Source organism: Kosakonia sp. CFBP8986, from assembly GCF_034044935.1.
GTDB lineage: Bacteria > Pseudomonadota > Gammaproteobacteria > Enterobacterales > Enterobacteriaceae > Kosakonia > Kosakonia cowanii.
Genome location: NZ_JAXCXB010000001.1, coordinates 401,709 through 802,609 on the forward strand (window position 1 = coordinate 401,709; position 400,901 = coordinate 802,609).

Sequence of the window (400,901 nt, forward strand, 5' to 3'; positions counted from 1 at the left end):
CACGCACACTGCCACTGATACGCCGCTGCTCACCGTAAACGGGTTTGATGCGTCGGGTGTCAATGACCTTAAGCCGGGGTTTGAGGGTTGTTATCTTAGCCATGTAGCCTCCATGCCCGTCGCCGCTCGTGGCGGGGCTGACGATCGGGATGCTTCTCAACGGGATAACCGTCAGCATGGTCCACCAGTGAGCAGCAGGGATAAACAACCGGGCCGCCGCAGGCATCGCCCACTGCGAAGTCAGCAGGCTTACCCGCGTCCCAGCGTGACAGCAGGTCAGGTAACAGAGCTGGCGGAACGCTGTAGCAGACAGCATGCATGAGACGCTGCATAGTGATGTGGTCGGCACGGATGCGATCAGCAGCAATGAGCTTTGTCGCTATCTCAAGCTGGTACTGCGGCGGGCGGCCGGTGCCAAGGTAGAACGAGCAGAGCTGATCAGGAAAACATTCCAGCCAGTCAGCCACCTTTTCCGCAAACGCCGTGATCGGCAGCGCGTCATCTTCCAGCACGACCACCCGGCAGGGTTGACCTGCTGCCCACTCCAGCGCGCGGCGGTGATTCCAGTTGGCACCCCTGTCGTGTTCGTCCACCAGCAGGTGAGCACCAAGAGAGTCAGCCAGCCTTTCGGCCTGCTCTCGCCGGGCGTGATGTCCCACAACAACGAACCTGATTTCGCTCATGACTGACCTGCACGCTTGCAATAAAAAAGGCCGCACAGTGGCGGCCTCTGGAGAGGTGAGCATTCAGCCTGAGACGGCTTATCGTCTCTCTTCTCCCTGGCGGGTGGCGCTTAACGCAGAACGTCCAGCTGAGTGCTCAGATACATTATGACTTACGGTTGTTATTTATGCTGCCACCAGGCGAACTCCTTGCCGGTTCCACCTGATTTGAAAACAGTATGCACTTGCGGCCCTGTCACGATGCGATCACCAAAGCGCTTAGCGACAATGCCAAAAGCCAGCATATCGCCGACAGCTGCCGCCGCATTCTCTGTCTTCCAGAAGCGGTGACACTCCAGCAGGTAATAAAGGCGCACTATCCCGTGCGCAAACTCCATTACGTCAGCGCGAAGGCCGCCTAGCAATCCGGCATTCAGCATTACTTCGTCACGATACTCACCGAGGAAGTCCTGATAGACGCGCTCCGGGTGGTGCTGGCGTGCCCAGGCATCGGCGTAGGTCTTTGGTTCAGAGCCGACATACACCTTGCCCGGCACCATATCTGCCCATGGCTCCCGGAGCATTTCGACATCGGTACCATCAGTGCACCAGACGAGATGATACTCAGGGTGATCGCGAAGGTGCTGCCAGATATGCAGCCAGCGCCGGAAGTAAACGTTCATATTCACGGCGGGAACGCGCCACAGTTCGACATCAGCCGGCGCGGTTGCCAGTTCATCAGCCAGCACAATCCGCCCGCATCCGCGCAATGATGCAGCCCACTTCGCCAGAAGGACGGGTGAAGCTGTCATTCTGGTACCGCGCTGCGGGTCAGGCTCACTGGTCAGCAACGTGGTGATTACCATATTACATTGCGGTCGATACGGGGCGTAGCCGGTATAACCGGTGTCGCGGCGCTCGTTGTGAATCCTGACGTTGCGATTAACCTGCTCTTCCCTGTCCTTACGTGGTACCGAACGCTCCACCAGCTCATGCTCATCGAGGGAGTGAATCAGCTTTTCAGAGCCGACCACATCAGCGAATGCCCAGGAAGTTAGCCCAGCATTGTGGATACGAAGGGCGAGATCGCTGTGCTCGTACATGCCGCGACCGTAAATCGGGTCGAAGCCGCCGACACGCTCAATCGCGCTACGGTGGTAGTAGAGCATGACGCCGCGCTGGCCGGTGTAGGCGATATGCTGATCGTCGCGATACAGCACCGCGATATCGTTCAGCTTGCGCGCGCCAGCCAGATCGAGAAACTGATAAGCCAGATGTGGCTCGGGTGATTCGATGTAAGGCAGCCACCAGCCATCAGCGATCGGCCAGGCGTCATCGTCCCACAGGAAGATATGTTCGCACCCGGCATCCATCAGCGCGGTAAGGCTGGCGTTCTTCGATGCAACAATGCCCAGCGATTTATCGTGCCGGATCAGGTTAACGCTGGCGGGCACCACCGCTGGTGGCTGTGAACCGTCATCAACCACGACCACCAGCGCGCCGACAGGTAAATGTCGGAGATGATGCTCCAGCGCCTGGCTGAGTACACTTGCGCGGTTATGCGTGGAAATGGCTATGCCGATCCGGCTGGTAGCTGAGTCACAGACAGGCGCGTACGGAACACCATCGATAGTGACCTGCATAAAGCTTCCTTTTAGATGTGATCCTGTCGCATGGAGCAGCCGTCCGGGAAAACAACTTTCCCGAAGCTCACGACTGGGCTACTCGCAAACGTTTAGCGCATGCGAAGTGCAATAAAAAAGGCCGCCTTAGCGACCTTGCATTTGAAAAATGAGACTAACTAAAGAAGTTTAATTTTCACTTCATAACCTTCGAGACCCGTCATCGATTCGCGACCAATAAACTGGATTTCAGAGACTTCTTTTCCTGTTTTTTTTCGTAATTCTGAAATCTTTTTAGCTATCAGTGCCGAGATCTCTTCTTCTGCCTTTTGTATCAAAGCATCATCTTTCATCATTACCTCTTCTGGTATGTTTACTATTCCCATTTTCAAACATGGTGACAAGTGTTGATTAACTGTCCACAACCATAACTGTTTATAAATTATAGACTATCTACATAACAGACGCTCGGTGGAGATACACAACAGTAGCTGCCGGAGCAAAGACTCTTACTACATCAGCGGTCTCGCATTCATCACGAAAAAAAGCCCATACATCTCTGCATGGGCTTGGGCATATGGTGCCGGGTGCCTCCCGGTGAGCCTTTAGGTTAACCACCTGTGACCCGCTGCTTCAATTGATCACGATTAGCGCTAGTGAAGAAGAGCCATCAGGTTACTTAGCCCCGCCGCTAAGGGGGATTCACCATAATTTGAAAACAAGGTAAGTTATAAGATCAGCTTTCTTCTCGGTATTCTGATATCAGTTATTGAGCCTGATCAGGGTTCGTTCAAAGTGAACCGTTCACTGCACAGATAACTTCTTCTTGTGTAAGCTCACGATCTGAAGCGACATAAATCTCGGTGTGATCGCCAGTTAATGAGTGAATTCCTGTAAGCATTATTTTTAGCGAAACCTCATCGCCGTTTGGATAACTTCGCATCATGCAGGTTAGAGTTTTGGGCACATTCACTGCTTCTACATGCTGCGAGTTAAAGAAAACCAAAACTTTTTTCATAGACTTACCTCGCTCCGGTCATGCATGTGAGTTAAGAAAAAATGTCGCTCAGACTTCAAACGCAGATATCTAGAGAGCGTTATTCAACTGCATGAGCATTGTTATAGTGCTTATAATCCAGCCCATACCCATAACGAGATCGCCTGTTAATAAACAAGCGAGACATCAGCTGACATATGTTTCTCAAGAGGTTAATGAGTCTATACATAAAAAAAAATGAAACACCTTCTAAAGAGAAATAATCGCAATTGTATTGTTTTACAGCATGTTTGAGTGCAATAAGCCTGCTGTAAGAGTGTAATCGGCTAGTTCATTGCGCATGTTTTTAGTATTTATGTTATCGAGCCTACCGGCGCATATGCTCTACCATGGCTACCAGTTCTGCACTGTACAGCCTTTAGAAACGGAGTAATATTTTACAACATAAAATTAACAAGGACATAAGATGAAAAGTAACCTTTTTTTCGCCATCATTGTTTGCGCTTCCTTGCTACAAGGGTGCTCACTCGTCGCAAAAAACCAGGGTATCCACTGGGGTGAAGGGGCTTGCCCTGCACCGGCAAAAGCTGACATCGCTGATAGCGGACATTTAATAATAAAAGATGGAAAAACACTAAAGTGTCAGATCAAGCCCTATGTCAGTAACATGGATTGTCAGGGAATAACAGATAAAACAGGTGCTGATGGTTTAGTTTGTCAGAACGGTGTTGGGCAGAGAATCCTATTCTTATTTAATGAGAGCGGTGTCTTACAGAAGCATGGCAATGTCTGACACCATTTGCGCTTAGCATTTATTGGGTGCATGCATGCTGAGTTGTGCAGATTTACCTACCGCTTGCGCTTGTTAACCTCTGCAAATGCACCAGACTTTATCTGGCTCGTACAGGAATACCGCTCCGACCCAGTGCACGGTGCAAGGATGCACACCCAGTCGGTGGAATCTAATCGCGATAATTAAAATGATGTTTTACCTCATTGCCGTCTTTGTTAAGAGGACCTTTTTGTCGCTTAATTTGCTTATTGATGAAGTTCTGCAACCAGCTAGCCGACAAACCCGGTCAATGTAGCGATTCGATCTCTGAAAATAGATAGCCCTGATATTTTCCTAATGCTCCCCGCTTACGCTTGCAGTTCCGGGGATATGTGTAAGAGTTAGACCACCTTGAAGTGGCTCCTACCCACACCAGGGGAAACCTCAGGGATGAGCGCGTCGAGAAGATAAAAACAGCTTTAAAGACCCGCATTATTCCTGTTGCCCTCATTTAGAGGGCATTTTTTCATTATCAAACACACCCGCAGATGAGCTTTGTAATGATTACTTCCTTCAGTTTGCTTATCCCACTCATCGCGGAACTTGCTCGGGTTATCACCGCCTTGCAATGACATAAAACCTCTCGTGTTTTTACCAATAAAAAACCGCCCGAAGGCGGCTTATTTAAAATTTATATTACGCTTTAGAAGATTGGCAATGTCACCCTTAGCGAGCAAAACCATATCTGCCGTTGCTGTTATTAGCGTGTAAAAGCCCAGTGATTTAAGCTCCGAGTAGAGCTCGACACTGGTGCCTCGACTGATATTCTTGAAAAGCTCCTGGCTAATGCCATCGCCTTTAATCTCGATATATTCGACGTCATCCTCTTCATCGTAGAACTTACTTGCTGAAATCGCGGGAAAATTGCTGCCGATGATAGTTACAATTATCTCGTCCATATCCACCTCTTGATTGCAGTTCACTAACAAGGTTAGATGATAAAATAATTCATTGCAATCAACAACTTAACTGACGACTTCGTCAATGCAGTGTCGCAACCCTTCACAGCGTGGCTAACCGTGTTTTGCAGAGTGGAGAACATCATCAGGCGCTTTGCTCCTCAGCAGTCTGCGTCGGGGCGGGCAACAGCACGACATGCCCACATGCAGGCTTCCTGCATTTTGGTGCGGGCAATAGCCAGGCAGCGCCCAGCTTCCTGTGCTTCTACAGAGTGATTCGCCGTCTCAGAAAGCTCAGCGCTTACGTTTTCACGCTCGGTATCGAGAAGGTTGCAGAAATGGCGACTGACCCCTTTGAGGCGATTCATGCGTTCAATGTCGCCATCAGTCAAAGTGCGGTAGCCTTTTACAGTGCTGCCGTCTTGTGGTTTAGCTTCGCTCATGAAGTTCCCTTCTAAATTTGGATGGATGAGGCGCAATAAAAAAGCCACCAGCGGATGCCAGTGGCTTTGATGGATTGTGGTGGCCGGTGCTAATCTCCGGCTTTGCGGCTTAACGATCTAGGTCTGTGGTGCCACAAGAACGACCGGTCACGCCAATCAGCCTTGGCTATTCCCCCACAATTTAACATTATCACAGGCACTCATTGAATGCCTGCTGTAATGCCTCGGACTATGCTTTTGATAACATGCAAGATTACTGGAATCGACAAAATAATCTTTAATGCCAGAAGCACGCTAACCGTAATTTCGCTTAATGAGTCAGCCGTTAGAGAGTCCATCAAGGGCGTATATAAGGCGATTACGAGGCTCGATCCAACAAGGTACAAGCCAACCAGGAATATGTATGCGAGGACGTTATGAAGAACAAAGAGCATCAGCTGCTTTAGGCCTAGTTTTCTCTGCCAGTTGAAAGCATGTTTTAACGTACGAAAGTAGCCAAGCATTACCTATTCGTCCCTGAAAATTAACACCAATAGCGCATTATAATGCGTTGTTCTATTTAAGGCACTGCTGTAAAGCCTCAGGAGTCTGCGTCGGGGCATGCAGCAGCACGACATGCCCACATGGAGGCTTCCTGCATTTTGGTCCGGGCAATCGCCAGGCAGCGCGCAACTTCCTGTGCTTCTACAGAATTATTTACCGTCTCGGAAAGCCCATGGCTTAGGCGTTTTCCCGCTCTTTATCTAGAAAGCGGCAGAACTGGTGGCTGACGCCTTCAAGGCTTTGAGGAAATATATCTCATTTATGCCAACCAGATCATTGCGCTCAACTTTCATTTCGGCAATTCTGGATTAGACGTTAGATTTTGACAGATTTTTTAAGCCGGTGCGGTTAGAAATTTTTGCGCTGTGCCCGCCTGAATAGCCGCTTGCGTGGCGTTTAAATCGATAAGGTGCTTGCGACAGAGCATTTCTTGTCTGTCGGTGAATGCCATAATTAACCATTATTAATGTTTAAGGGGTTTGTTACATGGGAATGTTGTCCATTAACGAAACATGTCCACATTGTCTGAAAGAAAATGCTGTATTGAGTTCAATAAAGGAGGCGAATCTAGCAGTTGGCTTCTTTTCGGTAGTGTTCCAATGCCAGTCTTGCTTTCGATTACTTATCGCTGAGATTGCTACAGGTTCCTTTAGTAGCCCCGAGATCCAGGCAAAAAACACAATATATCCAATCGAAGCGTACTCGGCTGAAAGAATGAGCGTTCAACGAACATACCCACAAAAAATCGCCTTCGAGGCACCTGTAAGTACACCTGAAAGAGCAGCTAAATTCTTTATCGAAGCCAAGGAGGATTTTTCCCGTGGAAGATATGAGACAAGCGCGATGAATTGTAGAAAAGTTATTGACATAGCCACTAAGGCTTTACATGTTGGCAATGAAGACAAACTTATTCGACGCATATCCGCCTTAAGAGCTACTGGACTAATCACACAAGAAATGTCTGATTGGGCCCACATCATTCGTATAGATACAAATGATGCTATTCATACGGATGAAGAATTTAGCAAAGAAGATGTTGATCAACTACTCAAATTTACTGAGGTTTTTTTGACCTATTCATTCACTCTCCCAGCAATGGTGGCTGCGAAGCGAAAACCGGAGGAACCTGAAACCGCATGAATTTTAGTCAAGTTTCTGAACTATAATAAAGCGCTTGCCATTTCCAGCATAGATTAAGACCGTTTTGCGCCCTCCGCAAGGAAAGAATGTTTTTCACCCTTGTCTGCAACGGGCGCTACGAATTCATTAACGATTCAACACTGGCTGCACTCGTTCAGGCCAGTGTTGTTTCTTTGGTTTTAAGTTATCGTAATTTTGTAGATGTCAGTCAGTGTCGCTTCTATAATCACCGCTTTATTTTTATTTTTTTATCGCTTTAAGGTGAACTCATGCCAATGAATTTTGATATCTTTATGGAAGTTTCAGGGTTTACATTCGATCCGAAAACCTTCGAAAAAATCATGCTTGGCAATAATAAATTAGCCAGTTGCCTGACAACTCACTTAGCAATAGAGCGCTTTCTAGAGGCATGGGTATGCTCTTACACTGGTATAAAAGATCTTTTCATCAACGATCCTAAAGACAAAAGCAAAGTGCGTTTTTCTATGAATTTTATCGGGAAAGCTAAACTTGCTCAGCGAATGGGCATACCTCAAGATGCATATCGCATAATTGAAAAACTAAATAATATCCGCAACAATTTCGCACACCAGCATGACTATGAAGGTGCAACTCATGCTGAATTTATTGAAATCATTAAGAAAATAGATGAGCTACCCTCTTATGGGCATAAGGCCTTGGGCGCTGAGGATTACAAAGTATTCATAGATGACGGTAAAAATCAGCAAACCTATCACCTTTCCTCCGGATCATGTCCTCATGAACTACGGTACGCAGCTATTACTTACGGTTTAATTGTGAGGTGTATGCTTCACATGATCAACTTATTACCTATCATCAGTAATAAAAATTACAACCAAGCTACCAGCTATCGAGGCTCGACCATTACATTCAAGTTTTCACCGCATTAATATATGTATTTAGATTTTTTTGTCCATTATTTAAGCCCTTCACATAGGGCTTCATTACATCTATCTCAAGCACTGCTCCCTAATGTAGTCCTGCAAATAGCCAACCTGTTTGGTTACTGAGGCGACTCGCTCTCTAAGGGTGAAATAATCCCGTTGAGCGGAGTCTGTAAGTCGGGGGCTGGAAGCATCGCCCATGCCGCCGGCGGCGGACGCTCCGCTCGCTGAACATCGGGCGTTGAGCTGCAACCGGCGCTTACCAGTAGCAACATCGCGCTCAAGCTGATCGATAGTGGCTTTTGCATCTGCCAGTTCTCCCGTGTATTTGGCATCAAGTGCAGCAGCATCGCGCTGGCGCACTTTCATGTTGCCGATTGTGTTGTTTGCCAGCTTCAGGCTGTGGGTGGCACTGTCACGCTGTCGCTTATAGTCGATAGCGTTATTGCGGTAATGGTTAATCGCCCAGGCGAGGGACAGAACGCAGGCGAGCAGGAGCAGAGCGGCGACCGCTTTCCAGTTAGAGATCATCTTTGCTTTCCGCCAGGCACATTGAGCGCTCCATCTCACGCCGGTTCTGCAATCCTTTCCATTTCATGCCACCAGCGTAAACCCAGCGGCGCATTTCTTCGCATGCCCCTTCCTGATCGCCACGGTTCAGCTTTTTCAGGAGGGAAGATTTGGAGAACGCATCGGAGCCGACGTTGAAGACGAAGCTGTAAAGTGCGGCACGCTGGTACTCGCTCAAGGGCACTTTCACCAGGTTGTCGACGGTGCGCTTTGCCGGCTGCAGGTCTTTCCACAGCAGGCGATCGCATTCGCGGTCGGTGTAGGTCTTGCCCCGGATGATGTCGCTACCGGTATGACCGTCGCACACCGTCCACACTCCGGCCACGTCTTTGTAGGCTTCATATTTCCTGCCCTCAACGCCGTCTTTACCGCCAATAAAAATGGTTGCTATCGCAAGCGCGCCTGCACCAGCAGCACCTACCAGCTTTCTGCGAAGTGGAGTTGAAAAAGGCATTACTCCTCCTTGTAGGCTGAAGGGTTAGGCCAGCGCTGATAAGCCTCAATCTGCGCCAGCGTAGTTTTGCGTTTGTAATACCAGTTGATCCCGAAAGTGAGAAGTGCCACAACAATGCCAGCAATCACGCCAACAGCACTCCATTCATCAGGGCTTAGCCGGGTCAGTACGCCATTAGCCACCGTCCCGGCTGATGCGCCATAGGCAGCGCCAGAAGCTAATTTGCTCATGTTGGACATTCTCTCACCTCCGATCAAATCGGGGGGCTATGTGTTTGAGTTGGCTGGAGATCAACACTATTTATTTAAAAAAATCTAATTAGTAGAGATGGCCAGTAAGTAAAAAACACTACAAGTTAGGACTTATAGGCTTCAAAGAATGATCTTTTTCATGTTTACATCAAAAACGATCTTTATCAGTTAGTTACAAACATGGTTAAATATTCTCCTTCAATGAATTAATCTAAAAAGGCCAAAGATGTCTTTGACAGAGAATCCGGGAAAACTGATATGGCATGTGGCCTGTGACGAGTCGGGCATCGATGGCCAAAGGTTTTATGGTTTTGGCAGTCTGTGGATGAAATACCAGCGGCGGGGAGACTTTTCCCGAGTCATTCGAGAGTTACGAGATAAACACAACTTTTATGAAGAAATAAAGTGGCAAAAAGCCCATTCAAAAAGATATGCCTCATTTTACCACGATCTTATAGATACATTCTTCAAACATCCCTGGCTCGCTTTTCATTGCATAGTTATCGAGAAATCTGTTGTTAATAAAAAATTACACGATGGGGATTTCGATTTAGCGCGACGCAAGCATTTCAATAAGCTAATCACTACCAAAATCAGTAACATAATCAAGGCTCATCCAGATAGAGAGAGCTTTTTTAGGGTTGAGTTAGACCCTATAGCTTCTCGCTATAAAAAGGCAGATGAGGAGTTTCATGTAATTGCCAATAATGTGTTAAATCGTCAGCATGGCAGGAAAGATATCATAAATGCTGTAGTTACTAAGGATTCAAAGGCTTCAGAGAATATCCAAATTGCAGACTTTTTTCTCGGTGCTGTCATGTCTGCGTACCAAGGTAAAGCATCATCTGAAGCAAAAATTCAAATCTCTAACCTTGTCGCTTCTTACTTGGGCTGGAAACACTTACAAAATGATACGTGGAGTACTGAGAGAAAATTCAACATCTGGTACTTTTACGATAAAACGAGGGGACTAAGGGATATCGAAACGAAATCGGTGAAGCTTAAATACCCGCTGCCCATTAAAAGATAAAGCGCTGACCTCTCAGCCAGCATGGTTGGAGTTCCAGACCAATTATCGAGTCGAAGTTACCAACTTGGCGGTTTTCATTTGGGAGCCGCCTCTTCATTCCCAAATCCGTTAAATAAATACTATGCGTATGGTGCTACAGCGTCAACAGCAACCATAGTACGCGTTGTTGTTTCATCTCGTGTACACAAGGGTAAAAATTTATTCGTAACACCATCAAACTTCAATTTTATAATACCGACATACAATGCCCATCATTGAGAAAATCCTAACCATTTTTTTCGGATATTGCAAGCATCGTGTCGCTAAAAATCGCGATAATGCAGCTATCTTGTTACTTTTCGCAGTTGCTCCTCAGCGAAAGCTTCTTCTTGCCAGCACTTTGTCACCAGAAGCGCTATCACATCGCCATAGCCGCTGTACCACTGGTAGCTGGTCAGATCGGGAATAATCTTCTCAATACGCGCTCGCGCCAGTGTGGTAGGCAAACGGCTGAAGCGGTTTCCGTTGCAACGACCGCATACTTTCCTGACTGGTGCGCCGAGGAGATTGGTTCTCTTCTCATCCAGCACGGTCCCCTTACCTTTACAGCCGCGGCAGGCCGTGCCCACCACTCCTTTTCCCGCGCAGTACTGGCACATCACTTCTACGGCTTCGTGCTTAACCGTTGCCTCTACGCCATTAACGCCAGAGTGCTTAACCACGTCCTGCAGTTCCCGAACCACGCCCTTCCCTTCGCATTGTGGGCAGGTCGATTTACTGGCTGCCGAACGCGAATAATCTGCGTAAGCAAATTGCACAAGCACCGGCAGAACTTCACCGCGAGCCTTCTCACTCAGCTTCCCCAGCACCGGATTTTTCAGCGCCAGCGCATATTGCATCAGCCCATTAATAGCAGGTGCCGGATCCTGAATCCCCATTTTCGCCAGGAAGAGATTAAAACCGAGACTGGCTTTCGACTGCACCATGCCCTGGGCTGCCATTACATCGGTGATAGTCAGCGCGACGCCGCCGGTCGCTGGCGTCTGATCGTTAAGCTTCGGTGATTTCGGGGAATAAAATTTCGGTAATGATTCGAGGTTCATAGCGTCTCCACAATTTACGCCAGCGCGCCGATGGCCAGTGCGCGATCGATAAAACGAAACAGCAGCACCAGCTGGCTGCCGTGCTTCTCTTCAAATGCCACGGTGTCAGCGTGCAACGCGTCGTGATGCGCTCTGCAAAGCGGGATCACAAACAGGTCGTGCGCCTTCGTACCCATTCCACCCTGCCCGTGGCCTATCAGGTGATGGGGGTCGTCTGCCGGGTTGCCACAGCACATGCACTGCTGCGTTTTAACCCAGCGGGTGTACTTCTCATTCTCCCAGCGGCGGCGCTTCGGGCGCAGCATGAAGGATTCCGGCGTTTCCGGATCCACATTCAGCGCCAGCACCTGCTTAGCCACCTCCTCCACTATCTCGCGCCCGAGGCGTTCACCGGGTACCAGCTCTGTTTCGCGGGTGACGGAACGGATCACCGGCTTAGGCATACGTAGCACCTGCCGTGCGGCATCTTCCGGCAAGGCATCTGCCAGGCCGTTACGCGCGAGCCACCAGCAGAACTCCGGCAGTGTGAGCGTATGTGAATCGTCGAAACCCAGTTCACGACGTGCGGTGGTGAGGATGTAAGCCGCGCAGTTCGCCCGCGCCATGTGCGCCAGCTGCTCTGTAGTCTGTTCACGCAGCATGTTATCGCAGTGCCAGCACAGGCGAAGCGCGCCGGGCGCGTGGCGCATCGTGGTGATGTTCTCCGCGTGCCAGTCCTCATGCGGCCACTGACAGCCACCGTTTTCCATCAGCCAGCTTTCCAGCCCACCGATGCCACCGGCGCGGCGCAGCACCGCATCGTTTTCAAAAACACCAGCGAGCGCAGGATCTTCAACCAGCGGCTGCTCGGCTGGTGGCAGTTCGCCGTTGGGCATACCAGCCAGGCGTTCCGGCTCATTTTCCAGCAGCATGCGCCCGCGGCGGAAATGCATCAGCAGGCTGGCGCCCGGCCTGAACATGACGAGACCCAACTCATTAACCACAACCGGATTCAGCAGCGCCCTCATTTAACAGTTCCCAGTGTTGTCGGTTGGAACATGCTGATCGTGATCTCGACGCTGCCGCCCTTCACTATCGGCCCCCACTCCACCAGCATCCGTTTAACCTGGCTGTCGTCCTCCCATACGCCAGCATGCGTCAGCGCATCAAAAAGTGCCTTGTTGTAGTTGTCGATATCACGGCGGCGCGCGTCCGGTGGAAAAAGCAGGATTTCTACCGCTGCTGGCTCGGTCGACGGCTTTGGCAGACGACGTAGCTGCTCAATGATTGCCGCACAGGCTGCGCTCTGAAATGCACGACCAGCAGCACTGATGAGATGGCGCCCCTTCAGTGGACCCTTATTCGGAGCACGCCAGTAGGTGTTCACGCTCGGGGGAAATGGCAGCGTGAGTTTCATACCGCTACCCCGCGCATTTTCAGGAAGGAGATCGCCTGGTTTCTTGCATGTTCTTCACCGGCCCACAGCGAGCGCAGCAGCGAAACTGCTTCATCTTCTACGCCCTGGCTGCTGATGGAGATGCCGCGGCACACACCCGGTAAAAGGGTCAGAGCGCCTTTACGCTGGAGAGATCGCAGCACTTCAGTTGCCGCGTTCGGCGATGCTGCGCCCATCAGTTCGGCAACTTCCTTTTGCGTAGGCGGGATCCCATGCTCTTTATGGAAGGCCACAATCAGGCTCAGTATTTGCTGCTGGCGGGCGGTTAAAATATTCTTTTTCACACTGCCTCCTCAGAGAATGGCCACGATGTCAGCAGCGTTTTCCCGCGTGCTGGCTTTGCTGGAAATGGAGCGGCGGGCGCTGACGTGATGCAGCGTGAAGCTGTGCTGCTCGTAAAGCTCGATAAGCCGTGGTGCCGTCGAGTTGCTGATCACCACCCGCGCGCCGCGCTGATGTGCCGCAACACAGGATTTAGCCAGCGCCACCTGGTCAGCCCATACGAAACCGCCGGCGGCATAGTTCGTGAAACCCGCCGTACCCGGCAGCGGTTCATACGGTGGATCGCAGTAAACGACATCACCCTCGCCCGCCACCGACAGCGTGCGGCGATAACCGGCGTTCATGAATACGCAGGTGTGCGCCACCGGGGCAAAAGCCAGCAGCTCTTTATCCGGGAAATACGGGTTGGCTTTTTTACCCCAGCCAACGTTGAAATCGCCAGCGCGGTTATAGCGGATGAGGCCGTTGAAGCAGTGGCGGTTCAGGTAGAGGAAAGCGGCGGCGCGCTCCGGTCCGGTCATCTGCTGCGCGTTGAATGCCTGGCGAACGGCGAAGTAACTCCGCTCGTCACCCATTTCAGTAAACAACTGGCGCGCCAGCACCGTTACCTGCTCTGGCACAACGGCAAGCATCTGATAGAGGTTAATCAGATCCGGATTGGCATCTGCCAGCAGGAAGCTTTTATGCTTATCGGAGTTGAGGAAAACCGACCCGCCCCCGACAAACGGCTCAATCAGCCGGGCACCCGCCGGTATAAGGAGATCCAGTTCAGGCATCAGCGAATATTTACCGCCAGCCCACTTCAGGAATGGACGCTGCCATGCGCGCGGCGATAAGTTTGACGCAACGTTTTTGGTTTCAATACCAGTATCTACAGATTCACATTGCATCAGTTCACCACCCGAAAGCCTGCAGGGCGCTGAGAATAATCAGCGTCGGCATAACTACCCGGGAATAACGGGTCTTGGCGGGACCCTTTGGCTGCCGGGATTAGCCATGCATCTTCGAAATGACGATCTGGACCAAAGAATGTTCTCGCCTGTTTAACGAATTCGGTACCCGTCTTCCCTGTCTGGCTGACAAACGCCGCATAGCGTTTGAGGCCTTCCAGCATGTCATCTGGTGCGACACCCTCACGAACGCGCGCATCCCACGCTTTCAGAGCCGCACTTTTTGAATTACCGCCTGCACGCTTCGGATATAACTCCCAGGCCTGTTCGAATAAGTTATTAGTGACTGATTCTTTGACTGGTTCAGATAAGTTACTGATTCCGGGTGCAGCTCCTGCACCACTAACCGGTGCAGCATTTACACCACCTGGTGCAGCAGATTCACCACTTAGCGCAGCAGGTGCACCAGAGGGTGCAGCATTTGCACCAGTGCGCAAAATGAGGGTGTAAACGTTCGTGCGGTTCAGGCCGTTGGAGGATTTGCGCTCTTCAACAGACACGAGGCCATCTTCAACTAGCTTTTTGATATGGCTTTGAACCGAACGCACTGACATTTCGCACTGCTCTGCGATATAAGGGACGGAGGGCCAGCATTCGCCTTGGTCGCTCGCGTTATCGGCAAGTTTTATCAGCACGAGTTTGCGGAGTGGATTGCCCACCTTCGCTTTCATGGCTCTTACCATTAATTCCATGCTCATCTGAACCTACCTCAAACTCTCTGTAATCGCGCTTAAAGATATGGAGTGGGCTGAAGCATTCATGGGGGTAGCCGTCCCGCATATAGATAACTCGCCGCGATTCTGGCTCCCACCGTATGACACGGACGGGGATGCCTCTTCTGTCACGGAACCACCGGTCAACTTCAGCCACTCTTTACGTCCCCGCTCATTCATCGCTGCGAATGCGCCTACCAGCGCGCCAGCAGTCTGGTAGTTGTGACTACCCTCTGTGCCACGTACTATTTCCACATAGCCGAACGGTGCATCACGCCCCACCAGCGGTGGGCAGCGGAATTGCTTAGCTGGCCGAAATCGGTTTAAACTGTTCATGCGTAGGTATCTCCACACTTTGATCGACACGCCACGACGCCAGGGGCTGCAACCCGCTGGCGTCACTTCTTTTTGCGGCTGAAAAGCGCGATAATCGCGGCAATTTCTTCTTCACGCGCGGCCATATGGCGTCGGTGACATTCCATAATTTCTTCGGCTTCATCCTGCTCAATCACTCCATCTTCCAGCGCCTGCTGAATGATCTGGTCGACGTGTCCGCGCGCTGCTGCTGTTCTCATCGACCGACTGAAAAGATCAACACGGTCCAGGTCTTCCATGTTCGGCTGTTCCACCAGCAGGCACCCGCGGCGCCGGGCAAAATAGTCAGCCAGGCAAGAGGTGCCGGAGATGTCTTCCATTGCTTCCAGCTCTGTTACTTCAAAAGGTCGACACCCGTTTTTCTCGTATAAGTTGTTGTTGAATTGGGTAAGCGTCATGCCAAGTGCACCTGCCATCGCCTCGCGTCCACCGGGGAAGGCTTTACACATGGCCTTAACGGCTGTTTTCAAACTGTGCTCTACCATCTTGTTTTTCCTTTGGTAGTTACCATTACGCTGCGTTTTCTTTAGGGTTCAATTCAGGCCAGATTTTCGGCCAATCGCTTGGGTGAAGATCTTTTCTGCTGACTGCACCAGCTGAGTTGGACTCAATCAAAACTGATAAAGCCGGGCCTAACTTCTGACCCTTACTGATAGCCTTGCGAAGATATTCAATCGTGGTCTCGCAGCTTTCGGCGAATTCACGCTGTTTATTCAACGCCAAGCTGTTGAGATACGTTCTTAACGTTTCCATGAAGCCTCCATTGGGTAACAGTCAAAGTATACCTACGAGTATATTTTATTCAATACTCAGAGGTCATTTACCTAGGGGTAAATTCTCGTAAGATGCCAGCATGAAAGAACATATGAACAAAGCAATTTACGAAGTCAGGCGCAAGAAGCTTCAAGAGCTGGTATCGCGTCATGAAACGCAGAGGAAATTTGCTGAAGCAGTGGGCATGGATCCTACTGTCGTTTCGCGCATGCTTTATCCGGAAGGGAAAGCAAGTAAGAGAAACATTGGTGAGCAGGCAGCAAGGCAAATAGAAGATGCACTAAAGCTGCAAAGAGGCTGGATGGACGGGCTTGCTGATAAAACCGATAATAACGTCTCTTATGCAGGACTCAACGAACCACTAGGGGCTTATCCGGTGATAAGCTGGGTGAGCGCAGGGCAATGGATGGAAGCTGTAGAACCTTATCATCGTCGCGGTATTGACCGCTGGTATGAAACAACTGTTGAATGTTCAGAGGACTCTTTCTGGCTTGATGTAAAAGGCGACTCTATGACATCCCCTGTCGGACTGAGTATTCCAGAGGGCATGGCAATACTAGTTGATCCTGCTGTTGAACCACGCAGCGGAAAACTTGTGGTAGCCAAGCTCGACTCTGAAAACGAGGCAACCTTTAAAAAATTAGTTGTGGACGCCGGCCGAAAATTCCTGAAGCCCTTAAATCCTCAATACCCAATGACAGAGATCGACGGCAACTGCAGAATTATAGGCGTTGTGGTAGATGCAAAAATCACAAATCTTCCATAATCGCCCGGTTAAAATGCTGGCAGCAAAGACCAACTATCACCTTGATTCGATAATAAAAACTTCAACCTAAACCATCTAGAAAAATATCGTTGCTGTGTATCTCTCCCTCTTAGGCACAGCAACAGCACTTCTTTTTTTGCCCGTTCTACCCCCTATTTAAATTAACTTCCAAATCAATACTTTACTTATTACGCACGTAAAATATACCTTTAAGTATTTACAATCAAATATACTTGAAGGTATATTTTAATTCACGGCGTATGGCACATGCGTCGAAGCGGTCCACAGCCTCCCTTGAAGTACTGCATTGGGCTTGTGGGTAGCCGGAATGTGCAAGCCAGGCATGCGCCATACGGCGACTCACCATCGCGGCGATACGGTGTGACACCTCGGAAGTAGACGAGGACGCAACAGGAGAGAGCATTGGTTGGAACGCACATAGAAGCTTCGTTGTCCGGGCCAGTGGCTGGGGAAGAATCCAGTACAAACCGACCGGTGGCCAGATCGGTGCCAGGTTACGCAGTGCTCTTCCCGTTGTGGTGAATGCGGCTCAGCGCGCGCGGGACAGTTAACAACGTCTTTATCAGGTAGTTTGGTACCCGATCGCACGTAACTGGATGCGATCACCGGGAGGCACCCGGCACCACAAAGTAACAAAACGCAGTGTGTAGTCATTGGCGGCATCGGATCCTTACCCGTGAGGGTGCCGCACTTTTTTTCGCATAGATGCAAGCGCGCTCCGGCACTCTCCCTCAAGTGTCTGGTCGTTAATGCAAACCCCTTCCGGAGCGTGCTTACATCTGTGTGGAGATACCGTGGCGGTTGCAGCCGCCCGCTTCATTAAGCGCCCTTCTCTGTTCCAGGCGTTTATTAAAGCGAACCCATTTTTATTAATCGCCAGCCGGCGAGGGATTCGTGCAACCAAAAATCGCGCGTTGCAGCGCGCAAAGGAGATACCAACATGCGAATGACTGCCAAAGAGCTGATCGCCGATGCCAGACTGACAGGCCCTACTCTGCCACCAGCAGCAGCAAAGTTAATGACCGCTATGGCAGATCGCCTCAATGTTCAGTTCGTGGCGCTGTGCGAATCGCGGAACGAGGCGAAGCAGCTGGCTGGAGAAAATGCTCTGATGAAGTCGGCTATTAAGACTCACAGCGAATCGATCCACTTCTGCGTGGGTTGTGGCAAAGATGACCCATGTAGCAATGATGATGTTTGCTATGTACTCGAAGAAACCCCAGCAACTGATGCATTCCTAGGATCTCTGCGGGCGGAAGGGGCAGCAAATGCCATCCCTGAAGGTTATGTATTGATGCCAAAGCAAATACACCTGGATGCTGACGCGGTTGAGTGCATTTGTTCTCAGGGTGGTGATGGCGGCTTTGCATACGGGGATTTTACAGACGTGATTTTGTGGGTTGGCGAAGTGGAAAACGATGACGGAAGTAAAAATCACGGTCTGAATGTTTCCTCCGCAGATTACCCGGAAGAAGGCTCAATCAACCTCTGCAAATTCGCCGCCCAGCTTCGTAGCAAAACGGAGGTGCAGTCGTGAGCAAATCCAGTATGGAATATTACTTCGAGTTCCCTGCGTCCTGTGGAATGCAGGGCGATACAAGAGTGCTTTTGATGACCGTTCCGGGCCGCACGCTAACCCGCATTCTTGCATCCGACAACTTTGGGCACACCTTGGAACGCTCACAGCGCGAAATTAACAAAAGCCGGGTGAAGAAGTTTTACGACTACCTGGTATCAGCCCATGAGAACAAAGAACCGTTCATTATTCCGCCCCTGGTCGGCAACTGCGAATCTGATGTGGAATTCACTGAGGTTGGGAATAGTAACTTGGGGATAGTCCGTTTCCCCATGGACGCGATCATCAAGCTGTTTGATGGCCAGCATCGCGCGGCGGGCATTTCTCAGTTTTGCCGAACGCACGGCGAGACACTGTTTGTGCCTCTGATGATGACGCTGCAACTGCCACTCAAGACGCGCCAGCAGTTCTTCTCAGATATCAACAACAACGTCTCGAAGCCGTCTGCTGCCATCAACATGGCATACAACAGCAGGAACACCATTGCCCAGAGCATGATCACTTTCCTCAGAACGCACAGCATATTTTCTGAGTTGACTGACTTCGAACACAACGTTGTGCCCGCAAAAAGCGAACTGTGGATCAGCTTCAAAGCCCTGAGTGACGCAACGGCGAAGTTTAAAGGCGCGGGCGACTCATCCCTTTCAGAGGGTGATGTTTATGACCTGTGGGAAGCCTGGCTAAAACTGACTGCGATGGAAGGTATCAGGCACGGCGTGTCTCCGGCGGAATATAAACGCGATTACATCCAGTTCCATGCAGTCATGATCAACGCTTACGGCTACGCCATTCAGGAACTGCTTAAGCGTAAACCGGCGCATGCGGTTGTGCTGATGATCGATGAGTTGGTTGAAAAAGCCTCTATGAATGATTTGGAAAACTTCTTCCTGATTTCTAACTGGTCAGGCATCTGCGCCAGCACCGAGAAAGAAAGAGCTACGGTCATTGCGAGTGTTCCGGCTCAGAAAGCTGCAGGGCAGCGACTGGTAGCAGCCATCAGCTCGGGCTCGTTTGTAGCCGACAACAATGAGGTACGTGAGTGATGGCATCAGAAATCATCGACCAGGCCAACGCTCTGGTAGAGCTCAACATGGAGCATGCCTTACAGCGCATTCGCATCGACCGTGACGCAGTGTCTGCGGAGCAATGCGAAGCGTGTGGAATGGACATTCCTGAAGCACGCCGTGCTGCCGTTCCCGGCTGCAAAACCTGCGTGGATTGCCAGCAGTTGAAAGAGCTGCGGGGAGGCATACATGCTCGCTAAATTAATCACGCTGCTGAAAGGTACCAGGCCGGAAAGCACAGAGTTCGATTACACCCGACAGTACTGGGACCATGCCCTGCATTTCGTTCGCGGCTTCAAGCCGAAGGGGAAAATGGAGATCACAGGCCATTTCTTTGGCGCCGGGCTCATTCACGAGAAGAAGCCCAAGCAAGGCGACACGTTCACTATCGCTTTGACCGGCAACCGGACCGGCGTCCTTTGCATAAAGGCCATCGAGTTCTACCGCGATCCGAGCGATATGTTTTACGCCACAGTGACTTTTGAGGGGTTGAAGCAATGACTAACAACGACGAGCTGGCGCGTAACCCTGTGCTTGCCTATGCAAACAGCTATCGCAGCATGGCTAATCAAGGTAATGAATCTGTTCCGGTATGGGGTGTGATTACTGACCTGGAAAGAAATATTGCTCCACTTTTTGCCAGCCTGCTGGCAGAGCGTGACGCCGACAAGAAGCGCATCGCTGGCTTTCTACGTCAGGAGCATTACCGTACACGTCAAGCGGTGATCGATGGCCTCGCTTTCTGGTGAGTGCTGGGATGACATCAAAGAATATATAGAGAAGTGGGACGCCGAAGCGGATCGCATCAAACTGGAAGTGGGGCAGTAAAAAAATGGCTAAATCATCTGATGTGCATGACCTGTTAATTGCTTATCAAAAACAGACGCGAAAAGTACCAGCAAAGGGCGTTTATGCATCAAGACGGCGCCAGGTAGAAGTTCAGTCGGCGCACGTCCGCAAGATAATGCGCAAGCGTCGGCGATCAGCAGGAAAGTCAAATGAGCTAGGATGTCGCTTCACAGCTGAAATGCGCGTAAGACTAATTTGCGATATGAATTTTTGGGCGCTTGTATGTCGTTCTAACCGTCAGCATATCATTAAGGAATAATCCATGACCACACAACTGGACCGGGAGCAGCTGAAATCCCGCATTGAAAAGGCACTGAAAGACTTCACTGAAGGGCGCGCCAGCATGCACGTACCTCCATCCGATACTGACGTTGACATGGTGCTTTCTGAATGCCGTGACCTGCTGGCGGTAATGGACAGCGATAAAGTATACGGCCCGTATACGCCTAAGTTTGTAGGCGCTGGAGTGCGGGCAACTATCACGGAAGAGCTACCATCAGAACTGGAAGGCAAGCAGGTTTGGTTGACCATCGCACCGCCTGCATCAAAACGTGTTCGCTATGAAGTCAATGTCGGCGGAAATAAATGGGTTCAGTGCTCCATTCAAGCCTATGAGCGGGCAAAAAGTAAGGGGAAAATTACTCGCGAGCTTTATGTGCACCAGGCCCCGATAGCTGGACCTGATGAAAGCAGAGTTATCACTCATCACTTCGACACCATAGCGCTAGAAGCCGCAAGAGAAATCATGTGCGACGTGAATCGACGCGCTGACTTTCCCGGCGGTGATATACAGTTGCTCTCCCACATTCAGTGCCGCATAGGTGATGCCTGCCGCGCCGCCATGCTCAAAGCCGGAAATGTAACCGGATGGATTAAGTGCAGCGAGCGGATGCCGGAGGTGGGTGATGAATATTACCTCACGCATTCAAATGCCGGAGTGGACGTTAGTTATTTTTGTGGTGGCAGTTTCAGCGACGAGCACGCTACCCACTGGATGCCACTCCCGGCAGCGCCTGAGCAGGAGGTGTGAGGTGGAAACGATCCAGGATATCCGTAATCAGTTAGAGGCGCTCGTTACCACCGCGCACCGCGTCGCATGCTCTATAGATATCGGCGTAGATCGCACCGAAGCTTTCGAGTTATATGAGGCGCTGCGCAGGCTTCAACGCCGTGGCGCTGCCAGTGAAATGCTGGCAGCTACCAATCCCCTTCTAAATTTTCCATGTGAGGATGGCGAGGAAGATGAAGACTGGGACGAGGACGACTAATGCCCAGCAAACTGAAGCTGCGGCGCCAGCGCCGACTGCGCGAAGATGTGATCTGGTGGCGCGCTGAAGCAATGGACTGTAAAGCGCGCGTGCTGGAGCTGGCGAACCTGCTTGAGGAAGCCCGCCGACAGCGTGTACCGATGCCGGTGCTGGTAACGGCCAGAATAATCAAGCAGGTGGTTGCGTCTAGAAGCGAGCCTGTAATTTGTTTGAAATGCAACGACGGCGCCAGGCTTGGCTGCTCGTCATGTGCTTATAGATTGAAATAGCCGGTTGCAGCCGGTAGCGGAGAACCGAACATGATTCAGATGTTGACGCTTGAGGAATGGGCAGCAGATAAATATCGCAGCAATCCCCCCAGTGTTTCCACTCTTCGTCGTTATGCAAAACAAAACCTTTTTTCGCCACCCGCGATGAAGCAAGGAAGATTGTGGCGTGTACGTGAAGATGCGGAACTGGTTGGTGAATTAGCTTCGCCCATTATCAAGAATTCTGATTCACCAAAGTTATTAAGGATCCTTAACGATGGCTGCCAGACCCCGTAAAAATAATGTAAGCGTACCGAATTTATATCCGCTGTATAGCCGGAAGGTCAATAAAGTTTACTGGCGTTATAAACACCCTATTACGGGTAAATTTCATGCACTAGGTACAGATGAAGCAGAGGCTATAGCTATTGCTACTGAGGCTAATACTAGACTCGCAGAACAGCGTTCTCGGCAAATCATAGCGATCAGCGACAAAATAGCGACAGGCAAAGGTAAAGCTATAACCGCACACACCTGGCTTGATCGTTACTGGAAGATCCAAAGTGAAAGACTAGAAAGTGGCGATATCAAACTGAACACCTATAAGCAAAAAGCAAAACCAGTAGCTTTGCTTCGTGAGCGGGTAGGTACGAAATCGATCTCGTCGGTAAATGTGCGGGATATAGCTGAGATACTGGAGTCCTATGTTGCAGAAGGTCAACCGAGGATGGCACAGGTGATCCGCTCTGTTTTGATCGATGTTTTCAAGGAAGCCCAACATTATGGCGAGGTACCACCGGGTTATAACCCGGCTCTTGCTACAAAACAACCGCGCCGGCGAATTACCCGACAACGTTTAAGCCTCGAAGAATGGCAAAAAATTTTCGCGATAGCTGATACCCGCCATCAATACATGGGAAATGCAATGCTATTGGCGCTCGTTACTGGTCAGCGCCTCGGGGATATTTCTAACATGAAATTCACCGATATTTGGGATGACCATCTTCATGTTGTTCAAGAGAAAACAGGAAGCAAGTTAGCGATCCCGCTATCTCTAAGACTAAACGCGATTAACTGGAGTTTGCGTGAAGTAGTTGCGCGTTGTAGGGATTATGCAGTAAGCCAATATCTGGTTCATTTTTTTCGTGCCACTTCTCAAGCTGAACGCGGCGCACAGGTCAAATCGAATACTATAACAATGAATTTCAGCAAAGCGCGGGATAAAGCAAGTATCGATTGGGGGGATGGTAGTCCAGCCACTTTCCATGAACAGCGCTCTTTAGCAGAGCGCCTTTACGAGGTTCAAGGTATTGATACTCAAAAACTCCTTGGGCATAAATCACCTAAACAGACAGCTAAATACCACGATGACAGAGGTAAAGATTGGGTTACCGTGGCTATTTAGTGTCAGGGGGTGTTTAATAAATGCCCCCCCTAACAATCTATCAATTGTTTCATTTTCGCTGAGTTAATTAGTAATAGAGCATCATTATTTTCACCCCAAGCTGGGGCATCATAAAATAACACATGCGCATCACTAATCATTTTTTCGACCGGGAGATTGTCAAAAATAGAATATTTCTCGATATAATACTTGAACTTCAACCCATGCCTTGAAATGCCATTATAAAATAACATCATCATTTCATTATTTGAAATTTGCGCTCTCAATATATTTGCATACTTCTTTTTGTTATCTTCGTTAATAAATGAATTATCTACAAATCTAAACAAATTGTATAGATAACGATAATAATGAGAAAAATTATTAGATTTATTACTAAAGTAATTTTCGAATCGTTCTGAAAATAATTTCTTTTCATTTTCTAATGAAAATTTTTCTTTTTCCAGATGCTTGATGTTTTCAAACTCATACTCAGATTGGCAGTGAATTTTGAAACGCGTATAGCGATACGAAAATACTGAACGTCCCTCTCTACCTCTAGAGTTTTTCCCTTCTGGAATATTCATATCTTTTATTATTGTCTGCAATATATTGAGCAAATTAAAGAATGAATTCTCAAAATCCCTCAACCTCTCCGATTCTTCTCTATTTTTTGAATCATCCTCTAGCTTTTTTGTAGCATCTGTCTGCAATTTTATCGTCCATAATACCCCACAAAAACCTAGAGCTGAGAAAATCGATGTGAATGCGCCCCACGAGTCTCCAAAAACACCTTTTTGTTCAGGTGTCATGCCTTTAAACAGCCACAAACTATTTGTTAATAGATAGCCATAACCATAGCTGATGATCATACCTACAGATATGAGTATCAAAGCACGAAACATGATGCTTACTATCCTTGCAGTTTTGATAAATTATTTTGATAATTTTTTGATAAACATTCGAAAGCTAATTATAAAAAACGGGAACCATCAGGCCCCCGTTCTTGTGCAGCCCGCAGCGCGGATTACATGTTCGCGATAATCGCGTCGCCAAACTCTGAACATTTCAGCAGCTTAGCGCCATCCATCAGACGTTCGAAATCGTAGGTCACGGTTTTGGCAGCAATCGCGCCTTCCATACCTTTAACGATCAGGTCTGCGGCTTCGAACCATTCCATATGACGCAGCATCATCTCAGCAGAGAGAATGATGGAGCCCGGGTTCACTTTATCCTGGCCTGCGTATTTCGGCGCGGTGCCGTGGGTGGCTTCGAACAGTGCGCACTCGTCGCCGATGTTCGCGCCAGGCGCGATACCGATACCGCCAACCTGTGCCGCCAGGGCGTCGGAGATGTAGTCGCCGTTCAGGTTCATACAGGCGATAACGTCATACTCTGCCGGACGCAGCAGGATCTGCTGCAGGAACGCATCGGCGATCACATCTTTAATGATGATCTCTTTGCCGGTTTTCGGGTTCTTGATTTTCTGCCACGGGCCGCCGTCGATCAGCTCACCGCCAAACTCCTGCTGAGCCAGCTGGTAACCCCAATCTTTGAACGCGCCTTCGGTGAACTTCATGATGTTGCCTTTGTGCACCAGCGTCACGGAATCACGGTCGTTGGTGATGGCGTATTCGATCGCTGCACGAACCAGGCGTTTGGTGCCCTCTTCGGAGCACGGCTTGATGCCGATACCGCAATGTTCCGGGAAGCGAATTTTCTTCACGCCCATCTCTTCGCGCAGGAATTTGATCACTTTTTCCGCGTCGGCAGAGTCAGCTTTCCACTCGATGCCAGCGTAGATATCTTCGGAGTTCTCACGGAAGATGACCATGTCGGTCAGTTCAGGCTGTTTCACCGGGCTCGGGGTGCCCTGGTAGTAGCGCACCGGGCGCAGGCAGACATAGAGATCTAGCTCCTGGCGCAGGGCAACGTTCAGAGAACGGATACCGCCGCCAACCGGGGTGGTCAGAGGGCCTTTAATCGCTACGCGGTAATCACGAATCAGATCCAGTGTTTCAGGCGGCAGCCAGACATCCTGGCCATAAACCTGGGTCGATTTCTCGCCCGTGTAAATCTCCATCCAGGAAATTTTACGCTCACCTTTGTAGGCTTTTTCCACAGCGGCATCGACCACTTTCAGCATTGCCGGGGTCACGTCAACGCCGATACCGTCGCCTTCAATAAACGGGATAATCGGGTTAACAGGAACGTTGAGCTTGCCATTTTGCAGGGTGATCTTACTACCTTCCGCCGGAACAACTACTTTGCTTTCCATTCACCTCTCCTTCGAGCGCTTCTGGTTGTTTTGCTCGCTGACTTCATGCCGGGGCGCTCAGACTGCGTCCGCTCACCTGTTACGTGAATCACACAGAGCAAACCGTTTTTTGTTAATGAATTGTAATGAGCCCGTCAATACTAACCGATAGTTCGACGCCATGAAAGGCAATCATGATTCCGCTATAATGCGGCAATTGATAACCTGTGAAAATACCATGACGAAAACTTCTTATAGAAATCACAAGCTTGAGCGATTCAGCTCACGACAACCCGCCCGAACGGCTGAAAAAAGCGCGCCAACGCGCGTGATTTTGTTTAATAAACCCTACGATGTTTTACCCCAGTTCACCGACGAAGCCGGGCGCAGCACCCTTAAAGAGTATATCGACGTTCCTGGCGTCTATGCCGCAGGCCGTCTCGATCGCGACAGCGAAGGGTTACTGGTGTTAACAAACGACGGCGCGCTGCAAGCGCGGTTGACCCAGCCGGGTAAACGCACCGGGAAAATCTACTATGTGCAGGTCGAAGGCGAACCCACTGAAGAGGCGCTTGCACAGTTACGCACTGGCGTGACGCTCAACGATGGTCCTACCCTGCCCGCTGAGGTTGAGCGTGTTGAGGAGCCCGCCTGGCTGTGGTCGCGTAACCCGCCGATTCGCGAGCGCAAATCGATCCCGGCCTGTTGGCTGAAAATCACCCTTTATGAAGGCCGCAATCGCCAGGTGCGGCGAATGACTGCCCACGTTGGCTTTCCCACTTTGCGCCTCATCCGCTACGCTATGGGAAACTACACGCTGGAAAACCTCGCCAATGGCGAATGGCGTGACGCTTAACTGCCAGGGAGAAATCGATGTTTAAACCCCATGTCACCGTAGCCTGTGTGGTTCACGCGCAGGGAAAGTTCCTCGTTGTCGAAGAGACGATCCGCGACAAGGTATTGTGGAACCAGCCTGCCGGTCATCTTGAAGCGGACGAAACATTAGTGCAGGCCGCGAAGCGCGAGCTGTGGGAAGAGACAGGTATCGATGCCGCGCCGCAGCACTTTATCCGCATGCATCAGTGGATTGCGCCCGACAACACGCCCTTTTTGCGCTTCCTGTTTGCTATTGAGCTTAACGAAATGTGCGCCACTGAGCCGCACGACAGCGACATCGACCGCTGTTTGTGGGTAACGGCTGAGGAGATCCTCACTGCGTCAAACCTGCGCTCGCCGCTGGTTGCCGAGAGTATTCGCTGCTACCAGAGCGGTCAGCGTCTGCCGCTGGCGACAATCGCAGAATTTAACTGGCCGTTTACAGGGGATGCCTGAGCGAGCAGTGCGTGCTAGAATACGCCGCCCTGAAGTTCTTCGTTGTGAGTATTCTATGTCTGATAGCCCAAAAAAAGTGATCGTCGGCATGTCCGGCGGTGTCGACTCTTCCGTTTCCGCCTACTTGTTGCAGCAACAAGGTTACAAGGTGGAAGGCCTGTTCATGAAGAACTGGGAAGAGGATGACGGCGAGGAATACTGCACCGCGGCGGCGGATCTGGCCGACGCGCAGGCCGTCTGCGACAAGCTCGGCATTGAGCTTCACACCGTCAATTTTGCCGCAGAGTACTGGGACAACGTCTTTGAGCACTTCCTTGCGGAGTACAAAGCCGGGCGCACGCCGAATCCCGATATTCTCTGCAACAAAGAGATCAAATTTAAAGCCTTCCTTGAGTTCGCCGCCGAAGATCTTGGCGCGGACTATATTGCCACCGGCCACTATGTGCGCCGCGCCGATGTCGACGGCAAAAGCCGCCTGCTGCGCGGTCTCGACGGCAACAAGGATCAGAGCTACTTCCTCTATACGCTGGGCCATGAACAGATCGCCCAGAGCCTCTTCCCGGTCGGCGAACTCGAAAAGCCTCAGGTGCGTAAAATCGCCGAAGAGCTGGGCCTTGCCACCGCGAAGAAGAAAGACTCAACCGGTATCTGCTTTATCGGCGAGCGCAAATTCCGCGAGTTCCTTGGCCGCTATCTGCCTGCGCAGCCGGGCAAAATCGTCACCGTTGATGGCGAAGCGATCGGCGAACACCAGGGCCTGATGTACCACACTCTGGGCCAGCGCAAAGGCTTAGGCATTGGCGGCACTAAAGAGGGCAGCGAAGATCCGTGGTATGTGGTCGACAAAGATGTCGAAAACAATATCCTTATCGTCGCCCAGGGCCACGATCACCCGCGCCTGATGTCGGTCGGGCTGATTGCCCAGCAGCTGCACTGGGTCGATCGCGAGCCGGTCAATGGCACGCTGCGCTTTACGGTGAAAACCCGCTACCGCCAGCAGGATATTCCTTGCACCGTCACGGCGCTGGACGACGATCGCATTGAAGTGCGTTTCGACGAGCCGGTGGCTGCCGTCACGCCGGGTCAATCCGCCGTCTTCTATCTGGATGACGTCTGCCTTGGCGGCGGCATTATCGAGCAGCGCCTGCCGCTGCCGGTTTAACTCTGTTTTAGCGATATCGGACTGGCTAACGCCCGCGCAGATGCACTCAGACGCGGGCACAAAAAGGAGTAAGTGTGGCGAAGAACTATTACGACATTACCCTGGCGCTGGCAGGCATCTGTCAGTCAGCACGTCTGGTGCAGGAGCTTGCGCACCAGGGCCACTGTGACGCCGACGCGCTGCACGTTTCCCTTAATAGCGTTATCGATATGAACCCGGACTCCACCCTCGGCGTGTTTGGCGGCAGCGAAGCCAACCTGCGCATTGGCCTGGAGTCGCTGCTTGGCGTGCTCAACGGCAGCAACCGCCAGGGGCTGAACGGGGAAGTGACCCGCTACACCCTGAGCATGATGGTGCTCGAGCGCAAGCTGGCGGCAAAAAAAGCGGCGATGGAGACGCTCGGCACCCGCATTGGTGGCCTGCAGCGCCAGCTTGAACACTTCGATCTGCAATCCGACACCCTGCTGAGTGCGATGGCCGCCATCTATGTCGACGTCATCAGCCCGCTCGGGCCGCGCATTCAGGTCACCGGCTCCCCTGCCATTTTGCAAAGCGCGCAGGTGCAGGCCAAAGTGCGCGCCACCCTGCTGGCTGGCATCCGCGCCGCCGTGCTGTGGCACCAGGTGGGCGGCGGTCGGCTACAGTTAATGTTTTCCCGTAATCGCCTGTCGACACAGGCCAAACACATTCTCGCTCATTGTTAACCTCCCGGAGTTGTGACTTATGGAATTATCCTCACTGACCGCCGTTTCCCCTGTCGATGGACGCTACGGCGATAAAGTCAGCGCGCTGCGCGGGATCTTCAGCGAATTCGGTTTGCTGAAGTTTCGCGTTCAGGTTGAAGTACGCTGGCTGCAAAAACTGGCGGCACACGCGGCGATCAAGGAAGTTCCTGCTTTTGCCGACCACGCAAACGGTTTCCTCGATAAAATCGTGACGGACTTCTCGGTTGAAGATGCGCAGCGCATCAAAACCATTGAGCGCACCACTAACCACGACGTGAAAGCGGTGGAGTACTTTCTGAAAGAGAAAGTGGCCGAGGTTCCGGAACTGCACGCGGTCTCTGAGTTTATCCACTTCGCCTGCACCTCCGAAGATATCAACAATCTCTCCCACGCCCTGATGCTGAAAAGCGCCCGCGATGAGGTGATCCTGCCTTACTGGCGTCAGCTGATTGACGCGGTGAAAGCGCTGGCCGTTGAGTACCGTGATATTCCGCTGCTGTCGCGCACCCACGGTCAACCGGCCACCCCGTCGACCATCGGTAAAGAGATGGCGAACGTCGCTTACCGTATGGAGCGCCAGTACCGCCAGCTCAACCAGGTGGAAATCCTCGGCAAAATCAACGGCGCGGTTGGCAACTATAACGCCCATATCGCCGCTTATCCGGAAGTGGACTGGCACCAGTTCAGCGAAGAGTTTGTCACCTCATTAGGCATTGAGTGGAACCCCTACACCACGCAGATTGAGCCCCATGACTACATCGCCGAGCTGTTTGACTGCATGGCGCGCTTCAACACCATCCTCATCGACTTCGACCGCGACGTCTGGGGTTATATCGCCCTGAACCACTTTAAGCAGAAGACCATCGCCGGGGAGATTGGCTCCTCGACCATGCCGCATAAAGTGAACCCGATTGACTTTGAAAACTCCGAAGGCAACCTCGGCCTGTCGAATGCCGTGCTGCAACACCTGGCGAGCAAACTGCCGGTCTCGCGCTGGCAGCGCGATCTGACCGACTCGACAGTGCTGCGTAATCTCGGCGTCGGCGTCGGTTATGCGCTGATCGCTTACCAGTCGACTCTGAAAGGCGTCAGCAAACTGGAAGTGAACCGCGACCGCCTGCTGGATGAGCTGGATCACAACTGGGAAGTGCTGGCCGAGCCGATTCAGACGGTGATGCGCCGTTACGGCATTGAGAAGCCGTACGAAAAACTGAAAGAGCTGACCCGCGGTAAGCGCGTTGACGCCGAAGGCATGAAGCAGTTTATCGACAGCCTGGCGCTGCCGGAGGAGGAAAAAGTGCGCCTGAAAGCGATGACGCCGGCCAACTATATTGGTCGCGCTATCACCATGGTTGATGAGTTGAAATAAGCCCCGCCCGCTCTGCCCGCCCTCTTTCGCCGGAAAGAGGGCATCTTCCTGTTACGGTTGAGTAAATGTTTATCCCTCTTGTAACAAAATCAGCGTTAAACTATTCACTCCAAAAATAGAGGGAGAGGTCTGACGATGCGCGTACTGGTTGTGGAAGATAATGCTCTGCTGCGCCACCACTTAAAAGTGCAGTTGCAGGAGCTGGGACATCAGGTCGACGCCGCTGAAGATGCAAAGGAAGCGGATTACTTTCTAAACGAACACCTGCCGGATATCGCGATTGTCGATCTTGGCCTGCCGGATGAAGATGGCCTGTCGCTGATCCGCCGCTGGCGCAGCCACGAAGTCTCACTCCCGGTGCTGGTGCTTACCGCGCGCGAAGGGTGGCAGGATAAGGTCGAAGTGCTGAGTGCGGGCGCCGATGACTACGTCACCAAACCGTTCCATATCGAAGAAGTGGTGGCGCGCATTCAGGCGCTGATGCGCCGTAACAGCGGCCTCGCCTCACAGCTGATTTCCATGCCACCGTTCCAGGTTGACCTCTCACGCCGCGAACTCTCGGTCAATGAAGAAGTGGTCAAACTTACCGCCTTTGAATACACCATTATGGAGACGCTGATCCGTAACAGCGGCAAAGTGGTGAGCAAAGATTCGCTGATGCTGCAACTCTACCCCGATGCCGAACTGCGCGAGAGCCACACCATTGATGTGCTGATGGGTCGCCTGCGCAAAAAGATCCAGGCCCAGTATCCCGATGAGGTGATCACCACCGTGCGCGGTCAGGGCTACCTTTTCGAACTGCCAAAATGAAACGCCTGCTGCGGCACCTCTTCCCACTCTCACTGCGGGTGCGCTTTTTACTCGCCACCGCCGCGGTAGTGATGGTGCTGTCGCTGGCCTATGGCGTGGTCGCGCTGGTCGGTTACAGCGTCAGCTTCGATAAAACCACCTTTCGACTGCTGCGCGGCGAGAGCAACCTCTTCTATACGCTGGCGCAGTGGAAAGAGAACAAGCTGGAGATCGACCTGCCGGAAAATCTTGATCTGCAAAGCCCGACCATGACCTTTATCTACGACAAAAACGGCAAGCTGATCTGGTCCCAGCGGAATGTGCCGTGGTTGCAAAAGCGTATTGAGCCGGAGTGGCTGAAAAGCGATGGTTTTCATGAAATTGAAGCGGATATTGACTCCACCAGCACGCTGATCAACGACGATCATGCCGCCTCGGAGCAACTCAAAGCGATCCGCGAAGATGACAGCGACTCTGAAATGACCCACTCGGTGGCGGTAAACCTCTACCCTGCCACCGCGCGTATGCCGCAGTTGACCATCGTGGTGGTCGATACCATCCCGATTGAGCTTAAACGCTCCTATATGGTGTGGAACTGGTTTATCTATGTGCTCTCGGCCAACCTGCTGCTGGTGATCCCGCTGCTATGGCTGGCGGCCTGGTGGAGTCTGCGGCCAATTGAGGATCTGGCGCGCGAAGTGCGCGAGCTGGAGGAGCACCACCGCGAGCAGCTCAACCCGGAAACCACCCGCGAGTTGACCAGCCTGGTGCTTAACCTCAACCGCTTGCTGAAAAGCGAGCGTGAGCGCTATGACAAATATCGCACCACCTTGACCGACCTCACCCACAGCCTGAAAACGCCGCTGGCGGTGCTGCAAAGCACGTTGCGCTCGCTGCGCAGTGACAAGATGAGCGTCAGCGAAGCCGAACCGGTAATGCTTGAGCAGATCAGCCGCATCTCGCAGCAGATTGGTTACTACCTGCACCGCGCCACCATGCGCGGCAGCAGCATGCTCAGCCGCGAGCTGCATCCGGTCGCCTCACTGCTCGATAACCTCACTTCCGCGCTGAATAAGGTCTATCAGCGCAAAGGGGTCAATATCACGCTCGATATCTCGCCGGAAGTGGGTTTTGTCGGCGAGCAGAACGACTTTATGGAAGTGATGGGCAACGTGCTGGATAACGCCTGCAAATATTGCCTCGAGTTTGTTGAGGTCTCCGTTAACCAGAGCGACGACACCCTGCATATTGTGGTGGAGGATGATGGCCCCGGCATTCCGCTGGCAAAACGCGAACTGGTGTTCGATCGCGGTCAGCGCGCCGACACGCTGCGTCCGGGCCAGGGCGTCGGGCTTTCGGTGGCGCGGGAGATCGTCGAGCAGTATGGCGGGCAGATCCTGACCGGCGACAGCCTGCTCGGCGGCGCGCGCATGGAAGTGATTTTTGGTCGTCAGCAAACGGGAATAACGGGCGACTGAACCCCCTTAACCCAGCTATAATCGATTATTCAGCCCATGATTAATTGCCGGAAATGTATATGGAATATCACGTAGAGATAAACTGGCCAGATTTTATTCAACGCTACTGGCAGAAACGCCCGGTGGTGCTGAAACGCGGAATTAAGGATTTCGTCGACCCGATTAGCCCGGACGAACTGGCGGGGCTGGCGATGGAAAATGAAGTCGACAGCCGCCTGGTCAGCCATCTTGATGGCAAATGGCAGGTAAGCCACGGCCCGTTTGAGAGTTACGATCACATGGGCGAAAACAACTGGTCGCTGCTGGTACAGGCGGTGAACCACTGGCATCAGCCTGCTGCAGCACTGATGAGCCCCTTCCGCGTGCTGCCGGACTGGCGCACCGACGATCTGATGATCTCCTTCTCGGTGCCTGGCGGCGGCGTTGGTCCGCACCTCGATCAGTATGATGTCTTTATTATTCAGGGTACCGGCCGTCGCCGCTGGCGCGTCGGGGATAAAGTGCCGCTGAAGCAGCACTGCCCGCACCCGGATCTGCTGCAGGTTGATCCTTTCGAAGCGATCATTGATGAAGAGATGGAGCCGGGCGATATCCTCTATATTCCGCCAGGATTCCCGCATGAAGGTTATTCGCTGGAGAACTCCCTCAACTACTCGGTCGGTTTCCGCGCGCCAAGCGGGCGCGAGCTGATCAGCGGCTTTGCCGATTACGTGCTGCAACGTGAGCTGGGCAGCCAGCGCTACAGCGATCCGGACGTGCCGGAGCGCGAGCACCCGGCGGATATCCTGCCGCAGGAGTTGGATAAGCTGCGCGAGATGATGCTCGGGCTGATTAATCAACCGGCGCAGTTTAACGAGTGGCTCGGCGAGTTTATCTCCCAGTCGCGTCACGAGCTGGATGTCGCGCCGCCAGAGCCGCCCTATCAGCCGGATGAGATTTACGATGCGCTGAAACAGGGCGACAAGCTGGCGCGTCTCGGCGGCCTGCGCGTGCTGCGCATCGGCGACGATGTGTACGCCAACGGCGAGAAGATCAACTCCCCGCACCGCCCGGCGCTCGAAGCGCTGGCTCGCCATAGCATTATTTCTGGCGAGATGTTTGGCGATGCGCTGGACGATCCCTCCTTCCTCGCCATGCTTGCCGCACTGGTAAACAGCGGGTACTGGTTCTTCGAGGATTAATATCCTCTGGCGCCATCGGGCATCATGCCTGATGGCGCTATGCTTATCAGGCCTACAAAACCGCACTAACCCGTAGGCCGGATAAGGCGGTACGCCGCCATCCGGCAATGAGCACTGTGCCTGAAAACTGCCTGATGGCGCTACGCTTATCAGGCCTACAACACCGCGCTAACCCGTACGCCGCCATCCGGCAATGCATTAACGTCTCTCCCCGGCATCCATATCGGTTATCTCCCCTGCCCAATCCTCCGGATATACCCCGGCGCGGGCATCGCGATGAAAGGTGGAAAAGGGCCATTGCGCGGTGCATTTCACAAATCCATGTTTAACCGGGTTGATATACACATAATCCATATGATGCCGGTAATCCCGCTCATCGCGGATGGTGTGGCTCCCAAAAGCGCGGCTGCCAGATCTCTTTCTGCCTGAGCGACTTGCTGAAGGCTTTCTTAAGCTCGCGCCAGCGACCGGAAAAATCATCATCGTTTGCGGGTAAGGTCCAGATGCAGTGCATATGCTCCGGCAGGATAACCCAGGCATTGATATGAAAAGGCTGGCGGCGTTTCACCGTGAGGGTTGCACGACGCAAAGTATCAATATGGCGGATAAGAAGATCGCTGCGCCGATCGCGCAGGTTGACGGTGAAAAACCATGTGCCGCCGGGCACATAATGACGACGATAGTCAGACATCTGGAAACTCCTTTTCCATTCGTAATCCCTGTTGCCTGATGGCGCTACGCTTATCAGGCCTACAACACCGCACTAACCCGTAGGCCGGATAAGGCGCTTGCGCCGCCATCCGGCAATCATTCCCGCGCCGGGATCACCCCTGCGCGGTCTGCCTTTCGGCGGTTAACTCCGCGATCCGCACAATCACCTGCACCGCTTTCTCCATGCCGTTCAGGGTGGCGAACTCGTGTTTGCCATGATAGTTGTAGCCGCCGGTAAAGATATTTGGGCAGGGCAGCCCCATGAAGGAGAGCTGTGCGCCGTCGGTGCCGCCGCGGATCGGTTTCATCTGCGGTTCGATATCACAATCGCGCATCGCCTGCTGGGCAATGTCGATAATGTGCGGGAACTCCGCCACCTTCTCGCGCATATTGTAATAACTGTCTTCAATCGCCAGTTCGATATAGCAATCCGGGTGCAGCCCTTTGCCCACCTCTTTGGCGATCTCCATCATCTTACGTTTACGTGCTTCAAACGATTTACGCTCAAAATCGCGGATGATGTAGTGCATCTCAGCGCGATCCACCGTGCCTTTAATGCTGGTGAGATGGTAAAAGCCCTCATACCCTTCGGTCTGCTCCGGGCTCTCCTCTTCCGGTATGCGCGCATGAATTTTGCTGGCGAGCGTCATAGCATTGACCATCACCCCTTTTGCGGTGCCGGGGTGGACGTTATTGCCGACGATTTTCACCGTCACCGACGCGGCGTTGAAGTTCTCAAACTCCAGTTCACCGATGCCGCTGCCATCCATGGTGTAGGCCCACTTCGCGCCAAAGGCCTCAACATCGAAATACTTCGCCCCTTTGCCCACCTCTTCATCGGGCGTGAAGGCCACGCAGATATCGCCATGGGGAGTGTTTTTTGTCTTCAGCACCGCCAGCGCAGTCATGATCTCCGCCACGCCTGCTTTATCATCCGCGCCGAGCAGGGTTTTGCCGTCGGTGGTGATGAGCGTATGACCGAGCAACTGGTGCAGCACCGGGAACATCACCGGCGAGAGGATCTCATCGCCGACACCCAGCGCAATATCACCGCCACGGTAGTTTTCGAGGATCTGTGGGTTAACGTTTTTGCCGCTGAAGTCGGGCGAGGTGTCGACGTGGGAGATAAAACCAATCGCCGGAACCGGCTTGTCGACGTTGGATGGCAGTTTCGCCATCAGCGTGCCCTTATCGCTTAAGGTCACGTCCACCAGCCCCATCTCTTTAAGCTGGTCTTGCAGTAAATGCAGGAGCTTCCATTGACTATCCGTACTTGGCACCTGCCGCACGCCGGGCTTCGATTGCGTATCCAGCGTTACGTACTGCAAAAAGCGCTCTAATAACTTATCCATAAAGCCCCCTAACAAAATGTCACAACATTATCAGTAAGCGTGAAAAGACAAATATTGCGTCAGGTCACTTTTACCCGGCAAACGAGAATATTTTAAAGGTCGTCGTATTAAACGTAGTTGAGAAAGTGACTGATTGAGCGGCGAAAAGCCATCAACGATTGGCGATTTAACCGCTTTGCCGTAGAATGCCTGGCCTTAAATCGTGCACAACCCTGAAGGTGGTTAATCACAAACCCCGCATCTGATACGCCCTCCGATGCGCAAACACGGGACAGAGTCAAAAATTGAATACACAATCGCGTTCGCGTTCGCCGCTGGTTGAGCTGGCCGGTCTGCGCAAAAGCTTTGATGGCAAAACGGTAATCTCCGATTTCAATCTCACCATTAATAACGGCGAATTTCTTACGCTGCTCGGCCCCTCCGGCTGCGGTAAAACCACGGTTCTGCGCCTGATTGCCGGGCTTGAGAGCGTCGATGTTGGCCATATCCAGTTAGATAACCAGGATATTACCGACGTTCCGGCGGAACATCGCCATGTGAACACCGTTTTTCAAAGTTACGCCCTCTTCCCGCATATGACCGTGTTTGAAAACGTAGCGTTTGGCCTGCGGATGCAAAAGACGCCCGCGGCCGAGATTACCCCGCGCGTCACCGATGCCCTGCGCATGGTGCAGCTTGATGAGTTCGCCCAGCGTAAACCGCACCAGCTCTCCGGCGGCCAGCAGCAGCGCGTCGCCATCGCCCGCGCGGTGGTCAATAAACCGCGTTTACTGCTGCTGGATGAGTCCCTCTCCGCGCTCGATTACAAGCTGCGCAAGCAGATGCAGAACGAACTGAAAGCGTTACAGCGGAAACTCGGTATCACCTTTGTCTTTGTGACCCACGATCAGGAAGAAGCGCTGACGATGTCCGATCGCATCGTGGTGATGCGTAACGGGCGCATCGAGCAGGATGGCACGCCGCGCGAGATCTACGAAGAGCCGAAAAACCTCTTTGTCGCCAGCTTTATCGGCGAAATCAATATCTTCAACGCCACGGTGATTGAGCGTCTCGACGAGAGCCGCGTACGTGCCAACGTTGAAGGCCGCGAGTGCAATATTTACGTCAACTTCCCGGTAGAGAGTGGTCAGCAGCTCAATGTGCTGCTGCGCCCGGAAGATCTGCGCGTCGAAGAGATCAACGACATCGCCGAGGTTGAAGGGCTGATTGGCTACGTGCGCGAGCGCAACTATAAAGGCATGACGCTGGAGTCGATGGTTGAGCTGGAAAACGGCAAGATGGTGATGGTCAGCGAGTTCTTTAACGAAGACGATCCCGACTTTGACCACTCACTGGATCAGAAGATGGCCATCAACTGGGTCGAGAGCTGGGAGGTCGTGCTGGCTGATGAAGAGCACAAGTAAATTCCAGAAAGCGGTGATCGCGACCATCGTCGGCTGGCTGGTGCTGTTTGTCTTCCTGCCGAACCTGATGATCATCGCCACCAGCTTCCTGACCCGCGACGACGCCAACTTCGTCAAGCTGGTCTTCACGCTGGATAACTACGCGCGGCTGCTCGATCCGCTCTACTTCGATGTGCTGCTGCATTCGCTGAATATGGCGCTGATTGCCACCTTCGCCTGCCTGCTGCTCGGCTACCCGTTTGCCTGGTTTCTGGCAAAGCTACCGGCGAATGTGCGCCCGCTTCTGCTCTTTTTGCTGATTGTCCCCTTCTGGACCAACTCGCTGATCCGCATCTACGGGCTGAAGATCTTCCTCAGCACCAAAGGCTACCTCAACGAATTCCTGCTCTGGCTGGGGGTGATCGACACGCCAGTGCGCATCATGTTTACGCCGGGGGCGGTGATTATTGGCCTGGTCTATATCCTGCTGCCGTTTATGGTGATGCCGCTCTACTCCAGTATTGAGAAGCTCGACAAACCGCTGCTGGAAGCGGCGAAAGATCTCGGTGCCAGCAAGCTGCAAACCTTTCTGCGCATTATTATTCCGCTGACCATGCCGGGGATTATCGCCGGTTGCCTGCTGGTGATGCTGCCGGCAATGGGGCTGTTCTACGTCTCGGATCTTATGGGCGGAGCGAAAAACCTGTTGATCGGCAACGTCATTAAGAGCCAGTTCCTCAATATTCGCGACTGGCCGTTCGGCTCCGCGACCAGTATCACCCTGACGCTAGTGATGGGGCTGATGCTGCTGGTCTACTGGCGCGCCGCGCGTCTGCTTAACAAAAAGGTGGAGCTGGAATGATCGGTCGTCTCTTCAGAGGCGGTTTTATGGCCGCCATTTACGCTTACCTCTATATTCCGATCATCATTCTGATCGTGAACTCCTTTAACAGTTCGCGCTTTGGCATCAACTGGCAGGGCTTCTCCACTAAGTGGTACGGCCTGCTGATGAATAACGACAGCCTGTTGCAGGCGGCGCAGCACTCGCTGACCATGGCGGTGTTATCCGCCACCTTCGCGACGCTTATCGGCGCGCTGACGGCGGTGGCGCTTTACCGCTACCGCTTTCGCGGCAAGCCGTTTGTCAGCGGCATGCTGTTTGTGGTGATGATGTCGCCGGATATCGTGATGGCCATCTCCCTGCTGGTGCTGTTTATGCTGCTCGGCGTGCAGCTCGGCTTTATGTCGCTGCTCTTCTCGCATATCACCTTCTGCCTGCCTTTTGTGGTGGTAACGGTCTTTTCGCGCCTGAAAGGGTTTGATGTGCGGATGCTGGAGGCGGCGAAAGATCTCGGTGCCAGCGAGTTCACCATTTTGCGCAAGATTATCCTGCCACTGGCGATGCCTGCCGTGGCGGCGGGCTGGCTGCTCAGCTTTACCCTGTCGATGGACGACGTCGTGGTCTCCTCGTTTGTTACCGGACCAGGGTATGAGATTTTGCCGCTGAAAATTTATTCGATGGTCAAAGTGGGCGTCTCGCCGGAAGTGAACGCGCTGGCCACGATTCTGTTAGTGCTGTCGCTGGTGCTGGTGATCGCCAGCCAGCTGATTGCTCGCGATACGACGAAAGCTAAGAGGACATCTTAATGAAAAAATGGTCACGCCACCTGCTCGCCGCAGGCGCGCTCGCCTTCGGTATCAGCGCCGCCCACGCGGATGATAACAAAACGATCTACTTCTATAACTGGACCGAGTATGTGCCGCCAGGCCTGCTGGAGCAGTTCACCAAAGAGACCGGCATCAAAGTGATCTACTCGACCTACGAGTCGAATGAGACGATGTACGCCAAGCTGAAAACCTATAAAGAGGGCGCCTACGATCTGGTGGTGCCTTCCACCTACTTTGTCGACAAAATGCGCAAAGAGGGGATGATTCAGAAGATCGATAAGACGAAGCTGACCAACTTCCACAACCTCGATCCGCAGATGCTCAACAAGCCCTTTGACCCGAGCAACGACTACTCGATCCCCTACATCTGGGGCGCAACGGCGATTGGCGTGAATAGCGATGCGATGGATCCGAAAAGCGTCACCAGTTGGGCCGATCTGTGGAAACCGGAGTATAAAAGCAGCCTGCTGCTGACGGATGATGCGCGCGAAGTGTTCCAGATGGCGCTGCGCAAGCTCGGTTACTCTGGCAACACCACCGACCCGAAAGAGATTGAAGCGGCCTATAAAGAGCTGCAAAAACTGATGCCAAACGTCGCCGCCTTCAACTCCGATAACCCCGCTAACCCCTATATGGAGGGGGAAGTAAATCTCGGGATGGTGTGGAATGGCTCGGCGTTCGTTGCGCGCGAAGCGGGCACGCCGCTGGAGGTGGTGTGGCCTAAAGAGGGCGGTATCTTCTGGATGGACAGCCTAGCGATCCCGGCGAACGCGAAAAACGTCGACGGCGCGCTGAAGCTGATTAACTTCCTGCTACGCCCGGAGATCGCCAAACAGGTGGCGGAAACCATTGGCTACCCGACGCCAAACCTTGCCGCGCGTAAGTTGCTCAAGCCAGAAGTGGCTAACGACAAATCCCTCTACCCGGATGCGGAAACCATCAGCAAGGGCGAGTGGCAAAATGACGTTGGCAGCGCCAGCGCGCTGTATGAAGAGTATTATCAGAAGCTAAAAGCCGGTCGTTAAGATCGCAGATCGCCGTCCGGTGTGACATTTTTCGCAGCGGACGGCGATAAAAAACCCGCCGCTGTCGTTGTGTATCCGCGCGACTGCACTAGAGTCAATGGATGTCCGGTTAATAAGGGATACCGATGCTCGTCTTATGGAACACGCTGATCACGCTTGCCACTGTTGCCGCGATGGAGATTATCGCCACGCTTGCGCATAAATATGTCATGCATGGCTGGGGATGGGGCTGGCACCGCTCGCACCACGAACCGCGCACCGGCGCCTTTGAAGTTAACGATCTCTACGCCGTGGTCTTCGCTCTGCTGGCAATTGTACTGATCGCCCTCGGCACCGCCGGTTTCTGGCCGTTACAGTGGATTGGCGCGGGCATGACGCTGTATGGCGCGCTCTACTTTATGGTGCATGACGGGCTGGTGCATCAGCGCTGGCCGTTTCGCTACGTGCCGCGCCGCGGCTACCTGAAACGCCTCTATATGGCTCACCGCCTGCACCACGCGGTGCGTGGCAAAGCCGACTGTGTGTCGTTTGGCTTTCTCTATGCCCCGCCGGTTGAGGATCTGCAACAGACCCTGCGCCAGCGCAAACGGGCGGAGCATGAGGAGAAGGTCAGCGCGCGTGAGGACGCTGCCACAGGTGAGCAGGACGCGGCGCAGGCCGCGACAGACGGGAAGTAAGCGCCATTCCCGCGCCTTTCGCCAGTAAACCGAGCTTCTCGGCCTTGCTGGTGCCCTGGCGCTGTTCCCACGCTGCCGCTCCGGCGGCCATCACTTTAATACCAATCTGCCGGTAGACGCCGTGCGCGGCGGCAATCGCCCACGCCGAGCGCAGCGGCAGACCGCGCAGTCCCGCTTTCGCCGAGGCGTAATAGGGTTCAGCGGCCATCACCAGCCTACGTGCCAGCCGCGCGATATGTTGCCGTTTTGCCGGGTCGGCAATCTCCCTGGCCGTCATCCCCTCCTCCGCCAGCCACTGCGCAGGCAGATAACAGCGCCCATTTTCCGCATCTTCAACAATGTCGCGGGCAATATTGGTTAACTGAAACGCCAGCCCTAAATCGCAGGCGCGATCGAGCACCGCCTCATCGCGCACGCCCATGATCCACGCCATCATCAGGCCAACCACGCCCGCGACGTGATAACAGTAGCGCAGCGTATCGTCAAAGGTCTGGTAGTGGGTTTCGCGCACGTCCATCGCGAAGCCCTCGAGATGCGCAAAGGCGAGATGAGCGGGCATTTCATGGCGCGTGACCACCTCCTGGAAAGCGGCAAACGCCGGTTCGCCCATCGCCTCGCCATCAAAGGCGCGCTGCGTCTCAACGCGCAGCATCTCAAGGCGCGCCAGCGCGCTCTCCTGCTGCGGCACTTCAGTGCGAAAGCCGAGCTCCTGCTCATCAATCACATCATCGCAGTAACGGCACCAGGCATAGAGCATCAGCGCGCTGCGCCGTGTGGCGGGATCAAACAGCTTCGAAGCGGTAGCAAAACTTTTCGAGCCGACGGTTATCGTCTCCGTCGCATGGCTCATTAACGCATCATTCATCCGCTAAGCGCCTCGACCATCAGCCCCGCCGTCGCTTTCGCCGAACCGATCACGCCAGGAATGCCCGCGCCAGGGTGAGTCCCTGCGCCGACGAGATAGAGGTTATCGATCTCGCTATCGCGGTTATGCGGGCGGAACCAGGCGCTCTGGCGCAGGATCGGCTCCACGGAGAAGGCGGAACCCAGGTGCGCGCTAAGCTGGTCGCGGAAATCGATTGGGGTAAACATGCGCTCGGTGACCAGCTGCTCGCGCAGGCCAGGCATATAGTGCTGCTCCAGATAGGCAAAGATGCGATCGCGCAGGCGCGGCCCTTCGACGTCCCAGTCGATCTTCGCTTTGCCAAGGTGCGGCACCGGCGCAAGGACGTAGTAGCTGCCGCAACCGGGCGGTGCCAGCGAGGGGTCGGTAACACAGGGCGCATGCAGATAGAGTGAGAAATCCTCCGCCAGCGCTTCGCCGTGGAAGATCTCCTCAATCAGCTCTTTATAGCGCGGCCCAAAGCAGACGGTGTGGTGCGCCAGCTGATCGTGGTGATGATTGAGACCAAAATAGAGCACAAACAGCGAGTTGCTCATGCGCTTACGCTTCAGCGAGGCGGCGCGTTTCACCCCGGTCGGATGGTGGCCGAGCAGCTTCTCATAGGTATGCACCACATCAGCATTCGACGCGACGGCGGCGGCCGCAATACGGCGACCATCTTTTAACTCGACGCCGGTAATACGTTTCCCGTCTGCCTCCAGCTTGCTCACTTCGGCATTCAGCTCCAGCGTGCCGCCGAGATCTTCAAACAGCTTCACCATTCCCTGCACCAGCGCCCCGGTGCCGCCGCGGGCAAACCAGACGCCCCACTCCCGCTCCAGGGCATGGATCAGCGTATAGATCGACGAAGTGGCAAAGGGGTTGCCGCCCACCAGCAGCGAGTGGAAAGAGAACGCCTGGCGCAGGTGCTCATCTTCAATAAATTTAGAGACCATGCTGTAGACGCTGCGCCACGCCTGTAAACGCATCAGTTGCGGGCCAGCGCGCAGCATATCGCGGAAGGAGAGGAACGGGACGGTGCCAAGCTTCAGGTAACCCTCTTTAAACACTGCTTTCGAGTAGTCGAGAAAACGGCGGTAGCCCTCGACGTCGCGCTCGTTAAAGCGGCGGATCTGCGCTTCAAGTCGCGCCTGATCGTTATCGTAATCAAACACCTTCCCCTGCTCCCAGCAGAGGCGATAGAACGGTGTCACCGGCAGCAGGTCGACGTAATCCGCCATCTTTTTACCCGCAAGGGTAAAGAGTTCCTCAATGGCGCTGGGATCGGTAATCACCGTTGGCCCGGCGTCAAAGGTAAAGCCCTGATCCTGATAGACATAGGCACGGCCGCCCGGCTTGTCGCGCTGCTCCAGCAGCACGGTCGGCACGCCCGCCGCCTGCAGGCGAATGGCTAACGCCAGCCCGCCGAATCCGGCCCCGATGACGATGGTTTTATTCATGATTGAAGGCTCGCAGTCCAGGTGTGTGTTTAAGTACGGCGCGCATGGCTTCGCCCACCGGTACCGGCGGTTTTCCTGTCAGGATCCGCGCTTTATCAAAAAAGGTGAGTCTGTCGGCGTAGAAGCGGGCGATGAGCGCCGGGTTGAGGCCATAAAAACGCTGCATCACCTGCCAGCGCGCACTGGCGTCACCCGCCAGAAACAGCATGCGGTTGAGCATGCGGTAGAAGCGCTGCTGACGCCAGACGCGCTCAGCATAGTGCTTGATCAGGGTAAAGAGTTTGTCGCCCTCAGGCACCGGCTGCTCAGCAATAAGATCCGCCAGCGCCACCGCGTGCGGCAGGGAGTAACCGGTAGTGGCATGAAACAGCCCGGCGCGCAGGCCGCTACAGGGCTGCGGCGCGCGCGACTGCCAGAAGGCGCGGATATCGCCATCCAGCGTGATCGGCAGGTTGCCCTGCTCTTCACGCACCAGCGTTGTCAGCGTCCAGCCCTGCTGGCGCGCGTAATCGGCAATATGCTGGCGCGCCTCATCGCCGCTGAGGGTGGGCCGGTCAATATAGTGGGTGTCTTCGATCAGCACCTCGCGCGCCGAGAGTGGCAAGGTGTAGACAAAACGGTACCCGTCCGCCTGGCTGACGGTGGCATCCATCAAAATCGGCTGCTGAAGCTGATGCGGCTCGGCAAGCTGCCAGTGCTGACCGAGAAAAGATTGAAAGCCGGGCGTCAGATGGGCATCCGGCAGGTAGCCGCGCCCGTCAATCACCGCCCCGGCGTGCAGCGTTTCGCCGCTCTCAAGAGTGACGCTCTGCGGCGTCAGGCTCGCCACCGGCGTTTCGGTTAACAGCACAGCGCCGAGGGTTTCGATAATTTTCTGCGCGAAGTGCTCTGAGCTGATGCTGAGATAGCCGCCCTCCAGCGTGCGCTGGCGCGCCGGAAAACGCACTTCGTACCCCGGCCAGCGGTGGCTGACCAGTGGAGCTATCCAGCGGTGCTGTGCCTCCGTCAGATCCGCCTGATGGAAAGACCAGGTGTGATTGCCGCCCGGCTGCGCGCCCGCTTCAACCATCAGCAGGCGCAGATCGGGCCGGGCATGATGCAGGCGCCAGGCGATAAGGCCATTCGCCAGCCCGCCGCCGACGAGGATCAGATCCCAGCGCGGGCTCATAGCGCACCCGCCATGACCGGCTGCCTGCTGGTCAGCGCAAGTTCAACAATCTGCGCGGCGCGCGGCGCACCGCCCGCCTCCTGTAACGGTTGCTGCATCGCGGCAAGCCTTGCGGCGTAACGATTATCCGCCAGCAGCGCGCGCAGGTTCTTCTCTACCCGCGCACTGCTGGCAAAGCGTGACACCCGGCGACCAATCTGGTGGTACTCCACCCGCGCCGCAACGCCGGGCTGATCGAAGGCCAGCGGGATCACCAGAATCGGTGTGGTGCTATTGATAGCGTCCATCACCGTATTCATGCCGCCGTGGGTGACCACCACATCGGCGTCGCGCATCACCGCCGTCTGGTCAGCAAAGTCGGTTACTTCCGCTCCGCGAGCGATCAGCTTCTCCACCTGGCGCGCGTTCAGCCCGCCGCAGTGGGCAATCAGTAAGCGCACATTCATGCGCCGACAAGCGCGGGCAATGGTGCGAAACAGCCGGTAGCGGTGCCCCTGCAAGGTGCCGAGCGAGGCAAAAATCAGCGGGCGTTCAGCGTGAGCTTGGCTAACAGGTGCGATCGGCTGCGGCTGGCGCAGCGGCCCGACCGCGTGGAACCAGGCGGGAAGCTGGCGCGGGAAATCGAAGCAGGCCAGCGTCTGGCTGATCTGCGCCAGTGGCGAGAGGCACTCATGCATCGCGTTACGCTCAGGGATGCCAAAGCGGCGCGCATGTCGGGCAATCACCGCGTTCTGCCGCGCCATTACCTTGTCATAAACCTGAGTGCTGGCGCGGTAAAGTTTTTTGCGCCGCTCGCCGGGCGCATAGCGAAAAGGCATTACCGGCAGCGGGATAGTTTCATCCCGGTTAACGGGCAGCGCGCAGGCGACGGAGACAAACGGCAACCCCAGCGACTCTGCCGCCAGCCCACCGGCAGGCTCCATCTGATCGACAATCACCCCTTCGACGCCAAGTTGCGTCAGCGCCGCAGGCAGCGTGTGGCAGAGCATATCGGTGGTGCTCGCCAGATCGTTTATCAGCCGAATGATGCCCGGCCCTGCGGGATGGGCCATCAGGCGTAAAGTGCGTTGCAGACGGGCGGGCGGATGGCTCTTTTCGCCGACCGCGCAAAAGCCGATGCTCGGATCCTGCAATAACTGCTGCGCCCCGGCCTGATTAACAAAGGTGATGCGGTGTCCGCGCGCGATAAGCGCCTGCGCCAGCGCTTCCAGCGCGCGCATATGGCTGTAGAGCGGCGGCGAAATCACAGCATAGTGACTCATGCTTCACGCACCAGCGTCGCCTGGCGTAGCGCCTCCAGGTTAGCGCTGCCGGTGCAGAAACAGGCGACACGAAGTTGATCGATTACCACCTGGAAGTGGGCGGCGACGGTTTCACATGAGACGGTGGCGCTGCCGAGCACGGCCGCAGCCTGGCCCACCAGCGACGCACCCAGCCGCAGCGCTTTCGCCGCGTCTATACCGTTAGCAATACCGCCGGAGGCGATAAGTGGCATCTCCGGCATCGCCTGTTGCAGGTCGGTCAGCGCCTGCGCGGTCGGAATGCCCCAGTTGGCAAAGGCCATTGCCACGGCGCGATGATGAGCCTGCGCGGCGCGCTCGCCCTCCACCGCCGCCCAGCTGGTGCCACCTGCCCCGGCGACATCAAGCATCGCCACACCGGCATCGCGCAACTGGCGCGCGACGTTGACGGATAATCCGGCACCCACCTCTTTAACCACCACCGGAACGGGCAGTGCCGCCACGGTTTTCTCAATCGCCGCCAGCACGCCACGCCAGTCGCGATCGCCACCGCTTTGCAGCGCTTCCTGCAGTGGATTGAGGTGAATAATCAGCGCGTCGGCTTCAATCATCTCCACCGCGCGACGGGCATAATCGACGCCGTCAGGCCCGGCAATTTGTGCCGCGCCGAGGTTTGAGAGCAGCGCGATATCCGGCGCCAACTGGCGCAGTTCACGGGTTAAGCCAGAGTTCTCTCTGCTCTCCAGCGCCACGCGCTGTGAGCCAACCCCCATCGCCAGACCAAGCTGCTGCGCGGCCTGCGCCAGATGGCGGTTAATCATCGCCGCACGGCTGGCACCGCCGGTCATGGAGCTGATCAACAGCGGCGCGCGCAGGGTTTTGCCAAACAGCCTGCAGCCGAGATCGATCTCATCCAGATGCAGCTCCGGCATCGCGCAGTGTTCAAAGCGCCACTGCTCAAAGCCGGTGGTGCGTTTCATGGCGCTGTGTGGGCTGTTAAGGACGATATCGAGGTGATCGTTTTTACGTTTCGCCAGATCCTTCATTCGCTAGCACCCCGGCAGCGTCGTCGCCCGGCTCTCGCCAAACAGCGTCATCTGTTTATCGAACCAGGCGCGCATAAAGCGGCGCGTAGAGACGCCGCGCGGGCAGGCGTTGGCAAGGTGTTCATCGGCGCTACGCAGATGGTCGCTCAGGCGCTGATGCACCACCTCCGCGCCCAGCATCGCCACCAGCGTCGATTTACCATCATCTTTATTGAGATCTTTCCCGGTGCCGTTCAGCCCGTCGGTGAGATCGTCCATCAGCTGGAAGGCCTGGCCGAGATCGAGGGCAAAACAGCGCAGCCGCTCACGTACCTGCGGCGAAGCCTCGGCCACAATGGCTGCCATTTGTAGCGTGGCATCAAACAAGCGGCTGGTTTTCAACTCATTGGTCAGCTGGATAGCTTCCGGGCTGCGCGCCTTGTCGCCCTCATGCAGATCGAGAAACTGCCCCTGCACCAGGCCCTGAAGCCCCACGGCAGTGGAGAGTTCCGCGACGGAGGCCGCTTTGCAGGCGGCAGATAAGCCCTGCGCCTCTGCCACCACGCCAAAGGCGCGGCTCAGCAGCGCAACGGCGGCCAGAATGGCGACGTTTTCACCATACTGGCGATGAATGGTCGGGCGTCCACGGCGCAGCGCGGCGTTATCCATGCAGGGGATATCGTCCAGCATCAGCGAGGCGGCGTGCACCATTTCGACGGCACAGGCGAGATCGAGCAGCCCACGCTGGTCAACATCGCAGCCAAGATCGTGCGCGGCCAGCATCAGTAACAGCGGACGAACGCGCTTGCCCGCCACCAGGGTGCCTTCGCGCATCGCGCTGTAGATCTGATCCTGCTGCGCACCGGCGGGTAACAGGTGATCGAGGCGTTGTTGCAGCGCGTCGCGTAAGGTCTGCAATTGGGCGTCGTGGTTGAGATTCATCGTGGCTGTCCCTCGTTATCCTTGAAGCGATGGCCGGGTAAATAAGTCAGAGCATGAGGGCAGCGGTTAGCCTGCTGCGCTCGTCGGAGTGCGTAAAAAACTCCGCGCAGCCTGGGCGCTAATCTCTGCGGTGTCGTATTGGCAAAGCGTAGCGTAGATTGGGACATTTGCTCCGTAACGAGCGAATTCATAAGAATTTTTACATTATTACAACATAGCCGCCCGGTCAACCTTGCGCGACCGGGCGAGGTGCTTATAACCCTTTCAGCAGCTTGTCGACGAATGCCGGAACAACCTCGCTTGCCAGCCCATACTGCTTCTCTTCAAACTCGCTACCGACCTGGCTCGGTTCGAGGTTGAGTTCAACGGTATGTGCGCCGTGCAGCTTCGCCTCATGGACAAATCCGGCGGCGGGATAGACATGCCCGGAGGTACCGATGGCGATGAAGAGATCCGCCATCGCCAGCGCGCTGTAGATCTCATCCATGCCGAGCGGCATTTCGCCAAACCACACCACGTGCGGGCGCAGCGGCGCGGGGAACTGGCAGCAGTGGCACTTATCCTCTTCGGTGACGTCGCCGGTCCACTCCAGCACCTGCCCGCTCTGCGAACAGCGCACCTTCAGCAGCTCGCCATGCATATGGATAATGTGCTGATTCCCGGCGCGCTCGTGCAGGTTGTCGATATTCTGCGTGATCAGCAAAAAGCGATCGCCCAGCGCCTCTTCCAGCTTCGCCAGCGCCAGATGCGCAGCGTTTGGCGCGATCTCCGGCTGCTGTAGCTGACGGCGGCGATCGTTATAGAAGCGCTGTACCAGCTGCGGATTGCGGGCGAAACCTTCCGGCGTCGCCACATCTTCCACATGATGCTCTTCCCACAGGCCATCCGCAGCGCGGAAGGTTCGGATACCGGATTCAGCGGAGATCCCCGCCCCGGTTAAGACAACAACTCTCGGTTTTTCCATTACGTCATGCACCATTATGTCGCGGAAAAAAATTCGCTGGCGTAAGCGCTCGCGCAGGCGACGCTTGTTGCGGCGAAAACGGCTGAGACGATGTGAACGTCGCGATTGCATGGGCATCCTCTCAGGGGTGGTCTGCAAGGTGAAGGAAGGCCGCGCCGCGCATACCGCCCGCGTCGCCGTGGCGCGCGCGTTCGATACGGGGAACGTCGCCGGCCGGTAACAGATGCGGCGCGATGCGATCCGGCAGCAGCCGGGTCAGCGCGCTGAAGTTGGATAATCCGCCGCCAATCACGATCAGATCCGGGTCGATAATCGTCAAAATATTGCCAAGGCACACCGCCAGCAAGTCGACGTAGCGCTCAACGTGCGCCCGCGCGTTTGCCTCGCCCTGCTCCCAGCGCGCGATAATTTCCGGCGCTGTCAGAGTCTGATGATAGAGGTGTTGGTAGAGCCACGCAAAACCGCGACCGGAGAGATAGTTCTCAATACAGCCGATGTTGCCGCAGCCGCAGCGCAAAAGGGGAAAATCAAAGCCCATCAGGGAGAGTGCATCGACGGGCAGGCGAATATGGCCAAATTCGCCGGTGATAAAGCGCCGCCCGGGGATCGCTTTACCGTTAAATACCAGCCCGCCGCCGACGCCGGTGCCGAGGATCAGCCCCATCACCAGCGGATAGCGGCGGAACTCCTCATCCCAGGCCTCAGAAAGGGTAAAACAGTTGGCATCGTTATCGATACGCACGTCGCGATCGAGCAGATGACTGAGATCGCGGCGCAGCGCCTGCCCGCTGGCGGCGGGCAGATTGGCGGCATAGAGCGTGCCATCGGCGGTTTCCGGGATCCCCGGAATGCCAATGCCGACGCTGCCCTTCACGCCGCTACGGCGATCGGCTTCCGCCACCAGCGTGGCGATAGCCTGCAGAAAGGCGTCGTAACTTTCGTGGGGCGTGGCAATACGCGTTTCCCACTGTAACCGCCGCCCGGCGTCAAAGAGGCCGAGCGCGATTTTACTGCCGCCAATATCAAACCCGTAGTGCATTGCCACTCCTTCGTTGTGGCGCCGTGACCCGCGGGATTACTGCCCGCTCAGCACCCTTGCCGGATCGATGTTGCTTGCCCGGCGCGCCGGATACCAACTCGCCAGCAGGCTCAACAGCAACGCCGTTACCAGCACATACACCACATCCAGTGGATGGAGTTCCGACGGCAGGAAGTCGATAAAGTAGATATCCCCCGACAGGAACTGATGGCCGATAAGCTTCTCAATACCGTTAATAATCGGCGTCAGCTGTAACGAAACAATGACGCCAATCACCGCACCGCAGAGGCTGCCAAACAGCCCCGCCAGCAGACCGTACCAGACGAAAATCGCCCGGATCAAGCCATCTTTCGCGCCCAGCGTACGCAGCACGGCGATATCACCGCTCTTATCTTTCACCGCCATTACCAGCGTAGAGACGATGTTGAAGCAGGCGACGCCAATCACCAGCACCATCGCCAGATACATAATCGCGCGGATCATTTGAATATCGCGGTACATGTAGCCATATTTGCCGATCCAGCTTTTGATATAGACATAGCTGTTGGTCACTTCGCCCGCATCACGCACCAGCTTTTGGGCGTTAAAGACGTCGTTCACTTTAATGGCGATGCCGGTGACGCTGCTGCCCATATCGAGATAGTTCTGCGCATCTGCCAGCGGGATCATCGCGTAGTTGTGATCGAGCTGGCCGCTCAGTTGCAGAATACCGGTGACATGCAGGCGCACGCGTTTCGGCTGCAACAATTTATGCGCATCGTCGGAGTTGGGGATCATGATCGAGACCCAGTCGCCCTGCTTCACTTTCAGCGCGTCTGCCACCCCTTTGCCGAGGATGATCTGCTGGGAACCTGCGCTAAAGCCTTTCCACGCATCGCCCTGCACAAACTTCGGCAGCGCGCTGAGCTGCATCTCCTGCGCCGGATCGACACCTTTAACCTGAATAGCGCGCAGGTTGGCCCCGCTCTCCACCAGCCCGGTAAAGTTGATATAGGGCGCGGCAGCGGCGATGCCCGGCACTTTTTGCACTTTGCCGAGCACCGTTTCCCAGCCGTTCCATGGCTGATTCACCGGCTCGATTTCGCCGTGCGGCACCACCGCCAGAATGCGGTTGTTCAGCTCACGTTCAAAGCCGTTCATTGCGCTCAGGCCAACAATCAGCACGGCCACACCGAGCGCAATGCCGACGGTGGAGATAACCGAGATCAGCGACACCATGCCGCTACGGCGACGGCCGCGGCTAAAGCGCAGGCCGATTAATAATGACAGCGGGGATGCCATTACTCAGCCCCCATCAGGGTCAGGTCGGTTTTCAGATAGCCATCACGCATCTCCAGCTGGCGGTTCATGCGCTTCGCCAGTTGCAGATCGTGGGTTACCACCAGGAAGGCGGTGCCCTGGGCGCGGTTCAGCTCACCGAGCAGTTCAAAGATGCTGTCGGCGTTACGGGCATCGAGGTTGCCGGTCGGTTCATCCGCCAGCACCAGACGCGGATTGTTAACCAGCGCGCGGGCAATGGCGACGCGCTGACGCTCACCGCCGGAGAGTTCAGACGGACGGTGGCTGGCGCGGTGCTCAAGGCCAACGGCACGCAGCATTTCGCGGGCGCGGGTGTCGATCTCAGCCGGTTTTTTCTTGCCAATCAGCAGCGGCATCGCCACGTTTTCCAGCGCGGTAAAGTCCGGCAGCAGGTGGTGGAACTGGTAGATAAAGCCCAGCTCGCGGTTACGCAGCTCGGCCTTCGCCGTGGAGGAGAGTTTGCTCATCGGGCGGTCGCCAAAGATGACGTCGCCGGAAGTCGGCGTATCCAGCCCGCCGAGCAGGTGCAGGAGCGTACTTTTCCCGGAGCCGGAGCTGCCGACAATCGCCATCAGCTCCCCTTCCGCCATGCTGAAGCTGACATTGTGCAGCACATCGGTCTGCACGCTGCCTTCCTGATAGCGTTTGCACAGGTTGTCGCATTGCAACAGGATCTTATTCATAACGTAAAGCCTCAGCGGGTTGAGTGGCGGCAGCGCGCCAGGAAGGGTAAAGCGTCGAAAGAAGCGCAATGGCCATCGCCACCAGCGCAATGCCAACCACCTGCAGCGGATCGATCGCCACCGGCAGCGCCGCGCCGTCGAGCAGCGCGCCGATAATCGGCATTAAATTATTTAACTGGCTGGCCAAAAGCGCCCCCAGCCCGGCACCAAGCAGTGCACCGATAATCCCGGCGCTGGCACCCTGCACCATAAACACCGCCATAATCTGGCGCGGCGTTAAGCCCTGGGTTTGCAGAATGGCAACCTCGCCCTGCTTCTCCATCACCATCAGGCCAAGCGAAGTGATGATGTTAAAGGCAGCAACGGCGACGATCAGGCTCAGCAGCAGCCCCATCATATTCTTCTCCATGCGCACGGCCTGGAAGAGCTCGCCTTTACGATCCCGCCAGTCGTGCCACTGAGTGCCTTCCGGCAGCGTTTGCTGGCTGAGCACATCCACTTTCAGCGGCTCATTGAGCCATAAACGCCAGCCAGTGATATTGCCCGCCGGGTAGCGCATCAGGCGCGAGGCGTCGTCGATGTTGACCAGCATCTGGTACTCGTCCACTTCGCTGTTAGCAGCAAACGTGCCCGCCACCGTGAAGAGGCGCTGGCTCGGCAGGCGTCCCATGGGGGTGAACTGGCTGGCAGAGGGGACCATCACGCGGATTTGGTCGCCGCGGGTAACGCCCAACTGGCTGGCCAACTGCTCGCCGAGAATGATGTTGTATTTACCCGCCTGCAGCTGGTTTTGCTGCACGTTTACCAGAAACGGCGTCAGCGGATCTTTCTGCGCCGGATCAATACCGAGCATCACGCCAACCGCGACGCTGCGCGCGCTTTGCAGCACCACATCGCCGGTGGTCAGGGGCGCAATGCGCGACACGCCCTGCAGTTTGACGCTGCTGGCCGGAAGCTGTTGCGGGTTGAGCGAGCCTTTTTGGGTCGTCAGGGTAGCCTGGGGCATCAGCCCGAGGATGTTGTTTTGCAGTTCGCGCTCGAAGCCGTTCATCACCGATAACACCGTCACCAGCGCCATAACGCCCAGGGTGATGCCAATGGTTGACAGCCAGGAGACAAAGCGGCCAAAGCGGTCCGCCGCGCGTCCACGCATATAGCGTAGACCTATGAAGAGAGTGACAGGCTGATACATGAAATCCGTCTGGTTGCTGTGAGCAGAGTCAGGAGTATATAAGCGAAAGGTGAGAGCGTAAATGCGTGATACCGTAAGAATTCATCGGATTAATGTCAAAAAAAGTCGAAAAATCAAATTGCTACTTTCGCCAGAGCGCGTGTTGTGCGCGAGAAAATGACCGATCAGTCAATTTTTAACCCTCCACTTATTCCGAAAATGAATATATCCAGACTCTTTCCCGTTACATTCAGCGTTTGTATGACCAGGATCGTTTGCCGGGATTATGGCAACAACAGGCACAAAACGAATGAAACAGAAGACATTATGGATAAACCAGATAAAAGGACTTTGCATTTGCCTGGTGGTGATTTACCACTCGGTTATTACCTTTTATCCACACCTCTCGGTCTTCCAGCATCCCTGGTCAGAAACGCTCTCCAAATGCTGGATCTATTTCAACCTCTATCTCGCGCCGTTCCGCATGCCGGTGTTCTTTTTTATCTCCGGCTTTCTGATCCGCCGCTATATCGATGATGTGCCATGGAAAGACGCCATCGATAAACGGATCTGGAGCATTGTTTATGTGCTGGCGCTGTGGGGTGTATTGCAGTGGGTGGGCCTAAGCCATCTTAACGACTGGCTGGCACCGGAGCGCGATCTCAGCAACTCGTCAAACGCCGCTTATGCCGACAGCTGGCAAGGATTTTTATACGGCATGCTGACCGCCACTACCAGCCTCTGGTATCTCTACGCATTAGTGGTCTATTTCACGCTGTGTAAACTGCTCAGCCGCTGGAAAGTGCCGATGCTGGTGCTGATGATTGTGGCAAGCCTGGCAATTAACTACCTGCCGCTGCCGTGGTGGGGAATGAACAGCGTCGTGCGTAATATGATCTTCTACAGCCTGGGTGCCTGGTACGGTATGCAGGTGATGGAGTTTGTTAAAACCGTCTCGCTGCGCCGCTACGCCCTGCTGTTTGCTGTCGCCGTGGTGGTAGCGTTTGGGCTGTGGATGTTCAATATGCCGCTGCCGCTCTGCCTGCTGTCGATTGTCGGCATCATGCGCCTCTTCCAGGAGATGGAGAAACGCTTCCCGCCGAGCGAGAAGAGCCTGCTCAATGTTGTCGGCTCCAATACGCTGGCAATCTATACCACCCACCGCATACTGGTCGAGGGCTTTAGCCTGGCGCTGCTCAAACCGCTTAACGCTGGCGTCTGGCCGCCTGCGGTCGAGCTGGCGGTGCTGATTGCCTATCCGGCGGCGGTGCTGCTGATCTGTACGCTGGTCGGGCTGATGGTGCGTAAACTCTCCTCCGCGCTGTTTGGCGATCTCTTTTTTACCCCGCCAACAAAGCACCTTTCGGCGGCGACAGCACGCTGACAGGGCGATTTCTTGGCTAAACTCACGTAATCACACATAATCCTCGTATTGCGTATCAAGGATATGCCCCCATAACGGGGGTATATCCATAATGAGATCTTCATATCCCCATGCCTGAACAATACCGTTATTCCCTGCCGTCAAAAGCGGGTGACCAGCGCCAGTTTGGCGAGCTTACCGGCGCGGCCTGCGCCACCGAAGTGGCAGAAATCATTGAACGACACGCCGGTCCGGTTGTGCTTATCGCTCCGGATATGCAGAACTCGCTGCGTTTACATGATGAGATTAGCCAGTTTACCGATAACCTGGTGATGAACCTCGCGGACTGGGAAACGCTGCCCTACGACAGCTTTTCGCCGCACCAGGAGATTGTCTCCTCCCGTCTCTCCACCCTTTACCAGTTGCCTGCGATGCAGCGCGGCGTGCTGATTGTCTCAGTCAATACGCTGATGCAGCGCGTCTGCCCGCACAGCTACCTGCACGGTCACGCGCTGGTGATGAAAAAGGGGCAGCGCCTGTCGCGGGATCAACTGCGTACGCAGCTTGATAGCGCCGGCTACCGCCATGTCGATCAGGTGATGGAGCACGGCGAATACGCTACTCGTGGCGCGCTGCTCGACCTCTTCCCGATGGGCAGCAGCCAGCCTTACCGCCTCGACTTTTTCGATGATGAGATCGACAGCCTGCGCCTGTTTGATGCCGATACCCAGCGCACGCTCGAAGAGGTGGAGGCGATTAATCTGCTTCCGGCCCATGAGTTTCCGACCGATAAGACGGCCATCGAGCTTTTTCGCAGCCAGTGGCGCGATAAGTTCGAGGTGAAGCGCGACGCGGAGCATATCTATCAGCAGGTGAGCAAAGGCACCCTGCCCGCCGGGATCGAATACTGGCAGCCGCTCTTTTTCAGCGAACCGCTACCGCCGCTCTTCAGCTACTTTCCGGCCAACACGCTGCTGGTGAATACCGGCGATCTGGAAGCCAGCGCCGAGCGTTTCCAGCAGGATGCGCAGGCACGCTATGAGAACCGCGGCGTTGATCCGATGCGCCCGCTGTTACCTCCGGAAGCGCTGTGGCTGCGGGTTGATGCGCTGTTCAGCGAACTGAAAAAATGGCCGCGCATTCAGCTCAAAACCGAACAGGTGGCGGATAAAGCGGGCCAGATTAACCTCGGTTACCAGAGCCTGCCGGATCTCTCGGTGCAGGCGCAGCAGAAGTCGCCGCTGGATAATCTGCGTAAATTCCTTGAGTCCTTCAGCGGCCCGGTGGTCTTTTCCGTTGAGAGCGAGGGGCGTCGTGAAGCGCTGCTCGAACTGCTGGCGCGCATCAAAGTTGCGCCAAAACGCGCTCTGCGTCTGGATGATGCCAGCGCGCCAGGCGCGTGGCTGATGATCGGTGCCGCCGAGCGCGGGTTTATTGATACGCTGCGTAACCGGGCGCTGATTTGCGAAGGCGATCTGCTGGGCGAGCGCGTTGCGCGCCGCCGCCAGGATACGCGCCGCACCATCAACCCCGATACGCTGATTCGCAACCTCGCTGAGCTGCATGACGGCCAGCCGGTGGTGCACTTTGAGCACGGCGTCGGTCGCTATGCCGGAATGACGACGCTGGAAGCGGGCGGCATCACCGCGGAGTACCTGATGCTGACCTATGCCAACGACGCCAAACTCTATGTTCCGGTTTCGTCGCTCCATCTCATCAGCCGTTATGCTGGCGGCGCGGAAGATAACGCCCCGCTGCATAAACTGGGCAGCGATGCCTGGACGCGGGCGCGGCAAAAAGCCGCCGAGAAGGTACGCGACGTGGCGGCGGAACTGCTGGATATTTACGCCCAGCGCGCGGCGAAATCGGGCTTCGCGTTTAAACACGATCGCGAACAATACCAGCTCTTTTGCGATGGTTTCCCCTTCGAAACCACCCCGGATCAGGCCCAGGCCATCAATGCCGTGCTGAGCGATATGTGCCAGCCGCTGGCGATGGATCGGCTGGTGTGCGGCGATGTCGGCTTTGGTAAAACTGAAGTGGCGATGCGCGCCGCCTTCCTTGCTATCGAGAACAATAAGCAAGTGGCGGTGCTGGTGCCGACCACCCTGCTCGCCCAGCAGCACTTCGATAATTTCCGCGACCGCTTTGCCAACTGGCCGGTGCGCATCGAGATGCTGTCGCGTTTTCGCAGCGCCAAAGAGCAGGCGCAGATCCTTGAACAGGCCGCCGAAGGGAAGATCGACATTCTGATCGGAACGCATAAGCTGCTGCAAAGCGATGTGAAAATGAAGGATTTGGGGCTGCTGATCGTCGATGAGGAGCACCGTTTCGGCGTGCGGCATAAAGAGCGTATTAAAGCGATGCGCGCCGACGTTGATATCCTGACGCTGACCGCGACGCCGATCCCGCGCACGCTGAATATGGCGATGAGCGGCATGCGCGATCTGTCAATCATTGCGACGCCTCCCGCCCGTCGTCTGGCAGTGAAAACCTTTGTTCGCGAATATGACAACCTGGTGGTGCGCGAGGCGATTCTGCGTGAAGTGCTGCGCGGCGGCCAGGTTTACTACCTCTATAACGATGTGGAGAACATCCAGAAAGCGGCCGACCGGCTGGCGGAGCTGGTGCCGGAAGCGCGTATCGCCATTGGTCACGGCCAGATGCGCGAGCGCGAGCTGGAGCGGGTGATGAATGATTTCCACCATCAACGGTTCAACGTGCTGGTCTGTACCACCATTATCGAAACCGGGATCGATATTCCCACCGCCAATACCATCATCATCGAGCGCGCCGACCACTTTGGCCTCGCGCAGCTGCACCAGTTGCGCGGTCGCGTCGGGCGTTCGCATCACCAGGCCTATGCCTGGCTGCTGACGCCGCATCCGAAGGCGATGACCACCGATGCGCAAAAACGCCTTGAAGCAATCGCCTCGCTGGAGGATCTGGGCGCTGGCTTTGCGCTGGCGACTCACGATCTGGAGATCCGCGGTGCGGGTGAGCTGCTCGGTGAGGATCAGAGCGGGCAGATGGAGACCATCGGTTTCTCGCTCTATATGGAGCTGCTGGAGAATGCCGTCGATGCCCTGAAAGAGGGGCGCGAGCCGTCGCTGGAGGATCTTACCAGCCAGCAAACGGAGGTGGAGCTGCGTATGCCTGCCCTGCTGCCGGATGATTTCATTCCTGATGTGAATACGCGCCTGTCGTTCTATAAACGCATTGCCAGCGCGAAAGATGAGAATGCGCTGGAGGAGATCAAGGTGGAGCTGATTGACCGCTTTGGCCTGCTGCCGGATGCGGCGCGTAATCTGCTTGATATCGCCATGTTGCGCCAGCAGGCGCAGAAGCTGGGGATCCGCAAGCTGGAGGGGAATGATAAAGGCGGCCTGATTGAGTTTAACGAGAAGAATCACGTTAACCCGGCGTGGTTGATTGGCTTATTGCAGAAGCAGCCGCAGCATTTCCGCCTCGATGGCCCGACGCGATTGAAGTTTTTCCAGGAGTTGAGCGAGCGGAAAAACCGCATGGAGTGGGTGCGCAACTTTATGCAGCAGCTGGCGGAGAACGCCGTCGCCTGACGGCGGGTTAGCGCCTCTGCGCGCCGTTTTGCCGGATGGCGGCGTTGCCTTATCCGGCCTACGGGATCGTGCTCTTTTGTAGGCCTGATAAGCGCAGCGCCATCAGGCATGTTTTTGGGAGCCAGGGGCGAACATCCCGCCCGCTTTTTGCCGGATGGCGGCGTTGCCTTATCCGGCCTACGGGATCGCAGCCATGCATCACCCGGCACGGTTTTGTAGGCCTGATAAGCGTAGCGCCATCAGGCATGTTTTTGGAGCAAGGGTCGAACATCCTGCCCGCTTTTTGCCGGATGGCGGCGTACCGCCTTATCCGGCCTACGGACCGAATACCTTTGTCCATTATCCGCGTCTTTTTTTGTAATATTTACAAATGCTTTGCAATAACCAGGGTTTCCCGACGAACGTGATGAGCATAATCCTATTGAGCTGTCTTATAGAAATAACCTTATGATTTACATGGATTATGATCATGTTTAAAATGTCGCGCTTCGCTCACTGGATGACGCTGTTCGCCGTCGCCGCTACGCTTATCTTTGCCCTTCCCGCCCGGGCGAATACCTGGCCACTGCCGCCTGCAGGCAGCAAGCTGGTAGGCGAAAACCGTTTCCATATTGTTGAGAACGATGGCGGTTCGCTGGAGGCAATCGCCAAAAAATATGACGTTGGCTTTCTCGCGCTGTTACAGGCTAATCCCGGTATTGATCCTTTCGTGCCGCGCGCCGGCAGCGTTGTCACCATCCCGCTGCAAACACTGCTGCCGGATGTGCCGCGCAGAGGAATTGTTATTAACCTCGCCGAGCTGCGTCTTTACTACTATCCCCCCGGAAAAAACGAGGTCACCATCTACCCGATCGGCATTGGCCAACTGGGTGGCGATACGTTAACGCCGACGATGGTGACCACCGTTTCCGATAAACGGGCCAACCCAACCTGGACGCCAACCGCCAATATCCGCGCCCGCTACAAAGCGCGCGGAATCGAGTTACCGCCGGTGATGCCAGCCGGGCCGGATAACCCGATGGGTCATCATGCGATTCGCCTGGCCGCTTACGGTGGCGTTTACCTGCTGCACGGCACCAATGCCGATTTTGGTATCGGTATGCGCGTCAGCTCCGGGTGTATTCGCCTGCGGGATAGCGATATTGCCGCGCTGTTTGCTGCAATCAGCCCCGGCACGCCGGTGAATATCATCAATACGCCGATTAAAGCCTCCGTCGAGCCAGACGGCACGCGGCTGGTGGAGGTGCATCAGCCGCTCTCCGAATCGATCAATGATGATCCGAAAACGCTGCCGATCCCGCTCAATGCGGCGATGAAGACGTTTCAGGCTGAAAGCGATGCGGCGGTGATGGCGCAGGCTATTGAGCTGCGCTCGGGTATGCCGGTGGACGTGACCAAACATGCGCAAGAGAGTATGCAGGCGATGTAGCGCCCGCGCATAAACAAAAAGGCCCTGCACGTTGTGCAGGGCCTTTTTTATTGCAGTGGCGTAGCTCGAGGGTGGTGAGCTTATTTGTAGAGCACTGCGGTACCGTGCAGGCGATCGGAGCCGGTCACGGAAGTAATACGGTAAGAGGACGCGCCCAGCTGTTCGGCTTTCTCAGCCACTTTTTTCTCAACGGAGGCGAGGTTGGTGCTGCCGGTCACGCCAATGGCGGTCAGCTCCTGCTGCCCGGCCGGTGCGGACTGCACCTCAACGGCGGCAAAGCTGGCGAATGAGAGAGTACTTAAAACAGCAGCGGTAAACAGCGTATTGATGGTTTTCATAATGATTGTCCTGATGCAGGTGAACGGGGGTCGTTAAGCATTAAGTTAACGATCGATAGGGAAATCATAAGTGTGATCTATATCACCCGTCAATATTTTTTTATAACGATCACTAACTAATTTAAATAGTTATTAATTTTCATAAGCATATGATTTATTAATATGTGCGGTTTTGCGGCTGGTCATTCACCAGGATTATTTTTATAATGGCTATTCAACAAACCAACAAAGAAGCGGCGATATGACCAGTGAAGTCAGCAGTTGTACGAAAAAAAGCCGTGGCCGACCGAAAGTGTTCGACAGGGAAGCGGCGCTCGATAAAGCCATGACGCTATTCTGGCAGCATGGCTATGAAGCCACATCACTCTCCGATCTGGTAGAAGCGACCGGGGCAAAAGCACCGACGCTCTACGCAGAGTTCACCAATAAAGAGGGGCTGTTTCGCGCGGTCCTCGATCGCTATATCGCCCGTTTCGCGAGGCAGCATGAAGCGTTGCTGGAGTGCGAAGAGAAGCCGGTAGAACAGGCGTTGCTGGACTATTTCTCTGCCATCGCAAGGTGTTTCACCAGCACCGATACGCCCGCGGGCTGCTTTATGATTAACACCTCTGCGACGCTTGCCGCCTCGTCGCAGGAGATTGCGAAGACGATTAAAACGCGTCATGCCCGCCAGGAGGAGACATTGCAGCACTTCCTCGCGCAGCGGCAGGCGAAAGGCGAGATCCCGGCAGGCGTGGATATCGCCTCCCTTGCGCAGTTTCTTGGCTGCATCTTACAGGGCATGTCCATCAGCGCCCGCGAAGGCGCAAGCCTTGAGAAGCTGCTGCAAATCACCCGCACCACCCTGCGCCTGTGGCCAGATTTGATCAAAGCGTAATAAAAAAATGAGACGGATTTCCGTCTCATTTCCTCTCTGTGATAGTGATTGCACAATTCAACGATAGGTAAAAACTATCAGCCATTTTCCCGGCTTTGCTATGCTTAATTGTGATTATTGCGTCGCTAATCATTGTCGGCGGCAATATAAAACAATAAGTATGTTTTTTCAGGCATCATTTTTCCCTTGCTCTCACTCTACGCGTAGTACCGAACATTCTTATGAGGATAAAGGGTCTTTTACTGACTAATCACATGCAGAAGGAAATGGAAATGATTTTGCTATTACCATTCATCAAAGTGTTAATAGTAATTACATTGTTATTTGGTCTGTGGGTCTTGCTGGGTGGCTCGGTACTGTTTGCATTTGTCTCTGTCCTCATTACCGGATTGCTGGTTGTTCGCCAACAAGACTTTATTTAACAACGAAAAAGCCCCGCATGATGCGAGGCTTTTTTATGGCAAAAAAAGGCTCCTCAGCCTGAGCGATGAGGAGCCAATATGCAGAGTACTGCTTTTTTATGCTTTGTTATTCAGAATCAGCTGACCGTTGTTATCCAGCGGAATCTGCGTGCCAGGATCTTTATCCATGCGGATTTTCCCCTGCTGGTCGCCGATTTTATAGGTCACGTCATAACCGAGCATTTTTTCCGATTTGTCATATACCGTGCTGCAGCGTTGCTGAGTGGTCGTGTAGGTATCCCTCTCCTGCATACCGCCCTGAATCTGGTTGCCTGCATAACCGCCGCCTAACGCGCCGACGACGGTCGCTACATCGCGTCCGCGCCCGCCGCCAAACTGATGGCCAAGCACACCGCCTGCTACCGCACCCAGCACGGAACCGGTAATACGGTTCTCATCCTGCACCGGACGACGATGCGTTACCGTGACATTGCGACACGCCTCTCGCGGCGTTTTCACCGTCTCTTTGATCGGCGTGGCTGATACCACCTGCGCATATTGCGGCCCGCGATCGAAAACGTTGAGGCTGGCGACTGCGGCAACGCCCAGTGCAGCGGCCACGCCAATACCGATACCCGCTAACATTGATTTATTCACAGGATTCTCTCCCTGGTTGGCTATTGGTAACAATTTTGCAATGGTGCAAGAGGGCAGCCAATCAGAAATCGCGCAAAAATAGGGGTTCGGCAGGTGAAAGCAGAGTTATTCAGAGTTGTCTGAGCGCTAAAGGCACATCAGGCAGAGGGATATGCTGCTCCCGCGCCAAAAGGCCGAGAGCAGCAGAAGGATCAGTGGAGCTTAAGGCGCGGGCGGATCACGCGGTTGATACTGCCCACCACCATCATCAGCCCGGTTTTGAAGTAACCGTGCAGCGCCACCTGGTGCATACGGTAGAGCGAGATATAGACGAAGCGCGCAATACGCCCTTCTACCATCATCGAGCCGCGCATCAGGTTACCCATCAGGCTACCGACCGTAGAGAAGTTAGAGAGCGACACCAGTGAGCCGTGATCTTTATAGACGTAATTCTTCAACGACTTGCCTTTGATCTGCGCGAGGATGTTATGCAGCGCAAGGCTTGCCATCTGGTGCGCAGCCTGGGCGCGCGGCGGCACAAAACCGCCCTCCGGACGTGCGCAGGAGGCACAGTCGCCAATGGCGTAGATATCCGGATCGCGCGTGGTTTGCAGCGTCTGCTCCACCACCAGCTGATTGATGCGGTTAGTCTCAAGGCCGCCAATCTCTTTCATAAAGTCCGGCGCTTTGATGCCCGCAGCCCACACCATCAGGTCGGCCTGAATATACTCACCCTCTTTGGTGTGCAGACCGCCCTCATCGGCACTGGTGACCATCGTCTGCGTGAGGACACGCACGCCCATTTTGGTCAGCTCATTATGCGCAGCGCCCGAAATACGCGGCGGCAGCGCAGGGAGAATACGCTCGCCCGCTTCCACCAGCGTTACGTTCAACGCCTCGTTGGTCAGCCCTTTATAGCCGTAGCTGTGCAACTGTTTGACCGCGTTATGCAGTTCAGCTGACAGCTCAACGCCCGTTGCCCCGCCGCCGACAATAGCGATATTCACTTTGCCGTTTGCGCCAAGGTTAGCGGAGTATTTCAGGAACAGGTTAAGCATCTCCTGATGGAAACGACGCGCCTGGTGCGGGTTGTCGAGGAAGATGCAGTGCTCTTTCACGCCCGGGGTGTTGAAGTCGTTAGAGGTGCTGCCCAGCGCCATTACCAGCGTGTCATACGCCAGCTTGCGCTCCGGCACCAGCAGATCGCCCTTCTCGTCACGCAGTTCAGCCAGCGTCAGCGTTTTGCTTTCGCGGTTGATGTCGATAACGGAACCGAGCTGGAACTGGAAATGGTGATTACGCGCATGCGCCAGATAGCTCAGCGCATCGACGCCTTCATCGAGGGAGCCGGTCGCCACTTCATGCAGCAGTGGTTTCCATAAATGGCTGTGATTGCGATCCACAAGGGTGATTTTCGCTTTTTTACCGCGACCCAGCTTCTTGCCTAACTGCGTTGCCAGCTCAAGCCCGCCAGCACCACCGCCTACAATCACGATTTTTTTCAATGGTGTAGTCAAAGTGACCCCCTAAAATATTAACCAATTGTTAACTAAAAGTTATAAAAATAGCCCTTAATTAACAATGGTTTACGCGCTGGCAACTAAGCATTGACCACGAGAATATCACGAACGGTTCAATGGTCATACCAAAATTGATATATATCAAGTTTTGCTGCCGCAAAGATGAGCACGTGTAGCCGTGCCGGCGCAAATTACGCGCTAAAGAGGTAGAAAAAAGGCGTGCTGCGGCAGGGGGAAACCTGCCGCAAAGGGGGAATTAACCGAGGGTTTTGAAGGCTTTAATGCGCTGCAGATGCGGTGAGATGTTTTTGAACTTATGGGACTGCGCTTCGTCCCAGACAATCTCGTAATAGTGGTGCAGCTCATTTGAAGTGCGCTGGCTGTCCAGCGCCTCATCCTGACGCGAGAGGATAACCAGACAGCGGTCGCGGTTCTTTTCACGAAAGTTGGCGACGCACTTGGTGGCAATATCCCGGTACTCTTCCGGCCGGTCGATCTTCCCTTCCATATTTTCATAAGGGAAGAGATTGGGGTTGAAGATAACCTGGCGGATATCGCAGAGAAAACCGATGCGCTCTGCCCAGTAACCGCCCAGACCGACGCCGCAAATCAGCGGGCGCTCATCGACGTTGAGCTGCAGCATTTTATCCACCTCTTTGAGCAGATGCTGCATATCATGTTTCGGATGCCGCGTGCTGTAGCTAATCAGCCGGACATCAGGATCGATAAACTGCAGTTGCAGCACCTTTTCGTGGTTGCCGGGGCTGTTCGAGTCAAAACCGTGTAAATAGATAATCATGGTATCCTCACCACTTCGACGGTTTGTCCGCAGGGTTAATGCGCAGCTTTATGCGCCTGCCAGCGTTCGTGCAGCTGTTCCAGCTCGTGGTGAGCCGCTTTCCAGCGCGCCGAACTCATCAACTCCTGACGAGAAAAAGAACCTTTATGATACAAATGTGTAACACGCTCTGCATTGATCGGTGACAGGTTATCCAGTACCTCAACGGCACCTTTACGATTATTACAGACCAGGATCATATCGCAACCGGCATCCAGCGACGCCTGCCCGCGTTCAGCGTAGCTGCCCATGATCGCCGCCCCCTCCATCGAGAGATCGTCGGAGAAAATCACGCCGTCGTAACCCAGCTCACCGCGCAGCACGGTTTTCAGCCACCAGGGTGAGCCACTGGCCGGACGCGGATCGGCATCGGTGTAGATAACATGCGCGGGCATAATGGCATCCAGCTTGCTCTGCTCAATCAGCGTCTTAAAAATAGACATATCTTTCGCGCGGATCTCCGCCAATGGGCGCGGATCGAACGGCGTCTCTTTGTGCGAGTCTGCGGTTACCGCGCCGTGGCCCGGGAAGTGTTTGCCGGTGCTTTTCATGCCTGCGCTGTGCATGCCATCAATCACGCGGGTGGCCAGCGTTAACGCTTTCTGCACATCCGCATGGTATGAACGCTCACCGATCGCCGCGCTGATGTGCCCGACATCAAGCACCGGCGCAAAGCTGATATCAATATCCATGGCGATCATTTCGCTCGCCATCAGCCAGCCCGCCTCCTGCGCCAGTCGACCACCCTCTTCCATGCCAAGTAGCGCCGCGAAAGATTGCGCCGCCGGCAGGCGGGTAAAGCCGTCGCGAAAACGCTGCACGCGCCCGCCCTCCTGATCGACCGCCACCACCAGCCGGTGGTGTGAAGCCGCGCGGATCTGGCGCACCAGCTCGCGCAGCTGTTCGGGATCGTGATAATTCCGGGTAAAGAGGATCAAGCCGCCAACCAGCGGATGCGCCAGGATCTCGCGCTCCTCCGCATCCAGTTCGTACCCTTCAACATCCAACATCACTGGACCCACACTTACCTCTCTTATCCTTCAGACTGAAGCTGACGCCATATTTCATTCGCCAGCATAATAAATTGTTGATCGCCGGTCTGCTGCCAGCGGCGTTCATACCAGCCGACCATTAGTATTAACACCCATGGCCGCCAGCGCTTAACCTGCCGCCAGAGCAGAGGCGGATCGATATTCGCCTGACCGGCATAGCGCGCGGCAATATCACGGCGCTGCGCCTCGTTTTCGCACCACATCCCGGCCAGCTCCAGCGCCACATCGCCGTCGCCGGCATACTCCCAGTCGATAAGCCGCAGCCCCTTTTCGCCGTGCACAATATTCCCGGCGTGAACATCCATATGCAGGGGCGCAAGGCGCAGCGGCAGTGGCTCACGCTGACGCCGCAGCCGTTTTAGCTGCCGCAGCCAGAAGGGTGTGCGCCGTGCGGGCGCGCTGCACTGCCAGTCGCGCTCCAGTAGCGGCAATAGCGTGATGCGCCAGCCGAAGCATTTTTGCCGGTGCAGATCATACAGCAATCTCGCCAGCGCGTCGGCCTGCGGCAGCGCGGTGTCGATCGTGCCGGGAATATAGTCGATCGCCATCCAGCCAGCCGCGAAAAAAAGGGGCTGCGGCGCAATAGTGGCAGGAAGATGGCGCAACAGACGATACTGGCGCAGAAAGGCGGCTGGCGCGGCCTGATGCTGATGGCGAAGCACCAGCGTCTGCTGCCCGTCGCTTATCAGACAGCTCCCGCCGCTCAGCCCAACATGCTGGCTGGCGACGGGAGCGTAGTGCGGAAAGTCGCGTGACAGGATGGCGTCACGCGTCAGATTACTGCTGTTGAACGGCACCTTTACCTGACCAGATAATCTCGCCGGTCTGCACCAGCATTAACTGCATTTGCAGCGAAGGCGCATTGGCATTGCCGGTTGCGTTGGAGTAGAGCACATACTGTGCGCCGACGTTGCGCGCAATGCCCATTGCTTTGCTGCGCGTGCCGAGGCTGTCCTGCGGCGACAGGCCGAGCTGCTGCTTGGCGACCGCCAGCTGCTGGGCGGTAATCAGGGTGAATTTACCGTTGTTTGCCAGCGCGTTATGCACCACTTCTGTTGCTTCACCGGTGTTAATCGAACCGTTAGTGCGGTTGTTTACGCTGTCCACCAGCAGAACGCTGCCAGCATTGGCACCGCTGGCCTGCAACATTTTGCCCACCATCGGCTGTACTGCGCCGTTCCAGTCGTAATGACGCTCGCGCGGCGTCGGCTGGCCGTTCTGATCCTGATGTTCAATCGGGCCTGGCTGCTGCGGCAGCGTTGGCACAGAAGGCACGCCCGGAATCGGCTGCTGCGGCTGCTGAGGTTGCGCCGGTTGCGTCGCGCCACCGCCTGCCTGCTCAACTGGAGCCGGTTGCTGGTCGGTGATACAGCCTGCAAGCAGCATGGCAAGTGTGGTCAGTAACGCGTAGCGTCCAATGGTCTTAATCAAGTGTCACCTCTTAGAGATAGAGATAGAGTCTGACGCTGTGCGCGCCGAGATAGTTAGCGCTGCCGTAGAGTGTCATGGTGGCATTACCGGGAACCGTTACGCTGCGCGGCGCTTCCAGCGGGTGCATCTCCAGACCTCTGGCGTCATACCAGTAAAAGCGATAGTGCAGCGTGACGGGCTGCTGGCGTTCGTTATAGATCTTTGATGAGGCGGAAGGCTGCAGCGCCTCCCGGCTCATGGTCGGCGGCTGCGCGATGATGCCTGCGGCAAGGATGGAGGACTCCATCACCAGCGTTTGATTGCTGGCGACCGGGATTGCGGGCCGGGAGCCGCAGCCGACAAGCGCTAACGCCGTCAGCAGTAACGCAACACGCGCGACGCTCATCTTAAAGCCCTTTATGAGCCAGCATCGGCCCCAGCACGCGCCCACCCACCAGGTGCATATGAATATGGTAAACCTCCTGCCCGCCGTGACGATTGCAGTTCATGATCAGGCGATAGCCATCTTCGGCAATCCCTTCATCACGGGCGATTTTCGCAGCAACAGTCATCATGCGCCCCAGCGCCTGCTCATGGGCCTGCGTTACATCGTTGACGGTTGGGATAAGCAGGTTCGGCACGATCAGCACATGTGTTGGTGCTTGCGGAGAGATATCGCGAAAGGCGGTAACCAGTTCATCCTGATAAACGATGTCCGCCGGAATTTCGCGACGAATGATTTTGCTGAAAATGGTCTCTTCGGCCATGACGTTTTCCTTTTATGAGTGCGGGCCAGGCCCGCCGTCGTCGTCAATTATGTGCCCTAGAGTATGATCGAGATTCTCTTGTTCTTTCAACTATAACGCTGTTTTTCTTTCCCCTTTTACGCCGGGCCTGATTGTGGCAGGCGCAGACGCCGCCCGGCACAGATGAAATCGCATTTCATAATCGATAATTACATCTGTTTACACCAGTTAAGTGAATGCGTATATTTCGCATTTGCATTTCCATGCGCGCCTTGCGCTGACGCATTTACTTCCCGTAGCCAGCAACGTACTGGCTGCGGGTTCTGCTCACACACCATTAAGGGTTTATCATGTCTTTCCCGCAGAATGGCCGCTTCGGCGCACGCGCCTGTACGGCCGCCCCTTCCCTGCTGGCCGTTGCCATTGCTTTCGCGCTCACCCCGGCCACCGGTTTTGCCGCCAGCAGTGAAGAGACGGTGGTCGTTGAAGGAACCAGTGCTGCCGACGCTCGTGCTCTGACCGAACAGGATTACAATACGCAGACCACTGCGGCGGGCACCAAAATGACGCTGGTGCAGCGCGATATTCCTCAATCCATCAGCATTACTACCCAACAGCGGATGAAGGATCAGCAGCTGGAAACACTGGGCGATGTGCTGAAGAACACCACCGGCGTGTTCGAGAGCGCGGCAGACTCCGATCGCAGCACCTACTACTCGCGCGGCTTCCTGATTGATAACTATATGGTCGACGGTATTCCGACGATTTTTGAAACCCGCTGGAACCTGGGCGATGCGCTCTCCGATACGGCTATGTATGAGCGCATTGAAGTGGTACGCGGCGCAACCGGGCTGATGACCGGGGCGGGCAATCCATCCGCTTCCGTAAATATGGTGCGCAAGCACGCCGACAGCCGCGAATTCACCTCAAACGTTTCGGCCGAGTATGGCAGCTGGAATAAACAGCGTTACGTCGCGGATGTCTCCACGCCGCTGACGGATGATGGCAGGATCCGCGGCCGTGCGGTGGCCGGTTACCAGCATAATGACAGCTGGCTTGATCGCTACAGCCAGGAGAAGAAGTTCTTCTACGGCGTGCTGGATGTCGATCTGACTGCGTCGACGGCTTTCTCCGTTGGCTATGACTACCAGGAGACCGACGTTGATAGCCCAACGTGGGGCGGGTTGCCGCGCTGGTATACCGACGGCACAAAAACCCACCCGAGCCGCAGCGACAGCACCGCGCCGGATTGGGCCTATAACAATAAAGTCTCCAAACGCACCTTCGCGACGCTGAAGCAGGGTCTCGGCAGTGACTGGCTGCTGACGGTGAACGGCACCCATACCGAGACGCAGCTCGACAGTAAAGCGCTCTATGTCGACGGCACGGTCGATAAATCCACCGGACTGATGGTCAGCCCTTATGGTGCCTCTTACCCCTATGTTGGCGGTACCGGATATAACACCGGCATGCGTAAAGTCGATGCGCTGGATACCTTTGCTAATGGCTCGTATGAACTGTTTGGCCGCCAGCATGAGCTGATGGTCGGCGGCAATCTGAGCAAGCAAAATAACCGCTACTTTAGCTCGTGGGAGAATATCCTCGATACCTCGCTCGGCAACTACAGCAACTTCAACGGCAACTACCCGGAAACACAATGGGCGCCGCTGAGCCTGGCGCAGGAAGATACTATTCGTCAGCAGTCAGCCTACCTCGCGACGCGTATATCACTTGCCGATCCGCTGCATCTGATTGCGGGCGCGCGTTATACCAAATACAAACTTGAGACGTTGACGCAGGATCTGGAGAAGAACAACCTCTCACCCTATGCGGGCCTGATCTTCGACATCAACGATACCTGGTCGACCTACGCCAGCTACACCTCCATCTTTAAACCGCAGGAGTACCGCGACGCGCAGGGGAAATATCTCTCGCCGGTCACCGGGAAAAATTACGAGCTGGGCGTGAAATCTGACTGGATGAACAGCCGTTTAACCGCTTCGCTCGCCGTGTTCCGTATAGAGCAGGATAACCTTGGTCAGACAACCGGTGGCGTGGTGCCGGGCACCAGCGGCGAAAGCGCGTATGAAGCGGTTGATGGCGCGGTGAGTAAAGGTGTTGAACTGGAAATTAACGGTGCGCTGACGGACAACTGGCAGATGACTTTTGGCGCCACACGCTATGTTGCCGATGATAAAGATGGCAATGCGGTGAACCCGAACCTGCCGCGTACGTCGATCAAAACCTTCACCAGCTATCGCCTGCCGATGCTGCAAGAGTTAACCGTCGGCGGCGGCGTTAACTGGCAGAACAGCACCTGGGCGAATGTCAGCACTGCGAACGGCAATTTCCGCTCTGAACAGGGCAGCTATGCGCTGGTCGACCTTTTCGCCCGTTATCAGGTTACTAAGCAGCTCTCGGTGCAGGCGAACATCGATAACCTTTTTGATAAGAAATATGACACCAACGTCGACAGCCGCTCCTATGTATATGGCGAGCCGCGTAACTTCTCAGTGAGCGCTAATTACCGCTTCTGATATCGCATCAGTAAACAAAAGGAGCCTGCGGGCTCCTTTTTTATTGGCTACCTGTAGGCCGGATAAGGCAACGCCGCCTTCCGGCTAAACCGCAATGCCGGATGGCGCTGACGCTTATCCGGCCTACAAATGCAGGGCAATAAAAAAGGGAGCCATCAGGCTCCCTCAGTCTCCCCAGACTATGGCTTAGCTGTTGCGGATGTACTCATCCATCTCGGTTTTCAGGTTATCGGATTTGGTACCGAAAATCGCCTGAACGCCGGAACCGGCAACAACCACACCCGCAGCGCCCAGTTTCTTCAGGCCAGCCTGATCCACTTTTGCTACGTCAGCCACGCTGACACGCAGACGCGTGATGCACGCATCGAGGTTGGTGATGTTCTCTTTGCCGCCAAACGCGGAAACCAGAGCCGGAGCCATTTCGCTGGTTACGCCAGCTTTGCTCTCTTCGGTGGTCTCTTCACGACCCGGCGTCTTCAGATCCAGCGCTTTAATCAGCACGCGGAAGACGGTGTAGTAAACCACTGCGTAGCAGATACCGATGATCGGGAACAGCCACAGTTTGCTGCTGTTGCCGCTCAGCACGACGAAGTCGATCAGACCGTGAGAGAACGAGGTACCGTCACGCATACCCAGCAGGATACAGATCGGGAAGGCCAGGCCTGCCAGAATCGCATGGATAACGTACAGGATCGGCGCCACGAACATAAAGGAGAACTCGATCGGCTCGGTGATACCGGTCAGGAACGAGGTCAGCGCGGCGGAGATCATGATACCGCCCACTTTGGCGCGGTTTTCCGGTTTCGCAGAGTGCCAGATAGCAATCGCGGCAGCCGGCAGACCGTACATTTTGAACAGGAAGCCACCGGAGAGTTTACCTGCGGTCGGGTCACCTGCCATGTAACGCGGGATATCGCCGTGGAACACCTGACCTGCGGCGTTGGTGAATTCACCAATCTGCATCTGGAAAGGTACGTTCCAGATATGGTGCAGACCAAACGGCACCAGGCAGCGCTCGATGAAGCCATAGATACCGAACGCGACAACCGGGTTCTGGTAAGCAGCCCACTGAGAGAAGGTCTGGATAGCAGTACCGATCGGCGGCCAAATAAAGGAGAGGATCACGCCAGTGAAGATTGCTGCCAGACCAGAGATGATCGGCACAAAGCGTTTACCCGCGAAGAAGCCCAGATACTCAGGCAGCTTGATACGGTAGAAGCGGTTAAACATATACGCTGCGATCGCACCAGAGATGATACCGCCAAGCACACCGGTGTCTGCCAGGTGTTTCGCCGCGATCTCTTCAGCAGGTAAATGCAGAACCAGCGGCGCAACCACCGCCATGGTTTTAACCATAATGCCGTAGGCGACAACGGCGGCAAGTGCGGAAACGCCGTCGTTATTGGTGAAGCCAAGGGCCACACCGATCGCGAAGATCAGCGGCATGTTGGCGAAAACGGAACCGCCCGCTTCGGCCATAACATGGGAAACCACTTCTGGCAGCCAGCTGAAGTTTGCAGAACCGACGCCCAGCAGGATACCTGCGATAGGGAGTACGGATACTGGCAGCATCAGCGATTTACCGACCTTCTGCAGGTTAGCAAATGCATTCTTAAACATAATTGAGAGTGCTCCTGAGTATTAGTGCTTTTTTCTACGCTTTCGCGCATTGGCACGGGGGGAGAACCGCGCCGTGGGAAGGGCATCTAAGCGCCCTTTATTTATTACACAGAGTAAAATAAATCGTTTCAGGTTTGTTTGACCGCTATCACGTTTCAGCCAGCATCGACAATAAAACTCACATTGCCTTACATTTGCCGCTCTGTTTAGGTCAAATTGTAACCGTCACCGCCCATTTTATGGCGGTGAACTTTACTCTTATCGGTTATTAATTACGAGTACTAAAATAAGCTGCTTTTCAGGCTAATTGCAGACGCGACGGGGCGATATGGAACAGGCGGGCAAAGTTTTGCGTCGTCTGTTGGGCAAGCTCTTCAATGGGGACACCCTTCAGCACCGCCATATACTCTGCAACATCGCGCGTCATGGCGGGCTGGTTCTCTTTCCCGCGGTGCGGCACCGGTGCCAGATAGGGTGAATCTGTCTCCACCAGCAGGCGATCGAGCGGCACATAGCGCGCGGCGTCACGTAGCTGCTCAGCGTTACGGAAGGTGACGATGCCGGAAAAGGAGATATAAAAACCCATATCCAGCAGCTTACCGGCCGTTTCACGATCTTCGGTAAAGCAGTGTAGTACGCCGCCGCAATCCTGCACCTTCTCTTCTTGTAAAATCGCCAGCGTATCGGCACGCGCGTCACGCGTATGCACAATCACCGGTTTATTCAGCTCGCGCCCAATGCGGATATGGTTGCGGAAAGAGTCCTGCTGGCGCGGCTTGGTTTCCGGGGTATAGAAGTAGTCGAGGCCGGTTTCACCCATTGCCACCACCCCCTCTTCTGCCGCCAGCTGGCGCAGGGTTTCCACCTCGTACTCTTCATCCTGATTAAGCGGATGTACGCCGCAGGAGAAAACCACATTCTCACGCTCGCCGACTAATTCACGCATTGACCGGTATCCGGGCAGCGTCGTGGCAACCGCGAGGCAGAACTTCACATCGCGCGCGGCGGCTTTCGCCAGCACATCGTCCACATTTTTATGCAGCGTTTCATAGTTAAGGCCATCGAGATGGCAGTGCGAGTCGACTAAAAACATAATGTCTCTCTTATAGATGGGATACAGGAAGCGTCACGCCGGAGTGCAGGTAACGCTCCACATTTAACAGTAAATCGGTCAGCAGCAGCTCGCGGTTGACGCCAACAACGCTCAGCAGCTGCTCACGACAGGTAAACAGCGCATGCAAAAGCGCATGCAGCGTGTCGCTGCGCCACTGGCGGGCGAAACCCTGCACCAGCGCCGGAGCATCGACGTTGGTAATGAGTGTTGCGCCTTGCTGCAGTTTCAGCGCGTCAAGGATCAGCGAAGCAAGCCACTGCAGCCGCTCCGGAGCATTGTCATGGTTTAGCGCGGGCAGCATCGCCAGCCAGTCACCGCCAGCCAGCGCGGTGTTTGCCGCTTCACACAGGGTCTGACGCTGCTTCCACTTATCATCCTGCAACAATACTTGAGCAGCACCCGGCGAGCCGGCCGACAGGCGCAGCGCGGTAAGAATTGCCTCTTGTGACATTGTCACTTCACGCGAAAGCCACGTCGCGGCGTACTGTTCTGCGGGTGGCGCTAAGTGATGTATACGGCAGCGGCTGCGCAGGGTCGGTAACAGCCGCACAGGCTCGCGGCAGGCAAGGAAAAACCATGTCTGCGCGGGCGGCTCTTCAAGCGTTTTGAGCAGTGCGTTGGCAGCAGCGTCGCTGAGCTGCGCGGCATCCGGCAGGCAGACGACTTTCGCGCCGCCGAGCCGGGCGTGCTCATACAGCTTTTCATTCACTTCACGCACCGCATCGATGCCCAGCGTCGACTTCCCTTTCTCCGGGGCAAGCACGTAATAATCGGGGTGCGTACCGGCCTGCATCAATTCGCAGCCGCGGCAGCGACCGCAGCTTTTATTTCCTTGCGGCGTCTGGCAGAGCAGCAGGCGGTTAATGGCGTAGATGAGCGCATCGTCGCCCATCCCTTCCAGGGCGTGGATCAGTAACGCGTGGTGCCCGCGCCCGCTCTGATAACTGGCGACCAGTTGTTCAAAGTCCGGCCGTAGCCACGGATACCATTTCATGCGCCCTGCTCCTCCACCCATGCGGTAACGGTGCGGCGAATATCGGCTACAACCTCTTCCAGCGACTGAGTGGCATCAATGGTACGAATAGTCGCATCTTGCGCCGCCAGTTCCAGATAGCGGGCACGCGTGCGGTTGAAGAAATCGAGCGACTCCTGCTCAATGCGGTCAAGCTCGCCGCGCGCGCGGGCGCGTTTGAGGCCCACTTCCGGCGTCACATCAAGATAGATTGTTAAATCGGGGCGGAAATCGCCGAGCACCGCGTCGCGCAGCGTGGTAAGCAGGGTTTGATCGATACCGCGTCCGCCGCCCTGGTAGGCCTGGGTGGAGAGATCGTGGCGATCGCCAATTACCCAGCTTCCGCTTGCCAGCGCAGGTTTGATCACCGTCTCCACCAGCTGAACGCGGGCGGCGTAAAACATCAGCACTTCGGCTTTATCGGTGATCACTTCATCCCCGACGGATCGGATATCCAGCACCAGGCTGCGCAGCTTTTCTGCCAGCAGCGTGCCGCCCGGCTCGCGGGTGAAGACCATGTCGCCAACGCCGAGCGTTTTCAGCGTGTCGACAATGACATCCCGCGCGGTGGTTTTGCCCGCGCCTTCCAGCCCTTCAATGACGATGTATTTACTGCCCATTTTTTTCCTTAAGTACTTTCAGGTACTCCTGCACCGATCGGTTATGACTGGCGAGATTGGTGTTAAACGTATGCCCGCCTTTACCGTCGGCAACAAAATAGAGATATGGCGTTTTTGCCGGATGCGCCGCGGCTTTCAGTGAGGCTTCACCCGGCGTGGCAATCGGCCCCGGCGGCAGGCCGTTAATAACATAGGTGTTGTAATCCGTCGGTGCCTCCAGATCGGCGCGCGACAGCTTACCACTATATCGCGCCCCCATCCCGTAGATTACCGTCGGATCGGTCTGCAGACGCATCCCGATGCGCAGCCGGTTAATAAACACCGAGGCTACCCGGTCGCGCTCACCGGCGACGGCGGTCTCTTTCTCAATGATCGAGGCCATCGTCACCAGTTGATTTTCATCTTTATAGGGCAGCCCTTCAGCGCGCCCTTCCCAGGCGCGGGCAACGGCCTGCACCATTTTTTGATGCGCGCGTTTCAACAGCGCGACGTCGGTAGTATTGGCGGTGTACATCCACGTGTCGGGCCAGAACCACCCTTCGACCCACTCCGGGTGCGCCATTTTTATCGCCTGCGCTACGGTTGCGTAGTCATCATCTTTCAGCGTGTGCTTAATGTATGGCGCGTCGCGCAGCTGTTTCAGGTAGTCGCTTAACCGCATCCCCTCAACGAAGCGCAGCGGGAACTGCGCCTCTTTGCCGCTCTCCAGCAACTGCATCATCTCCCGCACGGTCATGTTGGGCGTGAAGCGGTAGGTACCGGCTTTAAAATGCGAAAGATCGGGCTCCAGGCGCAGCAACCACTGGAATACGCGCGGACGATTAATCACCTTTTCGCGATAGAGCAGCTCGCCAAGCGTTGTGCGCCCGGTGCCTGCTGGCAAGGTGAAGATGGTTTCGTCTTTGATCAAAATTTTGCTGTCGGCCAGCTGCCGCACCTTCCAGGCGCCAGCGCCTGCGGCAACAACCAGTACCGCGAGCAGAATGAGTACAACGCCAAAGAGTTTTTTCATAATGGATTCATGCGCTCACAAAGAGGGGCTAAAAAATGGTACAGATCGCGCGCCTGCCACTGCCTGTCCGCCCACTGGCGAACCGGTACAACGGGCATCAGCGCGTTACAAATAATGGCTTCGTCTGCCAGTGCCAGCGCATCGAGCCCGGCGTTCACTTCGACAACGTTAAACGCAGAAGATGCCAGCTGGCGCAGGCAATATTGCCGCATAATGCCATCCACACCCGCCTGATCGAGCCTGGGCGTAAACACCGTTTTACCCTGTCGCCAGAAGAGATTTCCCGCGCTGCACTCGGTGATCCAGCCGTCGCTGTCGAGCACCAGCGCGTCATCAGCGTCGGTTTGTTCAAGCCCGAGGCGAATAAGCACCTGTTCCAGCCGGTTAAGGTGTTTGATACCGGCAAGCGCAGGATTGCGCCCCAGACGGATCTCACTGAGCGCAAGGGAGACCCCCTCCTGCTGCCAGCGCGCATAGTGCGCTGGCCTCGGTGCAAAGGAGACAATGCGCGTCGGCGCAGAACAGTTGGCCGGGCTGTAGCCACGTCCGCCCACGCCGCGCGTGATCACCGCTTTGATAACGCCTTCATCGTGCTCTTTCGCCAGCATGGTCATCTCCTGCTCAAGCGCAGACCAGTCGGCAAACGGGATCGCCAGGCGCTCGCACCCCTGCCGCAGACGCTGCTGGTGAGCGGCAGCAAATTGAATCTGCCCGTCGATAATGCGTGCGGTGGTAAAACAGCCGTCGCCAAACTGCGTCGCCCGGTCATTGGCCGCAAGCGAGGCCTGCTCTGTGCCATTAATCAAGAACATAGCGACTCCTTGTATGCATGGGCAGACAGTTTGGCAGGATGAAAAGCCGAGGACAAGGGGGATAAATCAGAATAGAAAAGGCCCGCAAGCGGGCCTTTATACGGCAGGTTGATCACACTTTTTTGAAGATCAGCGAGCCGTTGGTACCACCGAAGCCGAAGGAGTTACACAGGGTGTACTCCAGACCGCTGACCTGACGCGCCTCGTGTGGCACAAAATCAAGGTCGCAACCCTCATCCGGATTATCCAGATTGATGGTTGGCGGTACAGCCTGGTCGCGCAGTGCCAGGATGGAGTAGATTGATTCTACTGCACCCGCCGCACCGAGCAGGTGGCCGGTCATCGATTTCGTCGAGCTGACCATTACGTTGTAAGCTGCGTCGCCGAATACGGACTTCACTGCCTGCGCTTCGGCTTTATCGCCCGCAGGTGTTGAAGTGCCGTGTGCGTTCACATAGCCAATCTGAGACGGCTCAAGGCCCGCATCGCGAAGCGCATGAATCATCGCTTTCGCCGCACCCGCGCCGTTTTCCGGTGGAGAAGTCATGTGGTAAGCATCGCTGCTCATGCCAAAGCCGATGATTTCAGCATAGATTTTTGCACCGCGCTTCTTCGCGTGTTCGTACTCTTCCAGCATGATGATGCCTGCGCCATCGCCGAGGACAAAGCCATCACGGTCTTTATCCCACGGACGGCTTGCGGCCTGCGGATTGTCGTTATGCGTGGAGAGCGCGCGCGCTGCGCCAAAACCACCAACGCCAAGCGGTGTACTCGCTTTTTCCGCACCACCCGCCAGCATCGCATCTGCATCGCCATAGGCAATGATACGCGCCGCGTGACCGATGTTGTGCACGCCTGAAGTACAGGCAGTCGCAATTGAAATGCTGGGGCCTTGCAGACCAAACATAATGGTCAAATGGCCAGCCACCATATTCACAATGGTCGACGGAACAAAGAACGGGCTGATTTTACGCGGCCCGCCCTTAACGAGGGAGCTGTGGTTTTCTTCGATCAGGCCGAGACCACCAATGCCAGAACCAATCGCCGCGCCAATACGCGAGGCGTTTTCTTCGGTTACTTCCAGGCCGGAATCCTGCATGGCCTGAATACCAGCGACAATTCCATATTGAATGAAGTCGTCCATTTTGCGCTGCTCTTTGCGCGAAATGTACTCTTCACAATTAAAATCCTTTACTAAGCCAGCAAATTTGGTTGCATAGGCGCTAGTATCGAAATGGTCGATCAGGCTGATGCCACTCTGACCGGCAAGGAGAGCTTTCCAGGTAGACTCTACGGTATTGCCGACAGGAGACAACATGCCAAGTCCGGTCACAACTACACGACGCTTAGACACGTTTGTCCTCCAGGGAGGGATAAAAAAAGAGATTCGTGGGATTGCTTAGATAAAACTCAGGCGGTCGAATGACCGCCTGGAGATGTTCACTTACGCCTGGTGGCCGTTGATGTAATCAATGGCAGCCTGAACGGTAGTGATCTTCTCAGCTTCTTCGTCCGGAATCTCAGTATCAAACTCTTCTTCCAGAGCCATTACCAGCTCAACGGTGTCAAGAGAATCAGCGCCCAGGTCCTCAACGAAGGAAGCATTGTTAGTAACTTCTTCCTGCTTAACGCCCAGCTGCTCGCCGATAATTTTCTTAACGCGTTCTTCGATAGTGCTCATACTCTTAAATTTCCTATCAAAACTCGCTTTCGCGATGGTTTTCGTAGTGTATAAAATGTTGAAAAATTTGCAACTAAATCCCGGCAGTTCGTACCACGATTTTACGCTATTTTGAGGCTTTTCACCCCAATAACGCAAATAAATTTCATCGTGGTTAAACCATATACATTCCGCCGTTGACGTGCAGGGTCTCACCAGTGATGTAACCCGCCTCGTCAGAGGCTAAAAATGCAACCGCGCTGGCGATTTCCTGCGCACCGCCGAGACGGCCTGCAGGCACTTGCGCCAGAATACCCGCACGCTGATCGTCAGATAGCGCACGCGTCATGTCCGTTTCAATAAAACCCGGAGCAACAACGTTTACCGTAATACCGCGGGACGCAATTTCACGCGCCAGCGATTTACTAAAACCGATAAGACCCGCTTTCGCCGCAGCGTAGTTGGCCTGACCGGCATTTCCCATGGTACCAACCACAGAACCGATAGTGATAATACGCCCATGACGCTTTTTCATCATAGCTCGCATTACCGCTTTTGACAGACGGAAAACAGATGAAAGATTGGTCTCGATAATATCGTTCCACTCATCATCTTTCATGCGCATCAGCAGATTGTCACGGGTGATACCGGCGTTGTTCACCAGAATATCGACCTCGCCAAACTCAGCGCGAATGTTTTCCAGCACAGATTCGATAGATGCAGGGTCGGTCACATTTAACTGCAAACCTTTACCGTTCGCACCCAGATAATCGCTGATTGCCTGCGCGCCACTTTCGCTGGTCGCAGTACCAATCACCTTCGCGCCACGGGCTACGAGGGTTTCGGCGATTGCGCGGCCAATACCGCGGCTTGCACCGGTAACCAGCGCGATTTTTCCTTCAAAACTCATGGTCTTCCTCTTTTATTGCGCAAGTGCCTCTGACATCGCCGCCGGCTCGTTCAACGCCGAGGCTGTCAGGGTGTCAACAATACGTTTAGTCAGGCCGGTGAGGACTTTACCCGGGCCCACTTCATACAGGTGCTCAATGCCCTGTGACGCCATAAACTCAACGCTTTTGGTCCACTGAACCGGGCTGTAGAGCTGGCGCACCAGCGCATCGCGAATCGCTTCCGGGGTAGTTTCACACGCCACACCGACGTTATTCACGACCGGGATCTGCGGCGCATTAAACGTAATATTGCTTAGCTCAGCAGCCAGTTTCTCCGCCGCAGGTTTCATCAACGCGCAGTGGGAAGGAACGCTTACCGGCAGCGGCAGCGCACGTTTTGCGCCAGCGGCTTTACAGGCAGCCCCCGCACGCTCAACGGCTTCTTTATGACCCGCAATGACAACCTGGCCCGGTGAGTTATAGTTTACCGGCGAGACGACCTGCCCTTCGGCAGCGGCTTCACACGCCTGTGCAATTGCGGCGTCATCAAGACCGATAATCGCGGACATCGCACCGGTACCTGCCGGAACAGCATCCTGCATAAACTTACCGCGCAGTTCAACCAGGCGAACCGCATCAGCAAAGGCGATCACGCCTGCGCAAACCAGCGCAGAGTATTCGCCAAGGCTATGACCTGCCATCAGCGCAGGCGTTTTACCGCCCTGCTGCTGCCATACGCGCCACAGCGCGACAGAAGCCGTCAACAGTGCCGGCTGCGTCTGCCAGGTTTTGTTCAGCTCTTCCGCCGGGCCTTGCTGCACCAGCGCCCAGAGATCGTAGCCCAGCACCGCTGAAGCTTCCTGGAAAGTCTCTTCGATAACCGGCCAGGTTGCAGCCATGTCGGCCAGCATGCCGACAGTCTGGGAACCCTGCCCCGGAAACACAAATGCGAATTGCGTCATTTTTTTATCCTTATACTCAGAAACGTACCAGCGCAGAGCCCCAGGTGAACCCGCCGCCAAAGGCTTCAAGCAGGATCAGCTGACCAGCTTTAATGCGCCCGTCGCGCACCGCTTCATCCAGTGCACAAGGCACGGAAGCGGCAGACGTATTGCCATGACGATCGAGTGTTACCACTACATTGTCCATCGACATGCCGAGTTTTTTCGCCGTTGCGCTGATAATGCGCAGGTTTGCCTGGTGCGGCACCAGCCAGTCCAGCTCGCTGCGCTCAAGGTTATTGGCAGCCAACGTTTCGTCAACAATATGCGCCAGTTCGGTGACGGCAACTTTAAAGACTTCGTTACCCGCCATCGTTAAATAGGTCGGATTTTCCGGGTTTACGCGATCGAGATTTGGCAGCGTCAGCAGTTCGCCATAGCTTCCGTCAGCGTGCATATGCGTGGAGATAATCCCCGGCTCTTCTGAAGCGCCCAGTACGGCAGCGCCCGCAGCGTCGCCAAAGAGGATAATCGTACCGCGATCTTCCGGATCGAGCGTACGCGCCAGCGCATCGGAGCCGATTACCAGCGCATTTTTTACCGCACCGGATTTGATGTATTGATCGGCAATGCTCAGGGCATAGGTAAAGCCTGCGCAGGCGGCGGCAACGTCAAACGCCGGGCAACCTTTAATCCCCAGCATATTCTGGATCTGGCAGGCAGCGCTTGGGAAAGCGTGGGTCGCTGAAGTGGTTGCGACAATGATTAAGCCAATCTGATCGTTATCGATGCCGGCCATTTCGAGCGCGCGTTTAGCGGCCTCAAAGCCCATAGTCGATACAGTCTCGTTTGCCCCAGCAATACGACGCTCACGAATACCCGTACGCGTGACAATCCACTCGTCGGAGGTATCGACCATTTTTTCTAAATCGGCGTTTGTTCGAACCTGTTCTGGCAGATAGCTGCCGGTACCAATAATCTTTGTATACATGTGCGCTCAGTCACTCTTGGATAATATACATACGTTCTTGCTTTCGTCGCCCAGTGCAGACGAAGCCGACGCGATGTACACAGATTCCAGGCGAGCGGCAATCCGTTGTGGGACTTGCCGCTGCACCGCCTGCACTGCCTGCTCAATCGCGACGCAAAACGCGCGCTGATTGGCTGCGCCGTGACTTTTAATCACTGTGCCGCGCAATCCTAACAGACAGGCACCATTATACTGGTCGGGGTTGAGGTGGCTGAATCGACTTATCAGACTTTTTTGTAACCAACGTTTGAGTAAGATGAGCCACCACGCCCTTTTTTTTCCTTCGCCCTGCGATTTCAGCAGCGAAAGAAACATTCTGACAACCCCTTCCATGGTTTTTAGCGTGACGTTTCCGGTGAAACCGTCACACACCAGCACATCCGTCTTGCCGGTTAATAATTCGTTCGCTTCCAGGTAACCAATGTAGTTGATGGATGGCGCTTCGCGTAATAACGCGGCAGCTTCGCGGATATTGTCATGGCCTTTGCTCTCCTCTTCACCAATATTGAGCAGAGCGACCCGCGGGTTGGCGATCTCAAGGATCTCCTCCGCCATGACGGCACCCATAACGGCGAATTGTGCCAGCATCGTACTATCGCAATCGACATTCGCACCCAGATCGAGCACCACCGTTCTGCCCTTTTGCTGATGCGGTAATACCGTCACCAGCGCCGGGCGTTCAATGCCATCGAGGGGTTTGAGCAGCAACTTCGCCAGCCCCATCAGCGCCCCGGTATTGCCTGCGCTGACGCAGGCCTGGGCGCGCCCCTCTTTCACCAACTCCAGCGCAATACGCATTGACGTACCGCGACTATTACGGATCGCCTGCGCCGTGCGCGCATCACTGGCAATAACTGACTGTGCAGGAACAACAAGCAGGCGAGAGCGCTGCTCGAAATCAGCTTTGGCAAGTAATGGCGTGATTGCGTCGGGATCGCCGACTAACAGGAGAGTGAGTTGCGAATTAGAATTCAGTGCCTGCAAAGCTGCAGGCACTGTCACGGAGGGGCCAAAATCGCCCCCCATGACATCTAACGCCAGGGTTAGACGTGTCAAGGTATCGTCAGAGCCTGGTTCGGTTTATCCCCGCCTGAGCGGGGAAAGCCTCACTAAGCTTCATCACGCTTGCGCGTGATTACTTAGTGATAACCTTGCGACCGCGGTAGAAACCGTCAGCGGTCATGTGGTGACGCAGGTGGGTTTCACCAGAAGTTTTGTCTACAGACAGGCTGGTGACTGCGGTCAGCGCGTCATGGGAACGACGCATGCCACGTTTGGAACGGGTTGGTTTATTCTGTTGTACGGCCATGGACCTTACTCCTCAATTACTTACGCTTTAAGCTGGCTAATACGGCAAATGGATTGGGTTTTTGCGCTTCATCAGGCAATTCCCCAAAGACCATGTCCGCCTCGGACACTTCACAGTGTTCAGAATCATGCACCGGAACTACAGGCAAGGCGAGAATGATTTCATCCTCAACCAACGCCCGCAGATCGATTTCACCGAATTCGTTAACCTCAATCGGCTCATACGCTTCCGGCAGTGCTTCAGCCTGTTCGTCTGAACGCACAGGACTAAAACAATACGTTGTGTAGACGTGATGGGTGAACGGTTTCCCGCAGCGCTGGCACTCGAGAGCTACCGTAACCTTCGCATCGCCGGTTAACACCGCCAGACGCTGATTATCGATAGCAAACGACATGGAGCACTCCACATCAGTTTCTACGCTGACAACAGAATCGGCGACGCGCTCGACCTGATCGAGAGTGTAGACACCCTCATAATCAAGGCGTTTTTGAGCGGTACGAACCGGATCAAGAGTCAGGGGTAATTTTACCTTTTGCATAGGGCGCGCATATTAACTTTGTAACGTCATAGAGTCAAAGAAAAAGGCAGCCTGCGGTTGCCTTTTGCCAATTATTCGCACACATTGCGGCCTACAGTTTAATTTGCCTCTCATCGTTAAGCCATATTTGGTGGAAAAAATATGTCTCCTCTTATTCTTGCTTCAACTTCACCCTATCGCCGCGCGCTGCTGGATAAACTCGGCCTCCCCTTTGAGTGTGCTGCGCCACAAACCGACGAAACACCGCACCCCGGTGAAACGCCCCGCCACCTCGTGCTGCGTCTGGCTCAGGAAAAAGCGCAATCGCTGGCGGATAAATATCCGCACCATCTTATAATCGGCTCCGACCAGGTGTGCGTATTGAATGGCGAAATTAACGGCAAACCGCATACGGAAGAGAATGCACGCCAGCAATTGCTGAAAGCGAGCGGAAATATTGTCACCTTCTATACGGGACTGGCGCTCTATAATTCGGCAACCGGACATCTGCAAACGGAGTGCGAACCCTTCGACGTCCATTTCCGCCATTTAAATGAGCAGGAGATTGACGACTACGTGCGCAAAGAGCGTCCGCTTAATTGTGCCGGTAGCTTTAAAAGCGAAGGACTGGGCATCGCGCTGTTCGATAGGCTTGAAGGGCGCGATCCAAATACGCTGGTTGGGCTGCCACTGATTGCGCTATGCCAGATGCTGCGCCGTGAGGAGCGCAACCCGTTGTTAAGCTAATGCTTAAGCGATCACAGATTGTTTAGTAAACGACCTGTAGAGTCTCTCTCAATATTAAAACACCGTTTTAATTTGAGGGGTACTGATGAAGATGTCGTGCAAAATGGCGCTGGCCGCTGCGTTATTGATTTCTGCTGCGGCCAGCGCACAAGAGACGTGGCAAACCGAGGGCGTCGTCGAAGGCAATCTCCCGGCAAGCTGGCCCGCGCTGAAAGCGCAAATGCTCTACCCTGACTCCTGGCTCTCCGGCCACTACACCGATTTTAATCAATGGCAAACAGAGAGCCGCCAACGCTTTCGTGCCGCCCTCCTCACCCCCGATGCCACAAAAATCTTCGCGCCCGAAACAATAAGCAAAGAGGATCGCGGCAGCTACACCGCTGAAAAACTGGCGCTGAATATTACCGACGACAACCGCATTTCGGCCCTGCTGCTGATGCCAAAAACGCCCGGCCCGCATCCGGCGGTGGTGCTTCTGCACGATCACGGTTCGAAATTTGATATCGGCAAAGAGAAGCTCATCAAACCGTGGAATGACGCTAAAAAACTCGCCAGCGCGCAGGCATGGGCGGATAAGTTCTTCAGCGGAAAATTTATTGGCGATGAGCTGGCGCAGCGCGGTTACGCGGTTATCGCTATCGACAGCCCCGGCTGGGGCGATCGCGGGCCGATGGTCTATGACCAGCAGCAGGCGCTGGCCAGCAACTACTTCAACCTGGGCCGCTCCCTTGCGGGCGAAGTGGCATATGAAGATATGCGCACCGTCGATTTTATCGCCGCACATGCAGGTATCGACAGCAAACGCGTCGGCGTGCTGGGCTTCTCAATGGGCGGGTTCCGCGCCTGGCAACTGGCTGCGCTGAGTGACAAGGTGGCCGCGACGGCGGTGATTTCGTGGTTCGGCACTTACAATGGCCTGATGCAGCCCGGAAATAATGTGCTTCGCGGGCAGTCAGCCTTTTATATGCTGCACCCTGGTATGCCGGCGCTGATGGATATTCCCGATATTGCCAGCCTCGCGGCACCAAAGCCGATGCTGATCTTCAGCGGCGGCAAAGATAAGCTTTTCCCGCCACAAGCGGTCGCAGAGGCCTTTGAGAAAGTGCACCGCGTCTGGGCGTCGCAGCATGCCGATGAGAAACTGGTGACCAAAAGTTGGCCCGAGCTGGGCCATGTCTTTTATCAGCAACAGCAGGATGAGGTCTTTCCGTGGCTGGACAAGTGGCTGAAGCCGTAAGCGATCCCCTCCGCAACGGAGGGGAGAGACGTTATTTTGCGTTACGCAGCGTCGTCAGGCAGTGCTTAAGGGCATTGTCGAGGGGCGCTTCGATGCGCAGCGTCTCGCCGGTTGCCGGGTGGGTGAACTTCAACGCCGCCGCATGCAGAAAGAGGCGTGATAAGCCGGTTGAGGCAAGCTGCTTATCAAACTCGCGATCGCCGTAGCGATCGTCAAAAGCAATGGGATGACCGGCATGCTGGGTATGGACGCGGATCTGGTGCGTACGCCCCGTCACTGGGCTGCAACGTACCAGCGTGGCGAACGCGTAACGCTCTTCCACTTTGAAGCGCGTTTCCGACGGTTTGCCTTCGCTGTTAACCCGTACGATGCGCTCACCGCTCTGCAAAATATTTTTCAGCAGCGGTGCCTGCACGGTTTTCACGTGGGATTGCCACTGCCCGCGCACCAGCGCCAGGTAATCTTTCTGCATCTCTTTACCGCGCAGCTGCTCATGGAGCGAACGCAGCGCCGAACGCTTTTTCGCCACCAGCAGCACGCCGGAGGTGTCGCGATCGAGGCGATGAACCAGTTCCAGGAAGCGCGCTTCCGGGCGCAACGCACGCAGCCCTTCGATCACGCCAAAGCTGAGGCCGCTACCGCCGTGTACCGCGGTGCCCGAGGGTTTATTCAGCACCAGAATATGATCATCTTCGTAGAGGATCACGTCGTTAAGCTGGGCGACTTTTTGCAGGTGCGGCGAAACTGCCTCTTCTTCTTTTTCGGCCACGCGTACCGGCGGGATGCGAATTTCATCGCCATCTTCCAGTTTATATTCTGGTTTTACGCGCTTTTTGTTCACACGTACTTCGCCTTTACGCAAAATACGGTAGATCATGCTCTTCGGTACGCCCTTCAACTGCGTACGCAAAAAGTTATCAATGCGTTGCCCCGCTTCGTCTGCGGTGATAGCAACAAATTTTACGGCTAATGTCTCAGTTTTCATGGGAGGCGATTCTAAATAGCCACGCTGAATAGCGCCACTCATTTTTATATGCTTATATTGACTATTACATTCGGTAAACAGCGTTTCATACAGTTGATTCGGTGGTTATTAAACCAATCTCCGGGCAAAGGTGAAGAAACTGTGAGTAACCGGGTGATAAATGGTAAAAGTCAGCTTGCTATAACAGGGTTCGCAGGGAATAATGTTGCCGTTTTCCGTGTTGAATTTTGCTAAAACAAGTAAATGAGCGGAATGACCAGTTTTGCCTGTCCGATCATACACGCAGCAATGGCGTAAGACGTATTGATCTTTCAGGCAGTTAGCGGGCTGCGGGTTGCAGTCCTTACCGGTAGATGGAATCTTCTCTGGAGAGTTTTTCCCAGGCTGTTCCCCTGATAATTGCGCTGTATTTTCCACAGGAAATGCAGGCAACCGACACACTGCGCCTCTTAAGCGAGCGATAACCGTGAGGTTGGCGACGCGTAATAGACTCGAGGCCATCGGTTCTCCCCGGAAAGGCAAAATCTTGCCCGCAGCTTAGTCGTCAATGTAAGAATAATGAGTAAGTTACGATGAAAAGAATGTTAATCAACGCAACTCAGCAAGAAGAGTTGCGTGTCGCACTTGTTGATGGGCAACGTCTGTACGACCTGGATATCGAAAGCCCCGGGCATGAACAGAAAAAAGCCAATATCTACAAAGGTAAAATCACCCGCATTGAACCGAGCCTTGAAGCTGCCTTCGTTGACTACGGCGCTGAACGTCACGGTTTCCTCCCCCTCAAAGAGATCGCTCGCGAATACTTCCCCGCCAACTACAACGCGCATGGCCGTCCGAACATCAAAGATGTGCTGCGTGAAGGCCAGGAAGTTATCGTCCAGATCGACAAAGAAGAGCGCGGCAACAAAGGCGCGGCGCTGACCACCTTTATCAGCCTCGCCGGTAGCTACCTCGTTCTGATGCCAAACAACCCGCGCGCGGGCGGCATCTCTCGCCGTATCGAAGGCGATGACCGTACCGAGCTGAAAGAGGCGCTGTCGAGCCTCGAACTGCCGGACGGCATGGGTCTTATCGTGCGTACCGCAGGCGTTGGCAAATCTGCCGAAGCGCTGCAGTGGGATCTCAGCTTCCGCCTGAAACACTGGGAAGCGATCCAGAAAGCCGCAGAGAGCCGCCCGGCTCCGTTCCTGATTCACCAGGAGAGCAACGTTATCGTTCGCGCTTTCCGTGACTATCTGCGCCAGGACATTGGCGAAATCCTGATTGATAACCCGAAAGTGCTGGAGCTGGCTCGCCAGCATATCGCCGCGCTGGGCCGTCCGGATTTCAGCAGCAAAATTAAGCTCTACACCGGTGAAATCCCGCTGTTCAGCCACTATCAGATTGAGTCGCAAATCGAATCCGCCTTCCAGCGTGAAGTGCGTCTGCCGTCCGGCGGCTCGATTGTTATCGACAGCACCGAAGCGCTGACCGCCATCGACATCAACTCCGCTCGCGCAACCCGCGGTGGCGACATTGAAGAGACGGCGTTCAACACCAACCTCGAAGCGGCAGATGAGATCGCCCGTCAGCTGCGTCTGCGCGACCTCGGCGGCCTGATCGTTATCGACTTTATCGACATGACCCCGGTTCGCCACCAGCGCGCGGTTGAAAACCGTCTGCGTGAAGCGGTACGTCAGGATCGTGCACGTATCCAGATCAGCCATATCTCCCGCTTCGGCCTGCTGGAGATGTCCCGCCAGCGTCTGAGCCCGTCACTGGGTGAATCGAGCCATCACGTCTGCCCGCGCTGTAGCGGTACGGGTACCATCCGTGACAACGAATCCCTGTCGCTCTCTATTCTGCGTCTGATTGAAGAAGAAGCGCTGAAAGAGAACACCCAGGAAGTGCACGCCATTGTGCCGGTTCCTGTTGCCTCTTACCTGCTGAACGAAAAACGTGCCGCCGTCAGCGCTATCGAAGCCCGTCAGGGCGGCGTACGCTGCGTCATCGTGCCGAACGATCAGATGGAAACGCCGCACTACTCGGTGCTGCGCGTACGTAAAGGTGAAGAGACCCCTACCCTCAGCTACCTGCTGCCGAAGCTGCATGAAGAGGAGATGGCGCTGCCGTCTGAAGAGGAGTATGCCGAGCGTAAACTGCCTGAGCAGCCTGCCCTCGCTACCTTTGTGATGCCTGACGTGCCGCCTGCGCCGCAAGCCCAGGAGCCCGCGCCTACAGCACAGGCACAGCCTGCCGCTGCCACTACCGCGGCACCGGGTCTGTTTGGCCGCATCGTCTCTGCCCTGAAAAACCTGTTTGCTGGCGAAGAAGCGCCTGCGCCGGTTGAAGTGAAGGAAGAGAAAAAAGAGGCGAAACCTGAGCGTTCGCAGGAGCGTCGTAAACCGCGTCAAAGCAACCGTCGCGACCGTAACGATCGCCGCGATTCGCGTGATTCCCGTAGCGAAGGCAACGAGGGTCGTGAAGGACGTGACAACCGCGACAATCGTGATAACCGCGAAGGTCGTGAGAACCGTGAAGGTCGCGAAGATAACCGCCGCAACCGTCGTGAAAAACCGCAGCAGAACGCGGAGAATCGCGAGCCGCGCCAGAACACCGTCGTTGACGAGTCGGATAAAGCGAAAACCCGCGACGAGCAGCAGCCGTCACGTCGTGAACGCAACCGCCGCCGTGGTGATGATAAACGTCAGGCGCAGCAGGAAGTTAAAGAGCTGAACCGTGAAGAGCTGACCCGCGAAGAGCAGCCTGCTCAGGAAGCGGAGCAGGAAGAGCGTGTTCAGGTGATGCCGCGCCGCAAACAGCGCCAGCTGAGCCAGAAAGTGCGCATCGATGATAACCGTGCTGAAACCGTTATCGACGAAACCGTCGCAGAGACCGCGCCAGAGGAGCAGCATACTCAGCTCGCGAAAGTCGATCTGCCGGCTGTGGTTGAAAACGCCCCGGTGCTGGAGCAGGAAGAGAACGGTGAAGCGCGTGAAAACACCATGCCGCGCCGCTCACGCCGCTCCCCGCGTCACCTGCGTGTCAGCGGTCAACGCCGCCGTCGCTACCGTGACGAGCGCTACCCGGTACAGTCCGCCATGCCGCTGACTATCGCCTGCGCCTCACCGGAGATGGCTTCCGGTAAAGTGTGGGTTCGCTATCCGGTGCCGCGTGCGCAGGAAGAGCAGCAGGAGATCCAGCACAACAGCGCGCTGGAAACCGAGCAGCAACATGCAGCAGAGCATGAAGTTGCCCCAGCCGTAGCTGAAGCGCAGCTGGTCACCGCCGCGCCGGCTGAGGTTGTTGAGCCGCAGGCACCGGTTGAAGCCGCACCTGCCAGCGAGCAGCCAGAAGTGGTTGAACCGCAGGCAACGGTTGCAGAGCCAGCTCCGGTCGAGGTTGAAACGACCCATCCGGAAGCGATCTCTGCCCCGGTAGACGAGCAGCCGCAGCTGATTGCTGAGGAAGATCGTTCTGTCGCAGAGCAGGTTGCCGAAGAGGCCGAGCCAGTGAAAGAAGAGGCTGCGCCTGCACCGGTTGTTGAAGACGTTGCGCCGGCAAAAGTTGAAGCGCCAGTGCAAGCTGAAGTTTCTGCGCCGGTGAAAGTTGAAGCCCCTGTAGCGGTGAAAGCTGAAACAGCTGCGCCGGTGAAAGCCGACGCGCCGGTGGTTGCAACCGCGCCAATGACTAAAGCGCCTGCCCCTGCGTATGTACAGGAAGCACCGCGCCACAGCGACTGGGTTCGCCCGGCATTCAACTTCGACGGTAAAGGTTCTGCGGGCGGTCACAGCGCCACGCATACCGCCACCGCGCCGGCGACCAAACCGCCAGCCGTTGAGTAAGTAAAACGCTGCAACAAGCCGACCTCCGGGTCGGCTTTTTTTATGCCCGCATTTCCGGCTGGCGCATCCCGCTCAGCCCTGGCATCACTTCCCGCATCAGCTGCAAGAATTTACGCAGCCGCGCGGGGTAGTAGCGCGCCCACGGATAGACAAGGTGAACCGGTAACGGTGCCGCCTGCCACTGCGGCAGCAGCGTCACCAGCCTGCCGCTGCGGATATCCTCTTCCACCGCCCAACTGGAGATTAACGTCACCCCCAGCCCGGCAAGTGCCGTATTGCGCGCAGCGTAAAGACTGTCGGTAAACAAGCGTGGCGAGATGGCTACCTGCACCGCCTGCTCATCATCCTGCGCGTACAGCGTGATTTGATGCTGATAGAAGGTACTCAGCGCCACCCACGGTAAGTTACTCAGCTGCTGCGGCGTCTCAATAGCCGGAAAGCGTTCCAGCAACGCGGGCGACGCCACCAGACTGCGCGGTACTTCTGCCAGCAGCACCGATACGGTAGCCGGATCGACCTCTGCCCCGACGCGAATGGCGCAATCGATATTGGCGCTAAGAAAGTCGACGGTTTTATCATTCAGCATCCACTCCACCGTCAGCTGCGGATGACGCTCAAGAAATTGTGTTAGCGGCACCAGCAGCTGCTGCTGACCAAAAGCATGCGGGGCGCGCACCCGCAGCATGCCGACCGGTTCGTCGTCGGACTGGCTGAGATCGTCCTCCAGCGCCACCCAGGCATCCGCCACCCGTTTTGCATGTTGATAGCAGCGCTCGCCGTCATCGGTGAGCTTCATGGCATGGGTGGTGCGCAGCAGCAGTTTGACGCCAAGCAATGTCTCCAGCGATTGCAAACGACGGCTGACGGTTGCCTGCGTTGTCTCCAGCTGGCGGGCCGCTGCCGACAGGGAGCCTGCTTCAACAATGCGGATAAAGGTCCGCATTAAGTCCACCCGGTCTATACGCTCTTGTCGCCTCATAATCTTTATGCCTATACGTTTCACGTATAACCGTTTTACCACTGCGCTGGCTACCGCGCTACCGCGCCATGGGTAAAAATGCGCTCACACCGTAGCCTGACTACGCATTCACAGCTTTATCTCTTCGGGGACACCATATGAACCATCAATCGCTCTCTGCCCGTATGGCAAACGGTATCTTTTTTGCGCTGGCGCTTGGCGCAGGATTCAGCGTCGCGGCCATCTACTACTCGCAGCCGCTGCTGCCGCTGATGGGCAGCGATCTGCATCTGACCATCAATGGCATGGGGCTGGTACCGACGCTCACCCAAGCCGGTTACGCGCTCGGCATTCTCTTTCTGCTGCCGCTGGGCGACCGTCACGATCGCCGTCGCTTAATTGTGGTGAAAAGCGCAGCGCTGGCGGTGTTACTGCTGGCCTGCAGCCTGACCAGCCACCTGCCCTCACTGCTTATTGTCAGCCTGTTAATCGGCATGGCGGCGACCATGGCGCAGGATATTGTACCGGCCGCGGCGATCCTCGCTCCGGCGGGGAAACAGGGGAAAATGGTCGGCACGGTAATGACCGGTCTGCTGCTCGGTATTTTGCTCTCGCGTACGGTCAGCGGCTTTGTCGGCGCGGCGTTTGGCTGGCGTGTGATGTATCAGCTTGCGGCGGTAAGCATTGCACTAATTGGCCTCTTAATGTGGTCAGTATTGCCGCGCTTCGCTACCCACTCCACGCTGAGCTACCCGGCACTGATGCGCTCAATGGCGCATCTCTGGCAGCGCTACCCGACGCTGCGCCGTGCGGCGTTGGCGCAGGGCTTTTTGTCCATAGCCTTTAGCGCCTTCTGGTCGACGCTGGCGCTGATGCTGCTTGAGCACTATCAGCTGGGCAGCGCCGTTGCCGGAACATTCGGTATTGCCGGTGCCGCAGGGGCGTTAGCCGCGCCGTTGGCGGGAGGCCTTGCGGATAAAGTGGGCGCAGAGCGCGTAACCCAACTCGGTGCCGGGCTGGTAACAATCTCCTTCGCCATGATGTTCCTGCTGCCTGCCCTGCCGCCCCATGGCCAGCTGGCGCTGATTGCCCTCTCTGCGGTCGGGTTTGATCTTGGCCTGCAATCCAGCCTCGTCGCGCATCAAAATCTGGTTTACAGCCTCGAGCCGCAGGCGCGGGGACGACTCAATGCGCTGCTCTTTACGGGGGTGTTTATCGGTATGGCGCTGGGTTCCGCGCTGGGAAGCAAGCTTTACGCTGTCGCCTCATGGCAGGGCGTGGTGGTATTGGCGAGCGTAGCGGGGCTTATCGCACTGCTGATTCGTCTCTTCGATGCCCGTAAGCTTGAGCAGGCGAAGCAAAACGCATAGATAAAAAAAGGCCCGCTCTGGAGAGACAGAGCGGGCATAGCAGACATACTCCAGTTTCAGGATATGCCCAAAGTAAAAAGGTTATTAACGGTTCATCTGGAACAGCGACATACCCTGCATATCGGTGAAGGCTTTATAAGAAGCCTGCAATGCCGCTTGCTGCATGGTGTAAGAGGAGATCACCGAGTTCCAGTCAGCATCGATCAGATCGCTCTTCTGCTGCTTTAACGACAGCGCACGATCGTCGCCAAGCGCGTCGAGGGTATCCAGTTCATTGAGCTGCGTACCGAGTTCAGCGCGCACGCTCAGCACGTTGTTCAGGGAGTTGCCCAGACCACGGCTGGTTTTATCCACCGCAGCCTGCGCCGTGGCTTTCGCCGTTTCGTCGCCCGCTACCGGCGTCTTCAGTGCTGCAATTGCCGTGTCGAGCATTTTGAACAGATCCGTCTCCGGCGCAGGCGCAACGCCTGTAGCAGGATCGACAGGCTCTTTGGTCGCATTACTGGTAACGGAGTTGAATACCTGGTCACCGGTATGGGCGATCACCATCGTACGCGCCGCATCAACCTGCTGGGTAATGGCGTCGGTACCGCCGCTGTAGTTGCCTGTGGCATCGTACGGCTTGTTTTCAGTACGGTAGCCACCAAAAATGTAGCGGCCGTTACCGTCGGTGCTGTTCGCGAGGTTCAATAACTGATCGCGAAAGCCCTGCAACTCGGCGGCAACTGAAGCGCGGTCATCATCACTCAGCGAGCCGTTGCCCGCTTTCACGATGCTGCTCTGTGCGCCTGTGACGGCAGTAGTTACCTGCTGCAACACGCTCTCTTCGAGGGAAACTTTCTGCTTCGCGAAGGTACGCGCCGTGTCGTATTGCGTGTTTTGCGCCTGCGCCTGGGAGATCACCACCGCCTGCGAGGCGGCGATCGGATCATCAGACGGGCGGTTAACGCGCTGACCGGTTGTCATCTGCTCGCCGTACCCTAACCATTTGCCCTGAGCATTGGTTACGCCGCGCATATTTTGTTCGTACATCATTTGCGTGCTAATACGCATGACTCACCTCTTACTTAACGAATGGCCAGCAGGGCATCAAACAACGTGCTTGCGGTCTGCAGCACCTGGGCATTAGCCAGGTAATACTGCTGAAAACGCTGCAGGTTGCCGTACTCTTCATCGAGGTTTACCCCGGAGATAGATTGCTGCTGGTTGCTCAACTGGGTCACGACGTTAGTCTGTGTCGCGCTGCTGGTTTTCAGCGTCGAGGTTTTGTTCCCGACATCGCTCACCAGCGTGGCATACGAATCGTTAAAGGTTTTGTTCCCGCCGACCACTTTCGCGCTCTGCAGCTTTAACAAATCCTGACCGTTGCGGTTGTCGCTCGCGCCGTTGCCAGCCGCACCCGCCATGGCGATTTTCGACTCATCAGTCACCGCCACGCTCATATTCACAATCGCGTTGCTCACCGGACGGATGGTGAAGCTGTCATCTTTTTTCGCGCCGGTAGAGCCGTTATTGATGGAGACTTTCAGGCCATCAAAATTGAGTGTACCGTCTGTCGTATCCGGCGTTACCGCGATGGTGGTGTTATTGGACAGACGCGTGACGTTCCACTGCGTGCCGTCAAAAGCCACTTTATAGTCGGTCGCCTGTACCGCAGAGCTGTTAGTTACGGCCGCGGTCAGCGTAGCGTCGCCGCTGTTTTTGCTGTTCGACGTGGCAGAAGGCCCGCCAATATTGAAGAACTTCTCACCCGCATCGCCGTCTGCGTCAAAGCCTTTAACGTGCTGCTGGTTAAAGGAGTCGGCGAACGAGAGCGCCAGCTGGCCCAGCGTATTACGCGCCTGGTCCAGATCCTGCGTACGGAATGAGAGCAGGCCGCCGAGTGAACCGGTGGTCACCTGCTTTTCCGGGATCTCGACATTGCCGGCAATCTTATCGACATACGCCAGCGTGGTACGTGCCGGATCGGCGCTGGAAGGCACCGCCGCCAGTTGACGCGCTTCCTTACCCTGCACCAGAGTAATGCCGTTACCCATGCTGACGTTATAGCTACCATCCTGGGTGCTGACTTCCACACCCACGACTTTGTTCAGTTCGCTGACCAGCTGATCGCGCTGATCGAGCAGGTCGTTTGGCGATGAGCCTGCGCCTACCGCAGTCAGTTTAGAGATCTGCTGGTTGAGGTTGGCGATCTGCTTCGAGTAGTTGTTGATCTGATCAACGCTGGTGGCGATAGATAAGTTGACCTGTTTATCCTGGTCACGCAGATACTGATCGGCCACTTTAAACTGGTTTACCAGACCGTCGGCTTTGCCGAGCAGCGCCTGGCGCGACGACGGATCGGAGGCGTTACTCACCAGCGTCTGCATGCTGGAGAAGAAGCTCTGCAGGCTGCTCGACAGGGAGTTAGTGGTATCCGAGAGCACATCGTCAATTTTTGACATCTGCTCGTAACGTGTGGTCAACCCGCTGTTCTGGTTTTGCGCCGCGCGCAGCTGGTTGGTAATAAAGGCGTCATACTCACGCTGAACGCCAGTCACGGTGACACCATTGCCCACGTAGCCGCTACCGGTCAGCGTGCTGTTCGAACTGGTCAACACCGTCGTCTGACGGGTATAGCCCGCGACGTTATAACTCGCAATGTTATTACTGGCGGTATTGAGCGCGGCCTGGGCTGCGCTAAGCCCGCTCATTGCGCTGTTAATCAAACTGGACATGGAGGTTCCTTATACACTTTCAGACATGAGTCCTGTTGAAGATTATCGGCAACCCTGAGTGAAACTTGAGACGTTTTAGAACAGATTTTGTGTATCTGTGCTGTACGCCTTGCTCACTTTCTCACCCATCGATTTAAGCTGCTGGATCATTGAGGTCAGCTTACGGGCATAGTGCGGATCGGTTGCGTAACCAGCGCTCTGCAGCGCCTGTGCGCCCTGCTCCGCCGTTGCCGCGGTGGTTACCGCCGCGTAACGTTTGTTGCGCGTCAACATGCCGACATAGTCGGAGAGCGCTTCAAGGTAAGAGCTATACACACGGAATTTGGCTTTCACTTTCACCGCCTCACCGTTTTCATACTCGGTGGTGGTGATTTCGGTGGTCGGCCCTTTCCAGCTTGAGGTCGCTTTCACGCCGAAGATGTTGTAGCTCGGCTCGCCGTTCTCACGCGGGATCTGCCGCTGGCCCCAGCCGGATTCCAGCGCAGCCTGCGCGAGGATCAGGTGGTGCGGCACGCCGCTCTGCTGGCTCGCCAGCCGCGCCGGGAGCGAAAGCTGGGCGAGGAAGTCTTTGCTGTCGCCGGAGAGCGGCTGATCGTTACCCGCGTCAGCCACTTCAGATGCATCGGGCACTTTGGGTATCGCTTTGCGCACCAGCTGTGTCAGCGCCTGGTTTTGATAGGTGTTGACGGTCTCCAGCGGGAACTTCATCGGCACCTGCTGCATCTGGTCAGCCGGATCGACTGGCGCTTGATCGCCGGTCATCTGTTTCACCATCATATCGGCGAGACCCAGACCTTTCCCGGCGGTCATCTGCTGAGCGATCTGCTGGTCATACATGCTGGTATACAGCCGCGTTGAATCACTGCTGAAAATCCCATCTTTCGGTAACGCTTCGCGCATGCTTTTCAGCATCATCTGCACGAACATCCCCTCCACCTGACGCGCCACCGGGCGCAGGTTGGCAGCCGGATCCTGTCCGGCTTTTGACTTCAGTTCATTCAGCGATTGCGCGTCCCATGCCGCGCTGGTCAACATTCGGCTGTCGGTCAACATTAGATGATCTCCAGTTTCGCACGCAGGCAACCGGCGCTCTGCATTGCCTGCAGAATCGACATCAGCTCCATTGGCGAGGCACCCAGGGCGTTAAGGGCACGCACGACGCTGTTGAGGTTGGCGCTGGAGCGTACGCTCTGCAGCGAGCCGCCGCTCTGGCGCAGGTCAATCTGCGTTTGCGGTGTTACCACGGTCTGGCCGCCGCCAAATGGCGTATTCGGCTGGCTTACGTTGTTCTGCTGGTTGACGGTGACCGAGAGGTTACCCTGCGCAATGGCACAGCTATCCAGCGACACTTCGCGGTTCATCACCACCGATCCGGTACGCGAGTTAACAATCACTTTCGCATCCTGCTGCGTGGTGCCGACTTCCATATTCTGGATATCCGCCAGGGCACGAACCTGAGAGCTGCCGCCGGAGGAGACGCGCACCTGAACGGTACGGCCATCCAGCGCGGTGGCGCTGCCATAACCGCGTGCGCGGTTGATGGTGTCAGCAATCTGCTGCGCCATGGTGAAGTCTTCCTGGTTCAGCTGCAGGTTGATGCTGTTCGTGGCCCCGAACTGGTTCGGCAACTCACGCTCAATTACCGCGCCGCCGGTAATGCGACCGCCGTTAAGCTGGTTAACCTGCACGCTGCTGCCGCCGGCTGACGCGCCCGCGCCGCCAACAAGGATGTTGCCCTGCGCCAGTGCATAGACCTGGCTGTCGACGCCCTTCAGCGGGGTCATCAGCAGCGTACCGCCGCGCAGGCTTTTGGCGTTACCCATTGAGGAGACCACCACGTCGATGGTCTGCCCCTGGCGACCAAAAGCCGGAAGCTGCGCCGTGACCATGACTGCCGCCACGTTTTTCAGCTGCATGTTGGTGCCCTGCGGGACGGTAATACCCATCTGCGAGAGCATGTTGTTCAGCGTCTGGGTAGTAAATGGCGTCTGGGTGGTCTGGTCGCCCGTCCCATCCAGGCCAACCACCAGCCCGTAGCCAATTAAGGAGTTTTCACGTACGCCCTGTACACTGGTGAGATCCCGGATACGGTCAGCCTGGGCGAAGGTCGCCATCAGCACTAACACCATACCAGTCAAATATTTAAACATTGTTCACCCCGGTTACATCGGCGATAAGTTAAGGAAGAAACGCTGCAGCCAGCCCATATTCTGCGCTTCGTTGATGTAGCCGTTGCCGACGTACTCGATGCGCGCGTCCGCCACCTGGGTGGAAGGAACGCTGTTGCTGCCGCTGATGGTGCGTGGGTTCACGACACCGGAGAAGCGGATGAACTCAGTGCCCTGGTTGATGGCGATCTGTTTTTCACCCACAACATGTAAATTGCCATTGATCAGCACCTGATCGACGGTCACGGTCAACGTGCCGCTAAAGGTGTTACTGGCGTTGGCGCCGCCTTTGCCCCCGAAGGAGTTGCTGCCCGAGGCACCCAGATCGGCACGAGCATTGCCAAACAGACCTTCGAGATAACGCGGAGTGGTGTCTACGCCAAAACTGGCTTTACCATCACGACTGGCGTTGGCCGACGAGCTCTTACTGGCGCTCACGTTTTCCTGCAGTACGATAGTCAGCGTATCGCCAATGTTGCGCGGACGACGATCTTCAAACAGCGGCTGATAGCCGTAGTTAATCGGCTGCGCGGTCTGATAAATCGAGCCATTGACGACCGGAATGGGACCGGGCATCGGTTGAGCTGTCGTTGCCCCCTGCACCAGTGGTGTAGAAGGGACCCAGGCACACCCGGTCAGGGTTAATGCCACTAAAGCCATTATCGGGTAGCTGCGGACGGCGTATTTTTGCATTGCATTCATCTTCGAGATCAGGGTTCCGGTGCGGCGGTTACCGCACCGGATAACGCCTTAGAGTTGCGTCAGTTTTTGCAGCATCTGATCGGTGGTCGATACTGCTTTACTGTTAATTTCGTAAGCGCGCTGAACCTGGATCATGTTCACCAGCTCTTCCGCGACGTTTACGTTTGAAGTTTCCACAAATCCCTGGTAGAGCAAACCTGCACCGTTCAGGCCAGGCGTGGTGCCGTTTGGCGCGCCGGAAGACTGGGTTTCGGTGTAGAGGTTCTCACCAATGCTCTCAAGCCCGGTGTCGTTCATAAAGGTGGTGAGGTTTAACTGGCCAACCTGCACCGGTGCTGCCGCGCCCTGCTGCGTCACGCTGACCACACCATCGCGACCGATGGTAATGCCCAGGCTGTTCGCCGGGATGGTGATAGCCGGTTGCACCTGGAAACCGCCCGCCGTTACCAGCTGGCCGTTCTGATCCACCTGGAAAGAGCCGTCACGGGTGTAAGCAGAGGTGCCGTCCGGCAGCAGAACTTCGAAGAAGCCCTGACCTTTAATGGCGACATCTTTGCTGTTGTTGGTCTGAGACAGGTTGCCCTGGCTGTGCAGACGCTCGGTGGCGACCGGACGCACACCGGTACCGATCTGCAGACCGGAAGGCAGCGTTGTCTGTTCAGATGATTGCGCGCCTGGCTGGCGGATCGTCTGGTACATCAAATCTTCAAATACCGCACGCTGACGCTTAAAACCATTGGTGCTGACGTTCGCCAGGTTGTTGGCGATGACATCCATATTGGTTTGTTGGGCGTCGAGGCCGGTTTTTGCGATCCATAATGAACTGATCATATGTAGTCCTGTTTATTAGCCCATTGACAGCAATTGGTTAGCACGCTGCTCGTTTTCATCGACGCTGCTGATGATCTTCATCTGCATTTCGAAACGGCGCGCGCTGGCGATCATATCGGTCATCGACTCGACCGGTTTCACGTTACTGCCTTCCAGTACGCCAGACTGCACGCGAATGGAGGGGTCAGGCTGCAACGTTGCGCCACGGGTCGCCTGCGCGCTCTGGCTGAGACGGAAAAGACCGTCATCACCGCGCACTATTTCGCGCGGTTCTGCTTTTACCAGCTTCAGCTTGCCGACAGGCGCGATGGTATTCGCCGCGTCGCCAGGGTTGAGCGCCGAAATCGTACCGTCAGCGGCGATAGTGACCTGCGCCCCTTCCGGTACGGCAATCGGACCGCCTTCGCCAATCACTGGATGGCCCTGAATCGTCAACTGACCGGTCGGGCTCACCTGGATATTGCCGTTACGGGTGTAACCTTCCGAGCCGTCCGCCGTTTGCACTGCCAGCCAACCATCCTGCTGCAACGCCACATCAAGCGGGCGTGAGGTGTAGTCCAGTTGACCCGGCGTCATATCGGCGCCAGGCGTGGAGGCCACCACCAGCGTGCGGGTAGGCAGGGAAAGCCCTTCTACCGGCACCGCGCGCAGCGCGTTCAGCTGGGCGCGAAAGCCCGGTGTGGAAGCATTCGCGAGGTTGCTGGCGGTGACAGCCTGCTGATTCAGCGTCTGGCTGGCTGCGCCCATCGCGGTATATATTGCGTGATCCATTAAGCCGTCCCGTCAGTCGATTAACGCAGGTTAACCAGCGTGTTAAGGATCTGATCCTGGGTTTTGATGGTCTGCGCGTTCGACTGATAGTTACGCTGCGCGACGATCATGTTGACCAGTTCTTTACTCAGATCCACGTTTGAGGCTTCCAGCGCGCCGTTGGTCAGCTTGCCGAAGTTACCGGTGCCGGCGGTGCCGAGCAGCGCAACACCAGAGGAGTTGGTAGCAGACCAAACGTTGTCACCCTGAGACTGCAGGCCTTCGTTGTTGGCGAAGTTCGCCAGCACGATCTGACCCAGCAGCTGCGACTGTTCGTTGGAGTAGCTACCGACAACGGTGCCGTCATCGTTAATGGCGTAGCTCACCAGTGAACCCGGCGCGTAACCGTTCTGGTTGATAGCCACCACACCGCTGGTGCCAGTGTTCTGCTGCATTGAGTTCAGGAAGCTCAGGCTAAAGGTGCTGGCGGCAGAGCCGTTCAGGCTGGCCAGACCGATGTTGATCTGCGGCTGAGCGTTAGCGGTCGCCGACAGGTTCCAGGTACGCGGAGAGGTCGCCGGAGAGACTTCGGTGTAGTTGTTGACCGCAGAGAGCGTACCGTTGCTGGTAAAGGTCATCTGCGCGGCTTTCTGGTAAGAAGAGCCCGCTACGCTGGAGTCCTGGGTGTAGACATCCCATTTGTTGGCGCTGTTTTTAACGTAGTAAACGTCAACGGCGTGGGAGTTACCCAGGCTGTCATAGGTGGTGACAGTGCCTTTTTTGTTATAAGAGTCTGAGTTCGTCGGATCGAACGGGCTAACCGTCGGGGTGGAGTCCGTTGAGTTCAGGTTCATCTGCATCGCCGCCGTGGTGGTGGCTTTCGCCGCCATCAGGGTGTTAGGGATGGTGATGGCAGACGGGTTTGCGCCGCTCTGCACCGCAGGCGGTGTGCCGGCTACCGGGAAACCGGTCACCTGCATACCCTGCATGTTAACCAGGTTGCGGTTTTCGTCGAGTTTGAACTGACCGTTACGGCTGTAGTAAACAGAACCGTTGCTGTCGGTCACACGGAAGAAACCGTTGCCGCTCAGTGCGACGTCGAGGCCACGACCGGTGTTGGTGGTGGTGCCGTCAGCGAAGTCCTGAGTAATACCTGCCACTTTAACGCCGAGACCTACTTTAGAACCGGCAAACATATCGGCGAAGGACGCAGATCCGGATTTAAAGCCATAGGTGGCGGAGTTGGCAATGTTGTTACCAATGACATCGAGGTTGGTGGCCGCAGCATTCAGGCCGCTGACCGCTTGTGAAAAGGCCATGACTTACTCCTGATAAGTATGAAGGCTTTAAATAATCTGTCGTACTTCGTCGAGTGTGGTACTTCCGTAAGTACCTAAATCCAGTGTGCTTCCCTTGTCGCCGCGGGTGACACCCTGTACCAGCGCAAACTGCAGCGGTTGTGCAACCAGCTGCGTTGTGCCGGAGCTGGCCGCGATAGATACCGTATATGAGTTATCCGGTGCTACGCTGCCATCTGTCATTTTGCCGTCCCAACTAAAGGTGTGGACGCCAGCTTTCAGACCGCCGAGTTCAATAGTCCGTACCGGCGTACCGCTCTTATCGCTCACGATGGCGGTCACTTTGTCGGCAGTCTGCGTCAGTTCTACGCCAAACGGCGTGGATGTTCCTTTGCCCACCAGCACGGTCTGTCCCGGGATCATCACGCCGTGACCAATCAGGGTGCTCGCCTGCAGCGACTGATTGTTATCAAGCTGTCCGGAGATGGAGCCGAGGGTGGTATTCAGTTTCTCAATCCCGCTTACGGTGCTGATCTGCGCCAGCTGCGTGGTCAGCTCGTTGTTCTGCAGCGGGTTGGTGGGATCCTGGTTCTTTAACTGCGCAACCAGCAGCGTCAAAAAGCTGCCCTGAAGGTCGGATGCGCTGTTAGTGCCGGTAGCCGTGGTACCGGACGTTTTACTGGTCGTCGAGACGCCGTTGTTAATCGGGTCGTTAATATTTACGCTGATAGACATACGGGGCCCCTTTACTGACCGAGAGTGAGCGTTTTGAGCATCATGCTCTTCACGGTGTTCAGCACTTCAACGTTCGCCTGGTAGCTGCGCGACGCGGACATGCTGTTAACCATTTCGCCCACGACATCGACGTTAGGCATTTTTACGTAGCCGCTTGCATCTGCCAGCGGGTTACCAGGTTCATACACCAGCTTGTCCGGCGCCTGGCTTTCAATCACATCCGCCACTTTTACGCCGCCCGTTGCCTGGCCCGGTGCTGCATCGACCTGAAAGACAACCTGTTTAGCGCGATACGGCTGACCGTCGGGTCCGGTTACGCTGTCGGCGTTCGCCAGGTTACTGGCGGCGACGTTCATACGTTTGGACTGTGCGGTCAGCGCGGAGCCTGCGACATCAAAGATATTCAGTAATGCCATTTAATTAGTTCCCCTGTTGCAGAACACTCATCATGCTTTTGATCTGCCCGCCCAGCACGGTCAACCCGGTCTGGTATTTGACGCTGTTGTCGGCGAACTGGGTACGTTCACGATCCATATCGACGGTGTTGCCATCCAGCGATGGTTGATCGGGAATGCGATAAAGCAGATCGGTAGACGGGCCGGTCATCGCCTGCGCCGGAATGTGGCGCGAAGAGGTGAGCGCCAGCGATACACCGCTGCCTTCAGCCCGACCGCGCTCCATCACTTTTTTTAATTCACTGGAAAAATCCATATCGCGCGCCTGAAACCCTGGGGTGTCGGCGTTAGCAATATTTGCTGCCAGAATCTCCTGGCGCTGGGCGCTCAGGTTCAGCGCTTCCTGTTGAAAGCGCAGTGCGGCATCAAGTTTATCGAGCATGGCTCCCTCACTGATGACAATTATTTAGCCAACAGCTTAAATCGCCCCTTGCAAACTTATCGTTGGAATAAGGGCAAAATGCGTCGCTATTTTTTGCGTTGATAGATTTGCAAAGCGGTTAAAATCTCCTCATCTGGTTCAACAGGCTTGTTTTGCGATGAAGACGTTGAAAGGCGGTGTAGCCGCAATCTTATTGTTATTAAGCCCCTTTTCTCAGGCAGCGGATCTGCAGGCGCAACTGACGTCGCTTTTCGCCCAGCGTCTGGCTGGCTTTAGCGATGAGGTGGTGGTAAACATTCGCACCCCGCAAAGCCAGTTACCGGCATGCGATCAGCCGACCCTGAGCGTGGTGGGCGGCGCGAAGCTGTGGGGCAACATGAATGTGATGGCGAACTGCGCGGGTACGAAACGCTTTGTGCAGGTCGAAGTCCAGGCGACCGGCAACTATGTCGTGGCGGTGCAGCCTGTTGCGCGCGGCGCGACATTGCAGGCCGGGAGCGTGGCGTTACAGCGCGGCCGGCTCGATCAGTTGCCGCCGAGAACCATGCTCGATATCAACATGGCGCAGGACGCGGTAAGCTTGCGCGATCTGGCGCCGGGTCAGGCAATTCAGCTCTCAATGGTGCGTCAGGCATGGCGGATTAAAGCCGGCCAGCGCGTACAGGTTGTGGCGTCCGGAGATGGCTTTAGTGTGAACAGCGAAGGTCAGGCGATGAACAATGCGGCAGTGGCGCAAAATGCCCGTGTTCGCATGGCTTCAGGGCAGATAGTTAGCGGCACGGTTAATTCTGATGGGAATATTCTTATTAACCTATAAATTGCTTAAAGAACTAATGCTATCTGCCGATAAGTTAGTAAGACTGAAGAAATCTGGCCCGAAACGCCGCGAACCTCAATGAGGAAACATTATGAGCATCGATCGTACCTCTTCCCTGAAGCCGGTTAACACCGTTCAACAGCGTGAGACTAACGAAACCCAGACGCAGAAAACGCGTCAGGAAACTGCCGCGACGGCAAACAGCACCAACGTCACGCTCAGCGGTTCCCAAACCAGGCTGATGCAGGCGGGCGCTAACGACATCAATATGGAACGCGTTGAAAAACTGAAAACCGCGATTCGTAATGGTGAACTCAAAATGGACACCGGCAAAATTGCTGATGCCCTGATTAACGAAGCGAAGAGTTACTTACAGAGTAAATAACCGTATGAATCGACTGTCAGATATTCTTGATCAAATGACAGTTATCCTGAGCGCTCTGAAAGACGTGATGGATACTGAGCAAAAACAGCTTTCCGTTGGCCATCTCAATGGCAGCGCGCTACAGCGCATTACGGAGGAGAAAAGCTCCTTGCTCGCGACGCTGGACTACCTTGAGCAGCAGCGTCGTGCCGAACAGAAAACGCAACAAAACGCCTCAGGCGATGTTGCCAATCGCTGGCAGATCATCACGCAGAAAACGCAGCATTTACGCGACCTCAACCAGCACAACGGCTGGCTGCTGGAGGGGCAAATCGCGCGCAACCAGCAGGCACTGGAAGTCCTGAAACCGCATCAGGAACCGAGCCTCTACGGTGCGAATGGCTATGCCTCATCCGCCAATCGCGGCGGCAAGAAGATTGCGATTTAATTCGACGATAGCGTGACTACGCCGTTGTGAATATGCCAGGGGTCTCCCTCTGGCTTTTTGCGTTGCTTTTTATACCGTCCGGCGCGCGAACTCTTTCACTTTAAACCCGAGCAGCGCAAGGGTAACAAAGTAAGCAACAATACCCGCCCCAACCACTATCATCAGGCGCAGCAAGCGGTACGGCATTGTTCCTGTCGCCCAGTCAGGCATCACATACAGCATCCCTACCAGCGCGGCGGCCATGACTACCACGGCAATCACCAGACGAAGCAGAAAACGGCTCCAGCCCGGCTGCGGGGTAAAGATCTTCTGCTTGCGCAGCTGCCAGTAGAGCAGGCTGGCATTGAGACAGGCCGCCAGACCAATCGACAGCGACAGCCCGGCATGCTTCAGCGGGCCGATAAAGGCCAGGTTCATCACCTGGGTCATCAGCAGCGTCACAATGGCGATTTTGACCGGCGTTTTAATGTCCTGGCGTGAATAGAAGCCTGGTGCCAAGACCTTCACCACGATCAAACCCATCAACCCGACCGAGTAGGCGATCAGCGCGCGCTGAGTCATTGCCGCATCAAAGGCGGTGAATTTACCATACTGGAACAGCGAAACGGTCAACGGCTTGGCGAGAATGCCGAGCGCTACGGCACTGGGCAGCGCCAGCAGGAAACAGAGGCGCAGGCCCCAGTCCATCAAGCGGCAATACTCCTCCTGATTGCCGCTGGAGAAACTTTTCGACAGCGACGGCAGCAGGATTGTCCCGAGCGCCACGCCCAGCACGCCGGAGGGGAACTCCATTAAGCGGTCAGCGTAATACATCCACGACACGGAGCCGGAGACGAGGAACGAGGCGAATATGGTGTTGATGATAAGCGAGATCTGGCTGACAGAAACGCCAAGGATCGCCGGCCCCATCTGCTTCACCACCCGCATCGCCCCCGCGTCGCGCAGGTTGATGCGCGGCAGCACCAGCATGCCAATCTTCTTCAGATGCGGCAGTTGATAGACCAGTTGCAGCACGCCGCCAACGGTGACCGCCCAGGCCAGCGCCAGCACCGGCGGATGGAAGTAAGGCGCGGCGAAGAGCGCAAAACCAATCATGCTGACATTGAGAAAGGTGGGCGCAAACGCCGGCACTGAGAAGCGGTTCCAGGTATTGAGGATCGCCCCCGCCAGCGACGCCAGCGAGATCAGCAGAATATAGGGAAAGGTGATGCGCAGCAGCTGCGAGGTGAGGTTGAATTTATCTGCCGTATCGGCAAACCCCGGCGCAGTAACGAGGATCACCCAGGGGGCGGCGAGCATCCCGATAACGGTGACTATCGCCAGCGCAAGGGTCAGCAGGCCTGAAACATAGGCGACAAAGACGCGGGTGGCATCTTCGCCCTGTTTGCTTTTGTACTCGGCGAGGATCGGCACAAAGGCCTGGGAAAAGGCGCCCTCGGCAAAAATACGCCGTAACAGGTTGGGCAGTTTAAAGGCGACAAAGAAGGCGTCCGTTGCCATCCCTGCACCAAACACCCGTGCCACAATGGCATCGCGCGCGAAGCCCAGCACGCGGGAAAACATTGTCATGGAGCTGACTGCCGCCAGCGATTTGAGTAGGTTCATTCTGGTTTCCATAAGACACAACGCCTGCAATGCAGGCGTTGGGATACAGCGAAGCGCTTAGTCTACAGGGAAAAAAGCGAATTACTATCGCCTGCGTTACCCCGCATTATTCACTCATCGCCTCGCGCCAGAGCTTCTCCACCACGCGCTGCGCAAGGATCGCCTGCTCGCCCGCCGTTTCCGGAACCGTCTGATTTTGCACACACTCGATAAAGTGGCGCGCGCAGCCGGCAAAACCGCGCTGCTCCAGCACGCTCTGCCAGCCGGGGATTGGGCGCGCGATAACCCCCTGCCCGCGCTCTTCGCGCCACTCGCGCATATCAGTAATATCCACCAGCCCGCCGTCGGTCACCGCCTGCACCCACTCGCGCTGGCTGCCCGCCCGCCGGTGCATACTGGTAGTGATGTGCAGCGTGTCGGCGCTGAAGTGGTGCTCAGCATAGAGCATTGCGCCGTCGTCGGTGGTTTGCAGCGTGCCGCTCTGGATCTGTACACGACCGCCCGCCAGCCATAGCGCAGTGTCGACCACATGGAGGTAGTCATCAAGCAGCGTAAAGCGCAGGTCGTGCGGCCCGACGCTATCGGCGCGGTGTTTATCCATACGCAGCGACGCCGCCTGCGGCATCTGCTGTTTCAACTCGCGGTAGAGCGGCGAGAAGCGGCGGTTAAAGCCAACCATCAGCGTCAGCTTTTTGCGCGCCGCCAGCTCGACTAAGCGCTCGGCATCTTTCAGGTTTTCCGCCAGCGGTTTATCAACGCAGACATGCACGCCAAGGTTGAGCAGCTCGCTCACCACAGCAAAATGTGAGGCGGTTGAGGTGTGCACGAAAACCGCATCGCACTGTGCCGCCAGCGATGCCAGCGAATCTGCATAAGGAATGCGCCAGGTTTCACACACTCGCAGGGCTTTATCCCGCGTTGGCGACCAGGCCGCCGCCAACGTCCACTCCGTTGCCGCGCCCAGCACCGGCAACCAGGCTTTCTGCGCGATACCGCCCAGCCCTACTACACCAATCCGTAATGTCGCCACGCTTAATCCCCTAAATGTGCCAGCAGCGAATCGAGACGCTGCTTCAGTTCCGCAACTTCGATCTCCAGCGCCTCAACGCGCGCCTCAAGCGTCTGCTCGGAGGGCGCTACGGCTTCGACTACATTGATCAGCGTCTGCATATCGCCACTGAAGAGGTGCATATAGCGGCTTTCACGCTTGCCCGGCTCGCGCGGCAGGCGCACCACATAGGGGCCATCTTCACGGTTTGCCAGTTGCTCAAGGGCGTTTTCCACCTCGGCCATATCAGAAAAACGGTGCATGCGTTCCGCACGGCCACGCAGTTCACCCGGCGTTTGCGGCCCGCGCAGCAACAGCGTGGCGATAAGCGCCACCTCTGCCGGGCTTAACTTCAGATCGCCAAATTCAGAGTTACAGAAGCGCTGCTCATATTTAGTCACCCGATTACCAAAACCGCTGACGGTGCGCAGGTAGTGACGCTTCACCAGCTCATCAAGCACCTGTTGCACCTCCTGCTCGCTCAGGTTCATCACCGGCTCGCGGTTGGTTTTCTGATTACAGGCCGTCACCACGCCGTTGATGGAAAGCGGATACTGCTCCGGCGTGGTGACCTGCTTCTCCAGCAGGCAGCCGATAACCCGCGCCTCGATGGCGGTGAGTTGATACTTCATCTCTGCTCCTTAGCGTCCCGGAGTCCACTCCTGGGCGGTTAATGCGGTGAGGACGTGGTCGCGCCACTGCCCGTCAATCAATAAATAGGATTTGGCATAGCCCTCTTTTTCAAACCCGAGGCGCGCCAGCAAGTCGCCGCTGCGTTTATTGTGCGGCATATAGTTGGCCATTATGCGGTGCATATGTTGCGTGCGCTGCATATAGCGAATGGCGGATGTCAGGGCTTCAAACATCAGGCCTTGACCCTGCCACTTCTGGCCGATGGAGTAGCCGAGATAACAGGCGTGAAACGAGCCGCGCACCACGTTGGAAAAGTTGGCGACGCCGACGATCTCTTTCTCTTCGGGATCGAGCAGGGCGAAGTAAAAAGCGGAGCCCTGTTTATGAAACTCATTGATCATCCCCAGACGCGCCTGCCAGCCGGAAGGGTAACAGTGGCTCTCATCGCGGACAGGCTCCCAGGGCTTTAAAAACTGGCGATTTTCCGCATAATAATCCGCAAGCCGCCACGCATCGCGCTCGTGAACCAGGCGCACCACTAATCTGTCCGTTACCAAGCGTACTTTCGGCACATTACTGCGATAGCCAAACATGTTTACCACTCCTTCGTTTCGCGGCTTTTTTTACCCCTTCTCTTTACTATACCTTTGCTCTGCGACTCTGTGAAAACAGCAACATGGCATTTTCTGCGCCGCGCCCCCTTTTCGATGAAAAGTCTCAATCAAACGCCCGCCTTGATAAAAAAATATTGTCGCGGTGAATGTGTGAAAACGGTTGCCGAAGCCGCAGAATAGAGGCGTCACCTTTTTCTGATTTCCCGGAGGGGAAATGGCGCGCATCTCGCAGGCAAGGAGCCTGGGTAAATATTTCCTGCTGGTCGATAATTTTTTGGTGGTGCTCGGTTTTTTTGTTGTCTTCCCCCTGATTTCCATTCGTTTTGTTGATCAACTTGGCTGGGCCGCGCTGATGGTCGGGATCGCGCTCGGCCTGCGTCAGTTTATTCAGCAGGGGCTAGGCATGTTTGGCGGCGCGATCGCCGACCGCTTTGGCGCAAAACCGCTGATTGTCACCGGCATGCTGATGCGCGCAGCGGGATTCGCGGCGATGGGGATGGCACATGAGCCGTGGGTGCTATGGCTCTCCTGTATCCTTTCCGGGCTTGGCGGCACGCTGTTCGACCCGCCGCGTTCGGCGCTGGTGGTCAAACTGGTGCGTCCTCGCCAGCGCGGACGCTTCTTCTCGCTACTGATGATGCAGGATAGCGCCGGGGCGGTTATCGGCGCGCTACTCGGCAGCTGGCTGCTGCAATATGATTTCCGTCTGGTGTGCGCCGCCGGGGCGCTGATGTTTATCCTCTGCGCCGGCTTTAACGCCTGGCTGCTGCCGGCGTGGAAGCTCTCGACGGCGAAAACGCCGGTGCGCGAAGGCTTAGCCCGCGTGCTGCGTGACAAGAAGTTCGTCACCTATGTCTTAACGCTCAGCGGTTACTACATGCTGGCGGTACAGGTGATGCTGATGCTGCCGATTATGGTCAACGACGTTGCCGGTTCGCCGACGCCAGTTAAATGGATGTACGCCATTGAGGCCTGTCTCTCGCTGACGCTGCTCTACCCGATTGCTCGCTGGAGCGAAAAACGCTTTCGCCTTGAGCAGCGCTTGATGTTCGGCCTGGTGGTGATGTCATTCAGCCTCTTTCCGATGGGCATGGTCGGCTCCCTGCAACAGCTTTTTACACTTATCTGCACCTTCTATATCGGCTCGATTATCGCCGAACCGGCGCGGGAAACCCTGAGCGCGCAGCTGGCCGATGCGCGGGCGCGCGGCAGTTATATGGGCTTTAGCCGCTTAGGTCTGGCCTTTGGCGGCGCGCTTGGCTATGCCGGCGGCGGCTGGCTGTTTGACGCCGGGAAAGCCTTTCGCCAGCCGGAGCTGCCGTGGATGATGCTCGGCGTGATTGGGCTTATCACCTCCCTTGCGCTGCTGTGGCAGTTTGCCCCCCGCCGCGTTCAGCCGCCGATGCTCGAACCCGGCGCCTGATTTGCGCCACCTCTACCTCTCTTCCATACTGATTAGTGATGGATAAACCAGTATGGAGGAGAAACGTGAAACTCTACATTTACGATCACTGCCCTTTCTGTGTAAAAGCCCGCATGATTTTCGGCCTTAAGAATCTCCCGGTTGAACTCCATGTCCTGCAAAGCGATGACGAAGCGACGCCGACCCGCATGATTGGTCAGAAGATGGCGCCGATCCTGCAAAAAGATGACAGCCGCTACCTGCCCGAAAGCCTCGATATTGTTCACTACGTTGATAAGCTCGACGGTCAACCGCTGCTGACCGGCTCGCGCAATCCGAAGATCGAGGAGTGGCTGCGTAAGGTGAATGGCTACGTTAATAAGCTGCTGATCCCGCGCTTCGCGCAGGCCCCCTTTGACGAATTTTCCACCCCGCAGGCGCGCGCCTACTTCACCGCCAAAAAAGAGGCGGCGATTGGCGATTTTGCCGATCACCTCTCCCACTCTGCCGGGCTGGTGAAGAACATCAGCGACGATCTGCGCGCGCTGGAGAAGCACATCGTGCAGCCGAATGCCGTCAACGGCGAACTGTCGGAAGATGATATTCATCTCTTCCCGCTGCTGCGTAACCTGACGATTGTCAGCGGCATTACGTGGCCGACCCGCGTCGCCGATTACCGCGACAACATGGCGAAACAGACCCAGGTTAACCTTCTCTCTTCCATGGCTATCTAAGCCATTCATGGCGGAAGCGTCCGGCTTCCGCCCCTTCTTTAAGTATTTTCTGCTGGCCTTTGCGCCGGGCGTCGCGCATGCTACACCTCGATCGAGGCATCAGGACCACGTTGAGGAATTCATGAAGAAGATGATTTTGGCCGCAGCACTCATGCTGAGCGGCGTGCTGGTGGGTTGCAATCAGCTGACCCAATACACAATCAGCGAACAGGAGATTAACCAGGCCCTGGAGAAACGGAATAACTTTGCCAAAGATATTGGCGTGCCGGGTGTGGCTGATGCGCATATTGTTCTCAGCAATCTTGCCAGCGCGATTGGCCGCGAAGAGCCAAACAAAATCACCTTAACGGGCGATGCCAATCTGGATATGACCTCGCTGTTCGGCAATCAAAAAGCGGTGATCAAGCTGAAGCTGAAAGCGCTGCCGACCTTTGATAAAGATCAGGGCGCAATCTACCTGCATGAGATGGAAGTGGTGGACGCGACGGTAACACCGGAAAAGATGCAGACCGTGCTACAAACCGTGATGCCTTACCTGAACCAGTCTCTGCGCAACTACTTTAACCAGCGCCCGGCCTATGTGCTGAAAGAAGACAGTACCAAAGGCGAAGCGCTGGCGAAGAAATATGCCAAAGGCATTGAGGTGAAGCCGGGCGAGATTGTCATCCCGCTTACCGACTGAATCACTGGGCGCCTGGCGCCCTTTTTTTCAGGAAAAGGATGCAAACGAAAACGTTTCCCCTTATGCTTGGTCTCCGGCAAAAACAGCCCTTTCTCACTTAGCCGGAGCCCTCCAATGACACAACCTCAGGTTTTGAAAATCCGCCGTCCTGACGACTGGCATCTCCATCTGCGCGACGGCGATATGCTGAAAACCGTGGTGCCGTGGACCAGCGAAACCTACGCCCGCGCCATTGTGATGCCGAATCTGGCTCCCCCTGTAACTACCGTTGAGGCGGCTATCGCCTATCGTCAGCGTATCCTTGACGCGGTGCCTGCCGGTCAGCACTTCGAACCGCTGATGACCTGCTACCTGACCGACAGCCTGGATCCTGATGAGATCGAACGCGGCTTTGCGGAAAAGGTGTTTACGGCGGCGAAGCTCTACCCGGCAAACGCCACCACCAACTCCAGCCACGGCGTCACCAGTATTGATGCCATCATGCCGGTGCTTGAGCGTATGGAGACGCTCGGCATGCCGCTGCTGGTGCATGGCGAAGTGACCCACGCCGAGATCGATATTTTCGATCGTGAGGCGCGCTTTATTGAGACGGTGATGGAGCCGCTGCGCAAGCGGCTGCCGGGCCTGAAGGTGGTATTCGAGCATATTACCACCAAAGATGCCGCCGACTATGTGCGCGACGGCAATGAGCGGCTGGCCGCCACCATCACCCCGCAGCATTTGCTGTTTAACCGCAACCATATGCTGGTGGGCGGCGTACGCCCGCACCTCTACTGCTTACCGATCTTAAAGCGTAATATCCACCAGCAGGCGCTGCGTGAGCTGGTCGCCAGCGGGTTTGATCGCGTCTTCCTAGGCACCGACTCGGCTCCGCATGCCCGCCATCGCAAAGAGGCGAGCTGCGGCTGTGCAGGCTGTTTCAATGCGCCAACGGCGCTGGCAAGCTACGCCACGGTGTTTGAGGAGATGAATGCGCTGCAGCACTTCGAAGCCTTCTGCTCCCTCAACGGGCCGCGCTTCTATGGCCTGCCGGTGAATGAAGCGTTTATTGAACTGGTGCGGGAAGAGTGCGTGGTGCCGGAGTCGATTGCACTGGCTGACGATACGCTGGTGCCCTTCCTCGCCGGTGAAACCGTGCGCTGGCAGGTGAAGCGCTAAAAATTATTATGCCCCCTGTTGTAATGTGTTCTGATTAACTGTATAAACATACAGTATCTTACACAGGGGGCTGTTATGCGCATTGAAGTGACGATTGCCAGAACCACATCTTTACCCGCAGGCGCTATCGATGCGCTGGCAGGTGAGTTATCCCGCCGTCTGAATGACCACTATCCCGATCGCGAAAATAAAATTTCTGTCCGTTATGCGTCGGCAAATAATCTCTCCGTCCTCGGCGGCGCAAAAGAAGATAAAGACCGCGTTAGCGAAATCCTGCAAGAGACCTGGGAAAGCGCTGACGATTGGTTTATCACCGATTAATTTCCCTCTGAAGTTGAAGTTATTGCCGGGTCGCCCCGGCTTTTTTTGCTTCATTTTCAAGCAAAACCGTAACATCTGATTTTTTCAGTGAAATGAGTCGCTTATCTTTTCACCACTCGCTTAAGAAAAATCTATGACTACAAAAAAGATGTTGCAGAGTGTTTATTTTCCCGATCATGAGGCCGGGTTGTTGATATACTGAAAAGGCTTCAAATTAAAACACGCATTGAACCTCGAACGTCGTTGTCTAATTAAAACACGCCAAACAGGGGGTTATGATGGTAAAGAATAATGAAGTCATCCAGACCCATCCACTGGTCGGATGGGACATCAGCACCGTAGACAGCTATGACGCACTGATGCTTCGGTTGCACTACCAGACCCCGAACAGAGCCGCTCAGGAAGGGACTGAAATCGGTCAGACGTTATGGTTAACAACCGATGTTGCCCGCCAGTTTATTTCGATTCTGGAAGCGGGCATTGCCAAGATTGAATCAGGCGATTACGAAAAAGACGAGTATAAAAGGCATTAACACCATCTGCGCATACTCCATACCAGGCACCCTCGCGGTGCCTTTCTTTTTTCTGCCCTTGTATAAGCCCCCCAGGTTATTTACCCTCCTGAACACGCATTTGCCTGGAGAGAACCATGACATACGACCTGATTATTATCGGTAGCGGATCCGTCGGCGCAGCAGCGGGCTACTACGCCACGCGCGCCGGGCTAAAGGTGCTGATGACCGATGCGCATATGCCGCCGCACAATGAAGGCAGCCATCACGGCAATACGCGCCTGATCCGCCACGCCTATGGCGAAGGTGAGAAATATGTTCCGCTGGTGCTGCGTGCCCAGCAGTTATGGGATGAACTGAACACGCTCACCGGTGAAGCTGTGTTTGAGCGTACCGGCGTCGTCAATTTTGGCCCGGCGGATTCCGCCTTCCTCGCCAACGTCGCCGCCAGCGCCGCGCAGTGGAAGCTGGCGCTGGAAAAACTCGATGCCGCCTCGCTGATGGCGCGCTGGCCAGAAATTCGTGTCCCTGATGATTACATTGCGCTCTATGAAGCCGACTCCGGCGTACTACACAGCGAGCTGGCGATCAAAAGCTGGGTCCAGCTGGCTGAACAGGCAGGCTGCGCGCAGCTCTTCAATTGCCCGGTTACCGCCCTGCACCACCATCAGGATGGCGTCACCATTGATACCCCGGAAGGGAGCTTCTCCGGCAAAAAAGCGCTGGTGAGCGCTGGCACCTGGGCGAAAACGCTGCTGCCAACCCTGCCGATTCAGCCGGTGCGCAAAGTGTTTGCCTGGTTCCAGGCCGATGGCCGTTACAGCGTGAAAAATAACTTCCCGGCCTTTACCGGCGAGATGCCGAACGGCGAGCACTACTACGGCTTCCCGGCGGATGAGAATGAGTTAAAGATCGGCCGCCACAACGGCGGACAGGTGATTAACGCCGCTGACGAGCGCACGCCGTTTGGCGCAGAAGCCGGCGACGGCTCGGAGTGCTTCTCCTTTTTACGCCAGCATCTTCCGGGCATTGGCGGCTGTCTGTATGGCGCGTCCTGCACCTATGACAACTCGCCCGATGAAGATTTTATTATCGATACCGTGCCAGACGCGCCGAACACGCTGGTGGTAACCGGCCTGAGCGGTCACGGCTTTAAATTTGCCCCGGTGCTCGGCGAAATTGCCAGCGCCTTCGCGCAGCAGAAAACGCTGGATTTCGATTTACAGCCCTTCTCCCTCGCCCGTTTTACGCGTTGAATTCACGGCGGCCCTATTTCGGGGCCGTTTCTTTTGGTGGCAAATAAAGTAATCACCTGCGTGAAAATGTGGCGGCATATATTCTCAGCCGTCGGCTTTCTTTTAATTGTGCTTGCCGTCGCGCATGCCAAAATGCTTACAAAAGCTGACACTTAGCGATTTATTCGTCTTTTACAGACAATATTTTTGAATACTTCAGAAGTATGACACCAGGCTTAAGCTGCTGCTAATCCTGCCTTAAACGTTTCAACTTTCTAATAGCCTGAATATAAACTGGCAAACTTATTCAAAAATTATGTTATAGAAAAAATAACAAACCAATTCGTTATTTTTGAGTTGCAATATTTGCTCACTGACGCCATTTTAAATTAACTTTTGGTTAACAGTGATGACCCGTTATGCAATTTCGCAACTCTCCGGCGCGCTACGGTTTTATTTCCGTGACGCTTCACTGGCTGGTCGCCATCGTGGTGTATGGCATGTTCGCCTTAGGGTTATGGATGGTCACGCTCAGCTATTATGATGGCTGGTATCATCAGGCACCCGAAATCCATAAAAGTATCGGCATTCTGCTGATGTTTGGCCTGGTGATCCGCCTGCTGTGGCGTTTTATCTCCCCGCCACCACCGCCGTTGAAAAGCTACTCCACCGCCACGCGCATCGCCGCGGTTGTTGCCCATATCGTTCTCTACCTGCTGCTGTTTGGCATCGTCTTTAGCGGCTATCTCATCTCCACCGCCGATGGTAAACCGATTAACGTCTTTGGCCTGTTTGAGATCCCTGCCACGCTTGCCGATGCCGGCTCGCAGGCGGACCTCGCCGGAACCATTCACCTGTGGCTGGCCTGGAGCGTAGTGGTTCTCTCCGTGCTGCACGGCCTTGCTGCCTTTAAACACCATTTCATTGATAAAGACGCCACTCTCAAGCGGATGCTGGGAAAATCGTCACCTGACTCTGGAGCATAAGTATGAAGAAGATCCTGCCGGGACTCGCTCTCGCCTCGCTGCTGTTCACCACCGGTTCTGCTGTAGCGGCAGACTACAAGATCGATAAAGAGGGCCAGCACGCCTTCGTTAACTTCCGTATCCAGCACCTCGGTTACAGCTGGTTATACGGTACGTTTAAGGACTTCGACGGTAACTTTACCTTTGATGAGTCGAACCCGGCGGCCGACAAGGTGAATGTCACCATCAATACCAACAGTGTCGACACCAACCACGCCGAGCGTGATAAACACCTGCGCAGCGCAGAGTTCCTCAACGTGGCGAAGTTCCCGAAAGCGACCTTCACCTCAACGTCAGTGAAAAAGGATGGTGATGAGCTGGATATTACCGGCAACCTGACCCTGAACGGCGTCACCAAACCGGTTGAGCTGGAAGCGAAACTGCTGGGCCAGGGTAATGACCCGTGGGGCGGCGTGCGCGCAGGCTTTGAAGCCTCCGGCAAGATCAAGCTGAAAGACTTTAACATCACTACCGATCTCGGCCCGGCATCGCAGGATGTTGAACTGATTATTTCGGTTGAAGGTGTGCGCCAGAAGTAAGCAGGCGTAAAAAAAGGAGAGGGGTTCCCCTCTCCTTCTGCGTTATTCCGGGTCCGGAATGCCCAGTTTGGTATTCAGGCGACCACGCGATTTATTGAAGATCTTATTACCATTCTCGCGTCCGGCGCGGCGTTTACGCTGCTCCTCTTCCGGCAGCGCGCGCTCCTCTTTGCACAACTCGCTGCAGCAACCGTCGAACTTCTCAGCACAACTCGGGCACTGAATAAACAGCAGGTGACAGCCATCGTTCAGGCAGTTGGTGTGGGCATCGCACGGCGTGCCACACTGGTGGCAGTGCGCAATCACATCGTCGGAGATGCGCTCGCCCATACGCTCGTCGAAGACAAAGTTTTTGCCGATAAAGCGCACCGGCAGACCCTGCTCGCGGGCGCGGCGGGCGTACTCGATAATGCCGCCTTCGATATGCCACACTTTGTTGAAGCCATTATGCTTCATCCAGGCACTCGCTTTCTCACAGCGAATCCCGCCGGTGCAGTACATGACAATCTTTTTATCTTTGTGTTCCTGCATCATCTCAACCGCTTTCGGCAACTGCTCGCGGAAGGTGTCGGCCGGAATTTCCATCGCACCGTCGAAGTGGCCCACTTCATATTCGTAGTGGTTGCGCATATCGATAAACACCGCGTCAGGATCGTCGAGCATGGCGTTCACTTCCGCCGCTTTCAGGTAATCCCCAACGTCGCTGGCATCAAAAGTCTCATCCTCAATGCCGTCCGCCACGATGCGGTCGCGCACCTTCATGCGCAGCACCCAGAAGGATTTACCGTCATCATCAATGGCGATATTCAGACGCAGCCCATCCAGCGCCGGATCGAAGGTATAGAGCGCTTCGCGAAACGCCTCGAATTTGCTCTGCGGCACGCTGATCTGTGCATTGATCCCTTCATGGGCGAGGTAGATGCGCCCAAAGACGCTCAGCTGCGACAGGGTCTGGTAGAGCGCATCGCGCGTCGCCTGCGGGTTCACAATGGTGAAGTATTTGTAAAACGAGACGGTGACGCGTGGCTCGGTTTCAGCGAGCATGCGGGCTTTCAGTTCATCATTGGAGATGCGGTTGTGTAACACTGGCATGGTGTACGTATCCTGCAGAGTGGAGAGTGAAAAACGGGCGGCATCATAAAGCAAATAGTGTTAATTTACATCCCCACATTTTGCGCTACATTTCAACCCATTCATTTCACACTGTAATGCGCGTTGCGCTTATGGAACGCGGCTCCACCCCCTGGTTTTTGCGAAATTCAAAAAAAATGCGAGAATACAGGCCATTGTAGCTATACACAGGACAGTCATGACGCATTTACCCAAATTTTCGGCATCGCTGCTGCACCCCCGCTACTGGGCAACCTGGTTCGGGATCGGCGTGCTGTGGTTGGTGGTTCAACTTCCCTATCCGCTCCTTTACCGCTTAGGCTGCGCGCTTGGCCACCTTGCACTGCGCGTGATGAAACGCCGCGCACACATTGCGCACCGCAACCTGACGCTCTGCTTCCCGCAGATGAGCGAGGAGGAGCGGCAGAAAATGGTGGCGAAAAATTTTGAGTCCGTCGGCATGGGGCTGATTGAAACCGGCATGGCCTGGTTCTGGTCCGATCGCCGCATGCGCCGCTGGATGGATGTCTCCCATTTCGAACATGTGCGTAACGTACAGGCGCAGGGCCGCGGCATTCTGCTGATTGGCGTGCACTTCCTGACGCTGGAGATTGGCGCGCGGATGTTTGGTCTGAATGAGCCGGGCATCGGCGTCTACCGCCCGAATGACAACCCGGTTATCGATCTGCTGCAAACCTGGGGGCGCATGCGCTCCAATAAAAGCATGATTGACCGTAAAGATCTGAAAGGGATGATCCGCGCACTGAAAGCGGGTGAAGTGGTGTGGTACGCGCCGGATCATGACTACGGCCCGCGCGCCAGCGTCTTCGTCCCCTTCTTCGCCGTTGATCAGGCTGCCTCCACCTCCGGTACCTGGATGCTGGCGCGCATGTCGCAAGCCTGCGTGGTGCCGTTTGTGCCGCGCCGCAAACCCGGTGGCAAAGGGTATGAGCTGATTATGCTTGAGCCGGAGTGCTCACCGCCGCTGGACGATGCCGAAACCACCGCCGCATGGATGAACAAAGTGGTTGAGCGCTGCATTATGATGGCGCCCGAGCAATATATGTGGCTGCATCGCCGCTTTAAAACCCGCCCGCAGGGCGTGCCTTCCCGCTACTAACCACCCTGCTCCGCCTGTAAACCACGGGCGGAGTCGCCTCTGTTACGGCTTCTCCTCACCCTTTTCGTTCTCGTTACGGTAACCGCCGCCCAGCGCTTTAATCAGCGTGATATCAGTACTGAGCTGCTGCGCCTGCATATCGAGCAGCAGAAGCTGTTGCGCCAGCGCTAAACGACGCGCCTCCTGCGCCCTGAAGCGGCTCAGCAGCCCGCGCTGGTAATGGGCCGCCGCGCTATTGGTTGCCGTCATCGCCGCACGCACTTTCTCCTGCTGCATCGCCACCATCTGGTTGAGATCGTTAAGCTGGCTGGAGGTGATCGCCACATCGCGCACCGCGTCGAGCACTGCCTGGTTGTACTGTTTGATCAGGATGTTGCTGGCGGTACGGACTGATTTCAGGTGGGCATTTAACCGCCCGCCGTCAAACAGCGGCAAAGTGAGCGCAGGCAGAATATTGAGCTGCTGGAAGGAGTAGCGAAAGAGATCGCCGACATCAAAGGCGTTGTAACCCCAGAAAGCTTTGATATCAAAGTGCGGGTAAAACGCTGCCTTCGCTGAGTCCACCTGGCTCATGGTGGCAGTAACATACCCGCGCAGCGCCTGCAGATCGGGGCGGCGCGCCAGCAGTTCGAAGGAGAGCGACGCGGGCAGCGTCTGCTGCAATTGCGGCAGCGCCACCGGATGAATGTCAGGCATGCTCTGCGCGTCCGCGCCAATCAGCGCCCGCAGGGTCTCGCGGTAGCGGGTTAACGCGCCGTTCGCTTCCACCAGCTGTTGCTGCGCCGCCAGCCGTTCAGCCTGCGCACCGGCGAGATCAACACTATCTTCAAGCCCGCGCGCCGCGCGCTGCTGGTGCGCCTGCTCGGAGAAGCGGGCAATCTCTTGCTGCTCATTGAGCAGTGCGATGCGCGCGAAAGTCGCCTGCATCGCAAAGTAGAGCTGAGCAACGCTGCTGGCGATATCCAGCTCAATCGCCGCCGTCTCAGCAAGCCTCGCATTCTGCTCACCAATCGCGGCCGCCACGCGCGCGCGATCCGAACCCCAGAGATCGAGATTGAGCGATGCGCCAACGCCGACCGTATTCATCGTGTACCACGGCCCCTGTTTATCAACCGGCAGCGAGTAGGCGTAGGGCCAGGTCGCTTTCGCTTCCTTGTCCGACACGCGCATGTAGTTTTGCGCTGCAACGGCCCCAGCCTGCACGCCCATTGCCGACTGCGCCAGCGCCACCGTCGACTGCGACTGGCCGACGCGTAGCCGCGCCGCCTGCATAGTGGGCGAGTTTTGCAACGCGCGGTTGACCAGCATGGTTAGCTGGCGATCGTGATAGTTTTCCCACCAGCGTGCCGCGGGCCAGCCGCTGTTCGCCAGATGGATCGCCTGCGCCAGTTGCGCCTTCTGCGGGTTGACGATGGTCACCTGCCCCGGATCGTCCTGCACCAGCGCACAACCCGATAACAGCAGCAGGCCAAATGCGGCCAGCGTGCCGCAGCGAAAACGCGAAGAGATCATTTTTGCGCGCATACCTTACTCTGCCTGTCGCGAACTCAGTGAAAAGGGGGATGACCACGCCGGCAGGCTGGAGAGCACCTGCATCAGCGGCGGGCCATAGGGGTTTGCTGCATCGGCGCGCAGTGTCTTCAGATCCGGCTTCGGCTGCGCATGATCGATAGCCGCGGCGTAGGCCTCAACATACTCCGCGCAGCGGGGCAAAAAGGGATCGTCCGCTGCGGCATAGAGGCGATAGCCTTCGCTCAGGCGCACCAGCTCCTGCGCGCTGGCAAAGGTCTCGCCGCGCGGCCAGGCTTTCGCTTCTGCATGGGGATGCGCCCAGGTGTTGAGCGGCTCGGCGGCAACACGGTTAAGCAGCGCATCGCTCTCGGTCAGGCTCGCAAACAGCATTGGTGTCGTGGATTCCCGATCTTTCGCCCGCAACAGCCCGGCAATGCGCCGGTAGAGGCGCGCGAGGCTGGCTTTGAGCTGCGGCGCTTCGCTGTCCGGCCATAAATAGAGGTGGATCAGCGACGAGACCAGTACGCCGAGCAGGATGCCGATCACCCGGTCGCGAAGCTCGGTCAGGTTGGTGAGCGGGCCAAACCAGCTTAAAAAGGCCAGCGCGAAGGTAAAACCCAGCTGGATCCCGGCGTAGGCAATGCGCTCTGAACCACCTGCCAGCCAGGCGGCCAGCGCCATCACCGGCAGCGCCATCCCCAGCAGGCCGACCAGCGACTCTGTCCACGGTTGAATAAAGACGATCAGCAGCAGCGCCAGCAGGGTTGCCAGCAGCGCACCGCCAATGCGCAGCGCGATCTTCTGCATCGTCGCGCCAAGCCCCGGCTGCGCCACAATCACGCAGCTCAGCATAATAGTGTGGATGCCCTGCCAGTCCGTTGCGGTATAGAAGACGTAGCAGATCAGCGTGGCCAGCACGGTTTTCAAAGTGAAGTGCAGATAGGCCGGGTTGCGCCAGGCATCCGGCGGCATTAGCGCTATCTTCTCCCCCTCGCCGGGCGGCAAAGCAACGGTTTCTCCGCGCTGAAGCGAGGCCAGCAGCGCGGCTATCTCGCGCACAATCACATCATGCTTACTGTCAACGGGATCGCAACTCTGTTGCCCAGGCGGCAGCTTGCCCTCCTCCACCTGCTGCGCCAGTGCAAACAGCGCATCGGCAAGCGGCCGCCGCGCCGCATCAGGCGCACCGGGTTGCAGGAGCGCAATCAGTTGATAACTGCGTAGCGTAAACGCCATCACGCTCTGCCACTTCTGCTGATTATCAGCAATTTCCGTGCTGGAGAGCCGCGCCAGCTTAAATAGCGTGTGCAGTTGCGCAACCTGGCGGGCAATGGCGCTAAAGGTGGGTCGAGTCTGTTCGAGGGCGTCAGCATCGGTTTGCAGCAGGCAGGTCGCCGTCTGGCGCAGCATCGCGGCGAGCGCGCTTTTGAACTGCCAGCCAGGAAACGCCTGTGCAAAACAGGCATTGACCAGCAGCGTCACCACAATGGCGCTGTTGATCGCCACCCACAGCCACAGCAGCAGGCGCACGAGGATCTCGCTCTGCCCGGTCATGGAGGGAAAAGTTTGCGCATAGATCACCGCCAGCGCCACGACAAAAAAGGCCAGCCCCAGCTTGCCCATAATGCGCATCAGATAGACGGCGACGGAGAAGAGCAGCACCGAGGCGACAAGGCGCAACAGTGGATAGTCATAGGTCCACTTGATAATCAGCAGCACGCCGCCCAGCACCAGCGTCACCACCAGCATAAAGGCGACGCTGACCAGCGAAATCATCACTACGTTAGGCTGGCTGACATAGAAAACGACGATCAGGGCTATCGCCAGAAAGGGGATCTGCAGGCTCATAAACATCGCAATCAGGATCGCGCAGCTGAGGGTCATACGCAGGGTGTAGTTGCCCCGCCCCGGCGTGGCGCGCAGCTCTTTTTGCAGATAACCCCAGGCGCGCTCCATCCCGATGCTCACTGCGGTTTGAGGGTAACGCTTGCGGAAGCGCCCATGCGGAACAGCGCCGGATCGGGGTGCTCAACGGCGATTTTTACCGGGAAGCGCTGCGAGACATGCACCCAGTTGATGCTTTTCGGCACAATCGGTAAGCCGCCAATCACCGTTCCGCCCTCCGGCAGCACGCCAAACCCGACCGACTCGACGCGGCCGCTAAAGCGCTGGCTGTGGTCGGTCATTACGGTGATCTCTGCCGGTGTGCCGGCGCGAATGCCTTGCAGATCGGTCTCGCGGAAATTGGCCACCACATACCAGCGGTCGTCATCCATCAGCGTAAAGACCGGCTTTAACGCCGAGGCGTACTGGCCGACCGTGGTTTTCAGCGCCACCACCACGCCGTTGAAGGGCGCGCGCACCTCGGTAAACTCCAGATGCAGCTCCGCCAGCGCAATCTGCGCCAGCGCCCCTTCCCGCTGAGCGACCATCGCATCGACGCCAAGCACGGCGGAGGCTGCCTGGCTGGCCTGAAGTTGGATCGCGGCAAGCTCAGAGCGGGCAGCTTTCTCTGCCGTGCGCGCCTGATCCAGCTCCTCCTGCGAAGCGAACCCTTGCGGCACCAGCGGCTCCAGGCGGCTGCGCGTTGAGCGGGTCTGATCGACCAGCGCCTGCGAGCGCGCCACCGCGGCGGCAACAGACTGCGCGTTATACTCCTGCGCTTTGATGGTGCGCCCGGTCAGGGTGATTTGCGCATCGAGCGCCGCCAGCCGCGATTTCGCATCCGCCAGCATCGCCTGGTAAGGTCGCGGATCGATGCGGAACAGCAGATCGCCTTTTTTCACGCGCTGGTTGTCGCGTACAGGCATCTCGACAATGCGCCCCGTCACTTCCGGCACGACATCGATCGTATCGGTGTAGACATAGGCATCGTTGGTTTGCGGAGAAGTCTGCAGATGCCAGATCACCGCAATTAGCGCCACGATAGCGCCAATCACGATGAGCAGCAGCGGCCACTTTTTCCGTAACAGCGTTGAGCTGGAATCAGTCATAGGCCTTCATATCTAAAAAAGTAAGAACCAGAAAAGCGCGGCAAAGAGAAACAGCAGAGCCAGATAGCTTATAACCAGCGGCGAAAAACGCGCCTGCCAGCCTTTACGCACAATCAGCAGATGACACGGGATAAGCAGCAGCGCGGCGGCGATAAAACAGAAGAACCAGGCAGGAAATGACGCGCCCAGAATCGGGATAGCGGGCGGCAAGCCGCAGCCGGAGAGTAAGCAGCAGAGCATGAGCGCGGCCCCGCGCAGACGTTTTGCGATCCCTTTCACAGCCTTGCTCCTGCGCGCGAAATCATCGTCACTGACACCTTGTCTCCATCCCTTAGATAAATAATTCGCTAACGACGCGTGTGGCACACCCGACTCAGATTATGGGTAACCTTTGCAAGCGGTGATTATAAACCGCTGCGCCAGAAAATATAACGTTGGCATTACATTTCCGTCTTTTTGCATAACCTTCAGGCAAATCTCAAAAGCAAAATGTTCTTCAGCGCAGAATCATCTGCCTGGCGGCAGAATAGTCCCCGCGCACTTAGCAATAACCAAACCACTCTTTTAAGCTGCCAACAATCAGCGATCGCAGCGCCGCGTCATCCTCGCTTTCGCGCCAGAATAACATCAGCGAATGCAGGTTATTAAATTCATCATTATTGACATCAAGGGCGACCACTCGCTTCGCCAACAGCTCCGGGCGCGCAATATGATCCGGCACGCAGGCGATGCCAAGCCCCTTTTTCGCCAGCATTGCGCTCAACGTGTAATCCGTCACCAGCATAGCCTCCGCCGGGGCGTGCAGCGGATAGCGATGGTCATTATTTTCATCCGGAAAGGCGGGATAGATGAGCGTCTCGCCATCCAGTTGAAAGGCATCAATATGGCGCTGCTTCGCCAGCCAGTGCTGGGGATGGGCAATAAGCATGGTTTGCAGATCGCCCACCACACAGCCCTGCAGCCCGCAGGGCATAACCGGTAAATGCAGCCCCAGCACGTAATCAACGCGCTTAGCGCGTAAGCTCGCCTCGGTGTCATATAAATCCGTATGGATAACGTGCAGCAGCATCTGCGGATAGGCTGCCTTCACGGCGAGCAAAATATCGGACACCACGTCTGCCGGGATCAGTTCATTAAAGGCCAGCCGCACTATTTCCGGTTCGCGGCGTGTTTGTAATGATAAGGAGAAGGCCTCCAGCCGCTGCCAGCTATTTACCATTGATTGTGCTTTTGGCAACAGTCGCTTGCCGTTGCTGTTAATTTTGACCACCGATCCATTCCCACGGGTGTGAAATAAGGGGTAGCCGAGAATATCTTCCAGCTCTTTTATCCAGCGGCTAATTGTTGATTTCGAGCGATTCATCCGTTGCCCCGCTTGCAGGAAACTTCCCGTTTCCGCAGCGGCAACAAATGCGCAGAGCGCTTTATTCTCAATAACCAGATCGGTTTTTTTCATGCTTTTACGTCCTTACCTCTTCTCATTATTGTGATGAGCCTGACGCCAGCGGGTCCACTGCTCATCCTACAGGTTCAGGTTTAAGCACTTTCTGATGGCAACACATTGATGTGGGTCACTTTTAATCCGCTCTTGCAGAGGGTTAATAAGGCGCTATTAACATGCCAATAAAGATAATTACAAAATGAAAAGCAAATAACTAAATAGCGTCAAATGACGTTATTAATTGTCAATAAACCACATTTTTTAAGCTCTTACTTATAAGTAAACAAAAACCACCTTAAGAAAGGATGCGTGATTTATCTTTAAATAAATGTCATCTGTTGCATAAACAGGACTTTTTGCCGGCGAGAGCGCTTTATTATTGCCACAGCACCCCATTATTGCGGTTATTTCTTTGGTGGCCCATTTGTATCGCTATTCGCTTGTGCTTATTATCGCGGCGCACGTTATTATTCCCGCCTTTTAAATGGAGAACGCAATATGGGTTTATTTAAACCTACGGGTACGCTACAGAAAATTATCAAAGTGAGTCTGTTATCGGCATTAATTAGCACCTCACTTAACGCTACAGCGGCAAAGGATGTGCCTAACGATCCCAATGACCGGCCGACCCCTGCCGATATCATTATTATGAATGCCGATATCCGCACTTCCGATGCCGCCAAACCGCGCGCGCAGGCGCTGGCGATTAAAGATGGCAAATTTATCGCGGTGGGCAGCCCGCACTATATCAAGCTGCTGCAAAGCGATAAGACGAAAATGATCGACGCTAAGGGTAAAACGGTGATCCCAGGGCTGATTGATGCCCACACGCACCTGATTGCCGGGATCGATCTCATTAACGGGGTCGACCTGTTTGGTGTCAGCAGCAAACAGACGTGGCTGAAGATGATCAAGGAAAAAGTGGATGCCCAACCGAAGGGTAGCTGGATCTTCGGCGGGCGCTGGGACGCCACCTTAACCGCAGAGAAGACGCTACCCACGGCAGCCGAGCTCGACAAAGTCGCGCCTGATAACCCGGTCGCGCTGGTGGACGTCGACTACCACACCATGTGGCTGAACAGCAAAGCGCTGGCAGAGCTGGAGATCACCGATAAGACGCCCGATCCGGTCGGCGGGACGATCCAGCGGGATAAAAACGGCAAAGCGACCGGGATCCTGCTGGAGAATGCCCTTGATCTCTACAACCGCTCACCAAAAGTGATCGCCGCGCAGGGAGATAAAAGTGAGGGCTTGCGCAAAGTGATGGCGCATTTCAACAGCCTCGGCGTCACCGGCGCGCACGATATGTGGACCAACTCGGGCGACATCTACACCGATATGCTGAAAAAAGGCAGCTTCCCGATGCGCATCTGGTACGGCTATATGGTGGATACCAGCGAAGAGAATAGCGGTGAACAAGCCTGGAAGGCGCAGGCCGGCAAGCAGAAAGAGATGAATGCCTTTGCCGCCGATAAAGAGAAAGCGTTGGGTAAAGGGCCGCAGTTCCGCTATGGCTACCATAAATATTTTATGGACGGCACCCTGATGAACCACACCGCCGCCCTGCATGAGCACTACTCCGATCGGCACGATCACTACTTCGGCACCCCGCTCTATACGCAGGAGAAGATGAACGAGATGGTGCAGCGTTCTCACCAGTATGGCTTCCCGGTTGCCGTTCATGCCATCGGCGATAATGCCGTGACCATGGCGCTCGAGGCGTTCCGCAACAGTCCGCAAGGCAAGGATAAAATTAACCGTATCGAACATATTGAGCTGACGAAGTACGCCAATATCGAGAAGTTCGCGCAGAACGGCATTGTGCCGTCGATGCAGCCCGATCATGCCATTGCCCCTAACTTCCTCGAGACGCGGCTGGGTAACGAGCGCCTGAAGCGCGGTTACGCCTGGCAATCACTGCTGACGGCGGGTGGAAACCTGGTGTTCGGTAGCGACTGGCCAACGGCAAAAGAGAGCCCGATGACGCAGTTGGGCGACGCCGTGTTACGTCTGAAAGAGGGCAAAGTGTGGTATGGCGAAAACGCCCTTACCTTCGACGAAGCGCTTTATGCCTACACCATGGCACCGGCCAAAATCAGCGGCTGGGATAAAGAGATTGGCTCGATTACCGTCGGTAAGTGGGCTGATTTCGCCATTGTTGACGGCAAGATCAAGGATCCGGTGCCACAGGATATTCGTAACTGGAAAATTGCCGAGACCTGGTTTGCCGGGGAGAAGGTCTACGATAGCGCAGAGAAAAAATCGTAATTCTCTATTCACACGCGGAGCCTGCTCCGCGTGTGAAGCTGAATGCGACAGGCCAGATTCAGAGTTTTCACGCCTGGGCGAGAAGTTGCCTGGCAGCATCACCGCCGCTCTGCTTGTTTTATCCCATGGCCTGAAAAAAAATAGTGGGTGAGTAATCCCCTACCGGAACACCTTTTCCAGGATGGAAAGTCATGCATATTTTTCTGCTTTGCAGCGCCTTTAATGGCCTGTCACAACGTTTTTTTGTCGAACTCGCCGATGCCGGTCATCAGGTTACCGTTGAGGTGTTTACCGGTGATGACGCGCTTGAACAGCGGCTGGCGACGAACCCGCCTGACATTATCGTCGCACCGTTTCTGAAACGGGCTATCCCTGACTGCATCTGGCAACGCTTCCGATGCTTTATCCTGCACCCGGGTATTGTCGGCGACCGCGGCCCCAGCTCCCTTGACTGGGCCATCCTTGAAGGGTGGCACGAATGGGGTGTAACCCTGCTGGAAGCCAACGCGGTAATGGATGCGGGCGACATCTGGGCGACGCGTACCTTCCCCCTGCCTCCGATGGCGAAAAGCCGTATTTACCGCCATCTGGTTACCGATGCTGCCGTCGCCTGTTTGTGGGAGCTGATCGCGAAGTTACAGCAAGGCCAGCAGCATGGCGATCCCCTTGATTATGACCGCGCCACAACGCGCGGCCGTGAGAGAGCAGCGCTGCCGATAAGCGCGCGCACCCTTGACTGGCAGTGCGATCCCACCGACCTGCTGCTGCGTAAAATCCGCGCCAGCGACAGCCTGCCCGGTGCGCCGACACAGTTAGCAGGCGTGCCGGTGCGGGTATTTAATGCCTGGCAGGCTGAGGCAACTGTTGCCAGCCGACGTGGGCACGTCGGAGAGATTTTTGCCCGCGACGGCGATGCGCTCTGTGTGGCAACCCTCGATGGCGCGCTGTGGATCGGTCACCTGCGCCGCAGTGACAAGCACGCCTGTGCGCAGGTCAAACTTCCCGCCGCGGTAGCGCTGCGGGACGAACTCGCAGCGTGCGCTTCGCTGCCGGTACTCGATGCGCAGCACCTCAACAAGCCCTGGCTTGAGACGCGCGGGCGGGTCGCCATTCTTCATTTCCCGCTACTCAACGGCGCATTTACCGTCCGTGATTCGCAGAACCTCACCGCGCTCTTTGCGCGCGTTGCCGGAGATAGCAGCGTGGATGCCATTGTGCTCGCCGGTGGGGATGATTTCTGGTCAAACGGCATTGAGCTTAACTCCATTCATGTGGCGGCTAACCCTGCCGAAGAGGGATGGGCGTCGATCAACGCGATCGATGACTTTGCCGAAGCGATCCTCACCTGTCGCGACAAGCTGGTGATAAGCGCGGTCAATGCCAATGCCGGCGCGGGCGGCGCGATGCTGATGCTGGCGGCCGATCGCGTATTTATGCGGGCGGGCGTGGTGATTAATCCGCATTACAAAACCATGGGGCTGCACGGGTCGGAGTTCTGGACCTTAACGCTACCGTGGCGCGCGGACGCTGAAGCGGCGGTGGCGCTGAGTGAGAATTGCCTGCCGATTAGCGCCAGGCAGGCGGCGGCACTCGGCCTCGTCGACTCGGTGCTTGATATCCCGCACGAGGCGTTTCTTGAGACGGTGATAAGCCATGCCTGCGCGATGATTGCGTCTGCCGCCCTGCCCGATTCACTCAAGGCAAAAGCGCGCGCGCAGGAGGCGATGCGCCGCGGACGTCCCCTGGATGCGTATCGCCGGGAGGAGCTTAGCAGGATGCGGGGCAACTTTTTTGCCGACGATCTTCACTTCTCCTCTCGTCGTACCGCGTTTGTGATGAAGCAGCCGTCCTGTCAGACCCCGGAACATTTGCAGCGCCATAACGCCGCGGTAGCAGCGCACTTGGCCGGTTTGCGCCGCGATAAAAGTGAAGAGGAAGTTTGACGCTGGCATAACCAGCGACTATAGATTTCTGCATGTCTTATATCGTTATCAAGGAGCGTTTTACATGGCTGATTCTGAACTGAACTATTACACAACTCTGGCCGAAGCCATTGACGCGGCGCGCGAAGCGTTTATCGCTAACAACCCCGACGTCGATGAAGATGACCTCAATGTGCAACAGTTCAATGTCCAGAAGTATGTGCTGCAGGATGGCGATATCGTCTGGCAGGCAGAATTTTTTGCCGACGAAGAGCAACCGGGTGAGTGCCTGCCGATGTACAGTGGCGAAGCAGCACAGAGCGTCTTTGATGGCGACTTTGACGAGATCGAGATCCGTCAGGAGTGGCTGGAAGAGAACACCCTGCACGAGTGGGATGAGGGCGAATTCCAGCTCGAGCCGCCGCTGGACACCGAAGAGGGTCAGGCTGCGGCAGATGAGTGGGATGAGCGTTAATTACTCGTAGGGGCCGTGCTGGGCGTCTATCGGCAGTAGCAGGGTGTCGAACACCAGCGAGAGCGGCAGATCCAGCACGGTCAGGAAACGCCATGAGGAGTCACGTACGTCCCACTGCACGCCGGGATAGTACTGATTCCCGTGGCCCTGGCCTGGGATTGTCCGGCTGACAATACTGCCGCAACCGCTTAATACGCACACCATGACAACCACCAGCATCACTCTCACCGCGTTCCCCTTCTGATTATGCAGATAAAAAAATACCGGCTAATGCCGGTATTTTCTTAATGATGGCTTATTTCGCCTTCAGCGCCAGTGGATTAAGCGACAACGTTTCGTAGTGCTTCACCCAGGACAAATATCGCTCTGGTGATTCCCAGACGCGATAGTGCAGGCGCGAGAGCGTGACCGGGTCGCTTAACAGCACCAGACGACGATCGCGGTTGAGCTTCTCAGGCGTTTCATTCAGCGCCTGCTCAACGTGACGGTCGCGGGCAATCTCCAGCACGTTACTGGCACGGTGACGCGCGGTCGCCATCGCTGTCGCCAGCGCGTTGAAGGAGGGGTTAAACACGGCGTGCATAAACCCATCTTCCAGCGAGCGTGAGCGGTTCAGCTCCAGATAGCGATCGGTATCGACCAGCACCTGCGGCGGAGAGTACTCTTCCGGGATCAGGAACAGCTTCCAGCGCTTGGTGCGCAGACCGACCGTTGAGCGGCTCGAGATCACCGACACAAACGGCGAGAGGATCAGCGAGAAGACGATCGGTGCCAGCCAGAAGAGGAAGCGCAGATCCAGCCACGCCATCCCCACTGCCCACACCAGGCCCAGCAGCAGCTGCGAGCCGTGACGCATAAAGGCTTCACCCCACGGAGTGGAGTCATCATCACGCTGCGGCGAGTTCCATACCACTTCCCAGCCGAGGAACGCGCTAACCACGAACACCGTGTGGAACAGCATACGTACCGGCGCCAGCAGCACGGAGAAGAGCACTTCCAGCAGCAGCGACAGCGTGACGCGGAAGAAACCACCGTACTCTTTCGGCCCTTTGCACCAGACAAGGATGATACTCAGCAGCTTCGGCAGGAAGAGCAGCACCATGGTCGAGGCAAACAGCGCGATAGCCAGTTCCGGACGCCACTGCGGCCAGACCGGGAAGAGCTGGCGCGGTTGCAGGAAGTACTGCGGCTCGGTCAGCGCATGCACCACCTGCAGCGCCGTCGAGAGCGCGAGGAACATAAACCACAGCGGTGCCGAGAGATAGGACATCACGCCGGTCAGGAACACCGCGCGGTGAACCGGGTGCATCCCTTTTACCAGGAACAGACGGAAGTTCATCAGGTTCCCGTGGCACCAGCGGCGGTCGCGTTTCAGCTCATCAAGCAGGTTCGGCGGCAGTTCTTCATAGGAGCCAGGCAGATCGTAGGCAATCCACACCCCCCAACCGGCGCGGCGCATCAGCGCAGCTTCCACAAAGTCGTGGGAGAGGATGGAGCCTGCAAACGAGCCTTCACCCGGCAGCGGTGCCAGCGCACAGTGCTCGATAAACGGCTGCACGCGGATAATCGCGTTATGCCCCCAGTAGTGGGACTCCCCTAACTGCCAGAAGTGCAGACCGGCGGTAAAGAGCGGGCCATAGACGCGGGTTGCAAACTGCTGGCAGCGCGCATAGAGCGTGTCCATACCGGACGCGCGCGGCGAAGACTGGATAATACCGGCGTTCGGGTTGGCTTCCATCAGGCGCACCAGCCCGGTCAGGCAGTCACCGGTCATCACCGAGTCCGCATCCAGCACCACCATGTAGCTGTACTGGCTGCCCCAGCGACGGCAGAAGTCATCGATGTTGCCGCTCTTACGTTTCACGCGACGACGACGACGACGATAGAAGATCTGCCCTTCGCCCTGCACTTCGGCAATCAGCTCCATCCAGGCTTTTTGCTCCGCAACGCAGATATCCGGATTGTAGCTATCACTCAGGATATAGACGTCGAAGTGCTTCTGCTGCCCGGTGGCTTTCACCGACTCCCAGGTGGCGCGCAGGCCGGCGAAGACGCGATCGACGTCTTCGTTACAGATAGGCATGATCAGCGCCGTGCGATGTTCCGGGTTAAGCGGTTCATCGCCCACTGTCGAGGCGGAAATACTGTATTTATCCCGCCCAATCAGCAGTTGCAAGAAGCCCATCAACGCCGTCCAGAAGCCGGCCGAGACCCAGCAGAAGAGGACGGCGAAGAGGATCAGGATCCCGGTCTGCAACACGTAAGGCAGGAGCTGCATAAAGGAGACCCACAGATCCTGGCCTGCCATATCGGCAGGGTTGATCAGCGCCCAGCCCTGATAAGGCAGGATGGTTTTCATGTACCAGGTCGCAACCACCGTCTGCGCAATCGTCAGCACGAGCAGGATATAGCGGCGGATAGAGCCAACGGTGCGCCACTTCTCCTCGCGAACCTGCTCCTCTTTGGTCAGACGCGACATATAGCGCGGCAGAACCTCACGACCGCGCAGGCGATCCCAGAAGCGACCAAGGGGGTTGGTGCGCCAGGGATCCGGGAACATCGAGGAGCGTTTGGCTTTCGGCATCGCCTGCAGCTGCGCGCGTCCCTCGTCGTCCTTCGCCAGTTGCCCTTGCGCCAGCGAATCCGGCCAGCTGTTTTCCAGCCGCGCGGTCACCGATCCCAGCGGCGTGTCATCTTCACGCTTCCAGTCCGTGTGCTCCGCGTCCAGCGCTTCATGCACGCCGCGAATCGAATCCGTCGGCAGCGCTGCTTTCCGCTCCTCGGGGAGCGGCAGCGCGTCGATATACTCAGTTATCTTATTCATTGGCAGGTAGCTGATAGCTCCAGGTTTCACTCAGGGGCTGATCGGCGTTGACCAGCGCCGCGCGCATATCCGTGGTTTTCTTCGGATCTTTGACCTTCACGCGCAGCGTCAAACGCCAACCTTGGGTCACTGGATTATAGCGAACGGCGTTTTCAACGATCTCACCGTTATCGCCAATGCTCGCCTGCGCCGTTACCGGCGTATCCTGCGGCAGTTTTTTCATATCCTGGCCGGTGAAGTCGATCACGAACGCGATGGTACCGTCCGGCTGGCGGATAAGGTTGGACTGCTTCACATCACCCGTTGAACGACGAGTCTGCTTAACCCAGGCATTATCCGGCGCATGCAGTTTATCTTCGTCACGGCTAAAGGTGATGGTGTACTTGAAGTTCATCTCTTTGCCCGGCTCCGGCAGCTGATCCGGTGTCCAGTAGGCAACGATGTTGTCGTTGGTTTCGTCGTTGGTCGGGATTTCCACCAGCTCAACTTTCCCTTTGCCCCACTCGCCTTTCGGCGTGACCCACGCGCTCGGGCGCTGGTCGTAGCGGTCATCGATATCTTCGAAACGGGAGAACTCACGGCCACGCTGCAGCAGACCGAAGCCCTGCGGGTTTTCCATCGCATAGCTGCTGACGGCCAGGTGTTTCGGGTTATTCAGCGGACGCCAGATCCACTCGCCGTTGCCGGCCAGCATCGACAGACCGTTGGAGTCATGCAGCTCAGGACGGTAGTTGATTGCCGGCGAGGGCTGTGACGGCCCGAACAGGAACATACTGGTCAGCGGCGCAACGCCCAGTTTGCCCACTTTGTCACGCAGGTAGACTTTAGACTGGACATCAACCACGCTGTCGCGGCCCGGAATAATGACAAAACGGTAGGCGCCGGTAGCACGCGGGGAGTCGAGCAGCGCATAGATGGTCAGACGCTTGTCGGTCGGTTTCGGACGCTCAATCCAGAACTCCTTAAAGCGCGGGAACTCTTCGCCGGAAGGCAGCGCCGTATCGATCGCCAGCCCGCGCGCGGAGAGACCATAGACCTGGCCCGCGCCAATCACGCGGAAGTAGCTCGCGCCCAGCATGCTGACGATTTCGTCGTTTTTATCTTTGCTATTGATGGGGTAAAGCACTTTGAAACCGGCAAAGCCGAGATCCTTAACGGTATCTTTGTCGTGCTGAATGTTGCCGAAGTTGAAGTAGTCCGGGCTGTACTTAATCTGATGCACGGCGGTCGCGGTCACTTCGTTGATGGTTACCGGCGTGTCGAAATACATCCCCTGATGATAGAACTCAAGCTTGAACGGTGTGTTGGTCTTGTTCCAGTAAGCTTTATCATGGTTGAACTGAATTTGTTGATAGTCCGCATACTTCATATCGCGGAACAGCGAGGGCAGATTGCTTTTGGGTGCTTCATAGCTCTTGCCAGCCAGGGATTGCGCCTGTTTTGCGACATCGTCGATAGAAAAGGCCCAGCCTGATGACGTATAAAGTGACAACAGTACTGCTGCCCCTACCCAATGCATTTTCATCATTCGTAATTTAGGTTTCATAATAACTAAGCACTTCCCCCTTTGTGTGCTTAAATCGATCCGATCCATTTTAATGGAAACTCTGGCAATCCGACAACCGAATCCCTGCTTTGTTCTCAGGTACCGTTCATTGATTAAACAAATGCATCCGGCCCCCCATTTCCTTTTGCAGTCTTATCCTGGAGACAGGTTATCTGACATAGTGTAGGGTTGGTTTGGAATGTAATCATTATTTGTCTTATGGATAAGACGAAAAGTCTGAGAATGCACGGAGATATATGTCTAAATCCCCCGCACAACGTGAATATTTCCTTGATTCCATCCGCGCGTGGTTAATGCTGCTTGGGATCCCGTTCCACATTTCCCTCATTTACTCGAGCCATATGTGGCATGTCAACAGCACCTACCCGTCATGGTGGCTGACGCTGTTTAACGACTTCATTCACGCCTTTCGCATGCAGGTCTTTTTCGTCATTTCGGGTTACTTCTCCTATATGCTCTACCTGCGCTACCCGCTTAAACGCTGGTGGAAAGTGCGCGTTGAGCGCGTAGGCATTCCCATGTTGACGGCTATTCCACTGCTGACGTTGCCGCAATTTATTATGTTGCAACATGTTAAGGAGAACACCGCTAACTGGCACACCCTGTCTACTTATGACAAATTCAATACGCTGTCATGGGAATTGATCTCCCATTTATGGTTCCTGCTGGTGCTCGTTATATTAACGACGATCAGCTTGTGGTTATTCCGCGCCATCAAAAACAACGCCGATCGCCTGCTTAACGACATTTCTCTCGGCAAGCTTTCTGTCTGGTTTCTGCTATTGGGCATCGCCTGGGCGGCATTTCGTCGCGGCGTTTTCCTCTTCTATCCGGAAATATTGCGCGACGCGCTGTTTAATTTCACCGTTATGCAGACGCTGTTTTATATCCCCTTCTTCCTGCTTGGCGCCCTGACCTTTATCAGCCCGCGTCTGAAAAGCCTGTTTGTTACGCCATCGCCCTGGTGCATGGTGGGGTCGGCGCTGGCCTTTATCGCCTACCTGCTCAATCAGCGCTACGGCAGCGGTGAGGGGTGGATGTATGAAACAGAAGCAGTAATCACCATGCTGATGGGCTTCTGGATGGTGAATGTGGTCTTCTCGCTTGGCCACCGGCTGCTCAATTTCCAGTCTGCCCGCGTCAGCTACTTTGTTAACGCTTCGCTCTTTATCTACCTGGTGCATCACCCGTTGACGCTGCTGTTCGGCGCATGGATTACGCCGCATATTCAGTCGAACGTGGTGGGCTTTTTCACCGGATTGGTGTTTGTGATCGGCATTGCCATCGTGCTGTATGAGATCCACCTGCGCATTCCGCTGCTGCGCTTCCTCTTCTCCGGTAAGCCGCAGGAGAAGACCGCGAAATCACCGGTGCAGGCCGGGTAAAACGGCTGGCTGCTCTGACCTCAGAGCAGCCACTCCACCGGCAGCCAGTAGACCATGCGCACCAGAATGCGCTGCCACAGACGGGTATGCGGCTCCTTTTTCAGCACAATCTCCTCGCCATCCTGCTGTTCAATCCAGTTGATACGACCAAAGCGGTCAAGGCGTAGTTGCCAGGTGATATCTTTCTGGCTGCGCAGAAAACGGTGGTGGATCTGCTTTGCCAGCGTTTCACTATCAATGACAAAGCCCATCTCGGTATTCAGCACCGCGGATCGCGGGTCGAAATTAAACGAGCCGATAAAGACCTTTTCACCGTCGATACTGAAGGTTTTCGCATGCAGGCTGGAGCCGGAGTTACCGGTTAAACCACGGTCATGCACCGGGTGAATGGGGGCTTCCCCGCGCGTTGGTTTCAGTTCATAAAGCTCAATGCCGTGGCGCAGCAGCTTTTTGCGCCAGCGCGCATAGCCTGCGTGCACCACCGTGACATCGTTGGCGGCAAGGGAGTTGGTCAAAATGGCGATCTTCACCCCTTTACGCGCCAGCTGTAGCAGCAGCGCAACGCCCGCGCGCCCAGGCACAAAATAGGCCGAGATAATATCAATCTGCCGGTCCGGTTTACCCATCACATTGAGCAGTCGCTGCGGCAATAACGTGTGCTCGCGCGCTTTGCCCTCCCCTTTACGCGGGTCGTCGCTCAGCAGACGCGTTTTCGCCCACAATAGCGGCAGCGTGCCGTTTTCAAGGTGCGCGGCGAAATGCGTAGAAGCGAGTCTCTCCTGGTAGCGCACGGCGGTGATATCTTCCCGCCAGCTCTCCGGCAGACGAATGCGTTCGGCAATCTCCTCCGGCGACAGCGAGAGTACGCTGCGCAGTGACGAGACCGAGGCCGAGTTCCAGTAGCGCAAGAAATCCCGCTCCACCTCCTTCACCACCGGGCCGACCGCCATTACGTCGAGATCGGTAAACAGCGGCTCTTCGCCAATGCCGAAATAGGCATCGCCAATATTGCGCCCGCCGACCAGCGTCACCACGCCATCAACGGTGAAACTTTTATTGTGCATCCGCCGGTTAAGGCGCGCGAAATCCGTTAAATAGCCGAGCGCACGCAGGGAGCGAAAGGAGAAAGGGTTAAACAGCCGCACCTCGATATTGGGATGGTTATCGAGCTGGCGCAGTACGCCATCCATACCGAGCGTGTTGTTATCATCCAGCAGCAGACGCACCTTAACGCCGCGATCGGCGGCGGCAAGCAGCGCCAGCATCAACAAGCGGCCGGAGGTGTCATCTTCCCAGATGTAGTACTGCACATCGAGCGTGCGCTCCGCCAGCTCCGCTAACCGGTAGCGGGCGACAAAAGCGTCCATACTGTCATCGAGAATATGCAGACCGCAAAGACCGGGGTGCGCCTCACAAACGGGTGCAACGGCGCGCCCAAGCCGGGAATCAGCGTGCAGGGTCGGCACCGTGTTGGGTGAGTAGGCGTTGATAGAGTCGCAGAGTTTCATCGTCATAGCAGACAAAGTATATCTGCCGTAACAGAGAATAGCGGGTTAGATAATCCGAAACGGTGTTGATGGCGATCTCCGCCGCGGCCGCTTTCGGGTAACCGTACACGCCGGTGCTGATAGCAGGAAAAGCAATAGAGGCGTAGCCGTTCGCATCTGCCAGCTTCAGGCTGTTGCGATAGGCATCTTCGAGCAGATGGGCTTCGTTATCATTCCCGCCGCGCCAGACGGGGCCGACCGCGTGGATCACCGCTTTAGCGTTAAGGTTACCAGCGGCGGTAATTACCGCATGGCCCGGCGGGCACTCGCCCTGCTGCTGGCGAACCTGTTTGCACGCTTCAAGCAGCGCCGGACCGGCTGCGCGATGAATCGCGCCATCAACCCCGCCGCCGCCGAGTAAAGACGCGTTGGCGGCGTTGACAATAACATCCACCTCAAGGGTTGTAATATCCCCCTGAATAACCTGCATACGTGATTCCATTATGGCTCCCTTGTCGGTGCAAAACCGAGAACATGCACTAAGTGTATCCTGGCGCAACGGAAATGGTGGCGCCGCAAGCGAACCGGCAGGAAATATTGTCTGAAAGAGAGGGAAAGCGAACGGCTAATTACGCTTTTTTCACTGCCGCCGCGCGGGATGAACGACTCCGGGAGGCGAGCCACAGACCGCTATTTTTCATGGCATAGCCAAACAGCAATCCTACCGCCAGCGAAGGGAGTACCACTCTCCAGTCGCCCTGCCCGGCAAAGGTGGCGCAGGCGCCAATAAAGGTGCCGGGAACAAAAGAGAGCAGCAGGTTTTTAGCCTGCAGACACATCAGAAAAGCCACGATACCGGTCATCAGGTAGCCCACAATCTCAAGATGGGGAGCCAGTGCGCTACCGTACATAATCACCAGCGCCCAGATGACACCACTCATTACCGTGCAGGCAGAGATCGCAAGCCCCTTCAGCCCACCCTGCGGGCAGGCGAAATAGGCCGTACAGCCGAGAAAACCCGCCCAGCTTAAAAGTCCTGAAGCGACGGCAACCCAGCCCCAGAGCCCGGAGAGGATACCTGTCGTCAATGCGAGTGCGAAGAGTCTGTTCATGGCGCGCATCATAGCAGATGCGCGCCGCTGCAAAGTGACATTCACCACATAAATTTAAACAACGAACTCATCGTTGCAAATTATTTGTGACTCAAATCACTCTTCGTTCTCTGACTCTTCCTGAAGCTCTTCCCACATAGCGGCAATCGCATCGCGGGAGAGCTCGGCCAGCGTGCGCCAGAACGGCGTCGTAGCGTGGGCTTCCACTTTGCCAAAGAAGGTGCCGCACCACGGCAGCAGGTACTCCGCGAAGAGGGTTTCCAGCGCTTCGCTCTCATCTTCCGCTGACTGATCTTCCAGCCAAGAGGCTGCCAGCAGGAGCGTACCAATATGATCGGCCGGCGCAGCGCTCAGCGGCATGCCGCGGCTGGATAAAAACTCGCGCACCTCCGCTTCGCTCGCCCCTTCAACCCATGCACTGCGCAGCGGCGAGACGCGACACTCATCGCCGACAAACAGCGCGTTGTAATCGGCAGCCAGCGTCTGGGCATCGCAGCTTTTTTGCAGACGCTCCAATAGCGCATCCTGCTCAAGCGGCCAGCTCTCTGCCAGCTTTCCTTCGCGGATCATCGTGTAGAGCGGCACCAGCAACGGATCCTGCGGCTGGCGGTAAAAGAGCGAGCCCAACACGCGGCAGAGAATAGAAAATTCGTTCATTCAGTAGTTCCAGTCAGTATTTAAAGTTCAGCAAATTCATCAATCGGCGCCATGCCGCGTGACTCAAGGAAGCTCAGCATGCGGCGCGGTGATACGTTCAGGATGCGATCCTCCGGGAAGCCGACCTCATCCAGCACTTTGCGGCACTCCGTGAAGTCGCCCAGCGTAAAGGCGGTATGCGAGTCGGAACCGAGCGCCACCCAGCCGCCCGCGTCACGCACGGCAGCGGCAATGGCGCGGCAATTCGCTTCACTGCCCTTGCGCGAATGGATAAAGGAGGAGTTGTTAATCTCCAGCGCCACATCATACTTCGCGGCCGCGGCGGCCACCGCCGGAATATCAATCTCAAACTTGGGGTTACCAGGGTGGCTAATGATATGCACATTACCGCTGGCAATGGTGGCGATCATCGCCTCGGTATGGCTGGCTTTATCCTGCGGCGGGAACACCGGCTCATGAAAACCGGCCACGATCAGATCAAGCGCATCAACCATCGGCCCGGTGCAGTCGATTTCGCCCGCACGGTTTTTAATATTGGCTTCGATACCGCGCAGAATGCCGACGCCGTCGACCAGCCGCGGCCAGATACGCATATTGATAAAGTGCCAGTGGTGAGGGGCATCGGCCATGTCAGGGCCATGATCGGTAATGGCGAAGAGCTTAATGCCTTTGCGTTTCGCTTCGGCAATATAGTCATGCAGCGTGCTATAAGCGTGGGTGCTGGCGACGGTGTGCATATGCAGGTCAACGGGGTACATGGCTCACTCCTGTAGTCAATTGCGCAAGAATAGCAGCTATTGTTATGCAGTTTAATGAAAACCCGGCGCGGCCGGGCCTCTCTCAATATCCTCGCGCCCGGTCAACGCGACCGCTCACCGCCTCGCCGCGCTCAAGCTGGCGAATGGTGTGGCAGATATAATCAATCGCTTCATGGGGACGGGTCACGGCGGCAATATGCGGCGTAATGGCGACGCGCGGGTGCGCCCACAGCGGGTTATCCGCAGGCAATGGCTCTTCACGGAATACATCCAGCATCGCGCCCTTCACTTTGCCGCTCTCAAGCGCCTGCAAAAGATCCGCTTCCACAAGATGCACGCCGCGCGCGAGGTTGAGCAGATAACTCCCCTCTTCCAGTTGCGCCAGTAAGGCATGATTGATAATGCCTGTGGTCTCCGGCGTGTTCGGCAGTAGGTTGATCAATACTCGCGTACCGTGCAGGAAATCCCCAAGCTCTTGCGCGCCGGCAAAACTGGTGACGCCTGGCAGATCTTTTCGGCTGCGGCTCCAGCAGCGCAGCGGGAATCCCCACGGTCGGAGCGCTTCGGCGACTTTTGCGCCCAGCACCCCGGCGCCAAGAATGCCGACGGTAAAATCCTTATGCGCATACTCCTCAAGGGGTTGCCACTTCGCCTCGCCTTTTAGCGCCTGGTAATCATCAAAGCGGCGGAACCAGTGCAGCAGCTGGCTTACGGCATACTCCTGCATCTGCTGCGCCATGCCGGTGTCTTCAAGGCGAAACAGCGGCACTGCGGCGTCGAGCATCTGCGGATGCGCCTTAAGTTGTCCGAGAATCGCATCGACGCCTGCGCCGAGGGCAAACACCGCCTTTAGTTTCCGCCCTTCAAGCATCTCCACGGGCGGATGCCAGACCAGCGCGTAATCAGCGGGGGCATTATCGCCCGGCGTCCAGACACGGATATTGGCATCCGGCAGTGCTTCTCGCAGGGCGTTCACCCAAAAGGCGTTATCGAATGAGGGGTGATAAAAGAGGATCTCCATCGGCGCTCCAGTCTTGTTGTGGGTGAGGCATTTTTATGCGGCTGATAAGCATAACAAATATCCTCTCCAGCGCGTGGCTTAAGTGCCAAGGCGAGAAAAAAAGCGTTTTCAGAACGTTTAAGAAGCAGGTTGTTTGAAGTTTGTCTAAACGCACTAATTTATTGCAAAAGAAGATTGACGCGCCTACGGGTTTTCCCTACATTAGCGCCCGTCCCGACGACATCGGGACAACAATGTGGTGAGGTGTCCGAGTGGCTGAAGGAGCACGCCTGGAAAGTGTGTATACGGCAACGTATCGGGGGTTCGAATCCCCCCCTCACCGCCATTATTTAAGATGAGAGCCTGTACGAAAGTACGGGCTTTTTTCTTTTATATTCCCCGAACAGGGGGGATGAGAATCCCCGACCGGGGTTCGACAACGGGCGACAGCACATTGGACAGACCACGAACGCAGTGAGTGGGCTGCCCGCAGGGCGAGCGAAGCGAGTCAATCCCCCCCTCACCGCCATTATTCGAAGAAGAGCTCGCATGAAAATGCGGGCTTTTTTTTCGCATGTACCTCCGCGCCAGGGGGGATGAGAATCCCTGACCGGGGTTCGACAACGGGCGACAGCACGTTGGACAGACCACGAGCACAGCGAGTGGGCTGCCCGCAGGGCGAGCGAAGCGAGTCAATCCCCCCCGGTGCACGCGTCGGCATCGGAGCCAGTGCCTGATGGCGGCTGCGCCTTATCAGGCCTACGCGCAGATCTCCCTCTTGCATCACCAAACATTTCAAAATGCCAACACCGTGCCATGTCTAAATGCCTGATGGCGGCTACGCCTTATCAGGCCTACGTGATTGTGCCTCCTCAACCATCAAACCTGCTCTGCTCCGTAGGCCGGATAAGCGTGAGCGCCATCCGGCATTTTTATCCCTGCAAATCCCGGCATTTCCGCCACCAATCCACGCCGTTGCTCACACCTTAAGCGAACAATCATCATGGCTGAAAATCTGCTTGACCGCTTCAGCGCAACTCCCTATAGTAGCGCCCCGTTGCCCTCCTGTATGGCGGGTGGCAATACAATGTGGTGAGGTGTCCGAGTGGCTGAAGGAGCACGCCTGGAAAGTGTGTATACGGCAACGTATCGGGGGTTCGAATCCCCCCCTCACCGCCATTATTTGAAGAAGAGCTCGCATGAAAATGCGGGCTTTTTTTTCGCATGTATCTCCGCGCCAGGGGGGATGAGAACCCCCGACCGGGGTTCGACAACGGGCGACAGCACGTTGGACAGATGACGAGCCTGCGAGTCAGCTGCCCGAAGGGCGAGCGAAGCGAGTCAATCCCCCCCGGTGAACGCATCGGCACTGGAGCCAGTGCCTGATGGCGGCTACGCCTTATCAGGCCTACGCGCAGATCTCACTCCGCGCATCACCAAACATTTCACCATGCCAACATCGTGCCATGTCCAATTGCCTGATGGCGGCTACGTCTTATCAGGCCTACACGCTGCGCCTGATCAGCCGTACGTGGTTACGCCTTCCCTTCCCCACAAAAAATAAAACCCGGTTTCCCGGGTTTTAACGCTAACTGTATCTTGCGCGCCGTTTAATCGTAGGCTTTCAACGTGCGCTGGCAGAGGGCGGAGCGTACGCAGTCGTCTTTATTAAAGCGCACCACACCAATCATCTCGTCCTCTTCAAAACGTGCCAGTGCATCGCTCAGCCCCGATTTAACACCGGAGGGCAGATCGCACTGGGTGATATCGCCGTTAACAATCACGGTCACGTTTTCCCCGAGGCGCGTCAAAAACATCTTCATTTGCGCAGCGGTGACGTTCTGGGCCTCGTCAAGAATGACCACCGCATTTTCAAACGTACGTCCGCGCATATAGGCGAACGGCGCGATCTCCACCTTGCCAATTTCCGGGCGCAGGCAGTATTGCATAAAGGACGCACCAAGACGTTTCAACAGCACGTCATAGACGGGCCGGAAATAGGGTGCGAACTTCTCCGAGATATCGCCGGGTAAGAAGCCGAGATCTTCATCAGCTTGCAGGACCGGCCGGGTCACGATAATCCGCTCCACATCCTTATGGATCAGAGCCTCTGCAGCTTTCGCCGCGCTAATCCACGTTTTCCCACAACCCGCTTCGCCAGTGGCGAAAATCAACTGCTTAGTCTCAATCGCATGTAAATAATGCGCCTGAGCCTCATTGCGGGCAGCAATCGGAGAGTTATCACGGCAATCCCGCGCCATGCCAATTGCTTCTACACCACTCATCTGCACAAGCGAGGTGACCGACTCTTCTTCACGCTGTTTATGGCTACGTGAATCACGTCTCAGCACGCGTTTCGCTTCACGACGAGCTTTGATCACTGCTTTCTGTCTTCCCATGGATAGCACCTTGAGTTGTTGGTTTACATCACACGCATCGAAATCGACGCGATTATGCGCACGAACGTCTGAGGGTTGGCTTCCTTGTAAGCCATGGCTTGCCTTTGAAAATGACATGGCGCAACGAACAGCAAAACCGTCTGCCACATCGTCAGAAGGAGTTAAAAAATAGGAGGAGGAGAAATCAGGGGTGAAAAAGTCGTTGCCGGAGGTGTGCTCCCCGGGCCGGATTTTGCGAGGTCGTTTTGTCTGTCCACTACAGCACTTTACCATCCGCGATCTCCAGAAGACTTCATCACCGCAGGGATAACCGAATGAACTGCTCATCTAAAGCGTAGCATCAATGCAACAATGTTTTTACTAAACATTAACAGCTACGCACCCTGCGTCGTTTCACAGAGTCTCTTCGATGAATATTACAGAAATATAACAGATACTTTGTAATACATTAAAATTATGCGTGGATGGCAGAAAAAGTATGTCAAATTGCTACAGATAACAGAATATCCTGCCCGGACGGGCAGGATAGGATCTTCACGCTTCGAGCAGAGACTGGGCAAGATAGCTCTGGGTTGACTTCACGCCGGGTAACGCGAAGAAGAAACCGCCGCCGATGGGCCGGATATACTCCTCCAGCGCTTCGCCATTCAGCCTTTTTTGCACGGTCAGGAAGCCTTTCTCCAGATCGTGCTGATAACAGACAAACAGCAAGCCCATATCGAGCTGGCCAGCGTTGGTGACGCCGAGGGAGTAGCTGTAGCCCCGGCGCATCATCAGGTTCGCCTGCGTCTCTTTCGTCCGCGGGTTCGCCAGGCGGATATGACTGTCGAGGGCGATAACCTTGCCCTCGGGATCGCTGGCGTAATCAGGCACATCGTGCTCATGCTGCATGCCGAGCGGCGCGCCGCTCTGTTTATCGCGCCCGAAAATAGTCTGCTGCTCTTTCAGCGGCGTGCGATCCCAGAACTCAACGTGGAACTGGATAATGCGCACCGCCTGATAGCTGCCGCCTACTGCCCATGCTGGCTCTCCCTGATCGCCGGTCACCCAGACAATCTTATCCATCAGCGGCGCATTGCTGCTGTCGGGGTTCGCGGTGCCATCTTTAAAGCCGAGCAGGTTTACCGGCGTCTCTTTCCCGCGGCTGCGCGCGGCGTGGTCGGAGATAAACCCTTCCCGCTTCCAGCGCACGCTGAGCAGATCCGGCGTGTGCTTGATCACATCGCGCAAGGCGTGGATCACCGTGTCCTGCGTATTCGCGCAGATCTGCAGTAGCAGATCGCCATGACAGAGCGCGGCATCAAGCGAGTCGTTAGGAAAACGCATCATCTTTTGCAGCTTCTTCGGTTTCTGCGCCGCAAGACCGAATCGTTCATCAAACAGCGCAGACCCGACAGAGACCGTCATGGTCAGGTTATCCGGCGCGATAAACGGCCCGAGAATACCGGAATCCATCGGCGGCAGTCGCGGGTTTGGTGTCTCCGGCGCCGGGCCGCCCGCCGTCAGGAAAGCAATACGATCGGTGAGCAGGCGAAACAGGCGGATAAGATCCGCTTTATCCGCCGCCAGCACATCAAATGCCACCAGCATCATCGAGGCCTGCTGCGGCGTTAAGATGCCCGCCTGGTGATCGCCGTAAAACGGCTGCTTTTCCATACGCGAGTCGGGCGAGAGCGTTCCCGGCGCGCTTTGCGGTTTTGCCGCATGCGCGACCGGACAACCGCCGGCGAGAGCAAGCGCGCCACCCAGCGCGCCCATCCCTTTTAACAACCGGCGCCGCGAAGGTTCGCTAACGTCGTTTTCTTCATGCTGCTTCATTATTAATCCAGTCCAAGTACGCCGCGCAGCTGCGCCAGATCTTCTGCCAGGGTGGTGATTGGCCCCTTCAGCGCATTACGATCGGCATCGGTCAGCTTGTCATAGGTCTCAAAGCCCGTTTTGGTGCGGTACTTCGCTAAAATGGTATTCACTTTCTTGAAGTTAGCGTCCACTTTCGCAAGCAGCGCGCTGTTCTCTTTTTGCAGCTGCGGGCGCAGCAGGTCGACAATCTTCTGCGCGCCTTCGATATTGGCTTGGAAATCCCACAGGTCGGTATGGCTGTAACGATCCTCTTCACCGCTGATTTTGCTCGCTGCCACCTCTTCAATCAGCCCGGCTGCGCCGCCCACCACTTTTGACGGCGGGAAAGCCAGCTCATTGATGCGGGTTTGCAGTTCAAGCACATCGTGATTGAGCTTATCGGCATAGCTAGCCATGTCTTTGACGCTGTTGTCGCCAAACAGCGCCTTCTCAAGGCGGTGGAAACCGGTGAATTTCGGGTCGGCGGCTTTCTGCTCGTAATCATCTTCACGGGCATCAATGCTGCCATCGAGATCGGAGAAGAGCTCAGCAATCGGCTCAATGCGCTCGTAGTGCTGGCGCGTCGGCGCGTAGAGCGCTTTCGCTTTTTCGATATCGCCCGCTTTCACCGCATCGGCAAAGGCTTTGGTGCCGGAGACCAGCTGCGTGGTTTCGCCAACGACATAGGCTTTATAGGCGGTGATCGCTTCGCCAAGGCTCAGCAGTGCATCCCCCTTCGCCGCGTCAGCCGTCGCTTCACCTTTGACCACTAATTTCCCTTTCGGGTTGGTTAACAGGCCGCAGGTCATCTCATATTCGCCCGGCTGAAGATTGGCGGTAAGCTTCTGGCTGAAGCCCGGCGCGATGTTTTCGCGCTCTTCAACTACCATCACGCCTTTAAGGATCTCCCACTCCAGCGCTTTCTGGCTGTGGTTGAGGATAACAAACTGCGTTTTGCCGGAGTTGACCGTCAGGTTCATCGGTTCGCACTGCTTATCCGTCACCGTCACTTTTACCTGCGGCACATCCGCTGCCTGTGCCCCAAACGCGCACGCCATCAGCGCGGCGACCCCGAGTTGTACTGCGCTACGTCGAAAAAGAATTGCCATGACCCTTCCCTTTAATAAGTGTGTTGTAACTAAGAATCGTTATAGAGGCTTACGGCGCAGCGCGGGAGGGCTGCGCACCGGCGCGCGGCGGCATGACAAACAGCACCAGCGCCGGGATCAAATAGAGGAAGTAGACTGCCACTTCGCTGACGCTTGGCGTCTCCTGGTAACCAAAAATACCCTCCAGCAGCGTGCCGGTCAGCGAATGGGTGGTCAGCACGTTACTTAAATCAAAGGCCACATCCTGGAAGTGGTTCCACAAACCCGCCTCGTGGAAAGCGCGGATTGCGCCCGCAGCAAGCCCGGCGGCAACGAAAAGAATAAACAGGCTGGTCCATTTGAAAAACGCGCCGAGATTGAGGCGCACGCCGCCCCAGTAGAGCAGAAACCCGAGCACCACGGCGGTGGCAAGGCCAAGCACGGCACCGAGCGGCGGCCAGATGCCGACATCTTGTTGAAACGCCGCCAGCAGGAAGAAGACCGACTCCAGCCCTTCACGGGCGACGGCGAAGAAGACCATCAGGATCAGTGCCCAGCCGTGGTTATTGCTGCGCGCCAGCGCGGTATCGACGGCCTGCTCCAGCTGCACTTTGACGTTGCGCGACACGCGGCGCATCCAGAACACCATCCAGGTGAGGATCACCACCGCAATCGCTGCGACAATTCCCTCAAACAGCTCCTGCTCTCTTTGCGGGAACTCGCCGGTGGTTTCATTAATGGCGATGCCAAGGCCCAGACAGAGCGCGGCGGCGAGAAACACGCCGATCCACATCACGCTGATCCAGCGTCCGCGTTGGGTGCGTTTAAGATAACTGGCAATCAGGCTTACAATCAGCGCCGCTTCCAGGCCTTCACGCAACATAATAAGGAATGGGACAAACATAGAACCGCCTTTGTGTTATGCACCGTCAATGGTTGCAAAGAAAGGTAAATTGCATTGATAGTGATTATCATTACGGCAGGAAGAAACTCAAGCGAAAAATATGTTGAGAATGATAACCGGATGTAACCGGCTAGCAGGCTAACGACTCTCTCCCTCACCTTATGCAGAAGCCGTTGAAAAGCAGAAAAAAGTTAGCTAACGAAGCATTATCTTTCTGTTTACCGTCCCTCACGCCTGTGGCTAAATAAACGCCCGTTTCGTTTACCTGGCTACGCCCAACTATGCTCAATTTTTTACATTTTCTGCTGGCGCTGGTAGTGATCCTCGCGCTGGCCTGGCTGGTGAGTTTTGACCGCAAGCGCATTCCGTTTCGTTTCATCCTGCAACTGATTGTGATCGAACTAGCGCTGGCCTGGTTCTTTTTACATGCCCAGAGCGGGTTAACGCTGATTAAATATGTCTCCGGCTTCTTTGAAGTGCTGCTGAAATTCGCCGCCGAAGGGACCGGGTTTGTCTTTGGCGGCATGAGCGAAAAAGGGCTGGCGTTTATCTTCCTCGGCGTCCTCTGCCCTATCGTCTTTATCTCGGCGCTGATTGGCATTTTGCAGCACTGGCGCATTTTGCCGATCTTTATTCGCCTGATCGGCACGCTGCTCTCGAAGCTTAACGGCATGGGTAAGCTGGAGTCCTTCAACGCCGTCAGTTCGCTGATCCTCGGCCAGTCGGAGAACTTTATTGCTTATAAAGGCATTCTGGCGGATCTCTCCTCGCGCCGGATGTTCACCATGGCGGCGACGGCGATGTCGACGGTATCGCTGTCGATTGTCGGTGCCTATATGACGATGCTCGATGCGAAATATGTGGTCGCGGCGCTGCTGCTCAATATGTTCAGCACCTTTATCATTCTGTCGGTGATTAACCCATCGCGCGGGCAGGAAGAGGCGGAAATTAAGCTGGAGAAGCTGCACGAATCGCAAAGCTTCTTTGAGATGCTCGGTGAATACATCCTTGCCGGTTTTAAAGTAGCAATGATTATTCTGGCGATGCTGATTGGCTTTATTGCGCTGATCAGCGCCGTTAATGCCCTCTTCTCAGCGCTGTTTGGCATCAGTTTCCAGCAGTTGCTCGGCTACGTCTTCTATCCGCTGGCATGGCTGATTGGCATCCCGCTAAGTGATGCGCTCCCGGCTGGCAGCATTATGGCAACCAAGCTGGTGGCGAATGAGTTTGTGGCGATGATTGAACTGCAGAAGGTTGCGGCGCAGATGAGCCCGCGCGGGCTGGGCATTCTTTCGGTCTTCCTGGTTTCTTTCGCTAACTTTGCCTCCATCGGCATCGTCGCGGGTGCCATCAAGGGGCTGAACGAGCAGCAGGGTAATGCGGTTTCACGTTTCGGCCTGCGTCTGGTGTACGGCGCGACGCTGGTGAGCCTGCTCTCCGCGGCGTTTGCCGGCGTAGTGCTCTAAGGTGAGATTTCCCTCTCCCGTTGCGGGAGAGGGAGTCTGTCAGAACTGTACGCAGACCGGTTGATCGACGCGCATCACCGACTCCTGGGCGAAACGTGATTTATAGACTCCGCGCAGCTCATCAATCTTTTTATCGCTTTGCGCATCCTTAGCGTGGATCAGCATCAGCGCTTTACTCGGCTCCCGCGCCACTTTGCCATTATTGCCAAGCCACTGACCGCGCGCATCAAACACCGTTAACCCCTCACGAAAACGCGGCGTCACGTCGCCATCGACAAACTGCTGCCACTCCTCGGCGGTAATCGCTTGGCCTGCCGGGCGATTAAGGCCGAAATAGAGCGTCGTTTGCTCCATCCGATCCGCCGGTGCGCACTGTTGCGCCATTGTTTGCGGCTTTTGCCCCGGTGCATTACAGCCCGCCAACAGACCTGCCACCATCAATGCCATAGCCACTTTTATTGTTTTCATTCCCCTGCCCTCACGGTTAGTTGTCGGGAGATATCAGCGTAATCCTCATGATTTAGCAACAAAAAAACCCGCCGCAGCGGGTTTTATTAACAAGGGTGCTTACTTTGCCTGCGCGCGAACCGGCGGCGCAGAGTGGTAATGGGCATCCGCTTCTGCGAAGCGCTGCTGCATGGCGGCAGACGGCGCTTTACCGATCAGGCTAAAGACCACAATCCCGAGGCTGCCGAAGATGAAACCAGGGATAATTTCATACAGGCCCAGCCAGCCGAAGTGTTTCCAGACGATAACGGTCACCGCACCAATAATCATTCCCGCCAGCGCGCCGTTACGCGTCATGCGTGACCACATCACCGAGAGCAGCACCACCGGGCCAAACGCCGCACCGAAACCGGCCCACGCATAGCTTACCAGGCCAAGCACGCGGTTTTCCGGGTTTGCCGCCAGCGCAATCGCCACCAGCGCGACCACCAGCACCATCGCACGGCCAACCCACACCAGCTCTTTCTGGCTGGCGTCTTTACGCAGGAACGCTTTGTAGAAATCTTCCGTAATCGCGCTGGAGCAGACCAGCAGCTGGCAGCTCAGGGTCGACATCACCGCCGCGAGGATCGCAGAGAGCAGGATACCGGCAATCCATGGGTTAAACAGCACCTGCGCCAGTTCGATAAAGACACGCTCGGCATTCTGGTTTACCGCGCCCGCCAGCGACGGGTTGGTATCAAAGTAGGCAATGCCGAAGAAACCGACCGCTACCGCGCCCGCAAGACAGAGGATCATCCAGGTCATGCTGATGCGACGTGCATGCACAATGGTGTGGTGGGAATCAGCCGCCATAAAGCGCGCCAGAATATGTGGCTGACCGAAGTAGCCCAGCCCCCAGCCCATCAGCGAGACGATGGCGACAAAGTTGAGACCTTTGAGCATATCGACGTTTTCAATGCTCTTCTGCTTGATCACTTCCAGCGAATCGCCAAAACCGCCGACGGAGATAATCACAATCACCGGGGTAAGGATCAGGGCGAAGATCATCAGGCTGGCCTGCACGGTGTCGGTCCAGCTAATCGCAAGGAAACCGCCGATAAAGGTATACAGAATCGTTGCCGCCGCACCGGCCCACAGCGCCGTTTCGTAGCTCATACCGAAGGTGCTTTCGAACAGACGCGCGCCCGCCACAATGCCGGAAGCACAGTAGATGGTGAAGAAGACCAGAATTACCACCGCCGAGATAATGCGCAGCAGACGGCTGTTATCTTCAAACCGCCCGGTGAAGTAATCCGGCAGCGTCAGGGCGTTATTGTTCGCTTCGGTGTGAACGCGCAGACGCCCCGCCACCAGCTTCCAGTTGACCCAGGCACCGACGGTCAGGCCAATCGCAATCCAGCTTTCAGAGATACCGGAGATAAAGATTGCTCCCGGCAGCCCCATCAGCAGCCAGCCGCTCATATCAGAGGCACCGGCCGATAACGCCGTCACTAATGGCCCAAGGCTTCGACCGCCGAGAATATAGTCATCAAAGTTTTTTGTTGATCGCCAGGCAATAAAACCGATCAGGATCATGCCAAAGATATAAATAAGAAAGGTCACCATCATCGGTGTGCTTATTGCCATCAAAATAGTCTCCAGGATCTTCGTCGACAAATGTCTATTTGCCGCTTTTATCCATCGCCGGAACGTAGCGACGGTGCGTATGTATTATTAGAAGCGCCCGTATCCTGCCGGAACCCTCCGTTATTCACAATTGATTTAACACACCATTTACATCGAAGATATGCCTCGGGGAATAGGATTTTGTTATAGGTTGCACTCCATCACATTTTTAAAGGTTGCACCTTTGAAAAGTGTTAGCAACCGCATAAATCCTGGCTTTGCAGCAGATTACATCGTTCCTGTTACCTGTTTAGGTAATTAACAATTCATTCATTTCTCACCTTGCCAGCCAGCTCACAATTAACAAGGTTGCACAAAGTTGCAACATGGTGGATATTTCAGCCTAATGTGCAAAACACCATATAAACAGGAGCAACGCATGGGCACCACCACCATGGGGGTCAAGCTTGACGACGCCACGCGCGAAAGGATTAAAGCTGCCGCAGCGACCATTGACCGCACGCCGCACTGGTTAATTAAACAAGCTATTTTTAATTTCCTCGAAAAGCTGGAGAGCAGTGAAGGATTACCTGAGCTTGCTGGCGCCCAGGCGCATAGCGTGCAGGAAGAGGAGGCCAGCGCGGTAATTGATGAAAGCCCACAGCCGTTCCTCGACTTTGCCGAACAGATCCTGCCGCAGTCGGTCTCCCGCGCCGCGATCACCAGCGCCTGGCGCTGGTCGGAAACCGATGCCGTGCCGATGCTGCTTGAGCAGGCGCGTCTGCCGCAGCCGGTGGCCGAGAGTGCCCATAAGCTGGCGTACCAGCTGGCAGAAAAATTGCGTAATCAGAAAACCGCGACCGGCCGCGCGGGCATGGTGCAGAGCCTGTTGCAAGAGTTCTCCCTCTCCTCGCAGGAGGGCGTAGCGCTAATGTGCCTCGCCGAAGCGCTGCTGCGTATTCCTGATAAAGCGACGCGCGATGCGCTGATCCGCGACAAAATCAGTAACGGTAACTGGCAGTCCCATATTGGCCGCAGCGCCTCACTGTTTGTGAACGCTGCTACCTGGGGCCTGCTGTTTACCGGCCGCCTGGTCTCTACCCATAACGAAGCTAATCTCTCCAGTTCGCTGAACCGCATTATTGGCAAGAGCGGCGAGCCGCTGATCCGTAAAGGGGTCGATATGGCGATGCGGCTAATGGGTGAGCAGTTTGTCACCGGCGAGACCATCGCTGAAGCGCTGGCCAACGCCCGTAAGCTTGAAGAGAAAGGGTTCCGTTACTCCTACGATATGCTCGGCGAAGCAGCGCTGACCGCCGCCGATGCGCAGGCCTATATGGTCTCTTACCAGCAGGCGATCCACGCCATTGGTAAAGCCTCGAACGGACGCGGCATCTATGAAGGGCCGGGCATCTCCATCAAGCTGTCAGCACTGCACCCGCGCTACAGCCGCGCGCAGTACGACCGCGTGATGGACGAACTCTATCCACGGCTCAAATCTTTAACCCTGCTGGCGCGTCAGTACGATATCGGTATCAATATCGATGCTGAAGAGGCCGACCGGCTGGAGATCTCCCTCGATCTGCTGGAAAAACTCTGCTTCGAGCCAGAGCTGGCGGGCTGGAACGGCATCGGCTTTGTGATTCAGGCCTACCAGAAGCGCTGCCCGTTTGTGATTGATTACCTGATTGAACTGGCAACCCGCAGCCGTCGCCGCCTGATGATCCGCCTGGTGAAAGGCGCCTACTGGGATAGCGAAATTAAGCGTGCGCAGATGGAAGGCCTCGAGGGCTATCCGGTCTATACCCGTAAGGTCTACACCGATGTCTCTTATCTCGCCTGCGCGAAAAAACTGCTGGCGGTGCCGAACCTGATCTATCCGCAGTTCGCCACCCATAACGCCCACACGCTGGCGGCGATCTACCAGTTGGCCGGGCAGAACTACTATCCGGGTCAGTATGAGTTCCAGTGCCTGCACGGTATGGGCGAACCGCTCTATGAGCAGGTGGTCGGTAAAGTCGCCGATGGTAAGCTCAACCGTCCTTGTCGTATTTATGCCCCGGTCGGCACCCATGAAACCCTGCTGGCCTACCTGGTGCGCCGTCTGCTGGAAAACGGTGCCAACACCTCGTTCGTTAACCGCATTGCGGATAACACCCTGCCGCTGGATGCGCTGGTCGCTGACCCGGTTACGGAAGTGGAAAAACTCGCCGCCCAGGAGGGTCAGGTGGGCCTGCCGCATCCGAAAATCGCCCTGCCGCGCGCACTCTATGGCGAAGGTCGCATCAACTCGGCTGGTCTCGATCTGGCGAACGAACACCGTCTGGCTTCCCTCTCCTCTGCCCTGCTTAATAGCGCGGCGCAGAAGTGGTATGCCCATCCGATGCTTGAAGAGGCGGTAATGGAGGGCGAAGCGATTGCGGTGATCAACCCGGCAGAGCCGAAAGATGTTGTCGGTTACGTGGTGGAAGCGAGCGAAGCGCAGGTGAACCAGGCGCTGGAGAACGCGGTGAACCATGCGCCGATCTGGTTTGCTACGCCTCCGCAGGAGCGCGGTGCCATTTTGCAGCGCGCCGCGGTGCTGATGGAAGACAACCTGCAAACGCTGATTGGTATTCTGGTGCGCGAAGCGGGCAAAACCTTCAGCAACGCGATTGCGGAAGTGCGTGAAGCGGTCGATTTCCTGCACTACTACGCAGGCCAGGTCAGCAGCGATTTCGATAATGAGACCCATCGCCCGCTTGGGCCGGTGGTCTGTATCAGCCCGTGGAACTTCCCGCTGGCGATCTTTACCGGGCAGATTGCCGCCGCGCTGGCGGCCGGTAATAGTGTGCTGGCAAAACCGGCGGAGCAAACCCCGCTGATTGCCGCTCAGGGCGTGAAGATCCTGCTTGAAGCGGGCGTACCGGCAGGCGTGCTGCAACTGTTGCCAGGACGTGGTGAAACGGTGGGCGCACAGCTGACCGGCGATGCCCGCGTGCGCGGCGTGATGTTTACCGGCTCGACCGATGTCGCCACGCTGTTACAACGCAATATCGCTACCCGCCTGGATGCCCAGGGTCGTCCGACGCCACTTATCGCCGAAACTGGCGGTATGAACGCGATGATTGTCGACTCCTCGGCGCTGACGGAACAGGTGGTGATTGATGTGGTCGCCTCGGCGTTTGACAGCGCTGGCCAGCGCTGCTCGGCGCTGCGCGTGCTCTGTCTGCAGGAGGATATTGCTGACCATACGCTAACCATGCTGCGCGGCGCGATGGCCGAGTGCCGGATGGGCAATCCGGGACGCCTCTCCACCGACATTGGGCCGGTGATTGATGCCGAAGCCAAAGCCAATATTGAAAAACATATTCAGGCGATGCAGGCGAAAGGCCGCACCGTCTACCAGGCAGTGCGTGAAAATAGCGAAGATGCCCGCGAGTGGCGCACCGGCACGTTTGTGCCGCCAACGCTGATTGAACTGGAAAGCTTCGACGAGCTGAAAAAAGAGATCTTCGGCCCGGTGCTGCACGTGGTGCGTTATTCACGTAACCAGCTCGATCAGTTGCTGGAGCAGATCAATGCTTCCGGCTACGGTCTGACGCTGGGTGTACACACGCGTATTGATGAAACTATCGCTCAGGTCACCGGCAATGCTCACGTGGGTAACCTCTATGTGAACCGCAATATGGTCGGCGCCGTGGTGGGCGTGCAGCCGTTTGGCGGCGAAGGGTTGTCGGGCACCGGGCCTAAAGCCGGTGGGCCGCTCTACCTCTATCGCCTGCTGAGCAGCCGCCCGGAGAATGCGGTGCTGAAAACGCTTAACCGTCACGACGCCGAGCGCCCGCTCGATGCGCAGGTGAAAACCGTGTTGACCCAGCCGCTGGCAGCGCTGACCGCGTGGGCCGCCACGCAGCGCCCGGAATTACACAAGGTGTGCGAGCAGTTCAGCGAACTGGCGCAGGCGGGTACGCAGCGCCTGCTGCCAGGCCCAACCGGGGAGCGCAACAGCTGGACGCTGGCACCGCGCGATCGCGTATTGTGCGTGGCCGATAATGAGCAGGATGCGCTGGTGCAGCTTGCCGCCGTGCTGGCCTCCGGAAGCCAGGCGCTGTGGCAGGACGACACGCTGCATCGCGATCTGGCTAAGCAGTTGCCGGAAACCGTCAGCCAGCGGATCACATTCGCCAAAGCGGAAAGCCTGATGGCGCAGCCGTTTGACGCGGTGATCTTCCACGGCGACTCCGATCAGCTGGTGCATCTGTGCGAAAGCGTTGCAGCACGCGATGGCGCGATCGTCTCCGTTCAGGGCTTTGCGCGGGGTGAAACCAATATCCTGCTCGAACGCCTGTGGCTGGAGCGCTCGCTCAGCGTTAACACCGCAGCGGCCGGCGGCAACGCCAGCCTGATGACGATTGGTTAAATCGGTGAAATGCCCGATGGCGCTGCGCTTATCGGGCCTACGGTGTGGATTTGAACCGTATTTGTAGGCCGGATAAGGCGTTAGCCGCCATCCGGCAATGTTCGGGAGTGACAGCATTGTTGCCATAAAAAAAGCGCCTTACGGCGCTTTTTTTCGTAGCGTTAAACCGACATCACCGCCGGGGTGCACGGCGAGCAATGTCTCTTTCGAATACCCGCTTTCGCTCATCAGGCAGGCGCAGGCGGCATCAAAAATCGCCAGCACCAGCACGATGGAAGTGGTGGCCAACATATTGAGCGGATCGATCTCGCGCTGCACGCCGGTGGAGATCACAAGCCTTGATGCAAGCGCTATCGCCGAGGCGGGGTTTTCCGTCACGCAGAGGATCGGCGTATCTTTCATCGCCAGGCCCGGCAACAGCCGCGTTAACTCCTCCGAGTTGCCGCCGCGTGAAAGCATAATCACCAGATCGTCTGGCCCAACAAAACCGAGATCGCCGTGCGCGGCATCGGTGGCGTTCAGATAGATAGCCGGGCGCTCAACACAGGCCAGCATATGGGCAATTTTACGCGCCGCAATGCCGGAGGTGCCCACGCCGGTAACCACAATCTTTCCTTTGCAGCCGCGCAATTCAGCCATCAACGCCGCCCAGGTCGCGGGATCAAGATGGCGGCTCAGCGCCGCCATTTCTTCGCTGTAGATGCGCCAGGCATCGCACGCCTGCTGCCAGCTTTCGCTCATGCCTCCTCCTGCATCAACGCGCGGTACTTCATATGATCGGCGTACATCTCATGGAAGACGGTGTATTTACGATCGTAGTAAAGCTTGATGCGATTAGTCTGCGGCGTCACGGTTTTACCAATGCGGCTCATCGCCGACATCGCCTCCGGGAAGCTGTCAAACACACCGGCCGCAATGGTGCCCATCATCGCGCCGCCAAGCAGCATCGCTTCGCTCTCCTCCGGCAGCAGCATCGCGCAGCCGGTGGCATTGGCGTGCTCCTGCACAAAGATTGGGTTTTTGGTACCACCGCCGCTCGCCATTACCGTATCAATGCTGTAGCCGCTTTGATTCATGGTTTCGATAATATGCCGCGTACCGAGGGCGATAGCCTGAATAGTTGCCAGGTAGTGCAGCGCCATATCTTCCGGCGTGCGCGACAGTTTCAGCCCGCTGATCACGCCGGTCAGCGTAGGGTTAGCGCGCGGGGAGCGGTTGCCGTGGAAGTACGGCAGGATATGAATATCGCGGGTCAGAAAGGCAATATTCTCCGGCTCGCCGGCCATTTTACGCAGCAGCGCATTCAGCACTTCATAAATGGTCTGCCCCTGGGTTTTAGCCTGCGCGAGCAGCGTGTCGTAACAGGGGTGAGACTGAATGACGTGGTCGATCAGCGCCCCGGTTGCCGACTGCCCGCCCTCGTTCAGCCAGTAGCCCGGCAGCACCGCCGAGTAATAGGGCCCCCAGACGCCGCCGATAAAGCGCGCCTGTGGTGAAATCGCCATATGCCCGGTGGAGGTGCCGCCAATCAGCGCAACGCGACGGTCAAAATCCGCCACCTCACCCGACGGACCGCTGGCACCAAGCGTGCCCAGCGTACCGGCGTGAGCATCGATAATCGATACGCTGACCGCCGTGCCCGGCATCAGCCCCATCTCGGTAGCAGCGCGCTGCGACAGCCCGCGACCAAGCGGTTCGCCCATCGTTTTCACGTAGCGGCCAATTTTCTCCGCATCATGTTCGAGCAGATCTTCAAGGCCAATCTGGCGGAAGTAGCTGGTATCCCACTTATCTTCATGGCCCATATAGGTCCATTTACACACCGTCGAGCAGAGCGAACGGGTGTCATCGCCGGTGGCGCGCCAGGTCAGAAAATCGGGCAGATCGAAGAAGAAGCCCGCGTTCGCCCAGGTGTTTGGCATGTGCTGTTTCAGCCACAGCAGTTTTGGCGTCTGCATCTCCGGGGAGATAATGCCGCCGACATAATCCAGCACCCGGTGATGGGTGGCGTTGATGCGATCCGCCTGCGCAATGGCGCGGTGATCCATCCACACAATAATGTTCTGTTCGCTGCGCCCGGAGGGGCTGATGGTCAGCGGGTTACCCTGTTTATCCAGCACTACCAGCGAACAAGTGGCGTCGAAGCCCAGCCCTTTGACCTGAATCGGGTTGATATCGGCCTGATTGATGGCATCGCGCACGGCGTTACACACCGCCTGCCAGATGTTGTCGGAGGATTGCTCGACGAAATCGGCCTGCGGGCGATAGATCTCAATGCTCCTGCTGGCCTGGCTGACCATGCGGCCCGTCAGGTCAAAGATGCCCGCGCGGGCGCTGCCGGTCCCTACATCCACACCAATAAAGTAGCTCGCCATTTTTTTTCTCCCGAAATCAGGCTTTACGATTCTGTAATGCGATAAAGAGGATCAGCACTGCGCCCCAGAGCGCCATCGTCAGATAGCTGCTGATACCTAATAAATTAAAGCCACTTTCCAGCATCTGCAGTACCACCAGCGCCAGCACCAGCCCGAGCACGCGACCGAAGCCGCCGTCCGGGTTAATGCCGCCGAGTACCGAGGCCAGAATGGTTACCAGAAGATAGGATTCGCCATACCCCGCTTTCGCGGAGTTAAATTTCGCCATCATCAGAATGGCGGCAACCCAGCCGAGCAGCGCGGAGATGACATACACCGCAATCTGCACGCGCACGGTGTTGACACCGCTGTAGCGAGTTGCCTGTTCGTTCGAGCCCACCAGGTAGAGGCTGCGCCCGAGCGTGGTGTGCTCCAGCAGCACCCACAGCAGTAATGCCACCACTAAAAAGAGCAGCAGTGCCACCGGAATACCAACAATCGTGGCGTTACCGAGGTACTGGATCGCCGCCGGGAAACCGGAGATCACCGTGCCGTTAGAGAGCAGAATATTGAGCCCGGAGATAAGCGTCATGGTGCCGAGGGTAGCGAGGATCGGCGAGACGCCCACCCAGGCGACCAGGGTGCCATTCAGCACGCCAATCGCCACCGCCGTCAGCAGCCCGGCAAACAGGGCTAACGCCAGGAAGAGTGGATTATCCGGGTGCATCACAATTACCGCCGCCATCACCAGTGAACAGGCGTTGGCTCCGGCAATGATCGACAGGTTGATGCCGCCGGTGAGCATGGTTATCCCCATCCCGAGCGCCAACATGCCGAGGATCGGCAACTGCGATCCGATGGACTGGAAGTTAGCGACGCTGAAAAAGCGCCCGCCAAGCAGGAAAGAGAAGATCAGCGCGACGACGACAATAATCACGCACTGCAAGCGGATGATGGCATCACCGGGCAGAATTCGGACGATGGATTTCATCTTATAGCTCCCTTGCGAGTTTGCGTTTTTCATGCCACGCGGTGGCGCTGATACTGACCAGAATGATCGCGCCGCTAAACACCGTGTGCCAGTAAGAGGAGACGCCAAGCAGCGTTAAGCCGTTCTGCAGGAAGGCGAGCAGAATCACCCCCAGCAGCGTACCAATCAAGGTGCCGCGTCCGCCGGACATGCTGGTTCCGCCCAGCACCACTGCCGCCAGTACCGTCAGCTCATAACCAAACAGTGAGTTGGGTGCCACCGATTGGGTGATCTGCGCCTGCACCACCGCCGCAACTCCCGCCAGAATGCCCATATAGCCGTAGACATAGAAGTGCAGCTTCAGCAGGTTCAGCCCAAGACGCGACGCCGCATCGCGGTTGCCGCCCATGGCGTAGATCTGCCGTCCCAGACGGGTGTAGTTCATCAGCACGGCGGTAAAAATAATCGTCGCGCCAAGGCAGATAAGCGGCAGGGTGAGGCCGTAGTCATAGCCATCCGCGCCAGTAAAGGTGAACCAGCTAATGCCGTTCATAAACCAGTCCGGGAAGCCATACAGCCAGGTGCCTTTGGTGGCGTAGACCAGCAGGCCGTAAAAGAGGTTCAGGGTGGCGATGGTGATAATGATGGCCGGTACGCGCAGCCAGTAGACCAGAAAGCCGTTGATCAAGCCGAGCAGCAAACCAACCGCCATCGCTAACGCCAGCGCGAGCACAAAGTTGCCGCCGTGGGCAATCACCCAACTGGCCATCGCATATTGCGCAATCGCCGTCATCGCCGGGAAGGAGATGTCGATACCGCCAGAGATCAGCACCACAAACAGCCCGCAGGCCAGAATGCCAAGGATCGCATAACTGGTAGCGACATCCGTTAAATTGCCGAGGGTGAAAAATTCATCGGTGCGGATCGTCAGGCCGACCGCCAGCGCTACTACCAGCACGCCAAGCCAGAACTCATGTTGCCCAATCAAGCGGGCGAGCGAGTTACGCATTGACCACCTCCGCGATCTCCTCTTCGCTACAGCGGTGCGGATTGAACTCCGCGACCAGTTCACCCCGGCGCATCACCAGCACGCGGTGGCTGTTGTAATAGGCTTCCGGGATTTCATCACAAATCATCAAGACTGCCATTCCCTGCTCTGCCAGCTGGCGGGCAATCTGATAGATGCCCTCTTTGTTGGCAATATCAACACCAACCGTTGGCGAGTCGAGGATCAGGATCCGCGGCTGCGTGGCGACCCATTTCGCGATAGCAATACGCTGGGCATTGCCGCCAGAGAGGGTTTTCACCGGTAGCTGCGGGTCGGAGACTTTGATATTCAGGTTACCAATAAGATCCTTTACCAGCTGCCCGGCTTTGGCGTGATCGAGCAAGCCGCTGCGGGTATGGAGCTTGTCGAAGACAGTGACAATGGTGTTGTCATAGATCGACTGCTCCATAATCAGCCCCTGGGTTAAGCGATCTTCCGAGACATAGCCGATGCCGTGGCGAATGGCGTCGTGGTTATTACGCATTTTTACCGGCTTATCATTGATGCGGATCTCGCCATCTTCAGGTCGGGTCATGCCAAACAGGCTCATGCAGAGTTCGGTGCGCCCGGAGCCCAGCAGCCCGACAATCGAGACGATCTCGCCGCTGCGCAACGACAGATTGATATCGCGGTATTTTCCTTTACGGCTCAAGTGGCGCAGCTCCAGCATCGGCGGCTGGTCGACCGGTGGTTTTTCCGGCAGCGGGCTGTAGTGGAAACGCTGCCCGGTCATCAGATAGGCCAGCTCGTGGCTATCGAGCTCGCTGGCGGGCCAGGTGCCGACCAGCTTGCCGTCGCGCATCACGCTGATGCGATCCGCCACTTCCATCACCTCATCGAGGCGGTGGCTGACAAACACGACGCAGATACCGGCGGCTTTCAGTTCATTAACCACGCGCAGCAGCCCGTTCACTTCCTGACGGGTTAAAGATGCGGTCGGCTCATCCATGATCACCAGCCGGGCTTCGGCGGCAATCGCGCGGCAGATCGCCACCAGCTGGCGGTCGGCGATGGAGAGTTTTTCGACCTTTTTATCCGGGTCGAGGCACACGCCGATGCGCGCCATCGCAGCCAGCGCCTGCTTGCGCATCGCGCCGCGGCGCACCCAGATGTCGCCGCCGGGCAGGTAGCGATGCAGGGCGATATTTTCCGCCACGCTGAAATTGGGGAATAACGAGAGATCCTGGTAGATCACCTGAATGCCGTAATGGGCGGAGAGCTGCGGCGACAGCTGATGAAAGAGCTTGCCATCCAGCTCAATGCTGCCGCCTTTTTCCGGGTGATAGACGCCGGAAATCACTTTGATGATGGTGCTTTTCCCGCAGCCGTTTTGCCCTGCCAGGCAGTGAACTTCGCCTTTTTTGAGGGTTAAATTCACCTTATCCAGCGCCAGCACGCCCGGGAATTGCTTGCTGATATTCTCAAGAGTGATAAATGCGGTGGTGTCGGTCATCGACAATACCTCTGCCAGCGCCCGTGAAGGACGCGAGGATGAAATCTGCGGCGGAAGAGCCGGCCTGAAAGGCCGGCGTTCCGGTTCCCTGGTGTGGCCTGTGAGGCTCAGAAACCGAGTGTTTTAGCGTTTTCTTTTGTCACTTCGAGGATCTTATTAAAGCGGATCACTTTCTTATTCATATCAACATCGGCTTTGCCCAGCCCCTCGATGGAGAGATCGGACGTCACTTCTTTTCCTTGCAGCAACTGGTCGGCGACGGTCACCAGAGCGTAACCGGCATCACGCGGGTCCCACAGCAGTGCTTTTTTGATGTCGCCGCGCATCAGATAAGGTGCAGCCTGCGCTGGCATCGCGATGCCAACAACCGCCAGTTTATCTTTCGCGCGTTTCTTCTGAACGGCCTGCCCTGCGCCAATCGGCCCAAGCGATCCGAAACCAATTACCCCTTTCAGATCCGGGTAGGTTTTCATCAGGTCAAGGGTGGTGGCATAGGATTTATCAATGCTCTCTGCCACCGGCAAACGCGAGGTGACTTCAAACATATCCGGGTACTTCTCTTTCTGGTATTTAATGGCGTAATCAGCCCAGGCGTTGTGCAGCGGCACGGTCAGCGAGCCGACGTAAATGGCGTAACCGCCCTTACCGCCCATATCTTTTGCCAGCTCATCGACGTTAGCCTGCGCATATTTTTCGCTGTCGATGGTTTCAATATCCCACTGCCCAATCTGCTGGTCCGGGGATTCATGAGTCAGTACTACAATGCCTTTGTCGCGCGCTTTTTTCAGCACCGGCTCCAGCACCTTCGCGTCGTTTGGCACCACGATAATGGCGTTAACGTTTTTCGCGATCAGATCTTCGATCACTTTCACCTGCTGCGCCGGATCGGGTGTGGAAGGCCCGGTCTGGTAAGCATTAACATCCAGTTTTTTTGCCGCTTCGTTGACGCCGGTCTCCATGCGGTTAAACCACGGGATCCCGGTTACTTTGGCTACAACGGCAATCTCATACTTCTGAGCGGCAAAAGCCTGCCCCGAGAGCATGCTGGCAGAAATCATCGCTGCGCTAATCAGGGCGAGTTTGAATTTCATGGTTGTACCTTTCTTAAGGGAAAGTCGCGGTGAGAGATTAACAATGAAGGGAAGAGGTAAAACAGCGAGAATGCAATAAATGTGATGCATGCCCAAAAATGTTAATTTAAAGATAATATTTAGTTAAATTAAAGTTAAAAGAAGAAATATCTACTCACGATTGCGCGTGCGCATTGTTAAATAATGATGAATTTTTAACTAAAAATTAACACCTAGTTAACCAATACCTTTTTAAGAGGTTTTTTTGCGCCCGCTCCTGCCCCGTTTCGCCAGCAGAAAAATATCAGTTTTGTGAGCTGAAACGAACATAGCAATCCGTTCATCAGCATGGGTAATGGCGAAGTGACATTTTTTAAGGGCTATGTTAATAAATTCGCTGAATGAATGTGATCAGGGAGGGAATAGAATGAAACGATCTTTGTTGATGCTGAGCGCGTTGCTGCTCAGCCAACCGCTCTATGCTGATGAGTGTGATAACGCCTCCACTCAGACGGCGCTCAATATGTGTACCGCTGCGCAATATGAAGCCGCAGATAAGAAGCTCAACCAGACTTATCAGGAAGCGCTAAAGCGTTCTTCGCCCCAGCAGGCTGAGATGCTGAAAAAAGCGCAGAAAAGCTGGATAGCCGTGCGCGACAATGACTGCGCGTTTGTGGGCTCCGGCACCGAAGGCAGCAGCGGCCAACCGATGGTATTGAACCAGTGCCTGGCGGATAAAACCAATGAACGCGAAGCGTGGCTCGCCTCGCTGTTACAGTGTGAAGAGGGCGATATGAGCTGCCCCCTTCCGCCCGCCCATTAACGGACGCGGATGCCTTCAATAATCATGCGCTGAACATTGTCGACGGTGCGCTGAAAAAAGGCGTCATCCTGCAGGGTCGCGCCAGTGACCGCTTCCACCTGGGTAGCGAAATCAGCGTAGTGCTGCGTGGCGGCCCAGATCATAAAGATCAGATGGTGTGGATCGACGGCGGCGAGCTTACCGCTGGCGATCCAGCCGGCAATAATCGCTGACTTCTCCTCCACCAGCGTTTTCAAATCGCCGGTCAGCTCCGCTTTCAGCAGCGGCGCACCCTGCAACATTTCATGGCAGAAAAGACGGGATGCCTGCGGATGATCGCGCGAGACCTCCAGCTTCAGGCGAATGTACTCTTTGATCGCCGCAAGCGGCTGTAAGTCGGAACGAAACGCACGGAGCGGGGCCAGCCAGACATCGAGCAGTTGACGCAGCACGGCAATATATAGCGCCTCTTTTGACGGGAAATAGTAGAGGAGATTGGTTTTCGAGACCCCAGCCTGCTCGGCCACCTGCTCCACGCGCGCGCCGTGAAAGCCGAGACGGGAGAAAACCTCCAGCGCGGCGCTGAGAATAGCCTGCCGTTTTTCGCTGACTGCCCGCGTACGTTTACCCATTTCCTTTGCCATACCCACTCCATGACCCTAACCAGGCTGCAGCATAGCAAAGGTCGGCGTCTGGCTCGACCCTCTGAGCAGCTTTATCCGCTGGAAGATTGAAGAGGGCGTGGGCGATCGCAGACGAAAAAAAACCGCCGGGTCTCCCCGGCGGCGGGCATTTCGGTAACCTTTAAGATTTACCGACAGGTCTCGTTAGCTGTTGCCGTTGTTGCTCCGGCTACCGTGACTGTTTTTGCCCCCTTTTTTACCTGCTTCTGAGGCGCGCTGAGGATCGTTTTTAAAGTTCCCCCCGCTCTGCTGGCCGCCTTTGCGACCTGCTGCTGATGCTCTTTCACGGTCTTCAGCGAAGTTACCTGAACCACCACGATGATTTGCCATCTCTTCACCTCCAGTCGGTGTTAGTGAAATATCAGACATCTTTCTGCATTCAGTAAAAGAGGACTCTTTCACCTCACGACGTTAAAGCTAACCCTTTAACTGCGCCGCGTGAGAATAAGCTTAGTGGAACGCGGCTCACCATCGCTTCTCCATTAACATTTTGCAACAGCTTCGGGGCCGAGCGGCAGAAATGACTTAAGCGAAACCAATAAATAATTCTTATGTATGGGGAAATTAATGGGGTGAAAAATGTGTCAAAACGTAACTGTGGATTTGTGTGGGGAAATAGTCTTAATTATCAGCAATGGCGCGTGTCGATTTGCACTCTCGCCATCACGTCATACCCTTAATAGGGGACGCAGCGTATCGCTGCGCAATCAACGTAGCAGGAGCAACAGCTAATACCGGCACTGGCGTAGTCAGGAACATACAATTTCCTCAGTCTGAACTACGCTTGCTCATCATGGGATGATGATTGTTCCCATCGGCTACGCCGTGAAACAGCGGTCTGATTTTCGCGTATTCGCGGCGGCGGGCCTTATGGCGCGACCACGATTGCCGGCTGGCAGTCAAACTGAACGGCTAACTTTAACAGGAGGCGCTTATGCCAACTCAGGAAGCAAAAGCTCATCGCGTAGGTGAATGGGCCAGTCTGCGTAATACATCGCCAGAAATCGCCGAGGCGATCTTCGAACTGGCTGATTACGACGAGGTTCTCGCCGAGAAGATTTGGGAAGAAGGCAGCGATGAAGTGTTGATGCGCGCCTTTGAAAAGACTGATAAAGACTCCCTCTTCTGGGGTGAACAGACCATAGAGCGCCAGAACGTGTAGCGCTTCGGCTCCCCCATTTTTGGGGGAGCGTATCTGCTTTTTACTCCGCGACTTTGCGCATCACTTCACTGAATTTTTCCATCGGACAGAATCCGTTACTGTCGGTCGGGCAGCCTGTTAGCTCCAGCGTGTAACGTTGCACCGGCGAATCAAACCCCATTTTTGCCACATTACGCATCTGCTCGGCGGTGAAGTAGAGATACTCAATCTTCATCAGATCGCGGTTGCTCTTGTCGTCATGCCAGCGCTGGAACACCACTTTTCCGCTGATGGGGGTCTGCTCAAACTGACCGGGAAGTTGCCACGGTTTAGCATCCAGCGCCGCCAGCAGCGAGGCGATATTGGAGTCGTGACCAACCAGCAGCGTTACTTTCGGCGCAGCGGCCGGCTTCTCCACCAGCTGTTGGTCGAGGTAATTAAGCAACGGTTTGGCCACATTACGCGCCACCTCTGGTGTGGTAAAGAGAATGGACTGATAGCTGTTTTTCAGCTTCTCCAGCAGTTGCCACTGCTTGTCACTTTTTATCCCGCCAAAGGCGACTTCATCCTGTGGGAAGCCTTCGTAATATTGCAGGGTAAATGCATCCACCAGCGCGTTTGCCGTTTTTAATGGCCCGCTGACGGAGGGCTCCAGCCGGTAATCGGCACGGAAGGAATCCTTTTCATCACTCAGGGTACAGGGCTTGCCGCTTTGCGCTTTGCAAGCTGGCGAGGCTGAATAATCAACGATCTGCTCCAGCAGTTTATAGCTCTCAGTCAGATCGACACGCTGGCGGCTGGCCTCCATCGCCGCAACGGCTTGCTGGCGAAACGCCTCGTTGTCCTCGGTGATAACCGGATTAAACAGCGGATCCATTTCGCCCATTTTGCGCTGATGGAAGATCGGCACATCGCAGGCAATAAAGGTGTTACTGACGAAGAATTGCGCGGTGTCATGGGTGCGCGGCAGGCTATTTGCCCAGACGAAAAACTGTTTCTTTGTCGGGCACTGTTCGGTAGAGAGCACTTTTTCGTGGGTCATCCACTTACGCATCTGATGAGCAAAAAAGATCTCCACCAGCGCACCACGATCCGTCAGCTCCCCGCCCGCCACTTTCCAGGTTGGCCACGGTTTGGCGGTGGCCTGCGCCAGCGCACTGCCGTTGTTTGCCAGCGGCGCGCGAATACCGTGGCGGCTGACAATCACCACCTGTTGCAGGCTGTAGCCCTCCGGTGTCGTTTGCGCCATCGCGCTGGGTAATGCCAGGGCCGCGGCGATGGCGGCTGACCAGAATAAACGTTTCATCCTTTGTCCTTGTATCTCAACCCGATGAGGCAAGTGTGACACAACCGCACAGCGAGTGGACGCAGATAATCCCGCTTTAATCACATCAGCCGCCCTGGATCACAAAAAAGGAGCCGCGAGCGGCTCCTTGCAATGATGCGAAACTCAGTAAGGGCTTTGCGTATGACGCACAATGATCTCGCTGACATCGACGCTGTCCGGCTGCTCAATGGACCACGCGATGGCATCGGCAATCGCCTCTGCGGGTAATGCGATACGGCGAAAACCCTCCATCGACGCTTTCGCACTGGCATCGGTAATGTGATCGGCCAGTTCAGAGGCGACCACACCCGGGCTGACTACAGTGACGCGAATATAGTCGCTCTCCTGGCGCAGCCCGTCGGAGATCGCGCGAACAGCAAACTTGCTGGCGCAATACACGGCGGAGAGCGGAAAGACCGCATGCGCGCCAATAGAGGCAACGTTGATGATCTGCCCTGCCCGCTGCTGCTGCATGGTCGGCAGCACCGCCGCAATGCCGTTCAGCACGCCGTGAACGTTGACGTCGATAGTCTGACGCCACTCCTCCATTTTCAACGCCGCCAGCGGTGAGAGCGGCATTACACCAGCGTTATTGATCAGAACATCGATGCGGCCATGCTGCTGCAGCGCGAATTGCGCCATCTTCGCCAGATCCTCCGCCTGAGTTACGTCAATGGCTAAACAGTCTATGTTACCCAGTTCATCACGCAGGGCCTGCAAACGCTCAATGCGGCGCGCGCCAATGACCAGATGATGACCCGCCTGCACCAGGCGACGTGCGGTGGCTTCACCGATCCCACTGCTTGCGCCAGTGAGCAGAATAATTTTGCGATTACTCATCTCTCTTCTCCCGTATTAAGTGACGCAAACAGGTTAACCAGCGCGCGACTCGCAAAACAGGCGCATTCTTATCCCATGATTGCCTGTTTCTCTTCGCATTGTTCACTTGTTGCGCGTGAATCGGCAGAATGGTTGCTCAAATATCAACAGATGCGAGGAGTAATGATGGAGGAGATGGTCGCGTTACTGCGGGCGCTTGCACCGCACGAAGGCTCTACACGCTCGGCGCTGGAGAGCGTCTGCTTTATGCGCTCAGACCGCCCGCTGGCCCGCACGCCGGTGGTTTACAAGCCCTGCATTGTTATCGTTTGCCAGGGGCAGAAGCGGGGTTATCTGGCGAATCGCGTTTATTACTACGATAAACAGCACTATCTGGTGTTATCGGTACCGCTCCCCTTCTCAACGGAAACGGACGCCAGCCCTGAGAAGCCGCTGCTGGCGCTGACGGTGGATCTCGATATGACGGTGCTCTCTGAACTGATGCTGTCGCTGGATCTGCCGCCCGGTCGCGCAGAGGCGGCGCCGGAAGGCATTATGTCCACGCCACTCGAAGCCGATCTTGCCGATACGGCATTGCGATTACTGAAAGCGCTCTCGTCAAAGCAGGAGGCGCAGGTGCTGGGTCCACAGTTAGTGCGGGAGTTATATTACCGGGTGCTGATGGGGGAACGTGGCGATGCGCTGCGTGCGGCGCTGGTTAATCAGGGGCAATTTGCAGCGATTGCTAAAGTGTTGCAGCGTATCCATACACACTTTACCGAGCCGCTGCATATTCCGACGCTGGCAAAGGATGCCGGTCTTAGCGTGCCTGCGTTTCATAAACACTTTAAATCCGTCACCAGCACCTCACCGCTGCAGTACATCAAGTCTGTGCGGCTTAACCAGGCACGCTTATTGATGATTCGCGATAACGCAACCGCTGCGGGTGCGGCTTTTCACGTTGGCTATGAGAGCCCTTCACAGTTTAACCGCGAGTTTCGCCGCCTGTTTGGCCGCAGCCCGCGGGAGGAGGCAAATGAGATGCGAGCCTCCTTCGCGCTCTTTCCTCCGGTGTGATTACTCTGCGGCTTGCCAGATATGGACACAGTTGCGGCCGCGCTCTTTCGCAATATAGAGCGCTTCATCAGCGCGCTGAATAAAGCGCTCGTAGTCGGGGTGGCCATCAAACATGGCGGCACCGATAGAGAGAGAAATCGGTACCCGCTCACCCTCAGGCGTTTTAATGATGGTCTTTTCGACGCGAGAGCGGATACGTTCGCCAATTCGATGCGTGTCAAACTCTGTCGCTTCAGTTAGCAGGATGACAAATTCATCGCCGCCATAACGAAAGACATAATCACTGCTGCGCACGTTGTCATAAAAAGCATTTGAGACTTTACGCAGGATCTCATCCCCCATGGGATGTCCCCAGCTATCGTTTATTTGCTTAAATTTGTCGACATCTATAATTAACACTGACAGCGGCGTAGAGGCCCTTTGCGCATGGGAAATTTCGCGTTTGAAAATGGTAGGCATAAAGCGACGGTTGAGTAATTTCGTTAAGACATCCATGCCCACTTCGTGGCGGGAAACCTCTTCAAATAGCTCCCGCAGCAATGTGATTATCTGCACCACATTTTTTCTTACGGAAATAAGAAAGCCGACGCGCAGCGCGCGATTACTTAATGCGCGGGGTGTTGCGCGGGTAGACCGAAATATTTCGTCAAGCTCTTGCAGCAGACGGGATATATGACCAACCTCCGCGATCCCACTAAAATAGTGGCGTCCTTTGTGGTTAAACCATAAACCAAAATCGGACTGGCTGACGGCCAGCGTATTGCCTAAATCAGCATCCATAATGATTTTATAAATCAGGTCAATTTCCCAACTGAGAAGCGCCGCGGTTTGCCGCTCTTTCTCCTCTTCTGCATTCTCCATTAGCGAGAAGATACGATAATTTTCATCCTCTTTGGCTGAGTTATGCTCACTGAACGAGAAGGCTCGCGACATCACTTCCATTGCAAGGTCGATACTGTTGATCGCATGGTGATAAATCTGCAATTTCTCTTCTGCGCTGAACTCACTTTCAATAATCACCGGGTAAAAGATCTTCTTAAGGACGCGAAAGCCCATCTCGACCAGTTCGACGGAGATACCAATGCGCGCATGCACTTCGGCAACCGTGTGCTGCTGCTGAATCAGGCGCTCGATATCATCCGGTGTGCAGGCTAATACTTCCTTTATCCAGCGCTCCAGCGCGGATTTAAGATGTATTTCAACCTGGGCATTAGAGAGAAATTCACGGGCATGGGGATCGGTTAATACGATGCGGTAAAAGGTTTCACTAAGGTCGTGGGCGTGGGTATGAGCCACCTCAGCGGTGAGACGGCGAATGTTGTGATCGGTCTTTTCTAATAGGGTAAGCCATTCACCCTTCATCGATTTAAGATAAGTTTCCATCATTCAGACCCTTACGGTAGTTAACACATCTTACGTTCAGGATGTTGCAAACAAACGTCCATCGACGCAGATCGACAGGGCCAGAATTAGCGTGGCACCGCCCACATATTCCCTCTTTTAGCGTCCGGGCGGTCCTCGCTCACGATTTAGAAATTACATGGGAAAACAGCATGTTAGACTTCTTTTTAACCATGTAAGAAGGCAATAGTAGAAACGTACCGAAATAGAGTATAGCCCGTTCAATTACTATCACAACCTGGAATAATAACCTGCGTTGAACGTTAAGATCTTATTTAAGACTATTTAATTACGGCTTCGTGCGGGAGCAATTTACAATCCGAAACACTCTCCCAGGCATTATTCTATATGGTAATTAATCATATGAAGATCTATACAATAAGCGATGATGTATATTTTCAGAACGGAATGATTTCATTGGCTAATGCAAGAGGCTGGACAATCGAAGCGCAACAGTTCAACCCGCAATTACTCACCGAACTAACTCTGGACGACGTAGTTATTCTCCATCTCGATAAAAAGAATATGGCTTACGCTAAAGCCATCTCCCCGCTCAATAAAGTATGCAAGCTTCTCGTTATTTCCGGCACAACGCGAAATATTTTGATCGACGAAGCGGATATTGTGCTTAAAGCCCAGGACTCGCTAAATGAGATTAGCCACGCGATTAAAAAACTCGCCAAGCTCAGGAAAGAGGCCACGCATAAAGAAAACGTCCTCAGCGATATTGAAAGGATTGTGTTAAATGAATCGCTGAAGGGGAAAAACATCCATCTTATTGCCAAGCTACTCTCTATTTCACCGAAGCGGGTTTATGCCTACCGAAATAAAGCATGCAAAAAGATGGGCGGGAAAAAGATCAGCGATCTCCTGCTGATTAAAGATAATTTGCTTGAGCATGCCCACCTGTCATCCCCTACTCTCTCTCCTTAGACTGGTAATGTCCGTCTGCAGCGTATAGCCACTCCAGACGGACATGCACTACCAGAGTTGCGACTGTTTGTTTATCTCATCCCAGCGAAAACACATATCACACGCCATCAAAAAATCGTTATGCCACAGCCTGTAAATATGCAGGAAGCTAAACGCGAGGCACGGTAGCAGACACAGCAGGAAATAGGCTTCGAAGAAAATTGCTACGCCCGAAAAATCAAGTAATAAGCTGATTACGGCGATCCAGAGCGCTTCAATTACCAGTAAGCTCAAAAGCCGCAGCCAGAAAGGTGTACCTGTATTAATGAACCGAGGCAGCGAACTGGCGAAGTAGAAGTCAATTTCACGCATAAAGAGGCGCCCAAGAAAGATATAGCGCCTCGATAACCGAACAAAAAGCAGATTCATCGCCAGCACAATTGCGCAGAGCAGCAGCATCGCGACCATAAGCGGCGCGAAGAACACCCCCTGTTCGAGGGAAAACTCAGGCTGGTTTTTAAGCGGCACAATGGTTAACAGGCTTACGCCGAGGCTGATCAACAGGTAGTGGGCAACATAACGGTGAAGATGCTTAAACTGCACTGTTTCATTCGCTTCTTGCCCGATAAGCTTGATGTAACTGCTTCTGATACAACGAAACACACCAAAGAGAAAGAGCGGCGACAGCGCAGCCAGAAATGGCAGCACCCGCTCTGGCGTAAAAAATAACAGCGCCGCCTGGGTAATAAGCCAAAAGAGCGTTCCGCTCAGCAGGCTGGCGATTGCCGGTCGCGACAGCGCCCTTTCCAGCCGACCCGCTTTTTTGCCAATAAAGAATGAGAGATCGATATTTTTAATCACACATTTATACGCCCAGTAGGCTTTTAGCTCCCAGATAAAATGAAACATCACCAGCGCAAGGATCGCGCTGGTGATCATTGCGTCCTGTGATGTCAGGTTAAACGCCGCGTTTTTCCAATATAGCCCCAGCAGCAAATAGATAATGGCGCAGAGCAGCAAAAGGATTTTTTTGTCCTGGTGGCGGATAAAAGTCAGGTAATCAGGTATCACGATGGCGCCCTCACGCAGATAAAAGCGTTTTGCAGTGCCGGGACATCGCGGGCGTAAACCCGATAAAGTCAGTGAGCATCTGAGCAAGGTAGGCTTTATTGCTGATCTCGACAAACTGCACGTCCGGCTTATGAATAAGCCACCCATCGATTGAGTCACGCCATTTAACGGTGTGAGTCAAATGGCGCGCGAGATTTTCTTTGATCTGCTCAGGGTGATACTCCGCCTTGCCAGAAACATTCATGACCACCGCATGGCGCGGTGGCGCAACGTCCACTCCGGCAAGATAGTCCCGCATCAAGGCAACGCCCTCGGTCATCAAACGCGTATGCCACGCGCCGCTAACGCCGAGTTTGACCGGTTCTAATCCGTTCTCCAGCAACAGACGAGAAAAATCACGTAGCGGCGCGCTCGCCCCGCCAATGACCTGCTGCTTAGGGCTGTTATCACAGCTAATATCGATAAGTAACCCGGCATGGTCGATCAGTTCGCGCAGGCGCAGAACATCAATACCTTTCACCGCCGCCATCTCGCCTTTGTGCAGACGGCTGATCTCATGCATAACCTTCGCGCGAAAGTGGATCGCCTCAAAGAGCCCCTCCAGAGAGAGTGCACCTGCGGCATAGAGGGCGCTATATTCGCCGACGCTGTGCCCGCAGGAACCGATAATCGCACAGGGATCCATTTTTTGCTGGCAGAGGGTATAAAGCGTGACATTAATGGCCGTCACCGCCAGCTGCTGTACAGTCGTCTGAATCAACCGGTTCATCGGGCCTTTCAGGCAGAGGCGCCGAATATCAATCCCCGAGACATCGCTGGCACAATCCCAAATATGTTTGGTTGCCATAGTGAGATCCCATAAGTCAGCCCCCATGCCGATGGCCGGGTTCCCCTGTCCGGCGAACAGTAATACAACCGCTTTTTCTGTTTTTTGTTCACTCATCTGTCATGTCCTTATAAGAGATAGTTAAGCCCCAGATAAAATCCGACGGTTTTGCCAAAAAAAGCGAATTCCGTATCCTGTTTCCCAAGCCCGGCCCAGCCGCCGGCATAGACATTCAGGCTGTCGTCAAAGGAGGCTAAGGGCGTCGAAAGGTGTATGCCTAACAGAGCGCTGTTATCACGCATATTCATCGTGATATAGGGCTGAAGCGTTGCCCCTTTCTCGCTGCGAACACTGCCATAGGCGCTCAAATAGTGTTTTCCCTGCAGTTGCCCTTTGTTGGCAATATTGCCGATTTCGGCCCCCATCAGATATTTGTAAGCGTCAAAGATCTGATCTAATAACGCCGACTGCGACGCTCTGTTCAGGTAACGTGAAAGTTGCGCCTGCTGTTGCCATTCACTGTCTGAATAGCCTTCACTCTGGAAGTAGTATTCAAGCCCCAGCACAGCGAAGTCGCGGGTGGTGTACTGCGCACCTAACGCCACTTCTACTCCCGGTTTTCGGTCTGCGCGATAAAGCGAAGAGGGAAACTGATAATCCACAACCTCTGCGGCACGTTCAGGCGAAAAATGGTGCCATTGCTGAGCGTTGTGCAACGCCACTTCGCCGTTAAAAGTGAGCGCTGGCGTGTAGCTGAAGCTGTCCGAGAGCGCGAGAGATCGTTTATCACCCAGCAGCAGGCTAAGAGCAGGCGTGTGATTCGCCAGGTGGTAGTCGGTATAACTTAAGAGATACCGCGCCTGCGCATTGCCGCGCCGGTTTGCTGACCAATGGCTGGAAGTTTCATACCGCTGGTTGATGGTTGCCAGCTGCGGCGCAACCGTAAATACGAGGCTGTAGTCGCGATGGTTATCGACCAATCGCGCGCCCCATGATGATTCGCTATAGTTCGACCGCATGGCGGGATCGTAAATGCGGGTGCTTTTAAAGCCCGCGTAATAGTTGCTCATCAGCGCAGCGGGCGATTTAAGAAAAAAGAGCCCCGGCGTTGCCGGTAACTTCCCGGCCTCCAGGCGAAGCTGGTCTGAAAGGGCGTAGCTAATTTGTAACCTGTTGAGCAGCACACGCGAGCGCTGCTGATCCTCTTCAAAAGAGCCGGGCAGATGCCATGCGTAATAAGCAAGTCCGTAGAGGGAAAAATCGATATCCAGACGATTTTCAATGACCGCACATTTGCTGCTGAATTTTATCCCGGCATCCTGAAAAGCATTTGTCGGGGTATAAGCCCTTTCTCCGGCGGTTCTCCACGGCGAAGCTGTTCGCGTTATATAGGAGGTTTGCAGCATCAGCGCGGTTTCGCTATTTGCGGCCACCTCATCACCGGAGAGGCAGGACGCCTGCGAGAAAGAGGCAAGCAATGATAGAGGAATAAGCAGAGTATTAATGAGCGATTTCACTTCACACCCCGCTGAATAGCTTCCCTGGTAAAGTAAAATTCTGGCAGAGACTCAAGTCTGACCTCGCTGTATTCCATAACGGTAAATCCCTTCTGGTGACGTGCATCATGCACAACGATTTTCATCGGCCGTGCCTCTCCGAGCACGGTCTGGTAATCCAGATAACTCACTTCCTTAAGTAATTTCTCATCCTGTGAATAAAAGGAGGCGCTATAAGGGCGAAAACTCTCTTTCTCGACCAGATAGACAATTTTGGGATAGGTTGCGGCGGGGGTTTTTCGCTCGAGGGAGAGTCGATAACAGAGGCGCTTTCCACAGGCCGCTTCGCCAGTGAGTTGAGCGTTATAGGCGTAATCGAAATTGGTAACAATGACATCGCTATTCGCGATCTGTCCGACTAAGCGCTGCTCAGGCGAAACAGGCATTGGACGACGTAACTCCGGCGAGTAGAACCATAAGTCATACCAATCCGAGAGCATAATTTTGCCTTTATCTCTGGCAGGATAGATAAAGCGCACAAGGGATCTTGCATCCGCAGGCCGGCCATTTTCGGGCTTCATAAAGCGCATCGAAACATCGAAAATCTGTGTATTGACCGCCGCACCGGTTTTTTCTTTATATTCACGCACCGTGACGGTATAGCGAAACGGTTGATTTGGAGAGCGTATTTCATCAGCACGGCGGATAATATCTTGCGCTGGCGTCGCATTACAGACCACAGGGATCATCGCCAGCGTGATAAAACATAGAGAGAAAATATTCATAAGCTGTCCTGTTTTATGAAAATTTAAAAGCATCGGCCAGATTCAGTTTTGCTGCGCGTAATGAAGGACGCAGGGACGCGAAAGCCGCGGTAATAATCGGTAAGAAAAAGGTAAACCAGACCGTATCTATATCCGTGGTTTTAATAAATGCGGTGTAACCCTGTGACTGTCCCGGCGAGGGCGGCATCGCAATGCCTTTAATATTAATAAGCCAGGCAAGAGCGAACCCTATTGCCAGACTGCCTGCCGCACCGATAATGCCAATAAAAATCCCTTCCAGAATAAATAGCCGTGTGACATGCCATGGCCTAAGCCCGATAGCGCGCAGGGTGGTAATTTCCCGGGTACGCTCAATGATATTCATGGTGAGCGAATTGCCGATCATGAAAATAACGATCACCGCGACAAGAAGTTTAATAAAGAAGTAAATCCCGGAGAGAAGATCTTCGACTTGCTGATAAAATGGCGAGACACTACTCCACTCTTTTACGATTAACGGTAAGTGATGTTGGGCAATAAAGTGTCGAAGTTTAGCCGCAAAGCCTGAGACGTTTTCCGTATTAAGCAGAATCAACACCTTGCTGACACCCTCAGTTCCCATCAGACGCTGCGCTGTCATTAACGGCATCTTCATTGCCGTATCATCGTAGTCTTTAATGCCGGAGGTAAAAATTCCGCGTACCTTTAACGAGATAGCGCCCTGACCTCCATGGGCATTTACCACCATAATATCCAGCCAGTCGCCATACGCGGCGTTAAGGGTTTTGGCCAGACCGCTTCCAGCGGTCACCTCGTCCGTTTTTACACGTGACAAATCGCTACCGCTGATCAACTTATCGAATGAGCCAAGCTTTAATGCGGCTAAAGGTTCGACGCCAAGACCGGAGAAGTAACTGGTGGTTTCGTTTTCATATTGAGAGGCCACGCCAGTAAACTCAAGTTGACCTGAAATCGTTGAAATATCAGCCGATAAATCCGGCTGTGCAAGAATGGCTTGCTTCAACGCCGCATAATCTTCAATTAAGCTCTGATTTTTCTTTGCACCCTCAAAATAGGCCGGATTATAAATTTGCACATGACCAATATTGGTGCGAATGGTTTGCTCTTTCAAAATCCAGAAGGAGTATTGAATAAAACCGCCATACAGAAAAATGGCGACACCGCCAAGCATTATTGCGGCGAGTGTAGATAAAGTGCGCCGCCGATGGCGAAAAATATTTAATAAAGCAAACTGCGCATCTCTGAATCGAAATAATAAACAGAAAAGAATAAAAAGCAGGATAGCGCTCATCGCCAGATTAACGAATAACATGGTGTATTCCTTTACTTCTCATTTAATAGCGGCATAACTATCTGCGTTATCTCTTGCAGATCCCACTCTGGTGCGGTGCCAGGCGGCAGAAGAGTATATTTCTCCGCGCGCGTTCCCGTTTGCCTTAATTCATTTAACAGTTGCCCGGCGTCGTGTGACAGCCCGCAATCAATGAGCGCGCGGTAGCGCATATAACGAATGGGGATGAGCATATTCTCATCGAACAAACCTGTTGCGTTAATCAGGCGTTCGGTATCATGCAGAGCGATGACGCACCGACCACTTTTTGCAGGTAAGTAAGCATCGATACGCGCACGTAAATAGTGTAATCGCAGATTATCGTCGTTTGACTCCACCGCCTCATCGAGATAGAAAAAACCGGTTTTTGCATACTCTGCGGCGTGGATAAAGTCATTTATCGCCACATAATGTTTGGCCTGTTGTAACAGACCATAGGCGTAAAAGATCAGCGAGGCGACATGGTGTTCACGGCGATACTCATTCCATAATGCGGAGGTGGTTTCGATCAGCGCGTGCTGCTGTGCTGGAAAACCCTGCGCTATTATTTTCTCAACTTCAGACGCTGGCGCGGCAAATGCCCCATTGACCACCAGCGATAAGCCAATGATTACACTCCTAAGTCGATACCGTTTACCGGGCCGAATCATAAGTTAATTCTCCATCCGTGATTTCAATAACCCGCTTCGCCCGATCCTTGAGCTGGGTGGAATGCGTGGAAACGATAAAGGTGGTTTGTGTTTGCTGATTAATTTTTAACAGCAAATCCATGATCGCCTCGCCGGTGGCTAAATCCAGATTGCCCGTCGGTTCATCGGCGACAACAACGCCAGGCTGATGCGCAAGCGCGCGGGCAATCGCCACACGTTGCTGCTGACCACCGGATAATTGGCCCGGTTTTCGCCGAGCAAACTGCGCGAGGCCGACGCTATCGAGCGCATGTAATGCACGCGCTTTCGCCTCCTTTTTATCGCAATAGCCGTTGAGAACCAGCGGGTAAAAAATATTATCCAGCACGTCCAGCACCGGGATCAGATTGAAGAACTGGAAGATAAAGCCGAGATGTTGACCACGAATCGCGGCCATCTCCTTTTCGGGAAGAGCGTTGAGCAGATGATTTAAAAAAATAACCTGTCCGGCGCTCGGCCGATCAATTCCGGAAAGGATATTAAGCAGCGTACTTTTGCCGCTGCCGGAGGGACCGCACAGCGCGATAAATTCCCCTTTCGCAATCTCAAGGTTCACGCCTTTTAATGCGCTAACCTGGCTTTCTCCTGTGCCGAACTGTTTTGAGATATCGCTGAGAACAATGGCTGGTAGAGCGTTTACGCTGTTTTTCATGCGCCTTCCTTTTCCATGTCGATCCAGCTGTCGAACCAGGCGCTACCACCGAAACTGTCTTTTACGATAGTGCGTATTTTTGTCCCGCGAGGAACGTTCTGTTGCAGGTACTCCCAGCTCAGAGCAGAGGTTAAACAGCCGCTGGAACCAAAAATGGCGCTGAGATCGAGTATGTTCACTGCCTGTTCAGGCTTCATGGGGTTTGTGGCCGGTCCGGCATGCGCAAACAGGTCGATATCGCTCGCATTCTCATAGAGTTCACGCTGAGTTTGCGCGCCATCCTGCCAGCTATGGTAATTTCCACAGCGAACACTGATGCCACCTGCACGGCGGCTAAAAATAAAGCAGCCGGCACGTTCAACGCTTAAGTGAATACCGCTTACTTGCTGCGCCCTTCTGTTCCCGGCCTCTCCCGCTAATGCCGCTTCGGAGAAGACTAGTAGCGGTATCGCGCGCCAGGCGGCGCACACCACCACAAAATCAAACGTATTCCAGCAAAGATAATCCTGCGCGCTGCGCATCGCGGCGATCAGTGATAATTTCTCGCCGCGCATTTTGCAGCTGACATCTTTGATGGCGAATTTCTTCAGAAGATTTTTCGGCAACGTATCGATAGTTGAGGTGTGCAATGCGCTGCTGATATTTTCAAAAATGGCACTCTCGCCCCACGCATCAACGTAGATAAACGCGGTGCGCGATTTTAATAACAGCATCCGTTCTTTTGCGCCCAGGCTCTGTAATGCACTTTCCGCTGCCTGCTCAAGCGCCTCGATATAGTGGATATAGTCCGGTTTACGCACCATCTCTCGCGCATAGACCGCTTTGCTGGTTCCGAAGCGCTTAAAGCCCCAGCCACGTTTAGCCGTTGCTTTCAGCGCCTGGTTATAGAGATGCGATTCCCAGACATTTAGCCATCCGGGGGAGTAAATATAAAAATCATCTTCCGGCTCGGTCATCGCAAAGGCATTTAGATACATTGCATCGTTCATCGACTGGTCTCCTCTTTCGCGAAGAGAGAGATGACGACGCCGATAATTGAGCCATCCACGCCGAGACCGGTTTTTAACAGGTGTAGCTTTTGATGAGACATGACCGGCTGATTAACCAATAGCTGATGAGATATTTCATCACTTATTTCATCGTTCGCCACTGCCGGAATCAGCTCTCCCTTTCGCAACGCCTCCGCACCAATAATGAGATCGATAATGCCGGAACCGGTCGCGGTATAACCCATCATGCCTTTATAGGCCAGTACCGGTATCTTCTGCTCGCCCACCAGCATTGAAATCGCTTTCGCTTCCGATTTGTCGCTGGTTGAAGAGCCGTTGCCGTGCGGAATAATGGCGCAGAGCTGTTCCGGTGTCACCGCGGCTTCACTCAATACGCTGCGCATCACTTTTAAGAGATTAGAGCTGAGCCAGCCGGTATCGTGGCTACGCCCGGCACTGGTCTGGATGTAATTTGATTTCAGGCGGACAGCGTTGTGCCTCTCCTGACTGCCACGATATCCATGGCGCTCCAGTAACATCACCGAACAACCTTCTGCAAATAAGACCGCCTGGCTGTTTTTACCAAACGGCTGTACCACCTTGCTTGCCAGCATCGACTGATTTTCGAGGAACCAGATATCCTGGGTGTTAATTTTTGAACAATTAATAATACAAACCAGATCAAGGCCGCCGTGCTCAATTGCCTGACAGCCCAAATGGATGGCCGTCAGCGCGGAATTACTGGTGCAGTGCATCGCAGCAGGCAGGATTTGCAGGCGGTATTTCTCTGCCAGTTTGAAAGCCAGATAATCCTGAGACATATTTCTGACATGCAGATTTTTTATCGAGGCAGAGAGAGCAACGTCTTCAATATCGTTTTTGTCGTAAAAGGATTTGTAATCCATCGCATCGATGCGCGGTCCGAGACCGGTCAAATAGACTCGCACTGACGCCCCTGCCAACGCGGCAGAGGTCAAACCTGCCTGCGCCATTGCCTCTTCGATTAAGCGGTAGATCAGGTCAAGATCAGACTCCTTTGTCGCATTAAGCCTGGCCACGCTGACATTACGCTTAAACCCACATTTGATGGCCTCCTCTTCGCTGGCAAACCAGGGCGCAGTGTTAACGCACATACCCTGCCGCAGATTGCTCATCAACTGCTCAGCATGATTTGCATAAGGCAACGAAAGGCTGTAGCCGGAAATCAAAGCTGCATTTTCCACGGCGCTATCCTTTTATAACCATCGCGTAGTAATTGCCGCCCTCAGTGGCGCCGACCAGCAGCGCATGGCGAACAGCAAGCTTGAGCGGTTGGCGCACAAAATTCATTCGCTTATCAAAGAAGGAATCGGTGCCAGCAATCGCCGGTACAGTTTGCGTTTTCATGCACTCGGTAAGCACCAGCAGGTTCAACAGACCGGCCGCCGATGCGACGAAACCGAAGTAAGCGTTGTAGTTAACAACCGGCACCTGCGGGTGCGACTGATGGAAAACCGCGTGTAGGGCGTCGATCTCAACCTGCGAATGCGCTGGCCCGCCATGGCTGCTGCCGCACACCAGATCGATCTCGTGGGTACCTAACCCGGCATCGGCAAGCGCACGTTGAATAGCCAGCACCATGGCAGCCGATTTTTCGCCTGATTGGGCAGGATCAAACCAGCTGTTATCACAGGATTTGCCGTAGCCAATAATTTCGGCCAGAACCTCAACTCCGCGCTCGCGAGCAGCCTGCGGATCCTCAAGCAACAACATGCAGGCGCCTTCACCCGGTACATACCCTTTTGCCTTCTCGCTATAAATTTGATAATCGGCCGCGTCGGCGATCATGGCGATTTTCTGCGTAACGGCATCCATATAGAGCGCCATGGAGGGAAAATACTCATCTGCGCCGCCGACAATGACCTGCGGCTGCAGATTCTGCCGCACAAGTTCGTAACCATAGGTCAGTGCGCCGAGCGCAGCGTTTTCACCGGTTGCAAGCGTCGTGGTATAGCCTTTGATCCCTTCAGAGATGCCGCAAAAAGTGGCAATAGCGTTCATTAGCGAGCCGGGAAATTCCGAAGTGCGAACTTTGCGCGGATCGGGTTTCAGGCTTTGCAAATATTTATAGGTTGTCTCCTGCGGACCGCGTGACATGCCCATCACCATGCCGAGGTTTTCACCGTCGCGCTTAATTTTGCGCTTACCGCTGTTTAACGCCTCTGAGAGCGCGACCAGTGCAAATGTTCCCCCGCGAGTGGCTTTACGTGAATCAAAGCGGCGCAGATATTTGCGGGGTTCCAGATTGTTCACCTGGAAGGTTTTGAAATGCGCCTCCTCTTCCGGCAGCCTCCCCTCGCCCACAGCATGCTGACTGCCAAGGATGTCGCTCAGTTGGTTGGTTTTCTCCAGAACCCCTAACAGCTCACGCGCCTCGGTGAGGGTATCCTGCGGGAACTTCACTCCGCCCAGGGTTCCGGTAGCGCTGCGCTGCCAGATGTTATGCAGAATGTCGCTTACCGTGTGACCAATAGCCGTTACGGCGCCAGCGCCGGTTATTGCAACGCGTTTCGGGGAATAGTGTGTTACAGGTACGGTTCCTGGTCGGGTGCTAATAACCATGCAGCAGTTATTACCGCCAAAGGCATAGTTGTTTTTCAAAAAGAGATTAACCGGTTTCTCTCTGAACTCATTTGCTACGTAATCCAGATCGCAATTGGGACGCGGGACAGAGAAGTTGAGCGTAGGCAAAACGATATTGTCAGGTAGTGTGACCAGACAGGCGATTAACTCAACGATGCCGGCAGCGCCGATGTTGTGACCAAAATAGGACTTTGTTGAGCTGACAAGCAAATCCTTGCGATGGGCAAAGACTTTGTTCATCGCCATGGTCTCGATTCGGTCGTTAGCTTCCGTTCCGGTACCATGCGCATTGACGTAGTCAATCTGGTCAGGGGTGACGCCCGCGTTCTCCATCGCTTTGAGCATCACCTGCACAGCACCATTGGCGCGCGGATCGGGCCCGGTCTCGTGGTAAGCGTCGCAGGATGTGGCATAGGAGAGGATTTCGCCATAGATAGTGGCCCCACGTGCTATGGCATGCTCATACTCTTCCAGTACCAGCGCCCCTGCACCTTCACCGATTGACATACCGGGCTGGCCAGAGAAAGGGGTACAGGCATCAGGATGCATAACGTTAAGGGCGTAGAAACCGGCGAAGGTCGGCAAATAGATCGGTTCCGTTCCCACAGCCAGCATGGTTTTGCTTTTGCCGTTTTGCAGATAGTCGAACGCCATGCCAATAGCATTTGGGCTGGCCGTACAGGCGGTCGCTACCAGTTCTACCCCGCCTTTCAGACCAAGCAGCGTTGACACACTTGAACAGCATGAGGCGAATCCGCCGGCATAAAGAGCCTTACGCAGGGAAAAGTCTTCGATGCGCTGTTCAAAAAGTGGCAGGAAGGCTTCGGTACCCGCAGAGGAGACGCCAACAATTAACCCCGTCTCTTCCAGTACAGGCGAGTTTGTGATGAGCCCCGCCTGGCTTAACGCATCCTTACCCACTTTATAGGCCCAGAGCGCAGCGTTATCCAATGACTGCACAATCTCATCTGCCAGCTCAGGGAACTGAATGTCGTGCAGCACCTCCGCGGCACGGGCATTTTCGAACCATTTCGCAAAACGTTGGCTATCCGTTACACCACATCTCTTATTAAGAAGTGCGGATTTAAAATCCTGAAGGTTTTCAGCCAGAGACGAGAGTATGCCCATCCCGGTTATAACGACTCTTTTTCTACTACTCTTCATTATTCTTCCCTGCAGCGGCAATGATGAACAGACCACCTGGATCGAGGCGGGTAACAACGCCAGTCGGCGCATTTGCGTAAAGCTGGCGTTATGGATGATTACGCGTGTCGTGCTTTCATGGCGTCGATATAACTGTGCTCCGTCGGGCTGACTAACAAACTCAGGTTATAAAGGAAGGGAAGATTTTGTGTTTTTGCCGGGATCTTCGCGGTCGCGGTTTCGATGGTGAAACCTGAAATATCTGACCAGGCGTAATCATGATCGAGCAGCGCGAGGGCAATGGGTGCGCCCAGCGCAGGAGACCAGACGGATTTAATGATGACGCCAACCTGCCGATCGTCGACCAAGACTTTGTCATTGGAAGCAATAACGGCGCTATCCGTCAGCGCAGAAATACCGATAATTTTACGTTTTGCAGGCGCGAGGGATCGTTCTATAACCGCGTCTTTACCGATAAATCCCTCTTTGTCGTATTGCACCGCCCACTGCATTTGCAGCTCAACCGGATGACGGCTGAAATCGGCATAGATACTTTCATCCCAGCACATATTCTCGATGCGCACTGTGCGTTGGTAATCAAGACCGCCAGTTTTTAATTGATATTTTTCACCTTTTTCAACAAGCATTGACCATGTATCAACGAGCGTAGGCTGTGGGCCAATTAGCAGATAACCAAACTCTCCGTGTTTGCCGCAGCGAAAGAGGATCAGTTCTCCGTCCTGATTAATATATTCATGGTAGGGTAAGCCGATAATGTCGAAGCCATAAACTTCCGCGAGTAACTCCCAAGAGTAAGGACCCTCAACCATAAGCGCCCCCCATGCCTCCTCCGTCATCGATTTGATAACAGGTAGATCAGCGATCTCCAGCGCTTCAGGATGTTGGAGAAGGTTATTAAGAGAGTCGATTATATCGGACGCGGAAATGTTTTCTGACAAGATATAGTAACCGTCCGGCGTACATAAAATATAGGCGTCACCTCTAATAGTGCCATCCTCATTAAGCACAAATGAATATAGTCCCTGTTCATCGCGGATAATGGAAACATCAGCCGAAGCAAGATGATTGACTAAAGCCCATGCATCATCCCCCATAACGCTTACTATAGACATGTGAGAGTAATCGACCAGTATTGCATTCTCTCTTACCGCTTTATATTCGATAGCAGGTTCGTGATAAGCAGCCGGAAGCAGATGATTATTGAAAACACCCATTTTAGCCTTGCCGGCAAGATGCAAGTCATGCAGCGATTTCATAGAAGTCCTTATTAAAATAGTTAACCGGAATTAAGCCTGACGTTTCGTTATCACAAAAGAAGCAAGGCTGTTAATGCTGCGCATATATGAAGGGTTATCGCTTTCACTTACTTCAATATCAAAAACCTTATCCAGCATTACGATAATTTCGGTGGCGTCAACTGAATCTAATTTCAGCCCATTGCCAAACAAGGGGGTATCGTCGTCAATTTGTGACGGCTCTCGAGAGATGTTTAAGCGCTGGACGATTTCTGTTTTGATGGTAAACAGAACCTCTTTACGCTCTTCAATTTTACTCTGCATTATTGTCATGCTTTTCATCCCTGTTATTTAGTTTCACGAAAATTGATAATGGTGCCATCGCTTATCTTTTTCTTACCGACATTTGCCGTAACGGAGTAGTGTTTAAAACCAGCAGGATCAGTAAAAGCAGGCCTGCTTATCACCTCAATGGTATCTCCCGGATAAGCTATATCCTTAAATTTCAAGTTCTGCGATGCCAGAACGCCACGGACTTGCGCCCGGCGCTCGCGAATAATTGCGATTAATTCCGGCTTGTGAATAACGTTATGAATATCGCGTAAACTGGTTAGTGACATACCAAACCGTTCGGCACAGGCGTCGCAAATATCACTGATGAAAGAGAAATACTCACTCGCCTGACCAAATATCTCCGCAACAATCACACCCGGCATAATAGGGTTTTCGGGAAAATGCCCGGTAAGATAAGGGTCGTTATAGGTAACATGTTTGATTACCCGGATATAACCATTTTCACCATATTTATACTCTTCTATACGATCGACCATCATAAGAGGCTGGCGCCAGGCGCCCATCTCAAGAAAGAGCTTTGGAGGAATAGTGTATTTTGACATAAATCACCGCATCACTAGCCCACCATCAATAACGATGGTCTGCCCGACAATATAACTGGATGCTGAGGAAGATAACCAAACGATGGTATTAGCGACTTCATTACAGTCTCCTAGCCGCTTGAGGGGGATAGAGTTGGTTACATCACGAACGACGGTCCTTGAAACTTTTTTGACCATCTTTGAGGCAATCATACCCGGCGCCACGGCGTTGACACGGATTCCACGTGGAGCAAGTTCAGCAGCCAGAGTCCGCGTAAAACCGAGTAACGCCCCTTTAGAAGCGCTGTAATTTGCTTGCCCAACACTGGAAATAATTCCAGCGATAGACGCGACGTTAATAATTGTCGCGCCTTCCGCGCTCCGTAAGAGTTTCAGCACCGCTTTCGTAAGATGAAAGGTGCTTAATACGTTGGTTTCAATCACGGTATTGAAATCGTCGAAACTCATTGAGGAAAAAAGATTATCTTTAACGATACCCGCATTGTTAACGAGAACGTCGAGACGCTCGATAGCGGAACCAAGATGGATAACCAAATCACCCACACTCGCGGGATTAGCAAGATCGCACTGCAAAATTGTTAAACGGTGGCCATTATCATGAGTCTCGCTTAATAAACGGAGGGGTTCGGCGTTGCTTTTAAATATTGCAAAGACGTTACAGTTCTGATCCAGATATTTCTCGCATATCGCTAATCCGATATCGCCGCTTGCGCCAGAGACAAGCACATTTTTAGTGTTCAAATCCTTATATGTATACATTCTATTCCTTTGTCCTTGCTCAGGAGATAATTGTCACTGCAATAGCGTGTGTTCGACAGTGGGATATGCTCAGTGAGATATGTTCGATATCTCTCTCTTGGATTATCTGTGCTATCCGACCGGAAAGAGAAAAATAGGGACATCCGAAACAGTCATGCTGGACCTCCATATCCTGAAAAGTTATCCCTTCACGAAACCCCAAACCTAACGCTTTCACAAGAGACTCTTTTGCAGCCCAAAAACCTGACGCTCTCTCATAATCCAGACACTCTGCGATAAATTTATCTCTCTCTGAAAGAGAAAACACACGATGGAGAAAACCATCCCCACCATTATTTATTGCTCGTGTAATCTTGCTTACTTCAACAATGTCCGTACCAAGGTAAAAGCGCTTTTTAGCCATAGTTATTAAAGCTGATAACTGATGTTAAATTTCGCCGTAAAATCATCGACGATCATCTTTGAAGGAGAGAGCAAAGGAAGAGACAAAGATAGTTCATATCCCAAAGACTGGACATTCCCTTTTACTCCTCCAGTAACCCCCACGAGTTTGTCGCCACCATATATTTGCCGTATAGACTTGCTCCCACCTACTTGCCCATAATCAGCCCCAAAGAAAGGGGTAACCCCGTAAAAGCCAGTGTTAATATTAAGAGTATTTTGTATGTAGAAACCATTTATCGCATCAACACCAGAACTGTTTTCAAACCCTCGTACATTCCAGCGATTACCAATATTAAACTGATCCTGAATCGTTAGTGCTGCGGGGCTGTATTGCGCACCGATGGACATCTCATACCAGGCAGGCATAGATGACAACTCCAGCGCCTTTAAATATGTCATATTTAAATTATAGATATGACTGGCGCGATCCACGTCGCCAGATAACATATCTGGTGTTTCTTTTCCAGCTGGCCATTTAACAAACTGCTGCCAACTTAATGTTGAATCTAATGAAGCTCCGTCAAACCCCTGAATATAATTGAAGGCCAGTTTTACGTTGCTCATATCGCGTTTCTGCATTGCCAGTTTGACACCGCCAAACTCATAATCGGCTTTTCTCTTGAAGATTTCCAGGCTTGCTGAAAGTTTCTTTGACATATCGCGAAAAAGTAGGCGCGAAGTTTTAAAACTGTAATATTTATTCCTACCCATATAATCATAATCCCATCCAGCAATGGGTATGTTTTGATTTGAGACGCTGGTGCTATAGATAAATTCATAGTCCCAAAACCCATATGGGAAGGAGTACCAGGCGGTTATATTTTTGTAGCCTCCAGTTGTACTACTCGCTCCGGAAAGATAACCCACATCACTTATGCCAGCGATATTGAACAGATAAAGTGCACCACTTGTTATATTTTGCCCAGTACTTTTATCACCCCAATTACTATAGTTTGCTTTTGCACTCCATCTCTTTGTACGGTGGGTGTTTATAATGATATTGCTATAACCGTTTTGATTTCCGGGTGCGACATTTATCTTAACATCAACTGCGGGCGTTCTTTGCAAATTTTCAAGCCCTTGCTCAATATCCCTTAGATTAAGAATGTCGCCTTCTTTAAAAGGCAGGATGAGAGTGGTAACGTCACCGCTTTCAATTAAAATATGCTCTATCCGACCCGGTGTAACCGTTATAACAAGCGTGCCTGTAGTTAAATCTTGACTGGGAATGTCAATACGCGTTGTTACAAAGCCAGCATTAATAAAGTAATCTTGAATGATTTTAGCCAGACTGCGAATGCCATTGACGCCAAGGCATTCCCCAGTAAATTTATTTTTTATATCCTTAATATTTTGATCATTTATAAAATCATTATCAAGAGTAAGACTGGTTATGGGATAACATATTTTTTCCTCAGGAACCTTGATATTATCAATAATCAACTCTCTTTTATCAGAGAAAACATCTTTCTTCTCAATTTTATTCTCACGCAATAGATTTGCGTCGTTGCGCTGCTGTTCCCTCGCAAAATGGTCAAGATTGTCGGCTGCGGCCACATGAAAACAAAAAAAACAAATAAGAAAATGGATTTTATAGAGTTGCACTATTACGGTCGCTCAGATTGAATTAAAAGCAGCAGCATTGCTGCTGCTTTTATAACGTTTTTAAATCACAAACCAACGATAGTGCCTGTGCCGGTTAACTGTGCGGTGTTAAGTACAAGTCCCCTTTCACCGCCTAAAACAGCATTAGCACCAGAGTTATGTATTAACTTCGAAGTAATTACTGCGTTGCCTTCAGTATAGATGTTTTTGTAATTGTAAATCGTGCGAGCAGCGTTGACATCGAGATAATCCCAGGCAACCACATTACCATAGTTAGTCACATCAAGTGCTGATTTGATGAATGCTGAACTACCAACCATGTTGCCCTTGCTGCTATTAACAACATTACCATCCGATTCAACATAAAGCACCGTACCTGCAGCAATATCCTTTTCATTGGTAAGAGTGCCAGTTGTATCTACTTCCAAGGTATTATCAGCAGAAATAGTATTGTAGTTATGCAATGCCCCCGCAACACGTACTACCGAGTTCTGCTTACTACTAATCCACCCATAATTATTAAAATCGCTGCCGACAATTAACGAGAGATGACGATCGGCTGAAATTATCCCTGTTGAATCATTGTTTTCAATTGATCCAGAGCTGTAATTTGACAGAGAGTCAACATCAATATTGAGATCGCCAGTACTATGGATCGTGGCATAATTGTTAACCAAGCGTTTGGCCTTAATATTTGCATCACTTCCACTGACGAGCAAGCCGCGATAATTGTCGAGTGTTTCTGCAACATTCAAAGTTAACGGGCCGTGCTCGGCAATAATGCGACTATGCGTATTATTAATAGACTTAGCGTTAATTGTCACACCATTAGTCCCAATCAATCCGCCAATTTGACCGGGTATTCCGAAGTAATTACCATACCACGATCCGAAATCTTCACCATAGGTGTTATTAACACTGGTTTTAGCATCAATCTTGAGAAGGTTATTTGCAACCATCAATCCATGATAGTTATCAACATCTGCTTCTGTTTGGATTGAGATATCTTTGCCAAGAATCACCCCACCCACGTTCTTGACGTTTTTAGCTTTAATATCAACATTACCGAACTGTGAACTTACTAAACCAATATGGTTGTTAAAATACCCGGTTAAATCTATGTTAACTCCACGGTCCCCCATAATCTGACCGACATAAAGACTATTATCCATTGTGGAGCCGATGACTGAAACGGTGTCTTTCGAAAGAAGCCTTCCACTGGAGTTGTCGATATTGCCAATCGCAGACAGTGACACAGCTTTATCAGCGGCTATTTTCCCATTACGATTGTTGATCGTACTACTACTTTCCAGGGAGATCGTACCTGATGAACTGATTCCACCAGTCGAATTATTAATCGTGCCAGCTTTTAACTTAATACCGTCGTCACCTGCAATTAATCCTAAGGAATCGTTACTGGTAGCATCAGCAGTGATATTATCTTTGTTGATAAAATACTTAGCCGTCTCAATCTGAATGCCCCCTGCTTGTGACCTAATAAGGCCTTTGGTGTTATCAATATTCCCGGAGCTGATCATATCAATTTTTCCGGTAGATTGAATTTCACCTCCAACATTAGTTATCTCTGAAGTTTCAAAAGCAACATAACCACCCTTGATCTGCCCAGCCCGGTTATCTAACTTACCTGTTTTTAAGGCGACAACAGCGGCTTCCAGGCCTGCAGAACTACCTTTACCGCTGTTAATTAACGTTTTGCCATTAGTATTGACACCTAAAATCCCACCAGAAGAAATTTTACCGTTTTTGTTATTAAACTCACCACTATCTATATAGATATCGGATTCTGAAGCAATACTACCGGCGCTAGTGTTATTTATTGAATTCTTCGTCGTGTTAATAAATATTTTGCCCTTACCCGATATATCTCCACCGATATTTTCCAGCACACCATTAGTTGTGATGTTGGTAGAGCCAACTGATTGAACCTCACCGCCAGTGTTAATAAACTTACCATTTACATTAATATGGATATCATTAGCACCACCGGCAATAACCCCCATATTTCTGACACCAACTCCACTTTCAGTACTGATCAAATTAATATGATTTGCATACATCCCGCCAAGATCAGACACATCAACCGCGTATGTATTCCTGATACCGCTTGCTGTTACATGGCCTAAGACCTCAGCATTTTTATTGACATAATTATTACCTGCGATAACAGTAAGTTCATCCGTCACGATTTGCCCCTGTACTGCAACAGAGCGAGCAAGAATTTCTGTTGGCGAAGAGCTCATTAGCCCTTTGACAGTAATAACACCACCTCCAACTGAATAACCTCTTAACATGCCGTTCTGAATATCTGGTCTACCGGTCGTGATAGTGGCTTTACTGGTATTGATAAAACCACTGCCCAGGCTAGTAGAGATACCATTCGGGTTGGCAATGACTAAATGAGCTTTGTCTCCTGCAACCTCCATCAGGCCTTCAAGCATGCTGGTTTTATTCGAAGTGACTTCATTAAGGATGACTTTGGCGCTACCAGAGGTAAGGTTGCTATTACCCGCTATGGCTCCCCCAATTACGGTATTTGTGCCAGATGAGCTGTTATTGAAAATAACCCCGTTCTTGCCAACATTGAAATCATCATAAACGTTATGAGAGAGGCCATTATCATTGGGATTGGCAATATTGATTACGGGTACGCCATTTGAACTGGCAATGGTGCCATTTTTAATATTCAGATCGCCTGCTTGAGCAAGAACCGGTAGAGAGAGCAGAATAGAAGCTGCTACTGGATTGAATCTCATCAAACGCCCTGTTTTTCTTTTACCTTTCATTTATTTCCTACCTGTAATTTATGCAACTTATTAAGATGAGTTTAGCCGCTTACTAAATCGACTTTTGAAGTACTTTATGTAGGCATCTAAACTCGTTATGCAGATTGAAACCACGCTAACATTGGAGCTCCGCCATTTGTCTTAACACTTATTTCGGCATACGGATTTGCAATACACATACCAAAAACACATACCCTAGAATTAGTTAATATCAAACACACTTTGAAGAGCTAATAGGAATTTTTTAATTATTGCTAAAGAGCGCATTAAAACAAGTGAATTATCCTTAAAAAAAGGCCAGGTGCTTACCAAGTAAAATTAAGATGAATTCTCATTTTACCTTTCAACTCAACCACTTATAAAAACAAATTATACAACTAATGAATTTAAGATTATTTCATATAACTACTGCAAATATTCAATACATAAAAATAACATCTGCATTGAAAATTTACATAGGTCGCACCAGACAGTATTTGCCTCCCTTCAACCAACACTTCCATTAAAGAGTCAACGGGAGCACAAAAGTTTCCATAACCAGGAGTGCGACAAATAGTCATATTATTAAATAAGAAAAATAGCTAAACATAAAATCTTAAAGAAAAATCGAACCACATCGCTCTTAAATAAAGAAATTATTATTTAAGTAATGCTTATGTTCTTCTTAAAAACGAATAAGAGATCTTATCAATACAACACAAATACGTTACTGACATGTTATCAGCAGGACGGGAAACCACGTTTTTTCATGTAAAAAGAGATCAATAATTTAACACATATTATTTATTAGCTAATTAACACTTTATTGCTATCCAATCATTTTACGGCAAGGTTATTATTTTTGTCGGAAGCAGTGGCTTTGCGTGAGATCGCGATTCATTCGAGTGAGTACATGTTCGCTATCAAACGTAAATGCGCAATATTAGCTTGTTATTAGCACACTTAAGCAAGTTATATCCTTTAGCTTCTTTCAATCAGATTAGCGCGTAATGAGATCTGAATTGTAAAAAACCCTTGTTAATACAAGGAACCTTTAAGGTTAAAACCATCAAGAGTAAGGTGCATTTATGAAACGTAAAATTTTAGCGCTTGCATTATTGTCTTCTTTTAGCATGGGTGCAGTTCAGGCAGCTGATACTACAGCACAAGCTGTGGCGACATGGTCCGCAACAGCAAAAAAAGATACCACTAGTAAATTAGTGGTTACTCCCCTGGGAAGTCTTTCATTCCAGTACGCTGAGGGCGTTAAAGGGTTCAATACTCAAAAAGGTCTTTTTGACGTTGCAGTTGAAGGAGATTCAAGCGCAACGGCATTTAAACTAACCTCACGATTAGTAAGTAACACGCTAACACAGCTTGATGGATCAGGGTCAACGCTGAATGTTGGAGTTAATTACTTTGGTAATGCGGTCGACAAAACGTCAGATACAGTTCTTGTTGACACCCTTACCGGTAAAAGTGGTGGTCTGAGCAATATTGCTTCTAATTATAATCAAGCAGGTCGTTTTGCTGGTCAGGATGCATTTACATTCTCGATCGCAAGTGCAACTACTGATGGCACAACACCTGCAACAGATTTAAGTGTATTGCCAGAAGGTATTTGGAGCGGCGATGTTAGCGTCCAGTTCGATGCAACATGGACTAGCTAACTTTCATTAATTAAGGAGCGAGGGACCGCTCCTTTTTTTTAGGACAAGAAATTATGAAAAAAATTATTTTTGTGTTAAATTTTTCTTTAACTGTCATGATGCCTGCATATGCATTAGATATTGGAGACATATCTTCTTTTATGTATAGCGATAGTTCCGTTATCAGTAAGGAGATAAAGAACTCTACAAATACAGGTCGTCTTATCAATATCAGAGTTGAGAGAATAACAAACCCTCTAGAAGGAGGTACAATCATTCCCATGGAGAGTAAAAATGAGCTTCTTTTGACGCCAGGAAGTTTATTGCTACCCGCTAATAGCAATGAGACCATTCGTTTTTTTTACAAAGGACCGACTGACGATAAAGAACGTTACTACCGAATTCTTTGGTCCGATCAATCGTTAAGCGAAGGCAAAAGAAGCAACGCAAAGCGCCATGCTGTTGCCACAGCATCAGCGCTTATTAGTTCAATATTGGTTGTTGCTCCTCGTAAAGCTAAATATGAATACAAATATTCCACAGGAAAAATAACCAACCCTGGAAATGCTACGTTACGTATTATCGCCTATGGCCCATGTTTAAAACCGACTGATGGTGAGTCTTGCAAAGAAAATTACTATCTTATGCCCGGTAAGTCGCGAACATTCACTCGAGTCAATGTTGCAGATAAGAATGGCCGTGTAGCTTTCTGGCAAGAGAATCATTTCGTTTCAGTTAAATAGTTTTGGGAGATTTTGTCTGTGCGCATTGTCGAGAATAAAACCCTCCAGGCTTGCGTTACTTATACCGTCATTTTCTTTGCTGGCATGAGTGAAGTTTACTCCTCTCCTCTTCAGAGTTTACATGTCGCCGGCATCATGGTTCCTGATGCTTTTAGGAAAGCATTACAAGATGGTATGAGTATCCCTTTATTCATCCATCTAAATGGGGTTTCTGGTACGCAAGATGATCAGCGTATCGGCACTGCTTCCATTTGGCTCGATGAAAATATGGTGAAAGTGCGCTTAATTGAGCTTGAAGATCAGAATGGCAATGCGTCGTTGAATGATCACACACGGTCAAAAATTAATAGTCTAAAAGATATTCCATTTAATGAAGAGTCTAAAATACCCATTACCGCTAATGCCTGGTTATACCTAAACTTCCAACAACTTACATTGCAAGTGATCGTCACTCAGCAAGCACTAAAAACCCTTTTCCGCCCTAAAATCGAGGATATCGGTGAATCAAGTGCAGAAGATCTTAGTAGTACAATTGCTTATAACTTTGGCATCTATAACAATAAAATGAAGGGGGGAGATAGTAGTACTTCAAATTACCTTTCACTTGACTCAGTTACAGCCCTAAAAGAGCACCATTTAATGATGAATGGCACTGTGTATGGCCTGGGATCGAATTCCCAACAGGCTCAGATCTACCGTGCCATGTACGAACGTGACTTTTCAGGCTTCAGAGTTGCCGGTGGCATGCTAGACTCCTGGAACTTACAATCTCTTGGATCGGTCACTGCGCTTCCTTCTGGAAGAATTTATGGTTTCTCCTGGGGCAACCACGCGCAGTCAACGGTCTTCAATGATTCGCACTCCGTTATCCCCGTCATTGTTTTCCTGCCCTCTGCTGGCGAAGTTCACCTTTCTCGGGATGGTAAACTTCTCAGCGTACAGAACTTTAGCATGGGCAGTCATGAAGTTGACACCAGCGGACTCCCTTATGGCATTTACGATATCAAAGTCGATGTTATCGTTAATGGGCAACATATAAGCCAAAATATTCAGCGAGTTAACAAACTTTTTGCGCGGGGTAAATCAGCGGGAATGCCATTCCGTTGGCAATTTTGGGGAGGTAACATACATATGGAGCGATGGGAGAGTGGCGATAGGGAAATTCAGAAAGCTAAAAACAGTCTCCTGATAGGATTGTCCACTTCAGGCGGTCTTAATGCGTTAGCCTGGATGGCTTCAGCATATAACTACGACTCAGTCACTGTCGGAGAACTTCAGCTCTCATGGCCCATTACCGAAGCTTTACAAATCAGCATGCAAAATATGTTAGCTACCGATGGATCATGGAGTTCCATTAGTAGTCTAAATGCAACTTTGCCCGGAAAATTTAGTTCTGTCTGGTTAAGCCAGGAAAAAACGTCTATAGGGAATACCCTTCGGCGTAGCGATGCTACCAATATTGCAATTGGTGCATCATTAAATCTCAATACGCTTTGGTCACGGCTAGGTTCCTTCAGCGCAAGCTATAACAAAGATCGCCAACATAACAGTCATTATTATACGGCTGATTATACGCAGACCCTCTACAATGGGCAGTTCGGTTCATTAGGATTACGAGCAGGCTTGCAACGCTATCAGCATAGCAATAGTCGGCAAACAACCCGTATGCAAAAATATGTTGCTTTTGATTTTCTACTTCCGCTCGGAAGCGCTTTTCGGGCCGGCATAACGCAGCAGAATGGCTATGCTATGGCAAACATCTCAGCTCAGAAGCAGTTCGATGAGGATGACACTATACAAGCTATCGGCGCCGATATTTCCAGAGGCATTTCTGGTAAAAACAGTAATAATAAAAACTTAAGCGCCACGGCATGGACAAAATATGAGAATCGCTTTTCAACCGGTACATTAAGTGTCAATAGCGGTCTTGATGGATACTTAAGCACAAATTTTACGGCTAACGGTAGTCTCGGCTGGCAAGGAAGTGAGATAGGTATGAGCGGCAGCACAGAGGGTAACGCTGGCGTGATATTACGTACTGATATTGAACATGATGGCCAACTCACTGCAAGAGTTAATGGTCGCCTTTTCCCACTACTAGGAAAACGTAACTATCTTCCTTTAGATCCTTACTCACGTTATGAAATTGAGATTCTTAATAGCAAAAAATCTGTCGATAGCTATAACATCGCAAACGGCAGAAAAGGTCAATTTACACTCTATCCGGGCAACGTTGTAACCATGGTGCCCGAAATTAAACAGATGGTAACCGTTTCGGGCCGGATACGCGCTGAGGACGGAACATTACTTGCCAATGCTCACATCAATAACCATATTGGAAGAACACGCACGGATAGTAATGGCGAGTTCGTAATGGATATTGATAAGAAATTCCCTACCGTTGATTTCAACTACGATGATAATAAACTTTGCGAAGCAAATTTGGATATAAGTAATGCGCGCGGCGCTGTTTGGGTAGGTGATATTATTTGCCAGGGGTTAAAAACGTTCGCTAGCACTATGGTTGATGGAGAGATAAATGAAGGTTAATTTATATTGGCTTTTAGCTTTTGTTTCTCTCTTCTTAACGGTTCATATTGTAGAAGCTGCCATGAACAAAACCGTCTTTTCCGATGCTCCTACTCGTGAATATGTTTTCGTAGAAAATAATAACAACGATAATTTTTTCGTTACTCCTACTGGTGCGCTCGATCCACGAATGACAGGTTCCAACCGTTGGACGGGCCTAAAATACAATGGTTCCGGAACCATTTACCAGCAGAGCCTTGGCTATATTGACAACGGCTATAATACGCTTTTATTGAGCAACCGTCGTTTCGATATGTGGCTTGAAAACGCGCCGACATCACATTTAATTACTGGGTTACGCTGCATTAACTGGTATAAAGGCTGCGATATGGCGACAAGCTTGATTTTGCCAGAAGCTACAGATGCAGCAGGATTTTATGGTGTCTCTGTCCCGTCAGGTGGTGCTAAATGGATGCATGGAATGATGAGCGATCAATTCTATCATTATCTTAATAATGCCTCCGTAGGGAGTAACTTTACCATGACCATTAATACTTGTACGACTGCAGAAAGTTACAGCGCTCATTTTGGTCAACGCTGTCGCAATATGGCCTCAGGTAACTGGTACGTACGTAAAGTCTCTTATACAAAAGGCGCTCATCTCAAGTTTGAAAATACTAACGGGATTACGGAAGTTTTCATTAATAGTGATGGCGTTCCGACGCTCGGCGAAGGAAACTCAAGCTGTTACCCCCTAGTTATCGGAAAAATCTCTGGCCTTGCCTGTAAAATGCTTACCTATTCCCTGCGTGATAATGGGATGAGTAACTCAACAATAAAAGTTTTTCCATCAATAAACAAACCAGCTCTCGAATCAGTGATAAATGCTGAAGATATGCAATTTAGTCTCGATAGCAACACCTGGAAGACAGTAAGCAAAACGAGTCATTACTTTACTTTTAATGAACTGAAAGGAAAAAGAAGTGTTTACATTTTTCTTTCACAAAATTTTTTCAAACAAATGGTTAAACTAGGTATCAGTGACAGCAATACAAACGATCTTTTTAATTTCAGAATGCATAATGCCCTTGCACCTGAATCCGGTTGGTATGAATTTTCCACATCCAGCCAGCTTATTATTAAACCAAGGGATTTTAGTGTAAGCATAATTTCTAAAGATTATGTCCAAAATCCCTCTCGCACCGGAAAAATCGGTAGAAATAGTCCTTCACTGGACTTTGATTATATTGTAACGACAAATGGCAAGACCTCAGCTGATGAAGTGCTAATCAGCGTAACAGGACCAACACAAAAAATTTACGGGCGCTCATGGTGTATATTTAAATCTTTAGATAGCTTAACTCAGGTTCCTTTTCCAGCATCATTAACTTATAAAACCAGAAATGGGGTCAATAAAACCTATGATGTCGGCTGCGATGGGCTATGGCGTGATATGACAGATGCCTTTTGGTTAACAACACCCTGGTTTAGCTCAAATGGGGCTATGGGATTGATGAACAAATCAAACGTCCGCTTCTCCATTCCTATGAACGATGAGCGCTCTTTGTATACATTAAATCATTCAACGTGGTTCGGGGATGTTAGCGCATCGGGAGAAATTAGAATTAAGGCGACCTGGCGGAATGTTAATTAAAAGAGTTATAAATTACGTTTGCTTGCTTTTTTGGCTTGCTCCATTTTTTGCGAATGCTATTTATGTTGGTAATCAAACCTTTTCGATTGATGCTGAAAGCAATATGTTCGCAAAATTGGTGATAAATAATAATAAATCCGCTCGTCTCTATCGTATAACTATCAGGGCAATCGACAGTCCAGGTATATCTGAAGTTTATTCTCAACCTGCTGACGGGGAGCTATTGTTCGCACCTCGACAAATGATGCTGCAACCAGGAGAGAGCGATTTCTTCAAGTTTTATTACCATGGCCCTGCAGATGATAAAGAACGTTACTACCGTGTTGCATTCGAAGAGATCCCGCCTCAGAACAAAATATCAAAGAACGCTAATGACAGTATTATAAGTATGGCACCGATCATAGTGATGGACACCATTCTTGTAGTGAGACCTCGTAAGATAAATTTCAAATGGTCTCTGAACCACTCCACAGGAGAGGTTGCTAACAATGGAAATACATGGTTTAAGGCGCTATTAAAACCCGGATGCGGAGCAAACGAAGATGCCAGTACGACATGGTATCTTCGGCCCGGTGAATCACTCCACAGTGGCCATGTAAAACAGGCGGGTGAAATATTCATACTCTATAACGATGCTTTTATAAAAATATATGATGAATGCACATGAATCATAACTGATTTTTATATTTCATGTGGTTATTGTTTATACAACCATACCGATATAATCAGATAGATGGTGAGTTTTACTACGAATTCACTCCAGAATTAGTCACGTTAAACTCTCATATAAGAAAATTGATGATTTGAGATCTTAAAGCCGTCTAATCAATATTCATTTAAGTCATAAAAAATCATGGAAATTGCGCTCCCATCATGTTGAAATTACCGGATGGAGTAATGGCTGTCTTAAATATGGAATGTTGATAAGGAACTCAGCTCTGGCTGCGTTGATAGGCATATGCACTGGATTATAAACGAATATATTGAATTCAGGCCCGTTTTAAAGAAATTAACCTCCCTTAAAAACCCTGAAGTAAGTGTGATCTTAACCACACCAGCAAGTCGGTGTCTTCTGTTATTACTTGAAGCCTCTCCCGATATTGTCTTACAGCAAGATTTTTTCAAGAAAGTATGGGAAGAGGAAGGTATGTTGGTTCCCGCTAATACTCTCTATCAGAACATTTCTATTGTCCGCCGCGGGTTGCGTGCAGTGGGCGATACGGATCAAAAACTCATCGCCACCATCCCTCGTAAAGGCTTTCAAATTGACGATGGCGTCAGGATCCTTAAACAGGAAGATATTGTAAAAGCGGATAACACGATTGAGCTTCCTGCTATTGACGTCCCGAGCTCAGACCTGCCTGAAAAGAGCGCAGTTCCAGAGGATGAGGATGCCTCACCCGAGCCTGTATTAACACCGACTTTCCAACCATTACCTGGTGAAGATGAGAATAGAATTAAGAAATTGCTTTTGCCTCTTCTGCTTATTCTTATCTCTTTTGTTACTGGCTTTATTGTCACAAGCTTCATTTGGTACAGACATGTTGAACCCGCCTTCTTCAACACTTATACGCTTACAGAAACTGATAACGGTTGTCATCTTCACACCAGGAATGACATTCATGATAACAATAATCCTTATTCAAAATATAAATCCTTAATTCTGAATACGGGCTTAAGTTGCAAAAGTTATCCCTGGGTCTACTTTCCTCTTTCCGTGACCTCCCCTACTTTGACTGCGTTAGCTTGTAAGAATAAATATACAACGGAATCTTCGCCAGGATGTATCTCTCTTCATATTACCGGAATCAACCGTGATGACTAAAAAGAGGGTTAGCTTATTAATAATTTGTCTGTTGGCAGGTCTCGGATTCGGCTATTTGTACCTCATGGTAACGACACACTTCCGCGCTGCGGAAACCTGCACGGCGGTTGTGGTTGTGTTTAACAAGGACGCACAAGCTAATTTGACACTGGACTTTATGTACAACAGACGGACCCTAAGCGGTATCGTCTCTGTTAGCGGACGTTACCGTGATCCCAACCATACAGAGGGTACAATAAGAAGGGATGTCGCTTATACATGGGTTGAGAACAAAAATACTTTTCACCTTTTATCAACCAATATTAATAAGGTCGATAATGTTGAGAGTTTACCTGAGGATGTCATCGCTACTGTCCTGCCGGCGTTCTATGTTTACCCTAACAGACGGGTAAATTATGCAATTCAACCGCAAGGGAGTAGCAGCTTTCTGTTCAGTGTCGGTAAACGCCCTTTGTTTGTCTGTACCAGGTGATGAACGTTCAGAAAAGGCAGTAGAGGTGTAAGTTGGCTATTTGATAGTTTTTAGCGGCGTATAAACACGGTTTTACTTGCGAAGCAAAAAAAACAAGGGGTTACCTTTCGGTAACCCCTTATCAGATATGGCGGAAGCGCAGAGATTCGAACTCTGGAACCCTTTCGGGTCGCCGGTTTTCAAGACCGGTGCCTTCAACCGCTCGGCCACACTTCCGGTGTGAGGCGCACTATAAACATCCCTGCCCTTCATGTAAAGCGTGACAATGTTCGTTTGCGTGAAAAACAACCAAAAACAGGTTAATCGCTTTAAACATCAACACAGTGCTCAATAAAGAAGCGGATAAGGACAGCGTTTTAATGTTTTTTGATGTACATATCTTGCGTGAGATAGTAACCCAGCGGATCGGGATTGAAACCACCCACCCATGGTTTCACCAAATGCGTACGGACATAGTGATAAACCGGGATTGCTGGAACATCACGCGCCAGAAGATCTTCTGCTTGCTGATAATATTTTCCTCGCTCAGCAATATCTTTCGCCTTCGCTGCATTATCCAGCGCCTCGTCATAGGCTGAATTGCTGTACTTACTGGTATTCTCACTACTTCCGGTACGGAAGTTGTTCAGGAAGGTTGCTGCATCATCGTAATCCGCGATCCATGCATAGCGCACTGCGTCAAAATTGCCGGTATGCATCGTATCCAGCATTGTTTTCCATTCCTGATTCTGCAGCTTTGCCTCTACACCAAGATTTTTTTTCCACATTGAACTCGCAGCAATGGCAATCCGTTGATGCGTCTCCATCGTGTTGTAGAGAAGATTAAAACTTAGAGGGTGCGCTTCATTGAAGCCCGCCTCGTTTAACAATTTCTTCGCCTCTGCAAGGCGTTTTTCACGCGGCCATGTTGAATAATCTGGCGGAGATAACTTCACTCCGCCGATTTCTGGCTGGCTGATGACCCATGCCGGCCTTTGCCCCTGCGCCATCACTTTGTCAGCAATAATATCTTTATCTAACCCCATATTGAGCGCGCGGCGCAGGCGTGGATCGTTGAAGGGGGGTTTAGTGGTATTGAATTCGTAATAGTAGGTTGCCAGTTGAGGCTCAACGCTGACCTGCTCGCCAAATGTTTTACGTAGCTGGGCAAACTGATTCACAGGAATTGTGTAGGTAATATCAATTTCCCCGGCCTTAAAGCGGTTTACATCTGCAGTTTCCGCGCTGATAGGCAGATACGTGACTTTATTGATCACTGTCGCCTTATTGTTCCAGTAGCGCGTGTTACGTTCCGCCACAATGCGCTCGTTGACCACCCAATCGGTCACTTTATACGCTCCGCTGGTGACGATATGTTCTGGTTTTGTCCACTTATCACCGAAGCGGTTAACCAGCACTGGATCGATCGGAACCATTGAGGGGTGAGCCAACATAGATAAAAAAGAGGCTGTCGGTTGAGTCAGGGTAACCTCAAGGGTCGAGTCATCCACTGCTTTTACACCCAGTGAATCAACTGGTTTTTTACCTTGTGCGATATCTTCTGCATTGAGGATATGCATATTGCCCGGATAGCTGGCGTAAGGAGAGGCCGTTTTCGGATCAACAAGACGCTGCCAACTCCAGACCACATCCTTAGCTGTAATTGCCGTACCATCTGACCAGGTCATCCCCGGGCGTAAATGAAACGTCCAGACAGTATTATTTTTGTTTTCCCATTTTTCGGCTAAAAGCGGCTCAATAGAACCATCCTTTTTGACTGCTAGCAGCCCATCGAACATATCGCGAATAATATTGAACTCGATGTCACTCTCAACTTTATGCGGGTCCAACGATGCTGGCTCGCTGCCATTATTGCGCACCAATTCCTGTTTTGCCGCCAGTTCAACACCTGCGGGTACGCTTGCCGCATAGGCCTGGGTCGTTGCGCACATCATCCCAACTGCCAATAAAACGTGAGTTATGTTGTTTAGTGTTTGTGGTTTCATATCCATTTCGCCTTTGAAATTTGTTATATACCGACGCCTTTACACTCTTAACGTGCTAAAGATTAGACGGCAAAACATTTCGAGCGATATAAGAGATAAATATGGGTCTGCATCACATTTGCTCCCAGAATCTTCTGGTCACCTTTTTAATCGATAAAACAGGTATCAGCAGCCGCTGCGATGAGTAAAGATGGGTAAAACGCCTTTTACAGCACGCAAGACTTTCCTAGACTCCACTTCTAATTACATCTGTCATAAGAGAGTGGCTTATGGATCGTCTACTTACTTCTTCGCGTGACCGCACATCCCTGCTGAGTACGCACAAAGTTCTTCGTAATACCTATTTTCTGCTCAGTCTGACACTGGCTTTTTCTGCGATTACCGCAACAGCAAGCACCGTTCTGATGCTCCCTTCACCGGGTCTTATTCTGACTCTGGTGGGTATGTATGGTTTGATGTTCTTAACCTATAAACTGGCGAATAAGCCAAGCGGTATTCTGGCAGCATTTGCTTTTACCGGCTTCCTTGGGTACATCCTCGGCCCAATGCTGAACGCGTATTTGTCTGCCGGGATGGGTGACGTCATTGCGCTGGCGCTTGGCGGTACCGCACTGGTATTTTTCTGCTGCTCAGCCTATGTGCTGACTACACGCAAGGATATGTCTTTCCTGGGCGGTATGCTGATGGCCGGTATCGTGGTTGTGCTAATCGGTATGGTTGCGAATATTTTCCTTCAGCTTCCTGCCCTGCATCTGGCAATCAGCGCAGTATTTATTCTGATCTCTACCGGTGCGATTTTGTATGAAACCAGCAATATTATTCATGGTGGCGAAACGAATTATATCCGTGCGACCGTGAGTCTCTATGTTTCGCTCTACAACATCTTTGTCAGCCTGCTGAGCATTCTCGGTTTCGCCAGCAGAGACTAACGCCAATCCCTTCTCCATCAGGCCCCGCTTATGCGGGGCTTTGTTTTTTGTTACACTCCCGCCGTCATAAACAGCCGTTGTGGAAACTATGTTGATCTTTGAAGGTAAAGAAATCGAAACAGATAGCGAAGGTTATTTAAAAGAGACTTCGCTGTGGAGCGAGGCTCTGGCAGAGGCGATCGCAGAGAAAGAGAGTATTTCTCTCTCCCCTGAACATTGGGAAGTGGTGCGTTTCGTGCGTGGCTTTTATCTGGAGTTCAATACTTCACCTGCGATTCGCATGCTGGTAAAGGCAATGGCCAATAAATATGGCGAAGAGAAAGGCAACAGCCGCTATCTCTATCGCCTCTTTCCAAAAGGACCGGCTAAACAGGCCACGAAAATTGCAGGCCTGCCTAAACCGGTTAAGTGCATCTAGTAGCGGATCCCAAAATCGCTCCACGCTTTGTCGGGTTGATGAGGCTCGGTCAAAACCTTATCAACCCGCGCGCTACGCGGCCCACCCGCTTTTAACCACTCAATCAGTTTGTTGACATTCTCAGCCTCACCGCAGGCAACCACCTCAACACTGCCATCATCCAGATTTCGCGCATATCCGACTAATCCCAGACGCTGCGCTTCGTGTTGCGTGGTGTAGCGAAATCCAACACCTTGTACGCTGCCGTGTACCCAGGCGATTGTGCAAGCTTGAGCCATATCTTATCTCCATCAATGCGGGCGCGTTGCATTTACCCGGCGAACCCGTGACAATAGCGCCCATTTTCTTCAGCCGACAGAATAGCCAAATATGAGTGTACGTTTAGTGTTAGCCAAAGGACGCGAGAAGTCATTGTTGCGTCGTCATCCCTGGGTGTTTTCCGGCGCCGTAGCGCGAATGGAAGGCAAAGCCAGCCTCGGAGAAACCGTGGATATCGTCGATCATCAGGGTAAATGGCTGGCCCGCGGAGCGCTCTCTCCCGCTTCACAAATCCGCGCGCGCGTCTGGACATTTGATAAAGACGAAAGCGTTGATATCGACTTCTTTATCCGCCGTTTACAGCAAGCGCAGCAGTGGCGTAACTGGCTCGCCGGGCGTGATGGTCTGGACAGCTATCGTCTTATTGCGGGCGAGTCTGACGGCTTACCCGGTGTAACGATTGACCGTTTCGGCAATTTTTTGGTGCTGCAACTTTTGAGCGCCGGAGCGGAATATCAGCGTCCGGCACTCCTTTCTGCACTACAAACGCTCTATCCGGAATGCGCTATTTACGATCGCAGTGATGTCGCGGTGCGAAAAAAAGAGGGACTGGAGTTAACACAAGGCCCGGTGTCAGGCGAGCTTCCTCCGCCGCTGCTGCCTATCGAAGAGAACGGCATGAAGCTGTTTGTTGATATTCAGGGTGGGCATAAGACAGGTTATTACCTTGACCAACGCGACAGCCGACTGGCGACACGTCGCTATGTAGCTGACAAACGCGTACTTAACTGCTTCTCTTACACTGGCGGCTTTGCCGTCTCCGCACTGATGGGCGGCTGTCGTGAGGTCGTGAGCGTCGATACCTCTCAGGAAGCGCTGGACGTTGCGAAGCAGAACATTACCCTGAATAAGCTCGATCTGAGCAAAGCGGAGTTTGTACGCGATGATGTGTTCAAACTGCTGCGTAAATATCGCGATCAGGGCGAAACCTTCGATGTGATAGTGATGGATCCGCCAAAATTCGTTGAAAACAAAAGCCAGCTAATGGGTGCGTGCCGCGGCTACAAAGATATCAACATGCTGGCTATTCAGTTGCTCAATCCCGGCGGCGTGCTGCTGACCTTCTCCTGCTCAGGTTTGATGACCACCGATTTATTTCAGAAAATCATCGCTGATGCCGCCTTAGATGCCGGGCGTGATATACAATTTATAGACCAGTTCCGTCAGGCCGCCGATCACCCGGTGATCGCAACCTACCCGGAAGGGCTTTATCTGAAAGGGTTTGCCTGTCGCGTCATGTAAGTTGAAATCTGGAGCCGCGCCCCCATATTTGGGGTTATCAAAGGTTCCCGGGAGGTGACAATGATAGCCAGCAAATTCGGTATCGGTCAGCAGGTTCGCCACTCACTGCTGGGGTATCTTGGCGTAGTGGTCGATATCGACCCAGAGTACTCGCTTGATGAGCCGTCAGCAGATGAGCTGGCAGTCAATGACGAGTTACGCATACTGCCCTGGTACCACGTAGTGATGGAAGATGACGACGGTCAACCTGTTCACACTTATCTGGCCGAAGCGCAGCTCACCAGCGAAATAACGGATGAGCACCCCGAACAGCCCTCAATGGATGAACTGGCGCGGACCATTCGGCGCCAGCTGCAGGCTCCAAGACTGCGAAACTGATCGTACCCCGCAACCAGCGGGGTATTTTTTTATTTCGCCAAACCCAGGCGCGGGATTTCAATCGCCGGGCAGCGATCCATCACTACGTTCAACCCCGCTTCCTGCGCCAGCACAGCAGCCTGTTCGTTAATCACGCCCAGTTGCATCCATAACGTTTTCGCCCCCACGGCAATCGCCTCTTGCGCGACGTCCCATGCGGCCTCGGAGTTGCGGAACACATCCACCATATCAATTTTTTCTGGCACCTCTGCCAGCGTCGCATACCCCTGCTGACCCAACAGCGTCGTTCCCGCCACTTTTGGTGAGACTGGGATCACATGATAGCCCTGATCTAACAGGTACTTCATGACGCGGTAGCTGGGACGATCGGGTTTGTCGCTTGCGCCAACCAGAGCGATGGTGTGCGTAGCGCGTAAAATCTCGGCAATATCGTTCTCTTTCATCATTTCCTCCGCTTGATTTCACAAAGTGTAAATCAATCGGGGTAACTCAACCATTTTCTGTTTTTTTTATGCGCTTCTCTTGCAGCATCAAGTGCTTCCAGTAATCTGTAGCAAACATCACTGACGGAAATAGATCATGGAATCAACCACTCGCACGCTACCCGTACGCAAGAATATCGCCCTTGTCGCGCACGATCACTGCAAGCAGTTGTTAATGAAATGGGTTGAGCGGCACCAGCCCGTGCTGGCAGCACATCAACTCTATGCAACCGGCACTACCGGTAATTTGATTCAACGCGCAACCGGGCTGGAAGTGAATGCTATGCTGAGCGGCCCGATGGGTGGCGATCAGCAGGTCGGCGCGCTCATCTCGGAAGGTAAAATCGACGTACTCATTTTCTTCTGGGATCCGCTAAATGCCGTCCCTCACGATCCTGATGTAAAAGCCCTGCTTCGCCTGGCAACGGTATGGAATATTCCTGTGGCAACCAACCTTTCAACCGCCGATTTTATTATCGAATCCCCGCAATTTAATCACAGCGTTGATATTTTGATTCCAGATTATCAGCGCTATCTGGCTGAGCGGTTAAAGTAACTTCAGGCGGCACCGCCGCCTGAGTTCAGGGCTTTCTGGCAACGGGCACATCCAGCGATTTGAGTATTTCAACAAAGCGTGAAGGTTCATCCTTGTTGAACAGCAACCAAACGCGCTTACGTGCTCGCGTCAGTGCAACATAGAGCAGACGACGCTCCTCCGCGTCAGGAAAGTCCTCTTCCTCAGGCAAAAGCGCCTGTTCCATAATCGATTCCCGCGCTGGCGCAGGAAACCCGTCTTGCCCCTCTTTTAGCCCAACAATAATGACATAGTCGGCCTGCTGTCCTTTACTGGCATGAACCGTCATAAAATCCAGCTGCAGTTTCGGCCATCGCGTTGCCGCTTTGTCCAGGCTTTTTGGCCTGGCGTGATGATAACGGGCCAATACCAGGATGCGCTCCTCAGGCTTCGCGAAACCGCTTAGCTTATCAAGCAGCGCATCGAGTTGATCTTCTGCCAGCAGCGTTACGGATTTTTTATCACCTGCCAGCAAGCTGTTAAGCGGCTTGGCAAGCTGCGAGGGGTTTTGCTGAATAAAGCGGTTCGCCACTTCACCGATGCGTGAATTAAAGCGATAAGTTGTATCAAGGGCGCAGAGATCGCCTTCACCAAAATAGTGATGAAAAGCGGTGGTAAGCGAAAGTTCCGCGCCGCTGAAGCGGTATATGGCTTGCCAGTCATCGCCGACTGCAAAAAGTGTTGTTTGCGTATTTTGTTTGCGTAACGCCGCCAGTAGCGCAGCGCGCTGGGGTGAAATGTCCTGGAACTCATCCACCAGAATATGCTTCCACGGGCTGATAAAGCGTCCTTTTTCCAGCACGTTGATGGCCTGATGAATAAGCCCCGAAAAGTCGACGGCGTTATCTTCCTTAAGCGCGCTCTTCCATGCTTTCAGCAATGGCGCCATCAATTTGATGCGTTTGGCAAAGAGGTCGCGTATCTCATCCGGTGCGCTGGCAATCATTTCTGCCTGAGCACCGCCATGCATGCGCATCAAACTTATCCAGCGATCCAAACGTGGTGCAACGCGCCGCTGCAACGTCTCGTCATCCCAATAATTCCCTTCAGGAAGGTGCCAGCTCAGCTCCTCTTCCAGCCACTGACGCCACCCTTTTGCCTGCGCTTTTTTCTCGCTGCACTGCTGCACCCAGGTTTGGGTTAAGAGCGTCAGACGTGCGGCAGTATTGTTTTCCAGCTCGCTTAATGCAGGCACTTTCTTGCTGCCTTGCTGAATGATGTACAGCGCCAGCGCATGAAAAGTCCGTGCAGTGATCTCATCGGTATGCAGCCGCTCGCGAATACGCTCATCCATCTCCTGCGCTGCTTTACGGCCAAAGGCGAGCAGAAGAATTTGATCGGCAGAGGCCTCACCGCGTGTCAGTAGCCAACCGGCACGCGCCACCAGCACGGAAGTTTTACCGCTGCCAGCGCCAGCCAATACCAGAAGAGAGTGCTCACCATTGACCACTGCCCTCGCTTGCGCCGGATTTAGAGGCGAGCTTTCAACTTGTTCAAAAAAGGTCGCATACTGCTTCAGCATCGATTCGGTAAAGGCTTGATTATGCTCTGCCCGACGCCCTTCAACATCCTGTAGCCATGCCTGGCACTGTTGCCAGGGCGTGCGACAATTATCAAACTCCGACAGGCGACTGGTGGGTATCGGAAGCGCAGCGAAAGCCTCCTGCAACTGAAGCTGTACGCCGGTCAACTGGTTACGCGTCAACCATCTGGACGGCTCGATACGTTCAGAGATAAGCGCTAACTGACCCGACAGGAGTTCAGCTGCCACCTCGCTCATCTCCGCGCTCCAGGTGCGCCAGCGCTCATTCAGAAGGTGGTAAAAACGCTGTGTGTCACTCCACTCGGTGCCATGCAGACGCACCACTTTGTTATCAGCCAGCTGAAACTCCATCTCTCCCCAAACCATGCCCCGCTTACACTCAATCGCCAATAATTGATTAAAGGGAATGAGGTATTCATGGCGGTCGCCCGCTACTTTTATACCTGCATGCAGGATGGTCGCGCGATCGTACGGGTGCTGTGCCAGGCGTTTTCCCAGGGAAGTCGCTTTCAGTTCCATCTCTTGGTGATCTCAGCTTGTGACAATTATTGCCAGTTTACCTGTCAGAGAATTGGTGCTCCAGTCCAAAAAATCGTTACAATTGCCGGAACGATCAATACCCGGAACTCAACTGAGGCTTTATGCGTACCATTTTGAATATCCTGAATTTTGTCCTCGGTGGTTTTGCCACAACACTGGGCTGGCTGGTGGCAACCATTGTTAGCGTGTTGTTAATCGTGACCCTTCCGCTCACGCGCTCATGCTGGGAGATCACTAAGCTATCCCTTATTCCGTGGGGAAATGAGGCGGTCCACGTCGATGAACTCTCTCCAGACGCCAGGAATGGTCTGCTGAACGCAGGGGGAACCTTACTGAATGTTATCTGGTTTATCCTGTTCGGCTGGTGGCTTTGCGTGATGCATATTATTGCCGGCGTGGCTCAATGCCTGACAATTATTGGCATCCCGGTTGGCGTGGCGAATTTTAAAATCGCCGCTATCGCGTTGTGGCCGGTGGGCCGTCGTGTTGTTTCCGTTGAAACGGCACGCGCTGCACGTGAAGCCAACGCACGTCGTCGTTTTCAGTAATCGGATCCCTGCCCTATGTTGAGCCCCTTGCTTCGTCGTTACACATGGAACAGCGCCTGGCTGTATAACGTCAGGATCTTTATCGCCCTTTGCGGCACCGCTGCATTACCGTGGCACCTTGGCGAAGTTAAACTGACCATTCCATTAACCCTTGGCGTGGTTGCTGCTGCGCTGGCCGACCTCGATGACCGTCTTACCGGGCGGTTAAAAAACCTGGTCATTACGCTGGTCTCCTTTTTTATCGCCTCGGCATCGGTGGAGCTGCTATTCCCCTGGCCATGGCTGTTCGCACTTGGCCTGGTCAGCTCCACTATCGGCTTTATTTTGCTGGGAGGGTTGGGTCAACGATATGCCACTATTGCCTTTGGTGCGCTGCTGATTGCCGTTTACACCATGCTGGGCGTGTCGCTTTTCGAGCACTGGTACCAGCAACCTTTGCTGTTGCTGGCTGGAGCCGTATGGTTCAACCTCCTGACGTTGGTCGGGCATCTTGTATTCCCCATTCGCGCGCTGCAGGACAACCTGGCTCGCTGCTATGAGCAGCTAGCACACTATCTGGAGCTGAAATCACGCCTTTTCGATCCTGATATTGAGGAAGCCAGCCAGGCACCTTTATATGAACTCGCCTTATCTAATAGCCAACTGGTTACCACGCTTAATCAGACAAAGGGCACGATGCTCACCCGTTTACGGGGCGATCGTGGGCAGCGAAGCACGCGTCAGGCGCTGCATTACTACTTTGCCGCACAAGATATTCATGAACGCGCGAGCTCATCGCATATTCAGTATCAAACCCTGCGCGAGCATTTTCGCTATAGCGACGTGATGTTCCGCTTTCAACGTCTTCTTTCGATGCAGTCTCAAGCCTGCGCGCAGCTCTCCCGTGCGATTTTGCTGCGCGAGCCCTATCAGCATGACGGTCGATTTGAACGGGTATTCCTTCACCTTGACGCCGCGCTGGCGCGGATAAAAAACAGCGGGGAAACGACTCCCGAACATGTCAAAGCGCTCGGTTTTTTACTCGACAATCTACGCGCGATCGACGCGCAACTGGCAGCCATTGAATCAGGACAGCCTCATCCTCAGGCTCATGGCGAGACAGAAAATCAGCTCGCAGACGACAGCCTGAACGGTTTACACGACGTCTGGTTACGCCTGCGCCAAAATGTGACACCCGAATCTGCCCTCTTTCGCCATGCAGTACGTATGTCGGTGGTGCTCTGTATCGGCTACGCCTTTATCCATCTCACCGGTTTACAACATGGCTACTGGATCCTGTTAACCAGCCTGTTCGTTTGCCAGCCAAACTATAATGCCACACGCCATCGTCTGAGCTTGCGCGTCATCGGCACGCTGATAGGTGTCGCTATCGGTTTGCCGGTACTCTATTTTGTTCCTTCGCAAGAGGGACAGTTGCTGCTGATTGTTATTACTGGCGTGCTCTTTTTCTCATTCCGCACGGTGCAATATGCCCATGCCACAATGTTCATCACGCTGCTGGTTTTACTCTGTTTCAACTTGCTCGGGGAAGGGTTCGAAGTCGCTATTCCACGCATTATCGATACATTGATTGGCTGCGCTATCGCTTGGGCGGCAGTGAGCTTTATCTGGCCGGACTGGCGTTTCAGGAACCTGGCGAGCGTCACGGAGAAGGCATTTAACGCCAACTGCCGTTATCTTGACGCGATCCTCGAGCAGTATCATCAAGGACGTGATAATCGCCTTGCCTATCGCATCGCCAGGCGTAACGCTTACAACCGCGATGCCGAACTGGCTTCGGTAGTATCGAATATGTCTTCGGAACCGGGTACCTCACCTGAACTCCGTGAAGTGGCGTTCAGATTGCTGTGCCTTAATCAGACTTTTATAAGCTACATTTCTGCGCTGGGGGCCCATCGCGAGCAATTAACCCAACCTGAAGTATTGCGTCTGCTGGATGACGCGGTGTGTTATGTGGATGATGCCCTCCACCATTCGCCTGCCGATCAGGGGCGGGTGCAGGATGCGCTTGCTGATTTATCGCAGCGCATCAAGCAACTGGATCCGCGCCCTGACAGCAAAGAGCCGCTTGTATTACAACAGGTTGGCCTGTTGATAGCGTTATTGCCGGAAGTTTCTCGTTTAAAAAGCCAAATAGTCTAGAGAGGGTTAGCTCCTTTATTGATCACATCATTAGACCACTCAAGCAGCGCCTGGCGACGACTTGCCGGAAGCGCTGCTTCATGAATGCCGACGATGGCCCCTTCCAGTGCAAATAACACTTTTACACTGAGTTGTTTATTCATTTTCCGAAGTCTGAGCCAGCAAACTTTCGCACCAAGTAGCCGCAGGATTTGCGCATCTTTGATGCCGGCCTGCTGCAATTGAAACTCGAGTTGACTGGAAAGATTGGGTAGATCGCGCAGGCGAAAAAGTTTTTCGCGCTGTGTTTTCTCCCGCCGTGCTGCATCAAGCGCAAGTGTAGAAAGCTTCAGCAGCAAGCCGCGGTCACCCCATACATTGTCGCTGACATAAAAATAATTTAACGATATCTGACGCCCCCGCTTGTTGAGACTTAAAAGCGGTGCACGCCGGACGACGTCATACTGCGCGCTTTCATCACAGGCGCGTAAGTAGAGTTTCCCCTCGGCTATCATCGCAAAAACGATGTTATCCACTGCAAGGCTATAACCACCAAAGTGGGCGCGATGGCTAATTTGTCCGAGTGAAGTGAGATATTCGCGCGATTGATATATCCGTTGATAAGATAGGTCTTCCATGATTTTTCCTTTATAAATCACCTGGTAATGCGTTTTTCCGTAAGCGGATCCAGTAATCAGGAACATAGGCAACTGCGCGCGCGACGGCAAGCAAATTTTGTATTGAGCCGCATCCACAAAACAAAAATGCGAGATGCTTTCAGAAATTGAGGTTGATCTTTAAACACTCAACGGGTACTGTATGTTTATACAGTAACTCAGAGGGCTGGATTGCTTATGCACACTTCAGGCTATGCAAATCGTTCTAAAACATCCGCTTCCGCGATTAACAAATTGAACCAGAGCGAATCGAATACTCTCGCTACCGGGCTGATTAGCGAAGTGGTTTACCATGAAGACCAGCCCATGATGACTCAGTTATTATTGCTGCCACTGCTACAGCAGCTTGGTCAACAGTCGCGCTGGCAGCTGTGGTTAACACCGCAACAGAAATTAAGCCGTGAGTGGGTTCAGTCTGCTGGCTTGCCGCTGACCAAAGTGATGCAGATTAATCAACTCTCTCCCGGGGTTACGCTGGACTCCATGATCCGGGCGTTACGGACCGGTAATTTCAGCGTTGTCATTGGCTGGCATACTGAGGAGTTGACGGAAGATGAACATCGCCGCCTGGCATCGGCAGCCGAAGAAGGTAATGCGATTGGCTTTGTTATGCGTCCAATTCGTCGCAATCCCCTCGCTGCGAGACAGCTTTCCGGGATAAAAATTCACTCAAATTTGTATCATTGAGTAAATTTAGGAGTTTTCCTGGGATTATTTTTCGCAGCTTCCAGTATCCCCTATTTATTAGCTAAATAGAGCCGCAAAGCTTGTGCGGCGTGGTTTGCCATACATCAATGATGAACGATATCTGAGCACAAATGTTAAATTTTGTGTACACAAAGCCTTTTTTTTCATATGCCTGACGGACTTCACACTTGTAAGTTTCCAACTACGTTGTAGACTTTACATCGCCAGGGGTGCTCGGCATAAGCCAAAGATATCGGTAAAGATATCTGCAGAGTTGTCAGTGAGCAATGCCCCCGGTGAAGGATTTAACCGTGACTTCTCGACGAGATTTCCATGGCGATTTTTGGATGATAACGAGGCGCAAAAAATGAAAAAGACAGCTATCGCGATTGCAGTGGCACTGGCTGGCTTCGCTACCGTAGCGCAGGCCGCTCCGAAAGATAACACCTGGTACACCGGTGCTAAACTGGGCTGGTCTCAGTTCCACGATGTTGGTAACAACCAGATCCCTAACAATGGCCCGACTCACGAGAGCCAGTTAGGCGCTGGTGCGTTCGGTGGTTATCAGGTTAACCCGTACGTTGGCTTTGAAATGGGCTATGACTGGCTGGGTCGCATGCCGTACAAAGGCAGCGATGTAAACGGCGCATTCAAAGCTCAGGGCGTTCAGCTGACCGCTAAACTGGGTTACCCGATTGCTGATGACGTTGACCTGTATACCCGTCTGGGTGGTATGGTTTGGCGTGCAGACGCTAAAAACAACCAGGGCTTCAAAGATCATGATACCGGCGTTTCTCCGGTCTTCGCTGGTGGTGTTGAGTGGGCAGTTACCCGTGATATCGCTACCCGTCTGGAATACCAGTGGACTAACAACATTGGTGACGCGAACACCGTTGGTGGTCGTCCGGACAACGGTCTGCTGAGCTTAGGTGTTTCTTACCGTTTCGGTCAGCAGGAAGATTCCGCACCGGTAGTTGCTCCGACTCCGGCTCCGGCTCCGGAAGTACAGACCAAGCACTTCACTCTGAAGTCTGACGTTCTGTTCACCTTCAACAAAGCTACCCTGAAACCGGAAGGTCAGCAGGCGCTGGATCAGCTGTACAGCCAGCTGAGCAACCTGGATCCGAAAGACGGTTCCGTAGTGGTTCTGGGCTTCACCGACCGCATCGGTTCTGACTCTTACAACCAGGGTCTGTCTGAGAAACGTGCTCAGTCCGTTGTTGATTACCTGGTTTCTAAAGGTATCCCGGCTAACAAAATCTCCGCACGTGGCATGGGTGAATCTAACCCAGTTACCGGCAACACCTGTGACAACGTGAAAGCACGCGCTGCTCTGATCGATTGCCTGGGTCCGGATCGTCGCGTTGAGATCGAAGTTAAAGGTATCAAAGACGTTGTAACTCAGCCGCAGGCTTAAGTTCTCCGTCAGAAAAAACCCCGCCATTGCGCGGGGTTTTTTATTATGTAGCGTTTGAAAAGGGGAAGAATCAGGAAGGCGGTTGACTACTCTTTTCCAAGCAGCGCCTGCAAGTCGTGCTTTATTGTCGACATTTTCGACGCATACTTCTCTTTATGCTCAGCATCCTCAATCAATTGCACAATCGTTTCGGAAAGGGTCTTTCCGCGGCGTTGCGCCAGCCCCGCCAGTCGTTGCCAGACAACAAACTCCAGGTCGATTGATTTCTTACGCGTATGCTGATGCTCGGCATTAAAGTGCCGCTTACGACGCGCACGAATAGTCTGCTTCATCCGGTTGATCAACGCCGGATTAATATGCTGCTCAATCCAGGCGTTAACACGCACGGGCTCATTTTCGAGGGTCAATAAATTATCGACGGCCTCTTTCGCCGCGCTGGCTTCCACATAGCGGGTGATCAACTCCCCTTCACGGTGCTTTTTAACCAGATACTTCCATTTCCAGCCGCTTTCGAGATTTTCCAGTTGTTGATATTTCATTTCTCTCTCAACGTAACCGCGTAACTGAGTCCAGAATATCAGTTTTTTAAGACTCTGCTCAGAAGAAATCACCAGGAACAGTCGATCTGCCGGGTAAGGCTGGCTGAAAGTTGTAATCATTGTGTGATGCGCCAGCGTTTACGGTATAATCCCGCCTTTTACAGCTGACTAAAATAACGACTTTGACCACTACAAAACTTGAATGGAACGACCTGGTTCCTGATGCAGACAGCTATCAGGACGTGTTTGAATCGTCCGCATTAGCGAGCGAAACGGACTTCTCACTGGCTGATACTCAGCCCCGATTGCACTATGCGCTCGAGCAACTGCTCTACCCGCGCGCAACCTCGCGCTTTTTACTGACAAAAGCGCCAGAAGAAGCCGAATATCTCACCCTTATTGGTGAAACGCTCGCCTCGCTACTGCCTGCCACTCACACGCCTGCAGGCGGCCAGTACGATATTACCGGCTCAATCGTGCGTTTCGAACCCACCACCGATCCCGAGAGTAATTTCGTCGGTAAGCAGCCGGTTGTGATTGCCGACTGGGTTGAAGCCGAGCAGCTGTTCGGTTGCCTGCGTCAGTTTAATCAAGAGATCACCCTTCAGCCTGGCCTAGTTCATCAGGCAAACGGCGGCGTATTACTGATTTCGTTGCGTGCTCTTTTAGCTCAGCCATTACTCTGGATGCGTCTGAAAACCATGGTGACGCAGCGCCGTTTCGACTGGGTGTCGTTTGACGAGTCGCGCCCACTTCCGGTGTCGGTACCGTCTATGCCGCTGGATCTGAAAGTTGTGCTGGTCGGCGAGCGCGACTCGCTGGCAGAGTTCCAGGAGATGGAGCCGGAACTCGCTGCACAGGCGATTTATAGCGAATACGAAGAGACCCTGCAGGTTACAGATAGCGACACACTGCGCGTATGGCATCAGTGGGTAGAACAAACGGCCAGCGCCACACAGTTACCGACGCCGGCGGCAGATGCCTGGGCCACGCTAATTCGTGAAGCCGTGCGTTATACCGGCGATCAAGAAACATTACCGCTCTGCCCTTTGTGGCTTTCACGCCAACTGCGCGAAGTTGCGGCATTAACGGCTGACGATACCTTTGATAACGATGCCCTGACCACCATGCTTGCTCAGCGTGAGTGGCGAGAAGGATTCCTTGCGGAGCGGATGCAGGATGAGATCCTGCTTGAGCAGATCCTTATCGAAACCGAAGGGGAACGTATCGGCCAGGTTAATGCCCTTTCCGTGATTGAATTCCCTGGGCATCCGCGCGCGTTTGGCGAACCCTCGCGCATCAGCTGCGTTGTGCATATCGGTGACGGTGAATTCAATGACATTGAGCGCAAAGCGGAACTCGGTGGCAACATCCATGCGAAAGGGATGATGATCATGCAGGCGTTTCTGATGTCGGAACTGGATCTGGAACAGCAAATACCCTTCTCTGCCTCGCTCACCTTTGAACAGTCTTACAGTGAAGTGGATGGCGACAGCGCTTCAATGGCTGAGCTTTGCGCGCTGATCAGTGCCCTGGCAGAGGTGCCGGTCAATCAACGCCTTGCTATCACCGGCTCAGTCGATCAGTTTGGTCGTTGCCAGCCGGTCGGTGGTTTAAACGAAAAAATTGAAGGCTTTTTCGCCATCTGCCAGCAACGTGAACTGACCGGCGAGCAAGGGGTCATCATTCCTTCGGCGAATGTTCGGCATTTGTGTTTACGCCAGGAGTTGCTGGATGCCATTGAGGCGAAGCAATTTTCCATCTGGGCAGTGGATGATGTGACAGATGCGCTACCCTTATTGATGGGTCTGGCATGGGACGCTGAAGGGCAAACTAACCTCAAGCAAATCATTCTCGAACGTATCGCGCAGGCAACCCAACAAGAGGCTCGCCATCGCTTTCCCTGGCCGTTACGCTGGCTAAACTAGTTCACTGTTAACTGATCGGACTTGTTCAGCGTACACGTGTTAGCTATCCTGCGTGCGAAATTACAAATAAGGCTTATTAAGAACATGGTAGATAAACGCGAATCCTATACAAAAGAAGATCTTCTTGCCTCTGGTCGCGGCGAACTGTTTGGCGAAAAAGGCCCGCAATTACCGGCTCCGAATATGCTGATGATGGACCGTGTGGTCAAAATGTCCGAGACCGGCGGTAACTTCGATAAAGGCTACGTTGAAGCTGAACTGGATATCAATCCGGACCTGTGGTTCTTCGGTTGCCACTTCATCGGCGATCCGGTTATGCCAGGCTGCCTCGGTCTTGATGCCATGTGGCAGCTGGTTGGTTTCTACCTCGGCTGGCTGGGCGGCGAAGGCAAAGGCCGTGCGCTTGGCGTAGGTGAAGTGAAATTTACCGGTCAGGTTCTGCCGACAGCGAAAAAAGTCACCTACCGCATTCATTTCAAACGCATCGTTAACCGTCGTTTGATCATGGGTCTGGCTGATGGTGAAGTGCTGGTTGACGATCGTCTTATCTACACAGCATCCGATCTGAAGGTCGGTCTGTTCCAGGATACCTCTGCTTTCTGATAGCAGCGTAACCCTGCCAAAACGCGAAACCTCCGCATTGCGGAGGTTTCTTTTTCTAAAGAGACAGAATCAGGCAGTCACTGCCCTGTCCTCCATGGCCTGTCGCCAGCCTCCAAGCCACTCGGACCTTTGATTCAGGGTTTGGTACGGACACATCTCTTTCGAGCGCCCCGTAATACCAGCCTGATAACCACGTTGATGTGCCCGTTCCAGGCGATCGCGTTTTTGTCTCTTCATGCCTCGTTTCCCTCATTCTTTTATCTGGTGGAAAAGAAAACAGTGGTCACTTAATGTGCAACCACAGGTCACAAATACCTTGAATGGACCGCGTCGTCAATGCGCAAAATTCACGCCAGTGTCATAAATGTGACCTGGACAAAACTTCATTTGTACAACAAACACACATTCGCCTGACTAAGTTTATGAGCACAAAAACAAAAAAAGCCGCAGCAAGTGAAGGCCCGCTGCGGCTTCTTTGATCATTAAATCTACTTATGGCAAACGGTTCAGCTCCGCAGCGATACTAGCGGCTTCCTGCTGCCAGCCTTGCGCCAGCGTTTTCACCATCGCATCGTAACCATCTTCTTGCTGCTTCAGTTCAATATGGAAAGGCCGCTTAATTAAGCTGCCCTGATGCTTAAGCAGCCATTCGCCGCTGACAATAACGCGCCCGTCATAGCGGCCGTGAAAACCGGTTACCGTCACATTCAGCGTGTCCTGCTCGCTGCCCAGCGGCTGCGATGCCACAACCCAGCCGGGTAAGGCATTGCCCAGGTTCGCCACCAGCGTATTACGCAACTGCTGATCGAGCGGGCTAGCCCAGAGATTGTTATTGGCAATAACGTATTGCACATCGCTGGTTTGATACACCACGCCATTGCCGGCCAGATAGTCCGGCACAGAGACCTGCTCTACCCAGAGCTGGCGATTGCCCTGGGTTTGCCCGGTCATCGACTGCGTCGTGGTTACCGACGGCGACGGTAGCTGGTAGTAACTTTTGTTATCGCCGCCGCTGCTGCAGGCGGCTAATAACAGGACAAGCATCGCCAGTGCGCTATTTCTCATTGTTTCGCCCTCTTCGGCTGCGGATCGTTTTTCCCTTTCGCTTCGAATACCAGCGCATTGCTCTTATCGTTCAGCGTCTTCAGCACTGGCTGCAGTTCCCGTAACACCTGATCCAGGCGCTGCATATCCGCCACCATCTTGTTGTAGGCGGCCGACCCCGGCTGGAAGCCTTGCATACTGCGATTAAGCTCGCGCAGCGTAGACTGCATATCTGCCGGAAGCTGCTGCATTGACTGGCTGGCAGTCAATTTATTCAGATTATCCAGCGTCGTTTGCAGACGTTTAAGGGTTTGCTGGCTCTCCGACAGCGTATTTGTCGCCTGCTGAATCATTGGATTGAGCGGAAGGTTGTTAATCTTATCCAGCGTATCCATCAGTCGCTGCTGGATTTGCGCCAGACCGCCGCTCATCGTCGGGATAATCGGATAGCCCTCAAACTCAGTGAACTCTTTCATCGGCGGCGCATTACTGTAGAAGTCGAGATCGACATACAGCGCGCCGGTGACGATATTCCCGGTCTTCAGCGATGCGCGCAGGCCACGATTAAGCAGCTCTTTCATATGCGCGGTCATATCTGCATCCTGTCCCAGCTGATTCGCCAGCCGCTCAGGCTCAATACGGATCAGAACCGGAATGCGGTAATCATCGTTCAGCGCCTGGCGCATGCCCGGGTTAAAGAATGGCACCTTGCTCACGGTTCCAAGGCGAATACCGCGGAACTCCACTGGCGCACCCGGCTGCAGGCCGCGAATCGAGTCCTTAAAGAACATCAGGTAGTCGACATGATCGGTATAGAGCGAATCCTGAATACTGCGCTGATCGTCATACAGTTTAAAGGCGCTCTTCTCCGCCACCGGCTGCCCTAAGTCCAGCCCATCCGGGATATCAAAACTGACGCCGCCGCCAAATAGCGTCGCCAGCGATCCCATTTCGACACGCATCCCGGCAGAGGTGAGATCGACGGCGATACCGCTATCTTTCCAGAAACGGACATTGCTGGTCACCAGCCGATCGTTCGGCGCATTGATGAAGAGCTGATAGGTCATGGTCCGTTTTTGCGTATCAAAGTTACTGGTTTCAACCGAACCGACACGATAGCCGCGGAACAGCACCGGATCGCCGGGTGAGAGTTGTCCCGCCTTGCTGCTGTCGAGGATCACGCGGATACCTTTAGCATCCGGCGGTGCCAGCGGAGGGGCATCCAGCAGAGTATATTGATCGGGCACGCTGCCTTTAGCACCCGGCTGCAGTTCAATATAGGCACCCGAGAGCAGTGTTCCAAGGCCACTGACCCCTTCACGACCGACCTGCGGTTTTACCACCCAGAATACCGAATCGTTATGCAGCAGTTTTTCCATGCCGGAGTTGAGCCGCGCCTTGATCTCCACGTGGGTTAAATCATCGGTCAGCGTGGTGCTCTCCACGACGCCGACATCCACGCTGCGGCTTTTAATCGGCGTTTTCCCGCCGACAATGCCCTCAGCATTGGTGGTGATCAACGTCACTTCCGGCCCCTGATGGCTGTAGTGGTAAAAGAGGATCCAGGCGCCAATCAGCGCGGTCACGATCGGGAAAATCCAGACCGGTGACCAGTTCCTTACTTTTTGCACCTGGGCTTCGCCCTGTTTATTCTCCATGCTCTGACAACTCCTCATGGTGCGTTTGTGGCTCCCGATCCCAACTGAGACGCGGGTCGAAAGTCATCGCCGCAAACATCGTGATAATAACGACCAGCGCAAACATTAGCGCACCCATTGCAGGATAGATATTCATCAGCCCGCCAATGCGAACTAACGCAGATAGCACCGCAATAACAAAGACATCAATCATTGACCAGCGGCCGACAAACTCGACCACTTCATAAATAAAATGCATCCGTTCACTGTCACGTCTGCCGTATCCTTTCGCATCAATGCAGAGCCAGGCAATACCGATCATTTTCAGCGTCGGCACCATAATGCTGGCAATAAAAATCACCAGCGCTACGGGATAGGAGCCCTCGCTCCATAACAGCACCACCCCCGCCAGTATGGTCGATGGCGTCGGATCGCCCAGCAGATCCGTTATCATGATCGGCAAAATATTGGCCGGCAGATAGAGCATGATCGCTGTGACGAGCAGTGCCAGCGTCCACTGAATGCTGTGGCGTCGCCGGACATAACCGCGCGTATGACATCGCGGACAAACCGTATTATCCATCGGAACGATTGCCGTGCAGCAGGGACAAGAGCGCAGCCCCTGACGGATCCCGGTAATGCCCGCATGCAGAGGTTGCTCAAGTACAGGCGCAGGCGCGATGTCATCCCACAGCCAGTGGCGATCGACGCACTGAAAGGCGCGCAGCTGCAGCAGGCAAAAGAGGCACCACGGAATGAAACTGCTGCCGATGCCGATATCGCCATAGGCCATCAGTTTAACGAAGCTCACCAGCACGCCGGCAAGAAAAATCTCCGCCATGCCCCAGCTTTTCAGCTGAAACAGTACCCGCGCCAGCGCGATTTTAAGGCGAAAATCCATCCGCACCCGGTTAACCAGCAGCAGGATAGTGATAAGGCAGAAGGCAGGCACCAGCTGGACAAAAAGCAGGAAGAGCGTGCCAAGGCTGGCGTAGTCTTCAGAAAACATGACGCTTGGGATCTCAAGCAGCGTCACTTCGCTGCCGATGCCCGCCACCTGCATATTGACGAAGGGGAAAAGATTAGAGAGCAGCAGCATAAACAGGGCGACGAGGGCGTACGCCGTCGGACGCTGCCGCGGCTCCTGCCATTCGGTCGTCAGGGTTGTGCCGCAGCGCGGGCACGCCGCCCGGTGTCCATGTTGCAGCGACGGTAACGCCACCAGCATGTCACATTGCGAGCAGAGAATGTGGCGCGTGCCATGATGGTGGTGTTCACACATACCGCTTTCCTCTATGCGCCGTTTTTCAGCGCCTCCAGATACTCCCAGCGTTCAAACGCCGCTTCCAGTGCCTGCTCGGCTGACGCCATATCAGCGAGGACTTTTTGCGTATGATCGTGCGGCTGGCTGAAGAAACTTGCATCCGCTACCTGCGCCTGCAAGCTTTCCAGCTCTGCTTCCAGCTGTTCCAGCTTTTGCGGCAGCTGTTCCAGCTCACGCTGCAGGTTATAGCTTAGTTTGTTGGCGCTGCGTTTAACAGTTTCTGCTTTGGCGGCAGGCGCCTCGGCACTTTTCTGCACCGCAGCGTGTTTAAACGCCTGCGAAGCCGCCTGCTGACCGCGCGCATCGTGATAACCACCAACATACTGACCGATGCGCCCTTCGCCTTCGAAGATCCAGCATTCGGTCACGGTGTTATCAACAAACTGACGGTCGTGGCTCACCAGCAGAACCGTGCCCTGGTAGCTATCAATCAGCTCTTCCAGCAGTTCGAGGGTTTCCACATCCAGGTCGTTGGTCGGTTCATCGAGAATCAGCAAGTTGCTGGGTTTAAGGAACAGCCGCGCCAGCAACAGGCGGTTACGCTCCCCGCCTGACAGCGCGCGTACCGGCGTCATTGCCCGCTTCGGATGGAACAGGAAGTCTTGCAGGTAGCCGAGAATATGGCGCGGCTTGCCGTTGACCATCACTTCTTGCTTACCTTCCGCCAGGTTATCCATCACGGTTCTGTCGGGATCCAGCTCAGCACGATGCTGGTCGAAGTAGGCCACTTCAAGCTTGGTACCAATGTGAACGCGGCCGCTATCGGCTTTCAACTGTTCAAGCATCAGCTTCAGCAGGGTCGTTTTACCGCAGCCGTTCGGGCCAATCAGCGCAATTTTGTCGCCGCGCTGCACCTGGGTGGAGAAGTCACGCACCAGCGCTTTACCATCGACGCCGTAATCAACATGCTCCAGCTCAAAGACGATTTTGCCAGAGCGGGATGCCTCTTCGACCTGCATTTTTGCGCTGCCCATCACCTCACGGCGTTCGCTGCGCTCGCGGCGCATCGCTTTCAGTGCACGCACGCGCCCTTCGTTACGGGTACGACGCGCTTTAATGCCCTGGCGGATCCATACCTCTTCCTGCGCCAGCTTGCGATCGAATTCGGCGTTTTGCAGATCCTCAACGCGCAGCGCTTCCTCTTTCTCCAGCAGATACTGGTCGTAATTGCCCGGATAGGAGACCAGCTTGCCGCGATCGAGATCGACAATACGCGTCGCCATATTGCGGATAAACGAACGGTCGTGCGAAATAAAGATAATGGTGCCGCCGAACGATTTCAGGAACCCTTCCAGCCAGTCAATGGTTTCAATATCGAGGTGGTTGGTTGGCTCATCAAGCAGCAGCACGCGCGGCCCGCTGACCAGCGCACGCCCCAGCGCCGCCTTACGCAACCAGCCGCCGGAGAGTGCTGAGAGCGACATATCAGCCGTCAGGCCAAGCTGCGCCAGCACTTCATTGATGCGGTTCTCCAGCTGCCACAGGCCGTGGTGATCCAGCATCTCCTGTACGCGCGCCAGCTCGGCAAGGTTTCTGTCGCTCGGATCGGTCATCACCAGGTGGGAAACCTCGTGATAACGCTTGAGATACTCTGCCTGCTCTTCGATACCTTCGGCAACGAAATCGTAAACGCTGCCGCTGACATTGCGCGGCGGATCCTGCTGCAGACGCGCAACAACTAAATCCTGTTCATAAACAATGCGACCATCATCGAGATTCACTTCCCGGTTGAGGATCTTCATCAGCGTCGATTTGCCTGCGCCGTTACGGCCAACCAGACAGACGCGCTCATTCTCTTCGATATGCAGTTCCGCATTATCAAGAAGCGGTGCGTCGCTGAATGAGAGCCACGCGCCGTGCATACTAATTAATGACATCTATTTATCCTTTCAGGCTGCGGTAATCAGCCAGCAGTTGTGGATTTGACGGTTGCGGGCAAAATCCTGCGACTGCGTTTTTTGGGTAATTTCTTGTGCTTTAAGCCCCAGCTTCGCCAGCCCGTCGAGATCCATACGGAAACCGCGTTTGTTATTGGAGAACATAATGGTGCCCCCTTTGCGCATCAGACGCTTCAGGTCTTCCATCAGGCGCATATGATCGCGCTGCACATCAAAAGACTCTTCCATGCGCTTGGAGTTGGAGAAGGTGGGCGGATCGATAAAGATGAGATCGAACTGCTCATCGGTCTCCTGCAGCCAGCCGAGGCAATCCGCCTGGATCAGGCGATGTGCGCGGCCGCTTAAGCCATTAAGGCGCAGGTTACGCTCTGCCCACTCCAGATAGGTGCGGGACATATCCACGGTGGTGGTTGAGCGTGCGCCGCCGAGGCCCGCATGGACGCTGGCGCTGCCGGTGTAGGCGAAAAGGTTAAGGAAATCTTTGCCTTTGCTCATCTGGCCCAGCATGCGGCGGGCAATACGGTGATCGAGGAACAGGCCGGTATCCAGATAATCGGTCAGGTTGACCCACAGGCGCGCGTTATATTCGCTCACCTCGATAAAGTCGCCCTTCTCGTTCATCTTCTGGTATTGATTATTGCCCTTCTGGCGCTCACGGGTTTTCAGCACCAGCTTGTTAGGCGCAATACCGAGCACGTGAATGGTGGCGGCAATAATATCGAACAGGCGTTGACGCGCTTTTTGCGCATCGATGGTTTTCGGCGCGGCGTACTCCTGCACCACCACCCAGTCGGCATAGCGATCGACAGCAACGTTATAATCCGGGAGATCGGCATCATACAGGCGATAACACTCAATCCCCTCCTGACGTGCCCACTTCTCCAGCTTCTTAACGTTTTTACGCAGGCGGTTAGCGAAATCTTCCGCCATCGCTGGCGCTTTCGCTTCGCCGGTGTTTTCCGCCAGATGGTAGTTTTTCTGCACACAGTCGAGCGGGCCGTTTTTGGCTTTGAACTGACGGTCGGCGCGCAGTTGAAGGCAGTTGAGCAGATCGACCGAGGCGCTAAACAGCGACAGGTTCCAGCCGCCAAACTGTGACTTGAGCAGACGACCCAGCAGGCTGTGCAGGGCGATCAGCGCCGGTTCACTCTCAAGACGCTCGCCGTAAGGCGGGTTACTGATAACCGTGCCGTACGGGCCTTGCGGCAATGGGTTGCTGAGCTGCGCGACATCTTTGGCTTCAAAGGTAATCAGCTCGCCAATTCCGGCGCGACGGGCGTTTTTACGGGCATTCTCAATGACGCGGGCATCGCTGTCAGAGCCATAAAAACGGGATTCATAGGTCGCCAGCCCCTGGCGCGCGCGGTTTTGCGCATCGGCTTTCACTTCACCCCAGATGGCATCATCATGCTGCGCCCAGCCGCTAAAACCCCAGTGGCCACGGTGCAGGCCAGGCGCGCGATCGGTTGCCGCCATGGCAGCTTCAATCAGCAGCGTGCCGGAGCCGCACATCGGATCGAGCAGCGGCGTGCCCGGCTGCCAGCCGGAGCGCATCACAATTGCTGCGGCCAGGTTCTCTTTGATCGGCGCGATGCCGGTACGATCGCGGTAGCCGCGCAGGTGCAGACCTTCGCCGCTCAGATCGAGCGAGATATGCGCCGTTTCCTGGTTGAGCCAAACGTTAATGCGCAGATCCGGCATTTCACGCTCGACATTCGGGCGCGGCAGGTTCTTGCGCGTAAAGCTGTCGACAATCGCATCTTTCACTTTCAGCGCGCCGTACTGGCTGTTGCGGATCTCATCGTTCAGCCCGCTGAAGTGCACGGCAAAGGTTGCGCCCGGGTTGAAAATCTCTGTCCAGTTGATCGCCTGCACGCCTAGATAGAGATCAAGGTCACTGTAAACCTTGCACTCTCCCAGCGGCATCATAATGCGCGAGGCCAGGCGGCTCCACATCAGGCTTTGGTACAGGAGCCGCGTGTCGCCTTCAAAATGGACACCACCCTGAACGACGCGGCACTCCACGGCGCCGAGTTTTTCAAGTTCAGTTTTTAACAGCTCTTCCAGCCCACGGGCCGTACTGGCAAACAGAGAAATCATAATGTCACTTACACTCTACGAAAATTGTTGCGCATTATAGCTAATCTCGCCCTCATGTCATAAAGTTGAGGGCTTATTTTCGTCTAACAGGGAGGAAGACGTGCCTACCCTTTCACGTCTTTATATCCATCCGGTGAAATCCATGCGCGGTATTGGCCTGACGCATGCCCTCGCCGATGCCAGCGGCCTCGCATTTGACCGGGTTTTTATGGTTACGCAACCTGATGGCACCTTTATTACCGCACGTCAGTTTCCGCAGATGGTGCGTTTTCTGCCCTCGCCTTTAACGGATGGCCTGCATCTGACCGCGCCCGACGGCAGTAGTGCGGTGATCCGCTTTGCCGATTTTTCCCCCGACGCCGCACCTACCGAGGTGTGGGGCAACCACTTTACGGCGCTGATTGCCCCTGCGGCCATCAACCAGTGGCTGAGCGGCTTTTTCGACCGCGAGGTGCAGCTGCGCTGGGTGGGCACAAATCCGACCCGCCGCGTTAAGCGCCACGAAGAGGTTCCCCTCTCCTTTGCCGATGGCTTTCCCTATCTGTTAACCAATGAAGCCTCGTTGCGCGATCTGCAACAACGTTGCCCTGCCAGCGTACAGATGGAGCAGTTTCGCCCCAATCTGGTGGTGACCGGGGCGCAGGCGTGGGAGGAGGATAGCTGGAAAGTGGTGCGCATTGGCGACGTGGTGTTTGACGTGGTTAAACCGTGCAGCCGCTGCATCTTTACCACCGTCAGCCCCGAGCGCGGTCAGAAACACCCTACCGGTGAGCCGCTCGCCACACTGCAAAAGTTCCGCACGGCGCAGGATAATGGCGACGTCGACTTCGGTCAGAATTTAATTGCCCGCAACAGCGGCGTAATTCGCACCGGCGATGAGGTTGCGGTACTGGCCACCGGCCCGGCGAAGGTTTACGGCGCAGGTGCGGTCGTTGAATCACTTGAACCGGAGGCGCAACCCGCAGGCACGGTGGATATTGAGTGGCAGGGTCAGACCTTTCGCGGTAATAACCAGCAGGTGCTGCTGGAGCAGCTGGAAAACCAGGGGATCCGCGTGCCCTACTCATGTCGCGCAGGCATCTGCGGCTGTTGCCGGATACGTTTAGTCGAAGGGGAAGTGAGTGCGCTGAAACAGTCAGCGCTGGGTGAGGATGGCACTATCCTCAGTTGCAGCTGCGTACCGAAAACGTCGCTGCGGCTGGAACCTTAAACCGCCTGCTCGAAAGCGAGGCTTGCGGCATTAAGCTGCGGCTTCAGGCGATCGTTCATGATCTTTATCGCATCGCCCAGTTGCATCGTGCGCCCGGCAACCACCACGCCGGGCTGCGCCAGCAGGCAGAGCGTCGCGTTCTCTCCTGGCTCGACCACCAGCAAATTCACGCACTCTTGCGTATCGCTTAACCAGACGCAGGCACCGTCGCCAGTGGCGGGCGTCCACGGGGAGTTGTGGCTCAAAAAGTGCCAGCTTTTCGGCATTTGCGGTTTAAGAAAGCGGATAGCCACCAGCGCATTGAGTACCAGCTCGGCGCGTTGCTCATTAGATAATTCTAAATCACGGCATTTTTCATCGAAGGAGAAATAAAGCGCAGCGTCATCAACACAAAAACCAGACGGGGAAAAGGCATCAGGCGTCAGCATTTTACGGGCGAATCGGGAGCGAAATAACATACCATTGGCTAAATCGAGCATCATACGATCGTGCTCTTCATCAAAATACCAGCGCCAATTATCGTCAGGTTTAATTCGCATTGTTTCCCCCTTTCCCCCTAAACATCCTGTTGTTTTTTCATCCGTTGTGCCGCCTCGCTTATTAACTTAATAATTGAAGACTGAAATGTTTAAATTAGCAACAGTGACGGAATATAAAACAACCAGGGCCGGAAATAAAGCCCTGGTTACGCAGGAGGGGAAAAAGATCAGAGGTGGGTGACGATCTCTTTTACCAGCGGTGGGCCTTTAAAAATAAAACCAGAATAAATTTGCACCAGCGAAGCGCCCGCTTCCATCTTCTCGCGTGCGGCAATCACCGAGTCGATTCCGCCGACGCCAATAATCGGTAAACGCCCGGATAATTCTTGTGACAGACGTCGGATAATTTGCGTACTTTTTAATTGCAGGGGACGTCCACTTAAACCACCGGTTTCATCACAGTGCTTCATTCCCTGAACCAATGCCCGGTCGAGGGTAGTATTGGTGGCAATAACGCCATCAATATTGTGGCGAACTAAACTGTCCGCGACCTGGATTAGCTCTTCTTCAGAAAGATCGGGCGCAATTTTCACCGCCACCGGAACATATTTATGGTGGCGAGCTTGCAGATCATTCTGCTTAATTTTAATGGCGCTGAGTAAATCATCCAGCGCTTCGCCATATTGCAAGGTGCGCAAACCTGGGGTGTTTGGCGAAGAGATATTGATGGCGATATAACCGGCATAGGGGTAAATTTTCTCCATGCAGATCAAGTAGTCATCTTTTCCCTGTTCAACCGGCGTATCTTTATTTTTGCCGATATTAATACCGAGTACGCCGTCAAAATGCGCCTTTTTGACATTCTCGACCAGGTTGTCGACGCCAAGGTTGTTAAAGCCCATGCGGTTAATCAGCCCTTCAGCTTCCACCAGGCGGAAGATCCTCGGCTTATCATTTCCCGGCTGCGGGCGCGGCGTCACGGTGCCAATCTCGATTGAGCCAAACCCCATCGCGCCCAGCGCATCAATGCACTCTCCGTTTTTATCCAGACCTGCGGCCAGACCGAGCGGATTTTTAAAGGTCAGTCCCATGCACTGCACCGGTTTTGCCGGTACACGCTGGCGGACAAGCGCTTCGAGCGGCGTGCCGGTAATACGGCGCAGCTGCTGGAACGTTAATTCATGAGCGCGTTCTGGATCGAACTGGAAAAGGGCTTTACGAACGAAGGGGTAGTACATGAACTCTCCTGGATTCCCGGTGTGCAAACCGGGGGCGTATTATCAGTGAAAGCGCAGCGAAAGGGAATTGACCTGTGGCAAAAAAAGCCTATTCCGCGCAATCGTTTTCCTCTCAGGCCCTCTCCTTATGCAAATTTCAGCAACTTTTCCCCGAATAAATCATTTAGGGGAATAAACCGCCTCTGTCACACTGCCTGAAATTGTTATCAATGTTATCTAAAAGCAAACATTTGGTTATAAGGAGTAAGCATGCGCGTTGTCACCCTGGCCGGCAGTCCCCGCTTTCCCTCGCGCTCCAGCGCGCTTCTGGAGTATGCCCGCGATAGGCTTTCTGCGCAGGGCGTTGAGGTTAACCACTGGCATCTGCACAATTTTGATCCTGAAGACCTGCTCTATGCCCGCTTCGACAGCCCGGCGCTGCAAACCTTTATCGAGCAACTCAGCATGGCTGAGGGGCTGATTGTCGCCACCCCGGTCTATAAAGCAGCCTATTCCGGAGCCCTAAAAACCTTGCTCGACCTGCTTCCCGAACGCGCGCTGGCAGACAAAGTAGTATTGCCGCTGGCAACGGGCGGCACGGTAGCGCATCTGCTGGCGGTTGATTACGCCCTGAAACCGGTGCTGAGTGCCCTCAAGGCACAGGAGATCCTCCACGGTGTCTTCGCCGACGACAGTCAGGTGCTCGATTATCAACATAAACCGAGCCTGACGCCCAATCTGCAAGGCCGACTGGATAGCGCCCTGGAGACCTTCTGGCAGGCGCTGCATCGCCGCGATATTAAAGCCCCGGATTTCCACGCCCCGCAAGGAGTTGCTCATGTTTAACCGCCTCTCATTTTCCGCCACCGGGCTGCTGCTTGGCGGGCTGCTCACCCTCTCCGCCTGGGCGCAGGCCGCCGAGCCGGCACCGGAGGCTTTGCGTATCGGCTATCAAAAAGGAAGTGTCAGCATGGTGCTGGCGAAAAGCCACGGCCTGCTGGAGCAGCGCTATCCGCATACCAAAATTTCCTGGATTGAGTTCCCGGCCGGGCCGCAAATGCTTGAAGCGCTGAATGTCGGCAGTATCGATCTTGGCAGCACCGGCGATATCCCGCCGATTTTCGCCCAGGCTGCGGGCGCAGATCTGGTCTATGTCGGCGTCGAGCCGCCAAAACCAAAAGCGGAAGTGATCCTCGTGGCTGAAGGTAGCCCAATCAAAAGCGTAGCGGATTTGAAGGGCCATAAAGTCGCGTTCCAGAAGGGCTCCAGCTCCCATAACTTGCTGTTGCGGGCGCTGCAACAGGCCGGACTTAAATTCAGCGATATTCAGCCGGTGTTCCTCAGCCCGGCAGACGCGCGTGCTGCATTCCAGCAACACAATGTCGACGCCTGGGCTATCTGGGATCCCTACTACTCTGCCGCCCTGTTACAAGGCGGTGTGCGGGTGCTGAAAGATGGCACCACCCTCAAGCAGACCGGTTCATTTTACTTAGCCGCGCGCCCCTATGCCGAGAAGAATGGCGCCTTTATTCAGGGCGTACTCGATACCTTCAGCGCAGCGGATGCTTTAACGATTAGCCAGCGCGACGAAAGTATCGCTCTGTTTGCCAAAACCATGGGGCTGCCGCAGCCGGTTATCGCCACCTATTTCGATCACCGTCCGCCGACCAAAATCACCCCGGTAAATGAGGCAACGGCTGCACTACAGCAGCAGACCGCCGACCTTTTCTATGAAAACCATCTGGTACCGAAAAAAGTCGATATCCGTAGCCGCATCTGGCAGCCGACCCAAGAAGGAGCGAAATCATGAGTCTGAATCTGTTCTGGTTTTTACCGACCCACGGTGATGGTCACTATCTTGGCACCGACCACGGCGCGCGACCGGTTGATTATGGCTATTTGCAGCAGATCGCCCAGGCAACCGACAGGCTCGGCTTTAGCGGCGTGCTAATTCCGACCGGGCGATCCTGTGAAGATGCGTGGCTGGTGGCAGCCTCGTTGATTCCGGTCACCCAGCGCCTGAAGTTTCTGGTTGCCCTGCGCCCGAGCGTGATCTCACCGACGGTTGCCGCGCGCCAGGCGGCAACGCTCGACAGGCTCTCCAATGGCCGGGCGCTGTTTAACCTGGTGACCGGCAGCGATCCGCAGGAGCTGGCAGCCGACGGTGTGTTCCTCGATCACAGCGAACGCTATGAGGTGTCGTCGGAATTTACCCATATCTGGCGTCGTTTGCTGGAGGGCGACACCGTCGATTTCACCGGTAAGCATTTACAGGTACGCGGCGCGAAGCTGCTCTTCCCTCCGGTACAACAGCCGCGACCGCCGCTCTACTTCGGCGGATCCTCCGATGTAGCCCAGGATCTGGCGGCAGAGCAGGTCGATCTCTATCTCACCTGGGGCGAGCCGCCAGAGCAGGTAAAAGAGAAGATTGAGCAGGTGCGCGCGAAGGCCGCTGCCCACGGGCGAAAAGTGCGCTTCGGTATTCGCCTGCATGTGATTGTGCGCGAAAACAATGCCGAGGCGTGGCAGGCAGCGGATCGCCTTATCTCACACCTTGATGATGCAACAATTGAAAAAGCGCAGGCAGCCTTTGCCCGTCAGGACTCGATTGGTCAGCAGCGTATGGCCGCCTTACACAACGGCCGGCGCGATAAGCTCGAAATCAGCCCTAACTTGTGGGCCGGAGTCGGTCTGGTGCGTGGCGGCGCGGGCACGGCGTTAGTGGGCGATGGCCCGACGGTTGCAGCGCGCATCAACGAATATGCCGCTCTCGGTATCGACAGCTTTATCCTCTCCGGCTATCCGCATCTGGAAGAGGCGTATCGCGTCGGCGAACTGCTCTTCCCGCATCTGGATGTAGCTATCCCCGAGATCCCGCAGCCGCAACCGTTACAGCCGCAGGGTGAAACGGTGGCGAACGAGTTTATTCCGCGTAACGTGGCGCAAAGCTGAGGTTGTGATGGCGAAAGAGAATAAGTGGTTGTTGCGCCTGGCTCCTTGGCTGCTGCCGGCGCTGATAGTCGCGGTCTGGCAACTCGCTTCGACCTTCGGCTGGCTCTCAAGCCGTATCTTTCCGTCGCCGGAAGGGGTGGTGGAAGCGTTCTGGACGCTGAGCGCCAGCGGTGAGCTGTGGCAGCATCTGGCGATCAGCGCCTGGCGCGCGGCGATTGGTTTCTCCATCGGTGGCAGCATTGGCCTGACGCTTGGGCTGATTAGCGGCCTCTCGCGCTGGGGAGAACGCCTGCTGGATACTTCGATTCAGATGCTGCGTAACGTGCCGCATCTGGCGCTGATCCCGCTGGTGATCTTGTGGTTTGGTATTGATGAGACGGCAAAGATCTTTCTCGTCGCGCTCGGGACGCTGTTTCCGATCTATATCAACACCTGGCACGGGATCCGCAATATCGACCGCGGACTGGTGGAGATGGCGCGCAGCTATGGCCTCTCCGGCTTTGCGCTCTTCGCCCATGTGATCCTGCCCGGCGCCCTGCCGTCGATTATGGTTGGCGTGCGCTTTGCGCTCGGCCTGATGTGGCTGACGCTGATTGTCGCCGAAACCATCTCAGCGAATGCCGGTATCGGTTATCTGGCGATGAACGCGCGCGAGTTTCTGCAAACCGATGTGGTGGTGGTGGCCATCATTCTCTACGCCCTGCTCGGCAAGCTGGCCGATATCAGCGCACTGGCGCTGGAGCGTTTGTGGCTGCGCTGGCACCCCGCATACCATACGAAGGAGGCAACAGCATGAATACTGCCCGACTGAATCAAGGCATCCCACTGCTGTTAAATGGCGTCACCAAACGGTATGGCGCCAACACAGTGTTAAATGGACTCGATCTGCATATTGCCGCCGGGCAGTTTATCGCGGTGGTGGGCCGCAGCGGCGGCGGGAAAAGCACGCTGCTGCGTCTATTAGCCGGGCTGGAGACACCAAACAGCGGTGAGCTGCTGGCAGGCACGACGCCCCTTGCCAGCATTCAACATGATACGCGCATGATGTTTCAGGACTCACGTCTGCTGCCGTGGAAATCGGTGATTGATAATGTTGGTCTCGGGCTGAAAGGCCGCTGGCGTGAGTCAGCAGAAAGCGCGTTACGCTCGGTGGGGCTGGAGCAGCGTGCGGCAGAGTGGCCAGCGGCGCTCTCCGGTGGCCAAAAACAGCGTGTTGCGCTGGCGCGTGCGCTGGTACATAAACCGGGTTTGCTGCTGCTCGACGAACCGTTAGGCGCGCTGGATGCCCTCACCCGGCTGGAGATGCAGGCGCTGATCACACAGTTGTGGCAGGAGCAGGGATTTACGGTGGTGTTGGTGACGCACGATGTCAGTGAAGCGGTAGCAATGGCAGACCGCGTATTGCTGATTGAGGAGGGGAAAATTGGCCTCGATGTGAGTGTCGATTTGCCGCGCCCGCGCCGCCTCGGATCGGTCAGGCTGGCCGAGCTCGAAGAGCAGGTGTTGAACCGCGTGATGCAGCGCGGCGAGTCCGAAAACAGCGTTGTACCCCGAACCCGCCACGCATGATGTTATTAACGAACAGTAACAGCCCATCTGCCCGATAAGCGCAGCGCTATCGGGCATCACTGCCGGATGGCGGCTGACGCCTTATCCGGCCTACAACCGAACCCATGTACTCTTTCCGTAGGCCCGATAAGCGTAGCGCCATCGGGCATCACTGCCGGATGGCGGCTGACGCCTTATCCGGCCTACAGCCGAACCCATGCACTCTTTCCGTAGGCCCGATAAGCGTAGCGCCATCGGGCATTACTGCCGGATGGCGGCTGACGCCTTATACGGCCTACAACCGACCCCATGCACTCTTTCCGTAGGCCCGATAAGCGCAGCGCCATCGGGCATCGCTGCCGGATAAGGGCTGACGCCTTATCCGGCCTACAACGCGCGCAGGTCAGATAAGGTAGGCCGCACGATTACGCCAACGCTTTGCTGACTTTCTCGTAGAGATCGCCAGAGAGATTCGGCAACGCTTTCAGCTGTTCCAGCGCTTTACGCATCAACGCCTGACGACCTTCATCGTAACGCTTGAAGCGGATCAGCGGCTCAATCAGACGCGACGCAACCTGCGGGTTACGGCTGTTAAGCTCCGTCAGCATTTCGGCCAGGAAGCGGTACCCGCTGCCATCTTCAGCATGGAACGCCGCCGGGTTGCTGCTGGCAAACGCGCCAATCAACGAGCGGATACGGTTCGGGTTGCTGAGGGTGAAAGAGCGGTGTTGCAGCAAGCCGCGCACCGTTTCCAGCGCATTCGCCGACGGGCTGGTGGCCTGCAGAATAAACCACTTATCCATCACCAGACCGTCCTGATGCCACTTGTCATCATACTCCTGCATCAGCAGATCGCGGCCAGGCAACTGGGCGGCAACCGCCGCCGCGAGCGCGGCCAGCGCATCGGTCATATTATCCGCCTCGTGATACTGCTGGCTGACCAGTTTATCTGCCAGCTGCGCATCGCCAAAGGCGAGATAACGCAGGCAGGTATTGCGCAGGGAGCGCTTGCCAATATCCTCATGCTCCACGCGGTAGCTGTCGAGTTTATGGGCGTTGTAGACCGCGAGGAATTCGTCTGCCAGTTCGGTGGCCAGCGTGCGGGTCAGCGCTTCACGGACGGCAGCGATAGCCACCGGATCGATGATGTCGAACAACTCGGCAATCTCATTGACCGACGGCAGGGTCAGGATCTCGGCGGCGAGTGCCGGATCGATCTGATCATCGAGCAGGATCGCGCGGAACGCATCGGCAACATGCAGCGGCAGCGAGAGCGCCAGCCCCTGCTGATGACGCGCAACGTTCAGCTTGATATGCGTCGCCAGCAGGCTCTGCGCCGCATCCCAGCGCGCGAAGTCGTTCTTCGCATGGCGCATCAGGAACGTCAGCTGCTGATCGCTCCATTTATACTCCAGCTTCACTGGTGCCGAGAAATCACGCAGCAGCGATGGAACAGGCTGGAAGTAGACGTTATCAAACACAAAGGTCTGCTCCGTCTGCGTCACATTTAGCACGTTGTGTACCGGGTGGCCCTCTTTCTGCAGCGGGATCACTTTCCCTTCGTTATCGTAAAGTTCGATATCAAACGGAATATGCAGCGGCAGCTTCTCCTGCTGCTCCGCCGTTGGCGGGGTGCGCTGGCTGATGGTCAGCGTGTACTGCTCGGTGTTCGGGTTGTAATCATCCTGCACCGAAACAATCGGCGTGCCGGCCTGGCTATACCAGCGGCGGAAATGGGAGAGGTCGATATTGGACGCATCTTCCATCGCCTGCACAAAATCATCGCAGGTCGCCGCGCTGCCGTCATGGCGCTCAAAATAGAGCTGCATCCCTTTCTGGAAGTTGTCTTCCCCCAGCAGGGTGTGCAGCATGCGGATCACTTCCGCCCCTTTTTCGTACACCGTCAGGGTGTAGAAGTTATTCATCTCAATAACTTTTTCAGGGCGAATCGGGTGCGCCATCGGGCTGGCGTCTTCGGCGAACTGCATGCCACGCATGGTGCGCACATTATTAATGCGGTTAACGGCGCGGGAACCGAGATCGGAGCTGAACTCCTGATCGCGGAACACCGTCAGCCCCTCTTTCAGGCTCAGCTGGAACCAGTCGCGGCAGGTAACGCGGTTACCGGTCCAGTTATGGAAATATTCATGCCCAATCACGCGCTCGATATCGAGATAATCTTTATCGGTGGCGGTATCGGTGCGGGCGAGAACATATTTGGAGTTGAAGATGTTCAACCCTTTGTTCTCCATCGCGCCCATATTGAAGAAGTCGACGGCCACGATCATATAGATGTCGAGATCGTACTCTAGACCGAAACGCTGCTCGTCCCACTTCATTGAATTTTTCAGCGAGGTCATCGCCCACGGCGCGCGGTCAAGATTCCCGCGATCGACATAGAGCTCCAGCGCCACTTCACGACCGGAACGGGTAGTAAAGGTATCGCGCAACACATCAAAATCACCGGCCACCAGCGCAAAGAGGTAGCAGGGTTTTGGGAACGGATCCTGCCACTGCACCCAGTGACGACCATTGTCCAGCTCGCCCTGATCGACACGGTTACCGTTAGAGAGCAGGAACGGGTAACGGGCTTTATCGGCAATCAGTTTGGTGGTAAAGCGCGCCAGCACGTCCGGGCGATCGAGATACCAGGTGATATGACGGAACCCTTCCGCTTCACACTGGGTACAAAGCGCTTCACCGGATTGATAGAGCCCTTCGAGCGCGGTATTCGCCGCCGGGCTGATCTCATTAACGATGCGTAAGGTAAAACGGTCCGGCAGACCGTCGATCACCAGCTGACCGCCCTCTTCTTTATAGTTCGTCCAGGGTTGGTCATTAATATGCAGGGAGATAAGGGTCAGATCGCCGCCATCCAGGCGCAGCGGCGCAGCAGAGGCGCTTTGGCGTGACACGTTGCTCAGCGCAGTGACGACGGTTTTCGCGGCGTCAAGGTCGAAGGTCAAGTCAATATCACTAATCAGGTAGTCCGGCGCACGGTAGTCGTGGCGGTATTTGGCTTGTGGCTGTTGTGTCATAAAAAACCTTTAGCATCTTCTGTTGGTTACGGTTCCAGTCTATTCCGGTTGCTACAAACGCGCCACGCAGAATGTTTATCTTTTCAGAGGGAAAAGCTCTGTCTGCTACATTTTTATAACAGTGGGCACGAAAAGCCATCGACCCTTTTTCGACGATATGGTGTGATGGGGTTCACTAAATGAGTAAACAAGGTATACTCCAGCGACTTACTTGCTTTGTTTAATCTACTAAACGCTCCTGTAAGAGGATGCTACTGCGCGCCATGACTCAACTCGCTTTTTCTGGTCTGCAAACGCTGCTGGATACCGATGCCTACAAACTGCACATGCAGCAAGCGGTGTTCCATCACTACTATGATGTGCATGTCTCGGCGGAATTTCGCTGTCGCGGCGACGATCTGCTGGGCATTTATGCCGACGCGATCCGCGAGCAGGTTGATGCGATGCGCCATCTGCGCTTGCAGGATGACGAATTCCTCTGGCTCTCCGGCCTGCCCTTCTTCAAACCCGACTACCTCGCCTGGCTGCGTAACTTCCGTTACGATCCGCAGCAGGTCACCATCAGCAACGATAATGGCAAGCTCTCAATTCGCCTCTCCGGCCCGTGGCGCGAGGTGATTATGTGGGAAGTGCCGCTGCTGGCGCTGATTAGCGAAGTGGTGCACCGCTGTCGCTCGCCTGAAGCGGGCGTCCAGCAGGCCCTGCTGCATCTGGAGAGTAAACTGGCAGATTTCGCTGCGCGCACCGCGTCGCTGGATATGTCCGGTTTCCGGCTGATGGATTTCGGCACCCGCCGTCGCTTCTCTGCCGATGTTCAGCAAGCAATTGTTGAGCGGCTTAAACAGGAGCCGTGGTTCGTTGGCACCAGCAATTACGATCTCGCCCGTCGCCTGTCGCTGACGCCGATGGGTACGCAGGCCCATGAGTGGTTCCAAGCACATCAGCAGATTAGCCCCGATCTGGCGACCAGCCAGCGTGCCGCACTGGCTGCCTGGCTTGCTGAGTACCCGGATAAACTCGGTATCGCCCTGACGGACTGCATCACCATGGATGCCTTCCTGCGCGATTTCGGCCCGGAGTTCGCTACCCGCTATCAGGGGCTGCGCCATGATTCTGGCGATCCCGCTGAGTGGGGCGAGAAAGCGATTGCCCATTATGAAAAGCTTGGTATCGATCCGCTGTCGAAAACGCTGGTCTTCTCCGATAACCTCGATCTCAATAAAGCGCTGGATCTCTACCGCCATTTCGCCTCGCGTATTCAGCTTGGCTTCGGCATCGGTACGCGACTCACCTGCGATATTCCGGGCGTTAAGCCGCTCAATATCGTGATTAAGCTGGTGGAGTGTAACGGTAAGCCGGTGGCGAAATTATCCGATAGCCCCGGCAAAACGATTTGCCACGACAAAGCGTTCGTCCGCGCGCTGCGCGAGGCCTTCGACCTGCCGCAGGTGCGAAAGGCGAGTTAATCATCAGGGAGCCAGTCGGCTCCCTTTTTTCATGACAAATTATTAATGCTGCCTGCGAATTCTGCTTGTCTGATGGCGCTCGCCAGGTAACATAGGTGATCCCGCCCATTTCGGGTGGACAAGTGTTTATTTTTTCCGACTATTAATAGAGAGAATATTATGAGCGTTGTGCCTGTAGCCGACGTATTCCATGGTCGCGTTGCCGTTGACAGTGAAGTGACGGTTCGCGGATGGGTGCGCACCCGCCGAGATTCTAAAGCTGGTATCTCCTTCCTCGCCGTTTATGACGGCTCCTGCTTTAATCCTGTACAGGCCGTTATTAATAATTCTCTGCCCAATTACAATGATGACGTTTTGCATCTGACCACCGGTTGCTCGGTTGTGGTCACCGGCAAAGTTGTGGCCTCGCCGGGCGAAGGTCAGAGCCTGGAGATCCAGGCAACATCCGTGGAAGTGACCGGCTGGGTTGAAGATCCGGACACCTACCCGATGGCGGCAAAACGTCACAGCATCGAATACCTGCGTGAAGTGGCACACCTGCGCCCGCGCACCAACCTGATCGGCGCCGTCGCGCGCGTTCGTCATACGCTGGCGCAGGCGCTGCACCGCTTCTTCGACGAGCAGGGCTTCTTCTGGGTCTCTTCTCCGCTGATCACCGCCTCCGATACCGAAGGTGCCGGCGAAATGTTCCGCGTCTCGACGCTGGATATGGAAAACCTGCCGCGTAACGCCGAAGGCAAAGTTGATTACGACAAAGACTTCTTTGGCAAAGAGGCGTTCCTGACGGTTTCCGGTCAGTTGAACGCAGAAACCTATGCCTGCGCACTCTCAAAGGTTTATACATTTGGCCCGACTTTCCGCGCGGAAAACTCCAACACCAGCCGCCACCTGGCGGAGTTCTGGATGCTGGAGCCAGAAATCGCCTTCGCGAACCTTGATGATAACGCCCGTCTGGCAGAAGCGATGCTGAAATACGCTTTTAAAGCGGTGCTGGAAGAGCGTCTGGACGATCTGCAGTTCTTCGCCGAGCGCGTCGATAAAGATGCTATCGGTCGTCTGGAGCGCTTTATCGCGGCTGACTTCGCGCAGGTCGATTACACCGATGCGGTGGCGATCCTTGAGAAGTGCGGTGAGAAGTTCGAAAACCCGGTTTACTGGGGTGTCGATCTCGCGTCCGAACACGAGCGCTATCTGGCTGAGAAGCACTTCAAAGCGCCGGTTGTCGTTAAAAACTACCCGAAAGAGATTAAAGCGTTCTATATGCGCCTTAATGATGACGGTAAAACCGTGGCGGCGATGGACGTGCTGGCACCGGGCATCGGCGAAATCATCGGTGGCTCGCAGCGTGAAGAGCGTCTCGACGTGCTGGACGCGCGCATGGCTGAAATGGGGCTCAACAAAGAGGACTACTGGTGGTATCGCGATCTGCGCCGCTACGGCACCGTACCGCATGCCGGTTTTGGTCTCGGCTTTGAGCGTTTGATCGCCTATGTTACTGGCGTGCAGAACGTTCGTGATGTGATCCCGTTCCCGCGTACGCCGCGCAACGCAACCTTCTGATTGCGTCAATGTCAAACAAGGCCAGCATAATTGCTGGCCTTTTTATTATCTGCTGTCAACTTTTGTTAACGCGGTCACACTTTACCCCGCCTGAAAAATCGCCCTTTATACGTTTCTTTGCGTTTTTTTACACCTGAATTGCTTCGCAACAAAAATCACGGACGTGAATATTTCAAAGTATTTCATTCGAATGAGTAGCACATTTGGTTAAAATTAGCACAGCTATCTGGACGTCTAAACTCAAATATAAGAAAAAGCCTTATCTGCCGCTTTTGTGCATAAGGTATGCCTTTATCTCAATTAAACATAAGTAATTCATATAAATAAGAAAGGTAGCGCTGATTTTTTAAGCGGCAACTGCGGAATTTAGAGATGGTTCACAAAGTTCCGTCAAATTCACAAATTATTACACAATATTTCTTCTTGTTACTTCTTTAAGACATTTGTAGCACTTTCAGGCTAGCGAAACGTTTACTTGTTTGGAAAGATGCCTCTCAGACACAGAAAGACACCAAACTCTCATCTGTAGTTCCGTAAATTTTTTTTGACGGATTTACACGGCGGCAGTGGCAGGTGTCCAAAAAAAACCAATGAGGGTAATAAATAATGATGAAGCGCAATATCCTGGCAGTGGTTATCCCTGCCCTGCTCGTAGCGGGCGCAGCTAACGCTGCTGAGATCTATAACAAAGATGGCAACAAAGTTGATATCTACGGTAAAGCGGTCGGTCTGCACTACTTCACCAAAGACAACGGCGCTAACGGCTATGACGGCAACGGCGACAAAACTTACGCTCGTCTGGGCTTCAAAGGCGAAACTAAAATTAATGACCAACTGACCGGTTACGGCCAGTGGGAATATAACTTCCAGGGTAACAACTCTGAAAGCGGCACCGATGTTCAGAAGGGCAACAAAACCCGTCTGGCTTTTGCTGGCCTGAAATTCGGCGACGCGGGCTCTTTCGACTACGGTCGTAACTACGGCCTGGTATACGATGCAATCGGCGTAACCGATATGCTGCCAGAGTTCGGTGGCGACACTGGCGCAAGCGATAACTTCTTCGCAGGTCGTAACGGCGGCCTGGCGACTTACCGTAACAGCAACTTCTTCGGTTTGGTCGAAGGTCTGAACTTCGGCGTTCAGTACCTGGGTAAAAACGAGCGTGCTAACGCCCAGGGTTCTGCAGATGACATTACTCGTTCCAACGGCGACGGCTGGGCGACCTCTCTGAGCTACGATTTCGATGGCTTCGGCATCGTTGGTGCTTACGGCGCAGCGGATCGTACCAACGCACAGGAAGCCAACGACGCTTCTGCGACTGGTTACGGCGCGGCAGGTAAAAAAGCTGAGCAGTGGGCAACGGGTCTGAAATACGACGCGAACAATATCTACCTGGCAGCTCTGTACGGTGAAACCCGCAACGCGACTCGCCTGAAAACTACTGTTCCAGGCGCTGGCAACCGCAACGGTTACCTGAATAAAACTCAGGACTTCTCCGTTGTTGCTCAGTACCAGTTCGATTTCGGTCTGCGTCCGTCCATCGCTTACTACAAATCCAAAGCGAAAGATGTTGCAGGCGTAGGTAGCGAAGATTATCTCAACTACGTTGAAGTGGGCGCAACCTACTACTTCAACAAAAACATGTCCACCTATGTTGACTACATCATCAACCAGATTGATAAAGACAACAAACTGGGCGTAGGTTACGACGACACCGTAGCTGTGGGTATCGTTTACCAGTTCTAATCAGTCACCCTCGACTGTTATAGGCATTTAAAACAGGGCTTCGGCCCTGTTTTTTTATGCCTGCGGCAAAAAGCGCGACGACTTTTGAAAAGCGTCGCGCTTTTTATTGCAAACGGTTGGCAATTCCCCTGCCAGCCGTTAACCTGATAACGGAATTCCCTTCTGTCATCAAAATGGAACCTCGTCATGTTTGAGAATATTACCGCTGCCCCTGCCGACCCTATTCTGGGCCTGGCCGATCTGTTTCGCGCCGATGAACGCCCGCACAAAATTAACTTAGGCATCGGTGTCTATAAAGATGAAACCGGTAAGACGCCGGTGCTGACCAGCGTGAAGAAAGCAGAGCTCTATCTGCTGGAAAACGAAGCCACCAAAAACTACCTCGGCATCGACGGCATTCCAGAATTTGGCCGCTGCACCCAGGAGTTACTCTTCGGCAAAGGCAGCGCCATTATCAATGACAAACGCGCACGGACGGCACAAACCCCAGGCGGCACCGGCGGTCTGCGCGTTGCCGCAGATTTCCTCGCCAAAAACACCAGCGTAAAACGCGTCTGGGTCAGCAACCCGAGCTGGCCGAACCATAAAGGCGTATTTAACTCCGCTGGCCTGGAAGTGTGCGAATACGCTTACTACGATGCACAGAACCATACCCTCGATTTTGAAGGCCTGCTGGCCAGCCTTGAGCAGGCGCAGGCTGGCGATGTAGTGCTGTTCCACGGCTGCTGCCACAACCCGACCGGTATCGATCCGACGCTGGAGCAGTGGGAGACGCTGGCGAAGCGCTCTGTAGAAAAAGGGTGGTTGCCGCTGTTCGACTTCGCCTATCAGGGTTTCGCTCGCGGTCTGGAAGAGGATGCTGAAGGGCTGCGTGCCTTCGCTGCGCTGCATAAAGAGCTGCTGGTCGCCAGTTCCTACTCGAAAAACTTCGGCCTCTACAACGAGCGTGTAGGTGCCTGTACGCTGGTCTGCGCCGATGCAGATACTGCCGATCGCGCATTCAGCCAGATGAAATCAGTGATCCGCGCTAACTACTCCAACCCGCCAGCCCACGGCGCGTCAGTGGTTGCAACTATCCTCAGCAATACCGCTCTGCGTGCGATCTGGGAGCAGGAGCTAACCGACATGCGCCAGCGCATCCAGCGTATGCGTCTGCTGTTTGTGAATACGCTGCAGGAGAAAGGCGCGAACCGCGACTTTAGCTTTATCACCCGCCAGAATGGTATGTTTTCATTCAGCGGCCTGACCAAAGAGCAGGTGCTGCGCCTGCGTGAAGAGTTTGGCATCTATGCCGTGGCTTCCGGGCGTATTAACGTCGCCGGCATGACGCCAGATAATATGGCACCGCTGTGCGAGGCGATTGTCGCCGTCCTATAAGCAAGACGCAGGAAGTAAAAAGGGTCGCTTACGCGACCCTTTTTTGTTTACCACACCGGTTGTTCATCCTGCAGGAACGGGTTGTGCAACCGCTCATTCCCCAATGTCGAGAGTGGTCCGTGACCCGGAATAAAGGTCACGTCATCACCAAGCGGCAACAGCTTATGCTTGATGGAGTGAATCAGTTGCGCGTGATCCCCTTTCGGGAAATCGCTGCGTCCTACGCCGCCTTTAAAGACCACGTCGCCAGAGATCAGCAAACGTGACTGCACGTCAAAAAAGACGATATGCCCCGGTGTATGTCCCGGACAGTGCAGCACCTGCAGGCTGATATTGCCTACGGCTACGCTGTCGCCTTCATTTAACCAACGATCGGGCGTCAGCGGCTGGCAATCTTCGAGGCCAAACATGCGGCTCTGCGCCGGTAATCCCTGTAGCCAGAACTCATCTTCTTTTTCCGGGCCGATAATCGGCACACCATAATGCTGCGCCAGTTCCGCCGCTGCGCCAACATGATCGAGATGACCATGCGTCAGCAGGATTTGCGTCACCGCCACACCACACGCATCCACTTCCTGAATAATGCGCTCTGCGTCGCCACCGGGATCAACTACGGCAGCGACTTGCGTCTGTTCACACCAGATTAGCGAACAATTCTGGGAGAACGCGGTAACCGGAATAATACGATAGTTCATACTGCTCCTGTAGCTCAGACTGAGTTTTACCAGTGCCTTACCGGCCCGGTGTCAATATGCACAAAATTGCTTTTGGGGTAGTATCCTACACCACCCGCGCGCAGAGATAACGCAGCTTTGCGAATATTACTCAGGGAAATCCCTTCAATATGGAAATCCATCGCCTGGCCTTTGGTGTGATAGCTTTTTTTCGCCACACCGCGGCTATGAGCACGCAGCTCATTATTGGTATCAACAGAGCGATAACCGGAGATGAGTTGGACAGGTTTATTCGTGCCTAACAGGCCTTGCAGGCGGAACAGGTGATCAAATAGCTGAGGATCCATGTGCGTAATTTTATTTGCGCGGTAATCACGGAAGAAATGGTTGAGTTTTGCTAATTCATCCTGAATATAGCCTCTACCATCAAAGAACTCAGCTTTAATAGACTCCCCGGTATTAAGATTATTAAGTCTTAAAATACGCGGGCGCGGCGTGGAGAGCGTTGCAAAAGCGGGAGTGGGCAGCAGAGCAACACCGAGTGTGGCTCCACCCAACGCCAGCAATTTGCGGCGATTAGCGTCAAATTTATCCATGATAATCAGATCTACAGAAAAAGTGCATTGAACGATTTTTATGCACTGCTTTAGCGCACGAGAGGCACCTTACCGGGCATCAAACGCCGCGTCAAGGCGGCCTCTCCCCAGCAATCCCGGGCTCTGTAGCCTGAACTACCCGGGAATTGCCTGTCACTATGACAACGGAAGATCGCAAACTGCTTCATTTACCTGATTAATTTTTCAGCTTTCGCCAGAACAAGCGCACCGGTGCGTGCCGTCAGATCATAATTGTAAATATCTGTGCGGTATTGCGTGCGTCCATCCGCGCCAACGAACGCGGTCAAATAGTAAAGATTGACCGGAATATCGTGGCGAATATTGACGTAGCGCGTATCGCCCTGCTTTAACGCATCCGAAATACGCGTATCGCTCCAGCCCGCATCCTGCAACAGCATAGTGGCAAGCTCAGAGGATTTATTCACCCTCACGCAGCCGGAACTAAGCGCACGGGCCTGTTTCTGGAACAGAGCGTGGTTCGGCGTGTCATGCAGGTAAATCGCGTCAGAACTCGGCATATTGAACTTATAACGCCCAAGCGAGTTGGTCACGCCAGGTGCCTGCTGAAAACGGAAAGGCAAGTTGGATGGCGTAATCGTCGCCCAGTCGACCATTGTCGGATCGATCGGCTCTTTGCTGTTCCAGCCGCGCAGCACGGTGTAACCGTGGCGTTCAAGGTAGGTGGGATCGTTCCACAGCTTCGGCAGGATATCTTTGCGCGCCAGCGTCGGCGGTACGTTCCACGGCGGGTTAACCACAACGTTATTAAGCGCGCTGCTCATCATCGGCGTTTTACGATCCGGGCGACCGACGATCACTCTCGACGACAGCACTTCATTGCCGTTGAGGTAGTAGACCAGTGAATACTCCGGAATATTAACCATAATGCCGGTCGAAAGCGTCGAGGGCAGCAGGCGCAGACGCTGAATATTGAGCGCCAGCAGACCGGCGCGCTGCGCAGGCGTGACGTTCAGCCAATCGCGCGTGCTTTTACCGATCACGCCATCTGCGTGTAAACCCTGCCAGGCCTGAAAGCGTTTTACCGCTTCAACCAGCGTGCGGTCATAGGCCTCGCGCGCGGCGGGCTTTTTCTTAGGTGCCGGCTCTGCTGACGTGCTGACCGCGCTATTGCCATCCGGCAGCGCTATCTCTGCGCCGCTCTCCAGCATGCCGTTGCGCTGCAGGATCTCACGTAGCGCCGGAACGTCATTGCTCCACTGTCCCGGGCGCAGTGACGCTGTACCGGTCATCTCCGGCCACGGGCGCGAATCTGCCACCAGCGTCAGCAAGGATTGGTGCATCGCCGTATATTGCGGGTGATGCGGTGCCAGCGTGGCAATAAAAGCAGGCAGGGAGCCGTTATCGAGCGCAGATTGCCACTGGTTGATCACCGAAATAGCGGGCGTCGCGAGCGTATAAGGTTTATCGCTATAGAGCCAGCGCTGGCCCTTCGCCTGGATACCGGCCACAAATTGCAGGTAGCCCATCATCGCGTCGGAGAGTACGACATCCCGCGCCATGCCGGTCACATCCGGGTTGGTCAGCAATTCGACCCAGGTGGTAAATTGCGGCTGAAAGCCGCCAATCGCCACTTCGGCCAGCTGCTGCTGGAAAGCCTGAACTGCTTCGCGGTTCTCCCACATCGGCTTCTGGCTGCGTGCAGCATAGAGCGCCGCGAGCTGATCCATATAGACAGGCGTCCAGTTTGCTGGCAGCTGAGATTGCAGCTGTGCCCGTACATCGGCAACCGAGACACCGTTCGGATAGGGTTTCACACCGATCATCATCGCCGTCGCCGGAGATTGCTCCAGCGGCTGCGGTAATAGGGTGGGTTGATCGCCCGGCGTCGCCGAGGTATCAACCGGTACAACTTCAGGCTCATCGGCCTGCGCATTAAACAGCGGAGCGAATGCGAATGCCAGGCACAAACTCAACGCCGACATTCGACGACCATACGACTTCAAAAGCAACATCCCTGCCCCCTGTTCTCACCTTGCATGTGACTAAATGTCACCTTTTTCTCAGTATATAAAGATAAAAAAACATTTGTCTGACCTACTGTAAAGAAGTTTAAAGATTAAACGCCGACTGGCAATCTTTTTCAGAAAACAAAAAGAGCGGCACTGGGGCCGCTCTTTATATATTGTGCTGCAATTACGAAACGTCCGCCGTCCCGGGGAGCGTTTCCGGCAGCTGCGGAGCAAAGCCACGCAGGCCAACAACATGCACATGTTCCTGATTCTGCACCACTTTACGCACCAGCTTGTAGGTGGTGCCTTTCTCCGGGCTGATGTTCTCCGGCGCGGCGATAATCAGCTGCATCTCCAGACGCTCACACAGCTCGAACAGTGTGGCGATAGAGCGGGCATCAAGACGCGCCGCTTCATCAAGGAACAGCAGGCGACACGGCGAGATATCCTTGCCGCGCAGGCGGCGGGCTTCATCTTCCCAGCTCTGCACCACCATCACCAGAATTGACATCCCGGTACCGATCGCTTCCCCGGTCGACAGCGCGCCCGACTCGGCGCGCAGCCAGCCGTCGGAGCCACGGTTAACTTCCACTTCCATCTCCAGATAGTTGCGGTAGTCGAGCAACTCTTCGCCAATGGTCTGCGGCGTACGCTGGCCCATATCGATTTGCGGGTTAAGGCGCTGATAGAGCTTCGCCAGCGCTTCCGAGAAGGTCAGGCGGCTGCTGTTAAACAGATCCTGATGCTGCTCGTGCTGCTCTGAAAGCACATTGAGCAGCGTGGCGTGGGTCTCCCGCACGTTCACATTTAAGCGCACGCTGTTGACCTGGCCGAACGAGACGCTCTGCAAACCCTGGTTGAGCATACGGATACGGTTCTGCTCGCGCTGAATGGTTTTGCGAATAATATTCGCCACGCTGCGGGAGCTGATCGCCAGCTTCTGCTCGCGCGAGGTGAGCTCTTCCGTCAGGCGGCTTAGCTCAATCTCCATCTGCTCAATCGCCTCTACCGGATCGTCGGTGCGAATAATATCCTGACGGATACGTTCGCGCAGATGCTGGTAGACCGCGACAAAGAACTGGATTTTACGCTCCGGGCGTTTCGGATCTTCTGACATGCGCAGAACATCGCGCAGGTGTTCATTATCCGACACAGCCAGGCGCAGCGCACCAAGAGCCTTATCCGACATGGAGCGCAGCTCGTCCGCAGAGAGGTAAGCCAGTTCGCGACGGTGGAGACGACGCTCAACGCCGTTATCTTTCACCATGCGCATCACCGCGCACCAGCCCGCTTTCGCACTCACCACCTGCTCACGCATTTCGTGATAATCGCGCTCCAGACGGCGTAACTTGCGCGTCAGGTTATCCATCTCGGCTTCACAGAAGGTGAGCGCTTTTTCCAGCTGATTGCGGCGCGAGCGGTTGCCGGAGAGCTGGGCATGCAGTTCGTCACGACGCTGACGCGCGCGCTCCTCTGCCCCGCTGTCGGCGCGCACGCCGATATCCTGTAACTCTTTTTGCAGGTCGTTAAGCAGCTCTTTTTTGGTATCAAACGAACTCTTCAGCGAGGCCAGCACCTGGTTGTACTGTCCGTACTGCGCGGCATGGCTGCGCATCGCTTCGCGCGCGCGGGTGCGCTCCGCTTCAGCCTGCTCCAGACGCTGGCGCAGTTTCTCGTTGAGATCGTTATTGCCGTTAAACATCTCGGCGGAGTCGGAGTAACTGAAGTGCGCCCGGCGCTGAACCACTTCCGCCAGCGCGAAGGCCTGCTGGCGCGCATCACGCTGCACCTGCTGCGACGCGGCGTAGTCGGCTTTAAGCTGTTCAAACTGCTCCGGATCGCTCTGCAATACGGAAACCATCGGTTCGAGCTTCGCCAGCTGATTGCCGAACTGCTGAATAAAGCGCGCGGCTTCCTGCGCTTCATCCAGCCGCTCCTGGATCTCATCGACGCGATCGGCGAGGGTCTCATCCGCCAGCAGGCTCAGGCGCGGCAGCAGGCGGTTAAGCTGGGCCACGCCCTCTTTCGCCTGCTCGAACTGAACGCGATTCTGCTGGTTATCATTTTCATGATTGCTGATAGCCCGCTCCAGCTCGCCGCGGCGGCTGTTGAGGGTGCGGATCTCCGCTTCCGGATCGTCGTCAAACGCCACGCCAATATGGCTGCCGATAAAGCGGCTGAAGGCTTGATGCAGACGCTGGGTTTTCTGCACATCAAACGACAGGGTGGCGAAACGTTCCGCCAGCGTTTCACGCTCGGCGTGCAGGCTTTCAATCCGGCTTTCACGCGCGGCACGGCCAAAGATCGGCAGCGTCGGGAAGCGGGAGTAGCGCCACTGGCGGTCGGCGATTTTCACCACTACCGCTTTTTCCAGCTCATCCACGCTGAAGACGCTGTCATCGAAGGATTGCGGATCCCCTTCGATCAGATAGAGATCTTCCGGGCAATCCTCCAGCCCTTCAAGCATACCCGCGACCAGCGAGAGATCCGGCACCACGATAGCGTGGCGTGACGGGCCATACAGCGCTGAGTAGTAAGGGGCATCTTCGAGGCTAACGTCATCATAGATTTCCGAAAGCAGGACGCCGCCAAAGCGTTCTGCCAGCGCATTGAGGCGCTGATCTTCCGCACCGCCCGGCTGGCTTAAACGCTCGATCTCATCATCGACCGCGCGCTTACGTGCACCGATCTCATCGCGCTCAACGATAGCTTCACGCTCGCGCTCCAGCAGCTGTTGCAGATACTCGGTAACGTCCTGGCCCGACTCAAACTGCTCGCCGCTCTGTTCACACAGCTGCGACAGGCTGTTCTGCGCCGCCAGCCAGATCGGCGCGCGTTTGGTAAGGGTCTGAATGCGCGACTGTAACTGCTCCAGCTCCTGGCGCAGCGCCATACGCTGCTCACCGGCGGCAGAAACGTTGTCTGAGAGCGCGGCAATTTGCGCCTCCAGCTGCTGATGCAGCGCTTCCAGCTCCTCAGCATCAATCTGTTTGCCCTGGCGTTTGCAGAACTCGGCCAGCAGGCGCTCGGCGTCTTGCTGCTCGCGCAGGCGCTGCTCCAGCTCCGTCAGACGCATGCGCAGCGGCTGAACCTGCTCCGCCAGATGGCGCTGGTTGACCGCATCGCGCAGCAGCTCGCGCGCTACGCTCCAGGCTTCATTACGCGCCAGCGGGCCATTAATGGCGGCCACCAGCTGATAGGCCTGCTCAAACTGGCTGTGCGCCGTTTGCGCGACGCTGATTTTTTGATCCAGCGACAGCAGTTTCTCGGTTGCTTCCTGCTCTTTCGCCTGGAAGGTCTCGAGCCACTCATCGGCGCTCTCAATGGTCAGATCCGGCAGGTGGCAGAGCGTTTTCGCCCGCTCCAGCGCCTGCAGAGCTTGGTTGTACTGGATCGCACGGGTTTGCTGAACGTCCAGCGCCTGCTGGTAGTCCGCAAGCTGATTTTTCAGCTCATCCACTTCCAGCTCGGCCGCTTCGGCACGGGCTTCGTTATCTTCCTGGCGCTCGGCGGCTTCGGCCACCACTTCCTGCTGCTCTTCGAGGCGGATCTGCAACTCTTCCAGATCGGCTTCGTAGCGCTCAATCTTCTCCTGCTGACGCAGCGCGGTCTGCACGAGGTTTAAGTGATCGCTGGCGGCCTGGTAATCGGCCTCCAGATCCCCTTCCGCACCGCTATGTTCCGCCAGCTCGCGCGCCATATCGACATGCTTATACTGCTCGGCAGCCAGCTGCTTGCGCGAGGTAAAGAGATCGCGGCGATACTCCAGCGCTTTATCCAGATGCACCCGACGCTCATTGGCGTGGCGCATATAGTCTGCCGCCACGTAATCGGTGGCTTCGCTGATCAGATGTTTAAAGAGATCGCGGTCGGACTGGGTAACGCGGATCGCCTCCAGCGTCATGCGGTTTTCGCGCAGCGCCGCTTCCATATCCTGGAACGCTTTACGCACGCCGCTGTTTTCTGGCAGCAAGTAGTCGCGCAGGGAGCGCGTAATGGCGCTGGAGATCCCGCCATAGAGCGAGGCTTCAATCAGGCGGTAGAACTTGCTGCGATCGGAGGCGGAGCGCAGACGGCGCGCCACGATCCCCAGATCGAACATCAGCGAGTGGTAATCAGTGATGGAGTTGAACTGCTTAAACTGCACCCCTTCCATCGCGTCGAGCTTATCTTTCACTTCCTGTAGCGTCAGGACACGCGCCTGGCGCTCATTGAGGGTTTCCGTCAGCAGCTGCGTTGGCAGCACCGAAGTTGGCAAGCCCTGAATCGCAAAAGGTTTAATGTCCACTTTGCGATCGCGGCCGGCGACCTGCTGCAAACGTACGCCAACCAGCACGCGCTGGTTGCGGGAGTTGATCACATCCAGCACCGAATAACAGACCCCGGCTTTCAGTTTGCCGTGCAGACCCTTATCGCGTGAGCCTGAAGTTGCGCCCGCTTCGGTGGTGTTACGGAAGTGCAGCAGCGTCAGATCCGGGATCAGCGCCGTGACAAACGCCGCCATGGTGGTCGATTTCCCGGCCCCGTTACCGCCTGAAAGGGTGGTGACCAGCTCGTCGAGATCAAAGGTGCGGGCAAAAAAGCCGTTCCAGTTAATCAGCGTAAGTGAACGAAATTTACCGCGATCAATCATTACTCATCCTCCGAGCTGTCCGGCTGGTTCTCTTCAGGCTCATCATTGAGCTGCAGGTGATTTTCCACAGGCATCGCTTCACCGTCGCGGATCATGCGCAGCTGCGCTTCACGCGCATCGTCACCCGAACGCACATCGGCACCAAAGCGGAACACCGATTCGGTGATGCGGAACTTGCTGCTGTCATTGCCCATAAACCAGATCATGCCGAGACGGCGCAGACGGTTGAGGGAGGAACGCACCTTTTCCTGCAGCTTCTGACGGTCGAGATCGGAGCCGGTTGAGCGGTTGTTCACCAGCTTCAACAGCTTGTTTTCATCCGCCAGCGACAGCAGCTCGTCATAGAGCTCCTGCTGGGTAAAAATCCCCTCGTTAGCCAGACGCTCCGGGCTGAGATAGAGGTAGCACAGAATTTTGCCGACCATCATATCCAGCTCAGAGAGCACCGAGCGCGGGATGAGGGTGGTAGAGCGCGGGCGCAGATAGAAGAAACCTTCCGGCGCGCGAATCAGCTCCACGTTATAACGGGCGTAGAACTCCTCGAGATACTCCTGGAAATCCATCAAAAAGGCGTGATTATCCAGCTCGTCGAGGCCAATATGCCGCCCTGAGCGCAGTGCGCTATCCAGCGCCGGAAACAGCGGGTTTGCCAACGCTTGTGCCAGTTTAACCGGCATCACTTGTTCAATATTTGTCGATGACATGCGCCTGTACCTTGGCTCCGTAATCATTAATCGGCTGCCATTTCGGCGGCAGGCCGGTGAAATCTGCTTGCGCTACGCCGAGGCGTACCGCCTGATCAACTACGATGCGCGCGATGTCAAAATGACGCGCGCGCGGGTATTGCGCCAGATACTCGCGGGCCACAAGACCGAGATCGAGCGGCACACCTTTGGTTTTATAGATAGCCAGCTGCTGTTCGATCAGCGCCGCGAGCTGTTCGCGAATCTCGTTAAACTCCTCGAACTCCATCTCCGTTGGCAGCTCACCGGTCACCTCCTCGTCGCGCAGCGCCATCTCTTCATCGCGCATATCCAGCAAGCGGTCGGCGCTGGCGTGGGTCAACGTCCACGGTGCGTCGAAATAGCTTTGCACCGACTGGCGCAAACGCTGGGCGAAGACGCGGTTTTTATCCATATCAATCGCGGTACGGATAAATTTATGTACGTGGCGGTCGTAACCGATCCACAGGTCTATGGACTGCTGCCCCCAGCTGACAATACGGTCGAGCTTGCTTTGCAGGTTAAAGACCAGTTGATCGAGGAACTCGAGATCGTCGCGTCCCATGGTCGCTTCCTGGATGCTCAGCAAGTTGGTTTGCAACTTATCGCCTGCCGCTTCGAGCGTATCCTGCAGTTCGCGCAGCGTACCGGAGGTTTCAGAGAGCAGTAGCTCACAGCTGGAGATGGCGGCGCGCCAGTCCTTATTCAGCAACTGGGCAATATCATCTTTCACCTGCTGCTGCTGCTCATCCATGATGCGCTGGGTGAGATCGATGCTGTCGAAAATCTCTGCAACAGAGTATTTCAGCGGCGCAAAGACGTTCCGGTGCCAGTGAAACTCATCCCCGCCCTCTTCTGCCGCATCGGCAGCGCGCTTCAACTCAGCCGCTACAATTGAGAGCTGCATCGAGAGGCGCAGCGTGGAGAACTCGCGCTGGCGAATATAGTAATCGGTAATACCGATGCCCAGCGGCGTGAGGCGGTAGATGGCGTTGCCCTCTGCCTGCTCGCTGGTAAAGCGGTTCAACAAACGCTGACGCACCATATCGTTAATCGCGTTGTTCGCACGCTGGTTAACGGTTTCGCTGGTTTGCTCAAACGCTTCACTCACATGACGAAAGGCGTCAACCAGCTCGCCTTCACTCATTTCGCCATCAAGACGCTCGCCGTTAAGGGTGGCGACAGCCAGCAAAAAGGAGAGCCTGTCGACCGGCAGCGAGATGGAGAAATCATTTTTCCTGGCCCAGGCAACCAGTTCGGGGACTGTCTGGGAAAATTCACTCATCGTTTGTCCTTCCATCGATTTGCGGCTTACGGGCTGTCACGTGGATATAACGGCCGAGGCTAATATAGGGTTCCTGCCGGCAGTAGCGGGTCTCCAGCTCAAGCAGCATCTCGAAACTGCGCTGCTGCTGAGTTTTGTCGCGCAGATAGTCATGGAAAACACGCACGCCGGTTTTGCCGGTGATATGCCAGCCAATCTGCTCAAGCCAGCGATAAACCTCGGCGGGCGCACGCGGGTAATCCGGGGAGAGCGTACGCTTCTTCCGCTTCGGCATCCCCACCTGCACATAGTCAAAGTTCCCTGCCACCATGTTATGCATCAGCAGGCCGTCAGCATTGTAAAACATCAGCGACAGCGCACCGCCCGACCTTAATACCGTCCACAATTTTTGCAGCACGGCGACGGGATCGGCGACCCATTCAAGAACTGCATGGAACAATATCAGATCAACCGGCGATGCCAAATGCTGAGCAATCTCCTGAACCGGGCAGTGTACAAAATGCATGTTACCGCTGACGCCTTTCTCTTCCGCCGCGGCCTGCGCGCGTTTAAGCATCTCCTGCGACACATCGCAGAGGGTCACATGATGGCCAAGCTGCGCCATGCGGATCGCCGTTTGCCCCTCACCGCCGCCCGCGTCAAGCACGCGCAGCGGGCCGTCATTCATTTCTGCCAGTAATATATCAAGATCCTGCCACAGGATCGCCTGACGCAGCAGACCTTTTGTCGTGCCGTAAATGTTGCGCGAGAATTTCTCGGCGATATCGTCGAAATTGCGATCCTGCATGGCCGCCCTACGCTCCTGGCAAAAGCGCTATTTTGTCACAGCCGTGCCGATAATGAACCTATCTGGTGTAAGATCCGCGGAAATCGCCTGCTGTATGCTCAAAAAGGAGACGGATACAGTGCTTTTCACACTGAAAAAAATCGTTGGCGGCCTGATGCTGCCGTTACCCCTTTTACTTTTGGTTATCGGGGCCGGAATTGCGCTGGTCTGGTTTAGCCGCTGGCAGAAAACCGGCAAGGTGTTTATCAGCGTCGGCTGGCTTTTACTGCTGCTTTTAAGCATCCAGCCGGTGGCGGATCGCCTGCTGAAACCGATTGAGGAGAGCTATCCGACCTGGCACGGTAGCGAGCGGGTGCAATACATTGTTGTGCTGGGCGGTGGTTATACGTGGAATGACGCCTGGGCACCAAGTTCGAACCTGATTAGTAACAGCTTGCCGCGGCTTAATGAAGGGATCCGCTTATGGCGGGCTAATCCCGGTGCAAAAATGATCTTTACCGGCGCGGCGGCCAAAACCAACCCGGTAAGCACCGCAGAAGCAGGCGCCAGGGTTGCCGAGAGCCTCGGCGTGCCGCGCAGCGATATCATCACCCTTGATCAGCCTATGGATACCGAAGAGGAAGCGGCTGCGGTGAAACAGGCTATCGGCGATGCACCTTTCCTGCTGGTGACCTCCGCGTCGCATCTGCCGAGAGCAATGATCTTCTTCCAGCACGTTGGGCTAAAACCGCTGCCTGCGCCGGCAAACCAGCTGGCCATCGACTCGCCGCTTAATCCGTGGGAGCGTGTGATCCCTTCCCCGGTCTGGCTGATGCACAGCGACCGGGTGGGTTATGAGACGCTGGGACGCATCTGGCAGTGGCTAAAAGGGAGTTCAGGCCAGCCAGGGGAGCAGTGATTTCGAGGCCAGATCGACATTGGCACGGTTGAAGCGACCGGTATTCACCAGCTGCGCCACTTCGTCCCACAGCAGATAGAGCCAACGCCGCCAGAGAAACGACTCGGCAACCGGCGCGCGCTGTAAATAGTGCCACAGCAACCCTTCCGCCTGCGGGCCATCCACCAGGCGGAAGAGTTCATACTCTCGCGGTGCCCACAGCATAATGCCGGGGCCAACCATCGCCAGCAGCTGATCGCTGCGGGCATCTTTCAGCATGCTGCGCAGGTTAAAACTGCCGTGCACCAACACGCAGTTGTCGTTGAATCCTTCAAACAGCGCGGGCAAGCATTCGCGGGTGCGAAACAGCAGGCGCTTATCCTGCATCGTCAGGCCGGTATTTTGATATTGATTGAGGGTAGTCCAGAGCACTTCGACGCGCTGACGATACCAGGAGGGCCAGATATTCTCCTGGGTGCTGTCGACGGTGCCCACGCAGCCGTGGCTATCCTGACGATGCCATGAGAGCAGCCCCTCAACAATTTGATCTTTGAGTTGCTCCCAGCGCTCCGGCGTGCGCGCAGGTGCTTCAACCGGCACGCCGCGCAGACGTTCAATCAGCAACACGTCAGGACCGGGGTGCTCTTCGTGAGTCATTACGCCATAAACCACCGGCATGCGCACCGTGCCGCTGCGGGCGAGCATTGAGATTTTCCACGCCAGCTGTTGTGCCAGCCCCGGGGTGGTAAAGCTTCTAGCCATCAGTGGCATCGGGTTTCCCCGGCTGTCATACAGAGTCCAGAGCGCCGAATCAGGTTTTTCACTGACGCACTCCATGCGGCTTAATTTCTCTCCCAGCAGATGGCTGAGTTCGGCGCGAAGTTGTTCCATAGCAATGCCCCTACAAAAACGACTGCTTTTATAATGAGCGCCATACCGGGAGATGTCACCCCAATGAGATCAAAACAGGGTGATTATTTGACGAGCCAGAGCAAATCCCCTCCGGGCGGAGGGGATGAATAGATTAACGCATCGCCTGGCGGACGCGTTCAAGATCCTCTGGCGTATCAACGCCGGTGCCGGGCACCACGCTTGCCACATCGACGTGGATTTTTTCGCCGTACCACAGAACGCGCAGCTGCTCGAGCATCTCGATCTGCTCCAGCGGGCTGGTTTGCCAGCTGACATAGCGGCGAATAAAGCCGGCACGATAGCCGTAGATGCCGATATGACGCAGGAAGCTGTCGCCGATGGTCTCGCGCGAGGCGGCAAAACGGTCGCGATCCCACGGAATGGTGGCACGCGAGAAGTAGAGCGCATAGCCCTGCGCATCCATCACCACTTTCACCGCATTGGGGTTGAAGGCCTCTTCTGCACTCTCAATCGGCACAGCCAGCGTTGCCATACCGACATCGCGGCGCGCGGCCAGATTGTCGGCGACCTGGCGAATGATCGCCGGCGGGATCATCGGCTCATCACCCTGTACGTTAACGATCACAGTCTCATCGCTGAAACCGCATTTTTCAACGACTTCAGCAAGACGCTCGGTGCCGGACTGATGATCGGCGCGGGTCATGCACACTTCGCCGCCCACCGCCTGCACCGCCTCCCTCACCTCTTCGTTATCGGTAGCAACGATAATGCGCTCAGCGCCAGATTCGCGAGCGCGCTCCAGCACATGCACCACCATCGGTTTACCGTTGATGTCGACCAGCGGCTTACCCGGCAGGCGCGTCGAGGCGTAGCGCGCGGGAATGATTACCACAAAGCTCATGGACGGCTCTCTTCTGGGGTTAAAGCGCGGGCTTCGGTTTCCAGCAGCACAGGAATGCCTTCGCGTACCGGGAAAGCCAGGCTGTCGACTTTGCAGATCAGCTCCTGCTTATCCTGGGTGTAGTTGAGTTTGCCGTTGCAGACCGGGCAGGCAATTATTTCGAGTAAACGGTGATCCATCTTTCCTCCTGAGAAACCGATGATGAGCGGATTGAACTTATCATAGGCAATTATGACGCCGCGTCTATCTCCAGACCGGCACGCAATGATGAAAACAGTCCATCGGGCAGTCGTGAAAAGGTAATGCGCTGCGCGCCTTGCCAGCGCGCGAAGTCGGTAATCGCGCGCTGTAGCCCCTTCTCCAGCTGAAGCGACGGGGAAACGCCCTCTTCCAGAAACAGCGCAATCACTTCAAGCACGCCGGTTTTGCGGTGCATTTTGGCATCCATTCGCCCGACCAGCCGCCCCCGGTGCAGCAAAGGCAGGACAAAATAGCCATATTGCCGCTTCGGTGCCGGGGTGTAACACTCCAGCCGGTAGCTGAAGCCAAATAGTTGTTCTGCACGCTTGCGATCCCAGACCACCGGATCGAACGGCGAGAGCACCGCGCTGTGGGTGGCGGTGAGTTTGTCCGCCTGCGCCTGTTCCAGCAGCGGCAGCAAAGAGGCGTGTAACCACGCAGGTCCTAGCCCCTCAACATTAACCGGTAATATGGTTTGCGCCTCTTGCATCTGTGCCAATGCCTGAGCAAGCGCCGGGCGACGCAGGCGATAGTAATCCGCCAGCCACTGCGCACAGAACAGGCCAAGGCTGCGGGCGCTCTTTTCCAGCATGATGGCTTCGGCCTGCTCCTGCGAGAGCAGATCGCGCACGTCGTCCCACTGCGGCATCACGCGCTGCGTCAGATCGTAGACGCGCTGGAAATTACGCCGCTCAATGACCATTACTTTTCCGGCGGTGAACAGCCCCTCCAGATGACGCTTATGGGGTTTCCACTCCCACCAGCCGCTGGTGCCTTTGCGCGGATGTTCAAAATCAGCGGATCGCACCGGACCATGCTCCTCAATGTTTGCGATAAGCTGCTCAATCTCAGCCGCGTGCTCCTGCATCCACGCCTGGCGGTACTTCCACCCCATTTTGTCGGGTGCAAGCATGCGGTGACGGACGAGGGCAAAATCCTCGCGCGGCAGAAAGCAGGCTTCATGCGCCCAGTACTCCATCAACTCCCCGTTGCGCAGGGCATCATCCAGCCAGTGCGGCTCAAAGGCGCCGAGACGGCTGAACAACACCAGATAAGGGCTACGGGCGACGATATTAATGGTATCGATCTGCAACAGCGACATGCGCCGGATAGTCGAGAGGATATCGTCCGCTTTTGCACGTCGGGAGGGTTTTCGCAGCAGGCCCTGCGCGGCGAGATGAAGATGGCGAGCGGCGGTAATCGAAAGTTGCGGCACAGACATAGGCGTTCCTGTTGATGAAACAGGGCGCAGCCGAGGCGGCTATCCTCAGCGCACCAGTGTGAGCAGATCCAGCAATAATTTTTCGGCCGCATCGCCCGCAAGCTCGGCATCAACCGGCAGATACCACCAGTTAGCCTGCGCAAAAGGACGACACTTAACGGCATCTTTTTCCGTCATCACCAGCGTTTCACCGGGCTGAAGCAGCGCGTCGACATCCTTCTGTGCCAGCGCCTGGTGATCCGCCAGCGCCACGCTGCGCTTAAGCGTTGCGCCACACTCAGCAAGGGTAGCGAAAAAGCGCGGAGGGTGGCCAATTCCCGCCATCGCGACAATCTGGCCAAGCTCGTTTACCGCACGGCGCTCGCCCGTCAGCAGATTGACCGCCAGACCTGGACGCAAACGCATGGCGATTTCGCCTGCCTGCGGCGTACCGCCGTTGGCAATCACCGCATCGACGGTTTTCAGGCGCGACGCGCGTTCACGCATCGGCCCCGCAGGCAGCCACCAGCCATTGCCGAAGCGCCGCACGCCGTCTACCACCACAATCTCTTTATCACGCGCCAGCCGATAGTGTTGTAAACCATCGTCGGTAACGATCAGCTGCAGCGGATGCTGCGACAATAAAGCGTTGACCGCTTCACATCTGTCAGGCGAAACCACCACCGGCGCGCCGGTACGCTTATAAATCAGCACCGGCTCATCTCCCGCCTGCGCTGTTGACGTTTCAGGCGTCAACAGCAGCGGATAGCGATCGGCTTTACCGCCGTAGCCGCGCGAGACCACTCCCACGCGGATACCGCGCTGCTGTAGCTGCTCGACCAGCCAGATAACCACTGGCGTTTTACCATTGCCGCCCGCCGTCAGGTTACCGACAACGACCACCGGCACCGGGGCGCGCCAGGCTTTTTTTAATCCGATACGATAAGCAAACCGGATTGCGCCACTCACCAGGCCATAGAGCCAGGAGAGCGGCAGCAGCAACAGCCACAGCGGGGATTCACCGGACCAGATACGCGCGATCATTCGCCAAACTGCATCTTATGAAGTTGCGCATACGCCCCGCGCTGCGCAAGCAGCTCGGTATGGCTACCGCGCTCGACGATGCGGCCATCTTCCACCACCACAATTTCGTCGGCCTGTTCTATGGTCGACAAACGGTGCGCGATGACCATCGAGGTGCGGTTTTTCTGCAGCTCATTCAGCGCCGCCTGAATGGCGCGCTCGGACTCGGTATCGAGTGCAGAGGTCGCCTCATCAAGGATCAGGATCGGGCTGTCGCGCAGCAACGCGCGGGCGATAGCGATGCGCTGACGCTGACCACCAGAGAGGAGAACGCCATTTTCACCAATGATGGTATCGAGACCGTTATCCATCTTATTGATGAAGTCGAGGGCATAGGCCATCTCGGCGGCACGCTCAATCTCTTCACGGCTGTACTCTTCCGTACGCGCGTAAGCAATGTTGTTCGCCACGGTGTCGTTGAAGAGGTGGACGTTTTGCGAAACCAGTGCGACCTGATTACGCAGTGAGGAGAGCGTATACTCGCGCAGGTCGTGACCATCCAGCAGGATTTCACCCTCATCAATATCGTAGAAGCGCGTGATCAGGCTGGCCATGGTGGTTTTACCTGAGCCAGAGCGCCCTACCAGCGCGACGGTTTTACCGGCCGGAATGGTGAGATTGATATTACGCAACGCTGGGGTTTCACGTCCGGGATAGGTAAAGGTCACATTGCGGAACTCAAGATCGCCACGCGCACGTTCAATATTGCGGCTGCCTTCATCTTTCTCTTGCTCGCTATCGAGGATGGCAAACAGCGTCTGGCAGGCCGCCATTCCGCGCTGGAACTGCGCGTTGACGTTGGTCAGCGATTTTAGCGGACGCATCAGTGCAATCATTGACGAGAAGACCACGGTGATAGTACCGGCCGTCAGCGTCGCCATGACGCTCGGGAAGCTCGCGGCATAGAGCACAAAGGCCAGCGCCAGAGAAGCGATAAGCTGAATAATCGGGTCGGAGATGGAGGAGGCCGAAACCATTTTCATCCCCTGCAGGCGCATTTTGTTGCTGACTTTGTCAAAGCGGCTTGTTTCCACTTCCTGCCCGCCAAACATCAGCACCTCTTTGTGCCCTTTCAGCATCTGCTCTGCGCTGGTGGTCACCTGCCCCATGGTGTTTTGCATATTCTTACTGATGCTGCGAAAACGTTTGGAGACAACGCGAATGGCGATCGACACAATCGGTGCCAGCACGATCAGAATCAGCGACAGCTGCCAGCTGTACCAGAACATCATGATAAACAGCCCGATGATTGAGGCACCTTCGCGCACAACGGTGATCAACGCGCCGGACGACGATGACGCCACCTGCTCTGAGTCATAAGTAATGCGTGACAGCAAGGTGCCGGTGGACTGTTTGTCGAAGAAGGAGACCGGCATGCCCATCATATGGCTGAACAGGCGACGGCGGATGGTCATCACCACTTTGCCGGAAACCCAGGAGATGCAGTAACTCGAAATGTAGCTGGTGATGCCGCGCAGGATCATCAGGCCAATTACCACCAGCGGCATCCATAGCAGCACTGAGCGATCCGTTTTACCAAAACCATCGTCCAGTAACGGTTTGAGGAGCGATAACATGAAGGTATCGCTGGCTGCGTTGAGGATTAACGCGATCGCCGACACGATCAGCCCCGCTTTAAAAGGCGCAATAGTCGGCCATAGACGGCGGAATGTCTGCCATGTAGAGAGATCTTTGTCGTTATGCATTCAAAAAACCAGCACTTGTTGAAATAGCCGCATATTCTACCCGTTATCTTGGGGGACGCCAAACCACTGATGATACCAACGTGGTAAAAGTTGATCGCGTAAGCTGTGGATTTCCCAGCCCTGAGGCGAAAATGAAACTGTGATCTGCCCCTGGTGAGGCGTGTCGTACCACTGATAGCCCTGCTGCTGGTAACGTTTTTTAACCTTCGCCGAGGGCAAGCGCCAGGCGTTATAACGCGAAGCTGACGCCAGTGCCGCCGCGCCGCCGACACGCTGTATAAAGGGCAAGGTCGAAGAGCTCTGGCTTCCGTGGTGAGGCACCTGCATCAGTGTAGCCTGCAAATGCGCCCAGTAATGGCTGAGCATCGCCATCTCCCCCTGCCCTTCAATATCACCGGTGAGCAGCACGCTGTAGCGTCCATCCTCTACCTTCACCACGCAGGAGCGGTTATTGCCCTGCGAGCGTGTCTCTTTTAGTGGCCAATGCGCGGTAAAGGTTAATCCCTGCCATTGCCAACGCTCGCCGCGAAAACAGGGCGCATGCCCTGCCCAACCAATGGGGCTTCTGATCCACAACTGCGGCCAGACCTTCAGCAACGAATCCAGGCCGCCGCGATGATCGAGGTGATCGTGACTGAGAATTATCCCTTCCGGCCGCAGCCCGTGCCAGCGCAGCCAGGGCGCGATCAACTGCGCGCCACTGTCTCCGCCGGGCCACGCGGTACCGGTATCATACAGCAGCGCTCTTCCCCGACGCTCTATCACCATCGCCAGGCCCTGCCCGACATCCAGCATATGCACTGACCAGTTATCAGGCCGCGCGCTGCGCCAGGCGGGATAAGCGAGCAGTGTCAGGCAACCCAGACAGATGGCAGGGAGCGTGCTCCACAGGCGAAAGCGTAGCGCAATCAGTAGCAGCCAGGGCGCAAAGGAGAGCCATTGCCAACGCGTGTCTATATTGACCCAGCCGGGCGGTAACCCGCGCAAAAACGTAAACAGCGCCTCCAGGCTCATATCCGCCAGCGCCCAGCAGAGCGACTGCAAAACCATGGAGCCGGACAGATGCAGCAGCATCCCGGCCAGAATAAGCGGCACTGTCACAAACGTCACCAGCGGGACGGCAATCAGATTCGCCACCAGCGCGCTCAGGCTCAGACCATGAAAGATAGCGAGCTGCATCGGCAGTAAAAGCAACAGCATCCCGACCTGCAGATGCAGCAGGTTTAGCGCGCCTCGCCCGAGCCGCGTGCGCACCTTCAGCGGCGCAGGAAACCACTGAAACCAGAACAGCAAGGCTGCAACGGCAAAGGCGGAGAGCCAGAGACTATCGGAGAGCACAGCCAGCGGATCGATAAACAGAATCGCGGCCACGCAACATATCCACACCTGCCAGGGCGACCACTGCCTGCCGGAAAGACGCAGCAGCGCCCAGACGCAAAGCGATATTGCCGTGCGCAGCGCTGGCGGTTGTAACCCCGTAAGCCAGGCGTAGCAGACCGCGCAAACTAGTCCGGTTAAGAGTGGAAAACGCCAGTTAATGCAGTGCGCAGGTAAGAGAAGCTGTACCGCTCTGGCAAACAACCAGCCAAGCATCGCGGCCAGCGCGATATGTAAGCCGGAAATCGCCATTAAATGCGCGGTTCCCGTCTGACGGAAGGTCTCCTTTATCTCCGGGCTGAGCGCTGTGCGCTCACCCATACCGAGCGCAAGAATAACGGCTTTCCACTGCCGTTCAGCCAGCACTTCGCTCAGCGAGTGAAGATAGTCTGCACGCCAGCTGCAGCGCGATTGCAGTAAGCTGGCATCGATAAAGCGACCGGTGAGCGGCTGATGCGAGGCCAGCGCGTAGCGCTGTGCATCAAATCCCCCTTCGTTCAGCTGCCCGTGAACGGCCCGCGCGCGGATAGTCATTGCCCAGCGTTGCCCGGCGCAGGCCGGAGCGGGCAGATATTGCCCGTAGAGCGTAATGCCCGGCGCGGCAAGAAGCCGCTTACCATCAAGACGCAGGATTTTCCCCTGGTGACGGGCCGCATTATCGCTGTGAGTAATTTCAAACTCGATGTGCCGATGTGCGGCTGGCAGATGCTGGGCCAGCCAAACAGCCTGCATTGCGGCAAGGATCCCCCACGCAAAAAAAAGCAGCGTCATGCCAGCGTAGCGCAATACGAGGTAGCGTTGGCAACCCAGCAGAAATCCAGCAATGATGGCGCACCAGAGTGTCCTTATGCCCGGCAGTGCCGGCAGCCATGCAAGCGGCATAATCCCGAGCGTAATACAGGCAGCCAGCGCGGTCAGTCTCATCCTCACCTCCGTGTTATGAGGCGCAGTATGAGATGCAGAGATAGCGATGTCAGGAGCGTTTTCCGCGGTTTGCGGCGCGTGTCGGGGGGTGTTTACAGGGTTACACTACAGCGACATATTTTTGCGAGGCAGGCCGAAAAAATTAGCGATGCTAAAAACGAAAAAAGCACCCCAATGGGTGCTCTTTCGACGAGTAAACGTTAGCGTTGGCTAAGGCTTATTCATAAATATTGGCGCGGTCACGTAATTCTTTACCCGGCTTAAAGTGCGGAACGTATTTACCTTCCAGATCCACTTTATCGCCTGTTTTTGGGTTACGCCCGGTGCGTGGTGCACGATAGTGCAGGGAGAAACTGCCGAAACCGCGGATCTCAATGCGCTCGCCCTGGGCAAGAGTAGAGGCCATATGCTCCAGCATCTCTTTCACTGCATCTTCAACAGCTTTAGCCGGAATATGCGATTGCTGGCTTGCAAGTCTTTCGATCAATTCTGACTTGGTCATGATTGCTCCGGTCTCCTTCAACGCAAGGTTAGCTTAGTAGCTTGAACAAGGGCGGCCGTAGCCGCCCTTTGTCATTGATTACAGGACGAATCTTGTAATCTGTCAAGTTGCTCATCATCAATTGCGCTATAACGGTCGACTTACGTCGCGCTACAGCGCAAATGAGACAGCGTGCTTGATTACTCGCCTTTAGCTGCTTTGAAAGCTTCAGCCATAGCGTTAGAGAAGTTGCCTTCTTCCTGTTTGTTGTTAACAGAAGCGATTGCATCTTTCTCGTCAGCTTCGTCTTTCGCACGAACAGACAGGCTAACTACGCGGTTTTTACGGTCAACGCCGGTGAATTTAGCTTCAACATCGTCGCCAACATTCAGAACCAGAGTTGCGTCTTCAACGCGGTCACGGGAAGCTTCAGAAGCGCGCAGGTAACCTTCAACGCCGTCAGCCAGTTCTACGGTTGCGCCTTTAGCGTCAACTGCAGTGACTTTACCGTTTACGATTGCGCCTTTCTTGTTCAGTGCAACGTAGTTGTTGAACGGATCTTCTGCGAGCTGTTTAACGCCCAGGGAGATACGCTCACGCTCTGCGTCAACCTGCAGAACAACGGCTGCGATTTCGTCGCCTTTTTTGTATTCACGAACTGCTTCTTCGCCTGCAACGTTCCAGGAGATGTCAGACAGGTGAACCAGGCCGTCGATACCGCCGTCCAGGCCGATGAAGATACCAAAGTCAGTGATAGACTTGATTTTACCTTCAACGCGGTCGCCCTTGTTGTGGGTTTCAGCGAACTGCTGCCACGGGTTGGATTTGCACTGCTTCAGGCCCAGGGAGATACGACGACGTTCTTCGTCGATATCCAGAACCATAACTTCCACTACGTCGCCAACGTTAACAACTTTGGACGGGTGGATGTTTTTGTTGGTCCAATCCATTTCGGAAACGTGAACCAGGCCTTCGACGCCTTCTTCGATTTCAACGAAGCAGCCGTAGTCGGTCAGGTTGGTCACGCGGCCAGTCAGCTTGGTGCCTTCCGGGTAGCGTTTAGCGATAGCAACCCACGGATCTTCGCCCAGCTGTTTCAGGCCCAGAGATACACGGGTACGCTCGCGATCGAACTTCAGCACTTTAACAGTGATTTCGTCGCCAACGTTTACGATTTCGCTCGGATGCTTAACGCGTTTCCATGCCATATCAGTGATATGCAGCAGGCCGTCAACGCCGCCCAGATCAACGAATGCACCGTAGTCAGTGAGGTTCTTAACGATACCTTTAACTTCCATGCCTTCCTGCAGGTTTTCCAGCAGCTGATCGCGCTCTGCGCTGTTTTCGGATTCGATAACCGCACGACGGGAAACAACAACGTTGTTACGCTTCTGGTCAAGCTTGATTACTTTGAATTCAAGCTCTTTGCCTTCCAGGTGCAGAGTGTCACGGACCGGACGAACGTCTACCAGGGAACCCGGCAGGAACGCGCGAATACCGTTGAGCTCAACAGTGAAGCCGCCCTTGACTTTGCCGTTGATAACACCGGTAACAGTTTCAGCGTCTTCGTAAGCTTTTTCCAGCGTGATCCAAGCTTCGTGACGTTTCGCTTTCTCACGGGACAGCAGGGTTTCACCGAAGCCGTCTTCTACTGCATCCAGAGCAACGTCAACTTCGTCACCAACCTGGATTTCCAGCTCGCCCTGGGCGTTTTTGAACTGCTCAGCCGGAATGGCGGACTCAGATTTCAGACCGGCGTCAACCAGTACGATATCTTTGTCGATAGCAACAACAACACCGCGGACAATGGAACCCGGGCGGGTTTCGATTTCTTTCAGGGACTCTTCAAAGAGTTGAGCAAAAGATTCAGTCATATTGATAATCTTCAGGATTCTTCAATTTAACGTCCACCTGGCTTCATGCCGGATGGGGTTGTTTCACATGCCTGCTCACAATCCATTGCAGCAGGGGGTACTACGAATTCGGTCGCATATGTTATGCGAGAGCCAACTTTTGGCGGGCGTATTGTAGCGCTTTTTCAATCACTTGCTCAATGCTTAAGCGGGTAGAATCCAGCACTAAAGCATCGGCAGCGGGAATCAGCGGTGCAACAGGACGATTACGATCGCGGTCGTCTCGTTCCTTTATCTCAGCCAAAAGGCGTTCAAAGTTAACACTAAAGCCCTTCTCCTGCAACTGTAGCATGCGGCGATGCGCACGCTCGTCCGCCGAGGCGTCGAGGAAAATTTTTACTGGCGCATCGGGGAAAACCACCGTGCCCATATCGCGGCCATCGGCAATAAGACCGGGCGCTTCACGGAAGGCGCGCTGGCGACGCAACAGCGCCTCACGCACGCGCGGGAACGCAGCAATCTGCGACGCGGCATTGGCCACTTCCTGGGTACGAATTTCGCCGCTGACATCTTCGCCTTCGAGGATCACTTCCAGATGACCGTCGGTTGAGACAAAACGCACATCAAGGTGCACGGCGAGCGGCACCAGTACATCTTCCGAAGAGACATCAACGTGATGATGCAGTGCGGCCAGCGCCAGCACACGATAAATTGCGCCTGAATCTAACAGATGCCATTGCAACGCTTCCGCCATTGCCTTGCAAAGCGTGCCTTTTCCCGCACCGCTTGGCCCATCAATGGTGATTACCGGGGCAATTGCCGTCATCTTTTTCTCCTTAATCAAGGCATATCGTTATATAACGCCGCGCATTATACGCGCCAACGCGCACGAAAGTTACTGCTGCGTGCGAATAACGAAAGAGTATGAGGCTGAGTGTAGATTAATTGCGCGGGAGTACGGGCTGATTTGCACCAGCCCGGAATAAAACTTACTTCTTGCTATCTGCGGCGATACGGTCGCGGATATGCTTCGCACGCTCAGCTGACGGCGGGTGAGAATCAAACATCGATTTCTCAGAACCGGCATCCAGCTTCGCCAGCTTGTCAAAGCTGGTAACCAGACCCTGACGGCTGATGTTACGTTTTTTCAGCAGATCGTAGGAGAAATCATCCGCTGCGGACTCCTGGCTACGGGAGAAGGCAGAGTTGATCAGGTTCTCACCCAGATCGCCCAGCTGAGACTGGGAGAGCTGTGCACCTGCCGCGCTGCTGGCGGAGATCGCATCACGCGCGGCCAGTGTGGCATACGCGGTTTGCATCGCTTTACGGCTATGACCCAGCGCAACGTGGCCCATTTCATGGCCCAGAACCGCTTCAACTTCGTTGTTGGTCATCATGTCCATCAGACCGCTATAGACACGAATACAGCCGTTCGCCATCGCCCACGCGTTCACTTCTTTGGTCATATAGACTTTGTAAGTGACCGGCGTGCCATCGATGTTGTTGCCCAGCGCTTTAGCAATCTTGTTCAGACGCTTCGCGTAGGTGCTCGATGCAGGCGCGATGGTGTTTTGCTTGTCCATCTCAGCACATGACTGCTCAGAAAGCGTTTTCACATCCGCGTCGCTCAGCGTCGCCGCTTTATAAGCAGACATACCGGATTTGGTCAGCGCATCCGTATCAATACCACCCATGTTCTTACAACCAGAGACAAGCGTTGCTGCTACGAGGCAGCTAAAAATCATTGTTTTTTTCATTGACAGTCCATGTATTAACTAACTGAATTGAGGGAAAGAGTCCCGCGCAAATGGTAGCACAGCGCAACGGCTTTTCACCCTCTTAACAATGGCAGGTAATTGCGCCCCGCAGAGGATGCGGGGCGGTAAGAACATCAGGCAAGCGTACTGATACGCGCTAACTGCTCGAAGTAATCCGGGAAAGTTTTCGCCGTGCATTTCGGATCGAGAATGGTGACCGGCGTATCCGACAGCGCCACCAGCGAGAAACACATCGCCATGCGGTGATCGTTATAGGTGCCAATCTCTGCAACCTGCAGCGCAGCTGGCGGCGTCACGCGAATAAAGTCTTCGCCCTCCTCCACCGTTGCGCCCACTTTGCGCAGCTCCGTCGCCATGGCGAAGAGGCGATCGGTCTCCTTCACGCGCCAGTTGTAGATATTACGCAGCGTGGTAGTACCCTTCGCGAAGAGCGCCGTGGTGGCGATGGTCATCGCCGCATCGGGGATATGGTTCATATCCATATCGATGGCGTTCAGCTCGCCGCGCGAGCAGGCAATATAATCTTCGCCCCAGACTACGGTCGCGCCCATTTTTTCCAGCACATCGGCAAAACGAATATCGCCCTGCACGCTATTACGGCCAATACCGGTCACCTTGACTGTACCGCCTTTAATGGCCGCAGCCGCAAGGAAGTAGGAGGCAGACGAGGCATCGCCTTCAACCAGGTAGTGGCCCGGCGACTGGTAGTGCTGGCCGCCACGCACGACAAAACGCTGGTACTGCTGGTTATCAACGTCAACGCCAAAAGTTTTCATCAGATGCAGAGTAATGTCGATATAGGGTTTCGACACCAGATCGCCTTTGATGGTGATCACCGTATCCTGCGGCGCCAGCGGCGCAGTCATCAGCAGCGCGGTTAAGAACTGGCTGGAGACGCTGCCATCAACGCTCACTTCGCCGCCGTTGAACCCGCCGCGCAGGCGCAGAGGCGGATAGTGCTCCTGCTCAAGGTAGTCGATCTTCGCCCCGCCCTGACGCAGCGCGTCAACGAGATGGCCAATCGGGCGCTCTTTCATGCGCGGCTCGCCGGTCAATACCACGTCGCCGTCGCCCAGACAGAGGGCGGCAGCCAGTGGGCGCATCGCCGTACCAGCATTACCGAGGAATAACTCAACTTTTTCTGCCGCGTTCAGCGGGCCGCCCACGCCGGTCACTTCACAGCGGGTGCGATCGGCTGACAGCGTATAGTGAACCCCCAGCGTAGTCAGGGCATTAAGCATATGGCGAACATCGTCGCTGTCCAGCAGGTTGGTCAGCACGGTGGTGCCACGGGCAAATGCGGCAAGCAGCAAGGCGCGGTTTGAAACACTCTTTGAACCAGGCAGATTGATGGTGCCATCCACGCGCGCGATGGGTTGTAACGTCAGGGATTCCATGAAACTTCACTCTCTACGGACAAAATAAAACCCCGCAGCGGGGCTACGGGGATCGTCATTACTGCATTAACCGTGACGGCGTTCGAACTCAACCATAAAGTCCGTCAGCGCCTGCACGCCCGCCAGCGGCATGGCGTTATAGATGGAAGCACGCATGCCGCCCACCACACGGTGGCCTTTCAGCGCGTGCAGACCAGCGGCGAAGGACTCTTCGAGGAAGAGTTTATCGAGCGCGCTGTCAGCCAGTTGGAAAGGCACGTTCATGCGCGAGCGGTTCGCCTTAGCCACATCGTTACGGTAGAAATCACTGCCGTCGATCACGCCATACAGCAGATCGGCTTTTTGCTGGTTGATGCGGTCCATTGCCGCCACGCCGCCCTGCTGCTTCAGCCATTTGAACACCAGGCCGGAGAGGTACCAGGCAAAGGTCGGCGGGGTGTTGAACATTGAATCGTTATCGTTAAGCACGCTGTAATCAAGGATCGACGGGCAGGACTGGTGCGCCTTACCGAGCAGATCTTCACGTACAATCACCAGCGTTAATCCTGCCGGGCCAATGTTTTTCTGCGCACCGGCGTAGATCACGCCAAAGCGGCTGACATCAAGCGGAGCAGAAAGAATGGTAGAGGAGAAATCCGCGGCCACTACTACATCGCCAAAGTCCGGCGTTTCGTCAATGGCAATGCCGTCGATAGTTTCGTTCGGGCAGTAGTGCAGATAGGCTGCGTTGTCGCTCAGCTGCCAGTCGCGCATCGGTTTAACCGCGCGCAGGCCGTCGAGAGTGGTTTTGGCATCAATGACGTTTGGCGTGCAGTACTTCTTCGCCTCTTTGACTGCGCTGGCCGCCCAGTAACCGGCATCGACATAATCCGCGGTGGTTTTATCACCCAGCAGATTGAGCGGAACGCCAGCGAACTGGCCGCGCCCGCCGCCGTGACAAAACAGCACTTTATAGTTGGAGGGGATATTGAGCAGATCGCGAAAATCCTTTTCTGCCTCTTCCGCCACCTGGATAAACTCTTTGCCACGGTGGCTGATTTCCATCACCGACGTGCCGAGACCTTGCCAGTCGCACAACTCCTGCTGAGCCTGCTTAAGCACATCCGCCGGTAATACGGCCGGGCCAGAACTAAAATTGAAAACCTGCGTCATTTCCCCTTACCACCCTATAAAGCAAAACGTTTTTCCTGTGACATCGGTTTTATCATTCACCGCCACAGGCCGCAACGAGTAATCAGAGGCAGGGGAAAGTTGTGCGTCCCATCACATAGCAGAATGTTTTGTCAGTCGAAAGCAGATCCGATAAAAACCCTGTTATGTGACGCGAATCGCCCTGCTGGCCTTCGACCATTCCGGATTTGCGCAGCGCGGGCAGGCTTTTTTTTCACCCGCCTGCAACGCAGAAATTTTACTGCAGCGGACGCAAACATAATCGCCCGCTTCCGGCACGGTGATAAAACGCTCGCTGCACCCCTCCGGCAGAATGCAGAGCCCGGGTTTGACCTCTTCATCAATGTAGTAATAGACGCTGAGTTGGCCGTTGGTCTCCATAATCGCCAGCCGCACCTGCCCGAGCTGTTCGACGCCGTTGTTGCGCAGCTCCATAAAGAACTCAAACTCTGTCATGTTCTCTTTATGCAGCCTCTCCCACTCCAGCTCACCGTCTTTAATAATGACGATCGGCTTGCCCTCGAGCAGATCCTCCAGCTTTTCGCTATGCGACATCAGCCACATCACCAGACGGTAAAGCAGCGCGAGGGTAATAAAGACCACCAGCACCGGCAGCATGGGGACATCATCATAGAAAGCGACGTCCCCCGCCGCAGAGCCAAGGGTCAAAATAATCAACACTTCAAACAGCGACATCTGTCGTACGCCGCGTCGGCCAGTGATTTTGAGGAACAGAAAAACCAGTACAAAGGTGTAGAGACTGCGCAGCGCCACTTCGCCCAGAAATTCGAGGGGAACCTTGTCGAGCGCCATGCGATGCAGGTCAAACGCTTTCATTTTTAATGCCTTAACAGTGAGTTACTCCTGATAAGCATAGCCAGAACTTTTATTTTCGCCGCACCACTAAGGACGATAGCGCCTGCCACGTAAAACCCGTATCATTGCGCGCTTTACGTACGAAAAAAGTGACCGCCATGACTCAAACATTTATCCCCGGTAAAGACGCCGCGCTGGAAGACTCCATCGCCCGCTTTCAGCAGAAACTGACCGATCTCGGTTTCAATATTGAAGAGGCCTCCTGGCTAAACCCTGTGCCAAACGTCTGGTCGGTGCATATCCGCGATAAAGAGTGCGCGCTCTGCTTTACCAATGGTAAAGGCGCCACGAAAAAAGCGGCGCTGGCCTCCGCGCTCGGCGAATATTTCGAACGTCTCTCCACCAACTACTTCTTTGCTGACTTCTGGCTTGGCGACGCCATTGCCAAGGGGCCGTTTGTCCACTATCCGAATGAGAAGTGGTTCCCGCTGCCGGAAGATGACTCGCTGCCGGAAGGCATTCTCGATGCGCGTCTGCGCGCCTACTACGATCCGGAAAACGAACTGGCCGCCGGTATGCTGATTGATCTGCAATCCGGTAATGAAGAGCGCGGGATCTGCGCCCTGCCCTTTACCCGCCAGTCGGATGAGCAGACGGTCTATATCCCGATGAATATCGTCGGCAACCTCTATGTCTCCAACGGCATGTCGGCGGGCAATACCCGTAACGAAGCGCGCGTGCAGGGGCTGTCTGAAGTTTTCGAACGTCATATTAAAAACCGCATTATCGCCGAGAGCATTAGCCTGCCGGAGATCCCGCAGGAGGTGCTGGCGCGCTATCCGGGCGTGGTCGAAGCGATTGCCAAACTGGAAGCGGAAGGTTTCCCGATCTTTGCCTATGACGGCTCGCTGGGCGGTAACTACCCGGTGATCTGCGTGGTGCTGTTCAACCCGGCGAATGGCACCTGCTTCGCCTCGTTTGGCGCGCACCCGGACTTCGGCGTGGCGCTGGAGCGTACGGTGACGGAACTGTTGCAGGGCCGCGGTCTGAAGGATCTGGATGTCTTCACCCCGCCGACCTTTGATGATGAAGAAGTGGCGGAACACGCTAACCTTGAAACGCACTTCATCGACTCCAGCGGTCTTATCTCCTGGGATCTGTTCAAACAGGATGCCGATTATCCGTTTGTCGACTGGAGCTTTGCCGGCACTACGGAAGAGGAGTTCGCGACGCTGATGAGTATCTTCCAGAAGGAAGATAAAGAGGTTTATATCGCGGATTATGAGCACCTGGGCGTCTATGCCTGCCGTATTCTGGTGCCGGGCATGTCTGATATCTATCCGGCGGAAGATCTGTGGCTGGCGAATAACACCATGGGTACCCACCTGCGTGAAACGATCCTCTCCCTGCCTGGTAGCGAGTGGGATAAAGAGGCCTATCTCGATCTTATCGCCCAGCTGGATGATGAAGGTCACGATGACTTTACGCGCGTGCGCGAGCTGCTGGGTCTGGCGACGGGCAAAGATAACGGCTGGTACACCCTGCGCATCGGCGAGCTGAAAGCGATGCTGGCGCTGGCGGGCGGCGATCTCGATCAGGCGCTGGCCTGGACCGAGTGGACGATTGAGTTTAATGCCTCGATCTTCAGCCCAGAGCGTGCCAACTACTACCGCTGCCTGCAGACCCTGCTTCTGCTGGCGCAGGAAGAGGAGCGCCAACCGCTGCAATACCTGAACGCTTTTGTGCGCATGTATGGCGCGCAGGCCGTTGAAGCCGCCAGCGCCGCCCTCAGCGGTGAAGCGCCGTTTTACGATCTGCAGCCTGCCGACGGCACGCTGCAGGCGTTCCCGGCTCATCAGGCACTGTTAGCCGCTTACGAAAAATTACAACGTGCGAAAGTCGCTTACTGGTCTAAGTAACGATAAATAACACTACAACAGGTAGGCTTATTCGCAAGTCTACGCTATATTACGGGGCAATTTTATTGCCCCTTTTTTATTATATTTTGGTGATGAATCTTAAATGTAATATTTACGTTAATCGTGGGTGAATATAATTATATTCGCAGCGCGAATATTGTTACGTCTAATGGCAATTACTCCATATTAATTAACCGTTAACGGAGGATCGCACAAAAAAATTCAACGCTTCTTATAAATTTTAAAATTTATTTTTATTTTGATAATCAACACGTTACTCCGCTTTAGCAGAAAAACCATACGCTTTGCGGGCCTATAAGCCAGGCGAGATATGATCCATATCAAATTGTCTTCTATAATGCTTTGTTAGTATCTCGTCGCCGACTTAATAAAGAGAGAGTTAGTGTGAAAGCTGACAACCCTTTTGATCTAATACTTCCAGCAGAGATGGCCAAAGTGGCCGAAGAAGCTGGTGTCTATAAAGCGACTAAACATCCGCTTAAGACCTTCTACCTGGCGATTACTGCCGGTGTGTTTATCTCCATTGCATTCGTTTTCTATATAACGGCTACCACCGGTACAGCAACCATGCCGTATGGCATTGCGAAACTTATCGGCGGCATCTGTTTCTCACTTGGGTTGATTCTCTGCATTATCTGCGGCGCCGACCTCTTTACCTCCACGGTGCTGATTGTTGTGGCGAAAGCCAGCGGGCGCATCACATGGGGGCAACTGGCTCGAAACTGGATCAACGTTTACGTTGGTAACCTGGTGGGTGCGCTGCTCTTCGTCTTATTAATGTGGCTGTCCGGCGAATATATGGTCGCCAACGGCGGCTGGGGCTTAAACGTATTGCAGACCGCCGATCACAAGGTGCACCACACCTTCGTTGAAGCGGTGGCGTTGGGTATCCTCGCCAACCTGATGGTCTGCATGGCGGTATGGATGAGTTACTCCGGCCGCAGCCTGATGGATAAAGCAATGATTATGGTGCTGCCGGTAGCGATGTTTGTCGCCAGCGGTTTTGAGCACAGTATTGCGAACATGTTTATGATCCCGATGGGCATCGTGATTCGCAACTTTGCAAGCCCGGAGTTCTGGACCGCCGTTGGTTCCAGCCCGGAAAGTTTTTCTCACCTGACCGTAATGCACTTTATTACCGACAACCTGATCCCGGTAACCATCGGGAACATCATCGGTGGAGGCTTACTGGTCGGGTTGACATACTGGGTCATTTACCTGCGTGGCAACGATCGTCACTAAAGATCGTTTCAGGCAGTAAATAAAAAATCCACTTAAGAAGGTAGGTGTTACATGTCCGAACTTAACGAAAAATTAGCCGCAGCCTGGGAAGGTTTTACTCAAGGTGAATGGCAAAACGCTGTAAACGTACGTGATTTTATCCAGAAAAACTACACTCCGTACGAAGGTGACGAGTCCTTCCTGGCGGGCGCCACTGACGCGACCACCAAGCTGTGGGACAAAGTCATGGAAGGCGTGAAACTGGAAAACCGCACGCATGCACCAGTTGATTTCGACACCTCCGTTGCTTCCACTATCACCTCTCACGATGCGGGCTACATCAACAAGCAGCTTGAGAAGATCGTTGGTCTGCAGACCGAAGCTCCGCTGAAACGCGCCATCATCCCGTTTGGCGGGATCAAAATGGTTGAAGGTTCCTGCAAAGCGTACAACCGCGAACTGGATCCGCAGCTGAAAAAAATCTTCACCGAATACCGTAAAACCCACAACCAGGGCGTATTCGATGTTTACACCAAAGATATCCTGAACTGCCGTAAATCTGGCGTGCTGACCGGTCTGCCGGACGCCTACGGCCGTGGTCGTATCATCGGTGACTACCGTCGCGTTGCGCTGTACGGTATCGACTTCCTGATGAAAGACAAATATGCCCAATTCCAGTCTCTGCAGTCTGACCTGGAAAACGGCGTAAACCTGGAAGCGACTATCCGTCTGCGTGAAGAGATTGCTGAACAGCACCGCGCGCTGGGTCAGATCAAAGAGATGGCAGCAAAATATGGCTGTGATATCTCCGGTCCGGCAACCACTGCTCAGGAAGCAATCCAGTGGACCTACTTCGGCTACCTGGCCGCGGTTAAGTCTCAGAACGGCGCTGCAATGTCCTTCGGTCGTGTTTCCACCTTCCTGGACGTCTACATTGAACGTGACCTGAAAGCGGGCAAAATCACCGAGCAGGACGCACAGGAAATGATTGACCATCTGGTCATGAAACTGCGTATGGTCCGCTTCCTGCGTACCCCTGAGTATGATGAGCTCTTCTCTGGCGACCCGATTTGGGCAACTGAATCTATCGGCGGTATGGGCGTTGACGGCCGTACGCTGGTTTCCAAAAACAGCTTCCGCTTCCTGAACACCCTTTACACCATGGGGCCGTCTCCGGAGCCGAACATCACCGTTCTGTGGTCTGAAAAACTGCCGCTGAACTTCAAAAAATTCGCTGCTAAAGTCTCCATCGACACCTCTTCTCTGCAGTATGAGAACGATGACCTGATGCGCCCGGACTTCAACAACGATGACTACGCGATTGCCTGCTGCGTAAGCCCGATGGTTGTCGGCAAACAGATGCAGTTCTTCGGTGCCCGTGCAAACCTGGCGAAAACCATGCTGTACGCTATCAACGGCGGCGTGGATGAAAAACTGAAAATGCAGGTAGGTCCGAAATCTGAACCTATCAAAGGCGACCTGCTGAAGTTCGACGAAGTGATGGAACGTATGGATCACTTTATGGACTGGCTGGCTAAACAGTATGTCACCGCACTGAACGTGATCCACTACATGCACGACAAGTACAGCTACGAAGCCTCTCTGATGGCGCTGCACGATCGTGACGTGGTACGCACCATGGCTTGCGGTATCGCTGGCCTGTCGGTTGCCGCTGACTCCCTGTCTGCTATCAAATATGCGAAAGTTAAACCTATTCGTGACGAAGACGGTCTGGCTATCGACTTCGAAATCGAAGGCGAATACCCGCAGTTTGGTAACAACGACGCCCGCGTCGATGACATGGCGGTTGACCTGGTAGAACGTTTCATGAAGAAAATTCAGAAACTGACTACCTACCGCAACGCGATCCCGACTCAGTCGGTTCTGACCATCACCTCTAACGTTGTGTATGGTAAGAAAACCGGTAACACCCCGGATGGTCGCCGCGCTGGTGCACCGTTTGGGCCGGGTGCTAACCCGATGCACGGCCGTGACCAGAAAGGTGCTGTTGCCTCTCTGACCTCCGTTGCAAAACTGCCGTTTGCCTACGCGAAAGATGGTATCTCTTACACCTTCTCTATCGTGCCGAACGCGCTGGGTAAAGATGATGAAGTGCGTAAAACTAACCTGGCAGGCCTGATGGATGGTTACTTCCACCATGAAGCCTCAATCGAAGGTGGTCAGCACCTCAACGTCAACGTTATGAACCGCGAAATGCTGCTCGACGCGATGGAAAACCCGGAGAAATATCCGCAGCTGACCATCCGCGTTTCCGGTTACGCTGTGCGCTTTAACTCTCTGACTAAAGAGCAGCAGCAGGACGTGATTACCCGTACTTTCACCCAGACCATGTAATGGTATTGGCTGAAAGAAGCTTGTAAAAAGCGTACAATAAAGGCTCCACGTCTGTGGGGCCTTTTTCACAACCAGAGCCTGCTTCGTCAGCTATCTATTTACCGGATGCCTGCCAAAACAGACTTAGTGCAGAAGGAATGAAACTGCACAGACACAGGCCCCGGATGGGCCACATCTGGAGAAAACACCGCAATGTCAGTTATTGGTCGCATACACTCCTTCGAATCCTGCGGCACGGTCGACGGCCCGGGCATCCGCTTTATCACCTTTTTTCAGGGCTGCCTGATGCGCTGCCTTTACTGCCATAACCGTGATACCTGGGATACCCATGGCGGTAAAGAGATCACCGTTGAAGAGCTGATGAAAGACGTGGTGGCCTATCGCCACTTTATGAATGCTTCCGGCGGCGGTGTGACTGCCTCGGGCGGCGAAGCGATTTTGCAGGCGGAGTTCGTCCGTGACTGGTTCCGCGCCTGTAAAAAAGAGGGTATCCATACCTGCCTTGATACCAACGGCTTTGTTCGCCGCTACGATCCGGTGATCGATGAGCTGCTGGAGGTCACCGATCTGGTGATGCTCGATCTGAAACAGATGAATGATGAGATCCACCAGAATCTGGTTGGCGTCTCCAACCATCGCACGCTTGAGTTCGCCCAGTATCTGGCGAAGAAAGGGATTAAGGTCTGGATCCGCTACGTCGTCGTGCCGGGCTGGTCAGATGATGACGACTCTGCGCACCGCCTCGGCGAGTTTACCCGCGACATGGGCAACGTCGAGAAAATCGAGCTGCTGCCCTACCATGAACTGGGCAAACATAAATGGGTGGCGATGGGCGAAGAGTACAAGCTCGATGGCATTCACCCGCCGAAAAAAGAGACTATGGAACGGGTAAAAGGGATCCTTGAGCAGTACGGCCATAAAGTGATGTACTGAGCCGCGAAACGAATAAAAAAAGCCACAACATAGCGTTGTGGCTTTTTTGTCTGCCGAATGAGCCGGAGAAACGTCAGGCGTGTGCCACCGGCGTCGGGTGGTGGCCCGCTTTGCGCATCAGCATCACCAGGTAGACCAGCGATACGCCAGCAATCATCACAAACAGCAGGCTGTCGGAGTAGCTCTGCATCAGCATGGAGGTGAGCGTTGGTCCTAGCAGGCTGCCGATGGTATAGCTCAGCAGCAGCGCCTGGTTCATCGCCACCAGCTGATGATGCTCCACTTTTTCACAGGCCCAGGCCATCGCCACCGGGTAGAGCGTAAAGCCTGCCGTGCCCAGTACAAACAGCGCCGGTGCCATCGCCGCGTTGCTCAGCATGCCGAAGCAGCCGATGATCACCACAAAAACCTGCACGCGCAGCACCAGTAAACGACCAAAGCGGTCAGCGATGCGGCCAATCGGCCACTGACCAATAATCCCCGCACTGACCATCAGCGCCATCCAGAAACCAATGCCGGAGTCGCTGACGCCCTGATGCGACAGGTAGAGCGGCATCAGGCCATAGAGCGAGCCGAGAATAATCCCGGAGATAATGCAGCCGTTAACGCCAAGACGGGCCTGACGCAGGCGCAGCATTGGCCAGATCGAAGAAGCCACCTGCTCTTCGCTGTGCTGATTAACGATACGCGTAAAGAGCAGCGGCAGCATCGCAGCCAGCACCATACCGGTAACCCACGGCAGTACGCTCATCAATTCGGTTGGCAGTTTGCTGACCATCAATTGACCAAGCACGGTGCCGATATAGTAAACCATCATATAGGCCGCCAGCAGGCGACCGCGGTTGTGAGCGGTGCCGCTGGACATCAGCGCGCTCTCCACCACCACCCAAATCATGGCGCAGCCGACGCCGGCGATAAAACGCCAAATCATCCAGTTCCAGAAACCCACCATCAGCCCTAAGCCGACGCAGCCTGCGGCGAAAATCAGCGACGCGATGTAGTAGCTGCGGTTAAAGCCCATCTGGCGGATCAGTCGACCGGTCAGTAATGTTCCCAGCAGGTTGCCAGTGAAATAGGAGGAGCCAACCATGCCGACCTGCCAGGTGGGCAGATTTTCATGGGCGAGCCAAAGGGGCACGAGCGTGTTCAGCGTCGCGATAGCCAGGGTCAACAGCATCAGGCCACAGAGCAATAAAAGCACTGGGCGGGTATAGGTGGTCATGGGTTAAAACCGTGAGGAAGTTCAGATTGCGTGCGCATCATGCCACCGGCAAAAACATTGTCAATCCACTGTTTTTCGCCAGAGTGAGCTTTTTATCGACGACGATTTGTAAAACTTATCCTCTTTCTCACTTAGCGCGCACCGTCACGTTATATCTCTTTGAAAAGAAGCCAGTAATCTATAAACCACGACAATTTTTCAGTTGAAAAAATTCATGAACATTAATGGTTGAGACGCACGAAAAAGGCAATAAAAAAGCGCCCGTAGGCGCTTTTAAAAACATGCTGTATCGGCAGGATTAACCGATGTACTCCAGCCCGTTCATATAAGGGCGCAGTACTTCCGGCACCTCAATGCGGCCATCGGCCTGCTGGTAGTTTTCCAGCACCGCAACCAGCGTACGCCCTACTGCCAGACCAGAGCCGTTCAGGGTATGCACCAGACGGGTTTTCTTGTCGGACTTGCTGCGGCAGCGTGCCTGCATGCGGCGCGCCTGGAAATCCCAGACGTTGGAGCAGGAGGAAATTTCGCGGTAGGTGCCCTGCGCCGGAACCCAAACTTCGAGATCGTAGGTTTTGCAGGCGCCAAAGCCCATATCGCCGGTGCAGAGCAGCACTTTGCGGTAAGGCAGACCGAGCAGCTGCAACACTTTCTCTGCATGCCCGGTAATCTCTTCCAGCGCCGCCATGGAATCTTCCGGGCGAACCACCTGAACCAGTTCGACTTTATCAAACTGGTGCATACGGATCAGACCGCGCGTATCGCGACCGTAAGATCCCGCTTCAGAGCGGAAGCACGGTGTATGCGCGGTCATTTTGATCGGCAGACTCTCTTCATCGATAATTTCATCGCGCACGAGGTTGGTCAGCGGCACTTCCGCGGTCGGGATCAGCGCGTAGTTGCTGCTGTCGGACTCCTCTTCCAGCGGACGGGTATGGAACAGGTCGCCGGCGAACTTCGGCAACTGGCCAGTACCGTACAGGGTGTCATGGTTGACCAGGTATGGCACATAGTTTTCCGCGTAGCCATGCTGCTCAGTGTGCAGATCCAGCATGAACTGCGCCAGCGCGCGGTGCATACGGGCGATCTGCCCTTTCATCACCACGAAACGGGAGCCGGTCAGCTTCACCGCAGCGGCAAAATCCAGGCCGCTGTGCATCTCACCGAGGGTGACGTGATCGCGGATCTCGAAATCAAACTGGCGCGGCGTGCCCCAGCGGCTGACTTCAACGTTATCGTTCTCGTCACGGCCAACCGGTACGCTGTCATCAGGCAGGTTCGGAATGGTCAGCGCGATATCGCGGATCTCAGCCAGCAGCGTTTCCAGCTCGGCTTTCGCCGCGTCCAGTTCTTCACCCAGCTTGTTCACTTCCAGGCGTAATGGCTCGATATCTTCCCCGCGTGCTTTCGCCTGGCCGATGGATTTCGATCGTGAGTTACGCTCTGCCTGCAGATTTTCAGTGTTGACCTGCAGGACTTTACGACGCTCTTCGAGCGCGCGTAATTTCTCTACGTCCAGCTTAAAGCCCCGGCGTGCCAGTTTTTCAGCGACTGCGTCTGGCTCGGTACGCAGCAGATTGGGATCGAGCATGCTTTTCCTGTGCTTATCGAATTGAAATAAAAGGAACCCGACCGCAGAGTGCGATCGAGGGTATGAGCCGTAACCTTACCGCAACGCCCGCACTAGCGGTAGCGTTTTATAGGGCTTTTATGATCCTGTTCAGCGAGCCAGGCGAGCTTTTCGCCAATCTTGCCTTCAAGACCTCTGTTCGTCGGCTGATAGTAGCGCGTTTCTGCCATTTCCTGCGGGAAATACTCCTCCCCGGCGGCAAAAGCGTTGGGCTCATCGTGGGCATAGCGATACTCCTGCCCATAACCCATCTCCTTCATCAGCTTGGTCGGCGCGTTGCGCAGATGCGGCGGCACATCATAATCGGGGCGCTGTCGCGCATCGGCCATCGCAGCTTTAAAAGCTTTATAGACGGCGTTGCTTTTCGGCGCACAGGCCAGGTAGACAATCGCCTGCGCAATAGCGCGCTCGCCTTCGGCCGGGCCAACGCGGGTAAAGCAGTCCCACGCAGAGATAGCGACCTGCATGGCGCGCGGATCGGCATTGCCGACATCTTCTGAAGCAATCGCCAGGCAGCGGCGCGCAACATAGAGCGGGTCGCCACCCGCTGAGATAATGCGCGCATACCAGTAGAGCGCGGCATCCGGCGCACTTCCGCGCACCGATTTGTGCAGCGCGGAGATAAGGTCGTAAAAACGGTCGCCTTTATTATCAAAGCGCGCGCTACGCTCACCGGCAATCTCCGTAAGCAGCTCAGGGTTGAGTACGCGCTTGCCGCTCTTATCGAGCTCCGCCATATCCGCCATCATCTCAAGCGTGTTGAGCGCCCGGCGCGCATCGCCGCCTACCAGCTCGGCAATCGCCAGCCGGGTTTCGTCCGGCAGCACGATATCCTGGCCGCCGTAACCGCGGCCTTTATCTTCCATCGCCTGCGTTAATACCAGTTCAATATCCTCGGTGGTGAGGGATTTGAGCAGGTAAACGCGCGCGCGGGAGAGCAGTGCGGAGTTGAGTTCAAATGAAGGGTTTTCGGTGGTGGCGCCGATAAAGGTGATGGTGCCATCTTCGATATGCGGCAGAAAGGCATCCTGCTGGCTTTTGTTAAAACGGTGGACTTCATCGACAAACAGAATGGTGCGGCGTCCGGCATTGCGGTTCTGGCGGGCGCGCTCTATGGCTTCACGGATCTCCTTCACGCCGGAGGTGACCGCTGAGATGCGCTCGACATCAGCATCGGCATAGCGCGCAATGACCTCTGCCAGCGTGGTTTTGCCGGTGCCCGGCGGTCCCCACAGGATCATCGAGTGCAGATGACCAGCTTCGATGGCGCGCGGCAGGGGTTTGCCCGGTGCCAGCAGATGCTGCTGACCAATGTACTGCGCTAAATTTTCTGGCCGCATACGCGCGGCCAGAGGTTGAAACGTGTTCTCGGAAAAATCGAGCGACATGTTACTCATGCACGCCTCTTACTTGCGTTGATCGTCAACCGTTACGCCCTGCGGCGGGGTAAAGGTGAATTTCGATGCATCGACAGCGCCGTTCTGCTGCGCTTTCAGCTGATAGCTGCTGCGCTGGTCATCCTGTTCGATGGCGCTGAACTGATGGATGGTGCCGTCGCGGCCGACATTGATGGTGAACTGTTTCAGGTTACCGTTGCTGCTTTTTGGCGTCAGTTCAAAATCATCGCCCTTCTGCGCAATGTTGTACTGCTGCCAGTCGCTGCTCTGGTTACGGGCAATCAGCATAAACGGCGTGTTGCTGGTAGCATCTTTCAGCCAGGTTGCCGTCGCCTGTTCAACAAACGGGTTGTAGAACCACAGCGTTTTGCCGTCGGAAACCAGTACGCTCTCATCCGGCTGGGTCATATGCCAGTTAAACAGGTTCGGGCGTTTAACCCACAAATCACCCTGGCCTTCCTGTACCGCAGCGCCGCTGCCGTCGGTCACTTTCTGGGTAAAGCTGGCGTGGAAGCTGCTGACTTTATCGAGGCGGCTTTTCAGATCGCTTGCCGCGTCTGCCCAGACATTGCTGACCACTAAGGAGCCCATTAGTGCACAAACCATGGCGATTTTTTTCATTGTCATTCCTCTGATACGTCACTCCCGACGTGGGAGAATCCTTCTGTCACTCTAGAAAGCGAAACGCCAGAGTGACAGAAGAAAAAACTGAATTTGTACTATTTACCTAACTTTGCATCACTCAAACGGCGGCGGAGCCAGCACTTCACGGTTACCGTTGTGCCCCTGCTCGCTGACGATCCCCTGCGCTTCCATCTGTTCGATAATGCGCGCCGCACGGTTGTAGCCGATACGGAACTGGCGCTGCACGCCGGAGATCGAGGCTTTGCGTTTTTCGGTGACAAAGTTAACGGCCTGGTCGAACAGCGGATCCAGCTCTTCACCGCCGTCAAATCCACCGCCGCCGCCTTCGCTTTCGCTGTCGGAGGTGATGCCGTCAACGTATTGCGGACGCCCGCGCGCTTTCCAGTCCTGCACCACGGCGTGGACTTCCTGATCGCGAACAAACGCGCCGTGGACACGCACCGGGGCAGAGGTTGAGTTCGGGCCGGAGTAAAGCATATCCCCCATTCCGAGCAGCGATTCCGCACCGCCCTGATCGAGGATGGTACGGGAGTCGATCTTGCTCGATACGGTAAAGGCGATACGCGTCGGGATGTTGGCTTTAATCAGGCCAGTGATCACATCCACAGAGGGGCGCTGGGTGGCCAGCACCAGGTGAATACCGGCGGCGCGCGCTTTCTGCGCCAGGCGGGCAATCAGCTCTTCCACCTTTTTACCGACCGTCATCATCAGATCGGCAAACTCATCGACCATCACCACAATGTACGGCAGTTTTTCCAGCACCGGATGTTCGGTTGCCATGCTGTCGCCCGGCTTCCAGTACGGATCCGGGATCGGGCGACCCATGCGCGCGGCTTCGGCGATCTTCTCGTTGTAGCCGGCGAGGTTACGCACGCCCAGCGCCGACATCAGTTTGTAGCGGCGCTCCATCTCATTGACACTCCAGCGCAGCGCATTAGCGGCGTCTTTCATATCGGTAACCACTTCGGTCAACAGATGCGGAATGCCTTCATAGACCGACAGCTCGAGCATTTTCGGGTCAATCATGATGAAACGCACATCTTCCGGCGTTGCTTTATAGAGCATGCTGAGGATCATGGCGTTGACGCCGACCGACTTACCGGAACCGGTGGTACCGGCGACCAGCAGGTGTGGCATCTTCGCCAGGTCAGCAATCACCGGATCCCCGGCGATATCTTTACCCAGCACCACGGTGAGCGGCGACGGACTTTCGCGGAATTTCACGCAGTCCAGCACTTCTCGCAGATAGACGGTCTGGCGCTTCTTGTTCGGCAACTCAAGGCCGACGTAAGGTTTACCCGGGATCACTTCCACCACGCGCACGGCGACGGTAGAGAGCGAACGCGCCAGGTCACGTGACAGGTTAGAGATTCGCGCCGCTTTCACGCCAGGTGCGAGGTTCAGCTCAAAGCGGGTGATCACCGGACCCGGCGAGTAGTTCACCACGTCCGCTTTAATACGGAAATCGGCCAGGCGAGCTTCAACCAGGCGAGCCATCTGCTCAAGCGCAAAGGTGTCCACCGGCTCCACTTCTGCCGGCGGCTGCGTTAACAGATCGAGCGACGGCAGCGGCGTAGTCGGCTTTTGCACCGGGCGGCTGTCACCATTACGCATCAGCAATGGATGGATCAGGCTCTCCTGCTGCTGCGGAGCAGATTGCTGCTGCGGCTGCTGAACAGGTTGACCATAAGCAGGCGGCTGAGCCGGCTGCGCGGCTGGCTGCTGATAGTGCTGTTGTGGCGGCTGGGCAGGCTGACCATAGGCAGGCGGCTGAACCGGTTGCGCGGCTGGCTGCTGATAGTGCTGCTGCGGCTGCTGGGCAGATTGACCATAGGCAGGCGGCTGAACCGGTTGCGCGGCTGGCTGCTGATAGTGCGGCTGCGGCTGCTGGGCAGGCTGACCATAGGCAGGCGGCTGAACCGGCTGCGCGGCTGGCTGCTGATAGTGCTGCTGCGGCTGCTGGGCAGGTTGACCATAGGCAGACGGCTGCGCGGCAGGTGGCTGCTGCGGCTGCTGATAATGAGGCTGTGCAGAAGCTTGCGGCTGCGGCGTAAAGAGCGGTGCGTTCGCACGCTCAACCGGTGCCGCGTTCATCGGCGAGACGTCGGCATCTTCCGGCGTAAAGGCCTGCGGCTCAGCGCCGTAGCGCTGCTGCTGAGATGCGGCGAACTGACGTGCCAGCTCCGCCTCTTCCGCTTCGGCTTCATTCAACTCAGCTTCAGAGGCAGCAAACTGCGGCGTTTCATGCTGATACTCTTCACCGTAGCGATCGTGTTGCGTCGCGGCGAACTGACGTGCCAGCTCGTTTTGCTGGAACATAGCGGCATCATCATCGGAGAGATGTTGATCTGGCTCACGCACCTCATCTTCACGCGCACGCTCTTCAGCCATGCGCTGTGAAGGCAGTTTAATGCCATAGGAAGCAAGCTCGCGACGCGTCGGCACGCGCACACGGTTAGGTCGCGGAAGCTGCGGGCCAATCCCCTCTTTTACCTGCGGACGTGGCGCGCCGCCGGCAAGACCAAACACCGGCGCGCTGGCTGCCGCAGCGGCGGAGGCAGTGCCAGCCGTTGAAGCGGCCTGAGCGGTAGCGGGCAGAACGCTCTCTGCCACAACCGTTGGATCCACAGCAGGTGGAACAGGCATCGACGGCGCGGCTGGTCGGGCTACCGGTTCTGGCTCAGCGGGCTCCGGAATCGGCTGATACCAGGCGGCCAGCTGCTCACGCTCGCGCGCACGCTTCTCTTCGACTTCTTCAAAGTAGTAGAGCGGCGGACGGGTATGTTTCGCCTCTTCCACCACGGGTTCAGGTTCGATGACCGGCTCCGGCGCAGGGGCGATTTGCGGTTCAGGCTGCCACTGCTGGGCTGCAGGCTGCGTCTGCCAGTAGACCTCTTCTTGCTGCGGCTGCGGCGTTACCGGCGCATCTGGCGTCCACGGCTCTTCCGCGATCGGTTGCTGCCACTCTGGCACGGATTGCGCGGCAGGGTGCTGATAAGCAGCCGTTTCGTCATAATGCGTTGGCTGCTGATAAGCGGCCTGCGGATCGCCCTGCATCGGTGCTTGATATAGAGCTTGTTGATCGGGATGCATCGGCGGCTGATAAGCAGGCTGTTGATTAGGATAGCCAGGCGCCTGCTGCGCATGCTGCCATTCAGCGGGCTGCGGCGTTTGCATAACCGGCTCCGTCGGCGCAGCGAAGCTTTGCGCGGCAACGGTTGTTGCGACGGCAGCCGCCGCAACGGGTTCCGTTACGCTGCGACCATTGAGCAGCGGATCGTACTCCTGCTCAACTTCCGTCGCGCGATGTCCCGAGAAGAGCACGTCGTCTGGCTGCGCAGGCACACCGCGCGCGCTGTAGGCGATCTCCTCGTCATCATCCATCCGCTTGCCGGAGAAGAGCGCTTCGTCGGTTTTGCGCCCCATCGGGTTGGCGAATTTCTCAGCTATGCGTTTACGGCGCGCCAGCGCACCGCGCAGAATGCGGGCGCGACGGGATTCGCGAGGCGCGTCGCTTGCCTCGTCCTCATCATACTCATCCTCTTCTTCATACTCTTCATCATCAACCCATGTGTCATCGCGACGGGTGCGGTTGGTGGCGAAAGTGAGAATATTGAGAATAACGCTGCCGATTTTTTCAGCGATGGTGACCCATGACCAGCCGGTAAAGAGCGTCAGCCCGGCTGCCCAGATGCAGAGCAGTGCGAGCGTTCCGCCGCTGCTGCGCAGCAGCGGCTGCAGCGTGGTGCTGAGCAGGCTGCCAATCACGCCGCCCGAGGCGAAATACCAGATATCATCCGCGTTGATCGCCGCCAGACCGCAGGAGGTGAGGATCAGCGCCAGCGCGCCAATCAGGCGTAGCGAGACGGCGAAATAGTCGATGTAATCTTCAGTGGCGCGATGGCGCCAGGCAAACCAACATCCGCCGATAATAATGACCGGAATGGTGTAGGCCATAATGCCGAAGATGAAAAACAGGGTATCCGCCAGCCATGCGCCGGGCACGCCGCCAAGGTTATGGATCGGCTCATGCCATGCGGTCTGCGACCAGCTTGGATCGGATGGGTTAAAGCTGAGAAGCGCCGCCATCAGCCAGATGGCAGAAAGGGAAACGAGGATCAGCAACGCTTCGAGGAGTCGGCGTCCGCTGCTTAGCTTGTTAAAAGTGACTTCTTTGTCTTCGGTGTATTCCTGGCTCAAGACAGGCTCTCCAGGTCCTTGATGCTAAAACGGACAACAGCGCCGGGTCTCCCCGGCACTGTTGCTGTATGGATTAACAGGAGTGTAATCAAAAAACAGCGATTGTGCACCTGTTCCGTATTAGCGCGTCTTAATAACCAGACGATTACTCTGTTTGACCTCTTCCATCACCACATAGGTGCGGGTGTCGTTTACGCCTGGCAGGCGTAACAGCGTTTCGCCCAGCAGTTTGCGGTAGGCCGACATATCCGGTACGCGCGTTTTCAACAGGTAGTCAAAATCACCAGAAACCAGATGACACTCCTGAATTTCTTCAAGTTTTTGCACTGCAGCGTTGAATTGTTCAAACACATCCGGCGCGCCACGATTCAGAGTAATCTCAACGAAGACCAGCAGTGATGCATCCAGATAATGCGGGTTAAGCAGTGCCGTATAGCCCTGAATAAACCCCTGCCTTTCCAGCCTGCGCACGCGCTCAAGGCACGGCGTTGGCGAAAGCCCTACTCGTTTAGAAAGCTCGACGTTGGAAATACGCCCATCTTTTTGCAGTTCATTTAAAATATTGCGGTCAATGCGGTCGAGATCTTTGCCAGGGCGCTTCTTGCTATCTACCATTATTATTGTCTCTCTGTATTCCTTCCCTACTCCTGTCTTGACCCTGTGCACTTCACTGTTCAGGATCTTTGCCCGTCGTATTGTGCCGCGCGCCAGCAAGCTGACCGTTGCATAATCCCAGGGGCTGTGTTGAGAAGACCGGTGCCTGCGGCAGCTATCGATATCACGGATGGCGTCTGTCCACGCCATGCGTAGATTTCGCTAGCCCGGTAAAATGGCATTTACATGCGTAAACGTGCGTTACGCGCGAAATACTGCTTTTTTTCTTCCTTTGATGTTTTCGCAAAAGCGCAGGGGATTGTCAAAGCAAAACATCTTTTTTTAGTACAACATGCCAGATATTCATCAAGGTCAATTCCTTATCCTCATTTATTCATCTTATAACTGCCTTTTTCTCAGTAGAAGTTGTTATGTTTTTGGCATAAATCATTGCCCCGCCATCGGTCTTTTCTATCACACACATCGTTAACAAAATCGCTACGCCCTTTTTTTACGCCCGCAAATTCCCTACAATCCAGCCCAATGTCTGCCAAACAATAATGAGGATCTCATGGGGACGGCCAAACACAGTAAGCTGCTTATCCTTGGTTCAGGCCCTGCCGGTTATACCGCAGCGGTCTATGCTGCGCGTGCAAACCTGCAGCCGGTGCTAATCACCGGTATGGAAAAAGGCGGTCAGCTCACCACCACCACCGAAGTGGAAAACTGGCCGGGCGACCCGCACGATCTGACCGGCCCGGGTCTGATGGAGCGCATGCATGAACATGCGACCAAATTTGATACTGAAATCATTTTTGACCATATCAACAGCGTCGATTTACAGAACCGTCCGTTCCGCCTGATTGGCGATAGCGCTGAGTACACCTGCGACGCGCTGATTATCGCCACCGGTGCCTCCGCGCGCTATTTAGGCCTCGCCTCTGAAGAAGCCTATAAAGGCCGCGGCGTTTCTGCCTGCGCCACCTGTGACGGTTTCTTCTACCGCAACCAGAAAGTCGCGGTCATCGGCGGCGGCAACACCGCAGTTGAAGAAGCGCTCTACCTGGCGAATATCGCCTCTGAGGTGCATCTGATCCACCGCCGCGATACCTTCCGCGCGGAGAAGATCCTGATCAAGCGTCTGATGGATAAAGTTGAGAGCGGCAATATCGTGCTGCATACGCACCGTACGCTGGAAGAGGTGACGGGCGATCAGATGGGCGTTAGCGGCCTGCGCCTGCGCGATACGCAAAACCCGGATAATATCGAGTCGCTGGACGTTGCCGGTCTGTTTGTCGCTATCGGCCACAGCCCGAACACCGCGATCTTTGACGGTCAGCTTGAGCTGGAAAACGGCTACATCAAGGTGCAGTCCGGTATTCATGGTAATGCGACACAAACCAGCATTCCCGGCGTGTTTGCCGCAGGTGACGTGATGGATCACATCTATCGTCAGGCGATCACCTCCGCTGGCACTGGCTGTATGGCGGCGCTGGATGCTGAACGCTACCTCGATGGGCTGGCTGTTCAGAAATAATCTTTACAAGTCAGTAACAAAGGTAAATAAGGCGACATTAAGTCGCCTTTATTTTTGCACCGTTGTAACATTGCGCAGGCTAAAAATCCGATAACTTCACCTGCAAAGCGCGCAATGAATAAAACCCGTCAGCAAGAACTCACTCGCTGGTTAAAACAGCAAAGCATTATCTCTCGTCGTTGGTTGACGCTCTCCCGCCTGCTTGGCGTGGTCAGCGGCGTCCTGATCGTCGCGCAAGCGTGGCTGCTCGCCAGCATTCTCAACCATATGATTATCGAGCACATTCCTCGCGAGGCACTGCTGCTGCCCTTTGCGCTGCTGGTGCTGGTCTTTATTCTGCGCAGTTGGGTGGTCTGGCTACGCGAGCGGGTAGGGTTTCATGCGGGGGCACAGATCCGCTTTGCGATACGCCGCCGCGTGCTGGATCGTCTGCAACAGGCCGGCCCGGCATGGATTCAGGGTAAACCCGCCGGCAGTTGGGCGACGCTGATCCTTGAGCAAATCGACGACATGCATGACTTCTACGCCCGCTATTTGCCACAAATGGCGCTGGCGGCGAGCGTACCGCTACTGATTGTGATCACCCTTTTCCCGATTAACTGGGCGGCAGCGCTGATCCTGCTCGGCACCGCGCCGCTGATCCCGCTGTTTATGGCGATGGTCGGGATGGGCGCAGCCGATGCTAACCGCCGTAACTTTAAAGCACTGGCGCGCCTGAGCGGTCACTTCCTTGACCGCCTGCGCGGCATGGAGACGCTGCGTATTTTTGGCCGTGGCGAAGCGGAAACGGAAAGCATCCGCCGCGCGTCGCAGGATTTTCGCAGCCGCACGATGGAAGTGCTGCGCCTCGCGTTTCTCTCCTCCGGAGTGCTGGAATTTTTCGCGTCGCTCTCCATCGCGCTGGTCGCCGTTTACTTTGGTTTCTCCTATCTGGGCGAACTCAATTTCGGCCATTACGGTACCGGCGTGACGCTGTTTGCCGGTTTTCTTGCGCTGGTGCTGGCCCCGGAGTTTTTCCAGCCGCTGCGCGATCTGGGTACCTTTTACCACGCGAAGGCGCAGGCAGTAGGCGCAGCGGATAGCCTGAAAACCTTTATGGAAGCGCCGCTCGCCCATCCGCAACGCGGCGATATCACGCTCAACGCGTGTGAGCCTGTCACCCTGACGGCAGAGGATTTAATTGTTAAATCGCCCGAAGGCGCAGTGCTGGCCGGGCCGCTCACCTTTACCCTCTCCTCCCAGCAGCGGGTTGTGGTGGTCGGGCGCAGCGGATCGGGAAAAAGCTCGCTGATTAACGCGCTGTTAGGGTTCCTGCCTTATGAAGGCTCGCTGCGCGTTAACGGTATTGAACTGAGCGCGCTCGATCCCGACAGCTGGCGCAACGCGATAAGCTGGGTCGGCCAAAACCCACTGTTGCCGGCCGCCACGCTGCGCGAGAATGTGCTGTTATCACGCCCGGATGCCAGCGAAGCGGCCTTACACGCTGCGCTGGATAAGGCATGGGTAAGCGAATTTCTACCGCTGTTACCGGAAGGGCTGGAGACGCAGCCTGGCGATCAGGCCGTTCGTCTCTCCGTCGGTCAGGCGCAGCGCGTTGCCGTTGCCCGCGCCCTGCTCTCTTCATGCCAGTTGCTTCTGCTGGATGAACCCTCCGCCAGCCTTGATGCCCACAGCGAGCAGCGGGTGATGCAGGCGCTGGCCACCGCTTCGCACCAGCAAACCACGCTGATGGTGACCCACCAGCTGGAAAACCTTGCAGAGTGGGACGCCGTTTGGGTGATGCAGGAGGGACGCATTGTTGAACAGGGCAGCTATGCCGAGCTTGCCGCCGCCGGGGGCGTGTTTGCCGCGCTGCTGGCACATCGTCAGGAGGAGATTTAAATGCGCGCCTTGCTGCCTTATCTCGCATTATATAAACGCCATAAATGGATGCTGACGCTGGGCGTGGTGCTGGCGGTCGTCACGCTGCTGGCCAGTATTGGGCTGTTAACGCTTTCAGGCTGGTTCCTTTCCGCCTCGGCAGTGGTCGGCGTCGCCGGGCTATATAGTTTCAACTATATGCTGCCCGCCGCCGGTGTGCGCGGGGCGGCGATCACCCGTACCGCCGGGCGCTATTTCGAGCGGCTGGTTAGCCACGATGCCACATTCCGCGTGCTGGAACATCTGCGCGTGACTACCTTCAGTAAACTGTTACCTCTCTCCCCCGCCGGGCTGGCGCGTTTTCGTCAGGGCGATGTGCTTAACCGCGTGGTTGCCGATGTCGATACGCTTGATCACCTCTATCTGCGCGTCATTTCGCCGCTGGTGGGCGCGCTGGTGGTCATTATTGTGGTGCTGGTCGGCCTGAGCGTGCTCGATCTCTCGCTGGCTCTGATGTTAAGCGGCATTATGCTGGCGACGCTGCTTATTCTGCCGCCCCTCTTTTATCGCGCCGGCAAAGCGACGGGGGAAAACCTCACCGCACTGCGCGGGCAGTATCGTCAGCAATTAACCAGCTGGTTACAGGGGCAGGCAGAGCTGACCATTTTTGGTGCCAGCCAGCGTTATCGCGAGCAGCTGGAAAACACCGAATTAAGCTGGCACGAGGCGCAACGCCGCCAGTCCGATCTGAGCGCCGTGTCGCAGGCAGTGATGCTGACGATTAGCGGCGCGGCAGTAATCGTCATGCTGTGGTTCGCCTCCGGTGATGTCGGCGGTAATACCGAGCCTGGCGCGCTGATCGCACTCTTTGTCTTCTGCGCGCTGGCGGCGTTTGAAGCACTCGCCCCGGTTACTGGCGCTTTCCAGCACCTTGGGCAAGTTATTGCCTCCGCGACGCGGGTGACGCAGCTTACTGACTGTCAGCCGGAAGTCACGTTTCCTGCCACGCGCACCGCCGTGCCCCAGCAGGTTAGCGTGGCGCTGACCGACGTGTCGTTTAGCTATCCGGGACAACCGCAGCGGGCGCTGGATAGTCTCAGCGTATCGATCGCCGCAGGCGAGCATGTTGCCATTTTGGGCCGCACGGGCTGTGGTAAATCGACGCTGCTGCAACTGCTGACGCGCGCCTGGGATCCGCAGCAGGGCGAGATTCATTTACAGGATCGCCCATTACGCTCGTATGCTGAGGCCGATCTGCGCTCGCTTATCAGTATGGTGCCGCAGCGCGTACACCTGTTTAGCGCCACGCTGCGCGATAACTTGCTGCTGGCTTCACCGCAGGCAAGCGATGAGATGCTGAGCGCGACGCTGGAACGCGTGGGGCTGGAGAAGCTGCTGGATGAGAATGGCCTTAACGCCTGGCTCGGTGAAGGCGGACGTCAGCTCTCCGGCGGTGAACTGCGTCGTCTGGCGATTGCACGCGCGCTGCTGCATGATGCCCCGCTGGTGTTACTGGATGAACCGACCGAAGGGCTTGATGCATCCACTGAGAGCCAAATCCTTGATCTTCTTAATGAATTGATGAGAGGCAAGACCCTGTTAATGGTCACCCATCGTCTGCGTGGACTGGCAAATTACGATCGGATAATTGTAATGGACAACGCGCAAATAATTGAGCAAGGTAATCACGCAGCGTTAATGGCGAAACAGGGGCGGTACTACCAGTTTAAGCAGCGTCTGTAGTGGTTTGACTCATTTACGCTCTCGCGTCACCAACACTGAAGCAAGAGCGAAAGATGACGATATTAACAGAGGTCACTTGTCGCATTGTGGAGCGTTGCAGTCATGCGCCTGGTTCAGCTTTCTCGTCACTCTATTGCATTCCCTTCGCCGGAAGCGGCGCTGCGTGAACCCAACGGGCTGCTGGCGCTCGGTGGCGACTTAAGTCCGGCGCGCTTGCTGATGGCCTATCAGCGCGGGATTTTCCCGTGGTTTTCACCGGGTGATCCTATCCTCTGGTGGTCGCCCGATCCGCGCGCCGTATTATGGCCGGAAAATTTTCACGTCAGCCGCAGCATGAAGCGCTTCCATAAGACCTCACCTTATCGCGTGACGCTGAACCACGCTTTTGGCCAGGTCATTGATGGCTGTTCAGACGATCGTGACGAAGGCACGTGGATTACGCCCGATATCGTCATGGCTTACCACCGTTTGCATGAACTGGGTCATGCGCACTCGATTGAAGTGTGGGAAGGCGACGAGCTGGTAGGTGGGATGTATGGCGTCGCGCAGGGCTCGCTTTTCTGCGGTGAGTCGATGTTCAGCCGACGCGTAAATGCCTCGAAAACCGCCCTGCTGGTCTTTAGCGAGGAGTTCGCGAGACTTGGCGGTAAATTGATTGATTGCCAGGTGCTTAATAGTCACACTGCTTCCCTTGGCGCGGTGGAGATCCCCCGCCGCGACTATCTGCAATACCTCGCGGAACTACGTCTGGCCCCGCTGCCTTCACACTTTTGGGTGCCCCGTCGGCTCTTTCCGGCTCGTTGAAGAATGTTTTCGGCACATTTGTATTCAGAGTGTTATAATGGTCGCTCGTAGCAGCTTTTGCCTGTTGCCCCGCCCCATCCGGGAGTCGTTCGTATCAGGGATGCCCTTCGTTTACTTCTACCGCTCCCCTTTACGGTTGCGCTTTACTGGCGCTCTGGCTGCGGCGTGCGGGGAATCGGCAAAAGCTGTTTTGCTGCGTTTTATCAGCACAAATCTTTACTTAACACACGAACTTCGGCATTATCTTGCCGATTCAAAAAATTATGGTAGTGATACCCCCGAGGATTAGATGGCCAAAGAAGACAATATTGAGATGCAGGGTACCGTTCTTGAAACGTTACCTAATACGATGTTCCGCGTAGAACTGGAAAACGGTCACGTGGTCACTGCGCATATCTCTGGTAAGATGCGTAAAAACTACATCCGTATCCTGACGGGCGATAAAGTGACTGTGGAACTGACCCCGTACGACCTGAGCAAAGGCCGCATTGTCTTCCGTAGCCGCTAAGATCTTCCGCTAGCGCAACTGCGCACCTAATTTAAAGGCCGGGTAATCCCGGCCTTTTCTGTTTCTGCTCCAGCCGCTACTTAAAAAATCGTTTTTAACGATCAGGGATAGTGGCAGCCGCCCCGCTCGCGACAGGCTCTCCATTCAGCGGTACCGATATCCGGGCCGGACGCCGGATCGCGACAGACTGGCCACCATTTGCTGTAGAAGTTACAGGTAGCGGCTTTTCCTGCAAGCGGAGCAAGCAGTAAAAAACTGAGCATTACAGGTATAAAAATATGCCTCATGGTATCTCCTCCTTATTGACCAACTTCTGATTCCTTTTCATGGCAATAACCCACTTCAGCGCTATTGCGCATGAAAACAACCTACAAAAAAACGGCTTATACGGCAATATTTTTATTAATATCAATAATTTACATTAAGAATGTTTGCACGAAGTACCGCAGTTAGCTCTGCAGAACCGTTTATTTCACGGTTTTAGTGCGGTGACAGGCAGGGGTCTTGCGTTGACAAAGTAGAGGGTACGCCGCTTTTTCACGCGCGCTTATCGACAGGCATAAAAAAACCGGGCACAGGGCCCGGTTTGATGAGGTTAATGCAGAGATTAATGTGCTGCTTCCGGTTTGTGCTTCTGCGCACTGTGGAAACCATACTCCAGCTCATTCTTCTCTTTATTCAGCGTGACGGTGACCTGGCCGCCATCAACCAGCGATCCGAACAGCAGTTCGTTGGCGAGCGGTTTTTTCAGGTTGTCCTGAATCACACGCGCCATTGGTCGGGCACCCATAGCACGGTCGTAGCCTTTCTCTGCCAGCCAGTCGCGCGCTTCCTGGCTGACCTCCAGCGAGACGCCCTTCTGATCCAGCTGCACCTGAAGTTCGACGATAAATTTGTCGACCACCTGGTGGATCACCTCGGTAGACAAATGATCGAACCAGATAATGTTGTCCAGACGGTTGCGGAACTCTGGCGTAAAGATCTTTTTGATCTCTTCCATCGCATCGGTGCTGTTATCCTGGTGGATAAGCCCGATGGATTTACGCTCGGTTTCACGCACCCCGGCGTTGGTGGTCATCACCAGCACGACGTTGCGGAAATCGGCCTTGCGCCCGTTGTTATCGGTCAGCGTCCCGTTATCCATCACCTGCAACAGGATGTTAAAGACATCAGGATGCGCTTTTTCGATCTCATCAAGCAGCAGAACCGCATGCGGATGCTTGATCACCGCGTCGGTCAGCAAGCCGCCCTGATCGAAACCGACATAGCCCGGAGGCGCACCGATCAAACGGCTCACAGTGTGGCGCTCCATATACTCGGACATATCAAAGCGCAGCAGCTCAATGCCCAGCGCTTTCGACAGCTGTACCGTCACCTCGGTTTTACCGACGCCGGTCGGGCCAGCAAACAGGAAGGAGCCGACCGGTTTATGGTCCTGGCCCAGCCCTGCACGGCTCATTTTGATCGCTTCGGTTAAGGCCTCAATGGCTTTATCCTGACCAAACACCAGCATTTTCAGACGGTCGCCGAGGCTTTTCAGCGTATCGCGATCGCTCTGAGAGACGCTCTTCTCCGGAATACGCGCGATGCGGGCAACCACGGATTCGATATCCGCCACGTTAACCGTTTTCTTGCGTTTGCTGACCGGCATCAGCCGCGCTCGCGCGCCAGCCTCATCAATCACGTCAATCGCTTTGTCCGGCAGATGGCGGTCATTAATGTATTTCACCGCCAGCTCAACCGCGGCGCGTACCGCTTTCGCCGTGTAACGCACATCGTGGTGCGCTTCATATTTCGGCTTCAGGCCGTTGATAATCTGCACCGTTTCCTCAACGGAAGGTTCAGTGATATCAATTTTCTGGAAGCGGCGTGCAAGGGCGCGATCTTTTTCAAAGATGTTGCTGAACTCCTGATAGGTCGTGGAGCCCATAACGCGGATCTTACCGCTGGAGAGCAGCGGCTTAATCAGGTTGGCGGCGTCAACCTGCCCGCCAGATGCAGCGCCCGCACCGATGATGGTGTGGATCTCATCGATAAACAGAATGCTGTTGCTGTCCTGCTCAAGCTGTTTCAGCAGCGCCTTAAAGCGTTTTTCGAAATCGCCGCGGTATTTAGTACCCGCCAGCAGTGAGCCGATATCCAGCGAGTAGATGGTGCAGTCGGCCATAATTTCCGGCACATCGCCCTGCACAATTCGCCATGCCAGCCCTTCGGCAATCGCGGTTTTACCGACGCCCGACTCCCCCACCAGCAGCGGGTTGTTTTTACGGCGGCGGCACAGCACCTGGACGGCGCGCTCAAGCTCTTTGCCACGTCCAATCAGCGGATCGATTCCGCCCACGCGAGCAAGCTGATTAAGGTTGGTGGTGAAGTTTTCCATACGTTCCTCCCCGCCTGCTTGCTCTTCGCTGCTCGCCTGGCTGCTACTGCTGCTGCCCGCGTCAGAGGATGGACCCGGCTCGTCTTTGCGCGTGCCGTGAGAGATAAAGTTCACCACGTCAAGGCGGCTGACTTCATGTTTGCGCAGCAGGTAAGCCGCCTGCGACTCCTGCTCGCTAAAGATGGCAACCAGCACGTTCGCACCGGAGACTTCGCTGCGTCCGGAAGACTGAACGTGAAACACCGCGCGCTGCAGAACGCGCTGGAAGCTGAGCGTCGGCTGCGTGTCACGCTCCTCTTCGCTCATCGGCAGGACGGGTGTGGTTTGTTCGATGAAGGCCTCGAGTTCCTGCCGCAGCGCCACCAGATCCACGGAACACGCTTCCAGCGCATCACGGGCAGATGGGTTACTGAGCAGAGCCAGTAACAAGTGCTCGACGGTCATAAACTCATGTCGGTGCTCGCGCGCTCTGGCGAAAGCCATGTTTAAACTGAGTTCCAGTTCTTGATTGAGCATAGGCACCTCCCCCAAGTTTTATTGCCTGACGTCAGGCTTTTTCCAGCGTACACAGCAACGGATGCTCGTTCTCCCTTGCATACTTGTTCACCATGGCAACTTTCGTCTCCGCGACCTCGGCGGTGAAAACACCGCAGATAGCCTTACCGTGATAGTGAACCGTTAGCATCAGTTGCGTTGCACGTTCAACATCATAAGAAAAGAACTTTTGTAGCACGTCAATAACAAATTCCATTGGCGTGTAGTCATCGTTCATTATCATCACTTTGTACATCGATGGCGGTTTGAGCGCGTCGCGCAGTTTATCTTCCGCCAATTGCTCAAAATCCAGCCAGCTATTGCTCTTACCCATCGTTAGCGCTTCATCTTAGGTTACAGGTTCCGGCGCACGTCTAATCGGCCGATTACATGAGTTTAGATGCATTTTCAATCAGCATCAGATGTCAGGCAACTATAATGGATCGCCCTGCATTTGAATAACAACATTAAGTGGATGGTTATGTGAAGATGTCCTGCTTAGTGCACATTATATGGCTCGATTATAGTTTTTTTTGGCGATCCTTGCCATTTCACCTGTGTAAAAAGATTTCAATGTATCTTATTTTTCTTTTTTTTAAATTTTAAACATTATGCTAAATAAAAAAACGAACCGCTGAGGGTTCGTCTTTTTATTTATTTCAGAACTATTTATCCAGCTCCAGTAATGACCTCGCAACATCGGCATAGAAAGCATTAACATAAGCCTGCGGGATGACATCAAATCCCATAAAGTCGAGATGATCCCAATCGTACATTACCGGGTAATAGCTCCACTGCCCTTTTTTCGGCTGGCCATCATAGGGTTTCGCATCAGCACCAAAGGGGTAATAGCTGGAAACTGAATTCACCAGCCCATCATTCGTCGTCCAGGTGGCATTAATTAATGATGTTTGCGGATCGGTAATGGTTTTACCCATATAGGTTGCTGACGGCACCAGCAGTGGATTGGTATAGACGCCGGGGATCTGGAAAGAGGTAAACGGCACGCCAACGGTTGTTTTACCGGTATGCGAGAAATAATAGACGTTGGGCTTAGTCTCCAGGTACTGCTTATTCGCACTGACGCCAACTACCGAGAGATCGTAAGAGGCAATATCCTTCGAATCCCAGATGCTGCTGGTGAAAACATCGCGAATATATTCAGCCAGGCTCTCATCCGGGTCGCGACGCAGGCCAAACTGATCGAGTTTGAAATCATACACAAATGAAGAGAGCGACGACACGCCGGCAATAGTCGCCGCTTTGCGGACCATATCTTCAATCAGGCCAACGATCAGGTTTTTATCTTGTGCAAACGAGCTGCCATTATTTGGCGTCGCGACGGTAGTGACGCTGAAAACATAATCTTTCCCGCCTTCAAAAAGCGGAGAGAGCTCTGTTCCGGGGTGCGATTCATGGAACGCGCGCTCCTCTTCGCTGCCATCCTGCAGCATATCGACCAGCTGGCGGCTGGTTAACCCGCCCATACTGTGGCCAACGAGGTGGATCTTATGGTGCTCATCCCAGTGTGGATAGATGCCGGGGTAAGTTTTACCGTAGCGGGCATGGTTCGCTTTCAGGGAATGGGCGGCGCCATAATCAACGGTGCCGCCTTTAATATAGTAATAGAGCTCAACCGCGCGATCCCAGTTGCTGGAAACCGGCCCAACAACGGCGGCGTAAGACTCCACCCCATTGCTATTTAAATAGGCAATGGTGTCATCAAACCCGCCCCAATATTTGAAACCCAGCATTTCATCGGGGCCCCAGCCGACAACACCATGAACAAAAATCAGGGGATAGTGATTTCCTTTTTGGGCCATGTTTTGTGGAGCCGCGTCGACTGTCTCCGCCGCGACGAAAGAGGAATTAATAAGCGAAGCTGATACCAATAGCGCTAAAGATAATTTCTTTAAAGTTTTCAATGTAACTTCATCCTTTTTTATTTACACCAACGTTGCGTCGCTAATAGTACCTTTCACGGTGCTTTTCTTTTCAGCCCTTAAAGTGGATTAATATACAAGAATGCTCTCGGATAATTTTTGAATAATCGCATTAAGGCGAAAGGGTAAATAATTTATTTGGATTAGGATAATTCACGTGAATTAATAACTTATTAAATTACATTTTAAATCACTGGTAATTAAGGTTTGTATTGCGCAACAGATAGCTGGGGAATAGCCATATTCGAGACCTGCATCACATTTTTTTACCATAGCGTTAACTGCTTCAAAAAATTGATGCGCTGTCTCCCAGAATGCTTGCCAAATACTTGACGCATTATACGAATTATCTAAATTGTAGAGTCGTGAGTTGGCGAGGTTTTGAACAACCCGCCGCTCCGCCACCGGTTCATTCCATCTTACTTAAATAAGTTTTACGAAGGATGTCGAAGCATGGAAATGGGTACTGTAAAGTGGTTCAACAATGCCAAAGGGTTTGGCTTCATCTGCCCGGAAGGCGGTGGTGAAGATATCTTCGCCCATTACTCCACCATCCAGATGGATGGTTACAGAACGTTAAAAGCCGGGCAGACGGTCCGGTTTGATGTACACCAGGGCCCTAAAGGCAATCATGCCAGTCTTATCGTGCCAGTAGAACTGGAAGCGATAGCCTGACGCCTGTGACTTCGTTGTGTACAAAGTGCAGTGAAATGCCAGCCCGGTGGGCTGGCATTTTTATTACTCGCGCGCCAGCGCATCCACCGGATCGAGCCGCGCGGCATTGCGGGCAGGAAGCCAGCCAAACAGCACGCCGGTAAAGGTGGAGCACAAAAACGCCGTTAACAGCGCAACCGGCGAGAAGCCAATCTCCCAGCCGGGCAGAAAGAGCTGCAGAGTGAAGGCGATCAGCATCGACAGCATCACGCCCAGCGCACCGCCCACCAGGCAGACAAACACTGCTTCAATCAGAAACTGTGACAGCACGTCGCCCGCACGTGCGCCCACCGCCATTCGGATGCCAATCTCCCGGGTACGCTCGGTGACCGACACCAGCATGATATTCATCACGCCAATCCCGCCCACCAGCAGCGAGATCACCGCCACCAGCGTTAAAAAGAGTTGCAGCGTACGAGTCGTTTTCTCTGCCGTTTTCAGCACCCCGTCCATGTTCCAGACAAAGAAATCCTTTTTACCGTGGCGAAGATTAAGCAGCTGCGTCAGTTGCTGCTCGGCTTGTTCACTGCTGTAGCCCTCATTTACGCGCACGGTAATGGAGTTGAGCCATGACTGGCCCATAATCCGCCCGGCAATGGTGCTGTAAGGCAGCCAGACGCGCAGGATCTTGCTGCTGCCGAACATCGACTGCTTCTCCTCCGCTACACCAATCACCGTCGCCGGCATATTACCCACCAGAATCACTTCACCCACTACGCTGGCTTTATCCGGGAAGAGCTGCCGCCGGGTATTGCTGTCGAGCACCACCACCTGCGCGCGCCTGCCCTGCTGCTCGGCGTTAAACGCGGTGCCTTCGCTAAAGGTCATACCGTAAACGTTAAAATATTGCCCGCTGACGCCGTTCGCGCTGGCCGCCACGTCGATATTGCCGTAACGCAGACGCAGGTTTTGCGATACCGATGGCGTGGCTGAGCGCACCCACGGCTGCTTTTGAATGGCAAGCAGATCGTCATACTTCAGCGCCTGCTGGTTTTGCGGCTCATCATCACCAAAATCTTTACCGGGGTAGACATCAATGGTGTTGGTGCCGATGGAGCGGATATCTGCCAGCACCAGTTGCTTGGCCGCATCGCCCACCACCACAATCGACACCACCGAGGCGATGCCGATAATAATGCCGAGCATGGTGAGCAAGGTGCGCATTTTGTTGGCCGCCATCGCCCGCCAGGCCATGGTCAGCGCTTCCTGGAAACGGCTGGTGAACTGCCGCCAGCCGCCGACGGAGGTGACAACGCTTTCATGCTTTGCCGCAGAGTTGGCGGAAGTTTTTGCCGGCGGATTAGCAATAATTTCGCCATCGCGGATCTCAATGATCCGCTCAGCCTGCGCGGCAACCTGCGGATCGTGGGTGACGATAATCACCGTGTGGCCGCGATCGCGCAGCTGATGGAGGATCGCCATCACCTCTTCGCCGGAGTGGCTATCCAGCGCGCCGGTTGGCTCATCGGCGAGGATCACCTGCCCGCCGTTCATCAACGCACGCGCAATACTGACGCGCTGCTGCTGGCCGCCGGAGAGTTGCGAAGGTTGATACTCGCTGCGATCGCCAAGCCCGAGGCGCGTCAGCAACTCTTTAGCGCGCGCCAGCCGCGCTTTGCGCTCCGTCCCGGCATAGACCGCTGGCACTTCAACATTCTGTGCGGCGGTCAGATGGGAGAGCAGATGGTAGCGCTGAAAGATAAAACCAAAGTGCTCGCGGCGCAGCTGCGCCAGCGCGTCGCCGCTGAGGGTCGAGACATCCGTTCCCGCCACGCGATAGGTGCCGCGAGTCGGCTTATCGAGACAGCCGAGAATGTTCATCAGCGTCGATTTACCGGAGCCGGACGCGCCCACAATCGCCACCATCTCGCCTGCGTTTATGGTGAGCGTAATGCCTTTCAGCACTTCCACCATGCCGTCGCCGGAGGGGTAGCTGCGGCGAATCTCCTTCAGTTCAAGCAGGGCGGTCATTGCGCCGCGCCCTCTTTCCGCTCGCCGATTACCACTTCATCGCCCGCGTCCAGCCCTTTGACCACCACCACATCGGTATCGTTACGCGCGCCGAGGATCACCTCCCGCTCGCGGGTCTCGCCATTGCGCAGCACTTTGACCTTATAGCGGTTATCACCAACCGGCTCGCCGAGCGCCGCCAGCGGAATGGTCAGCACGTTTTTCTGCCCGGTGAGCTGGATCTGCACCTGCGCGGTCATCTCCAGACGCAGCACGCCCTGCGGGTTGGGCACTTCAAAACGCGCGTAGTAGAAGATGGCGTCGTTGACCTTCTCCGGGGTCGGCAGAATATCTTTCAGTACCCCTTCATAGCGGGTACCCGGATCGCCCAGCACGGTGAACCACGCTTTTTGCCCCGGTTTGAGATGAATGACATCCGCTTCGGAGACCTGCGCTTTCACCAGCATGGTACTCATGTCGGCGACCGTCAGAATGTTCGGCGCCTGCTGCATGGCAATCACCGTCTGCCCTTCCAGAGTGGTGATTTGCGTCACCTCCCCGTCCATCGGCGCGAGGATGCGGGTGTAATCGAGATTGGTTTTTGCCGTATCGAGCGTCGCCTGGTTACGTTTGATCTGCGCATCGATGGTGCCAATCTGCGCCTGTTTTACGGCGACATCCGTGGCCGAAGTGTCAAGATCCTGGCGCGACACCAGGTGGCTCTGCACCAGCTGCTGCTGACGTCCATAAGTCACCTGCGCCAGCTTCAGCTCGGCCTGCGCCTGGCGGCGCTGCGCCCGCAGCTCCATCAGCGTCGCTTCCACTTCTTTAATCTGGTTTTCCGCCTGCGCCGGGTCAATGATGCCCAGCAGCTGATCTTTCTTCACCTTATCGCCGATGTTGACCGTCAGGCGCTGTAACTCACCATTGACCTGCGCGCCGACGTCAACTTTGCGAAGCGCGTCGAGTTTGCCGGTCGCCAGCACCATTTGTTGCAGCTCGCCCGGCTTAACAATCAGCGTCTGATACTGCACCACCGGCGCATTTAACTTGCTCCAGAGCCAGAAAGCCGCCAGCACTATGATGACGATCAGCACAAACAACCCTGTCCTGCGTTTTCCCTTCAGTTTCATAAAATTTCCAGATAATCGGACATGCGATGGAGAGAGCAATTTTAACTAAACAGCGGCTCAACGAAACCTCATCTTCGCATTTTCTCCCTTATCCATTGAAGAGGCGTTGAGTCAGCACCTGATGAAATTGAGATCTCTTAATGAAATGTGAGTTGCACCATGTCCGTTATCGCTACTGTTTTTGAACCTCAACGGCCGCTCCCGAAAACGGCCTGGCAGCTATTCGCTTCTCTGCTTACCGGCGATCTGGTGCCGGGCCCCGCCTGGGAGAAAGGCTCCCACCGGCGTAAATTCCTGCTGCGCTCGCTGGCGATGCCTTTTGCCACCGCGCACTTTTTGTCACGTCTCGTTGACCAGCCACACCTCGCCCGCAAGCTGCATATGCAGCCGGGTCTGCCGTGCCGGTTACACCGCCCCTGGCTCTCCGTCAACCTGACGCGTCAGCAAACCAGCGAGGCGATTTGCTGGCACTACGACACGTTTAATCGTCTGCTGCCCGAAGGGATGGTGAGCAGCTATCTCACAACGTCGGGCTGCACGCTGGCCCGGCTGACCGGAAAAGATGAGCAGAGTTACTCCATCCGTCTCTGGTCAGACGCCGCGCTGGATAAAGAGGGCGAAGCGACGCTCACCTTTTATGACGCGCTGGAGACGCCGCTGGCGCGCCTCACCTTCACCATCTGCCCCTTTAACGGCTTGACCACGCTCTATATTGGTGGGCTGCAAGGGCCAAAATCCCATGTGCCCCACGAAGCGATCCAGGGCGCGACCAAAGCCTGTCACGGGCTGTTCCCGAAGCGGCTACTGGTCGAAGCGGCAATGATGCTGGCGCAGTACCTCGACGTGGAAGCGATCCGCGCGGTAAGCAATGAAACGCACATCTATCAGAGCCTGCGCTATCGCAAGAAAAAACTGCGCCAGCTGCATGCGGACTACAACAGCTTCTGGGAATCACTCGGTGGCGTTGTCGATGGTCAGAGAGACTTCGTGCTGCCACTGATGATGCCACGTAAACCGATTGAGGAGATCGCCAGCAAAAAACGCGCAGAGTATCGCCGCCGTTATGAGCTGCTCGATAGCCTGCAAAGCCAGACTGCCGAACGTTGCCAGCGCTAATCGGCTCTCCCGCGCGCCAGCCACAGCACGCGGGAGAACATTTTACGCAGCAGCGGCGGGATCGCCTCCACGCCGCGCCTGCCCGCTTCCATCGCCACCTCAATGGCCAGATCCGGTTTTGACGCGCGGTGGATCGCTTTAGTGATCACCCGGTGCGCGTTCATCGGCACGTTTGCCGGCAGCTGCGCCACGCGGTGATAGACATCATCAAACCCTTCGCGATACATAAAGTGCTCCATGTCACGCGCCGGCAGTTCGGTTAAATGAACGCGCACCTGATCGGGATGGTTATCAAGTACGCCGCGCACAGTGGCGGCATATTTTTTCCCCGCTTCGTCGCCATCCACCAGCACATGCCACTCAATGCCCATCCGGCGGGCAAATTTGATCAGCGGCTTCAGGCCGCACTGCGCGAACTCAATCACCTTTATCCCTTCAGCATCAAAGTGGTGCCCACACTGGCGCGCAAGATCGTTAATCACCCAGGTTTCCGTCTCCCCTTCGACCAGCAGCCAGCAGCGGGCAAACAGTGATGAGGGACGGTTGACGCGAATATGAAATGCGATGCGCCGCCCATCCTCTGCGCTCAGCCCGCCCGGCCCGAGGCGCCAGGCCGCGACGCGTGACGATTCGCGCACCAGCCGGCAGACATGCTCAACGGGCGTCAGCGACAGCAGTTCACCGGAGTTCGTGGTGGTAATACGTTGCAGCGGCAACAGGTTTAACAACTGCCAGGCGACGGAGAGCATAATCGGATGCAGCCGCGTTTCGGGATCTTCCACCAGCAATAGCGGACGCGCATCGCGATCGAGGTGCACAGAGCCTTTGGCCTGCAATAGCGTGGAAAAAAAGCCCAGCAGAATTACCCGGTACATGCGCCCGCCGGGCTTATCAATCATGCGGTTGATGGTGTCGAGATAGCGCCAGCTACGCTGCTCATCATGGGAGCGACGGCGCATCAGGCGCGGCAGCGACGTACCGCTGCCCTGCTCGGCAAAGTAGTGCTCCAGCAGTTGCACCATCGCCGATAAGCCGTGGCGGATCTGCGCATCGGTGAGATTTTGCGGTCTTGATACCAGCTCGCGGGAGAGAAAATCGAGCTGGCGCGCGGTGCTCTCCAGCAGCGGTGTTTCCGGCGTGCCGCCGCTGCGCAGCCGGCGCATAAAACGCGCATCGCGCAGGCGCAGCACCGGCGAGAGGCGAATCAGCTGGCGCGCCATCTCATCACTGTCACGCAGCGGCAGCAGTTCGCCTTTAGTGTCGAGAAAACCGCGCAGCGTCCTTACTTCGCCCCCGGCCGAAAGCTCCCCTTCATGGCGATAAAAGAGACGGTGATAACCATCGTCACTGGGCACCCAGCACTCCGCCAGCGGGCGATAGCGCCGCGTTTTATACCGCCCCGGTTCAGATTCACGAAAGGTGAGAATAATGTGCAGATGGTGCTCGCGGCCGTTGATATCCCCCGGCGGAAACCAGAAGTCATCGCGCACAAAATGGTAGAGATCGTTTTGCGGCGACAGCAGTAGGGTGAGCGCATCCAGCAGGCTTGATTTGCCCCATGCATTCTCACCAATTAACACGTTGTTCTGTTCAAGCTGCAATGAGAGGCGATTAATACCCCGAAATCCCACAACCTCAACTCGCTCCAGAATCATCTCTCATCCTCCGGGTGTGTTGCCCTCTCCCTGCGCCAACAGCATAACGGCAGGCGGGAAGCGCCATTGAAATCTGCATTTGCATAAAATCGCTCACTTTTCGCAGCTTTACTCACTTTCAGCCTTTCTGTAGTGTGTTGCAGTGCATATAAATTTACGTAAGGATTTGGGCTGTTCATGTTTTCAGGATTGTTAATTATTCTTCTGCCGCTGGTCGCGGGCTACCTCATTCCGCTGCGCCACGCCTCCGCGCTCAAACTGATCAATAAACTGCTCAGCTGGATTGTCTACGTGATCCTCTTTTTTATGGGTATCAGCCTCGCCTTCCTTGATAACCTTAGCGCTAACCTGCTGTCGATATTGCATTATTCCGCGGTCAGCGTGGTGATTATTTTACTCTGCAACGCCTGTGCGCTGCTGTGGCTGGAGCGATCCCTGCCGTGGCGCCATCACCACCAGCAGGAAGTGCTGCCATCGCGGCTGGCGATGGCGCTGGAGTCGTTGCGCCTGTGCGGCGTGGTGCTGCTCGGTTTTGTGATTGGCCTGAGCGGCCTTGCGTTTTTGCAGCACGCGACCGAAGCCAGCGAATACACGCTGATCTTCCTGCTGCTGCTGGTCGGTATTCAGCTGCGTAACAGCGGCATGACCCTGAAACAGATTGTGCTGAACCGCCGCGGAATGATTATCGCGGTGGTCGTTTGTGCCAGTTCGCTGGTGGGCGGTGTGATCAACGCGCTACTCCTCGATTTGCCGCTGAGAACCGGGCTGGCGATGGCCTCCGGCTTTGGCTGGTACTCCCTTTCCGGCATTCTGCTTACTGAATCCTTTGGCCCGGTGATTGGCAGCGCGGCGTTCTTTAACGATCTGGCGCGCGAACTGATCGCCATTATGCTGATCCCCGGGCTTGTTGGCCGCAGCCGTTCAACCGCACTCGGGTTATGCGGCGCAACGTCGATGGATTTTACCCTGCCGGTGTTGCAGCGCTCTGGCGGGCTGGAGATGGTGCCCGCCGCCATTGTCCACGGATTCGTACTCAGTCTGCTGGTGCCGCTGTTAATGGCGCTCTTCTCCGCCTGATCCCCTTCGGCGGTGGGTTTCTGCCGCCAAACTTGCGCTAAATCAATCTCGGCGTAAATAGCCGCTAAAAGACCTTTCACGCCTTCGCCCGCACTATTAATCTTAAACATGCATTTTAAATATAACTTTAAAGAAGGTGTGACCATGTTTTGTGTGCAATGTGAACAAACCATCCGTACCCCGGCAGGAAATGGCTGTTCTTACGCGCAGGGGATGTGCGGGAAAACCGCTGAAACCTCCGATCTCCAGGATCTGCTGATTGCCGCCCTGCAGGGGCTTTCCGCCTGGGCCTGCAAAGCGCGCGACTACGATCTGATTGACCATGAGATTGATAACTTTGCGCCGCGCGCCTTCTTCTCCACCCTGACCAACGTTAACTTCGATTCCGTGCGCATTATCGGTTACGCCCGCGAAGCGATTGCCAAACGTGAAGCACTGAAAGCCCTCTGCCTGGCGATAGATCCACAGGCGCAGGTAGATAACCCGATGGCAGATTTACAGCTGGTGAGCGACGATCTCGGCGCGTTGCAGCGCCAGGCGGCGGAATTCACCCCGAATAAAGATAAAGCGGCGATTGGCGAAAACATTCTTGGCCTGCGCCTGCTCTGCCTGTATGGCCTCAAAGGCGCGGCGGCCTACATGGAACATGCCCACGTGCTCGGTCAGTACGATAACGATCTCTACGCGCGCTACCACAACATCATGGCATGGCTCGGCACCTGGCCGGCGGATATGAACGCCCTGCTGGAGTGCGCGATGGAGATCGGCAAGATGAACTTCAGCGTGATGAGCATTCTCGACGCGGGTGAAACCAGCCTCTATGGTCACCCGACGCCAACCCAGGTCAACGTCAAAGCGGTGGCGGGCAAATGCATTCTCATTTCCGGCCACGACCTGAAAGATCTCTATAACCTGCTGCAACAGACCGAAGGCACTGGCGTTAACGTCTATACCCACGGCGAAATGCTGCCAGCGCACGGTTACCCGGAGTTGCGTAAATTCAAACATCTGGTCGGTAACTACGGCAGCGGCTGGCAGAACCAGCAGGTTGAGTTCGCCCGTTTCCCCGGCCCGATTGTGATGACCTCCAACTGCATTATCGACCCGACCGTCGGTTCCTATGACGATCGTATCTGGACGCGCAGTATCGTTGGCTGGCCGGGCGTTAACCACCTTGAAGGCGACGACTTTGCCCCGGTGATCCGCCAGGCGCAGCAGATGTCCGGCTTCCCGTTTAGCGAGATCGAACACCTGATCACCGTTGGTTTTGGTCGCCAGACGCTGCTCGGCGCGGTCGATACATTGATCGATCTGGTGAGCCGCGAAAAACTGCGCCACCTCTTCCTGGTCGGCGGCTGTGATGGCGCACGCGGGGAGCGCAGCTACTTCACCGATTTTGCCACCCAGGTGCCGGATGACTGCCTGATCCTGACGCTGGCCTGCGGCAAATACCGCTTTAACAAACTCGACTTTGGCAATATTGAAGGCCTGCCGCGTCTGGTCGATGCCGGGCAGTGTAACGACGCCTACTCGGCGATTATTCTGGCGGTGACGCTGGCCGACAAACTCGGCTGCGGTGTTAACGATCTGCCGCTCTCGCTGGTGCTCTCGTGGTTTGAACAGAAAGCGATTGTCATTTTGCTGACTCTGCTCTCGCTGGGTGTGAAAAATATTGTCACCGGCCCCACCGCACCGGGCTTCCTGACGCCGGATCTGCTGGCGGTGCTGAACGAGAAGTTCGGCCTGCGCCAGGTGACCACCGTCGAGCAGGATATGCAGCAGTTACTGAGCGCATAAGGAGCGAAAAATGAGCATGCCAACCCCTCAATGCCCGTGGCGGATGCAGGTGCACCATATCCACCAGGAGACGCCGGATGTCTGGACGCTTTCGCTGCTGTGCCATGATTACTACCCCTACCGCGCCGGGCAGTATGCGCTGGTGAGTATTGGCAACAGCGCCAACACGCTGCGCGCCTATACCCTCTCCTCGACGCCGGGCGTCAGTGAATACATTACGCTGACCATTCGCCGTATTGATGAGGGTGCCGGCTCGCAGTGGCTGACGCGTGAGGTTAAGCGCGGCGATTATCTCTGGCTCTCCGACGCGCAGGGGGAATTTACCTGCGATAACGAACCGAACGATAAGCTGTTGCTGTTGGCGGCAGGCTGCGGCGTGACGCCGATTATGTCGATGCGTCGCTGGCTGGCGAAACACCGTCCTCAGGCGGATGTGCAGGTGATTTTCAGCGTGCGCTCGCCGCAGGATGTGATCTTTGCCGATGAGTGGCGAAACTACCCGGTGACGCTGGTGGCGGAGCACAACGCTACCGATGGCTTTGTGGCGGGGCGTTTAAGCCGCGAGCTGCTGAGCGCGGTGCCGGATCTGAGTGCGCGTACGGTGATGACCTGCGGCCCGGCGCCCTATATGGCATGGGTTGAGCAGGAGGTGAAAGCGCTCGGCGTCACCCGCTTCTTTAAAGAGCAGTTCTTTACGCCAGTTGCCGAAGCCGCCGCCAGCGGGCTGAAGTTCAGCAAGCTATCGCCGATGAAAACCTTCTATGCGCCGGTGGGCAGCACGCTGCTGGAGGCGCTGGAGAGCAATAAAATGCCGGTCAACGCCGCCTGTCGCGCAGGCGTGTGTGGCTGTTGCAAAACGCAGGTGATTTCCGGGGAGTATTCGGTCAGCAGCACCATGACGCTGACCGAGAAGGAGATTGCCGACGGGTTTGTGCTCGCCTGCTCCTGTCACCCGCAGGGGGATTTGGTGTTAGCGTAAGGTGCCGATGATGATGCCGGATGGCGCTGCGCTTATCCGGCCTACAAAACAAGCCGTTATGCCTTTGTAGGCCGGATAAGGCGACAGCCGCCATCCGGCATTTTTACATCACAACTACTTCCACGCGGGCGCGACGGAATACCGCCCTGCCCCCATAAACGCCACCGCCAGCGCACCAAGGAAGAAGTAAACAATACTCTCAATCGCCCACGCCCCGGTCACCTCCAGCGAACCGGTTTCGCCAATGCCCACCATCAGCCAGGCGACAACCATGGTAAATGCCAGCACCAGCGCCGCCGGGCGGGTAAAAATACCGAGAATAATCAGCACCGGACAGAGCACTTCCCCCACCAGCACGCCGTAAGCGATAAACCCCGGCAGCCCTTTTGCCGCCAGCATCCCGGCAATGCCATCAATCCCGCCAATCAGCTTATGCACGCCGTGAAACAGCATCAGCCCGCCGACCGCCAGACGCAGCAGCAAGCGCCCCAAATCCTCATGCGAAAACATCTTATTAACTGAATTTAACAATGATTTAACCATCTGAAAGTATTCCTGTTTTCGTTGTCTGACACCAACCTATGCCTGTTCATCGTCAAAATAAACCCCTGTTTCACTTATGGATATAATATTCCCGCCTCGTTACCTGTTGATTGTCTAAGCTTGTAAGCGTGATCACAAAAAGGAGCCTCAATATGAAACAGACAGTGGCCGCGTATATCGCCAAAACCCTCGAACAGGCGGGCGTAAAACGGATTTGGGGCGTCACCGGCGACTCCCTCAACGGGCTGAGCGACAGCCTGAACCGCATGGGCACCATCGACTGGATGCCCACCCGCCATGAAGAGGTGGCCGCTTTTGCCGCAGGCGCCGAAGCGCAGGTCTCGGGCGAACTGGCGGTATGCGCAGGCTCCTGCGGGCCGGGCAACCTGCACCTGATCAACGGCCTGTTTGACTGCCACCGCAACCGCGTGCCGGTGCTGGCCATTGCCGCGCATATTCCGTCGAGCGAAATCGGCAGCGGCTATTTTCAGGAGACGCATCCGCAGGAGCTTTTCCGTGAATGCAGCCACTACTGCGAGCTGGTCTCCAACCCGGAACAGATCCCGCAAGTGCTGGCGATTGCCATGCGCAAAGCAATCCTCAACCGCGGCGTCTCCGTCGTGGTGCTGCCCGGCGATGTTGCCCTGCAGGCGGCACCGGAAAGCGCCAGCAGCCACTGGTATCGCGCCCCGCAGCCGGTGGTGGTTCCCGCCGAGGAGGAGCTGCAAAAGCTGGCGCAACTGCTGCGTTACTCCAGCAATGTCGCGCTGATGTGCGGCAGCGGCTGTGCCGGTGCGCATAAAGAGCTGTTGGCCTTCGCCGGTAAGCTCAACGCGCCGATTGTTCACGCCCTGCGCGGCAAAGAGCACGTTGAGTATGACAACCCCTTTGATGTTGGCATGACCGGGCTGATTGGCTTCTCATCCGGCTTCCACGCCATGATGAACGCCGACACGCTGGTACTGCTCGGCACCCAGTTCCCCTACCGCGCCTTCTACCCGAGTGATGCGAAGATCATCCAGATCGATATCAACCCGGCGAGCCTTGGCGCGCACAGTAAAGTCGATATGGCGCTGGTCGGCGATATCAAAGCGACGTTGGCAGCGCTGGTGCCGCTACTGGAGCAGAAAACGGATCGCGCCTTCCTCGATAAAGCGCTGGAGAACTACCGCGATGCCCGCAAAGGGCTGGACGATCTGGCGAAGCCGAGCGACAAGGCGATCCACCCGCAATATCTGGCCCAGCGCATCAGTGATTTCGCCGATGATGACGCCATTTTCACCTGCGATGTCGGCACCCCGACCGTGTGGGCCGCGCGCTACCTGAAGATGAACGGCAGACGCCGGTTGATTGGCTCCTTTAACCACGGCTCAATGGCCAACGCCATGCCGCAGGCGATTGGCGCTCAGGCCACCTACCCACAGCGCCAGGTGGTGGCGATGTGTGGGGATGGCGGTTTTAGCATGCTGATGGGCGATTTCCTCTCAGTGGCGCAGATGAAGCTGCCGCTGAAAATTGTCGTCTTTAACAACAGCGTTCTCGGCTTTGTGGCGATGGAGATGAAAGCGGGCGGCTATCTGACCGATGGCACCGAATTGCAGGCAACAAACTTTGCCCGCATCGCCGAAGCGTGCGGCATCACCGGCATTCGCGTAGAGAAATCCTCCGACGTTGACGAGGCGCTACAGCGTGCCTTCGCCATTGATGGCCCGGTACTGATTGACGTCACTGTCGCCAAAGAGGAGCTGGCCATGCCGCCGCAGATCAAACTTGAGCAGGCGAAAGGCTTCAGCCTCTATATGCTGCGCGCGATCATTAACGGGCGCGGCGACGAGGTGGTTGAACTGGCGAAAACCAACTGGCTCAGGTAAAACAGAGGGCATTACCCATCGCAAGATAAGGAAATGCCGTGATTGATTTACGCAGTGACACCGTGACCCGACCTGGACGCGCCATGCTGGAGGCAATGATGGCCGCCCCGGTCGGGGATGATGTGTATGGCGATGACCCAACGGTTAACGAACTTCAGGCCTACGCCGCTGAACTGAGCGGCAAAGAGGCCGCCCTCTTTTTACCTACCGGCACACAAGCTAACCTGGTCGCCCTGCTCAGCCACTGCGAACGCGGCGAAGAGTACATCGTCGGCCAGGGCGCGCATAATTATCTCTACGAAGCGGGCGGTGCGGCGGTGCTGGGCAGTATTCAGCCCCAGCCGATTGATGCTGCCGCCGACGGCACGCTGCCGCTGGATAAGGTCGCGGCCAAAATCAAAGCTGACGATATCCACTTTGCCCGCACTAAACTGCTGAGCCTTGAAAACACCCATAACGGCAAAGTGCTGCCGCGCGACTACCTGCAACAGGCCTGGAATTTCACCCGCGAGCGCGGGCTGGCGCTGCATGTTGACGGCGCGCGCATCTTTAACGCGCTGGTGGAGTATGGCTGCGATTTGAAAGCGATCGCGCAATATTGCGACTCCTTTACCATCTGCCTCTCCAAAGGTCTCGGCACGCCGGTTGGCTCGCTGCTGGTCGGTGATAAAGCCTACATCGTCCGCGCTAACCGCTGGCGCAAGATGACAGGCGGCGGCATGCGCCAGGCGGGCTTTTTGGCCGCAGCCGGGCTCTATGCGCTGAAAAATAACGTTGAACGGCTGAAAGAGGATCATGAGAACGCCGCCTGGCTGGCGACACAGCTGCGCGAACTCGGCGTCAACGTGATGCGCCACGATACCAATATGGTGTTTGTTCGCGTCGGCGATAACGCCCAGGCGCTGGGCGCGTTTATGCGCGAGCGCGGGGTGACGATCACCGCAGGCAGCGTGGTGCGGCTGGTGACGCATCTTGATGTCAGCCGCCAGCAGCTTGGCGAGGTGGTTCGCCACTGGCAGGCCTTTTTGCAGCGCTAAGGAGCAAATGTGGCGCAGCGCATAGCAGTGCTCGGTGCCAGCGGCTATATCGGGCAGCGGCTGGTACAAGCCCTCAGTGAGCAGGGTCATCAGGTTAAAGCCGCGGCGCGGCGCTTAGGGCGGCTGCGAAAGCTGGCGCTGGCGAATGTCTCGCTGCATGAGATTGACCTCTTCTGGCCGCAGGCGCTGCCCGCGCTGCTGGAGGATGTCGATACCCTCTACTATCTGGTGCACAGCATGGGCGAGAGCGGCGACTTTGTCGCACATGAGCGGCAGATCGCCCTTAATGTGCGCGATGCGCTACAAGGCTCCGGTGTGAAACAGGTGATCTATCTCAGCTCTTTGCAAGCCCACGAGGGAAGCGACTCCGATCATCTGCTGGCCCGCCAGCACACCGGCGATCTGCTGCGCGCCGCGGGCGTGCCGGTCACCGAGCTGCGCGCCGGGATCATTGTTGGTGCCGGTTCGGCGGCGTTTGAGGTGATGCGCGACATGGTCTTCAACCTGCCGGTGCTGACCCCACCGCGCTGGGTGCGCTCGCGCACTACCCCCATCGCGCTGGAGAATCTGCTGCACTACCTGCTTGAGTTGCTCAACCATCCGACCGATACGCACCGGGTGTTTGAAGCCGCGGGGCCGGAAGTGCTCACCTATCAGCAGCAATTTATCCGTTTTATGGCGGTGAGCGGCGTCAAGCGCCCGCTGATCCCGCTACCGCTGCCGACGCGGCTTATCTCGGTGTGGTTTTTACACCTCATCACCTCCGTGCCGCCCTCTATTGCGAAAGCGTTAATCCAGGGGCTGAAACATGACCTGCTGGCGGATGACCGCGCCCTGCGCGCGTTAATTCCGCAAACCCTAATCTCCTTTGATGAAGCGGTGCGCCGGACGCTCAGGGAGGAGGAGAAGCTGGTGAACTCCAGCGACTGGGGCTACGATCCGCAGGCTTTCTCCCGCTGGCGGCCGCAATATGGCTACTACCCGAAGCAAGCCGGTTTTAGCGTCACCACCCAGGCCAGCGCGCAGGCGTTATGGCAGGTGATCAACGGTATCGGCGGCCAAGAGCGCTACTTTTTTGGCAATCCTCTGTGGCAAACCCGCGCCGCGCTCGACAGGCTTATCGGCCATAAGCTGGCGCACGGGCGGCCGCAACGCCCTTATTTGCAGGTTGGCGATGCGGTAGACAGCTGGAAAGTGATTATCGTTGAGCCGGAGCAGCAGCTTGCCCTGCTGTTTGGCATGAAAGCGCCGGGGCTTGGGCGGTTAGTTTTTACCGTGACGGATAAGGGTGATTGCCGGGTGCTGGATGTGCGCGCCTGGTGGCATCCGCACGGTATGCCGGGGCTTTTTTACTGGCTGCTGATGTTTCCGGCGCATCTGTTTATTTTTCGCGGTATGGCGCAACGTATCGCCAGCCTTGCGGAAAAAGGCAGTGAAAAAGTCTGAGCCCATCGCCTTTCTTTTAACAATCCCATTGCATCAGGACGTGATTCACGAAAGAATGCGCGCGATAAACGCTTAACACAGTGGATTGCTATGAAGGTTCTGGTCACGGGCGCAACCAGCGGTTTAGGCCGAAACGCGGTCGAATATCTGCGGCAAAAAGGCATTGCAGTCCGGGCGACGGGCCGCAACGAAGCGATGGGCAAGCTGCTCTGCAAGATGGGCGCTGAGTTTGTACCGGCGGATTTAACCCAGCTGGTCTCTTCGCAGGCGAAAGTGATGCTCGCGGGTATCGATACATTGTGGCACTGCTCGAGTTTCACCTCGCCCTGGGGTACTCAGGAAGCGTTTGATCTCGCCAACGTGCGCGCCACGCGCCGTCTCGGCGAATGGGCGGTTGCCTGGGGCGTGCGTAACTTTATCCATATCTCCTCGCCGTCGCTCTATTTCGACTATCACCACCACCGCGACATTGACGAAGCCTTCCGCCCGCGGCGTTTCGCCAACGAGTTTGCCCGCAGTAAAGCCGCCGGTGAGCAGGTAATCGATCTGCTGGCGCAGGCGAACCCGCAAACCCGCTTTACCATTTTGCGCCCGCAGAGCCTGTTTGGCCCGCACGATAAAGTCTTTATCCCGCGGCTGGCGCAGATGATGCAGCACTACCGCAGCGTGCTGCTGCCGCGCGGCGGGGATGCGCTGGTCGATATGACCTATTACGAAAATGCGGTGCATGCGATGTGGCTGGCGAGCCAGCCGGAATGCGACGCCCTTCCCTCCGGGCGCGCTTTTAATATCACCAACGGCGAACCGCGCTCGCTGCGCACCATTGTGCAGACACTGATCGATGAGCTGGGTATCGACTGCCGTATTCGCTCCGTGCCCTATACCATGCTGGATATGGTGGCCCGCAGTATGGAGCGCTTCGGCGACAAGCGCGCGAAAGAGCCCGCCTTTACGCACTACGGGGTGTCGAAGCTCAATTTTGATTTCACGCTGGATATCAAACGCGCGCAGCAGGAGCTGGGCTACACGCCGATTGTGACGCTCGATGAGGGCATCAGACGCACGGCGTTCTGGCTAAAAGATCACGGCAAGCTGCACCGCTAAGGGACTTAAAACGGCCCGGACCTGATCTCGGAAACCCGCTGGCCGTTTTTATTGATGTAAAACCACTCACCGCCGCCCAGCGCCATATGTTCTCCCTCGCGCTGCGGCTTGCAGCCGTTACAGACCAGCGCTTTACCCTCCTGAAACTGCCAGGCGTAATCAAACTGCGGCGCAATATGGTTGCGAAACGAATCGTCCCAGTAACCCACTTTGCCATTCTGCCGGGCGCGTACCAGCCCTTCGACAAACCAGTCCGGCCCGTTATCGAAATGCACTACCGGCAGGTAGCGATCCGGCGCGCGGACATAGTAGTCGGCATCCGGTAGCCCCGCTTCGCGGGTGTAGTCATATAAGCCAACCCACGACATGCCATCCACAGCCTGGCTCTTCTCGAACAGCTCCGGCAGAAACAGCAGCTTGCCCTCCTGCAGGGTGGCGCAGTTAGCGAGGGTCTCGACGTTGTCCGTTTTTTTATCCCAGTAAGCACAGCTAAAGGGCGGTGTCGGCGCACTGTGGGCGGTAAAAGCCGCCATCAGCAGCGCGCCGGTAAGGATGCGTAAACCCATCTCCATTGACCTCGTCATAAGCCGGTCGGCAGAGATCACTCTGCCTGACCATATTTTTCCAGTAAAGCCTCGGCGATCGCTAAGCTTTCGGCGTCAGCTACGCCGTCCCACTTCGCCGGGCGAAAATGCATTTGAAATGCCATGATGACCCGCTTTTGTTGCAGCGGTGTCATATACGATTTGACGTCATACCCGTAACGCGCCAGCAGGTCGAGCAGTGCCGCGTTGCTGACCCGCGTGTACTCCGCGCGGCCATTGAGGTAAAACGCCACGCGCGCCGGATCGGGCCAGGCGCCAATCCCCTGCGCGGCTAGCACCTGCCAGGGAAACTGCGGGCCGGGATCGTCTTTGCGCTGCGGGGCGATATCCGCATGCGCCACCACATTCTGCGGCGGGATGTTGTAACGCGCGACGATATCTTTTACCAGCGGAATCAACGCATTGATTTGTGCCTGCGCAAAAGGAACGAAGGTTTTGCCGCCCGACGTCTTCTGCCAGCCGCGGTTTTCCAGCTCAATGCCGATTGAAGTGTCGTTAATGCGCGTCGATCCACGCCAGAAGCTGGCCCCCGCATGCCACGCCAGTTTCTGCTCCGGCACCAGCTGCCAGATGCGCGGTTTGCCCTTTTCTCGCGGCGGATTGGCCGGGATTAAGTAGTGCGAACTGACATCTTTGCCGAGCAGTGTAGTCAACGAGACATCAAAATCATCTGCCGTATAATGGATCACCAGCACCTTGATGCGGGGATAAGCCGCTTGCGCCTGATAACGGGTCACCAGTTGATAGCCAGGTTTCTCAATAACGCCTTTGTTGTCATCTTTTTTATCGCTGGCACAGCCTGCCAGTATCAGCGCCAGTAGCACTATTCCCCACGTTTTCATGCTTCTCCTTTTAACCATCAATGCGTTACCAGACACATTATGAGAGCAATACACTATTCTTGAAAGGTTGCGACTTCTGAACAGAAATAAGGAAATCATTATGCGCTATTCAGTTTTGACTCTTGTTATGCCGTGCGCGCTGCTGTTAAGCGCTTGTACCACCGTTGAGCCCGCTTTCAAAGATACCGGCGCACGCGTCGGTGCCTGTGTTGAAGGCGGCCCAGACAGTGTGGCACAGCAATTCTATGACTACCGCATTGAACATCCGGGCGCTAACTGGTCTTCGCTGCGTCCTTACCTGAGTGACGATCTGAGCAAAATGCTTACCGCCGCCAGCCGCGACGCGCGTAATAACGTGCTGCTGAAGGGCGACCCGTTCTCCAGCCGTAACCTGGCACCGGAGAAAGCGGATGTCGCCAGCGCCTCAACCATCCCCAACAGCGACGCGCGCAATATCCCGCTGCGCGTGACGTTGACCAAAGGCGATCAGCGCTGGCAGGACGAGGTACTGATGATCCGCGAAGGCCAGTGCTGGGCGGTCGATGATGTGCGCTACCTCGGCGGCACGGTGCATGCCCCGGCCGGCACGCTGCGCCAGTCGGTCGAGCACCGCTAAGTATTGACTAAACTCATCAATAACCCCCGTAAAATGTCTGGCATTCTGTGAGGAATGCCGACATTTATGCCTGGTTCCCACACCGACCAGTGATATGTGCTAACTTTATGTAGTAACTTGGTTTATTTTTAAGTTTTAACGCACAAATATTGCATAACTATTCTGTCAACGTTACTATTTGCGGCCTCAATTGCTATCAGACTGCTTCGATGAGTATTAAATTAAACAGCATCAATTGCTTCTACGGCGCACACCAGGCGCTGTTCGATATCACACTGGAGTGCCCGCAGGGTGAAACGCTGGTGCTGCTCGGCCCAAGCGGCGCGGGGAAAAGCTCGCTGCTGCGCGTGCTTAACCTGCTCGAAATGCCGCGCTCTGGCCAGTTGACCATCGCAGGCAATCATTTCGATTTCGCCAAAACCCCTTCTGATAACGCGATTCGCGAATTGCGCCAGAATGTGGGCATGGTGTTTCAGCAATATAATCTTTGGCCGCATCTCACCGTGCAGCAGAACCTGATTGAAGCGCCGTGCCGCGTGCTCGGATTACGCAAAGATGAGGCGCTGGCGCGCGCCGAGAAGCTGCTCGAACGTTTACGCCTGAAGCCCTACAGCGATCGCTATCCGCTGCACCTTTCCGGCGGCCAGCAGCAGCGCGTGGCAATTGCTCGCGCGCTGATGATGGAGCCGCAGGTGTTGCTGTTTGATGAGCCAACCGCCGCGCTCGATCCAGAGATCACGGCACAGATCGTCAGCATCATTCGCGAGCTGTCGCAAACCGGTATTACGCAAGTTATCGTGACCCACGAAGTGGAAGTGGCGCGCAAGACGGCCAGTCGCGTGGTGTATATGGAAAATGGTCACATTGTTGAGCAAGGGGATGCGGGCTGCTTTGCCGCGCCGCAGACCGACGCGTTTAAATACTACCTATCTCACTGAAGACTCGGGAATAATGACAATGAAAAAATTACTGATCGCCGCACTTGTTGCCAGCATCAGCCTTAGCGCTACAGCAGCCCAGACCATCCGTTTCGCCACCGAAGCGAGCTACCCTCCGTTTGAATCGACCGACGCCAATAACAAAATCGTCGGTTTCGATGTCGATCTGGCGAACGCCCTGTGTAAAGAGATCGACGCCACCTGTACCTTTACCAACCAGGCCTTTGACAGCCTGATCCCGAGCCTGAAATTCCGCCGCTTCGACGCGGTAATGGCCGGGATGGATATCACGCCGGAGCGTGAAAAACAGGTGCTGTTCACCACCCCGTATTACGACAACTCTGCGCTGTTCGTCGGCCAAAAGGGTAAATTCACCGGCATCGACCAGTTGAAAGGCAAGCGTGTCGGCGTGCAGAATGGCACCACGCACCAGAAATTCATCACCGATAAGCACCCGGAAATCACCACCGTGCCTTACGACAGCTACCAGAACGCGCGTCTGGATCTGCAAAATGGCCGTATTGATGCCGTCTTCGGCGACACGGCGGTAGTGACCGAGTGGCTGAAGTCTGACGCCAAACTGGCCGCCGTCGGCGATAAAGTGACTGACAAAGATTACTTCGGCACCGGCCTCGGTATCGCGGTACGCCAGGGTAACACCGAGCTGCAGCAGAAATTTAACGCCGCGCTGGAAAAAGTGAAGAAAGATGGGACTTACCAGACCATCTACAGCAAATGGTTCCAGAAGTAATACTGAATGAATGAAATGTTTCCATTAGCAAGCGCCGCCGGGATGACCGTCGGCCTTGCCGTCTGCGCGCTGATCATCGGCCTGGTGCTGGCGATGATCTTTGCCGTCTGGGAGTCGGTCAAATGGCGACCGATTGCCTGGATCGGCACCGCGCTGGTGACGATTTTACGCGGCCTGCCAGAGATTCTGGTGGTGCTGTTTATCTATTTCGGCTCCTCACAGCTACTGCTGTTGCTGTCGGACGGCTTTATTCTCAACCTCGGCGTTGTGCAGATCCCGGTACAGATGCAGATTGAGAATTTCGACGTCAGCCCGTTCCTCTGCGGCGTGATCGCCCTCTCCCTGCTCTACGCGGCTTATGCCTCGCAAACCCTGCGCGGTGCGTTAAAAGCGGTGCCTGAGGGTCAGCGCGAGTCGGGCCAGGCGCTGGGCTTATCGAAAGGGGCGATCTTCTTTCGCCTGGTGATGCCGCAGATGTGGCGTCACGCGCTTCCTGGGCTCGGTAATCAGTGGCTGGTGCTGCTGAAAGATACCGCGCTGGTGTCGCTGATAAGCGTTAACGATCTGATGCTGCAAACCAAAAGTATCGCTACCCGCACCCAGGAGCCGTTTACCTGGTATATCGTGGCGGCGGCGATCTATCTGGTGATCACCCTGCTCAGCCAGTGGGTGCTGAAACGCATCGATCTGCGCGCGACGCGCTTTGAACGGAGGCCGGGATAATGCTTGAGTTTATGCCCGAGCTGTTCAAAGGCCTGCACACCAGCCTGACGCTGACGGTGGCCTCGCTGATTGTGGCGCTGGTGCTTTCACTGCTCTTCACCATCGTGCTGACGCTGAAAACGCCGGTGCTGACGCAGATTGTCCGCGCCTATATCACGCTCTTTACCGGCACGCCGCTGCTGGTGCAGATCTTCCTGATTTACTACGGGCCGGGGCAGTTCCCCTCTTTGCAGAACTATCCGGCGATCTGGCGTCTGCTCTCTGAGCCGTGGCTCTGCGCGCTCATTGCGCTGTCGCTTAACAGCGCGGCTTATACCACGCAGCTCTTCTACGGTGCTATTCGCGCCATCCCGGATGGGCAGTGGCAATCCTGCGGCGCGCTTGGGATGAGTAAGAAAGATACGCTGGCGATCCTGCTGCCCTACGCGTTTAAACGTGCCCTCTCCTCCTACTCGAACGAAGTGGTGCTGGTATTTAAAAGTACCTCGCTGGCCTACACCATTACCTTGATGGAAGTGATGGGTCACGGGCAACTGCTGTATGGACGCACCTACGATGTGACGGTGTTTGGCGCAGCCGGTTTAATCTATCTGGTGGTAAACGGCCTGCTGACGCTGATGATGCGCCTGATTGAGCGCAAAGCGCTGGCCTTTGAGCGGCGCAACTAAACTGCATAGGTAATCTGTAGAGGCGAGCTAATGACCCCATTACTCGCATTTATTTTTACCCCCAATAAAATAAATAAGCATTATAGTTGCATATAAATTCATACACTGGCATTGTTAATCCCATGCCTCCGGGTAACAACAATAAGATAGACAGACAGGAGTTTACTCATGAAAAAAATGATACTGGCCGCCCTTCTCGCTACCGTTTCCGCAGGGAGCTTTGCGGCCGATAAGATCAGCTTCGGCGTGTCGGCGACCTATCCCCCGTTTGAATCCCTGGATGCGGGCAATAAGATTGTCGGCTTCGATATCGATCTGGCGAACGCGCTCTGCAAGCAGATGCAGGCCAATTGCACCTTTACCAATCACGCCTTCGACAGCCTGATCCCGGCGCTGAAATTTAAGAAGTATGACGCGGTGATCTCCGGGATGGACATTACCCCTGAGCGTAGCAAACAGGTGGCGTTTACCGACCCCTATTACGCCAACTCCGCGCTGGTGATTGCCAAAAAAGATGCCTTTAAATCCTTCGACGATCTGAAGGGCAAACGCATCGGTATGGAAAATGGCACCACCCATCAGAAATATTTGCAGGATAAGCACCCGGAAGTGACCACCGTGGCATATGACAGCTACCAGAACGCGATTATCGACCTGAAAAATGGCCGTATCGACGGGGTGTTTGGTGATACCGCCGTGGTGAATGAGTGGCTGAAAACCAACCCGCAGCTGGGTGTGGCAACGCCGAAAGTGACCGACCCGCAATATTTCGGCACCGGTCTTGGCATCGCTGTGCGCCCGGATAACAAAGCGCTGCTGGAGAAGTTGAACGCTGCGCTGAAAGCGATTAAAGCCGACGGCACCTACCAGAAAATCAGCGATCAGTGGTTCCCGCAGTAAGCCGTTCTTTGTAGGCCGGATAAGGCGCCAGCCGCCATCCGGCAATTACATCCCACACCAATGCCAGATGGCGCGCTTTTGTAGGCCGGATAAGGCGGAGCCGCCATCCGGCAATTAACTCGGCACAAATGCCTGATGGCGCTTCGCTTATCAGGCCTACGGGTTTGGCTTATCGGGCCTACGGGTTTTACGTTTAACGCCGTGCGCCCGAGGTGGCGATCGGCGTTTCGACGCGCTCCATCGCTATCGGGATGCTTTTATACGCCGGGATGCCGCTTTTGGTGTCGTGGCTGTCCAGCGGCACCAGAATATTGGCCTCCGGGTAATAGGCCCCTACCGAACCGGGTGCCATATCGATCACCACAACCGTCAGGTTATCCATCCGCCGCGAGGTGGGGTTCCCCTCGGGATCGAGCGCCACCACATTCACCTGATCGCCGACGCGCAGCTCGCGTCGCTCCGCCTCGTCGGCATTGATAAACAACACATCCCGTCGCCCGGTCACGCCACGATAACGGTCATTCAACCCGTAAAGCGTGGTGTTGTACTGATCGTGGCTGCGCAAAGTGGTGAGCACCAGGTCGTGGCACTTGAGCGATCGCGGATCCTCATTAATCCCCTGCATAATTTTAAACTCGGCAAAGCCCGACGGTGTGTTCCACTCCCGCTCCGAGGCAGCGTTACGCAGGCGGAAGCCGCCCGGTTGTTTGACCCGTTCATTGAAATTTGCAAACGCCGGGAAGACCGCTTCGATGGCGTCGCGAATATTGCTGTAGTCGTTAACCATCCGGTCCCAGTTCACCACCGTCTGCGGCAGCGTCGCTTTGGCAAGAGCCGCCACCAGCGCGGGCTCCGACTTCAGGTGCGGTGAAGCAGGGTTTAACGATCCGCGCGAGGCGTGCACCATCGACATTGAATCCTCCACCGTCACGCTCTGCGCCCCGGATAATTGCTCATCGGTTTCGGTCCGCCCAATCACCGGGAAGAGGTAGTTGTGTTTGCCGAGCAGCAGATGGGAGCGGTTCAGTTTGGTCGCCATATGCACCACCAGATCGAGCTTGCGCATCGCCGGGAAGGTGACTTGCGGATCGGAGATCGCTTCAGCCAGATTGCCGCCCAGGCAGAGCAGCGCATTCACTTTACCGTCGCGCATCGCCTGAATGGCAGCCACCGCGCCGTGCCCATGCTCACGCGGTGGTTTAAAACCAAACACCCGTTCGAGGTTATCGAGAAACTCGGCAGAGGGAATTTCAGTGATGCCAACGGTGCGGTCGCCCTGCACATTGGAGTGGCCGCGCAGTGGGCAGATACCCGCCCCTTTCTTACCAATATTGCCGCGCAGCAGCAGCAGGTTGGCAATCTGTTGCACGTTTTGCGTGCCGTACTGATGCTGGGTGATGCCCATGCCGTAGCAGATAATGGTGCGCTCAGAGTCGGCGTAAAGCCGGGCGATGTTCTGGATCTCCTCGCGCTCCATACCGGAGACTTTCAGGATATGGTCCCAGTCGGTGGCGTCGAGATCGGCTTTCAGCTCCGCAAAACCCTGCGTGTGCTGGCGGATAAACACCTCATCGATTACGCCCGGTTCACCGTTCGCCAGCGCCTGCTCGTGCATCGACAGCAGGATCTTCATGACGCCTTTCAGCATCGCCGCATCACCGCCGACGCGCACTTTGTAGTAGGTCGAGGCGAGTTTGGTTGAGCTAAGGGCCAGCATCTCTATCGGGCTTTGCGGTGAGGTAAAGCGCTCAAGGCCGCGCTCGCGCAACGGGTTGATGGCGACAATGGTCGCGCCGCGTTTTGAGACCTCCCGCAGCGTACCGAGCATGCGCGGATGGTTGGTACCGGGGTTGTGGCCGATGCAGAGCACCAGGTCGCAGTGGTCAAAGTCCTCCAGTTCGACGGTGCCTTTACCGACGCCAATCGACTCCGGCAGCCCGACGCTGGTCGGCTCATGACACATATTCGAGCAGTCGGGGAAGTTGTTGGTGCCATATTCGCGGGCAAAGAGTTGCCAGAGAAACGCCGCTTCGTTGGAGGCACGACCGGAGGTGTAAAACTCCACGCTATTTGGATCGTCATAGCTTTGCAGCAGTGCGCCAATCTCCTGAAACGCGGTCTCCCACTCAATCGCCTGATAGGTGTCGCTCTCAGCGTCATATTTCATCGGGTGGGTTAAGCGCCCCTCGCCTTCCAGCTCAAAGGCATTGCGCTGCCACAGTTCGCTGACGGTGTGCGCCGCGAAGAATTCCGGCGTCGCGCGCTTGCTGGTCGCCTCCCAGGAGACGGCCTTGGCACCGTTTTCACAAAATTCGAATGAGGAGGTGTGCTGCGGATCTGGCCACGCGCAGCCGGGGCAGTCAAAGCCCTGCGGCTGGTTTACTTTAAATAGCGCAATCACATCCTGTTTGACGGACATCTGCCCACGCAGCGCATCGGCTACCGCTTTTAACGCGCCCCAGCCGCCCGCCGAGCCGCCGTATGGCGCGATCCCTACCGTTGATTGTTTCTGCTCTTTCATATTGCCCCACACTGTTCGCGTCGCTTTTGGCTTAAGCCTGGTACAAAAAACGCGCCTGTGGGGCAAAAAAGTCAGTATTTCGTCGCGCCAAATGGCTTTTAAGCGGAAGAATTAACGCCTGATAAGCAGGGTAAGCACTTCGTAATGGGCAGTATGGGGAAACATATCAAACAGTTGCACGCGCGCAACGCGGTAATCCGCAAGCGCGGCAACATCCTTCGCCATCGTCTGTGCATTACAGCTGGAGTAGATGATCCACGGCGGCGCCATGCGGCTCAGGTAGTCACAAAGCTCTGCGCCAATGCCGCGGCGCGGCGGGTTGACCAGCACCAGGTCCGGCACCGACTTTTGCGCAGTGGCGAAACGGGTTGAATCGAGTGCCTGGAAGTGAAGATTGTGCAGCCCCAGCGCCTCGGCGGATTGCGTCGCACAGGCGATCGCTTCCGGCGCGATCTCAATCCCGGTCAGCTTCATCTCCGGCGTGGCACAGTGCAGGCCAAAGCCGCCGACGCCGCAGAAGAGATCCCACATATGGTTGACCGGAAGTTGGCGCACCCAGTCCCGCGCCGTGGCGTAGAGCTGGCTGGCGACCGCCGGGTTGGTCTGGAAAAAGCTCTGCGGGCGAATAGCGAGCGGCACGCCGTTGAAATTCTCCGCCAGCGCCTGTTGGTCGGTAAGAAAGATCTCCCTCTCCCCTTCCATGATCGCCATATGCACCGGCTGGATATTTACCGAGATCACCTTCAGCTGCGGCAGCTGCGCCTGTAACGCTGGCAGCGCGGCGCGCAGCTGCTCAACTTTCGCCTCTGAGCGCAGCACAAAGCGCAGCATCATGCCGCCGTCGAGCAGGCTTTCGGTCAATAAGAGGTATTTCAGTTCACCGCGTTTGCGCGCCACATTATAGGGCGTTAACCCGGCGCGGGCGATAAAGGGTTTCAGGGCGGCAAATACCGGGGCGAAGGTCTCCGGGTAGAGCGGGCAGGCGGTGAGATCTTCCGGCGTCCCGTCGCGGTGCAGCATGCCGAGCAGCGGTTTTTCAACGCTGCCGCTGACCACCATTTTGGCTTTATTACGAAAGCCCTGCTCCGGGCCGCGCACCGGCTCGCACCATGACTCCACCGCAAAGGGGGCGAGCAATGCGCGCAGATGATCCATCTTGGCGGAGAGTTGCAACGGGAGCGGCTGGGCGATCCACTCACAGGAGCGGCAGCGACCGGCGTCGAAGAGAGCGCACTGCATAGATAAAGCCTTTCAATTTGCGGGGGCGGGATTGTACCACCGTTATTGCAGGCGGAAAAAGCGTCGGCTCGGCGTCGGCACAAAGAGCAGGAACAGCACCAGCAGATCGGGGAGCTTTTGCATCATCAGGGAGTGGAAGATCTCCCGGCGCGAACTGCCGGCGATGCTGAAGAGTTCCGGGTAGCCATAGCCCAGTGACGCGGCCCACAGGTAGGCGGTCGAGGTAAGCTGCGTTACCAGATAGAGCCAGCGCGCCCAGCGCCGCCCTTTTATCACCGAGAAGGCGCAGAGGATCTCAACAAAGACCAGCATCAGGCTGCCAAGGAAAATCAGCGTCAGGCTCCAGGTCTGGGCGCTGCGGTGCACGAAGTCGAGCAGCCCGCGCCAGCCGAGCAGGTTCATGATCATCAGCACGTCGACACAGCGAATGGTAATGATGGCGATAGCCGCCACCTGAACCAGCGCCGGTATATTTGGCGTCGCGTGGTGCGTGGTTTTGTTGAAGAACCCCAATTCCATGATTTCCCTGTGAAAAATGCCGCGCAAGCGCGGCATCAACGACACAATTTCCAGATTCTAATGAGTTCAGCCCTGTCTTGCACGCTGGATATCACGCTGGCGCTGTTTTTCCGCTCTCGCCATCAGGAACCAGGCGATAAGACCGACAATCCCCACCACGCCGAGAATAATCGATGCCAGCGCGTTGATCTCCGGGTTAACCCCCATGCGCACGCTGGAGAAGACCAGCATCGGCAGCGTAGTAGCACCAGGACCGGAGACAAAACTGGCGATCACCAGGTCATCCAGTGACAGGGTAAAGGCCAGCAGCCAGCCGGAGACAATCGCCGGCATGATCATCGGCAGCGTAATCACAAAGAAGACCTTCAGCGGCGTTGCGCCAAGATCCATCGCCGCCTCTTCAATCGAGCGATCCAGCTCGCGCAGCCGCGAGGAGATCACCACCGCGACATAGGCGGTACAGAAAGTAACGTGCGCCAGCCAGATGGTGAGCATGCCGCGATCCGCTGGCCAGCCGATGGCGTGTGCCAGCGCGACAAACAGCAGCAGCAGCGACAGGCCGGTGATCACATCCGGCATTACCAGCGGCGCGGTGATCATAAAGGCGAAGCCGTTCGCGCCGCGAAAGCGCCCAAAGCGCACCATTACTACCGCCGCAATGGTGCCTAAAATCACCGCCATCGTCGCCGCGCAGGCAGCAATCGTCAGGCTTAAGCCTACCGCGCTCATCATCGCGTCATCGTGGAACAACTCGCTATACCAGCGCGTTGACCACCCTGCCCACACCGTCACCAGTTTTGAGCTGTTAAAAGAGTAGACCACCAGCATCAGCATGGGGGCATAAAGGAAGGTAAAACCTATCACCAGGATCAGGATGCGCCAGGGCGAACGCACTACCGGTAAATTGCTCATGCCTTCTCCCCCGTCTGTTTCTGCTGATGCTTGTGGAACCACATGATCGGCACAATCAAGAGTAGCAGCATGATTACCGCCACCGCCGAGGCCACCGGCCAGTCGCGGTTATTGAAGAACTCCTGCCACAGCACGCGGCCAATCATAATGCTGTCCGGCCCGCCGAGCAGCTCCGGGATCACGAACTCGCCGACCGCCGGAATAAACACCAGCATCGAACCGGCGATAATTCCCCCTTTGGTTAGCGGCACAATCACGCTGAAGAAGGTTTTCAGCGGACGCGCACCAAGATCGAGGGAAGCTTCCACCAGCGAGTAGTCAATACGTGTCAGCGCGGTGTAGATCGGCAGCACCATAAAGGGCAGATAGGCATAGACAATGCCGATATAGACCGCGAGATTGGTGTGCAGAATAGTCAGCGGCTGATCGATAACCCCCAGCCAGAGCAGAAAGTTGTTCAGCACGCCGTTGTTTTTCAGGATCCCCATCCAGGCGTAAACGCGGATCAGAAACGAGGTCCACGACGGCAGAATCACCAGTAGCAGCAGGATATTGCGCGTCGACGGCTTACTGTGCGCCACTGCCCACGCCAGCGGATAGCCGAGCAGCAGACAGCAGATCGTCGAGATGCCCGCTACCTGCAACGACTGCAAATAGGCCTCGATATAGAGCGGATCGTCGGTCAGTTGCAGGAAGTTGCCGAGATTAAGCGTAATCGTCAGCTGCCCGTCGGCCCATTCCAGCAGATCCGTATAGGGCGGGATTTGACGCGCCATCTCCGCGAGGCTGATTTTGAAGACGATCAAAAACGGCAGCAGAAACAGCAGCGTCAGCCAGATATAGGGCAGCGCAATCACCAGCTTGCGCCCGTGGCGCATTTGCAGGCGCGCCAGCCACAGCTTTACACCGCCCGGTTTTGTTACGCGGGCCGGTGGCTCGAGTGTACTCATCGCCGCTCCTTAAACCGTCAGAACCACACAACTGTCGGCATCCCAGCAGAGACGTACTTCATCGCCCCATGTTGGCGCGCCTTTGCGGTAGCGATGCGCGTTTTGCAGCTGGGCGCTGATCATCTGCCCGCTCTGCAACCGCACATGATAAATAGAGAGATCGCCAAGGTAGGCGATATGCACCACTTCGCCGACGGCAAAGTTGTAGCCATCGGCCGGCGGATCGTCGCACAGCATGATCTTCTCCGGGCGCAGCGCCACGTAGACCGGCACGTTATCCACCACCGAGGCATCAGGGTCGACTTTCAGCGGATGCACCAGCCCCGGCGACTCAATTACCAGACCATCTTCCTGACGATCCTTCAGCAACCCTTCGAAGACATTCACTGAGCCGATAAACTCGGCGCTGTAGCGGGTGGTCGGATGCTCGTAAATCTCTTCCGGCTCACCAATCTGCACAAATTTGCCGCGGTTCATGATGGCGATACGCCCGGCCATGGTCATCGCCTCTTCCTGATCGTGGGTCACCATCACGCAGGTGACGCCGACGCGTTCAAGAATATCGACCACTTCCAGCTGCATGCGGTCGCGCAGCTTTTTATCCAGCGCGCCCATCGGCTCATCAAGCAGCAGCAGCTTCGGCCGCTTGGCGAGGCTGCGCGCCAGCGCCACGCGCTGACGCTGACCGCCAGAGAGCTGGTGCGGCTTGCGTTTGGCAAACTCACTCATGTGCACCAGGTGCAGCATTTCGGCGACGCGGCTGGCGATCTCCGCTTTCGGCAGCTTGTCCTGCTTGAGGCCAAAAGCGATATTCTGCTCAACGGTCATGTGCGGGAAGAGCGCGTAGGACTGGAACATCATATTGATCGGGCGCAGGTAGGGCGGCACGTGGGCCAGGTCGACGCCGTCGAGCATAATCTGCCCGTGGGTCGGCTGCTCAAAGCCTGCCAGCATGCGCAGCAGCGTTGATTTACCGCAGCCCGATGCGCCGAGCAGGGCAAAGATTTCGCCTTTATAGATAGTCAGGCTGACATCATCCACGGCGTGCTGGCCGTCGAAGGATTTGGTCAGGTTACGGATCTCCAGCAGCGGCGTCAGAACCTTGCGGCTCTTCGCCTGCGGGCGGGGAATAGCGTCATTCACTACGGTGCTCTCCGGCATAAGCATCACCCTGCTTCAACAGGTTGTCATACAGATGACGGGACAGCAGGCGCGCCCGCTGTCCCGTTTTGGGGCGGCTGCACCGGCGCGGTGCAGCGCTTTCACCAGTCAGGTGATTGATTTATTTGCCGCTTTTGACTTTTGTCCAGGCGCGGGTACGTACGCGGTCGATTTTCGGCTCCTGCACTTTCAGCGTGAAGAGTTTGGCGAAGACATCCGGCGGCGGGAAGATGGCCGGGTTGTTACGCACCTCTTCGCTGATCAGCGGTACAGAAGCTTTGTTGCCGTTCGCGTAGTAGACGTGGTCACTGATGTGCGCCATCACGTCGGGACGCATCAGGTAGTTAAGGAACTGGTAGGCTTCATCGGTATTTTTGGCATCTTTCGGCATGGCGAAGACGTCAAAGAAGGCCAGCGCCCCTTCCTTCGGAATGATGTAGTTGATGTTAACGCCGTTCTTCGCCTCTTTCGCACGGTTAGCCGCCTGCCAGACGTCGCCCGCCCAGCCGATGGCTACGCAGATATCGCCGTTAGCGAGATCGTTAATGTATTGCGAAGAGTGGAAGTAGCGGATATTCGGACGTAGCTTCAGCAGCAGATCCGTCGCCGGGCCGGTGTAATCATCCGCTTTGGTGCTGTTGGGATCTTTGCCGAGGTAGTTCAGCACGGTGGCGAAAATCTCTTCCGGCGCATCAAGGAAGGAGACACCGCAGCTCTTCAGCTTCTCAAGATTTTCCGGCTTCAGCACGACATCCCAGCTATCGATCGGCACATCTTTGCCGAGCACCGCTTTGACTTTATCGACGTTGTAGCCAATACCGGTGGTCGCCCACAGGTAAGGGAAAGCGTATTTGTTATCCGGGTCGTGTTTCGCGACCATCTTCAACACTTCCGGATCGAGGTTTTTCCAGTTCGGCAGCTTGCTCTTATCGAGCGGCTGGAAGACGCCCGCCGAGAGCTGGCGCTCAAGGAAACTGGCGGACGGCACGACGAGATCAAACCCGGTGCTGCCGGCCATTAATTTGCCTTCCAGCACTTCGTTGGAGTCGAAGACGTCGTAAACCACTTTAATACCGGTCTCTTTCTCAAAATTTGCGACGGTGTCCGGCGCAATATAGTCAGACCAGTTGTACACATGCAGCGTCTTTTGCCCGGCGGCGAGCGTGCCGGCAGAGAGAGCCATTAACGCACCCGCAACAACACCCGATACCCATTTTTTTCTTGAGGCACTCATATCTCATTCCTTCTGGAAAGCTCGTTAAGCTACGAACTAAATCTACGCTTTCTGGGATATGCAAGATTCATGCATAGTTTGTCACTCTGCTCTGCGCCGAAGAGTAAAATCACTCCGGCAGACGCCGCATGCTTTTTAAAGCAGCGCAAGAATAACTGTAGCCAGGGTTTGAGGCTATAGGGCAGATAAAAAACCGCCTTTTATCAATTTTTTATGCAATAAGTCTCTATGGGATAAGCCAGAAGGCGAGGAATGATGGTGAATCATTCTTTAAAGAAAGGTTAAAAGCAGAATAAAAAATGTGGCAGCGCAACCCCCGTGGTAGTGGCTGCGCTAATCGATGCGGGAATCAGTGGAGAAAATTGTTCGGTTCTTCGTCGCCGGCCAGCAGATCCTCTTCGCCCGGCGTGAAAAGCAGCTGGTGCGCGTTGGCTTCCATAATCACCATCGAAACCTGCTCTTCGCTCTGGCGCATAAACCACGCGAACTGCTCAAAGGCGATGCCGGGGCCGATGCTGAGCGTCTGGCACACCACCAGCTTCGGCAGATTATCATCCTGCATATCGAGGAAGGCTTTGACCGTCAGCGAGCTGGCGTTGATCGCCGAAAGATCCGCCGCCAGCGCCAGCAGCGCAGAGGGTTTCACTTCCGCCATGGCGGTAAAAAGCAGAACATCATTGACCAGGTCGACTTTCGCATCGAACACGCCGTCAAAATTCTGCATATGTGGCAGGTGCAGCGCCTGGCAGGTATCGCACTCAAAGAAGTTAATGCTGAGTTGATCAAGCCATTGACGAAGCGTGTCCAGACCGGGGACGACCAGTGAATCCATAGAAAACGTGCTCTGTTGGGGAAAAAATTGCCCATAGCTTACGCAAAAAGCCGTGGGCGCACCATGCTCAGGCAGGAAAATCCTCTTAGCCGCCGGTTTTCAGGCAGAATCCCGGCATCGCCTGGCGCTCAATCCAGTGGATCATTCGCCCGGCAATATCCAGCCCGGTGGCTTTTTCGATCCCTTCAAGCCCCGGTGAGGCATTGACTTCCATCACCAGCGGGCCGCGGTTGGCACGCAAAATATCGACCCCCGCGACATCCAGCCCGAGCGTGTGCGCCGCTGCCAGGGCGATCTCCCGCTCGCGCGGCGTGATCTCGACCACCGTCGCCTGCCCGCCGCGGTGCAAATTGGAGCGGAAATCCCCCGCTTTCGCCCGCCGCTCAATCGCTGCCACCACTTCGTTGCCGATCACCAGGCAGCGGATGTCGCACCCTTTCGCTTCCGCAATAAACTCCTGCACCAGAATATGGGCGTTGAGGCCGCGAAAGGCGTCAATCACGCTCTCTGCCGCCTGGCGTGTCTCTGCCAGCACCACGCCGATCCCCTGCGTCCCTTCCACCAACTTCACCACCAGCGGCGCGCCGCCGACCATATCGATCAGATCGCTGGTGTCATCGGGCGAATGGGCAATGCCGGTAACCGGCAGATCGATCCCCTGGCGCGCCAGCAGTTGCAGGGAGCGCAGCTTGTCGCGGGCGCGGGTGATGGCAACGGATTCGTTGAGCGGATAGCTGCCGAGGATCTCAAACTGGCGCAGCGCGGCGGTGCCATAAAAGGTGATGGCCGAGCCGATACGCGGGATCACCGCGTCATAATGGGGAAGCTGGCGGCCTTTGTAGTGAATTGAGGAGGCGGCCGGGGTGATGTTCATATAACAGGAGAGCGGATCGAGGATCTCAATCTGGTGCCCGCGCTGCACAGCGGCTTCACGCAGGCGTTTACAGGAGTAAAGCGTTCCATCCCGGGATAATACGGCTATTTTCACCCTGCACCTCGCGCAGAAGACCAGTTAAAAGCCTGCGTATCATACACGCAGCACGGGGCAGGATGAACGGGTATTAGCGCGTTGCCCAGCCCTGTTTATGCAAATAGTCGAGAATAAACGGACGGCTCTCTTTAATGATGGTACGACGAATATGATCGCTCCAGTTATCGCGGCGCTTATTGCTGTCGCGCGTCATATAGTAGTGCTCCAACTCCGCGTCATACTCCGCCAGTTTCTTTTCATCGAGCGGCTGGTAGTGGTTTTCATGCACCAGCATCGAAGCCGGCATACGCGGTTTTATATCCGGGTTATCGGCAGGCCAGCCGAGGCAGAGACCAAACAGCGGCAGCACCTGCTTCGGGATACGCAGCAGTTCGCCGACCGCTTCGATATTGTTACGGATGCCGCCGATATAGACGCCGCCCAGCCCGAGCGACTCCGCGGCGGTAAAGGCGTTTTGCCCCATGATTGCTGTATCGACCACGCCAAGCAGCAGTTGCTCCGCGAGACCCGGTTTTGCTTCCGGGCAGATCTCAAAGTTGCGGTGGAAATCAGCGCAGAAGATCCAGAACTCGGCCGCCTGCGCGATATGCGGTTGTCCGCCCGCTAACGTCACCAGCTGCTCGCGCATGGCCGGATCGGTGATGCGGATAATGGAGCTGCACTGCAAAAAGCTGGAGGTCGATGCCGCCTGTGCGCTGGCGATAATCGCCTCGCGCTGTGCGTCCGTAATAGGCTCATCGGTAAAGTGGCGAATGGAACGATGGGCGCACAGCAATTCAATAGTAGGTGTCATGTTGAATAATCCCCCAGTTAAACAAGTCGTTCAGTATAGGCTAAGCCGCTGCGCTCGTTGTAAGCGGAAGTTGCGGAGAACCTGTCAGACGCGCCGCCGCGCGCGCGCAATCCGGTAAACGAAGTCGCAGCCAAGGCCGCCGAGAGCGCACCAGAACATGGCGCTAAAGAGCCAGGCCACCTCCTGCCAGAAGGTGCGTACCGGGGTGAATAAAATGTGAATCAAAATATAACAAAGGGGGGCGGCGAGCAGCGCGCCCACCAGCGGCACGATGGCGCGGCGGCGACGGGAGACCAGACCGCCGAGGATGCCTGGCAGGGTAAAGAGCAGCAAACCAGTCGCCGGATCGCCAGGCGCGGGCAGTTTGCCCTGCATATTCATCACCAGAGAGAGGCAAATTGCGATAAAAAGGAGACCACAGCAGATAACGCCGAACCAACTACGCCTGTTCTTCAAACACGCCTCCTGACTTTTTCTCTATCGACGTTTACACCGTTTTAAAGAATGTCGGACGGATAAAGCGTTGCGGCAATTATTGCCTGAATGGCACCCATGCAAACAGACGATTGTCACTAGCCGTTGTTATGCAATGAGATTAAACTAACGGCCAGTTTATGTTTTGTGCGGGGTGTCTGGTGTTGCACGGCTTTAATTTATCCGCCAGCGCATAGGCAAAACACTAGCTCAAATCACCATTTCTATCAACAGCTTACAAGTAAACAAGAAGTTAGACTCCGTGAATATAAACGTCGCAGATTTGTTAAATGGGAATTACATACTGTTATTGTTTGTGGTTCTGGCGCTTGGGCTTTGCCTTGGAAAATTACGACTGGGATCTATCCAACTGGGTAATTCTATTGGCGTTTTAGTCGTTTCTTTATTATTAGGCCAGCAACATTTCAGCATTAACACCGATGCCCTGAACCTCGGCTTTATGCTGTTTATTTTCTGCGTTGGCGTCGAAGCTGGACCTAACTTTTTCTCAATTTTTTTCCGCGACGGTAAGAATTACCTGATGCTGGCGCTGGTATTAGTCGGTAGCGCGCTGTTGATTGCGCTCGGTCTCGGCAAACTCTTTGGCTGGGATATCGGCTTAACCGCCGGGATGCTCGCCGGCTCGATGACCTCGACGCCGGTTCTGGTTGGTGCGGGCGATACGCTGCGCCACTCCGGCATGGAGAGCAGCCAGCTTGCCAGCGCGCTGGACAACCTCAGCCTCGGCTACGCCTTAACGTATCTGATTGGTCTGGTGAGCCTGATCTTTGGCGCGCGCTACTTACCGAAGTTACAGCATCAGGATTTGCAGACCAGCGCCCAGCAGATCGCCCGCGAGCGCGGGCTGGATACCGATGCTCACCGCAAAGTCTATCTGCCGGTGATCCGCGCCTATCGCGTCGGGCCGGAACTGGTGGCTTGGGCAGATGGCAAAAATCTGCGCGAGCTGGGGATCTACCGCCAGACCGGCTGCTATATCGAGCGTATTCGCCGCAACGGTATTCTCGCCAACCCGGACGGGGACGCGGTGTTGCAGATGGGCGATGAGATCTCGCTGGTCGGCTACCCGGACGCTCATGCGCGCCTCGACCCGAGTTTCCGTAACGGTAAAGAGGTGTTTGACCGCGACCTGCTGGATATGCGCATCGTCACCGAAGAGGTGGTGGTGAAAAACCACAATGTGGTCGGCCGCCGCCTGGCGCAGCTGAAGCTGACCGATCACGGCTGCTTCCTTAACCGCGTGATCCGCAGCCAGATTGAGATGCCCATCGACGACAATATCGTGCTCAACAAAGGGGACGTGTTGCAGGTGAGCGGCGATGCGCGACGCGTGAAAACTATCGCTGACCGCATCGGCTTTATCTCCATTCACAGCCAGGTGACCGACCTGCTCGCCTTCTGCGCCTTCTTTATCGTCGGCCTGATGATCGGCATGATCACCTTCCAGTTCAGCTCCTTCAGCTTCGGCGTCGGTAACGCCGCCGGTCTGCTCTTCGCTGGCATCATGCTCGGCTTCCTGCGCGCGAACCACCCGACGTTTGGTTACATTCCGCAGGGTGCGCTGATGATGGTAAAAGAGTTCGGCCTGATGGTGTTTATGGCCGGGGTCGGTTTAAGCGCCGGGAGCGGCATCGGCAACGGCCTTGGTGTTGTGGGCGGACAGATGCTGATCGCCGGATTACTTGTTAGCCTGGTGCCGGTGCTGATCTGCTTCCTGTTCGGCGCCTACGTCCTGAAAATGAACCGCGCCCTGCTCTTCGGCGCGATGATGGGCGCACGCACCTGCGCACCGGCAATGGAGATCATCAGCGATACCGCGCGCAGCAACATCCCCGCGCTGGGCTACGCAGGTACCTATGCCATCGCCAACGTGCTGCTTACCCTCGCCGGGACATTGATCATCATTATCTGGCCGGGGCTCGGATAACTCCGAAGCTAAGAAATATTTCGCTTATACGCAGAACTTTTTTGTGGGGTGTCAGTCATAACTAGTGCCACTGCTTTTCTTTGATGTCCCCCGATTGTGGAGCCCATCAACCCCGCCGCTTAGGTTCAAGGTTGATGGGTTTTTTGTTGTCTTCTATATTTCTTTATTAAAACCAACCAGTTACGACCGTTAATTGCAGTTCACTGCGATAAAATAGCGACAGCGATCTGATACATAAGGAAAAAACGTTATGGGACGACAAATACCGTAATCTCTATATTTTTCGATCATATGGTTCAGTAGAGAACCGTGCTACTATGAATAGATTATTCATCTAAGCAAATGCCCTAGGTAATAGTTTTGATATAGCAAAATCGGCTAGAGCACAAGAATGGCTTCGCAGAATCAACAAAGAGCACGATGACCGGCTTTCAATTCTTAGAGACTCGATAAAAGGTTATATGGAAATAGAGCTGCCGAAAAGTAACATCTTCTCTTGGCGATAAAACAAAGTTAGTTTTGTTGCCAACTGGCTAATTTAATTGGCAATACTACTTTCGCTATGTGACTGGAAAGCATATTTGTGATGGCGCATCAATAGCCACACATAGTCCCAAAGAATATCTCGAAAAACGCAACATACCTGCGATAGACATGGGGTTCTTAAAAGCATTAGAGACCTTCACACTGATCCACAAGAGGAGTTGTCCGCCGCTTGCAACATGATGGAATCAACTTTTAAATCCTACATCGCTAAAGAGAAGCTATCATTTTCAGCGAAATGAGATTCGCAAGGACTATGGAAAGTTGTCCGCGAGTCTTTGGGACTCGATGTAAAACTGTTGAAGATGAGAACCTTAAAAGAACATTAAGTGGCTTATATTAATCTACATGATGGTATCGGCACTTTATAAACTCATGTAAGTTCAAAACATGGAGCTTGAAGAAAAACCTACAAGATTAAGCCTAGTTACGTAACGATTAGTCATAAATACGGCTCACACATTAACAAAGTTCATTCCTGGATCTCTGGAAGGGTAAAAAATATTTATAAGAGGTCAGTGAACTATGACCAACTCCACTTTGGGAAATGATAAAGCTTATAGATGACTTATCAAAATGGCACCATATTTTTACGACATTATTATTAGAGGTCGGTCAAATGAAAAATGAATTTCGTGGTTTCTACAGCACTCCAGATGAGTCTCTTGAATCGGTGTGGAGAGATGACACTACTCTTTTCGTTTTGGATACCAATTGCTTACTCAATTTATATAGATGCGAGGATGCCACTCGAGAGAATATTATCAAAGTTATGAGGGGATTATCCCATCGGATTTGGATTCCATTTCAGGTTGGTTATGAGTACCAAAGAACCAGAAGGACCGTAATTGAAGAAAGTATCTCAAGCCTATCTAATATAAAGCATGAATTAATAAAATTCTATAAAGAAAGTATACTTGAAAAAGCTGGTATTAAAAAACACCTATATAATAAACTAAGCCATGACATTTCTGAATTCCAAGAAAACCTTCAGAATAACATTGACACGTTCATAACTACTAAGATTGACGCCCGCATTAAAAACAAAGAGAAAATCTCAAAGCATGATTTTATTAGGGATGAGCTTGATGAAATAATTAGTGAACGTGTTGGCAGTACTCCAACTCAAGAAGAAATAGATAGAATCAATGATTTAGGAGAGGATCGCTATCAAAAAAAAATCCCTCCTGGTTTTAAAGACTCGAGCAAAAAGGGAGTATCCTATTATTCAGACATTATAATAAAAGACAAGTTTGGCGATTTATATTTATGGGAACAATTAATAGTAAAAGCTAGAGAAGATAGTATCGAAACTGTAGTTTTTGTTTCAGACGATGTAAAAGAAGACTGGGTTTTCATCCACAAAGGAATAACTCACGGACCTTTAGAATCTTTAAAAACAGAAATATGCAAGCGTTCCAATTTAAAAAATTTTAGACTCATAAATCAACTATCTTTTCTCCGTGAGGCTAAAGATTATCTTCCTGGTGTAGATGTAAGCAATGACACGTTGGATGAAGTAAAAGATTTAGTAATGACACCCGTGCACCCTAATGTAAACGATTCTGCCGTAGATAACTACTTTGAGCATGAACTCCCCAACGCTTACCAACGCGCTGTTAACGATGGTTTTGTAAACTATTTTGATAATATAAAAAATAAAAAATTCAAAGCAATCAAAGAGCTCATACTACGTTCAGAAGAAGCCTTAGATAACCTCAATAAAATTAGTAGTGATTGCATAGCAAACATCTCTATATTAAACCGTTACTCTAGTAAGTTGAACGAAATGTATGGTGAATCATCCATTGAACGCTTCATACAAAATCTTTCTTTAATATTAAAAGACTCACAAATTATAGCCCTTACCATTAAGAATCAACACCTTTCAATGAGTAGGGTCAATAGAATTAATGCAAAAAATTTAGAAATTTTTATTGATGATTTAGAAAGAAAAACCCATGAATTAAAACAAGAAAATGAAATAGCCAAATCTTATATTAACGATTTACTCTAGGAGTATTTGTATCTATTTTTATTTTTAGCCACTTGCAAAGCGAGTGGCTTTTGATTAGATAACATCCCATTTTTAAAAATATAATTAACCTCCCCATAATCAAAACATCCCCAGTAACAACATCAAGCCTGATGAACTATCACTCACCTAAAAAACCTGAGAAAGTGTAAATATACACGATTTATTTCGACGTACTTTCTGAGCCCGTAACCAGACAACGTTATAATCGTCATTTCTTCGGTATCAGATTCTTCAGTGGTCAATATAGACTTTTATAGTTTTATTCTGAAAGCCACTAATCTATGTTTTCTCGTCCTTATTTCGTTCAGCGTCCTTAACAGATGGGAATCGAATATTTCAGTGCAGTATGTACGGTTAAAGTGCTCAATAAATGCTTCTTAATTAGTGTGCCTTATTCGATAAATCCCAGCCTTACCGCGTGAATTTTTTCCCACTCAGCCATAGTTTGCGAAATAAAATCCGGGTCGTTACCCATAGGAAACATCGCGGGGTTTCCCCGAGTTACAGCGATCCTGTCGGACACATGAATCACTGATCAGACCAGCAAATTCAGATCTATTACTATATGACAATCATGGTCAAAAATTTTATGAGGCGAATTCACACCCCCTTAAAAAAATTAACCTTCATATAATAATTTTTTCTTTCGAATTTCCTCGCTAAAAGTTTTAGAGTTTAAATCAATCAAGTCTAGATCTCTAACTTTTCTTGAGGCAGTATACTGGCTTGTGTCAAGCATATAAGCTTCAAATACTAAACCATCCGCTCCTTTTTTTAACGTCACGCGTGATTGCACTAGATGAACCAACCGTAGATCAATCAACTGATTAATAGCATCTCTCTCTGGCCCTGCCATTTTCTGATTAATGAGAAAAATATTGCATTTAGCATCATTCAGACAAAAAGAAACTAATTTAGCAAAAGCGCCCTCAAGAGCTATTCGATCATCATCCGCATCTAGCTTAAACTCTTCTCTTTTAATGTCCCCATATTCGCCCGTCGCTAAGTTAACATCTTCAGCACCAATTCTTGGGCCTCTAGGGTGGTCTGGCCCTCTCTCACGAGCGTGGTTGATTGCTTTTGTGAATATACCAATAAAATCTCGCGTTACGCCACCAGAAGCTATAATTAATCTATCAACCGCTGTGGAATTGAGTAGACCATTTACTGTTATCGGAGGCGTTTCAACCATAAGGTTGGAAAGGATTTTTTGCATGAACTGTTTCAGCGTTGAAAACTTTTCTAAAGATATATCAATGTTAATCTCTTTAGCATCATCACCTAATTTGACGCCTGTCGGCGGATCAGTATGTATATACCATTCACTTCTATGTTTAATTGTGCCAATTTTTAGCCATAGACCGTTCCCTTTGGCTACTCTATGAAAGTAATCAATGACCTTAGCTTGATCTGTCCTTCTAATGTGATATAAATCATCAAGTATCAGATATGCGGGCCCCTCTGATAAACTTGCCAATTTATTAAAAAACTTTTGGAACTTAAGAATATTTTGATGAAGATACTCAGTTTTAATAGATTTGTAACCCTCACTATGTTCTTTGGTTGCAATCTCACCATTTTTGATTCCAAAACCTAAATCTATTGGGCCTTTTTTTAAACCTACATTACCTGCTGTTTCGAAATTATCTGTCGTAACCTCCTTCCTTTGAATATCAACTTCTTCAGGTTGCTGTAGTTTTTGCTCGAGATCTGAGATGATTTTTTTTAGCTCTCCAATAAGTTCGTTTGTTGCAGCCTTTTTGAAAGGTTTCCTTTCTGGAGCCCGCCCAAAAATCCTATTCCAAAAAGAAGTTTTAGTAGCTGGTGTTAAGGCTGCTGTTTCTAGCCACATTTCGAATTCTTGGAGGCTTTTTATTAAAACACTTATAAGTACATCTGGATAGGAATGACCTTTGAATGTTTCCATATCGACAAAGGAAATTGGCCTTCTGTCTATAGTTAAATCGGCTACAACTTTTCGAAGTAAAGATGATTTCCCTGATCCCCTTCGCCCAAAAATTAAACTGTGTTGTTTAGCTTTAGATTGAGCAAGAACACCTGGAGCAGGTTCGATAAAACGTTTTACATTTTCAGGAGTAGCTCGCATAGCCTCATCACAAAGAATGATAAGATTGTCTACCTGCGCATCTCTTAGCTGAGAGGGTTCATTTTTTGCCATTTTTTGCACCTCCTTAAGAAAAACCTCAAACTATCAACACACATCTTTTTCAACAACAAGTTAATTTCATTAATTAGATCTCACTCACTCATATATCTTCTTTTTAGCTTCATCCCATATAGAGTAATTTTTGCGGACATGCATAGCATTAGCAATAAACCCACCAGAATTGGTAGGTTTCAAAAAGGTAATCCTATGCTTATTACGCAACTTAATGCAGGCTCGCCACTGTAATATTCTCTGGAAATGGAGACTCATCGAGTGTTTCATTCGTACTCTAAAAAAAGAATTGCACGATTTTGATTCAACCTTCAGGATCATTTGATGATAAGCTGGAAATTTACGGAACACACAAGAATCTAACAGCACCATTTTATTATATCGAGGAGCTTTATAAGAGTAACATCATCATCCTTCGAGAAAGAACATATTTATAAAAAAATAAAAATAACATCACAGCGTTTTCGAAAGCATATAGAACGTCCTTTACGATTTAATTGCTTATTATGTTATAGAATAAATTCGAAATTAATGGTCTACTCGACTAAATAAAAGATTAAACATACTTGTGTTTTATGCCATGCATAGTTTTTAGTAACGATAATGTGACATCGGTGGCTTAAACAGCAATATTTTCAAAAACCCATCCTAAACCACATCGCCCACAGCATATAAACCCCACCTATCAGGAAGAACCCTCGATAGACGTTAACAATCCCTGACTGGTTGCGCAGGTAAAACTTGAGCGGGTTACGGTGCAGGTTGGCTGCATTATGGGTGGTGTGAAACTGCGTCATTTTCTCTGCGCCTTTGCCTGCGAGCGCGATAAAAAAGCTCAGGGCCATAATCGCCATCAGCGCCATATAGCTTTTTAGCAGGATCGTCATGGCTGCGACCGTCATCGCGCTGGAGTGGTGTTTAACCAGCACAACCCCATGCTTGCTCAGCGCCATCGCACCGATATTAAGCGCCAGATGCACCACTATGAATATCCCGAAGTATTTCGCATTGGTTTTAAAGGTGTTTTTGAGGGTAACGTTGAATACCCACGCAAAAAGCGCTGCCGTCGACGCTAACCACATGACTGTGTTGATAATCATCCCTTCCCTGCCTGCATCACGTTGATCAATTCATAAAAAAGGGCCGTAGCGGCCCGGGAAGCGGGTATCCTGCCATCAATCGCGCAGCGTGTTAAAAACTTTTTCGTCTACGCCTCTGTCACGGCATAACAACATTCCCTCGTGTGAGGTTCGGCTAAGACTGAAGTGTTGGCCATCAAAGTAGAGCCCGAAGCCTTTTGTGCCGCAGGTTGATGCGTCTTTAACTCGCCAGATCTTCTGCTCATCCGCCGTAAGTGGATTTCCGAGAATGATAAACAGTGACTTTATGCCGTCTCGCGGATAGGCGAAATGTTTAGGTTGCGTTCCCGCGCCGTACAGGAAGTAGCATGGCGAACGGAGGTCAAGCCCGTAACGCTTTATCGCCCCATCGGGTGAAGTGACGCTTAATTGGCACTTTTCACCCTCTTTCTGCAACGCCAGGCCGTGCGCTTCATAGGTGAAGCTGTCGGTGGTAGTGGATTGCGCATAGCTCGCATTGCTGGCCAGCAACAATGCAACTGCGGTTTGCATGATAAATTTCACTTTTATTGCTCCCTCAATAAACTATTACCCCAATGTATCATTAACATAACCGTATGCATTTTCTTAATTATATTGAGTAACCTCATGGCTGTTATTCACCTCCTGCCACCGTAACCACGCAAAAAATGCTAGTGTTACTTCACCTTACTTTTTTTGATGTGAATCTATGACTGAAAACGCCTCCCGAAAAGCCCTGCGCCATCGCTTATGGGCGCTGTTCACCTTCTTCTTTCTCCCCGGATTATTAATGGCCTCATGGGCGTCACGCACGCCGGCGATCCGCGATGTGCTCTCGGTCTCGACGGCTGAAATGGGCGCGGTGCTGTTTGGCCTGTCAGTCGGGTCGATGAGCGGCATTCTCTCATCGGCCTGGCTGGTAAAGCGCTTCGGGGCGCGCAAAGTGATCCGCGCCAGCATGTCTTTCTCGGTACTCGGGATGGTGATTTTAAGCATTGCCCTGTGGTTTGCCTCGCCGCTGCTCTTTGCCGTCGGTCTGGCCTGCTTTGGCGGCAGCCTGGGCGCGGGCGAAGTGGCGATGAATATCGAAGGCGCGGTGGTTGAGCAGGAGATGAACAAAACCGTGCTGCCGATGATGCACGGCTTTTACAGCCTTGGCACGCTGGTTGGCGCAGGTGTTGGGATGTCGTTAACTGCCCTTGGCATCAGCGCGAATCTGCACATTCTGCTGGCGGCGCTGGTGGCGATTGTGCCGATTATTCTGGCGATCTCCGCCGTGCCGGAGGGGACCGGGCAAAACAGCGCCGAAGAGCACGCGAACCGTCAAAAAGGGATGCCCTTCTGGCGCGATACGCAGCTGCTGTTAATTGGCGTGGTGGTGCTGGCGATGGCGTTCGCTGAAGGCTCGGCTAACGACTGGCTGCCGCTGCTGATGGTGGATGGTCACGGCTTCAGCCCCACTTCCGGCTCGCTGATCTACACCGGTTTTACGCTTGGCATGACCACCGGGCGCTTCTGCGGCGGCTGGTTTATTGACCGCTACAGCCGCGTCGCCGTGGTGCGCGCCAGCGCGATAATGGGCGCACTGGGTATCGGCCTGATTATTTTTGTCGACAGCGCCTGGGTGGCGGGCTTCTCGGTCATTTTATGGGGCTTAGGCGCATCGCTCGGCTTCCCGCTGACCATTTCGGCGGCCAGCGATACCGGGCCGGATGCCGCGACGCGCGTCAGCGTGGTGGCAACAACGGGTTACCTCGCTTTCCTCGTTGGCCCGCCGCTGCTCGGCTTCCTCGGCGAGCACTACGGATTGCGCAGCGCGATGCTGGTAGTGCTTGGTCTGGTGCTGATTGCCGCGCTAGTGGCGCGCGCAGTGGCAAAACCGGAACCGCAAGCCCAGGCGGAACTGGGTTAACAGTGCGGCGGCGGCCTGCGGGCTGCCGCCTTATCCTTCCAGCGAATTCCCCATGCGCTTATCGCGCAAAAACACCACCATCAGCCCCAGCCAGATAATACCGTTCAGCAGGTTGAACAGGCTGAACAACCCGTTACCGCCGAGCAGCCAGGCATGTTTACTCACCTCAATACCGACGGTGAAGATAAACATCTGCAACATGCCCATCGCCGCTGACACCGTGCCCTTGCTCATCTCGCTGGCGAACAGCGTCAGGCGCACCAGCCCAGCGTTGGCAAGGCCAATGCCGAAGGCGTAAACGCTTAACCCGGCCGTCATCCACAAATAGGCGTGGGAAGAGGCGACCGTGGCAAACGCCGCCAGCAGCAGACCGGCCACAATCGGCCAGCCGCCAAGGATGATCAGCGCGCGCACGGTGCGCCGCGAAGTCAGCCGCGCCAGCACCAGGTTGCCCACAATCAGCGCGCCGAAAATCGGCACCTGCAACAGGCCGTACTCATAGCTGCTGAGCTGCTCGCCGCTGATGATAATAATCGGCGACTGGGCAATCCACGCCAGCAGCGGCAGGCTGACAAAGCCGATAGCCAGCGCGCCCGCGACAAAGCGCACGTTTTTCAGCACCTCGGCGTAATCACGCCACAGAGATTTAAACGAGAGCTTCTCGCCAAGTCGCGTGGCGGTCTCCGGCATCGCCCGCTGCAGCCCGAAGAAGGAGAAGGCCGCCAGCAGCGCAAAGAGCACGAACATCCCCTCCCACGGCGCGGCATGCACCCAGGCGGCGCCCACCAGCGGGCCAAGCAACGGGGCAATCAGCGCGACGTTGGCCATCAGGGCGGTGATCTTGATACAGACCGCCTCCTCAAACGACTCCTGAATCGCTGCGTACCCCACAGCGCCAATAAAGCAGAGGCTAATACCCTGTAAAAAGCGCAGCAGCGTGAACTGCTCAATGTTCTGCGCCAGCAGTGTCGCCAGGCAGGTGACAATAAACCACACCACACCGGTAAGCATCACCGGGCGACGACCGATGCGGTCGGAGAGCGGCCCTAACAGCCACTGTAAGAACATGCCGCCTGCCAGGTAGGCGGTCATCGAGGTCGGAACCCACTCAATGCCCGCGTTATATTGCTCGACCACCGTTAACATACCGGGCTGAATCATATCGTTGCCGATATAGGTGGAGAATTCGTAAAGCACCAGACAGAGGGGGAATAACAGCGCCCGTCGTCCCAGACGTTGGCCGGAAAGGGTATGGTTTTGCATGCAATCTCTTCCTTTGAAAAATCGCGCAGAGTGTAATCAAAGCCACCGCGCGACGGTAGTGAATTCTCCCGCAAAAACAGATAAAGCACGTATTCACTCGTTTAAGGTTTGCTTAAGTGACAGGGCGTACTCTGAGTCCAGGAATCGTCTAACTCTCTACGGAGTAAGACAAAACCCCTTTACCGTGTGCCGCACCGCTTTTATGGTGAGCGCTTTGATCCATCCGGACTGTCATCAAAGAGTAATCTGTCTATGTTAGAGAGCCTGAATCACACCCTGTTCTACTGGATTAACGCCACGCCCGACTCGCCCGCCTGGCTCCTGACCGTCGCCCACGTTGTTGCCAAAGATCTGATCAATATCGTGCCGCTGCTGGCGGTTGGTCTCTGGCTATGGGGGCCTCGCAGCCAGGTCAGCGCCCAGCGTCAGTTGGTGATCAAAGTGGCGATGGCGATCGTCGTCAGCCTCTCGCTCTCATGGATTTTAGGCCATACCTTTCCGCACGACAGGCCTTTTGTCGATCATGTGGGTTATAACTTCCTGCCGCACGCGGCGGATGACTCCTTCCCGAGCGATCACGGTACGGTGATCTTCACCTTTGCCGTTGCGTTTCTTGCCTGGCACCGTTTCTGGTCCGGCGCAGCGCTGATGGTGACGGCGTTCGCCATCGCCTGGTCGCGCGTTTATCTTGGCGTCCACTGGCCGCTGGATATGCTCGGCGGTTTGCTGGTCGGCATCTGCGGCTGCCTGAGCGCACAAATTCTTTGGCAGGCCTTCGGCGAGAAGATTTATCACGCCGCGCAGCAGATTTATCGCCTCTGTTTTGCCTTCCCGATCCGTCGCGGCTGGATGCGTGACTAAGCGCCAGGGCGCAGGTAAGATAAAGGCCCCGCTTATGCGGGGCTTTCTTTTATTCGGGTGAATTATGGAAACAAGACGTGACGAGCGGATCAACCAGCTGCTGGCGGCGCTCAAGCGCAGCGATAAGCTGCATCTGAAAGAGGCGGCTGCCCTGCTTGGCGTTTCTGAAATGACCATTCGTCGCGATCTCAGTACCAACAGCGCTCCGGTAGTGCTGCTCGGCGGCTATATTGTGCTCGAACCGCGCTCTGCCAGCCACTATCTGTTAAGCGATCAGAAAAACCGCCTCGTCGAGGAGAAGCGCCGCGCGGCAAAGCTCGCCGCTGCCCTGCTGCAACCGCACCAGATGGCCTTTTTTGACTGCGGCACCACCACGCCATGGATTATTGATGCGCTGCCTCAGGATCTGCCCTTCACCGCCGTCTGCTACTCGCTGAACACCTTTCTGGCGCTGCAAGAAAAACCGCTGTGCCGCGCCATTCTCAGCGGTGGGGAATTTCACGCCAGCAACGCCATTTTTAAGCCGCTGAACTTCAATGAAACCCTGAGCAACCTGCGCCCGGACATCGCTTTCTACTCGGCGGCGGGCGTGCACACAGAACAGGGTGCGACCTGCTTTAACCTTGAAGAGCTGCCGGTAAAACACTGGGCGATGAACAGCGCGCAGCGTCATGTGCTGGTGGTCGATCACAGTAAATTTGGCAAAGTGCGCCCGGCCTGCATGGGCGCGTTAAACCGTTTCGATGTGATTGTCAGCGACCGCCAGCCGGATGATGGCCTGGTCAGCGCGGCGAAAAAAGAGCAGATCACCCTTCTCTACTGACCGCGCCCGCCGGGCACGGTCACAACGGCTACGAGAACCAGCTACCAAACCACTGGTGGAACTTCAGCAGGACAAAATCCCACATCCGGCCAACGAAGCCCGCTTCATTCACCGCTTCCATCACCACCAGCGGGCGCTGCTCAATGGTTTTGTCATTGAGCTGGAAGTTGATGGTGCCCACCACCTGGCCCTTCTTCAGCGGCGCTTCAAGCTCCGGCTGGTTGAGGGTGAAGCTCGCTTTCAGGTTTTTAAACTGCCCTTTGGGGATGGTGATTGAGCCTGCTTCGCCCGCGCCAAGCTTCGCTTCGCTGCTGTCGCCAAACCAGACGCGCTGGCTGACAAAGGTGGCGTCAGGTTTCACCGGCGTCACCGTTTCGAAAAAGCGGAAACCCCAGGTAAGCAGTTTTTCTGACTCATTAAAGCGGATGCGGTCGGTTTTCGCCCCCAGCACCACGGAGATCAGGCGCATATCGCCCTGGGTTGCCGAGGCGACGAGGTTGTAACCCGCCCCCTCGGTGGTGCCGGTTTTCATGCCGTCCACGTTCATGCTGGTGCTCCACAGCAGCCGGTTGCGGTTGGGCTGGCGGATCTTATTGAAGGTGAACTCTTTCTCTTTATGGATCGCGTACTCGTCCGGCACGTCGTGGATCAGCGCTTTGCCGAGCAGCGCCATATCGCGCGCGGTGCTGAACTGCCCCGGCGCATCAAGCCCGTGGACGGTTTTGAAGGTGGTATTGGTCAGGCCGAGCTTTTGCGCATAGCTGTTCATCAGGCTGACGAAGGAGTCCTGGCTACCCGCCACATAGTCGGCGATAGCGATGCTGGCATCATTGCCGGACTGAATAATGACCCCTTTATTCAGGTCCGCCACAGATACATGGTCGCCCGGCTTCAGGAACATCAGCGATGAGCCGCGCAGCGCCGGGTTGCCGGTCGCCCACGCATCTTTGCCAACGGTGACGGTATCGGTCAGGTGAATTTTTCCCGCTTTCAGCGCCTGGCCGACCACATAGCTGGTCATCAGTTTGGTCAGGCTGGCAGGGTCGAGTTTTTCGTCGGCGTTGCCCTCGGCCAGCACTTTGCCGCTGGCGTAATCCATCAGGATCCACGCACGGGCATCGACCGGGGGCGCGGCAGGCGTTTGTTCCACTGCATATAACGAAGGGGAGAAGAGAAACAACAGCGCGGATCCTGCTGCCAGGCCGCGAAGGGATAGAGAGAACTGCGTCATATAAGCCACCCGAGTATCCTTTCAATAAAACGTCACATCACCGTGCCGTAACAAACGGTGAGTAATAACGCACAAACGAAACGAAAAAAACCGCTACTGGGTAAAGTTTTTAAAGTTTACGCAATAACAGCCTGTTGCGCGCCTGTTGTGCATTATTTTTCTAAGTCGTTGCCAGAACGTTAAGTTTCGCCCACGATAGATTCACTGAAACACACTTTTGCACGGGGGTAAAAATGATCACGCTGTGGGGACGGAATAATTCGACGAATGTCAAAAAAGTGCGCTGGCTGCTGGATGAACTGGAGCTGCCATATGAGCACATTCTGGCGGGCCGGGAGTTCGGCGTTAATCACGATGCTGAATATCTGGCGATGAACCCTAACGGGCTGGTGCCGCTGCTGCGCGACGACGAAACCGGTGCCGTGCTGTGGGAATCGAACACCATTGTTCGTTACCTGGTCGCGCAGTATGGTCAGAGCCGCCTGTGGCTGGAGTCACCTGCCGCGCGGGCGCAGGGAGATAAGTGGATGGACTGGTCGCTGAGCATGCTGGCTCCCAAGCACAGCCCACTGCTGATGAACCTGGTACGAACGGCACCAGAAAAGCGCGATCAGGCGGTGATTGCGTCGTCAAAAGAGGCGCTCGATGGCGCGTTACAGCTGCTTGATAATGAACTGGCCAATACGCCATGGCTCTCGGGCGAAGCGTTTGGCTGTGGCGATATCGCCGTCGCACCGTTTATCTATAACCTGTTTAATATTCCCGGCCTGAGCTGGGCGCCGCACCCGCATGTGCAGCGCTGGTATGCGCAGCTTTGCGAGCGCCCGGCGTTTCGCCATAACGTGATGATCCCGGTAACGTGATGGCTTGATTGCCGGACTCACCTTCCACAACTCGCCGTTGCTCTCGTCGGTTAAGACATACAAATACCCATCCGGGCCAACGCGCACATCGCGAATACGGTGATTGCGATCGCGTAGGCCGGATAAGCGCCAGCGCCATCCGGCAAGACAAACCGCACCTGGCCTACACCGGATAACTGCGCGCCATCCGGCAATAACACGCCGCGATTACGATGCCGGACTCACCTTCCACAACTCGCCGTTGCTCTCGTCGGTTAAGACATATAAATACCCATCCGGGCCAACGCGCACATCGCGGATACGGTGGTTACGATCGCCAAGAATGCGGCCATCTTCGCTCACCTTGTTGCCATCGACGCTCATCACAATGACATCCTTATCCTTCAGCGCGCCGATAAAGAGTTTGTTCTTCCACTGCTTGAAGGTGTCCGAATTATAAAAAGCCATGCCGCTGACCGCCGGCGACTCCTTCCAGTAGAAAATTGGCTGTTCGGTTCCCTCGACAATGCCGCCTTTCGCTTCCGGGATCTTCAGCCCGCTATAATTGATGCCCCAGGTGGCAATCGGCCAGCCGTAGTTTTTACCCTTTTCAGGCACGTTGATCTCATCCCCGCCGCGCGGGCCGTGCTCATTCAGCCACAGCGCCTGGCTCCACGGGTTGATCGCCATCCCCTGTGGATTACGGATGCCGTAAGACCAGATCTCCGGTCGTGCACCCTGCTTGCCTGCAAACGGGTTATCCTCCGGCACCTTGCCCTGATCCGTCAGCCGCACCAGCTTGCCCTGCAGCTTATCCAGCTCCTGCGCCGTCGGCCGCTGATTGTTCTCACCCAGCGCTATCCACAGATAGCCTTTGCCATCAAACACCATGCGACCGCCAAAATGGTTACCGGTCGAAAGTTTTGGCTGCTGGCGGAAAACGGTCTGGAACTGCTCAAGCTGTTTACCATCGTCGCTCAGGCGACCAAAGCCGACGGCGGTGCCCGCTTTGCCATCCTGCCCCGCTTCGGCATAGCTCAGCCATACGCGCCTTGATGAGGCAAAATCGGGTGCCAGCGCCACATCCAACAAGCCCCCTTGTCCCTGCGCCCACACTTTTGGCACACCGCTTATCGGATCGGAAAGCCCCTTCCCCGCCTGCCAGTGGCGCAGCTCGCCACCGCGCAGGGTGATCAGCATTCCGTCGTCACCGGGTAAAAAGGCAAGGGACCAGGGGTGATCGAGTTTTGTTTGCAGGACATCGACGTTGACCGCAGCCGGGGCGGCGAGCACAGAGGTTGAGAGAAAAAGTAATGACAGGGGAAGATGGCGCATACGGCACTCCTTTATTAAGCGGTAAGCCTGGATAAAGGTTAGCCATCGATTTCGCGGCTGGGTTTGCTTTTACAAAAGCTTAAGCATAAAGGGGAGCGGGCTCCCCTTATGATTCTGGGTGCGGAAGCGGCTCACGCTTCAGCAAGCGGAGAGTGCTCATTCAGATATTGAATGCTGTAATCAAGGATATTGAGCGAACGCTCCAGCTTGTCGACGTTCACGGAGATGAAATTGGCGCAATCTCTTCGCCCGGTCATCAGTGAAACGGCGGCGGAAGAGAGCGCCTCTTCAGCACTGTACATGGCGCTACGCGTATCGCGATCCTGTATCTCTTGCAGTCTTTCGCTTTTATCGCGGATCTCTAGCGCCAGGGCAAAAAACATCTCACGCAGACGATCGTTTTCGTTGACCGACATATACCCTTTCGCTTTGCGCATCTGGATATAGGCCGCAAGGTCTGTTCTGGCAGTCATCAACTTCATTAATAAACGACGAGCGAGTTCATCAGCGGTCATACTTTTACCTCCCTTGTCAGCCATTGGGCAGATCAATAGTATGGCCGCTTTTTGACCAAAAGCATGGCTTTGGTCAATAATATTATTCTTTTGACGATCTTTTACACAGGCCGCGCCAGCACTGGGCTGGGCTGCCGTTTCGCTTGTTATAAAAGCGCTTCGCGACGTCAGGAGATAAGGAGAATGAAAGCAGTCTCTTACCCGCTGCAAACCACCGTAAAAGTGATCCGTGACTATCGCTCGGCCTATCCCGATCCGCTGACTATCCGCGAGGGGGAAAGAGCACAAATTAGTCACTGCGATTTGCAATGGCGCGGCTGGATTTGGGTGACATTAGAGTCGGGAAAAGCGGGCTGGGCGCCGCAGCAGCTCTTTACGCCAGTCAGCGCCCATCAAGGTGTCTGCCAGCAGCCCTACTGCGCACACGAACTCACCGTGCAAACCGGTGAGCAACTTACGGTGCATCAGAGCCTTAACGGCTGGTATCTGGCAGAAAAAGCGGACGGCGACCTCGGCTGGGTACCGCAGGAGCACATCGCGCTTGTGTAAGGCTGGCGGTTTACCAGCGCGTAGCCTGCATATCGATAACAAAGCGGTATTTCACATCGCCTTTCAGCATGCGGGCGAAAGCGCTTTCGATCGCTTCACCGCCAATCATCTCCACATCCGCCGTGATGCCGTGCTGGCCGCAGAAATCGAGCATCTCCTGCGTCTCACGGATGCTGCCAATCGACGAGCCGCTGATGCTTAAGCGGCGAAACACCATCGGCGTGATGTTGGGTGACGCATGGGGTTGATCGGGAATACCCACCAGCACCAGGCGGCCGTTGGTTTTCAGCGTCGCCAGGTAGGGGTCGAGATCGTGCGGTGCCGCGACGCAGTCGATAATGAAATCCAGCGAGGTGTGGCAGGCGGCCATTTGCGCGGCATCGCGCGAAACAACCACGCGTTTTGCGCCGAGACGGCGGGCATCTTCGCCCTTCTCCGGCGAGGTGGTAAACAGCGTTACTTCGGCACCCATCGCGCTCGCCAGCTTAACCGCCATATGCCCTAACCCGCCGAGGCCGACAACGCCCACCGCATCACCCGCTTTAACGTTGAAGTGGCGCAGCGGCGACCAGATGGTAACGCCTGCGCAGAGCAGCGGTGCAACGCCCGCCAGCGGCAGGTTTTGCGGCACCGAGACGACAAAATCCTGATCGACAATTACGCTCTCGGCGTAACCACCCCAGGTGCTGTCGCCGGTGTATTTATCAATCCCGTTATAGGTGGCGGTAAAGCCCGCTTCGCAATACTGCTCTTCATGCTGTTTGCAGAAGTGGCATTCACGGCAGGAGTCCACCATCACCCCGACACCCACAATATCGCCGACCTGAAAGGCCGACACGCCCGCGCCGGTGGCGCTGACGCGGCCGACAATCTCATGTCCCGGCACCAGCGGATAGCGGCTTACCGCCCACTCGTTGCGCGCCATATGCAGATCGGAGTGGCAGACGCCGCAGTAAAGAATGTCGATTTTCACATCCTGGTTTTGCAGCGGGCGAAGGGTAATGTCGCCGGACGTCAGCGGTTTTGCGGCATCGACCGCGACCAGTGCATTGATTTTCATAAGGCCTCCAGGTTGGGCTGGCGTTAATAACGTGAAGGCGGCAGACTATAGTCCGCAAGGTTCACAATTGATAGTAGTTACCATTTGGTGACCACAGATGAGGGCTTCTTATGCCAGCCTGGGTTGACGGCAAACTCTTTTTCTACGCGGATTCGCCGCCGCGCCGCCTGATGGATCTCTTCTCCGTCAAATGGAGCACGATGGTGCTGCACGCGCTCTACCACTGGCCTGATGAGCGCGCCCGCACCGGCGAGTTGCAGCGCAGCCTGCAGGGGATCTCCAAAAAAATGCTCTTCCAGACGCTAAAAGAGCTGGAGCAGCGCGGCCTGATCGCCCGCTACGTTTATGACATTGTCCCGCCGAAAGTCGATTATCGCCTCACGCCGCTTGGCAAAACCTTCGCCGGGCCGATTGAGCAGATGTACCAGTGGGGGCTGGAGAACCAGGCCGCGCTGGATGAGATGGAAGCCCATTACCGTAAAGCACAGGGCTAAAACGCACAGGAGCGTAAATGGAGATAGTTTTAATGCGTCATGGCGAGCCTGAATTCAGCGCTCAGCAGGGTTCCGCACGGGTCAAAGCCACGGACATGTCCGGCTGGATTGCAGGCTATGATGCCTCCGGCGTCACTGGCGAACCCGATTGCCACGCCGTTCTGGCGGATAAACGCCGCGCTTTTATTATCAGCAGCCCGCTGCCGCGTGCACGTGCGTCGTTACAGGCGATGAACCTCACCCCCGATCTGATAGCCGACGATCTGCATGAAGCGCCCTTACCGGTATTTAACCTCCCCTGGCTTCGCCTCTCGCCGCAGGCGTGGCTGGTGCTGTTTCGCCTCTGCTGGCTCAGCGGCGCGCTGGCCGGGCCGGAATCCAAAAAGCAGACGATGCAGCGGGCAGAGAAAATGGCGCTTACGCTGATCGCCCATGCGCAGCAGCATGAGCGCGTGCTCAGCATGGGGCACGGGGTGATCAACCGGCTGATTGCGCGCGAGCTGGAAAAGGCAGGCTGGGCAAAACGCGAGCACACCGGAAACGGCTACTGGTCATCAGTAACGTTCACTGCCGCCGGATGTGATAACCCGGCGGCATAATCAGAGCGACTGTTTCTCCGCCTGCGAGAGTTGAAGTAACGCCGCCTGTAGCGAGGTGGCGAACATCGCCCCGTGCGTCAGGCCGGGGAATAAGCGGTAAGTAGCCGGGACGCCATGCTGATCAAGCTGCGCAAGGGTGCTGCGAACGCGCGGCAGCACGCCAGACTCGCTGTTCTCATCCTGCGCGCGGCGATCCCCGTCCCCCTCCATCAGATAAAGGTGCTTGCCCGCCGCCTGCTGCGGCGAGACCGCTTCCATCGTTTTCAGCAACTGAAAATCATTGCGCGCCAGCGAAGGCACGGCGGAAAAAGTAGTGGTGAAAAAGGAGGAGGAGAGCCAGCTCTCCAGCACGAACAGCCCGCCGTAGGAGTGCCCCCAGAGCCCGCGCTGCGCCGGGTTAATAGCAATCCCCTTTTCAACCGCTGGCGCGATGCTCTCTTCCAGAAGCTGGCGAAAGGCGTTACTGCCACCGCCCGCTCTGCCGCGCAGCTGCTGCGTGTCGGTGCCCGGCGGCGTGTAATCATACGCCCGGCTATCGAGATCGAATGGCAGATCGGTTTGATACCCGACCGCCACCAGCACCGGCGGATTGGCAGCGAAGAGTTGTTGTAAAAACGCCTCCGAAAGCTTATCCATCGCCGCGTTGCCATCCAGCATATAGAGCACCGGAAAACCACCGGGCGGTGCGCTTTTATTGGGTACGCCTGTCCACACGTTGTAGTGACGTTTGCCATCCCGGGAATCAAACTGTTTTTGCGTAAAGTGATAGTAAGCAGAGCCGCGATCGGCGATGTTCGGCCCAAGCGGTGCCATATCCGGCCTCGCATAAGCTGTTTGCCAGGCAAGCAGCAGAAGCAGCGCCGCCAGGCGCACGGCGTGAAAACGGTAAAGCATGAACCCATTCTCCCTGTACATCAGCCGCGCGGGCTGAAGATAACATCAGGGGTGAGACGTTAATGGGAATCATTATTGATTGCAACAGGGAAGCGGCAGCGGATGTTGCTGCCCTGCCCTTTTACGACTCCGGGTGGCTCCCTGCCAGCTCCTGTGCGAGCCGCCACTGCTCCTCAATCGGCGTCACCGTACGTTTGCGTTCATTAACCGAAAGCGTTGGCTCGGTCCAGAGGAAAGGAAAGAAGGCGTAAACCTGCTCGCCGCCGAGCGTTCGCACCTCTTCCCGCCAGTTGGGCCAGCGCACCGTCTGGTAGAAGAGCGCTAGATCGCCGCACAGCGCCCACTCAACAAACGCGGAGTAGCCCACTTCCAGCCCTTCCCAGGCCAGCGCATCCGGCGCGAAGTAGTAGACGTTGCCGATATCCTCTCCAAGCCCGCCGCCGTTGAGGGCAAAAAAGCCGCCCGACGCATCATCGGCAATCAGTAAGGCAGCGAAAGATCCCGCGTCTGTCGCCGTTTGCGTCCAGCTCATCGGGTCGCGCGCCAGCCGCGCACTGCCGGAGCCGAGGATACGCAGCCAGCCATCATCAATCAGCAGCCCGCCGGTTTCATACACCAGCGCTCCCAGCGGCGAGCGGGTGGTAACCTGTAATTGCAGCAGCGCCTGTTCTGCGTTGCCCTCATCTTTCGCCAGCACCTCGTAAGGGTTGCTGGCCGCGTTAAGCCACTCCTGCACCACCGCCCAGCCGGGATCGTGCACATCGATAAGTTCAGTTAAGGTCTTCATCCGCTCTCCTGCAGGCGAGGTAAAAATCTCTGCCATCATACCGGAAAGCGACGCGCCAATAAGGCTGCGAGGCCGCTTTGCACCCTACCAAAATCTGCCTTGCCGCGGCGCATTTTGAACAGAAGCTCTACGTTCAGTGCAGCGAAAGGGCGGAGAAGATGAGTAACAGCGCACCGCCCACCACATTTACCCCTTTTTTGAGCCGTGCCGGATTGGCTTTTTTCGCCGAGAAGACCAGCACGTTGCTCAACGCAATCAGCCATGCGCCCATCACCAGCACATGCACGGTGGCCAGCAGCAGATAGTGGCTGACATCGCCGCGGCTGCCGGCAAATTGTGACACCACGGTGAGATAAAAAACGATCGCTTTCGGGTTGAGCACGTTTGCCAGCCACGCCTCTTTCAGCGTCACCGTCGGTCCGTCCGCGCGTAGCGTCATCTCACTCGTCTTTAACCCGCTGCGGATTAGTTGCACGCCAAGCCACATCAGATACGCTGCCCCCGCATATTTCAGGACGTTAAACAGCGCGGGAGAGGAGACAAGGATCGCCGTCACCCCAAGGCCAATCAGCAGCGCATGGGTGTAGATGCCGAGCGCGGTGCCCGCCAGCGTGCGTAGCAACCCACCCCGCCCGCCGGCCAGCGCGCTGTTCATCGCCAGCGTAAAACTCGCGCCCGGAGAGAGCGCGACGGGTAAAAGCACGGGGATAAACCCCATGATGTTGATTTCCATTACATCCCGTTTCGTTAAGCCGGAGATGACTCCCGCGTTTCGCCAGCAGGGATCTCATCTACGGCGCTGTAAATGGTAAGACCCCGCTCGCGCCCGATGCGCACATCGTTATCGGCACCCGCTGAGTCGCCGGGCAGGCGTAAAATGGCATCGCAGTGTTGAATCAGGCGATGGGCGACGGGGTACAAAAAGGTCTGGCTAATCTCATCGCCAATCTTCTTCGACCCTGCAGCTTCCGCCAGCGGCATCGCCAGCCATTCGCCAATCACCGGCGTATGGCCTTTTTCGAACACCTTCGCGGCAACTCGCGTCATGGCATCCAGATTCTGTTTGATTAACGCGTCATCACCGTTGGTGCCGCTGCGTACGGGTCCGGCAATTAAAATAAGCATGGCGTGCATGGTTTCCCCTGTAAACTGCGTAAAATTAGGATCGTCAGGCTGACAACCGGCACGCTAACATGCATAATCGTGCAATATCAAGATCAATCGTGTAAGGGGAAAACGTGTTATCCAGTCAACGTAAGCAGAAGATACTTGAGATGCTGGCGCGTGATAAGCAGGTATTGTCCCGTGAATTAAGCCAGCACTTTGCTATCTCTGAAGACTCTATTCGCCGGGATTTACGGGAGTTAGCGGCAGATGGCTTGCTGCAACGCGTGCACGGCGGCGCGCTGGCGGTGTCGGCAGCGATTGCGCCATTTGAAGCACGCAAAAGCGTGAACATTCATGCAAAACGCGTCATCGCGCAGAAAGCAGTCAATCTTATTCAGCCGGGCAATATCGTCATCATCGACGGCGGTACCACCTCGGAAGAGATGGTCACCCTGCTGCCACCGGATTTGGCCTTTACCGTGGTCACCCATAGCCCGACCATTGCCGCCGGATTGATTAACCTGCCAAATGTGGACGTGATCGTTATCGGCGGGCAGTTATATAAACACTCGATGGTCACCGTGGGCGCATCGATGATTGAGTCCATTCGCCGCATCAATGCTGACCTCTTTTTTATGGGCGTCACCGGTGTGCATGAGCAGGCAGGCTTTACCACCGGCAACTATGAAGAGGCCTGCGTGAAGCGCGCACTTTCGGAGCGCGCGGCGGAAACCGTGGTGCTGGCGTCGCCGGAGAAGATCAACTCTGCTTCGGCCTTTGGCATCGGCGACCTGACGCTCGCCAGCACGCTGCTGGTCGATGAGCCGCTCGATGAGAAGATGAGCGCCCTGTTCCAGCAGTTGCAGATCAGCGTGCTGTAGCGGAGGCGCTTTCGATGGTTGATGCCGACGGCTTTATCACCTGTTTACCCGACACCCCGCTGCAACCGGCGTTTCGCCCGGTGGTCGATGAGGTGATCGGCCTGCTCCACGCCCGGTTCGACGCCCTCGTGCACAGCATTTACCTCTACGGCAGCGTGGCGAAAGGTGCGGCGGTGGCAGGGGTCTCGGATCTCGACGTCTGCCTGATTACCCGGCGCGCGCTGAACGCGGCGGAACATGATGGTCTCCGGGAGATAGCCGCTCGCGCGCAGGCATTGCATCCGGTTATCAGCAAAGTCGATTTTGACTGCGGCACGCTGGCAGAGGCGCTGGCCCCGGAAAATCAGTTCAGCTGGGGTTACTGGCTTAAGCACCACTGCCGCTGCGTGGCGGGCGAGGATCTCGCGAGCCGTTTTTCGCGTTTTACCCCCTCGCGCGAGATTGCCGTAGCGGTAAACGGTGATTTCATTCCCGTCCTGCAAGGCTACCTTCAGCAGCTGGCAGAGGCGAGCGATGCACGGCTGCTTCAGCGGGCGGCGGCGCGTAAACTGCTGCGCGCAACCAATCTGTTACGCCGCGCAGAGGATAACGACTGGCCCGAGACGCTGGAGGAGTACGCCAGCCGGGTTATACAGCGCTCTCCGCAGCAGCAGCAGGCCATTGGCTGGCTGCTGCAACAGTGCCATACGCCAGAGGATGACACGGCGCACTTCACCGCCAAGACTAACGCGCTGATGCGCTGGCTGGAGGAGAGTCGCCGCTAGCGGCTCGCTTCATACTCTATCGCTTCGCGGATGGTCAGCAGCGCTCCGCGCAGGGTGTCGATAGCGACCGAGCCAAGGGCAACGCGCAGCGCCTGCGGCGTCGATTGCGCCGTGCAGAAGGGTTCCGCAGTTGAGAGAGAGATATTGCTATCCATCAACTGCCTGGCTATCCGATCGGCGCGCGACTCCTCAGAGAGCGGCAGCCAGGCAAAGTAAGAGTCGGGGTGGGTTACGCACGGCAGACCGGCCAGCGTTTCTTGCAGCATGCGCTGGCGCAGCCGGGCATCTTCCCGCTTACGTTTTTCGAGATCGGCCACCGTCCCCTCCTCTATCCAGTGGCTGACCAGTGAGGTCATGAGCGACGGCGCATTCCACGTCGTAGCGCGGATGGCACGCTCCAGCGCAGGCCGCAGTTCAGGCGGGCAGATCACCGCTCCGACCCGCAGGCCGGTCGCTACATTTTTTGAAAATCCGCTGACATAAACCGTCCTTTCCGGCGCAAAACAGGCGAGCGGCGGCGGCGCGCGGCGAGCCAGCCAGGCGTAGGCGGCATCTTCAATGATCAACAGATCGTGAGCACGGGTGATAGCGGCCAGCGTTTTGCGCGACGGGCTGTTCATCACCCAGCCCAGCGGGTTATGCATTGTCGGCATGGTATACACCGCGCGAATACGCCGCTGCTGGCAGAGTTGGTGCAATGCGACCAGATCCGGGCCATCCTGCGCTGCCGGAATTGCCACCAACTCCAGATGATAAAGCGCGGCCAGCGCCTTAAAACCGGGATAGGTCAGCGCGTCCACCGCCACCACATCGCCCGGTTTAAGCAGCCCCATAACCGTAATGGTCAAGCCGTGCTGCGCGCCATTCACCAGCAGTAGATTTTCAGCCATCGGGCGAAACGCGCCCTGCGTGAAGTGCGCGGCGAAGACCTCTCGTTCGGTGATCCGCCCGCCATGAGGCTGATAACGCAGATGCGCCTCAATATTGCCCTCCACTGCCGTGCGTTTGAGGGCCTCGCGCAGCAACTCGCCCTGCCCGCTCACCGACGGGTAGTTGAAGTTGAGATCCAGCACGTCGCTGGCGACGGCAAGCTGATCGATGCCGTGACCGGGAGGAAGGGCAATCTCTCTGACAAAGGTGCCGCGGCCGGTTTCACCGCTGACCAGCCCCATCGCTTCCAGCTCACGATAGACGCGGGTGGCGGTCGCCAGCGAAATATGTTCCTGCCCGGCGAGGCAGCGGTGCGTCGGTAAACGCGTGCCGGGCGGCAGCTCGCCGGTACGGATCTGCACAGCGAAGCGATCAACCAGCTGTTTGTAGCGCGCTTTCATCGAATGTATCCATGACAATAATTTGATTGTCGTAAGTGCCTCAACCTACCATTCAGCCCATCAATGCTCAAGCTCCCACTAATTAGTGATAACGAGGTCAAGATGGCAAATTCCGTGCTAAACAAACCGGCGCACTCTGCGTTGGCAGGCTGGCTCAACGGCCTGCTGGGGGTAGTGATTTTCAGCGGCTCGTTACCCGCCACGCGCATCGCCGTGCTGGAGATGTCGCCCTTTTTCCTCACCTTTCTGCGCGCCTCGCTCGCCGGGTTGCTGGCGGTTCTCCTTGTTTGTGTTTTGCGCGAACCACGCCCGCAGCGCGCGCAGCTTTTCCCCCTGCTGATCGTCGCCTGCGGCGTGGTGATTGGTTTTCCGCTTCTGACGGCGCTGGCGTTACAGCATGTCACTTCCGCCCACTCGATTCTCTTTCTCGGCCTTCTGCCGCTCTGCACGGCGATTTTTGCGGTGCTGCGCGGCGGCGAGCGGCCAAAGCGCGCCTTCTGGCTCTTCTCACTGCTTGGCAGCCTGCTGGTGGTGGCCTTCGCGCTGGCGCAGAGTCATGCCGTTTCGCTGACCGGCGATCTGCTGATGCTGGCAGCAGTGGTAGTGTGCGGGCTGGGCTATGCCGAAGGAGCAGCCTTAACCCGCACGCTTGGTGGCTGGCAGGTGATCTGCTGGGCGCTGATCCTGTCGCTTCCGGTGATGCTGCCCGCCGCCTGGCTGACGCAACCCGCAACGCTTGTTGATATCAGCGCGCAAGCCTGGTGCGCACTGGGCTACGTCTCGCTCTTCAGCATGCTGATCGGCTTCATCTTCTGGTACAACGGCCTCGCCCGCGGCGGGATTGCCGCCGTCGGCCAGCTACAGCTGTTGCAGCCCTTTTTCGGTCTTGCCCTCTCCGCCCTGCTGCTCAACGAGCGTGTCAGCCCGCTAATGTTACTGGTGACGCTGGGGGTTATCCTCTGCGTAATTGGCTCGCGAAAGTGCGCCCGCTAATTCAGGCAGCTTATGCCGGGCGTCGATGATGGGTATAACGGTAGGGAAAGAGGTATACACGAGGAGAAGTAAATGATTTCAAAAGAGAATGCCGAGCACTATAACTGGGGCGAGGGGTGCGACGGCTGGTACCTGGTGAAGCGGCCAGAGATGATGATCATTCATGAGAAAATGCCCGCCGGAACGCAGGAGCAGCGCCATTATCACTCCGTCTCGCGGCAATTTTTCTTTGTGCTCAGCGGCGTGCTGACAATGGAACTGGAAGGTGAAAAGCAGCACATTGCTGCCCAACAAGGGATTGAGATCCCGCCATTAGCGAAACATCAGGCGCGAAATGATTCTGATGCGGCGGTTGAGTTTATTGTCTTCTCTCACCCGACCCCGCGCGGTGACCGCACCGATGTCGCGGAGCAGGAAAAGAGCCAATGATAAACCAGAGCGCGGAAGCAATACGTATTCTTACCGCAAACATCCACGTGCCGTATGGCATTTTCAGCATTATTGACGGCAGCGGTTACTTTCCCCCGCAGGCCTTTCTGAATGCGTTCTTTTTACAAGGCTGCGATCCCTGCGACCAGGATTGCCGGATGGGCACCTGGCGCCCCTTTGCGCTCACTTCTGAGGAGTATGCCACCGTTAAAAAGTGGTGGCTGGTGACCAATGAAAACGCGGTGGTCTCAGACCTTGGCTGTGCATGCTGGGATGACTGGGTGCAGGAGATTCTAAATAATTGAGTGTTTGGGTTACTCTTTTTTCAAGTTAAGGTATAAACATGATACGGAACTGAAGAGTAAGTGACCACCAGGAATAATAACGATGCTTGAACCGAAAAATATCAAATACATATTAACCGTCGGGCTAATTATTATTCTTACGTTCGTTATATTCCGCTCAAATACGTCCTCTAACAACAGCCAAATCATGGCTGTATTCAATGGCACTGTATTTATTAAAAACCCACCAATCACAGCAAAATCCAGGCTGGAGTGGTGGAGAGAGAATCAAACTGATCTCAAAGAAAAATATAAGGTAGTTCCGCAGAGCGGATTCTTCAGAGTTCCAGTGATGGATTTTGGCGAGGGTTACGTTGAATTACCTCATGCTAATTTCATAACCGGCGAAAGCGAAGATGATTATATTTGCAATGACGAAATCAAAACGGCTAAACGGTGCATAAAGAAAAATACACTCTTTGCAATTTCAGGAGATAGTAAAAATAAAATATTCATCGATGTTGGTGATGAAGTGTATATTCAAACACCTGACGGGAAAACGTCTTTGCGTAAGGAATAACTTATCCCCATCCGAGCCCCGTCAAGCGTACTGCAGCGAAGCGGGCGTAAGATCATTTACAGAGTAAACAAGCGGGTATTTCCCTCTATAATTCCTGGCAATAGCCCTGTACAATCCCTCGCCTAAGATCCTATAACTGATTACTTTTTGAACTATGAGCAATGTGAACCTGCAGCCGAAAATCGGCTTTGTCTCTCTTGGCTGCCCAAAAAATCTCGTCGACTCCGAACGCATCCTTACGGAGCTGCGTACCGAAGGTTACGATGTTGTCCCGAGTTACGATGATGCCGATATGGTGATCGTAAATACCTGCGGTTTTATCGACAGCGCCGTGCAGGAGTCGCTGGAAGCGATCGGCGAAGCGCTGAATGAAAACGGTAAAGTGATTGTCACTGGCTGTCTGGGCGCGAAAGAGGATCAAATCCGCGAAGTGCACCCGAAAGTGCTGGAGATCACTGGCCCGCACAGCTATGAGCAGGTTCTCGCCCATGTTCATCACTATGTGCCGAAACCGCAGCACAACCCCTTCTTAAGTCTGGTGCCGGAACAGGGCGTGAAACTGACGCCGCGCCACTACGCTTACCTGAAAATTTCCGAAGGCTGTAACCACCGCTGCACTTTCTGCATCATTCCGTCGATGCGTGGCGATCTGGTGAGCCGCCCGATTGGCGACGTGCTCTCCGAGGCAAAACGTCTGGTCGATGCCGGCGTTAAAGAGCTGCTGGTGATTTCGCAGGACACTTCTGCTTACGGCGTTGATGTGAAGCACCGCATGGGCTTCCATAACGGCGAGCCGGTGAAAACCAGCATGGTTGGCCTTTGCGAACAGCTGGCGAAACTCGGTGTCTGGACGCGTCTGCACTACGTTTACCCCTACCCGCACGTGGATGACGTGATCCCGCTGATGGCGGAAGGCAAAATTCTGCCCTACCTCGACATTCCGTTACAGCACGCCAGCCCGCGCATTCTGAAGCTGATGAAGCGCCCTGGCGCGGTCGATCGCCAGCTGGCACGCATCAAGCGCTGGCGCGAAATCTGCCCGGAGCTGACGCTGCGATCCACCTTTATCGTCGGCTTCCCTGGCGAGACCGAAGAAGATTTCCAGATGCTGCTCGACTTCCTGACCGAAGCGCGCCTCGATCGCGTCGGCTGCTTCAAATACAGCCCGGTTGAGGGTGCCACCGCCAATGAGCTGGCGGATCAGGTGCCGGAAGAGGTGAAAGAGGAGCGCTGGAACCGCTTTATGCAGCTGCAACAGCGCATCTCCGCTGAGCGTTTGCAGGAGAAGATTGGTCGCGAAATCCTGGTGATGATCGACGAAGTGGATGAGGAAGGCGCGATTGGCCGCAGTATGGCCGATGCCCCGGAAATCGACGGCGCGGTCTACCTGAACGGTGAAACTAACGTTAAACCGGGCGATATAGTTCGCGTGAAAGTAGAGAACGCCGACGAGTATGACCTGTGGGGCACACGCGTTTAAGCGATAAAAAAACCCGGCGCCCGCCGGGTTTTTTGTGCTTAAGAATGACCCACTATTTATATTGAACAGGCGATGCGCTCACGTAGCCACTGATGAGCGGGGTCACGGTGAACACGTTCGGGCCAGAGCATAACCATCTCAAATCCCGGAACCTCAACAGGTGACTCAGTGATCTGCAGCGCATCGTTTTCACACACCAACCGCCACGGCACCATAGCCACCAGATCGGTACTCTTCAGGACCGCACTAAGCAGCAGGAAATTTGGCACAGAGAGTGATACACGGCGCGTCATCCCCCTTTCGGCCAGGGCGGTATCTGTCACACCATGAAATCCGCCCCCCTCCGGTGAAACAATGGCATGCTCAAGCTGACAGAACTCCTCGAGCGAAAGTGGGCTATGCAAATGAGGATGCCCTGCGCGTCCAGCAAGCACATAACGTTCAGTGAACAACGTGCGGCGATGTAAATTTACTGGTGCTTCATCACCTGTCATAAAAGCAAGATCGATCTCTCCTTGTTCCGCTTTCCTTGCTACTTGTGAAGGAAGAGTGTGAACAACTGCAATACGTGTAGCTGGCGCAGCAGTGCGTAACATTGCCAGGGCGGGCTCCAGGATAGTCATTGCCCCATAATCAAAGGCAGCGATATTCCAGTGCTGATTTGCCAGCGCTGGGTTAAAGGTACTTGAAGGAGCAATCACTTTTTGGATAGCGGCTAATGCATGCTGCAGAGGTTCCCGAAGCTCGTCGGCGCGCGCTGTGGGCCGCATACCACGCGGGCCTGGCAGGAGCAAAGGATCGTCAAATATCTCCCTGAGTCTGGCGAGTTGCACGCTGACTGTAGGCTGCGACAGATGTAAGCGTTCAGCGGCGCGCGTGACACTATGTTCTGACAAAAGCGCATCAAGGGTAACCAGCAGATTTAAATCAATATTTCTCAGGGTATTAATCATTTGAATACCGGGTATTTTAGAAATCAATTTCAACTATATCAGACGAGGGGCTAGTGTGTCGGGACTTACTCAAAAGGACTATTTATATGAATATTCTTCTTGTCCATGCCCAGCCTGAAAAGACGTCATTAACACATCATCTTGTCAATATGGCCCAGGAGTTATTAACGGCCCAGGGGCATACCGTTATTCAATCGGATCTTTATGCTATGGGATGGAAAGCAGTCTTTGACGGCGAAGACTTTCCTGATCGAATCAATACTGAACGCCTGTCCTTTATTGAAGAGTCGAAACACGCCTTTACACACGGCCAACAGACAGCAGATGTCGAACGAGAACAACGCAAGGTCCAGGCCGCCGATGCGGTTATCTTTCTTTTTCCGCTCTGGTGGTTCAGCATGCCCGCGATTATGAAAGGCTGGATAGAGCGGGTGTGGGCGTATGGCCTGGCCTATGGGTATAAGGATAAAGGCAACGCGCATCGTTATGGAGAAGGTGCTTTTAGAGGTAAGCGTGCACTACTGGCAGTTTCGGTTGGTGGTCCAGAACGTGATTATTCTCACAGGGGCATTAATGGCCCGCTGGAGCAATTACTCTTTCCCATCACGCACGGAACCCTTTTTTACACGGGAATGGAGGTATTACCCACGTTTGCTGTTTATGGTAGCGGGCGGATCGGCACTGACGTCTTATTTGAGGCGGAAGCCAACTGGCGCAGCCGGCTTGCAGGGCTGTTTGACGACATTCCGATTCCCTTCCGCGCGCAAAATTCGGGAGATTACCCGGATCGTTATGTGCTGTCCGATCGCCTTGTCCCGGGACAGAAAGGGCTTGCAGTGCATATTGCCGATACCTAATAACGTCCTGAAACTGACATAAGCAGTGTCAGGATGGTAAAGCTATTTGTTACTAAAAGATGGCTCCAACTTCTTGAATCAGTCCGCTTTGTGGCAGGAGCGGACATTCATATTTTAATATTGAGAACTTAGCCGCTTTGCTAATGAAAACAGGGGATCTGCGCCCGACATGCAATGCGACTTCCTTACCTCGCTCAGCGCTGAAACTCACCAAAGCCAACGTCGCTTGGGTTCTTGCCAGGCTCCGTGCCACAGGTCAAAACGTGTGAGTGGTTCGAGTTTTTTTAGCACGGCAACTTCACCCGCGGATAAGAGACTTCGCTCCGAAATAGAAATACCGAAAAGGCCTTCACCGACCGGAAATATTTCACATTCTGATGTCAGCGCTCCCAATGCTTTCTCTATCTTGGTACGTTCTGCTTTGATAATTAATTGGAGTCCCATCAGCTTCTAAACTCCACAATCGCTACCTGCTCAAGCGCTTGCCTGACCAAGGCCTGAGCCTGATCAGGGATAGATTGTCCTCTGATGTCATAGACGACCCGGCAAGTTTGAATGTGCGGTGGAAGCTGCGATAGTCCCCAGCTTATTCTGGCAATATTGTATGCAATACTGAGTCTTATCGATTCCGGTGATGCCAGACTGTGGTTGGCCACAAGTACAAACTCGCCGCGTTCTTCATTTATAAACTCCGGGGTGAACATTACGCCTACCTTTCATTGTCTTCGCCAAACGCTGGAAATTGAATACTTTTTCATCAATACCTTATCTTGTCAGAAATCCTGTTCGAGTCGCGATGTCCGCTTCTCGCTCAGAGCGGACATTAGTTAAATCTCATCTCAATTAGTTGGTGCCCGCGTTAGTTTTATTAACTCCGCCCCCTCACCCCTTAATTTTCGGATCCAGCGCGTCGCGCAGCCCGTCACCCAGCAAATTAAACGCCAGCACCGTGACGAAAATCGCCAGCGACGGGAAGAGCGCCACATGCGGGGCGATGACCATATCCGCGCGCGCTTCGTTGAGCATTGCGCCCCACTCTGGCGTCGGTGGCTGAGCACCGAGGCCAAGGAACGAGAGGCTGGCCGCTGAGATAATCGAGGTGCCAATGCGCATGGTGAAATAGACCACAATGGAGGAGACCGTGCCCGGCAGAATATGGTGGAAGAGGATCACCGCGTCGCTGGCACCGATACTGCGTGCCGACTCGATAAAGGTTTGCTGTTTCAACACCAGCGTATTGCCGCGCACCAGCCGGGCAAACGCTGGCACCGAGAAGACCGCGACGGCGATAATCACATTCGCCATGCCGCTGCCCATAACCGCAACGACGGCAATCGCCAGCAGAATACCGGGAAAGGCGAACAGCACATCGCAGATGCGCATAATGATGCGATCCCACCACCCTTCGTAGTAGCCCGCCAGCAGCCCCAGCACCGTGCCGATCGCCGCGCCAATCAGCACCGCGAAGACACCCGCTGCCAGCGAGATCTGCGCGCCCACCAGCACACGGCTAAAGATATCCCGCCCGAGCGAGTCGACACCGAACCAGTGCACCAGCGATGGCCCCTCGTTCAGCCGGTCATAATCGAAGTAGTTCTCCGCATCAAACGGGGCGATCCACGGCGCAATTACCGCCAGCAGGATCAGCAGCAGGACAAACAGCCCGGCGGTCATGGCCACGGGCTGGCGGCAGAAGCGCCGCCAGAACTCATGCCACGGAGTGCGCACATGACCCGGTTTTACCGTGGGCATGGCATTTAAAATCGCCTGTCGACGCCAGTTTAACAATCGCATCCTTACTTGTACCTGATAGCGGGATTAAGGGCGGCGTAGAGAACATCCACCACTAAGTTGATAAGAATAAACTCCAGCGAGAAGAGCAGCACTTCCGCCTGAATCACCGGGTAGTCGCGCATCTCCACCGAGTCGACCAGCAAACGACCAAGCCCTGGCCAGTTGAAGACCTTCTCCACCACAATCGATCCGCCGAGCAGGAAGCCAAACTGCAGCCCCATCATCGTCACCACCGGGATCATGGCATTGCGCAGGCCGTGCTTGAGGATCACCCACTTTTCGCTGACCCCTTTTGCCCGCGCGGTGCGCATATAGTCCTCATTGAGCACCTCGACGAACGAGGCGCGGGTAAAGCGCGCCATCACCGCCGCCACCGCCGCGCCAAGGGTCAGCGACGGCAGAATATAGTGTTGCCAGCTCTCAGCGCCGACGGTTGGCAGCCAGCCCAGCTCAACGGAGAAGACCTGCATCAGCAGCATGCCGAGCGCAAAGGCCGGGAACGAAAGCCCCGTCACCGCCACCGCCATCCCCAGATGATCGGGCCAGCGGTTGCGCCACACGGCGGCGGCGATACCCGCGCCCAGCCCAAACAGCATCGCCCACAGCATGCTGGTAAGGGTGAGCAGGAAGGTCGGCATAAAGCGGCTGGCAATCTCTTCCACCACCGGGCGGCGCGACGCCATCGACACACCAAAATCCCCCTGCAACACGCTGGTGACGTAGTGCCAGAACTGCACCCACAGCGGCTGATCCAGCCCGAGCTGTCGACGCACCAGTTCAATTACCTCGGCGTCCGCTTCCGGCCCGGCAATCAGGCGCGCCGGATCGCCCGGCAGCAGGTGGACAAACAGAAACACCAGCACGGCCACAATCAGCAGCGTCGGAATCAGGCCCAGCAAGCGTTTAATAATATAATTCAGCATCTCATCTTCCCTCACTCCGCCCCCTGTCCTGCAAGGCGGCGTGAGTTATCTATTGCAAATCGGCGTTATCAAAACTAAAGCCGGTATCCGGCATGATGTAAAAACCGGTCAGCTTTTTGTTATGAGCGGAAACCAGCTTCTCAACCACCAGCGGCACCCACGGCGACTCTTTCCAGAGGATATCCTGCGCCTCTTTATAGAGCCGCGCTTTTTCATCTGTGCTGGTGGTTTTCAGCGCGTTAGCCAGATCTTTATCCACCTGCGGGTTGCTGTAGAAGGCGGTGTTGAACTGCGTCGGCGGCCAGTTCCATGACGCAAACAGCGGCGAGAGCGCCCAGTCCGCTTCGCCAGTCGAAGAGGTCCAGCCGGTATAGAACATACGCACCCCGCTCTGCTTCTGCCCTTTCGCTTCAACTTCCGCCGCGCGCTGCCCGGCATCCATCGCCGTCACCTGCACTTTGATCCCCACCTGCGCCAGCTGCTGCTGGGTAAATTGCAGCACCTTCTGCGCGGTGCTGTGATTATGGGAAGACCAGAGCGTGGTGGTGAAGCCCTGCGGATAGCCCGCCTCTTTCAGCAGCTCGCGCGCTTTAGCCGGATCGTACGGCCAGGGTTGATAGCTCTGTGAATAGGCAATAGTCGGCGGCAATACGCCGGTCGCTGGCGTGGCAAAACCGGCAAACGCCACTTTCACCAGCGCCTGGCGGTTAATGGCGTAGTTGATCGCCTCGCGCACTTTTGGGTTGTCGAACGGCTTTTGCGTCACGTTCATGCTGATGTAGCGCTGCATAATTGATGGGCTGGTGACCAGCTCAAGCTTACTGTTTCGTTTCAGCACCGCCGCCTGCTCATAGGGGATGGGGAAGGCGAACTGCGCCTCGCCGGTCTGCAACATCGCGGCGCGGGTGTTGTTATCCACCACCGGACGCCAGGTGATGGAGTCCAGCTTCGGCAGGCCTTGCTGCCAGTAGCCGGCAAACTTTTTCACCTTCACAAAATCGGTCTGGTTCCACGCTTCCAGCGTATAGGGGCCGGTGCCGACCGGGTGGAAGCCGATCTCTTTGCCATATTTTTTCAGCGCCGCCGGTGAAATCATCGCCGAGGCCGGGTGGGCAAGGATATTGATAAACGCCGAGAAGGGCTGCTTGAGGGTGATCTTCACCGTGCTCTCATCGACCGCCTCGGTGCTGGCAATATTTTTATAGAGGTTGTAGCGCTTAAGGCTGTTCGCCGGGTTGCTGGCGCGGTCGAGGTTCGCTTTCACCGCTTCGGCGTTAAAATCGGTGCCATCCTGGAACTTCACCCCTTTGCGCAGCTTGATGGTGTAGACCAGTCCGTCGTCGGAGACGGTGTAACCCTCTGCCAGCACATTGACCAGCTTCATCTCTTTATCGAGGCCAAACAGCCCCTGATAGAAGGACTTAGCGACCGCCTGCGAGAGCGTATCGTTGGCGTCATAGGGATCAAGGGTGGTGAAGTTGGAACCAACCGCTACCACCACATCTTTCGCGGCAAATGCCGGGAGGGCGGTCAGCGCGACAACCACGCCTGCAACGGCCCGCCAGTGTCGGGAAATGATCTCTGTCATGCTGCTCTCCTGAAAAACCCTGTCTGTCATCAATTAAAAACGCGACTGCGTGCTGCCGGGCGTCGTTCTGGCGACGAAGTGCCCTGGCCCCACGTTTTGCAGCTGTACGCGCTGCATTGTTTCCCCGCGTTTACGAATATTACTCGGCATATCATCGGATAAGAGCACCCGCTGCGGCGGCTGGTGGGCAGGATCGGCCACCGGCACCGCCGACATCAGCTTGCGGGTATAGGGGTGCTGCGGATTTTCAAACACTGCGCGGCGCGGGCCGATCTCAACAATCTGCCCGAGATACATCACCGCCACACGGTGGCTGATCCGCTCCACGACCGCCATATCATGGGAGATAAAGAGAAACGCGATCCCCAACTCGCGCTGCAGATCGAGCAGCAAATTGATGATCTGCGCGCGAATCGAAACATCCAGCGCCGAGACGGACTCATCGGCAACTACCACGCGCGGGTTCAGCGCCAGCGCGCGGGCGATGCAAATACGCTGGCGCTGACCGCCGGAAAACTCGTGCGGATAGCGCCAGGCGTGCTCCGGCTTCAGCCCGACGCGCTCTAGCAGCCACTCCACGCGCTGGTGGGCTTCCGCTTTGCCGAGAAGATTGTGCACGCGCAGCGGCTCAATAATCGAATCGCCCACCGTCTGGCGCGGATCGAGCGAGGCATAGGGGTCCTGAAAAATAAACTGAATGTCGCGGCGCACCAGCTTCATCTTGTGATCCGGCAGGGTGTCGATGCGCTCGCCGTTAAAGGTAATCGAGCCACCCTGGCTCTCCACCAGCCGCAGCAGCGCGCGTCCGGTGGTTGATTTTCCGCTGCCCGATTCGCCGACAATCGCCAGCGTTTCGCCGGGCCAGAGATCGAAGCTGATGCCCTCCACCGCATGCACCTCTTTGGTGATGCGATTAAGCAAGCCGCCGCGCAGGGGGAAGCGCGCCACCAGATCGCGAACCTGCAAAATCGGCTCGCCGGGCACCACAGTATCCTGCTCCGTTTCCGGCTCCTGCACCTGCGGATTTTTCGCCGAGATGAGCGGGAAGCGGCGCGGCAGATCGCTGCCGTTCATCGCGCCAAGCTTCGGCACCGCCGCCAGCAGCGCTTTGGTATAGGGGTGCTGCGGGTTGCGGAAGACGCACTCGACGCTGCCAGTCTCCACCGCTTCGCCCTGGTTCATCACCAGCACGCGATCGGCGATATCCGCTACCACGCCCATATCGTGGGTAATAAAGATCACCCCCATCGACATCTCTTTTTGCAGCACGGCAATGAGTTGCAAAATCTGCGCCTGAATCGTGACATCCAGCGCGGTGGTTGGCTCATCGGCAATCAGCACCGCCGGGCGACAGGAGAGCGCCATGGCGATCATCACTCGCTGGCGCATGCCGCCGGAGAGTTGATGGGGAAAACTGGAGAGAATGGATTGCGCTTCGGGAATGCGTACCAGGTCGAGCATACGCCGGGCTTCGCGCATCGCCTGCTCGCGGCCCAGTTTCTGATGGAGGCGAATCGACTCGGCAATCTGCTCACCAACCGGGAAAACCGGGTTGAGCGAGGTCATCGGCTCCTGGAAAATCATCGCGATATCCGCCCCGCGCACGCTGCGCATCTGCGAGGAGGAAAGTGTGTTGATATCGACCTTCTGGCGGTTGCGCCGCGTCAGGCAGATATGATCGCAGTTCACTTCGCCGCCCGCCTGCTCAATCAACTTGAGCAGCGAGAGCGCGGTAACCGACTTCCCGGAGCCAGATTCGCCGACAATCGCCAGCGTTTCGCCCCGTTTCAGATTAAAAGAGAGGTTACGTACCACCGGGGTAAGCTGCTTCTCATGGCTAAATGCGATATTCAGATTGCTGACGTCAAGAACCACGTCTGCCTCTGGTTCAAAGCCTTGCGACACCCCACTCTCCTTTTTTACGATAGCTGCCTTTGGGAAAGACGATTTCTGAATATAGGAAGTCGTTACAACGATGTAAAGCAATGTGATAACAATGAGGTAGACGCAAGTCATATTGACCCCTCCCCTTTTCTGCCATAATGGCCGCTTCTCGCGTTGACTGGATAGAAATTATGGAATCTGCAAATGGCCTGATCTCGCTGGAGACGGCGCTGTCGAAAATGCTGTCACGCATTTCACCGCTCACTGAGCATGAAACCCTGCCGCTGCTCGCCTGTTTTGGCCGCGTAGTCGCGCAAGATATTGTTTCGCCGCTGAATGTCCCCGGTTTTGATAACTCAGCGATGGATGGCTATGCCGTTCGCCTGGCGGATCTCAACGGCGGCAACGCGCTGCCGGTGGCGGGCAAAGCCTTTGCCGGGCAGCCCTTTAGCGGCGAGTGGCCGCAAGGCACCTGCATACGCATTATGACCGGCGCACCGATCCCCGCAGGCTGCGAGGCGGTGGTGATGCAGGAGCAGACGGAGCAGAGCGACGACGGCATCCGTTTTACCGCCGAGGTGCGCGCTAATCAGAACATTCGCCGCGCGGGCGAAGATATCGCTAAAGGTGCCAGCGTCTTTACGGCGGGCACAAAACTGACCGCCGCTGAACTGCCGGTGCTGGCCTCCCTCGGTATTGCCGACGTGAGCGTGGTACGCAAAGTGCGCGTAGCCCTCTTCTCCACCGGTGATGAGCTGCAACTGCCGGGCCAGCCGCTGGCTGACGGGCAGATTTACGACACTAACCGCCTGTCGGTCCACCTGATGCTGGAACAACTTGGTTATGAGGTGATTAACCTCGGGATTGTGCCGGACGATCCGCAGAAACTGCGTGATACCTTTATCGCCGCCGACAGCCAGGCGGACGTAGTGATCAGCACCGGCGGCGTGTCGGTGGGCGAAGCGGACTACACCAAAACCATTCTTGATGAGCTGGGTGAAATCGCCTTCTGGAAGCTGGCGATCAAACCGGGCAAACCCTTTGCGTTCGGCAAGCTAACAAATAGCTGGTTCTGCGGCCTGCCGGGCAACCCGGTCTCCGCCACCCTCACCTTCTACCAGTTGGTGCTGCCATTGCTGGCGAAACTGAGCGGCAATGGCGCGGATGTGGCGCCACTGCGTTTTCGCGCGCGCGTTATCGGCGGGCTGAAAAAGTCGCCGGGGCGTCTCGATTTCCAGCGCGGAATTGTCAGCCGTGGCGAAGATGGCACGCTTGAAGTGCGCACCACCGGCCACCAGGGCTCGCACATTTTCAGCTCCTTCAGCCAGGGCAACTGCTTTGTGGTGCTCGAGCGCGAGCGCGGCAACGTGGCGGCGGGCGAATGGGTAGATGTGGAGATGTTTAACCATCTCTTCGGAGGCTGACGATGGCAGAAGAGCTCAGCGACAGCGAGATGATGCGCTACAACCGGCAGATTACTCTGCGCGGGTTCGATTTTGACGGCCAGGAGCGGTTAAAAGCCGCGCGCGTACTGGTGGTCGGGCTCGGCGGCCTTGGCTGCGCGGCAGCGCAATATCTGGCGGCGGCGGGCGCAGGCACCATGACGCTGCTCGATTTCGATACGGTAGCGCTGTCAAACCTGCAGCGCCAGACGCTGCACGGCGATGCGGATATCGGTAGCGCTAAAGTGGACTCTGCCCGCGAATCGCTGCTGCGTATCAACCCGCATGTCGAGTATGTCACCGTTAATGCCCTGCTTGATGAAGCGGCGCTGTTCGCGCAGATTGCCGCGCACGATCTGGTGCTGGACTGCACCGATAATGTAGCGATCCGCAACCAGCTCAACGCCGGCTGTTTTCAGCATAAAGTGCCGTTGGTCTCCGGCGCGGCGATCCGCATGGAGGGGCAGATCAGCGTCTTTACCTGGGCGGACGGCGCGCCGTGCTATCGCTGTTTGAGCCGCCTGTTTGGCGAGAATGCGCTGACCTGCGTGGAAGCAGGCGTGATGGCGCCGCTGGTCGGCATTATCGGATCGATGCAGGCGATGGAAGCGATTAAGGTGTTGACCCATTACGGTACGCCCGCTGTGGGCAAGATCGTGATGTACGATGCGATGCAGTGCCAGTTCCGCGAGATGAAGCTTATGCGTAACCCGCAGTGTGAAGTGTGCGGCGATGGCGCATCGCCCGCGGCTTAATTGCCGGATGGCGGCGTAAACGCCTTATCCGGCCTACGGGTTTGCGGGCGTCTTTTTGCCGGATGACGGCGGTTTTGTAGGCCGGGTAAGCGCAGCGCCACCCGGCAATTTCCCATTCGGGCACAAGGCATAAAGCGCGAACCCCATCACAGCAAATTTCATTCGAAAGTTATTTAATCTCCATATGAAATATGTGGAGATGGTCGATGATTTTCAATATTCAGCGCTACTCAACCCATGACGGCCCCGGCATTCGCACGGTGGTGTTTCTGAAAGGGTGCCCGCTGCGCTGCCGCTGGTGCCAGAACCCGGAAAGCCGTTCCCGCTCGCGCGACCTGCTGTTTGACCCGCGCCTCTGCCTTACCGGCTGCGATTTGTGCCAACGCGCTGCGCCTGCGGTAATTCAACGCGCGCAAAATCATCTCTTAATCCAGCGTGAAAAGATCACCGACGCAGCGCTGGATGCCCTCACCGGCTGCTGCCCGACCGAAGCGTTGAGTGTCTGTGGCGAGGAGAAATCCGTGGCGGAGATGATGGCGACGGTGCTGCGCGACAAACCCTTTTACGATCGCAGCGGCGGCGGCGTGACGCTCTCCGGCGGCGAGCCCTTTATGCACCCCGAACTTTCAGAAGCACTGCTGCGCGAGAGCCATCAGCACGGCATCCATACCGCCGTTGAGACCTGCCTGCACGTGCCGTGGCGTTATATCGAACCTTCGCTACCGTGGGTGGATCTCTTTCTCGCCGATCTTAAACATGTCGATGAGAATGCCTTTCGTGCCTGGACGAACGGCTCTGCCGCACGCGTGCTCGATAATCTGCAACGCCTCGCCCGCGCCGGGAAAAAGATGATTATTCGCGTGCCGCTGATCCCCGGCTTTAACGCCGATAAAGCCTCCATTGAAGCGATTACCAACTTTGCCGCCGACCAGCTGCGCGTCGGCGAGATCCACTTTCTGCCCTATCACACGCTAGGCATGCAGAAGTTTGACCTGCTCGGCGAACCCTATACCGCCCCTGAAAAACCGCTCGACGACCCTGAACTGCTGGCATTCGCCGCGGCATTTGCCCGCCAGAAAGGGCTGGCGACGACACTGCGAGGATAAGATTATGACTCTGATGCAACTCAACACGCTGCCTGAACGCATCCGCGCGCATAAACAGGCGCTGATCTCGGTTGTAAAACCGCCGATCTGCACCGAACGCGCGCTGCACTATACGCAGATTTACCAGCAGCATATGGATAAGCCGCTGCCGGTGCGCCGCGCGCTGGCGTTAGCCCATCACCTGGCGCAGCGCACTATCTGGATCAAACATGACGAGCTGATTATCGGCAATCAGGCAAGCGAAGTACGCGCCGCGCCGATCTTCCCTGAGTACACCGTTTCGTGGATCGAGAAAGAGATTGATGAGCTGGCGGATCGCCCCGGTGCGGGCTTTGCGGTCAGCGAAGCGAATAAGCGCGTTCTGCATGAAGTCTGCCCGTGGTGGCGCGGCCAGACGGTGCAGGATCGCTGCTACGGCATGTTTACCGACGAACAAAAAGCATTGCTTGCGAGCGGCATTATCAAAGCCGAAGGCAATATGACCTCCGGCGATGCGCACCTGGCGGTGAACTTCCCGCTGCTGCTGGCAAAAGGGCTGGATGGCCTGCGTGAGCAGGTGCGCGAGCGCCGCACGCGGATTGATTTGACGCAGCTTGACGATCTGCACGGCGAGCAGTTCCTGAAAGCGATTGATATCGTGCTTGAGGCCGTCAGCCTGCATATTGTGCGTTTTGCCGACCTTGCGCGCACGATGGCGGCTGACGAGCCGCGCGAAAGCCGCCGCGACGAATTGCTGGCTATCGCCGAGAACTGTGAGCTTATTGCCCACCAGCCGCCGCGCACCTTCTGGCAGGCTTTGCAACTCTGCTACTTTATCCAGCTACTGTTGCAGATTGAATCCAACGGTCATTCCGTGTCGTTTGGCCGAATGGATCAGTATCTCTACCTCTTCTGGCGTCGCGATGTCGAGCTGCAACAGACGCTACACCGCGAGCAGGGTATTGAGCTGTTGCAGAGCTGCTGGCTGAAGCTGCTGGAGGTGAATAAAATCCGCTCCGGCAGCCACTCGAAAGCCTCGGCGGGCAGCCCGCTCTACCAGAATGTCACCATCGGCGGGCAGATGTGGCACAACGGCCAGATCCATGACGCGGTTAACCCGCTCTCTTACGCCATCCTCGAATCCTGCGGGCGGTTGCGCTCCACTCAGCCCAACCTCAGCGTGCGCTATCACGCCGGAATGAGTGACGATTTTCTTGAGGCCTGCGTACAGGTGATCCGCTGCGGGTTTGGCATGCCGGCGTTTAATAACGATGAGATTGTCATTCCGGCCTTTATCGCGCTGGGCGTGGAGCCTGCCGATGCGTACGACTACGCGGCGATTGGCTGTATCGAAACCGCCGTCGGCGGTAAATGGGGTTACCGCTGCACCGGCATGAGCTTTATCAACTTCGCCCGCGTGATGCTGGCGGCGCTGGAGGGCGGGCGTGACGCCACCAGCGGCGAGGTTTTCCTGGCGCAAAAAGAGGCGCTGTCGGCAGGCAACTTCCGCCATTTTGATGAGGTGGTAGAAGCATGGGACCGGCAGATCCGCTACTACACGCGCAAATCAATCGAGATTGAGTATGTTGTCGACACTATGCTTGAGGAAAACGTGCCGGATATTCTCTGCTCGGCGCTGGTCGACGACTGCATTGAGCGGGCGAAGAGCATTAAGCAGGGCGGCGCGAAGTATGACTGGGTCTCCGGCCTGCAGGTGGGCATCGCCAATCTTGGTAACAGCCTCGCGGCGGTGAAAAAGTTAGTGTTTGAGCAGTGCCTTATCGGCCAGCAGCAGCTGGCCGAGGCGCTGGCGGCAGATTTCGACGGCCTGAGCCACGAACAACTACGCCAGCGGCTTATCAACAGCGCGCCGAAGTATGGCAATGATAATGAGAGCGTGGATGCCCTGCTGGTGCGCGTGTATCAGACCTATATCGACGAGCTAAAGCAGTATCGCAACCCGCGTTACGGGCGTGGGCCGATTGGCGGCAAATACTACGCTGGCACCTCGTCGATCTCCGCCAACGTGCCGTTTGGCGCGGCAACCATGGCAACGCCGGACGGACGCAAAGCCCATACGCCGCTGGCAGAGGGGGCAAGCCCGGCCTCCGGCACCGACCATCTTGGGCCGACGGCGGTGATAAACTCAGTGGGTAAACTGCCGGTTGGCGCGATCCTCGGCGGCGTGCTGCTTAACCAGAAGCTCAACCCCTCGACGCTTGAAAATGACGGCGACCGACAGAAGCTGATGGCGCTGCTGCGCACCTTTTTTGAGGTGCATAAAGGCTGGCATATTCAGTACAACATTGTCTCGCGCGAGACGCTGCTGGCCGCGAAGCAGCACCCGGATCAGTACCGTGATTTGGTGGTGCGCGTTGCCGGATACTCGGCGTTTTTCACCGCTCTGTCGCCAGATGCGCAGGACGATATTATTGCCCGCACCGAACATACGTTGTGATGTTAAGGTTAGAAACCATTCCGCTTTAACCAGGTATTTCGAATCGCAGGAAGGCGGCAAGGTGGCGCATCCCCGGGAGTTTACAAAAAGTAAATGACCGGGGTAAGCCACCGCAGCCAACACACCTGCGGCTCGAAAGACGACGGTTAACTTTCGAATGAAATAAAATTTGTGTAACTCATCACATTCTCTCTAGAATGTTGCTCCTCGTTATGACATTCAGGAGCGCTATATATGACCGTCAAAGTTATCGTCACTGATATGGACGGAACTTTTCTTGATGACGCCAAAAAGTACGATCGCACGCGGTTTATGGCGCAATTCGAGCAACTCCAGCAGCGCAATATCGAATTCGTGGTTGCCAGCGGCAACCAGTACTACCAGCTCATCTCCTTCTTCCCGGAGCTTAAAGACCGCATCTCCTTCGTCGCCGAAAACGGCGCGCTGGTCTACGAACACGGCCAACAGCTGTTCCACGGCGAACTGACCCGCCACGAATCCCAGGTTGTGATGGGCGAGCTGTTAAAAGGCGGCGGCCTGAACTTTGTCGCCTGCGGGCTTGAAAGCGCCTATATCAACGAAGCCGCGCCGCAAGAGTTTGTCGATCTGATGGCGGAACACTATCACCGCTTAAAGCCGGTGCGCGACTTCACGCAGATTGACGATACGCTGTTTAAATTCTCCCTGAATTTGCCGGACAGCGAGATCCCGGCGCTGGTTGATGAACTGCACACCTCCCTCGATGGGATTATGAAACCGGTGACCAGCGGCTTCGGCTTTGTCGATCTGATTATCCCTGGCCTGCATAAAGCCAACGGTATTTCGCGTCTGCTCAAGCGCTGGAACCTCTCCCCGCAAGCATGTGTGACGCTGGGTGACAGCGGAAATGATGCCGAGATGCTGCGCATGACCGACTACTCCTTCGCCATGGGCAACGCCACCGACGCGATTAAAGCCATTGCTCGTCACCAGACCGATGACAACAACCACCACGGCGTGCTGAATGTGATTCAGGCGGTGCTGGATAACACTGCCCCGTTTGACCGCTGATCCCCCTGCCGACGCCCCGCCGTCGGCACTCTCCCTCGGCCTTCTCCCGCTTTGTGCAATCCATCAAGTTTTTAAACTTGCATTAACTTATTTTTAACTTAGATTGTCATTTGTAAGATTAATTACCTTCGAATGAAAGAAAGAGGTGCCTATGACGTTTACCCATGAAACCCTTCCTGTCGACCATAAAGCCGCTATCCGCCAGATGAAACAGGCGCTGCGTGCGCAAATTGGCGATGTACAACAGCTGTTCGATCAACTCAGCGCGCGTATTAGTGAGCGCGTGGAGGAGATTAAGGCGATAAAAGCCCGCGGCGAATCCGTCTGGCCGCAGCTGAACTATGCCGATATCGCTGCCGGGCGTGTAACCGAAGCGCAGCGCGCGTTGATCAAACGTCGCGGCTGTGTGGTGATCAAAGGCCATTTCCCGCGCGAGCAGGCGCTGGGCTGGGATCGCGCGATGCTCGACTACCTGGCGGAAAACCATTTTGATGAGGTCTATAAAGGCCCGGGCGACAGCTTTTTCGGCACGCTGGAGGCTTCGCGCCCGGAGATCTACCCGATCTACTGGTCACAGGCGCAGATGCAGGCGCGCCAGAGCTATGAGATGGCAGCCGCGCAATCTTTCCTCAACCGGCTGTGGCGGTTTGAGAGCGAAGGCCGCGCGTGGTTTAACCCCGATATCAGCGTCATCTATCCGGATCGCATTCGCCGCCGCCCGCCGGGCACCACCTCGAAAGGGCTGGGGGCGCATACGGATTCCGGCGCGCTGGAGCGCTGGCTGCTGCCGGCCTATCAGCGCGTCTTTGCCAACGTCTTTAACGGCAAGCTGGATCAGTACGATCCGTGGGATGCAGCGCACCGCACCGAGGTGGAGGAGTACACGGTTGAGAACACCACTAAATGTTCGGTGTTTCGCACCTTCCAGGGCTGGACGGCGCTGTCGGATATGATCGCTGGTCAGGGGTTGCTGCACGTGGTGCCGATCCCCGAGGCGATGGCCTACATTCTGCTGCGCCCGCTGCTGGAAGATGTTCCGGACGATGAGCTGTGCGGTGTGGCACCCGGCCGCGTGCTGCCGGTTTCAGAGAAGTGGCACCCGCTGCTGATGGAAGCGCTGAGCAGCATTCCTCCGCTGGAAGCGGGCGATTCCGTCTGGTGGCACTGCGATGTGATCCACTCAGTCGCCCCGGTGGAAAACCAGCAGGGCTGGGGCAATGTGATGTATATCCCCGCTGCCCCGCTGTGTGAGAAGAACCTGGCTTATGCCCGCACGGTGAAGGTCGCACTGGAGCAAGGCAGCTCGCCCGGGGATTTTCCGCGCGAGGATTATGAGCGCGACTGGTCAGGCCGCTTTACGCTCGCCGATTTGAATGCGCACGGTAAGCGCGCGCTGGGGATGGAGAGTTAAGCATCATACAGCCCGTCACCAGCCACGGCGGTGCGTCGCTGCCCCGGGCGTATCCGCCGCACCGACTCACGCACTGCCAGCGTGCCGTTTAACAGCAGCGAGCCGGTCGGTGCCTGTGGGCGGATCAGGCGCTGCTGCAATAGCTGCACCGCTTCCGCGCCCAGTTCATCGCGCGGAACATGCACCGCGGTGAGCGGCACATCCTGAATTGCCGCGAGGTTAAAGGCGTCAATACTCATCACCGACACATCCTGCGGCACGCGCAAACCGCGCTGGAGCAGCGCCTGCACCGTCCCCTGCGCCATAAAATCCCCACTGACCAGAAATGCGGTCGGCGGCGTTTTGTTTGCCGGATCGTCCAGCCACTCCGCCACCCGCAGCGCCGCCTCTTTGGCGCTAAAGCTGGGTACGGTGATGAGATCCCGTTTGCTGTTAAAACGCAGGTTCTGCTGCTGCCACGCTGCTTTAATGCCTGCGAGGCGCAGATCCATGGTGTAACGGCGCAGGCACATCACATTCACCACATCGCGGTGGCCCATATCAAAGAGATAGCGGGCAGCAAACTCGCCGATGGTGCGGTGATCCGGCGCAATCGAGGGCAGGCGCATACGCCCATCGCGGCAGTTGATCAGCACGCAGGGTTTGCCGATATCCGCCGCCAGCTCGTGAATATGGGTATCGTCAATGCCGAGCAGGATCGCCGCCTGGGTTTCGGGGGCATTCATACGCGCCAGAAATTCATTGGCATCGCTGTCCAGCTCCTCCAGCGCGCAGTAGCGCAGCCGCACGTCGTGTGGCTCGAGCGCTTTATTGATGCTCTGAATCACACGGTAGTAGAAGATATCGGAGCGCTCATCAAAGGCGCGCTGCGGCGCAAAGACAATCAGGTTATTGAGCAGCAGCCGTCCGGCGGCAATCCCCTCCATCACCCCCAGTTCACGGGCGCAGGCCAGCACCGCCGCGCGCGCTTTTTCGCTGGTGTTGGCTTTTCCCGCCAGCACCCGCGAAACGGTGCTGGTCGACAGATTTGTGCGCCGGGCAATTTCGCTGATTTTGAGCTTTTTATCCATTCTGTGATCTTGCTCCGTTTGTGAAATGGGAAAATTTTCATAGAGCGGAAAGCCTGTTATTTATGGCTTCGATTGCAGTCTGCCGCAATATTCGGTCAATTGATGAGAATTCTTGCACAAAATCGACTTTAGCCGCGCTTTTTTCTCCCCTACGGTAAATGTGTCATACAACTTCCATACTAGTTGTGTGTGTTCTTAAGACAAAACCAAGAAAAAAATCATCACGCGCGCCTGGCGGTATAACAACTTTTCACCCGGCCGCGATAACGCAACGTCCCTACAAAACGATGAGCGGAGAACACCATGAGCCAGGGGATTAACAACGACGTGGCGGCCACAAGTAGTCGCCGGATCTTCAAAAAATTACGCTGGTGGATGCTGGTACTCTTTCTGTTTGGCGTGACGGTGAACTACATCACCCGTAACTCGCTGGGCATCCTGGCCCCGGAACTGAAAACCAGCCTCGGTATCACTACCGAACAATATTCATGGATTGTCGGCGCATTTCAGCTGGCGTATACCCTGTTCCAGCCGCTGTGTGGCTGGTTAATCGATGTGATTGGCCTGAAAGTGGGCTTTATGGTCTGCGCGATCATCTGGGCGCTGGCCTGTATGTTCCATGCTGGCGCAAGCAGTTGGATCCATCTGGCGATTTTGCGCTTTACCATGGGCGCGTCGGAAGCGGCGGCAACGCCCGCTAACGCCAAAACAATCGGCGAGTGGTTCCCGAAATCGGAGCGTCCGGTCGCCGCTGGCTGGGCGGGCGTCGGCTTCTCCATCGGCGCGATGCTGGCACCGCCAATCATCTACTTCGCCCACGCCTCGTTTGGCTGGCAGGGGGCGTTTATGTTTACCGGCGTGCTGGCGCTGCTGTGGGTGATTTTGTGGTGGGCGTTTTATCACAACCCGGACAAACACCCGAACCTCAGCCGCGAAGAGTTGGCCTTTATTCAGCAGGATAATGAGCCGCCAGCGGTGAAACTGCCCTTCCTTACCGCACTGAAAAACGTATCGAAAAACAAACGCTTCTACGGCATCGCCATTCCGGCCTTTATGGCGGAACCGGCGTGGGCGGTGCTGAGCTTCTGGGTGCCACTCTATCTGGCGAAAGAGCACGGCATGGATCTGAAACAGATTGCGATGTTCGCCTGGCTCCCCTTCCTCGCCGCCGATCTCGGCAGCGTCGCCAGCGGCTATCTCACCAAACTCTATACCCGCTGGTTCGGCTGCTCGCGCGTCAACTCGGTAGTTGCCAGTTCCCTGACCGGCGCGTTCCTGATGATCTCGCTGGCCATTGTGGCGATCACCCGCGATCCCTATATCACCATTGTGCTGATCTCGATTGGCGGCTTCGGCCACCAGATCATCTCCTGCATGTTGAGCGCGCTGGTGGTTGAGTCATTCGACAAAGGCCAGATGGCAACCGTCAACGGCATGCGCGGCTCGGCGGCGTGGATCGCCAGCTTCCTCTTCTCACTGCTGATTGGCGTTACCGCCGACAAGATTGGCTTCAACCCGCTGTTTATTGCCATGGGTTTCTTTGACCTGATTGGCGCTATTTTCCTGGTGGCATTTATTGCTGAACGTCGCGCAAAACGCGCCTGATTGTGGAAGTCTGCTATGAAAACGCTGAAGAACTGGACGTTACAAAAACAGAGCGCTCATCACGTTGAGCTATTGGTTGATGAGCAACATACGCTCTGCCTCTATGTGCTGGAAGCGAACCTGTTTCGCGTGCTGATTAAGCGCAAGGGCGAGCTGGCGCTGGCGCGCACCTGGAGCATCGCGCCAGGTGAGGATGTGCCGTGGGAGGGGCGCAGCCGTGAGGATCTGAGCGGTTTTAGTCTGCCCGCGTGGAGGCTTAAACAGCAGCAGGAGACGTTGACCGTTGAGAGCGAGCAACTGCGAGTGACGGTGCACCAGCCGTTATGGCTGGAGTGGCACTACCGTAATGAAGCGGGCGAGTGGCAGTGGCTGGCAGGCGATCGCCCCACCAGCGCTTATCAAATCAATGCTCACGGTGACGGCGTGGCGCACTACCTCAGCCGTATAAAGGAGGAGCGTTTTTACGGCCTCGGCGAGAAAGCGGGCAACCTGCAACGTACCGGCCAGCGCTATGAGATGCGCAACCTCGATGCGATGGGCTACAACGCGGCGAGCACCGACCCGCTCTATAAACATGTCCCTTTCACCCTCACCCGCCGGGATGATGTCAGCTACGGGCTATTTTACGACAACCTCAGCAGCTGCTGGCTGGATCTCGGGAATGAGATCGATAACTACCACACCGCCTATCGCCGCTGGCAGGCAGAAGCGGGCGATATCGATTACTACATTTTTACCGGCGCGCGCGCGCTGGATGTCACCAAAGCCTTTGTGCGACTGACGGGCAAAACCCTCTTCGGGCCGAAGTGGAGCCTCGGCTACAGCGGTTCTACGATGCACTACACCGATGCGCCGGATGCGCAAAACCAGCTGATGAACTTTATTCGCCTGTGTGAAGAGCATGCGATCCCCTGCGACTCGTTCCAGCTCTCGTCGGGTTACACCTCGATCAACGGCAAACGCTACGTCTTTAACTGGAACTACGACAAAGTGCCGCAGCCGAAGGTGATGAGCCAGGCGTTTCACGATGCCGGGCTGAAGCTGGCGGCCAATATCAAACCCTGCCTGTTGCAGGATCACCCGCGCTATCACGAAGTGGCGGAAAAAGGGCTGTTTATTCGCGATTCGGAAAACCCCGGGCCGGAGCGCTCCAGCTTCTGGGATGATGAGGGTTCGCATCTCGATTTCACCAACCCGCAGACCATCGCCTGGTGGCAGGAGGGCGTGACCACGCAGCTGCTGGAGATGGGGATCGACTCCACCTGGAACGACAATAACGAGTTTGAAGTGTGGGATGGCGAAGCGCGCTGCGCCGGCTTTGGCGAGGAGATCGCCATCAAGCATATTCGCCCGGTGATGCCGCTCCTGATGATGCGCGCCTCGATGGAAGCGCAGCAGCGTTTCGCGCCGGACAAACGCCCCTATCTGATCTCCCGCTCAGGCTGTGCCGGGATGCAGCGCTATGTGCAGACCTGGAGCGGCGATAACCGCACTAACTGGCAGACGCTGCGCTACAACACCCGCATGGGGCTGGGGATGAGTTTGTCCGGGCTTTATAACGTCGGGCACGATGTCGGCGGCTTCTCCGGTGATAAACCGGATGCCGAGCTGTTTGTGCGCTGGGTGCAGAACGGCGTGATGCATCCACGTTTCACCATCCACTCGTGGAATGATGACCAGACGGTAAACGAACCATGGATGTACCCGGCGGTGACGCCGGCGATCCGCAGCGCGATTGAGCTGCGCTACCGCCTGCTGCCCTATCTCTACACTCTGCTGTGGCAGGCGCATGCCGATGATGAGCCGATGCTGCGCCCGACCTTCCTCGATCATGAAAACGATGCGCAGACTTTTGAGGAGTGCGACGACTTCCTGCTCGGGCGCGATCTGCTGGTCGCCAGCGTCGTTGAGCCGGGTCAGCGCGAGCGTTCTCTCTGGCTGCCCGCCAATGAGAGTGGCTGGTACGATTTTTATACCGGAGCGTGGTACGCGCCAGGCCAGTGGGTGACGCTGGATGCACCGCTGGAGACGTTGCCGCTGCTGGTACGCGCCGGTGCCGGTTTACCGCTGAGCGATCGCATTCGTCATGTAGAGGCGAAAAGCGACACCTTCCGCGAACTGCAACTCTTCCCGCTGAAAGGCACCGGGCGTTCCAGCGGCCTGCTGTTTGAGGATGATGGCGAGTCGTGGGGTTATAAAGAGGGCAATGCGCTGTGGTTAAGCTGGGAGATGGTCTGCGACAGCGAAACCATTAACCTTGAGGTTACCGCGCGCGGCGATTACCGCCCGGCGTGGCAGACGCTGAATGTCACCTTGCCCGCCGGGGAAAAACGCCGGTTAATGATTAACGGCGAGCCGGCAACGGCGTGGTCTTTCAGGTAAAAAAATGCCGGATGGCGGCTTACGCCTTATCCGGCCTACAAAAGCAGTAACGATCCCGTAGGCCGGATAAGCGTTTATGCGCCATCCGGCATCTGCTCCTTTGCCGGATGGCGGCTTCGCCTTATCCGGCCTACAAAAGCAGAGCGATCCCGTAGGCCGGATAAGCGTTTACGCGCCATCCGGCATCTGCTCCTTTGCCGGATGGCGGCTTCGCCTTATCCGGCCTACAAAGCAGAGCGATCCCGTAGGCCGGATAAGCGTTTATGCGCCATCCGGCAATCCGTTCCTTTATCTGCTCAGCATTTACCTAAGTATTTCGCGTTGCAGGAAGGCGGCAAACCTGAGTATCCCCGGGAGCTTACTGAAGTAAGTGACCGGGGTACGACGGTGCAGCCAACGCACCTGCGGCGTGAAAGACGACGGTAAATTTATTCGATGCCCTTGGTACGCAAATAATCTTCATAGTTACCGGTGAAATCGACCACGCGCTGCGGCGTAATCTCAATCACGCGGGTTGCCAGCGAGCTTACGAATTCACGGTCGTGCGAGACGAAAATCAGCGTGCCCTGGTACATCTCCAGCGCCATGTTCAGCGATTCGATCGACTCCATATCCAGGTGGTTGGTCGGTTCGTCCATCACCAGAATATTCGGTTTTTCCATCATCAGCTTGCCGAACAGCATACGGCCCTTCTCGCCGCCGGAGAGCACCTTCGCCGGTTTCTTGATATCGTCCTGGCTGAACAGCAGACGACCCAGGATGCTGCGCACCGCCTGCTCGTCATCGCCCTCTTGCTTCCACTGGCTCATCCAGTCGAACACCGTCAGGTCGTTATCGAAATCCGCCGCGTGATCCTGCGCGTAGTAGCCGATGCGGGCGTTTTCCGACCACTTCACCGTGCCGCTCTCTGGCGTAAGCTCGCCGACCAGCGTTTTCAGCAGCGTGGTTTTACCGACGCCGTTAGTACCGAGGATGGCGACTTTCTCGCCCACTTCCATCAGCATATTGAAGTTTTTAAACAGCGGGCCGTTATCGAAACCTTTTGTCACCTGCTCCACTTCCAGCGCGTTACGGAACAGTTTCTTATCCTGCTCGAAGCGGATGAACGGGTTCTGACGGCTGGAGGCTTTCACTTCGTCGAGCTTGATCTTATCGATCTGGCGGGCGCGGGAAGTTGCCTGACGCGATTTAGAGGCGTTGGCGCTAAAGCGGCTGACGAAGGATTGCAGCTCGGCAATCTGCGCTTTCTTCTTGGCGTTATCCGACAGCAGACGCTCGCGCACCTGGGTGGCGGCAGTCATGTATTCGTCGTAGTTACCCGGGTAGACGCGCAGCTCGCCGTAGTCGAGATCCGCCATGTGGGTGCAGACCATGTTCAGGAAGTGACGGTCGTGCGAAATGATGATCATGGTGCTGTCACGCTCGTTCAGCACCTGCTCCAGCCAGCGAATGGTGTCGATGTCCAGGTTGTTGGTTGGTTCATCGAGCAGCAGAATATCGGGGTTAGCGAACAGCGCCTGGGCCAGCAGCACACGCAGTTTCCAGCCGGGGGCAACTTCGCTCATCGGGCCGTAATGCTGCTCTACCGGAATACCAACGCCGAGCAGCAGTTCGCCCGCGCGCGCTTCCGCCGAGTAGCCATCCATTTCGCCATACAGCACTTCGAGATCGGCCACTTTATAGCCATCTTCTTCGCTCATCTCGGCGAGGCCGTAAATGCGGTCGCGCTCCTGCTTCACTTCCCACAGCTCGGCGTGGCCCATGATCACCGTGTCGAGCACGCTGAAGGCTTCGAAGGCGAACTGATCCTGACGCAGCTTACCGATGCGCTCGTTCGGATCGAGAGAGACGTTACCCAGCGACGGCTCTAAATCGCCGCCGAGGATTTTCATAAAGGTGGATTTACCGCTCCCGTTCGCGCCGATCAGGCCGTAACGGTTGCCGCCGCCAAATTTGACGGAAATGTTTTCGAACAGCGGCTTACTGCCGAACTGCATGGTGACGTTGCTGGTGACTAACACGGCGATATCCTGAAATATGTGACAAACGCCATAGTATGCCACAATTCCGAATTAGATTCTTGCCCCCTGTCAGGCCGCTACACTGCAAACAACGGGAAAAAAGTGTGATTTCGTCAACATCTGAATTCCCTGGACGGGGGAATGCACATATAATGCGCTTCCTGCATTCTCAACCCAACGGCCAGTGTGGCAATAATCTCGCACAACATGAATATGAAATTAAGAACTCTCTTCGCGGCGGCCTTTGCTGTCGTGGGATTTTGCAATAGCGCGTCTGCTGTGACTTATCCGCTGCCGACTGATGGCAGCCGTCTGATCGGTCAGAACCAGGTCGTAACCATTCCTGAAGGCAATAACCAGCCGCTGGAATACTTTGCGGCTGAATACCAGATGGGTCTCTCCAACATGCTGGAAGCTAACCCGGGCATTGACGCCTATCTGCCGAAAGGTGGCACGGTAATGAACGTTCCGCAGCAGCTGATCCTGCCGGATACCGTTCATGAAGGGATTGTGATTAACAGTGCGGAGATGCGCCTCTACTACTATCCGAAAGGCACCAACACGGTGATCGTGCTGCCAATCGGTATCGGTCAGTTGGGCAAAGATACCCCGATTGCCTGGACCACCAAAGTCGAGCGTAAAAAAGCCGGTCCGACCTGGACACCGACGGCAAAAATGCACGCCGAATATCAGGCAATGGGTCAACCGCTGCCGCCGGTAGTACCGGCAGGCCCGGATAACCCGATGGGTCTCTACGCGCTCTATATTGGCCGCCTGTATGCGATCCACGGCACTAACGCCAACTTCGGTATCGGCCTGCGTGTGAGCCACGGTTGTGTGCGTCTGCGTAACGACGACATCAAATTCCTGTTCGAGAACGTGCCGGTTGGCACCCGCGTGCAGTTTATTGATGAGCCGGTAAAAGCGACCACCGAACCGGATGGCAGCCGCTATATCGAAGTTCACAACCCGCTCTCCACCACTGAAGCGCAGTTTACCGGCGGCGAAATCGTGCCGATCGCGCTGACCAAAGCGGTGCAGGCGGTGACCAGCCAGGCGGACGTTGATTCAAGCGTGGTTGACCAGGCGATCCAGAACCGTTCCGGTATGCCGGTACGTCTGAACTGATTTGCGATCGGTTTGAATGCCGGATGGCGCTGCGCTTATCCGGCCTACAACTGATTTAAAAAGCGGAGCTTCGGCTCCGCTTTTTTTATGTTGGTTGCCGGATAGCACAAGCAATCAGTGTTGATGTATCGCGTAGGCCGGATAAGGCGTAGCCGCCATCCGGCAATAATAAAAACAGCGCTTTTATCCGTGGTTAACCACAATCACCCCGCCGTGATCGTAGCGGTAATGGCAGTGGGCATACTCCAGCGGCGTGCCATCCTCCAGGTAGATAACCTGCTCCACCTCCAGCACCGGATCGGTCTCGTCACAATTGAGGTACTGCTTATCTTCCTCGCACGGCTTCAGCGCGCGGACAATGCGGTACGACCCCATAATTTTTAGCGCCAGATCGTCCTGCACATAGCGAAACACCGAGCTTTCGAGATGGCTGCGATTGAGCCCCGGCACCAGGTTTACCGGCATCAGTGTGAACTCCAGCGACACCGGTTCGCCCTCCAGCAGACGCAGGCGTACAAAGTCATACACCGGCTCATCCGGCCCCACCAGCAGCGAAGCCTGCTCCTTTTCGCTGGCAAAACGCAAATCGAAGCGCACGATCTTGCTCGTCACTTCGCCAACGTTCTCCCAGGTTTTGGTGGCACCAAAATAGTCGCTGCCCGGCAGATCCCAGCGCGACAGCTGAAGGAAATTTTTGCGGATAAAGGTGCCCTGCCCCTGGCGGGTATAGACCAGCCCCTCAACAATCAGCTGACGCATCGCCTGCTGGATGGTCATGCGGCTGGTATTAAACTCTGCCGCCAGCGCGAACTGGTCCGGCAGCGGCGCGCTGGCAGGATACTGCTGGCTGAGGATGCGCCGCTTAATTTCCCGCGCGATGGTGATATATTTTGCCGCCATGACCCGTCCCGGTAATTTAGTCTATCCCATTGTTTCTTAAGGCCACTCTCTCGGCAATTTTGAGGAAAGGCAGGTAGAAGAATACACCAAAGATGATGATTATCAACTGAACCACCACCGCCCGCCAGTCGCCCGCCGTCGCCAGCCAGGCGCTTAAAATTGGCGGGGTAGTCCACGGGATCATTACCACGCAGCGCGCCATCCAGCCCATCGTGGTGCAGAACCAGGCAAACCAAATCCCCAGCGCCGGCAGCAGCACAAAGGGGATCATCAGCGGCAGGTTAAAGACAATCGGCAGGCCAAAAATCACCGGTTCATTGATATTAAACAGCCCCGGCGAAATGGCCAGTCGCGCCACCTGCTTTGCCGACTGCTGCTTTGCGAAGATAAAGATAGCGATCAGCAGAGAGAGCGTGCTGCCGGTGCCGCCAATCATGCCGAAGGTCGGCACAAAAATACTGTTGATGATATGCGGGATCGGCTGGCCGTTGGCAAAGGCGAGCATATTCTCATTGGTATTAATCAGCAGCAGCGGTTCGAGGATCACGCCGTTGACTACCGTCTGGTGAATACCAAGCGTAAAGAGGAAGTTCCCGAAGCTGTAGATAAACAGCGTGCCCGGCAGGCTGGTGTTGATCTGGCGCAGCGGCTGCTGAATCAGGGTGGTGATGAGATGGATCAAATCCGTATGCAGCAGGTTCGCCAGCAGTGCCGCCACCATCGCGAAGAGCGACAGGGTAATGATGGTCGGGATCAGCGCCGAGAAGGATTGCCCCACCGCCGACGGCACATTATCGCCGAGAGAAATGGAGAAGCGCTTCACGCTGGCGACGCGGATAAACAGCTCCGTCGAGAGCAGGCCGATAATCACCCCGGCGAAAATGCCGGTGGTGCCGATATTGGCAAACGACAGCATCTGCGCGACGCTCACCGTGGTTTTACTCCCCACCGGCACCACGTCCAGCTGCATTGGCATCATGATGATAAAACTGGCAATCGCAATGACTACCGCTGAGACCGGGTTCCCGAAGTTCTTATTGCGCGCCAGCGACCAGGCGGTCATTGGCGCAATCAACAGGGCCGCGATATTCAGCGTGCCGTTAATGACCGCTTCGCCCCACACCTTAAAGCGTGCCAGCGTCTCGCCCTCCAGCACCCAGGGGAAAATGACGTTATTGATCAGCACCGCCAGCCCGGCGAGGATGAATATCGGCATCACCGCCGCGAACGCGTCGCGCAGGGATCGCAGATGCACCTGGTTTGCCAGGCGGGCGGAGAACTCCACGAATTTATCGACGAATAACTGCATTTTCGGCGTGATTTTTGTCTCAGACATTGCGCTGCCCTCTTATCACTGCGTTACATGTCACGCCCGTTGCTACGGATCACCCGTTGCAGCCAGCGGTAGCTCTTTTTCGGTACGCGTCGCATATCTTTCAGGTCGTGGTTATCGCGGTTGACGTAGACCACGCCGTAGCGTTTACGCATATCGCCCTGGGAACTGAGAATGTCGATAAGCCCCCAGCCGAGATAGCCAATCACCTGCGCGCCATCTTCAAACATCGCATCCTGCATCGCCTGCAGGTGATCGCGGTGATAGGCAATGCGGTACTCATCATCAATCGGGTTGACGCCGTCCCACTCCTCAATCACACCGATGCCGTTCTCAATCGGGAAGACCGGCAGTCGCCAGTCGTTGTAGTAGCGGGTAATGATGGCGCGAAAACCGAGGGGATCGATCTGCCAGCCCCACTCCGTCGCCTCAAGATAAGGGTTGGGCTTGTCGCCTTCGTGCAGGTAGTAGTTGACCGGCGTATCCGTGCCAATGGCGTCACTATCCAGGGTTTTGCTGGCGTAATAGCTAAAGGCCATAAAGTCGTTTTTGACGCGCGCAATCTGCGCCAAATCCTCATCACGGTAGATATCGCCGAAGCCCTCTTTTTCCACTACTGCCATCACCGCCGGGCTGTAACCCTGCCCGGCGTAGACGCGCAGCAGGTTCTGATTGAGGAATTCGTCATACTGCATGGCACAGAAGATATCGCGCGGTTTGCAGGTGGCCGGGTAGATCAGCTGGTGCGCCAGCATACCGCCCATCAGTTTGCCGGGCTGGGTATCGTGCAGATAGTGGGTCAGCAGCACGTGCGCCATCATCACGTGGTGCTGGATCTGGTAAAGCTCACGCAGGGTTTTCTCGCCCTGCATATAGCCGCCAACCTGAAACGCGCCGGGCATATGGTAGATATTCTGCTCGTTGAAGGTGAGCCAGTACTTCACTTTGCTGCCGAAGCAGTCGATCATCTTCTGGCCATAGCGCACAAAGGCGTCCAGCACGTGGCGGTCAACAAAACCGTTATACTTTTCCGCCAGCGCCAGCGGCATATCGAAATGGTAGAGGCAGACCATCGGCTCAATGCCGCGCGCCAGCAGACCATCAATAAAGCGCGCGTAAAAATCGATGCCCTCCTGATTGAATTCACCATCGCCCTCAGGGCAGACGCGGCTCCAGGCGATCTGAAAGCGGTAGCAGTTCATGCCCAGATCCTGCATCAGGTCGAAATCCTCCTCGTAACGGTGATAGGAGTCGGTGGCGACTTTCCAGTCGGAGGCAAACTCGCTGGCCTCGCGGATATCGTAGACCGACATCCCTTTTCCGCCCTCATTCCACGCCCCTTCGGTCTGCATGCTGGAGACAGAGTTGCCCCATAAAAAACCGGTCGGTAATGTTCTGCTCATTGCGCTTTCTCCATGACTAGTCATTTCGTATATATGACTAGTCATATAGCGAATGGCGAAAAAACAGGCAAAGAGAGAAGCGCGGTTTTGTGACGCTTTTCGAAAGAATTGTGCGAAACAGTTGAGATGAAGGGTGGAAGAGGCAACAGGCCGGCTAGCGCGAACGCTACACTGGCCTGTGATTTATGCTTGAAGGGAAATTACTGCTGATTCAGTTGATTACGGCGATACTCGCCCTGACGCTCCAGCATCCAGCCGGGGTATTCGCCTGGCAGCGCGCTGACGGCATCAAGCTGTTTAAGCTCCTCGTCGCTCAACTGCACGGTGGTTGCGGCGAGGTTATCATCCAGCTGTTCCGGGCGTTTCGCGCCGATAATCACGCTGGTCACCGCCTGCTGATGCAGCAGCCAGGCCAGCGCGATTTGCGCCACGCTAACGCCTTTGCTGTCGGCGATAGTTCGCATCACATCCACGCAGTCGAAGGCGCGATCTTTATTCACCGGCGGGAAGTCAAACTCCACCCGGCGACCGCCCGCTTCGGCTTTGCCGTCGCGGCTATATTTGCCGCTCAGCAGGCCGCCTGCCAGCGGGCTCCAGACCATCAGCCCGACATTTTCGCTCTGCATCATCGGCACCAGCTCACGCTCCAGATCGCGCCCGGCAATGGTGTAATAAGCCTGTAGCGAAGCAAAACGCGCGAGGCCGAGGCGTTCAGAGATGCCCAGCGCTTTGGCAATCTGCCACGCCGCCCAGTTGGAGACGCCGATATAGCGCACATGCCCGTGCTGCACCAGCGTATCGAGGGCGTATAGCGTCTCTTCCATCGGCGTCGCTGGATCAAACCCGTGCAGCTGATAGAGATCGATATGATCGAGTTGCAGGCGCTTGAGGCTCGCTTTCACGCTCTGAATAATGTGAAAGCGCGAACTGCCGCGCGAGTTGACGCCAGCGCTGCCGGTTTCGCCGAAGACTTTGGTAGCGACCACCACATTTTCGCGCGGCACCTTCAGGTTTTTTAACGCCTGCCCGGTGATCTCTTCCGAGCGTCCACCGGAGTAAACATCAGCGGTATCAATAAAGTTGATCCCGGCATCGAGAGCGCGGCCAACCAGCTCCTCAGCCTGTGCCTGCTGTAGCTGGCCGATTTTCCCCCACATATCCTCCTGACCGCCGAAGGTCATGGTGCCGAGGCAGAGTTCAGAAACAAACAGTCCGGTATTGCCCAGTTTTTTGTAGCGCATGGTAGCGTCTCCTCATCGGTTGTTTGACGCAATCAGTTATACGCTCCGTGCCTGCGCGGCGAATGTGGGGATCCTGCCTGTTTCTTGCCCAATCCTCTGATTATCCGCGCGGCGCGTCGCCAAAGACTTTGTAATCAGGCAGTTGCACGTTCTGGTACGGCTCCCAGCCGCCGCCGAGGGCTTTGTAGAGCGCGACGAGATCGAGGCTGCTCTGCACCCGCGCCTGCTCGCGCTGCTGGCTCGCCTGCGCCAGCTGGCGCTGGGCGTCGAGCACATCGAGGAAGCTGGCAATCCCTTTGCGGTAGCTGTCGCTGGCCAGCGAAAAGGCGTTCTGCAACGCTTCCAGCGTCTTATCGAGGCTCGCTTCACGCTGCTGATCGGCACGGTAGCTGACCAGCGCATTCTCGACATCGTTCAGCGCGCTGAGCACCGTCTGGCGATAGTTGAGCACCGCGGCACCCTGCTGCGCGCGCGCCAGCTTGACGCTCGACACCAGCCGTCCGCCCTGGAAAATAGGGATCGAGACCTGCGGGCCAAAGCTGTAGAAGTGGCTGCTCCAGTCCGTCAGCCAGTTGGTTTCGCTATTGCGCAGACCAAACTGGCCGCTAAGCGTCAGGCTCGGGAAGAGCTGCGCGACGGAGACGCCGATTTGCGCGGTCGCGGCATGCAGCGTCGCTTCCGCTTCGCGCACGTCCGGTCGACGGCGCGCTAAGGTGGAAGGAATGCCGGTTGGCACCACGTCCGGCAAGGCCGGGAGCGGCTGCGTGCCGCGCAGTTCGCTATCCAGCGCGCCCGGCGTTTTGCCGAGCAGCACCGCCAGCGCATTCATCGCCTGGCGCTCCTGCGCCTGGTACTGCGGCAGCTGCGCTTCGAGGTTCGCCGCCTGGGCGCGGGCATTCTCCACATCCAGCTGCGGCGATAGCCCGCCCTGCTGGCGGTTTTGCGTCAGGGTGAATGTCTCCTGCGCACTCTGAATCTGCGTATTCAGTGAGGCAATAATGCTCTGCGCGCCGCGCAGTTGCAGCCAGGCGCGCGCCACTTCCGCTTCCAGCGACACCAGCGCATCGTTACGCTGCTCAATCGCCTGCTGCTGCTGGGCGGTGGTGGCCTCGACCTGACGCCGCACTTTGCCCCACAAATCCAGCTCCCACTGGGCATCAAAGCTGCCCTGGTAGAGATTGACCGGCTGGGTTAACGCGCCCAGCGCGCCGCTGACCGCCGGATCGGCATTCTCCAGCTGGCCGTAGACATCATGGGATTTCAGCTCCCCTTCCAGCCCCAGCTGCTGCCGCGTCGCCTGTAGCGAGCCATTCACCGCCGGCAGAAATGCGCCGCCCGCCTGGTTAATCTGCTCACGGGCACCGGCAATGCGCAGCACCGTCTGTTGCAGGGATAGATTCCCGGCAATCGCCCGTTCAATCAGGCTATTAAGCTGCGGCGAGTTAAAGGTTGTCCACCAGCGCGGGTTAACCGCCTGCGGCGTCGCCCGGGATTTTACCGACGCATCACCCGGATCGTTCCAGCGCGCCGGGGTTTGCGGCTGCGCGGGCTGATAATCTGGCCCGACCGCGCACCCGGCAAGGCACAGTGACAGAAAGGTAACGGGAAAATGACGCCATGCCATATTAATGTGCTCCTGCGCTGCCTTCGCTCTTGATCGGCGAAAGCAATAGACAAAATGGGATCAACAGAACCGCCACCACACTGAGGATGGTAAAGACATCGATGTAGGCCAGAATGCGCGACTGGGCGACCATCGCTTTGTACATCTGTCCGGTGGCGTTAGAGAAAGGATCGCCCGCCAGGCTGGTAAAGTTGCGCACCGACTCCGCCATTGACCGCAGCGCCAGCTGGAACTGCTCATTAAAGGGCGACGTGTGTTCGGAGAGGTGCGACATGTGCGCCTGCGAACGCTCGGTGATCGCCGCCGTTGAGAGCGAAATGCCGATCGATCCCGCCACGTTACGGAACATGGTAAACAGCGCCGCCGCATCGGCATTCAGTTGCCGCGGAATGGTGATAAAGGCGATGGTGGTGAGCGGCACAAACAGGAAGCCCAGCCCGATCGACTGCGCGCTGCGGAACAGCACCAGCGTTTCAAAATCAACATCCGGGGTGAGCGAGCGCGTCCACCAGAATGAAGCGGCCAGGCAGAAGAAGCCGAAGGCGATGATCCAGCGCGTCTGCACCACCGGCATCAGCTTCAGCACCAGCGGAATGGTTAACACAATCAATATGGCCCCCGGCGAGAGCACCAGCCCTGACCAGGTAGCGGTGTAACCGAGATCCTGCTGCGCCAGCTGCGGGATCACCACCGAGCTGCCATAGAGGATCATCGCCATCCCGGCCATCAACAGGCTGGAGACGGTAAAGTTTTTATCAGCCATGCAGCGCAGATCGACCACCGGCTTTTTGGCGTACATCAGCCAGTAGATCGCGCCGACAATGCCTACCGCCGTCAGCACCGCAAAGATGCGGGTGAAGTCGGAGTTAAACCAATCCTCATCTTCCCCGCGATCGAGCATCACCTGCAGGCAGCCAAGACCGAGGGCGATCAGGCCAATGCCTGGCCAGTCGATGGAGAGTTTCTGTTTTGATTTACGCTCCCACGGCGGATCTTCCAGCAGCTGATAGATCGCCAGCACCGTAACGATGCCCACCGGGATATTGATAAAGAAAACCCAGCGCCAGGAGTAGTTATCGGTGATCCAGCCGCCCAGCGTCGGGCCGAGCACCGGAGCGACGATAATGGCGATGGAGGAGAGACCAAAGGCTTTGCCGCGATCTTCCGGTTTAAAGTAGTCCAGCAGCACCGATTGCTGCGTCGGTTGCAGGCCGCCGCCGAAGAAGCCCTGCAAAATACGAAACAGAATGATCTCCCACAGCTCGGTGGCGATACCGCACAGGAAGGAGCAGACGGTGAACATCACAATGCAGATAAGGAAAAACTGTTTGCGGCCAAAGGTGCGGCTAAGAAATGCCGAGATGGGCAGCACAATACCGTTCGCCACCAGGTAGCTGGTCAGCACCCAGGTGGATTCGTCATAACTGGCAGAGAGCGACCCGGCGACGTGCGGCAGCGCCACGTTGACGATGGTGGTGTCAAGGATCTCCATAAACACCGCGAGGGTGACGACCCACGCCACCGCCCACGGGTTACTGGCCGGACGCCAGTTTTCATGACTGTGGTCGGTCATTCCAGCGTAACCTTCGGTTCAACTGAGAGGCCGAGCGGCAGCGGTTTGTTCGGGTCCAGCCCCTTATCGATAACGATCTTCACCGGCACGCGCTGAACAATCTTCACAAAGTTACCGGTGGCGTTTTCCGACGGGAAGGCGGCGAACTTCGAGCCACTCCCCTGTTGGATACTGTCGACATGCCCTTCCAGCTCCAGATCCGGCCAGGCATCGACGGTGACTGTCACTTTATTACCCGGACGCATGCGCTCCAGCTGCGACTCTTTAAAGTTCGCCGTCACCCACACCTCCTGGGAGACCAGCGAAAAGAGCGCGCTTCCGGCCTGCACCAGCGTACCGTTTTGCACATTACGCTTAGTGACATAACCATCGAACGGCGCGCGGACGTTAGTCCACGAGAGGTTGAGATTGGCGGTTTCCAGCTGCGCTTTCGCCTGCGCGACCTGCTGCTCGCGCGCCTCGACGTTGGTCTCCTGCTGGCGGATCTGCAACTGCACCTGCTCGGCTACTTCCAGCTGCGCCTGCGCGCTGGCAAGCTGCGCCTGGGCACTGCGCAACTGCGCATTAGCGGTATCAATGTTTTGTTGGGTGGTCGCGCGGGGATCGACACCGCGTTGACGTTTATACGCGGCTTCGGCGTTAGCCAGGTCGGCCTTCGCTTTCAGTACCTGCGCGCGGGCTTCATCCCGCTGCGCCGGGTACTGCACTTTGGAGAGCGCGAGCTGCGCCTGCGCCTGGTGAAGCTGCGCGGTCGCCAGCCCAAGCTGGGCCTGCGCCTGATCGCGCTGAGCAGTGGCATCGCGCGGATCGATCACCACCAGCAGATCGCCCTTTTTCACCCGCTGGTTATCTTTCACCCGCAGATCGGTGACGTAGCCCGCCACTTTTGGCGCAATGGTCACCGCATCGCCGTCGGTGAAGGCGTCATCGGTGGTCTCCTGGTTGCGGGTTAATAACCACCACACCAGCGCCACAACAACCATCACTACGACGACAATGCCGAGAATAATCAGCGGCTTCTTTCCGGGGCGTTTGCGGGGTTTGTCGTCTTGCTGCTCTTTTTCGTCGTCCTGAACGTCGTCAGGTTGAGTTCTCTTTTCTGCCATAATCTCGCAACGTTCCTGTCAGGTAACGGCGCCGAGGGTGCGCCGTTTACTAAACTTAGGCGGTTGCTATACATTTGCCAGGATAAACTGACAAATCAGCACTATATGACTAAGAGTAATCCGTATCCCACCAGCGCAGCCCACACCAGCAGCGGCATGGAGTAGAGATGGAAGCGCCACCAGATGCGGCGATTGTTTGCCATGCGCAGGGCGATAAGGTTCGCCAGCGATCCCGGCAGCAGGCCAAAACCACCGACGTTAACCGCCCAGGCGAGCAGCGTATCGGGCGGCACATAGTTGAGCAGCAGAATAGTCGCCGGCACATTACTGATAAACTGCGACAGGCCGATGGCGGTCAGCCATAAGCCAGGCGGTGAAAGCTGGCCGGTGCTGGCAAGCGTCGCGTGCAGCGCTGGCAGCTGGGTCAGCAGATGGACATCAATAAACATGGCGATGAAAACCAGCAGCAGCGTCCAGTCAACGCTGATCACCACCCGGCGCGCCAGAAAGAGGAAGCCGACGGCGATAATCGCCAGCCCCCACAGCTCCTGCTTCAACTCAAGCGCGGTGATAAAGACCAGGTAGAAGCCGAGGCAGCTCCAGACCAGCTTCGGTTTCCACTCGCTCGAACTCTGCCCGCTATGGTAAGTCAGCGCTTTCGCGGAGAAGCAGAACCAGCAGAGCACCAGCAAAGTGACCATCATGGCCAGCGCCAGCGGTGCCATCTGCCAGATAAAGGCCGGGAAAGAGAGCCCCGAACGGCCCCAAATCAGGATGTTCTGCGGGTTACCAATAGGCGTTAAAAGCGATCCGGCGTTGACCGCCAGCGCTTCAAAAATGATCAGCCGGTTAACCGGAATTTCGCACAGCTTCTTTAGCGTGATGGTCAGCGGCACAACAATAAACAGCGCCACATCGTTAGTCAGGAAGGTAGAGAGCACCGCCGCCGCCAGCACGAGGAAAATAGCCAGCTGACGCTCGTGCTGAAAACGGCGCACCATGCGTCGGCCAATTACATCAAAATAGCCGCTCAGCTCCACCCCTTTGGTCAGCAGCATTAACCCACTGAGGGTAATAATGGTGTGCCAGTCGATGGCACCGGGCCACTTCTTTGGCGCAAAGGGCACAAAGAAGCATAAGGCGACGCCAATTAACAGTAACAGGTGGAGAAAGCGGTCACGCGCCAGGGCGCGAATAAAAGGGAGGTTCATTCAGATGGCGTCTCGTGTTGCTGCGTGAAACGACGGAAACATTCAAGGGTCTCTTCGCTGACGTGGTGCTCCATCCCTTCCGCATCGCGCCGGGCGATATCCGGGCTGACGCCTAACACCAGCAGGAAACTCTCAACGATTTGGTGACGCTCGCGGCTCTCCTGCGCCAGCCTCTCCCCTTCGGCGGTGAGAAAGACGCCGCGCCATGGGATCTGCTCAATAAGACCGACCGAGGCGAGCCTTTTTAACATCTTCGCCACCGTGGGCTGCGACACCCCGAGGCGCGCGGCCATATCCACCTGGCGGGCTTCCCCCACTTCGCGGATCAGATCGGAGATGAGTTCAACATAGTCATCAATAAGCTCGCGGCGGTGCGCTTCGCGGACCTGGCGGAAACCTTCGACATGCTCTTCGACATTAACCAGCGTCACTTTTTTTATTGTTTGCTTACCTGCGCGACGGTTCATAGTGCTTCCCCTGACGGTGAGACGCTGTGCAGCATCATATAAGAGAGGCGCATTGTAAACCATCCGTGAATCAGTACAAAAAATTAACGTATTAGCCGTAGCTATGTAATATAGCCTGTGCTATATCTGTATGTAATGCGTTCACCTTTCATGGATCGAAGGGGTCCTAATCATCAGGAGGTGACAATGAATGAGTTCAAGAGGTGTATGCGCGTGTTTAGCCACTCTCCCTTTAAAGTCCGTTTAATGCTGCTCAATATGTTGTGCGATATCGTCAACGGTAAGCCGCAGCCGAACGAAGATAAACCTACCCACTGATGCGGCGTCGCGGTACGCCGCTTCATTTTTCTGTCATCTTATCGCTTCATACTGACCTGTTTTCCCCAAAATCCGCGTAATTTTGCTGGATTTGCAATCACTCTCGCAAAACAATCTCTTAGCTGCTGTTGACCTTAAACCCGCCGCGCTTTATCTTTGCGCAGCCCTGCACTCAATGCGCACCGCAGACGCGGATCCCCTCCCCCTCTCAGCGCGCTGTCCGGCAGGTTTTGACCCTTACGCCAGGGTGAGCACATGGCGTTTCACGAAATCATCTATGAGCGTAATCCTTAAAGAGTCCGTTGCCCTGCGCGGTCAGTCGATCAATCCGTGGATTGGTTTCTATTTCCTGCAGTCACTATTAATTAACTTTGCCCTTGGCTACGAATTCAGCGTGCTCTATGCAGTGGTCTCCACCTGCGCGCTCTGCGTGCTCTGGCGTCATGCGCCGCGCGCGCAAAAAATCTTTCTGACCATCACCACGCTGGTCGCCGCCAGCTACTTTCCGTTTGGCCAGGCTTATGGCGCGCCCAACTTCAACACCCTGCTGGCGCTGCGTTCGACCAATATCGAAGAGTCGTCAGAAATTCTGACCATCTTCCCGTGGTATCACTACGTTATTAGCGTTGGCATCCTCGCGCTGGGTGTGATTGCGCTGCGCCGCCGGGTGTTGGTGCCTTCGACGCCGTGGCTGAAGTGGGACACGCTGGGCGTGATCTTTTGCGTCGCTTCCTACTTTATCGGCCCGGTACAAAACCATTTTCGCGGCTTTGAGTTCCGCCTGATCGACACCGGCGTGCCGGTGCTGCGCTTTGTGCGCGATGTCGCCTACAACTACCACGAAGTGAAGGTAGAAGAGGAGAACATGGCGCAGCTCTCCGGGATGAAAGATACCTGGACGGTCACCGCAGTTAACCCGAAGTATCACGTCTATGTGGTGGTGATTGGCGAGAGCGCGCGCCGCGATGCGCTGGGCGCTTTTGGTGGGCACTGGAACAATACGCCGTTTGCCAGCCAGGTGAATGGCGATCTCTTTACCGACTATATTGCCGCCAGCGGATCGACACAGAAGTCCCTCGGCCTGACCTTAAACCGCGTGGTCAACGACAAGCCGCAGTATCAGGATAACTTTGTCACGCTGGCGAGCCGCGCTGGTTTCCAGACCTGGTGGTTCTCAAACCAGGGGCAGATTGGCGAATATGACACCGCCATCGCCAGCATTGCGAAGCGCGCCGATGAAGTGCAGTTCCTGAAACGGGGCGACTTTGAAGCGGATAAAAACACCCGCGATGAGGATCTGTTAAAGCTTACCAACCAGGTGCTGAGCGTGCGGCGTAATCAACCGCAGCTGATTGTGCTGCATCTGATGGGGTCGCATCCGCAGGCGTGCGATCGCACCGGCGGCAAGTACAACGAGTTTGTGCAGTCGAAAGAGACCTCCTGCTACCTCTACTCCATCACGCAAACCGACGATCTGCTGGGCAAGATCTACTCCCAGCTGCGCAACAGCGGCGAGAGCTTCTCGATGGTCTACTTCTCCGATCATGGTCTGGCGTTTAAAGAGCGCGGCAAAGAGGTGCAGTATCTCGCGCATGACGACCATTTTCAGCAGAACTTCCAGGTGCCGTTTATGGTGGTCTCAAGCGATGCGACAAAACATCGTCTGATAAAAGCGCGCCGCTCAGCCAACGACTTTTTGAGCTTCTTCTCGCAGTGGACCGGGATTACCGCAACGCAGATCAAAAATGCCTACCCGTTTATCTCGGGGAAAAAAGCGGGGCCCGTCTACGTGACCAACTTTAAGTTACAGAAAGTGGACTATAACCATCTAGGGACCGACCTGTTCGACACGCGCAGCACCCGTTAACGGTCTATGCTTTTTGCAGGCAAAAAAAAATCCGCCCCTTGAGGCGGATTTTTATTATCGCAAAAGCGATTAGAAGCGGTAACCAACACCAGCGATCCAGGTGCCAACGTCAACGCTACGGATACGGCTCTGCTCGTAGGAGAAGTCCAGAGCAACGTTTTCCATCGGGTTGAACTGCAGACCAGCACCGTAAGAAACGCCGTAGTCGCTGGTGTCAGACACTTTAGCAACGTCAGCAGTCTGCTGGAATTTACCGTAACCAACACCAACTACACCGTAGATGCTCGCCCAGTCATTGATGCGGAAAGCCGGACCAGCAGTGATGCCGTAGTACTGAGCTTTGTTATAAACGCCTTCACCGGTAGTACGATCTTTTTCGGTGTAGGTGAAGGAACCGATAACGCCCAGCGGGTTGTTATCCTGCTCGTAACGGTATTTCAGGTTGAAACCGTTGGTTTTGTTAGCAATACCCTGAGCGTCGCTCTGAGCATAACCGCCGGAAACAGTAGAAGTTGATGCTACTGCGGAACCTGCAGAAACCGCCAGAAGAGCGGCCAGTGCTGAAAGACATGCAATTTTTTTCATAATCCACCTCAAATGTGCTTCAAGAAATCCTGGGTACTACGCATTTAAATATATCAAAAATTATAAGGAAACTCTTTGAGAGAAATAGAGTCTAAAGCGTTCTTTCATGTAACAGAAAGTTTCCGCCTCTTAACAACTCATTCATTAAAAAGCACTTTTCTCAAGAGTCGGACTATTATGGTACCTGTTCTGGAATTCGTTCATCCAGATTATTCTTAAATAAACAGGCCAATAATCGACCGCCCGATGGTCATTATACGGATTTTTTCAGCCTTTTTTACAACCAACCATCAACCGTCTGAATACTATTTCAAGTAGACTGACGGCTCTGCCTCATTTGACACTTAACGGAGAAGGGATGCCTGTTTTGCCGCGTAAACTGCCGGTGTGGGTACCGGTTATCATTCTGCTTATCGCGATGACCTCGATTCAGGGAGGGGCGTCGCTGGCGAAATCGCTCTTTCCTCTGGTTGGCGCGCCCGGCGTTACCGCGCTGCGTCTTGCACTCGGCACGCTTATCCTGGTGATTGTTTTTAAACCCTGGCGTTTGCGCTTTACCCGTGAACAGCGATTGCCGCTGCTCTTTTATGGCCTGTCGCTCGGCGCGATGAACTACATGTTCTATCTGGCGATCCAGACCGTGCCGCTCGGCGTGGCCGTGGCGCTGGAGTTCACCGGTCCGCTGGCCGTCGCCCTCTTCGCTTCGCGACGGGCGGTCGATTTTATCTGGGTGATCCTCGCCGTGCTCGGGCTGTGGTATCTGCTGCCGCTGGGCCAGGATGTGGCGCATGTTGATTTAACCGGCGCGGCATTTGCACTCGGCGCGGGGGCCTGCTGGGCTATCTATATTCTGAGCGGGCAACGCGCGGGCGAGGATCACGGCCCGGCGACGGTGGCGCTGGGCTCGCTGATTGCCGCTATCGTCTTTGTCCCCCTTGGCGCGTTTCAGGCGGGCGACGTTTTATGGCACTGGTCGATTTTACCGCTCGGCATTGCGGTGGCGATTCTGTCGACTGCATTGCCCTACTCCCTTGAGATGATCGCCCTCACCCGTTTGCCGACGCGCACCTTCGGCACGCTGATGAGCATGGAGCCGGCACTCGCGGCAGTCTCGGGCATGATCTTCCTCGGTGAGACGCTTGCGCTCCAGCAGGTGCTGGCCTTAATGGCGATTGTGATTGCCTCGATGGGGTCGACATTAACCCTGCGCCGCGAGACCACAATAAAAGAAGTGGATATAGGTAAATAATAATTATTCAGCATGAGATTTCGCTCATGCTGAATATTCATTCAGACCTTTGACATTATTTTTTACGCTTTAAGTAAATTCTTTATTAATTAGAATCATTCTTAGTTATCTGCTGTCTCTTTATTAGATTTATCTTACATTTCATTCGATTAGTTGCGCGTTTTCGAAATCGTGACCTATATTTAAATCACGCTATCGAACTGATAGGCATAGCCAAAACCGACGACGGTTAATCTGGTGCTATACTTAGTTCCGGTAATTACCTGGGACACAAACATCAAGAGGATATGGATTATGAGTACCGCTAAACTGGTAAAAACGAAAGCGTCTAATCTGCTTTATACCCGTAACGATGTATCGGACAGCGACAAACAAGCGACCATTGAGCTGCTGAATCGCCAGGTGATCCACTTCACTGACCTGTCTCTGATCACCAAGCAGGCCCACTGGAACATGCGCGGCGCGAACTTTATTGGCGTGCACGAAATGCTGGATCAGTTCCGTACTTCGCTGGTAACGCACCTTGATACCATGGCAGAGCGCGCGGTTCAGCTGGGCGGTGTTGCACTGGGTACCACTCAGGTGATCAACAGCAAAACGGCACTGAAAAGCTACCCGCTGGACATTCACAGCGTGCAGGATCATCTGAAAGAGCTGGCCGATCGTTACGCGGTTGTCGCGAACGACCTGCGTAAAGCCATCACCGAAGCGAAAGATGAAGATACCGCAGATATCTTTACCGCCGCTTCCCGCGATCTGGATCAGTACCTGTGGTTTATCGAAGCTAACATCGAATAAGCCAGATCTTTTTGTTATCGCTCTGACCCCTGCGCCTCCGGTGCGGGGGTTTGCACTTTTATGGTGCAACACTTCTCCCCCCTTCCCACCAGAAAGTTACCGCTTCGTAATTATCTCATCACAAAATTGTTAATAAGTGATTGTTTATCGCCCACGTTGTGCGCTAAATAGCAGCACTGCCGACAATCGCGCGCGAGCGCACCAAAAGAGTGACTCAAAATGGTGCATTGCGGTGTCATTGCTACACTTATTGTGCAACCGGTTAAAGCTTCGCCTTTACAAAACAATAGGTTGTAAACCTGGCATGATTTTTTCATACTGCGTTCATTCTCGCAGGGGCTCGCTCCCCCGATACAAAAGGAAACACTATGAAGTCTGTATTGAAATTCTCCCTTGCCGCACTCGCTCTCGCCTTTGCTGTTTCTTCTCAGGCTGCTGATAAAAAACTGGTTGTGGCTACCGATACTGCATTCGTTCCTTTCGAATTCAAAAAAGGCAATGAGTACGTTGGTTTCGACATCGACCTGTGGGCTGCCGTGGCGAAAGAGCTGAAGCTGGATTATGAACTGAAGCCGATGGACTTCAGCGGCATCATCCCTGCGCTGCAAACCAAAAACGTTGATGTTGCACTGGCGGGCATCACCATTACTGAAGAGCGCAAAAAAGCGATCGACTTCTCTGACGGCTACTACAAAAGCGGCCTGCTGGTAATGGTGAAAGCCGACAACAACGACGTTAAAAGCGCGAAAGATCTCAACGGTAAAGTGATCGCAGTTAAGAGCGGCACCGGCTCCGTGGATTACGCGAAAGCGAATATCAAAACCAAAGATCTGCGCCAGTTCCCGAACATCGATAACGCTTACATGGAACTGGGTACCGGTCGCGCTGACGCGGTTCTGCACGACACGCCAAACATCCTCTACTTCATCAAAACTGCCGGCAACGGTCGTTTTAAAGCGGTAGGCGACTCTCTGGAAGCGCAGCAGTACGGCATCGCCTTCCCGAAAGGCAGCGACGATCTGCGTGAGAAAGTGAACGGCGCGCTGAAAACCCTGCGTGAGAACGGTACGTACAACGAAATCTACAAAAAATGGTTCGGTTCTGAGCCTAAATAATTATTAAAAAGTAACAGGTTAAACGTCGGGGGCGGCTTTCGTCCCCGCGCTATTTGTCTCTTCTACGGTATACAGGAATTAATCACATGCAGTTTGACTGGAGCGCCATCTGGCCCGCCATTCCGCTTCTACTGGACGGGGCCAAAATGACCTTGTGGATCTCGATCCTCGGTCTGGCTGGCGGTATCGTTATCGGCCTGATGGCTGGTTTAGCCCGTACCTACGGCGGGTGGATCTCAAACCACGTCGCCCTCGTGTTTATTGAAATTGTCCGCGGCACGCCGATTGTCGTGCAGGTGATGTACATCTACTTCGCCCTGCCGATGGCGCTGCCGGATCTGCGCATCGACACCTTCACCGCCGCGGTGGTGACGATCATGATCAACTCCGGCGCCTATATTGCCGAGATCACCCGTGGTTCGGTGCTGTCGATCCATAAAGGCTTTAGCGAAGCGGGCATGGCGCTTGGTCTGTCGCGCCGCGAAACCATTCGCCACGTCATTATGCCGCTGGCGCTGCGCCGTATGCTGCCGCCGCTTGGCAACCAGCTGATCATCAGTATCAAAGATACCTCGCTGTTTATTGTTATCGGCGCGGCTGAATTGACCCGCCAGGGCCAGGAGATCATCGCCGGGAACTTCCGCGCGCTGGAGATCTGGACCGCCGTCGGGGTTATCTATCTCATCATTACCCAGGCACTGAACATCGTGCTTCGCCGTCTTGAAAAAAGGATGAAAATCCTGTGATTGAATTTAAAAACGTTTCCAAGCACTTCGGTAAAACCCAGGTGCTACATGATATCGACCTCAATATTACTCAGGGCGAAGTGGTGGTGATTATCGGGCCGTCCGGCTCCGGTAAATCGACCCTGCTGCGCTGCATCAACAAGCTGGAAGAGATCACCAAAGGCGATCTGATTGTTGATGGTCTGAAGGTCAACGACCCGAAAGTGGATGAGCGCCTGATCCGCCAGGAAGCGGGCATGGTGTTCCAGCAGTTTTACCTCTTCCCGCACCTGACGGCGCTGGAGAACGTGATGTTTGGCCCGCTGCGCGTGCGCGGCACCAACAAAGCGGAAGCGGAAAAGCAGGCGAAAGCGCTGCTGGCGAAAGTGGGTCTCGCTGAGCGCGCCCATCACTACCCGTCAGAGCTCTCCGGCGGCCAGCAGCAGCGCGTGGCGATTGCCCGCGCGCTGGCGGTCAAACCGAAGATGATGCTGTTTGATGAGCCGACCTCGGCGCTCGATCCGGAGTTGCGTCACGAAGTGCTGAAAGTGATGCAGGATCTGGCCGAAGAGGGGATGACGATGGTGATCGTGACCCACGAAATCGGCTTTGCCGAAAAAGTGGCCTCGCGTCTGATTTTCATTGATAAGGGCCGCATTGCCGAAGATGGCAACCCGCAGCAGCTGATTGAGAATCCGCCCAGCCAGCGTTTGCAGGAGTTCCTGCAGCACGTCTCCTGACAGCTAACCCCTCCAGCCGGAGGGGTTTTTCTTTTGCGGATTGTGCGCAATTTTATCCCGCCCTACTCCGGCACCTATACTTATCCCTTTGCGGGATTTTCTCACCGGAGGAGCTATGCCGTGGATTTTGTTACTGATTAGCCTGCTGTGCGCGCCGCTTCAGGCCGCGACGATACCCGGCGTTACCGCCGCAACCACCACTTCCACCTCTGCGCAAACCAGCGAACCCGATGTTGAACAGAAAAAAGCGGCCTATGGCGCACTGGCCGATGTGCTGGAGAATGACGAATCACGCAAAGAGCTGATCGACCAGCTGCGTAAAGTCGCCACCACGCCGCCGCAGGAGCCGGTGCCGGTAATCTCGCCGCCCGCCATTGAAGAGCAGAAAACGGTGCTGGAGAAGGTTACCGAAGTGGCGGATTACTATGGCGAGGCGCTCTCGACCCGTTTTGCCCAGCTGTGGCGCAATATTACCGGCTCGCCGCACAAAGCCTTTAACCCGCAAACCTTCACCAATGCCGCCAGCCACTTCATGCTGCTCGCGGTGCTGGTCTTCGCCTTCTGGTGGACAGTGCGTTTCTGCGTCTCGCCGGTTTACCGCCGCATGGGCGCCTGGGGCCGGCGTAAAAACCGCGACAGCAGCAACTGGCTACAGCTGCCGTCGATGATCGTCGGGGCTTTTATTATCGACATCATGCTGCTGGCGCTGACACTGTTTGTCGGCCAGGTGCTGCGCGCCAATCTTACCGGCGGTAACAGCACTATCGCTTTTCAGCAGAGCCTCTTTCTTAACGCCTTCGCGCTGATTGAGTTTTTCAAAGCGATTCTGCGGCTTATCTTCTGCCCGCGCATTCCCGATCTGCGCCCGTTTCATATTCGTGATGAAACGGCGCGCTACTGGCATCTGCGTTTGAGCGCGCTCAGCAGCCTGATTGGCTATGGGCTGCTGGTGGCGGTGCCGATTATCTCCAATCAGGTGAACATTCAGTTCGGCGCGCTCGCCAACGTGGTGATCATGCTCTGTATCACCCTCTGGGCGCTCTACCTTATTTTCCATAACAAGCGCGAGATCCAGCACAACCTGATTCTGCTGGCAGACCGCTCGCTGGCCTTCTTCAGCCTCTTTATCCGCGCCTTTGCGCTGGTGTGGCACTGGCTCGCCAGCGCCTACTTCATCGTGCTTTTCTTCTTCTCGCTGTTCGATCCGGGCAACAGCCTGAAGTTTATGATGGGCGCGTCGTTGAGCAGCCTGGCGATCCTCAGCGTCTCTGCGTTTATCTCCGGCGTGTTGTCGCGCTGGCTCGATAAAACCATCACCCTGTCGCCGCAGGTGCAGCGCAACTATCCGGAGTTGCAAAAGCGGCTTAACGGCTGGTTATCCGCCTCGATGAAGACCGCCCGTTTCCTGGTGGTCTGCACCACCATCCTGCTGCTGTTAAGCGCGTGGGGACTGTTCGATTTCTGGCACTGGCTCAATTATGGTGCCGGGGAGAAGGCGGTCGATATTCTGATCCGCATTGCGCTGATCCTCTTCTTCTCCGCCGTCGGCTGGACGCTGCTGGCGACGATTATTGAGAACCGCCTGACATCCGATATTCACGGCCGCCCGCTGCCCAGCGCGCGCACGCGTACCCTGCTGACGCTGTTTCGCAACGCACTGGCGGTGGTGATCAGCACCATTACGGTGATGATTGTGCTTTCAGAGATTGGAGTGAATATCGCGCCGCTGCTGGCGGGTGCCGGGGCGCTGGGGCTGGCGATCTCGTTTGGTTCGCAAACCCTGGTGAAGGATATTATCACCGGCATATTTATTCAGTTCGAGAATGGGATGAATACCGGCGATCTGGTGACCATCGGCCCGCTTACCGGCACGGTGGAGCGGATGACCATTCGTTCCGTCGGCGTGCGTCAGGATACCGGCGCGTATCACATTATCCCGTGGTCATCGATCACCACCTTCGCCAACTTTGTACGCGGGATTGGCTCAGTGGTGGCGAACTACGATGTTGATCGTCATGAGGATACCGATAAGGCCAATCAGGCGCTGAAAGATGCGGTGGCGGAATTGATGGAGCAGGAGGAGATTCGCGGTTTGATTATCGGCGAGCCGAACTTTGCCGGGCTGGTTGGGCTGACCAACACCGCCTTTACGCTGCGTGTCACCTTCACCACCCTGCCGCTAAAACAGTGGACGGTGCGTTTCGCCCTCGACACGATGGTGAAAAAACATTTCGACCTCGCCCACGTGCGCCCGCCGGTGCAGACCTACCAGATGGTGTCGGCACCGGAAGGGATCGGGCACGCGCAACCAGCGGCGAACGCCGGTACGCCGCCCGCACAACCTACCCTTTAAACCGGCTCTGTGCCCAGCGTTTACGCTGGGCCTCGTCGAGGAAACTCCAGGCGATAAAGCGGCTCTGCTTCTGCCCCTGCGCCATCTCTTTTTTCACCACTTTTACTGCGCCGACCTGCGTCAAGGCGCGGTAGAGTTCCGGCAGGTTGTCGCCGCGCGACACCAGCGAGGTGAACCACAGCACCTGGCGGGCAAACTGCTTGCTCTCGGCAATCATCGTCTTGATAAAGGCGACTTCGCCGCCTTCACACCACAGCTCCTGCTGTTGGCCGCCGAAGTTCGCCGCGTCCGTCACAGACTGGCCAAGGTTGCGTCGCTTGCGCTCGCTGTTCGCCTGTGCGCTCTGCGCCGAGTCATGGAAAGGTGGGTTACAGATAACGGCATCGTAAGATTCATTTTTATGAATGATGCCGGTGAGGATCGCCGCCATATCTTTCTGGCGACGCAGGCGCACCGCGCGGGTCAGGCCAGGGTTGGCGGCAATGATTGCCTGCGCGCTGGCAAAGGCTTCGGCGTTGACTTCACTGCCGGTGAACCGCCAGCCATATTGATGGGCGCCAATCAGCGGATAGATGCAGTTCGCACCGGTGCCGATATCGAGCACGCTGGCCTGTGCCGGAATAGTGCCGTTATCGCTCTCTGCCAGTAGATCGGCGAGGTGGTGCAGATAATCCGCGCGGCCCGGTACCGGCGGGCAGAGAAAGCCGTCCGGGATATCCCACTCGCGCACGCCGTAAAAATGCGCCAGCAGCGCCTTGTTCAGGGCTTTCACCGCCTGTGGATCGGCAAAGTTAACGGTCTCTTCCCCGTTCGGATTGCGCGTGATAAAGGCGCGCAGCGACGGGTTGACGGCGCACAGGGCGTCGAGGTCGTAGCGGCTGTGGTGGCGGTTACGCGGGTGCAGACCCGGCTTCTGGGCATTCATGGCATTCTCCTGTTAACAGCGGCGTAAGATACCCGTTGACGCCAGCCGGGTAAATAAGGGAGCCTGAAGAAACTTTTTGCCATCAGGAGACGCTATGTATTTTTATGAGCCCGCGAAAGGTCATGGCCTGCCGCACGACCCGCTGAATGCCATTGTCGGCCCGCGCCCTATCGGCTGGATCGCCTCGCTGGACGGGCAAGGCCGCCGCAACCTGGCGCCCTATAGCTTCTTCAACTGCTTTAACTACCGCCCGCCGATCATTGGTTTTGCCAGCAGCGGCTGGAAAGATAGCGTGCAGAATATCGTTGAGAGCAAAGAGTTTGTCTGGAACTTAACCACCCGCGATCTGGCGGTACAGATGAATGAGACCTCCGCATCGCTGGCGCACGGCGAAGATGAGTTCGCCCGCGCCGGGCTGACCCCGGCAGAGAGTCGACTGGTGCGCGCCCCGCGCGTGGCGGAAAGCCCGGTTAACTTTGAGTGCCGTCTTTCGCAATGCATTCAACTCACCGCCGCCGATGGCAGCCCGATTGAGAGCTGGCTGGTGCTGGGGGAAGTGGTGGCGGTGCATATTGATGAATCGCTGCTCGAAGAGGGCATCTACCAGACGGCGAAGGCGCAGCCGGTGCTGCGCGCCGGAGGGCCGTCCGCTTATTACGGTATTAGCGAGGATCAGCGTTTCGATTTGGTCAGGCCGGATAATCGTTAATCTACTCCGCCAGGCTATTAAAACGATTATCTCTGAAACGGCGTAGGCCGGATAAGCGTGAGCGCCATCCGGCAATGAGCCTGACATGTGGCATTGGTGGAAGGGTTCCGTTCACCATACGTGGTGGGGTTTCATTGACCTCTTATGCGGTGAACGGGACAAGGGGGGGACCGTGTATGAACCGGTCACATGGGTTACAGATCTGACCGGTCACATGGGTGACACTTTTTACTTCAGTCGGCCCGGATTATACGATGATTCCGTCTGTC

365 protein-coding genes, 3 tRNA genes, 1 other RNA gene and 5 pseudogenes (1 of these 374 only partly in view) are annotated in these 400,901 nt (G+C 55.1%); 152 read left to right on the forward strand and 222 right to left on the reverse strand.

The window, feature by feature from the left end; translation table 11 throughout:
• From SOM48_RS01830 to SOM48_RS01850, 5 genes are all read right to left on the reverse strand, one after another.
• On the reverse strand, positions 1-103 hold the start of the coding sequence (locus SOM48_RS01830) for an HNH endonuclease (protein ID WP_320511313.1). 266 nt of this gene lie to the left of the window's left edge; only the first 103 of its 369 coding nucleotides appear in the window; the start codon lies at positions 101-103; the stop codon falls past the left edge of the window.
• Positions 96-683 (reverse strand): hypothetical protein, encoded by a 588-nt coding sequence (locus SOM48_RS01835; protein ID WP_320511315.1) that lies wholly within the window; start codon positions 681-683, stop codon positions 96-98. Before SOM48_RS01835 ends, SOM48_RS01830 begins: the two co-directional genes overlap by 8 nt.
• 161 nt (positions 684-844) lie before the next feature.
• Entirely contained in the window at positions 845-2,305 is a 1,461-nt protein-coding gene (locus SOM48_RS01840; RefSeq protein WP_320511316.1) for a glycosyltransferase family 2 protein, read from the reverse strand.
• A 158-nt stretch (positions 2,306-2,463) separates the two neighbouring features.
• Positions 2,464-2,637, reverse strand: a complete 174-nt coding sequence (locus SOM48_RS01845) for a GnsA/GnsB family addiction module toxin (protein WP_312480052.1) — start codon at positions 2,635-2,637, stop codon at positions 2,464-2,466.
• A 437-nt stretch (positions 2,638-3,074) separates the two neighbouring features.
• Positions 3,075-3,302, reverse strand: coding sequence for a hypothetical protein (locus SOM48_RS01850; protein WP_320511317.1), 228 nt, complete (start codon positions 3,300-3,302; stop codon positions 3,075-3,077).
• 445 nt (positions 3,303-3,747) lie between these two features.
• On the opposite strand from SOM48_RS01850, the gene SOM48_RS01855 reads away from it, so the two are divergent.
• Positions 3,748-4,074, forward strand: coding sequence for a hypothetical protein (locus tag SOM48_RS01855; protein WP_312122991.1), 327 nt, complete (start codon positions 3,748-3,750; stop codon positions 4,072-4,074).
• Positions 4,075-4,733: 659 nt separating this feature from the next.
• On the opposite strand, the gene SOM48_RS01860 is transcribed toward SOM48_RS01855, so the two are convergent.
• The 4 genes and pseudogenes from SOM48_RS01860 to SOM48_RS01870 form a co-directional block, all read right to left on the reverse strand.
• On the reverse strand, positions 4,734-5,012 hold the full coding sequence (locus SOM48_RS01860; protein WP_320511318.1) for a hypothetical protein: 279 nt from the start codon (positions 5,010-5,012) through the stop codon (positions 4,734-4,736).
• A gap of 161 nt (positions 5,013-5,173) precedes the next feature.
• Positions 5,174-5,455 (reverse strand): Acb2/Tad1 domain-containing protein, encoded by a 282-nt coding sequence (locus SOM48_RS01865; RefSeq protein WP_320511319.1) that lies wholly within the window; start codon positions 5,453-5,455, stop codon positions 5,174-5,176.
• A gap of 580 nt (positions 5,456-6,035) precedes the next feature.
• Positions 6,036-6,137: pseudogene (locus SOM48_RS22750) on the reverse strand (Acb2/Tad1 domain-containing protein); the annotation flags it as partial.
• Between the two features lie 94 nt (positions 6,138-6,231).
• Positions 6,232-6,449 (reverse strand): annotated as a pseudogene (locus SOM48_RS01870) (terminase small subunit); the annotation flags it as partial.
• A 35-nt stretch (positions 6,450-6,484) separates the two neighbouring features.
• Between SOM48_RS01870 and SOM48_RS01875 the strand changes: the two are divergent.
• Positions 6,485-7,138 carry a DUF4145 domain-containing protein gene (locus tag SOM48_RS01875; protein ID WP_320511320.1) on the forward strand — a complete coding sequence of 218 codons (654 nt, stop codon included), beginning with the start codon at positions 6,485-6,487 and terminating at the stop codon, positions 7,136-7,138.
• A 269-nt stretch (positions 7,139-7,407) separates the two neighbouring features.
• On the forward strand, positions 7,408-8,049 hold the full coding sequence (locus tag SOM48_RS01880; protein ID WP_320511321.1) for a hypothetical protein: 642 nt from the start codon (positions 7,408-7,410) through the stop codon (positions 8,047-8,049).
• Between the two features lie 60 nt (positions 8,050-8,109).
• Here SOM48_RS01880 and SOM48_RS01885 read toward each other — a convergent pair whose 3' ends face one another.
• Genes SOM48_RS01885 through SOM48_RS01895 form a run of 3 tightly spaced genes read right to left on the reverse strand, consistent with a single transcriptional unit; the run spans position 8,110 to position 9,297 of the window.
• A complete protein-coding gene (locus SOM48_RS01885; protein WP_320511322.1) occupies positions 8,110-8,574 on the reverse strand; it encodes a lysis protein in 465 nt (154 codons plus the stop codon).
• Positions 8,564-9,067 (reverse strand): lysozyme, encoded by a 504-nt coding sequence (locus SOM48_RS01890; protein ID WP_320511323.1) that lies wholly within the window; start codon positions 9,065-9,067, stop codon positions 8,564-8,566. The genes SOM48_RS01885 and SOM48_RS01890 overlap by 11 nt, the downstream gene beginning before the upstream one ends.
• Complete coding sequence (locus tag SOM48_RS01895; RefSeq protein WP_414672783.1) at positions 9,067-9,297, reverse strand: phage holin; 231 nt, start codon at positions 9,295-9,297, stop codon at positions 9,067-9,069. The genes SOM48_RS01890 and SOM48_RS01895 overlap by 1 nt, the downstream gene beginning before the upstream one ends.
• 247 nt (positions 9,298-9,544) lie before the next feature.
• On the opposite strand from SOM48_RS01895, the gene SOM48_RS01900 reads away from it, so the two are divergent.
• Positions 9,545-10,348 carry a DUF3800 domain-containing protein gene (locus SOM48_RS01900; protein WP_320511325.1) on the forward strand — a complete coding sequence of 268 codons (804 nt, stop codon included), beginning with the start codon at positions 9,545-9,547 and terminating at the stop codon, positions 10,346-10,348.
• Between the two features lie 323 nt (positions 10,349-10,671).
• Here SOM48_RS01900 and SOM48_RS01905 read toward each other — a convergent pair whose 3' ends face one another.
• The 9 genes from SOM48_RS01905 to SOM48_RS01945 all read right to left on the reverse strand — a co-directional run bounded on the left by SOM48_RS01905 (position 10,672) and on the right by SOM48_RS01945 (position 15,938).
• The gene (locus SOM48_RS01905; RefSeq protein ID WP_320511326.1) at positions 10,672-11,430 is read right to left on the reverse strand and encodes an antitermination protein; all 759 of its coding nucleotides are present in this window, start codon (positions 11,428-11,430) and stop codon (positions 10,672-10,674) included.
• A gap of 14 nt (positions 11,431-11,444) precedes the next feature.
• Positions 11,445-12,437 (reverse strand): DUF968 domain-containing protein, encoded by a 993-nt coding sequence (locus SOM48_RS01910; RefSeq protein WP_320511327.1) that lies wholly within the window; start codon positions 12,435-12,437, stop codon positions 11,445-11,447.
• Positions 12,434-12,826: a RusA family crossover junction endodeoxyribonuclease gene (locus SOM48_RS01915; protein WP_320511328.1), complete on the reverse strand. Its 393-nt coding sequence runs from the start codon at positions 12,824-12,826 to the stop codon at positions 12,434-12,436. The genes SOM48_RS01910 and SOM48_RS01915 overlap by 4 nt, the downstream gene beginning before the upstream one ends.
• A complete protein-coding gene (locus tag SOM48_RS01920; RefSeq protein WP_320511329.1) occupies positions 12,823-13,149 on the reverse strand; it encodes a LexA family protein in 327 nt (108 codons plus the stop codon). The genes SOM48_RS01915 and SOM48_RS01920 overlap by 4 nt, the downstream gene beginning before the upstream one ends.
• 9 nt (positions 13,150-13,158) lie before the next feature.
• Entirely contained in the window at positions 13,159-14,037 is an 879-nt protein-coding gene (locus SOM48_RS01925; RefSeq protein ID WP_320511330.1) for a DNA adenine methylase, read from the reverse strand.
• Positions 14,037-14,795, reverse strand: coding sequence for a helix-turn-helix domain-containing protein (locus SOM48_RS01930; RefSeq protein ID WP_320511331.1), 759 nt, complete (start codon positions 14,793-14,795; stop codon positions 14,037-14,039). The genes SOM48_RS01925 and SOM48_RS01930 overlap by 1 nt, the downstream gene beginning before the upstream one ends.
• Positions 14,710-14,967 carry a DUF4222 domain-containing protein gene (locus SOM48_RS01935; protein ID WP_320511332.1) on the reverse strand — a complete coding sequence of 86 codons (258 nt, stop codon included), beginning with the start codon at positions 14,965-14,967 and terminating at the stop codon, positions 14,710-14,712. The genes SOM48_RS01930 and SOM48_RS01935 overlap by 86 nt, the downstream gene beginning before the upstream one ends.
• A 241-nt stretch (positions 14,968-15,208) precedes the next feature.
• Entirely contained in the window at positions 15,209-15,670 is a 462-nt protein-coding gene (locus tag SOM48_RS01940) for a YmfL family putative regulatory protein (protein ID WP_320511333.1), read from the reverse strand.
• A 25-nt stretch (positions 15,671-15,695) separates the two neighbouring features.
• Complete coding sequence (locus tag SOM48_RS01945) at positions 15,696-15,938, reverse strand: Cro/Cl family transcriptional regulator (RefSeq protein ID WP_320511334.1); 243 nt, start codon at positions 15,936-15,938, stop codon at positions 15,696-15,698.
• A 100-nt stretch (positions 15,939-16,038) separates the two neighbouring features.
• Between SOM48_RS01945 and SOM48_RS01950 the strand changes: the two genes are divergently transcribed.
• The 11 genes from SOM48_RS01950 (at position 16,039) to SOM48_RS02000 (ending at position 23,156) form a co-directional block, all read left to right on the forward strand.
• Positions 16,039-16,725, forward strand: coding sequence for a LexA family protein (locus SOM48_RS01950; RefSeq protein ID WP_320511335.1), 687 nt, complete (start codon positions 16,039-16,041; stop codon positions 16,723-16,725).
• Positions 16,726-17,686: 961 nt separating this feature from the next.
• Positions 17,687-18,283: a hypothetical protein gene (locus SOM48_RS01955; protein ID WP_320511336.1), complete on the forward strand. Its 597-nt coding sequence runs from the start codon at positions 17,687-17,689 to the stop codon at positions 18,281-18,283.
• An 11-nt stretch (positions 18,284-18,294) separates the two neighbouring features.
• Positions 18,295-19,365, forward strand: coding sequence for a DGQHR domain-containing protein (locus SOM48_RS01960; protein WP_414672786.1), 1,071 nt, complete (start codon positions 18,295-18,297; stop codon positions 19,363-19,365).
• The gene (locus SOM48_RS01965; protein ID WP_320511338.1) at positions 19,365-19,586 is read left to right on the forward strand and encodes a TraR/DksA C4-type zinc finger protein; all 222 of its coding nucleotides are present in this window, start codon (positions 19,365-19,367) and stop codon (positions 19,584-19,586) included. Before SOM48_RS01960 ends, SOM48_RS01965 begins: the two co-directional genes overlap by 1 nt.
• Entirely contained in the window at positions 19,576-19,887 is a 312-nt protein-coding gene (locus tag SOM48_RS01970; RefSeq protein WP_320511339.1) for a hypothetical protein, read from the forward strand. The genes SOM48_RS01965 and SOM48_RS01970 overlap by 11 nt, the downstream gene beginning before the upstream one ends.
• Positions 19,884-20,135, forward strand: a complete 252-nt coding sequence (locus SOM48_RS01975) for a hypothetical protein (protein ID WP_320511340.1) — start codon at positions 19,884-19,886, stop codon at positions 20,133-20,135. Before SOM48_RS01970 ends, SOM48_RS01975 begins: the two co-directional genes overlap by 4 nt.
• 362 nt (positions 20,136-20,497) lie before the next feature.
• A complete protein-coding gene (locus SOM48_RS01980; RefSeq protein WP_320511341.1) occupies positions 20,498-21,265 on the forward strand; it encodes a DUF551 domain-containing protein in 768 nt (255 codons plus the stop codon).
• Position 21,266: 1 nt separating this feature from the next.
• Entirely contained in the window at positions 21,267-21,503 is a 237-nt protein-coding gene (locus SOM48_RS01985; RefSeq protein ID WP_320511342.1) for a hypothetical protein, read from the forward strand.
• Positions 21,503-21,772: a hypothetical protein gene (locus SOM48_RS01990; RefSeq protein WP_320511343.1), complete on the forward strand. Its 270-nt coding sequence runs from the start codon at positions 21,503-21,505 to the stop codon at positions 21,770-21,772. The genes SOM48_RS01985 and SOM48_RS01990 overlap by 1 nt, the downstream gene beginning before the upstream one ends.
• Positions 21,773-21,802: 30 nt before the next feature.
• Positions 21,803-22,048, forward strand: coding sequence for an excisionase (locus SOM48_RS01995; protein ID WP_074777952.1), 246 nt, complete (start codon positions 21,803-21,805; stop codon positions 22,046-22,048).
• Positions 22,029-23,156: a site-specific integrase gene (locus SOM48_RS02000; protein WP_320511344.1), complete on the forward strand. Its 1,128-nt coding sequence runs from the start codon at positions 22,029-22,031 to the stop codon at positions 23,154-23,156. The genes SOM48_RS01995 and SOM48_RS02000 overlap by 20 nt, the downstream gene beginning before the upstream one ends.
• Before the next feature lie 29 nt (positions 23,157-23,185).
• Here the strand turns inward: SOM48_RS02000 and SOM48_RS02005 are convergent, their stop codons facing one another.
• Positions 23,186-24,040, reverse strand: a complete 855-nt coding sequence (locus tag SOM48_RS02005) for a putative phage abortive infection protein (RefSeq protein ID WP_320511345.1) — start codon at positions 24,038-24,040, stop codon at positions 23,186-23,188.
• A gap of 122 nt (positions 24,041-24,162) precedes the next feature.
• Positions 24,163-25,413 carry an NADP-dependent isocitrate dehydrogenase gene (gene icd, locus SOM48_RS02010; protein ID WP_023481567.1) on the reverse strand — a complete coding sequence of 417 codons (1,251 nt, stop codon included), beginning with the start codon at positions 25,411-25,413 and terminating at the stop codon, positions 24,163-24,165.
• 187 nt (positions 25,414-25,600) lie between these two features.
• On the opposite strand from icd, the gene rluE reads away from it, so the two are divergent.
• The 8 genes from rluE (at position 25,601) to SOM48_RS02050 (ending at position 33,428) form a co-directional block, all read left to right on the forward strand.
• On the forward strand, positions 25,601-26,248 hold the full coding sequence (rluE, locus tag SOM48_RS02015; protein WP_320511346.1) for a 23S rRNA pseudouridine(2457) synthase RluE: 648 nt from the start codon (positions 25,601-25,603) through the stop codon (positions 26,246-26,248).
• A gap of 17 nt (positions 26,249-26,265) precedes the next feature.
• Positions 26,266-26,724 carry an NUDIX hydrolase gene (locus tag SOM48_RS02020; protein ID WP_128483164.1) on the forward strand — a complete coding sequence of 153 codons (459 nt, stop codon included), beginning with the start codon at positions 26,266-26,268 and terminating at the stop codon, positions 26,722-26,724.
• 55 nt (positions 26,725-26,779) lie between these two features.
• On the forward strand, positions 26,780-27,886 hold the full coding sequence (mnmA, locus tag SOM48_RS02025; RefSeq protein ID WP_320511347.1) for a tRNA 2-thiouridine(34) synthase MnmA: 1,107 nt from the start codon (positions 26,780-26,782) through the stop codon (positions 27,884-27,886).
• A 74-nt stretch (positions 27,887-27,960) separates the two neighbouring features.
• Positions 27,961-28,590 (forward strand): high frequency lysogenization protein HflD, encoded by a 630-nt coding sequence (gene hflD, locus SOM48_RS02030; RefSeq protein WP_042717549.1) that lies wholly within the window; start codon positions 27,961-27,963, stop codon positions 28,588-28,590.
• 19 nt (positions 28,591-28,609) lie between these two features.
• On the forward strand, positions 28,610-29,980 hold the full coding sequence (gene purB / locus SOM48_RS02035) for an adenylosuccinate lyase (protein WP_054802946.1): 1,371 nt from the start codon (positions 28,610-28,612) through the stop codon (positions 29,978-29,980).
• Positions 29,981-30,115: 135 nt separating this feature from the next.
• Complete coding sequence (phoP, locus tag SOM48_RS02040) at positions 30,116-30,790, forward strand: two-component system response regulator PhoP (RefSeq protein WP_023481368.1); 675 nt, start codon at positions 30,116-30,118, stop codon at positions 30,788-30,790.
• Positions 30,787-32,247 (forward strand): two-component system sensor histidine kinase PhoQ, encoded by a 1,461-nt coding sequence (gene phoQ / locus SOM48_RS02045; protein WP_288880153.1) that lies wholly within the window; start codon positions 30,787-30,789, stop codon positions 32,245-32,247. The genes phoP and phoQ overlap by 4 nt, the downstream gene beginning before the upstream one ends.
• Before the next feature lie 59 nt (positions 32,248-32,306).
• Complete coding sequence (locus SOM48_RS02050) at positions 32,307-33,428, forward strand: ribosomal protein uL16 3-hydroxylase (RefSeq protein WP_320511348.1); 1,122 nt, start codon at positions 32,307-32,309, stop codon at positions 33,426-33,428.
• 198 nt (positions 33,429-33,626) lie between these two features.
• On the opposite strand, the pseudogene SOM48_RS02055 reads toward SOM48_RS02050, so the two are convergent.
• Both SOM48_RS02055 and pepT read right to left on the reverse strand, forming a co-directional pair.
• A pseudogene (locus tag SOM48_RS02055) lies at positions 33,627-34,119 on the reverse strand (REP-associated tyrosine transposase).
• A gap of 133 nt (positions 34,120-34,252) precedes the next feature.
• Positions 34,253-35,491 (reverse strand): peptidase T, encoded by a 1,239-nt coding sequence (gene pepT, locus SOM48_RS02060; RefSeq protein ID WP_139567075.1) that lies wholly within the window; start codon positions 35,489-35,491, stop codon positions 34,253-34,255.
• Positions 35,492-35,775: 284 nt separating this feature from the next.
• Between pepT and potA the strand changes: the two genes are divergently transcribed.
• From potA to SOM48_RS02085, 5 genes are all read left to right on the forward strand, one after another.
• Entirely contained in the window at positions 35,776-36,894 is a 1,119-nt protein-coding gene (potA, locus tag SOM48_RS02065) for a spermidine/putrescine ABC transporter ATP-binding protein PotA (RefSeq protein WP_023481534.1), read from the forward strand.
• Complete coding sequence (potB, locus tag SOM48_RS02070) at positions 36,878-37,735, forward strand: spermidine/putrescine ABC transporter permease PotB (RefSeq protein WP_279791795.1); 858 nt, start codon at positions 36,878-36,880, stop codon at positions 37,733-37,735. Before potA ends, potB begins: the two co-directional genes overlap by 17 nt.
• Entirely contained in the window at positions 37,732-38,520 is a 789-nt protein-coding gene (gene potC, locus SOM48_RS02075) for a spermidine/putrescine ABC transporter permease PotC (protein ID WP_023481287.1), read from the forward strand. The genes potB and potC overlap by 4 nt, the downstream gene beginning before the upstream one ends.
• Positions 38,520-39,566: a spermidine/putrescine ABC transporter substrate-binding protein PotD gene (gene potD, locus SOM48_RS02080; protein ID WP_076769701.1), complete on the forward strand. Its 1,047-nt coding sequence runs from the start codon at positions 38,520-38,522 to the stop codon at positions 39,564-39,566. The genes potC and potD overlap by 1 nt, the downstream gene beginning before the upstream one ends.
• Positions 39,567-39,691: 125 nt before the next feature.
• Entirely contained in the window at positions 39,692-40,243 is a 552-nt protein-coding gene (locus SOM48_RS02085; RefSeq protein ID WP_054803897.1) for a sterol desaturase family protein, read from the forward strand.
• On the opposite strand, the gene crtB is transcribed toward SOM48_RS02085, so the two are convergent.
• The 11 genes from crtB to lolC all read right to left on the reverse strand — a co-directional run bounded on the left by crtB (position 40,176) and on the right by lolC (position 52,139).
• On the reverse strand, positions 40,176-41,108 hold the full coding sequence (crtB, locus tag SOM48_RS02090) for a 15-cis-phytoene synthase CrtB (protein WP_263752637.1): 933 nt from the start codon (positions 41,106-41,108) through the stop codon (positions 40,176-40,178). The two genes, SOM48_RS02085 and crtB, sit on opposite strands and share 68 nt — an antisense overlap.
• Positions 41,105-42,586 carry a phytoene desaturase gene (locus SOM48_RS02095; RefSeq protein ID WP_320511349.1) on the reverse strand — a complete coding sequence of 494 codons (1,482 nt, stop codon included), beginning with the start codon at positions 42,584-42,586 and terminating at the stop codon, positions 41,105-41,107. The genes crtB and SOM48_RS02095 overlap by 4 nt, the downstream gene beginning before the upstream one ends.
• On the reverse strand, positions 42,579-43,754 hold the full coding sequence (gene crtY, locus SOM48_RS02100; protein WP_320511350.1) for a lycopene beta-cyclase CrtY: 1,176 nt from the start codon (positions 43,752-43,754) through the stop codon (positions 42,579-42,581). Before crtY ends, SOM48_RS02095 begins: the two co-directional genes overlap by 8 nt.
• Positions 43,751-45,016 carry a glycosyltransferase gene (locus tag SOM48_RS02105; protein ID WP_315081564.1) on the reverse strand — a complete coding sequence of 422 codons (1,266 nt, stop codon included), beginning with the start codon at positions 45,014-45,016 and terminating at the stop codon, positions 43,751-43,753. Before SOM48_RS02105 ends, crtY begins: the two co-directional genes overlap by 4 nt.
• Positions 45,013-46,041 (reverse strand): type 2 isopentenyl-diphosphate Delta-isomerase, encoded by a 1,029-nt coding sequence (fni, locus tag SOM48_RS02110; protein WP_054803898.1) that lies wholly within the window; start codon positions 46,039-46,041, stop codon positions 45,013-45,015. The genes SOM48_RS02105 and fni overlap by 4 nt, the downstream gene beginning before the upstream one ends.
• Positions 46,042-46,044: 3 nt before the next feature.
• Positions 46,045-46,962, reverse strand: coding sequence for a polyprenyl synthetase family protein (locus tag SOM48_RS02115; RefSeq protein WP_320511351.1), 918 nt, complete (start codon positions 46,960-46,962; stop codon positions 46,045-46,047).
• 253 nt (positions 46,963-47,215) lie between these two features.
• On the reverse strand, positions 47,216-48,037 hold the full coding sequence (gene cobB / locus SOM48_RS02120) for a Sir2 family NAD+-dependent deacetylase (protein WP_023481683.1): 822 nt from the start codon (positions 48,035-48,037) through the stop codon (positions 47,216-47,218).
• Positions 48,038-48,047: 10 nt separating this feature from the next.
• Positions 48,048-48,965 (reverse strand): N-acetylglucosamine kinase, encoded by a 918-nt coding sequence (gene nagK, locus SOM48_RS02125; RefSeq protein WP_320511352.1) that lies wholly within the window; start codon positions 48,963-48,965, stop codon positions 48,048-48,050.
• Positions 48,966-49,001: 36 nt separating this feature from the next.
• The gene (gene lolE, locus SOM48_RS02130; RefSeq protein ID WP_094420209.1) at positions 49,002-50,246 is read right to left on the reverse strand and encodes a lipoprotein-releasing ABC transporter permease subunit LolE; all 1,245 of its coding nucleotides are present in this window, start codon (positions 50,244-50,246) and stop codon (positions 49,002-49,004) included.
• Positions 50,246-50,947, reverse strand: coding sequence for a lipoprotein-releasing ABC transporter ATP-binding protein LolD (gene lolD, locus SOM48_RS02135; protein ID WP_320511353.1), 702 nt, complete (start codon positions 50,945-50,947; stop codon positions 50,246-50,248). Before lolD ends, lolE begins: the two co-directional genes overlap by 1 nt.
• The gene (lolC, locus tag SOM48_RS02140; RefSeq protein ID WP_094420211.1) at positions 50,940-52,139 is read right to left on the reverse strand and encodes a lipoprotein-releasing ABC transporter permease subunit LolC; all 1,200 of its coding nucleotides are present in this window, start codon (positions 52,137-52,139) and stop codon (positions 50,940-50,942) included. The genes lolD and lolC overlap by 8 nt, the downstream gene beginning before the upstream one ends.
• A 289-nt stretch (positions 52,140-52,428) precedes the next feature.
• On the opposite strand from lolC, the gene SOM48_RS02145 reads away from it, so the two are divergent.
• The 3 genes from SOM48_RS02145 to ldtC all read left to right on the forward strand — a co-directional run bounded on the left by SOM48_RS02145 (position 52,429) and on the right by ldtC (position 58,488).
• Positions 52,429-53,502 carry an acyltransferase family protein gene (locus SOM48_RS02145; RefSeq protein WP_320511354.1) on the forward strand — a complete coding sequence of 358 codons (1,074 nt, stop codon included), beginning with the start codon at positions 52,429-52,431 and terminating at the stop codon, positions 53,500-53,502.
• 110 nt (positions 53,503-53,612) lie between these two features.
• Positions 53,613-57,059 (forward strand): transcription-repair coupling factor, encoded by a 3,447-nt coding sequence (gene mfd / locus SOM48_RS02150; protein ID WP_320511355.1) that lies wholly within the window; start codon positions 53,613-53,615, stop codon positions 57,057-57,059.
• A gap of 469 nt (positions 57,060-57,528) precedes the next feature.
• Positions 57,529-58,488, forward strand: a complete 960-nt coding sequence (ldtC, locus tag SOM48_RS02155) for a L,D-transpeptidase LdtC (protein WP_139567084.1) — start codon at positions 57,529-57,531, stop codon at positions 58,486-58,488.
• A gap of 80 nt (positions 58,489-58,568) precedes the next feature.
• On the opposite strand, the gene bhsA is transcribed toward ldtC, so the two are convergent.
• A complete protein-coding gene (bhsA, locus tag SOM48_RS02160; protein WP_042715368.1) occupies positions 58,569-58,826 on the reverse strand; it encodes a multiple stress resistance protein BhsA in 258 nt (85 codons plus the stop codon).
• Positions 58,827-59,067: 241 nt separating this feature from the next.
• On the opposite strand from bhsA, the gene SOM48_RS02165 reads away from it, so the two are divergent.
• Positions 59,068-59,703, forward strand: a complete 636-nt coding sequence (locus SOM48_RS02165; protein ID WP_076769689.1) for a TetR/AcrR family transcriptional regulator — start codon at positions 59,068-59,070, stop codon at positions 59,701-59,703.
• 518 nt (positions 59,704-60,221) lie between these two features.
• Here the strand turns inward: SOM48_RS02165 and SOM48_RS02170 are convergent.
• From SOM48_RS02170 to hinT, 8 genes are all read right to left on the reverse strand, one after another.
• A complete protein-coding gene (locus SOM48_RS02170; RefSeq protein WP_023481678.1) occupies positions 60,222-60,761 on the reverse strand; it encodes a glycine zipper 2TM domain-containing protein in 540 nt (179 codons plus the stop codon).
• Positions 60,762-60,952: 191 nt separating this feature from the next.
• On the reverse strand, positions 60,953-62,257 hold the full coding sequence (locus SOM48_RS02175) for an NAD(P)/FAD-dependent oxidoreductase (protein ID WP_128483181.1): 1,305 nt from the start codon (positions 62,255-62,257) through the stop codon (positions 60,953-60,955).
• A 259-nt stretch (positions 62,258-62,516) separates the two neighbouring features.
• A complete protein-coding gene (ycfP, locus tag SOM48_RS02180; RefSeq protein WP_054803905.1) occupies positions 62,517-63,059 on the reverse strand; it encodes an alpha/beta hydrolase YcfP in 543 nt (180 codons plus the stop codon).
• 35 nt (positions 63,060-63,094) lie between these two features.
• Entirely contained in the window at positions 63,095-64,120 is a 1,026-nt protein-coding gene (gene nagZ / locus SOM48_RS02185) for a beta-N-acetylhexosaminidase (RefSeq protein WP_054803906.1), read from the reverse strand.
• A gap of 11 nt (positions 64,121-64,131) precedes the next feature.
• On the reverse strand, positions 64,132-64,947 hold the full coding sequence (thiK, locus tag SOM48_RS02190) for a thiamine kinase (protein ID WP_320511356.1): 816 nt from the start codon (positions 64,945-64,947) through the stop codon (positions 64,132-64,134).
• Positions 64,928-65,581: a penicillin-binding protein activator LpoB gene (lpoB, locus tag SOM48_RS02195; protein ID WP_054803908.1), complete on the reverse strand. Its 654-nt coding sequence runs from the start codon at positions 65,579-65,581 to the stop codon at positions 64,928-64,930. Before lpoB ends, thiK begins: the two co-directional genes overlap by 20 nt.
• A gap of 10 nt (positions 65,582-65,591) precedes the next feature.
• The gene (locus SOM48_RS02200; protein WP_054803909.1) at positions 65,592-65,966 is read right to left on the reverse strand and encodes a YcfL family putative periplasmic lipoprotein; all 375 of its coding nucleotides are present in this window, start codon (positions 65,964-65,966) and stop codon (positions 65,592-65,594) included.
• Between the two features lies 1 nt (position 65,967).
• Positions 65,968-66,327: a purine nucleoside phosphoramidase gene (gene hinT / locus SOM48_RS02205; protein ID WP_054803910.1), complete on the reverse strand. Its 360-nt coding sequence runs from the start codon at positions 66,325-66,327 to the stop codon at positions 65,968-65,970.
• A gap of 329 nt (positions 66,328-66,656) precedes the next feature.
• Here hinT and fhuE point away from each other — a divergent pair, with 329 nt between their 5' ends.
• Positions 66,657-68,843 carry a ferric-rhodotorulic acid/ferric-coprogen receptor FhuE gene (fhuE, locus tag SOM48_RS02210; protein WP_320511357.1) on the forward strand — a complete coding sequence of 729 codons (2,187 nt, stop codon included), beginning with the start codon at positions 66,657-66,659 and terminating at the stop codon, positions 68,841-68,843.
• Positions 68,844-69,029: 186 nt separating this feature from the next.
• Here fhuE and ptsG read toward each other — a convergent pair whose 3' ends face one another.
• The 14 genes from ptsG to yceD form a co-directional block, all read right to left on the reverse strand.
• Positions 69,030-70,463 carry a PTS glucose transporter subunit IIBC gene (gene ptsG, locus SOM48_RS02215; RefSeq protein ID WP_023481473.1) on the reverse strand — a complete coding sequence of 478 codons (1,434 nt, stop codon included), beginning with the start codon at positions 70,461-70,463 and terminating at the stop codon, positions 69,030-69,032.
• A gap of 298 nt (positions 70,464-70,761) precedes the next feature.
• Complete coding sequence (locus SOM48_RS02220) at positions 70,762-71,556, reverse strand: metal-dependent hydrolase (RefSeq protein WP_320511358.1); 795 nt, start codon at positions 71,554-71,556, stop codon at positions 70,762-70,764.
• A gap of 10 nt (positions 71,557-71,566) precedes the next feature.
• Complete coding sequence (holB, locus tag SOM48_RS02225) at positions 71,567-72,571, reverse strand: DNA polymerase III subunit delta' (protein ID WP_320511359.1); 1,005 nt, start codon at positions 72,569-72,571, stop codon at positions 71,567-71,569.
• Entirely contained in the window at positions 72,568-73,209 is a 642-nt protein-coding gene (gene tmk, locus SOM48_RS02230; RefSeq protein ID WP_128483186.1) for a dTMP kinase, read from the reverse strand. Before tmk ends, holB begins: the two co-directional genes overlap by 4 nt.
• Positions 73,199-74,221 carry a cell division protein YceG gene (yceG, locus tag SOM48_RS02235; RefSeq protein WP_042713171.1) on the reverse strand — a complete coding sequence of 341 codons (1,023 nt, stop codon included), beginning with the start codon at positions 74,219-74,221 and terminating at the stop codon, positions 73,199-73,201. The genes tmk and yceG overlap by 11 nt, the downstream gene beginning before the upstream one ends.
• On the reverse strand, positions 74,218-75,033 hold the full coding sequence (gene pabC, locus SOM48_RS02240) for an aminodeoxychorismate lyase (protein WP_320511360.1): 816 nt from the start codon (positions 75,031-75,033) through the stop codon (positions 74,218-74,220). The genes yceG and pabC overlap by 4 nt, the downstream gene beginning before the upstream one ends.
• Positions 75,034-75,145: 112 nt before the next feature.
• Positions 75,146-76,387 (reverse strand): beta-ketoacyl-ACP synthase II, encoded by a 1,242-nt coding sequence (fabF, locus tag SOM48_RS02245; protein WP_076769687.1) that lies wholly within the window; start codon positions 76,385-76,387, stop codon positions 75,146-75,148.
• Between the two features lie 90 nt (positions 76,388-76,477).
• Positions 76,478-76,714, reverse strand: coding sequence for an acyl carrier protein (gene acpP / locus SOM48_RS02250; RefSeq protein ID WP_000103754.1), 237 nt, complete (start codon positions 76,712-76,714; stop codon positions 76,478-76,480).
• A 154-nt stretch (positions 76,715-76,868) separates the two neighbouring features.
• The gene (fabG, locus tag SOM48_RS02255) at positions 76,869-77,603 is read right to left on the reverse strand and encodes a 3-oxoacyl-ACP reductase FabG (RefSeq protein ID WP_128483190.1); all 735 of its coding nucleotides are present in this window, start codon (positions 77,601-77,603) and stop codon (positions 76,869-76,871) included.
• A 12-nt stretch (positions 77,604-77,615) separates the two neighbouring features.
• On the reverse strand, positions 77,616-78,545 hold the full coding sequence (gene fabD / locus SOM48_RS02260) for an ACP S-malonyltransferase (RefSeq protein WP_320511361.1): 930 nt from the start codon (positions 78,543-78,545) through the stop codon (positions 77,616-77,618).
• Between the two features lie 16 nt (positions 78,546-78,561).
• Positions 78,562-79,515 carry a beta-ketoacyl-ACP synthase III gene (locus SOM48_RS02265; protein WP_139964961.1) on the reverse strand — a complete coding sequence of 318 codons (954 nt, stop codon included), beginning with the start codon at positions 79,513-79,515 and terminating at the stop codon, positions 78,562-78,564.
• A gap of 6 nt (positions 79,516-79,521) precedes the next feature.
• Positions 79,522-80,610, reverse strand: a complete 1,089-nt coding sequence (gene plsX / locus SOM48_RS02270; protein ID WP_320511362.1) for a phosphate acyltransferase PlsX — start codon at positions 80,608-80,610, stop codon at positions 79,522-79,524.
• A gap of 79 nt (positions 80,611-80,689) precedes the next feature.
• Positions 80,690-80,863, reverse strand: a complete 174-nt coding sequence (gene rpmF / locus SOM48_RS02275) for a 50S ribosomal protein L32 (protein ID WP_006819481.1) — start codon at positions 80,861-80,863, stop codon at positions 80,690-80,692.
• Positions 80,864-80,879: 16 nt separating this feature from the next.
• On the reverse strand, positions 80,880-81,401 hold the full coding sequence (yceD, locus tag SOM48_RS02280; protein WP_023481686.1) for a 23S rRNA accumulation protein YceD: 522 nt from the start codon (positions 81,399-81,401) through the stop codon (positions 80,880-80,882).
• Positions 81,402-81,542: 141 nt separating this feature from the next.
• Here yceD and SOM48_RS02285 point away from each other — a divergent pair, with 141 nt between their 5' ends.
• A complete protein-coding gene (locus SOM48_RS02285; protein ID WP_054803919.1) occupies positions 81,543-82,127 on the forward strand; it encodes a Maf family protein in 585 nt (194 codons plus the stop codon).
• 103 nt (positions 82,128-82,230) lie between these two features.
• Positions 82,231-83,364, forward strand: coding sequence for a dienelactone hydrolase family protein (locus SOM48_RS02290; protein WP_320511459.1), 1,134 nt, complete (start codon positions 82,231-82,233; stop codon positions 83,362-83,364).
• Between the two features lie 31 nt (positions 83,365-83,395).
• On the opposite strand, the gene rluC is transcribed toward SOM48_RS02290, so the two are convergent.
• Positions 83,396-84,349 carry a 23S rRNA pseudouridine(955/2504/2580) synthase RluC gene (gene rluC / locus SOM48_RS02295; RefSeq protein WP_023481636.1) on the reverse strand — a complete coding sequence of 318 codons (954 nt, stop codon included), beginning with the start codon at positions 84,347-84,349 and terminating at the stop codon, positions 83,396-83,398.
• A gap of 108 nt (positions 84,350-84,457) precedes the next feature.
• Complete coding sequence (locus tag SOM48_RS02300) at positions 84,458-84,850, reverse strand: hypothetical protein (RefSeq protein ID WP_139567097.1); 393 nt, start codon at positions 84,848-84,850, stop codon at positions 84,458-84,460.
• Between the two features lie 71 nt (positions 84,851-84,921).
• Between SOM48_RS02300 and rne the strand changes: the two genes are divergently transcribed.
• Positions 84,922-88,173 carry a ribonuclease E gene (gene rne, locus SOM48_RS02305; RefSeq protein WP_320511363.1) on the forward strand — a complete coding sequence of 1,084 codons (3,252 nt, stop codon included), beginning with the start codon at positions 84,922-84,924 and terminating at the stop codon, positions 88,171-88,173.
• 40 nt (positions 88,174-88,213) lie between these two features.
• Here rne and SOM48_RS02310 read toward each other — a convergent pair whose 3' ends face one another.
• Positions 88,214-89,152 carry a LysR family transcriptional regulator gene (locus SOM48_RS02310; RefSeq protein ID WP_054803921.1) on the reverse strand — a complete coding sequence of 313 codons (939 nt, stop codon included), beginning with the start codon at positions 89,150-89,152 and terminating at the stop codon, positions 88,214-88,216.
• A 137-nt stretch (positions 89,153-89,289) separates the two neighbouring features.
• Between SOM48_RS02310 and SOM48_RS02315 the strand changes: the two genes are divergently transcribed.
• Positions 89,290-90,501, forward strand: a complete 1,212-nt coding sequence (locus SOM48_RS02315) for an MFS transporter (RefSeq protein ID WP_289742875.1) — start codon at positions 89,290-89,292, stop codon at positions 90,499-90,501.
• Between the two features lie 84 nt (positions 90,502-90,585).
• Here the strand turns inward: SOM48_RS02315 and flgL are convergent, their stop codons facing one another.
• From flgL to flgB, 11 genes are all read right to left on the reverse strand, one after another.
• Positions 90,586-91,554 carry a flagellar hook-associated protein FlgL gene (gene flgL, locus SOM48_RS02320; protein WP_320511364.1) on the reverse strand — a complete coding sequence of 323 codons (969 nt, stop codon included), beginning with the start codon at positions 91,552-91,554 and terminating at the stop codon, positions 90,586-90,588.
• Between the two features lie 14 nt (positions 91,555-91,568).
• Positions 91,569-93,218, reverse strand: coding sequence for a flagellar hook-associated protein FlgK (gene flgK, locus SOM48_RS02325; protein ID WP_076769683.1), 1,650 nt, complete (start codon positions 93,216-93,218; stop codon positions 91,569-91,571).
• Between the two features lie 75 nt (positions 93,219-93,293).
• Entirely contained in the window at positions 93,294-94,271 is a 978-nt protein-coding gene (gene flgJ, locus SOM48_RS02330) for a flagellar assembly peptidoglycan hydrolase FlgJ (protein WP_023481489.1), read from the reverse strand.
• Complete coding sequence (locus SOM48_RS02335) at positions 94,271-95,368, reverse strand: flagellar basal body P-ring protein FlgI (RefSeq protein ID WP_023481768.1); 1,098 nt, start codon at positions 95,366-95,368, stop codon at positions 94,271-94,273. The genes flgJ and SOM48_RS02335 overlap by 1 nt, the downstream gene beginning before the upstream one ends.
• 12 nt (positions 95,369-95,380) lie before the next feature.
• The gene (locus tag SOM48_RS02340; RefSeq protein ID WP_023481882.1) at positions 95,381-96,079 is read right to left on the reverse strand and encodes a flagellar basal body L-ring protein FlgH; all 699 of its coding nucleotides are present in this window, start codon (positions 96,077-96,079) and stop codon (positions 95,381-95,383) included.
• A gap of 57 nt (positions 96,080-96,136) precedes the next feature.
• Positions 96,137-96,919 (reverse strand): flagellar basal-body rod protein FlgG, encoded by a 783-nt coding sequence (gene flgG / locus SOM48_RS02345; protein ID WP_023481502.1) that lies wholly within the window; start codon positions 96,917-96,919, stop codon positions 96,137-96,139.
• A 15-nt stretch (positions 96,920-96,934) separates the two neighbouring features.
• On the reverse strand, positions 96,935-97,690 hold the full coding sequence (locus SOM48_RS02350; protein ID WP_094420236.1) for a flagellar basal body rod protein FlgF: 756 nt from the start codon (positions 97,688-97,690) through the stop codon (positions 96,935-96,937).
• A 20-nt stretch (positions 97,691-97,710) separates the two neighbouring features.
• A complete protein-coding gene (gene flgE, locus SOM48_RS02355) occupies positions 97,711-98,988 on the reverse strand; it encodes a flagellar hook protein FlgE (RefSeq protein ID WP_313163672.1) in 1,278 nt (425 codons plus the stop codon).
• 27 nt (positions 98,989-99,015) lie between these two features.
• A complete protein-coding gene (gene flgD / locus SOM48_RS02360; RefSeq protein ID WP_094420237.1) occupies positions 99,016-99,702 on the reverse strand; it encodes a flagellar hook assembly protein FlgD in 687 nt (228 codons plus the stop codon).
• Positions 99,703-99,713: 11 nt separating this feature from the next.
• Positions 99,714-100,118, reverse strand: a complete 405-nt coding sequence (gene flgC, locus SOM48_RS02365; protein WP_023481372.1) for a flagellar basal body rod protein FlgC — start codon at positions 100,116-100,118, stop codon at positions 99,714-99,716.
• 4 nt (positions 100,119-100,122) lie between these two features.
• Entirely contained in the window at positions 100,123-100,539 is a 417-nt protein-coding gene (gene flgB / locus SOM48_RS02370; protein WP_023481616.1) for a flagellar basal body rod protein FlgB, read from the reverse strand.
• A 157-nt stretch (positions 100,540-100,696) separates the two neighbouring features.
• On the opposite strand from flgB, the gene flgA reads away from it, so the two are divergent.
• From flgA to flgN, 3 genes are all read left to right on the forward strand, one after another.
• A complete protein-coding gene (flgA, locus tag SOM48_RS02375) occupies positions 100,697-101,356 on the forward strand; it encodes a flagellar basal body P-ring formation chaperone FlgA (RefSeq protein WP_023481632.1) in 660 nt (219 codons plus the stop codon).
• 91 nt (positions 101,357-101,447) lie between these two features.
• Entirely contained in the window at positions 101,448-101,741 is a 294-nt protein-coding gene (gene flgM, locus SOM48_RS02380; RefSeq protein WP_054803927.1) for a flagellar biosynthesis anti-sigma factor FlgM, read from the forward strand.
• A gap of 4 nt (positions 101,742-101,745) precedes the next feature.
• Positions 101,746-102,168 carry a flagella biosynthesis chaperone FlgN gene (flgN, locus tag SOM48_RS02385; protein WP_023481860.1) on the forward strand — a complete coding sequence of 141 codons (423 nt, stop codon included), beginning with the start codon at positions 101,746-101,748 and terminating at the stop codon, positions 102,166-102,168.
• Between the two features lie 69 nt (positions 102,169-102,237).
• Here flgN and murJ read toward each other — a convergent pair whose 3' ends face one another.
• From murJ to rimJ, 4 genes are all read right to left on the reverse strand, one after another.
• Positions 102,238-103,773 carry a murein biosynthesis integral membrane protein MurJ gene (gene murJ, locus SOM48_RS02390; protein ID WP_139964968.1) on the reverse strand — a complete coding sequence of 512 codons (1,536 nt, stop codon included), beginning with the start codon at positions 103,771-103,773 and terminating at the stop codon, positions 102,238-102,240.
• Between the two features lie 106 nt (positions 103,774-103,879).
• Entirely contained in the window at positions 103,880-104,803 is a 924-nt protein-coding gene (locus SOM48_RS02395; protein WP_139567106.1) for a Gfo/Idh/MocA family protein, read from the reverse strand.
• Positions 104,804-104,805: 2 nt separating this feature from the next.
• On the reverse strand, positions 104,806-105,453 hold the full coding sequence (locus SOM48_RS02400) for a YceH family protein (protein ID WP_288880247.1): 648 nt from the start codon (positions 105,451-105,453) through the stop codon (positions 104,806-104,808).
• Positions 105,454-105,462: 9 nt separating this feature from the next.
• Complete coding sequence (gene rimJ / locus SOM48_RS02405) at positions 105,463-106,047, reverse strand: ribosomal protein S5-alanine N-acetyltransferase (RefSeq protein WP_076769679.1); 585 nt, start codon at positions 106,045-106,047, stop codon at positions 105,463-105,465.
• Between the two features lie 235 nt (positions 106,048-106,282).
• On the opposite strand from rimJ, the gene mdtH reads away from it, so the two are divergent.
• The 9 genes from mdtH (at position 106,283) to SOM48_RS02450 (ending at position 113,676) form a co-directional block, all read left to right on the forward strand.
• Positions 106,283-107,491: a multidrug efflux MFS transporter MdtH gene (gene mdtH / locus SOM48_RS02410; RefSeq protein WP_320511366.1), complete on the forward strand. Its 1,209-nt coding sequence runs from the start codon at positions 106,283-106,285 to the stop codon at positions 107,489-107,491.
• 65 nt (positions 107,492-107,556) lie between these two features.
• Positions 107,557-108,204 (forward strand): glutaredoxin 2, encoded by a 648-nt coding sequence (gene grxB / locus SOM48_RS02415; RefSeq protein ID WP_023481875.1) that lies wholly within the window; start codon positions 107,557-107,559, stop codon positions 108,202-108,204.
• Positions 108,205-108,325: 121 nt separating this feature from the next.
• Positions 108,326-108,886, forward strand: a complete 561-nt coding sequence (locus SOM48_RS02420) for a lipoprotein (protein WP_054803152.1) — start codon at positions 108,326-108,328, stop codon at positions 108,884-108,886.
• A gap of 114 nt (positions 108,887-109,000) precedes the next feature.
• Positions 109,001-110,044, forward strand: coding sequence for a dihydroorotase (pyrC, locus tag SOM48_RS02425; protein WP_139567108.1), 1,044 nt, complete (start codon positions 109,001-109,003; stop codon positions 110,042-110,044).
• A 75-nt stretch (positions 110,045-110,119) separates the two neighbouring features.
• On the forward strand, positions 110,120-110,365 hold the full coding sequence (gene dinI, locus SOM48_RS02430) for a DNA damage-inducible protein I (protein ID WP_042714746.1): 246 nt from the start codon (positions 110,120-110,122) through the stop codon (positions 110,363-110,365).
• Between the two features lie 278 nt (positions 110,366-110,643).
• Positions 110,644-110,898 carry a biofilm formation regulator BssS gene (gene bssS / locus SOM48_RS02435; RefSeq protein ID WP_023481711.1) on the forward strand — a complete coding sequence of 85 codons (255 nt, stop codon included), beginning with the start codon at positions 110,644-110,646 and terminating at the stop codon, positions 110,896-110,898.
• Between the two features lie 116 nt (positions 110,899-111,014).
• Positions 111,015-112,133, forward strand: a complete 1,119-nt coding sequence (solA, locus tag SOM48_RS02440; protein WP_313276030.1) for an N-methyl-L-tryptophan oxidase — start codon at positions 111,015-111,017, stop codon at positions 112,131-112,133.
• A gap of 398 nt (positions 112,134-112,531) precedes the next feature.
• Positions 112,532-113,098 carry a cytochrome b gene (locus SOM48_RS02445; protein WP_054803145.1) on the forward strand — a complete coding sequence of 189 codons (567 nt, stop codon included), beginning with the start codon at positions 112,532-112,534 and terminating at the stop codon, positions 113,096-113,098.
• 2 nt (positions 113,099-113,100) lie between these two features.
• Positions 113,101-113,676 (forward strand): YceI family protein, encoded by a 576-nt coding sequence (locus SOM48_RS02450; protein WP_128483205.1) that lies wholly within the window; start codon positions 113,101-113,103, stop codon positions 113,674-113,676.
• A 42-nt stretch (positions 113,677-113,718) separates the two neighbouring features.
• Here the strand turns inward: SOM48_RS02450 and trhO are convergent, their stop codons facing one another.
• Positions 113,719-114,768: an oxygen-dependent tRNA uridine(34) hydroxylase TrhO gene (trhO, locus tag SOM48_RS02455; protein WP_042714757.1), complete on the reverse strand. Its 1,050-nt coding sequence runs from the start codon at positions 114,766-114,768 to the stop codon at positions 113,719-113,721.
• Between the two features lie 217 nt (positions 114,769-114,985).
• Between trhO and SOM48_RS02460 the strand changes: the two genes are divergently transcribed.
• Complete coding sequence (locus tag SOM48_RS02460) at positions 114,986-115,906, forward strand: Kdo(2)-lipid IV(A) acyltransferase (protein ID WP_076769676.1); 921 nt, start codon at positions 114,986-114,988, stop codon at positions 115,904-115,906.
• A gap of 42 nt (positions 115,907-115,948) precedes the next feature.
• On the opposite strand, the gene SOM48_RS02465 is transcribed toward SOM48_RS02460, so the two are convergent.
• The 5 genes from SOM48_RS02465 to SOM48_RS02485 form a co-directional block, all read right to left on the reverse strand.
• Positions 115,949-117,430 (reverse strand): MdtP family multidrug efflux transporter outer membrane subunit, encoded by a 1,482-nt coding sequence (locus SOM48_RS02465; protein ID WP_320511368.1) that lies wholly within the window; start codon positions 117,428-117,430, stop codon positions 115,949-115,951.
• A 3-nt stretch (positions 117,431-117,433) separates the two neighbouring features.
• Positions 117,434-119,374 (reverse strand): FUSC family protein, encoded by a 1,941-nt coding sequence (locus tag SOM48_RS02470; protein ID WP_320511369.1) that lies wholly within the window; start codon positions 119,372-119,374, stop codon positions 117,434-117,436.
• Positions 119,375-119,382: 8 nt separating this feature from the next.
• The gene (gene mdtN / locus SOM48_RS02475) at positions 119,383-120,411 is read right to left on the reverse strand and encodes a multidrug transporter subunit MdtN (protein WP_076769674.1); all 1,029 of its coding nucleotides are present in this window, start codon (positions 120,409-120,411) and stop codon (positions 119,383-119,385) included.
• A 12-nt stretch (positions 120,412-120,423) separates the two neighbouring features.
• A complete protein-coding gene (locus SOM48_RS02480) occupies positions 120,424-120,651 on the reverse strand; it encodes a YtcA family lipoprotein (RefSeq protein ID WP_320511460.1) in 228 nt (75 codons plus the stop codon).
• Between the two features lie 301 nt (positions 120,652-120,952).
• Positions 120,953-121,867 carry a LysR family transcriptional regulator gene (locus SOM48_RS02485; protein ID WP_320511370.1) on the reverse strand — a complete coding sequence of 305 codons (915 nt, stop codon included), beginning with the start codon at positions 121,865-121,867 and terminating at the stop codon, positions 120,953-120,955.
• Between the two features lie 483 nt (positions 121,868-122,350).
• On the opposite strand from SOM48_RS02485, the gene SOM48_RS02490 reads away from it, so the two are divergent.
• From SOM48_RS02490 to SOM48_RS02500, 3 genes are all read left to right on the forward strand, one after another.
• Positions 122,351-124,120, forward strand: coding sequence for an amidohydrolase (locus SOM48_RS02490; RefSeq protein WP_320511371.1), 1,770 nt, complete (start codon positions 122,351-122,353; stop codon positions 124,118-124,120).
• A gap of 191 nt (positions 124,121-124,311) precedes the next feature.
• Positions 124,312-126,063, forward strand: a complete 1,752-nt coding sequence (locus SOM48_RS02495; protein WP_320511372.1) for an enoyl-CoA hydratase-related protein — start codon at positions 124,312-124,314, stop codon at positions 126,061-126,063.
• 79 nt (positions 126,064-126,142) lie between these two features.
• Positions 126,143-126,517, forward strand: a complete 375-nt coding sequence (locus SOM48_RS02500; RefSeq protein WP_094193033.1) for a MysB family protein — start codon at positions 126,143-126,145, stop codon at positions 126,515-126,517.
• On the opposite strand, the gene SOM48_RS02505 is transcribed toward SOM48_RS02500, so the two are convergent.
• The 3 genes from SOM48_RS02505 to mdoG form a co-directional block, all read right to left on the reverse strand.
• Complete coding sequence (locus SOM48_RS02505; RefSeq protein ID WP_373456967.1) at positions 126,518-126,736, reverse strand: YceK/YidQ family lipoprotein; 219 nt, start codon at positions 126,734-126,736, stop codon at positions 126,518-126,520. It lies immediately after the preceding gene.
• Positions 126,737-126,812: 76 nt separating this feature from the next.
• The gene (mdoH, locus tag SOM48_RS02510) at positions 126,813-129,341 is read right to left on the reverse strand and encodes a glucans biosynthesis glucosyltransferase MdoH (protein WP_076769671.1); all 2,529 of its coding nucleotides are present in this window, start codon (positions 129,339-129,341) and stop codon (positions 126,813-126,815) included.
• Positions 129,334-130,869 (reverse strand): glucans biosynthesis protein MdoG, encoded by a 1,536-nt coding sequence (gene mdoG / locus SOM48_RS02515; RefSeq protein WP_094420254.1) that lies wholly within the window; start codon positions 130,867-130,869, stop codon positions 129,334-129,336. The genes mdoH and mdoG overlap by 8 nt, the downstream gene beginning before the upstream one ends.
• A 275-nt stretch (positions 130,870-131,144) precedes the next feature.
• On the opposite strand from mdoG, the gene mdoC reads away from it, so the two are divergent.
• Complete coding sequence (gene mdoC / locus SOM48_RS02520; protein ID WP_128483211.1) at positions 131,145-132,293, forward strand: glucans biosynthesis protein MdoC; 1,149 nt, start codon at positions 131,145-131,147, stop codon at positions 132,291-132,293.
• Between the two features lie 20 nt (positions 132,294-132,313).
• Here mdoC and SOM48_RS02525 read toward each other — a convergent pair whose 3' ends face one another.
• From SOM48_RS02525 to ghrA, 6 genes are all read right to left on the reverse strand, one after another.
• Positions 132,314-133,807: a phospholipase D family protein gene (locus tag SOM48_RS02525; RefSeq protein WP_369811747.1), complete on the reverse strand. Its 1,494-nt coding sequence runs from the start codon at positions 133,805-133,807 to the stop codon at positions 132,314-132,316.
• A complete protein-coding gene (gene ymdB / locus SOM48_RS02530) occupies positions 133,740-134,282 on the reverse strand; it encodes an O-acetyl-ADP-ribose deacetylase (RefSeq protein WP_023481602.1) in 543 nt (180 codons plus the stop codon). The genes SOM48_RS02525 and ymdB overlap by 68 nt, the downstream gene beginning before the upstream one ends.
• A 127-nt stretch (positions 134,283-134,409) precedes the next feature.
• Positions 134,410-134,892 carry a DUF1097 domain-containing protein gene (locus SOM48_RS02535; RefSeq protein WP_320511373.1) on the reverse strand — a complete coding sequence of 161 codons (483 nt, stop codon included), beginning with the start codon at positions 134,890-134,892 and terminating at the stop codon, positions 134,410-134,412.
• Positions 134,893-134,988: 96 nt separating this feature from the next.
• Complete coding sequence (locus SOM48_RS02540) at positions 134,989-135,549, reverse strand: TorD/DmsD family molecular chaperone (protein ID WP_054803140.1); 561 nt, start codon at positions 135,547-135,549, stop codon at positions 134,989-134,991.
• A 20-nt stretch (positions 135,550-135,569) separates the two neighbouring features.
• Positions 135,570-136,307, reverse strand: a complete 738-nt coding sequence (locus tag SOM48_RS02545) for a phosphatase (protein ID WP_076769667.1) — start codon at positions 136,305-136,307, stop codon at positions 135,570-135,572.
• 82 nt (positions 136,308-136,389) lie between these two features.
• Complete coding sequence (ghrA, locus tag SOM48_RS02550) at positions 136,390-137,328, reverse strand: glyoxylate/hydroxypyruvate reductase GhrA (RefSeq protein ID WP_320511374.1); 939 nt, start codon at positions 137,326-137,328, stop codon at positions 136,390-136,392.
• Between the two features lie 237 nt (positions 137,329-137,565).
• On the opposite strand from ghrA, the gene SOM48_RS02555 reads away from it, so the two are divergent.
• The 3 genes from SOM48_RS02555 (at position 137,566) to SOM48_RS02565 (ending at position 138,486) form a co-directional block, all read left to right on the forward strand.
• Positions 137,566-137,653: transfer RNA gene (locus tag SOM48_RS02555), tRNA-Ser, on the forward strand.
• A 45-nt stretch (positions 137,654-137,698) separates the two neighbouring features.
• Positions 137,699-137,836, forward strand: a non-coding RNA gene (locus SOM48_RS02560) — RtT sRNA.
• Positions 137,837-138,398: 562 nt separating this feature from the next.
• A tRNA-Ser gene (locus SOM48_RS02565) sits at positions 138,399-138,486 on the forward strand.
• Between the two features lie 431 nt (positions 138,487-138,917).
• On the opposite strand, the gene phoH is transcribed toward SOM48_RS02565, so the two are convergent.
• From phoH to efeU, 4 genes are all read right to left on the reverse strand, one after another.
• The gene (phoH, locus tag SOM48_RS02570) at positions 138,918-139,706 is read right to left on the reverse strand and encodes a phosphate starvation-inducible protein PhoH (RefSeq protein WP_023481530.1); all 789 of its coding nucleotides are present in this window, start codon (positions 139,704-139,706) and stop codon (positions 138,918-138,920) included.
• Between the two features lie 534 nt (positions 139,707-140,240).
• The gene (gene efeB / locus SOM48_RS02575; protein ID WP_320511375.1) at positions 140,241-141,524 is read right to left on the reverse strand and encodes an iron uptake transporter deferrochelatase/peroxidase subunit; all 1,284 of its coding nucleotides are present in this window, start codon (positions 141,522-141,524) and stop codon (positions 140,241-140,243) included.
• A gap of 2 nt (positions 141,525-141,526) precedes the next feature.
• Positions 141,527-142,654, reverse strand: coding sequence for an iron uptake system protein EfeO (efeO, locus tag SOM48_RS02580; protein ID WP_320511376.1), 1,128 nt, complete (start codon positions 142,652-142,654; stop codon positions 141,527-141,529).
• A 49-nt stretch (positions 142,655-142,703) separates the two neighbouring features.
• Complete coding sequence (efeU, locus tag SOM48_RS02585) at positions 142,704-143,537, reverse strand: iron uptake transporter permease EfeU (RefSeq protein WP_042713521.1); 834 nt, start codon at positions 143,535-143,537, stop codon at positions 142,704-142,706.
• Positions 143,538-143,818: 281 nt separating this feature from the next.
• Between efeU and SOM48_RS02590 the strand changes: the two genes are divergently transcribed.
• Positions 143,819-145,003: a NupC/NupG family nucleoside CNT transporter gene (locus tag SOM48_RS02590; RefSeq protein ID WP_042713519.1), complete on the forward strand. Its 1,185-nt coding sequence runs from the start codon at positions 143,819-143,821 to the stop codon at positions 145,001-145,003.
• A gap of 39 nt (positions 145,004-145,042) precedes the next feature.
• Here SOM48_RS02590 and SOM48_RS02595 read toward each other — a convergent pair whose 3' ends face one another.
• Positions 145,043-145,471: a DUF3574 domain-containing protein gene (locus tag SOM48_RS02595; RefSeq protein WP_414672784.1), complete on the reverse strand. Its 429-nt coding sequence runs from the start codon at positions 145,469-145,471 to the stop codon at positions 145,043-145,045.
• Positions 145,472-145,570: 99 nt separating this feature from the next.
• Positions 145,571-147,079 carry a sodium/proline symporter PutP gene (gene putP, locus SOM48_RS02600; protein ID WP_289742921.1) on the reverse strand — a complete coding sequence of 503 codons (1,509 nt, stop codon included), beginning with the start codon at positions 147,077-147,079 and terminating at the stop codon, positions 145,571-145,573.
• Between the two features lie 418 nt (positions 147,080-147,497).
• On the opposite strand from putP, the gene putA reads away from it, so the two are divergent.
• Complete coding sequence (gene putA, locus SOM48_RS02605) at positions 147,498-151,460, forward strand: trifunctional transcriptional regulator/proline dehydrogenase/L-glutamate gamma-semialdehyde dehydrogenase (RefSeq protein ID WP_288880290.1); 3,963 nt, start codon at positions 147,498-147,500, stop codon at positions 151,458-151,460.
• A gap of 138 nt (positions 151,461-151,598) precedes the next feature.
• On the opposite strand, the gene SOM48_RS02610 is transcribed toward putA, so the two are convergent.
• From SOM48_RS02610 to SOM48_RS02635, 6 genes are all read right to left on the reverse strand, one after another.
• Entirely contained in the window at positions 151,599-152,147 is a 549-nt protein-coding gene (locus SOM48_RS02610; RefSeq protein WP_369811750.1) for an SIS domain-containing protein, read from the reverse strand.
• A gap of 50 nt (positions 152,148-152,197) precedes the next feature.
• A complete protein-coding gene (locus tag SOM48_RS02615) occupies positions 152,198-153,835 on the reverse strand; it encodes an FGGY-family carbohydrate kinase (protein ID WP_076769665.1) in 1,638 nt (545 codons plus the stop codon).
• Positions 153,836-153,851: 16 nt separating this feature from the next.
• On the reverse strand, positions 153,852-154,805 hold the full coding sequence (locus tag SOM48_RS02620) for an ABC transporter permease (RefSeq protein ID WP_023481569.1): 954 nt from the start codon (positions 154,803-154,805) through the stop codon (positions 153,852-153,854).
• Position 154,806: 1 nt separating this feature from the next.
• Complete coding sequence (locus SOM48_RS02625; RefSeq protein WP_023481635.1) at positions 154,807-155,793, reverse strand: ABC transporter permease; 987 nt, start codon at positions 155,791-155,793, stop codon at positions 154,807-154,809.
• Complete coding sequence (locus SOM48_RS02630) at positions 155,786-157,285, reverse strand: sugar ABC transporter ATP-binding protein (protein ID WP_320511377.1); 1,500 nt, start codon at positions 157,283-157,285, stop codon at positions 155,786-155,788. Before SOM48_RS02630 ends, SOM48_RS02625 begins: the two co-directional genes overlap by 8 nt.
• 107 nt (positions 157,286-157,392) lie before the next feature.
• On the reverse strand, positions 157,393-158,376 hold the full coding sequence (locus SOM48_RS02635; protein WP_023481662.1) for an autoinducer 2 ABC transporter substrate-binding protein: 984 nt from the start codon (positions 158,374-158,376) through the stop codon (positions 157,393-157,395).
• A 406-nt stretch (positions 158,377-158,782) separates the two neighbouring features.
• On the opposite strand from SOM48_RS02635, the gene SOM48_RS02640 reads away from it, so the two are divergent.
• Positions 158,783-159,178: a lysozyme inhibitor LprI family protein gene (locus SOM48_RS02640; RefSeq protein ID WP_320511378.1), complete on the forward strand. Its 396-nt coding sequence runs from the start codon at positions 158,783-158,785 to the stop codon at positions 159,176-159,178.
• Here the strand turns inward: SOM48_RS02640 and rutR are convergent.
• Together rutR and SOM48_RS02650 are read right to left on the reverse strand one after the other, a co-directional pair.
• Positions 159,175-159,801 (reverse strand): HTH-type transcriptional regulator RutR, encoded by a 627-nt coding sequence (gene rutR, locus SOM48_RS02645; RefSeq protein ID WP_076769664.1) that lies wholly within the window; start codon positions 159,799-159,801, stop codon positions 159,175-159,177. The genes SOM48_RS02640 and rutR overlap by 4 nt on opposite strands.
• Before the next feature lie 183 nt (positions 159,802-159,984).
• Positions 159,985-160,170, reverse strand: a complete 186-nt coding sequence (locus SOM48_RS02650) for a con-10 family general stress protein (RefSeq protein ID WP_023481335.1) — start codon at positions 160,168-160,170, stop codon at positions 159,985-159,987.
• A gap of 400 nt (positions 160,171-160,570) precedes the next feature.
• Between SOM48_RS02650 and SOM48_RS02655 the strand changes: the two are divergent.
• Both SOM48_RS02655 and SOM48_RS02660 read left to right on the forward strand, forming a co-directional pair.
• Positions 160,571-160,733, forward strand: a pseudogene (locus tag SOM48_RS02655) (NAD(P)H:quinone oxidoreductase); the annotation flags it as partial.
• 41 nt (positions 160,734-160,774) lie between these two features.
• Positions 160,775-161,002 carry a YccJ family protein gene (locus tag SOM48_RS02660; protein WP_023481800.1) on the forward strand — a complete coding sequence of 76 codons (228 nt, stop codon included), beginning with the start codon at positions 160,775-160,777 and terminating at the stop codon, positions 161,000-161,002.
• A gap of 40 nt (positions 161,003-161,042) precedes the next feature.
• Here the strand turns inward: SOM48_RS02660 and agp are convergent, their stop codons facing one another.
• Both agp and SOM48_RS02670 read right to left on the reverse strand, forming a co-directional pair.
• Positions 161,043-162,287: a bifunctional glucose-1-phosphatase/inositol phosphatase gene (gene agp / locus SOM48_RS02665; protein ID WP_320511379.1), complete on the reverse strand. Its 1,245-nt coding sequence runs from the start codon at positions 162,285-162,287 to the stop codon at positions 161,043-161,045.
• Between the two features lie 144 nt (positions 162,288-162,431).
• Positions 162,432-163,148 (reverse strand): SDR family oxidoreductase, encoded by a 717-nt coding sequence (locus SOM48_RS02670; protein ID WP_042713490.1) that lies wholly within the window; start codon positions 163,146-163,148, stop codon positions 162,432-162,434.
• Positions 163,149-163,310: 162 nt separating this feature from the next.
• Between SOM48_RS02670 and SOM48_RS02675 the strand changes: the two genes are divergently transcribed.
• Positions 163,311-164,204, forward strand: a complete 894-nt coding sequence (locus tag SOM48_RS02675; protein WP_288880311.1) for an AraC family transcriptional regulator — start codon at positions 163,311-163,313, stop codon at positions 164,202-164,204.
• Here SOM48_RS02675 and SOM48_RS02680 read toward each other — a convergent pair whose 3' ends face one another.
• Positions 164,205-165,587, reverse strand: a complete 1,383-nt coding sequence (locus tag SOM48_RS02680) for a diguanylate cyclase (RefSeq protein WP_076769661.1) — start codon at positions 165,585-165,587, stop codon at positions 164,205-164,207.
• Positions 165,588-165,968: 381 nt separating this feature from the next.
• On the opposite strand from SOM48_RS02680, the gene SOM48_RS02685 reads away from it, so the two are divergent.
• Positions 165,969-166,538, forward strand: a complete 570-nt coding sequence (locus tag SOM48_RS02685; protein WP_080263019.1) for a helix-turn-helix transcriptional regulator — start codon at positions 165,969-165,971, stop codon at positions 166,536-166,538.
• A gap of 48 nt (positions 166,539-166,586) precedes the next feature.
• Here SOM48_RS02685 and SOM48_RS02690 read toward each other — a convergent pair whose 3' ends face one another.
• From SOM48_RS02690 to SOM48_RS02770, 17 genes are all read right to left on the reverse strand, one after another.
• Positions 166,587-167,588 (reverse strand): hypothetical protein, encoded by a 1,002-nt coding sequence (locus tag SOM48_RS02690; protein ID WP_320511380.1) that lies wholly within the window; start codon positions 167,586-167,588, stop codon positions 166,587-166,589.
• Positions 167,589-167,598: 10 nt separating this feature from the next.
• On the reverse strand, positions 167,599-168,531 hold the full coding sequence (locus SOM48_RS02695) for an ACP S-malonyltransferase (RefSeq protein WP_320511381.1): 933 nt from the start codon (positions 168,529-168,531) through the stop codon (positions 167,599-167,601).
• Positions 168,532-168,542: 11 nt separating this feature from the next.
• The gene (locus SOM48_RS02700; protein WP_320511382.1) at positions 168,543-169,931 is read right to left on the reverse strand and encodes a hypothetical protein; all 1,389 of its coding nucleotides are present in this window, start codon (positions 169,929-169,931) and stop codon (positions 168,543-168,545) included.
• Positions 169,928-170,659: an outer membrane lipoprotein-sorting protein gene (locus SOM48_RS02705; RefSeq protein ID WP_232374453.1), complete on the reverse strand. Its 732-nt coding sequence runs from the start codon at positions 170,657-170,659 to the stop codon at positions 169,928-169,930. The genes SOM48_RS02700 and SOM48_RS02705 overlap by 4 nt, the downstream gene beginning before the upstream one ends.
• Before the next feature lie 49 nt (positions 170,660-170,708).
• Entirely contained in the window at positions 170,709-172,007 is a 1,299-nt protein-coding gene (locus tag SOM48_RS02710; protein ID WP_320511383.1) for an ABC transporter permease, read from the reverse strand.
• A gap of 11 nt (positions 172,008-172,018) precedes the next feature.
• Positions 172,019-172,675 (reverse strand): hypothetical protein, encoded by a 657-nt coding sequence (locus SOM48_RS02715; protein WP_320511384.1) that lies wholly within the window; start codon positions 172,673-172,675, stop codon positions 172,019-172,021.
• A complete protein-coding gene (locus SOM48_RS02720; RefSeq protein ID WP_319551747.1) occupies positions 172,659-173,366 on the reverse strand; it encodes an ABC transporter ATP-binding protein in 708 nt (235 codons plus the stop codon). Before SOM48_RS02720 ends, SOM48_RS02715 begins: the two co-directional genes overlap by 17 nt.
• Positions 173,363-174,355: an ATP-binding protein gene (locus SOM48_RS02725; protein WP_320511385.1), complete on the reverse strand. Its 993-nt coding sequence runs from the start codon at positions 174,353-174,355 to the stop codon at positions 173,363-173,365. The genes SOM48_RS02720 and SOM48_RS02725 overlap by 4 nt, the downstream gene beginning before the upstream one ends.
• Positions 174,352-175,578 carry a beta-ketoacyl synthase N-terminal-like domain-containing protein gene (locus SOM48_RS02730; protein WP_320511386.1) on the reverse strand — a complete coding sequence of 409 codons (1,227 nt, stop codon included), beginning with the start codon at positions 175,576-175,578 and terminating at the stop codon, positions 174,352-174,354. Before SOM48_RS02730 ends, SOM48_RS02725 begins: the two co-directional genes overlap by 4 nt.
• Positions 175,579-175,582: 4 nt before the next feature.
• Entirely contained in the window at positions 175,583-178,141 is a 2,559-nt protein-coding gene (locus tag SOM48_RS02735; RefSeq protein WP_320511387.1) for a beta-ketoacyl-[acyl-carrier-protein] synthase family protein, read from the reverse strand.
• Positions 178,142-178,239: 98 nt separating this feature from the next.
• On the reverse strand, positions 178,240-179,397 hold the full coding sequence (locus SOM48_RS02740; RefSeq protein ID WP_320511388.1) for an aminomethyl transferase family protein: 1,158 nt from the start codon (positions 179,395-179,397) through the stop codon (positions 178,240-178,242).
• A gap of 30 nt (positions 179,398-179,427) precedes the next feature.
• Positions 179,428-179,709, reverse strand: coding sequence for an acyl carrier protein (locus tag SOM48_RS02745; RefSeq protein ID WP_042713487.1), 282 nt, complete (start codon positions 179,707-179,709; stop codon positions 179,428-179,430).
• 14 nt (positions 179,710-179,723) lie between these two features.
• The gene (locus SOM48_RS02750; protein WP_139569952.1) at positions 179,724-180,272 is read right to left on the reverse strand and encodes an ApeI family dehydratase; all 549 of its coding nucleotides are present in this window, start codon (positions 180,270-180,272) and stop codon (positions 179,724-179,726) included.
• 3 nt (positions 180,273-180,275) lie between these two features.
• Positions 180,276-181,031: an SDR family NAD(P)-dependent oxidoreductase gene (locus SOM48_RS02755; protein WP_320511389.1), complete on the reverse strand. Its 756-nt coding sequence runs from the start codon at positions 181,029-181,031 to the stop codon at positions 180,276-180,278.
• Between the two features lie 19 nt (positions 181,032-181,050).
• Positions 181,051-181,434, reverse strand: coding sequence for a holo-ACP synthase (gene acpS / locus SOM48_RS02760; RefSeq protein ID WP_054803122.1), 384 nt, complete (start codon positions 181,432-181,434; stop codon positions 181,051-181,053).
• 5 nt (positions 181,435-181,439) lie between these two features.
• The gene (locus tag SOM48_RS02765; protein ID WP_320511390.1) at positions 181,440-183,080 is read right to left on the reverse strand and encodes a ShlB/FhaC/HecB family hemolysin secretion/activation protein; all 1,641 of its coding nucleotides are present in this window, start codon (positions 183,078-183,080) and stop codon (positions 181,440-181,442) included.
• A gap of 65 nt (positions 183,081-183,145) precedes the next feature.
• Entirely contained in the window at positions 183,146-185,884 is a 2,739-nt protein-coding gene (locus tag SOM48_RS02770; protein ID WP_320511391.1) for a filamentous hemagglutinin N-terminal domain-containing protein, read from the reverse strand.
• A gap of 1,067 nt (positions 185,885-186,951) precedes the next feature.
• On the opposite strand from SOM48_RS02770, the gene ecpA reads away from it, so the two are divergent.
• The 7 genes from ecpA to SOM48_RS02805 all read left to right on the forward strand — a co-directional run bounded on the left by ecpA (position 186,952) and on the right by SOM48_RS02805 (position 194,735).
• Positions 186,952-187,533, forward strand: coding sequence for a common pilus major fimbrillin subunit EcpA (ecpA, locus tag SOM48_RS02775; protein ID WP_076769653.1), 582 nt, complete (start codon positions 186,952-186,954; stop codon positions 187,531-187,533).
• 53 nt (positions 187,534-187,586) lie between these two features.
• A complete protein-coding gene (locus SOM48_RS02780) occupies positions 187,587-188,255 on the forward strand; it encodes an EcpB family pilus assembly chaperone (protein ID WP_320511392.1) in 669 nt (222 codons plus the stop codon).
• A gap of 18 nt (positions 188,256-188,273) precedes the next feature.
• Complete coding sequence (locus SOM48_RS02785; RefSeq protein ID WP_414672785.1) at positions 188,274-190,805, forward strand: CS1-pili formation C-terminal domain-containing protein; 2,532 nt, start codon at positions 188,274-188,276, stop codon at positions 190,803-190,805.
• Positions 190,795-192,438 carry a fimbrial adhesin EcpD gene (ecpD, locus tag SOM48_RS02790; RefSeq protein ID WP_076769650.1) on the forward strand — a complete coding sequence of 548 codons (1,644 nt, stop codon included), beginning with the start codon at positions 190,795-190,797 and terminating at the stop codon, positions 192,436-192,438. The genes SOM48_RS02785 and ecpD overlap by 11 nt, the downstream gene beginning before the upstream one ends.
• Positions 192,428-193,105: a fimbria/pilus periplasmic chaperone gene (locus SOM48_RS02795; RefSeq protein ID WP_320511393.1), complete on the forward strand. Its 678-nt coding sequence runs from the start codon at positions 192,428-192,430 to the stop codon at positions 193,103-193,105. The genes ecpD and SOM48_RS02795 overlap by 11 nt, the downstream gene beginning before the upstream one ends.
• A gap of 291 nt (positions 193,106-193,396) precedes the next feature.
• Positions 193,397-194,263 (forward strand): transcriptional regulator, encoded by an 867-nt coding sequence (locus SOM48_RS02800; RefSeq protein ID WP_054803118.1) that lies wholly within the window; start codon positions 193,397-193,399, stop codon positions 194,261-194,263.
• The gene (locus SOM48_RS02805; RefSeq protein ID WP_054803150.1) at positions 194,256-194,735 is read left to right on the forward strand and encodes a hypothetical protein; all 480 of its coding nucleotides are present in this window, start codon (positions 194,256-194,258) and stop codon (positions 194,733-194,735) included. The genes SOM48_RS02800 and SOM48_RS02805 overlap by 8 nt, the downstream gene beginning before the upstream one ends.
• Positions 194,736-194,863: 128 nt before the next feature.
• Here the strand turns inward: SOM48_RS02805 and SOM48_RS02810 are convergent.
• Both SOM48_RS02810 and SOM48_RS02815 read right to left on the reverse strand, forming a co-directional pair.
• Positions 194,864-194,951: transfer RNA gene (locus SOM48_RS02810), tRNA-Ser, on the reverse strand.
• A 140-nt stretch (positions 194,952-195,091) separates the two neighbouring features.
• A complete protein-coding gene (locus tag SOM48_RS02815) occupies positions 195,092-196,720 on the reverse strand; it encodes an ABC transporter substrate-binding protein (RefSeq protein ID WP_320511394.1) in 1,629 nt (542 codons plus the stop codon).
• A gap of 269 nt (positions 196,721-196,989) precedes the next feature.
• On the opposite strand from SOM48_RS02815, the gene yccA reads away from it, so the two are divergent.
• Together yccA and tusE are read left to right on the forward strand one after the other, a co-directional pair.
• Entirely contained in the window at positions 196,990-197,649 is a 660-nt protein-coding gene (yccA, locus tag SOM48_RS02820; protein WP_320511395.1) for an FtsH protease modulator YccA, read from the forward strand.
• A gap of 88 nt (positions 197,650-197,737) precedes the next feature.
• A complete protein-coding gene (gene tusE / locus SOM48_RS02825) occupies positions 197,738-198,067 on the forward strand; it encodes a sulfurtransferase TusE (protein ID WP_054803116.1) in 330 nt (109 codons plus the stop codon).
• On the opposite strand, the gene yccX is transcribed toward tusE, so the two are convergent.
• The gene (gene yccX, locus SOM48_RS02830) at positions 198,064-198,345 is read right to left on the reverse strand and encodes an acylphosphatase (RefSeq protein ID WP_320511396.1); all 282 of its coding nucleotides are present in this window, start codon (positions 198,343-198,345) and stop codon (positions 198,064-198,066) included. The genes tusE and yccX overlap by 4 nt on opposite strands.
• A 91-nt stretch (positions 198,346-198,436) precedes the next feature.
• Between yccX and rlmI the strand changes: the two genes are divergently transcribed.
• A complete protein-coding gene (gene rlmI, locus SOM48_RS02835) occupies positions 198,437-199,627 on the forward strand; it encodes a 23S rRNA (cytosine(1962)-C(5))-methyltransferase RlmI (RefSeq protein WP_288881295.1) in 1,191 nt (396 codons plus the stop codon).
• 60 nt (positions 199,628-199,687) lie between these two features.
• Positions 199,688-200,005 (forward strand): heat shock protein HspQ, encoded by a 318-nt coding sequence (gene hspQ / locus SOM48_RS02840; protein WP_023481608.1) that lies wholly within the window; start codon positions 199,688-199,690, stop codon positions 200,003-200,005.
• 29 nt (positions 200,006-200,034) lie between these two features.
• Here hspQ and SOM48_RS02845 read toward each other — a convergent pair whose 3' ends face one another.
• A complete protein-coding gene (locus SOM48_RS02845) occupies positions 200,035-200,448 on the reverse strand; it encodes a CoA-binding protein (protein ID WP_023481329.1) in 414 nt (137 codons plus the stop codon).
• Positions 200,449-200,584: 136 nt separating this feature from the next.
• Here SOM48_RS02845 and mgsA point away from each other — a divergent pair, with 136 nt between their 5' ends.
• The gene (gene mgsA / locus SOM48_RS02850; protein WP_023481788.1) at positions 200,585-201,043 is read left to right on the forward strand and encodes a methylglyoxal synthase; all 459 of its coding nucleotides are present in this window, start codon (positions 200,585-200,587) and stop codon (positions 201,041-201,043) included.
• Between the two features lie 25 nt (positions 201,044-201,068).
• Here mgsA and helD read toward each other — a convergent pair whose 3' ends face one another.
• Complete coding sequence (gene helD, locus SOM48_RS02855) at positions 201,069-203,123, reverse strand: DNA helicase IV (RefSeq protein ID WP_320511398.1); 2,055 nt, start codon at positions 203,121-203,123, stop codon at positions 201,069-201,071.
• 122 nt (positions 203,124-203,245) lie between these two features.
• On the opposite strand from helD, the gene SOM48_RS02860 reads away from it, so the two are divergent.
• Both SOM48_RS02860 and yccS read left to right on the forward strand, forming a co-directional pair.
• On the forward strand, positions 203,246-203,692 hold the full coding sequence (locus SOM48_RS02860; RefSeq protein WP_320511399.1) for a YccF domain-containing protein: 447 nt from the start codon (positions 203,246-203,248) through the stop codon (positions 203,690-203,692).
• Between the two features lie 15 nt (positions 203,693-203,707).
• Entirely contained in the window at positions 203,708-205,834 is a 2,127-nt protein-coding gene (gene yccS / locus SOM48_RS02865; RefSeq protein ID WP_076769645.1) for a YccS family putative transporter, read from the forward strand.
• On the opposite strand, the gene SOM48_RS02870 is transcribed toward yccS, so the two are convergent.
• Complete coding sequence (locus tag SOM48_RS02870) at positions 205,831-206,451, reverse strand: TfoX/Sxy family DNA transformation protein (protein WP_054803149.1); 621 nt, start codon at positions 206,449-206,451, stop codon at positions 205,831-205,833. The genes yccS and SOM48_RS02870 overlap by 4 nt on opposite strands.
• A gap of 216 nt (positions 206,452-206,667) precedes the next feature.
• Between SOM48_RS02870 and sulA the strand changes: the two genes are divergently transcribed.
• Positions 206,668-207,177 carry an SOS-induced cell division inhibitor SulA gene (gene sulA / locus SOM48_RS02875; RefSeq protein WP_076769644.1) on the forward strand — a complete coding sequence of 170 codons (510 nt, stop codon included), beginning with the start codon at positions 206,668-206,670 and terminating at the stop codon, positions 207,175-207,177.
• 367 nt (positions 207,178-207,544) lie between these two features.
• Complete coding sequence (gene ompA / locus SOM48_RS02880; protein ID WP_023481315.1) at positions 207,545-208,594, forward strand: porin OmpA; 1,050 nt, start codon at positions 207,545-207,547, stop codon at positions 208,592-208,594.
• Positions 208,595-208,680: 86 nt separating this feature from the next.
• On the opposite strand, the gene matP is transcribed toward ompA, so the two are convergent.
• Positions 208,681-209,133 carry a macrodomain Ter protein MatP gene (gene matP / locus SOM48_RS02885; RefSeq protein WP_023481810.1) on the reverse strand — a complete coding sequence of 151 codons (453 nt, stop codon included), beginning with the start codon at positions 209,131-209,133 and terminating at the stop codon, positions 208,681-208,683.
• 182 nt (positions 209,134-209,315) lie between these two features.
• Between matP and SOM48_RS02890 the strand changes: the two genes are divergently transcribed.
• Together SOM48_RS02890 and fabA are read left to right on the forward strand one after the other, a co-directional pair.
• Positions 209,316-211,061, forward strand: a complete 1,746-nt coding sequence (locus SOM48_RS02890; protein ID WP_320511400.1) for a Lon protease family protein — start codon at positions 209,316-209,318, stop codon at positions 211,059-211,061.
• A gap of 84 nt (positions 211,062-211,145) precedes the next feature.
• Positions 211,146-211,664, forward strand: coding sequence for a bifunctional 3-hydroxydecanoyl-ACP dehydratase/trans-2-decenoyl-ACP isomerase (gene fabA, locus SOM48_RS02895; RefSeq protein ID WP_023481591.1), 519 nt, complete (start codon positions 211,146-211,148; stop codon positions 211,662-211,664).
• 69 nt (positions 211,665-211,733) lie between these two features.
• Here the strand turns inward: fabA and rmf are convergent, their stop codons facing one another.
• From rmf to rlmKL, 6 genes are all read right to left on the reverse strand, one after another.
• Positions 211,734-211,901 carry a ribosome modulation factor gene (gene rmf / locus SOM48_RS02900; protein ID WP_023481470.1) on the reverse strand — a complete coding sequence of 56 codons (168 nt, stop codon included), beginning with the start codon at positions 211,899-211,901 and terminating at the stop codon, positions 211,734-211,736.
• Between the two features lie 255 nt (positions 211,902-212,156).
• Positions 212,157-212,729 (reverse strand): membrane integrity-associated transporter subunit PqiC, encoded by a 573-nt coding sequence (pqiC, locus tag SOM48_RS02905; protein WP_320511401.1) that lies wholly within the window; start codon positions 212,727-212,729, stop codon positions 212,157-212,159.
• Positions 212,726-214,366, reverse strand: a complete 1,641-nt coding sequence (gene pqiB, locus SOM48_RS02910) for an intermembrane transport protein PqiB (protein ID WP_313162691.1) — start codon at positions 214,364-214,366, stop codon at positions 212,726-212,728. The genes pqiC and pqiB overlap by 4 nt, the downstream gene beginning before the upstream one ends.
• Positions 214,356-215,627: a membrane integrity-associated transporter subunit PqiA gene (gene pqiA / locus SOM48_RS02915; RefSeq protein WP_289742983.1), complete on the reverse strand. Its 1,272-nt coding sequence runs from the start codon at positions 215,625-215,627 to the stop codon at positions 214,356-214,358. The genes pqiB and pqiA overlap by 11 nt, the downstream gene beginning before the upstream one ends.
• Positions 215,628-215,638: 11 nt before the next feature.
• Complete coding sequence (locus tag SOM48_RS02920; protein ID WP_054803110.1) at positions 215,639-217,546, reverse strand: ABC transporter ATP-binding protein; 1,908 nt, start codon at positions 217,544-217,546, stop codon at positions 215,639-215,641.
• A gap of 12 nt (positions 217,547-217,558) precedes the next feature.
• The gene (gene rlmKL / locus SOM48_RS02925; RefSeq protein WP_320511402.1) at positions 217,559-219,667 is read right to left on the reverse strand and encodes a bifunctional 23S rRNA (guanine(2069)-N(7))-methyltransferase RlmK/23S rRNA (guanine(2445)-N(2))-methyltransferase RlmL; all 2,109 of its coding nucleotides are present in this window, start codon (positions 219,665-219,667) and stop codon (positions 217,559-217,561) included.
• A gap of 100 nt (positions 219,668-219,767) precedes the next feature.
• Between rlmKL and SOM48_RS02930 the strand changes: the two genes are divergently transcribed.
• The gene (locus tag SOM48_RS02930; RefSeq protein WP_320511403.1) at positions 219,768-220,877 is read left to right on the forward strand and encodes a YcbX family protein; all 1,110 of its coding nucleotides are present in this window, start codon (positions 219,768-219,770) and stop codon (positions 220,875-220,877) included.
• Here SOM48_RS02930 and zapC read toward each other — a convergent pair.
• Both zapC and pyrD read right to left on the reverse strand, forming a co-directional pair.
• On the reverse strand, positions 220,874-221,416 hold the full coding sequence (gene zapC / locus SOM48_RS02935; RefSeq protein ID WP_054803107.1) for a cell division protein ZapC: 543 nt from the start codon (positions 221,414-221,416) through the stop codon (positions 220,874-220,876). The two genes, SOM48_RS02930 and zapC, sit on opposite strands and share 4 nt — an antisense overlap.
• Before the next feature lie 167 nt (positions 221,417-221,583).
• Positions 221,584-222,594, reverse strand: coding sequence for a quinone-dependent dihydroorotate dehydrogenase (gene pyrD, locus SOM48_RS02940; RefSeq protein WP_023481354.1), 1,011 nt, complete (start codon positions 222,592-222,594; stop codon positions 221,584-221,586).
• Positions 222,595-222,843: 249 nt separating this feature from the next.
• On the opposite strand from pyrD, the gene ssuE reads away from it, so the two are divergent.
• The 5 genes from ssuE to ssuB are packed head-to-tail and all read left to right on the forward strand — an operon-like array spanning position 222,844 to position 227,094.
• A complete protein-coding gene (gene ssuE / locus SOM48_RS02945) occupies positions 222,844-223,419 on the forward strand; it encodes an NADPH-dependent FMN reductase (protein ID WP_054803105.1) in 576 nt (191 codons plus the stop codon).
• Positions 223,412-224,383, forward strand: coding sequence for a sulfonate ABC transporter substrate-binding protein (locus tag SOM48_RS02950; protein WP_320511404.1), 972 nt, complete (start codon positions 223,412-223,414; stop codon positions 224,381-224,383). Before ssuE ends, SOM48_RS02950 begins: the two co-directional genes overlap by 8 nt.
• Positions 224,380-225,525 carry an FMNH2-dependent alkanesulfonate monooxygenase gene (ssuD, locus tag SOM48_RS02955; protein ID WP_320511405.1) on the forward strand — a complete coding sequence of 382 codons (1,146 nt, stop codon included), beginning with the start codon at positions 224,380-224,382 and terminating at the stop codon, positions 225,523-225,525. The genes SOM48_RS02950 and ssuD overlap by 4 nt, the downstream gene beginning before the upstream one ends.
• A 7-nt stretch (positions 225,526-225,532) precedes the next feature.
• Positions 225,533-226,321 carry an aliphatic sulfonate ABC transporter permease SsuC gene (gene ssuC, locus SOM48_RS02960; RefSeq protein WP_042716665.1) on the forward strand — a complete coding sequence of 263 codons (789 nt, stop codon included), beginning with the start codon at positions 225,533-225,535 and terminating at the stop codon, positions 226,319-226,321.
• On the forward strand, positions 226,318-227,094 hold the full coding sequence (gene ssuB / locus SOM48_RS02965; RefSeq protein ID WP_320511406.1) for an aliphatic sulfonates ABC transporter ATP-binding protein: 777 nt from the start codon (positions 226,318-226,320) through the stop codon (positions 227,092-227,094). The genes ssuC and ssuB overlap by 4 nt, the downstream gene beginning before the upstream one ends.
• A gap of 404 nt (positions 227,095-227,498) precedes the next feature.
• Here the strand turns inward: ssuB and pepN are convergent, their stop codons facing one another.
• Positions 227,499-230,111: an aminopeptidase N gene (gene pepN, locus SOM48_RS02970; RefSeq protein ID WP_320511407.1), complete on the reverse strand. Its 2,613-nt coding sequence runs from the start codon at positions 230,109-230,111 to the stop codon at positions 227,499-227,501.
• 263 nt (positions 230,112-230,374) lie between these two features.
• Here pepN and pncB point away from each other — a divergent pair, with 263 nt between their 5' ends.
• From pncB to SOM48_RS02990, 4 genes are all read left to right on the forward strand, one after another.
• On the forward strand, positions 230,375-231,577 hold the full coding sequence (gene pncB, locus SOM48_RS02975) for a nicotinate phosphoribosyltransferase (RefSeq protein WP_094420327.1): 1,203 nt from the start codon (positions 230,375-230,377) through the stop codon (positions 231,575-231,577).
• 159 nt (positions 231,578-231,736) lie between these two features.
• Positions 231,737-233,137 (forward strand): asparagine--tRNA ligase, encoded by a 1,401-nt coding sequence (gene asnS / locus SOM48_RS02980; RefSeq protein WP_023481622.1) that lies wholly within the window; start codon positions 231,737-231,739, stop codon positions 233,135-233,137.
• 606 nt (positions 233,138-233,743) lie between these two features.
• On the forward strand, positions 233,744-234,883 hold the full coding sequence (ompF, locus tag SOM48_RS02985) for a porin OmpF (RefSeq protein ID WP_277749612.1): 1,140 nt from the start codon (positions 233,744-233,746) through the stop codon (positions 234,881-234,883).
• Positions 234,884-235,069: 186 nt separating this feature from the next.
• Positions 235,070-236,260, forward strand: coding sequence for an amino acid aminotransferase (locus SOM48_RS02990; RefSeq protein WP_054803099.1), 1,191 nt, complete (start codon positions 235,070-235,072; stop codon positions 236,258-236,260).
• A gap of 47 nt (positions 236,261-236,307) precedes the next feature.
• Here the strand turns inward: SOM48_RS02990 and SOM48_RS02995 are convergent, their stop codons facing one another.
• The 7 genes from SOM48_RS02995 to cmoM all read right to left on the reverse strand — a co-directional run bounded on the left by SOM48_RS02995 (position 236,308) and on the right by cmoM (position 246,948).
• On the reverse strand, positions 236,308-236,955 hold the full coding sequence (locus SOM48_RS02995; protein WP_128483258.1) for an MBL fold metallo-hydrolase: 648 nt from the start codon (positions 236,953-236,955) through the stop codon (positions 236,308-236,310).
• A 26-nt stretch (positions 236,956-236,981) separates the two neighbouring features.
• Positions 236,982-237,530, reverse strand: a complete 549-nt coding sequence (mepK, locus tag SOM48_RS03000; protein ID WP_054803098.1) for a peptidoglycan L,D-endopeptidase MepK — start codon at positions 237,528-237,530, stop codon at positions 236,982-236,984.
• Positions 237,531-237,718: 188 nt separating this feature from the next.
• Entirely contained in the window at positions 237,719-239,524 is a 1,806-nt protein-coding gene (gene ldtD / locus SOM48_RS03005) for a L,D-transpeptidase (RefSeq protein WP_320511408.1), read from the reverse strand.
• Positions 239,525-239,705: 181 nt separating this feature from the next.
• Positions 239,706-244,154 carry a chromosome partition protein MukB gene (gene mukB / locus SOM48_RS03010; protein WP_076769640.1) on the reverse strand — a complete coding sequence of 1,483 codons (4,449 nt, stop codon included), beginning with the start codon at positions 244,152-244,154 and terminating at the stop codon, positions 239,706-239,708.
• Positions 244,154-244,858 carry a chromosome partition protein MukE gene (gene mukE, locus SOM48_RS03015; RefSeq protein WP_023481680.1) on the reverse strand — a complete coding sequence of 235 codons (705 nt, stop codon included), beginning with the start codon at positions 244,856-244,858 and terminating at the stop codon, positions 244,154-244,156. Before mukE ends, mukB begins: the two co-directional genes overlap by 1 nt.
• Positions 244,839-246,161 carry a chromosome partition protein MukF gene (gene mukF, locus SOM48_RS03020; protein ID WP_128483261.1) on the reverse strand — a complete coding sequence of 441 codons (1,323 nt, stop codon included), beginning with the start codon at positions 246,159-246,161 and terminating at the stop codon, positions 244,839-244,841. The genes mukE and mukF overlap by 20 nt, the downstream gene beginning before the upstream one ends.
• Positions 246,154-246,948 carry a tRNA uridine 5-oxyacetic acid(34) methyltransferase CmoM gene (cmoM, locus tag SOM48_RS03025; protein WP_320511409.1) on the reverse strand — a complete coding sequence of 265 codons (795 nt, stop codon included), beginning with the start codon at positions 246,946-246,948 and terminating at the stop codon, positions 246,154-246,156. Before cmoM ends, mukF begins: the two co-directional genes overlap by 8 nt.
• A 118-nt stretch (positions 246,949-247,066) precedes the next feature.
• Between cmoM and elyC the strand changes: the two genes are divergently transcribed.
• Positions 247,067-247,846, forward strand: a complete 780-nt coding sequence (gene elyC, locus SOM48_RS03030; protein ID WP_320511410.1) for an envelope biogenesis factor ElyC — start codon at positions 247,067-247,069, stop codon at positions 247,844-247,846.
• Here elyC and SOM48_RS03035 read toward each other — a convergent pair.
• The 14 genes from SOM48_RS03035 to SOM48_RS03100 all read right to left on the reverse strand — a co-directional run bounded on the left by SOM48_RS03035 (position 247,823) and on the right by SOM48_RS03100 (position 263,646).
• Positions 247,823-248,716, reverse strand: coding sequence for a YcbJ family phosphotransferase (locus SOM48_RS03035; RefSeq protein ID WP_094420334.1), 894 nt, complete (start codon positions 248,714-248,716; stop codon positions 247,823-247,825). The two genes, elyC and SOM48_RS03035, sit on opposite strands and share 24 nt — an antisense overlap.
• Before the next feature lie 133 nt (positions 248,717-248,849).
• Positions 248,850-249,599 (reverse strand): 3-deoxy-manno-octulosonate cytidylyltransferase, encoded by a 750-nt coding sequence (gene kdsB / locus SOM48_RS03040; RefSeq protein WP_320511411.1) that lies wholly within the window; start codon positions 249,597-249,599, stop codon positions 248,850-248,852.
• On the reverse strand, positions 249,596-249,778 hold the full coding sequence (locus SOM48_RS03045) for a Trm112 family protein (RefSeq protein WP_054803093.1): 183 nt from the start codon (positions 249,776-249,778) through the stop codon (positions 249,596-249,598). Before SOM48_RS03045 ends, kdsB begins: the two co-directional genes overlap by 4 nt.
• Before the next feature lie 50 nt (positions 249,779-249,828).
• Positions 249,829-251,061 carry a winged helix-turn-helix domain-containing protein gene (locus SOM48_RS03050; protein WP_320511412.1) on the reverse strand — a complete coding sequence of 411 codons (1,233 nt, stop codon included), beginning with the start codon at positions 251,059-251,061 and terminating at the stop codon, positions 249,829-249,831.
• A gap of 45 nt (positions 251,062-251,106) precedes the next feature.
• Positions 251,107-252,084, reverse strand: a complete 978-nt coding sequence (lpxK, locus tag SOM48_RS03055) for a tetraacyldisaccharide 4'-kinase (protein WP_320511413.1) — start codon at positions 252,082-252,084, stop codon at positions 251,107-251,109.
• Entirely contained in the window at positions 252,081-253,829 is a 1,749-nt protein-coding gene (msbA, locus tag SOM48_RS03060; protein WP_042714223.1) for a lipid A ABC transporter ATP-binding protein/permease MsbA, read from the reverse strand. Before msbA ends, lpxK begins: the two co-directional genes overlap by 4 nt.
• Before the next feature lie 36 nt (positions 253,830-253,865).
• Entirely contained in the window at positions 253,866-256,130 is a 2,265-nt protein-coding gene (locus SOM48_RS03065) for a ComEC family protein (RefSeq protein WP_320511414.1), read from the reverse strand.
• A gap of 217 nt (positions 256,131-256,347) precedes the next feature.
• Positions 256,348-256,632, reverse strand: coding sequence for an integration host factor subunit beta (gene ihfB / locus SOM48_RS03070; protein WP_007374142.1), 285 nt, complete (start codon positions 256,630-256,632; stop codon positions 256,348-256,350).
• 179 nt (positions 256,633-256,811) lie between these two features.
• Complete coding sequence (gene rpsA / locus SOM48_RS03075) at positions 256,812-258,485, reverse strand: 30S ribosomal protein S1 (RefSeq protein ID WP_023481457.1); 1,674 nt, start codon at positions 258,483-258,485, stop codon at positions 256,812-256,814.
• Between the two features lie 121 nt (positions 258,486-258,606).
• Entirely contained in the window at positions 258,607-259,290 is a 684-nt protein-coding gene (cmk, locus tag SOM48_RS03080) for a (d)CMP kinase (protein ID WP_139567611.1), read from the reverse strand.
• A gap of 163 nt (positions 259,291-259,453) precedes the next feature.
• Positions 259,454-260,221, reverse strand: a complete 768-nt coding sequence (loiP, locus tag SOM48_RS03085; RefSeq protein WP_023481474.1) for a metalloprotease LoiP — start codon at positions 260,219-260,221, stop codon at positions 259,454-259,456.
• Positions 260,222-260,355: 134 nt separating this feature from the next.
• On the reverse strand, positions 260,356-261,639 hold the full coding sequence (gene aroA, locus SOM48_RS03090; protein WP_289743009.1) for a 3-phosphoshikimate 1-carboxyvinyltransferase: 1,284 nt from the start codon (positions 261,637-261,639) through the stop codon (positions 260,356-260,358).
• A 66-nt stretch (positions 261,640-261,705) separates the two neighbouring features.
• Positions 261,706-262,791, reverse strand: a complete 1,086-nt coding sequence (serC, locus tag SOM48_RS03095) for a 3-phosphoserine/phosphohydroxythreonine transaminase (RefSeq protein ID WP_023481286.1) — start codon at positions 262,789-262,791, stop codon at positions 261,706-261,708.
• Positions 262,792-262,953: 162 nt separating this feature from the next.
• On the reverse strand, positions 262,954-263,646 hold the full coding sequence (locus SOM48_RS03100) for a DUF421 domain-containing protein (protein WP_320511415.1): 693 nt from the start codon (positions 263,644-263,646) through the stop codon (positions 262,954-262,956).
• A gap of 137 nt (positions 263,647-263,783) precedes the next feature.
• On the opposite strand from SOM48_RS03100, the gene ycaO reads away from it, so the two are divergent.
• The 4 genes from ycaO (at position 263,784) to pflA (ending at position 270,074) form a co-directional block, all read left to right on the forward strand.
• The gene (ycaO, locus tag SOM48_RS03105) at positions 263,784-265,544 is read left to right on the forward strand and encodes a 30S ribosomal protein S12 methylthiotransferase accessory factor YcaO (RefSeq protein ID WP_320511416.1); all 1,761 of its coding nucleotides are present in this window, start codon (positions 263,784-263,786) and stop codon (positions 265,542-265,544) included.
• Positions 265,545-265,949: 405 nt separating this feature from the next.
• Positions 265,950-266,807: a formate transporter FocA gene (focA, locus tag SOM48_RS03110; protein WP_139567605.1), complete on the forward strand. Its 858-nt coding sequence runs from the start codon at positions 265,950-265,952 to the stop codon at positions 266,805-266,807.
• Positions 266,808-266,858: 51 nt separating this feature from the next.
• Positions 266,859-269,141, forward strand: coding sequence for a formate C-acetyltransferase (gene pflB, locus SOM48_RS03115; RefSeq protein ID WP_023481517.1), 2,283 nt, complete (start codon positions 266,859-266,861; stop codon positions 269,139-269,141).
• A gap of 192 nt (positions 269,142-269,333) precedes the next feature.
• Complete coding sequence (gene pflA, locus SOM48_RS03120; RefSeq protein ID WP_042714174.1) at positions 269,334-270,074, forward strand: pyruvate formate lyase 1-activating protein; 741 nt, start codon at positions 269,334-269,336, stop codon at positions 270,072-270,074.
• Positions 270,075-270,147: 73 nt separating this feature from the next.
• Here the strand turns inward: pflA and SOM48_RS03125 are convergent, their stop codons facing one another.
• The 6 genes from SOM48_RS03125 to lrp all read right to left on the reverse strand — a co-directional run bounded on the left by SOM48_RS03125 (position 270,148) and on the right by lrp (position 279,783).
• Positions 270,148-271,296 carry an MFS transporter gene (locus SOM48_RS03125; protein ID WP_320511417.1) on the reverse strand — a complete coding sequence of 383 codons (1,149 nt, stop codon included), beginning with the start codon at positions 271,294-271,296 and terminating at the stop codon, positions 270,148-270,150.
• A 298-nt stretch (positions 271,297-271,594) separates the two neighbouring features.
• A complete protein-coding gene (gene serS / locus SOM48_RS03130) occupies positions 271,595-272,887 on the reverse strand; it encodes a serine--tRNA ligase (protein WP_054803087.1) in 1,293 nt (430 codons plus the stop codon).
• Between the two features lie 92 nt (positions 272,888-272,979).
• The gene (locus SOM48_RS03135) at positions 272,980-274,323 is read right to left on the reverse strand and encodes a replication-associated recombination protein A (RefSeq protein ID WP_128483271.1); all 1,344 of its coding nucleotides are present in this window, start codon (positions 274,321-274,323) and stop codon (positions 272,980-272,982) included.
• 9 nt (positions 274,324-274,332) lie between these two features.
• Positions 274,333-274,944: an outer membrane lipoprotein periplasmic chaperone LolA gene (gene lolA / locus SOM48_RS03140; RefSeq protein WP_076769636.1), complete on the reverse strand. Its 612-nt coding sequence runs from the start codon at positions 274,942-274,944 to the stop codon at positions 274,333-274,335.
• Between the two features lie 117 nt (positions 274,945-275,061).
• Positions 275,062-279,168 (reverse strand): DNA translocase FtsK 4TM domain-containing protein, encoded by a 4,107-nt coding sequence (locus tag SOM48_RS03145; protein ID WP_320511418.1) that lies wholly within the window; start codon positions 279,166-279,168, stop codon positions 275,062-275,064.
• A gap of 120 nt (positions 279,169-279,288) precedes the next feature.
• The gene (gene lrp / locus SOM48_RS03150) at positions 279,289-279,783 is read right to left on the reverse strand and encodes a leucine-responsive transcriptional regulator Lrp (protein WP_000228469.1); all 495 of its coding nucleotides are present in this window, start codon (positions 279,781-279,783) and stop codon (positions 279,289-279,291) included.
• 550 nt (positions 279,784-280,333) lie between these two features.
• On the opposite strand from lrp, the gene trxB reads away from it, so the two are divergent.
• From trxB to infA, 5 genes are all read left to right on the forward strand, one after another.
• The gene (gene trxB, locus SOM48_RS03155; RefSeq protein ID WP_054804022.1) at positions 280,334-281,299 is read left to right on the forward strand and encodes a thioredoxin-disulfide reductase; all 966 of its coding nucleotides are present in this window, start codon (positions 280,334-280,336) and stop codon (positions 281,297-281,299) included.
• Between the two features lie 114 nt (positions 281,300-281,413).
• Positions 281,414-283,180 (forward strand): heme ABC transporter permease/ATP-binding protein CydD, encoded by a 1,767-nt coding sequence (gene cydD, locus SOM48_RS03160; RefSeq protein ID WP_320511419.1) that lies wholly within the window; start codon positions 281,414-281,416, stop codon positions 283,178-283,180.
• A complete protein-coding gene (cydC, locus tag SOM48_RS03165; RefSeq protein WP_312200301.1) occupies positions 283,181-284,902 on the forward strand; it encodes a heme ABC transporter ATP-binding protein/permease CydC in 1,722 nt (573 codons plus the stop codon).
• A 102-nt stretch (positions 284,903-285,004) separates the two neighbouring features.
• Positions 285,005-285,706 (forward strand): leucyl/phenylalanyl-tRNA--protein transferase, encoded by a 702-nt coding sequence (aat, locus tag SOM48_RS03170; RefSeq protein WP_054804024.1) that lies wholly within the window; start codon positions 285,005-285,007, stop codon positions 285,704-285,706.
• A gap of 289 nt (positions 285,707-285,995) precedes the next feature.
• Positions 285,996-286,214 carry a translation initiation factor IF-1 gene (gene infA, locus SOM48_RS03180; protein WP_001040187.1) on the forward strand — a complete coding sequence of 73 codons (219 nt, stop codon included), beginning with the start codon at positions 285,996-285,998 and terminating at the stop codon, positions 286,212-286,214.
• A gap of 101 nt (positions 286,215-286,315) precedes the next feature.
• On the opposite strand, the gene SOM48_RS03185 is transcribed toward infA, so the two are convergent.
• From SOM48_RS03185 to SOM48_RS03200, 4 genes are all read right to left on the reverse strand, one after another.
• Positions 286,316-286,501 carry a hypothetical protein gene (locus SOM48_RS03185; RefSeq protein WP_139567598.1) on the reverse strand — a complete coding sequence of 62 codons (186 nt, stop codon included), beginning with the start codon at positions 286,499-286,501 and terminating at the stop codon, positions 286,316-286,318.
• Between the two features lie 320 nt (positions 286,502-286,821).
• A complete protein-coding gene (clpA, locus tag SOM48_RS03190) occupies positions 286,822-289,110 on the reverse strand; it encodes an ATP-dependent Clp protease ATP-binding subunit ClpA (protein ID WP_023481807.1) in 2,289 nt (762 codons plus the stop codon).
• Between the two features lie 31 nt (positions 289,111-289,141).
• The gene (clpS, locus tag SOM48_RS03195) at positions 289,142-289,462 is read right to left on the reverse strand and encodes an ATP-dependent Clp protease adapter ClpS (protein WP_023481436.1); all 321 of its coding nucleotides are present in this window, start codon (positions 289,460-289,462) and stop codon (positions 289,142-289,144) included.
• 331 nt (positions 289,463-289,793) lie between these two features.
• A complete protein-coding gene (locus SOM48_RS03200; protein ID WP_076769633.1) occupies positions 289,794-290,951 on the reverse strand; it encodes an esterase/lipase family protein in 1,158 nt (385 codons plus the stop codon).
• A 573-nt stretch (positions 290,952-291,524) separates the two neighbouring features.
• Here SOM48_RS03200 and cspD point away from each other — a divergent pair.
• The gene (cspD, locus tag SOM48_RS03205; protein ID WP_023481381.1) at positions 291,525-291,746 is read left to right on the forward strand and encodes a cold shock-like protein CspD; all 222 of its coding nucleotides are present in this window, start codon (positions 291,525-291,527) and stop codon (positions 291,744-291,746) included.
• A 63-nt stretch (positions 291,747-291,809) separates the two neighbouring features.
• On the opposite strand, the gene macB is transcribed toward cspD, so the two are convergent.
• On the reverse strand, positions 291,810-293,756 hold the full coding sequence (gene macB / locus SOM48_RS03210; protein ID WP_320511420.1) for a macrolide ABC transporter ATP-binding protein/permease MacB: 1,947 nt from the start codon (positions 293,754-293,756) through the stop codon (positions 291,810-291,812).
• Positions 293,753-294,868 carry a macrolide transporter subunit MacA gene (macA, locus tag SOM48_RS03215; RefSeq protein WP_054804028.1) on the reverse strand — a complete coding sequence of 372 codons (1,116 nt, stop codon included), beginning with the start codon at positions 294,866-294,868 and terminating at the stop codon, positions 293,753-293,755. Before macA ends, macB begins: the two co-directional genes overlap by 4 nt.
• A 159-nt stretch (positions 294,869-295,027) precedes the next feature.
• Here macA and SOM48_RS03220 point away from each other — a divergent pair, with 159 nt between their 5' ends.
• On the forward strand, positions 295,028-295,984 hold the full coding sequence (locus tag SOM48_RS03220) for a VirK/YbjX family protein (RefSeq protein WP_076769630.1): 957 nt from the start codon (positions 295,028-295,030) through the stop codon (positions 295,982-295,984).
• On the opposite strand, the gene SOM48_RS03225 is transcribed toward SOM48_RS03220, so the two are convergent.
• Entirely contained in the window at positions 295,981-297,639 is a 1,659-nt protein-coding gene (locus tag SOM48_RS03225; RefSeq protein WP_312200293.1) for an ATP-dependent endonuclease, read from the reverse strand. The two genes, SOM48_RS03220 and SOM48_RS03225, sit on opposite strands and share 4 nt — an antisense overlap.
• A gap of 177 nt (positions 297,640-297,816) precedes the next feature.
• On the opposite strand from SOM48_RS03225, the gene SOM48_RS03230 reads away from it, so the two are divergent.
• The 3 genes from SOM48_RS03230 (at position 297,817) to hcr (ending at position 301,492) form a co-directional block, all read left to right on the forward strand.
• Entirely contained in the window at positions 297,817-298,716 is a 900-nt protein-coding gene (locus SOM48_RS03230) for a LysO family transporter (protein WP_023481506.1), read from the forward strand.
• A 144-nt stretch (positions 298,717-298,860) separates the two neighbouring features.
• Positions 298,861-300,513: a hydroxylamine reductase gene (gene hcp, locus SOM48_RS03235; RefSeq protein ID WP_200133998.1), complete on the forward strand. Its 1,653-nt coding sequence runs from the start codon at positions 298,861-298,863 to the stop codon at positions 300,511-300,513.
• Between the two features lie 10 nt (positions 300,514-300,523).
• Complete coding sequence (hcr, locus tag SOM48_RS03240; RefSeq protein WP_320511421.1) at positions 300,524-301,492, forward strand: NADH oxidoreductase; 969 nt, start codon at positions 300,524-300,526, stop codon at positions 301,490-301,492.
• 114 nt (positions 301,493-301,606) lie between these two features.
• On the opposite strand, the gene SOM48_RS03245 is transcribed toward hcr, so the two are convergent.
• Positions 301,607-302,035, reverse strand: coding sequence for a DoxX family protein (locus SOM48_RS03245; RefSeq protein WP_042716323.1), 429 nt, complete (start codon positions 302,033-302,035; stop codon positions 301,607-301,609).
• A gap of 152 nt (positions 302,036-302,187) precedes the next feature.
• On the opposite strand from SOM48_RS03245, the gene poxB reads away from it, so the two are divergent.
• The 4 genes from poxB (at position 302,188) to SOM48_RS03265 (ending at position 307,493) form a co-directional block, all read left to right on the forward strand.
• On the forward strand, positions 302,188-303,906 hold the full coding sequence (gene poxB / locus SOM48_RS03250) for a ubiquinone-dependent pyruvate dehydrogenase (RefSeq protein WP_128483282.1): 1,719 nt from the start codon (positions 302,188-302,190) through the stop codon (positions 303,904-303,906).
• Positions 303,907-303,944: 38 nt separating this feature from the next.
• Positions 303,945-304,943, forward strand: a complete 999-nt coding sequence (gene ltaE / locus SOM48_RS03255) for a low-specificity L-threonine aldolase (RefSeq protein ID WP_320511422.1) — start codon at positions 303,945-303,947, stop codon at positions 304,941-304,943.
• Positions 304,944-304,952: 9 nt separating this feature from the next.
• Complete coding sequence (locus SOM48_RS03260) at positions 304,953-306,389, forward strand: DUF2867 domain-containing protein (RefSeq protein ID WP_320511423.1); 1,437 nt, start codon at positions 304,953-304,955, stop codon at positions 306,387-306,389.
• A gap of 90 nt (positions 306,390-306,479) precedes the next feature.
• On the forward strand, positions 306,480-307,493 hold the full coding sequence (locus SOM48_RS03265; RefSeq protein WP_054804032.1) for an NAD-dependent epimerase/dehydratase family protein: 1,014 nt from the start codon (positions 306,480-306,482) through the stop codon (positions 307,491-307,493).
• A 5-nt stretch (positions 307,494-307,498) separates the two neighbouring features.
• Here SOM48_RS03265 and SOM48_RS03270 read toward each other — a convergent pair whose 3' ends face one another.
• Together SOM48_RS03270 and SOM48_RS03275 are read right to left on the reverse strand one after the other, a co-directional pair.
• Entirely contained in the window at positions 307,499-308,059 is a 561-nt protein-coding gene (locus SOM48_RS03270; protein WP_241658759.1) for a WG repeat-containing protein, read from the reverse strand.
• A 35-nt stretch (positions 308,060-308,094) separates the two neighbouring features.
• On the reverse strand, positions 308,095-308,940 hold the full coding sequence (locus SOM48_RS03275; protein ID WP_076769624.1) for an N-acetylmuramoyl-L-alanine amidase: 846 nt from the start codon (positions 308,938-308,940) through the stop codon (positions 308,095-308,097).
• A 100-nt stretch (positions 308,941-309,040) separates the two neighbouring features.
• Here SOM48_RS03275 and SOM48_RS03280 point away from each other — a divergent pair, with 100 nt between their 5' ends.
• The 6 genes from SOM48_RS03280 (at position 309,041) to artJ (ending at position 313,536) form a co-directional block, all read left to right on the forward strand.
• Positions 309,041-309,556, forward strand: a complete 516-nt coding sequence (locus SOM48_RS03280) for a lipoprotein (protein ID WP_054804033.1) — start codon at positions 309,041-309,043, stop codon at positions 309,554-309,556.
• Positions 309,557-309,765: 209 nt separating this feature from the next.
• A complete protein-coding gene (gene artP / locus SOM48_RS03285; RefSeq protein ID WP_128483284.1) occupies positions 309,766-310,494 on the forward strand; it encodes an arginine ABC transporter ATP-binding protein ArtP in 729 nt (242 codons plus the stop codon).
• Between the two features lie 19 nt (positions 310,495-310,513).
• On the forward strand, positions 310,514-311,245 hold the full coding sequence (gene artI / locus SOM48_RS03290) for an arginine ABC transporter substrate-binding protein ArtI (RefSeq protein WP_023481785.1): 732 nt from the start codon (positions 310,514-310,516) through the stop codon (positions 311,243-311,245).
• Between the two features lie 6 nt (positions 311,246-311,251).
• Positions 311,252-311,968 carry an arginine ABC transporter permease ArtQ gene (gene artQ / locus SOM48_RS03295; protein ID WP_320511424.1) on the forward strand — a complete coding sequence of 239 codons (717 nt, stop codon included), beginning with the start codon at positions 311,252-311,254 and terminating at the stop codon, positions 311,966-311,968.
• Entirely contained in the window at positions 311,968-312,636 is a 669-nt protein-coding gene (artM, locus tag SOM48_RS03300; RefSeq protein ID WP_023481628.1) for an arginine ABC transporter permease ArtM, read from the forward strand. Before artQ ends, artM begins: the two co-directional genes overlap by 1 nt.
• Positions 312,637-312,804: 168 nt before the next feature.
• A complete protein-coding gene (gene artJ, locus SOM48_RS03305) occupies positions 312,805-313,536 on the forward strand; it encodes an arginine ABC transporter substrate-binding protein ArtJ (protein WP_023481799.1) in 732 nt (243 codons plus the stop codon).
• A gap of 193 nt (positions 313,537-313,729) precedes the next feature.
• On the opposite strand, the gene SOM48_RS03310 is transcribed toward artJ, so the two are convergent.
• The 11 genes from SOM48_RS03310 to SOM48_RS03360 all read right to left on the reverse strand — a co-directional run bounded on the left by SOM48_RS03310 (position 313,730) and on the right by SOM48_RS03360 (position 325,144).
• On the reverse strand, positions 313,730-316,057 hold the full coding sequence (locus SOM48_RS03310) for an FdhF/YdeP family oxidoreductase (RefSeq protein WP_320511425.1): 2,328 nt from the start codon (positions 316,055-316,057) through the stop codon (positions 313,730-313,732).
• 111 nt (positions 316,058-316,168) lie between these two features.
• Positions 316,169-317,296: a 23S rRNA (uracil(747)-C(5))-methyltransferase RlmC gene (rlmC, locus tag SOM48_RS03315; RefSeq protein WP_320511426.1), complete on the reverse strand. Its 1,128-nt coding sequence runs from the start codon at positions 317,294-317,296 to the stop codon at positions 316,169-316,171.
• Between the two features lie 42 nt (positions 317,297-317,338).
• Complete coding sequence (locus tag SOM48_RS03320; protein WP_241658760.1) at positions 317,339-317,815, reverse strand: YbjO family protein; 477 nt, start codon at positions 317,813-317,815, stop codon at positions 317,339-317,341.
• Positions 317,816-317,881: 66 nt separating this feature from the next.
• Positions 317,882-318,727 carry a putrescine ABC transporter permease PotI gene (potI, locus tag SOM48_RS03325; RefSeq protein ID WP_023481845.1) on the reverse strand — a complete coding sequence of 282 codons (846 nt, stop codon included), beginning with the start codon at positions 318,725-318,727 and terminating at the stop codon, positions 317,882-317,884.
• On the reverse strand, positions 318,724-319,677 hold the full coding sequence (potH, locus tag SOM48_RS03330; RefSeq protein WP_023481728.1) for a putrescine ABC transporter permease PotH: 954 nt from the start codon (positions 319,675-319,677) through the stop codon (positions 318,724-318,726). The genes potI and potH overlap by 4 nt, the downstream gene beginning before the upstream one ends.
• Before the next feature lie 9 nt (positions 319,678-319,686).
• Positions 319,687-320,820, reverse strand: coding sequence for a putrescine ABC transporter ATP-binding subunit PotG (gene potG, locus SOM48_RS03335; RefSeq protein WP_023481693.1), 1,134 nt, complete (start codon positions 320,818-320,820; stop codon positions 319,687-319,689).
• Positions 320,821-320,959: 139 nt separating this feature from the next.
• Positions 320,960-322,072 carry a spermidine/putrescine ABC transporter substrate-binding protein PotF gene (gene potF, locus SOM48_RS03340; RefSeq protein ID WP_076769621.1) on the reverse strand — a complete coding sequence of 371 codons (1,113 nt, stop codon included), beginning with the start codon at positions 322,070-322,072 and terminating at the stop codon, positions 320,960-320,962.
• Positions 322,073-322,421: 349 nt separating this feature from the next.
• The gene (locus SOM48_RS03345; protein ID WP_054804038.1) at positions 322,422-322,904 is read right to left on the reverse strand and encodes a type III secretion system chaperone family protein; all 483 of its coding nucleotides are present in this window, start codon (positions 322,902-322,904) and stop codon (positions 322,422-322,424) included.
• 85 nt (positions 322,905-322,989) lie between these two features.
• Positions 322,990-323,892 carry a 30S ribosomal protein S6--L-glutamate ligase gene (rimK, locus tag SOM48_RS03350; RefSeq protein WP_128483291.1) on the reverse strand — a complete coding sequence of 301 codons (903 nt, stop codon included), beginning with the start codon at positions 323,890-323,892 and terminating at the stop codon, positions 322,990-322,992.
• Positions 323,893-323,965: 73 nt separating this feature from the next.
• Complete coding sequence (gene nfsA, locus SOM48_RS03355) at positions 323,966-324,688, reverse strand: oxygen-insensitive NADPH nitroreductase (protein WP_023481527.1); 723 nt, start codon at positions 324,686-324,688, stop codon at positions 323,966-323,968.
• An 84-nt stretch (positions 324,689-324,772) separates the two neighbouring features.
• The gene (locus SOM48_RS03360; protein WP_094420370.1) at positions 324,773-325,144 is read right to left on the reverse strand and encodes an inner membrane protein YbjM; all 372 of its coding nucleotides are present in this window, start codon (positions 325,142-325,144) and stop codon (positions 324,773-324,775) included.
• A 280-nt stretch (positions 325,145-325,424) separates the two neighbouring features.
• Between SOM48_RS03360 and SOM48_RS03365 the strand changes: the two genes are divergently transcribed.
• The gene (locus SOM48_RS03365; RefSeq protein WP_023481407.1) at positions 325,425-327,110 is read left to right on the forward strand and encodes an aspartate:alanine antiporter; all 1,686 of its coding nucleotides are present in this window, start codon (positions 325,425-325,427) and stop codon (positions 327,108-327,110) included.
• A 1,162-nt stretch (positions 327,111-328,272) separates the two neighbouring features.
• Complete coding sequence (locus SOM48_RS03370) at positions 328,273-329,670, forward strand: PIN-like domain-containing protein (RefSeq protein WP_320511427.1); 1,398 nt, start codon at positions 328,273-328,275, stop codon at positions 329,668-329,670.
• Positions 329,671-330,310: 640 nt separating this feature from the next.
• On the opposite strand, the gene SOM48_RS03375 is transcribed toward SOM48_RS03370, so the two are convergent.
• The 3 genes from SOM48_RS03375 to SOM48_RS03385 all read right to left on the reverse strand — a co-directional run bounded on the left by SOM48_RS03375 (position 330,311) and on the right by SOM48_RS03385 (position 333,513).
• Positions 330,311-331,870, reverse strand: coding sequence for a hypothetical protein (locus SOM48_RS03375; protein ID WP_320511428.1), 1,560 nt, complete (start codon positions 331,868-331,870; stop codon positions 330,311-330,313).
• A gap of 635 nt (positions 331,871-332,505) precedes the next feature.
• Positions 332,506-332,970, reverse strand: coding sequence for a hypothetical protein (locus SOM48_RS03380; RefSeq protein ID WP_139567877.1), 465 nt, complete (start codon positions 332,968-332,970; stop codon positions 332,506-332,508).
• A gap of 75 nt (positions 332,971-333,045) precedes the next feature.
• Positions 333,046-333,513, reverse strand: coding sequence for a hypothetical protein (locus SOM48_RS03385; protein ID WP_320511429.1), 468 nt, complete (start codon positions 333,511-333,513; stop codon positions 333,046-333,048).
• A gap of 166 nt (positions 333,514-333,679) precedes the next feature.
• Between SOM48_RS03385 and SOM48_RS03390 the strand changes: the two genes are divergently transcribed.
• On the forward strand, positions 333,680-334,882 hold the full coding sequence (locus tag SOM48_RS03390; protein ID WP_076769619.1) for an MFS transporter: 1,203 nt from the start codon (positions 333,680-333,682) through the stop codon (positions 334,880-334,882).
• A gap of 30 nt (positions 334,883-334,912) precedes the next feature.
• On the opposite strand, the gene SOM48_RS03395 is transcribed toward SOM48_RS03390, so the two are convergent.
• Entirely contained in the window at positions 334,913-336,145 is a 1,233-nt protein-coding gene (locus SOM48_RS03395) for an MFS transporter (protein ID WP_320511430.1), read from the reverse strand.
• Between the two features lie 252 nt (positions 336,146-336,397).
• Between SOM48_RS03395 and ybjG the strand changes: the two genes are divergently transcribed.
• Positions 336,398-337,006, forward strand: a complete 609-nt coding sequence (ybjG, locus tag SOM48_RS03400; RefSeq protein WP_320511431.1) for an undecaprenyl-diphosphate phosphatase — start codon at positions 336,398-336,400, stop codon at positions 337,004-337,006.
• Positions 337,007-337,070: 64 nt separating this feature from the next.
• Positions 337,071-337,829, forward strand: a complete 759-nt coding sequence (gene deoR / locus SOM48_RS03405; protein ID WP_288882233.1) for a DNA-binding transcriptional repressor DeoR — start codon at positions 337,071-337,073, stop codon at positions 337,827-337,829.
• Positions 337,830-337,857: 28 nt separating this feature from the next.
• Here deoR and dacC read toward each other — a convergent pair whose 3' ends face one another.
• Entirely contained in the window at positions 337,858-339,060 is a 1,203-nt protein-coding gene (gene dacC / locus SOM48_RS03410) for a serine-type D-Ala-D-Ala carboxypeptidase (protein WP_128483297.1), read from the reverse strand.
• A gap of 233 nt (positions 339,061-339,293) precedes the next feature.
• On the opposite strand from dacC, the gene SOM48_RS03415 reads away from it, so the two are divergent.
• A complete protein-coding gene (locus tag SOM48_RS03415) occupies positions 339,294-339,923 on the forward strand; it encodes a glutathione S-transferase family protein (RefSeq protein ID WP_320511432.1) in 630 nt (209 codons plus the stop codon).
• Between the two features lie 9 nt (positions 339,924-339,932).
• Here the strand turns inward: SOM48_RS03415 and SOM48_RS03420 are convergent.
• The 3 genes and pseudogenes from SOM48_RS03420 to SOM48_RS03430 all read right to left on the reverse strand — a co-directional run.
• A pseudogene (locus tag SOM48_RS03420) lies at positions 339,933-340,040 on the reverse strand (PQQ-dependent sugar dehydrogenase); the annotation flags it as partial.
• A gap of 90 nt (positions 340,041-340,130) precedes the next feature.
• Positions 340,131-341,237, reverse strand: coding sequence for a PQQ-dependent sugar dehydrogenase (locus SOM48_RS03425; protein ID WP_320511433.1), 1,107 nt, complete (start codon positions 341,235-341,237; stop codon positions 340,131-340,133).
• A gap of 131 nt (positions 341,238-341,368) precedes the next feature.
• Positions 341,369-341,752, reverse strand: coding sequence for a biofilm formation regulator BssR (locus tag SOM48_RS03430; protein WP_128483300.1), 384 nt, complete (start codon positions 341,750-341,752; stop codon positions 341,369-341,371).
• A 183-nt stretch (positions 341,753-341,935) separates the two neighbouring features.
• Here SOM48_RS03430 and SOM48_RS03435 point away from each other — a divergent pair, with 183 nt between their 5' ends.
• Positions 341,936-342,301, forward strand: coding sequence for an SH3 domain-containing protein (locus SOM48_RS03435; RefSeq protein WP_320511434.1), 366 nt, complete (start codon positions 341,936-341,938; stop codon positions 342,299-342,301).
• A gap of 10 nt (positions 342,302-342,311) precedes the next feature.
• Here SOM48_RS03435 and SOM48_RS03440 read toward each other — a convergent pair whose 3' ends face one another.
• On the reverse strand, positions 342,312-343,361 hold the full coding sequence (locus tag SOM48_RS03440; protein ID WP_320511435.1) for an NAD(P)-dependent alcohol dehydrogenase: 1,050 nt from the start codon (positions 343,359-343,361) through the stop codon (positions 342,312-342,314).
• 110 nt (positions 343,362-343,471) lie between these two features.
• Here SOM48_RS03440 and SOM48_RS03445 point away from each other — a divergent pair, with 110 nt between their 5' ends.
• Both SOM48_RS03445 and SOM48_RS03450 read left to right on the forward strand, forming a co-directional pair.
• The gene (locus SOM48_RS03445) at positions 343,472-343,855 is read left to right on the forward strand and encodes a winged helix-turn-helix transcriptional regulator (protein ID WP_128483303.1); all 384 of its coding nucleotides are present in this window, start codon (positions 343,472-343,474) and stop codon (positions 343,853-343,855) included.
• A 17-nt stretch (positions 343,856-343,872) separates the two neighbouring features.
• The gene (locus SOM48_RS03450; protein WP_320511436.1) at positions 343,873-344,454 is read left to right on the forward strand and encodes a histidine phosphatase family protein; all 582 of its coding nucleotides are present in this window, start codon (positions 343,873-343,875) and stop codon (positions 344,452-344,454) included.
• Here SOM48_RS03450 and SOM48_RS03455 read toward each other — a convergent pair whose 3' ends face one another.
• The 4 genes from SOM48_RS03455 to SOM48_RS03470 all read right to left on the reverse strand — a co-directional run bounded on the left by SOM48_RS03455 (position 344,455) and on the right by SOM48_RS03470 (position 347,269).
• The gene (locus SOM48_RS03455) at positions 344,455-345,348 is read right to left on the reverse strand and encodes an alpha/beta hydrolase (protein ID WP_320511437.1); all 894 of its coding nucleotides are present in this window, start codon (positions 345,346-345,348) and stop codon (positions 344,455-344,457) included.
• A gap of 121 nt (positions 345,349-345,469) precedes the next feature.
• Positions 345,470-346,135 (reverse strand): DUF2625 domain-containing protein, encoded by a 666-nt coding sequence (locus SOM48_RS03460; protein ID WP_288882241.1) that lies wholly within the window; start codon positions 346,133-346,135, stop codon positions 345,470-345,472.
• A gap of 133 nt (positions 346,136-346,268) precedes the next feature.
• The gene (locus tag SOM48_RS03465) at positions 346,269-346,868 is read right to left on the reverse strand and encodes a LysE family translocator (protein WP_320511438.1); all 600 of its coding nucleotides are present in this window, start codon (positions 346,866-346,868) and stop codon (positions 346,269-346,271) included.
• Positions 346,869-346,882: 14 nt separating this feature from the next.
• The gene (locus SOM48_RS03470) at positions 346,883-347,269 is read right to left on the reverse strand and encodes an NUDIX hydrolase (RefSeq protein ID WP_054804097.1); all 387 of its coding nucleotides are present in this window, start codon (positions 347,267-347,269) and stop codon (positions 346,883-346,885) included.
• A gap of 104 nt (positions 347,270-347,373) precedes the next feature.
• Here SOM48_RS03470 and SOM48_RS03475 point away from each other — a divergent pair, with 104 nt between their 5' ends.
• Together SOM48_RS03475 and SOM48_RS03480 are read left to right on the forward strand one after the other, a co-directional pair.
• Positions 347,374-348,123 (forward strand): DeoR/GlpR family DNA-binding transcription regulator, encoded by a 750-nt coding sequence (locus SOM48_RS03475; RefSeq protein ID WP_320511439.1) that lies wholly within the window; start codon positions 347,374-347,376, stop codon positions 348,121-348,123.
• A 14-nt stretch (positions 348,124-348,137) separates the two neighbouring features.
• The gene (locus SOM48_RS03480) at positions 348,138-348,887 is read left to right on the forward strand and encodes a nucleotidyltransferase domain-containing protein (protein WP_320511440.1); all 750 of its coding nucleotides are present in this window, start codon (positions 348,138-348,140) and stop codon (positions 348,885-348,887) included.
• On the opposite strand, the gene SOM48_RS03485 is transcribed toward SOM48_RS03480, so the two are convergent.
• Complete coding sequence (locus tag SOM48_RS03485) at positions 348,884-350,218, reverse strand: aminotransferase-like domain-containing protein (RefSeq protein ID WP_320511441.1); 1,335 nt, start codon at positions 350,216-350,218, stop codon at positions 348,884-348,886. The genes SOM48_RS03480 and SOM48_RS03485 overlap by 4 nt on opposite strands.
• Before the next feature lie 102 nt (positions 350,219-350,320).
• Between SOM48_RS03485 and SOM48_RS03490 the strand changes: the two genes are divergently transcribed.
• The 5 genes from SOM48_RS03490 to rimO all read left to right on the forward strand — a co-directional run bounded on the left by SOM48_RS03490 (position 350,321) and on the right by rimO (position 353,984).
• Positions 350,321-351,211 (forward strand): DMT family transporter, encoded by an 891-nt coding sequence (locus SOM48_RS03490; RefSeq protein ID WP_320511442.1) that lies wholly within the window; start codon positions 350,321-350,323, stop codon positions 351,209-351,211.
• Between the two features lie 72 nt (positions 351,212-351,283).
• On the forward strand, positions 351,284-351,640 hold the full coding sequence (locus tag SOM48_RS03495) for a cupin domain-containing protein (RefSeq protein ID WP_312478239.1): 357 nt from the start codon (positions 351,284-351,286) through the stop codon (positions 351,638-351,640).
• Positions 351,637-351,945, forward strand: coding sequence for a hypothetical protein (locus SOM48_RS03500; protein ID WP_320511443.1), 309 nt, complete (start codon positions 351,637-351,639; stop codon positions 351,943-351,945). The genes SOM48_RS03495 and SOM48_RS03500 overlap by 4 nt, the downstream gene beginning before the upstream one ends.
• Positions 351,946-352,027: 82 nt before the next feature.
• Positions 352,028-352,504, forward strand: a complete 477-nt coding sequence (locus SOM48_RS03505) for a DUF943 family protein (protein ID WP_320511444.1) — start codon at positions 352,028-352,030, stop codon at positions 352,502-352,504.
• A 154-nt stretch (positions 352,505-352,658) separates the two neighbouring features.
• The gene (gene rimO, locus SOM48_RS03510; protein WP_042716724.1) at positions 352,659-353,984 is read left to right on the forward strand and encodes a 30S ribosomal protein S12 methylthiotransferase RimO; all 1,326 of its coding nucleotides are present in this window, start codon (positions 352,659-352,661) and stop codon (positions 353,982-353,984) included.
• Between the two features lie 56 nt (positions 353,985-354,040).
• On the opposite strand, the gene SOM48_RS03515 is transcribed toward rimO, so the two are convergent.
• Entirely contained in the window at positions 354,041-354,934 is an 894-nt protein-coding gene (locus tag SOM48_RS03515; protein ID WP_320511462.1) for a LysR family transcriptional regulator, read from the reverse strand.
• An 89-nt stretch (positions 354,935-355,023) separates the two neighbouring features.
• Between SOM48_RS03515 and SOM48_RS03520 the strand changes: the two genes are divergently transcribed.
• Complete coding sequence (locus SOM48_RS03520; protein WP_320511445.1) at positions 355,024-355,794, forward strand: NAD(P)H-dependent oxidoreductase; 771 nt, start codon at positions 355,024-355,026, stop codon at positions 355,792-355,794.
• Between the two features lie 882 nt (positions 355,795-356,676).
• Here SOM48_RS03520 and gsiD read toward each other — a convergent pair.
• Genes gsiD through gsiA form a run of 4 tightly spaced genes read right to left on the reverse strand, consistent with a single transcriptional unit; the run spans position 356,677 to position 362,004 of the window.
• Entirely contained in the window at positions 356,677-357,588 is a 912-nt protein-coding gene (gsiD, locus tag SOM48_RS03525) for a glutathione ABC transporter permease GsiD (protein ID WP_034813897.1), read from the reverse strand.
• A gap of 2 nt (positions 357,589-357,590) precedes the next feature.
• Positions 357,591-358,511 (reverse strand): glutathione ABC transporter permease GsiC, encoded by a 921-nt coding sequence (gsiC, locus tag SOM48_RS03530; protein ID WP_042716730.1) that lies wholly within the window; start codon positions 358,509-358,511, stop codon positions 357,591-357,593.
• Positions 358,512-358,560: 49 nt separating this feature from the next.
• Positions 358,561-360,099: a glutathione ABC transporter substrate-binding protein GsiB gene (gene gsiB / locus SOM48_RS03535; RefSeq protein ID WP_320511447.1), complete on the reverse strand. Its 1,539-nt coding sequence runs from the start codon at positions 360,097-360,099 to the stop codon at positions 358,561-358,563.
• A 33-nt stretch (positions 360,100-360,132) separates the two neighbouring features.
• Positions 360,133-362,004 carry a glutathione ABC transporter ATP-binding protein GsiA gene (gsiA, locus tag SOM48_RS03540; RefSeq protein WP_076769605.1) on the reverse strand — a complete coding sequence of 624 codons (1,872 nt, stop codon included), beginning with the start codon at positions 362,002-362,004 and terminating at the stop codon, positions 360,133-360,135.
• Between the two features lie 170 nt (positions 362,005-362,174).
• Here gsiA and moeA point away from each other — a divergent pair, with 170 nt between their 5' ends.
• From moeA to SOM48_RS03570, 6 genes are all read left to right on the forward strand, one after another.
• The gene (gene moeA, locus SOM48_RS03545; RefSeq protein WP_320511448.1) at positions 362,175-363,407 is read left to right on the forward strand and encodes a molybdopterin molybdotransferase MoeA; all 1,233 of its coding nucleotides are present in this window, start codon (positions 362,175-362,177) and stop codon (positions 363,405-363,407) included.
• A 2-nt stretch (positions 363,408-363,409) separates the two neighbouring features.
• Positions 363,410-364,180 carry a molybdopterin-synthase adenylyltransferase MoeB gene (gene moeB, locus SOM48_RS03550; RefSeq protein WP_320511449.1) on the forward strand — a complete coding sequence of 257 codons (771 nt, stop codon included), beginning with the start codon at positions 363,410-363,412 and terminating at the stop codon, positions 364,178-364,180.
• Between the two features lie 206 nt (positions 364,181-364,386).
• Entirely contained in the window at positions 364,387-365,286 is a 900-nt protein-coding gene (locus tag SOM48_RS03555; protein ID WP_320511450.1) for a glycyl-radical enzyme activating protein, read from the forward strand.
• A 4-nt stretch (positions 365,287-365,290) separates the two neighbouring features.
• Positions 365,291-367,723, forward strand: a complete 2,433-nt coding sequence (locus SOM48_RS03560) for a formate C-acetyltransferase/glycerol dehydratase family glycyl radical enzyme (protein ID WP_320511451.1) — start codon at positions 365,291-365,293, stop codon at positions 367,721-367,723.
• Positions 367,724-367,957: 234 nt separating this feature from the next.
• A complete protein-coding gene (locus tag SOM48_RS03565; protein ID WP_054804089.1) occupies positions 367,958-368,773 on the forward strand; it encodes a Cof-type HAD-IIB family hydrolase in 816 nt (271 codons plus the stop codon).
• 145 nt (positions 368,774-368,918) lie between these two features.
• The gene (locus SOM48_RS03570; RefSeq protein WP_320511452.1) at positions 368,919-370,184 is read left to right on the forward strand and encodes a DUF1479 domain-containing protein; all 1,266 of its coding nucleotides are present in this window, start codon (positions 368,919-368,921) and stop codon (positions 370,182-370,184) included.
• On the opposite strand, the gene SOM48_RS03575 is transcribed toward SOM48_RS03570, so the two are convergent.
• The gene (locus tag SOM48_RS03575) at positions 370,181-371,254 is read right to left on the reverse strand and encodes a LacI family DNA-binding transcriptional regulator (RefSeq protein ID WP_200134047.1); all 1,074 of its coding nucleotides are present in this window, start codon (positions 371,252-371,254) and stop codon (positions 370,181-370,183) included. The two genes, SOM48_RS03570 and SOM48_RS03575, sit on opposite strands and share 4 nt — an antisense overlap.
• A gap of 303 nt (positions 371,255-371,557) precedes the next feature.
• Here SOM48_RS03575 and SOM48_RS03580 point away from each other — a divergent pair, with 303 nt between their 5' ends.
• Positions 371,558-372,859 (forward strand): MFS transporter, encoded by a 1,302-nt coding sequence (locus tag SOM48_RS03580; protein WP_023481536.1) that lies wholly within the window; start codon positions 371,558-371,560, stop codon positions 372,857-372,859.
• Positions 372,860-372,874: 15 nt separating this feature from the next.
• A complete protein-coding gene (locus SOM48_RS03585) occupies positions 372,875-375,241 on the forward strand; it encodes a glycoside hydrolase family 31 protein (protein WP_320511453.1) in 2,367 nt (788 codons plus the stop codon).
• 428 nt (positions 375,242-375,669) lie between these two features.
• On the opposite strand, the gene SOM48_RS03590 is transcribed toward SOM48_RS03585, so the two are convergent.
• Positions 375,670-377,262, reverse strand: coding sequence for an ABC-F family ATPase (locus SOM48_RS03590; protein WP_023481823.1), 1,593 nt, complete (start codon positions 377,260-377,262; stop codon positions 375,670-375,672).
• A gap of 207 nt (positions 377,263-377,469) precedes the next feature.
• Here SOM48_RS03590 and ldtB point away from each other — a divergent pair, with 207 nt between their 5' ends.
• Complete coding sequence (gene ldtB / locus SOM48_RS03595; RefSeq protein ID WP_023481393.1) at positions 377,470-378,390, forward strand: L,D-transpeptidase; 921 nt, start codon at positions 377,470-377,472, stop codon at positions 378,388-378,390.
• Positions 378,391-378,573: 183 nt separating this feature from the next.
• On the opposite strand, the gene SOM48_RS03600 is transcribed toward ldtB, so the two are convergent.
• From SOM48_RS03600 to mntR, 9 genes are all read right to left on the reverse strand, one after another.
• Complete coding sequence (locus SOM48_RS03600; RefSeq protein ID WP_054804087.1) at positions 378,574-379,290, reverse strand: GntR family transcriptional regulator; 717 nt, start codon at positions 379,288-379,290, stop codon at positions 378,574-378,576.
• A 16-nt stretch (positions 379,291-379,306) separates the two neighbouring features.
• Entirely contained in the window at positions 379,307-380,626 is a 1,320-nt protein-coding gene (locus SOM48_RS03605) for a PTS sugar transporter subunit IIC (RefSeq protein ID WP_288882262.1), read from the reverse strand.
• Positions 380,627-380,649: 23 nt separating this feature from the next.
• A complete protein-coding gene (locus SOM48_RS03610) occupies positions 380,650-382,026 on the reverse strand; it encodes a glycoside hydrolase family 1 protein (protein ID WP_076769599.1) in 1,377 nt (458 codons plus the stop codon).
• Positions 382,027-382,226: 200 nt separating this feature from the next.
• On the reverse strand, positions 382,227-383,267 hold the full coding sequence (locus SOM48_RS03615) for an aldo/keto reductase (RefSeq protein WP_320511454.1): 1,041 nt from the start codon (positions 383,265-383,267) through the stop codon (positions 382,227-382,229).
• A gap of 100 nt (positions 383,268-383,367) precedes the next feature.
• Positions 383,368-384,891 carry an efflux transporter outer membrane subunit gene (locus SOM48_RS03620; RefSeq protein ID WP_289743129.1) on the reverse strand — a complete coding sequence of 508 codons (1,524 nt, stop codon included), beginning with the start codon at positions 384,889-384,891 and terminating at the stop codon, positions 383,368-383,370.
• Between the two features lies 1 nt (position 384,892).
• Positions 384,893-386,464, reverse strand: a complete 1,572-nt coding sequence (locus SOM48_RS03625) for a DHA2 family efflux MFS transporter permease subunit (RefSeq protein ID WP_076769596.1) — start codon at positions 386,462-386,464, stop codon at positions 384,893-384,895.
• Positions 386,461-387,570, reverse strand: coding sequence for an HlyD family secretion protein (locus SOM48_RS03630; RefSeq protein ID WP_200135712.1), 1,110 nt, complete (start codon positions 387,568-387,570; stop codon positions 386,461-386,463). The genes SOM48_RS03625 and SOM48_RS03630 overlap by 4 nt, the downstream gene beginning before the upstream one ends.
• Before the next feature lie 101 nt (positions 387,571-387,671).
• A complete protein-coding gene (locus SOM48_RS03635; RefSeq protein ID WP_128483331.1) occupies positions 387,672-388,781 on the reverse strand; it encodes an anion transporter in 1,110 nt (369 codons plus the stop codon).
• Complete coding sequence (gene mntR / locus SOM48_RS03640) at positions 388,778-389,248, reverse strand: manganese-binding transcriptional regulator MntR (protein ID WP_023481508.1); 471 nt, start codon at positions 389,246-389,248, stop codon at positions 388,778-388,780. Before mntR ends, SOM48_RS03635 begins: the two co-directional genes overlap by 4 nt.
• Positions 389,249-389,434: 186 nt before the next feature.
• On the opposite strand from mntR, the gene mntS reads away from it, so the two are divergent.
• Together mntS and SOM48_RS03650 are read left to right on the forward strand one after the other, a co-directional pair.
• A complete protein-coding gene (mntS, locus tag SOM48_RS03645) occupies positions 389,435-389,566 on the forward strand; it encodes a manganase accumulation protein MntS (protein ID WP_054804083.1) in 132 nt (43 codons plus the stop codon).
• Positions 389,567-389,843: 277 nt separating this feature from the next.
• Positions 389,844-391,433, forward strand: a complete 1,590-nt coding sequence (locus tag SOM48_RS03650; RefSeq protein ID WP_128483332.1) for a phosphoethanolamine transferase — start codon at positions 389,844-389,846, stop codon at positions 391,431-391,433.
• Positions 391,434-391,502: 69 nt separating this feature from the next.
• Here SOM48_RS03650 and ompX read toward each other — a convergent pair whose 3' ends face one another.
• The gene (gene ompX, locus SOM48_RS03655) at positions 391,503-392,018 is read right to left on the reverse strand and encodes an outer membrane protein OmpX (RefSeq protein ID WP_023481426.1); all 516 of its coding nucleotides are present in this window, start codon (positions 392,016-392,018) and stop codon (positions 391,503-391,505) included.
• Positions 392,019-392,376: 358 nt separating this feature from the next.
• On the opposite strand from ompX, the gene rhtA reads away from it, so the two are divergent.
• From rhtA to ybiO, 6 genes are all read left to right on the forward strand, one after another.
• Positions 392,377-393,267: a threonine/homoserine exporter RhtA gene (rhtA, locus tag SOM48_RS03660; RefSeq protein ID WP_076769593.1), complete on the forward strand. Its 891-nt coding sequence runs from the start codon at positions 392,377-392,379 to the stop codon at positions 393,265-393,267.
• 294 nt (positions 393,268-393,561) lie between these two features.
• Positions 393,562-394,065 carry a DNA starvation/stationary phase protection protein Dps gene (dps, locus tag SOM48_RS03665; protein WP_023481476.1) on the forward strand — a complete coding sequence of 168 codons (504 nt, stop codon included), beginning with the start codon at positions 393,562-393,564 and terminating at the stop codon, positions 394,063-394,065.
• Positions 394,066-394,433: 368 nt separating this feature from the next.
• Positions 394,434-395,180: a glutamine ABC transporter substrate-binding protein GlnH gene (gene glnH, locus SOM48_RS03670; protein ID WP_076769592.1), complete on the forward strand. Its 747-nt coding sequence runs from the start codon at positions 394,434-394,436 to the stop codon at positions 395,178-395,180.
• 86 nt (positions 395,181-395,266) lie between these two features.
• A complete protein-coding gene (glnP, locus tag SOM48_RS03675) occupies positions 395,267-395,926 on the forward strand; it encodes a glutamine ABC transporter permease GlnP (RefSeq protein ID WP_023481646.1) in 660 nt (219 codons plus the stop codon).
• Positions 395,923-396,645: a glutamine ABC transporter ATP-binding protein GlnQ gene (glnQ, locus tag SOM48_RS03680; RefSeq protein WP_023481528.1), complete on the forward strand. Its 723-nt coding sequence runs from the start codon at positions 395,923-395,925 to the stop codon at positions 396,643-396,645. The genes glnP and glnQ overlap by 4 nt, the downstream gene beginning before the upstream one ends.
• A 115-nt stretch (positions 396,646-396,760) precedes the next feature.
• Positions 396,761-398,998 carry a mechanosensitive channel protein gene (ybiO, locus tag SOM48_RS03685; RefSeq protein WP_139568132.1) on the forward strand — a complete coding sequence of 746 codons (2,238 nt, stop codon included), beginning with the start codon at positions 396,761-396,763 and terminating at the stop codon, positions 398,996-398,998.
• Here the strand turns inward: ybiO and rlmF are convergent.
• Entirely contained in the window at positions 398,988-399,923 is a 936-nt protein-coding gene (rlmF, locus tag SOM48_RS03690; protein WP_128483335.1) for a 23S rRNA (adenine(1618)-N(6))-methyltransferase RlmF, read from the reverse strand. The genes ybiO and rlmF overlap by 11 nt on opposite strands.
• 94 nt (positions 399,924-400,017) lie before the next feature.
• Here rlmF and SOM48_RS03695 point away from each other — a divergent pair, with 94 nt between their 5' ends.
• On the forward strand, positions 400,018-400,632 hold the full coding sequence (locus SOM48_RS03695; protein WP_054804079.1) for a flavin reductase family protein: 615 nt from the start codon (positions 400,018-400,020) through the stop codon (positions 400,630-400,632).
• Positions 400,633-400,901 lie beyond the last annotated feature (269 nt).

Coding starts and splice junctions, on each gene's coding strand:
- SOM48_RS01835 (WP_320511315.1), bottom strand. CDS start 683: ATGAGCGAAATCAGGTTCGTTGTTGTGGGACATCACGCCCGGCGAGAG.
- SOM48_RS01840 (WP_320511316.1), bottom strand. CDS start 2,305: ATGCAGGTCACTATCGATGGTGTTCCGTACGCGCCTGTCTGTGACTCA.
- SOM48_RS01845 (WP_312480052.1), bottom strand. CDS start 2,637: ATGAAAGATGATGCTTTGATACAAAAGGCAGAAGAAGAGATCTCGGCA.
- SOM48_RS01850 (WP_320511317.1), bottom strand. CDS start 3,302: ATGAAAAAAGTTTTGGTTTTCTTTAACTCGCAGCATGTAGAAGCAGTG.
- SOM48_RS01855 (WP_312122991.1), top strand. CDS start 3,748: ATGAAAAGTAACCTTTTTTTCGCCATCATTGTTTGCGCTTCCTTGCTA.
- SOM48_RS01860 (WP_320511318.1), bottom strand. CDS start 5,012: ATGGACGAGATAATTGTAACTATCATCGGCAGCAATTTTCCCGCGATT.
- SOM48_RS01865 (WP_320511319.1), bottom strand. CDS start 5,455: ATGAGCGAAGCTAAACCACAAGACGGCAGCACTGTAAAAGGCTACCGC.
- SOM48_RS01875 (WP_320511320.1), top strand. CDS start 6,485: ATGGGAATGTTGTCCATTAACGAAACATGTCCACATTGTCTGAAAGAA.
- SOM48_RS01880 (WP_320511321.1), top strand. CDS start 7,408: ATGCCAATGAATTTTGATATCTTTATGGAAGTTTCAGGGTTTACATTC.
- SOM48_RS01885 (WP_320511322.1), bottom strand. CDS start 8,574: ATGATCTCTAACTGGAAAGCGGTCGCCGCTCTGCTCCTGCTCGCCTGC.
- SOM48_RS01890 (WP_320511323.1), bottom strand. CDS start 9,067: ATGCCTTTTTCAACTCCACTTCGCAGAAAGCTGGTAGGTGCTGCTGGT.
- SOM48_RS01895 (WP_414672783.1), bottom strand. CDS start 9,297: ATGAGCAAATTAGCTTCTGGCGCTGCCTATGGCGCATCAGCCGGGACG.
- SOM48_RS01900 (WP_320511325.1), top strand. CDS start 9,545: ATGTCTTTGACAGAGAATCCGGGAAAACTGATATGGCATGTGGCCTGT.
- SOM48_RS01905 (WP_320511326.1), bottom strand. CDS start 11,430: ATGAACCTCGAATCATTACCGAAATTTTATTCCCCGAAATCACCGAAG.
- SOM48_RS01910 (WP_320511327.1), bottom strand. CDS start 12,437: ATGAGGGCGCTGCTGAATCCGGTTGTGGTTAATGAGTTGGGTCTCGTC.
- SOM48_RS01915 (WP_320511328.1), bottom strand. CDS start 12,826: ATGAAACTCACGCTGCCATTTCCCCCGAGCGTGAACACCTACTGGCGT.
- SOM48_RS01925 (WP_320511330.1), bottom strand. CDS start 14,037: ATGCAATGTGAATCTGTAGATACTGGTATTGAAACCAAAAACGTTGCG.
- SOM48_RS01930 (WP_320511331.1), bottom strand. CDS start 14,795: ATGAGCATGGAATTAATGGTAAGAGCCATGAAAGCGAAGGTGGGCAAT.
- SOM48_RS01940 (WP_320511333.1), bottom strand. CDS start 15,670: ATGGTAGAGCACAGTTTGAAAACAGCCGTTAAGGCCATGTGTAAAGCC.
- SOM48_RS01945 (WP_320511334.1), bottom strand. CDS start 15,938: ATGGAAACGTTAAGAACGTATCTCAACAGCTTGGCGTTGAATAAACAG.
- SOM48_RS01950 (WP_320511335.1), top strand. CDS start 16,039: ATGAAAGAACATATGAACAAAGCAATTTACGAAGTCAGGCGCAAGAAG.
- SOM48_RS01955 (WP_320511336.1), top strand. CDS start 17,687: ATGCGAATGACTGCCAAAGAGCTGATCGCCGATGCCAGACTGACAGGC.
- SOM48_RS01960 (WP_414672786.1), top strand. CDS start 18,295: ATGGAATATTACTTCGAGTTCCCTGCGTCCTGTGGAATGCAGGGCGAT.
- SOM48_RS01965 (WP_320511338.1), top strand. CDS start 19,365: ATGGCATCAGAAATCATCGACCAGGCCAACGCTCTGGTAGAGCTCAAC.
- SOM48_RS01970 (WP_320511339.1), top strand. CDS start 19,576: ATGCTCGCTAAATTAATCACGCTGCTGAAAGGTACCAGGCCGGAAAGC.
- SOM48_RS01975 (WP_320511340.1), top strand. CDS start 19,884: ATGACTAACAACGACGAGCTGGCGCGTAACCCTGTGCTTGCCTATGCA.
- SOM48_RS01980 (WP_320511341.1), top strand. CDS start 20,498: ATGACCACACAACTGGACCGGGAGCAGCTGAAATCCCGCATTGAAAAG.
- SOM48_RS01990 (WP_320511343.1), top strand. CDS start 21,503: ATGCCCAGCAAACTGAAGCTGCGGCGCCAGCGCCGACTGCGCGAAGAT.
- SOM48_RS01995 (WP_074777952.1), top strand. CDS start 21,803: ATGATTCAGATGTTGACGCTTGAGGAATGGGCAGCAGATAAATATCGC.
- SOM48_RS02000 (WP_320511344.1), top strand. CDS start 22,029: ATGGCTGCCAGACCCCGTAAAAATAATGTAAGCGTACCGAATTTATAT.
- SOM48_RS02005 (WP_320511345.1), bottom strand. CDS start 24,040: ATGTTTCGTGCTTTGATACTCATATCTGTAGGTATGATCATCAGCTAT.
- icd (WP_023481567.1), bottom strand. CDS start 25,413: ATGGAAAGCAAAGTAGTTGTTCCGGCGGAAGGTAGTAAGATCACCCTG.
- rluE (WP_320511346.1), top strand. CDS start 25,601: ATGCGGCAATTGATAACCTGTGAAAATACCATGACGAAAACTTCTTAT.
- SOM48_RS02020 (WP_128483164.1), top strand. CDS start 26,266: ATGTTTAAACCCCATGTCACCGTAGCCTGTGTGGTTCACGCGCAGGGA.
- mnmA (WP_320511347.1), top strand. CDS start 26,780: ATGTCTGATAGCCCAAAAAAAGTGATCGTCGGCATGTCCGGCGGTGTC.
- purB (WP_054802946.1), top strand. CDS start 28,610: ATGGAATTATCCTCACTGACCGCCGTTTCCCCTGTCGATGGACGCTAC.
- phoP (WP_023481368.1), top strand. CDS start 30,116: ATGCGCGTACTGGTTGTGGAAGATAATGCTCTGCTGCGCCACCACTTA.
- phoQ (WP_288880153.1), top strand. CDS start 30,787: ATGAAACGCCTGCTGCGGCACCTCTTCCCACTCTCACTGCGGGTGCGC.
- SOM48_RS02050 (WP_320511348.1), top strand. CDS start 32,307: ATGGAATATCACGTAGAGATAAACTGGCCAGATTTTATTCAACGCTAC.
- pepT (WP_139567075.1), bottom strand. CDS start 35,491: ATGGATAAGTTATTAGAGCGCTTTTTGCAGTACGTAACGCTGGATACG.
- potB (WP_279791795.1), top strand. CDS start 36,878: ATGAAGAGCACAAGTAAATTCCAGAAAGCGGTGATCGCGACCATCGTC.
- potC (WP_023481287.1), top strand. CDS start 37,732: ATGATCGGTCGTCTCTTCAGAGGCGGTTTTATGGCCGCCATTTACGCT.
- potD (WP_076769701.1), top strand. CDS start 38,520: ATGAAAAAATGGTCACGCCACCTGCTCGCCGCAGGCGCGCTCGCCTTC.
- SOM48_RS02085 (WP_054803897.1), top strand. CDS start 39,692: ATGCTCGTCTTATGGAACACGCTGATCACGCTTGCCACTGTTGCCGCG.
- crtB (WP_263752637.1), bottom strand. CDS start 41,108: ATGAATGATGCGTTAATGAGCCATGCGACGGAGACGATAACCGTCGGC.
- SOM48_RS02095 (WP_320511349.1), bottom strand. CDS start 42,586: ATGAATAAAACCATCGTCATCGGGGCCGGATTCGGCGGGCTGGCGTTA.
- crtY (WP_320511350.1), bottom strand. CDS start 43,754: ATGAGCCCGCGCTGGGATCTGATCCTCGTCGGCGGCGGGCTGGCGAAT.
- SOM48_RS02105 (WP_315081564.1), bottom strand. CDS start 45,016: ATGAGTCACTATGCTGTGATTTCGCCGCCGCTCTACAGCCATATGCGC.
- fni (WP_054803898.1), bottom strand. CDS start 46,041: ATGAAGGATCTGGCGAAACGTAAAAACGATCACCTCGATATCGTCCTT.
- SOM48_RS02115 (WP_320511351.1), bottom strand. CDS start 46,962: ATGAATCTCAACCACGACGCCCAATTGCAGACCTTACGCGACGCGCTG.
- cobB (WP_023481683.1), bottom strand. CDS start 48,037: ATGCAATCGCGACGTTCACATCGTCTCAGCCGTTTTCGCCGCAACAAG.
- nagK (WP_320511352.1), bottom strand. CDS start 48,965: ATGCACTACGGGTTTGATATTGGCGGCAGTAAAATCGCGCTCGGCCTC.
- lolE (WP_094420209.1), bottom strand. CDS start 50,246: ATGGCATCCCCGCTGTCATTATTAATCGGCCTGCGCTTTAGCCGCGGC.
- lolD (WP_320511353.1), bottom strand. CDS start 50,947: ATGAATAAGATCCTGTTGCAATGCGACAACCTGTGCAAACGCTATCAG.
- lolC (WP_094420211.1), bottom strand. CDS start 52,139: ATGTATCAGCCTGTCACTCTCTTCATAGGTCTACGCTATATGCGTGGA.
- SOM48_RS02145 (WP_320511354.1), top strand. CDS start 52,429: ATGAAACAGAAGACATTATGGATAAACCAGATAAAAGGACTTTGCATT.
- mfd (WP_320511355.1), top strand. CDS start 53,613: ATGCCTGAACAATACCGTTATTCCCTGCCGTCAAAAGCGGGTGACCAG.
- ldtC (WP_139567084.1), top strand. CDS start 57,529: ATGTTTAAAATGTCGCGCTTCGCTCACTGGATGACGCTGTTCGCCGTC.
- bhsA (WP_042715368.1), bottom strand. CDS start 58,826: ATGAAAACCATCAATACGCTGTTTACCGCTGCTGTTTTAAGTACTCTC.
- SOM48_RS02165 (WP_076769689.1), top strand. CDS start 59,068: ATGACCAGTGAAGTCAGCAGTTGTACGAAAAAAAGCCGTGGCCGACCG.
- ycfP (WP_054803905.1), bottom strand. CDS start 63,059: ATGATTATCTATTTACACGGTTTTGACTCGAACAGCCCCGGCAACCAC.
- SOM48_RS02200 (WP_054803909.1), bottom strand. CDS start 65,966: ATGAGCGTCGCGCGTGTTGCGTTACTGCTGACGGCGTTAGCGCTTGTC.
- hinT (WP_054803910.1), bottom strand. CDS start 66,327: ATGGCCGAAGAGACCATTTTCAGCAAAATCATTCGTCGCGAAATTCCG.
- fhuE (WP_320511357.1), top strand. CDS start 66,657: ATGTCTTTCCCGCAGAATGGCCGCTTCGGCGCACGCGCCTGTACGGCC.
- ptsG (WP_023481473.1), bottom strand. CDS start 70,463: ATGTTTAAGAATGCATTTGCTAACCTGCAGAAGGTCGGTAAATCGCTG.
- SOM48_RS02220 (WP_320511358.1), bottom strand. CDS start 71,556: ATGTTTTTAGTCGACTCGCACTGCCATCTCGATGGCCTTAACTATGAA.
- holB (WP_320511359.1), bottom strand. CDS start 72,571: ATGAAATGGTATCCGTGGCTACGGCCGGACTTTGAACAACTGGTCGCC.
- tmk (WP_128483186.1), bottom strand. CDS start 73,209: ATGGGCAGTAAATACATCGTCATTGAAGGGCTGGAAGGCGCGGGCAAA.
- yceG (WP_042713171.1), bottom strand. CDS start 74,221: ATGAAAAAACTCTTTGGCGTTGTACTCATTCTGCTCGCGGTACTGGTT.
- pabC (WP_320511360.1), bottom strand. CDS start 75,033: ATGTTCTTGATTAATGGCACAGAGCAGGCCTCGCTTGCGGCCAATGAC.
- acpP (WP_000103754.1), bottom strand. CDS start 76,714: ATGAGCACTATCGAAGAACGCGTTAAGAAAATTATCGGCGAGCAGCTG.
- fabG (WP_128483190.1), bottom strand. CDS start 77,603: ATGAGTTTTGAAGGAAAAATCGCGCTGGTTACCGGTGCAAGCCGCGGT.
- fabD (WP_320511361.1), bottom strand. CDS start 78,545: ATGACGCAATTCGCATTTGTGTTTCCGGGGCAGGGTTCCCAGACTGTC.
- SOM48_RS02265 (WP_139964961.1), bottom strand. CDS start 79,515: ATGTATACAAAGATTATTGGTACCGGCAGCTATCTGCCAGAACAGGTT.
- rpmF (WP_006819481.1), bottom strand. CDS start 80,863: ATGGCCGTACAACAGAATAAACCAACCCGTTCCAAACGTGGCATGCGT.
- yceD (WP_023481686.1), bottom strand. CDS start 81,401: ATGCAAAAGGTAAAATTACCCCTGACTCTTGATCCGGTTCGTACCGCT.
- SOM48_RS02285 (WP_054803919.1), top strand. CDS start 81,543: ATGTCTCCTCTTATTCTTGCTTCAACTTCACCCTATCGCCGCGCGCTG.
- SOM48_RS02290 (WP_320511459.1), top strand. CDS start 82,231: ATGGCGCTGGCCGCTGCGTTATTGATTTCTGCTGCGGCCAGCGCACAA.
- rluC (WP_023481636.1), bottom strand. CDS start 84,349: ATGAAAACTGAGACATTAGCCGTAAAATTTGTTGCTATCACCGCAGAC.
- SOM48_RS02300 (WP_139567097.1), bottom strand. CDS start 84,850: ATGGCCTCGAGTCTATTACGCGTCGCCAACCTCACGGTTATCGCTCGC.
- rne (WP_320511363.1), top strand. CDS start 84,922: ATGAAAAGAATGTTAATCAACGCAACTCAGCAAGAAGAGTTGCGTGTC.
- SOM48_RS02310 (WP_054803921.1), bottom strand. CDS start 89,152: ATGAGGCGACAAGAGCGTATAGACCGGGTGGACTTAATGCGGACCTTT.
- SOM48_RS02315 (WP_289742875.1), top strand. CDS start 89,290: ATGAACCATCAATCGCTCTCTGCCCGTATGGCAAACGGTATCTTTTTT.
- flgL (WP_320511364.1), bottom strand. CDS start 91,554: ATGCGTATTAGCACGCAAATGATGTACGAACAAAATATGCGCGGCGTA.
- flgK (WP_076769683.1), bottom strand. CDS start 93,218: ATGTCCAGTTTGATTAACAGCGCAATGAGCGGGCTTAGCGCAGCCCAG.
- flgJ (WP_023481489.1), bottom strand. CDS start 94,271: ATGTTGACCGACAGCCGAATGTTGACCAGCGCGGCATGGGACGCGCAA.
- SOM48_RS02335 (WP_023481768.1), bottom strand. CDS start 95,368: ATGTTTAAATATTTGACTGGTATGGTGTTAGTGCTGATGGCGACCTTC.
- SOM48_RS02340 (WP_023481882.1), bottom strand. CDS start 96,079: ATGCAAAAATACGCCGTCCGCAGCTACCCGATAATGGCTTTAGTGGCA.
- flgG (WP_023481502.1), bottom strand. CDS start 96,919: ATGATCAGTTCATTATGGATCGCAAAAACCGGCCTCGACGCCCAACAA.
- SOM48_RS02350 (WP_094420236.1), bottom strand. CDS start 97,690: ATGGATCACGCAATATATACCGCGATGGGCGCAGCCAGCCAGACGCTG.
- flgE (WP_313163672.1), bottom strand. CDS start 98,988: ATGGCCTTTTCACAAGCGGTCAGCGGCCTGAATGCTGCGGCCACCAAC.
- flgD (WP_094420237.1), bottom strand. CDS start 99,702: ATGTCTATCAGCGTAAATATTAACGACCCGATTAACAACGGCGTCTCG.
- flgC (WP_023481372.1), bottom strand. CDS start 100,118: ATGGCATTACTGAATATCTTTGATGTCGCAGGCTCCGCGCTGACCGCA.
- flgB (WP_023481616.1), bottom strand. CDS start 100,539: ATGCTCGATAAACTTGATGCCGCACTGCGCTTTCAACAGGAAGCGCTG.
- flgA (WP_023481632.1), top strand. CDS start 100,697: ATGAAGACGTTGAAAGGCGGTGTAGCCGCAATCTTATTGTTATTAAGC.
- flgM (WP_054803927.1), top strand. CDS start 101,448: ATGAGCATCGATCGTACCTCTTCCCTGAAGCCGGTTAACACCGTTCAA.
- flgN (WP_023481860.1), top strand. CDS start 101,746: ATGAATCGACTGTCAGATATTCTTGATCAAATGACAGTTATCCTGAGC.
- murJ (WP_139964968.1), bottom strand. CDS start 103,773: ATGAACCTACTCAAATCGCTGGCGGCAGTCAGCTCCATGACAATGTTT.
- SOM48_RS02400 (WP_288880247.1), bottom strand. CDS start 105,453: ATGAAGTATCAACTCACCGCCATCGAGGCGCGGGTTATCGGCTGCCTG.
- rimJ (WP_076769679.1), bottom strand. CDS start 106,047: ATGTTTGGCTATCGCAGTAATGTGCCGAAAGTACGCTTGGTAACGGAC.
- mdtH (WP_320511366.1), top strand. CDS start 106,283: ATGGCGCGCATCTCGCAGGCAAGGAGCCTGGGTAAATATTTCCTGCTG.
- SOM48_RS02420 (WP_054803152.1), top strand. CDS start 108,326: ATGAAGAAGATGATTTTGGCCGCAGCACTCATGCTGAGCGGCGTGCTG.
- pyrC (WP_139567108.1), top strand. CDS start 109,001: ATGACACAACCTCAGGTTTTGAAAATCCGCCGTCCTGACGACTGGCAT.
- dinI (WP_042714746.1), top strand. CDS start 110,120: ATGCGCATTGAAGTGACGATTGCCAGAACCACATCTTTACCCGCAGGC.
- bssS (WP_023481711.1), top strand. CDS start 110,644: ATGGTAAAGAATAATGAAGTCATCCAGACCCATCCACTGGTCGGATGG.
- solA (WP_313276030.1), top strand. CDS start 111,015: ATGACATACGACCTGATTATTATCGGTAGCGGATCCGTCGGCGCAGCA.
- SOM48_RS02445 (WP_054803145.1), top strand. CDS start 112,532: ATGCAATTTCGCAACTCTCCGGCGCGCTACGGTTTTATTTCCGTGACG.
- SOM48_RS02450 (WP_128483205.1), top strand. CDS start 113,101: ATGAAGAAGATCCTGCCGGGACTCGCTCTCGCCTCGCTGCTGTTCACC.
- trhO (WP_042714757.1), bottom strand. CDS start 114,768: ATGCCAGTGTTACACAACCGCATCTCCAATGATGAACTGAAAGCCCGC.
- SOM48_RS02460 (WP_076769676.1), top strand. CDS start 114,986: ATGACGCATTTACCCAAATTTTCGGCATCGCTGCTGCACCCCCGCTAC.
- SOM48_RS02465 (WP_320511368.1), bottom strand. CDS start 117,430: ATGCGCGCAAAAATGATCTCTTCGCGTTTTCGCTGCGGCACGCTGGCC.
- SOM48_RS02470 (WP_320511369.1), bottom strand. CDS start 119,374: ATGGAGCGCGCCTGGGGTTATCTGCAAAAAGAGCTGCGCGCCACGCCG.
- mdtN (WP_076769674.1), bottom strand. CDS start 120,411: ATGACTGATTCCAGCTCAACGCTGTTACGGAAAAAGTGGCCGCTGCTG.
- SOM48_RS02480 (WP_320511460.1), bottom strand. CDS start 120,651: ATGCTCTGCTGCTTACTCTCCGGCTGCGGCTTGCCGCCCGCTATCCCG.
- SOM48_RS02485 (WP_320511370.1), bottom strand. CDS start 121,867: ATGAAAAAAACCGATCTGGTTATTGAGAATAAAGCGCTCTGCGCATTT.
- SOM48_RS02490 (WP_320511371.1), top strand. CDS start 122,351: ATGGGTTTATTTAAACCTACGGGTACGCTACAGAAAATTATCAAAGTG.
- SOM48_RS02495 (WP_320511372.1), top strand. CDS start 124,312: ATGCATATTTTTCTGCTTTGCAGCGCCTTTAATGGCCTGTCACAACGT.
- SOM48_RS02505 (WP_373456967.1), bottom strand. CDS start 126,736: ATGCTGGTGGTTGTCATGGTGTGCGTATTAAGCGGTTGCGGCAGTATT.
- mdoH (WP_076769671.1), bottom strand. CDS start 129,341: ATGAATAAGATAACTGAGTATATCGACGCGCTGCCGCTCCCCGAGGAG.
- mdoG (WP_094420254.1), bottom strand. CDS start 130,869: ATGATGAAAATGCATTGGGTAGGGGCAGCAGTACTGTTGTCACTTTAT.
- mdoC (WP_128483211.1), top strand. CDS start 131,145: ATGTCTAAATCCCCCGCACAACGTGAATATTTCCTTGATTCCATCCGC.
- SOM48_RS02525 (WP_369811747.1), bottom strand. CDS start 133,807: ATGACGATGAAACTCTGCGACTCTATCAACGCCTACTCACCCAACACG.
- ymdB (WP_023481602.1), bottom strand. CDS start 134,282: ATGGAATCACGTATGCAGGTTATTCAGGGGGATATTACAACCCTTGAG.
- SOM48_RS02535 (WP_320511373.1), bottom strand. CDS start 134,892: ATGAACAGACTCTTCGCACTCGCATTGACGACAGGTATCCTCTCCGGG.
- SOM48_RS02540 (WP_054803140.1), bottom strand. CDS start 135,549: ATGAACGAATTTTCTATTCTCTGCCGCGTGTTGGGCTCGCTCTTTTAC.
- SOM48_RS02545 (WP_076769667.1), bottom strand. CDS start 136,307: ATGTACCCCGTTGACCTGCATATGCACACCGTCGCCAGCACCCACGCT.
- ghrA (WP_320511374.1), bottom strand. CDS start 137,328: ATGGAGATCCTCTTTTATCACCCCTCATTCGATAACGCCTTTTGGGTG.
- phoH (WP_023481530.1), bottom strand. CDS start 139,706: ATGGGAAGACAGAAAGCAGTGATCAAAGCTCGTCGTGAAGCGAAACGC.
- efeB (WP_320511375.1), bottom strand. CDS start 141,524: ATGAAGCAGCATGAAGAAAACGACGTTAGCGAACCTTCGCGGCGCCGG.
- efeO (WP_320511376.1), bottom strand. CDS start 142,654: ATGGCAATTCTTTTTCGACGTAGCGCAGTACAACTCGGGGTCGCCGCG.
- efeU (WP_042713521.1), bottom strand. CDS start 143,537: ATGTTTGTCCCATTCCTTATTATGTTGCGTGAAGGCCTGGAAGCGGCG.
- SOM48_RS02590 (WP_042713519.1), top strand. CDS start 143,819: ATGCTCAATTTTTTACATTTTCTGCTGGCGCTGGTAGTGATCCTCGCG.
- SOM48_RS02595 (WP_414672784.1), bottom strand. CDS start 145,471: ATGAAAACAATAAAAGTGGCTATGGCATTGATGGTGGCAGGTCTGTTG.
- putP (WP_289742921.1), bottom strand. CDS start 147,079: ATGGCAATAAGCACACCGATGATGGTGACCTTTCTTATTTATATCTTT.
- putA (WP_288880290.1), top strand. CDS start 147,498: ATGGGCACCACCACCATGGGGGTCAAGCTTGACGACGCCACGCGCGAA.
- SOM48_RS02610 (WP_369811750.1), bottom strand. CDS start 152,147: ATGGCGGCGCTGAGCCGCCATCTTGATCCCGCGACCTGGGCGGCGTTG.
- SOM48_RS02615 (WP_076769665.1), bottom strand. CDS start 153,835: ATGGCGAGCTACTTTATTGGTGTGGATGTAGGGACCGGCAGCGCCCGC.
- SOM48_RS02620 (WP_023481569.1), bottom strand. CDS start 154,805: ATGAAATCCATCGTCCGAATTCTGCCCGGTGATGCCATCATCCGCTTG.
- SOM48_RS02625 (WP_023481635.1), bottom strand. CDS start 155,793: ATGCGTAACTCGCTCGCCCGCTTGATTGGGCAACATGAGTTCTGGCTT.
- SOM48_RS02630 (WP_320511377.1), bottom strand. CDS start 157,285: ATGACCGACACCACCGCATTTATCACTCTTGAGAATATCAGCAAGCAA.
- SOM48_RS02635 (WP_023481662.1), bottom strand. CDS start 158,376: ATGAAATTCAAACTCGCCCTGATTAGCGCAGCGATGATTTCTGCCAGC.
- SOM48_RS02640 (WP_320511378.1), top strand. CDS start 158,783: ATGAAACGATCTTTGTTGATGCTGAGCGCGTTGCTGCTCAGCCAACCG.
- rutR (WP_076769664.1), bottom strand. CDS start 159,801: ATGGCAAAGGAAATGGGTAAACGTACGCGGGCAGTCAGCGAAAAACGG.
- SOM48_RS02650 (WP_023481335.1), bottom strand. CDS start 160,170: ATGGCAAATCATCGTGGTGGTTCAGGTAACTTCGCTGAAGACCGTGAA.
- SOM48_RS02660 (WP_023481800.1), top strand. CDS start 160,775: ATGCCAACTCAGGAAGCAAAAGCTCATCGCGTAGGTGAATGGGCCAGT.
- agp (WP_320511379.1), bottom strand. CDS start 162,287: ATGAAACGTTTATTCTGGTCAGCCGCCATCGCCGCGGCCCTGGCATTA.
- SOM48_RS02670 (WP_042713490.1), bottom strand. CDS start 163,148: ATGAGTAATCGCAAAATTATTCTGCTCACTGGCGCAAGCAGTGGGATC.
- SOM48_RS02675 (WP_288880311.1), top strand. CDS start 163,311: ATGATGGAGGAGATGGTCGCGTTACTGCGGGCGCTTGCACCGCACGAA.
- SOM48_RS02680 (WP_076769661.1), bottom strand. CDS start 165,587: ATGGAAACTTATCTTAAATCGATGAAGGGTGAATGGCTTACCCTATTA.
- SOM48_RS02685 (WP_080263019.1), top strand. CDS start 165,969: ATGAAGATCTATACAATAAGCGATGATGTATATTTTCAGAACGGAATG.
- SOM48_RS02695 (WP_320511381.1), bottom strand. CDS start 168,531: ATGAGTGAACAAAAAACAGAAAAAGCGGTTGTATTACTGTTCGCCGGA.
- SOM48_RS02705 (WP_232374453.1), bottom strand. CDS start 170,659: ATGATCCCTGTGGTCTGTAATGCGACGCCAGCGCAAGATATTATCCGC.
- SOM48_RS02710 (WP_320511383.1), bottom strand. CDS start 172,007: ATGTTATTCGTTAATCTGGCGATGAGCGCTATCCTGCTTTTTATTCTT.
- SOM48_RS02715 (WP_320511384.1), bottom strand. CDS start 172,675: ATGATTCGGCCCGGTAAACGGTATCGACTTAGGAGTGTAATCATTGGC.
- SOM48_RS02720 (WP_319551747.1), bottom strand. CDS start 173,366: ATGAAAAACAGCGTAAACGCTCTACCAGCCATTGTTCTCAGCGATATC.
- SOM48_RS02725 (WP_320511385.1), bottom strand. CDS start 174,355: ATGAACGATGCAATGTATCTAAATGCCTTTGCGATGACCGAGCCGGAA.
- SOM48_RS02735 (WP_320511387.1), bottom strand. CDS start 178,141: ATGAAGAGTAGTAGAAAAAGAGTCGTTATAACCGGGATGGGCATACTC.
- SOM48_RS02740 (WP_320511388.1), bottom strand. CDS start 179,397: ATGAAATCGCTGCATGACTTGCATCTTGCCGGCAAGGCTAAAATGGGT.
- SOM48_RS02745 (WP_042713487.1), bottom strand. CDS start 179,709: ATGACAATAATGCAGAGTAAAATTGAAGAGCGTAAAGAGGTTCTGTTT.
- SOM48_RS02750 (WP_139569952.1), bottom strand. CDS start 180,272: ATGTCAAAATACACTATTCCTCCAAAGCTCTTTCTTGAGATGGGCGCC.
- SOM48_RS02755 (WP_320511389.1), bottom strand. CDS start 181,031: ATGTATACATATAAGGATTTGAACACTAAAAATGTGCTTGTCTCTGGC.
- acpS (WP_054803122.1), bottom strand. CDS start 181,434: ATGGCTAAAAAGCGCTTTTACCTTGGTACGGACATTGTTGAAGTAAGC.
- SOM48_RS02770 (WP_320511391.1), bottom strand. CDS start 185,884: ATGAAAGGTAAAAGAAAAACAGGGCGTTTGATGAGATTCAATCCAGTA.
- ecpA (WP_076769653.1), top strand. CDS start 186,952: ATGAAACGTAAAATTTTAGCGCTTGCATTATTGTCTTCTTTTAGCATG.
- SOM48_RS02780 (WP_320511392.1), top strand. CDS start 187,587: ATGAAAAAAATTATTTTTGTGTTAAATTTTTCTTTAACTGTCATGATG.
- ecpD (WP_076769650.1), top strand. CDS start 190,795: ATGAAGGTTAATTTATATTGGCTTTTAGCTTTTGTTTCTCTCTTCTTA.
- SOM48_RS02795 (WP_320511393.1), top strand. CDS start 192,428: ATGTTAATTAAAAGAGTTATAAATTACGTTTGCTTGCTTTTTTGGCTT.
- SOM48_RS02800 (WP_054803118.1), top strand. CDS start 193,397: ATGCACTGGATTATAAACGAATATATTGAATTCAGGCCCGTTTTAAAG.
- SOM48_RS02805 (WP_054803150.1), top strand. CDS start 194,256: ATGACTAAAAAGAGGGTTAGCTTATTAATAATTTGTCTGTTGGCAGGT.
- SOM48_RS02815 (WP_320511394.1), bottom strand. CDS start 196,720: ATGAAACCACAAACACTAAACAACATAACTCACGTTTTATTGGCAGTT.
- yccA (WP_320511395.1), top strand. CDS start 196,990: ATGGATCGTCTACTTACTTCTTCGCGTGACCGCACATCCCTGCTGAGT.
- tusE (WP_054803116.1), top strand. CDS start 197,738: ATGTTGATCTTTGAAGGTAAAGAAATCGAAACAGATAGCGAAGGTTAT.
- yccX (WP_320511396.1), bottom strand. CDS start 198,345: ATGGCTCAAGCTTGCACAATCGCCTGGGTACACGGCAGCGTACAAGGT.
- rlmI (WP_288881295.1), top strand. CDS start 198,437: ATGAGTGTACGTTTAGTGTTAGCCAAAGGACGCGAGAAGTCATTGTTG.
- hspQ (WP_023481608.1), top strand. CDS start 199,688: ATGATAGCCAGCAAATTCGGTATCGGTCAGCAGGTTCGCCACTCACTG.
- SOM48_RS02845 (WP_023481329.1), bottom strand. CDS start 200,448: ATGAAAGAGAACGATATTGCCGAGATTTTACGCGCTACGCACACCATC.
- mgsA (WP_023481788.1), top strand. CDS start 200,585: ATGGAATCAACCACTCGCACGCTACCCGTACGCAAGAATATCGCCCTT.
- helD (WP_320511398.1), bottom strand. CDS start 203,123: ATGGAACTGAAAGCGACTTCCCTGGGAAAACGCCTGGCACAGCACCCG.
- SOM48_RS02860 (WP_320511399.1), top strand. CDS start 203,246: ATGCGTACCATTTTGAATATCCTGAATTTTGTCCTCGGTGGTTTTGCC.
- yccS (WP_076769645.1), top strand. CDS start 203,708: ATGTTGAGCCCCTTGCTTCGTCGTTACACATGGAACAGCGCCTGGCTG.
- SOM48_RS02870 (WP_054803149.1), bottom strand. CDS start 206,451: ATGGAAGACCTATCTTATCAACGGATATATCAATCGCGCGAATATCTC.
- sulA (WP_076769644.1), top strand. CDS start 206,668: ATGCACACTTCAGGCTATGCAAATCGTTCTAAAACATCCGCTTCCGCG.
- ompA (WP_023481315.1), top strand. CDS start 207,545: ATGAAAAAGACAGCTATCGCGATTGCAGTGGCACTGGCTGGCTTCGCT.
- matP (WP_023481810.1), bottom strand. CDS start 209,133: ATGAAATATCAACAACTGGAAAATCTCGAAAGCGGCTGGAAATGGAAG.
- fabA (WP_023481591.1), top strand. CDS start 211,146: ATGGTAGATAAACGCGAATCCTATACAAAAGAAGATCTTCTTGCCTCT.
- rmf (WP_023481470.1), bottom strand. CDS start 211,901: ATGAAGAGACAAAAACGCGATCGCCTGGAACGGGCACATCAACGTGGT.
- pqiC (WP_320511401.1), bottom strand. CDS start 212,729: ATGAGAAATAGCGCACTGGCGATGCTTGTCCTGTTATTAGCCGCCTGC.
- pqiB (WP_313162691.1), bottom strand. CDS start 214,366: ATGGAGAATAAACAGGGCGAAGCCCAGGTGCAAAAAGTAAGGAACTGG.
- pqiA (WP_289742983.1), bottom strand. CDS start 215,627: ATGTGTGAACACCACCATCATGGCACGCGCCACATTCTCTGCTCGCAA.
- SOM48_RS02920 (WP_054803110.1), bottom strand. CDS start 217,546: ATGTCATTAATTAGTATGCACGGCGCGTGGCTCTCATTCAGCGACGCA.
- rlmKL (WP_320511402.1), bottom strand. CDS start 219,667: ATGATTTCTCTGTTTGCCAGTACGGCCCGTGGGCTGGAAGAGCTGTTA.
- zapC (WP_054803107.1), bottom strand. CDS start 221,416: ATGCGAATTAAACCTGACGATAATTGGCGCTGGTATTTTGATGAAGAG.
- pyrD (WP_023481354.1), bottom strand. CDS start 222,594: ATGTACTACCCCTTCGTTCGTAAAGCCCTTTTCCAGTTCGATCCAGAA.
- ssuE (WP_054803105.1), top strand. CDS start 222,844: ATGCGCGTTGTCACCCTGGCCGGCAGTCCCCGCTTTCCCTCGCGCTCC.
- SOM48_RS02950 (WP_320511404.1), top strand. CDS start 223,412: ATGTTTAACCGCCTCTCATTTTCCGCCACCGGGCTGCTGCTTGGCGGG.
- ssuD (WP_320511405.1), top strand. CDS start 224,380: ATGAGTCTGAATCTGTTCTGGTTTTTACCGACCCACGGTGATGGTCAC.
- ssuC (WP_042716665.1), top strand. CDS start 225,533: ATGGCGAAAGAGAATAAGTGGTTGTTGCGCCTGGCTCCTTGGCTGCTG.
- ssuB (WP_320511406.1), top strand. CDS start 226,318: ATGAATACTGCCCGACTGAATCAAGGCATCCCACTGCTGTTAAATGGC.
- pepN (WP_320511407.1), bottom strand. CDS start 230,111: ATGACACAACAGCCACAAGCCAAATACCGCCACGACTACCGTGCGCCG.
- pncB (WP_094420327.1), top strand. CDS start 230,375: ATGACTCAACTCGCTTTTTCTGGTCTGCAAACGCTGCTGGATACCGAT.
- asnS (WP_023481622.1), top strand. CDS start 231,737: ATGAGCGTTGTGCCTGTAGCCGACGTATTCCATGGTCGCGTTGCCGTT.
- ompF (WP_277749612.1), top strand. CDS start 233,744: ATGATGAAGCGCAATATCCTGGCAGTGGTTATCCCTGCCCTGCTCGTA.
- SOM48_RS02990 (WP_054803099.1), top strand. CDS start 235,070: ATGTTTGAGAATATTACCGCTGCCCCTGCCGACCCTATTCTGGGCCTG.
- SOM48_RS02995 (WP_128483258.1), bottom strand. CDS start 236,955: ATGAACTATCGTATTATTCCGGTTACCGCGTTCTCCCAGAATTGTTCG.
- mepK (WP_054803098.1), bottom strand. CDS start 237,530: ATGGATAAATTTGACGCTAATCGCCGCAAATTGCTGGCGTTGGGTGGA.
- ldtD (WP_320511408.1), bottom strand. CDS start 239,524: ATGTTGCTTTTGAAGTCGTATGGTCGTCGAATGTCGGCGTTGAGTTTG.
- mukB (WP_076769640.1), bottom strand. CDS start 244,154: ATGATTGATCGCGGTAAATTTCGTTCACTTACGCTGATTAACTGGAAC.
- mukE (WP_023481680.1), bottom strand. CDS start 244,858: ATGTCATCGACAAATATTGAACAAGTGATGCCGGTTAAACTGGCACAA.
- mukF (WP_128483261.1), bottom strand. CDS start 246,161: ATGAGTGAATTTTCCCAGACAGTCCCCGAACTGGTTGCCTGGGCCAGG.
- cmoM (WP_320511409.1), bottom strand. CDS start 246,948: ATGCAGGATCGCAATTTCGACGATATCGCCGAGAAATTCTCGCGCAAC.
- SOM48_RS03035 (WP_094420334.1), bottom strand. CDS start 248,716: ATGGAACAACTTCGCGCCGAACTCAGCCATCTGCTGGGAGAGAAATTA.
- kdsB (WP_320511411.1), bottom strand. CDS start 249,599: ATGAGCTTTGTGGTAATCATTCCCGCGCGCTACGCCTCGACGCGCCTG.
- SOM48_RS03045 (WP_054803093.1), bottom strand. CDS start 249,778: ATGGATCACCGTTTACTCGAAATAATTGCCTGCCCGGTCTGCAACGGC.
- SOM48_RS03050 (WP_320511412.1), bottom strand. CDS start 251,061: ATGTCTGTGCCGCAACTTTCGATTACCGCCGCTCGCCATCTTCATCTC.
- lpxK (WP_320511413.1), bottom strand. CDS start 252,084: ATGATCGCGCGTATCTGGTCCGGTGAATCCCCGCTGTGGCTGTTGCTG.
- msbA (WP_042714223.1), bottom strand. CDS start 253,829: ATGCATAACGACAAAGATCTCTCTACATGGCAGACATTCCGCCGTCTA.
- SOM48_RS03065 (WP_320511414.1), bottom strand. CDS start 256,130: ATGAGACTGACCGCGCTGGCTGCCTGTATTACGCTCGGGATTATGCCG.
- ihfB (WP_007374142.1), bottom strand. CDS start 256,632: ATGACCAAGTCAGAATTGATCGAAAGACTTGCAAGCCAGCAATCGCAT.
- rpsA (WP_023481457.1), bottom strand. CDS start 258,485: ATGACTGAATCTTTTGCTCAACTCTTTGAAGAGTCCCTGAAAGAAATC.
- cmk (WP_139567611.1), bottom strand. CDS start 259,290: ATGACGGCAATTGCCCCGGTAATCACCATTGATGGGCCAAGCGGTGCG.
- loiP (WP_023481474.1), bottom strand. CDS start 260,221: ATGAAAAAAACAATGATTTTTAGCTGCCTCGTAGCAGCAACGCTTGTC.
- aroA (WP_289743009.1), bottom strand. CDS start 261,639: ATGGAATCCCTGACGTTACAACCCATCGCGCGCGTGGATGGCACCATC.
- serC (WP_023481286.1), bottom strand. CDS start 262,791: ATGACGCAGGTTTTCAATTTTAGTTCTGGCCCGGCCGTATTACCGGCG.
- SOM48_RS03100 (WP_320511415.1), bottom strand. CDS start 263,646: ATGAAAGCGTTTGACCTGCATCGCATGGCGCTCGACAAGGTTCCCCTC.
- ycaO (WP_320511416.1), top strand. CDS start 263,784: ATGACTCAAACATTTATCCCCGGTAAAGACGCCGCGCTGGAAGACTCC.
- pflB (WP_023481517.1), top strand. CDS start 266,859: ATGTCCGAACTTAACGAAAAATTAGCCGCAGCCTGGGAAGGTTTTACT.
- pflA (WP_042714174.1), top strand. CDS start 269,334: ATGTCAGTTATTGGTCGCATACACTCCTTCGAATCCTGCGGCACGGTC.
- SOM48_RS03125 (WP_320511417.1), bottom strand. CDS start 271,296: ATGACCACCTATACCCGCCCAGTGCTTTTATTGCTCTGTGGCCTGATG.
- serS (WP_054803087.1), bottom strand. CDS start 272,887: ATGCTCGATCCCAATCTGCTGCGTACCGAGCCAGACGCAGTCGCTGAA.
- SOM48_RS03135 (WP_128483271.1), bottom strand. CDS start 274,323: ATGAGTAACATGTCGCTCGATTTTTCCGAGAACACGTTTCAACCTCTG.
- lolA (WP_076769636.1), bottom strand. CDS start 274,944: ATGAAAAAAATCGCCATGGTTTGTGCACTAATGGGCTCCTTAGTGGTC.
- lrp (WP_000228469.1), bottom strand. CDS start 279,783: ATGGTAGATAGCAAGAAGCGCCCTGGCAAAGATCTCGACCGCATTGAC.
- trxB (WP_054804022.1), top strand. CDS start 280,334: ATGGGGACGGCCAAACACAGTAAGCTGCTTATCCTTGGTTCAGGCCCT.
- cydD (WP_320511419.1), top strand. CDS start 281,414: ATGAATAAAACCCGTCAGCAAGAACTCACTCGCTGGTTAAAACAGCAA.
- cydC (WP_312200301.1), top strand. CDS start 283,181: ATGCGCGCCTTGCTGCCTTATCTCGCATTATATAAACGCCATAAATGG.
- aat (WP_054804024.1), top strand. CDS start 285,005: ATGCGCCTGGTTCAGCTTTCTCGTCACTCTATTGCATTCCCTTCGCCG.
- infA (WP_001040187.1), top strand. CDS start 285,996: ATGGCCAAAGAAGACAATATTGAGATGCAGGGTACCGTTCTTGAAACG.
- SOM48_RS03185 (WP_139567598.1), bottom strand. CDS start 286,501: ATGAGGCATATTTTTATACCTGTAATGCTCAGTTTTTTACTGCTTGCT.
- clpA (WP_023481807.1), bottom strand. CDS start 289,110: ATGCTCAATCAAGAACTGGAACTCAGTTTAAACATGGCTTTCGCCAGA.
- clpS (WP_023481436.1), bottom strand. CDS start 289,462: ATGGGTAAGAGCAATAGCTGGCTGGATTTTGAGCAATTGGCGGAAGAT.
- SOM48_RS03200 (WP_076769633.1), bottom strand. CDS start 290,951: ATGGCCCAAAAAGGAAATCACTATCCCCTGATTTTTGTTCATGGTGTT.
- cspD (WP_023481381.1), top strand. CDS start 291,525: ATGGAAATGGGTACTGTAAAGTGGTTCAACAATGCCAAAGGGTTTGGC.
- macB (WP_320511420.1), bottom strand. CDS start 293,756: ATGACCGCCCTGCTTGAACTGAAGGAGATTCGCCGCAGCTACCCCTCC.
- macA (WP_054804028.1), bottom strand. CDS start 294,868: ATGAAACTGAAGGGAAAACGCAGGACAGGGTTGTTTGTGCTGATCGTC.
- SOM48_RS03220 (WP_076769630.1), top strand. CDS start 295,028: ATGTCCGTTATCGCTACTGTTTTTGAACCTCAACGGCCGCTCCCGAAA.
- SOM48_RS03225 (WP_312200293.1), bottom strand. CDS start 297,639: ATGATTCTGGAGCGAGTTGAGGTTGTGGGATTTCGGGGTATTAATCGC.
- SOM48_RS03230 (WP_023481506.1), top strand. CDS start 297,817: ATGTTTTCAGGATTGTTAATTATTCTTCTGCCGCTGGTCGCGGGCTAC.
- hcp (WP_200133998.1), top strand. CDS start 298,861: ATGTTTTGTGTGCAATGTGAACAAACCATCCGTACCCCGGCAGGAAAT.
- hcr (WP_320511421.1), top strand. CDS start 300,524: ATGAGCATGCCAACCCCTCAATGCCCGTGGCGGATGCAGGTGCACCAT.
- SOM48_RS03245 (WP_042716323.1), bottom strand. CDS start 302,035: ATGGTTAAATCATTGTTAAATTCAGTTAATAAGATGTTTTCGCATGAG.
- poxB (WP_128483282.1), top strand. CDS start 302,188: ATGAAACAGACAGTGGCCGCGTATATCGCCAAAACCCTCGAACAGGCG.
- SOM48_RS03265 (WP_054804032.1), top strand. CDS start 306,480: ATGAAGGTTCTGGTCACGGGCGCAACCAGCGGTTTAGGCCGAAACGCG.
- SOM48_RS03270 (WP_241658759.1), bottom strand. CDS start 308,059: ATGGGTTTACGCATCCTTACCGGCGCGCTGCTGATGGCGGCTTTTACC.
- SOM48_RS03275 (WP_076769624.1), bottom strand. CDS start 308,940: ATGAAAACGTGGGGAATAGTGCTACTGGCGCTGATACTGGCAGGCTGT.
- SOM48_RS03280 (WP_054804033.1), top strand. CDS start 309,041: ATGCGCTATTCAGTTTTGACTCTTGTTATGCCGTGCGCGCTGCTGTTA.
- artP (WP_128483284.1), top strand. CDS start 309,766: ATGAGTATTAAATTAAACAGCATCAATTGCTTCTACGGCGCACACCAG.
- artI (WP_023481785.1), top strand. CDS start 310,514: ATGAAAAAATTACTGATCGCCGCACTTGTTGCCAGCATCAGCCTTAGC.
- artQ (WP_320511424.1), top strand. CDS start 311,252: ATGAATGAAATGTTTCCATTAGCAAGCGCCGCCGGGATGACCGTCGGC.
- artM (WP_023481628.1), top strand. CDS start 311,968: ATGCTTGAGTTTATGCCCGAGCTGTTCAAAGGCCTGCACACCAGCCTG.
- artJ (WP_023481799.1), top strand. CDS start 312,805: ATGAAAAAAATGATACTGGCCGCCCTTCTCGCTACCGTTTCCGCAGGG.
- SOM48_RS03310 (WP_320511425.1), bottom strand. CDS start 316,057: ATGAAAGAGCAGAAACAATCAACGGTAGGGATCGCGCCATACGGCGGC.
- rlmC (WP_320511426.1), bottom strand. CDS start 317,296: ATGCAGTGCGCTCTCTTCGACGCCGGTCGCTGCCGCTCCTGTGAGTGG.
- SOM48_RS03320 (WP_241658760.1), bottom strand. CDS start 317,815: ATGGAATTGGGGTTCTTCAACAAAACCACGCACCACGCGACGCCAAAT.
- potI (WP_023481845.1), bottom strand. CDS start 318,727: ATGAGCAATTTACCGGTAGTGCGTTCGCCCTGGCGCATCCTGATCCTG.
- potH (WP_023481728.1), bottom strand. CDS start 319,677: ATGAGTACACTCGAGCCACCGGCCCGCGTAACAAAACCGGGCGGTGTA.
- potF (WP_076769621.1), bottom strand. CDS start 322,072: ATGAGTGCCTCAAGAAAAAAATGGGTATCGGGTGTTGTTGCGGGTGCG.
- SOM48_RS03345 (WP_054804038.1), bottom strand. CDS start 322,904: ATGGATTCACTGGTCGTCCCCGGTCTGGACACGCTTCGTCAATGGCTT.
- nfsA (WP_023481527.1), bottom strand. CDS start 324,688: ATGACACCTACTATTGAATTGCTGTGCGCCCATCGTTCCATTCGCCAC.
- SOM48_RS03370 (WP_320511427.1), top strand. CDS start 328,273: ATGAAAAATGAATTTCGTGGTTTCTACAGCACTCCAGATGAGTCTCTT.
- SOM48_RS03375 (WP_320511428.1), bottom strand. CDS start 331,870: ATGGCAAAAAATGAACCCTCTCAGCTAAGAGATGCGCAGGTAGACAAT.
- SOM48_RS03380 (WP_139567877.1), bottom strand. CDS start 332,970: ATGATTATCAACACAGTCATGTGGTTAGCGTCGACGGCAGCGCTTTTT.
- SOM48_RS03390 (WP_076769619.1), top strand. CDS start 333,680: ATGACTGAAAACGCCTCCCGAAAAGCCCTGCGCCATCGCTTATGGGCG.
- SOM48_RS03395 (WP_320511430.1), bottom strand. CDS start 336,145: ATGCAAAACCATACCCTTTCCGGCCAACGTCTGGGACGACGGGCGCTG.
- ybjG (WP_320511431.1), top strand. CDS start 336,398: ATGTTAGAGAGCCTGAATCACACCCTGTTCTACTGGATTAACGCCACG.
- deoR (WP_288882233.1), top strand. CDS start 337,071: ATGGAAACAAGACGTGACGAGCGGATCAACCAGCTGCTGGCGGCGCTC.
- dacC (WP_128483297.1), bottom strand. CDS start 339,060: ATGACGCAGTTCTCTCTATCCCTTCGCGGCCTGGCAGCAGGATCCGCG.
- SOM48_RS03415 (WP_320511432.1), top strand. CDS start 339,294: ATGATCACGCTGTGGGGACGGAATAATTCGACGAATGTCAAAAAAGTG.
- SOM48_RS03425 (WP_320511433.1), bottom strand. CDS start 341,237: ATGCGCCATCTTCCCCTGTCATTACTTTTTCTCTCAACCTCTGTGCTC.
- SOM48_RS03430 (WP_128483300.1), bottom strand. CDS start 341,752: ATGACCGCTGATGAACTCGCTCGTCGTTTATTAATGAAGTTGATGACT.
- SOM48_RS03435 (WP_320511434.1), top strand. CDS start 341,936: ATGAAAGCAGTCTCTTACCCGCTGCAAACCACCGTAAAAGTGATCCGT.
- SOM48_RS03440 (WP_320511435.1), bottom strand. CDS start 343,361: ATGAAAATCAATGCACTGGTCGCGGTCGATGCCGCAAAACCGCTGACG.
- SOM48_RS03445 (WP_128483303.1), top strand. CDS start 343,472: ATGCCAGCCTGGGTTGACGGCAAACTCTTTTTCTACGCGGATTCGCCG.
- SOM48_RS03450 (WP_320511436.1), top strand. CDS start 343,873: ATGGAGATAGTTTTAATGCGTCATGGCGAGCCTGAATTCAGCGCTCAG.
- SOM48_RS03455 (WP_320511437.1), bottom strand. CDS start 345,348: ATGCTTTACCGTTTTCACGCCGTGCGCCTGGCGGCGCTGCTTCTGCTG.
- SOM48_RS03460 (WP_288882241.1), bottom strand. CDS start 346,135: ATGAAGACCTTAACTGAACTTATCGATGTGCACGATCCCGGCTGGGCG.
- SOM48_RS03465 (WP_320511438.1), bottom strand. CDS start 346,868: ATGGAAATCAACATCATGGGGTTTATCCCCGTGCTTTTACCCGTCGCG.
- SOM48_RS03470 (WP_054804097.1), bottom strand. CDS start 347,269: ATGCACGCCATGCTTATTTTAATTGCCGGACCCGTACGCAGCGGCACC.
- SOM48_RS03480 (WP_320511440.1), top strand. CDS start 348,138: ATGGTTGATGCCGACGGCTTTATCACCTGTTTACCCGACACCCCGCTG.
- SOM48_RS03485 (WP_320511441.1), bottom strand. CDS start 350,218: ATGAAAGCGCGCTACAAACAGCTGGTTGATCGCTTCGCTGTGCAGATC.
- SOM48_RS03490 (WP_320511442.1), top strand. CDS start 350,321: ATGGCAAATTCCGTGCTAAACAAACCGGCGCACTCTGCGTTGGCAGGC.
- SOM48_RS03495 (WP_312478239.1), top strand. CDS start 351,284: ATGATTTCAAAAGAGAATGCCGAGCACTATAACTGGGGCGAGGGGTGC.
- SOM48_RS03500 (WP_320511443.1), top strand. CDS start 351,637: ATGATAAACCAGAGCGCGGAAGCAATACGTATTCTTACCGCAAACATC.
- SOM48_RS03505 (WP_320511444.1), top strand. CDS start 352,028: ATGCTTGAACCGAAAAATATCAAATACATATTAACCGTCGGGCTAATT.
- rimO (WP_042716724.1), top strand. CDS start 352,659: ATGAGCAATGTGAACCTGCAGCCGAAAATCGGCTTTGTCTCTCTTGGC.
- SOM48_RS03520 (WP_320511445.1), top strand. CDS start 355,024: ATGAATATTCTTCTTGTCCATGCCCAGCCTGAAAAGACGTCATTAACA.
- gsiD (WP_034813897.1), bottom strand. CDS start 357,588: ATGCGATTGTTAAACTGGCGTCGACAGGCGATTTTAAATGCCATGCCC.
- gsiC (WP_042716730.1), bottom strand. CDS start 358,511: ATGCTGAATTATATTATTAAACGCTTGCTGGGCCTGATTCCGACGCTG.
- gsiB (WP_320511447.1), bottom strand. CDS start 360,099: ATGACAGAGATCATTTCCCGACACTGGCGGGCCGTTGCAGGCGTGGTT.
- moeA (WP_320511448.1), top strand. CDS start 362,175: ATGGAATCTGCAAATGGCCTGATCTCGCTGGAGACGGCGCTGTCGAAA.
- moeB (WP_320511449.1), top strand. CDS start 363,410: ATGGCAGAAGAGCTCAGCGACAGCGAGATGATGCGCTACAACCGGCAG.
- SOM48_RS03555 (WP_320511450.1), top strand. CDS start 364,387: ATGATTTTCAATATTCAGCGCTACTCAACCCATGACGGCCCCGGCATT.
- SOM48_RS03560 (WP_320511451.1), top strand. CDS start 365,291: ATGACTCTGATGCAACTCAACACGCTGCCTGAACGCATCCGCGCGCAT.
- SOM48_RS03565 (WP_054804089.1), top strand. CDS start 367,958: ATGACCGTCAAAGTTATCGTCACTGATATGGACGGAACTTTTCTTGAT.
- SOM48_RS03575 (WP_200134047.1), bottom strand. CDS start 371,254: ATGGATAAAAAGCTCAAAATCAGCGAAATTGCCCGGCGCACAAATCTG.
- SOM48_RS03580 (WP_023481536.1), top strand. CDS start 371,558: ATGAGCCAGGGGATTAACAACGACGTGGCGGCCACAAGTAGTCGCCGG.
- SOM48_RS03585 (WP_320511453.1), top strand. CDS start 372,875: ATGAAAACGCTGAAGAACTGGACGTTACAAAAACAGAGCGCTCATCAC.
- ldtB (WP_023481393.1), top strand. CDS start 377,470: ATGAATATGAAATTAAGAACTCTCTTCGCGGCGGCCTTTGCTGTCGTG.
- SOM48_RS03600 (WP_054804087.1), bottom strand. CDS start 379,290: ATGGCGGCAAAATATATCACCATCGCGCGGGAAATTAAGCGGCGCATC.
- SOM48_RS03605 (WP_288882262.1), bottom strand. CDS start 380,626: ATGTCTGAGACAAAAATCACGCCGAAAATGCAGTTATTCGTCGATAAA.
- SOM48_RS03610 (WP_076769599.1), bottom strand. CDS start 382,026: ATGAGCAGAACATTACCGACCGGTTTTTTATGGGGCAACTCTGTCTCC.
- SOM48_RS03615 (WP_320511454.1), bottom strand. CDS start 383,267: ATGCGCTACAAAAAACTGGGCAATACCGGACTGTTTGTTTCTGAACTC.
- SOM48_RS03620 (WP_289743129.1), bottom strand. CDS start 384,891: ATGGCATGGCGTCATTTTCCCGTTACCTTTCTGTCACTGTGCCTTGCC.
- SOM48_RS03625 (WP_076769596.1), bottom strand. CDS start 386,464: ATGACCGACCACAGTCATGAAAACTGGCGTCCGGCCAGTAACCCGTGG.
- SOM48_RS03630 (WP_200135712.1), bottom strand. CDS start 387,570: ATGGCAGAAAAGAGAACTCAACCTGACGACGTTCAGGACGACGAAAAA.
- SOM48_RS03635 (WP_128483331.1), bottom strand. CDS start 388,781: ATGAACCTCCCTTTTATTCGCGCCCTGGCGCGTGACCGCTTTCTCCAC.
- mntR (WP_023481508.1), bottom strand. CDS start 389,248: ATGAACCGTCGCGCAGGTAAGCAAACAATAAAAAAAGTGACGCTGGTT.
- mntS (WP_054804083.1), top strand. CDS start 389,435: ATGAATGAGTTCAAGAGGTGTATGCGCGTGTTTAGCCACTCTCCCTTT.
- SOM48_RS03650 (WP_128483332.1), top strand. CDS start 389,844: ATGAGCGTAATCCTTAAAGAGTCCGTTGCCCTGCGCGGTCAGTCGATC.
- ompX (WP_023481426.1), bottom strand. CDS start 392,018: ATGAAAAAAATTGCATGTCTTTCAGCACTGGCCGCTCTTCTGGCGGTT.
- rhtA (WP_076769593.1), top strand. CDS start 392,377: ATGCCTGTTTTGCCGCGTAAACTGCCGGTGTGGGTACCGGTTATCATT.
- dps (WP_023481476.1), top strand. CDS start 393,562: ATGAGTACCGCTAAACTGGTAAAAACGAAAGCGTCTAATCTGCTTTAT.
- glnH (WP_076769592.1), top strand. CDS start 394,434: ATGAAGTCTGTATTGAAATTCTCCCTTGCCGCACTCGCTCTCGCCTTT.
- glnP (WP_023481646.1), top strand. CDS start 395,267: ATGCAGTTTGACTGGAGCGCCATCTGGCCCGCCATTCCGCTTCTACTG.
- ybiO (WP_139568132.1), top strand. CDS start 396,761: ATGCCGTGGATTTTGTTACTGATTAGCCTGCTGTGCGCGCCGCTTCAG.
- rlmF (WP_128483335.1), bottom strand. CDS start 399,923: ATGAATGCCCAGAAGCCGGGTCTGCACCCGCGTAACCGCCACCACAGC.
- SOM48_RS03695 (WP_054804079.1), top strand. CDS start 400,018: ATGTATTTTTATGAGCCCGCGAAAGGTCATGGCCTGCCGCACGACCCG.